Source organism: Methylobacillus gramineus (assembly GCF_020532675.1).
Taxonomy (GTDB): Bacteria; Pseudomonadota; Gammaproteobacteria; order Burkholderiales; family Methylophilaceae; genus Methylobacillus; species Methylobacillus gramineus.
Genome location: NZ_JAJAVE010000001.1, coordinates 980415 through 1441787, shown reverse-complemented (window position 1 = coordinate 1441787; position 461373 = coordinate 980415). Strand labels below are relative to the sequence as shown.

Annotated in this window: 421 protein-coding genes, 4 tRNA genes, 3 pseudogenes and 2 riboswitches (2 of these 430 running past the window's edge); of the genes and pseudogenes, 253 read left to right on the top strand and 175 right to left on the bottom strand. The window is 51.3% G+C overall.

Translation table 11 applies throughout. The annotated features are described in order from the left end of the window. Positions 1-421, bottom strand: partial view of a ferrochelatase gene (gene hemH, locus LG201_RS06685; RefSeq protein ID WP_226771380.1) — the beginning only. The gene continues 614 nt to the left of window position 1, outside the view; only the first 421 of its 1035 coding nucleotides appear in the window; the start codon lies at positions 419-421; its stop codon lies off the left edge, out of view. Between the two features lie 50 nt (positions 422-471). After that, positions 472-1491 (bottom strand): heat-inducible transcriptional repressor HrcA, encoded by a 1020-nt coding sequence (gene hrcA, locus LG201_RS06680; RefSeq protein WP_226771379.1) that lies wholly within the window; start codon positions 1489-1491, stop codon positions 472-474. Between the two features lie 214 nt (positions 1492-1705). Between hrcA and LG201_RS06675 the strand changes: the two genes are divergently transcribed. The 8 genes from LG201_RS06675 (at position 1706) to LG201_RS06640 (ending at position 11606) form a co-directional block, all read left to right on the top strand. Further along, positions 1706-2569: an NAD kinase gene (locus LG201_RS06675; protein WP_226771378.1), complete on the top strand. Its 864-nt coding sequence runs from the start codon at positions 1706-1708 to the stop codon at positions 2567-2569. A 6-nt stretch (positions 2570-2575) separates the two neighbouring features. Next, positions 2576-4240 (top strand): DNA repair protein RecN, encoded by a 1665-nt coding sequence (gene recN / locus LG201_RS06670; RefSeq protein ID WP_226771377.1) that lies wholly within the window; start codon positions 2576-2578, stop codon positions 4238-4240. Positions 4241-4499: 259 nt separating this feature from the next. Continuing rightward, on the top strand, positions 4500-5141 hold the full coding sequence (gene bamE / locus LG201_RS06665) for an outer membrane protein assembly factor BamE (protein WP_319006039.1): 642 nt from the start codon (positions 4500-4502) through the stop codon (positions 5139-5141). A gap of 81 nt (positions 5142-5222) precedes the next feature. Further along, a complete protein-coding gene (gene dapB, locus LG201_RS06660; protein WP_226771375.1) occupies positions 5223-6026 on the top strand; it encodes a 4-hydroxy-tetrahydrodipicolinate reductase in 804 nt (267 codons plus the stop codon). A gap of 217 nt (positions 6027-6243) precedes the next feature. Beyond that, positions 6244-7374 (top strand): glutamine-hydrolyzing carbamoyl-phosphate synthase small subunit, encoded by a 1131-nt coding sequence (gene carA, locus LG201_RS06655; protein WP_226771374.1) that lies wholly within the window; start codon positions 6244-6246, stop codon positions 7372-7374. Between the two features lie 4 nt (positions 7375-7378). Beyond that, positions 7379-10585: a carbamoyl-phosphate synthase large subunit gene (carB, locus tag LG201_RS06650; RefSeq protein ID WP_226771373.1), complete on the top strand. Its 3207-nt coding sequence runs from the start codon at positions 7379-7381 to the stop codon at positions 10583-10585. Between the two features lie 82 nt (positions 10586-10667). Beyond that, positions 10668-11144, top strand: coding sequence for a transcription elongation factor GreA (gene greA, locus LG201_RS06645; RefSeq protein ID WP_226771372.1), 477 nt, complete (start codon positions 10668-10670; stop codon positions 11142-11144). A 9-nt stretch (positions 11145-11153) separates the two neighbouring features. Continuing rightward, on the top strand, positions 11154-11606 hold the full coding sequence (locus LG201_RS06640) for a DUF4149 domain-containing protein (protein WP_226771371.1): 453 nt from the start codon (positions 11154-11156) through the stop codon (positions 11604-11606). A gap of 60 nt (positions 11607-11666) precedes the next feature. On the opposite strand, the gene yhbY is transcribed toward LG201_RS06640, so the two are convergent. Beyond that, positions 11667-11954 carry a ribosome assembly RNA-binding protein YhbY gene (yhbY, locus tag LG201_RS06635; RefSeq protein ID WP_226771370.1) on the bottom strand — a complete coding sequence of 96 codons (288 nt, stop codon included), beginning with the start codon at positions 11952-11954 and terminating at the stop codon, positions 11667-11669. Between the two features lie 43 nt (positions 11955-11997). On the opposite strand from yhbY, the gene rlmE reads away from it, so the two are divergent. The 5 genes from rlmE to LG201_RS06610 all read left to right on the top strand — a co-directional run bounded on the left by rlmE (position 11998) and on the right by LG201_RS06610 (position 17573). Further along, on the top strand, positions 11998-12621 hold the full coding sequence (gene rlmE / locus LG201_RS06630; protein WP_226771369.1) for a 23S rRNA (uridine(2552)-2'-O)-methyltransferase RlmE: 624 nt from the start codon (positions 11998-12000) through the stop codon (positions 12619-12621). Positions 12622-12701: 80 nt separating this feature from the next. After that, the gene (gene ftsH, locus LG201_RS06625; RefSeq protein ID WP_226771368.1) at positions 12702-14594 is read left to right on the top strand and encodes an ATP-dependent zinc metalloprotease FtsH; all 1893 of its coding nucleotides are present in this window, start codon (positions 12702-12704) and stop codon (positions 14592-14594) included. A 71-nt stretch (positions 14595-14665) separates the two neighbouring features. Beyond that, positions 14666-15508 (top strand): dihydropteroate synthase, encoded by an 843-nt coding sequence (gene folP, locus LG201_RS06620; RefSeq protein ID WP_226771939.1) that lies wholly within the window; start codon positions 14666-14668, stop codon positions 15506-15508. Between the two features lie 57 nt (positions 15509-15565). Beyond that, a complete protein-coding gene (glmM, locus tag LG201_RS06615; RefSeq protein WP_226771367.1) occupies positions 15566-16924 on the top strand; it encodes a phosphoglucosamine mutase in 1359 nt (452 codons plus the stop codon). A gap of 109 nt (positions 16925-17033) precedes the next feature. After that, entirely contained in the window at positions 17034-17573 is a 540-nt protein-coding gene (locus tag LG201_RS06610) for a phosphatase PAP2 family protein (protein WP_226771366.1), read from the top strand. Positions 17574-17603: 30 nt separating this feature from the next. Here LG201_RS06610 and LG201_RS06605 read toward each other — a convergent pair whose 3' ends face one another. Then, entirely contained in the window at positions 17604-18275 is a 672-nt protein-coding gene (locus LG201_RS06605; RefSeq protein ID WP_226771365.1) for a class I SAM-dependent methyltransferase, read from the bottom strand. Positions 18276-18399: 124 nt separating this feature from the next. Continuing rightward, the gene (locus LG201_RS06600; protein ID WP_226771364.1) at positions 18400-19236 is read right to left on the bottom strand and encodes a zinc dependent phospholipase C family protein; all 837 of its coding nucleotides are present in this window, start codon (positions 19234-19236) and stop codon (positions 18400-18402) included. 131 nt (positions 19237-19367) lie between these two features. Here LG201_RS06600 and LG201_RS06595 point away from each other — a divergent pair, with 131 nt between their 5' ends. Further along, on the top strand, positions 19368-19736 hold the full coding sequence (locus LG201_RS06595) for a diacylglycerol kinase (protein ID WP_226771363.1): 369 nt from the start codon (positions 19368-19370) through the stop codon (positions 19734-19736). A 43-nt stretch (positions 19737-19779) separates the two neighbouring features. Here the strand turns inward: LG201_RS06595 and LG201_RS06590 are convergent, their stop codons facing one another. Further along, positions 19780-20499: a hypothetical protein gene (locus LG201_RS06590; RefSeq protein ID WP_226771362.1), complete on the bottom strand. Its 720-nt coding sequence runs from the start codon at positions 20497-20499 to the stop codon at positions 19780-19782. Positions 20500-20610: 111 nt separating this feature from the next. Here LG201_RS06590 and LG201_RS06585 point away from each other — a divergent pair, with 111 nt between their 5' ends. Continuing rightward, positions 20611-21813 (top strand): glycosyltransferase, encoded by a 1203-nt coding sequence (locus LG201_RS06585; RefSeq protein WP_226771361.1) that lies wholly within the window; start codon positions 20611-20613, stop codon positions 21811-21813. A gap of 117 nt (positions 21814-21930) precedes the next feature. Continuing rightward, positions 21931-23181, top strand: a complete 1251-nt coding sequence (locus LG201_RS06580) for a D-amino acid dehydrogenase (RefSeq protein WP_226771360.1) — start codon at positions 21931-21933, stop codon at positions 23179-23181. A 64-nt stretch (positions 23182-23245) separates the two neighbouring features. Here the strand turns inward: LG201_RS06580 and LG201_RS06575 are convergent, their stop codons facing one another. The 8 genes from LG201_RS06575 to LG201_RS06540 all read right to left on the bottom strand — a co-directional run bounded on the left by LG201_RS06575 (position 23246) and on the right by LG201_RS06540 (position 32393). Then, the gene (locus LG201_RS06575) at positions 23246-25633 is read right to left on the bottom strand and encodes a TonB-dependent siderophore receptor (RefSeq protein WP_226771359.1); all 2388 of its coding nucleotides are present in this window, start codon (positions 25631-25633) and stop codon (positions 23246-23248) included. A gap of 121 nt (positions 25634-25754) precedes the next feature. Next, positions 25755-26738 carry a FecR family protein gene (locus LG201_RS06570; protein ID WP_226771358.1) on the bottom strand — a complete coding sequence of 328 codons (984 nt, stop codon included), beginning with the start codon at positions 26736-26738 and terminating at the stop codon, positions 25755-25757. Between the two features lie 21 nt (positions 26739-26759). Beyond that, the gene (locus LG201_RS06565; RefSeq protein ID WP_226771357.1) at positions 26760-27296 is read right to left on the bottom strand and encodes an RNA polymerase sigma factor; all 537 of its coding nucleotides are present in this window, start codon (positions 27294-27296) and stop codon (positions 26760-26762) included. 190 nt (positions 27297-27486) lie between these two features. Next, a complete protein-coding gene (gene pstB / locus LG201_RS06560) occupies positions 27487-28266 on the bottom strand; it encodes a phosphate ABC transporter ATP-binding protein PstB (protein WP_226771356.1) in 780 nt (259 codons plus the stop codon). A gap of 59 nt (positions 28267-28325) precedes the next feature. Next, positions 28326-29264: a phosphate ABC transporter permease PstA gene (gene pstA, locus LG201_RS06555; RefSeq protein ID WP_226771355.1), complete on the bottom strand. Its 939-nt coding sequence runs from the start codon at positions 29262-29264 to the stop codon at positions 28326-28328. A gap of 4 nt (positions 29265-29268) precedes the next feature. Beyond that, complete coding sequence (pstC, locus tag LG201_RS06550) at positions 29269-30210, bottom strand: phosphate ABC transporter permease subunit PstC (RefSeq protein WP_226771938.1); 942 nt, start codon at positions 30208-30210, stop codon at positions 29269-29271. A 93-nt stretch (positions 30211-30303) separates the two neighbouring features. Further along, positions 30304-31323, bottom strand: a complete 1020-nt coding sequence (locus tag LG201_RS06545) for a PstS family phosphate ABC transporter substrate-binding protein (RefSeq protein ID WP_226771354.1) — start codon at positions 31321-31323, stop codon at positions 30304-30306. Positions 31324-31535: 212 nt separating this feature from the next. Next, complete coding sequence (locus tag LG201_RS06540) at positions 31536-32393, bottom strand: trypsin-like serine protease (RefSeq protein ID WP_226771353.1); 858 nt, start codon at positions 32391-32393, stop codon at positions 31536-31538. 167 nt (positions 32394-32560) lie between these two features. On the opposite strand from LG201_RS06540, the gene prfB reads away from it, so the two are divergent. The 3 genes from prfB (at position 32561) to LG201_RS06525 (ending at position 36149) form a co-directional block, all read left to right on the top strand. Continuing rightward, positions 32561-33665 (top strand): peptide chain release factor 2 gene (prfB, locus tag LG201_RS06535; protein ID WP_226771352.1). Its coding sequence is split into 2 segments (ribosomal slippage): positions 32561-32641 and positions 32643-33665, totalling 1104 coding nucleotides; the frame shifts between segments, so codons are not numbered across the junction. A gap of 2 nt (positions 33666-33667) precedes the next feature. After that, positions 33668-35197 (top strand): lysine--tRNA ligase, encoded by a 1530-nt coding sequence (lysS, locus tag LG201_RS06530; RefSeq protein ID WP_226771351.1) that lies wholly within the window; start codon positions 33668-33670, stop codon positions 35195-35197. A gap of 391 nt (positions 35198-35588) precedes the next feature. After that, complete coding sequence (locus LG201_RS06525) at positions 35589-36149, top strand: bactofilin family protein (protein WP_226771350.1); 561 nt, start codon at positions 35589-35591, stop codon at positions 36147-36149. 69 nt (positions 36150-36218) lie between these two features. On the opposite strand, the gene LG201_RS06520 is transcribed toward LG201_RS06525, so the two are convergent. After that, entirely contained in the window at positions 36219-37775 is a 1557-nt protein-coding gene (locus LG201_RS06520) for a SulP family inorganic anion transporter (protein ID WP_226771349.1), read from the bottom strand. Between the two features lie 45 nt (positions 37776-37820). After that, the gene (locus LG201_RS06515) at positions 37821-38486 is read right to left on the bottom strand and encodes a carbonic anhydrase (RefSeq protein WP_226771348.1); all 666 of its coding nucleotides are present in this window, start codon (positions 38484-38486) and stop codon (positions 37821-37823) included. Positions 38487-38972: 486 nt separating this feature from the next. Between LG201_RS06515 and LG201_RS06510 the strand changes: the two genes are divergently transcribed. Both LG201_RS06510 and LG201_RS06505 read left to right on the top strand, forming a co-directional pair. Then, the gene (locus tag LG201_RS06510) at positions 38973-40406 is read left to right on the top strand and encodes a porin (protein ID WP_226771347.1); all 1434 of its coding nucleotides are present in this window, start codon (positions 38973-38975) and stop codon (positions 40404-40406) included. Between the two features lie 101 nt (positions 40407-40507). Beyond that, positions 40508-43906, top strand: a complete 3399-nt coding sequence (locus LG201_RS06505; protein ID WP_226771346.1) for a bifunctional diguanylate cyclase/phosphodiesterase — start codon at positions 40508-40510, stop codon at positions 43904-43906. Between the two features lie 71 nt (positions 43907-43977). On the opposite strand, the gene fdx is transcribed toward LG201_RS06505, so the two are convergent. From fdx to LG201_RS06455, 10 genes are all read right to left on the bottom strand, one after another. After that, positions 43978-44319: an ISC system 2Fe-2S type ferredoxin gene (gene fdx / locus LG201_RS06500; RefSeq protein ID WP_226771345.1), complete on the bottom strand. Its 342-nt coding sequence runs from the start codon at positions 44317-44319 to the stop codon at positions 43978-43980. A gap of 3 nt (positions 44320-44322) precedes the next feature. Continuing rightward, positions 44323-46191 (bottom strand): Fe-S protein assembly chaperone HscA, encoded by a 1869-nt coding sequence (gene hscA, locus LG201_RS06495; RefSeq protein ID WP_226771344.1) that lies wholly within the window; start codon positions 46189-46191, stop codon positions 44323-44325. Positions 46192-46206: 15 nt separating this feature from the next. Next, a complete protein-coding gene (gene hscB / locus LG201_RS06490) occupies positions 46207-46737 on the bottom strand; it encodes a Fe-S protein assembly co-chaperone HscB (RefSeq protein ID WP_226771343.1) in 531 nt (176 codons plus the stop codon). Positions 46738-46830: 93 nt separating this feature from the next. Further along, positions 46831-47154 (bottom strand): iron-sulfur cluster assembly protein IscA, encoded by a 324-nt coding sequence (gene iscA / locus LG201_RS06485; protein WP_226771342.1) that lies wholly within the window; start codon positions 47152-47154, stop codon positions 46831-46833. Positions 47155-47164: 10 nt separating this feature from the next. Then, the gene (gene iscU, locus LG201_RS06480) at positions 47165-47566 is read right to left on the bottom strand and encodes a Fe-S cluster assembly scaffold IscU (RefSeq protein ID WP_226771341.1); all 402 of its coding nucleotides are present in this window, start codon (positions 47564-47566) and stop codon (positions 47165-47167) included. 122 nt (positions 47567-47688) lie between these two features. Continuing rightward, complete coding sequence (locus tag LG201_RS06475) at positions 47689-48909, bottom strand: IscS subfamily cysteine desulfurase (RefSeq protein ID WP_226771340.1); 1221 nt, start codon at positions 48907-48909, stop codon at positions 47689-47691. Between the two features lie 10 nt (positions 48910-48919). Next, a complete protein-coding gene (locus tag LG201_RS06470) occupies positions 48920-50068 on the bottom strand; it encodes a cysteine desulfurase family protein (RefSeq protein ID WP_226771339.1) in 1149 nt (382 codons plus the stop codon). Between the two features lie 10 nt (positions 50069-50078). Next, positions 50079-50558, bottom strand: a complete 480-nt coding sequence (iscR, locus tag LG201_RS06465) for a Fe-S cluster assembly transcriptional regulator IscR (protein ID WP_226771338.1) — start codon at positions 50556-50558, stop codon at positions 50079-50081. A gap of 100 nt (positions 50559-50658) precedes the next feature. Continuing rightward, positions 50659-51411, bottom strand: a complete 753-nt coding sequence (gene cysE / locus LG201_RS06460; protein ID WP_226771337.1) for a serine O-acetyltransferase — start codon at positions 51409-51411, stop codon at positions 50659-50661. Between the two features lie 96 nt (positions 51412-51507). After that, positions 51508-52257, bottom strand: a complete 750-nt coding sequence (locus LG201_RS06455) for an RNA methyltransferase (protein ID WP_226771336.1) — start codon at positions 52255-52257, stop codon at positions 51508-51510. Positions 52258-52349: 92 nt separating this feature from the next. Between LG201_RS06455 and LG201_RS06450 the strand changes: the two genes are divergently transcribed. From LG201_RS06450 to LG201_RS06440, 3 genes are all read left to right on the top strand, one after another. After that, entirely contained in the window at positions 52350-53159 is an 810-nt protein-coding gene (locus LG201_RS06450; protein WP_226771335.1) for an inositol monophosphatase family protein, read from the top strand. A gap of 281 nt (positions 53160-53440) precedes the next feature. Continuing rightward, entirely contained in the window at positions 53441-54772 is a 1332-nt protein-coding gene (locus LG201_RS06445) for a histidine kinase (protein ID WP_226771334.1), read from the top strand. Positions 54773-54792: 20 nt separating this feature from the next. Continuing rightward, positions 54793-55434 carry a response regulator gene (locus LG201_RS06440; RefSeq protein WP_226771333.1) on the top strand — a complete coding sequence of 214 codons (642 nt, stop codon included), beginning with the start codon at positions 54793-54795 and terminating at the stop codon, positions 55432-55434. A gap of 288 nt (positions 55435-55722) precedes the next feature. Here LG201_RS06440 and LG201_RS06435 read toward each other — a convergent pair whose 3' ends face one another. Beyond that, positions 55723-56364 (bottom strand): response regulator, encoded by a 642-nt coding sequence (locus tag LG201_RS06435; RefSeq protein WP_226771332.1) that lies wholly within the window; start codon positions 56362-56364, stop codon positions 55723-55725. Position 56365: 1 nt separating this feature from the next. Further along, on the bottom strand, positions 56366-57706 hold the full coding sequence (locus LG201_RS06430) for a histidine kinase (protein ID WP_226771331.1): 1341 nt from the start codon (positions 57704-57706) through the stop codon (positions 56366-56368). 328 nt (positions 57707-58034) lie between these two features. Between LG201_RS06430 and LG201_RS06425 the strand changes: the two genes are divergently transcribed. The 3 genes from LG201_RS06425 to LG201_RS06415 all read left to right on the top strand — a co-directional run bounded on the left by LG201_RS06425 (position 58035) and on the right by LG201_RS06415 (position 63312). After that, on the top strand, positions 58035-60233 hold the full coding sequence (locus tag LG201_RS06425; protein ID WP_226771330.1) for a TonB-dependent receptor family protein: 2199 nt from the start codon (positions 58035-58037) through the stop codon (positions 60231-60233). 202 nt (positions 60234-60435) lie between these two features. Next, positions 60436-62967 (top strand): DNA mismatch repair protein MutS, encoded by a 2532-nt coding sequence (gene mutS / locus LG201_RS06420; protein ID WP_226771937.1) that lies wholly within the window; start codon positions 60436-60438, stop codon positions 62965-62967. A gap of 96 nt (positions 62968-63063) precedes the next feature. Beyond that, the gene (locus tag LG201_RS06415) at positions 63064-63312 is read left to right on the top strand and encodes a hypothetical protein (RefSeq protein ID WP_226771329.1); all 249 of its coding nucleotides are present in this window, start codon (positions 63064-63066) and stop codon (positions 63310-63312) included. A gap of 94 nt (positions 63313-63406) precedes the next feature. On the opposite strand, the gene LG201_RS06410 is transcribed toward LG201_RS06415, so the two are convergent. Then, complete coding sequence (locus LG201_RS06410) at positions 63407-63886, bottom strand: FKBP-type peptidyl-prolyl cis-trans isomerase (protein ID WP_226771328.1); 480 nt, start codon at positions 63884-63886, stop codon at positions 63407-63409. A gap of 10 nt (positions 63887-63896) precedes the next feature. Next, entirely contained in the window at positions 63897-64358 is a 462-nt protein-coding gene (locus tag LG201_RS06405) for a peroxiredoxin (RefSeq protein ID WP_226771327.1), read from the bottom strand. Between the two features lie 79 nt (positions 64359-64437). Here LG201_RS06405 and LG201_RS06400 point away from each other — a divergent pair, with 79 nt between their 5' ends. The 4 genes from LG201_RS06400 to LG201_RS06385 all read left to right on the top strand — a co-directional run bounded on the left by LG201_RS06400 (position 64438) and on the right by LG201_RS06385 (position 67333). Further along, positions 64438-65604, top strand: a complete 1167-nt coding sequence (locus LG201_RS06400; RefSeq protein WP_226771326.1) for a cupin domain-containing protein — start codon at positions 64438-64440, stop codon at positions 65602-65604. A 13-nt stretch (positions 65605-65617) separates the two neighbouring features. Next, positions 65618-66106: a DUF7931 domain-containing protein gene (locus LG201_RS06395; protein ID WP_226771325.1), complete on the top strand. Its 489-nt coding sequence runs from the start codon at positions 65618-65620 to the stop codon at positions 66104-66106. Then, complete coding sequence (locus LG201_RS06390) at positions 66106-66933, top strand: secretin N-terminal domain-containing protein (protein ID WP_226771324.1); 828 nt, start codon at positions 66106-66108, stop codon at positions 66931-66933. Before LG201_RS06395 ends, LG201_RS06390 begins: the two co-directional genes overlap by 1 nt. Before the next feature lie 181 nt (positions 66934-67114). After that, positions 67115-67333 (top strand): hypothetical protein, encoded by a 219-nt coding sequence (locus LG201_RS06385; protein ID WP_226771323.1) that lies wholly within the window; start codon positions 67115-67117, stop codon positions 67331-67333. Between the two features lie 136 nt (positions 67334-67469). Here the strand turns inward: LG201_RS06385 and LG201_RS06380 are convergent, their stop codons facing one another. From LG201_RS06380 to LG201_RS06350, 7 genes are all read right to left on the bottom strand, one after another. Then, complete coding sequence (locus LG201_RS06380; RefSeq protein ID WP_226771322.1) at positions 67470-68243, bottom strand: MBL fold metallo-hydrolase; 774 nt, start codon at positions 68241-68243, stop codon at positions 67470-67472. Between the two features lie 33 nt (positions 68244-68276). After that, the gene (gene bamC / locus LG201_RS06375) at positions 68277-69500 is read right to left on the bottom strand and encodes an outer membrane protein assembly factor BamC (RefSeq protein WP_226771321.1); all 1224 of its coding nucleotides are present in this window, start codon (positions 69498-69500) and stop codon (positions 68277-68279) included. A 28-nt stretch (positions 69501-69528) separates the two neighbouring features. Continuing rightward, positions 69529-70401, bottom strand: a complete 873-nt coding sequence (dapA, locus tag LG201_RS06370; protein ID WP_226771320.1) for a 4-hydroxy-tetrahydrodipicolinate synthase — start codon at positions 70399-70401, stop codon at positions 69529-69531. Between the two features lie 196 nt (positions 70402-70597). Continuing rightward, positions 70598-71152 carry a YqiA/YcfP family alpha/beta fold hydrolase gene (locus tag LG201_RS06365; RefSeq protein ID WP_226771319.1) on the bottom strand — a complete coding sequence of 185 codons (555 nt, stop codon included), beginning with the start codon at positions 71150-71152 and terminating at the stop codon, positions 70598-70600. Between the two features lie 11 nt (positions 71153-71163). Further along, complete coding sequence (locus LG201_RS06360) at positions 71164-71955, bottom strand: TIGR01458 family HAD-type hydrolase (protein WP_226771318.1); 792 nt, start codon at positions 71953-71955, stop codon at positions 71164-71166. Between the two features lie 121 nt (positions 71956-72076). Continuing rightward, positions 72077-72853 carry an elongation factor-1 alpha gene (locus tag LG201_RS06355; RefSeq protein WP_226771317.1) on the bottom strand — a complete coding sequence of 259 codons (777 nt, stop codon included), beginning with the start codon at positions 72851-72853 and terminating at the stop codon, positions 72077-72079. A gap of 150 nt (positions 72854-73003) precedes the next feature. Further along, positions 73004-73141 carry a DUF3149 domain-containing protein gene (locus LG201_RS06350; RefSeq protein ID WP_226771316.1) on the bottom strand — a complete coding sequence of 46 codons (138 nt, stop codon included), beginning with the start codon at positions 73139-73141 and terminating at the stop codon, positions 73004-73006. A 263-nt stretch (positions 73142-73404) separates the two neighbouring features. Here LG201_RS06350 and LG201_RS06345 point away from each other — a divergent pair, with 263 nt between their 5' ends. Next, a complete protein-coding gene (locus LG201_RS06345) occupies positions 73405-74112 on the top strand; it encodes a flagellar brake protein (protein WP_226771315.1) in 708 nt (235 codons plus the stop codon). 166 nt (positions 74113-74278) lie between these two features. Here LG201_RS06345 and LG201_RS06340 read toward each other — a convergent pair. Next, a tRNA-Lys gene (locus tag LG201_RS06340) sits at positions 74279-74354 on the bottom strand. Between the two features lie 108 nt (positions 74355-74462). On the opposite strand from LG201_RS06340, the gene LG201_RS06335 reads away from it, so the two are divergent. From LG201_RS06335 to LG201_RS14480, 3 genes and pseudogenes are all read left to right on the top strand, one after another. Next, positions 74463-76094, top strand: coding sequence for an alpha-D-glucose phosphate-specific phosphoglucomutase (locus LG201_RS06335; protein ID WP_226771314.1), 1632 nt, complete (start codon positions 74463-74465; stop codon positions 76092-76094). A gap of 13 nt (positions 76095-76107) precedes the next feature. Continuing rightward, positions 76108-76407: a GNAT family N-acetyltransferase gene (locus LG201_RS14365; RefSeq protein WP_319006038.1), complete on the top strand. Its 300-nt coding sequence runs from the start codon at positions 76108-76110 to the stop codon at positions 76405-76407. Continuing rightward, a pseudogene (locus LG201_RS14480) lies at positions 76398-76490 on the top strand (GNAT family N-acetyltransferase); the annotation flags it as partial. The gene LG201_RS14365 and the pseudogene LG201_RS14480, both read left to right, overlap by 10 nt. Before the next feature lie 211 nt (positions 76491-76701). Here the strand turns inward: LG201_RS14480 and LG201_RS06325 are convergent. The 5 genes from LG201_RS06325 to LG201_RS06305 form a co-directional block, all read right to left on the bottom strand. Then, entirely contained in the window at positions 76702-77175 is a 474-nt protein-coding gene (locus tag LG201_RS06325) for a retropepsin-like aspartic protease family protein (protein WP_226771313.1), read from the bottom strand. Continuing rightward, complete coding sequence (locus LG201_RS06320) at positions 77175-78548, bottom strand: phosphomannomutase/phosphoglucomutase (protein WP_226771312.1); 1374 nt, start codon at positions 78546-78548, stop codon at positions 77175-77177. Before LG201_RS06320 ends, LG201_RS06325 begins: the two co-directional genes overlap by 1 nt. Before the next feature lie 73 nt (positions 78549-78621). After that, positions 78622-78816: a Fe-S cluster assembly protein IscX gene (iscX, locus tag LG201_RS06315; protein WP_226771311.1), complete on the bottom strand. Its 195-nt coding sequence runs from the start codon at positions 78814-78816 to the stop codon at positions 78622-78624. A gap of 10 nt (positions 78817-78826) precedes the next feature. Continuing rightward, positions 78827-79894: an NADH:flavin oxidoreductase/NADH oxidase gene (locus tag LG201_RS06310; RefSeq protein ID WP_226771310.1), complete on the bottom strand. Its 1068-nt coding sequence runs from the start codon at positions 79892-79894 to the stop codon at positions 78827-78829. A gap of 9 nt (positions 79895-79903) precedes the next feature. Beyond that, on the bottom strand, positions 79904-81427 hold the full coding sequence (locus tag LG201_RS06305; RefSeq protein ID WP_226771309.1) for a fumarate hydratase: 1524 nt from the start codon (positions 81425-81427) through the stop codon (positions 79904-79906). Positions 81428-81707: 280 nt separating this feature from the next. On the opposite strand from LG201_RS06305, the gene rsxB reads away from it, so the two are divergent. From rsxB to LG201_RS06280, 5 genes are read left to right on the top strand one after another with little or no spacing between them, the layout of a single operon-like run. Beyond that, positions 81708-82382, top strand: coding sequence for an electron transport complex subunit RsxB (gene rsxB / locus LG201_RS06300; RefSeq protein WP_404809715.1), 675 nt, complete (start codon positions 81708-81710; stop codon positions 82380-82382). Next, positions 82379-83035, top strand: coding sequence for an endonuclease III (nth, locus tag LG201_RS06295; RefSeq protein ID WP_226771308.1), 657 nt, complete (start codon positions 82379-82381; stop codon positions 83033-83035). The genes rsxB and nth overlap by 4 nt, the downstream gene beginning before the upstream one ends. Then, on the top strand, positions 83032-84126 hold the full coding sequence (locus LG201_RS06290) for an FIST C-terminal domain-containing protein (protein WP_226771307.1): 1095 nt from the start codon (positions 83032-83034) through the stop codon (positions 84124-84126). The genes nth and LG201_RS06290 overlap by 4 nt, the downstream gene beginning before the upstream one ends. Next, complete coding sequence (thiD, locus tag LG201_RS06285) at positions 84123-84989, top strand: bifunctional hydroxymethylpyrimidine kinase/phosphomethylpyrimidine kinase (RefSeq protein WP_226771306.1); 867 nt, start codon at positions 84123-84125, stop codon at positions 84987-84989. The genes LG201_RS06290 and thiD overlap by 4 nt, the downstream gene beginning before the upstream one ends. 1 nt (position 84990) lies before the next feature. Beyond that, complete coding sequence (locus tag LG201_RS06280; RefSeq protein ID WP_226771305.1) at positions 84991-85428, top strand: DUF1841 family protein; 438 nt, start codon at positions 84991-84993, stop codon at positions 85426-85428. 107 nt (positions 85429-85535) lie between these two features. Here the strand turns inward: LG201_RS06280 and LG201_RS06275 are convergent, their stop codons facing one another. From LG201_RS06275 to nadB, 5 genes are all read right to left on the bottom strand, one after another. Next, positions 85536-88007, bottom strand: a complete 2472-nt coding sequence (locus LG201_RS06275) for a TonB-dependent siderophore receptor (RefSeq protein WP_226771304.1) — start codon at positions 88005-88007, stop codon at positions 85536-85538. Positions 88008-88138: 131 nt separating this feature from the next. After that, positions 88139-89113, bottom strand: coding sequence for a FecR domain-containing protein (locus LG201_RS06270; protein WP_226771303.1), 975 nt, complete (start codon positions 89111-89113; stop codon positions 88139-88141). Between the two features lie 11 nt (positions 89114-89124). After that, on the bottom strand, positions 89125-89634 hold the full coding sequence (locus LG201_RS06265; protein WP_226771302.1) for a sigma-70 family RNA polymerase sigma factor: 510 nt from the start codon (positions 89632-89634) through the stop codon (positions 89125-89127). Positions 89635-89769: 135 nt separating this feature from the next. Further along, a complete protein-coding gene (locus tag LG201_RS06260; protein WP_226771301.1) occupies positions 89770-91923 on the bottom strand; it encodes a TonB-dependent receptor in 2154 nt (717 codons plus the stop codon). 370 nt (positions 91924-92293) lie between these two features. Next, positions 92294-93943, bottom strand: coding sequence for an L-aspartate oxidase (gene nadB, locus LG201_RS06255; protein WP_226771300.1), 1650 nt, complete (start codon positions 93941-93943; stop codon positions 92294-92296). A 194-nt stretch (positions 93944-94137) separates the two neighbouring features. Here nadB and rpoE point away from each other — a divergent pair, with 194 nt between their 5' ends. The 14 genes from rpoE (at position 94138) to LG201_RS06185 (ending at position 106188) form a co-directional block, all read left to right on the top strand. Continuing rightward, the gene (gene rpoE / locus LG201_RS06250; RefSeq protein WP_226771299.1) at positions 94138-94755 is read left to right on the top strand and encodes an RNA polymerase sigma factor RpoE; all 618 of its coding nucleotides are present in this window, start codon (positions 94138-94140) and stop codon (positions 94753-94755) included. Continuing rightward, positions 94755-95213, top strand: coding sequence for a sigma-E factor negative regulatory protein (locus LG201_RS06245; RefSeq protein WP_226771298.1), 459 nt, complete (start codon positions 94755-94757; stop codon positions 95211-95213). The genes rpoE and LG201_RS06245 overlap by 1 nt, the downstream gene beginning before the upstream one ends. A gap of 7 nt (positions 95214-95220) precedes the next feature. Then, positions 95221-96174 (top strand): MucB/RseB C-terminal domain-containing protein, encoded by a 954-nt coding sequence (locus tag LG201_RS06240; RefSeq protein ID WP_226771297.1) that lies wholly within the window; start codon positions 95221-95223, stop codon positions 96172-96174. A 129-nt stretch (positions 96175-96303) separates the two neighbouring features. Continuing rightward, entirely contained in the window at positions 96304-97737 is a 1434-nt protein-coding gene (locus LG201_RS06235) for a DegQ family serine endoprotease (protein WP_226771296.1), read from the top strand. A 104-nt stretch (positions 97738-97841) separates the two neighbouring features. Next, positions 97842-99635 carry a translation elongation factor 4 gene (gene lepA / locus LG201_RS06230; protein ID WP_226771295.1) on the top strand — a complete coding sequence of 598 codons (1794 nt, stop codon included), beginning with the start codon at positions 97842-97844 and terminating at the stop codon, positions 99633-99635. Further along, complete coding sequence (lepB, locus tag LG201_RS06225) at positions 99632-100378, top strand: signal peptidase I (protein ID WP_226771294.1); 747 nt, start codon at positions 99632-99634, stop codon at positions 100376-100378. The genes lepA and lepB overlap by 4 nt, the downstream gene beginning before the upstream one ends. A gap of 8 nt (positions 100379-100386) precedes the next feature. Continuing rightward, positions 100387-100752 carry a DUF4845 domain-containing protein gene (locus tag LG201_RS06220; protein WP_226771293.1) on the top strand — a complete coding sequence of 122 codons (366 nt, stop codon included), beginning with the start codon at positions 100387-100389 and terminating at the stop codon, positions 100750-100752. 6 nt (positions 100753-100758) lie between these two features. Beyond that, positions 100759-101439, top strand: a complete 681-nt coding sequence (gene rnc / locus LG201_RS06215; protein WP_226771292.1) for a ribonuclease III — start codon at positions 100759-100761, stop codon at positions 101437-101439. Then, entirely contained in the window at positions 101436-102326 is an 891-nt protein-coding gene (gene era / locus LG201_RS06210; protein WP_226771291.1) for a GTPase Era, read from the top strand. The genes rnc and era overlap by 4 nt, the downstream gene beginning before the upstream one ends. A 275-nt stretch (positions 102327-102601) precedes the next feature. Next, entirely contained in the window at positions 102602-103333 is a 732-nt protein-coding gene (recO, locus tag LG201_RS06205; protein ID WP_226771290.1) for a DNA repair protein RecO, read from the top strand. After that, on the top strand, positions 103330-104055 hold the full coding sequence (pdxJ, locus tag LG201_RS06200) for a pyridoxine 5'-phosphate synthase (RefSeq protein ID WP_226771289.1): 726 nt from the start codon (positions 103330-103332) through the stop codon (positions 104053-104055). Before recO ends, pdxJ begins: the two co-directional genes overlap by 4 nt. A 9-nt stretch (positions 104056-104064) precedes the next feature. Continuing rightward, positions 104065-104445, top strand: coding sequence for a holo-ACP synthase (acpS, locus tag LG201_RS06195; protein ID WP_226771288.1), 381 nt, complete (start codon positions 104065-104067; stop codon positions 104443-104445). Positions 104446-104480: 35 nt separating this feature from the next. After that, a complete protein-coding gene (locus LG201_RS06190; RefSeq protein WP_226771287.1) occupies positions 104481-105398 on the top strand; it encodes a surface-adhesin E family protein in 918 nt (305 codons plus the stop codon). Beyond that, the gene (locus LG201_RS06185) at positions 105391-106188 is read left to right on the top strand and encodes a tRNA threonylcarbamoyladenosine dehydratase (protein ID WP_404809724.1); all 798 of its coding nucleotides are present in this window, start codon (positions 105391-105393) and stop codon (positions 106186-106188) included. Before LG201_RS06190 ends, LG201_RS06185 begins: the two co-directional genes overlap by 8 nt. A 14-nt stretch (positions 106189-106202) precedes the next feature. Here the strand turns inward: LG201_RS06185 and LG201_RS06180 are convergent, their stop codons facing one another. The 4 genes from LG201_RS06180 to LG201_RS06165 all read right to left on the bottom strand — a co-directional run bounded on the left by LG201_RS06180 (position 106203) and on the right by LG201_RS06165 (position 111694). After that, a complete protein-coding gene (locus LG201_RS06180; RefSeq protein WP_226771285.1) occupies positions 106203-106469 on the bottom strand; it encodes a hypothetical protein in 267 nt (88 codons plus the stop codon). A gap of 154 nt (positions 106470-106623) precedes the next feature. Then, positions 106624-108948, bottom strand: a complete 2325-nt coding sequence (locus LG201_RS06175) for a TonB-dependent receptor (protein ID WP_226771284.1) — start codon at positions 108946-108948, stop codon at positions 106624-106626. Positions 108949-109034: 86 nt separating this feature from the next. After that, positions 109035-110366: an MFS transporter gene (locus LG201_RS06170; RefSeq protein ID WP_226771283.1), complete on the bottom strand. Its 1332-nt coding sequence runs from the start codon at positions 110364-110366 to the stop codon at positions 109035-109037. After that, positions 110363-111694, bottom strand: coding sequence for an LLM class flavin-dependent oxidoreductase (locus tag LG201_RS06165; RefSeq protein ID WP_226771282.1), 1332 nt, complete (start codon positions 111692-111694; stop codon positions 110363-110365). The genes LG201_RS06170 and LG201_RS06165 overlap by 4 nt, the downstream gene beginning before the upstream one ends. A gap of 244 nt (positions 111695-111938) precedes the next feature. Here LG201_RS06165 and LG201_RS06160 point away from each other — a divergent pair, with 244 nt between their 5' ends. Next, the gene (locus LG201_RS06160; RefSeq protein WP_226771281.1) at positions 111939-112583 is read left to right on the top strand and encodes a TetR/AcrR family transcriptional regulator; all 645 of its coding nucleotides are present in this window, start codon (positions 111939-111941) and stop codon (positions 112581-112583) included. A 4-nt stretch (positions 112584-112587) separates the two neighbouring features. Here LG201_RS06160 and LG201_RS06155 read toward each other — a convergent pair whose 3' ends face one another. After that, on the bottom strand, positions 112588-114987 hold the full coding sequence (locus tag LG201_RS06155; RefSeq protein ID WP_226771280.1) for a TonB-dependent receptor: 2400 nt from the start codon (positions 114985-114987) through the stop codon (positions 112588-112590). 219 nt (positions 114988-115206) lie between these two features. Between LG201_RS06155 and htpG the strand changes: the two genes are divergently transcribed. The 12 genes from htpG to LG201_RS06095 all read left to right on the top strand — a co-directional run bounded on the left by htpG (position 115207) and on the right by LG201_RS06095 (position 126686). Beyond that, positions 115207-117096, top strand: a complete 1890-nt coding sequence (htpG, locus tag LG201_RS06150) for a molecular chaperone HtpG (protein WP_226771279.1) — start codon at positions 115207-115209, stop codon at positions 117094-117096. A 278-nt stretch (positions 117097-117374) separates the two neighbouring features. Beyond that, positions 117375-117992: a 30S ribosomal protein S4 gene (rpsD, locus tag LG201_RS06145; protein WP_226771278.1), complete on the top strand. Its 618-nt coding sequence runs from the start codon at positions 117375-117377 to the stop codon at positions 117990-117992. Positions 117993-118223: 231 nt separating this feature from the next. Further along, positions 118224-118463, top strand: a complete 240-nt coding sequence (locus tag LG201_RS06140; RefSeq protein WP_226771277.1) for a hypothetical protein — start codon at positions 118224-118226, stop codon at positions 118461-118463. Continuing rightward, positions 118453-119271, top strand: coding sequence for an energy transducer TonB (locus LG201_RS06135; RefSeq protein WP_226771276.1), 819 nt, complete (start codon positions 118453-118455; stop codon positions 119269-119271). The genes LG201_RS06140 and LG201_RS06135 overlap by 11 nt, the downstream gene beginning before the upstream one ends. 46 nt (positions 119272-119317) lie before the next feature. Next, positions 119318-120064: a MotA/TolQ/ExbB proton channel family protein gene (locus LG201_RS06130; protein ID WP_226771275.1), complete on the top strand. Its 747-nt coding sequence runs from the start codon at positions 119318-119320 to the stop codon at positions 120062-120064. Continuing rightward, on the top strand, positions 120061-120486 hold the full coding sequence (locus tag LG201_RS06125; RefSeq protein ID WP_226771274.1) for an ExbD/TolR family protein: 426 nt from the start codon (positions 120061-120063) through the stop codon (positions 120484-120486). Before LG201_RS06130 ends, LG201_RS06125 begins: the two co-directional genes overlap by 4 nt. 260 nt (positions 120487-120746) lie before the next feature. Beyond that, on the top strand, positions 120747-123230 hold the full coding sequence (locus tag LG201_RS06120; protein WP_226771273.1) for a glycogen/starch/alpha-glucan phosphorylase: 2484 nt from the start codon (positions 120747-120749) through the stop codon (positions 123228-123230). A 69-nt stretch (positions 123231-123299) separates the two neighbouring features. Then, positions 123300-123980 (top strand): DUF4197 domain-containing protein, encoded by a 681-nt coding sequence (locus LG201_RS06115; RefSeq protein WP_226771272.1) that lies wholly within the window; start codon positions 123300-123302, stop codon positions 123978-123980. A gap of 144 nt (positions 123981-124124) precedes the next feature. Beyond that, on the top strand, positions 124125-124691 hold the full coding sequence (locus LG201_RS06110; protein WP_226771271.1) for an RBBP9/YdeN family alpha/beta hydrolase: 567 nt from the start codon (positions 124125-124127) through the stop codon (positions 124689-124691). A 22-nt stretch (positions 124692-124713) separates the two neighbouring features. Then, positions 124714-125079, top strand: coding sequence for a glyoxalase superfamily protein (locus LG201_RS06105; protein ID WP_226771270.1), 366 nt, complete (start codon positions 124714-124716; stop codon positions 125077-125079). An 88-nt stretch (positions 125080-125167) separates the two neighbouring features. Continuing rightward, positions 125168-125560, top strand: coding sequence for a hypothetical protein (locus tag LG201_RS06100; protein ID WP_226771269.1), 393 nt, complete (start codon positions 125168-125170; stop codon positions 125558-125560). Between the two features lie 40 nt (positions 125561-125600). Continuing rightward, on the top strand, positions 125601-126686 hold the full coding sequence (locus LG201_RS06095; protein ID WP_226771268.1) for an endonuclease/exonuclease/phosphatase family protein: 1086 nt from the start codon (positions 125601-125603) through the stop codon (positions 126684-126686). A 1-nt stretch (position 126687) separates the two neighbouring features. Here LG201_RS06095 and LG201_RS06090 read toward each other — a convergent pair whose 3' ends face one another. Beyond that, positions 126688-127854, bottom strand: a complete 1167-nt coding sequence (locus LG201_RS06090) for a GGDEF domain-containing protein (protein ID WP_226771267.1) — start codon at positions 127852-127854, stop codon at positions 126688-126690. A 297-nt stretch (positions 127855-128151) separates the two neighbouring features. Here LG201_RS06090 and LG201_RS06085 point away from each other — a divergent pair, with 297 nt between their 5' ends. From LG201_RS06085 to LG201_RS06005, 17 genes are all read left to right on the top strand, one after another. Then, positions 128152-128661, top strand: coding sequence for a sigma-70 family RNA polymerase sigma factor (locus LG201_RS06085; RefSeq protein WP_226771266.1), 510 nt, complete (start codon positions 128152-128154; stop codon positions 128659-128661). Between the two features lie 6 nt (positions 128662-128667). Then, positions 128668-129627, top strand: coding sequence for a FecR domain-containing protein (locus tag LG201_RS06080; RefSeq protein WP_226771265.1), 960 nt, complete (start codon positions 128668-128670; stop codon positions 129625-129627). A 128-nt stretch (positions 129628-129755) separates the two neighbouring features. Then, positions 129756-133316 carry a TonB-dependent receptor domain-containing protein gene (locus LG201_RS06075; protein WP_226771264.1) on the top strand — a complete coding sequence of 1187 codons (3561 nt, stop codon included), beginning with the start codon at positions 129756-129758 and terminating at the stop codon, positions 133314-133316. Between the two features lie 388 nt (positions 133317-133704). Further along, a complete protein-coding gene (locus LG201_RS06070; RefSeq protein WP_226771263.1) occupies positions 133705-134238 on the top strand; it encodes a sigma-70 family RNA polymerase sigma factor in 534 nt (177 codons plus the stop codon). A gap of 3 nt (positions 134239-134241) precedes the next feature. Next, positions 134242-135261: a FecR family protein gene (locus LG201_RS06065; RefSeq protein ID WP_226771262.1), complete on the top strand. Its 1020-nt coding sequence runs from the start codon at positions 134242-134244 to the stop codon at positions 135259-135261. A gap of 186 nt (positions 135262-135447) precedes the next feature. Further along, positions 135448-139098: a TonB-dependent receptor domain-containing protein gene (locus LG201_RS06060; RefSeq protein WP_226771261.1), complete on the top strand. Its 3651-nt coding sequence runs from the start codon at positions 135448-135450 to the stop codon at positions 139096-139098. Between the two features lie 376 nt (positions 139099-139474). Then, the gene (locus tag LG201_RS06055; RefSeq protein WP_226771260.1) at positions 139475-139987 is read left to right on the top strand and encodes a sigma-70 family RNA polymerase sigma factor; all 513 of its coding nucleotides are present in this window, start codon (positions 139475-139477) and stop codon (positions 139985-139987) included. A gap of 21 nt (positions 139988-140008) precedes the next feature. Beyond that, entirely contained in the window at positions 140009-140950 is a 942-nt protein-coding gene (locus LG201_RS06050) for a FecR domain-containing protein (protein WP_226771259.1), read from the top strand. 108 nt (positions 140951-141058) lie between these two features. Continuing rightward, positions 141059-144640, top strand: coding sequence for a TonB-dependent receptor domain-containing protein (locus LG201_RS06045; protein WP_226771258.1), 3582 nt, complete (start codon positions 141059-141061; stop codon positions 144638-144640). A 339-nt stretch (positions 144641-144979) separates the two neighbouring features. Next, positions 144980-148873 carry a phosphoribosylformylglycinamidine synthase gene (gene purL / locus LG201_RS06040; protein ID WP_226771257.1) on the top strand — a complete coding sequence of 1298 codons (3894 nt, stop codon included), beginning with the start codon at positions 144980-144982 and terminating at the stop codon, positions 148871-148873. A gap of 82 nt (positions 148874-148955) precedes the next feature. Continuing rightward, complete coding sequence (locus tag LG201_RS06035; protein WP_226771256.1) at positions 148956-149435, top strand: ankyrin repeat domain-containing protein; 480 nt, start codon at positions 148956-148958, stop codon at positions 149433-149435. A gap of 72 nt (positions 149436-149507) precedes the next feature. Next, on the top strand, positions 149508-149873 hold the full coding sequence (locus tag LG201_RS06030; RefSeq protein WP_226771255.1) for a c-type cytochrome: 366 nt from the start codon (positions 149508-149510) through the stop codon (positions 149871-149873). 5 nt (positions 149874-149878) lie between these two features. Then, positions 149879-151144: an NAD(P)/FAD-dependent oxidoreductase gene (locus tag LG201_RS06025; protein WP_226771254.1), complete on the top strand. Its 1266-nt coding sequence runs from the start codon at positions 149879-149881 to the stop codon at positions 151142-151144. 36 nt (positions 151145-151180) lie between these two features. Continuing rightward, complete coding sequence (locus tag LG201_RS06020) at positions 151181-152392, top strand: PQQ-dependent sugar dehydrogenase (protein ID WP_226771253.1); 1212 nt, start codon at positions 151181-151183, stop codon at positions 152390-152392. An 18-nt stretch (positions 152393-152410) separates the two neighbouring features. Further along, complete coding sequence (locus tag LG201_RS06015) at positions 152411-152995, top strand: hypothetical protein (RefSeq protein WP_226771252.1); 585 nt, start codon at positions 152411-152413, stop codon at positions 152993-152995. A 138-nt stretch (positions 152996-153133) separates the two neighbouring features. Further along, a complete protein-coding gene (locus LG201_RS06010) occupies positions 153134-154429 on the top strand; it encodes an MFS transporter (RefSeq protein WP_226771251.1) in 1296 nt (431 codons plus the stop codon). A 152-nt stretch (positions 154430-154581) separates the two neighbouring features. Then, positions 154582-155442 (top strand): SMP-30/gluconolactonase/LRE family protein, encoded by an 861-nt coding sequence (locus tag LG201_RS06005; RefSeq protein WP_226771250.1) that lies wholly within the window; start codon positions 154582-154584, stop codon positions 155440-155442. 70 nt (positions 155443-155512) lie between these two features. Here LG201_RS06005 and LG201_RS06000 read toward each other — a convergent pair whose 3' ends face one another. Continuing rightward, on the bottom strand, positions 155513-157645 hold the full coding sequence (locus tag LG201_RS06000; RefSeq protein ID WP_226771249.1) for a TonB-dependent siderophore receptor: 2133 nt from the start codon (positions 157643-157645) through the stop codon (positions 155513-155515). A 215-nt stretch (positions 157646-157860) separates the two neighbouring features. On the opposite strand from LG201_RS06000, the gene LG201_RS05995 reads away from it, so the two are divergent. Continuing rightward, the gene (locus tag LG201_RS05995) at positions 157861-158691 is read left to right on the top strand and encodes a ferritin-like domain-containing protein (RefSeq protein WP_226771935.1); all 831 of its coding nucleotides are present in this window, start codon (positions 157861-157863) and stop codon (positions 158689-158691) included. Between the two features lie 78 nt (positions 158692-158769). Here the strand turns inward: LG201_RS05995 and LG201_RS05990 are convergent, their stop codons facing one another. After that, complete coding sequence (locus LG201_RS05990; RefSeq protein WP_226771248.1) at positions 158770-160665, bottom strand: sigma-54-dependent Fis family transcriptional regulator; 1896 nt, start codon at positions 160663-160665, stop codon at positions 158770-158772. 330 nt (positions 160666-160995) lie between these two features. On the opposite strand from LG201_RS05990, the gene LG201_RS05985 reads away from it, so the two are divergent. Further along, positions 160996-162816, top strand: a complete 1821-nt coding sequence (locus LG201_RS05985) for a methanol/ethanol family PQQ-dependent dehydrogenase (protein WP_226771934.1) — start codon at positions 160996-160998, stop codon at positions 162814-162816. Positions 162817-162939: 123 nt separating this feature from the next. On the opposite strand, the gene LG201_RS05980 is transcribed toward LG201_RS05985, so the two are convergent. Together LG201_RS05980 and serB are read right to left on the bottom strand one after the other, a co-directional pair. Beyond that, entirely contained in the window at positions 162940-163500 is a 561-nt protein-coding gene (locus tag LG201_RS05980) for a peptidylprolyl isomerase (RefSeq protein WP_264193269.1), read from the bottom strand. An 11-nt stretch (positions 163501-163511) separates the two neighbouring features. Then, positions 163512-164384 carry a phosphoserine phosphatase SerB gene (gene serB, locus LG201_RS05975; protein ID WP_226771247.1) on the bottom strand — a complete coding sequence of 291 codons (873 nt, stop codon included), beginning with the start codon at positions 164382-164384 and terminating at the stop codon, positions 163512-163514. Positions 164385-164542: 158 nt separating this feature from the next. On the opposite strand from serB, the gene sucC reads away from it, so the two are divergent. The 7 genes from sucC to LG201_RS05940 all read left to right on the top strand — a co-directional run bounded on the left by sucC (position 164543) and on the right by LG201_RS05940 (position 170385). Then, positions 164543-165706, top strand: coding sequence for an ADP-forming succinate--CoA ligase subunit beta (gene sucC / locus LG201_RS05970; RefSeq protein ID WP_226771246.1), 1164 nt, complete (start codon positions 164543-164545; stop codon positions 165704-165706). A gap of 4 nt (positions 165707-165710) precedes the next feature. Then, positions 165711-166589 (top strand): succinate--CoA ligase subunit alpha, encoded by an 879-nt coding sequence (gene sucD, locus LG201_RS05965; protein ID WP_226771245.1) that lies wholly within the window; start codon positions 165711-165713, stop codon positions 166587-166589. 73 nt (positions 166590-166662) lie between these two features. Beyond that, a complete protein-coding gene (locus tag LG201_RS05960; protein WP_404809714.1) occupies positions 166663-167616 on the top strand; it encodes an ankyrin repeat domain-containing protein in 954 nt (317 codons plus the stop codon). After that, positions 167617-169224: an NAD+ synthase gene (locus LG201_RS05955; protein WP_226771244.1), complete on the top strand. Its 1608-nt coding sequence runs from the start codon at positions 167617-167619 to the stop codon at positions 169222-169224. It abuts the gene before it with no gap. A gap of 41 nt (positions 169225-169265) precedes the next feature. Beyond that, a complete protein-coding gene (locus LG201_RS05950) occupies positions 169266-169604 on the top strand; it encodes a P-II family nitrogen regulator (RefSeq protein WP_226771243.1) in 339 nt (112 codons plus the stop codon). 26 nt (positions 169605-169630) lie between these two features. Then, positions 169631-169975, top strand: a complete 345-nt coding sequence (locus tag LG201_RS05945) for a DMT family protein (protein ID WP_226771242.1) — start codon at positions 169631-169633, stop codon at positions 169973-169975. Between the two features lie 35 nt (positions 169976-170010). Continuing rightward, positions 170011-170385: a VOC family protein gene (locus LG201_RS05940; RefSeq protein WP_226771241.1), complete on the top strand. Its 375-nt coding sequence runs from the start codon at positions 170011-170013 to the stop codon at positions 170383-170385. Positions 170386-170474: 89 nt separating this feature from the next. On the opposite strand, the gene LG201_RS05935 is transcribed toward LG201_RS05940, so the two are convergent. From LG201_RS05935 to LG201_RS05910, 6 genes are all read right to left on the bottom strand, one after another. Beyond that, a complete protein-coding gene (locus LG201_RS05935) occupies positions 170475-172427 on the bottom strand; it encodes a cytochrome c/FTR1 family iron permease (protein ID WP_226771240.1) in 1953 nt (650 codons plus the stop codon). A 52-nt stretch (positions 172428-172479) separates the two neighbouring features. Next, positions 172480-174237 carry a M61 family metallopeptidase gene (locus LG201_RS05930; protein ID WP_226771239.1) on the bottom strand — a complete coding sequence of 586 codons (1758 nt, stop codon included), beginning with the start codon at positions 174235-174237 and terminating at the stop codon, positions 172480-172482. 209 nt (positions 174238-174446) lie between these two features. Beyond that, positions 174447-175271, bottom strand: a complete 825-nt coding sequence (locus tag LG201_RS05925; RefSeq protein ID WP_226771238.1) for a peptidylprolyl isomerase — start codon at positions 175269-175271, stop codon at positions 174447-174449. 53 nt (positions 175272-175324) lie between these two features. After that, positions 175325-175603: a BolA family protein gene (locus LG201_RS05920; protein WP_226771237.1), complete on the bottom strand. Its 279-nt coding sequence runs from the start codon at positions 175601-175603 to the stop codon at positions 175325-175327. A gap of 10 nt (positions 175604-175613) precedes the next feature. Continuing rightward, entirely contained in the window at positions 175614-175916 is a 303-nt protein-coding gene (locus tag LG201_RS05915) for a YciI family protein (protein WP_226771236.1), read from the bottom strand. Next, a complete protein-coding gene (locus LG201_RS05910) occupies positions 175916-176455 on the bottom strand; it encodes a septation protein A (RefSeq protein ID WP_226771235.1) in 540 nt (179 codons plus the stop codon). The genes LG201_RS05915 and LG201_RS05910 overlap by 1 nt, the downstream gene beginning before the upstream one ends. Before the next feature lie 117 nt (positions 176456-176572). On the opposite strand from LG201_RS05910, the gene LG201_RS05905 reads away from it, so the two are divergent. From LG201_RS05905 to rluB, 7 genes are all read left to right on the top strand, one after another. Next, complete coding sequence (locus tag LG201_RS05905; protein WP_226771234.1) at positions 176573-177436, top strand: 3',5'-nucleoside bisphosphate phosphatase; 864 nt, start codon at positions 176573-176575, stop codon at positions 177434-177436. A 1-nt stretch (position 177437) separates the two neighbouring features. Next, positions 177438-178067, top strand: a complete 630-nt coding sequence (locus LG201_RS05900) for an L-threonylcarbamoyladenylate synthase (RefSeq protein ID WP_226771233.1) — start codon at positions 177438-177440, stop codon at positions 178065-178067. After that, a complete protein-coding gene (locus LG201_RS05895) occupies positions 178067-178708 on the top strand; it encodes a site-2 protease family protein (protein ID WP_226771232.1) in 642 nt (213 codons plus the stop codon). Before LG201_RS05900 ends, LG201_RS05895 begins: the two co-directional genes overlap by 1 nt. A gap of 29 nt (positions 178709-178737) precedes the next feature. Continuing rightward, on the top strand, positions 178738-179070 hold the full coding sequence (locus tag LG201_RS05890; protein ID WP_226771231.1) for a DMT family transporter: 333 nt from the start codon (positions 178738-178740) through the stop codon (positions 179068-179070). 7 nt (positions 179071-179077) lie between these two features. Then, entirely contained in the window at positions 179078-179878 is an 801-nt protein-coding gene (locus LG201_RS05885; protein ID WP_226771230.1) for a segregation and condensation protein A, read from the top strand. Then, a complete protein-coding gene (gene scpB / locus LG201_RS05880; RefSeq protein WP_226771229.1) occupies positions 179871-180434 on the top strand; it encodes an SMC-Scp complex subunit ScpB in 564 nt (187 codons plus the stop codon). Before LG201_RS05885 ends, scpB begins: the two co-directional genes overlap by 8 nt. Positions 180435-180537: 103 nt before the next feature. Beyond that, the gene (gene rluB, locus LG201_RS05875) at positions 180538-181761 is read left to right on the top strand and encodes a 23S rRNA pseudouridine(2605) synthase RluB (protein ID WP_226771228.1); all 1224 of its coding nucleotides are present in this window, start codon (positions 180538-180540) and stop codon (positions 181759-181761) included. A gap of 48 nt (positions 181762-181809) precedes the next feature. Here rluB and LG201_RS05870 read toward each other — a convergent pair whose 3' ends face one another. The 10 genes from LG201_RS05870 to xseA form a co-directional block, all read right to left on the bottom strand. Beyond that, positions 181810-182172, bottom strand: a complete 363-nt coding sequence (locus tag LG201_RS05870) for a YidH family protein (protein WP_226771227.1) — start codon at positions 182170-182172, stop codon at positions 181810-181812. A 2-nt stretch (positions 182173-182174) separates the two neighbouring features. After that, positions 182175-183074, bottom strand: coding sequence for a 50S ribosomal protein L3 N(5)-glutamine methyltransferase (gene prmB, locus LG201_RS05865; protein WP_226771226.1), 900 nt, complete (start codon positions 183072-183074; stop codon positions 182175-182177). Continuing rightward, a complete protein-coding gene (gene dapE / locus LG201_RS05860) occupies positions 183071-184198 on the bottom strand; it encodes a succinyl-diaminopimelate desuccinylase (RefSeq protein ID WP_226771225.1) in 1128 nt (375 codons plus the stop codon). The genes prmB and dapE overlap by 4 nt, the downstream gene beginning before the upstream one ends. After that, the gene (locus LG201_RS05855; protein ID WP_226771224.1) at positions 184195-184545 is read right to left on the bottom strand and encodes an ArsC family reductase; all 351 of its coding nucleotides are present in this window, start codon (positions 184543-184545) and stop codon (positions 184195-184197) included. The genes dapE and LG201_RS05855 overlap by 4 nt, the downstream gene beginning before the upstream one ends. Positions 184546-184594: 49 nt before the next feature. Continuing rightward, the gene (locus LG201_RS05850) at positions 184595-186718 is read right to left on the bottom strand and encodes a putative bifunctional diguanylate cyclase/phosphodiesterase (protein WP_226771223.1); all 2124 of its coding nucleotides are present in this window, start codon (positions 186716-186718) and stop codon (positions 184595-184597) included. 295 nt (positions 186719-187013) lie between these two features. Next, positions 187014-187838, bottom strand: a complete 825-nt coding sequence (dapD, locus tag LG201_RS05845) for a 2,3,4,5-tetrahydropyridine-2,6-dicarboxylate N-succinyltransferase (RefSeq protein ID WP_226771222.1) — start codon at positions 187836-187838, stop codon at positions 187014-187016. Between the two features lie 272 nt (positions 187839-188110). Beyond that, on the bottom strand, positions 188111-188941 hold the full coding sequence (locus tag LG201_RS05840) for a M48 family metallopeptidase (protein WP_404809723.1): 831 nt from the start codon (positions 188939-188941) through the stop codon (positions 188111-188113). Between the two features lie 40 nt (positions 188942-188981). After that, a complete protein-coding gene (locus LG201_RS05835; RefSeq protein ID WP_226771220.1) occupies positions 188982-190865 on the bottom strand; it encodes a potassium transporter Kup in 1884 nt (627 codons plus the stop codon). A gap of 72 nt (positions 190866-190937) precedes the next feature. Further along, positions 190938-191270 (bottom strand): TfoX/Sxy family protein, encoded by a 333-nt coding sequence (locus LG201_RS05830; RefSeq protein ID WP_226771219.1) that lies wholly within the window; start codon positions 191268-191270, stop codon positions 190938-190940. A 38-nt stretch (positions 191271-191308) separates the two neighbouring features. After that, positions 191309-192505, bottom strand: a complete 1197-nt coding sequence (gene xseA, locus LG201_RS05825; protein WP_226771218.1) for an exodeoxyribonuclease VII large subunit — start codon at positions 192503-192505, stop codon at positions 191309-191311. Positions 192506-192613: 108 nt separating this feature from the next. On the opposite strand from xseA, the gene LG201_RS05820 reads away from it, so the two are divergent. The 13 genes from LG201_RS05820 to nagZ are packed head-to-tail and all read left to right on the top strand — an operon-like array spanning position 192614 to position 204267. Beyond that, entirely contained in the window at positions 192614-193117 is a 504-nt protein-coding gene (locus tag LG201_RS05820; protein ID WP_226771217.1) for a disulfide bond formation protein B, read from the top strand. 60 nt (positions 193118-193177) lie between these two features. Beyond that, entirely contained in the window at positions 193178-194065 is an 888-nt protein-coding gene (gene cysM / locus LG201_RS05815) for a cysteine synthase CysM (protein ID WP_226771216.1), read from the top strand. Then, on the top strand, positions 194004-195929 hold the full coding sequence (locus LG201_RS05810) for a translocation/assembly module TamB domain-containing protein (protein WP_226771215.1): 1926 nt from the start codon (positions 194004-194006) through the stop codon (positions 195927-195929). Before cysM ends, LG201_RS05810 begins: the two co-directional genes overlap by 62 nt. An 18-nt stretch (positions 195930-195947) precedes the next feature. Next, positions 195948-196148, top strand: a complete 201-nt coding sequence (locus LG201_RS05805; RefSeq protein WP_226771214.1) for a hypothetical protein — start codon at positions 195948-195950, stop codon at positions 196146-196148. Further along, a complete protein-coding gene (locus LG201_RS05800; RefSeq protein WP_226771213.1) occupies positions 196149-196565 on the top strand; it encodes a YdbL family protein in 417 nt (138 codons plus the stop codon). 32 nt (positions 196566-196597) lie between these two features. Continuing rightward, positions 196598-197374 carry a 3'-5' exonuclease gene (locus LG201_RS05795; protein ID WP_226771212.1) on the top strand — a complete coding sequence of 259 codons (777 nt, stop codon included), beginning with the start codon at positions 196598-196600 and terminating at the stop codon, positions 197372-197374. 56 nt (positions 197375-197430) lie between these two features. Continuing rightward, positions 197431-198768 carry a 23S rRNA (uracil(1939)-C(5))-methyltransferase RlmD gene (rlmD, locus tag LG201_RS05790; RefSeq protein WP_226771211.1) on the top strand — a complete coding sequence of 446 codons (1338 nt, stop codon included), beginning with the start codon at positions 197431-197433 and terminating at the stop codon, positions 198766-198768. Continuing rightward, positions 198765-200258, top strand: a complete 1494-nt coding sequence (locus LG201_RS05785; RefSeq protein ID WP_226771210.1) for an ABC transporter substrate-binding protein — start codon at positions 198765-198767, stop codon at positions 200256-200258. The genes rlmD and LG201_RS05785 overlap by 4 nt, the downstream gene beginning before the upstream one ends. 9 nt (positions 200259-200267) lie before the next feature. Continuing rightward, positions 200268-200750 carry a L,D-transpeptidase gene (locus LG201_RS05780; RefSeq protein WP_226771931.1) on the top strand — a complete coding sequence of 161 codons (483 nt, stop codon included), beginning with the start codon at positions 200268-200270 and terminating at the stop codon, positions 200748-200750. After that, positions 200743-201654, top strand: coding sequence for a nickel ABC transporter permease (gene nikB, locus LG201_RS05775; RefSeq protein ID WP_226771209.1), 912 nt, complete (start codon positions 200743-200745; stop codon positions 201652-201654). The genes LG201_RS05780 and nikB overlap by 8 nt, the downstream gene beginning before the upstream one ends. Next, the gene (locus LG201_RS05770; protein WP_226771208.1) at positions 201651-202442 is read left to right on the top strand and encodes an ABC transporter permease; all 792 of its coding nucleotides are present in this window, start codon (positions 201651-201653) and stop codon (positions 202440-202442) included. Before nikB ends, LG201_RS05770 begins: the two co-directional genes overlap by 4 nt. Positions 202443-202469: 27 nt before the next feature. Beyond that, positions 202470-203189: a queuosine precursor transporter gene (locus LG201_RS05765; RefSeq protein WP_226771207.1), complete on the top strand. Its 720-nt coding sequence runs from the start codon at positions 202470-202472 to the stop codon at positions 203187-203189. Positions 203190-203217: 28 nt separating this feature from the next. Then, a complete protein-coding gene (gene nagZ, locus LG201_RS05760; RefSeq protein ID WP_226771206.1) occupies positions 203218-204267 on the top strand; it encodes a beta-N-acetylhexosaminidase in 1050 nt (349 codons plus the stop codon). A 259-nt stretch (positions 204268-204526) separates the two neighbouring features. Here the strand turns inward: nagZ and LG201_RS05755 are convergent, their stop codons facing one another. Next, positions 204527-205324 carry an EAL domain-containing protein gene (locus LG201_RS05755; protein ID WP_226771205.1) on the bottom strand — a complete coding sequence of 266 codons (798 nt, stop codon included), beginning with the start codon at positions 205322-205324 and terminating at the stop codon, positions 204527-204529. Positions 205325-205621: 297 nt separating this feature from the next. Between LG201_RS05755 and LG201_RS05750 the strand changes: the two genes are divergently transcribed. Further along, complete coding sequence (locus tag LG201_RS05750) at positions 205622-205762, top strand: hypothetical protein (protein WP_226771204.1); 141 nt, start codon at positions 205622-205624, stop codon at positions 205760-205762. 117 nt (positions 205763-205879) lie between these two features. On the opposite strand, the gene hflX is transcribed toward LG201_RS05750, so the two are convergent. The 11 genes from hflX to LG201_RS05695 form a co-directional block, all read right to left on the bottom strand. Next, entirely contained in the window at positions 205880-207217 is a 1338-nt protein-coding gene (gene hflX / locus LG201_RS05745) for a GTPase HflX (RefSeq protein ID WP_226771203.1), read from the bottom strand. A 385-nt stretch (positions 207218-207602) separates the two neighbouring features. After that, the gene (locus LG201_RS05740) at positions 207603-208331 is read right to left on the bottom strand and encodes a hypothetical protein (protein ID WP_226771202.1); all 729 of its coding nucleotides are present in this window, start codon (positions 208329-208331) and stop codon (positions 207603-207605) included. Between the two features lie 67 nt (positions 208332-208398). Beyond that, entirely contained in the window at positions 208399-208641 is a 243-nt protein-coding gene (locus LG201_RS05735; RefSeq protein ID WP_226771201.1) for a hypothetical protein, read from the bottom strand. 105 nt (positions 208642-208746) lie between these two features. After that, the gene (locus tag LG201_RS05730; RefSeq protein ID WP_226771200.1) at positions 208747-209031 is read right to left on the bottom strand and encodes a hypothetical protein; all 285 of its coding nucleotides are present in this window, start codon (positions 209029-209031) and stop codon (positions 208747-208749) included. A gap of 60 nt (positions 209032-209091) precedes the next feature. After that, positions 209092-209535: a hypothetical protein gene (locus tag LG201_RS05725; protein ID WP_226771199.1), complete on the bottom strand. Its 444-nt coding sequence runs from the start codon at positions 209533-209535 to the stop codon at positions 209092-209094. A 61-nt stretch (positions 209536-209596) separates the two neighbouring features. Then, positions 209597-209911: a hypothetical protein gene (locus LG201_RS05720; protein ID WP_226771198.1), complete on the bottom strand. Its 315-nt coding sequence runs from the start codon at positions 209909-209911 to the stop codon at positions 209597-209599. Positions 209912-209972: 61 nt separating this feature from the next. Next, entirely contained in the window at positions 209973-210197 is a 225-nt protein-coding gene (locus LG201_RS05715) for a hypothetical protein (RefSeq protein ID WP_226771197.1), read from the bottom strand. A gap of 82 nt (positions 210198-210279) precedes the next feature. Continuing rightward, positions 210280-210744 carry a hypothetical protein gene (locus LG201_RS05710; RefSeq protein WP_226771196.1) on the bottom strand — a complete coding sequence of 155 codons (465 nt, stop codon included), beginning with the start codon at positions 210742-210744 and terminating at the stop codon, positions 210280-210282. Between the two features lie 398 nt (positions 210745-211142). Next, positions 211143-211838, bottom strand: a complete 696-nt coding sequence (locus LG201_RS05705; protein WP_226771195.1) for a hypothetical protein — start codon at positions 211836-211838, stop codon at positions 211143-211145. Positions 211839-211929: 91 nt separating this feature from the next. After that, positions 211930-212400 (bottom strand): toll/interleukin-1 receptor domain-containing protein, encoded by a 471-nt coding sequence (locus LG201_RS05700; RefSeq protein WP_226771194.1) that lies wholly within the window; start codon positions 212398-212400, stop codon positions 211930-211932. Positions 212401-212753: 353 nt separating this feature from the next. Continuing rightward, on the bottom strand, positions 212754-213203 hold the full coding sequence (locus LG201_RS05695; RefSeq protein ID WP_226771193.1) for a hypothetical protein: 450 nt from the start codon (positions 213201-213203) through the stop codon (positions 212754-212756). Positions 213204-213394: 191 nt separating this feature from the next. Between LG201_RS05695 and LG201_RS14430 the strand changes: the two are divergent. The 3 genes and pseudogenes from LG201_RS14430 to LG201_RS05675 all read left to right on the top strand — a co-directional run bounded on the left by LG201_RS14430 (position 213395) and on the right by LG201_RS05675 (position 216485). Then, positions 213395-214380, top strand: a pseudogene (locus LG201_RS14430) (integron integrase). A gap of 260 nt (positions 214381-214640) precedes the next feature. Continuing rightward, a complete protein-coding gene (locus LG201_RS05680; RefSeq protein ID WP_226771191.1) occupies positions 214641-215327 on the top strand; it encodes a Bax inhibitor-1/YccA family protein in 687 nt (228 codons plus the stop codon). Between the two features lie 96 nt (positions 215328-215423). Then, entirely contained in the window at positions 215424-216485 is a 1062-nt protein-coding gene (locus LG201_RS05675) for a rhomboid family intramembrane serine protease (protein ID WP_226771190.1), read from the top strand. A 17-nt stretch (positions 216486-216502) separates the two neighbouring features. On the opposite strand, the gene LG201_RS05670 is transcribed toward LG201_RS05675, so the two are convergent. The 8 genes from LG201_RS05670 to cysZ all read right to left on the bottom strand — a co-directional run bounded on the left by LG201_RS05670 (position 216503) and on the right by cysZ (position 223342). Further along, positions 216503-216718, bottom strand: a complete 216-nt coding sequence (locus LG201_RS05670; protein ID WP_226771189.1) for a hypothetical protein — start codon at positions 216716-216718, stop codon at positions 216503-216505. A gap of 45 nt (positions 216719-216763) precedes the next feature. After that, positions 216764-217285, bottom strand: a complete 522-nt coding sequence (tadA, locus tag LG201_RS05665; RefSeq protein ID WP_404809712.1) for a tRNA adenosine(34) deaminase TadA — start codon at positions 217283-217285, stop codon at positions 216764-216766. Then, entirely contained in the window at positions 217285-219240 is a 1956-nt protein-coding gene (locus LG201_RS05660; protein ID WP_226771188.1) for a transglutaminase TgpA family protein, read from the bottom strand. Before LG201_RS05660 ends, tadA begins: the two co-directional genes overlap by 1 nt. Next, the gene (locus LG201_RS05655) at positions 219237-220187 is read right to left on the bottom strand and encodes a DUF58 domain-containing protein (protein ID WP_226771187.1); all 951 of its coding nucleotides are present in this window, start codon (positions 220185-220187) and stop codon (positions 219237-219239) included. The genes LG201_RS05660 and LG201_RS05655 overlap by 4 nt, the downstream gene beginning before the upstream one ends. 4 nt (positions 220188-220191) lie before the next feature. Then, entirely contained in the window at positions 220192-221100 is a 909-nt protein-coding gene (locus LG201_RS05650; RefSeq protein ID WP_226771186.1) for an AAA family ATPase, read from the bottom strand. A gap of 11 nt (positions 221101-221111) precedes the next feature. Then, positions 221112-221567, bottom strand: coding sequence for a phosphate-starvation-inducible PsiE family protein (locus LG201_RS05645; RefSeq protein WP_226771185.1), 456 nt, complete (start codon positions 221565-221567; stop codon positions 221112-221114). A 126-nt stretch (positions 221568-221693) separates the two neighbouring features. Beyond that, positions 221694-222596: a LysR family transcriptional regulator gene (locus LG201_RS05640; RefSeq protein ID WP_226771184.1), complete on the bottom strand. Its 903-nt coding sequence runs from the start codon at positions 222594-222596 to the stop codon at positions 221694-221696. Continuing rightward, complete coding sequence (gene cysZ / locus LG201_RS05635) at positions 222593-223342, bottom strand: sulfate transporter CysZ (protein WP_226771183.1); 750 nt, start codon at positions 223340-223342, stop codon at positions 222593-222595. The genes LG201_RS05640 and cysZ overlap by 4 nt, the downstream gene beginning before the upstream one ends. Before the next feature lie 144 nt (positions 223343-223486). Here cysZ and LG201_RS05630 point away from each other — a divergent pair, with 144 nt between their 5' ends. The 6 genes from LG201_RS05630 (at position 223487) to LG201_RS05605 (ending at position 227655) form a co-directional block, all read left to right on the top strand. Further along, positions 223487-224203 (top strand): pirin family protein, encoded by a 717-nt coding sequence (locus tag LG201_RS05630; protein WP_226771182.1) that lies wholly within the window; start codon positions 223487-223489, stop codon positions 224201-224203. A 10-nt stretch (positions 224204-224213) separates the two neighbouring features. After that, complete coding sequence (locus LG201_RS05625) at positions 224214-224780, top strand: flavodoxin family protein (protein WP_226771929.1); 567 nt, start codon at positions 224214-224216, stop codon at positions 224778-224780. 84 nt (positions 224781-224864) lie between these two features. After that, entirely contained in the window at positions 224865-225449 is a 585-nt protein-coding gene (locus tag LG201_RS05620; protein ID WP_226771181.1) for a YceI family protein, read from the top strand. A gap of 86 nt (positions 225450-225535) precedes the next feature. Then, positions 225536-226606 carry an alkene reductase gene (locus tag LG201_RS05615; protein WP_226771180.1) on the top strand — a complete coding sequence of 357 codons (1071 nt, stop codon included), beginning with the start codon at positions 225536-225538 and terminating at the stop codon, positions 226604-226606. A gap of 10 nt (positions 226607-226616) precedes the next feature. Continuing rightward, entirely contained in the window at positions 226617-227219 is a 603-nt protein-coding gene (locus tag LG201_RS05610; protein ID WP_226771179.1) for a nitroreductase family protein, read from the top strand. 61 nt (positions 227220-227280) lie between these two features. After that, a complete protein-coding gene (locus LG201_RS05605) occupies positions 227281-227655 on the top strand; it encodes a thioredoxin family protein (RefSeq protein WP_226771178.1) in 375 nt (124 codons plus the stop codon). Between the two features lie 108 nt (positions 227656-227763). Here the strand turns inward: LG201_RS05605 and LG201_RS05600 are convergent, their stop codons facing one another. From LG201_RS05600 to purB, 9 genes are all read right to left on the bottom strand, one after another. Continuing rightward, positions 227764-228111, bottom strand: coding sequence for a hypothetical protein (locus LG201_RS05600; RefSeq protein WP_226771177.1), 348 nt, complete (start codon positions 228109-228111; stop codon positions 227764-227766). A gap of 31 nt (positions 228112-228142) precedes the next feature. Further along, positions 228143-229168 carry a peptidoglycan DD-metalloendopeptidase family protein gene (locus tag LG201_RS05595; RefSeq protein WP_226771176.1) on the bottom strand — a complete coding sequence of 342 codons (1026 nt, stop codon included), beginning with the start codon at positions 229166-229168 and terminating at the stop codon, positions 228143-228145. Further along, positions 229168-229836: a protein-L-isoaspartate(D-aspartate) O-methyltransferase gene (locus LG201_RS05590; RefSeq protein ID WP_226771175.1), complete on the bottom strand. Its 669-nt coding sequence runs from the start codon at positions 229834-229836 to the stop codon at positions 229168-229170. The genes LG201_RS05595 and LG201_RS05590 overlap by 1 nt, the downstream gene beginning before the upstream one ends. After that, entirely contained in the window at positions 229837-230580 is a 744-nt protein-coding gene (surE, locus tag LG201_RS05585) for a 5'/3'-nucleotidase SurE (RefSeq protein WP_226771174.1), read from the bottom strand. An 89-nt stretch (positions 230581-230669) separates the two neighbouring features. Further along, positions 230670-231269 (bottom strand): NAD(P)H:quinone oxidoreductase, encoded by a 600-nt coding sequence (gene wrbA, locus LG201_RS05580; protein WP_226771173.1) that lies wholly within the window; start codon positions 231267-231269, stop codon positions 230670-230672. Next, positions 231266-232099 (bottom strand): NYN domain-containing protein, encoded by an 834-nt coding sequence (locus LG201_RS05575; RefSeq protein ID WP_226771172.1) that lies wholly within the window; start codon positions 232097-232099, stop codon positions 231266-231268. The genes wrbA and LG201_RS05575 overlap by 4 nt, the downstream gene beginning before the upstream one ends. Positions 232100-232120: 21 nt before the next feature. Beyond that, on the bottom strand, positions 232121-235309 hold the full coding sequence (locus tag LG201_RS05570) for a translocation/assembly module TamB domain-containing protein (RefSeq protein ID WP_226771171.1): 3189 nt from the start codon (positions 235307-235309) through the stop codon (positions 232121-232123). Beyond that, positions 235309-237054 (bottom strand): autotransporter assembly complex protein TamA, encoded by a 1746-nt coding sequence (locus LG201_RS05565; protein WP_226771170.1) that lies wholly within the window; start codon positions 237052-237054, stop codon positions 235309-235311. The genes LG201_RS05570 and LG201_RS05565 overlap by 1 nt, the downstream gene beginning before the upstream one ends. Positions 237055-237118: 64 nt before the next feature. Next, positions 237119-238489, bottom strand: a complete 1371-nt coding sequence (gene purB / locus LG201_RS05560; protein WP_226771169.1) for an adenylosuccinate lyase — start codon at positions 238487-238489, stop codon at positions 237119-237121. A 272-nt stretch (positions 238490-238761) separates the two neighbouring features. Here purB and LG201_RS05555 point away from each other — a divergent pair, with 272 nt between their 5' ends. The 3 genes from LG201_RS05555 (at position 238762) to LG201_RS05545 (ending at position 242674) form a co-directional block, all read left to right on the top strand. Beyond that, on the top strand, positions 238762-239064 hold the full coding sequence (locus LG201_RS05555) for an EF-hand domain-containing protein (RefSeq protein WP_226771168.1): 303 nt from the start codon (positions 238762-238764) through the stop codon (positions 239062-239064). 271 nt (positions 239065-239335) lie between these two features. Beyond that, positions 239336-241903 (top strand): bifunctional aconitate hydratase 2/2-methylisocitrate dehydratase, encoded by a 2568-nt coding sequence (acnB, locus tag LG201_RS05550; RefSeq protein WP_226771167.1) that lies wholly within the window; start codon positions 239336-239338, stop codon positions 241901-241903. A gap of 255 nt (positions 241904-242158) precedes the next feature. Beyond that, positions 242159-242674: a DUF3016 domain-containing protein gene (locus tag LG201_RS05545; protein ID WP_226771166.1), complete on the top strand. Its 516-nt coding sequence runs from the start codon at positions 242159-242161 to the stop codon at positions 242672-242674. A gap of 58 nt (positions 242675-242732) precedes the next feature. On the opposite strand, the gene LG201_RS05540 is transcribed toward LG201_RS05545, so the two are convergent. Together LG201_RS05540 and LG201_RS05535 are read right to left on the bottom strand one after the other, a co-directional pair. Beyond that, a complete protein-coding gene (locus LG201_RS05540; RefSeq protein WP_226771165.1) occupies positions 242733-243269 on the bottom strand; it encodes a TIGR00645 family protein in 537 nt (178 codons plus the stop codon). 65 nt (positions 243270-243334) lie between these two features. Further along, entirely contained in the window at positions 243335-244180 is an 846-nt protein-coding gene (locus LG201_RS05535; protein WP_226771164.1) for a 23S rRNA (adenine(2030)-N(6))-methyltransferase RlmJ, read from the bottom strand. Between the two features lie 175 nt (positions 244181-244355). Here LG201_RS05535 and LG201_RS05530 point away from each other — a divergent pair, with 175 nt between their 5' ends. From LG201_RS05530 to LG201_RS05500, 7 genes are all read left to right on the top strand, one after another. Continuing rightward, positions 244356-245315 carry a cation diffusion facilitator family transporter gene (locus LG201_RS05530; RefSeq protein ID WP_226771163.1) on the top strand — a complete coding sequence of 320 codons (960 nt, stop codon included), beginning with the start codon at positions 244356-244358 and terminating at the stop codon, positions 245313-245315. 53 nt (positions 245316-245368) lie between these two features. Further along, a complete protein-coding gene (locus tag LG201_RS05525; protein WP_226771162.1) occupies positions 245369-245554 on the top strand; it encodes a tautomerase family protein in 186 nt (61 codons plus the stop codon). Between the two features lie 65 nt (positions 245555-245619). Continuing rightward, positions 245620-247419 carry an excinuclease ABC subunit UvrC gene (uvrC, locus tag LG201_RS05520; RefSeq protein WP_226771161.1) on the top strand — a complete coding sequence of 600 codons (1800 nt, stop codon included), beginning with the start codon at positions 245620-245622 and terminating at the stop codon, positions 247417-247419. Continuing rightward, positions 247419-247985 (top strand): CDP-diacylglycerol--glycerol-3-phosphate 3-phosphatidyltransferase, encoded by a 567-nt coding sequence (gene pgsA / locus LG201_RS05515; RefSeq protein ID WP_226771160.1) that lies wholly within the window; start codon positions 247419-247421, stop codon positions 247983-247985. The genes uvrC and pgsA overlap by 1 nt, the downstream gene beginning before the upstream one ends. Before the next feature lie 60 nt (positions 247986-248045). After that, positions 248046-248121, top strand: a tRNA-Gly gene (locus LG201_RS05510). A 73-nt stretch (positions 248122-248194) separates the two neighbouring features. Next, positions 248195-248268: transfer RNA gene (locus LG201_RS05505), tRNA-Cys, on the top strand. A 26-nt stretch (positions 248269-248294) separates the two neighbouring features. Then, positions 248295-248370 (top strand) — tRNA-Gly (locus LG201_RS05500). Between the two features lie 117 nt (positions 248371-248487). On the opposite strand, the gene LG201_RS05495 is transcribed toward LG201_RS05500, so the two are convergent. Both LG201_RS05495 and LG201_RS05490 read right to left on the bottom strand, forming a co-directional pair. Continuing rightward, positions 248488-250419, bottom strand: a complete 1932-nt coding sequence (locus LG201_RS05495) for a putative bifunctional diguanylate cyclase/phosphodiesterase (protein ID WP_226771159.1) — start codon at positions 250417-250419, stop codon at positions 248488-248490. A gap of 245 nt (positions 250420-250664) precedes the next feature. Beyond that, positions 250665-250898, bottom strand: a complete 234-nt coding sequence (locus LG201_RS05490) for a hypothetical protein (protein WP_226771158.1) — start codon at positions 250896-250898, stop codon at positions 250665-250667. 261 nt (positions 250899-251159) lie between these two features. On the opposite strand from LG201_RS05490, the gene LG201_RS05485 reads away from it, so the two are divergent. Beyond that, positions 251160-251486, top strand: a complete 327-nt coding sequence (locus LG201_RS05485) for a BON domain-containing protein (protein WP_226771157.1) — start codon at positions 251160-251162, stop codon at positions 251484-251486. Between the two features lie 227 nt (positions 251487-251713). On the opposite strand, the gene LG201_RS05480 is transcribed toward LG201_RS05485, so the two are convergent. The 4 genes from LG201_RS05480 to LG201_RS05465 are packed head-to-tail and all read right to left on the bottom strand — an operon-like array spanning position 251714 to position 258518. Further along, positions 251714-253195 carry an efflux transporter outer membrane subunit gene (locus LG201_RS05480; protein ID WP_226771156.1) on the bottom strand — a complete coding sequence of 494 codons (1482 nt, stop codon included), beginning with the start codon at positions 253193-253195 and terminating at the stop codon, positions 251714-251716. A gap of 11 nt (positions 253196-253206) precedes the next feature. Beyond that, positions 253207-256401, bottom strand: coding sequence for an efflux RND transporter permease subunit (locus LG201_RS05475; protein ID WP_226771155.1), 3195 nt, complete (start codon positions 256399-256401; stop codon positions 253207-253209). 22 nt (positions 256402-256423) lie between these two features. Continuing rightward, a complete protein-coding gene (locus LG201_RS05470) occupies positions 256424-257686 on the bottom strand; it encodes an efflux RND transporter periplasmic adaptor subunit (RefSeq protein ID WP_226771154.1) in 1263 nt (420 codons plus the stop codon). Further along, the gene (locus tag LG201_RS05465; RefSeq protein ID WP_226771153.1) at positions 257679-258518 is read right to left on the bottom strand and encodes an alpha/beta hydrolase fold domain-containing protein; all 840 of its coding nucleotides are present in this window, start codon (positions 258516-258518) and stop codon (positions 257679-257681) included. Before LG201_RS05465 ends, LG201_RS05470 begins: the two co-directional genes overlap by 8 nt. Before the next feature lie 157 nt (positions 258519-258675). On the opposite strand from LG201_RS05465, the gene LG201_RS05460 reads away from it, so the two are divergent. Beyond that, positions 258676-259689: a LysR family transcriptional regulator gene (locus LG201_RS05460; protein ID WP_226771152.1), complete on the top strand. Its 1014-nt coding sequence runs from the start codon at positions 258676-258678 to the stop codon at positions 259687-259689. Positions 259690-259702: 13 nt separating this feature from the next. On the opposite strand, the gene LG201_RS05455 is transcribed toward LG201_RS05460, so the two are convergent. Beyond that, a complete protein-coding gene (locus tag LG201_RS05455) occupies positions 259703-260419 on the bottom strand; it encodes a Crp/Fnr family transcriptional regulator (protein ID WP_226771151.1) in 717 nt (238 codons plus the stop codon). Between the two features lie 226 nt (positions 260420-260645). Between LG201_RS05455 and LG201_RS05450 the strand changes: the two genes are divergently transcribed. Further along, positions 260646-261284 carry a PEP-CTERM sorting domain-containing protein gene (locus LG201_RS05450; protein WP_226771150.1) on the top strand — a complete coding sequence of 213 codons (639 nt, stop codon included), beginning with the start codon at positions 260646-260648 and terminating at the stop codon, positions 261282-261284. Between the two features lie 48 nt (positions 261285-261332). Here LG201_RS05450 and LG201_RS05445 read toward each other — a convergent pair whose 3' ends face one another. Next, the gene (locus LG201_RS05445; protein ID WP_226771149.1) at positions 261333-262331 is read right to left on the bottom strand and encodes an LLM class flavin-dependent oxidoreductase; all 999 of its coding nucleotides are present in this window, start codon (positions 262329-262331) and stop codon (positions 261333-261335) included. A gap of 310 nt (positions 262332-262641) precedes the next feature. Here LG201_RS05445 and LG201_RS05440 point away from each other — a divergent pair, with 310 nt between their 5' ends. Continuing rightward, positions 262642-264198, top strand: a complete 1557-nt coding sequence (locus LG201_RS05440; RefSeq protein ID WP_226771148.1) for a protein adenylyltransferase SelO — start codon at positions 262642-262644, stop codon at positions 264196-264198. A 666-nt stretch (positions 264199-264864) separates the two neighbouring features. Here the strand turns inward: LG201_RS05440 and LG201_RS05435 are convergent. Further along, a complete protein-coding gene (locus LG201_RS05435) occupies positions 264865-266316 on the bottom strand; it encodes a sodium:solute symporter family transporter (protein ID WP_226771147.1) in 1452 nt (483 codons plus the stop codon). 46 nt (positions 266317-266362) lie between these two features. Further along, a riboswitch (TPP riboswitch) is annotated at positions 266363-266474 on the bottom strand. Positions 266475-266567: 93 nt separating this feature from the next. Beyond that, positions 266568-266673: riboswitch (TPP riboswitch) on the top strand. A 43-nt stretch (positions 266674-266716) separates the two neighbouring features. Between LG201_RS05435 and LG201_RS05430 the strand changes: the two genes are divergently transcribed. Continuing rightward, a complete protein-coding gene (locus LG201_RS05430; RefSeq protein ID WP_226771146.1) occupies positions 266717-267502 on the top strand; it encodes a 3-oxoacyl-ACP reductase in 786 nt (261 codons plus the stop codon). Between the two features lie 192 nt (positions 267503-267694). Beyond that, positions 267695-268984 carry an LLM class flavin-dependent oxidoreductase gene (locus LG201_RS05425; protein WP_226771145.1) on the top strand — a complete coding sequence of 430 codons (1290 nt, stop codon included), beginning with the start codon at positions 267695-267697 and terminating at the stop codon, positions 268982-268984. A 304-nt stretch (positions 268985-269288) separates the two neighbouring features. Here LG201_RS05425 and LG201_RS05420 read toward each other — a convergent pair whose 3' ends face one another. The 4 genes from LG201_RS05420 to LG201_RS05405 form a co-directional block, all read right to left on the bottom strand. After that, positions 269289-270701 carry a sulfatase family protein gene (locus LG201_RS05420; protein WP_226771144.1) on the bottom strand — a complete coding sequence of 471 codons (1413 nt, stop codon included), beginning with the start codon at positions 270699-270701 and terminating at the stop codon, positions 269289-269291. Between the two features lie 72 nt (positions 270702-270773). After that, positions 270774-273515: a TonB-dependent receptor domain-containing protein gene (locus LG201_RS05415; protein WP_226771143.1), complete on the bottom strand. Its 2742-nt coding sequence runs from the start codon at positions 273513-273515 to the stop codon at positions 270774-270776. An 88-nt stretch (positions 273516-273603) separates the two neighbouring features. Then, on the bottom strand, positions 273604-274596 hold the full coding sequence (locus LG201_RS05410) for a FecR domain-containing protein (protein ID WP_226771142.1): 993 nt from the start codon (positions 274594-274596) through the stop codon (positions 273604-273606). Further along, entirely contained in the window at positions 274589-275077 is a 489-nt protein-coding gene (locus tag LG201_RS05405; protein WP_226771141.1) for a sigma-70 family RNA polymerase sigma factor, read from the bottom strand. The genes LG201_RS05410 and LG201_RS05405 overlap by 8 nt, the downstream gene beginning before the upstream one ends. A 209-nt stretch (positions 275078-275286) precedes the next feature. On the opposite strand from LG201_RS05405, the gene LG201_RS05400 reads away from it, so the two are divergent. Continuing rightward, the gene (locus LG201_RS05400; RefSeq protein ID WP_226771140.1) at positions 275287-275532 is read left to right on the top strand and encodes a hypothetical protein; all 246 of its coding nucleotides are present in this window, start codon (positions 275287-275289) and stop codon (positions 275530-275532) included. A 59-nt stretch (positions 275533-275591) separates the two neighbouring features. Here the strand turns inward: LG201_RS05400 and LG201_RS05395 are convergent, their stop codons facing one another. From LG201_RS05395 to LG201_RS05375, 5 genes are all read right to left on the bottom strand, one after another. Continuing rightward, positions 275592-277409 carry a TonB-dependent siderophore receptor gene (locus LG201_RS05395; protein WP_264193267.1) on the bottom strand — a complete coding sequence of 606 codons (1818 nt, stop codon included), beginning with the start codon at positions 277407-277409 and terminating at the stop codon, positions 275592-275594. Further along, positions 277393-278022 carry a secretin and TonB N-terminal domain-containing protein gene (locus LG201_RS05390; RefSeq protein WP_226771138.1) on the bottom strand — a complete coding sequence of 210 codons (630 nt, stop codon included), beginning with the start codon at positions 278020-278022 and terminating at the stop codon, positions 277393-277395. The genes LG201_RS05395 and LG201_RS05390 overlap by 17 nt, the downstream gene beginning before the upstream one ends. 104 nt (positions 278023-278126) lie before the next feature. Continuing rightward, positions 278127-279113 (bottom strand): FecR family protein, encoded by a 987-nt coding sequence (locus tag LG201_RS05385; protein WP_226771137.1) that lies wholly within the window; start codon positions 279111-279113, stop codon positions 278127-278129. A gap of 10 nt (positions 279114-279123) precedes the next feature. Beyond that, positions 279124-279285, bottom strand: a complete 162-nt coding sequence (locus LG201_RS05380) for a sigma factor-like helix-turn-helix DNA-binding protein (protein ID WP_226771136.1) — start codon at positions 279283-279285, stop codon at positions 279124-279126. Beyond that, complete coding sequence (locus LG201_RS05375) at positions 279260-279640, bottom strand: sigma factor (protein ID WP_226771135.1); 381 nt, start codon at positions 279638-279640, stop codon at positions 279260-279262. Before LG201_RS05375 ends, LG201_RS05380 begins: the two co-directional genes overlap by 26 nt. Before the next feature lie 116 nt (positions 279641-279756). Between LG201_RS05375 and LG201_RS05370 the strand changes: the two genes are divergently transcribed. After that, positions 279757-280341, top strand: coding sequence for a LexA family protein (locus tag LG201_RS05370; RefSeq protein WP_226771134.1), 585 nt, complete (start codon positions 279757-279759; stop codon positions 280339-280341). Positions 280342-280490: 149 nt separating this feature from the next. On the opposite strand, the gene LG201_RS05365 is transcribed toward LG201_RS05370, so the two are convergent. Next, positions 280491-281048, bottom strand: a complete 558-nt coding sequence (locus tag LG201_RS05365; protein ID WP_226771133.1) for a hypothetical protein — start codon at positions 281046-281048, stop codon at positions 280491-280493. Positions 281049-281249: 201 nt separating this feature from the next. Here LG201_RS05365 and LG201_RS05360 point away from each other — a divergent pair, with 201 nt between their 5' ends. The 14 genes from LG201_RS05360 to LG201_RS05295 all read left to right on the top strand — a co-directional run bounded on the left by LG201_RS05360 (position 281250) and on the right by LG201_RS05295 (position 294196). Continuing rightward, complete coding sequence (locus LG201_RS05360) at positions 281250-282404, top strand: porin family protein (RefSeq protein ID WP_226771132.1); 1155 nt, start codon at positions 281250-281252, stop codon at positions 282402-282404. A gap of 70 nt (positions 282405-282474) precedes the next feature. Beyond that, positions 282475-283698, top strand: coding sequence for a formamidase (gene fmdA, locus LG201_RS05355; protein ID WP_226771131.1), 1224 nt, complete (start codon positions 282475-282477; stop codon positions 283696-283698). 29 nt (positions 283699-283727) lie between these two features. Further along, positions 283728-284087: an FmdB family zinc ribbon protein gene (locus LG201_RS05350; protein ID WP_226771130.1), complete on the top strand. Its 360-nt coding sequence runs from the start codon at positions 283728-283730 to the stop codon at positions 284085-284087. A gap of 228 nt (positions 284088-284315) precedes the next feature. Further along, on the top strand, positions 284316-285560 hold the full coding sequence (gene urtA / locus LG201_RS05345; RefSeq protein WP_226771129.1) for an urea ABC transporter substrate-binding protein: 1245 nt from the start codon (positions 284316-284318) through the stop codon (positions 285558-285560). A gap of 125 nt (positions 285561-285685) precedes the next feature. Next, positions 285686-286603, top strand: coding sequence for an urea ABC transporter permease subunit UrtB (urtB, locus tag LG201_RS05340; RefSeq protein WP_226771128.1), 918 nt, complete (start codon positions 285686-285688; stop codon positions 286601-286603). 11 nt (positions 286604-286614) lie between these two features. Further along, positions 286615-287784, top strand: coding sequence for an urea ABC transporter permease subunit UrtC (urtC, locus tag LG201_RS05335; RefSeq protein ID WP_226771127.1), 1170 nt, complete (start codon positions 286615-286617; stop codon positions 287782-287784). Next, a complete protein-coding gene (gene urtD, locus LG201_RS05330; protein ID WP_226771126.1) occupies positions 287781-288524 on the top strand; it encodes an urea ABC transporter ATP-binding protein UrtD in 744 nt (247 codons plus the stop codon). The genes urtC and urtD overlap by 4 nt, the downstream gene beginning before the upstream one ends. 62 nt (positions 288525-288586) lie before the next feature. Further along, positions 288587-289276: an urea ABC transporter ATP-binding subunit UrtE gene (gene urtE, locus LG201_RS05325; RefSeq protein ID WP_226771125.1), complete on the top strand. Its 690-nt coding sequence runs from the start codon at positions 288587-288589 to the stop codon at positions 289274-289276. A 173-nt stretch (positions 289277-289449) separates the two neighbouring features. Further along, complete coding sequence (locus LG201_RS05320; protein ID WP_226771124.1) at positions 289450-290307, top strand: urease accessory protein UreD; 858 nt, start codon at positions 289450-289452, stop codon at positions 290305-290307. A 43-nt stretch (positions 290308-290350) separates the two neighbouring features. Continuing rightward, complete coding sequence (ureA, locus tag LG201_RS05315) at positions 290351-290653, top strand: urease subunit gamma (RefSeq protein ID WP_226771123.1); 303 nt, start codon at positions 290351-290353, stop codon at positions 290651-290653. A gap of 152 nt (positions 290654-290805) precedes the next feature. Next, entirely contained in the window at positions 290806-291114 is a 309-nt protein-coding gene (locus tag LG201_RS05310) for an urease subunit beta (protein ID WP_226771122.1), read from the top strand. Further along, positions 291111-292814 (top strand): urease subunit alpha, encoded by a 1704-nt coding sequence (gene ureC / locus LG201_RS05305; RefSeq protein ID WP_226771121.1) that lies wholly within the window; start codon positions 291111-291113, stop codon positions 292812-292814. The genes LG201_RS05310 and ureC overlap by 4 nt, the downstream gene beginning before the upstream one ends. A 214-nt stretch (positions 292815-293028) precedes the next feature. Beyond that, a complete protein-coding gene (gene ureE / locus LG201_RS05300; RefSeq protein ID WP_226771120.1) occupies positions 293029-293523 on the top strand; it encodes an urease accessory protein UreE in 495 nt (164 codons plus the stop codon). Next, the gene (locus LG201_RS05295) at positions 293516-294196 is read left to right on the top strand and encodes an urease accessory protein UreF (RefSeq protein ID WP_226771119.1); all 681 of its coding nucleotides are present in this window, start codon (positions 293516-293518) and stop codon (positions 294194-294196) included. The genes ureE and LG201_RS05295 overlap by 8 nt, the downstream gene beginning before the upstream one ends. Here the strand turns inward: LG201_RS05295 and LG201_RS05290 are convergent. Next, on the bottom strand, positions 294191-294328 hold the full coding sequence (locus LG201_RS05290; protein ID WP_226771118.1) for a hypothetical protein: 138 nt from the start codon (positions 294326-294328) through the stop codon (positions 294191-294193). The two genes, LG201_RS05295 and LG201_RS05290, sit on opposite strands and share 6 nt — an antisense overlap. Positions 294329-294377: 49 nt before the next feature. On the opposite strand from LG201_RS05290, the gene ureG reads away from it, so the two are divergent. From ureG to LG201_RS05270, 4 genes are all read left to right on the top strand, one after another. Next, positions 294378-294989, top strand: coding sequence for an urease accessory protein UreG (ureG, locus tag LG201_RS05285; protein ID WP_226771117.1), 612 nt, complete (start codon positions 294378-294380; stop codon positions 294987-294989). Between the two features lie 76 nt (positions 294990-295065). Continuing rightward, entirely contained in the window at positions 295066-295638 is a 573-nt protein-coding gene (locus tag LG201_RS05280) for a HupE/UreJ family protein (protein WP_226771116.1), read from the top strand. A 157-nt stretch (positions 295639-295795) separates the two neighbouring features. Beyond that, positions 295796-299239 carry a hybrid sensor histidine kinase/response regulator gene (locus LG201_RS05275; RefSeq protein ID WP_226771115.1) on the top strand — a complete coding sequence of 1148 codons (3444 nt, stop codon included), beginning with the start codon at positions 295796-295798 and terminating at the stop codon, positions 299237-299239. Continuing rightward, on the top strand, positions 299226-300161 hold the full coding sequence (locus LG201_RS05270; protein ID WP_226771114.1) for a response regulator transcription factor: 936 nt from the start codon (positions 299226-299228) through the stop codon (positions 300159-300161). Before LG201_RS05275 ends, LG201_RS05270 begins: the two co-directional genes overlap by 14 nt. 164 nt (positions 300162-300325) lie before the next feature. On the opposite strand, the gene LG201_RS05265 is transcribed toward LG201_RS05270, so the two are convergent. Beyond that, positions 300326-302989, bottom strand: coding sequence for a chemotaxis protein CheW (locus tag LG201_RS05265; RefSeq protein ID WP_226771113.1), 2664 nt, complete (start codon positions 302987-302989; stop codon positions 300326-300328). A 214-nt stretch (positions 302990-303203) separates the two neighbouring features. On the opposite strand from LG201_RS05265, the gene LG201_RS05260 reads away from it, so the two are divergent. From LG201_RS05260 to LG201_RS05245, 4 genes are all read left to right on the top strand, one after another. Beyond that, positions 303204-304439 carry a putative DNA modification/repair radical SAM protein gene (locus LG201_RS05260; RefSeq protein ID WP_226771112.1) on the top strand — a complete coding sequence of 412 codons (1236 nt, stop codon included), beginning with the start codon at positions 303204-303206 and terminating at the stop codon, positions 304437-304439. A 7-nt stretch (positions 304440-304446) separates the two neighbouring features. Beyond that, the gene (locus LG201_RS05255) at positions 304447-305439 is read left to right on the top strand and encodes a TIGR03915 family putative DNA repair protein (protein ID WP_226771111.1); all 993 of its coding nucleotides are present in this window, start codon (positions 304447-304449) and stop codon (positions 305437-305439) included. Between the two features lie 173 nt (positions 305440-305612). Beyond that, positions 305613-306929, top strand: coding sequence for an ammonium transporter (locus tag LG201_RS05250; protein ID WP_226771110.1), 1317 nt, complete (start codon positions 305613-305615; stop codon positions 306927-306929). Between the two features lie 2 nt (positions 306930-306931). Then, positions 306932-307573 carry a hypothetical protein gene (locus tag LG201_RS05245; RefSeq protein ID WP_226771109.1) on the top strand — a complete coding sequence of 214 codons (642 nt, stop codon included), beginning with the start codon at positions 306932-306934 and terminating at the stop codon, positions 307571-307573. A gap of 73 nt (positions 307574-307646) precedes the next feature. Here LG201_RS05245 and efp read toward each other — a convergent pair whose 3' ends face one another. From efp to greB, 3 genes are read right to left on the bottom strand one after another with little or no spacing between them, the layout of a single operon-like run. Further along, entirely contained in the window at positions 307647-308204 is a 558-nt protein-coding gene (gene efp, locus LG201_RS05240) for an elongation factor P (protein WP_226771108.1), read from the bottom strand. A 58-nt stretch (positions 308205-308262) separates the two neighbouring features. After that, entirely contained in the window at positions 308263-309381 is a 1119-nt protein-coding gene (gene earP, locus LG201_RS05235) for an elongation factor P maturation arginine rhamnosyltransferase EarP (protein ID WP_226771107.1), read from the bottom strand. A 6-nt stretch (positions 309382-309387) separates the two neighbouring features. Beyond that, positions 309388-309885, bottom strand: a complete 498-nt coding sequence (gene greB / locus LG201_RS05230; RefSeq protein WP_226771106.1) for a transcription elongation factor GreB — start codon at positions 309883-309885, stop codon at positions 309388-309390. A 178-nt stretch (positions 309886-310063) separates the two neighbouring features. Here greB and LG201_RS05225 point away from each other — a divergent pair, with 178 nt between their 5' ends. The 5 genes from LG201_RS05225 to LG201_RS05205 all read left to right on the top strand — a co-directional run bounded on the left by LG201_RS05225 (position 310064) and on the right by LG201_RS05205 (position 319691). Further along, on the top strand, positions 310064-311095 hold the full coding sequence (locus LG201_RS05225; RefSeq protein ID WP_226771105.1) for a YjgN family protein: 1032 nt from the start codon (positions 310064-310066) through the stop codon (positions 311093-311095). Between the two features lie 19 nt (positions 311096-311114). Continuing rightward, positions 311115-312155 (top strand): M48 family metallopeptidase, encoded by a 1041-nt coding sequence (locus LG201_RS05220; RefSeq protein WP_226771104.1) that lies wholly within the window; start codon positions 311115-311117, stop codon positions 312153-312155. A 145-nt stretch (positions 312156-312300) separates the two neighbouring features. Further along, entirely contained in the window at positions 312301-315039 is a 2739-nt protein-coding gene (locus LG201_RS05215) for a PD-(D/E)XK nuclease family protein (protein WP_226771103.1), read from the top strand. Next, positions 315036-318431 carry a UvrD-helicase domain-containing protein gene (locus tag LG201_RS05210; RefSeq protein WP_226771102.1) on the top strand — a complete coding sequence of 1132 codons (3396 nt, stop codon included), beginning with the start codon at positions 315036-315038 and terminating at the stop codon, positions 318429-318431. Before LG201_RS05215 ends, LG201_RS05210 begins: the two co-directional genes overlap by 4 nt. A gap of 312 nt (positions 318432-318743) precedes the next feature. Next, positions 318744-319691, top strand: a complete 948-nt coding sequence (locus LG201_RS05205) for a choice-of-anchor A family protein (protein ID WP_226771101.1) — start codon at positions 318744-318746, stop codon at positions 319689-319691. Positions 319692-319792: 101 nt separating this feature from the next. On the opposite strand, the gene LG201_RS05200 is transcribed toward LG201_RS05205, so the two are convergent. The 6 genes from LG201_RS05200 to LG201_RS05175 all read right to left on the bottom strand — a co-directional run bounded on the left by LG201_RS05200 (position 319793) and on the right by LG201_RS05175 (position 330770). Further along, a complete protein-coding gene (locus LG201_RS05200) occupies positions 319793-320416 on the bottom strand; it encodes a DedA family protein (RefSeq protein WP_226771100.1) in 624 nt (207 codons plus the stop codon). Position 320417: 1 nt separating this feature from the next. Beyond that, entirely contained in the window at positions 320418-323822 is a 3405-nt protein-coding gene (mfd, locus tag LG201_RS05195) for a transcription-repair coupling factor (RefSeq protein ID WP_226771099.1), read from the bottom strand. Positions 323823-323993: 171 nt separating this feature from the next. After that, the gene (locus LG201_RS05190) at positions 323994-324293 is read right to left on the bottom strand and encodes a DUF2934 domain-containing protein (protein ID WP_226771098.1); all 300 of its coding nucleotides are present in this window, start codon (positions 324291-324293) and stop codon (positions 323994-323996) included. 65 nt (positions 324294-324358) lie between these two features. Beyond that, on the bottom strand, positions 324359-325834 hold the full coding sequence (gene tldD / locus LG201_RS05185) for a metalloprotease TldD (RefSeq protein WP_226771097.1): 1476 nt from the start codon (positions 325832-325834) through the stop codon (positions 324359-324361). Positions 325835-325994: 160 nt separating this feature from the next. Beyond that, positions 325995-326855 carry a carbon-nitrogen hydrolase family protein gene (locus LG201_RS05180; RefSeq protein ID WP_226771096.1) on the bottom strand — a complete coding sequence of 287 codons (861 nt, stop codon included), beginning with the start codon at positions 326853-326855 and terminating at the stop codon, positions 325995-325997. 51 nt (positions 326856-326906) lie between these two features. Beyond that, positions 326907-330770, bottom strand: a complete 3864-nt coding sequence (locus LG201_RS05175) for a YhdP family protein (protein ID WP_226771095.1) — start codon at positions 330768-330770, stop codon at positions 326907-326909. Positions 330771-331000: 230 nt separating this feature from the next. Here LG201_RS05175 and LG201_RS05170 point away from each other — a divergent pair, with 230 nt between their 5' ends. Continuing rightward, positions 331001-332902: an ATP-binding cassette domain-containing protein gene (locus LG201_RS05170; protein ID WP_226771094.1), complete on the top strand. Its 1902-nt coding sequence runs from the start codon at positions 331001-331003 to the stop codon at positions 332900-332902. 61 nt (positions 332903-332963) lie between these two features. Then, complete coding sequence (locus LG201_RS05165; RefSeq protein ID WP_226771093.1) at positions 332964-333530, top strand: hypothetical protein; 567 nt, start codon at positions 332964-332966, stop codon at positions 333528-333530. A gap of 34 nt (positions 333531-333564) precedes the next feature. On the opposite strand, the gene LG201_RS05160 is transcribed toward LG201_RS05165, so the two are convergent. From LG201_RS05160 to LG201_RS05150, 3 genes are all read right to left on the bottom strand, one after another. Continuing rightward, positions 333565-334185 carry an EF-hand domain-containing protein gene (locus LG201_RS05160; protein WP_226771092.1) on the bottom strand — a complete coding sequence of 207 codons (621 nt, stop codon included), beginning with the start codon at positions 334183-334185 and terminating at the stop codon, positions 333565-333567. A 193-nt stretch (positions 334186-334378) separates the two neighbouring features. Continuing rightward, positions 334379-334888, bottom strand: coding sequence for a hypothetical protein (locus tag LG201_RS05155; RefSeq protein ID WP_226771091.1), 510 nt, complete (start codon positions 334886-334888; stop codon positions 334379-334381). A 151-nt stretch (positions 334889-335039) separates the two neighbouring features. After that, positions 335040-335573, bottom strand: a complete 534-nt coding sequence (locus LG201_RS05150; protein ID WP_226771090.1) for a Spy/CpxP family protein refolding chaperone — start codon at positions 335571-335573, stop codon at positions 335040-335042. Between the two features lie 170 nt (positions 335574-335743). Between LG201_RS05150 and LG201_RS05145 the strand changes: the two genes are divergently transcribed. Beyond that, on the top strand, positions 335744-336427 hold the full coding sequence (locus LG201_RS05145) for a response regulator transcription factor (RefSeq protein ID WP_226771089.1): 684 nt from the start codon (positions 335744-335746) through the stop codon (positions 336425-336427). Positions 336428-336429: 2 nt separating this feature from the next. Further along, complete coding sequence (locus LG201_RS05140; RefSeq protein ID WP_226771088.1) at positions 336430-337815, top strand: HAMP domain-containing sensor histidine kinase; 1386 nt, start codon at positions 336430-336432, stop codon at positions 337813-337815. Here the strand turns inward: LG201_RS05140 and LG201_RS05135 are convergent. The 3 genes from LG201_RS05135 to LG201_RS05125 are packed head-to-tail and all read right to left on the bottom strand — an operon-like array spanning position 337812 to position 341029. Next, on the bottom strand, positions 337812-339041 hold the full coding sequence (locus LG201_RS05135; RefSeq protein ID WP_226771087.1) for a glycosyltransferase family 4 protein: 1230 nt from the start codon (positions 339039-339041) through the stop codon (positions 337812-337814). The genes LG201_RS05140 and LG201_RS05135 overlap by 4 nt on opposite strands. A gap of 3 nt (positions 339042-339044) precedes the next feature. Then, positions 339045-339443 carry a YchJ family protein gene (locus LG201_RS05130; protein ID WP_226771086.1) on the bottom strand — a complete coding sequence of 133 codons (399 nt, stop codon included), beginning with the start codon at positions 339441-339443 and terminating at the stop codon, positions 339045-339047. A gap of 11 nt (positions 339444-339454) precedes the next feature. Then, positions 339455-341029: a peptide chain release factor 3 gene (locus tag LG201_RS05125; RefSeq protein WP_226771085.1), complete on the bottom strand. Its 1575-nt coding sequence runs from the start codon at positions 341027-341029 to the stop codon at positions 339455-339457. Positions 341030-341325: 296 nt separating this feature from the next. Between LG201_RS05125 and LG201_RS05120 the strand changes: the two genes are divergently transcribed. Then, positions 341326-341709 (top strand): response regulator, encoded by a 384-nt coding sequence (locus LG201_RS05120; RefSeq protein WP_226771084.1) that lies wholly within the window; start codon positions 341326-341328, stop codon positions 341707-341709. A gap of 20 nt (positions 341710-341729) precedes the next feature. Then, positions 341730-342395 carry a hypothetical protein gene (locus tag LG201_RS05115; RefSeq protein WP_226771083.1) on the top strand — a complete coding sequence of 222 codons (666 nt, stop codon included), beginning with the start codon at positions 341730-341732 and terminating at the stop codon, positions 342393-342395. Positions 342396-342404: 9 nt separating this feature from the next. On the opposite strand, the gene LG201_RS05110 is transcribed toward LG201_RS05115, so the two are convergent. Both LG201_RS05110 and LG201_RS05105 read right to left on the bottom strand, forming a co-directional pair. After that, the gene (locus tag LG201_RS05110) at positions 342405-343130 is read right to left on the bottom strand and encodes a Crp/Fnr family transcriptional regulator (protein ID WP_226771082.1); all 726 of its coding nucleotides are present in this window, start codon (positions 343128-343130) and stop codon (positions 342405-342407) included. A 64-nt stretch (positions 343131-343194) separates the two neighbouring features. Continuing rightward, on the bottom strand, positions 343195-343890 hold the full coding sequence (locus LG201_RS05105; protein ID WP_319006050.1) for an MBL fold metallo-hydrolase: 696 nt from the start codon (positions 343888-343890) through the stop codon (positions 343195-343197). Between the two features lie 310 nt (positions 343891-344200). Here LG201_RS05105 and LG201_RS05100 point away from each other — a divergent pair, with 310 nt between their 5' ends. After that, a complete protein-coding gene (locus tag LG201_RS05100; RefSeq protein ID WP_226771080.1) occupies positions 344201-344551 on the top strand; it encodes a TIGR01244 family sulfur transferase in 351 nt (116 codons plus the stop codon). Positions 344552-344695: 144 nt separating this feature from the next. Here LG201_RS05100 and acs read toward each other — a convergent pair whose 3' ends face one another. After that, a complete protein-coding gene (gene acs / locus LG201_RS05095; RefSeq protein ID WP_226771079.1) occupies positions 344696-346660 on the bottom strand; it encodes an acetate--CoA ligase in 1965 nt (654 codons plus the stop codon). Positions 346661-346763: 103 nt separating this feature from the next. Between acs and glnE the strand changes: the two genes are divergently transcribed. Continuing rightward, positions 346764-349499 carry a bifunctional [glutamate--ammonia ligase]-adenylyl-L-tyrosine phosphorylase/[glutamate--ammonia-ligase] adenylyltransferase gene (gene glnE, locus LG201_RS05090; protein WP_226771078.1) on the top strand — a complete coding sequence of 912 codons (2736 nt, stop codon included), beginning with the start codon at positions 346764-346766 and terminating at the stop codon, positions 349497-349499. A gap of 16 nt (positions 349500-349515) precedes the next feature. Here glnE and LG201_RS05085 read toward each other — a convergent pair whose 3' ends face one another. From LG201_RS05085 to LG201_RS05075, 3 genes are all read right to left on the bottom strand, one after another. Beyond that, a complete protein-coding gene (locus tag LG201_RS05085) occupies positions 349516-350136 on the bottom strand; it encodes an HD-GYP domain-containing protein (RefSeq protein WP_226771077.1) in 621 nt (206 codons plus the stop codon). A gap of 109 nt (positions 350137-350245) precedes the next feature. Next, entirely contained in the window at positions 350246-350788 is a 543-nt protein-coding gene (locus LG201_RS05080) for a DUF3828 domain-containing protein (RefSeq protein WP_226771076.1), read from the bottom strand. Positions 350789-350944: 156 nt separating this feature from the next. Beyond that, a complete protein-coding gene (locus tag LG201_RS05075; protein ID WP_226771075.1) occupies positions 350945-352264 on the bottom strand; it encodes a PQQ-dependent sugar dehydrogenase in 1320 nt (439 codons plus the stop codon). Between the two features lie 144 nt (positions 352265-352408). Here LG201_RS05075 and LG201_RS05070 point away from each other — a divergent pair, with 144 nt between their 5' ends. Beyond that, positions 352409-353542: a methyltransferase gene (locus LG201_RS05070; protein ID WP_226771074.1), complete on the top strand. Its 1134-nt coding sequence runs from the start codon at positions 352409-352411 to the stop codon at positions 353540-353542. 5 nt (positions 353543-353547) lie between these two features. Here LG201_RS05070 and LG201_RS05065 read toward each other — a convergent pair whose 3' ends face one another. From LG201_RS05065 to LG201_RS05030, 8 genes are all read right to left on the bottom strand, one after another. Further along, on the bottom strand, positions 353548-355170 hold the full coding sequence (locus LG201_RS05065; protein WP_226771073.1) for a Na/Pi cotransporter family protein: 1623 nt from the start codon (positions 355168-355170) through the stop codon (positions 353548-353550). Between the two features lie 147 nt (positions 355171-355317). Then, positions 355318-356004, bottom strand: a complete 687-nt coding sequence (locus tag LG201_RS05060; RefSeq protein ID WP_226771072.1) for a PEP-CTERM sorting domain-containing protein — start codon at positions 356002-356004, stop codon at positions 355318-355320. Positions 356005-356373: 369 nt separating this feature from the next. Then, positions 356374-357066, bottom strand: a complete 693-nt coding sequence (locus tag LG201_RS05055) for a hypothetical protein (RefSeq protein WP_226771071.1) — start codon at positions 357064-357066, stop codon at positions 356374-356376. A gap of 69 nt (positions 357067-357135) precedes the next feature. After that, on the bottom strand, positions 357136-357588 hold the full coding sequence (locus tag LG201_RS05050; RefSeq protein ID WP_226771070.1) for a hypothetical protein: 453 nt from the start codon (positions 357586-357588) through the stop codon (positions 357136-357138). 108 nt (positions 357589-357696) lie between these two features. Next, positions 357697-358305 (bottom strand): DUF2238 domain-containing protein, encoded by a 609-nt coding sequence (locus LG201_RS05045; RefSeq protein ID WP_226771069.1) that lies wholly within the window; start codon positions 358303-358305, stop codon positions 357697-357699. 55 nt (positions 358306-358360) lie between these two features. Beyond that, complete coding sequence (locus tag LG201_RS05040) at positions 358361-358516, bottom strand: hypothetical protein (RefSeq protein ID WP_226771068.1); 156 nt, start codon at positions 358514-358516, stop codon at positions 358361-358363. A 125-nt stretch (positions 358517-358641) separates the two neighbouring features. Continuing rightward, entirely contained in the window at positions 358642-359034 is a 393-nt protein-coding gene (locus LG201_RS05035) for a lysozyme inhibitor LprI family protein (protein ID WP_226771067.1), read from the bottom strand. A gap of 59 nt (positions 359035-359093) precedes the next feature. Continuing rightward, positions 359094-359600 carry a hypothetical protein gene (locus tag LG201_RS05030; protein WP_226771066.1) on the bottom strand — a complete coding sequence of 169 codons (507 nt, stop codon included), beginning with the start codon at positions 359598-359600 and terminating at the stop codon, positions 359094-359096. 1184 nt (positions 359601-360784) lie between these two features. Here LG201_RS05030 and LG201_RS14475 point away from each other — a divergent pair. The 5 genes and pseudogenes from LG201_RS14475 to LG201_RS05015 all read left to right on the top strand — a co-directional run bounded on the left by LG201_RS14475 (position 360785) and on the right by LG201_RS05015 (position 363862). After that, complete coding sequence (locus tag LG201_RS14475) at positions 360785-360877, top strand: hypothetical protein (RefSeq protein WP_404809711.1); 93 nt, start codon at positions 360785-360787, stop codon at positions 360875-360877. Positions 360878-360950: 73 nt separating this feature from the next. Continuing rightward, on the top strand, positions 360951-361169 hold the full coding sequence (locus LG201_RS14425) for a site-specific integrase (protein ID WP_319006037.1): 219 nt from the start codon (positions 360951-360953) through the stop codon (positions 361167-361169). Continuing rightward, positions 361138-361509 (top strand): annotated as a pseudogene (locus LG201_RS14420) (tyrosine-type recombinase/integrase). Before LG201_RS14425 ends, LG201_RS14420 begins: the two are co-directional and overlap by 32 nt. Then, on the top strand, positions 361506-363224 hold the full coding sequence (locus tag LG201_RS05020; protein WP_226771065.1) for a PAS domain S-box protein: 1719 nt from the start codon (positions 361506-361508) through the stop codon (positions 363222-363224). Before LG201_RS14420 ends, LG201_RS05020 begins: the two are co-directional and overlap by 4 nt. After that, complete coding sequence (locus LG201_RS05015) at positions 363221-363862, top strand: response regulator (protein WP_226771064.1); 642 nt, start codon at positions 363221-363223, stop codon at positions 363860-363862. Before LG201_RS05020 ends, LG201_RS05015 begins: the two co-directional genes overlap by 4 nt. Before the next feature lie 5 nt (positions 363863-363867). Here LG201_RS05015 and LG201_RS05010 read toward each other — a convergent pair whose 3' ends face one another. The 3 genes from LG201_RS05010 to LG201_RS05000 form a co-directional block, all read right to left on the bottom strand. Beyond that, the gene (locus tag LG201_RS05010) at positions 363868-364578 is read right to left on the bottom strand and encodes a hypothetical protein (protein ID WP_226771063.1); all 711 of its coding nucleotides are present in this window, start codon (positions 364576-364578) and stop codon (positions 363868-363870) included. Positions 364579-364609: 31 nt separating this feature from the next. Further along, positions 364610-365473, bottom strand: coding sequence for a DMT family transporter (locus LG201_RS05005; protein WP_319006036.1), 864 nt, complete (start codon positions 365471-365473; stop codon positions 364610-364612). Positions 365474-365580: 107 nt separating this feature from the next. Further along, complete coding sequence (locus tag LG201_RS05000; protein WP_226771062.1) at positions 365581-366714, bottom strand: aromatic ring-hydroxylating oxygenase subunit alpha; 1134 nt, start codon at positions 366712-366714, stop codon at positions 365581-365583. A 459-nt stretch (positions 366715-367173) separates the two neighbouring features. Between LG201_RS05000 and LG201_RS04995 the strand changes: the two genes are divergently transcribed. The 23 genes from LG201_RS04995 (at position 367174) to LG201_RS04885 (ending at position 390016) form a co-directional block, all read left to right on the top strand. Further along, entirely contained in the window at positions 367174-368355 is a 1182-nt protein-coding gene (locus LG201_RS04995; protein ID WP_226771061.1) for an aspartate aminotransferase family protein, read from the top strand. A gap of 18 nt (positions 368356-368373) precedes the next feature. Further along, positions 368374-369303 carry an ornithine carbamoyltransferase gene (gene argF, locus LG201_RS04990; protein ID WP_226771060.1) on the top strand — a complete coding sequence of 310 codons (930 nt, stop codon included), beginning with the start codon at positions 368374-368376 and terminating at the stop codon, positions 369301-369303. A 29-nt stretch (positions 369304-369332) separates the two neighbouring features. After that, on the top strand, positions 369333-370553 hold the full coding sequence (locus LG201_RS04985; protein ID WP_226771059.1) for an argininosuccinate synthase: 1221 nt from the start codon (positions 369333-369335) through the stop codon (positions 370551-370553). Positions 370554-370617: 64 nt separating this feature from the next. Then, positions 370618-370929, top strand: coding sequence for a pyrimidine/purine nucleoside phosphorylase (ppnP, locus tag LG201_RS04980; protein WP_226771058.1), 312 nt, complete (start codon positions 370618-370620; stop codon positions 370927-370929). A 177-nt stretch (positions 370930-371106) separates the two neighbouring features. Next, entirely contained in the window at positions 371107-371601 is a 495-nt protein-coding gene (locus tag LG201_RS04975; protein ID WP_226771057.1) for a YajQ family cyclic di-GMP-binding protein, read from the top strand. A gap of 60 nt (positions 371602-371661) precedes the next feature. Continuing rightward, the gene (gene leuC, locus LG201_RS04970) at positions 371662-373068 is read left to right on the top strand and encodes a 3-isopropylmalate dehydratase large subunit (protein WP_226771056.1); all 1407 of its coding nucleotides are present in this window, start codon (positions 371662-371664) and stop codon (positions 373066-373068) included. Positions 373069-373079: 11 nt separating this feature from the next. Then, a complete protein-coding gene (locus LG201_RS04965; RefSeq protein WP_226771055.1) occupies positions 373080-373202 on the top strand; it encodes an entericidin A/B family lipoprotein in 123 nt (40 codons plus the stop codon). Positions 373203-373212: 10 nt separating this feature from the next. Continuing rightward, positions 373213-373851, top strand: a complete 639-nt coding sequence (leuD, locus tag LG201_RS04960) for a 3-isopropylmalate dehydratase small subunit (RefSeq protein ID WP_226771054.1) — start codon at positions 373213-373215, stop codon at positions 373849-373851. 30 nt (positions 373852-373881) lie between these two features. Continuing rightward, positions 373882-374937, top strand: coding sequence for a 3-isopropylmalate dehydrogenase (leuB, locus tag LG201_RS04955; protein ID WP_226771053.1), 1056 nt, complete (start codon positions 373882-373884; stop codon positions 374935-374937). Between the two features lie 46 nt (positions 374938-374983). Further along, positions 374984-376096 (top strand): aspartate-semialdehyde dehydrogenase, encoded by a 1113-nt coding sequence (gene asd / locus LG201_RS04950; protein ID WP_226771052.1) that lies wholly within the window; start codon positions 374984-374986, stop codon positions 376094-376096. Between the two features lie 103 nt (positions 376097-376199). Beyond that, positions 376200-379337: a FimV/HubP family polar landmark protein gene (locus LG201_RS04945; RefSeq protein ID WP_226771051.1), complete on the top strand. Its 3138-nt coding sequence runs from the start codon at positions 376200-376202 to the stop codon at positions 379335-379337. A gap of 131 nt (positions 379338-379468) precedes the next feature. Next, entirely contained in the window at positions 379469-380254 is a 786-nt protein-coding gene (truA, locus tag LG201_RS04940; protein ID WP_226771050.1) for a tRNA pseudouridine(38-40) synthase TruA, read from the top strand. An 80-nt stretch (positions 380255-380334) separates the two neighbouring features. After that, positions 380335-380958: a phosphoribosylanthranilate isomerase gene (locus LG201_RS04935; RefSeq protein ID WP_226771049.1), complete on the top strand. Its 624-nt coding sequence runs from the start codon at positions 380335-380337 to the stop codon at positions 380956-380958. Continuing rightward, the gene (gene trpB / locus LG201_RS04930; RefSeq protein WP_226771048.1) at positions 380945-382147 is read left to right on the top strand and encodes a tryptophan synthase subunit beta; all 1203 of its coding nucleotides are present in this window, start codon (positions 380945-380947) and stop codon (positions 382145-382147) included. Before LG201_RS04935 ends, trpB begins: the two co-directional genes overlap by 14 nt. A gap of 18 nt (positions 382148-382165) precedes the next feature. Next, entirely contained in the window at positions 382166-382960 is a 795-nt protein-coding gene (trpA, locus tag LG201_RS04925; RefSeq protein WP_226771047.1) for a tryptophan synthase subunit alpha, read from the top strand. A gap of 69 nt (positions 382961-383029) precedes the next feature. Beyond that, positions 383030-383899, top strand: a complete 870-nt coding sequence (gene accD / locus LG201_RS04920; protein ID WP_226771046.1) for an acetyl-CoA carboxylase, carboxyltransferase subunit beta — start codon at positions 383030-383032, stop codon at positions 383897-383899. A 16-nt stretch (positions 383900-383915) separates the two neighbouring features. After that, positions 383916-385205: a bifunctional tetrahydrofolate synthase/dihydrofolate synthase gene (folC, locus tag LG201_RS04915; RefSeq protein WP_226771045.1), complete on the top strand. Its 1290-nt coding sequence runs from the start codon at positions 383916-383918 to the stop codon at positions 385203-385205. A gap of 9 nt (positions 385206-385214) precedes the next feature. After that, on the top strand, positions 385215-385916 hold the full coding sequence (locus LG201_RS04910; RefSeq protein ID WP_226771044.1) for an SPOR domain-containing protein: 702 nt from the start codon (positions 385215-385217) through the stop codon (positions 385914-385916). A gap of 3 nt (positions 385917-385919) precedes the next feature. Beyond that, positions 385920-386411: a CvpA family protein gene (locus tag LG201_RS04905; RefSeq protein WP_226771043.1), complete on the top strand. Its 492-nt coding sequence runs from the start codon at positions 385920-385922 to the stop codon at positions 386409-386411. A 59-nt stretch (positions 386412-386470) separates the two neighbouring features. After that, positions 386471-388006 (top strand): amidophosphoribosyltransferase, encoded by a 1536-nt coding sequence (gene purF / locus LG201_RS04900; protein WP_226771042.1) that lies wholly within the window; start codon positions 386471-386473, stop codon positions 388004-388006. A 214-nt stretch (positions 388007-388220) separates the two neighbouring features. Beyond that, positions 388221-389399, top strand: coding sequence for an O-succinylhomoserine sulfhydrylase (locus tag LG201_RS04895; RefSeq protein WP_226771041.1), 1179 nt, complete (start codon positions 388221-388223; stop codon positions 389397-389399). Between the two features lie 75 nt (positions 389400-389474). Continuing rightward, the gene (locus LG201_RS04890; protein ID WP_226771040.1) at positions 389475-389765 is read left to right on the top strand and encodes a sll1863 family stress response protein; all 291 of its coding nucleotides are present in this window, start codon (positions 389475-389477) and stop codon (positions 389763-389765) included. A 32-nt stretch (positions 389766-389797) separates the two neighbouring features. Further along, positions 389798-390016: a hypothetical protein gene (locus tag LG201_RS04885; RefSeq protein WP_226771039.1), complete on the top strand. Its 219-nt coding sequence runs from the start codon at positions 389798-389800 to the stop codon at positions 390014-390016. A gap of 75 nt (positions 390017-390091) precedes the next feature. Here the strand turns inward: LG201_RS04885 and LG201_RS04880 are convergent, their stop codons facing one another. Then, positions 390092-390694: a peroxiredoxin gene (locus LG201_RS04880; RefSeq protein ID WP_226771038.1), complete on the bottom strand. Its 603-nt coding sequence runs from the start codon at positions 390692-390694 to the stop codon at positions 390092-390094. A 238-nt stretch (positions 390695-390932) separates the two neighbouring features. On the opposite strand from LG201_RS04880, the gene gyrA reads away from it, so the two are divergent. The 14 genes from gyrA to LG201_RS04810 all read left to right on the top strand — a co-directional run bounded on the left by gyrA (position 390933) and on the right by LG201_RS04810 (position 414205). Further along, positions 390933-393569, top strand: coding sequence for a DNA gyrase subunit A (gene gyrA / locus LG201_RS04875; protein ID WP_226771037.1), 2637 nt, complete (start codon positions 390933-390935; stop codon positions 393567-393569). Positions 393570-393586: 17 nt separating this feature from the next. Continuing rightward, entirely contained in the window at positions 393587-394669 is a 1083-nt protein-coding gene (gene serC, locus LG201_RS04870) for a 3-phosphoserine/phosphohydroxythreonine transaminase (protein WP_226771036.1), read from the top strand. Positions 394670-394736: 67 nt separating this feature from the next. Beyond that, positions 394737-395804 (top strand): prephenate dehydratase, encoded by a 1068-nt coding sequence (gene pheA, locus LG201_RS04865; protein ID WP_226771035.1) that lies wholly within the window; start codon positions 394737-394739, stop codon positions 395802-395804. Positions 395805-395875: 71 nt separating this feature from the next. Continuing rightward, a complete protein-coding gene (locus LG201_RS04860) occupies positions 395876-397033 on the top strand; it encodes a GGDEF domain-containing protein (RefSeq protein ID WP_226771034.1) in 1158 nt (385 codons plus the stop codon). 12 nt (positions 397034-397045) lie between these two features. Further along, entirely contained in the window at positions 397046-398164 is a 1119-nt protein-coding gene (gene hisC / locus LG201_RS04855; RefSeq protein ID WP_226771033.1) for a histidinol-phosphate transaminase, read from the top strand. 308 nt (positions 398165-398472) lie between these two features. Continuing rightward, positions 398473-398544 (top strand): pyrroloquinoline quinone precursor peptide PqqA, encoded by a 72-nt coding sequence (gene pqqA / locus LG201_RS04850; RefSeq protein WP_081774944.1) that lies wholly within the window; start codon positions 398473-398475, stop codon positions 398542-398544. 70 nt (positions 398545-398614) lie between these two features. Then, entirely contained in the window at positions 398615-399532 is a 918-nt protein-coding gene (gene pqqB / locus LG201_RS04845; protein WP_226771032.1) for a pyrroloquinoline quinone biosynthesis protein PqqB, read from the top strand. Positions 399533-399541: 9 nt separating this feature from the next. Beyond that, complete coding sequence (gene pqqC / locus LG201_RS04840) at positions 399542-400294, top strand: pyrroloquinoline-quinone synthase PqqC (RefSeq protein WP_226771031.1); 753 nt, start codon at positions 399542-399544, stop codon at positions 400292-400294. Continuing rightward, positions 400266-400574, top strand: a complete 309-nt coding sequence (pqqD, locus tag LG201_RS04835) for a pyrroloquinoline quinone biosynthesis peptide chaperone PqqD (RefSeq protein WP_226771030.1) — start codon at positions 400266-400268, stop codon at positions 400572-400574. Before pqqC ends, pqqD begins: the two co-directional genes overlap by 29 nt. A 39-nt stretch (positions 400575-400613) precedes the next feature. After that, positions 400614-401804 (top strand): pyrroloquinoline quinone biosynthesis protein PqqE, encoded by a 1191-nt coding sequence (pqqE, locus tag LG201_RS04830; protein ID WP_226771029.1) that lies wholly within the window; start codon positions 400614-400616, stop codon positions 401802-401804. Between the two features lie 335 nt (positions 401805-402139). Then, positions 402140-404302, top strand: a complete 2163-nt coding sequence (locus LG201_RS04825) for a peptidase domain-containing ABC transporter (RefSeq protein WP_226771028.1) — start codon at positions 402140-402142, stop codon at positions 404300-404302. Positions 404303-404315: 13 nt separating this feature from the next. Next, positions 404316-404903 (top strand): hypothetical protein, encoded by a 588-nt coding sequence (locus LG201_RS04820; protein WP_226771027.1) that lies wholly within the window; start codon positions 404316-404318, stop codon positions 404901-404903. Between the two features lie 23 nt (positions 404904-404926). Next, positions 404927-412801, top strand: a complete 7875-nt coding sequence (locus LG201_RS04815) for a calcium-binding protein (RefSeq protein ID WP_226771026.1) — start codon at positions 404927-404929, stop codon at positions 412799-412801. Positions 412802-412807: 6 nt separating this feature from the next. Further along, the gene (locus LG201_RS04810; protein ID WP_226771025.1) at positions 412808-414205 is read left to right on the top strand and encodes an HlyD family type I secretion periplasmic adaptor subunit; all 1398 of its coding nucleotides are present in this window, start codon (positions 412808-412810) and stop codon (positions 414203-414205) included. A gap of 24 nt (positions 414206-414229) precedes the next feature. Here the strand turns inward: LG201_RS04810 and LG201_RS04805 are convergent, their stop codons facing one another. Further along, the gene (locus LG201_RS04805; RefSeq protein ID WP_226771024.1) at positions 414230-414850 is read right to left on the bottom strand and encodes a phosphoadenosine phosphosulfate reductase domain-containing protein; all 621 of its coding nucleotides are present in this window, start codon (positions 414848-414850) and stop codon (positions 414230-414232) included. Positions 414851-415024: 174 nt separating this feature from the next. Here LG201_RS04805 and LG201_RS04800 point away from each other — a divergent pair, with 174 nt between their 5' ends. From LG201_RS04800 to fabV, 3 genes are all read left to right on the top strand, one after another. Continuing rightward, positions 415025-416224, top strand: a complete 1200-nt coding sequence (locus tag LG201_RS04800; RefSeq protein WP_226771023.1) for a class I SAM-dependent methyltransferase — start codon at positions 415025-415027, stop codon at positions 416222-416224. 78 nt (positions 416225-416302) lie between these two features. Next, positions 416303-417496, top strand: coding sequence for a multidrug effflux MFS transporter (locus LG201_RS04795; RefSeq protein WP_226771022.1), 1194 nt, complete (start codon positions 416303-416305; stop codon positions 417494-417496). A gap of 152 nt (positions 417497-417648) precedes the next feature. Further along, positions 417649-418845: an enoyl-ACP reductase FabV gene (gene fabV, locus LG201_RS04790; RefSeq protein WP_226771021.1), complete on the top strand. Its 1197-nt coding sequence runs from the start codon at positions 417649-417651 to the stop codon at positions 418843-418845. Between the two features lie 68 nt (positions 418846-418913). On the opposite strand, the gene fdxA is transcribed toward fabV, so the two are convergent. The 6 genes from fdxA to LG201_RS04760 all read right to left on the bottom strand — a co-directional run bounded on the left by fdxA (position 418914) and on the right by LG201_RS04760 (position 424891). After that, positions 418914-419237, bottom strand: a complete 324-nt coding sequence (gene fdxA / locus LG201_RS04785; protein WP_226771020.1) for a ferredoxin FdxA — start codon at positions 419235-419237, stop codon at positions 418914-418916. A gap of 115 nt (positions 419238-419352) precedes the next feature. Then, positions 419353-420651, bottom strand: a complete 1299-nt coding sequence (cysN, locus tag LG201_RS04780; RefSeq protein WP_226771019.1) for a sulfate adenylyltransferase subunit CysN — start codon at positions 420649-420651, stop codon at positions 419353-419355. Positions 420652-420729: 78 nt separating this feature from the next. After that, a complete protein-coding gene (gene cysD, locus LG201_RS04775; RefSeq protein WP_226771018.1) occupies positions 420730-421665 on the bottom strand; it encodes a sulfate adenylyltransferase subunit CysD in 936 nt (311 codons plus the stop codon). Positions 421666-421791: 126 nt separating this feature from the next. After that, the gene (locus LG201_RS04770; RefSeq protein WP_226771017.1) at positions 421792-422415 is read right to left on the bottom strand and encodes a DUF934 domain-containing protein; all 624 of its coding nucleotides are present in this window, start codon (positions 422413-422415) and stop codon (positions 421792-421794) included. Further along, a complete protein-coding gene (locus tag LG201_RS04765) occupies positions 422408-424084 on the bottom strand; it encodes a nitrite/sulfite reductase (protein ID WP_226771016.1) in 1677 nt (558 codons plus the stop codon). Before LG201_RS04765 ends, LG201_RS04770 begins: the two co-directional genes overlap by 8 nt. 9 nt (positions 424085-424093) lie before the next feature. Then, on the bottom strand, positions 424094-424891 hold the full coding sequence (locus LG201_RS04760) for a sulfite exporter TauE/SafE family protein (protein ID WP_226771015.1): 798 nt from the start codon (positions 424889-424891) through the stop codon (positions 424094-424096). A gap of 160 nt (positions 424892-425051) precedes the next feature. On the opposite strand from LG201_RS04760, the gene LG201_RS04755 reads away from it, so the two are divergent. The 4 genes from LG201_RS04755 to LG201_RS04740 are packed head-to-tail and all read left to right on the top strand — an operon-like array spanning position 425052 to position 428647. Beyond that, positions 425052-425984 carry a CysB family HTH-type transcriptional regulator gene (locus LG201_RS04755; protein WP_226771014.1) on the top strand — a complete coding sequence of 311 codons (933 nt, stop codon included), beginning with the start codon at positions 425052-425054 and terminating at the stop codon, positions 425982-425984. Positions 425985-426001: 17 nt separating this feature from the next. Continuing rightward, positions 426002-426514: a DUF302 domain-containing protein gene (locus tag LG201_RS04750; RefSeq protein ID WP_226771013.1), complete on the top strand. Its 513-nt coding sequence runs from the start codon at positions 426002-426004 to the stop codon at positions 426512-426514. A gap of 33 nt (positions 426515-426547) precedes the next feature. After that, positions 426548-428050 (top strand): helicase HerA-like domain-containing protein, encoded by a 1503-nt coding sequence (locus LG201_RS04745; RefSeq protein ID WP_226771012.1) that lies wholly within the window; start codon positions 426548-426550, stop codon positions 428048-428050. A 36-nt stretch (positions 428051-428086) separates the two neighbouring features. Next, a complete protein-coding gene (locus tag LG201_RS04740) occupies positions 428087-428647 on the top strand; it encodes an IMPACT family protein (protein ID WP_226771011.1) in 561 nt (186 codons plus the stop codon). A 63-nt stretch (positions 428648-428710) separates the two neighbouring features. Here LG201_RS04740 and LG201_RS04735 read toward each other — a convergent pair whose 3' ends face one another. The 5 genes from LG201_RS04735 to LG201_RS04715 form a co-directional block, all read right to left on the bottom strand. After that, positions 428711-429367 carry an OmpA family protein gene (locus tag LG201_RS04735; RefSeq protein ID WP_226771010.1) on the bottom strand — a complete coding sequence of 219 codons (657 nt, stop codon included), beginning with the start codon at positions 429365-429367 and terminating at the stop codon, positions 428711-428713. 158 nt (positions 429368-429525) lie between these two features. Further along, positions 429526-430332, bottom strand: a complete 807-nt coding sequence (locus LG201_RS04730) for a formylmethanofuran dehydrogenase subunit C (RefSeq protein ID WP_226771009.1) — start codon at positions 430330-430332, stop codon at positions 429526-429528. Beyond that, positions 430329-431237 (bottom strand): formylmethanofuran--tetrahydromethanopterin N-formyltransferase, encoded by a 909-nt coding sequence (gene fhcD, locus LG201_RS04725; protein ID WP_226771008.1) that lies wholly within the window; start codon positions 431235-431237, stop codon positions 430329-430331. The genes LG201_RS04730 and fhcD overlap by 4 nt, the downstream gene beginning before the upstream one ends. Beyond that, a complete protein-coding gene (locus LG201_RS04720; RefSeq protein WP_226771007.1) occupies positions 431237-432913 on the bottom strand; it encodes a formylmethanofuran dehydrogenase subunit A in 1677 nt (558 codons plus the stop codon). The genes fhcD and LG201_RS04720 overlap by 1 nt, the downstream gene beginning before the upstream one ends. 22 nt (positions 432914-432935) lie before the next feature. Continuing rightward, complete coding sequence (locus LG201_RS04715) at positions 432936-434231, bottom strand: formylmethanofuran dehydrogenase subunit B (RefSeq protein ID WP_226771006.1); 1296 nt, start codon at positions 434229-434231, stop codon at positions 432936-432938. 297 nt (positions 434232-434528) lie between these two features. Here LG201_RS04715 and LG201_RS04710 point away from each other — a divergent pair, with 297 nt between their 5' ends. The 10 genes from LG201_RS04710 (at position 434529) to fae (ending at position 443813) form a co-directional block, all read left to right on the top strand. After that, on the top strand, positions 434529-435497 hold the full coding sequence (locus tag LG201_RS04710; protein ID WP_226771927.1) for a beta-ribofuranosylaminobenzene 5'-phosphate synthase family protein: 969 nt from the start codon (positions 434529-434531) through the stop codon (positions 435495-435497). Between the two features lie 75 nt (positions 435498-435572). Next, on the top strand, positions 435573-436484 hold the full coding sequence (locus LG201_RS04705) for an NAD(P)-dependent methylenetetrahydromethanopterin dehydrogenase (protein WP_226771005.1): 912 nt from the start codon (positions 435573-435575) through the stop codon (positions 436482-436484). A 27-nt stretch (positions 436485-436511) separates the two neighbouring features. Continuing rightward, the gene (locus tag LG201_RS04700) at positions 436512-437648 is read left to right on the top strand and encodes an ATP-grasp domain-containing protein (RefSeq protein ID WP_226771004.1); all 1137 of its coding nucleotides are present in this window, start codon (positions 436512-436514) and stop codon (positions 437646-437648) included. Then, positions 437623-438606 (top strand): methenyltetrahydromethanopterin cyclohydrolase, encoded by a 984-nt coding sequence (gene mch, locus LG201_RS04695; RefSeq protein WP_226771003.1) that lies wholly within the window; start codon positions 437623-437625, stop codon positions 438604-438606. The genes LG201_RS04700 and mch overlap by 26 nt, the downstream gene beginning before the upstream one ends. A gap of 1 nt (position 438607) precedes the next feature. After that, positions 438608-439531 (top strand): ATP-grasp domain-containing protein, encoded by a 924-nt coding sequence (locus tag LG201_RS04690; protein ID WP_226771926.1) that lies wholly within the window; start codon positions 438608-438610, stop codon positions 439529-439531. Continuing rightward, positions 439528-440376 carry a triphosphoribosyl-dephospho-CoA synthase gene (locus LG201_RS04685; RefSeq protein WP_226771002.1) on the top strand — a complete coding sequence of 283 codons (849 nt, stop codon included), beginning with the start codon at positions 439528-439530 and terminating at the stop codon, positions 440374-440376. The genes LG201_RS04690 and LG201_RS04685 overlap by 4 nt, the downstream gene beginning before the upstream one ends. Before the next feature lie 160 nt (positions 440377-440536). Beyond that, positions 440537-441487 carry a transaldolase gene (tal, locus tag LG201_RS04680; RefSeq protein WP_226771001.1) on the top strand — a complete coding sequence of 317 codons (951 nt, stop codon included), beginning with the start codon at positions 440537-440539 and terminating at the stop codon, positions 441485-441487. A 134-nt stretch (positions 441488-441621) separates the two neighbouring features. Beyond that, positions 441622-442251 (top strand): 3-hexulose-6-phosphate synthase, encoded by a 630-nt coding sequence (hxlA, locus tag LG201_RS04675; RefSeq protein WP_226771000.1) that lies wholly within the window; start codon positions 441622-441624, stop codon positions 442249-442251. Between the two features lie 118 nt (positions 442252-442369). After that, a complete protein-coding gene (gene hxlB, locus LG201_RS04670) occupies positions 442370-442915 on the top strand; it encodes a 6-phospho-3-hexuloisomerase (RefSeq protein WP_226770999.1) in 546 nt (181 codons plus the stop codon). A 361-nt stretch (positions 442916-443276) separates the two neighbouring features. Beyond that, entirely contained in the window at positions 443277-443813 is a 537-nt protein-coding gene (fae, locus tag LG201_RS04665; RefSeq protein ID WP_226770998.1) for a formaldehyde-activating enzyme, read from the top strand. 104 nt (positions 443814-443917) lie between these two features. On the opposite strand, the gene LG201_RS04660 is transcribed toward fae, so the two are convergent. After that, positions 443918-444643, bottom strand: coding sequence for a HisA/HisF-related TIM barrel protein (locus LG201_RS04660; protein ID WP_226770997.1), 726 nt, complete (start codon positions 444641-444643; stop codon positions 443918-443920). Between the two features lie 19 nt (positions 444644-444662). Between LG201_RS04660 and LG201_RS04655 the strand changes: the two genes are divergently transcribed. The 17 genes from LG201_RS04655 (at position 444663) to LG201_RS04575 (ending at position 459861) form a co-directional block, all read left to right on the top strand. Further along, positions 444663-445667, top strand: a complete 1005-nt coding sequence (locus tag LG201_RS04655) for an ATP-grasp domain-containing protein (RefSeq protein ID WP_226770996.1) — start codon at positions 444663-444665, stop codon at positions 445665-445667. Further along, positions 445660-446715 carry a hydantoinase/oxoprolinase family protein gene (locus LG201_RS04650; protein WP_226770995.1) on the top strand — a complete coding sequence of 352 codons (1056 nt, stop codon included), beginning with the start codon at positions 445660-445662 and terminating at the stop codon, positions 446713-446715. The genes LG201_RS04655 and LG201_RS04650 overlap by 8 nt, the downstream gene beginning before the upstream one ends. Before the next feature lie 2 nt (positions 446716-446717). Then, positions 446718-448106: an aminodeoxychorismate synthase component I gene (gene pabB, locus LG201_RS04645; protein WP_226770994.1), complete on the top strand. Its 1389-nt coding sequence runs from the start codon at positions 446718-446720 to the stop codon at positions 448104-448106. Further along, positions 448093-448722 carry an amino acid kinase family protein gene (locus LG201_RS04640; RefSeq protein ID WP_226770993.1) on the top strand — a complete coding sequence of 210 codons (630 nt, stop codon included), beginning with the start codon at positions 448093-448095 and terminating at the stop codon, positions 448720-448722. The genes pabB and LG201_RS04640 overlap by 14 nt, the downstream gene beginning before the upstream one ends. Positions 448723-448735: 13 nt before the next feature. Next, entirely contained in the window at positions 448736-449116 is a 381-nt protein-coding gene (locus LG201_RS04635; RefSeq protein WP_226770992.1) for a 4a-hydroxytetrahydrobiopterin dehydratase, read from the top strand. A gap of 235 nt (positions 449117-449351) precedes the next feature. Further along, a complete protein-coding gene (locus tag LG201_RS04630) occupies positions 449352-449537 on the top strand; it encodes a Flp family type IVb pilin (protein ID WP_226770991.1) in 186 nt (61 codons plus the stop codon). A 32-nt stretch (positions 449538-449569) separates the two neighbouring features. After that, positions 449570-450064, top strand: a complete 495-nt coding sequence (locus LG201_RS04625; protein WP_226770990.1) for an A24 family peptidase — start codon at positions 449570-449572, stop codon at positions 450062-450064. Continuing rightward, complete coding sequence (locus LG201_RS04620; RefSeq protein ID WP_226770989.1) at positions 450052-450531, top strand: TadE/TadG family type IV pilus assembly protein; 480 nt, start codon at positions 450052-450054, stop codon at positions 450529-450531. Before LG201_RS04625 ends, LG201_RS04620 begins: the two co-directional genes overlap by 13 nt. 79 nt (positions 450532-450610) lie before the next feature. Next, the gene (gene cpaB, locus LG201_RS04615) at positions 450611-451477 is read left to right on the top strand and encodes a Flp pilus assembly protein CpaB (RefSeq protein ID WP_264193265.1); all 867 of its coding nucleotides are present in this window, start codon (positions 450611-450613) and stop codon (positions 451475-451477) included. Next, positions 451478-452848 carry a type II and III secretion system protein family protein gene (locus LG201_RS04610; protein WP_226770987.1) on the top strand — a complete coding sequence of 457 codons (1371 nt, stop codon included), beginning with the start codon at positions 451478-451480 and terminating at the stop codon, positions 452846-452848. After that, positions 452848-454080 (top strand): AAA family ATPase, encoded by a 1233-nt coding sequence (locus LG201_RS04605; RefSeq protein ID WP_226770986.1) that lies wholly within the window; start codon positions 452848-452850, stop codon positions 454078-454080. Before LG201_RS04610 ends, LG201_RS04605 begins: the two co-directional genes overlap by 1 nt. Before the next feature lie 9 nt (positions 454081-454089). Beyond that, positions 454090-455343: a CpaF family protein gene (locus LG201_RS04600; protein ID WP_226770985.1), complete on the top strand. Its 1254-nt coding sequence runs from the start codon at positions 454090-454092 to the stop codon at positions 455341-455343. 9 nt (positions 455344-455352) lie between these two features. Beyond that, positions 455353-456264: a type II secretion system F family protein gene (locus tag LG201_RS04595; RefSeq protein ID WP_226770984.1), complete on the top strand. Its 912-nt coding sequence runs from the start codon at positions 455353-455355 to the stop codon at positions 456262-456264. A gap of 2 nt (positions 456265-456266) precedes the next feature. Further along, complete coding sequence (locus LG201_RS04590) at positions 456267-457169, top strand: type II secretion system F family protein (RefSeq protein ID WP_226770983.1); 903 nt, start codon at positions 456267-456269, stop codon at positions 457167-457169. Between the two features lie 3 nt (positions 457170-457172). Next, positions 457173-457931 carry a tetratricopeptide repeat protein gene (locus tag LG201_RS04585; RefSeq protein WP_226770982.1) on the top strand — a complete coding sequence of 253 codons (759 nt, stop codon included), beginning with the start codon at positions 457173-457175 and terminating at the stop codon, positions 457929-457931. Further along, positions 457928-458209 (top strand): DUF3613 domain-containing protein, encoded by a 282-nt coding sequence (locus LG201_RS04580; RefSeq protein ID WP_226770981.1) that lies wholly within the window; start codon positions 457928-457930, stop codon positions 458207-458209. Before LG201_RS04585 ends, LG201_RS04580 begins: the two co-directional genes overlap by 4 nt. Continuing rightward, positions 458206-459861, top strand: a complete 1656-nt coding sequence (locus LG201_RS04575; RefSeq protein WP_226770980.1) for a TadG family pilus assembly protein — start codon at positions 458206-458208, stop codon at positions 459859-459861. Before LG201_RS04580 ends, LG201_RS04575 begins: the two co-directional genes overlap by 4 nt. A gap of 10 nt (positions 459862-459871) precedes the next feature. Here the strand turns inward: LG201_RS04575 and sugE are convergent, their stop codons facing one another. The 3 genes in view from sugE to LG201_RS04560 are tightly spaced (at most 51 nt apart) and all read right to left on the bottom strand, a layout consistent with a single transcriptional unit that may run on beyond the window. Next, positions 459872-460189 carry a quaternary ammonium compound efflux SMR transporter SugE gene (gene sugE, locus LG201_RS04570; RefSeq protein ID WP_226770979.1) on the bottom strand — a complete coding sequence of 106 codons (318 nt, stop codon included), beginning with the start codon at positions 460187-460189 and terminating at the stop codon, positions 459872-459874. A gap of 38 nt (positions 460190-460227) precedes the next feature. Then, on the bottom strand, positions 460228-460440 hold the full coding sequence (locus LG201_RS04565; protein WP_226770978.1) for a hypothetical protein: 213 nt from the start codon (positions 460438-460440) through the stop codon (positions 460228-460230). A gap of 51 nt (positions 460441-460491) precedes the next feature. Further along, positions 460492-461373, bottom strand: the final stretch of a protein-coding gene (locus LG201_RS04560; protein WP_226770977.1) for an efflux RND transporter permease subunit. Its footprint extends 2238 nt past the window's final position; 882 of the gene's 3120 nt are visible here — the last part of the coding sequence; its start codon lies beyond the right edge, outside the window; it ends in the stop codon at positions 460492-460494.

The following is a 461373-nucleotide window of genomic DNA, read 5'->3' as shown; positions in this document are numbered from 1 at the left end:
ACAAAATGCGGTTGCAGTTCTTGGCCTTGAGGGCGGCAATTGCTGATGCCGTAGAAGGGTTGCCATAGCGCATGCCCAGCTCTACTGCATAAGGCGAGGCAATACGTTCGGTCAAGTAACCTTCCAGCAGTCTTGCCTGCTTTTTGCTGTTGACCATCAGGGGTGAGCCTTCGCTTTGCCAGATTTGCGCGTACTTATGGGCTGACTGTTTAGGGCGCAGTACCAAAATGACACAGTTGAGAATAAACCACCAAATGATTCTCGGAATCTCAATGACGCGTCGGTCACTCAAGAACTGCCTGAGATAAGGCCGTAATCCCTTGGCAGTTGGTTCATCAGGGGTGCCTAGATTCATGACAAGAATACCGGTACGTTCAGGCTCTTGCTCAGTAATGACAGGTTCTTTAATGTAAAAAGACATCAGATCTCCGGTGCCGTTGGCTGGTGGTCTCTGCTAGTGAGAAATGGAACCTAGCTGTTGGAAAGTGCATTGGACAGCAGTTTTGCGGTGATATCGACAATCGGGATCACACGTTCATAGGCCATGCGGGTCGGGCCGATCACTCCCAAAGTACCCACCGTCTGTCCATTGGCTTCGTAAGGAGCGGTAATCATGCTGCATTCATCCAGTGGCAGATAGCCTGACTCACCGCCGATGAATATCTGTACACCTTCGGCTTTTTGACTGTTGTCCAGCAACTGCATGAGGGAGGTGCGACGCTCAAAAATATCGAACAGCTTGCGTAGCGAGCTGACGTTGGTGGACAGGTCATGTACGTCCAGCAAGTTGCGCTCTCCAGCAATCACCATACCATCTTTACTATTGCTCACAGTTTTGCTGCTGGCTTCCAAGGCCGCAGCCATCAGGCGTGACATATCGGATTGCACTTGCTGTAGTTCTTCATGCAGTTTTTGTTTGACCTGGTCAAACGTGCTGCCAGCGTAGTTCTGATTGAAGAAATTACTGGCCTGGGTGAGTTCTGCCGCGGTATACGGTTTTTCTGCCAGAATAATGCGGTTTTGCACTGTGCCGTCGGAGGTGACAATGATCACCAGGATGCGTTTTTCCGACAAAGGGAGAAATTCCAGGTGGCGGAAGGCAATGCTTTGCCGCTTGGGAATCATCACCAGACCGGCAAACCTGGTTAAGTTCGATAACAATGATGCCGCAGCATTGATGAGTTCCTGCGGGTCGGGTGAGGACAGCTCACTCTGCAGGCGGCGTATTTCCTGGGAGTGCAAAGGCTGCACAGTCAACAATGAATCGACGAATAGCCGATAGCCTCGCTGGGTGGGGATGCGGCCAGCCGACGTGTGCGGGCTGGCGATAAATCCATGCTCTTCAAGCTCCGACATGATGTTGCGGATGGTCGCTGGGCTCAGGTCAAGCCCTGATGCCATGGAAAGTGTGCGTGAGCCAACAGGTTGACCGTCACTGATGTAATGGTCAATCAGGGTTTTCAGCAATATCTGTGCGCGTTTTTCTAGCATGTGGTCATGATATTGGGGTTGGCCGCGTGAATTCAATCATTGTTTGGGTATCACCCGCCATGGTGTTCATGGTTGGCAGAAAATTATCCGATACCCGTCACATGCACGCAATCAATATATTCATGAAATGAGGATTCGTCCAAATATGGCAATGTGGTACATGACGCTCGCGTGAGGGTTTTATGCGCCCGCCTTCTATGATCTAATGCCAGCCATGAAAAGCGCATTCCAGACTGTCGCCCTCATAGGCAAATACATGAACCCGGAAACCCGGGAGCAGATATTGACCCTGGCCGGATTTCTTGCTGAACGGCAGGTCGGTATTTTCATTGAGGAAAAGACCGCAGAGCATTCGGACATCAAGGGATACACAACGCTTAAACTGAGTGCCATAGGAGCGTATGCTGATCTTGCCATTGTGCTGGGTGGGGATGGCACCATGTTGACGGTGGCAAGAGCGTTGGTGGATTATCAAATTCCGCTGGTGGGTGTCAACCGCGGGCGCTTTGGTTTCCTTACTGATATCAATTCTGATCATATGCTGGAGAGCGTGACCCAGATTCTGGGTGGTGAATTCCAGACCGAGCAGCGCATTCTGCTGGAAGCTTCCATTGTGCGGGATGGCAAGGTGATCAGCCAGGGCTATGCGCTGAATGATGTAGTGGTAAACAAGAATGGCTTGGCCCGCCTGATTGAGCTTGAGATTCATATAGACAAGGCGTTTGTGCAGAAGCAGCGCTCTGATGGCCTGATTGTGGCAACACCCACAGGCACAACCGCTTATTCGCTGTCAGCGGGAGGGCCCATTCTGCATCCCACGCTGGATGCGATTGCCCTGGTGCCTATTTGCCCACACACGCTGAGTAACCGGCCGATCGCTATTAATAGTGCGAGTCAGGTGGAGATTCACATCGTACATGCGGAAGAAGCCAGCGTGCACCTCGATGGTCAGATGCAAATGGCCCTGCAGCCTGGCGATAGAGTACATGTCCAGCGTGCAAAAAACACCATCACCCTGCTGCATCCGCCAGGGCACAACCATTACGACGTCTTACGCGAAAAGCTGCACTGGGGTTGATGAACTATGCTGCAAACTCTTTCTATCCGTGATTTTGTAATTGTCGACTCGCTGGAGTTGGACTTTGACTCCGGCTTTACCGTGCTCACCGGTGAAACGGGGGCTGGGAAATCCATATTGATTGATGCCCTCTCACTGGTGCTGGGCGCTCGCGGAGAGGGAGGTATTACCCGTGCGGGCACTGAAAAGGCGGAGATTAATGCCGTATTCGATATTGCCGCCTTGCCCGGTTTGCATGCCTGGTTGCATGACAATGAAATTAGCCTGGATGAGTCGCAGTTATTATTACGCCGGGTAATTTATGCTGATGGGCGATCACGAGCCTTTGTAAATGGCTCCGCTGCTACCGTGCAACAATTGCGCGAAATCGGCGAGTTTCTGGTCGATATCTATAGCCAGCATGCGCACCATTCCTTGCTGAAGTCCGCCTATCAGCGCCAGGTGCTCGATGATTATGCAGGCTTGAGTGGGTTGGCGGCAGATGTGGCAACAGCTTATCAGGATTGGCAAGTCATCTATCGCAAGCGCATTGATGCGGAGCGCAATGCTGCCGCATATGCCAATGAGCTGGCAGAGCTGAGAGATCAGGTGCGTGAGCTGGCTGATTTGGCTCCATCCGCAGAGGAGTGGGAGCCTTTACAGCAGGAGCATCTAAAACTCTCGCATGGTGCCAGCATCCTGGCTGGCGGTGAAGAGTGCCGAGAGTTATTGAGTGAGGGCGAGCTGGCCGCAGTCAGGCAGTTGAGCCGGGTGCAACATAAGCTGCATGAGCTGCGAGAGTACGATAGTGGTTTGCAGGAGGCGCTAGATACGCTGGATAACGCACTGATCCAGCTTGAGGAAACGGATCGTTTCCTCAATCGTTATCTTCAGCGTGCTGACCTGGATCCTGAGCGCCTAGCAGAAGTCGAGGCGCGTATTCATGCGCTGCATGGCGTTGCCCGCAAGTATCGGGTGCGCCCAGAAGAGCTTGCCGAGTTGCTGGTCGGCTGGCAAGCGCGCATGGCAGAGTTGGAAGGGGTTGGGGATAATGGTTTGCTGGCGCAGGAAGAAGCGACTGCCAAGCATCATTACAGTGAGTATTCCCGGCAACTGAGCGCAGGTCGTCAGCGCGCATCCATAGAGCTTAGTGCGAGTATTACCGAGGAAATGCAACGCCTTTCGCTCGGTGGTGGCAGGTTTGAGGTGGCCTTGGTAGAACAGGCACCTGCAGCGCATGGTAATGAACTGGTTGAGTTCCTGGTAGCAGGTCATGCCGGTGTGGCACCTAGGCCACTCTCCAAAGTGGCATCTGGGGGCGAGTTGTCACGTATCAGTCTGGCGATTCGCGTGGTGACCGCCCAGCAAGGCGATATCCCGACCATGATTTTTGATGAGGTGGATGTCGGCATTGGTGGGGGTGTGGCTGAAGTGGTTGGCTTGTTATTGAAAACGCTGGGAGTGCGGCGCCAGGTGCTTGTCATTACACACTTGCCGCAAGTGGCCGCACAAGGCAGGCAGCACTTGCGCGTCAGTAAAAGTCTGGTTGATGGCCAGACTCTGAGCCATATTGCCGCAATGGATCAGTTAGAACGTGTCGAGGAAATCTCGCGCATGCTGGGCGGAGTTGAAATTACAGACACGACACGCCAGCATGCGACAGAAATGTTGGCCGCGGGAGCTGCTGCTTAGTAGGCGCGTGACTTGGCAGTAATTTACCGACTGATATCATGCCGAGGCATTGTCAATGCTGCAGGGTTGCGCATATTTTCACGACTGAGATGGGGAGTTATTCGGTGGCGGGTGAGTGTCATGGTATATTAACGCCATTTCTTGCCAAAGCTATGGTCTGATGCGTCATATAATTCTTTTAACTGCGCTATTGTGCGTGGCCTGCAATTCAGCTCTGCCCTCTTTTAAACCTTACCGAATGGACATTCAGCAGGGCAATGTGGTGACATCCAAAATGATGTTGCAACTGCGTCCTGGCATGACCAAGTCCCAAGTGAGGTTCATCATGGGGACGCCTTTGATCCAGGATAGTTTCCATAAGAATCGCTGGGATTATTTTTACCAGATGCGCAAAGCTGGGCAGATAATTGAGCAGCGCCGAGTCATTCTGGAGTTTGATAATGATGCGCTGAAGAGCGTGCGTGGTGATGTGATTCCCGCTGCTCCTGGTGAAACATCGATTGAGGCTCCGCCAGCCGCGCCTATTAGTGTTGAGCCGAAAGCCCCCGAGAAAAAGGGTGGCCTGCTCGATACATTGATGTTCTGGAAGAGCGATGAGAAAAAAGCCGAAGAAGCAGCTCAAAAACCTGCGCCAGAGCCTGCAAAACCAACCACGGTATTGAGTAAGGATAGTGCCAGCGAGCCGACCAAGGTAGTGCCGGAGTTAATTGCTCCTGCAGGGAGTGACAGTCCGGCTGTGCCAGCGAAGCCTTCCTCTGCTGGTAAGCCAGTGCCCGCTCCTGCAAAGCAAGGTTCCAATCAGGCTAAACCAGCGCCAGCAGATGAGGTGGATGAAGATGACTTGCCACCTGAAGATGAGCCTGGGTATTTTGAGCGCATGCTGGAAAAAATAGGGTTTTAATGTTGTTTCCAAGAGTTAAGTCATTTGGTTTGTCGCTGACTTAACTCAAGTATTTATCACACTTGAAGAATATAGTCTGAAATGCAAAAGATAGTGATTGCCGGATGCTCCGGTCGCATGGGTCATGCCTTGCTGGAAGGTGTGTTTGAGGATGCAGAGTTGGTGCTGCATGGTGCTTTGGATCGAGCAGACAGCGTGCAGATCGGTCGCGATGCCGGAGAACAGTTTGGCCGAGTCAGTGGCGTCAAGATCAGTGCTGATGTGCATGCTGCCATTCAGGGTGCTGATGTGCTGGTTGACTTTACCCGTCCTGAGCCTAGTCTGGAATATGTCGCTGCCTGTCGCCAGGCAGGCGTCAAGCTTGTTATTGGTACTACAGGATTTACTGCAGAGCAGAAACAGCAGATAGAGCGCGCAGCTAAAGACGTCGCTATCGTATTCGCGCCCAATATGAGTGTGGGAGTGACCTTGTTGATTAACCTGGTGCAATCGGCGGCCAAAGTGCTGGCAGAGGGTTACGATGTGGAGATCATAGAAGCTCACCATCGGTATAAGGTGGATGCGCCATCGGGTACGGCATTGCGATTGGGTGAGGCGGCTGCTTCAGCATTGGGTCGTAACCTGGATGAGTGTGCAGTGTATGGTCGCGAGGGCGTTACCGGCGAGCGTGATGCCAATACCATTGGATTCGCGACGGTGCGTGGCGGGGATGTGGTCGGTGATCACACGGTATTGTTCGCCGGGACAGGTGAGCGTGTCGAGTTGACGCACAAGGCATCCAGCCGTGCCACTTTTGCCTTGGGTGCCTTGCGTGCAGGTAAATTCCTCGCGACCAAGCAATCCGGGCTTTATGACATGCAGGATGTACTGGGTTTGCGCAACTAGGTCCTGTCAGCGTTTTACGCTTCGGCAATAGGTGTTCAAGGCATTGTTCTTCAGGGGCATTGCCAAAAATTCTTGAAGAGCGCGTTGAAGAGCGGGGCGCTTTGAGCTATAATTTCACAAAATTCAAGCGGGATGAGCGGTTGCTCGTCCCGCTTTGCACATCCGCTTTCCGTGCTTGTAGTGGCGCGGAATATCAAACAGTTACAAGGAGTTAGAATTGCCACAAACCCCAGCCGTACTTGTGCTCGCAGACGGGACAGTGTTCAGGGGCATTTCAATTGGTGCCTTGGGACAGACCGTAGGTGAGGTGGTGTTCAATACCTCCATTACCGGTTACCAGGAAATTCTGACCGACCCTTCCTATACCAAGCAAATCGTCACGCTGACCTATCCGCATATCGGCAATGTTGGTGTTAACCGGGAAGATGTCGAGTCGGATCGTGTATATGCCAGTGGTCTCGTGATTCGCGACCTGCCGCTCATCGACAGTAACTGGCGCAGTGAACAGAGCTTGTCCGAATATCTTGCTGAAAATAATGTTGTTGCGATTGCCGACATTGATACGCGCAAGCTGACGCGTATTTTGCGTGAAAAAGGCGCACAGGCAGGCTGTATTATCGCCGGTGAGCTGGATGAAGCGCAGGCGCTGGAATTGGCGCGTAGCTTCCCTGGTCTTGCTGGCATGGACTTGGCCAAGGTGGTGAGTCGTAAAGAGGCGGGTACTTTTGAGTCTGGCGAGTGGAAGCTTGAATCCGGCTACGATCAGCCAGGCGTATCCACATTCAATGTGGTCGCCTTCGACTATGGTGTTAAACACAACATCCTGCGGATGCTGGTCGAGCGCGGCTGTAAAGTCACCATTCTTCCGGCACAAGCAACGGCTGAACAAGCACTGGCTTTAAAGCCGGATGGCATTTTCCTCTCCAATGGTCCAGGTGATCCTGAACCATGCGATTACGCGATCAGCGCGATCAACACCCTGGTGGAAACCGGTATCCCCGTATTTGGCATCTGTCTTGGCCACCAGTTACTGGCGTTGGCCAGCGGTGCCAAGACCGTCAAAATGAAGTTTGGGCATCATGGTGCCAACCACCCGGTGCAGGATGTGGAAGATAAGCGAGTCTTCATTACCAGTCAGAATCATGGTTTTGCGGTCGATCCTGATAGTTTGCCTGCCAACGTCAAGACCACGCATGTTTCCCTGTTTGACGGCAGCCTGCAAGGCATTACCCGTACCGACAAACCTGCTTTTAGCTTCCAGGGTCACCCTGAAGCGAGCCCCGGCCCGAATGAGATGAGCTATCTATTTGACCGCTTCATCAACTTGATGGAACAGCACAAGCAATAAAATTATGGCAAAACGTACAGACATCAAATCCATCCTCATCATTGGCGCTGGTCCTATCGTGATCGGTCAGGCCTGTGAGTTCGACTACTCTGGTGCCCAGGCTTGTAAGGCATTACGCGAAGAAGGATATCGCGTCATTCTGGTCAATTCCAATCCGGCCACTATCATGACCGACCCGGAAATGGCCGACGCCACTTATATCGAGCCAGTGACCTGGCAGATTGTCGAGAAAATTATCGACATTGAGCGCCCTGATGCCTTGTTGCCGACCATGGGCGGCCAGACTGCACTGAATTGTGCGCTGGACCTGGCCAAGCATGGCGTGCTGGAAAAGTACAATGTTGAGTTGATTGGCGCCTCTAAAGAAGCCATCGACAAAGCCGAAGATCGTGAGAAGTTCAAGACTGCCATGACCAAGATTGGTCTGGGATCTGCGCGCTCCATGGTGGCACATAGCATGGAAGAGGCACTGCAAGTGCAGGCTTCTATCGGCTACCCTGCGATTATTCGCCCGTCTTTCACTATGGGGGGCAGTGGTGGTGGTATTGCCTACAATCGTGAAGAATTCATCGCCATCTGTGAACGTGGTCTAGAGGCTTCACCTACCAGTGAGTTGCTGATTGAAGAATCGCTGCTGGGATGGAAAGAGTATGAAATGGAAGTGGTCCGCGATAGCAAGGACAACTGCATCATTATTTGCTCGATCGAAAACCTGGACCCTATGGGAGTGCATACCGGTGACTCGATCACGGTGGCCCCAGCCCAGACGCTGACGGACAAGGAATACCAGATCATGCGCAATGCCTCACTGGCAGTGCTGCGTGAAATTGGTGTAGATACCGGTGGATCCAACGTACAGTTTGCCATCAACCCTGATGATGGTCGCATGATCGTGATCGAGATGAATCCGCGCGTATCGCGTTCCTCTGCCTTGGCTTCCAAGGCGACAGGCTTCCCGATTGCCAAAGTGGCGGCCAAGCTGGCCGTCGGCTTTACGCTGGATGAGCTGCGCAATGAGATCACTGGGGGTGCCACTCCCGCATCATTTGAGCCGACGATTGATTATGTAGTCACCAAGGTGCCACGTTTTGCCTTCGAGAAATTCCCTCAGGCAGACTCGCGTCTCACTACCCAGATGAAGTCTGTGGGTGAGGTGATGGCGATTGGCCGTACCTTCCAGGAGTCCTTCCAGAAGGCTCTGCGTGGGCTTGAGGTTGGTGTGGATGGGTTGGACGAGAAAACTACGGATCTGGATCAAATCCAGAAAGAACTGGGCGAACCTGGCCCCGAGCGTATCTGGTACGTGGGCGATGCCTTCCGTGCTGGCCTGACGATCAACCAGGTGTTTGACCTGTCCAAGATAGACCGCTGGTTCCTGGTGCAGATAGAAGACATTATCAAGCGTGAGCAGGCGCTCAAGGGCCGTCATCTGGCCGATCTGGACAAGGATGCCTTGTTCCAGCTCAAGCGCCGTGGATTTGCCGATAAGCGTCTGGCCAAGTTGCTGGGTACTGACCAGCATGCGGTGCGTGCTTATCGCCAGGCCTTGAATGTACGTCCGGTTTACAAGCGTGTTGACACTTGCGCCGCTGAGTTTTCCACTGATACAGCCTATATGTATTCCACCTATGAGGAAGAGTGCGAGGCGCAGCCGACTAATAACAAGAAAATCATGGTGCTGGGCGGTGGACCTAACCGTATCGGTCAGGGTATTGAGTTTGATTACTGCTGTGTGCATGCGGCTTTTGCCATGCGCGAAGATGGTTATGAAACCATTATGGTCAACTGCAACCCGGAAACCGTTTCAACGGATTATGATACCTCTGATCGTCTCTATTTCGAGCCGCTGACACTGGAGGATGTGCTTGAGATAGTAGCCCTGGAAAAACCAGTCGGCGTGATCGTGCAGTATGGCGGTCAGACACCGCTGAAACTCGCGCGTGACCTGGAGAAAGCCGGGGTGCCTATCATCGGTACCAGCCCGGATGCGATTGATCGTGCGGAAGACCGTGAACGCTTCCAGCAAATGCTGCAACAGGAAAACCTCAAGCAACCACCTAACCGCACTGCGCGTACGCCGGAAGAGGCTATTCGCTTGGCGCTGGAAATTGGTTATCCACTGGTGGTGCGTCCATCTTATGTGCTGGGTGGCCGCGCCATGGAAATTGTGCATGAGCAGTCACAGCTGGAGCGCTACATGCGTGAAGCGGTCAAGGTGTCTAATGAGTCGCCTGTATTGCTCGATCGCTTCCTCAATGACGCTCTTGAAGTGGATGTGGATGCATTGTCCGATGGTGAAGATGTGATCATCGGCGGCATCATGGAACACGTTGAGCAGGCTGGTGTGCACTCTGGCGATTCTGCCTGTTCATTGCCTCCATACAGCCTCTCGGCTGCGATGCAGAATGAATTGCGTGCGCAGACTGTGATCATGGCCAAGGCGCTAGGCGTGGTTGGCCTGATGAACGTACAGTTTGCGATTCAGGGCGAGACGGTCTATGTGCTGGAAGTCAACCCGCGTGCCTCGCGTACCGTACCTTTTGTCTCCAAGGCTTGTGGCCTGCAGTTGGCGAAGATTGCTGCCCGTTGCATGACGGGTGTCACGCTCAAGCAGCAGGGCGTCACCCATGAAGTGGTGCCCCCTTACTATTCAGTCAAGGAGGCGGTATTCCCCTTCATCAAGTTCCCAGGCGTGGATACCATTCTGGGGCCGGAAATGAAATCCACAGGTGAGGTCATGGGTATAGGCAAGACTTTTGCCGAAGCCTTTGTGAAGTCACAGCTGGGTTCAGGAACAAAGCTGCCCAAGAGTGGCCGGGCGTTTATCAGTGTACGCCGCGAAGATAGGGAGCGTGTAGTCGAGATTGCCCAGGCACTGGCTGATCTCGGCTTCCAGTTGGTGGCTACTCGTGGTACTGCAGGGGCCTTGACCGATGCTGGCCTGAAGGTAACGCCGGTCAATAAAGTGGCTGAAGGCCGTCCGCATATTGTGGATATGATCAAGAATGGCGATATCAGTTTCATCGTCAATGTCACTGAAGACAAGCGGGCTGTGGCTGATTCTTACGAAATCCGTCGAAGTGCCCTGCAACAAAAGGTGACATACTATACGACACTAGCCGGTGCCAAGGCTGCTTGTATGGGGATGGCGCATATACAGGAGCTGGAAGTCCAGTCGTTGCAAAACTTGCATAAGCAACTGCCTAAGTAATAAGATAGTGCTCACTGGAACCACGCCTGGACCGCAGGTGTGGTTTTTGTTTTATTAAGTTTCGGAATTCAGGGAATAAAAAATGAATCAAATTCCAATTACCGTCAAAGGTGCTGAACTACTCAAGGCTGAACTTCAGCGCCTGCGTAGTGTTGATCGTCCTTATATCATTCAGGCAATCTCCGAGGCACGTGCCCAGGGTGACCTGTCCGAAAACGCAGAATACGATGCGGCCAAGGAGCGTCAGAGCTTTGTAGAAGGACGTATTGCCGAGATTGAGGCGAAGCTTTCTCATGCCATGGTGATTGATCCAACAACATTGAATGCTGAAGGTCGTTGCGTATTTGGCGCTACGGTGGAAGTGGAAGATATGGATAATGGGGATGTCTCTACCTACCAGATCGTTGGAGACGACGAAGCTGATATCAAGGGGGGCAAGATATCCATAGGCTCGCCGATTGCGCGCGCCCTGATTGGCAAGGTTGAAGGGGATGTGGCCGAGGTCATGGCACCTGGCGGCTTGCGCTCCTATGAAGTATTGAATGTTCAGTACATCTAGGTTGCAAGCATGAACCACTGGTCCGACAAGCTGGCATTAATCGTTATCACGCTCTGGGTAGGTGCTTTGTGGACGGTGGGATATATTGTTGCGCCCACTCTGTTCCATCAGCTGTCGGATCGTCAACTGGCTGGCACCATTGCAGGCAAGTTGTTTGAGATTGTGGCTTACGTTGGATTTGCCAGTGCGTTTTATTTACTGCTGCATAGGCTAATGCGTGTTGGCACCTCAGCGCTCAAGCAGGGCTTCTTCTGGGCCGTGTTTGTCATGCTGTTGCTGGCACTGGCCGGACACTTTGGTATCCAGCCTTTGATGGCTGCGCTTAAGGCACAGGCCATGCCTGCAGATGTTATGAACAGCGTATTTTCCAGTCGATTCAAAACCTGGCACGGTGTTGCCAGTGTGGCATATTTGATTGAAAGCTTGCTTGGACTGGTATTGGTGTTGAAGGCAAGGCAATAGCGAGAACCGCCAGCAATCTTTGCTAGCGGCATCTACGCAACAGGTATAAGGTATGCGGCCTTACTTGGGAATAACGATTTTAGCTTGTTCAGCCTGACGATAGACCACTAGCTGTTTGCCAATGTGGTGCACGGCTAATGCGCCGGTTTTCTCGCAAATTTCTTCCAGTATTTGAATCCGTGCAGCACGGTCATCGCCAAATACCTTGATCTTGATCAGCTCGTGGGATTTGAGGCTGACTTCAATTTCTTTCAAGACCTGTTCTGTCAGGCCGTTATTACCAATCATCACTACAGGATGCAGGGTGTGACCAAGGCCACGCAGAAAGCTGATTTGTTTGGAATTCAATTTTAAGTATCTTGTTGATTCGAAAAGGCTCGCAGTTTAGCAGATGAAACGCAGACCTACCAGCAAAGCATGGTTGCAGGAGCATGTGAATGACGAATACGTCAAGCGTGCGCAACGTGACGGCTACCGCGCTCGTGCGGCGTATAAACTTCTGGAAATTGACGAAAAAGACCAGCTGATCAAGCAGGGCATGACCGTGGTTGATCTCGGTTCTGCCCCCGGAAGCTGGTCGCAAGTGGCCAGACACAAGCTGCAGGATCACGGTCGTGTAATTGCGTTGGATATCCTGGAAATGCCACCGATTCCAGGGGTTGAATTCATTCAGGGCGATTTTCGTGAGAAAGAAGTATTGGCTGCGCTGGAAAAAAGTTTGGACGGCAAGCAGGTAGACCTTGTAATTGCGGATATGGCCCCCAATATCTCAGGCATCAGTGTTGTTGATCAGGCCAATGCAGCTTATTTGACAGAGTTGGCGCTTGAATTCAGCCGTGACTGGTTGAAACCGGGTGGTAATTTGTTGGTCAAAGTGTTCATTGGCTCAGGTTTTGATGACATTGTGCGTGAAATGCGGGTCAGTTTTGAAAAGGTCGTGACGCGTAAGCCCAAAGCTTCGCGTGATCGCAGTAGTGAAGTCTATCTTCTGGGCCTGAAGCGTAAACCTGCCTAGGTGTATTAACACTAGGGCATGGCGTGCGAAATAGGTTTAGAATAAAGTAGTAGATTCCCTCATGAATAAGGAACGGGACTTTGAATAACATCGTAAAGAATATTGCTATCTGGCTCATCGTTGCGCTGGTACTGATGACGGTTTTTAACCAGTTTGGTCCCAAGAGTGCGTCAGAAAGCCAGGTGGTTTACTCCCAATTCATCAATGAGGTGAAAGAAGGGCGTATTGCCAAGGTGACGATTGATGGTCGCGTATTACGCGGTGTGACCAATGAAGGGCGTAAATTCAATACCTATGCGCCGTCAGACCCATGGCTGGTGTCCGACCTGCTCAAGAACAATGTGACAGTGGAAGCCAAGCCTGACGAAGAGCCTTCACTGCTGATGAATATTTTCGTGTCATGGTTCCCCATGCTGCTGTTGATTGGCGTCTGGGTATTCTTTATGCGCCAGATGCAGGGTGGCGGTAAGGGCGGCGCATTTTCGTTCGGCAAGAGCAAGGCACGTCAGCTGGATGAGAACTCCAACAATACGACTTTTGCCGATGTGGCGGGTTGTGATGAGGCCAAGGAAGAAGTGTCTGAATTGGTCGAGTTCCTGCGTGACCCGACTAGGTTCCAGAAGCTGGGTGGCCGTATTCCTCGTGGCGTATTGATGGTGGGTCCTCCGGGTACTGGTAAAACCTTGCTGGCCAAGGCGATTGCCGGTGAGGCCAAAGTGCCGTTCTTCACAATTTCCGGTTCGGACTTTGTGGAAATGTTCGTCGGTGTTGGTGCGGCACGTGTACGTGACATGTTTGAGCAAGCCAAGAAAAGCGCCCCTTGCATTATCTTTATTGATGAAATTGATGCAGTTGGTCGTCATCGTGGTGCAGGTACCGGCGGCGGTAATGACGAACGCGAGCAGACGCTGAACCAGATGCTGGTCGAGATGGATGGCTTTGAGCCCAATTCAGGTGTAATCGTGATTGCCGCGACTAACCGGGCAGATGTGCTGGATAAAGCCTTGTTGCGTCCAGGACGTTTTGACCGCCAGGTGATGGTGGGCTTGCCTGATATCCGTGGTCGCGAACAGATTCTTAAAGTGCACATGCGCAAAGTGCCAATTGATGGTGATGTCAAGGCTGATATCATTGCACGCGGCACTCCTGGCTTCTCTGGCGCTGATTTGGCTAATCTGGTCAACGAGGCTGCGCTGTTTGCAGCACGGCGTAACAAACGCACGGTGGATATGCAGGATTTTGAAGATGCCAAGGACAAGATATTCATGGGTCCTGAGCGCAAGTCCATGATCATGCGTGAAGAGGAGCGCCGTAATACGGCCTACCACGAGTCTGGCCATGCTGTTGTCGCTGCGTTGTTGCCACACGCTGATCCTGTGCACAAGGTCACTATCATGCCGCGTGGCTGGGCGCTTGGCCTGACATGGCAGTTGCCAGAGCATGATCGCATCAGCAACTACAAGGACAAGATGCTGGAAGAGATTTCCATCCTGTTCGGTGGGCGTATTGCTGAAGAGATTTTCATGAACCAGATGTCTACCGGTGCCTCCAATGACTTTGAACGTGCCACGAAATTGGCGCGGGATATGGTGACCAAATATGGTATGTCTGATCTCTTGGGCACCATGGTGTATGCGGGTAGTGAGCAGGATTCGATGTTCGGTAATATGTCATCCAAGACGATATCCGAAGCAACCCAGCAGAAAGTGGATGCGGAAATTCGCCGTATTCTTGACGAGCAATATGCAGTCGCCCGTCATCTGCTTGAAGATCATCGGGAAAAGGTTGAGGCCATGACCGCAGCATTACTTGAATGGGAAACCATTGATGCCGAACAGATCCACGACATTATGGATGGCAAGCCACCACGTCCACCCAAGGTGCCGGTAGTCAAGAATAAACCAGCGGCGGATAGTGATAGCGGTGGTGGTACCACCGCTGAGCCAACCCCTCAGCCAGCCGCCAAAATATAATCATTTAACTCTCAATAGGCCACAAGTCACTCGACAGCATTTATTCGAGACTTGTGGCCTTTATCATTACGATGACCAACTCTACCAATTTTATTTGTGGCCGTTATCAATTGGATCTTGCCCAGGCCCATGTCATGGGTATCGTCAATGTCACGCCAGATTCATTTTCTGATGGTGGTCGCTATGCGTCTACCGAGCTTGCTGTTGCACACGCACGGAAATTAGTGACAGAGGGTGCTGCTATCCTGGATATCGGTGGAGAATCTACCCGCCCCAATGCCACGCCTGTCAGCCTTGATGAAGAGTTAAGCCGCGTCATTCCTGTCATTGAGCGATTAGCGGCAGAGGTCGATGTACCACTGTCGATTGATACTTATAAACCGGCCGTGATGCGCGAAGCCGTGAATGCAGGGGCGGCCATCATTAATGATATTCGCGCTTTGCAGGAACCTGGAGCAATAGACGCTGCAGCAGCAGGTAATGCAGGCATCTGCCTCATGCATATGCAGGGCACCCCACAGACCATGCAGCTAGAGCCACACTATGATGATGTGGTACAAGAGGTAAAACGCTTTTTGCTGAAGCGTCTACAGACCTTACAGCAAGCGGGGATTGCCGCGGAGCGCATTGTGCTGGATCCAGGCTTTGGTTTTGGCAAGCGTACCGTGCATAACATTGCCTTGCTGGAAGCATTGCCAGAGCTGCTTTCATTGGGGCGCCCCTTGCTTGTCGGCCTCTCACGTAAATCCATCCTTGGCCAGATTGTTGGTAGTGATGTTGACCAGCGCTTGCATGCAAGCCTGGCAGCATCGGTGATTTCGGCCATGAAAGGGGCGAGTATTGTGCGGGTACATGATGTCAAGGCAACAGTGGATGCCTTGAAGGTAGTCAATGCAGTCCTGACGCACGGCTGAGCACCAGTCAAAGCAATTACTCAAGCACATCAATCAAACATTAAGACAGATAACATAATGAGCAGAAAATATTTTGGTACCGATGGTATACGTGGTCGTGTAGGGGAGTTCCCGATTACGCCTGATTTTGTCATGCGTTTGGGCTATGCCGCTGGTCGTGTATTGACGCGCATGGATCATCATCTGGTGCCAGGTACCAAGCCTACCGTCATTATCGGCAAGGATACCCGGATTTCTGGCTATATGTTTGAGTCTGCATTGCAGGCAGGCCTGTGTGCTGCCGGGGTGAATGTGCGTTTGACCGGTCCGTTGCCTACACCTGCGATTGCTCATATCACCCGCGCTCAGCGGGCCCAGGCGGGTGTGGTAATCTCTGCATCGCATAATCCTTTTGAAGACAATGGCATCAAGTTCTTTTCTGCGCAAGGCACCAAACTGCCTGATGAGGTGGAGCTTGCGATTGAGGATGAGCTGGAAAAGCCGATGGCGCTGGTGGTGTCCGAGCAACTCGGGCGTGTGAAGCGCATTGACGATGCGGCAGGCCGCTATATTGAGTTCTGCAAGAGTACCTTCCCCAATGCCATGGATTTGCGTGGGCTGAAAATCGTGCTGGATTGCGCCCATGGTGCGACCTATCACGTGGCACCGCCGGTGTTCCATGAACTTGGCGCTGAGGTGATCAGTATCGGTAATCAGCCGAATGGCCTCAATATCAATCTGGATGCGGGATCTACTCATCCTGAGGCCTTGTGCAAAGCGGTTGTCGATCAGCAGGCAGACCTGGGCATTGCCTTTGACGGCGATGGTGATCGTGTGGTCATGGTCGATAGTGAAGGCAATCTGCTGGATGGTGACCAGTTGCTCTACATTATAGCTATGCATAGAAAGCAGCGTGACAGGCTGGGTGGTGGCGTGGTGGGCACCTTGATGACCAACCTCGCACTGGAACATGCCCTGGCCAAAGCGCAGATTCCATTTCAGCGCGCGAAAGTGGGTGATCGATATGTGCTTGAGTTACTCAATGCCAATGGTTGGCAGGTCGGTGGTGAGAACTCCGGGCATATCCTCTGCCTGGACAAGCATAGTAGTGGGGATGGCATCATTGCTGCGCTACAAGTCCTGTTTGCCTTGCGTGCTTCAAACCAGACCCTGGCCCAGTTGCGCGCCAGCCTGCCGCTTTATCCGCAAGTGTTGATCAACGTCAAGGTAGCGCAACGGCTGAACCTGGATGATAACGTCGAGGTGCAGGCCGCTGTGCAATCAGCCGAGCAAACGTTGAATGGCAATGGGCGGGTGTTGTTGCGTGCCTCCGGAACCGAACCGAAGATCCGGGTCATGGTGGAAGGGCAGGATCAGGTGCTGGTGCAGGCACTGGCTGAAAAGATTGCCGCTGTGGTCAAGCAGGTCACAAGTTAAGAAATATCTTGCTGGTACTCCTACCAGTCAATTGAATTACTGAATTGATGTCACGATAAATTCAGCTAACTGACACCAGATTGTCACAGCTGCATGTGATTCTGCATGCATGCAAAACCGTCTGCTTACTGATTATCTTGATCGCATCAGTGCCCTCGACAGTGCGCTGTGTATCAAAGTCAACCGTACCAGCCATTACCGCATGGTCAGGTGGATGTTTCGCCTAATCAGCCGTTTAGGTGATGGCATGTTCTGGTATGCCATCATGCTGGGCGTAGTTTTAACCCATGGCGAGGCAGGGGTGCTGCCTAGCTTGCATATGATAGCCGTGGGCCTGTTTGGTACCTTGCTATATAAATGGCTCAAGGGAAAAACCTTGAGGCCTAGGCCCTACGAGGTGCACCAGGATATCTGGTTAGCTGGCAAGCCGCTGGACAAATTCAGCTTCCCCTCGGGGCACACCCTGCATGCAGTGGCTTTCACTTTTGTTGCACTGTCATATTACCCTGAGCTCAGCTTGCTCCTGATACCGTTTGCTACCCTGGTGGCAATCTCCCGCGTAGTGCTTGGCTTGCACTATCCCAGTGATGTGCTCGCCGGAGCGGCAATCGGGGCATTGGTAGCTTCTTCATCTTTTCTGTTGATGTAAGCGCCAATTTTCATCACTGCACACGCTGCTCTATGCCTCTCGCAATACATGCGATGCCCAGGAGGGGATGTTGCGCCAGTAGGCATGAAAGCCGCTCGAAAAACTGCCAAACTTGAAGTGTTCTCTTTCCCCTAACAGCACCAGGCTGCGCTTTGAAAACAGGCTGATGTGGCCATTTCTGGGAGCGGCATACCACCAACTTAGGCGCTGTCCCGGAACAATACTCTCATCCGAGGTCATGGTGCTGAACAGGATAATCCCTTGTGGCGCCAATAGATTGGAAAGCCGTTGTATCAGTGGCCTCACATCTGGCACGTGTTCAAATACTTCGTAAGCGGTAATGAGGTCGAATTGCCCCAGGCTGGCAGGGTCGATGTCATCATTCACAAAGGGATCATAAGAGCTTGAGTTCCAGCCTTCTTGCCTAAGCAGCTTACTCATGAGCCCACTACCTCCGCCATAATCCAGATGGCGGAATTGACCCTTCTGTGCTCCCAGCATGCTGATCATGCCTTGGGCATTGGCCTGGGGGCGTATATCCACATATTCAGGGTCAACCAGAATATAGTCTTCGTTGTAGATATGGTTGGCGTAATCCTCGGTTTGCCATGAGGAAAATTCTGGGGCAAAACAGAATTGGCAGGCGCTACAACGGTAGTAATAAATAGGGATGCCTGACAATGGCAGGAACTTCCCGCGCATTTCCTCGCATGATTTATTGAAGTCAACAACATCGAAGGCGGTAGATGCGCTATCGCATACAGGGCAAGGTATGGGCTGGGACATAGTAAAAAGGGGCGGTTAAAAACGCCTTTACTATAACGGATTACTGGGAAAAATAATCAATAGGGCTGGCGTGACCTCTTTTCAGTCCGATGAGACAGCGTTTACGCCATTGTTGCATCTGTTCATTGGTGATGTGGTTGAGTTCTGGCTCCCATAGCGGCCGATCGCCTTGCAGCATGGTGCCAATATGATTCAGTGCGGTCTGGGTCCTGGCAATATAGAAGGCAAAATTCCTGAACAGGCGTTTATCCAGCATACGCATGCCGTGGTAAATCATGTTGGGTAGTCGTGAAAATCTCAGCAGGTGGTCAGCGTGCGCCAGTTTCATCATGGCATTGCTGGCTTGTTGCTGCGAACAATTAAACTGGGGAGCAATAAACCGGCTGATGCAGTCACGGTGTTTGCGTAATAAAGTGCCAGGCGAGCTATCGATAAGAGGCACCAGATAGGCATCCATGGCCCACTCTGCGCCTATGTGCGTGATCATGCTGTTTGCCATCCACATGGCTTCATGTGCGGGGACAAAATGGTTGTGGGCGATGACATCGATATAGAGATGGCTGGCATAACCGATGGCAATGGCAGTCTCTTCATCTGTATGCGCGCTGGCAAGTAGCTGGTGCGCATTTTCCCAATAATGGGTATGGCCGAAGCGACGGGACACAATCGCAAGGTCGGGCAGGCAGGCACCTGCCATCACTAGTTCAGGAAATCGCCTGATGGCTGCTTGCAGTCGTGGATCCAGCAAGGGCATTGCCCAAAGCAGGGACTGGGCAAAATAGACATGGGTAACCAGGCCCCAAGCCTGGGCATCTGTACTGAAGCTGGCGAAGGGTGCCAGCCAGCACATTTTTTGTAATAGCTTGCTGGATGTCATGCTGCATAATGTGCAGCGTGGCCATGAATGGTATATGGCAAAAATATGATCTTATTGTGACAATGGCAGCGGGTTGTTGCTATTTGCTATACTGCGGCGCTTATCAGTCATTGCATCATCTCGAGGAATTCATGGAAAGTCCGTACAAGGGTAAAACAGGCCTGCGCCGATTGATCAATGCTTTCGGTTATTCAGTCGATGGTATCAAGGCGGCCTACCGTAACGAGGATGCTTTCCGCCAGGAAGTGACGCTGGCCGTCATACTCATCCCGTTGGCGCTTTACCTGGGCCATGACGCCATTGCCAAGGCTTTGATGATAGGCAGTGTGCTCCTGGTGATCATCGTTGAGTTACTCAACTCGGCAATTGAAGCTACCGTGGATCGTATTTCACTGGAAAATCACCAATTGGCCAAGCGGGCCAAGGATATCGGTAGTGCTGCTGTATTGCTGGCGCTGATCAATCTGCTGGTGGTGTGGGCGTTGCTGATTCTTGGCTAGCCAGGAACCCGTGTTTCCTGTTGGCGCATGACTTCTTTCCGCATCACCATAGCGGTGCGGAAAGCAGGCGCAAGCCTATACTGAACCAGCGCTCCTCGGTTTGGGTGCCAAGCCGATTGCCATATGTGGTGTCGATCTGCACCCGCTCCGGGATGATCCAGTATCTCAACCCGGCCTGGTAATAAGGCCGTGACCTGTGATCACCAAATGTCTCGGCGATCAACTCCAGATGATGCGGCAAGGGAATTTCCGAGCCTATCCCCCATGTCATGTTGGTACGGCTGAGTTCCTTGTCATGCAATGCGCCCAGGTTGGTATGCAATATCAACTTGTCACTGAAAAAAGAAGCGCTGATAGGCATGTAAGCATAGGCATTGCCTATCATGCTGGAGTTGTTGTCCAGGCGTGGGTGCTGGGCATAGCCCACTACTAATCCATACCCATAGCCATTGGTTTCCAGCGGCTTGAAAATGGTTTTTGCCTGCATCGCAATATCCGTATTTTCCGAAGCCCGGTCTTCGCGCGTGATCGCGCCACCCAAAGAGAGCTCCAATCTCTCTCCCACATTGCAACCAGGTAAGGCCCAGTATTCCATGCTTCCGCGGTTGCGCTTCACCCAGGATTCAAGCTGGCAGCTCTTGGGGTCTACCACGCGCGCATCGTCTGTGACCATGGGGCGTGCCGCAAATATAGAGGGGGAGCACAGGATCAGGGCAAGACAAAGACTGTAACCAGCCGTCCAGGATAGGGTACGAATATTCATGACATCACTCTAAAGAAAATATATGACGAATGCATGGCAGTTCATCGAAGCGTCATAATCCACGCGTATCGTCTTCACATGTATTTCTAGTTCCTTTTGGAGAGGAATCGCGTGAAGATCCTATTTATTTCCGATGTATATTTCCCCCGTGTGAATGGGGTTTCAACTTCGATCCGCACTTTTGTTTACCAGATGCAGGAAATGGGACATGAAGTGCATCTGATCGCGCCTGACTACGGTATTGTGACTGAGGATGAAGCCTGGATCAAACGTGTGCCCGCCCGCCAGATATATTTCGATCCTGAAGATCGATTGATGCGCTATGGCGCTGCATTAAAAATGCTGCCAGACCTGCGCAATGAAAATTACGATGTCATCCATATCCACACACCGTTTGTTGCCCATTACCTGGGGCTCAAGCTGGCTCATTTACTCGATATTCCATGCCTGGAAACCTATCACACCTTCTTTGAGGATTACCTGCACCATTATCTGCCTTGGATCCCACAAAGTATGGCGCGTAATCTCGCTATCAGTATTTCGCGGCGTCAATGTAACGCCGTTAATGCCGTGGTGGCGCCTTCCCAGCCTATGCTCAACGCCTTGCGTGAGTATGGTGTGAAAGCCAGCGCTGAAGTGATTCCTACTGGCTTACAGGCCAAAAGTTTTGAGGCTGCGAATGGAGATGATTTTCGGGATCGTCATGGGATTGCCCGTGATCGCCCAGTGGCTCTGTTTGTCGGGCGGGTAGCCTTTGAAAAGAATATCGATTTTCTATTACGCATGGCCAATGAGCTCAGGCGCCAGCAACCGGACATGCTGCTGGTGATTGCCGGTGAAGGTCCGGCGGAAAAGCATTTGCATGCCTTAAGCCAAAAACTCGAGCTGGCCGATCATATCAGGTTTATTGGCTACCTTGATCGCAATACGGAGTTGAATGCCTGTTACCGTGCGGCAGATGTATTTGTGTTTGCCTCCAAAACGGAAACCCAGGGCCTGGTATTGCTTGAGGCCATGGCGCAGGGTGTGCCTGTGGTGGCGCTGGCAGAGCTGGGTACCAAGTCGATTTTGATCGAAGGGGAAGGGGCAATGATTGCACCAGAGGACGAGCGTATATTTGCAGCCAAGGTATTCAGCTTGTTCTCAAACCCAGGCAAGCGGGCAAAGCTCGGCGAAGCGGCACAACAATATGCTGCCAAGCGTTGGACATCACGCATCCAGGCCGAACGCATGCTGCAGTTTTATCAGCGTGTGCTAAGTCGCAATGCCTTCCATGCCTTGCATATTGATACCCTCAAGACCAAAAACGGCTGATCCTATCCAGTTGGCAAGCCGCCTGTTTCACAAACTATTGACTGCTTTGAACAAGTAGCGTCGCTCTTTCCGAGCTTAATGATAAGCTAGAGGTGTCATTAGCCTGGGAGCATTATCTTGCATGTGATGGTTGTCGGTAGCGGCGTCATTGGTGTCACCACTGCATGGTATTTGATGCAAGCCGGGCATCAAGTGACGGTGTTGGATCGTGAGCCTGGTCCAGCGCTGGAAACCAGCTTTGCCAATGCCGGGCAGGTTTCTCCTGGCTACTCCACGCCCTGGGCTGCTCCAGGGATTCCGCTCAAGGCGCTGAAATGGATGTTCAGGCGTCACGCTCCCCTGTTTGTGCGCCCGGATGGCAGCTGGCAGCAGCTGCAGTGGATATGGCAGCTCCTGCAAAACTGCAATCCCGCACGTTATGAGCTGAATAAAGAGCGGATGGTGCGTCTTGCCGAATATAGCCGGGACTGCCTGGATATGTTGCGGGATGAGACTGGTATTGCCTATGAGGCACGTCAGCGCGGTACATTGCAGCTATTTCGTACTCAGGAGCAACTAGATGGTGCGGTACGGGATATCGAGGTGTTGCGTTTTGCGCACGTGCCTTTTGAGTTGCTACCCAGAGAGTTGCTGATCAAGGCAGAGCCAGCGTTGATTCACGTGCAGCATAGGTTGGCCGGTGGTTTGTGGTTGCCCAGGGATGAAACTGGGGATTGTCACCTCTTCACCACGCGTTTGGCTGAGATGGCTGCCAGCCAAGGCGTGCGGTTTCTCTACCAGCAAACAGTCAGTCACCTGGAAACTTCGGCAGGCAGAGTCTCTGCTGTCGTGGTGGGCGAGCAACGCTTGCAAGCGGATGCCTATGTGGTTGCCCTGGGAGCCTATTCCACAAACATGTTGCGCGGGATCGTTGATTTGCCTGTGTATCCGGTCAAGGGATATTCCATTACCGTGCCGATTATCAATGAAGCTTATGCTCCAGTGTCAACAGTACTGGATGAAAGTTATAAAACCGCGGTGACCCGCTTTGACAACCGTATCCGTGTCGGGGGCATGGCGGAGCTGGTTGGTTTTGACCGACAACTTAGTCCAAGACGTGAGCTCACATTGAAAATGATCGTCAATGACCTGTTCCCTGGTGCGGCTGACCTCTCGACAACCAGCTTCTGGGCTGGATTACGTCCAATGACCCCAGACGGCACGCCGATTGTAGGGGCTAGCCATTTGCCCAATCTCTACTTGAATACTGGCCACGGTACATTGGGTTGGACCATGGCATGCGGGTCAGGAAAGCTGCTCGCTGATATCCTCTCTGGTCGTCAAGGTGACATCAGGCATGATGACCTGGGAATCGAGCGTTATGGATGAAGATCAGGTTGTAGCTAATAAAAAAGCCGACACATAAGTGTCGGCTGCTGATCTCATGAATCAGTTAAAACTGGAAGCTGATGCTGGCCATGGCAGTACGGGGTGCGCCTGGTGTCAGGAATCCGTAGCTCACGTTTGACCAGTAGCGTTTGTCAAAGAGATTGTCTACATATAAACGCATGGTGGTGGGTGTGTTGCCGAAGACGTGGTTGTAGCGGGCACCAATCGCAAACAAATCATAAGCATCGGTGGATTCAGTGGTATTGCTATCGCTGGTCTGCATGGCGCCCGTGTGGCTCCAGTTGCCGACAAATGTCCAGCCTGATAACGCAGTAGGGGCATATTCACTGGTAATGACAACACGGTGATTTGGTGTGGCGGTTGGGCGTTGTCCTTTAGTGGCCGCGTCACCTGTTTCCTCAAACTTTGCATCAAGCAGCATTCCACTACTAAATAAAGTCCATTCCGGGGAGAGCTTACCCGTCAGGCCAACCTCAATACCTTTATGCACCCTGCCACCTGATTGAACGAAAGTGTTGGAATCATTGATGAATTCGGCCGGGCGCTCTATCCTGAAGATGGCAAACTCTGCGAGTAGGTATGGGTTGATCTGGGTTTTGACCCCGGTTTCCCATTGCTTGCTCTTCAGCGGTGCCAGTTGTTTGAACTGGTTAGTGGTGCCTGTGCGCGCGGTACCGCCATCCTCCAGTCCTTCCATATAGCTTCCATACACTGTCACATCTTGGCGTGGTTTGAATAGCAGTGCGACATTGGGAGTAAATTCATTCTTGTCATAGTGGTTACCTGGACTACCATCCGGGTTGTATTCCCTGGTGTCGCGCTGGGTATAGCGACCACCGAGATGCAGCTCCCACTGGTCATGCAAGGACACGACATCATTGAGGAACACGCCACGCTCATCCTTGCGATAGACCAGGTAGTTGATGCCCGTGGCCAGGTGCGGGTTGGAAAAGCGAACAGGACGATACAAGTTGGTGCTTGTCACACTTAATGGCCCCCAGAAGTATTCGTCATAGCGATACTTGAAACGATGGGATGAGAGGCCTACTGCAATATTGTGTCTGAATGGACCTGTGTTGAAGGTACCGTTCAGCGACAGCCGTGTATTGAGGAAATCCTGCTGCTGATTGGGTGATTCAAAAAAATTGAAACTGACATCACCATTCGGTTGCAGAGTCTCAAGGTTCATGGCGCTTTGGTCACGTTTTTGGCGTCCCCAATTAAACTCTGCCAGCACAGACCAATTGTCATTCAATGTGTGTTCAAGTTTGCCACTGAGAATATTCATTTCAGTGGGGTAACTTGCCCAGTTCTGCCCCAGGAAACGTCTTGGATTGATGTGGGAGGGGAGTTGCCCCGTGGTTGTGACGGGGAAGTTTGGCTGGTTGATCTCGTCTCTCTTTTCGTGTTCGAAATCGAGTTGAAAAGTGGTGGCGTCGGTTAATAGCCAATCGGTGGCCAGACTGACGAAATGGCGATCGCTGCCTGGGGCGCGGATGTAGGACTTCTGGCGTTCCACGGCAGCATTCAGGCGAATGCCGAAAGTGCCACTTTCATTTCTACGGCTCAGGTCACTGTGCACCTTGGTATTGCCATATTGATTGATTGAGAAGTTCACCAGGTTCACTGAAGCAGGTGTTGGTCGTTTCGTCACATAGTTGATCAGGCCACCCGGTGATCCGAAACCAGCTTGTAATGCCGAGAGCCCTTTCAAGATTTCTACACGCTCCTTGTTTTCCAGTCCGGTAACCTGCTGGTTCACCAGCATCAGTCCGTTATATCGGTAGTTGCTGGTGTTGTGCAGCGACAAGCCACGTATTTCTGGTGCGCTATACCAGCCTGGGTTATAGCCGGAGTTTGCAACGCTGGCATCGTAACGTTCCAGGTTGCCTAGATTCTCGATGAAATGGTTCTGGATCAGGGCTTGCGGAATGACTTTGACGGAATAGGGCGTATCGATTAAGGCCTGGTGATTGAACCCGGCCACAGAGGCATGTTGGGTGTGGTAACCCTGTGTTGCAAGCCCTTCATTGCCGAGCTGAATGCTGCTGGAAGAGACGCTGACCTCAGGTAATGAAGACTGGGGAACAGCCTCTTCCTTTTTAATGATGTAGCCCTTACCGTTGTTGAGAGCATTCAGGCCAGTGCCTGTCAGTAATTTATCGAGCGCTTGTTGCACACTCATGTGGCCATTGATGGCGGGAGCGGTTTTATCTGCCAGCAGTTTGCCATCACTGAAAATCTGGATGCCAGTTTGTCTGGATAGATTGGTGATGGCAGAGGCGAGGGGTTGGGCTGTGATATTGATGCTGACAGGCGAGGTCTCTGCGGCGGTTACCAGGCTTGGAGCCAGGCTGAATAGTCCGCTGGTACATGCAAGTGACAGGAGGATGCTGCCAATGGCAGGACGGTAGTGAAAGCCGTTTTTCATTATGTTGTGATCCCTAAAGATTGAGGTGGCGCTATGGTCATTACATCAGGGAAGACAGTTGAGCGTTTAAAACGGAGACAGCTGAATGAAAATGATTGATCAATCCTTGTGATGTACGTGATCACTTTGCCTTGAGTGTCAGCGTATGGTCAGCTTTTGATTGGATGGTAACAGGAAGGATCGCAGGTAAGGCCTGCTCCAGGGAGTGTTGGTCGTGTGTACGGAAACGCCCGGTCAAACGCAGTCTGGCAGTTGCTTCATCTGCCAGAGTCAATGGTTGGTGACGGAATGCATTGATGACAGGGACAGCATCTTCCAGATGAGTATCATTGAACACCAGCCAGCCAGAGCGCCAGGCTGATGCATCTTGTGCCTGGGCTTTGCCAAGGCTGACAGTACCGTTCTTGATCAATAATTGCTCGTTGGCGACCAGGTCATAGATTTCTTTTTTAGCGCTATTTTCTGGGGCGAGATGGTGGAAACGCACATGGCCTTGTTCAACGTTGACGGTCACGCTGGTGCCGCGATCGCGTACGGTAAAGATAGTACCAATCACTTCGACATCGCCTGCTCGGGTTTCAACATGGAATGGTCGCTTCTTGTTCGGGCTGACTTCAAACCGGGCTTCGCCTTGGTCAAGGCTGACAAGCCGCTTCTGGCGATACAGGGCAACATGTAAATGCGACTTGGCATTGATGGCGAGCTTGCTGCCATCGGGCAAGGAGACTTCTCGTATCTGGGCAATGTCAGTCTGGTAATCAGCCTCAAATACGGGCTGATGCCAATACCAGATACCAGCCTTGACCAGTGCCGCACAACAGATTGTCAGTGCACCCCATGCCAGCAGAGACTGACGCTGTTTGCGCGGTGTTGTCCTGCTTGCTGCGGGTTCGTCAAATTGTTGACGCAGCTGTGGTGCCAACGTGGACAGAGATTCCAGTTGGCGGCATGCTTCCTGATAAGCGGCTTCATGCATGCCGGATAGATTGCGCCATGCTGCCAGTTGTATCTGGATGGCACGTGCGCTTGCTTCGGGCTCAATTTCCATACGTGCAAGCAAAGTGAGCGCATGTTTGACCAGAGGTGTGGTGTGATGTTGAGTCATAGCGGGTGTCGGGCGCAGGCCTTACTCATGATGCTCTGACAATGCCTGGCGGACTTCAGCAAAGACCGCTGCGCAGTCCAGTGTCGAGCGCACCACATGTTTGGCAACCGCAGATTCAGTGATCTTTAGATGCTCTGCGATTTCCTCCCGGCTGTAACCATATACGCGGAATAGCAGAAATACATCACGCCGCCGCGCTGGCATGATTTCAAGGTGGCTCACAATCTGTTGCAGCAATTGGCGATGCGAGACGAGCAACTCTGTAGAGGGGGATGTCGGGTGCGCATCAATCTGGCTGCGTTCGTTGAGCCAATCGAGCACAATTTTGTCATGGCGTGCCAGATTGATGCAGATGTGATGCGCTGCCTTGAACAATAAGGCGCGTGGCGATTCTATATGGGGGGTGTCACCGCTGGCTGGTGTGGCATAACGATAAACACGCTCAAAACTGGTTTGTGCGATGTCTGCGGCATCGTCGATATTACGCAGTCGTCCGCGCAGGTAATGGCGCAATTCGCGGTACGACTCGAGTAATTCGGTAACGAGGGAGCCAGACATGATCCTGGATACGATGCAGAGAAAAGCGCTATGCTAACAGCTGGCATAGATTGCAATCAAGAATCATTCTCCTTTTATTCGCTGGAGTATCTTTAAGAATTACTGCGCATTAATAAAGAAAATATTGCTTCTGGACGGAAACAAAAAAGCCGGATGGCTCCGGCTTTAATCTGCAATGGTCTAGAAGGACTTAACCGAACTTGCCAGTAATGTAGTCTTCAGTTTCCTTGCGGCTTGGGTTGGTGAAAATACGATCAGTATCATCATATTCAATCAATTCGCCCAGATACATATAGGCGGTGTAGTCAGAAACCCGCGCTGCTTGTTGCATGTTGTGGGTCACCACCAGGATGGTGAGCTTGTTGCGCAGTTCCGACATCAGTTCTTCGATATTGGCGGTGGCAATTGGGTCCAAGGCTGATGTTGGCTCATCAAAAAGCATGATTTCGGGATCAGTGGCCAGTGCACGTGCAATACACAGACGTTGTTGCTGGCCGCCAGACAGGTTGAATGCCAGGTCATGCAGGCGATTTTTCACTTCATCCCAGAGTGCAGCGCCCTTTAGCGCCTCTTCCACCTTGTCATCCACTGCACGCTTGTTGCGTTCGCCACGAACGCGCAGGCCGTAGGCCACGTTTTCATAGATGGATTTCGGGAATGGGTTGGGCTTCTGGAACACCATGCTGATACGCATGCGTACTTCAATCGGGTCTACGCCGTTATCTAGGATGTTGGTGTTATCCGGATGCATGACGATCTGGCCTTCATAGCTATTGCCAGGGTAGAGGTCGTGCATGCGGTTGAAACAGCGCAGGAATGTGGATTTTCCACAGCCTGAAGGGCCGATCAAGGCGGTGATGCGCTTTTCGTATAAAGGCATGGTGATGCCTTTGAGCGCCTTGTGACCATTGCTGTAGTAAAAGTTCAGGTCGCGGGATTCGGCTTTGATCGGGCTAGTTGTTGTAACCATGAGTTAAATATCCTGATTCGATTTTTGTCTGCGTAGTAATAAGGGCAATGCTGGTTGTATTACCACTTGATGTTCTTGCGGATGCGATAGCGCAACCAGATGGCGGTGCCATTCATCAACAGGGTCACAACAATAATCAGTGCCCCTGTGGCAGCTGCATTGATGTGGAAGGCGTGATCCGGGCGTGATAGCCAGTTGAACATCTGGATAGGTAGCACAGTAAAGCCTGAGCTTAGCCATTCAAAGTTGATGAAAGGAGCTGCTTCGGTAATGGGCGATGGTGGCAGGAAGGCAATGAAGGTGAGCGCACCTATGGTAATGATAGGTGCCGTTTCGCCTAGTGCACGGGCCATGCCGATGATAATGCCAGTCAGGATACCGCCTGATGAGTAATGCAATACATGGTGGAATACGACTTGCCATTTGGTGGCACCCACCGCGTAAGCCGCCTCGCGAATCGCCACCGGGATACCACGAATGGATTCGCGCGTTGCCACGATGACGATAGGCAGGATCAATAGACCCAAGGTCAAACCTGCTGTCAGTATGCTTTCACCCAGGCCCAGGCCATATACGAACAGGCTGAGTGCCAGCAGGCCGTATACGATGGAAGGGACACCAGCCAGATTGGTGACGTTGATCTCGATCAGGTCGGAGAACCAGTTCTTGGGGGCGTATTCTTCCAGGTAGACGCCAGCGGCAACGCCCATAGGCACCGCTGAGAAAAAGGTCACCAGCATGACCAGTAAAGAGCCTACCCAGGCCGAAAGCAAGCCAGCATTGCCTGCGCGGCGCGAAGGGTAGTTGCTGAGGAATTCCAGGTTAAAGCGTTGATAACCATCTGATACCAGGTCTACAAACAATATCAGCAGGGTCAACAGGCCCACCATCAGGGCCAGCAAACCGATAATGGAAAAAATAAAGTCATTGCGCTTGTGGCGGCGGATCATGGCCCGCACTTCGGCGAGGTTGGCTAATACAGAGGCTTGTGTTGTCATGATGTTAGTATGTCTCGCGGAATTTCTTGCGGGTGATATGGCCGAGGATGTTGAATACCAGGGTCATGAGCATCAGGACCAGGCCCGCAGCAAAAATGCTCTGATAGCCGATGCTGCCGTGTGGCAGGTCACCCATGGCCACTTGCACAATATAAGCGGTGATGGTGGCAGCGCTTTCCATCGGGTTGAAAGTTAGGTTGGGTTGCTGACCAGCTGCCAGGGCCACGACCATGGTTTCACCCACCGCCCGTGAGATACCCAGGATATAGGCCGCGATAATGCCGGAGATTGCAGCCGGGGTAACCACCCTGACTGCCGTCTGGAAGCGGGTAGCGCCCATGGCGTAAGACCCTTCGCGCATGCTCATCGGCACAGCACGCATGGCATCTTCAGCCACGGAACTGATATAAGGGATGATCATGATGCCCATGACAATGCCTGGGCCCAACATATTAAAGCCAGGCAGTTCAGGGAAAATCATTTGCAACAATGGCGTGACAAACAGCAACGCGAAATAACCAAATACCACGGTAGGGACGCCTACCAGCAGTTCCAGGATAGGCTTGACGATTTCACGGGTGCGGTGCGAGGCAAATTCTGACAGATAAATTGCGCCTATGGTGCCTAGAGGGATCGCCACGCCAAGTGCAATGGCAGATGTTGTCAGTGTGCCGGAAACAAGTGGCAGGATGCCGTAGTGGGCGTCCTCAAACAATGGTGTCCATTGTGTGTCGGTCAGGAAATCAATGATGGAAACATGCTCAAAAAAGCTGAGTGATTCATACAGCAGGATCACGACGATCGCGATGGTGGTGGCGACAGCGGAAAGCGCTGCCAGCATCAGAATGAATTCAATGACGCGCTCAAGAACGTGACGGCGTACATTCTTGGCTAAGCGCGGACTAATAGGCAGATCTATGGGCTTTTGTAACACTTGAGTGGTCATGTTCACGTTAATAATCCGTGCATTGTAACGGAATTGGGGCAATGCATGCGATGCTGGAAAGTGACGGTTCAGTCACTTTCCAGGATTCATCTGCTATTTGATCCGCTTGAGGAGGTCGGTGATCTTGACGCCTACTTCAGGCTCGCCACCAAAACCGGTACCCACTTTCATGGCTTTCCAATGCTCATTCACTGCAGCATATTCATTGGCTGGCAAGGGAATGTACTTTACTTCCTCAACCAGTGCCTTGGCATTGGCCAGGTAGAAATTAACGAAGGCTTTCACGTTAGGATTGTTCTTGGCAGCATTCGCGCTGACATAAATAAACAATGGACGTGATAATGGCTGGTAAGTCCCGTTCATGACGGTTTCACGCGATGGCAGGACGGCGGGTGCGCCAGCTTTTGCCACAATAGGTACAGCTCTTACACGCGTGCTGTTTTCTTCATAGTAGGCAAAGCCAAAATAACCGGTAGCGGCTATATCACTGGCTACACCTTGCACCAGTACGTTGTCATCTTCAGAGGCAGTAAAGTCACCGCGGCTGGATTTTGCCTTGCCGACGATGGCTTCAGTGAAGTAATCAAAGGTACCGGAGTCAGAACCTGCTCCGAACAGCTTGACCGGAGTGTCAGGCCAGCTGGCATTGACTTGCTTCCAGGTCTTGATCTTGCCCTGAGCCTCAGGTTCCCACAGTTTCTTCAGCTCCTCAACAGTGAGGCTCTTGATGAAGGAATTCTTCGGATTGACCACGACAGTCAATGCATCATAAGCCACTGGCAGTTCGATATATTCGATCCCGGCCGCCTTACAGGCTTCCATTTCCTTGGACAGGATAGGGCGGGACGCTTCTGAAATATCAGTTTCACCACGGCAGAATTTCTTGAAGCCACCACCAGTGCCTGAGATGCCAACGGTTACCTTGATGCGCTTGGCTTTCTGGAAATCTTCGGCAACCGCTTCGGTGATGGGGTACACAGTGCTGGAACCGTCAATACGGATAATGTCGTTTTTATCGGCTGCATCTGCGTGTGGGATAGAGAACGCAGCAGCAACGAGGGCAGCAACACCTGCTACCTTCAATAACTGGGTTGGAACAAATTTGGATTGCATATAGGCTCCGTGGATTGATCAAATGTTGCATCAGGCGCTAGAGGAGGCCCGGTTTTTTGGCAACGTGGCAAATATAGAGATGAATTGTTTCATGTTTGTGACAATTCAGCAAAAATGCCATTTTGCCTACTGTCTTTTCCTCATGGGCATGGCTATTCAACCACCATGAAAGCGATCCCAATCCTGATCATCAGATCATCAAGAGAATGTTGTTATCGTAATCGGGATTGTCTCCAGCCCAGTAGCAGCATGCCTGAGATGACTAACAGTGCGCTTGCGGGTTCAGGGACGGATGTGATGGTGAGAGTGCCTGTGCTTGGTGTATTGCCCATCAGGCTGCCTGTTTCCACCCACTGCAATGATTGTTTGGGGACTTCATCCGGGTTGGTCGGCACATACCGCATCATGGTGATATCCAGCCAGTCCCGGTAGGCGGTAGGTTGTACGTAGCAGGATTTGTTGGTCATGCAAATGGCCGATGCAATGCCTCCCAGCACAGGGGATGCTGTATCGGAAGCCCCCAGATATAAGGCGCTACCACTGTCGCCGCCTTGCACTATGGGGCTGCCAGAGGCACTTTTGTCTGCCACAATCCAATGTACATAATAGCTACCAGCATAGTTATAGGCGTTTACCAGGGTAGTTTCGACATAGTGTCCGTTGCCATTGCCGCTTGCATTGGCCAGCGTCACAGTGCCGTATTGATCCACAATATTCGCTTCTATATATGTCAGGTTTAGTGGCGTAAATGGGACGTTGTCAATCGCGGTGGATAAATGCAGCAGGGCCAGGTCGTTTCCGGGGAAGTTATAGTTAGGCAGGACGAATTTCTTGTCTATCATGGCTGAGCCAGCACCTGATGAAAACAACTTGTCGGTAGTGGCTGCATGCCCGGCGGTTAATACCCAATTAGGTGCAATCAGTACGCCATCTGCGCCGCCCACAATCTGGCCTACCAGATCAAAGTCTGTGGTGGGGGTGCCGTTAAGCAAGGCATGTGCAGGCGTGGCACACGCCAGTGTTGTGATAACTACTGATGCAAGATGGAGTCGCTTGGGGGCTGAGGGCATTATTTTTCCTTGGGGGGGACTGAGTCCAATGATTGTAGGGAAAAGCCAATAGGGGGAATACATAACTGCAATCATGGGTATTGTGCGGGGGTGAGAAGGGCGAGGCTGGCACGCAGGCAATAATGTATAATTGCCTGTTTTGAATTCAGCAGGTTCGGACATTTTTCATGGAAGCGGAACAACTCAATATCATCGCCCATCGTCTTGACGATCTGGTCGAGCGTCACCAGGCCCTTCGGGGGTATCTTTGACTTCGAAACCAAGCAACAACGCTTAGAGGAAGTTTCCCAGCTGCTTGAAGATCCTAGTATATGGAACGATAACGAGCGCTCGCAGAAGCTGGGCAAAGAGCGTCGGGAGCTGGAGTTTGTCGTCAAGTCATTGCTGGATGTAGATAACGGCGTGCGTGATAGTCGTGAGCTGTTTGAGATGGCGCGCGAGGAAGATGACGACAGCACCTTGCTCAGTATCGACAGTGATACTCAGGCGCTGGAGAAAATTGTGGGGGAAATGGAGTTCCGCCGCATGTTTTCCCATCCCATGGATCCCAATAACTGCTTCCTGGATATCCAGTCTGGTTCTGGTGGTACCGAGGCCCAGGACTGGGCCTCCATGCTGTTACGCATGTATCTGCGCTATTGCGAAAACAAAGGCTTCAAGGTTGAGGTGCTGGAGGAGTCAGAGGGCGATGTCGCGGGTATCAAGAGCGCTTCGCTGAAGATTTCTGGTGATTATGCCTATGGCTTCCTGCGTACCGAGAGTGGTGTACATCGCCTGGTGCGCAAGTCGCCTTTTGACTCCGGCAATCGCCGCCATACTTCTTTTGCCAGTGTCTTTGTCTACCCCGAGGTTGATGACTCCATCGTGGTAGAGATCAACCCTGCTGATTTGCGGATTGATACCTATCGGGCCTCTGGTGCGGGTGGGCAGCACATCAACAAGACCGATTCAGCTGTGCGTATTACCCACTTGCCGACCAATACTGTCGTGCAGTGCCAGAATGACCGCTCGCAGCATCGTAACAAGGATGAGGCGATGAATATGTTGAAAGCGCAGTTGTATGCATTGGAACTGCGCAAGCGCAACGAAGAAAAGCAGGCGATGGAAGACTCCAAGACCGATATCGGCTGGGGTCACCAGATTCGCTCTTATGTACTAGACCAGTCGCGTATCAAGGATTTGCGTACCGATGTCGAAGTTGGCAATACCCAGGGCGTGCTTGATGGTGACCTAGATCCATTTATTTCTGAAAGTTTGAAGCAGGGAGTGTAAGGGTGAGCGAAGCAGAAAATTCAAAGGTGGCCAGTGAAGCGGTCCACGTGGCGCAGGATGAGAACCATGTCATTGCCGAGCGGCGCGAAAAGCTCAAGGCCATTCGTGACAAGGGTGTAGCTTTCCCCAACGATTTCAAACCAGAGCATGTCTCACAAAGTCTGCATGATCTCTATGATGCGCAGGAGGGCGAAGCCCTGGAGGCACAAGCGGTTCAGGTGGCGATTGCTGGCCGCATGATGCTCAAGCGAGTGATGGGTAAAGCCAGCTTTGCCACAGTGCAGGATAAAAGTGGTCGCATCCAGGTATTCGTCACCCGGGAAAACATTGGTGAAGAACTCTATGATGCGTTCAAGAAGTGGGACTTGGGCGATATCGTGGCGGCTCGCGGCGTATTGTTCAAGACCAAGACGGGTGAGCTTTCGGTCAAGGTGAGCGAGTTGCGCCTGTTGACCAAGTCGTTACGTCCATTGCCAGAAAAATTCCACGGCCTGGCTGATCAGGAAACCAAGTATCGTCAACGTTATGTGGACCTGATTGTTTCAGAGGAAACCCGGGCTACTTTTGTGGCGCGCAGTAAGATCGTGGCGGCTATTCGAGCTTTCATGCTGAGCCATGAGTTCCTGGAGGTGGAAACCCCGATGCTGCACCCCATTCCTGGCGGTGCTTCTGCCAAGCCGTTTATCACGCATCACAATGCGCTGGATATGCAGATGTATATGCGTATTGCCCCTGAGCTATACCTGAAGCGCCTGGTAGTGGGTGGTTTTGATCGTGTATTCGAGATCAACCGTAATTTCCGCAATGAGGGCGTCAGTGTTCGCCATAACCCGGAATTCACCATGATGGAGTTCTATGCGGCCTATACCGATTACCTGTGGCTGATGGACTTCACTGAACACTGTATCCGTGCGGCAGCGATTGCAGCCTGTGGCTCAGCCATTGTGCAATACCAAGGGCGAGAACTGGATCTGGCTAAACCATTCCAGCGTCTCACCATCGTGGGTGCGATCCAGAAATATGCGCCTGACTACACCCTGGCACAGTTAACCGATCAGGCTTTCTTGCGTCAGGAGCTGAAGAAGTTTGGTGTGGAAGCCTTTGCGCACCTTGGCTTGGGGGCGCTACAACTGGCTTTGTTTGAAGAAACCGCAGAAAGCCAGTTGTGGGAACCTACCTATATTATTGATTATCCGGTCGAAGTTTCTCCCTTGGCGCGTGCCTCGGATACAGACCCTGCCATCACTGAGCGTTATGAGTTATTTATCACCGGTCGAGAGATTGCCAATGGTTTCTCGGAGTTGAACGACGCTGAAGACCAGGCAGCACGCTTCCAGTCACAAGTGGCAGCCAAGGAAGCTGGGGATGATGAAGCCATGTATTACGATGCAGATTTCATCCGTGCGCTTGAATATGGCATGCCTCCGACTGGTGGTTGTGGCATAGGAATTGATCGCCTGGTGATGCTGCTGACGGATAGCCCTAGCATTCGAGATGTGATCCTGTTCCCGCATATGCGACCAGAACACTAAACCCCAGGCCGGATTTTCCGGCCTTTTTTATGGGAGATGCTTGAGGGTATGTTGCCTCTCGGCGACAGCCGGGTTTGACGTAGGATGATGTAACGGTGCGGGTAAAGCGAAGTTTGGCTGCTTGGCCTTATCTGGCATCTAGCTTGTCTGGGAGCGGTTGTCACTGCTTTGCCGGTGATGGTGGCGGATGCTGTATAGGCTTACCCGATACAGTATCAACGTCGTAGTTGAGCGACGATTCAGGCCGGATTCTCTTGCTGATTCTTAATTGTATTTCCTATCAGGATGATTATTAGCGATTTTTTATTGTCGGCATGAGCTTTGCTAACACCACTGAGTCTGGATTCGCTGTCATGTGAATCTGTTTTTAGTCCAGAGAGAGGTTTCCCTTATGTTAAACAAGCAAGGTCTTTTTAGTCGCAATCAAACTTCAAGCCCACATTCCAACCCAATCAGCTCCCCAGTTTCACCTGCGCCGCTGAACACCAAGTCTGAACCATCCCCAATTCCTGGCCATATGGCTGCAGTAGCCTCTGCCAGTACCCCAAAACAGGAGCCCAAGCCAGCACCCTCTGTGCATGCCGATGTGCACACTGGTAGCCGCCTGATTGTCGGGCCTGACGTTAAGCTCAAAGGCGCTGAAATTCAGGACTGCGATATCCTAGTCGTGGAAGGCCGTGTAGAAGCGACCATGGATAGCCGCGTCATCCAGATTGCTGCGGAAGGGTCTTTTTCTGGCAAGGTGGGGATTGATGTGGCAGAAGTACACGGCAATTTCGATGGTGAGCTTACGGCGCGTAGCCAGCTGATTATTCATGCCACAGGGCGTGTCAGTGGCAAGATTCGTTATGGCAAGATTTTCATTGAAGAGGGGGGTGAACTCTCAGGAGATATTGCCTCCTTATCTTCGGAAGAAAGCTCCAAGGTCAAGCGGATTCAATCGGCGTCATAAAAGCTGATAACAACCGTAAAAAAAGCCCCTGTCACAGGGGCTTTTTATTGAGGCTATATCAATGCTGCATCAGGAACCCTGAATCGCGGCATCTTCTTTGGAGTGATATTTGCTGATCAGGCTATCCCACTCTATGGTGACTTTGCCGCCGGTCAGTTCATATTGCTTCTGCCAGCCATTCAGCAACTCGATGCAGGCATGGTCGATATACTCAAGATGCTCAAACTGCACATGGATATCGCGCCCTGTTTCCAGTTTGTCCAGCACTGCCACCAGTTTAGGAATACCCAGCAGGGTCGCCGAGCCTTTGAGGTGCAGGATGGTTTTATTGGCGGCTTGATGTTCTGCCTTGATCGAGACATGGGCAAACACATAGAGAAGCTTGGCAATCGACAAGGCTAAACCAGTGATAACACCTGCCAGCAGATTGAAGCTGACGATGGTGATAATGGTGATGATATAGATCGCCAGTTCAGGTTTGCCGTAAACCAGCAGTTGCTTGGCTACCTTGGGGTAAGCCAGCTTGTAGCCTGTATATACCAGCACGGCAGCCAGAGTGGCGACCGGGATGTACTCAAGCGTGAACAGGAACACACTGATAAATAACAACAGCCATAAGCCGTGCATGATGGTCGAGGCACGGCTGGTGGCACCTGCTTCAACGTTGGCGCTGGATCGTACAATCACCCCCGTCATCGGCAACGCGCTGAGAAAGCCGCAAATTGTGTTACCAATACCTTGAGCCATCAACTCTTTATCATACTTGGTGCGGGCGCCTTGATGCATCTGGTCAACGGCAGCGCATGACAGCAAGGATTCTGCACTGGCAATAAATGCCAGGGACAGTACTGCCACGATTACGCCACCAGTCATGGATGACTGAGCAATTCCCAGTGTCGGTGTGACGATGGTGCCCAGAATGTTCTGCAGGTTGGTAGGGCCATCAAACAGGTCTGTCAGATACTTGATATCAAAGTTGAACAGATTGGCAACGATGACAGACAGGACTACACCTATCAGGGCGCCAGGGATCAGCTTCAGCTTGGTTGGTGCATATTTTGTCCAGAGCACGATCGATGTGATGGTCAGCAGGCCGATCGAGGCTGCGTAAATGTTGCCGCCATGCACTTCAAATGTTTCGATCAATGCATTGGGGATATCCATCAGGTTCTTGATACCGTTGGAGAGGGGATCCCTGTCCAGCATGATATGAAATTGTGAACCTATGATGAGCACACCAATACCGCCCAGCATGCCGTGAATTACCGCGGGGGAAATGGCACGGAACCAGACACCGAGCTTGAACACGCCAGCCAGTACTTGTACCAAGCCTGCCAGCAAGACGATCATGCCATAGATGGCAATGCCATACTCAGCCACAATATCGGCGACAATCACGACCAGGCCTGCCGCTGGGCCGCTGACGGTTAATGGCGAGCCGGAGATGCTGCCTACAATCAGGCCACCAATAATCCCGGTGATAATGCCTGCAGTGGGAGGAAGCCCAGACGCGATAGCAATACCCAAACAAAGTGGTACTGCTACCAGGAATACAACAATGGAGGCAAAAAAATCCTTGCTAAAACTACCCTTCGGAACTGAAGGCGCGACGGTTTGGCTTGTCATTGCAATGAAATCCTGAAATTAATAATTAAGCTGATGTCAGCTTGCTCAGTTTTGAACAAGTGGATGATCCGCATTGAATATCTGGTATTGGTCAGGAAAACTTACCTGAGCCGTCTGAAGATCATAAACACCGCCAACAATGCCGATTTCACCGCGGTTAAGCAGATCGCGCAGTATTTCGCTTGAGTTCCAGATGGTATCAATTTGCGTTTTTACGTTGAGGTCGCACACATGCTCCACAAACGTGACATTTTCTGAGGTACGGTTTTCTTTGACGGTTTTTTCTGCTTCCACGGCAGGAAAAATCATCTTGGTGATTTCACCAATATGTCCGCCGGAAAAGCCATCACAAGCGGCTTTGATTGCGCCGCAACCACTATGGCCCAGCACCACGATGAGCTTGCTGCCCAGATATTTGCATGAGTATTCCAGGCTGCCGATGGCTTTTCTGGATGCGATATTGCCTGCCAGGCGCACACTGAATAGATCTCCCAACCCCTGGTCGAAAATCAGTTCAGTTGAGGTACGGGAATCGCTGCAACTTAAGATGGCAGCAAAAGGATGCTGCTTGTCCTTGGTGATGTTGACGACATTCAACAGGTCTCGATGCGCCGAAATATTCTGAGTAAAACGTTCATTACCTTCCAGCAAGATGGCCAATGCTTCTTGTGGAGACATTTTTTCGCGGTCTTTGAGTGGGTGTTTATACATATATTGGATTACCCCAGTTAGTTAAAATCAAATTGATGTTTAGGTGATTTAATCAGATTCAGTCTTAAAAACAGACATGGATGCAATTATTTTGTTCCGTATAAATATGATTATTATAGATAATTTTTTATGTTTTGATAAAAATCAATTTGTTAAAGAATGTAAGTTTTTGCAAGTAAATGGAAAAAATTGCACCGTATCATGCAGTTAAATCATGAAGATTTGATGAAAATAATCCAAAGTTTTTTTAATTCATAGTTCTTTCTTGGTATTTGCCAGATTCTGTTTGTCACAAAGTTGTCATTTTTCATACATAAGATAGTCACATTGCATGCACATACTGCACGCCATACCACTATGAGCAGGTCAATAACCTGACGTGGTTGATGTTGGTGGCGATAGCTGCCAAGCATGGGAGGTATCAATACAGGTTGATGCCGAATTTATCAGTGCATTATTAAAGTGATTGTGATGACAACAGGGACAATGAACATAAACGCAGCTGTAATGGCCGCTTTGCTGACCATGGCGTCTGCCACTGCAATGGCAGATTCTTCACAAACTCTGGAATTGTATGTGGATTCCAATACCAAACAGATTTTCTCCGAGCCTGGCGCTAACCGGGTGAAGATGGGCACATTTAAATCAGTCGATGCATCCGCTGCAGGCGCACCTAACGATAATGCCGCTGGCATTGACCTGGTTGAAATGAAGCAGAATCTGGAGCTGAAACAGCGTGAGCTGGAAGACAAGCTGGACAAGATCGCCATGGGACCTGCGCCAAAGCCAGCCAGCAAGAATTGGTCGGACACTATGAAGGTGCGTGGTTATGTGCAAATTCGTAGCAACCCGGTTATTGGTGGCGACAGGGAAATTGCCCACCAGGGTGACCGCTCCATCGGTGAGAATACCAACTTCATGATCCGCCGTATGCGCCTGATTTTCTCGGGTGATATTGGTGAACGCCTGTCCTATTACATCCAGCCTGACTTTGCCAGCCGCACTGGCAGCGCTGACAATACCGGCAATATTGCCCAGTTGCGCGATGCTTATGGTGACATTTACCTGACCAAGGATCGTGTGCACCGTTTGCGCGTTGGTCAATCCAAGATTCCGTACAGCTTTGAGAATCTGCAGTCTAGCCAGAACCGTATTGCTCTGGATCGTAACGATGCCTTGAACAGTTGCTGTAAGGACGAGCGTGACCTGGGTGCTTTCTACTACTGGACTCCGGTAGACAAGCAGGAAATGTTCAAGTATCTGGTGGATAGTGGCCTCAAGGGTTCGGGCAACTATGGTGTGTTTGCCTTCGGTGCTTACAATGGTACCGGTGCCAACCGTTCCGAAAACAATGACAATTTGCATTTGGTATCACGTTTTACCTATCCGGTTAAGTTCGAAAATGGCCAGATATTTGAAGCCGGTATCCAGGCGATTTCCGGGACTTTCAAGCCTAGTACAAGCACGCCTACTGGGGGAGATGCAACGTTTCCGAAGAAAGATGGGTTTAAGGATCAGCGTGTAGGTGTACATGCTGTGCTCTACCCACAACCTTTTGGCTTGCAGGCGGAGTGGAACTGGGGACGTGGTCCTGAGTTGAATGATGCCGGTACGAGAATCGAGGAAAAGTCTCTGAATGGTGGTTATGTCCAGGCAATGTATCGTATCAAGGACTTCTACGGCCATGGTGTGATGATTCCGTTTGTGAAGTGGCAGTACTTTGACGGTGCACAGAAGTTCGAGACCAATGCACCTAAGAACCATGTTAATGATTGGGAAGCGGGTTTTGAGTGGCAGCCAGTGCCTGAAATTGAATTTACGGCGTATTACTCGAAGCTGGATCGTAACAATCTCTCCACAAGGCCTTACTCCAAGTACGATTCGGATGTCTTGCGCATGCAGTTGCAGTACAACTTCTAGCATTATTTGCAGCGCATTCCCAGCCCGCCTAGCGCGGGCTTTTTTATTTGCATTGAAGATTGATGCGCGATGTAGGACTTTGCTAATACAATATCTGAATTATGTATATATCCAGCCACCAGCCTGCCGCCAAGAGTAGGCCGATACGGTATTTCCTGACGATTGCGCTTATTGGCCTCTGCTATTTCGCCTTGGCGCAGAGCGCAATTCAATTTGGCGTGCCGGAAACTATCGCTACCTTTATCTGGCCGCCAGCCGGGTTTGCTCTGGCAACGCTCATCATCGGCGGCAATCGACTTCTGCCAGGCCTGCTCATAGGTGCTTTGTTTGCTGAATTTAGCGTAGGCCTGCCTCTGATTGTCGCGGTGACCATCGCCATAGGCAATATCGCCAGTGCCTGGTTGGCCAATTATCTTTTAAAGCATGTGATGCAGTTTGATCCGGCCATGACGCGTTTACGGGATCTCCTGGCGGTCATGTGCCTGAGCGCATTATTCAGCCCGGTATTAGGTGCCACCGTGGCATTGTCCAGCTTGTTTCTGGCAGATATGGTGCATGCTGCTGCATTGTTTGATGTCTGGTTGCAGTGGTGGATGGGCGATGCCTTGAGCATTATCCTGTTTACCCCTGCCATCCTTGCCTGTTTTTACTACGAGCCGATTCAATGGAGCAGGGCCAAGATTACTGAGGCCATCATATTCCTGGTGATTCTGGTGGTGATTGGTGCGTTTGCGTTTACCGGCGTATGGCTCGACTCCCTGCTGGCGCTCGAAGCAAAAGCATTCCTAGTCTTTCCTCTGGTGATCTGGGCTGCTTTGAGTTTTCATCAGCGAGGAGCTGCCATTGCCTCTTTGTTTATTTCAATCACGGCCCTCTGGGTGGTGGCAGGCTATCAGGGCTATTTCAGTATGCAGATGGCCAATACTGATCTGCTGAATTACTGGCTGTTTGTTCTGGTCACGGTATCGACTGGAGTTGGCTTGTCGGGGTTGAATGTCGGCAGGCTACGTGTTGATACCAGGCTCAAGAACCAGTTGGGACTGTATAACGCACTTATCAATGCTCAGTCTGACGCGGGTGAAGGTGTCGTGGTGATTGAGCACGGAAAAATTGCGTATGCCAATGAAGCCGTATGGAAAATTGGAGGCTATGACGCCCGTGATATTCCCCTGGGGTCGGATTTCCTCAATTTGATCCATCCAATGGATAGGGAGCGTGTAGCACAACAATATCACGTGAGAATGCAGGGCCTTGAAAGTCCCAGCCGCTATGAGGCAATGGGTATCAGCAAGTCCGGTAAACCTATACCGATTGAGGTGGCAGCTGCCAATTACCGCGATGGTAGTGAAAAAGTGGTGGTGCTGATTATTGATATCAGTAGCCGTAAACAGGCTGAAACTGCCCTACTGCAAAGCCAGACGGAATATCGTGAGCTGGTTGAATCGGTGCAGGCTATTGTGTGGCGTGCTACGCCTGAAGGCGTCTTCACCTTTGTTAGCCAGGAGGCGGAAGTATTGATGGGCTATCCGCTTGCAGACTGGACACGAAGTGACACATTCTGGAATGACACCATTCATCCAGATGACCGCGATTGGGTGGTTGAGTTTTGCCGCGCAGAATCTGCCCAGCTTAAGAGCCATGTGTTCGACTACCGCATGATTGCAGCAGATGGCCGTACGGTCTGGGTCCAGGATATGGTGCGGGTGATTCCCAATCGATTTGGCAAGCCCCAGGAGTTGGTGGGGGTGATGCTGGATATCACTGCTCGTAAGGCTGGCGAGGCCAGCCTGAGATTATCCAAACAGGTGTTTGAAAACACGGCCGAAGGTATCCTGATTGCTGACAGCAACCGGGATATCCTCGACGTCAACCAGGCCTATCTTGATATCACTGGCTATGAGCGGGATGAAACGATAGGTACGCATTTGCGCTTGCTCGATGAGATCGGAGGAGAGGACGATGAGCCGATTGGCAGCATTGTAGAACTCAAGGGCAAGTGGATGGGAGAAATCCTGGCCCGCAAGAAGAGCGGCGAGTATTACCCCGAATGGGTCTCCATTAGCACGCTGTACGATAGCAACGGCATCTTGCAGAACTATGTTGCCGTGTTGAGCGACATTAGCCAGCGTAAACAGTCGGAAGAGCGGCTGCAGTTCCTGGCGACGCATGATGCGCTGACCGGTTTGCCCAATCGCTCACTGTTGCAGGAGCGTGTGGAATTAGCCTTGCTGCGTGCGCAACGATATCAGAATCGGGTTGGCGTCCTGTTTATCGACCTTGATCGTTTCAAGATCATCAATGATACGTTGGGGCACCAGGCGGGTGATATGTTGCTGCAAGAAACCGCCAAGCGTCTCAAGGATTGCTTGCGGCTCACCGATACGGTTGCGCGACAGGGGGGTGATGAGTTTGTGGTGTTGCTTGAAGATTTTACCGAGAGTCAATATTTGAGTGGAGTTGCCCGCAAGATCATGAATACGCTGGCGCAGCCTTTTATTTTGATGAATCAGGAGTTGTATATCAGCGCCAGTATCGGGATCAGCGTTTATCCCGAAGATGGGGTGGATATCTTCTCGCTGCTGAAAAATGCAGATATGGCCATGTATAAGGCCAAGGATGATGGCAAGAATACCTTCCATTTTTATTCAGCCGATAGCAATACACATAGTGTGGATCGCCTGATCCTGGAAAATAACTTGCGCCGTGCCATGGAGCGCGAGGAATTTACGTTGTTGTATCAGGCCAAGCTTGATGTGCACGGGCAATATATTGTCGGTGCTGAGGCGTTGATACGTTGGAACAGTGCAGAGCTGGGGACTATTTCTCCCCAGGATTTCATTCCGATTGCCGAGGAAACGGGACTGATTATTGAGATTGGGGCGTGGGTGATTAACCAGGCCTGTAAAGATGCTTATCAATGGCAGTCTATTGCAGGCAGGCCGATCCGGGTGGGTGTCAACCTGTCAGCGCGTCAGTTCCGTGAAGACAGCCTGCGTGAGGTGATTAGTGAGGCCTTGATGGATACCGGGCTGACTGCGGATTGCCTGGAGCTTGAGATTACCGAGAGCATGATCATGCAGAATGCTGAGCATGCCAGTGAGATTCTGCAGCATTTCCGCGATCTGGGAACGCATGTGTTGATTGATGACTTTGGCACCGGCTATTCATCGCTGGCCTACCTCAAGCATTTTCCGATTGACTCGCTCAAGATTGATCGGTCGTTTGTACGCGATGTGCCTCAGGATAGCGATGATGCGGCGATTACACAGGCCATTATTGCGATGGCCCATAGTCTTAAAATCAAGGTGGTGGCTGAAGGCGTGGAGAATCAGGCGCAACTTGAGTTTCTGCGTGCGCAGTCTTGTGATCAGTTACAAGGATATATCTTTAGCCGTCCTTTACCGGCAGCAGATTTTGCCGGCATGTTGCGCTTTGATACTGCCAAACGGGCTGGACGTACCTATATCAAGGATATGCAGCTGGAGTTAAGTCAGGCATAACAACACTTGGTTGATAATCTGTATGGTATGCACATCCATCACCTGGTGGATGCTATGCTGTTTTCACCCTACTAGTGTGGCGGTTCTTTGGCCAGGTTCAGTGAGTAGATCGGGATTTCAACCACGATGTCCTCTTTGCCCACAATGGCCTGGCATGACAATCGTGAATTCGCTCTCAAGCCCCATGCCTGATCCAGCATGTCCTCTTCATTCTCATCAGGTTCAGGCATGGAGTTGTAACCTTCCTTGATCAACACATGACAGGTACTGCAGGCGCAGACCCCACCACAGGCATTCTCTATTTCAATATGCTGCTTGTGCAGGTTATGGCAGATGGAGCGGTCGGATTGTGCCTCAAAGGTCTTGCCTTCCGGACATAGCTCAGGATGGGGGAGTACAGTAATTTTTGCCATGACCTAGATTTCCAGTGTATTGAGCGTTTGTCCTGCCAGCGCCTGACTGACTGAGGCATCCATGCGGCGTGCCGCAAAAATTTCGGTGGCGTGGTTCAGGCTTTCTACGGCCTTGTGTATCACTGTGCTGTCTTCTGCCGAGGCTAGTGCGCGCAGCTTGGACATTTCAGAGACGATGGCCTGTTTTTCTTCGGTGCTGAGCAAGGTATCACCATCTTTGACCAGCGCGGCGTCGATCGCCTCCAGCAAGCGTGCAGCATCTACCCTGGCTTCTGCCAGGGCCCGGGCTTCCTTATCTGCAGCGGCAGAGCTGAATGATGACTGCAACATGCCAATGATGGCGTCTTCACTCAATCCGTAAGACGGTTTCACCACAATATTCGCTTCCACGTCGCTGGTTTGCTCGCGTGCAGAGACGGACAGCAGGCCATCTGCATCCACCTGGAAAGTCACGCGAATGCGCGCAGCCCCGGCTGCCATCGGAGGAATGCCGCGTAATTCAAACTGACCAAGTGATCTACAGTCGGTAACCAGTTCGCGTTCACCTTGCAGCACATGGATGCTCATGGCGGTTTGACCATCCTTGAACGTGGTGAAGTCCTGCGCACGGGCGAGTGGCAACGTAGCGTTGCGTGGAATCACTTTTTCCACCAAGCCGCCCATGGTTTCCAAACCTAGGGATAGTGGGATGACATCCAGCAGAAGCAAGTCATCATCGCTACGGTTACCGGCCAGCACATTAGCCTGTATGGCCGCTCCCAGGGCGACTACTTTGTCAGGATCAAGGTTGGTCAGTGGTTCCTGCCCAAAAAACTGCGACACTGCCTGGCGGATTTGAGGCATGCGCGTCGCACCCCCGACCATGACGATGCCCTTGATCTCGCTGATATCCAGTTGTGCATCGCGTAAAGCCTTACGAACCGGCGTTAGGGTGCGCTGGATCAATTGTTTGCTCAAGTCCTGGAAAGTCTGCTGGCTTAAACTCAGATTGATCAATGCGCCATCGCTGAGTAAGGCCGTGATGCTGGCGCTTGCGTGCTCCGTGAGCCACTCTTTGGCTTCACGTGCCTTGGTCAACAGTAGACGCGTGTCAGCTGGGTTCAGTAATTGCGTGCCGGATTGCTCCAGTATCCAGCAGAAAATACGCCGGTCGAAGTCATCGCCGCCGAGCGCAGAGTCGCCATTGGTGGATAGCACTTCAAATACACCTTTGGACAGGCGCAGGATGGAGACATCAAATGTGCCGCCACCCAGATCATAAATAATGTAAATACCTTCGGACGCGTTATCAAGCCCATAAGCGACAGCCGCAGCAGTAGGCTCGTTCAGCAGACGTAGCACATTCAGGCCAGCCAGCCTGGCTGCATCCTTGGTGGCTTGTCGCTGGGCATCATCAAAGTAAGCGGGCACGGTAATCACCACCCCTGTCAATTCGCCACCCAGGGCTTTTTCTGCGCGTGATTTGAGACTTTTTAAAATCTCCGCCGAAATTTCCACCGGACTCTTGATCCCGGCCCGTGTTTCCACCTGTACCATACCTGGCGCCTCTACAAAGCGGTAAGGCAAGTGGCTGGTGTCGCCTATATCCTTGAGGCCGCGACCTAGAAAGCGTTTGGCCGAGACGATGGTATTGTGCGGGTCCAGGCTCTGTTGCAACTGCGCTGCGTAGCCAACCTCAACCTTGCCTGCTTCAAGGTAATGCACCACAGAGGGCAGCAGGGCATGTCCTTGTTCGTCCAGCAGTACCGTGCTCTGGCCGCTACGAATGGTGGCCACCAGTGAGTTGGTCGTTCCCAGGTCTATTCCCACCGCCAGCCTGTGCTGGTGGGGAGCCGTGCTCATTCCGGGTTCTGATATTTGTAATAAGGCCATGATCTTGTCTTGGGGCTAGTCTTCTAGCCTGGTGATTTCGTGTTCCACATCGTGACGTATCTTGTCGATGAAGCTGAGCTTGCGCACTATCTCGGCAGCAGTTTGCCAGGCCTGTTCCTGATCCAGTGCTATTTGCAGTCCGGCTTGCAGTTCTGCTGCCTTACCGCGCATTTCCTGAAGTAGGGCATCCAGTGTGCTGATGTCTTGGTCATGGCTGGCATCTGCCATTTGTTCACGCCATTCCATTTGCAACATAAGAAACTCAGTGGGCATCGCCGTGTTATTTTCTTCCTCAGTATCCACACCTTGCAATTGCAGTAGATAGCGTGCCCGTGCCGTGGGGTTTTTTAATGTGCGATAGGCTTCGTTTGCCTGAGTGGCCCATTGCATGGACTGCATACGTTCTGTCGATGACCCAGCCGCAAACCGGTCCGGATGTACTTCAGCCTGTATTGTGCGGTAGCTTTGGTCGAGCACCGTCTGATCGATAGCAAACCGAGGGGCAAGGCCTAGCAACTCAAAATGGTTTTTAAGGAAATTGGACACAATCTGCGGTTCAGTCTAGGGAAAAGGGCTGACTCTTGGCCGCAAAAGCCTCAGCAATGGCAGCCAGGATAAAACGGGTGGCGAGCTTGTGCACTACACCGTGAAGCTTTCGCCGCAGCCGCATTCATCCTTGACGTTCGGGTTGTTGAACTTGAACCCCTCGTTCAACCCTTCTTTGGCGAAATCCAACTCAGTGCCATCGATATAAGCGAGGCTCTTTGGGTCCACAATGACATTAACACCGTGGCTTTCAAAGATCATATCTTCGGTATTAGATTCATCCACAAATTCAAGGGTGTACGCCATGCCTGAGCAGCCGGTGGTCTTGACGCCCAAGCGCAGGCCTATGCCCTTGCCACGATTGGCAAGAAAAGTCTGTACCCGCTTGGCTGCAGTTTGAGTCAGAGTAATTGCCATGATTCCAGCCTTAAGCTACCTGCTCGTCCCTGATACCCTGCTTGGCCTTAAGATCAGCCACTGCAGCACGGATGGCGTCTTCTGCCAATACTGAGCAATGGATCTTGACCGGAGGTAATGCAAGTTCTTCAGCGATATCGGAGTTCTTGATCTCCATAACCTGATCCAGGGATTTACCCTTGATCCATTCTGTTACCAGTGAGCTTGAAGCAATTGCAGAACCGCAACCATAGGTCTTGAACTTGGCATCTTCAATAATGCCGCTTTCATTCACCTTGATCTGTAATTTCATGACATCGCCACAAGCAGGCGCGCCTACCATGCCGGTACCCACTGTTGGATCATTCTTGTCCATAGAACCCACATTACGGGGGTTTTCATAGTGATCTAGTACTTTGTCTGAATAAGCCATTTTTCACTCCTAAAAATATGCAAAACATGCTGCTATTTCAATGTCGTGATGAAAAAATTCATCTACTGGCATGTTTTGCAAGGTATTCCGTAAGCACACAAGTGTGTGCCGCTTGTTGATTGCTAATGTTCTGCTGCCCACTCCACGGTGCTGAGGTCAACACCATCCAGATGCATCTCCCACAATGGGGATAGCTCCCTCAATTTGTCGATCTTGCCCTTCATCAGGGCAATGGTGTAATTAATATCTTCTTCCGTCGTGAAGCGGCCGATGGAGAAACGAATTGAGCTATGTGCCAGTTCATCGGACCGGCCTAGTGCACGGAGCACATAGGAAGGCTCGAGGCTGGCAGAAGTACAAGCGGAACCGCTGGATACCGCAATATCCTTGACCGCCATAATCAGTGATTCGCCTTCAACAAAGTTGAAGCTGATGTTCAGGTTGTGCGCAACACGTTGCTCCATATCGCCATTCACATAGACTTCATCTATGTCTTCCAGGCCCTTGAGCAGACGATCACGCAATTGGCGGACGCGTACATTCTCGGTGTCCATTTCTTCGCGCGCAATACGGAAAGCTTCCCCCATACCAACGATTTGATGGGTGGCCAGAGTGCCGGAGCGCATACCACGTTCATGCCCACCACCATGCATCTGTGCTTCAATGCGGACGCGGGGTTTACGGCGAACATACAGTGCGCCTATGCCTTTGGGGCCATAAGTTTTATGCGCAGAGAAGCTCATGAGATCGACAGGCAGTTTTTCCAGGTCGATATGTACTTTGCCAGTAGCCTGTGCAGCATCCACGTGGAAAATAATGCCGCGCTCACGGCAGATATTACCTAGCGCTACAATGTCTTGAATCACGCCAATTTCATTGTTGACCAGCATGACAGAGGCTACCACGGTATCAGGGCGCAGGGCGGTCTTGAATTTCTCCAGATCTACCAAGCCGTTAGGCTCTGGTGTCAAATAAGTAGCTTCATAACCCACTCGTTCCAGCTCGCGCACTGTGTCAATCACAGCTTTATGCTCAGTTTGCACGGTGACGATATGCTTGCCTTTAGAGCCGCTATAAAAGTTGGCAGCGCCTTTAATCGCGAGATTGTTGGACTCAGTGGCGCCAGATGTCCAGACAATTTCACGTGGATCTGCATTGACCAGTTTGGCAACTTCTTCGCGTGCATTTTCCACGGCTTTTTCTGCGGTCCAGCCGAAAGCATGGCTGCGTGAAGCCGGATTGCCGAAATGCTCGGTCAGATAAGGGATCATCTTTTCCGCTACCCGTGGATCTATCGGGGTAGTGGCTGAATAATCCAGGTAAATTGGCGTACGTACTGTCATATCAACTTTCTTAAACTGCTATCGCAGTTAATTTTCTCAATCTCGATAATTCATGGTGCAGTGTGTGCAGAAAGGCATCTACTTCCTCTGCAGTATTGTGACTGCCGAAGCTAACTCTTACTGCACCGCGTGCCAGGTCTGGATCTACACCCATTGCCAGTAACACATGACTGGGTTCGGTGCTGTCGCTGGAGCAGGCTGACCCACTGGCGACGGCAAATCCTTGACGATCCAGTGCCATGACCAGTGTTTCACCTTCTATTCCGCCAAACGCAAAGAAACTGGTATTGGGCAGGCGTTCTACCGCTGCACCGAACACGGTGGCATCCAATTGCTTAAGGCCATGCTCAAGTCTGTCACGCAGTGTTCTGAGCTTGCTCGTGCGCTGCTGGATGTCATGGCTGGCGATTGCACATGCCGCGCCAAATCCAACAATCGCGGCAATGTTTTCACTGCCACTGCGCAACCCTTTTTCTTGACCGCCGCCATATAGCAGGGGCCGGATATCAATGCGTTTGTCCAGAATCAGTGCGCCTGCACCCTGTGGGCCATTGATCTTGTGGGATGACAGACTCATCGCGTGAATATTCAGATCAACAAAGTCGACATTGATTTTACCCAAGGCCTGCACGGCATCCGTATGCATATAAGTCTTGTGCCCTCTGGCGATTTCACCCAGGGCCGCAATGTCCTGAATCACACCGGTTTCATTATTGGCGAGCATCACCGACACAATGTCAGCTCTCTCTTCCAATATGGCGGCTAACGCCGCTTTTTCAATCTGCCCATCACGATTGCTGGCAATCTTTGCTACTTTCCAGTTCTGCCATGCCAGGGCCTGCGCAGGCTTGGTGACGGCAGGGTGTTCTATGCTACTGATGGCAATGCGACCTGATGTCTGAGTGTTGCCAACACCGCTGATGGCAAGATTGTCTGCTTCTGTGCCACTGCCAGTAAATACCACCTGGGAAGGATGCGCTCCCACAGCGTCTGCTACCTGCTCCCTGGCTTGATCTATGGCATTGCGGGCCGCGCGACCGAATATATGGCGACTGGTGGCATTGCCCTGCTGTCCGGATAAATATGGCAACATCGCCTGCAGCACTCTGGGTTCCAGTGCGGTGGTGCCATTGTTATCAAGATAGACAGCGCTACTCATGGTGTTGGCCTTATGCCGCTACTTGTGCATGCTGCAACTGGTTATCACGAGTTTCCCTGCGGACGGTAAAGCGGATTTCCTTGCCTTCACGCTGGGCAGCTACTAAATCAGCTAATGCAACGCCAGAGAGATATTCCAGGATCTTGTTGTTGAGGCTGGACCAGAGGTCATGCGTCATGCATGGTTTACCTTCATGACAGTTTTCCTTGCCGCCGCACTGGGTGGCATCAATCAGCTCATCAACAGCAGTGATAATGTCGGAGACGGAAATCTCGGCATGCTTTTTAGCAAGCCTGTAACCGCCACCAGGGCCGCGAACGCTTTTTACCAGGCCATTACGACGCAGGCGGCTAAAAAGCTGTTCAAGGTAAGATAAGGAAATGCCTTGGCGTTCACTGATCCCAGCGAGTGTCACTGGTTTTTCCTCTTCATTGAGGGCCAGGTCAAGCATCGCCGTCACTGCAAAACGACCTTTTGTGGTTAATCGCATTGTTGTTTCCTAAAGTTGTTCGGATAACGCGCCGTGAGTGGGTTTGGCGCAGTGTCTTACGACTTGATTCTAGGAATAAATTCTAGAATACCTGAATACTTTAGTCAACTATTTTATTGATGAAGTTCACATCAAAAGCTTTGCCTACTTCTGCGTCTGTATCCACGTCTGCGCCTAGCTTTTCGAGCTGTTGCATCACGGTCTGAAGTTGTGCATCCTGCTTGGCAATATGCTCAATTAACAGATGGATTGCCTTGGCCATGGGGTCATTCATATTGTCACTCACGGCGTAAGCGGAAAAGCCAATTTTCTCAGCCATGTCTTCATGCTGACGTGATTTCTCCTGATCAACAATGCGGGCGGGAATGCCAACGGCAGTTGCATTGTCGGGAATGTCTTTCACGACAACCGCATTGGAGCCTATCTTGGCTTTGGCGCCGATGGTAATGGGGCCAAGTACCTTGGCGCCAGCACCAATCACGACACCTGCCAGCAGGGTAGGGTGGCGTTTACCTTTATTCCATGAAGTGCCGCCTAGTGTGACGCCATGGTACAGCGTACAGTCGTTGCCGATGACGGCGGTTTCTCCAATGACCACGCCCATACCGTGATCAATGAAGACGCGGCGACCTATCACCGCGCCGGGATGAATTTCAATGCCGGTGAGCCAGCGGGCAATGTGTGAGCTGAATCTGGCAATCCAGTGAAAGCGATGTGTCCATATCAAATGGGAAATGCGGTGGATGATCAGCGCATGTACGCCAGGGTATGTGGTGAGTATTTCCCAGCGCGTACGTGCTGCAGGGTCGCGCTCGAATACGACGCTGATATCTTCTTTTATGTGACTGAACATCCTGATATTTTACTCTGAATTAATGGCTAGCCATATGCCGTGCCCGGTATTGGCGTATTTGCCATGGGGGATTGAATGGTGATTTTGCGACCGGAGCTATTTTTTACTGGCTGGTGGCCGGGGATCCTGGGTTGCTGACAATATGCCGCGCAAGATATTCACCTCTTCTTTTTCCAGAGCAGCCCTACCAAACAGGCGACGTATTCTCTGCATCAGCCGTTTAGGATACTCAGGATCTAGAAAGCCGATACCAATCAGGGTTTCTTCCATGTGGACATAAAAGCGTTCAATATCCTCACTGGTTGCCAGTGGCTGCTGCGGAGTGATGGTCGGCGATGGGTTATCCAGCGCCGCCATGCGTAGCTCATAGCTGAATACCTGCACGGCAGCTGCCAGGTTGAGCGAGGAGTATTCCGGATTGGCATGGATCATGGATTGCAGCTGGCAATGATTGAGCTCTTCATTGGAGAGTCCGCTCATTTCAGTACCGAACACAATGGCGACTTTTTCGCTATGGGCAGCGCCGATTGCTCGTAATGCTCCATCACGAGCCGACAGTAGCTCATGAGAAAATTCACGTCTGCGAGCACTCATGCCGATCACCAATGTGCAGCCTTCAAGTGCTTCTGGCAGTGTTTCGCAAATTTTGGCATTGACCAGCAGGTCATCAGCACCAGAGGCCATGGCTGTTGCGTCAGCATGGGGGAAGGATTTGGGCTTGACCAGCACCAGCTGGTGCATTCCCATGGTTTTCATGGCACGTGCAGCAGCGCCAATATTGCCGGGGTGGCTGGTCTGACAAAGCACGATACGGATTTGTTGTAGAAGATCGGGTTTGGAAGTCATGGTAATAAGCATTAAAATAGCATTTTACCAGCTCTTTAATTCTCCTTTGCGATCCATCTCAGGATCCTTAGGCAAAAATACGGAAAGATTTTATGCATCCCATGTTGACTAACGCGGTTAAAGCCGCACGCCGCGCTGGTGGTATTATTAATCGCGCTTCTCTTGATATTGGTGCGCTGACCATACGTAGCAAGAACTATAACGATTTTGTCAGTGAAGTCGATCATGCCGCTGAGCAGGCCATTATTGACGTGCTCAAGGATGCATATCCTGATCATGGCTTTCTTGGTGAGGAAAGTGGCAGTCAGGATGCCGATGCTGAAAATGTCTGGATTATCGATCCTCTCGATGGTACTACCAACTTCCTGCATGGCTTTCCACAGTATTCCGTTTCAATTGCACTCAAGCAAAAAGGTCAAATCACCCAGGCTGTGGTTTACGACCCTAATCGTAACGACTTATTCACCGCGACGCGTGGCCGTGGCGCCTTCCTGAATGACAAGCGAATTCGTGTTACGAATCGTGCAAAATTACAGGACTCCATTATCGGCACGGGTTTTCCGTTCCGTGACTTCTCCCATCTTGATACCTATCTTGCTATGTTCAAGGACATGGTAAAGAAAACTTCAGGGATTCGACGTCCTGGCTCTGCTGCGCTGGATTTGGCATATGTGGCTGCTGGCTGGTTTGATGGGTTCTGGGAAATCGGATTATCCCCATGGGATATTGCTGCGGGCTCATTGATAGTCCATGAGGCGGGCGGCTTGGTTGGCGATTTTGAGGGGAATGAAGCGTATCTGGAGAGTGGCAATATTGTCGCTGCCAACCCAAAAGTATTCGTTCAAATGCTACAGACGTTATCACCACATTTGACTGAAGAGCTCAAGTCTAAGAAGAGGTAATTTCTTCTTTTAGAAAAGAAAAAAGCCAGCGTGAAAACACGCTGGCGTTACACTATGGAGAAGTTGCAAAGAACATGGAGTGAACTCTTAACTTCTGCTTACCATTCTATGCATCGATAGTCTTCATGGATGTAGGAATGTCTCATTCTGACAAAGGGAAATGTTCATTAAGTTTGATTCAGCAAAATTATGAACATTAGGATTTTCTCCCGTATCTGTTTTTGGAGATCTGATTTAAATTGCGCAATCTTCTGCAACGGCTCACAAGATCCAGTTCTCCAATGAACCTGAAGCTTCGCCTTAATCTGCTTATCACACTCCTGCTCGCATTAGTGTTGTTTTTTGCCGCGCTCTTGATGATCCATAACGCCCGTAATGATGTGCGTGCAGAGGTGGAATCGACCGCAATGCTTGCCATGCATCTGCTTGATGCGGAAATTCTGCATTACACCTCAGACTTTACCTGGCTGAGAAACGACGACAAAAACCAGAATTCAATTTTCAGGCTGCAAAGCCTCGAAAATGTCAGGCATCTTCGCATCGAGTTTTTTGATGCCTATGGGCGTTTGCGGGATAGCAATATTCAGGCAGATAAAAAAGAGAGCACTTCCTGGCTGGTCAATACCATGGGCTTTATTTCCCCTGCCATGCCCGAGATACGCCGCAAGATTTTTGCCAATGGGCGCATGATAGGAGAGCTGGTGGTGACGCCAGATCCTTCTTATGAAATTGCAGAGGTGCTGGATGATATTTTCGGCTTGCTGGTGCTGGTGGCCATCTTCTTTGTCGTGGTGAATGCCGTAGTTTACTGGGCCGTCGGGCGTGCCATGCGGCCAGTTGATACCGTCCTGTCTGCGTTAAATGAGCTTGAGCAGGGCAACCTCAAGGCAAGGTTGCCAGAGTTTGAATTGCCAGAATTATCTGGGATTGGCCGCAAGTTTAATGCGATGGCAGAAACCCTTGAAAAAAGTATACATAGCAATCACAAGCTGACGCAGCAAATGATTCGAGTGCAGGAGGATGAGCGTAAAAATCTTGCGCGGGATCTGCATGATGAAATTGGTCAGTATTTGACGGCAGTTCATGTCGATGCCTCTGCCATTCTGAATGCCAGGAATATTGAAGGCGCAAAAGAAAGCGCAAAAGCCATCAGTGTGGTGGCCAGACAGATGATGGAAATTGTCCACGATATGTTGCAGCGCCTGAGGCCTAGCGGTCTGGATGAGTTTGGTCTGGCGATTGCGTTGACCGACCTGGTGGATACCTGGCGTCAGCGCAATCGAGGTATTGAAGTCGACGTGAAAATTCCTGAAAGTCTTGAGGCTGTGCAGGATGAAACCATGGCAATCGCTATTTATCGTATAGTGCAGGAGTGTTTAACCAATATCACGCGGCATGCTCGGGCAAAAAAAATAGCCATTCATGTGCAATTGGAGAGTACAGCCATTATTCTCAGGATTGATGATGATGGTCAGGGCTTTAATACCGGTCAGGCACCATCAGGGTTCGGCTTGGCTGGCATGCGTGAGCGTGTGGAAGGCCTGGGCGGAGAGTTCGAATTAGACAGCGCACTGGCGGCTGGTGCGCGCATCTATGTCAAGCTGCCATTGTGAATAATATAGAAGGATAGGGAATGAGTGCCATTATTCGTGTCATGCTGGTGGATGATCATGAGGTCGTTCGCTCCGGCCTTCGCCGGTTGCTAGAGCAAAGCGATGGCATTGATGTCATTGTGGAGGCGGATAGTGGAGAGCAGGCGTATCAGCTATATGGTGAGCATCTTCCCGATATCGTCGTCATGGATATGTCCATGCCTGGTATGGGTGGGCTTGAAGCACTGAGACGCATTGTTGCGCGTTATTCCCAGGCGCGTGTCGTTATTTTTTCCATGCATGAGAATGCCGCTTTTGCCTCGCAGGCCTTAAGTTCAGGTGCGCGTGCTTACGTGGCTAAATCAGGCGCTGCAGATGATCTGGTTCAAGCGGTGCGCGAAGTATCCGTGGGTAAGGGCTATCTGAGCCCTGGTATTGCACAGAAAATCGCACTACAGAGCCTCTCCGGCGATGATGATCCTACGCGTTTGCTATCAGCGCGAGAGTTTGAGGTGTTCCGATTACTGGCAGAGGGACGTGGGATTGAGGAGATTGCCACCATCCTGAAAATCAGTCAGAAAACGGTGGCTAATTATCAGACCTTGCTTAAACAGAAGTTGGGAATCAGTAGTCCTATTGAGCTGGTACGACTTGCAATCAGGCATGGTTTGATTGAAGGCTAGTAGTGATTTCCTTGATGCTGCGGTAATTGTTCCTGTAATTTTTGGAATTAAATCACTATTGGGAGTAAATCCCGATATTTTTAGGGAATTAATGGATAGATTAGCTAGGGGCTTAGGCATACGATACTTATGAACAACTTGCGCACCCAGCGGATAAGTAAGCCTAGTTCCCAGGCACGTTGTCCATACTCCATATCACTAAGGTCATATTGAAACCAGGAATTCCACCTGGTTTTTTTTTGCCCTGCGGATATGAGTCTGACTAAGAGCTTTCAGCCATCGACCTTGCTATTCGTGCTTTTGGTTGCTGATGCCAAACCGGATGGCCATATGCACCAGTTGGCCGGTAGTTTGCACATTGAGTTTTTGTCTTACCTGAGTCTGAATGTTGGCTGCAGTTTTATAGCCTATGTGTAATTGCTCTGCGATACCAGCGAGGGAAACGCCTTCAGCAATACGGCGGAATACTTCGAATTCGCGCGGAGAGAGTTTTTCAAGAGGATTTTCTGATGGTGAGAAGCGATCCATGGCCAGATGCTGGGCTAGCTCGTGACCAATATACCGTCCGCCACGTAGTACTTGTTTCACAGCTTCTAGCAGCACTTCAGGGGCATCGGTTTTGACCACATAGCCTTTAGCCCCGGCTTGCATGGCACGTGCAGCATAGATGTTGTCATCATGCATGCTGAATATGATCAGTTTGGCGTTGCCATCGCGGGCGATGATGCGCTGCAATGTTTCAAGCCCGCCTATCCCCGGCATATCCAGATCCAGAATCGCTAGATCAGGGTGATGTTCTTGCCAAAGAATACAGGCGCGTTCGCCATTTTCTGCTTCAGCAGTGATTTTATAGCCTGCATTTTCCAATAATGTACGTAAACCGCTACGCACAACGGCGTGATCATCGGCTAACAATATTTTCTGAACCATATTATTTATTTTCCTGAAGTGCTTGTAATGCGGTGGTCAAGGGGATGCTGGCTGATATCAGAGCTCCTTTGCCATTGCTGTTGATATGGAAAACGCCGCCTTCAGCTTCTACTCTTTCGCGCATGCCGGAAAGCCCGAATCCCGCCCGAGGGGAGTGCGGATTGAAGCCTACGCCATCGTCTTGAATTTCTATTGATAGGGTGTCAGATAAAATGCCACGGGTACGCATGATCTTGACATCAACAAAGTGGGCCTGTGCGTGACGGCTGATATTGGTCAATGATTCCTGCACAATGCGATAAGCGACAATATTGATTTTTTCAGACAGATTTTGGCAGCTTTTTTCCAGGATCAGGGAGCAGGCCACTGTTGGGTGCTGTTTCTTCCAGTCGCTCATCAATTGCTCAACTGCCTCAATCAAGCCATGTGCATCCAGTGCAGTAGGGCGCAGTCGGTGAATTAATCCTCTGACACCTTGCTGGATATGCTCAACATGCGAGTTGATACGTTTTGCATGCTCAGTGACTGCGTTATTGCCATCTTTGGGCAGCGTCGCAATATCCAGCCGAATTGCAGTCAGATATTGTCCCATTTCATCGTGGATCTCACGGGCAATATTCCGCCGTTCCTCTTCCTGTACCTGCATGGCATGACGGGCAAGGGATTGATTTTCTTTGAATAACACACCAAGTTCGCGCTCGGCCAGATGTTGCTCGGTGATGTCTGTAAAGAAACCATGAATATTCTTTTGTTCGGAGGTCGGACTTTCCAGTGCACAGGTCAAGCGGGCCATGACGATCCATGGAGCGCCATCGGGACGTTTAACTGATAACTCAGGGATGTCGACTTTTTCTACTGCTTTCAGTTTGTTACAGAGATCGTCCCAGCTTTTACCCAAAGCATTACGCAGGTTAAGCGTGGCTTCACTTCTGCCACACATACTGCTGAATGCCTGATTGCATAACAAGATATTGCCCTGTAAGTCAGCGACAAAGTTGCCACACAGCCCTTGGTCAAACAGGGTTTTGAACATGCGCTGGCTTTCTTTTGATGCATATTCAGCCTCTACCCGGCGGGTGGCTTCTGCTACCACTTCACGCATGCGACGGCGAGAAAACCAGATGGCCACAACGGCTGCGGCAAACAACACTAATGGCAACTCGTCCAACTGAAGAGATTCATGTAAGAGGGCCCACTCTACAAACTTTTCCGAAATATCCAATTTGGCTGAAACAAAAAACACACTAGCGATCGTGCAAATGGCGATGAAAAGATCACGGTGAGACTGATTAAAACGACTCCAGAATGTGATCATGAGGGAAGGGGGATTGTAAGTGTTCATTTAAAGGTATTTTGAATACACCATTCATTCTGAGGAAGTGATTTTTTCCTGAAATCGCTTGGTATATGGGAGCTTTGTGAATGATTCCTGATTTTCTGGTTAATTACACAATTTAACAATGGTGGTTACTAATTAATATATTCGGGATTTATTCCCAATTTTATTCGTGATGAATTCCCCTTTTTGATTTGAACTTATCCACGGAAACTCTCGCCTATTGCTGATTACATTTTTTTACAATTACAAAAAATCAGTGATATTTATGGAGAAGACTGGGTTGTGCGTGAAGCTCAGCCTAAGATTAATGAGATTAAGAGGGAATTCCAACGTGATTAAAAAACCAATGATGGGGATGGCGGTCTTGATTCTGACCATGCCGGCATTTGCGGCAGAACAGGCAGGCATCAAGGCTCAAGAAAATACTGCAGCCACTGCTGGCGAAGAACAGGTAGTGACTGAAAAGGTTAAAGTCACCAGCATTTTACCAGACCGCCTAGAGGCTCTGCCAGGATCATTCACTGTAGTCGATGAAAAAGAACTAGAGTCAAGACGCCCATTTTCTACTACTGAAGCTTTGAACTCAGTGCCAGGTATTCATATCGTTGGCGAAAATGCCTTTGGTCTTGGGATTAATATTGGCATGCGTGGCTTAGACCCACGTCGTAGTGCGCGGACCCTATTGATGGAGGATGGTGTGCCATTGTTCCTCTCTCCTTATGCAGATCCTTCCGCTCACTATACAACGCCATTGGATCGTGTTCAGCGTATTGAAGTAGTTAAGGGGGCGGGGCAGACGCTCTATGGTCCACAGACTGTTGGAGGAATGATCAACTTTGTAACACGACCAGTTCCCAAGGAGTTTCAGGCGAGTGTAACCGGCATTATTGGTAATAATAATTTCAGTGGTGGTCACGTCAATATTGGTACCGGTGGCGATTGGGGCGGCATTATGCTGGATGCTGTTAACCGTAAAGGTGATGGCATACGCAAGAATCATGATTTTGAGATCAATGAATTTACCCTCAAGGGTCAATTGAATCTTGATGATCGCAATACCTTGATTGCAAAAGTTGGGTACTACGAAGAAAACTCCAGCGTAAGTGAAACAGGTCTTGGCGCGGTTGAATATGCTGAAGATAAGTATCAGGCACCTACCGGGAAGAATGATTCTTTTAATTACGAACGCAAGTCTCTCCAGTTACAACATATCTTCAAGATCAATGAAAAGGCAAAACTAAGCACGCAGTTTTACTATGTGGATAATCAGCGCGCGTCATTCCGCCAGATCAATGAACCAGGGAGTCTAGGTGGACGTTCTGCAATAGAGCGTTGTCCCGCAGGCACTAACGCAGTGGCCGCCACTGCTGCTAATGCTGAAGGGTGCGGTGGTCGCTGGCGTCCGCGAGAGTTTGAATACTGGGGTTTCGAGCCACGTCTTGACGTTAGCCACAGTCTGTTTGGTGTAGAAAGTGATGCTGTCATTGGTTTTCGATACCATCGTGAAGATTCTCAACGTAATCAATATCGTGGTTCAGACCCGGCAATTCAGGATCTTGGATATGCTAAAGCCAATGGTGACCATCGTGAAGATTTGCGTATAGACGTCAAGTCTCTTGCTTACTATGCCCAGAATACTTTTTATCTTGGGAATTGGACACTTACTCCAGGTTTGAGAGTTGAGGACTACGAGAAAAATATCAATGTAGTGCGAGCTGAAGGTGTTGCGCAAGGCTTCCAAGATAGCAATAAGGAAACCGTATGGTTGCCTGGTCTTGGTGCCTCGTGGAATGGTATCGCGAATACAACGGTGTTTGCTGGGATACACCGTGGTTTTGCGCCACCGCGGCCTGATCGAGATATCAATTTTGACGATTTAAGTGGTCAGAATGCTATTAGCCGTACCAAAGCTGAAAAAAGCACTAATACGGAAATCGGTATTCGATCAGCCTACTTTAAAGGTTCCAGTTTTGAGGCGACATTGTTCAATATTGACTTTGATGAGATCGTGATTCAAGAAAGTGCTGGCCGCTTTATTAATGGTGGAAAATCACAGCATACTGGTATTGAGCTGGCTGGGCGTATTGACTTCGGTAAGGTCTATGATACCTCGCATAACTTCTATGTCATGGCTTCTTATACCAATGTGTTTACTGCCAAGTTCAAGAAAGATACGGATGAAACTGCTAGTGGTAACCGCCTGCCATACTCACCTAGGGATATTGCCACAGTCAATTTTGGATATTCCCATCCAGTTGGGATAGATGCGCGTATTGGTGTGGATTATGTGAGCCAGCAATATGTAGATCCAGAAAATAGCCGTATTCAAAGCTTGAATGGTGAGGAGGGAATGATACCTTCATACACCTTATTAAACGCCTCTGTTACGTATAAACCCGTTGGTAGCAAGGCCACCTTTTTTGTCAGTGGGCATAACCTTGCTGACAAAGAGTATTTGATCAGCCGTGTAGATGGCATGGTAGCCGGTCGTTCGCGTCAGGTATTTGGCGGTATTCGTTACGACTTCTAACATCAGATGATCCTTCCCCTGGGACTTGTTCCCAGGTTTTTTCCAACGCCCCTTTCGAGGGGCGTTTTTTTGCGCGGAAAATCTTGGGGGCAAGGCTATAATAATTGAATTGTAATGATGAGTAGACCCAGCCAAAGGCTGCGGCAGATAGGCAATTAACTTGAGCACAAACAACAGCACTTCTCTTGAACAGCATACCCCGATGATGCGCCAATACTTGGGGATCAAGGCGCAATACCCCGATATGTTGCTGTTTTATCGCATGGGTGATTTTTATGAGTTGTTTCATGATGATGCTGAGAAAGCAGCCCGCCTGCTAGGTATTACCCTGACCAAGCGCGGGGCTTCGAATGGGGTGCCTATACGCATGGCGGGTTTACCCTACCATGCCGCCGAACAATATTTGGCCAAGCTTGCCAAGCTCGGGGAAGCGGTAGCGATTTGTGAGCAGGTGGGGGATCCTGCCAAGAGTAAGGGGCCGGTTGATAGGCAGGTCACGCGAATATTAACCCCTGGAACGTTGACCGATGCTGCATTGTTGGATGATACGCGGGATAATTTATTATTAGCGGTGGCAAAGGGCGAGGGAGTGCTGGGTCTTGCGCGCATCAATCTCGCCTCGGGTCGGTTTGTCGTCAGCGAGGTTGCGCCGGGCTTGCTGGGGCAGGAGCTGGAACGCATTAGCCCCGCTGAAATTCTTTATGCAGATGATTTCTCGCACCCAGCCATTGAAGCTAGCAAATGTTCAAAAAAACGCTTGGCGCCGTGGCAGTTTGATATTGATTCCTCTCTTCAGTCATTAACCAAGCAATTCAATACCTATGACCTGGATGGTTTCGGCTGTGGCGATATGCAAGCTGCCATTGCGGCTGCGGGCGCATTGCTGGATTACGTCAAGCATACCCAGCGTACCACTTTGCCACATATCAATGGCCTGACTGTTGAGCAGGCTACCACGTTTATCCAGCTGGATGCTGCTACCAGGCGCAACCTGGAAATAGACCAGACATTACGCGGGGAACCATCTCCTACACTGTACTCATTACTCAATACGACGCAGACCGCAATGGGGGCGAGGCTCTTGCGGTTCTGGCTGCATCATCCCTTGCAGCATCAGCAGGCGATACTTGCCAGGCATGACGCTGTTGCCAATCTTAAAACGCAATATAACGTGCTCAGGCCTCTGTTGCGTGGCGTGGGAGATATAGAGCGCATTACGGCACGTATTGCCCTGAAAAGTGCACGACCAAGGGATCTATCTGGCTTACGCGACAGCCTTCGCCAATTACCTTTACTACAGCAACACTTGCAACAGCAATCGGCAGTGTTGCTACAAACCCTGGTGCAGAGTCTGGAAGTGCCTCAGTTTGTGCTGCAAACGCTGCTGGCAGCGGTCAAGGATGAACCTGCAGCCGTGTTGCGAGAGGGCGGGGTGATTGCCGATGGATTTGATGCAGAGCTGGATGAATTACGCGGCATACAAACCAATTGTGGCGAATTCTTGCTCAAGTTCGAAGCTGATGAACGTGCGAGAACTGGTATTCATCACTTAAAGGTTGAGTACAACAGTGTGCATGGTTTCTATATTGAGATCAGCCGTGCGCAAGCGGATACCGTGCCGGCAGAATATCGCCGCCGCCAGACGCTAAAAAATGCCGAACGTTTTATTACGCCTGAGCTGAAAGCATTTGAAGATAAAGTGTTGTTGGCTAATGAGCGAGCCCTGGCACGTGAAAAAGGCTTATATGATCAACTGCTGGATAGTCTATTGCCGCATATTCCTGCCTTGCAGCAGAACGCAGATGCTGTTGCCCAGCTCGATGTACTCAGTACCTTTGCAGAACGGGCCGATGTGCTCAATTATGTAGCCCCTCAATTTACTACCGAGCCAGGGCTGAACATCATTGGTGGCAGGCATCCGGTGGTGGAGCAGTTAGCGCAGCCTTTTATTGCCAACGATGTTGCATTGTCGCCCTATCGGCAGTTATTGTTGATTACTGGACCTAACATGGGGGGTAAGTCCACGTATATGCGGCAGACCGCCTTGATTGTGCTGCTGGCCCATTGTGGCTGTTTTGTTCCCGCAACCTCTGCTAGCTTAGGGAGCATAGATCGTATTTTTACCCGTATAGGCGCTTCGGATGACTTGGCGGGAGGTCGTTCCACCTTTATGGTTGAAATGACCGAAACTGCGAACATCCTCCATAATGCGACTGAGCATAGTCTGGTGTTACTGGATGAGATCGGGCGCGGAACTTCAACTTTTGATGGCTTATCTCTTGCCTGGGCGGTGGCACGCCAACTGCTAGAAAAGAACCGCAGTTATACCTTATTTGCCACGCATTATTTTGAACTGACGCGGATTTCCGAGGACTTCAAGCAGGCGGCGAATGTGCACCTGGATGCTGTTGAGCATGGTAACGGCATTGTGTTTTTGCATAGCGTCGAAGAAGGGCCTGCTAGCCAGAGCTATGGTTTGCAGGTAGCACAGCTGGCGGGGATTCCCAGGTCAGTGGTGAATGCGGCCAAGCGTAAACTTGCTCAGCTGGAACAAAACCAAGTCGCCCAGCAGAACAATGCTGCAGCTTGGCAAGGTGATATGTTTGTTGCTGCACAAAATGAACCAGAACAGCTGCTACATCCCGTTGTTATTGAGCTGGAAACCATAGACCCGGATGAGCTGACACCGAGGCAGGCGCTAGAGGTTTTGTACAAATTGAAAAAATTAAGCTAGGAATTGGACATAATTCTGAAACAACTCATTGCGACAATATGAACCGTAGTCTTTATCAAAGGTTGCGCTTCAATAACTTAATCCCAAAAGGAAAATATGGTCGTCGAGTATTTCATCAAGATAGTCATTCCAGTGGTGTTCTCCACTTTAGTTGCCATGATCGGTTGGTTTGCCGATGAAATGGCCGGTGCGTTGATCGCTGGTGGTTCTGCATTGGCAGTTTCTGCTGGCTGGACTAGCTATAGCTGGGCACTTTCAGCCAGACAATCACGTATTAATGATCGATTAGCAAAGAGGAAGCAGGCTCGCACGAAGAAGAGTGTTAATCGCGTATCGTGCGCATAATGCCGTAAGCTGAATTTGCGCTTAGTCGCTAGCAGTGCATAGAAAAAAGGCAGCCAACTGGCTGCCTTTTTTATTGCCATTATCTACTTAGTGCTTAGTGATGATGACCACCTGCACCATGTACATGGCCGTGTTCGACTTCCTCCTTGCCTGCTGAGCGTACATCGTTAACGGATGCTTTGAACAGTACGCGTTCGCCAGCCCAGGGATGGTTACCATCCACCACTACCTTGCCATCTTCGATGTTGGTAATGGTATAGAGAATGACCTCGCCGGATTCGTCTTCGCCTTCAAACTGCATCCCGACTTTCAGATCCTGGCTAGGGAATGCGGAGATTGGTTCCATCTGTACCAGCTCTTCATCATAGTCACCAAAAGCATCTGCAGGCTCCAGGGTGAGCTCGATGGTGTCGCCCTTGGACTTGCCATGCAGTTCTTCTTCTACACGCGGGAAAATGTTGTCATAGCCGCCGTGTAAATAACTGACTGGATCCTTGCTGGACTCCAGGACATTACCATCGCTATCGCGCAGTTCATAGGTAATGGTGACAACAGTGTTCATGGCGATTTGCATGAAAAATCCTTCAAAATGATTTAATAAAATTAAGTATTGCGACGGCGTGGCCTTTGGCGGTGACGCCATATTGTGCCAAGCGTACCATTCCCGCAGTATCGATGACAAATGTGGAGCGGACTATGCCCATCTTCTTGATGCCATCTTTTTCTTTTTCCTGCCATACGCCATATTGATGGCAGACTTCGCCATCCACATCCGAGAGCAGGCTGACAGCCAGGCCGTGTTTGTCGCGAAAATCAGCATGGCTGATGCAATCATCGCGGCTGATCCCCAGCACTATCGTGTTGTGGCTGACAAACTCATCCTCAAGGTCGCTGAACTCTATGGCTTCCAGTGTGCAGCCAGGGGTGTCATCCTTGGGGTAAAAATACAATACGACAATACTGTCGCGCAGCTCGGATAAGCTGATGGATTGCATATCCGCATCAGGCAAGGTGAAATCAGGGGCTTGCGTGTTTTGCTGCAACATGGCGCACTTTGCAGTGAGTGAATAATCGGGATTTTAACCTAATTTCTATCTGACGTAAGCAATGCGATATCATGCATGCATGAAAAATAATTCAGCGCATAATCATCCGCCGTCTCAGCCCCTGGCCTTGCTGGGCGGTATTAGTGCAGAACATTTCCTGGCTGAATATTGGCAGAAGAAGCCTCTATTGATCAGGCAAGCCATTCCAGGTTTTAATGGCCTGCTCAGTCCAGATGAATTGGCTGGCCTGGCTTGTGAGGGCGATGTGCAGTCACGTCTGATTTCGCACAAGAAGTCTGGCTGGAAAGTAGAAGATGGACCTTTTGATGAAAAACGCTTTGCCAAATTACCAGCTCAGGATTGGACGTTGCTGGTACAGGGGGTAAATCATCATTTGCCTGAGGCGGATCAGTTGTTGCAACAGTTCAGTTTTATTCCCCATACCAGGCTGGATGATTTGATGGTGAGCTTTGCACCAGATGCTGGTGGTGTTGGGGCACATTTTGATTCCTATGATGTATTCCTGTTGCAAGGCGAAGGCAAACGACAGTGGCGTATCAGCGAGCAGAAAGACCTGACGCTGATTGAAGACGCCCCCTTACGTATTCTGAAAAACTTTCAGGCTGAACAAGAGTGGGTGCTGGAACCTGGGGACATGTTATACCTGCCCCCGCATGTGGCGCATTGGGGAGTAGCCGTGGGCGCGTGCATGACCTACTCCATAGGCTTCCGGGCACCGTCTGCTCAAGAGCTGGCGAGTGAGTTCCTCAGTTTCTTGCAGGATAAGGTCAAGTTGACCGGCATGTATGCGGATCCTGATCTGCTATTGCAGCAACATCCGGCAGAAATTGAGCCGCATATGTTGCACAAAGTCGGAGACATGTTGAATGGAATTCGCTGGGAGTCGCAGGACGTTGCAGAGTTTCTTGGGCGCTATCTGTCTGAACCAAAGTCGCACATTGTATTTGATAACCCAGCCAATATTACCCTCAAGTCTTTTAAGCAGCGCCTGATTAAAAAGGGAATAGTACTCTCGGGTAAAAGCCAGATGTTGTTCCATGGTGACTATTTCTTCCTCAATGGCGAGCAATTGATGGCATTGCCAGCGCATCATGCACTGTGGGTTGAGCTGGCGGATAAAAGGCAGTTGCCAGCCGCCAGTTTTACTGAAGTGCTAATGAACGATAACGAGTTGGTTGAACAATTGCTTGATTGGTATCAGGCAGGCTACGTGCAGTTTGCCTGAGCCTTGGATCCGTATGAATGGATTGCCGGAAAATCAGATTTTGCAGGGCGAAATGGATTATGAGCATACTCTGGATTGTATGCTTGGTCGTGCGGCGTCCAGCCTGCTGATGTTTGATATTGATCTACGCTCTGGTAATTACACCAGTATGGCGCGTTATCAGCAATTACATGACTTTCTGACCAATAATGTGCATTCCACCTTGACCATGGTGCTGCACGATACCGGCTATCTTGAGCTGCAATGCTTTCGTTTGTGCAAATTGATGCAGCAATATGGGCATCGCATGATGGTTTACCAGACTTCGAACCAGGCCAGGGCGGCAATGGATCCATTTATTGTGGCCGATCACATACATTATGTGCGGCGTTTTCATGTGGATCACGCCAGATTCAAGTATGCTTTCAATGACTTGGATGCCAGTCATATACTCACTCGGCGTTTTGCTGAATTGCTGGAGTCTGCTACTCATAGGTTTACACTTACTCGTCTGGGGCTGTAATGCGATTTTTACTGATCATGCTGCTGTTTACTGCGTATGCAGAGGCTGCTGGACTAGATTTCAAGATGATTACCTTGCAGCACCGCTTTCCGCAGGATCTGATACCGGCAGTAGAGCAGCTGGTTGGATCTGAAGGAACAGTCAGTGCCATCGATAATCATCTGGTTGTGCGTGCAACGCCCGAGCGCATGCAAGCGATAGAAGATATGGTGGCACGGTTGGATACTGCCCGTCGCAATCTGCGCATCACGATCAGCCATGATAACAATGTGCAGAGTACTGATAGTCAAGTGGGTGTGAATGGTCGCGGGCGTATTGGCAATGTGGAGATAGGCACCATTGATGGTTCACAGGAGCACCCAGGCCCCAGGCGGCAAGAAGGCACTGGATTCAATATTGATCTTAATCGCAGCCAGAATGAGAGTAGTCGGAGCGGCCAGGAGTTTGTCAGTGTGATGGATGGCGAGCGTGCATTCATTCGGGTTGGCCAGTCTGTGCCTTATACCCAGCAATGGGTGCTGTTGACACAGCGCTATATTCAATTGCAGCAGACAACAGAATTTCATGACATTACGACAGGGTTTGCGGTCAGACCTAAGTTTATTGGTGGTCAGGTCGAGCTTGAGGTAACGCCGCGTATTGCCCGCCTGAATGAGCGGGGCTTCATAGATTTTGAGGAATTATCTACGGTGGTGAGAGTGGCGCCCGGTGAATGGCTTGATCTTGGAGGGGTGATGCAAGGGCGTGATCAGGTGAGCCGGGAGATCCTTTCGCAAGGTCAATATAGCGCGGGGAAAAGCACGCAGCTACGAATCCGTGTCGATTAAGTTCTACTTCATGGAGGTTTTTAGAAAAAAAGCTGTGAATTTGTGCCAAATAAGGCTTCTAGGCCAAAAAACAGTGGTATTTTTTGTGGGAGCTGGTAAAATTTTTGGCACTCGGTTGGTTGTTAAAGGCTTACCGTAACTGTTTAATATTTATTATTGTCTACATCTTAAGGGATAAAAAATGACACGTTCTGCTCTGCTTGCCGCTATGCTCGCACTTGCTTTGACTGCTTGTGGTCAAAAGGAAGAGGCTCCTGCTGAAGCTCCTGCTGTTGAAGAAGCTGCTCCTGCAGTTGAAGCACCTGCTGAAGCCCCAGCTGAAGCTGCACCTGCTGAAGAAGCTGCTCCAGCTCCTGCTGAAGAAGCTGCTCCAGCTGCACCTGCAGAAGAAGCTAAGTAATTTAACGCTGGCTTAGGCCAGCTTTGAATTATCTATGCAAAAAGCCGACTTTAAGTCGGCTTTTTGTTTTTACATTTTATGTGCAGTATTGTTAGCGCTTTGCTCTTAACGTAAGTCGCTGAACATGGTGAATCAACTAGCTCAGTTGGCGCCAACCAAAGCCTTGTGCCTGTTCTGCAATCCCTATCCATTCACTTTCACAATTGAGACTGCTGCTCAGCGCAGCACGAGCAAGCTCTGGCGCATTGTTTTTCTCGCTGAGATGGGCGGCAATGATGTGTTGCAATTTGCTGTTATCCAGCCTGGAGAGCAGGGCAGCTGCGCTTGCATTGTCCAAATGGCCCAGGCGACCACCTACCCGTTGTTTCAGGGACCAGATATAAGGCCCATTTCTCAACATTTCAACATCATGGTTGCATTCCAGGATCAACCCATGACAGGCATTCAGCATGGTTTCTATATGCGGCGTTGAGCTGCCGGTATCTGTCAGTACTCCCAGTTTGTACTGGCCATCTTCAAACAGGTATTGCACAGGTTCGCGTGCATCATGGGGAACCGGGTAAGGCTGTATCTCCACATCAGCAATACTGAAGCGCTGGTGGCTATCTATCGTATGAATCTCAAAGTGACGCTGTTTGGGGATCAGGCGCTCGCTCATGGTCAGGGTGCCATGGGTCAGCCAGATTGGGATGCGATACTTGTTGGCCAGTTTGAATACGCCAGCGGTATGGTCATCGTGCTCATGCGTGACCAGGATACCGGTCAGTTGCTCAGGTTCCAAGCCTAGCCGGTTGATCCGAATAGTGGTATCACGCAGGCCAAAACCACAGTCAAGCAATAAGCGGGTGGTATGTTTTTCGACAATCAGGCCATTGCCTGCACTGCCACTACCCAGCGAGGCAAAGCGCATGTGGATGCTGGGTGGGCAGGCGGTGAGGCATGGTTATTTCAGTTGCTCGTAGAGCAGGGTGATAATGCGGTTGGCAGTGCTGGAGTGTTCACGGTTACCATCTTTGTCGGTGACCGTCACGACAGAGCCGCCAGAGCTGGCATTTTCCACCTTGACGTGATACTGGTTTTCGCCTGGTTTGCGTTTCTTGCCAGATTTCTCGTCACCTTCATCTTTGTCGTCGCCCCAGAACTTCAGGGTTTCCAGTAACCCCTTCTTCTCTTTTGGTGCGTCATCAATGTCAATATCGGTATAGCGCACAAAGAACAAACCATTTGAACGATCACGATCCTCGACTACAAAGCCGACACGATCCAACGCCAGGCCCACACGGCGCCAGGCACGATCAAAGGCATCATTGGTATTAAGGCTGAGAGTGCCGTCTTGTTCCTTGTTAACATTAGCACGCAGCTCAGTGGTTGGGGTGGCAATAATGCTGCGAGATTTCTTATCTTCCACCCCCAGGCGCACCATCAGGCGGCGTAACAGCTCTGCATCAATATCTTCAGCAGTGGACTTGGTGTCATCTCCCTTATTGCGCGTGCTTTTGGTCGGGGCATATCCCATTTCAACCTCGCCCGCAATAGTACGCACCTTGACCTTGCCATCATCAGGAGCGTTGCTGACAGCGCGATGACTCATGTAAATTTCAGTGGTGCCAGTGTCCTGACCACGATCAATACGGGTACGGAATTTCTGGCGGGTTTGTAAACTATTCAGCTTGTCCAGCCAGCCCTGGAATTTCTCAACATAGCTTTTATCATCCGATTGCAGCGAGCTGGGATCTACCCATTCAGTTTCCATGACGCCTGTCTGTGCATTTTCGGTACGTACTGCAAAGCCAAGCTCGGCCCAAAACTCACGAATCACTGGCCATACTTTTTCTGGGGGCGCATTCACCACTAGCCAGCGTTGAGATCCGGCACGTTCCATCTTGACGCCATCAGGCGTAGGCAGCAGTTTTCCCTGTTCATTCTCTTGCTGACCACTTTCATTCAGCCCCTGGCTGTAGTCGGAGTAGTTGGTGGCAGCACCTGGCACCGCATAAGCATCGCTTGCAGAAATATTGGTCAGGTCTGGAGGCACTTCCAGTGGGCGGGAACGTCCAGCCGCTTTGTAGTCAGAGCTCGTGTCGACAAAAGGAATTGAATCGCAACCGCTTACGGTCAGGGTCAGTAATGTGGCCAATAAAACAGGTTTGAAAGTAAATTGATTCATAGTTTCTCTTGACTGGTAAACGGTAACATCAAATAGCAGCTTGCTTCATTGCGCTGCGCAGTGTTTCATGGAATTGGGCTGAAAGCGGGACTAGCGGTAAACGAATACCACTTTGAATCAAGCTCATCTCTTGTAGTACCCACTTAACAGGGATGGGGTTGGCTTCAACAAACAACTTCTGGTGAAGTGCGAAGAGCTTGGCATTGATCGCGCGTGCTTCTTGAATATCGCTATTCAGCACAGCGTTACACATCTCATGCATGAGCTTGGGGGCCACATTGGCCGTGACTGAAATCACGCCATGTCCGCCCAATAGCAACAAGGCCAGGCTGCTGGCGTCGTCACCACTGTAAATAGCAAAGTCAGCAGGTGCGCGCAGAATCAGGTCAGTCCCACGCTCTATACTGCCAGTTGCATCCTTGATGCCGATAATATTCTCAATGGCAGCCAAACGTAATACGGTGTCATTACTCAGGTCACAGGCGGTTCTGCCAGGCACATTATAGAGAATTTGTGGGATATCCACAGCCTCGGCGATAGCCCGGAAATGCTGATATAGCCCTTCTTGCGTGGGCTTGTTGTAATAGGGGGTAACCAACAGGCAAGCATCTGCGCCCAGCTCTTTAGCCTTGCGGGTAAGGGCAATCGCCTCGCTAGTTGAATTTGCACCAGTGCCTGCAATGACAGGAACGCGGCCTGCGGTATGTTCTATGGTTGTTTGTATTAGCAAGGCGTGCTCAGTGAAGTCCACAGTGGGAGATTCACCAGTAGTGCCGACAATCACAATGCCGTCAGTGCCCTGGTCGACATGAAAATCTATAAGTGAGCGTAATGCCTTGATATCTAAACTGCCATCATCATGCATAGGGGTGACGATGGCAACGAGACTGCCTTGCAGCATGTTAAACAACCTGATAATGAATAAACCTGAACATTCTAACTGAAACTGGCATAACAATAATATGATTTTATGCCATGACTATAGGGTAAAACATTGTGAGGACGGCACTTTCCATGGATGGTACAGGGTGTATCTGCTATATAAAACAGACTTGGGTCTTCATAGTGAATTATGCCGCGTGGTCACTGTACTCATGCTAGAGGCGTTGCATCATCAAACGGATACTTTCTATTAACAAGTCAGTGCGAGAAAAACGGTGATTCCCGGCACCAGGTAATAACAGTCTGGCCTTGCCAACAAAATTCCTCACACTTTCCTGATACGGAATCAGCTCGTCCCCTTGCTCATGTAATACCGTGATATGGCTCGGTCTGTTGCGTGAGCGAAACTGTTGGTATCTAGCCAGATGTTGCGTGGTTAAAAATCCGGTTTCGTGCGTATAAAAATTTTCTACTATGCCGACGTATTGCTGGAGGCTGATTTCTGGTGACATACAAGGGTTGATCAGCAGGCAGGGGAGTTGGTATTGGCTGGCTAAGTGATAAGCCCAAAAGCCACCTAGCGATGAACCTGTAAGCAGAAGCTTTCCTGACAGTAGAGGTTTTATATGCTGAATAAGCTGGGCATAGGAAATATCAGGATCCCAGGTATTGTAATCAGCGATCGCAATGTCCGGAAAATGAGCTGCAAGCAATTTGGATTTTTCACTGATTGGACTGGAGTTGAACCCCGGCATATAAACAATATTCAACGATCAGCTTTCTATGATGTGTAGGGAGCCAGTTCCAGCAGTGCCGGTAAATCACTGACAGAGTCTATGACCAAGTCTGGCTTGATGGCTGAAGACTCTAGATAAGACTGGCTAAATTTACCTGTACGCACCAGGATACCTCGCAGGCCCGCTTTTTGCGCGCCACCGATATCAGCGTCTATGTCATCCCCAATCACCAGCACTTCTGAGGGGGGCAATTTCAAGTCTGCCAGTGCAATCTCGAAAAAAGCAGTAGCAGGCTTGCCTATGATCATGGCTTCAGTGCCGGAGGCATATTCCAGGCCTTCGATAAAACCCCCTATATCCATTTTCAATCCCTCGCCCGTCTGCCAGAAGCGATTTTTGTGGATGGCAATTAATTTGGCACCATTCCTAAGGCAGGTGAATACTTCATTCAATATCTCATAAGACCAAGTATCGCCAATGTCACCTATCACGATATATTCCACTTTGGTCCTGGATTGACGAAAGTGTGAAAAATCCTGTTTAACATCATCGGCTAACAGGAAGCGACATACCGGGTCGCCGAGTTGCTCCAGATATCTGAGTGCTGCTTCTGGTGCGCTGATGATTTCTTCAGGCGAGACATAAAACCCCATGCCCATGATTTTCTGCTGCATGGACTTGCGCGAGAGAGTGCTGGTGTTAGTGAGGAAGCGGCAACTAATGCCTCGCACCCTCAACAGATCAACGGTTTCAATAGCGCCGACTATGGGACTATTGCCGATATGTAGTACACCATCCAGATCAAACAGGACTGCATTAACAGAAGACGTATCCATCGTAAATTCTCCTCGGGGGGGTAAGAGATGGTGGATATCAAGCAAAGCTTGTGCCGATATCTTAAAAAACAACGGAGGCCTGAGCCTCCGTGTAGGGTACCGCTGCATGATGGCAGTTGGATCAAGGCTTCAAATCAGCTTCCCATGCATTGCCATATACCTTGCCATTCCTCGAAAGAATCAGCATCTGGTACATGCTGGTGCACCACATAAAAGTGGATGCAATGCTATAGCCCACACCACCAATAATCGTCAGCCATGCAAAACCAGGATTCAGTTTGGTTAGCCACCAGGACAGTACGTCCAGGATCAGGAACGCAAATGGGAAGGCAATCGCCAGGATTTTCAGGATACGAGGCACATTCACTGCAAAACTGAAAATGAATGCCATAAAGAAGAAAATAAAGCTGATACCAAACAAGTGTATGTGCGAAACGCGGGTGAGGCTTTGCACGCTGGCACCTTCATTGATGGCTGCAGCCTTTTTCACTTCATCAAATTTCGTGAAATTGGGGATGCCAGGAATATTGCTGTGACACATTACACAGTGTTGGGCAAACACTCCTTTAAAGTGGTTCTCCCATTCGGTTTCTGGTGCACCTGCGCGCGCCCATTTAATGATGTCCAGCCTGACTGCGGGCGGTGCATTGTCTTTCATCGAGCCATTGAGTTTGCTTTCCAGCTTGCTGCCACTGCGATCACCGTAATAGCTATAAACAATATCTTCTTTGGATAAGCCGAGTTTCCCGTCTGCCATGCCATGGGTCAGCATGATTTGCAGACCAGCCATGCACAGGCCAACGCCAATGACTAGCAAATATCCGGCAAATAAGACTTTGAGGGAAGTGGGAAGGTTGGGCAGATTTAGCCAGGGAAGGCTAGAGGAAGTGTCTTTCATAAACAGTCTCGTCAAGCGTTAACAAAGTACCAACAGCGCAAGAATACCTCAAATTCAGATATAACACCTAATTTTAGTAGGGCTATTGAGAATGAAAAGCCATCAGCATTGCATGCAGCTTTCAGGCTCTTCATAGCAGGTATGGCGTGGTTAATGCAATGATTGTTCATGCTCTTTTCGAGCATTGAGGATACAAAACCCTACCCAATAACTCATTACGATAATCGTCAGAATAATGGTAGAGATTGAGGCAATTCCTACCCATGAACCAAATAACACCTTTAGCATGACATCCTCCTTTTTTAATGATGAGCACCGGTTCAGCACAAATCCTACGCTTCTATAAAAAAGAGTAAAGACCTTTTTTTAAAAAAGGTTAAATAACCATAAAAGTATTATGTGTTAAGTGGTTTTGGATAGAGAAATTACGGTAGTCACCGTATTTTTATGATTGATGTAACGGAATAGTATTAAGGTGGGTTGTATTTGTGGTAAAAGGGAATAATGGTAGTTAAGTACCTTACTAATTAATAAATTATGGTGTATTCAGCATGCCAGACAACAATGAAAAGACCTCAGCGTTAGAACAGATGGATTTTGAGTCCATGAATCTACAGCTCGGTGCAAAATTGCAATTTCTTACGCATCGTGGCCGTACGCCTACACAGCATATATCCACCTTCATCGGGATTGAAAGCAATGAGTACGTGTTGCTTCGCTTGCCACGTGCACAAGGTGTGGGGCTGAGTTTTTATGAAGGGGAAAAGATTTCAGTACGGGTTTTTTCTGGCACCATGATTTGCACTTTTGACACCAGCGTCATTCAGCCTTTTTATCATCCTCTGAATTGTCTTTGCCTAGTTTTTCCTAAAAAAATACAAGTTAAAAAGCTTAGGCGTGAAATGCGCATCAAGGTTGAAATTGGAGGCCACATTGCTTTCAATGCCAGTCAAGCACAGAAACAGGCCGTCAATTTGGTGAACCTTAGCGCGACTGGGTGCCAGATAAGCACTGATGGTGAGGTCGGTGATATAGATGATCTGATCAACTTGTCATTTTACTTACCACTGTTCAGTGAAGACGATTTATCCTCAATCACTGTGAATGCCAAAATCAGGAACATTATTGATGATTCTCATGGTGATAGCGAAGGCTATTTGATTGGTATGGAGTTCATAGAGTTTGATCCAACAGAACAGCTGATTGTGCGCAATTATGTGTATGAATCTTTAGTGGATAGACGTCAAAGCATTGCTTGATTCGGATTGATTGGCAATGCAGATGAGCTTCAGCTAGAAATAAATCCGCGGATAAATCTAGAGGTTAGAGAGGTTTTTAAATATTTAAAACATTATGGCGAGTTGTCAGGGGTGACATACTAGAAATGCAAAAGGGTTAGCTTTTAAGCTAACCCTTTGTTCTGTTTGGTGGGGCATGTAGGGGTCGAACCTACGACAAACGGATTAAGAGTCCGCTGCTCTACCAACTGAGCTAATGCCCCTAATCGAGAGGCGCAATTATGCTGAGATTGAGGGCATGTGTCAACTTGAAACCGACAACTTTATCGAGTAAGTTACATTTTTTATCGAATTTTATCGAAAGCGCGTGAATGACAATTCAAACAATATTGACCAAGCCTTTCAATGACCAGAAACCTGGGACTTCCGGTTTACGCAAGCGCGTAACTGCATTTCAGCAGCCCCATTACCTTGAGAATTTTGTGCAAAGTATTTTCGATGCCATTGCCGCCCCCGCAGGTGCAACCCTGGTAGTAGGGGGAGATGGGCGTTTTTATAACCGTGAAGCTATCCAGATCATTATCAAGATGGCAGCTGCCAATGGATTTGGTCGAGTGTTGGTGGGGCAAAATGGCATTCTTTCTACACCGGCTGCTTCTTGTGTGATTCGTAAATACCAGACCTTTGGGGGGATTATTCTTTCTGCCAGCCATAACCCGGGCGGCCCGCAGGGTGATTTTGGCATCAAGTACAACACGTCCAATGGCGGGCCTGCACCGGAAAAGGTGACGGAAGAGATTTTTGCCCTGAGTAAACAGATCAGCCAGTACCAGATTGTAGATGCGCCTGACGTGTCACTGGATGTGATAGGCGAAAGCGATCTGGCGGGGATTAAGGTGGAGGTGATTGATGCGGTGGCCGACTATGCTGAATTGATGGCGAAGTTGTTTGACTTTGAGTCAATCCGCCAATTACTCGCCAGCGGTTTTCGCATCAGTTTTGATGCGATGCATGCTGTCACCGGCCCTTATGCGCGCGCCATTCTGGTCGATCAGTTGGGGGCGGATGTGAATGCGGTGCTCAATGCGGTGCCATTGCCGGATTTCGGTGGTGGGCATCCTGATCCCAACCTGACTTATGCCCATGATCTGGTGGATATTATGTATGGTGAAGACGCCCCTGATTTTGGTGCGGCCTCTGACGGCGATGGTGACCGTAACATGATTCTCGGCAAGCGTTTTTTTGTGACACCTTCTGATAGCCTGGCATTGATTGCAGCCAATGCCAGACTGGCCCCTGGCTATGCCAAGGGTATTGCCGGGGTGGCGCGCTCCATGCCCACCAGTGCGGCCGTGGACCGGGTGGCTGAAGAACTGGGGATTCCATGTTTTGAAACACCAACAGGCTGGAAATTTTTTGGCAATCTGATGGATGCAGGCAAAGTTACTTTATGTGGCGAAGAAAGCTTTGGTACTGGTTCAGATCATGTACGCGAAAAGGATGGTTTGTGGGCAGTATTATTCTGGCTCAATATCCTGGCTATCAAGCGTCAGCCAGTAGAAACACTGATGAAGCGGCATTGGGTGCAGTTTGGTCGCAATGTGTATTCGCGCCATGATTATGAAGAGTTGCCAAGTGATGCGGCAAATAGCTTGATTGAGCACATTCGCAGCAGTTTTCCTACACTGACGGGCAAGCAGTTTGGCCGTTACACCATCAAAACCTGTGATGATTTTAGTTATACCGATCCTGTGGATGGCAGTGTGAGTCATAAGCAAGGGATGCGTATCCTGTTTGAGGATGGTTCGCGTATTGTGTTCCGTCTATCCGGCACCGGTACTGAAGGCGCTACTCTGCGCATTTACCTGGAAGCATTTGAGACTGATAGGGAGAAACATGGCCTTGATGCCCAGGATGCACTGGCAGAAATGATCCTGATTGCCCATCAGATTTCCGAGCTCAAGCAGCGTACAGGCCGGGAGCAGCCTACGGTTATCACTTGATGAGCATTGCTCTGTGATTGAAGTTGAAACTCAGCGCCTGAAATTGCGCCAATGGCATCCGGAGGACCGGGTGCCATTCCGGGCGCTGAATGCAGATCCTCAGGTGATGGCGTTTTTTCCTGCTGTGCTTGATAGTATGTGCAGTGACCAAATGGCTGATACCTGTGAGCGGCTGATCGCTGAACGTGGCTGGGGATTATGGGCCTTGGAGCTGAAGTCCTCGGGCGAGTTTATCGGCATGCTGGGCTTGCATGTGCCCACGGCTGCATTGCCTTTGCGCCCTGTGTCGAAATCGGCTGGCGTTTGGCGCTAAGCCATTGGGGGCAGGGGTATGCGACTGAGGCAGGAAAGGCTGCTTTAAGGGTAGGTTTTGAACAATTGGCGCTAGGCGAGATTGTGTCTTTTACGACAATCCTGAATCACCGATCACGTCTGCTGATGGAGCGCTTGGGCATGTCACAGCAACCAGGTACATTCGACCATCCCACAGTCATGCATCTTGATACATTGAGGAAACATGTGCTTTATCGATTGACGCGTGAGCAATGGTGGGCTTGCGCATAGCTAAATCGCAATCACGCCATTACTTCCCATGTTGATGGTGGATTTACTCCACCTGAGTGATGGTCATTTTTCCCTGAAACAATCTGACATCCATGCGTCCCAAATAGGACATTCCCAGTAATACTTCCCCATGGAGGCCGGGCGCAATGACAGCGGCTACATTGTTTGCTTCAACCCCACCCAGTTTGACTGAGTTCAGCCTCGTCATATAACTTACCGTGTTGCCGTTGGCAGTGGAGGTACGGACTGCGTGGTTGCTGCTCAGATTGAGCTTGTCGGCAATGTCTTGGGAAATGGCGACACCAGTTGCGCCGGTATCGACCAACACATTCACCTTGGTGCCGTTGATCAGTGCCTCTGCACGATAGTGTCCATCGGGTCCGCGTTGCAGGGTAACGGTACTGGCTTCTCCTAGCACCGACAGTTTATTCGGGTTCAGCATGCTGTCGGCAAGATAGTAGAGGCCGCCTGCCAGTGCAAGCCAGACGGCGATCCAGAGTATCTTGCCGCCAGACATCAGAACGGCAGTTTTGCGTCTGGTGCTGCGGCCAGAATCACCAGGCGGAACTGCTCCTGGATGCGCTTGAGGGCAGCGAGGTTATCTGCCTCAAAACGCAGCACAATCACTGGTGTGGTGTTGGATGGGCGCATGAGGCCAAAACCGTCAGGATATTCCACACGCAAGCCATCAATGGTGATGACCTCATCCGCACCTTCAAAAGTTGCGCTGGTCTGTAGCTGCGCAATTAGCTTGTGCGGCTCACCTTCCTGCATGCTGATGTGCTGCTCGGGCGTACTCACGCTGTCTGGCAATCCATTGAGGATGTCCGACGGGTTGTCGAACTGACTGAGAATTTCCAGCAAGCGCGCACCTGAATACAGGCCATCGTCAAAGCCATACCAGCGCTCCTTGAAGAAAATATGACCGCTCATTTCACCTGCCAGTGCTGCGCCCGTTTCCTTCATCTTGGCCTTGACCAGTGAATGGCCGGTTTTCCACATCAGCGGATTACCGCCACGTTGCTTGATCCATGGGGCGAGGTTACGCGTGGATTTAACATCGTAAATGATAGTGGAACCCGGGTTGCGCTTGAGTACGTCTTCAGCAAACAGCAACAGTTGACGGTCAGGGTAGATAATGCTGCCGTCTTTTGTGACCACACCCAGGCGGTCACCATCTCCATCAAATGCAAAGCCGATTTCAGAGCTGCCGCTGGTCACGTTGTTGATCAGGTCAGTCAGGTTCTCAGGGACGGAAGGATCCGGGTGGTGGTTAGGGAAGTTGCCGTCAACATCGCAGAATAGCTCTTCCACTTCGCAACCAAGCGCGCGATAGAGCTTGCCAGCAAATGCGCCAGGGACGCCGTTGCCGCAGTCCACTGTCAGCTTGAGTGGACGCTTGAGCTTAATGTCGGATGCAATTCGGTCTATATAGGCTGGCGCAATGTCAAAGCTGCTTTCGCTGCCGTTACCACTTGCAAAATCATCGCTGTCTATACGTTGACGCAGGCGCTGGATAGTATCGCCAGAGAGAGTTTCGCCAGCGACTACCATTTTCAGGCCATTATATTCTGGTGGGTTGTGACTGCCCGTTACCATGACACCGCAATCCGTGTTGAGGTGAAAGGCAGCAAAATAGACCATGGGGGTGGCAACCAATCCCAGATTGATCACATCCAGTCCACTTTTGCGTATGCCTCGAGAAAGCGCCGCAGCCAGTTCCGGGCCGGACAGGCGGCCATCATAACCAACACAAATGGTTTTTTGCTGGCGGGCGGCTGCTTCACTTCCTATCGCTTGGCCTATGGCTTCTACCACTTCAGGGGTTAAAGTCTTGCCGACGATGCCGCGGATATCGTAGGCTTTGAATATTTCTTTTGGCGCAATCATGGAGCTTCCCTTTATTTAAACTTTTACTTCAATCTTGGTGTATTCAAATTGGATTGTTGTGGCACGGGTGTTTTTATTCTGCTTCTTCTATCCAGGCCAGTTGTATGGCTTCCAGGATTTTCTCACCGCACTTGCTGGGGTCGTCATTAAAGCCTTCCAGCTTCAGTATCCAGTCATAGAGGTCGGTAAAACGGATGGTTTTGGGATCCACATCAGGGTGTTGATCAAATAGCTCTTCAGCAATGCGCTGACTATCAGTCCATTTCATTCTGTTTTCCTTATAGGTGCTTGGCCCGAACATATTGCTCCGGCCAGGTTAAATCTACATGTAATTCCTTGGCTGCATGCAACGGCCAGTGCGGATCACTTAATAATATACGTGCCAGCAGGATGACATCTGCCTGCCCGGTCGCCAGGATATGCTCTGCCTGCAATGCTGAGGTGATGATGCCCACAGCACCGCTGGCTATTCCTGCTTCGTTGCGGATACGCTCGGCAAATACCGTTTGATAACCAGGACCAGCCGGTATTTTGGCATCCAGGATCAAGCCGCCACTGGAGCAATCGATAAGGTCTATGCCAAGTGCTTTCAACCATTTTGCCAGCTGTATGGATTGCTCTATATCCCAGCCACCTTCGACCCAGTCTGTCGCAGAAATACGTACAAACATCGGCTTGTCCTGTGGCCAGAAGGCGCGGAGATCCTTGGCAATCTGCAATACGAGGCGGCAACGGTTTTCAAGGCTGCCACCATATTCATCCTGGCGCTGGTTGGAAAGCGGCGAGAGGAATTCATGCAATAGATAACCATGAGCGCAATGAAGTTCCAGTACTTCAAAACCAATCGCGAGTGCGTGTTCTGCCGTTGCCCTAAACTGTGCAGCAATTGCCTGGATATCGGTATGACTCAGCTCAACCGGAGTGGCATGCTTGGAGGTGAGCGGAATGGCAGAAGGTGCAACGGTCTGCCATCCGCCTTGTTCTTTAGTTAGGAATTTGCTTTCACGCCAGGGTACATCGCATGAAGCCTTGCGGCCTGCGTGGGCGATCTGGATGGCTGGGGTGGCCCCTTGTTCCCGGATAAACTGCACGATAGGCTGCAGTGCCTGTGCATGTTCTTCTGACCATAGCCCCAGACAGGAAGGGGTGATGCGCCCTTCAGGCGATATGGCAGTGGCTTCTATCATCACCAGGCCCGCACCACCGACTGCCAAGCTGCCCAAGTGCACCAGATGCCAATGATTGGCGATGCCATTCACTGCAGAGTACTGACACATGGGAGCAACAAAAATGCGGTTCTTGATCTCGGTTTTGCGCAGGGTAATGGGGGTAAACAACTTGGCCATTCACGTTCCTTAGTGACTGAATATGGGGATATCAGCGATCCGTGGCCGCCATTCGGCAGGGCCTGACTCATGCACTGAATGGCCTTGACTGTCTACGGCTACAGTGACAGGCATATCTTCTACCGTAAATTCGTAAATGGCTTCCATGCCCAGTTCCGGAAAGGCTACAACCCGGGATGCCTTGATGGCCTGGGAAATAAGGTAGGCCGCCCCACCAATAGCAATCAAGTAAACTGATTGATGCTGGCGTATGGCATTGACCGTCAACTCTCCACGTTCTGCCTTGCCTATCATCCCAAGCAGGCCGGTCCTGGTCAGCATGGTGTCAGTGAATCTATCCATGCGGGTAGCGGTGGTCGGTCCAGCTGGGCCTATAATTTCTTCCCCTACCGGATCTACCGGGCCAACGTAATAGATAAAGCGGTTGGTGAAATCCAGCCCTTCCGGCATAGCATCTCCACGGGCAATCAAGTCCACAATGCGTTTGTGCGCGGCGTCCCGGCCAGTGAGCAGTTTGCCAGAGAGCAGCAGCTTTTCGCCCGGTTGCCAATCCGTGATGTCAGCCTTGCTTAAGGTGTCCAGATTGACTCGACGCATGGGCGTACTGGCATCCAGTGCAACCTGTGGCCAATCCTCCAGTTTGGGGACTGGCAGTTGTGCAGGGCCGCTGCCATCTAGCGTGAAATGTACGTGACGCGTGGCGGCACAATTGGGGATGATGGCAACAGGTAATGATGTAGCGTGAGTCGGCGCTTCCAGAATCTTGACGTCAAGCACGGTGGTGAGGCCGCCTAGTCCCTGTGCACCTATGCCCAGGCGATTGACCTTTTCGTAGATTTCCAGCCGTAACTCTTCCGCACGTGTTTGCGGGCCACGTGCCTGCAAGGTTTGAATATCAATGGCTGAAAATAATGATTGTTTAGCGAGTAAAACGGCTTTTTCAGCTGTGCCACCAATGCCTATCCCCAGCACGCCTGGCGGGCACCAGCCTGCACCCATTTCCGGCACCACTTGCAAAACCCAGTCCACAATGCTGTCAGAGGGTTCCAGCATGGCCAGCTTGGATTTGTTTTCTGAACCACCACCCTTGGCCGCAATATGAATTTCTACTGTGTTGCCAGGCACCATTTCTACGTGTACCACTGAGGGCGTGTTGTCTCTAGTGTTGAGGCGTTTGCCTGCAGGGTCGCTTACAATCGAGGCGCGCAGGCGGTTATCTGCATCCATATATGCCAGACGCACGCCTTCATCCACCATCTGTTGCAGGCTCAGCTCAGCCTGCCATTGCACACTCATGCCCACCTGGATAAAGGCCACGACAATACCGGTGTCCTGACAAAGCGGGCGATGTCCGTTGGCACACAAATAGGAGTTAATCAAAATCTGGCCGATGGCGTCACGCGCGGCAGGTGAGGGTTCTCGCTGCCAAGCCTGATGCATGGCGTGCAGAAAGTCGGGCGCATGATAGCAGGCAATGTATTGCAAAGCCTGGTGGATGCTGCTGATAAAGTCTTCTTGGCGGATCAGTGCCATGCTGCTGCTAGGGTTGTGAGTATGCAGGAATTATACCCTGCATCAAGCGTTGTGCTGCAGGTAAAAAGGCCGCATTCATTTTGTAAAAGCCCGTTGAGAGTGAGCCCTGTTGATGTTCTTGCAGCCTAAAATATTGAATGGGTGAGAAGTTGAAGCCTTTGATTACGTCTCATAGATTCAATGCGGTGCCCGATGGCCATGGGGCTGCCTTAGAATTTATGACGGGATGGTACCTGGAAAAGCTGACGCCGCTTGGCAGGCAGGTATAATTTCAACCTTGATGATGAAAGTGCATGACTTGAGGGAAATCACCACGCTTATTGACCGTATTGATGCCGTGCTGCCGCAAACACAGTGTACGCAGTGCGGTTACGCTGGTTGTCGCCCTTATGCCGAGGCGCTGGCTGGTGGGCATGCGGCGATTAACCAGTGCCCGCCAGGTGGCGAGGCTGGAATACATGCCTTGGCCTCGATATTAAACACTCCCTATCAGCCCCTTAACAATGAGCATGGTGCATTTGGCCCCAAGATGCTGGCAGTAATTGATGAGGATGTATGTATAGGTTGCACGCTATGCATCAAGGCTTGTCCGGTCGATGCCATTCTGGGCGCTGCAAGACAGATGCATACCGTGATTGCTTCAGAGTGCACCGGATGCGAATTGTGTGTTGCGCCTTGCCCGGTGGACTGTATCAGCATGCAGCCTTTGTCGGTGCAGGAATGGAATTACACGCAGATGGATAGCCCTGCACGCAAAGTGGCCGATGCAGCACGTAAAAGGCATGTGGCACGATTGGCGCGGCAAGCTAGTGAGCGGACACCAGTAAAGATGGACCCTGGCCCTCAGGCTGATGTGGATGCCAGGAAGGCTGCGATTGCAGCCGCCATGGCCAGAGCCAAGGCCATAAAGCAGCCAGCAATGCCAGTAGTTACTCAGGATATGAATAATCAATGAATGCAGAAAAACGGCACGAGATATTCCGCAGGTTGAGTATCGCTATCCCCAATCCGCAAACAGAATTGGTTCACCATAGTACGTTTGAGTTGCTGATTGCCGTGATTCTCTCTGCCCAGGCAACAGACAAGGGCGTGAATATTGCCACTGCCAAGTTGTTTCCGGTCGCCAATACGCCACAGGCTATTGCTGATCTGGGTGTTGAAGGGCTGGAACGCTATATCAAGACCATAGGCCTGTTTCGCAGCAAGGCCAAGAATGTGATTGCCACCTGCCATATGCTGGTGGAAAGCTATGGAGGTGAAGTGCCCAATACGCGGGAGGCCCTGGAAAGTCTGCCTGGAGTAGGGCGCAAGACAGCCAATGTGATTCTCAATACCGCGTTTGGTCAGCCGACCATTGCGGTCGATACGCATATTTTTCGCTTGGGTAACCGTATTGGCCTTGCCCCGGGCAAGACGCCGCTGGAAGTGGAAACCAAGCTGATGAAGGCGGTGCCCAAGGAGTATATGCAGGATGCCCATCATTTATTGATTTTGCATGGCCGCTATGTCTGTGTGGCGCGCAAACCCAAGTGCGAAGAATGCGTGATCTATGACTTATGTGAGTTCAAGGCCAAGCCTACGGTCAATAACTTGGAGATGCTTGCTTGAAAGTAGGGACAGGATTTGTCCGTGGGCGGCAGGCAGTGCCTGAATTGGCGGCTGAGGCGGTCAAGTTGGCGCTTGATGCCGCAGGCTTGCAGATTGCAAGCAGCGTATTGTTATTTCTCACCGAGGATTTTGCTGATAATCCCTTGCCCGCTATCCGTGCTGCGGCAGCGGCTGCAAGCACAACACAAGTGGTCGGTTGTTCTGCTACGGGTATTTTTACCGATCAGGATTGGGCGTTGGATGTGCCAGCTGTGGCCGTGTTGGTATTGGGTGAGGGAGCCTCTCTGCAATATATGGCAGCGCCCAATCAAGCACAGTGGTTATTGACACTGACCGCACCCAATGCGGTCAATACCACCTGGTTACAACTGCCAGGGATGCGGTTTGGTGGGGTTTCCGGCGATGTGACCGGTCAAGGCCCGTTTTCGGTCTGGGAGAATGGCAAAGGCACAGTGCGTGGATATTGTGAGGTGGCCTTGCAGGGCGTTACCGGCTCCGTGGCGGCTGCACATGGGCTCAAGTTGCTGACCAAACCTCAGCAGGTGAGTACTGCCAGTGGTCATGACGTCAAGGCATTGGCAGGAAAACCGGCGCTTGCTGGATTGCAGCAGGCGCATGAGGCTGATGCTTCGATTGAAGGCCAGGGCCTGCCTTATCACAAGCTGATGGCAGTGTTTGCCAATAGTCGGGAACAGCTTGAGCTGGGCGATTACACCATGGCCTCGCTCATTAGTGGCAATCTTGCTGAACAGTCGGTTACCGTATCAAAACAGGTTGCAGCAGGGCAGTGGCTTGCTTGGGGGCTGCGTGATACAGAGGCGGCACAAGACAATTTGAGTGAGCAGATTGAAGCCATTAGTGCCAGTTTGCCTGGTTCGCCAGTGTTTGGCCTGTTGTTTTCCTGCATGGGGCGCGGTCCATATTTTTATGGTGGCATTGATCGGGATATCGAATTGCTCAAGCAGTATTATCCTGCCATGCCATTTATCGGTTTTTACGGCAATGGAGAAATTGCGCCAATGTTCGGGCGTAATGAGTTATTGCAGTATTCTGTGGTTTTAGGATTATTTGCCAATGAAGGGCAGACATGAGCGAGCAAGCATTTCCATCATCCATCAACCGCTATCCGCGTGTATTGTCGATCGCGGGCTCTGATAGTAGCGGTGGTGCTGGTATTCAGGCGGATCTCAAGACTTTTTCGGCGCTGGGCTGTTATGGCATGACGGCGATTACTGCCCTGACGGCGCAGAATACACAAGGCGTGCGTGCCATTCATAGCGTGCCACCGCAAATGTTGCGTGACCAGATAGATGCCGTGGTAGAAGACATTGGTGTGGATGCCGTGAAAATAGGCATGCTGCATTCGCCAGAAATCGTAGAAACCGTGGCAGCGGCACTGGATGCACATCAACTGACGCAAGTGGTACTGGATCCGGTGATGGTAGCCGCCAACGGGGCCAAGTTGATTTCTGATGAAGCGGTGGCTGTGTTGGTGGAAAAACTCTTCCCCCGTGCATTGGTCGTCACACCCAATCTGGACGAGGCCGCGTTATTGCTGGGACGTCCATTGACCGAGACTGATGAGCTGGAGCAGGCGGCGCAGCAATTATTGCAGCAAGGAGCGCATGCCATCCTGCTCAAAGGCGGGCATTTGCCGGGCCATGATGTAGTCGATATTCTGGCCCAGGCCAGCTCATCTGGAGCGTTGACCGAGTTACTCAAACTGCATTCATTACGTATTTCCACCCATAACCTGCATGGCACAGGATGTACTCTCTCATCTGCCATCGCTGCTTACCTCGCATTAGGTTTTAGTCTGGCGGATGCGGTCCAGGCGGCACGAATTTACGTCCGCTCTGCACTGTATGCTGGTTCCCATGTTAGCACTGGGGCAGGTGTAGGCCCGCTGAACCATGGTTTTGCACCGCAGGTCATGCAGGTAAGGGCAGTCTAGCGTGAGTTTATTTAATCCCAGCCGGGATCAGGTGCGTCAATTCTTTTTTGATGCCTGGGCCAAGTTTCAGCAACACGCTGTATTGACCGAACTGGAAAAACTGGCGGTGGAAGTGATGCAAATGCATCCTGAATACCACTATGTCTTGAATGCGCCTGACACGTATAAAGAGCAAGCTTATTTCCCGGAAATGGGGGAAACCAATCCCTTCCTGCATATGAGTCTGCATCTTTCCATTCTCGAACAGGTGGCCATTGATCAGCCACCCGGCATCAAGGCGGCTTATCATGCGCTATGGCACAAATATGATGATGCCTACCAGGCACAACATGACCTGATGGACTGCCTGGCAGAGACCATCTGGCAAGCCCAGCGCCATGGCGGATCCCCTGATGCTGAGGCTTATATTGCCTGCATGCAGGCTAAGGCTAGCGCATAGTGTCTGCTTTCAAGATGAGACGGGATAATGATCATTTCGAATGATGATGAAACAACTTGCATTGAATTTTTGAGGATAGCGCCAGACCATGAGCCTGGCGCTGATATTTACCAGACGTAAGTGACTGAAGCGCGAATGTCGCGACCGTAACCGAGGATGCAGAACTCACCGGTACCGCGGACATTGTTACATTGGGTCAGGTATTCCTTGTCTGTCAGGTTGCTTGCGTTGACCGCCAATCTCCAATGATGAGAAAAGTCATAGGCTGCCATTGCATCAAGTAGGGTGTAGCGATCATTTTTCGGGGTTTCTATACCCTCCAATGGAAGCGCGCCCAGTGCAGTCCCTACATGCCTTACACCCAGCCCCGCAGAAAAGCTGCCTTGCTGGTATTTTCCCCAAATAGAGGCGACATGCCTGGGTGCCGCAGCAAATGCACTACCTACTTCCCATGGCTGGTTGCTCTTGATAATTTCGGTATCTATAAAGGTATAGCTACCTAACATTGAGTAGCCACTCCCCAAATTGGCCGCCCCTTCAAGCTCAAACCCGCGAGAACGCACTTCGCCAGTTTGCACTTCTCTTCTAGAGTCTAGAGGAGAAATAGTACGGACATTAGTCTTTGTGAGTTCGTACACCGCAGCTGTAATGCTATATGGCGCCCCATCAGGCATGTAGCGTAAGCCTAACTCTAACTGCTTTCCCTTTTCTGGCTCAAATACATTACCGTAATAATCCACGGTGGTTGTGGTTGATATTGGGGGCTGAAATGACGTGTTATAGCTGATGTATGGAGCTAAACCGTTATCAGCCAGATAGATTAGTCCGATACGTCCGGTCAAGTCGTGATCGCTACGCTGGTGGCGTGTAGTCGTCAACGGGGCATTAGCGTTGGCACGTACCCTGTATAGGGAGTCAGTGTCTGCATTATCATAACGTGCGCCAAGACTAAGTACCCAATGCTTGCCAAAGTGAATCTGATCTTGCAGGTAATATCCAATCTGAAGATTTTCCGCACGAGTATCATCTGACAGGAAATTATTGCCCCAATCAGGTACCTCATAGCCAGGTGTTAGCAAGTCAAGCGGTGCTACTGCCCCATTGAGAGAGTAAATAGGTAAATTCAGTTTTGACCGATAATAATCTAAGCCAATGATAGTTTTGTGCGAAATACTACCAGTGTTAAAACGAGCTTCAACCTGGTTGTCTACTACCCAGGTTTGTTCTGAGTCAGGCCGATACATCGCTAAACGGGTAACGCTTCGACCATCAGCTCTTAAGCCACGATTGCGCATTTCCCTTCGATCATTGCTGCCATCTAGATAACGCAGGTTATGGCGTACACTGAAAGTTTCATTGAAGTCATGTTCAAACAGGTAACCGAAAGACGCACTCTCTTTCTTATGGCCCGAATGTGGGCCATTTATATTGATATTGTCCTTTGATTTTCCAGTGGGTGTATGGCGGTAATAGGGAATGACAAAGCCCAGGTCGTCCTGTTGGTACTGCGCCAACAATGTCAATCGGGTACTTTCATTCTGGAAGGTGAGAGAGGGCGCGATGTACAGACGGTCATTGTCCTGATATTTCCATTGGGTGCCGGATTCACGTTGCAATACGGTCAGGCGGGCGAGCACATGACCATCCTGGTCGAGTTGTCCACCCACATCGAGCTTGGCCTGCTTGCGTCCAAAACTGCCAAGTTCTATGCCTACCTCATTACGCATATCAGCGCGTGGGCGTTTTGTCACTGCGTTGAGCAATCCTCCTGGAGCCGCTTGACCATACAATACTGAGGCTGGACCATGCACCACTTCCAGCTTTTCCATACCATACGGTTCAATATTGGACATAAAGCCATTGTGGATTAGACGCATGCCGTCGCGATATAAGCCAGTACCCGTGAGATAGAAGCCTCGCACTGCTATGTCATCATCAGTTGTTGCATAATCCCAGGCACGCACCCCAGCTGAATAGCGTACTGCTTCAGTCACGCTGGAAATAGCCTGGTCACGGATTTGCTCAGCACCAATGACCGAGACGATTTGCGGCGTTTCCTTCAGATTGGTATCCATCTTGCTGGCACTGGCACTTTTTCTTGCCACATAGCCGTCTATAGGCCCCCAAGCGTTTTCACGAGTACTGACGACATTGACTTCAGGTAAAGACTGGCTGGAATGCTTTTCCAGCTTCTCTGCCGGGATTTTTTGCAGTGTATAGGTTTGGCTTCCATCTTTGCGAGTCGGTGCCAGGCCTGTGCCTGCTAATAGCAGGTTAAAGGCTTCTGTTACGGTATATTCGCCCTTAAGACCTTGGGAAGTCAGGTTGTTGGTGAGTGCTGCATTGACTGAAATGAGAATACCGGTCTGGGTGCCAAATGCTCTCAAGGCTTGATCAAGAGAGCCAGCATTGATAGTTAATGTGTGTTTTTGCTGACTAACGGCTTCAGCAGCCATGACTGGTTGTGGTAATGGTAGACTGGCGATGCCGATAGTCAGGCAAAACATCGCTTTGACAACAGGTTGTTGGCAGAAGGCAGAAATGGATATTTCTGCGGCACTGTGGCCATTTTGTTTCATGGAATCCCCTTTAATCTGATGATTGTCGGCAGAACATCGCATTGATGATGTGAATTGACTGCCTCTATGGGGTATGCCAGCGCAGAATAAAAAAACTGCCTAAAGATGTGAATTATTTTTGCGAGCTCTCGTCAGGCTTTGCCTACAGTGATCCAATAACGAGTACGGAAGTTAAGCTTGATGGGGAGTGTTTCCTGTAAGGCGTTGAGGATGTGGTCTGTTGCATCCCGAGCATGCAGGGGGTAAGTGCCGGTGACTAAAATATCTGCCGCTTCGGGGCTGCAATGCAGCCAGCCTGTACGATAACGAGCAAGTTCATTGAGGAAGTCGCTTAACCGCATTCTTTCTGCACTTAGCATGCCTTTGGTCCAGGCTGTGTCGACCTCATGGGCAGAGCTGATTGCAGCAACATGCATGCTGTCAAAATAGGACTGTTGTCCGGCATAGACTGTCACTACAGTGTTTGGATTTTTGGCAGGACGCATTTCCACAGCACCAGCGGTAACAATGAGCCTGGTGACTTTGTCGCTTTCATCACGCCTGACGCTGAAGCGTGTTCCTACAGGTTTGAGGCTGCCGTCTTCTGTGCTGACAATCAATGGACGCATGGCAGGGTCTTTTGCGGTGGCAATCATGATTTGGCCACTGATCAGCTTGATGTGTCGTTGTTGATCGTTAAACGCTATATTGAGCATGGTGTTGGTATCCATGATGATGTGGGTGCCATCAGCCAAGGTCACCTCATGCTGCTCACCAGTGGATGTGGAGAAGTCTGCAATATGGCGAAGTACAAAAGGTTGATCCTTGGCTATCCAGCCAGATGTGAGCAGCGAGCTTGTCCATGCCAGCCCTTTAAGCAGGCGTCGTCGCTGCATGTTTGCGCTGCTGACCAAGGTTGAGCGGATGAGGGGCGATTGACTAGCTTCGGATGGTTGCAACTGACTACTGATACCTTGCATGCGCTGCCAGGCCTGTGCATGTTCAGGATTAGCATCTAGCCACTGATCTCGTTCCTCTTGCTCTTGATCGGACATGGTGCCAGAGACGGATCGAACGAACCAGTGAATGGCCTGTTTGGTGGTCGTTGGTTTAATGTTATTTGCCATTACATAATGACTCAGGCGTACAACACTTCATAGCAATGTGTCATCGCCTTGGTCATGGCTTTCTGGACTACATTGACGGTTAATCCCATCTCTTTGGCAATCTGCGGATAAGTCAGTCCATCCAGTTGCGAGAGTAGAAATATCTGCTGAGTTCTGATGGATAAGCCATCTAGCAGTGTGGCAATCTGCTCCAGTATTTCCAGAATCAAGGTTTTTTCTTCCGGTGATTGGGCCATGGGTTCTGGTAGCGCGCTTAATGCCTCTAAATAAGCATGTTCAATGGCCTGACGTCGCCAGTGGTTTACTAATAAGCCATGAGCAACAGTCGTGAGGTAAGCTTTGGGTTCGCGCAAGGATTGTAGTTCGCGATCCTTGTTGATTAGTCGCAGAAACGTGTCTTGGGCGAGGTCGGCTGCTTCATGCGACGTACCTAGTTTTTTTCGCAACCAGCTTTGTAGCCAAGCGTAATGATTGGTATAGAGCGTGGAAATAATCTGGTGGGAATGCGCTGAGCCAAGCATGAAAAGATAGAGTAAAAATAATAAGAATTATTCTCATTTTATAGTGGACATACAGTCAACGCAATGAGTGATTATCTAAAAGGGAAAATCATCAAGCCAGCCCTGGGCGCTGGTCTGGCTTGATGGCTACTCTGTTTAAAGTTTGAGTGTCAGGCTTAGCCAGGCACTGCGCGGGGCACCTGGGGTGTTATAAAGATCGGCACCGCCGTGGGCTGAAATGAAATATTCTTTGTCCATGAGGTTGTTGACGGTCAGGCGCAGATCATAATGCGCGGTTTCATAGTAGGCGCTGGCGTCAAAACGAGTATATCCGGGTAGTTTGACCGCATTGCTGACGGAGGTGTATTGCTCACCCATCAGTACGGCTCCACCACCTATGCCAAAACCATTACCAAATCGGTGAGATAGCCACAGATTGGCACTGTGACGTGGCGTCAGGCCTGGTTGATTGCCTTCAATCGCGACACGATAGGTACTTGGGCCAATCGGCACACTCGCCAGTGATGGTGATTTGGTGATCTCTGCATCCATGTAAGCGTAGCCCGCACTGATGTCCCAATGATCAGCCAGGCGACCCATGGCAGATAGTTCAAGTCCGTTAGTACGTTGTTCTCCAATGGGGATCTGGAGGTTGCCATTGGTGGGGTCAGTACTTTTAATATTTGTCCGTTCTAGGCTGAACAGTGACACCATGGTCGAGAGTTTGCCTTCCAGCCAGTCCAGCTTTGCACCAATCTCGTAATTGGTGGTTTTTTCCGGAGCAAGTTGTGCCGCGTTGTTGCTGAATCCCAAGTTGAAGTTTTCCTGTGATGGCTGGAATGATTTGCTGTAAGAGCCATAAATGCTGATGGTATCGGTAGGTTGATAGACCAAGCCAGCACGCGGACTCCACTCTTCGTCAATGCGGCTGACCTTGGCGGGCGAGCGGTTATCTTCAGAACGTTGGTTGAATCGATCAAAGCGCACACCCAGCAAGGCTTTCCAGTGCTCGGTCAGGCTGACCAGATCCTGCATGTATAAGCCTGTTGTCTTGCTGGTGCCTGTGGAATCGGAAATGCCGCTGAGTATTGCTGAGCGTACCGAGTCAGTCAGCACAGAGTTGTAAAGTGTGATATTGCTCGGCGCAGTGAAGTCGCCGGAGAAGGCATCCTTGACTTGCTCACCGATTTCCATCCCGAATAACAAGGCATGCTCTAGTCCCCAGCCCTTAGCTTTGATACTGAGATCTGTCTGGTTGAAGTAGCCATCTTCCTGGCGTTGTACTGTGCTATAACGGCGCGACAGAACCGGGTTGGCTGTGCTGGTGTTAACCCGCGTAACAACGGTGTTGTTACGATCCAGGTCGTAAGAGTAGGCACGAAATGCATTACGCAGCTTTACATCGTCATTGAAGCTATGCTCAAACACGATAGTGCCAGCGCTGACACGGCTCTGTACGTAATCATCGTGACGGCCATCCGATGATCCGTAATAGGTCTTGATGGACACACGGGCAGGTCTGCCATTGACTGCAGGGATGCCAAAATCATTGAGTCTGCGGTCATCCAGATACTCTGCCTGCAGCAGCAGGCGGGATTTTTCACTGATATCTAGCTGGAGCGACGGCGCTATGAACTCCCGATCAATAAAGTTTTGCTGGCGAAAACCATCGGCTTTTTGGCGTGCGGCATTGATGCGGAAACCCACATTATCAGCAAGTGGTTGATTAACGTCGGCTTCATAACGCTGTGAGTCATAGCTACCCAGCGTCATGGTCAGGTTAGCCATGGCCTTGTCGACCGGTTTCTTGGTGATGCGGTTGATAATGCCGCCTGATGAGCCTCGGCCATACAGTACGGCGGCAGGGCCTTTCAGCACTTCTACCTGCTCCACATTCGCCAAGTCACGGAAGTAGAGCGCATCGTCACGGATGCCATCAACAAATTGATCTGCAATCGCGCTGAATCCACGGATATTGACCTGGTCGCGTTGACCATCGCCATTGCTGAAGCCGATGCCTGGCACATTGCGCAGGACATCCTGCATTGATTGTGCACTCTGGTCACGGATCAGTTGGTTGGGAACGACATTGATGGTTTGTGGAATATCCCGGAGCGGTGCATCAAGCTTGGTGGCCGTGTTGGAGATAACTGTTTGATAAGGAGAAACAACATCAGCACTGGTCTTGACCGTGATTTCTTCTAGTTGTGGTGTTTGCGTGCCTGCAGCAGAAGTATCGGCAAATGCGCCATGTACTGTGAAGCCAAGGCTAGTCAATAAGGCCAGCCTAGCAAGGGGAGTGGGTTGCATCTCTGTTTGAAACCTTTCTGTAATCAGCAGGTATTAAGGGGTATATGCTTCTTGAGCCAGGGTATGAAGTAGAAAACAGACTGTAAAATCAACCTGTTGGCATTAGTGGCATCAAGATGTGAGCGTGAATGTATACAATATAGTAATGATTATCAATATCATTTTTGTATGGGAATTTTTACATTTGTTAAATGAAGTTAATTTTTCTGGCAAAGATACTATGGGCCATGCTTGCGGGCGGAAAGGTAGGTAATGAGCGCCTGTGATCAGGCGATATTGAGCTTATTGTTTATGAATGTAATGTATGGTGATGTCCCGCAGTAGCGCGTTGAAAGCGCTATCACGGGACCGTCAGGTTGGATGGACAGGTTTACGGAATAGATACTGGGTTGGCATGAGCGACATCGTCATGTTCGTGACCATGATGGCTGTCCAGCAGGCTATAGTAGTTCGATGGTTCCAATACTGTAGGAACTGCTTCATCAGCGAGGTCGGGATAGTCTTTACTAAAGTGCAGCCCGCGGCTTTCCTTGCGATCCATTGCACTCTTGACGATAAGCTCTGCCACCTGCAACAGGTTACGTAGCTCGATCAGATTGTTACTGATTCTGAAATTGCTATAAAACTCATGAACTTCATCTCTCAATAAATGAATGCGATGCATGGCGCGCGTCAGGCGTTTGTTGGTGCGGACGATGCCTACGTAGTTCCACATGGTGCGCCGGAGCTCACTCCAGTTGTGCGTGATGATGATCTCTTCATCGGCATCCGTGACGCGGCTTTCATCCCAATAGGGCAAGTCTACCGCTGGAAATTGAGGCTGTTCTAGTATGTCTTTGGCGACGGCTTGGCCAAATACCAGGCATTCCAGCAAGGAGTTGCTGGCTAACCGATTGGCACCATGCAAGCCGGTACAGGCGGTTTCGCCTATGGCATACAGGCGTGGGATATCCGTGCGGCCTATATGGTCAGTCATGATCCCCCCGCAGCTATAGTGCGCTGCGGGCACGACAGGGATCGGCTCACGAGTGATGTCTATGCCCAACTCAAAGCAGCGGCGGTAGATGGTGGGAAAGTGTGAAAGTATGAAATCAGCGGGTTTGTGCGAGATATCCAGATAAACGCAATCCAGGCCGCGTTTCTTCATTTCAAAGTCGATAGCCCTAGCGACGATGTCACGTGGTGCAAGTTCTGCGCGTTCATCATGCCAGATCATAAAGCGTGATCCGTCTGGTAACTTCAGTATGCCACCTTCGCCACGCACTGCCTCGGTAATGAGGAATGATTTGGCTTCGGGATGGTACAGGCAAGTGGGATGGAACTGGATGAATTCCATATTGGCAATACGGCAACCTGCGCGCCAGCCCATGGCAACTCCATCGCCGGAAGAAACATCGGGGTTGGTCGTGTACAAATACACTTTGCCTGCCCCGCCTGTGGCCAGAATGGTGTACTGGGCACTGATGGTGAGGACTTTGCCGGTGGTGTTATCCAGCACATAAGCGCCCAGGCAGGCGCTGCCTTCCATGTTCACCTTGCCTGCGGTAATCAAATCGACCGCAATATGCTCTTCTAGTACCGTGATATTAGGATGCTGATAGACTTTCTCTGCCAGGGTTTTCTGCACAGCATGCCCGGTGGCATCTGCCGCATGGATAATCCGGCGGTGGCTGTGGCCGCCTTCGCGAGTTAGGTGGAAGCCACTGTTGTCATCCTCACGTGTAAACGGCACACCTTCCTCAATCAACCATTCCACGGTTTCTCGCCCGTGTTCTGCTACTAGCCGGGTGACAGCGGCATCACATAAACCCGCACCAGCAATCAGGGTATCTTGAATATGCGCCTCAGTTGAGTCATCATCGGTCAATACGGCGGCAATACCGCCTTGTGCCCAATTACTTGAGCCATCATTAATGCTGCGCTTGCTGATCAGGCAAACCTTTTTGTCTGCTCCCACCTTGAGGGCAAGTGTGAGCCCAGCCAGACCACTGCCGATAATGAGGACATCGTATTGCTGCATATGAACCTTGAGATTGATGAACTTTCACGAGTGTATCGTTGTCTCTACCTCTAAGCTAGTCATGAAGAGCTAAAGGGAAGGCTATGATTAAGACAAATAATTTTGAAGAATTTTCGCGCTTGGGCTTCGTTGATACAACGGTGCGAGGGTATACTCCGACTGTCAATAAAATACAGACAGGGAGCAAAGCCTCTATGGCAGCTACCCCGCCGGTGGGTAACCGGGAAATAGACCAGCAATTGGTAGAGCGCGCTCAAGGTGGTGATAAACGTGCGTTTGGCCTGTTGGTTGATAAGTATCAGCGTAAGCTGGGGCGTTTATTGTCACGACTGATTCGTGATCCGGCAGAAGTTGAGGATGTGGTGCAGGAGTCTTTTATCAAGGCTTATCGCGCCCTGCCCAGCTTCCGCGGAGATAGTGCTTTTTATACATGGCTGTATCGGATTGGCATCAATACGGCCAAGAATTACTTGGTTGCAATGGGCCGTAGGCCGCAGGCAACCGGTGATATTGAAATTGAAGATGCCGAGAATTTTGAAGATGGTAACGAGTTGCGCACCATGGACACGCCTGAAACTGAGTTAATGGGCAAAGAAATTGCCCGTACAGTGAACGATACCGTGGCTGCATTGCCTGAAGAATTAAGAACCGCCATTACTCTTCGTGAGATTGAAGGTTTGAGTTACGAAGAAATTGCCACCATGATGGATTGCCCGATTGGTACTGTACGATCACGTATTTTCCGGGCACGTGAAACGATTGCTCAAAAGTTGCGTCCTTTGCTGGACACCCCCGAAAACAGGAGATGGTAATGAAAAGTCAAATTTCAGCGCTGATAGATGCAGATCTGGCGCTTGAGGATGCAGAGTACCTGTATACGACTTTGAAGTCGGGTGGTGAATCTAGTGAAGCTTGGGCAACTTACCATCTGATTGGTGATGCAATGCGTGGTAACCCAGTATTCAAGGCAGATTTTACAGAACGCCTGATGGCGCAACTGGATGCCGAGCCGGCACTGTTGGTGCCCGCTGCAAGGCGCAAGCAATCCATATTCAAGAGTGGGCGTATCTGGTCGGTAGCCGCTTCAGTGGCCGCTGTGGCTTTTGTCGGTTGGGTGGTGTTGCAGCAGCAAGTGCAGACCAGTGTGGACGACGGTAGCTCCCCGATGGAAATTGCACAAAGCCTGCCTGCAGATTACTTGCTGGCACATCAATCCCTAGCGTCCAGTAATTCCGCGTATTACATTCAGCCTGCAAATTATTCGGAGTAGTGGCTAGATGAAGCGTTTTTTGCTGGCGTGCCTGCTGGCAGCTCCGATTGCGATTGTACATGCAGAACAGGAAGACCCATGGCAGGTGTTGCAGAAAGCCGCACAAGCCGCACATGACCTCAGCTACAAAGGGGTTTTTGTCTATCAGTCGGGCGAAAACGTTAAATCTGTCCAAGTGACCCATATGAACTATGGGCAAGGGGAATACGCCCGGGTTGTTGTGCTTGATGGTATTCCGCGCGAAATGCTGAGCCAGGGCAGTGATGTCGTGATTTTTAGTCCAAAAAACGAAAAAGTCATTATGGAAAAGCGGCGTGCACATAATCTTTTCCCTGCGGTACTTCCCACTGCGGTTGATAATATCAAGGCCAGTTATCGAGCGCGTATCGGTGGAATTGAGCGTGTCGCCGGGCGTGATGGTCGCGTGGTATTTCTTGATCCCAAAGATAGATTGCGGTATGCCTATAAATTCTGGGCGGATCGTGAATATGGCCTGTTACTCAAATCCTTGATGCTTAATGAGCAAAGCCAGATGCTTGAGCAAATGACATTCAGTCAGATTGATATGCTTGAGAATCAGGATATGGATTGGTTTCACCCCAATGTCGATCATGGCAAACACTATATCCTTGAAGAGGGTAATGCGCAGCCCGCACAGGAAGTGGCTGAATGGGCCGTAGGTGCGTTGCCTGCCGGATACCGCAAGGTGCAGCAAGTAACGCGTATGGTCCCTGGCAAGCCCTCTCCTGTTACGCAGGTCATCTTTACCGATGGTCTGGCTTCTGTTTCACTCTTCATTGAACCTTTGACCAAGGGCACTCGTCCTAAGATTGGTCAGACGGCGAAAGGCGCAACAAACTTTTATGCCAATGTTGCCAATGGTTACCAGATATTGGTGGTAGGCGAAGTGCCTGCTGTTACTGTAGCCCAGATAGGCAGTGCGGTCAGCTTCAAAAAGTAGGCGACTATCGTCCAGGGCTTATTTTTCAGTGTTCCGTAGTAAATCAATGCAGTGAAGAGTCGCGATTTGTCGTGCAGTCAATGTGGCATCGGCAGTCGCATGAGTGTGACGTTTGAACGAGGTGAATAAATGTTTAAGAAACTAATTGCCGTTTCAGCAATTTGTTTATCTGTTGGTCTGTTTTCTGCTGCTCCGGTGTTTGCCAAGGATTTGCCTGATTTTACCGAATTGGCTGAGAAGCAAGGTTCGGCTGTAGTAAATATCAGTGTTACCCAGGTGGCACAAGTAGGGCCTGCCGGTGGTGGTTCTCCGTTTCAAGGAGGCCCTGATGATGAAGCATTGAATGAGTTCTTTCGTCGGTTCGGTATTCCAGGCTTTCCTGGTGGGCAGGGTGGGCCTCAACAACAGCCTGAATACAAATCCCAGTCACTGGGCTCTGGGTTTATTCTCAGCAGTGATGGGTACATCCTGACCAATGCGCATGTGGTTCGCGAAGCGGATGAAGTGATCGTCAAGCTGAACGACAAGCGGGAATTCAAGGCCAAAATCATCGGTGCTGACCGTCGTACCGATGTTGCATTGCTCAAGATTGATGCGACAGGGCTGCCAAAGGTTGCCATCGGTAATCCCGAGCAACTCAAGGTGGGCGAATGGGTGGTGGCCATTGGCTCGCCATTTGGTCTTGAAAGTACGCTGACAGCAGGTGTGGTCAGTGCCAAGGGCCGTGCCTTGCCTCAGGAAAATTTTGTGCCCTTTATCCAGACAGATGTGGCGATTAACCCCGGTAACTCAGGTGGTCCTTTGTTCAACCTGAAAGGTGAAGTGGTCGGCATCAACTCCCAGATTTACAGCCGTACCGGCGGGTATATGGGCTTATCTTTTTCGATCCCGATTGATGTAGCGATAGATGTCTCCAATCAATTGAAGGCATCAGGCCGTGTTGCTCGTGGCTGGCTAGGAATCGGTATCCAGGAAATTACCAAGGATCTGGCAGAGTCTTTCGGCATGAAAAATACCAGTGGGGCTTTGGTCGCCGGTATTGAAAAAGGTAGCCCTGCTGAAAAGGGTGGGCTGGAAACTGGCGATGTTGTACTGAAGTTTGATGGCAAACCCGTAGTCACTTCTGCTGATCTGCCAAGGATTGTTGGCGCGACAAAACCAGGCAAACAGGTGCCAGTAGAAGTGCTGCGTAAAGGCGCTGCCAAAGTATTGCACATCGCCTTGGGTGAAATGCCGGTGGATAAAGATGAGGTCGTCGCTGCGCCACATTCAAATGCCAAGCCGGAATCCAACCGACTGGGCTTGACCTTGCGTGAATTAACACCGCAGCAACGTCGCGGCCTGAATGGCAGAAATGGCTTGCTCGTGGTCGATGCTCAAGGGCCCGCGGCGCAAGCTGGTATTCGCCGTGGCGATTTGGTATTGGGCTTTAACAATACTGAAGTGCAAAGCCTGGAGCAATTTGGCAAGCAGATCAATGCAGTGCCTGCTGGCAAGACAGTCGCATTGCTGGTGCAGCGAGGAGAGAATACCTTGTATGTGCCGGTCAAGATTGGCAAGTAAATATGCTAAGAGCCGGTATTTGCTGTAAAATCCGGCCTTAATCAGTATGTTGTAAAAGGGCGCTTCGGCGCCCTTCTTTACTTGGCTTAATCTCGAATAACTACATGAAAAATATCCGTAATTTCTCCATCATTGCCCACATTGACCATGGCAAGTCCACTTTGGCAGACCGTATTATCCAACTTTGCGGTGGCTTATCCGACCGCGAGATGGGCGCGCAAGTGCTTGATTCTATGGATATCGAGCGTGAGCGGGGTATTACCATTAAGGCGCAAACGGCTGCCCTGGAATACAAGGCGCTGAATGGCGAGATTTATCACCTCAACCTGATTGATACACCAGGGCACGTCGACTTTTCCTATGAGGTCAGTCGCTCACTGGCTGCCTGTGAAGGTGCATTGCTGGTGGTGGATGCCTCACAGGGGGTAGAAGCTCAAAGTGTGGCCAACTGTTATACCGCGATAGATCAGGGTGTAGAGGTGGTGCCGGTACTGAACAAGATCGATTTGCCATCGGCTGATCCTGAACGTGTCATGCAGGAAATCGAGGATGTGATTGGGGTGGATGCCTCTGAGGCAGTGCGATGTTCTGCCAAAACCGGTTTGGGTGTGCAGGACGTATTGGAGTCCATGATTGCCAAAATCCCGCCCCCGGTAGGTGATCCGACAAAGCCTCTCAAGGCCTTGATCATCGATTCCTGGTTCGATAATTACGTCGGCGTCATTATGCTGGTACGCGTAGTGGATGGAGTACTGAAACCCAAGGACAAGATACGCATGATGGCAACTAAAACCACCCACCTGTGCGAGCAGGTCGGAGTGTTTACGCCTAAATCCAGACCTCGTCCTTCGCTGTCTGCTGGTGAAGTGGGTTTTATCATCGCAGGCATCAAGGAGCTGACCAGTGCCAAGGTCGGTGATACCGTGACCCTGGTTGATAAAATGGCGTCAGAAGCTTTGCCTGGTTTCAAGGAAGTACAGCCACAGGTGTTTGCGGGCCTTTACCCGGTCGAATCCAGCCAGTTTGAAGCCTTGCGAGAAGCGCTTGAAAAACTGAGATTGAACGATGCGTCATTGCAGTTTGAGCCTGAAAATTCCAGTGCCTTAGGCTTTGGTTTCCGCTGCGGCTTCCTTGGCTTGTTGCATATGGAAATTGTGCAAGAGCGCCTGGAGCGCGAGTACGACATGGACCTGATCACTACTGCCCCGACAGTGGTCTATGAGTTGCTGTTAAAAACCGGTGAAGTGACCCAGATCGAGAATCCCTCACGCTTACCTGAACCATCAAGGGTTGAGGAAATACGTGAGCCTATCATTACCATCAACCTTCTGATGCCGCAGGATTATGTCGGCACAGTGATGACCTTGTGTAATGGTAAACGCGGTATACAGCGCAATATGCAATACATGGGGCGTCAGGTGATGCTCACCTACGAAATGCCACTGAATGAGGTGGTGCTGGACTTTTTTGACCGCCTCAAGTCAGTTTCCCGTGGGTATGCGTCCATGGATTACGAGTTTCTTGAATTCCGTGCGGCAGACCTGGTCAAGCTCGACATTATGGTCAACGGTGAACGCGTTGATGCGTTGTCGCTCATTGTGCACCGTGCCAACAGCATTTATCGTGGACGCGAGCTGGTATCCAAGATGCGCGAGTTGATTCCACGCCAGATGTTTGATATTGCCATTCAGGCTTCTATCGGCGCCAACATCATTGCCCGTGAAACGGTAAAGGCAATGCGCAAGAACGTGCTGGCCAAGTGTTATGGTGGTGATATATCGCGTAAGAAAAAGCTGCTGGAAAAGCAAAAAGAAGGCAAAAAACGCATGAAGCAAGTGGGTAATGTTGAAATTCCACAGGAAGCATTCCTGGCCATTTTGAGGGTTGAAGACAAATGATGTTTGCATTATTCATGCTGGCTGTGCTGGCAATCACGGGTATTATCTGGCTGCTTGATAGCCTGTTCTGGCGCAAAAAACGTGCTGCTGGGGCTGCTGACCCTGTGGTAGTGGAGTATTCCAAGAGCTTCTTCCCCGTCATTCTTGCCGTATTCCTGATTCGCTCTTTTATTGTCGAGCCTTTCAAGATTCCTTCTGGCTCCATGATGCCGACGTTGCTGGCTGGCGATTTTATTCTGGTCAACAAATTCACCTACGGCCTGCGTGTGCCTATTCTGAACAAGACTTTCTTTGAAGTAGGTCATCCACAGCGTGGTGATGTGTTTGTGTTCCATTATCCGCCTGATCCTTCCATTGATTACATCAAGCGCGTGGTGGGTGTGCCTGGTGATCGTATCGCCTATAAGGACAAGCGCCTCACGATCAATGGCAAGCCGATTGAAACCACCTATGTTGATGACTATAAATATGTGGGGTCCGGCCTCAATATGATCGTCACCAAGCGTTACAAAGAACAGCTTGGCGATAAAAACCACGAGCTGCTGATCGAAGAGAATGGCATGGCGTTTGACGGTGAAGTGGAAGTGCCGCCTGGCCATTATTTCGCCATGGGCGACAATCGTGATAACAGCAAGGATAGCCGTGTCTGGGGCTTTGTTCCTGAAGATAATCTGGTTGGCCGTGCATTCTTTATCTGGTGGAATTTTGACGACTTTGGCAGAATCGGCAGCAAGATCAACTAGGAGGTATCATGAAAACACAACGTGGTATGACATTTCTAGGCCTGGTAGCCAGCATTGCTGTTGGGGTGTTTGTGGTGGTGGTCGCCATGAAACTGGCGCCATCCTATATTGAGTATTTTTCTGTCAAGAAAGCCATTACCAAGATTGCGCGTGATCCTGCATTTTCTTCCATGACCAAATCAGACATGATTTCTTCTTTCCAGAAGAGCGCTACCATTGATGATATTCGTAGTGTGGACAGCAAGGATTTGGTGTTCCTGCGTGATGAAAATGGCAAGACAGCCCTGTCCGTGGAATATCAGGTGGTCGTGCCCTTGTTCTCCAATGTCAGTGCCTTGCTGGATTTCGAGACTTCTACCGACAATGCACGCTAGGCAGGTATGAGTCAAAGCAGTTTAGTGCGCCAGCTCGCGCATGATTTCAAGGATAAAGAATTATTAACCCGCGCGCTTACGCATCGTAGTTATGCCAGTGTGAACAATGAGCGCCTGGAGTTTCTCGGCGATGGTGTACTGAATTTCCTCGTTGCCCATCAGTTGTATCAGCGCTTTCCCAAATTGCCAGAAGGAGATTTGAGCCGCCTGCGTGCGCAATTGGTGAAAGAGCAGACACTCAGTGAAATCGCGATCAGCCTGAGTGTGGGTGATTTTCTCAAGCTGGGTGAAGGTGAGTTGAAGAGTGGGGGATGGCGTCGTCCCTCAGTCTTGGCGGATGCGCTGGAAGCCATTATTGGCGCCATCTTTCTTGACGGAGGCTACCCAGCGGCTGAAGCCGTGGTGATACGCCTGTTCCAGCCACTACTAGAAAAGATTGATCCGCAAGCCATCGGCAAGGATGCCAAGTCCTTATTGCAGGAATATTTGCAGGGGCGCAAGATTGACCTGCCGGAGTATGAGGTATTGGCCACAGAGGGTGAGGCACATTGCCAGACTTTCCGCGTCAGTTGTCACATTCCAAAATTTCAGATCACGAGTGAGGGCAAGGGCTCCAGTCGTCGCGCGGCCGAGCAGTTAGCGGCCCAAGCGGCTTATGAGCAATTGCTCGAAAAAGGTAAAAAATGACTTCATCTCCAGCATTCCGTTGCGGTACCGTGGCCATCGTTGGTCGACCCAATGTCGGTAAATCCACATTGCTGAATCATATTCTCGGGCTGAAGCTCAGTATCACTTCGCGTAAAGCGCAGACAACACGTCATCGCCTGCTGGGAATTCATACCACAGAGGATACGCAGTTTCTGTTTGTCGATACGCCTGGTTTCCAGCAAAAACATATTAATGCACTGAATCGCACCCTGAATCGCACCGTGACTAAAGTGCTCAATGAGGTTGACGTGGTGTTATTTGTGATTGAGCCCATGCATCTGGGTGATGCTGACCGCAAGGTGCTGGAGCTGCTACCCAAAGATCAGCCCGTATTCCTGGTGGTGAATAAAGCCGACTTGATGGGAGACAAGGGTAATCTGTTACCGTTGATCCAGGATTTTGATCTGGAATTTCCTTTTACTGGCATTATTCCTGTGAGTGCCAAGAAGAATCTTCATCTGGATGATTTGCTGGCTGCTGTGCGTGAGCACTTGCCAGAACAAGCTGCCATCTATGGAAAAGATGAACTAACAGATCGCAATGAGCGTTTCCTTGCCGCTGAGATGCTACGCGAGAAAATCTTCCGCCTGCTCGGGGATGAAGTGCCATATTCGGTGGCGGTTGAAATTGAGAAATTCGAACAAGAAGGTAACCTGCGCCGGATTCATGCGGCGATTATCGTGGATAAGGATAGCCAGAAGCCCATGCTGATAGGCAAGGGTGGTGAAAAGCTCAAGCGTATTTCCACCGAAGCCAGGCAGGATATGGAAAAACTGTTCGGAGGCAAGGTCTGGCTCGAAACCTGGGTAAAGGTCAAGGGTGGGTGGGCGGACGATGAGCGGGCGCTCAAAAGCCTGGGCTACTAAGGGGGCCGCCTGATGCCAAGGGCAAATACGGCGTTGTCGGGCCTTGCCGTACTAGATGTACTGTCTGCAGCCCTCCGTCTTGTCTTTGCCCTTGGCATCAGGCGGCTGGGGGAGATAACAACACCTGACACAACCTTGTCGTGTCTTGTCCTGTTAAATGCGCGACCTGTGGCTGGCTGCCAACTCCTTGCATCAACCCCTTATCGCCCTCCAATGTTTGTTGCTGTTTCAGTCTTTTGACATTGCATCATTTACCCTACGCATAACCATTCATCATGGCCGTTTCCATCAATCGCCAGGACAACCAGCCGGTATATGTGCTGCATACCTATCCTTTCAAGGAAACCAGCCTGGTGGTGGAGTTGTTCAGTCGTGAATTTGGGCGTGTTGCGGCTGTTGCCAAAGGAGCCCGACGTCCACGTTCTGCGATGCGTGGAATGTTGCAGGCATTCCAGCCCTTACAGGCAACATGGTCAGGCAAGGCCGAGCTAAAAAACCTGCATAGCATGGAGTGGGGGTCGGGCTTGCTGCTGTTGCAAGGCGAAGCGCTCATGTGTGGTTTTTACCTGAATGAACTGCTCTTGCGTCTCTTGCCGCGGGAGGATGCGCATGATGCCTTGTTCGATTACTACCATCAAACCTTGCGTATCCTTGCACGTAATGAGGTGGCGGCTGCTACCACTTTGCGCCGCTTTGAGCTGAAAATGCTGCAGGAAATGGGCTATGCCGTGCCATTAATGATGGATGAGCATGGTCAGCCGACTCTGCATGATCAGCTTTATCATTATATTGCCGAGCATGGTGCGGTGGCTGCCGATGCATATACTGGTGCGGCAAATGGCGTACAATTATCTGGCAAGACCTTGCTGGATATGGCACAGGATGATTACACCGACGCACAGACCCAGCAGCAGAGCAAGCAGCTGATGCGCTTGTTACTGGCACACTATCTGGGCGACAAGCCCTTGCATACGCGACAATTACTCATGGATTTGCAGGCATTATGATCAAACTAGGCGTTAATATCGACCATGTGGCTACGCTGCGCCAGGCCCGTGGTACCCAATATCCCAGTATCGTTCAGGCTGCCTTGCGCGCAGAAGAAGCTGGCGCAGACAGCATCACGATTCATTTGCGCGAAGACAGGCGCCATATCCAGGATGAGGATGTGTATGCCCTGCGCCCCTTACTGCAAACCAAGATGAACCTTGAAATGGCAGTGACGGATGAAATGGTGGCGATTGCCTTGAAAGTGAAGCCACAGGATGTCTGTCTGGTTCCGGAGAAACGGGAAGAGCGTACCACCGAAGGTGGACTGGATGTCGCAGGTAACCTGGGCACGATTAAAGGGGTATGCAAGACCCTGGCTGAAGCCGGTATCCGTGTGTCCCTGTTTATAGGCCCAGATCTGGCACAAGTAGAGGCAGCCAAGGCAGCGGGTGCTCCTGTCATTGAGATTCACACAGGCGCGTTTGCTGATGCCGACAATCTGGAAGATAAAGCGACCGAGCTGCAGCGCATTCAATTGGCGGTGGATTATGGTCTAGCCCTTGGATTAATCGTGAATGCCGGGCATGGCCTCAATATCCATAATGTGCATGATATTGCACAGATCCCTGGCATAGAAGAGCTGAATATTGGTCACGCTATTGTGGCCCATGCCTTGTTTGTGGGATGGGAATACGCAGTCCGTGAAATGAAGTCGCTCATGATCCGGGCCGCTGCCTAGGTTGTTTTGATGATTTATGGCATAGGAACCGACATTGTTGAAGTCGTGCGCATAGAAGAGTCATTGACCAAATTTGGGGATGCTTTTGCGCAGCGCATCCTGAATGCGTCTGAGTGGCACGAATACGAACAGTCCAGGGTCAAGGCACGTTTTCTGGCCAAGCGTTTTGCCGCCAAAGAGGCATTTGCCAAAGCCTTGGGTACTGGTATACGTGGACCAGCGACCTTCGAGAATATTGGCATCAGCCATGATGAACTGGGCAAGCCTATCTTGGTGCTGGCTAATGAACTGCAAACGTTGCTGAATGCGCATGGCATTGTGGCGCAGCACCTTTCCATCAGTGATGAAAAAGCCTTGGCAGCCGCCTTCGTGGTGTTGGAAAAAGTTTAGCTATGCGTTGCCTGCTTGTTTTATTGGGTTTGCTAATGTCTTTCAGTGCACACGCAGAACACTGGGAATTACTGGGCGCAAGCCAGGTGGGCAAGCATTATGTTGATCATGGCACTATCCAGTGGGACGCAAAAAAGCGCACTTTTAGTGTACTGACCAATGTAGAGCAGGCTGATGGCAGCAGCTGGGTGACAACAATGGGGATAGACTGTACCCAGCATATTTTTCATTATCTGAATGGCTATCGTCTCCAAGATGGTCAGCAGACGTTCAAGTTTAACCAGGCACGCCAGCCTGAAAAAATTTCCCCGCAATCCTTACCTGATCAATTGCAACAAGCCTATTGCAAGATGGATGCCGCCAATACCCCAGTCGTGGTAACACCAGTCAGCAATTCTCCGCAATGGGAGGTGGTTGGTAACAGCAATACTGGAGAAGTGGCGTTTGACCGTGCATCACTCAAGCAAGATAGCATTACGCAGATATTGACGGTCAATACCCGAGTCAAACCGTTTAACAAGCAGGAGCAGACGATCAGCACCTTGTCTCTGGACTGTGCGAGCGAGCGATTCACCTTGCTGAAAGCCGAGCGGGTGAATAAGGGAAAAACAGAGGTGCTGTTTGAGAAGCCCCAACCTGCAGCAGCCTTCAGTAAGTCTGCTACGGCAAGCCAGTTGGCAAAAACCATCTGCAGCCCGGCCAAACGCGTGGCGCGTAATCCGTTTCAGGAAGATGAATGCGGCCATATTCTGAAAGAGCTACAGGCATTGGAAAGCCATGTGCAAGCCGATGTGGATGGCAATGCTCTGTACTGCGATACCATGCAAAAATACCTGGAACATCTTGCCGAAATCGGACAAGTGGTGGAGCAGAACCATTGCTCAATTACGCGCCTTGATCAATATGAGCGGGAAATTCGCGCCATTCAATGCCGGCAGCCTGATGATGAGTGAATCCATGGATATTGATGTGATGCGTCGTTTTGGCGGTGTGCGTCGCTTATATGGTGAGCAGGGCTTACAGCGCTTCCAGGCTGCCCATGTCTGTGTGGTCGGTGTCGGCGGAGTTGGCTCCTGGGCGGTGGAGGCGCTTGCACGCAATGCCATTGGGCGGTTGACCCTGATAGATCTCGACAATATTGCCGAGTCCAACGTGAACCGGCAATTGCATGCGGTGGAGGGCGAGTTTGGTAAGGCCAAGGTTACTGCCATGGCAGAGCGGATACGCCTGATCAATCCATTGGCACAGGTGCAGGAAATTGAAGAGTTTGTGACGGTGGATAATGTCGATCTCATGCTCAATCGCGGGTATGACGTTGTGCTGGATGCCATTGATGATGCCAGAGCCAAAGTGGCGATGGCGGCCTGGTGTCGTCAGCATAAAGTACCGTTGGTCATGGCCGGTGGGGCAGGCGGACGTTTTGATCCCACGCGCATCCGTATTGCTGATCTTGTAGAAGTGCATGGGGATCGCTTGTTGGCCAAGGTGCGTAATAATTTGCGGCGAGACCATGGTTTTCCTAAAGCGTCACAATCCCAGAAAAAACCTGCCAAGTTTGGTATTCAATGCATTTATTCCGATGAGCCTGTCCAGTTGCCGGATGCGAGCTGTGAGGTGAGTGATGATAGCGGCGTGACAGGGTTGAATTGCGCGGGGTATGGATCTTCAGTGGCAGTCACTGCTCCATCTGGCATGGCTGCCGCTGCAGTGGTACTCAAGCTGCTGACTTCAGCAGCTCGTTGACGAATCAATTTCTGTTACGAGTGATTGATCGTACCTTCATATTCGGGGAAGTATCGCGAAATCAGGGCCAGATCAAAACTACGCAGAATACTGGTGTTTGACTCCCGGGCCAGCAGGAAATCAAAGGAACGATTGACCAGCTCTTCCGTACTGAATTTGCCTTGAGTGAGTTTGGCTGCGTAGTCTGGCGTGACGGTTACACAGTGAGTTGTAGGTGAATGTGCCTGGATAGCGACTTCAAAATGCTGCTCATCCAGTTTGCTGATCGTGATAGTGGCCATCGCAATCTCCCCTACAGTCATGAAGGGCATAGTGTAACTTGAATATAGTGATTCAAAAAGCGACTTGCTGATAAATGGGTAAATCTAAAAAAATCAGCCACCTGCCAGTGCTGGCTTGGTGGCTGTTCCCCTTGTAACCACGGTATTGATTGATTTAGAAGTCGTAACGCAGGCTGGCCCCTATGGTGCGTGGTTGGGCTGCCGAGCCAGCATACGTATTAAAGTTGGAACTGCTGACCAAACCAAGGAAGTAGTGTTTATCGAACAGGTTTTTGGCCCAGATTGATAAGTCCCACTGATTTTTTCCATGAGGAATCTTGAATCCAGTCGTTAAGTTAAATACACCATAACCAGGAATCTTGGAGAAACTTGAGTTGTTAATATCTGCATAGGTCTCAGAGCGCAAGCTATAGTTGGCAGAGGTGTAATGTTCTATATTGCCGTTGATATTCCACTTATGGAATAAACCAGCATTTGTGGTCCATCTTGGAGCGCCATTAACGCGGTTTCCGGAAATGCTGCGATATCCACGTCCGTAACCTATGCCATCAAACTCTTCAAATGGTGTAGGTGCAGTACCTTTATCAAAGGTCGCATCTGTGTAGGCTGCATTAAAGGTTAGCGTTAAGTGGTCTGTGGCTTGCGCTCTGACATCTAGCTCTACACCTTTACTAGTCAAGTCGCCGACATTGGTCAGGAAGGGAACAAAGTTACCAATGCCATCAGTGGTATTGGTAATCGCCTGGTAATCCGAAATTTTGGTAACGAACAGATTGGTATTGATATTTAGTCGATTATCTAACCATGATGTTTTAAGGCCAAATTCCAGATTCTTGGCTTTTTCAGGATCAATTTCCAAAGCTTGGGCACCTAGCAATGCACCTGGGCTGAGTATGCCATTCACGTTATATCCGCCAGATTTTTGACCAGTTGAGTAGGTAACAAACCCCAGAATATCATTGTTAAAGTGGTAGCTTGCGGTAAGCAACCCAGCGATGCTCTCATCGGTACGACGCATGGTTCCACTATCATAGTTCCTGAACAAGGCAGGAGTGAATTGAATAGGAAGGCCAGGAATAGTTGCATGTTCCTGGTCCACCCTGCCTTCCTTTTTTTCCAGGGTGTAACGTAATCCACCTGTCAGATCAAAAGCTTCAGTCACATGCCAAGTGGATTGCCCAAAGACCGCATAGCTATTGGTTTTTGCGTTGCCTTGACCAAATAGGGATGAGTTGTCAGGACTTTGAGTCAGGGCGCTTGTATTGGGACCTGTTACATAAGAATTATCACTTGTAATATGTTGCTGATAATAATAAGCGCCTACAACATAGTCATAAACCTCCCCTAGCGGAGATGCCAAACGCACCTCTTGAGAGTATTGGTTTTCCTTAACTTTGAAGCCACCGGTAATACCTGATAATCTTGTAAAGTCCAAGTCATTTTCAGGGCTGAATTTCCAGTCACGCCAAGCGGTAATCGAGGTTAATTTATAACCATTAATATCCCAGTTTGCTTCGGCCGAAAGAGCATCTTGGTTGACCTTCGATTTCTGTCTGTCGTTGAAATCTACTTTGTAGTCATAAGGGCTGCGGCCACTATTGATCGCACCAAGGTTTGCGCCAACCTGTGCATAGGTAACACCAGTTGGCCGCCAAGGCGCAAAGCTATAGGGAATAATGGTGCCTGTACTGGAATCTTCTTCATTATGTTCGGCAATCAATCTTAGGCTAAAAGTATCGCTTGGCTTGATCAGCACCTGTCCACGTGCACCTTTTCGGTTGATTTCGTTAAGGTTTTTTCCGTTGTAGGTGTTTTTGACCCAGCCATCATCATGCGTATCGTAGGCGGAAATACGTACTGCGACCGTGTCATTTAGCGGTTGATTAATGTTGGCTTTGAGCTGACGATAGCCGCGCTCACCACCTGATGCCTCAATCGACCGTTCTTCCTTGAATACCGGTGCGCGCGAAGTGATGTTAAGCACACCTGCAGTCGTGTTCTTGCCGAACAAGGTGCCTTGTGGGCCGCGCAAGAGGTCGATCTGCTCGATGTCCAGCAGGTCGAACACGGCCTGGCCTGGTCTACCTAGGTAAACGTTGTCGAGGTAAATGCCGACGCTGCCTTCCAGACCTTCGTTAGCGGTATTGTTGCCTATGCCACGGACTGCCACGCTGGATTGGCGAGCATGGATGAACTGGGCAGTAAAGTTGGGCAGTAGTTGTTGCAAGTCCTGCACCTGGTAAATCTTGGTGGCTTCCAGTTGCTCACCTTTGATTACGCTGATCGGTGCCGGGACATCCTGTTCTTTTTCAGTACGGCGTCTGGCAGTCACGGTGATGCTCCCCAGCGTATTTTGATCACTGACCTCTGCGCTTTGGGTCACATTGTTGCTCACTGGCTCTTCGGCATGGGCTGGGCTGTAAGCGGCATGAATTGCCAGTGCAATACTGCTGATGACAAATGGTTTACTCAATTTCATAGTTTCATTCCCCTAAAATAATCTTGTGTTCTCTTGTAATGCTCTGCGGTTTTTCATACATCGCTCTACTTGTTCTTTTTGCATGTCTAACCCGCTTCTACTTTGTAGTCACCAATCTTGCTCAGATCGTCCTGGTAATAACGCAGGGAAAGGAACAGTAATATCACGGCTAGGGTGCCACTGACGACTGGCAGGATAAAGAGGGCTTGTCCCAGGCCATAATGATCAGACAGCAGGCCGGCCAGGAATGGTCCTGGGACTGAGCCCAGTAGGTGCAAGGTCATGACTGCAGTGGTCCCGGACAGTGCGCGGCCAGAAGGATGTGCAAGTTCCTGTGTCATGCTGAGCGGGCCAGAGCCACTGATGGCAGCGGCAAAGCTCGCAGTAATAATCAGTAGGTATTGGGTCTGGTAGTCCAGTGTGGCCCCGAAGGCAATGCCATACAGCGTAGCCGAGAGTGCAAAGGCCAGGGTAGAGAAGTAAATCTTGGCGTTAGGATGGCGACGCGTCAGTGTGTCCATGATCCAGCCACCGAGCGGGATGGCAACGACGCCTACTAATAGTAGGCCACTGGTCATCAGTGAAGCCTGTTGCAAGGGGATGCCATGGATACGGTTGAGATAGGTGGGCAGGAAAAAGACGATAGGCACCCATTGCAAGGTTGCCATGCCGCCACTCAGGTAAGCCAGTAACAGGGATGGGGTGCGGATTATGCGTGACCAGTTATGACGGATAACCTGCCAATGACTGCTGGCTCGCGACTGGTCCGAGACTGGAGTATCAGGTTGTATGTTTCGGTAATCGCGGCAGCGATAGAGGGCGATCGCGACCAGAATGCCGGGAATCGCCAGCAGGCCCAATGCATGGCGCCAACCATAATGCGCAGCAATAAACCCTCCTAACGCGATCCCCAATGCCATGCCTATCGGCTGGCTGGCAGAAAATACGCCCAGCGCCAATTGCAGGCGTCGCCTGGGAAATGCTGCGCTAATCCAGGCATAAGAAGCCGGCGCGTAAGCCGCTTCTCCTGCACCGACCAGTGCACGGCTGGTAACCAGCTGACCAAAATTCTGGGCAAAGGCACCGCTGGCAGATGCCAGTCCCCAGAACACGCCCATCAGGCTGGCGGTCTTGATACGGCTCCAGCGATCAATCGCAATTGATACAGGAAAGGCGAATAACACCATGCCCAAGGTCAGGACTGAACTGAGCAGACCAGATTGTGCATCGCTCAAACTCCATTCGGCTTTGATGTAAGGCAGAAGCCCGGCAATGATGAGTCGATCAGCAAAGTCGAATACCATCAGCAGGCATAGGAGAAGAAAAATACCCACTGTGCCTTGTTTGCCAAACAGGTAGCCATCATTCGTGGTACTGGAGGCGGGGATATGAACCGGTGCTGCAGTGCTGTTGCTCATTGATATTGGCTCCGTGGGCGATTTAGTTCCAGGTGGTCACGCAAGGTGTTGCCTGTGTATTCAGTGCGGAAAAGTCCACGTCTTTGTAGCTCAGGGATGACCTGTTCAACAAAGTCCGTAAGCCCTTGTGGGAAGGTGGCGGGCAATATATTAAAACCATCGGCAGCCCCCTGGGTGAACCAGATTTCCAGTTGATCGGCAATACTGCTTGCCGTGCCGGTGATGATGCGGTGGCCGCGTGCCCCCGCTACTTTCTGGTAGAGCTGACGTATGGTGAGATTTTCAGTGCGCGCCAGGTTTACCAATAGTTGCTGGCGGCTTTGCCATCCCTCAGTATCGGGAAAGTCTGGTACTGGACCATCAATTGAATGCTTGCTTAAATCTATATTGCCCAGGAAGGCAGATAGCAACGCAATGCCCACGGCGGGGTCTATCAATGCTTGTAATTGCTCATATTTATCCTGCGCTTCTTGTTCAGTATTGCCAATAATGGGCATGACACCAGGCATGACTTTCAGGCTGTCAGGATGGCGTCCTTCTGCGGCTAGGCGATCTTTTAACCCTTTGTAAAAAGCTTGCGCACCTGCTAATGATTGCTGGGCGGTGAAGACAATTTCCGCTGTGGCCGCTGCCAATGCTTGTCCATCCTCGGATGAGCCAGCTTGCACGATGACTGGATAGCCTTGTACCGGTCTTGCCGATTGCAGTGGGCCGGTAACGGAGAAGTAGGTTCCTTGATGATTGAGAAAATGGAGTTTTTCAGGATCAAAGAAATTGCCTGACTCCTGATCAAATAGGTAAGGATGGTCATCCCAGCTATCCCATAAGCCCTTGACCACATCGACATACTCACGTGCGCGCTGATAGCGCTCGGTATGCGGAATTTGAGTGTTCAGGTTGAAGTTGTTTGCTTCGAAATCAGTGCCGGATGTGACCAGGTTCCAACCAGCGCGTCCCGCACTGATATGGTCTAGCGATGCAAATAATCTGGCGAGATGATAAGGCTGTAGATAAGACGTGGAAACCGTGCTGATCAGGCCGATTTTATCTGTGCTACCGGCAATCGCAGCCAAGACAGTGAGTGGCTCCCAGAAATAGGGGATGGCACCTTTGGCCAGCAGCCTTTTGTCTATCTGCGGCAAGCCTAGCGTATCAGCAAAAAAGATGGCATCGAATTTCCCACGTTCTGCAATCTGCGCCAAGTTTTTCAGGTGAGCGAGGCTGGTGGCATCTGCCGGGTTTACGTCTGGATGGCGCCATGCAGCCAGGTGATGACCTACACCTTGCAGGAAAGCGCCTAATTTTATTTGTCTTTTGCTGGTTGCCATGGGTATGCCTGATGCAAGCATCGCAAGATGGGTAATCAATGCGATTAGGTGTTTTATAAAGTCTGGTTTATATTTAAGTGAACGGTACCGTTCACTTAATGAAGGCTAATGTAATGCATAACTAATAGAATATAAAATATTTATTTAAAATATTAATATTCCTTTTTTGTATAAGTGGCGTGAGCGTAGATACAGGCATAATGCCGGGCATGTGACGATAGGGTTGAATGTAGTGGATAAGTCAATGAGTGTGAAAGCTGCGGGCGGCAGACCAACAAAAGAAGCCTCTGAACTGTTGGGGCAACATATGCTGGAAATTGCAGCACAGACTTTTCTTGATAAAGGCTTTCAAGGGGCCAGCATAGAGGGCATCGCCAAGGCTGCCGGGGTGTCCAAGCTGACGATCTATCGTCATTTTGAAACCAAGAACAGTTTGTTTATTGCCGTGATCCGCAAGTATATGGATATCTATGTGTCTGCACTGGTGGAGGCAACTAACACCAAGAAGCCTCCTGCAGAGGCATTGTTTGATATTGGGCTGTTTATTTCAGACCAATGGTTTAAATCCAATAATATAAAATTGAGTCGTATCCTGATTGCTGAGGTGCACCGTATCGAAGGCTTGTCTGCAATGATTGATCAGGCATTGAATGAGGGCCGGATACCGGTGGAGCACTATTTATTGCAGTTAATGGACAGAGGCTTGGTGAGTTTTACCGATGTCCGTGCTGCCACCATCCAGTTTGTCCAGCTCTGTGTCTCCGGGCATTATTTTCTGTTGCGCGATGAAAGCGTGATCCCTGATGATGAAGGAAGAGCCAGGCTCGTAAGGTCAGCCGTTAATCTGTTTATGTATGGACATTTCCTCAAGCCAGCCACGGCTGGCTGAATCATCAGAAATCGTAGCGCAGACTGGCCCCTATGGTGCGAGGTTGTCCCGCTGACCCCACATATAGGTTGCTGCCTGCATTGGTCACTCCAAGGAAGTAACGTTTATCCAGGACATTCCTGGCCCAGAGAGAAAAGTCCCAGCGATGTTTGCCACTGGTCATGCGCAGGCCGGTGCTGAGGTTAAGCAGACCATATCCGGCGATTTTGGAATATTCAGAGTTATTCACGTCACCATAGTTTTCAGAACGCCAGCTATATTGCACGGTGCCATAATGTTCCAGATTGTCTGCGACATTCCAGCGCACATTTGCATTGCTGCTAAACGCCCAGCGGGAGGCCCCGTTGACCCGGTTGCCAGCAATGCTACGGGTGCCTTTGCCATAACCGCTGTTGGCGGTTCCGCCTGAGCCGTCAAACTCTTCTGCCGGAGTAGGGGCTGTGCCCCGATCAAACGTGGCATCGGTATAGGCGCCATTGAGGCCCAGGCTTAAGTGTTGATTCACCAGTGCACGCAGATCGAACTCCATGCCTTTGCTGGTGAGGTCGCCAACATTGGTGAGTAGGCCGGTATAGGTGCCATTGATCGAGGCACCTGTGCTGGCTTGATAGTCAGTCACCTTGGTCAGGAACAGATTGGCATTCGCGATCAGCCGCTGATCCAGCCAACTGGACTTGATTCCCAACTCCAGGTTGTTGGCTTTTTCCGGGTCTATATTCAAGGCATCTGTACCTAATACTGCCCCGGGTGAAGCCACGCCGTTGATATTGTAACCACCGGATTTCTCGCTTGATGCGAGGCTCGCATAGCCCAGTATTCGATCATTGAACCAGTAACTGCCTGTGAGCAGGGCGGACAGGCTTTCATCTTTCTGGTGCTGTATGCCAGTATCGTAATTATCGAGCAATGGTGAGAGGAATACTGGTATCGGTGTGATCCGGTTTTGCACCACCCGGGCTTCCTTCTTCTCCAGAGTGGCGCGCAGGCCAGCGGTCAAGTCCAGTTTTTCCGTGATGTGCCAAGTGCCTTGACCAAACAGGGCATAGCTATTGGTCTTTGCATAACCGAGGCCCGAAAAGGCCGAGTTGTTGGGATAGATGGTAGTGAGTGCAAAGGCACTGGGGCCGGTGACATATTGCTCGTGGTTTTCTATGTCCTGATAGTAATAGTATGCACCCACCACATAATCAATCCGTTTGCCCAAAGGGGATGCCAAGCGTACTTCCTGTGAGTATTGCGTGTGCTTGACATCAGACCCGCCGCGCACGCCATTGAGGTCGGTCCGGTCCAAATCATTGTCAGGCTTGAAGTTCCAATCGCGCCAAGCCGTAATTGAAGTCAGTTTGTATCCGTTGAAATCCCAGTTGGCTTCCGCGGATAAGGCATCCTGGCTTGTGCGGGTACGCTGCCTGCCATCTACGGTGACTTTGTAATCCTTGGGGTCGTAGTTGCGATTGCCTGCACCTAAGTTATTGGCATGAGTCAGACCATTGGTGCTATTGGATCCAGGCCTGCCTGCAGGGAGATTGGCGCCAGGATTGGGGAGTATGAAAGGTGGGAAGCCGACTGCACTGAAAGAGTTGGGTGTCCAAGGACCATAACTATAAGGCACCAGTGTGCCAGTGCTGGAGTCTTCTTCATTGTGTTCTGCAATCAGGCGCAGGTTGAAGCTTTCGCTAGGCTGCAACAAGAGTTGTCCGCGCACTCCCGTCCGGTTGATTTCATTCAGATTCTGATTGTTGTAGGTATTTTTTACCCAACCGTCATCATGGGTTTTATAGGCGGATATCCGCACTGCAGCTTGATCGTTGAGCGGCTGGTTAATCATGACCTTGTATTGTTCGTAGTCGCGCGAGCCGAAACTGGCTTCCACCGCATTTTCTGACCTGAACACAGGTTTACGGCTGGTGATGTTGAGTACACCGGCGGTGGTGTTCTTGCCGAATAATGTGCCTTGGGGTCCACGGAGAAGATCGACTTGTGCTATATCCAACAGGTCAAATACTGCCAGCCCTGGCCTGCCTAGATAGACGTTATCCAGGTAAATGCCCGCGCTACCTTCTAGTCCTTCATTGGCTGGGTTATTACCGATACCACGGATGGCAATACTGGACTGTCGTGGTTGCAGAAACTGGGCGGTTAGGCCGGGCAGTAGTTGCGGCAGATCCTGTATCTGGTAAGTCCTCGTGGATTCCAGTTCTTCACCCCTGATCACTGAAACAGTGGCAGGCACATCCTGTTCTTTTTCAAGGCGGCGTCTGGCGGTTACAGTGGTAATGTCCAATAGACGGGGTTCTTCTATGGTCTTTGCCTTGGATGGAGATGCTGGGGTGTCTTCTGCATGTGCGATGTTGTAAGTGGCAAAAAGCAAGACCATGCCACTGCTAAAAGCGATGTACTTCATTGTTCTCAATACTCCCTGATGAGGGCTCCATTGGCCTGAATCCCCTCAATAACTTCCAAATGTATTGCTTGTCACCAATACGTTTTACTGTTTTTTTTAGTTATTTTACATGGCATTACTTAGGTGATGCCATGCCTGGATGGAATTGACGCTTGAAATCGATAACGTGCATCCCAATATGCGCAACATTGTTCCAATCCGTACATGGGAGTTTTTACAATGTCCACAGAGACGCTACAGAAAGAAACGCTAGGCTTTCAGGCCGAGGTTAAGCAGCTATTGCAGCTGATGATTCATTCGCTCTACAGCAACAAGGAAATTGTACTACGTGAGCTGATTTCCAATGCCAGTGATGCTTCTGACAAATTACGGTTTGAAGCACTGGCCAATAACGGGCTGTACGACAATGACAGCGAACTGAAGATACGTGTGAGTTTTGACAAGGATGCGCGTACTGTCACCATTACCGATAACGGTATAGGCATGAGTCGTGAAGAAGTGATCAGCAATATCGGGACGATCGCCAAATCCGGTACCAAGGAGTTTTTCCAGTCCTTGACGGGAGACCAGGCCAGGGATGCGAACCTGATAGGCCAGTTTGGCGTCGGTTTTTACTCTGCATTTATCATTGCCGATAAAGTGACCCTGACAACCCGCCGTGCCGGTAGTGCTGAGGCGGTACGCTGGGAGTCTGCAGGCGAAGGTGATTACACCCTGGAAACTGTAGACCATGCCAAGCGTGGCACTGAGATCGTGCTGCACTTGCGTGAAGGCGAGGATGAATTCCTCAGTGACTGGAAGCTGAAGTCGATCATTCGCAAGTATTCCGACCATATTACCCTGCCTATCGTCATGAAGAAGTCCGACTGGCAGGATGGCGAGCAGGTGCCTACCGACGAAGATGAAACCGTGAACAAGGCTTCTGCCTTATGGGCACGTTCCAAGAGTGAGATTTCAGAGGAAGAGTATCAGGAGTTCTACAAGCATGTTTCCCATGACTTTGAGAACCCGTTGGTCTGGAGCCATAACCGCGTGGAAGGGCGTCAGGAATATATCTCCCTGCTGTACATCCCTGCCAAGGCGCCTTTTGACCTATATGAGCGTGAGCGTCAACATGGTATCAAGCTCTATGTGAAGCGTGTCTTCATCATGGATGATGCCGAACAGTTGATGCCGCAATACCTGCGGTTTGTGCGTGGCGTGATCGACAGTGCCAACCTGCCACTCAATGTCTCGCGCGAAATTCTGCAGCACTCCAAGGATATCGATGCAATCAAGGCAGGTTCGGTCAAGAAGATATTGGGCCTGCTAGAAGATATCGCTGAAAATCAAGCGGAGGAATATGCCAAGTTCTGGGCAGAATTTGGCCGTGTATTGAAAGAAGGCCCGGGTGAGGATTTTGCCAACCGCGAAAAAATTGCCGGTCTGCTGCGCTTTGCCAGTACTCATGCTGATACCGATGCGCAAGTGGTGTCTTTCAAGGATTACATCAGTCGCATGAAGGACGGGCAGGAGGTTATCTACTATATTACTGCGGATAGCTTCGCCGCCGCACAGCACAGCCCTCATCTGGAAATTTTCCGCAAGAAGGGCATTGAAGTGTTGCTGCTGTCTGATCGGGTGGACGAATGGTTGCTGGGTAGCCTGACCGAGTTTGAAGGCAAGAAGCTGCAATCTGTAGCCAAGGGAGATTTGGACCTGGGCAAGCTGGAGGACGAAGCAGAAAAAGAGCAGCAAAAGAAAACCGAAGATGAATATAAGTCGCTGGTGGAAAAAATTCAGGCAACCTTGGGTGATAGCGTCAAGGAAGTGCGTGTCACACACCGTCTGACCGACTCTCCCGCTTGCCTGGTGGCAGGTGCGCATGATCTTTCTGGTAATCTTGAACGCCTGCTCAAGGCCGCCGGGCAGAAAACGTCGGAAAGCAAGCCTGTGCTGGAAATCAATCCACAGCATGCCATTTTGCAGCGTTTGACGAATGTGAAGGACGATGGCCAGTTTTCTGACTGGGCACACCTGTTATTTGACCAGGCATTATTGGCCGAAGGCGGACAGTTGCAAGATCCGGCTGCGTTTGTCCGCAGAGTGAATGCCTTGCTCACGCAGTAAGCATTTCATAGGGCTGTGATGGGCAATAAAACCTGGATTCACCAGCGCTTGGTGAATCCAGGTTTTTTATTGTATAATCCGCGGCTTCGTATTGCGGCTAGCGTTTTTAGCCAGCTGCGGAGTCTGAGTAGTGTGCAGGTATGCCATGCAAATTGCATGGTGATAGCGTCAAGCTATCCATCCTGATGGTCATGGTGTAGCCATTGACTGAGTCAATACAGGGTGCAGGAAAATTTATCAGGTCAGCCTGATCAAACCAATTAAAGGAGTTTTAAAGTATGTCTAGATTTACCGGCCCACGTCTTAAAGTAATGCGCGCACTTGGTATTGATCTGCCTGGCTTGTCACGCAAGAGCATTGAATCCCGTCCTACCCCTCCAGGTCAGCACGGTGCCAAGGCTACTCGTCGTAAGAAGTCCGATTTTGGTCTGAAGCTGCAAGAAAAGCAAAAGCTGCGTTTCAACTACGGCCTGTCCGAAAAGCAACTGCGTCGCCTGGTGGTTGATGCACGTAAGGGCAAGTCTCCTACTGGTGAAACACTGCTGCAATTGCTGGAACGCCGTCTTGATAACGTGGTATTCCGTGCGGGTTTCGCACCGACTATCGCTGCAGCCCGTCAGCTGGTTTCACACCGTCACGTTCTGCTGAATGGCAAGTCCGTGAACATCCCGTCTATCCGCCTGCGCGTGGGTGATGAGATTTCCCTGAAGGCCAGCAGCACCAAGTTGCCTATCGTGGTTGAAACATTGGCGAATATGCCTTTGATTCGTCCTGAGTGGTTGTCATGGGCTGATCAACCTCAGCAAGCCAAGTTGGCTCACTTGCCAGCGGCTGAAGATGTACCATTCCCGATTGATGTGCAACAGGTTGTTGAGTACTACGCCAACCGTCTGTAATCAATTACTTGGATTCCTCTACGGAATCTCCAGTCAGAAAAGGCCGCGATTGCGGCCTTTTTCTTTTTGTTAGAATTGCCTAGGATTAGCTGCTAGAATGATTGTTATTCTTGACTGAATACATGAGAATGGTTATCATTTTTCGCTTAACGCAATCAGGGATGTCTCTATCCCCATGCGCCAATATCAGTTGCATCCAGGATGCACATGACTTAAGAGCGGCAGATAACGATGAAGACAGTGAATAATTGTAGGCGTGTAGTGCTTGCTGGAAGTGATGGATGCAAAGTGTTGTACTGTGAAGAATGCAATGTGGCGGAAGTTGAAGTCGGTGCACTTAGCCTGAGACTTGAAGCCCATGCGTTCAATTCGCTGGCAGAAATGATGCAGGAGGCGGTTGCCCGACTTGCTGTTTATAGCGCCGCAAAATCTCAGAGTCAATTCACTACAAGCGTCAAAAATGTCCATTGATGCACAATTCGCACGCCTGTCAAAAGAACAATATGTTGAGGGGCAATTGAGTCATTTTCCAACTCGTACCTTGGTACCAAAGCGAGCTTTGCGCCAAGAGGATGAAAGTCAATTTTCGGTTAAGGCGCTGGTATTCACCATCCTTGTCCACGTGGCTGTATTTACTTCCTTGATCGTGATCTCGACCAGAGAACCCCATCATGAGGAAGCTGCCCCCCCCATGATGGTCAGCCTGGTGCAAAGCCCCGAGCCTATCCCCGAGGTGGCAATTACTGAGCCTCAACCTGTGCCCAAACCTCCTGAGCCCACGCCAAAACCCAAGCCTAAACCAAAAGTGGTTGATAAGCCTGTGCCAATTGAGGCGCCTAAGCCGGTGGAGCCAACACAGGAAGTGACCAAGGAAGTCAGTGAGCCTGCGCCAGTTGAAAAGCAAGCGCAGTCACAAGCGCCAGTCAAGGATACCCCGGTCGTTGCTGAGAAGGTTGAGCCAGTCAAGAAATCTGAACCCAAGGATGAGCCTATTCCTGAGGTATCAATTTCAGGCGTGTCTTACTCACACCAGGAGCTGCCAGTGTATCCCGCCATGTCGAGAAGACTGGGTGAGCAGGGTGTCGTGATGTTACGCATGCTGATTTCTGAGGCTGGAGTACCTGAGTCTATCCAGATTGAGACCAGTAGTGGTTCAGAGCGGCTGGATAAAGCGGCAGTCGAGGCCGCCAAAAAATCCAGGTTCAATTCTTACAAGCGTAACAATAAGCCGATGAAGGTATCGGTCATTGCACCGGTAAGATTCACAATTTCTGATTAAGCAGTTCAACCAAGTAGACATATTTTAAATATAGGATCAATGCAATATGGAAAGCGCATACGAATTTAATAGCTTGGACTTTATCCTGGCCGGCGGCCCGGTTTCCGTGCTGGTAGCTGTCATTCTGGTGTTCATGTCAGTGGCCAGCTGGTACCTGATGGTGGTGAAGTTTTACCAGGCATTGACCATTCGCAGTGCAAGTCGCGAATATAACAACCATTTCTGGCAGGCTGCATCACTGGATGCTGCCTTGCGTCACAACAGCGGTGAAACCCCGGTGTCACGTGTGGCTAACCATGCGGTTGAGGCAGCTGATCACCATCAGGCGCATGTTGCCAATAACGTGGAAGAAGCCTGTAACAAGGACGAGTTTATTGCCCGTGCGATGCGTCGCCAGATTGCCAAGGAAAGCGAGCAGATGGATTATGGTCTGACCATGCTGGCCTCTGTGGGCAGTGTGGCTCCATTCGTCGGCTTGTTCGGTACTGTGTGGGGTATTTATCACGCACTGGCCAGTATCAGTCAGAGTGGCCAGGCTACGCTGGATAAGGTCGCTGGCCCGGTGGGTGAGGCGTTGATCATGACCGCTCTCGGTCTGGCAGTGGCGATTCCTGCTGTACTTGCCTATAACGCCTTGGTACGTCGTAACCGCGTGATTCTTGGTGAAGTGGAAGGGTTTGCGAATGACTTGCATATCCTGCTGACTACAGGTGCTCCGCTGAATGCAGGCAATACGTCGCCTAGCGCTGCCAAGATCAGGGTGGCGACTAAACTGAAAGAGGTTTCAGCATGATCACGGGCGGTGGAATTGGTGGGGGTGAAGGCCATTCAAGGCCTATGTCTGAAATCAACACCACGCCTTTAGTTGACGTGATGTTGGTACTGCTGGTGATCTTTATCATTACAGCGCCATTGCTGACTCATGCGGTCAAGATTGATTTGCCGCAGGCAACCAGCCAGCCATCCCCGGAAAAACCGGAGATTATTGATGTGGCCATTGATACAGCAGGCACCATGTACTGGAATGACCAGGCCGTGACGCTTGAAGAAATCAATGTCAAGCTGCATCAGGTTGCTGACAAAGAGCCACAACCTGAACTGCATATCCGTGCAGACAAGGAAACCCGTTACCAGGTATTGGCTGAGCTGATGGCTTATGCCCAAAATGCTGGGGTGCAGAAACTCGGTTTTGTGAGTGATCCAACGCCGAAGTAAAACGACATAGCGTTAAAGCAAGAAGGGATAAGGCGACTTATCCCTTTTTTTATGCCAATTTCCCCGATTAGTTTCAACTTTTAGGCTTTGTTGTAGTCTTGTAATGAGTTAGCCCGGTTTTTCAAAGTAGTGGCCTGATTTTTGCTGGCTTATAATGCATTGAGCATCGTATCAATTTCATCTTTGTCATTTAACATTGGTTTGCTGCTGAACTGAGAATATGGGTGGCATTTTTGTAAACTCACATGGAAAGACGCCATATGACATCTACCAAAGAATCTAAGAAGCCAAGAGCCGCGACCACACCTGTGATTACTACTGAACAAACACCGATAGCACAGGCATTACAAAATCACCTGATATTTTCCGCTTTCAAAACCAGTGAGGCATCCACATCAAGGGACTGGTTTATTGCCACTGGGCATACGGTACGCGATCACATGGTGGAGCGCTGGGTAAAAACCGCAGAAGCCTATGCCGAGCAGGACCCTAAACGTGTGTACTATCTTTCGCTTGAGTTCCTGATCGGGCGCATGTTGCAGAATGCTGCACTTAATCTGGGCATCAATGATGAAGTCAAGGATGGTTTGAGCGCCCTTGGGCACAAGCTGGAAGATGTGGTTGAGCTGGAAACTGACGCGGCACTGGGCAATGGTGGTCTGGGGCGTCTGGCGGCATGCTTCCTGGACTCAATGGCCAGCATGGATATTCCAGGGACGGGTTATGGCATACGTTATGAATATGGCATGTTCCGCCAGTCCATTAATCAGGGTCAGCAAGTGGAAAACCCGGATAACTGGTTACGTTATGGCAATCTGTGGGAGTTCCAGCGCCCTGAAAGCCAATATCCCATCAAGTTTTATGGTCGTGTGGTCGAGTTTCCCACTGGCAAGGGCACCGAATACCACTGGGTAGATGCAGAGAGTGTCCTGGCGATTGCGCACGATATGCCTATCCCTGGTTATGACACTGAAACGGTCAATACACTGCGCCTCTGGTCAGCCAAGGCAGCGCGCGAGTTTGACCTCGCCCATTTTAATGATGGTAATTATGAAAAAGCGGTAGAAGAGCGTAACGCTTACGAAAACATATCCAAGGTGCTATACCCGAATGACACCTCAGTGCTAGGGCGTGAGTTACGCTTGAAGCAGCAGTATTTCTTTGTATCGGCCTCTATCCAGGATATCTTGCGCCGTTTCCTGGCCAAGCATGATGACTGGAATGCACTGCCGGATAAAGTCGCAATTCAACTCAACGATACTCACCCTGCTATTGCGGTGCCAGAATTGATGTATCAGTTGGTCGATGTGCACCACCTTAACTGGAACCAGGCGTGGAAAATTACCGGCAAAGTATTTGCGTATACCAATCACACCTTGATGCCCGAGGCGCTGGAGACCTGGCCTGTTGAAATGTTCTCCAAGCTGCTACCGCGCCATCTGGGGATCATCTTCCGCATCAATCATGAATTCCTGCAGTTTGTGAATCATAAATTCCCAGGGGATACCGACTTACTGACTCGGGTATCGATTATCGATGAAACTCAGGGTCGTCGTGTGCGCATGGCACATCTGGCGGTCATTGGCAGTCATACAGTGAATGGGGTGGCTGCGCTGCATAGCGAGCTGCTGAGAACCACCTTGTTTGCAGATTTCGACCGTATATTCCCCGGTCGCTTTATCAATATCACCAATGGTATTACGCCACGTCGCTGGTTAAACCAGTGCAATCCAGGCCTAACCAGCCTGATTGATAAGGTGATCGGGAGTGACTTTCAGCATGATCTGAGCAAGTTGCGCAGTTTGGAACCCTTGGCCAATGATGCCGATTTCCGCAAAACCTTCCGCCAGATCAAGCGGGCCAATAAGGAACGCCTGGCGAAAAGAATTGAGCAGTTGACGGGCGTCAAGTTGAATGCGGACAGCCTTTTTGATGTACAGATCAAGCGCATTCATGAATACAAACGCCAGTTGCTGAATGTGCTGCATATCATCACGCTGTATAACCGTATCCGTAGTGGTCAGGCTAAGAGCATCACCCCACGCGTCGTGATTTTTGGCGGCAAGGCAGCCCCAGGCTACTGGTTTGCCAAACTCATTATCCGCTTGATTAATGATGTGGCAGCCATCGTCAATGAAGACCCGGCAATTGGTGACAAGCTCAAGGTGGTCTTCTATCCCAATTATGAAGTATCCGCCGCTGAGCTGCTGTTCCCCGGTAGTGATTTATCCGAACAGATATCCACCGCCGGCACTGAAGCCTCTGGTACCGGCAATATGAAAATGGCGCTGAATGGTGCCTTGACCATAGGCACACTGGATGGTGCCAATGTGGAAATCCGCGAAGAGGTGGGTGAGGACAATATATTCATATTTGGCCTGACGACAGAACAAGTCGCTGAGGTGAAGGGCAACAATTACAATCCCTGGGATTACTATCATGGCAATCCTGAACTGAAGCAGGCACTGGACATGATTACTGGTGGCTTCTTCAGCGTTGATGAGCCAGATCGTTATCAGGCAATAGGAGAGGCTCTGCTGACCAAGGGCGATCACTACTTGTTGCTGGCTGATTATGCCAGTTATATCGAAACCCAGGATGCGGTAGGCAAGCTGTATCAGGATCAGGAAGAGTGGAGCCGTAAGGCGATCCTGAATGTCGCCCGTGTCGGTAAGTTCTCCAGCGATAGAACCATAGGCGAATATGCAGATAAAATCTGGCATGTAAAGCGGGTGAAACATTAGCCCAAGATAATGCGCATGAGTAGTTGAACGCAGGTAGACTATGGTTTTCAGAACACTGCAGGAGATATCATGCGCTATCTAATGACCGCATTAGGCTTTGCCTTTTTTGCTAGCCAGGCCAGTGCACTTGGCTTGAGTGATCTTAGTAATGCTGATACCAGCAAGGGCTTGAAAGAGGCGCTGATTCAAGGGGCTGATAAAGCAGTGAGTCAGCTGGGATCAGTGGATGGGTTTTTGAAAAATCCACAAGTGAAGATCCCTCTGCCTGAGTCCTTGCAAAAGGCTGAAAAAGCGATGCGCATGTTTGGCATGGGCAAGCAGGCGGATGAGCTGGTACTGAAGATGAACCGTGCAGCTGAAGCGGCGGTCCCTGAAGCCAAGACCCTGCTGGTCAACTCAGTCAAGCAGATGAGTGTGCAGGATGCCAAGGATATCCTGACGGGCGGAGAGGATGCTGCCACGCAATATTTCCGTAAAACTACCTCGGGCCCCATGGCGAATAAATTCTTGCCGATTGTAAAAAAGGCAACAGAAAATGTGGACCTGGCCCAGCAATACAACAAGTTTGCAGAAATGGGCAACAAGTACGGACTGGTGAAAAAAGACCAGGCCAATCTTGAGCAGTACGTTACGCAGAAAACCCTGGATGGTGTTTATCTGATGATGGCCGAGGAAGAGAAGGCGATACGCAAGGACCCAATGGGCCAGGCCAGCAACCTGTTGAAAAAGGTATTTGGCGCGGTGAAGTAGAGCGAGTTGTTTACTATGAGTAATCCGGTTTAATCATCCACTGGTGGGTGGTATGGCACTGCAGATGCGGGATACTTTGTGCTCTGGTCATCGAACTAAACATTCCAGAGTGTTCTAACTCTGAATTGAATTTCAGGGTATGTCATGCAAGCACACACCATCTATATTATTCCTGGTTACCAGGCTACACCGCAAAGCCACTGGTTCCCCTGGCTAAAGCAGGCATTTGAGCAGAAGGGTGTTTCTGTTCATGTGCTGGAGTTACCCGGGCCTAATAGCCCCAAGCTACAGGGCTGGCTTGAGCATTTGCAGGCCAATATTCAGCAGCATGATACGCATACATGGTTTGTCGGGCATAGCCTGGGCTGCATTACCTTATTGCAACATTTAATGACGCAGCATGCGACCATAGGCGGTATGGTGCTGGTATCGGGGTTTGCTGAACATTTGAGCTTCTTGCCTGATCTGGACCCTTTCATTACTCCGTCTCTGGACTTTGACCACCTCGTCAGGATGAGCAGGCATCGGGTGGTAGTGGCGGCCAAGGATGACAATATAGTCCCTTATCCTTATTCATTGCGCCTCAGCGAAAAGTTACAGGCGGAGTGGGAGCTGTTTGAGCTGGGTGGACACTTCATGAAGCAGGATGGTTTTACCGAGTTCCCCGCTATTTACGATGTGCTCGTGCAGATGATGTCTGAACCAACGTAATTGTTAGCCAAAAGGAGCAAGCGTGCAAAACTCACAGAGCGTGATCCCGGCCATACGTGTGGCCTCTTATCTATTGAGCAAGCCCTATTATGAAAAACTGGGTTTCAGCGAACTGTGGACGCATCAGTTTGAGCCGGGCTTTCCCATATTTGCCGCGATTGCGCGTGGCGATATGCAGGTGTTCCTGACAGAGCACACGGGAGATTGCGCTTTTGGCTCGCTAGTGCATTTTTATGTGCCAGATGTGGATGCTGTTTACCATGAGTTCCAGCAACAAGGGCTACACGTGATGGAGCCACCAGGTAATGATCTGGGCCCGACAGTGCGTAATATGCTGATGGTGGATCCTGATGGTAACCGCATGAGTTTTATTACCGTCTCCGCATAACAGCACGCCCCATTAATGGCGATACTACTGACAGTCTGATAGGGAAACGTGGTCCTCATACCACTTTCAAATGAAAAGGAAATAGTGAATGGCTGCAGTATGGCTGACCGTATTAAAGAACGTGCCCTGGACCGAGGTGATCCGCAAGGCACCGGCTATCGCTGAAGGCGCACGCAGGCTCTGGGAGGCGGTTGCCCGCAAACCAAAATTTAATGAATTCCCGATCAATGACGTGCCTTATACCGAGCTGGAAACCATAGACGCCAAGGATGCACGCATAGAGGTGCTGGAAAACCGGGTGGCGGAGTTGCATGTGCAGATGCTCAATTCTTCTGAACTGCTCAAAACCCTGGCCGACCAGAATGAACAACTGGTGGCACGTGTGGAGGCTAATCGCTTGCGTACCGCCAGGCTGACACGTGTAGTCGTTGTGCTCGTCATTGCCATGCTGGCCAGTTTGCTGTGGCTGCATCGGGCCTGATGTAGCCAGTTTCATCACATTAACTCACCGAAAAATAATAATGATCTGGAATGAAATACTTACCCTGCTGGTGGTAGTGCTTACGGCAGGTTCTCTGGTCAGGCGTAACGAATGGTGGTTTCGCGGCCTGGATTTCCCCCGCCTGCAGATCATCGCATTGGGTTTACTGGCGCTCATCCTACTGATCGTGCCAGAGGCTGATTGGGATGCAAGACGTATGATTGCCCTAGCGGCCCTGCTGCTAGCCCTGACTTACCAGTTCAGCATGGTGTTGCCTTACACGGCGATCTGGCGCACGGAAGTGAAGAAAATTGCCCTGAAGCACTATAGCCGCGATAAGCAAATTTCCATTCTGGTGGCTAACGTGCTGATGACCAACAACAAGCATTACCTGTTGTTGCAGCAAATCCGCAAATTTTCTCCCGATGTTGTACTGACACTGGAAACTGATCGTATCTGGGAGCAAGCGTTGAGCGCTATTGAGCCAGAGTATCCCCATGTAGTGAGGGTGCCGTTGGATAACCTCTACGGCATGCATTTGTATAGCCGGTTGCCGCTGAAAAACGCGCAAATCAAATATCTACTCAGCGATCAGATTCCCTCTATTCATGCCACCGTGATCCTGCCGTGTGGGGCGCCAGTCAGCTTGTATTGCATGCATCCTGAGCCACCTAGCCCGACAGAGGCGCAAGAGTCGACCTTGCGCGATGCCGAGCTGTTGATGGTGGGTGATGAAGCCAAGGAAAGTGAAGATAGTGTGATTGTGATGGGAGACTTGAATGACGTGGCATGGTCTCGCACCACACGCTTGTTCCAGCGTATCAGCGGGCTGCTGGATCCGCGGATCGGACGTCATCATATCAACACCTACCATGCCGATTACCCCATATTCAGATGGGCGCTGGATCATATATTCCATAGTCCGGATTTTGGTTTGGTTCGGATGCAGCGAGTGGCTCACATAGGCTCGGATCATTTTCCGGTGTTTACCCATTTGCAGCTTTCCAGAACCCTGGAGTATGTGCAGGCGCCAGAGGATGCTTCCAGTGAGGATGAAGCAGAAGCCGAGGAAAAAATCGAAGAGGGGATTGAAAAAGCCAATGAAACGCCTAGCGCCGTGGCCTGACTCAGGCGGTTTGTACGGTGGTAATCCGGTTTCTGCCGCCCTGCTTGGATTGATACAGCGCGGCATCTGCCTGTTGTAACAGGTTATGCAGTGATTGTGGCAACTGGTCTGTTTTGGTCACGGCCAGCCCTATACTGAGCGTGGGCGCAATCTCCGCCGTCTTCATTTTCCAGATGGACTGGGTGAAGGCTTTTTGCAGACGTTCGGCTACTTCCCTACCTTCTTTTTCTCCACTGCCTGGCAAGAGGATCACGAACTCATCTCCGCCCTGTCTGGCAAACAGATCAGATCCGCGTAACTGACTGCGCACCATATCTGAAAACATGCGCAGCAGCTCATCACCGTATGCGTGGCCCAGTTTGTCATTTACCTGCTTGAAGTGGTCGATATCCACCAGCAGCAATGCAGTATATGACTTGTCCGAGTAGCCTTGTACAGCATTTTCCATCGCGGCGCTCAAGCCCGCACGGTTCAGTGCGGAGGTGAGTGGGTCACGCAAGGCACGGCCGATCCAGTTGCGGTTGATGCGTTCCATGATCATCATCAGCATGGACATATTCCATAACGGCGCCACGATGGCCGCCAGCAAAATCATCCACATATTGATTCCGCCTGGCGCAAACACTGATTCACCACCCAGGTGGTGGGTGAGGGCCGCGAGCATGCGTAATCCGAATGCCAACGCCGTCACACTGAAAATACCTGTGACCAGGTAGGCGGAACTGATATTTTCCTCGCGCGCAATTGCCAGGGTGGTATGTGAGATCAGTACACAGTAAAAGCCGCAGATGGCCGCACTGATAGCTGTACGCTCAAAATAGAACTGGTCGGAGTCCTGCATCATGAGGAAAAGTGTTGCCATCACTGCGAGCACCAACAGGTGGGGTTGCCAGGCTACTTTGCGGCGATAAAGGCGGCGAGCAGTGACCATCAAAAGGAAATAGCCAATGATGGTCAGCATATTGGCAAGCACGATACTGTAGAAGTCAGGAATCTGGTCACGAAATGTGAGCAGTAATATCCCTGCGCCGGCAGACAAATTGCTGATGCCCCAGTATTTCAGCCAGCGATCAAAGCGTCCTGTCATCGCCAGGCCCCATAGCACCAGGCCGGTTGTGCTGGTCAGCATACCGGTCAGGAAGAATATGGTTTTGACATCAAGCTGCATCTGAACCGCTCTGAATAAAAAGGCCTGTTAAAAGTGGGGAGATTATAGCTAAAACTTTGAACCCAAACTTTTAGCTGCATGAATTTTTTAGTTATTCTAGACCATCACTTTTCCATATGGGCAGATATGTGGAAATTGGTTGTGATTGGTTGTAAATTGGCTGCAATGTGGTTGTTTTGTGGCTGTATATAGCCAATTTCAAAACCATTAAAATAGTAAAATATTTTAAATCAATGTCTTAATTGGTGGCACCGTTATTGCTGCCTTTTCATAACATCGTGCTTTCGACTCAATCCTATGTCAGATGACACCATCACCCAGCATGGCACCATCCAACTGCTCTATCAGGAGCATCATTCATGGTTGCGTGGGTGGATCGCGAGAAAGCTGGGTTGTCCTAGCGGCGCAGCCGACCTCACACAGGATACCTTTCTTAATCTCCTGTTAAAAACCGATATTCCTACCATGCAAGAGCCGCGTGCATATTTGACGCATATCGCGCATGGCCTGATGGTGGATCATGTTCGGCGACGGGATATTGAGAAAGCGTATCTTGAGGCTCTGGTGCATTTCTCATCGACAGATGCTGCCTCACCGGAAACCCGTGCCATGGTGTTGGAAATCCTCATCAAGCTTGATCTACTTCTCGATGGGTTATCCCCCAAAGTTCGGACAGCATTTTTGCTGTTGCAGCTGGAAGGCTTGAGTTATGGCGAGATCGCCAGCAGACTTGGGGTTTCCACTCGCACAGTAGGCAACTATGTTGCCAAAGCCATGTTGCAGTGCATGGTGCTTTTGCAAGATTAACCTTTTATGAGCCATCAGCAGAAACCCACTCAAGCCATGGTGAAAGCCAGTATCTGGTATGCCCGGCTAGCTTCAGGAGAGGCAAGCGAAAGCGAGATCGCTGATTGGCGCGCCTGGGCCGCATCTGATCCTCAAAATCTCCAGGCCTGGCAAAAGCTGGAAAGAGTGACAAAGCAGTTTGACCAAGTGCCTCAAGAGATTGGTCTTGCCACCCTGCAATTGCCACCGTCTGCTGATCGCCGCCGTATCATCAAACATCTTGCCTTGTTTCTCAGTGCCAGCTCCCTTGGTTTGTATGCCTACAGAGAACAACCTTGGCGTGAAGTATTGGCGGATCACAGCACAGCAGTGGGTGAGAGACGCGAGATACAGATGGCTGATGGGGGACGCCTGGTCTTGAATACTGATTCAGCCGTGAACATTCATTTTTCAAGCACTGCCCGCACCATTGAATTGATTAAAGGGGAGGTGTTCATTGAAACTGGCCATGAAAATTTGGCTGTACATAGACCCTTTATGGTGCAAAGTCGTCATGGCACGGCAACAGCGTTAGGCACCAAGTTTAGTGTCAGAGATGTATCCCGCCTGACCAGAGTCAGTGTGTTTGAAGGGGCAGTGGAAGTGCAACCCAATGATCAGGGTAAGCGATCAATGGTCTTGCAGGCGGGCGAGTCCATAGAGTTTAGCGCAACATCGCTTTCTGCCAAAACTAAGGTCAAGACAACAGAAATGGCCTGGGTCAACGGCATTATGGTGGTCTACGCAATGCGCCTTGATGCGTTTGTGAGCGAAATATCACGCTACAAAACCGGCGTGCTCCGTTGTGACCCGGCAGTGGGTGGCTTGCTTATCTCAGGGTCTTTTCCCTTGCAAGATATGGAAGCCGTGCTAAATACGCTTGAAGAAACACTGCCGGTACGCGTCGATCGATTTACCCGCTACTGGGTCAATATCAAACCTGCTTGATCTCAGTGATCACGCCACTCTGGTTTTTATTTACAAAAATTTTTTTCAAAACACTTTCCGGATTTTCATTCTCGTTCGGCATAGCAGCAGAACAAGAAATTAATGAATTAAATCCAGGGGGAAAGTGAATGAGCATTAAAAAGTATCGAGCACATAATGCCGGACATAGCTGTGTGTCTGTGTCACGGTATCTTCTGAAATTAGTGGTGCAGCTGTGCACGTTGGCATTGTTGAGTGCTGGCACCAGCAGTATGGCAGCGGAGCCCCTGCTCAAAAGCATTCCCAAAAAATTGTATAACCTTCCTGCTGGAGAGCTGAGCGAAAGCCTGCCCGCTTATGCGGCTGAGTCTGGCGTTTTGCTGGGCTTTGACCCCGCCATAACACAAGGCAAGCGCAGCCCTGCCTTGCGCGGACAGTTTGGTGTGTCGGACGGTTTTGCCACCATACTTAAAGGCAGTGGTCTTGAAGTAGTGCAGGATGGAGATGGACGTTATCAACTGAAGCGAGCGGTGGTGCCTGAACCAGACAAGTTGCCTGGGGAGAAATCTGCCATAGATTTCAAAGTGGATGCAATTGAGGTTCGCAGCAAACGCTTTTATGAAATTGGGCCTCTACCTGGGCTAGGTCTCACCAAGGAGCAAATTCCTGGCAATGTGCAGAGCCTCACCGCAAAGGATATTAAAGAGGCTCACGCACTGAGCCTGACAGACCTCATGAACTCCAAGCTCCAGTCAGTGAATGTCAATGACTATCAGGGCAACCCCTTCCAGATGGATGTGCAGTACCGCGGCTTTACCGCAGGCCCACAGATAGGTACACCCCAGGGTTTGTCGGTGTTCTTTGACGGTATACGCGTCAATGAACCATTTGGGGATGTGGTGAACTGGGACATGATTCCCTTGAACGCACTCTCCAGTTTTGATGTGTTTCCTGGCTCAAATCCTATCTTTGGCCTAGGCACACTGGGGGGGGCGTTATCGATGAAAACCAAGGATGGTTTCAGCAATACGGAGGCTAGTGCAGAAGTCCTCACTGGCTCCTTTGGTCGTAGACAGTTGCAGGCTGAAGGCGGCTGGAACAATGGCACTGTGGCAGGATTTGCTGCCGCCAATATATTCCTTGAGGACGGTTGGCGTGGAAACTCTCCAAGCAGGGTTAATCAAGTCTTCGGCAAAGGAAGTTACCGCGGCGACAAGCTGGATTTAAACCTGAGCACACTGGTGGTCTGGAATGATCTGGTGGGTAACGGCCTTCTGCCCAATGAAATGTATAAGCAGGATAGAAACGGTGTTTATACCTCACCGGATACCACCGATAACCGTTTATGGCAGTTCCAGCTGTCCGGCAGTTATTTCGTCAATGACAAATTCACGATCACCAGCCAGGTTTACAGGCGTAACAGCAAGCGTAAAACCTCCGGCGCTGATGTTTACACTGAACACAATGGGTATGTCAGAAGAGCGCTTAATACTGGCGAACAATATACATGTTTGTTCAACAGTACCAATGGTCTGGGCTTGCCAGATTATTACGTGTTTGATGTCCCTAACAACGACTGGTCCCAAAGCGCCTTTTTCAATGAGTATTTTTCAAATGGTATGGATGCTCAGGCTGCCCTCAACAGCATAGGTGCAGCCTTGAATCCGTCTCTGACTGGTAGCCCTGAAGGCCAAGCATATTTGGCACACGCCAAGAGCGTATTTGATACGTGGAAAAATTACAGGCAGGCGCAAAACTATCAATCCCAGGGAAACAACATCCCTACTGAATTGCCCCCAGGCCCCGACAACCCAATCACTGGCGAATCAAACTGGCTTGCCAATATATATAACTCGATAAATTTCAGTAGCGTATTTGGCCTCACCGGCGTCAGTGATCCATTTAATGCCGTTATTTCAAATTACTACTACACCGATGACGGCACCAAACACGTCATTTTGGTGACACCGCCTAGCAATTTGGCAAATTGTATCGACACCCAAGCTACCAACTACAGTAATGACCCTGGTGCTTTAAGCGTGCCAGACCCTGTCATTGGGGGTCCTCTGGCGGTAGATGGAGCCAATACAACAACCGGGCAACGCCCAGGTGTCGTTGATGGGACACCAACAGCACTCCTTACCGATACCCAAATTGACCAGGAAACAGATGGCGCGTCTATTCAGTTCAACTGGAATTTTGACAAGCACAAGTTCATGGTTGGTGCCTCGGTGGACATGCCTTCTGCCACCTACACCAGTAGCCAAATGCTGGGGATGCTGGATGCAAACCGCAAGGGCTACCTCGCACCAGACCAAATTCGTGAGCAATATGCTGCCGCAAGCCTGGAAGTCAATAATAATGATTTCAAGGGCCATCAAATCACAAAGAGCATATATGCCAGTGAAACCTGGAGTCCAGTAGAAACACTGCACTTTACCGGTGCCTTGCGCTACAACGAAACTCGCGGCAAAAACAAAATCGCCTCGCGCACCTGGGGCAGCCGCGTATTCGATTTATCCGATTTTGAAGCGGTTCCCGATGAGTATGACCTCTGCGTAAATGGCGCTTGCCCCACCACCGGTTATCAAATCCCTGATCTCAGCATGCTGATGAATCCTCCTGAGACAGAAAAATTCCGCTATTACTCGCTTAACCCATCCTTGGGCGCTACCTGGCAAGCAACACCCAAACTCAATTTGTATGGCAACTGGGCCCAAGGAACCAGAACCCCTTCTGTCATTGAGCTGGGCTGTGCATTTGACTCTACCCCTGTATTCATAGGTGGCGGCATAGGCAACGTACCACGCAGCCTTGCAGAAAACCGCTCCTGCTCCTTGCCCACCACTTTGTCTGGCGACCCTTACCTGCCACAGATCAAAGCCCAGACCTGGGACTTCGGCATGCGGGGACGCTTCAATGACAATACCGAATGGAACCTGGGGATATACCGTACCGACCTTAAGGACGATATTTACATGATAGGTTATCCGGGCAACCGCAACTTCTTTGACACCATAGGTGAAACACGTCGCCAGGGTTTAGAAGCCGGTATTACGGCAGCATTTGATAAATGGCGCCTTCGACTCAATTACGCACTCACTGACGCTACTTTCCAGGATAGTTTCTGGATGCCAGCCAATGACAACAGCAGTGCCGTGGAAGAGTATTACGGCAACCTTAACTATAGTCGCCGCATTAAGGTCAATCCCGGCAACCGTATGCCAGGCGTCCCATTGCACAATCTCAATGCAACACTTAGCTATCAGGTCACACCAAAATGGCAGATAGGGATGACCGCAGTTGCACACTCCTTTGCCTATGTACGCGGCAATGAAAACAACAAGCATCAGGCAGGCGCTGTCTTTACCGAAACTGTGTCCACAGGGCTCGGGAATACGACTGTTACCAGACGAGCTACCAATACTCCTGGAACCGTAGATGGCTACATGGTGCTGAATCTGCAGACCAGCTACAAGCTCAACTCGGAATGGACTTTGGGTCTGCGCGTGAACAATATCTTGGACAAGGAATATTTCAATGCGGGCAGGCTGGGACGCAATCCATTCTCGCCTTCGGTTTACGGAGCCATAGGGCCTGATGGCTACAACCATAACTCCAACGATTGGTTAACCACTAACTTCTTGGCACCAGGGGCACCGCGTGCCGCATGGATCAGTTTGAGCTATGAATTTGACCCAAGAAAATAACAACGCTGAGTCTGAGGTGATCAAGATCATGGCTAATCCTCTAAAAGCCATTTTGATTATTAAGCGTTGGTTAACGATAGCCGTTAATCACGAAAGCTGGCTAATTATCTTGCCCTGGTTATTTTTCCTGCTATTGGCATTGGAATTTTGCATGATGGTAATGACTTTATATTGAGGGAAATGGCTGTTTATAGCCAAGGATGGCTATAAACAGCCATTTATCTAAACCGTTTAATCATAAGAATATTTTTTAATTTAACAAAATCATATGGTTATAGTTTTATAAAATCATGGAATAGATTTTGCAACCATTTCCTGCAAACACTTGTGTGATGAGTGCAAGTGAACAGGTGGTGTTTAACCATCTGATTTGGGGCGAGGGAGTGGTATGCAGGAGCAAGCAATTTCAAATTCCACGGCAATTACGGTTAATGCAGTCGGGCAGTTATATGTTGACCACCATCATTGGCTGGTCTGTTGGTTACGTAAGAAGTTGGGGTCTTTTCATCATGCGGATGATGTTGCGCACGATACTTTTTTACGTGTGCTGCTTTCCCCTGATACCCATATCCTGCATGCACCCAAAGCCTACCTTGCTGCTACTGCCACGAATTTGATGATTGATGCCGCCAGGCGGCGCAAGCTGGAGCAGGCGTATCTTGAATCACTCATGTTGATCAGTGAGGATCAGCATGAGTTTTCTCCAGAACAATACCAAGAGGCCATTGAAGTGCTGAGTTTGTTGGCCAGTATGTTGAGTGGCTTGCCTGATAAACCTCGAAGGGCTTTTTTAATGAGCAGGCTGGAAGACCTATCCTATGCCGAGATTGCTGACCGGCTTGATGTTTCAGTCAGCATGGTCAAGCAATATCTGGCTAAGGTTATGGTGCATTGTTATGCATTGATGCATTCAGCGCCTTAAAAAATGTCCGTTCAACCCAAGAAAGTTCAGGAGCCAGAAGCTGCCATTGAGCCCAGCTCAAGCATGGTATTGCAAGCCGCAGATTGGTATGTGCAATTGCATGCACCCGAGTGCACTGAGGCAGAGCGTGCTGCTTTTGATGCATGGCTGAAAATAGACGCTGCCCATGGGGTAGCCTATGAGCGGATGGAAAAGATGTGGAGCAATCTGCATGAGGTAATCCCTGCGCCTGCGCTCAATGCGCTTGAGCAGGTATTAACGCCTGAGTTTAAGCCCGTCCGCAGCAGGCTTTCTGTCAAGTCTCTCGCATTGGGCATTAGCCTGGTAGTGGGAGCATGGCTGGGCTCTCAGTCTGGCACGGCCTCTTACTTAATGGCGGATTACAGCACCGCGGTGGGTGAGCAGCGTGTGGTGGAGCTGCCTGATCATAGCCGGATTACCTTGAACACATATTCTGCCATTGATATTGATTATTCAAATAAACAGCGGCGGATTCACTTGTTGCAAGGTGAGGTGTTGGTGGAAGTGGCAAAAGATGCTGCGCGCCCATTTATTGTGGCAACGCGTCAGGGGACAGCCCGAGCGTTGGGTACCCAGTTTGTGGTCAAGCGAGAAATTGATGCTACCAAGGTTGGGGTGATTGAATCAGTGGGGGAGGCATGCACGCTCAAACGCATGTTCTCAAATGCCCCACCTGAGTGCGTCACGCTTCATACAGGGCAGGGCACGCATATTGAAAACGAGCATATCAACCAGCCCTCAGATATTGATGTAAGCGCCATTGCCGGATGGGCCAATGGTACGCTGGCGGTAGATGATCAATCTCTGGCCGATGTCTTGCTCGAGCTGGAGCGCTATCGCCATGGCCGCATTCATTTCAATGCAGAGGACATTGCCCATTTGCGAGTTTCAGGCGTGTTGCCACTCAATGATACTGATCGCGCATTGGATATGTTGACGACTTACTTGCCCGTGGATGTCAAAAATTACACCCAATTCTTCACTGTCGTTACACCAAGATAGCTTGAATTGGCATGATCAAGCAGCCTCAGTTTTTATCAATGAGGCTGCTATTGATTTGTTTGGATGATGGTTCTTCTTGAGTTTTTAATCTTGCCGGGAATTTGAAAAAATCTTGATGCCCTGACTGTACTTTGCCTTGAGTTGTTCGTCTTGGTGAGGAAGATAATAAAACTCAGGGGGAATTTCATGAATGGTCTGCGTTTCAAGCCTGTGCCAATAGCACTTGCACTCCATTGCGCATTGTTGTTGATGGTGGGTGAGGCTCGGTATGCAACGGCAGCGGGGGAGAGTGTTGTATTCACCGCGGACAATGGCAAGCAGTATCAAATCCCTCCTGGCACACTCACCCAATCCCTCAATCGATTTGCCCAGCGTTCAGGTGTGGTGCTGGTGTTTGATCCAGCCTTGACTCAAAGCATAGACAGCAAGGGGCTGAACGGAAGCTATACCGTGAAGCAGGGCTTTGATGCTTTGTTGAAGGGCAGTGGCCTTGAAGTATTCAGTGATCAACATGGCGGCTTCTTTCTGGATAAAGCTGCACCCGCAACAGTAAAAGATACCCTCCCCGGCGAAAAGTCTTCAATCGATTTTAAAGTGGATGCTATCGAAGTCCGCAGCAAACGTTTCTACGAGATAGGCCCTATGCCTGGACTTGGCCTGACCAAGGAACAAATCCCCGGCAACGTGCAAAGCATCTCAGCCAAAGAGATTAAGGAATCAAACTCATTAAGCCTTGCCGACTTGCTTAACCGCAAGTTGCAGTCCGTCACCGTCAATGATTACCAAGGCAACCCCTTTCAGATGGATGTGCAGTATCGAGGTTTCACGGCTGGCCCCCAAATCGGGACGCCGCAAGGGCTATCGGTGTTCTTTGATGGCATACGCGTCAATGAACCATTTGGTGATGTGGTGAATTGGGACATGATTCCCATGAATGCCATCGCCAATGTCGATGTATTCCCAGGCTCCAATCCCTTGTTTGGCCTCAATACCCTGGGTGGTGCCTTCACCATCAAAACCAAGGATGGTTTCAATCACACCGGGATTGATGCCAATATCCTCACTGGTTCATTTGGTCGCAAGCAATTACAGGCGGAAGGGGGCTGGAACAACGGCACCGTGGCCGGTTTTGCCGCGGCGAATATCTTTCTCGAAGATGGCTGGCGTGATAACTCTCCCAGCAAGGTCAACCAGGTATTCGGTAAAGGCAGTTATCGCGGCGACAAGCTCGATCTCAACCTCACAGGCTTGGTCGCCTGGAACGATCTGGTCGGCAATGGCCTGGTACCGAATGAAATGTACCGGCAAGACAGAAATGGGGTATTTACTTCCCCGGACAATACCGATAACCGCCTCTGGCAAGGGCAGCTTTCCGGCAGTTATTTTGTCAATGACAGCTTTACCATCACCGGACAAGTTTACCGCAGGGTTAGTAAAAGAAAATCAGTCAATTCCGATGTTTATACCGAATACGGCAACACCCCTGCCACCAAAAATATGACTGCAGGCAGTCAATATACATGCCTATATGACAGCACAAACAAGTATGGTCTTCCAGATTACTACGTAGTAAAAGCGCCAGATAACCTAGCTGCAATTTATGACGATGTCCTGGCTGTTGCAACAGGTGCAGATCCTGCAGATCATCCATTATTTGCTCTCTATCAAACTGATCCAGAAGTACAGTTTTTAGTTAACGGATTAGCAGGATTTCCGGCAGATCCATCCATACTTCCTGTAGGAAACTTCAATCAAGAGCTACCTGATTACTACGCAGCATATGCTCAATACAATTTTGAGTACTTCAAAAATTATCGGGCCTCTGTCGCTTACCTACCACAAGGTGCCGATGGCAGCCCTTACACCCCCCCCAATATGCCAGCAAATCTAAATGGTCAAAAGCAATATGGCTCGTTCGAAGAAACTGGGATGGTCACAAGCCCTGGGCTGACTGATCCTGTGGACTTTACATCAGGCAATACAAATTACTATTACCTCCAGAATCCAGACAACTCATACACCCGGTACATGCTGTTTTATAAAAATGCGCAGAATTCAGTCGCCTGCCAACAAGGCAGAGCGGCCAACCCTAAAAGTGACTTCGGAGGTATCGCAGACCTGGATGCCAATGGACAACCCCGCTATTACGATGGAGCCAAAAATGGGTCAGACGGCGTGGTGACAGGTGTACCCACTGCCGCCATCACCAATACAAGCATTGATCAGCTCATTAATGGCGCTTCAATCCAATTCAATTGGAATCTTGATCATCATAAATTCATGGTAGGCGCATCAATCGACTCTGCCAGCGCTGACTACAGCAGCAGCCAAAGGTTAGGGTTTTTCAATGCAAGCAGGGATGCATATCTTGACCCTGCGCAAGCGCTTGATGCCTTGACGGCAGCAGACAGAGCTATTCAAAGCAATAATTTCGATGGCACCTCTCTGACCAAGAGTCTATATCTCAGTGAAACCTGGAGCCCTGTTGATACATTCCACATGACAGGTGCGCTACGTTACAACGCAACTTCAGTAAAAAATAGATTGGCTGCAAGGGAATACGGCTCTGTTGTCCTGAACCTGCATCAGTATGTCTCAGATCCCGATGATTTCAATACTTGCCGCCCAGGTGACCCTTGCGAGACTGGATACAAGATTCCTGATGTATCCAGGCTACTCAATCCAGCTGAGACAGAGAAGTTCAATTATTACTCACTTAATCCCTCCCTGGGGGCGGCATGGCAAGCAACAAAAGATATCAATATTTTTGGCAACCTGTCGCAAGGAACCCGTACCCCTAGCGTGATTGAGCTTGGGTGCGCCCTTGACAAAACGCCTACTTATGTAGGCAACCTCGTCGACCAGGATGGGGATGGTTTGCGTGACCCAACCTATTTGTACAGGAGCGTTGCCCAGAACCGTTCTTGCTCCATGCCCACCACCCTGTCAGGAGATCCTTACCTGCCTCAGATAAAAGCCACAACATATGACTTTGGCATGCGTGGCAACTGGGGCCAAAACATGGTCTGGAACCTGGGTGTTTATCGCACAGACCTCAAGGATGATATTTATATGGTGACCTTACCTGGTAATCGCAGTTTTTTCGATACGATTGGTAAAACTAGGCGACAAGGCATAGAGGCAGGCCTGGCCGGGAAATGGGGGAAAGCCACTTTCCACCTCAATTACTCGCTGACGGAAGCAACGTTCCAAGATACGTTCAGCATGGCCAGCGACCATAACAGTAGTGCTGAGGAGAATCTCTTTCTTGGGGTAACCGAGGCAGGTGAAAGGCCACCGCGTTCCATTACAGTGAAACCGGGCAGCCGCATGCCTGGTGTGCCACTGCATAACGTCAATGCCAGCTTCAGCTATGAAATGAACGATAAGTGGACGGTAGGTTTGAGCGCAGTTGTCCACTCGGATAGCTTCCTGCGCGGCAATGAGAATAATGAACACCGGCCCGGCGTCACCAAATACGTCACCTTCGAGGCCGTCAATCCGGTGACCAATCAGCTCGAAAGCGTGACCGAGGCACGTCGCTCCTCTAACAACCCTGGCAAGGTATCGGGTTATGCCAGCCTGAATTTCCATACCAAGTATCAGTTTAACCCCTCCTGGTCGGCCAGCCTGATCGTCAACAATCTGCTGGACAAAGAGTATTTCACCGCCGGTCGGCTGGGTGTTAATCCATTCTCACCTTCAATACGCGGCTCCATAGGTCCAGATGGTTACAACCACAATTCCTTCGACTGGCTGGATACCAGCTACCTGGCACCGGGAGCGCCGCGCGCGGCCTGGTTCACCTTGCGTTATGAGTTCAGGCCGGATCGATAAATAAATATCACCATGCCTGCTTCTTTTAGAAAATATAATTTTTTCAGGCGTTGGTACCGGTATCTAAGGCATTACGAAAACTGGATGCTGATCGTCATTCCCCGTTTGTTTGCTTTGCTGCTGATTTTTGAATGTGGTTTGTTGCTCTTTGGCTTTTATTGGGTCTGATCAATGGCATTCAGCTTATCTTGGGCAACCTCTCTTTCTAAATCTGGGTGGTTATATATAGCCACCATTGGCTGCATACAGCCAATGGTGGTGGTTGCTGAATAATGAGTTAACCGGAAATTGTATAAATAACAGTTGCTTAAGATGCCCATGCTATCAGGTATGGTAATTGCACTGGTTGTAATATAAATCTGACCGGGTTAGTGCCATGTCTTCCAGCCAATTATTGCAGCAAGGGTTAATTCAGGAGTTTTACCAGCGGCATCGGCCGTGGTTGCATGCTTGGCTATCCAAGAAAACCGGATCAAGTGTGGATGCGGCAGACTTGACCCATGACACCTTCATCCGCCTGCTTGTGCAGGGTAACGCTCAAGAGATTGTTGAACCGCGAGCGTACCTGACTCGCATTGCGCACGGCATTATGGTGAACTTCCTCCGCAGGCGTGACATAGAGCAGGCTTACCTGAATGCCATGGTGAGTTTGGGGAGCGGTTTGGAGGTGGCGGTGCCTTCCCCGGAAGAATATCTGTTGAATCTGGAAAAGCTAGTGGCGATCGACCGTATGCTGGATGGTCTTCCCATCAAGGTGCGCAAAGCGTTTTTAATGCATAAGCTCAACGGAATGACCTATCCTGAAATCGCCGCAGATTTGGGTATGAGCGTGATTTCAATCAAGAAATATATCGCTCGGGCTTTGTTGCACTGCGCTCAATTGAAATAATGTCACTGGATACTTCTCGTCATGCCTAAGGTGTTGCAAGCAGCCACTGAGTGGTATGTCCGTTTGCACGATACGGACGTGACGGCTCAGGACAGGATGGAGTTTGAACGCTGGTTGGCTCTTTCCAGTCACCACCGTGAATCCTGGGCGTCAATCCAGCAAGTCAGCGGCCCATTTGACGGACTGGATCCTTCCATTGGACATGCCGTGCTGTTGCCGCGTGGTCGGCAATTGGGGCGACGCCAGGTGCTCAAATCTATTGGCCTTGTGTTTGTGTTGGGTGGCAGTGGCGCGTTGGTGTATCGTGAACGCCCATGGCAGGCCATGTTGGCTGATTACTCCACCGGCAAGGGCGAGCGGGGCACTTGGACCTTGCCCGATGACACCGTGATTGTGCTCAATACTGGCACCGCGATTGATACGGTGTATGACGCGGGTCATCGCGTGGTGGTGCTGATCAAGGGGGAAATCATGGTGGAAACTGGGCATCCATCAGGAGTCTTGGTGCCGTTCCAGGTGCAAACGCGTCATGGCATGGTGACAGCGCTAGGCACAAGGTTCAGTGTTCGTGATCATGGCACTCACATTTCAGTGAATGTGTTTGAGCATGCTATCAGGGTCAACCCCGCCCACAATACTGCACATGAATCTTTTATTGAGGCTGGGCAGTCTGCCCGTTTTGATGATGGGATTGTCAACGAGGTCACCCCATTATTGCCAGGGGCGGATCTCTGGGTGAAGGGCATCCTGAGTGTCAACGACATGCCCCTGAGTACCTTCCTTGAAGAGCTGGGGCGCTACCACAATGGTGTCTTGCGCTGTGACTCAGCCATCGCCTCAATGCCGGTATCAGGCGCTTTCCCGCTTGATGATCTCAATGCCATCCTGGCAAGTCTGCAAGACACTTATCATCTGCGTATGGAATTCTTCACTCGTTATTGGGTCACCCTGAAACCCGCATAGTCAGCGTTTTCCCTAGCCATTCAAAAAATATTCAATCTTTTTTATACCTTTTAGTCACCTCAGTTGGCGTATCCAGCATAAGACTTAAAAATTGAGGGAGAAAGAGTCATGGCTGGGAATGCTTCATCTGTTGATGTAAGTAAAACGCAACATTCACGCATAAGGCAACACAGCGCTGGTGTCTTGTTGCTAGTGTTACTGGCGAGTGTGTTTCATCCAATGTCTGCAACAGCAGAACCATTAAACAAAGCCATTCCTGTGCCGTCGTATAGCATCCCAGCAGGTGACTTGAGTCAGGCATTGACGTTATATGCCGGTAATGCCGGTGTGCTGCTGTCCTTTGATTCTGCCTTAACCCAGCATAAAAAGACCTCAGGCCTGAGGGGTAACTATGGCGTTATGCAAGGCTTTAATGAGTTGTTGAAGGGGAGTGGTCTTGAAGTGTTGCAAGGTGAAACCGGGCGATACCAACTGCGGCGGGCTGCTGTACTTGAAGGTGAAAAACTGCCCGGTGAAAAATCTGCCATAGATTTCAAAGTGGATGCAATTGAGGTTCGCAGTAAACGCTTCTATGAAATAGGTCCCCTTGGTGGGACTGGTCTCACCAAAGAACAAATCCCCGGTAACATCCAAAGTCTAACCGCCAAAGATATCAAGGAGGCTCACTCCTTAAGCATTACCGACCTCATGAACTCCAAGCTGCAGTCGGTAAACGTCAATGATTATCAGGGCAACCCCTTTCAGATGGACCTGCAATACCGAGGCTTCACAGCCGGCCCCCAGATCGGTACACCACAAGGCCTTTCCGTCTTCTTTGACGGCATCCGCGTCAATGAACCGTTTGGTGATGTGGTGAACTGGGACATGATTCCCATGAATGCTTTGGCCAGCTTTGATGTGTTTCCAGGATCAAATCCCATTTTTGGCCTGGGTACCCTGGGTGGTGCACTGTCGATGAAAACCAAGGATGGTTTCAATAACACTGAACTTAATGCAGAAGTATTAACGGGTTCATTTGGCAGGCGCCAACTGCAAGCCGAAGGCGGCTGGAACAACGGCACCATAGCAGGGTTTGCGGCAGCCAATATTTTTCTTGAAGATGGCTGGCGAGACAACTCCCCAAGCAAGGTAAATTCCGTCTTCGCCAAAGGTAGTTATCGCGGCAACAAATTAGATCTTAATTTGAGCACATTAGTTACGTGGAACGATTTAACCGGCAATGGCATGTTGCCCAGTGAAATGTATAAACAGGATAGGAATGGAGTATTTACTTCCCCTGACACCACCGATAATCGCCTGCTGCAATTCCAGCTTTCAGGTAATTACTTCGTTAATGACAACTTCACGATCACAGGTCAGGTGTATCGTAGAAACAGCAAGCGCAAACAACGTGGTGCTGATGTTTATACAGAGTTTGAAAACCAAGTTGTAAGAAGAAATCTTGCAGATGGCGAGCAATACACCTGCTTATTCAACAGTACTAATAAATATGGATTGCCTGATTATTACATCGTGCCTGCGTCAGCTAATGGCAGGTGGACAGCTTCATCCAATCAATTTGTAAGAAATGTACGAGATTTAGGCCTTGATGCAGCCCTTGCACTATTACCATCAGATGCCTTTAATGCAGAATTACTATCCCCGCAGTTCGCCGCTTACGCACAAGCATTTTTTAAGCAAGAGAAGAATTTCCAACAATCTGCGATTCTAATTCCACAGGCTGAAACTCCGAACCTTACCCCTCCAGAGGCAACAGACTACTCCAATGGTCAAGCTGAGTACTCATATCTTTCTACCTCCAACTTATCTACATATGCCCAAATGGGCATTGGTTATAGCGATGTTATTACTTCAGCTTCCCAATTTTATTACTGGATGCCCAATGAGGATGGAAGTCCAGGTACTGGTACCAAATATGTCATGATCATTGACCCAAGAGCTGCGGTAAATGGTGCTCAATGCCAGGGTGACATCAATAATGACGGCCTTAAAGTTCCCGGTCCCAATGGCGGCTGGCTTACTGTCGATGGTGCTGCATACAATAATGGCACTGGTACGGGTGTAGTTGAAGGCACTCCTACAGCTGTTCTTACCGATACCACGATTAACCAAATCACAGATGGCGCCTCAATCCAGCTCAATTGGAATTATGAAAAGCACAAGTTCATGGTGGGTACCTCAGTGGACATGCCATTTGCTAATTATAAGAGCGGTCAAATGCTGGGCATGCTGGATGCAGAACGTGAAGCTTATTTAGCCCCCGATGAAATCCGTGATCAATACGCACTTGCAAGTCAGGAAGTAAGCAATAGTAATTTTAAAGGCAGGCAGGTTACAAAAAGTATTTATGCCAGTGAAACCTGGAGCCCGATTGAAAGTTTAAGCATCACCGGGGCATTACGTTACAACGATACCAAAGGCAAGAACAAGATTGCCTCACGAACTTATGGGTCTTTTGTTGCCAATTTAGCGCAATTAGAAGCATTCCCAGATTATTATAATGTTTGCCTGGGTACGTGGCCCGATTGTGCAAACAATCCAACAACTGGCTATACCACTCCCGATGTAGCAAATTTGCTAAACGCCGCTGAAAAAGAGAAATTCAGCTATTATTCGCTCAACCCCTCAATAGGTGCTACTTGGCAAGCTACGCCGGCCCTGAATATTTTTGGCAATGTCAGCCAGGGTACGCGCGTACCTTCTGTCATAGAACTAGGCTGTGCCTTTGATAGAACACCTACGCCGGTAGATATAACCCCTGATGGCTCTGTAATATACGCTCCAAGAAGTTTGGCAGAAAACCGAGCATGCTCTTTGCCAACCACCTTGTCTGGTGACCCATATTTGCCACAAATCAAAGCAACAACTTTTGATTTAGGACTCCGCGGGAAATTTAATGATAACGTGGAATGGAACTTGGGTGTGTACCGTACCAACCTTCGTGATGACATTTATATGGTTGGTTACCCCGGCAACCGAAACTTCTTTGACACTATTGGAAATACCCAACGTCAAGGGCTCGAAGCTGGGATGACAGCTGTGTTTGAAAAATGGCGTTTACGCTTGAACTATGCTCTCACTGAGGCAACTTTCCAATCTAGCTTCTCAATGCCTGCCAATGATAATAGTAGTTCGGTAGAGCAAGTATATGGCCAAAATTATAGCCGCCTAATACAAGTAAAATCCGGCAATCGCATGCCTGGCGTACCACTGCACAACCTCAACGCGACTATGAGTTATCAAGTTACTCCCAAGTGGCAAGTCGGGATCACAGCAGTCGCGCATTCTTTCGCTTTTGTTCGTGGCAATGAAAATAACAAGCATAAGGCCGGGCAAGTCATTTATGACACTGTCGAGGATGGCAGCACCGGTCAGCTAATTACTGTAGCAAGACAGCCCTCCAACAATCCTGGCACTACCCCTGGATACATGACTTTAAATTTGCAAACTAGTTACCGCATAACTTCTGAATGGACTTTAGGATTGCGAGTAAACAATCTACTGGACAAAGAGTATTTCAGTGCTGGTCAGTTAGGCCGTAATCCATTCTCACCTTCTGTGTATGGTGCTATTGGACCCGATGGTTACAACCATAACTCCAGCGACTGGCTCATGACCAACTTCCTAGCTCCTGGTGCACCAAGAGCAGCTTGGATAAGTTTGAGTTACTCATTTGACCCGAGAAAATAACAACATCGATTCATTGAATAATAAAAATCATGCTTTTTATGAGAAAAGCCATTTTCATCACTAAGCGGTGGATCAATGCATTTTTAGCTCATGAGAGCTGGTTGACTATTTTGCCAGCTCTTTTTTTCCTGTTATTGGCATTTGAATTTGGGGTGATGGTGATGAGTCTTTGTTTTCTTTGAGAGAGTGGAGTGTTGTTTAGCACTACGGTCAATTGACCGGCGTGGAGGGAATCGCCAAATAAAAAGAGTACATACCCAACTTTTACTCGGGCAGGAAAGGAAAGCTATAGCCATATTCTGGTAAAATTCCGTTTTTGCCAACACTTTGAATTTCCTCATGTCCAGCCAAATGATCAGTCTTCGTGGCAGTGCCGCTTTATCTCCTTTCCGTCTTGAAAAAATCCTGAGCGCACTTAAAGTTGCCGCGCCGCGCATTAGCCACCTGTATGCCGAGTTCTGGCATTTTGCCTGGTCTGATGTGGCGCTGACTGATGCACAGGAGAAGACGCTGGGGCAGATTCTGACTTATGGTCCGCGACTGGATGAGGAGACGCCAGCGGGAGTGTTGTTTCTGGTGACTCCACGTCCCGGCACGATTTCACCCTGGTCTTCTCGTGCGACTGACATTGCGCGTCACTGTGGCATTGAGTCCATGCAGCGCATTGAGCGCGGCGTGGCCTACTATGCGGCAACGGCCGATGGCAGCCCGTTGACTGAGGCTGAACTTTTGGCATTGCGTCCGTTGATTCATGACCGAATGACTGAAGTGGTGTTTACCAATCTGGCAGATGCGCAAAAGCTGTATCACACCGCGGAGCCAGCACCGTTGTCGAGTGTGGACATTCTGGCTGGTGGCAAGGCTGCGCTGGATGCTGCCAATTCAGACATGGGCCTGGCATTGTCACCGGATGAGGTGGATTACCTGGTAGAGAATTTCCTGCGCATCGGTCGTAATCCAACCGATGTGGAGTTGATGATGTTTGCCCAGGCCAATTCAGAGCACTGTAGGCACAAGATTTTCAATGCAGACTGGGTGATTGACGGTGTGGAGCAGGCGCAGTCCCTGTTTGGCATGATACGCAACACGCACAAGCTCAATCCGGGCAAGACGGTAGTGGCGTATTCGGATAATGCCTCGATTGTGCAAGGTGAAAAAACCAAGCGTTTTTATCCGCAGGCTGATGGCAGCTATCACTTTGTTGAGGAAGATATGCACTTTCTCATGAAAGTGGAAACGCATAACCATCCCACAGCCATTTCTCCATTTGCCGGGGCTGCAACAGGTGCGGGTGGCGAAATCCGTGATGAAGGAGCAACAGGTTCCGGTTCCAAGCCCAAGGCTGGCCTCACAGGTTTTTCCGTCTCCAACCTCAATATTCCGGGCTTCAAGCAGCCTTGGGAGCAGGATAATGGCAAGCCTGCGCGGATTGCATCACCATTGCAGATTATGGTGGATGGCCCACTAGGTGGCGCTGCTTATAACAATGAATTTGGTCGCCCTAATATTGCCGGATATTTCCGCACGCTGGAAATTGAGGCGGCGGATGAAATCCGTGGATATCACAAGCCGATTATGCTGGCGGGTGGGGTAGGTAATATCTCCGCCAAGCATTCGAAAAAGAACCCGATTCCGCCTGGTGCTGCCTTGATTCAACTGGGTGGTCCGGCCATGTTGATTGGTCTGGGTGGTGGTGCGGCTTCCAGTATGGATACTGGGGCTAATACCGAAAACCTGGATTTTGATTCCGTGCAGCGTGGCAACCCTGAGCTGGAGCGCCGTGCGCAAGAGGTGATTGATCGTTGCTGGCAGTTGGGCGACAAGAATCCTATCTTGAGTATTCATGACGTGGGTGCGGGCGGGATCTCGAATGCCTTCCCTGAGCTGGTGAATGATGCTGGCGTCGGAGCCAGGTTCCAGCTGCGCGATGTGCACAATGAAGAGCCCGGCATGGCGCCACGTGAAATCTGGAGTAACGAGGCGCAGGAACGTTATGTCATGGCCGTGCTCAAGGAAGATTTGCCGCTGTTTGCCGAGATCTGTGAACGTGAGCGTTGTCCGTTTGCCGTGGTCGGTGAAGCCACTGAAGAAAGACACCTGACCGTTGCAGATAGTCATTTCAGCAACAACCCGGTGGATATGGATCTTTCCGTGCTGTTGGGTAAGCCGCCCAAGATGACGCGTGATGTGAAACATGTCACACGTGAACTTGCTGAGTTTGACCATGCCGGCATTGACCTGAAAGAAGCCGCTGAGCGCGTATTGCGTTTGCCAGGGGTGGCTGACAAGACTTTCCTGATCACGATTGGTGACCGTAGCGTAACCGGCCTGATTGCCCGTGACCAGATGGTGGGCCCATGGCAGGTGCCGGTGGCGGATGTGGCAGTGACGCTGGCTGGGTATGAAACCTATCGTGGTGAAGCGTTTGCCATTGGCGAGAAAGCCCCATTGGCGCTGATTGATGGCCCTGCCTCTGGTCGCATGGCGATTGGTGAATCCATCACCAATATTGCTGCCAGCCTGATTGATGACATAAGTGAGCTCAAGCTTTCTGCCAACTGGATGGCCCCAGCCGGGCACCCAGGTGAGGATGCAGCGTTGTTTGATACCGTCAAGGCCGTGGGGATGGAATTGTGTCCTGCGCTGGGTATCAGCATCCCCGTTGGTAAGGACTCCATGTCGATGAAAACCGTATGGGAAGAGGATGGCGAGAAAAAGGCGGTGACCTCTCCAATTTCATTGGTGGTGACTGCATTTGCACCCACGCCAGATGCACGCAAAACATTGACCCCACAATTGCGCACAGACCTGGGTGACACCAAGTTGTTGCTGATCGACCTGGGGGCTGGCAAGAACCGCATGGGTGGTTCAGCCCTGGCCCAAGTCTATGGTGCTGTGGGCAATGTAGCACCAGATGTGGATGCTGCTGACAGCCTCAAGGCCTTCTTTGGCGGAGTGCAAAAGCTCAACCGTGAAGGCAAGCTGCTGGCCTATCATGATCGCTCTGACGGTGGCCTGTTCTCCACTGTGGTGGAAATGGCATTTGCCGGACGTTGTGGCCTGGATATTGATATCACCAGCCTGGGTGAAGATGCCGTGGCTGCGCTTTACAACGAGGAACTAGGTGCTGTGTTGCAAGTACGTGCTGACGAGGCGGACGCGATTGTGGCTGAACTCAAGCCGCAACTAGGGGGCTTGTTACACGTGATCGGCACACCTGCCACGCATGGCAATATCCGTATTCATCAGGATGGCCGCGTAGTCTTTTCTGAAAGCCGTGTCGCCTTGCATCGTTCCTGGTCTGAAACCACGTACCAGATGCAGAAACTGCGCGACAATCCAGAATGTGCCCAACAAGAATATGATCGTATTCTTGATGAAAAAGATGCTGGCCTGCATGCCAAGCTCAGTTTTGATCCTGCTGAAAACATTGCAGCACCTTATATTGCCAGTGGCGTTAGGCCCAAGGTGGCTATCCTGCGTGAGCAGGGTGTCAATGGTCAGGTGGAGATGGCAGCGGCATTTGACCGAGCCGGTTTCCAGGCGCATGACGTGCATATGAGCGACATCATCAGTGGTCGTATCAGCCTCAAGGACTTTGCCGGGTTTGTTGCCTGTGGTGGCTTTTCTTATGGCGATGTGCTGGGTGCGGGCGAGGGCTGGGCCAAGTCCATATTGTTCAACCAGCGTGCACGCGAGGAGTTCTCTGCATTCTTCCAGCGCAAAGATTCATTTGCCTTGGGCGTCTGTAACGGTTGCCAGATGATGAGCAACTTACACAGCATTATCCCTGGTGCCGAGAACTGGCCGCATTTCGTGCGTAACCGTTCCGAGCAGTTTGAGGCACGTGTTGCCATGGTGGAGGTGATGGAGTCACCCTCACTGTTCTTCAAGGGAATGGCTGGTAGCCGCATGCCGATAGCGGTAGCGCATGGCGAAGGGTATGCGGAATTTGCTGATCCCGCAGCGGTGAAGGCCGTGCTGGACAGCCAGCTCGTGAGCCTGCGCTTTGTTGATAATGGGGGCAACCCAACTGAGGTGTATCCTTTCAATCCAAATGGATCTATTCAGGGAATTACCGGTCTGACTACCGCTGATGGCCGTTTCAGTATTATGATGCCTCATCCTGAGCGGGTTTTCCGTGCAGTACAGCATTCATGGCACCCAGATAACTGGGGTGAAGATGGTCCATGGATGCGCATGTTCCGTAATGCCAGAAAATTCATAGGCTAAGCGGTTGGTAGTACCACAGTAGCAATCAATAGATGTGCTTAAGCACACGATATTTAGAGACTATAACTATTGGAGAAGTAGCATGAACAAGATGTTAAAGGCAGTGCTGGTAGTGCTGATGCTCGGGTTTACCTGGGTGGCGCATGCCGAGGATCAGCAAGTGGAATATACCGATGCCATCGGCAAGAGCAATATGAAGGTGGTGAAGAAGTATTTCCAGCATCCTTATGAAGTGGATGAAATGTTTTTTGCCTGGACTGGCCTGCAAATTGCAGCCAACAAGGGTCAGCTGGTGCCAGTCAAGTTCTTCATTGAAAAGGGCGCTGATGTCAACTACAAACACCCCATTACCAAGATGACTGCACTGCATCTCGCAGCTTATCAAGGCAACAAGGATGTGGTGAATTACCTGATTGCGCATGGTGCCGATGTCAATGCCAAGCTGCGTGGCAATGTCTCCATTATTCGCGCATTGCGCGATGAAGGCCTCACGGACATGGTTGCTCTTCTGACTGCCGCAGGTGCCAAAGATGATGGCTGCCAAGAAGAAAAGTGCAACTAATCTGTTAGTGTCAGCATTGAATGGGCGGATCCATCGCCCATTACTCATCTGCCAGATCGTCTCAGGCAACTGATGAGATTTCCTGTATACACCCGTTTCTGGTCAGGCTTGTTATTGCTGTCAGCAACTGGTGTATATGCGGAACCCGCAAGTTTTCCCGCTCACACCCTTACACTGGCGGCATCCTGTGCCGTCTGCCATGGCACCAATGGGCATAGTGCTACAGGCTTTCTGAGCCTGGCAGGCATGGATGCTCCGACTTTTGTCGCCAAAATGCAGGCATATCGCACTGGTTCACAAGCCGCTACCGTGATGCATCAGCATGCCAAAGGCCTGACCGAAGCCGAAATCACGGCGCTGGCTGAATATTTTTCCGTGCAGCCGCCTCAGGCCGTGATTGAGCCACAAGCCCAACCCCTGGATTTGCAACATGAATAACGCCTATGCAGCGTCGTGATTTTATCAAGCAACTGGCGGCTAGCGGGTTGATCGGTATGCCATGGTTTGAAGCGCATGCCGCGCCTGCCAAAAAAGTGCAGGGCAGGGTAGTGGTCATAGGGGCCGGATATGCAGGCACGACGCTGGCCAAATATCTGCGGATCTGGAGCGGCTATGGCATAGAGGTGGTGGTAATTGAGCAGAATACACAGTTTGTATCCTGCCCGTTGAGCAACCTCGTGCTGGGTGGCAGCCGCAGTATCAATGACCTGACGTTTGGCTATGATCTGCTGCAGCAACATCATGGTATCCAGTGGGTACATGATCAAGTGACGCATATTGATACGACTGCGCGCAAGGTCACCATGCGTCGGGGTGAAATGACTTACGACCGCCTGGTGATTGCGCCTGGTGTTGATTTCAATTATTCGGCATGGCCTGAGATGCAGCATGCTGAAGCACAACGACTGGTCCCCCATGCCTGGAAAGCCGGGCCCCAAACGGTGAACCTGCGTCAGCAACTGGAATCCATGCCCGATGGTGGCGTCGTGGTGATCAGTATTCCCAAAGCGCCGTTCCGCTGTCCACCCGGGCCTTATGAACGTACTTGCCAAGTGGCGCTTTATCTCAAGCAGTACAAACCCAAATCCAAGATTATTGTGCTGGATGCCAACCCGGACATTGTTTCCAAGAAGGCATTGTTCCTGAACGCCTGGAAAGCGCTTTATCCAGGCATTGTCGATTATCGCCCCAACAGTACGGTCTTGCATGTAAACCCAGTCACGCGCGAGGTTGAAACCGAGTTTGAGCACGTCAAGGCGGATGTGCTGAATATCATTCCTCCGCAACGTGCTGGCAAGCCTGCGCAAATGGCGGGTCTGCTCAATGTTGATAGCAACTGGTGTGCAGTGGATTTCCGCAGTTATGCTTCCACCATTGCATCTGAGGTGCATGTGCTGGGTGATGCGGTGTTCTCCCCGCAGCCGAAATCTGCGCACATCGCCACCTCTCATGCGCATGTCTGTGCCAATGCCATCGTCGCCATCATGAGTGGGCAGGAGCCTGACCCAGAGCCGGTATTTGCCAATACGTGCTATAGCTTTGTCAGTGATCGCATGGCTGTCCATGTGGCGAATGTCTACCGCTATGATGCAGAAAAGAAGTTGATGGTGACCATGGACGGTGGCGGGCTTTCCGATGCGCCCTCCGATCTTGAGGGAACCTATGCGCAATCCTGGGCTCGTAATATCTGGTCAGACGCTTTAACCTAGCCGACCATACATTTCCTATAACCCCGGAGAAATCATGTGGAATCATTGATGCCCGCTCGCCTGATGCTATGCCTGGTGGCTAGCGCTTCCCTGCTTGCCTGTACCACAGTAGCGGCTGTGACCAAGGTGCCAGAAGATGTGGCAGCCAGCCTCAAGTTACCAGCTGGTTTCCAGATCAGCACATTTGCCAAACTGAATCCTGCCTCCGGGAATGATGTTCGAGAACCGCGATTCATGACTTTTGGCCCAGATGGTCACCTGTACCTCGCCAGCAGCGGGGATAATAAGGTTTACATGCTGCCGGACCGTAATCATGATGGTCAAGCAGATGAAATCATCGTGGCAGCAGAAGGCCTCAATGCCCCGAACAGCCTGGTATTCGCCCAAGGTCAAATGTTCATATCCAATCAGGATGGGGTAGTGCGCGCGGAACGCAAGAATGGCAGCGGCCCGGTGACCAAGCTGACGCCGATAATTTCCGGTCTGCCAACTGGGGGCCATACCTTGAAAACCATCAAATACGGGCCCGATGAGCATCTCTATCTCAACGTGGGCTCCAGTTGCAATATCTGCACTGAAAGTGATCCATTACGCGCGACTATCCTACGTTACACCATTGATGGAAAACCTGCTGGCTCCCCTGACGGTAGTGTCAGTGGTGCCAGGAATGCAATCTGGGCACAAGGACTGCGCAACTCACAGGGCATGGCATGGCAGCCAGGTACCAATGATTTGTATGCCACCAACAATGGCGCAGATATGCGTTCTGACACCAAGGGTGGTGCCATGAATGATGAATTGCCGCCTGAGCATATCAACCATATCGAACCGGGCAAGCACTATGGCTGGCCTCATTGCTGGGGCAATCGCGTCACTGACCCGAATTTTCCTGGCAAGCCAGGTTTCTGCAGCAATATTCAACCGCCTGCCATTACCTTGCGTGCGCATTCCACCCCGCTGGGAATTACTTTTCTCGATAAAGCGGCTTTCCCTGGCGAGTACAAGAGTGACGCCATTGTTGCCATGCATGGTTCATGGAACCGGGTGCAACCATATGGCTACAAGCTGGTACGTATCAAGTTCAAGGACAATAAGCCAGTCGCGGTGGAGGACTTTGTCACGGGCTGGCAGACCAGAAACGGCGCCTGGGGGCGTCCGGTGGATGTAGTGGTCGGGCCGGATGGTGCACTGTATGTATCGGATGACAGGGCTGGTTTGGTGTATCGTATTAGCTATAGTAAAAAGTAATTTTTGAGGATGGAAACAATGAAAAAACTCTGTACCAGTCTGGTGGCACTGTTGCTGGCAAGTACATTGGCGCACGCTGAGGAAGTGGCCAGCCATGATGTCCCGAACAAGCTTGTGGTCTATATCAGCCCTCATGAATATACCAACCAGATCAAGCTTTGGCATTTCATGAAGGATTACTGGTTTGCACAGGGGCCCTTGGTGGAGCCCGTGTTGACCAAGACCTTGAGTGAAAAATTTGGTCAGGCCGTGATGTGTGAAGCTGGCGTGACCGGCAATGTCTTATTGTGGGTACAGCCAAAAATGTTCTACAACCCGCACATGCGCAACTTCTACGGCACTATCAAGGCGACGGTCTATACCGGCAGCGGGCGTGCGATTGCCAGTTTTATAGGCGAGTCGCGTTATAGTGGTGACCTTGATATTCTCCCTGCGAACAGCGTGCAGGCTGCGTATGACCTGGCTATCCAGCGCGTTGCTGACAAAATGAAGGCAGACCCAGGCATACAGAAATTGATTGATCACGGTATTTCCAGCAAGGAAACCTACACCCCCTGTGCCATGTTGTCCCTGTTGCCAGGGATAGTGCCGCCCGCCAAGTAACAGCTTTAACAGCTGCAGCATTTTTCCCGCTGCAGCCGTGACCTCTTCTCCTCGCTGCTGCTACGCAAGATAACGTATGGTGGCAGGAGGCACGCCTCCGTATATTGATGCTTTGGCTGAGTCAGTGGAGCGGGCGTGATGAGCGGCAGGATAGAGCAAGATGATCAATATGAATTATTTTCAACGGCGTCCGCGCCTATCATCCCGGCAGTTACTGATCCCTCCTCCCCAGAAACACCGTTAGCGCATACCAGCCTTCTCGCGGATAAACGCTGGCTGGCAATAGCGGCTATCGTTCTGGTCGCGATTGCACTACGTCCTGGTATTGTGTCCATGGGGCCATTGCTGCCCTCCATTATTGATGAGTTCCAGCTTTCCCATACGGTAGCTTCCCTGCTCACGACTATCCCTGACCTGCTGATGGGCTTGCTGGCATTGCCAACTCCCTGGCTTGCACGGCGATATGGGCGTAATCCTGTGTTGTTATCCGCTTTGCTTTTGTTGTGTGTGACTGTGATGGCGCGGGCATTTTCCAGTACGACTGACATATTGTTGTTAAGCACGGCTGGCGTGGGTGCTGGGATTGCCGTGGCGGGTGCCCTCATGGCGGGGTATATCAAGGGTAATTTTCCCACCAGGGCGGCTATGGTCATGGGAATTTATGCAACCGCGCTATCATTTGGCAGCACGATTTCCGCCGCAGCGAGTGGCCCGGTTGCCATGCAAGCCGCCAGTGGCTGGCGTATGGGGGCTGGCATATGGAGTGTGTTTGCCTTGATTGCCGTTGTGGCATGGGCATTGATGTCCGTGCGTGAGCGTAGGCAGGGAGAAGTCAATCAGCCTGTTGCCAAGCCAGCCCGGCTGCCATTTAGCAACCCAACGGCATGGATGGTGGCATTGTTTTTTGCTGCGGATAATTTCCTGTTTTATGCGGTGCTGTCATGGACGGCGCCCATGTATATTGAATACGGCCTGACACCCACTATTGCTGGGTTTGTGCTGGCGTCGTTTACGGCTGTATTCATGTGTGCCAACCCCATCCTGGGAGCACTCAGCCTATCTGTGGATAGAAGAGGCTGGCTGGCCGCATGTGCTCTACTCGCCGTGATTGGCCTGGTGATGTTGGCAATGGCCCCCATGCTGGCACCATTTCTCAGCATAGCCCTCTGTGCTTTTGGCTTGGGTGGCGCATTCACGCTGGGCATGACCTTGCCATTGGATAACACGCATAGTGTGGATGAGGCCAATGCATGGAATGCCTTTGTGTTGACGGTTGGGTATCTGATTGCCGCCGCCGGGCCACTGTCAGTAGGCTATATCCGTGACCTGACACAAGATTTTCATGCCGCTATCTGGCTGTTAGTGTGTGTGGCCGTTGTGATGTTGGTACTGACGCCATTCTTGCAGCCACATCATCACAAGCAGTCCCGCTAATTATCATTCCTTGCCCTGTCATTCTCCACATGGTGTCAGGCATGATTCCGGGTTGAGTTTGTCCCCGTTCAATCGCATAATCGGAAGCGCTGCACCTTTGGCTAATTAATAGCCAAGGTGCTGACTAATAATGACAATTGAGGAGAGTGACCATGGAGAACCGTTTCAAAACCGCCATCTTGGCCTTGTTGCTGATGGCGAGTGGCATTGCCCATGCCCATGATGCAAAGAAACTGTCAGGTTTCAAGGCGCCAGAATCGGTGGTAGTGGACAAGCAGGGCAGGGTGTTTGTGTCGGAAATTGGCGAGTTCAACAAGGACGGAGATGGCCAGATCAGCGTGGTGAGCAGCAGTGGCAAGGTCAAGGTGTTTGCCAAAGGCATGAATGACCCAAAGGGGCTGGCGTTTATCGGTGAGCATCTGTATGTCGCGGATAAGGACCGTATACTCAAGGTAGCGCCTAACGGTAAATGGACAGTATTTGTGGAGAAGACGGCATTCCCGACACCACCCTTGTTTCTCAATGATCTGGAGCCTGACCTGCAAGGCAATCTCTATGTGAGTGAAAGCGGCGATATTGAAAAGAAGGGTGGAGCAGCGGGTGCCATTTACAAGATCAACCCGGCAGGAAAAGTCACGACGTTGATCAACCACCAGCAGAATCCACGCATCATGGCCCCCAATGGCTTGTTGATGGATGACACCGGCGATATGTTGATCTTTGTTGATTTTGCAACCGGTATCTTGTATCGCCTCGATATTCCTAATCAGCACCTCATTCAGCTGGCCGAAGGCTTTGGCGGTGGTGATGGTCTGGTGCTGGCAGCCAATAACAGCATTTACATCAGCGACTTTCTCAATGGAAAAATATACAGCCTGAGCATTGAAGATGAGGTGAAACTGGTTAAGGAAGGTTTTCAGAGTGCGGCAGATATCGGTATCACCCCTGATGGCAAGACCTTACTAGTGCCTGATATGAAGGCAGGTACAGTGACCTGGGTACACCTGCATTAAGATATCCGGGCAGTAGACGTGCATGAAAAAGCCACCCGGAGGTGACTTTTTTGTGGGAGCGGATAACGTGCTATTTGAAGCTGTAATTGGCGGTCAGCATCACCATGCGCGGGTCGCCAGTGTAACAGGCACCAATACTGGCACAGCCCGCGACATATTCCTTGTCGGCCAGGTTGCGTGCATTGAGGGCGAAGCGCCATGCACCGGTGTTGTAATACAGAGCGGCGTCAAACAGGGTGTAATGCGGCACATTGAAGGTGTTGTTGGCATCGCCAGCCTGTTCACCGATATAACGGGCACCGGCTCCAACACTGAGGCCTGGCAACCATTGCACCAGGTCATACGTTGCCCAGATGTTTGCCATGTTTTTAGCAACCAGGATGGGACGCTTGCCCAAGGTTGCGGTGGTGCTTTTGGTGACTTCGGCATCCACATAGGTATAGCTGGCAACCAGGTTAAGGTAATCTGTCACTTGTCCCGTCGCTTCGATTTCAAGCCCTTTGTGCCGCTGCTCGCCAGTCTGGATATTGAAGCCGGAGTTGGCCGGGTCAGTGGTCGAGATGTTCTGGCGCTTCAGGTCATACAGGGCAAAGGTTGCACCAAAGCGCTTGCTGTTCGACTCATACTTGATGCCGATTTCATTCTGCTTGCCGGTTTCTGGCTTGAATGGCGAGCCATCAAATGTGCTGCCAGTGAGCGGTACAAAGGATTCGCTGTAACTCACATAGGGCGACCAGCCATTGTCAAAGGCATAGAGCAGGCCTGCCTTGGCTGTGGTCTTGCCAGGGTCTGTCTTTGTATTGCTACCATTGATGCGTTTTTGCGTGATTTCTGACTCATCACGGCGTAATCCCAGTTGCAGGTTCCAGCCATCACCGAACTTGATCAGGTCTTGCAGGTAAAGGCCATATTGCGTGAGTTCGTCGCTGCCGGTACTGGCTGGCGTGACTGCCAGGGCACGAGGAGCGGAATACACCGGGTTGAACAGGTTGATGGCTGTTCTGTTGCCATTTGCCTGCTGTGCATACTCGCGGTTCAGGTAGAAGCGCAGGGTATCCATACCCAGCAGCACATTGTGTTTCACTGCCCCAGTGCTGAATTTTGCTGATAATTGATTATCGATAGTCCACATCTGTGCCGACAGGTTTCTGTAGGACAGTCTGCGGGTGTAGTCACGCTGGTTGGCCGCTAAAGAGTTGGCATCGGCTTCTGCGAACCAGCCATTCAGATTCAGCGTGTTATAGCGCAGGTTTTGCTTGAACTGCAGATTGTCATTGAAGGCATGCGAGAACTCGTAGCCGAACAATGTCTGTTCCGTAGTGTATTTGTCTATTCCGGGAAAGCCGATAAATCGGCTGAATGAAACATTGCCATTGCGGTTGGGCAATATTGTCCCGGCGGCCGGCAATCCGCGTACCGGCACATACTGGCTTTTCTGATAGCTGGTGAGTATGGTCAGGCTGGTATTGTCACTGATATCCCAGGTAAGCGATGGCGCCACATAGGTGCGCTGGCGATCGACAAAATCGACCTGGTCATCACTGGCAGAGGAGGCAGCTACCAGGCGGTAACGCACAGAGCCGGACTGATTTAGGGCGTCGGAGAAGTCGGCGGTAACCTGTTTTTGCTGATAATTACCCAAGCCAAACCCAATCTGGGCGATGGGCTTGTCGGTGGGACGTTTGCTGACCAGGTTGACGAAGCCACCAGGGCCGGTTTGTCCATAGAGTACCGAGGCCGGGCCTTTCAGCACCTCGATGCGTTCAAGACCAAAAGGCTCTGCCTGTATCCACGCGAGGTCATACGACATACGCATGCCATCACGCAGCACATAATCGCTTTGCACAAACCCACGGATGGAAAAGTCATCCAGCCCACGACGGCCACGCTGTCCGGCATCAACCCCGGCCACCGAACGCAAGGCTTCTGCGAGTGATTGTGCACCCTGATCGCGTATCTGCTCGCTGCCGATCACGCTGATGGATTGCGCTGTTTCATTGAGGCTGGCATTGGTTTTGGTAGCACTTTGCGCGCGGTTGGCCTTGTAACCGTTGAACGGTGCGGTGGCGGATTCTGTTTGACGCTCAGACTGGATGCGGATCTCGGGTAACTGCTCCTGGCCGGAGGTGTCCTCGGCAAAAGCCATGCCTGCGCCAAACTGCGCACAGGCGTAGCCCCCGGCTAGTAATACTTTCTTGAACATGAATCTATTCTTCCCTGAAATTTTTTGTCGGCAAGTGCCTGCCGCATTTTACCATTTAAGTGATAATGAATATCATTTAAATGGGTTGGATTTACGCCAGATGCTGTAGGTTTCTTGTGCATGAATGATTCAGTCAATTGCAATGGGCCTTAATATTCACCAGTCCTGTGCGATGCCGTTTGGTATTTAATGGCGAGCCGATTAAAATTGCCGCCATGCATATTCATTCTGACAATAGCGGGCAGCATTCCATCGAGTTAAGACAGCAAGCCTTGGCCTGGCTCTGTGAGCCCAATGCCAGGATGAAGGCGGAAGGAGTCGCCTTGTTACGCCAAGCCTGGCTGGCCGGGCAGGTGAAGCTGGATGTTGGGGCAGAATTGACACCAGTCCAGATGATTCCGGGGCGGCCAGATCGACCTGATCTGGTTTCTCCCTTACAGGTCAAGCGACGCGCCATGAATACCCCAGAAGGGCGGGCAGCATTAATCCATGCCCTGGCGCATATAGAATTCAATGCCATCAACCTGGCCCTGGATGCGGTCTGGCGCTTTCCTGACATGCCTGCAAAATATTATGCAGATTGGCTATTGGTGGCAGCAGAAGAAGCCCTGCATTTCACCATGCTGAGTGCACACTTAAATAGTTTGGGACACGATTATGGTGATTTCAATGGGCATGACAGCCTCTGGGAAATGGTAGCGAAAACCAGTGATGATGTGCTGGCACGTATGGCGCTTGTGCCCCGCACCATGGAAGCGCGTGGTCTTGATGCATCGCCGCCGCTCAGGGCCAAATTGGCCCAGGCGGGAGATATGGCAGCGGCCGCTATTCTCGATGTGCTGTTGCGCGACGAAATTGGGCATGTGGCAATCGGTAACCATTGGTATGGCTGGTTGTGTGATCAGCGAGGCCTGGAGCCAATCGCGACTTATGCACAGCTGACAGTGCAATACGAGGCACCGAAAATGAGAGGGCCTTTTAACTTTCCGGCGCGCAAGGCGGCTGGGTTTAGTGAGGCAGAGCTGGATTTATTGGCTAAGGTTTAGCTACTTGCCATAGAGAACGTTCCTGCCATTTCCCCCAAGTGCCTGCTAAACCAGTGTGTTGGCTTTAACTGAAGTTCTTCAAGCCAGGTTCATCTCGCGCATGCGCCGGTAAAGCGTGTTACGGCTGATGCCTAGTTGTCTTGCCACTGCGGAAATATTACCGCTATGCGTTTGTAATGCGGCTTTGATGGCATCAGAGGTAAGGCTAGTGAGTGTATCGGCTGAGATCGTCTGTTGCGGGTATCTATCCATGTCATCAAAAAAATCACCGGTCAAGTGCATATGCTGGATGGTGTCGCCGCCAGCCAATGCCAGTGCGGTTCTCAGCACATTGTGCAGTTGGCGGATATTGCCGGGCCAGGGGTGGGATTCAAACAGTTGCATGACTTCTTCATCAATCTTGGCATTGGTCGCATTTTCCGTCTGCAGGATAGTGGCGATCAATGCACGCAAATCATCACGTTGTCTCAATGCGGGCAAATTGATGGTCAGGCCATTGAGTCGGTAGTAAAGATCGCGGCGGAACTCACCACTTTCCACTTTTTCACGTAGCTTCTGGTTGGTCGCGCTCAGTAATGCAAAGTCCACGGGTTTGGCCTTGCTGCTGCCCAGTGGCGTGACACTGCGTTCCTGCAATACACGCAGCAATCTTGCTTGCAGTGCCATAGGCATATCGCCGATTTCGTCCAGAAACAGGGTGCCGCCATCAGCTTGTTCCAGCTTGCCTGGACTACCTTTGCGGCGAGCACCAGTAAAAGCGCCTTCTTCATAGCCGAATAACTCTGATTCGATCAAGCCTTCAGGCAAGGCTGCACAGTTGACGGCAATCCAGGGACCATCTCGGCGACTGCTGACCTCATGAATGGCACGGGCAAATAGTTCCTTACCTGCGCCTGTTTCACCTTCAATCAGGATGGGAATCTGCTGGTCTATCACGCGCTTGACCTGACTGATGACTTGAGACACGCGGGTGTCCCCAGTATCCAGCATATCCAGGCTGGCTGCACAGTTGCGCCTTGTCGGCGCGACAGGCGTAATAGCGGATTCCGTCCTGGTCTGCCTGGATTCCATGCGGGCATAGATGCGGGCCTGATGGCTGGTATGCATAGGGAAAATGAAGTTTTCCTGCTTGCCTGAGCGGTCATGAGTCACTGGCAGGGCGTCAAACAGGTGTTCAAAACGCAGCCCTTGCATGCGATCTGCCGATAATCCCAATTGAAACTGCCCACTACGGTTGAGCGCGACCAGGCGATCTTCATGATCAAAAATGGCGATGCCTTCCCATAATGTCCCGATGAATTCAGCACGTGAGTGGAAGTGTAAAGAGTATGCCCCGCTATGGCTGGCAGTAAATAAACGGTTTTCTATCATCTGCGCTGACATGCGCACGAGTGCCAGGGTGTGCTGCTGTGGCATGTTGATATCGGTGGAAACGTCCAGCGTGCCCATCACCTCATTGCCCGCGTTGAATATCGGGACTGCAGAGCAGCCAAGTACATGGTTGCGATCCAGGAAATGTTCAGCCCCCTGGACTGTCATGGCGGATCGTTCTACCAAGGCGGTACCAATCGCATTGGTGCCGCGCAGGCTTTCCTGCCATGAACAGCCTGGCATTAAGGCAATACGCTGGGCGTCATTCAGGAATTCGCTATTCCCCAGGCTGTGCAGGATGATGCCTTCATTATCAGTGAGCACGATCACACTACGTGTATGGCTGATCTGCTCATTCAGGCTATCCATTTCCGGACGCGCCTGCGAGAGCAATAAATGATGGGTTTCCTGCTTGAGGCGCAACTCCTGCCGGGTCAGGATTTCCGTACGTATTGGGGAGTCGGCATCCATGCCATTTTCAACACAACGACGCCAGGAACGTTGTATCTCCTCTGCAATCTGGCCATCTTCCACCACACCGCGGGCAAGAAACTCATTTCTGGCATTCAGTAACTGGGAGTAATTGCTGGCGGGGTTCTGCATATAAAAGCCTGAATATAAAAGTGGAATCTGTGCCAGCCAATGTAGCATCTGTTCAATGCTGGCACAACTTATCGTTTGGAGGCTAAGTAACTGCATCATAAATGCTTTTGCTGATGATCGCTGTCAGGCTTGTTGCTATTGGGTTTGCAGGATTGATGCTGCGGGATGGACAACTTGGCACAGTGCTTGCCATAAGGATTACACCAGGAAAAATTCCTGGAGAAGTATGTGGCATATAAAAAAATTAATTCGACTATGTAATCGACTATGGAGAATGGCGTGAAAGCAAAACCAATAACATTGGCACTGGGTGCCGGATTGCTGAGCCTGATGGTTTCGCAGGCATGGGCAGACGAGGAGTTGAACAAGCTGATCAAGGATGATTCCCAATGGGCACATCCGCGCAAGGATTTTGCCAATACTGGATACAGTGCGTTGGCGCAGATCAACAAGGGCAACGTTAAAAACCTGAAGTACAGCTGGACATTTGCCACTGGGGTGAATCGTGGACATGAAGGCGCACCCTTGGTAGTCAATGGCGTAATGTATATCCATACGGCGTTTCCCAATAACGTTTACGCCCTGGATTTGAACAATAACCAGAAGATTGTCTGGTCGTATTTCCCCAAGCAGGACCCATCAGTACAGGCCTTGTTGTGTTGCGATAACGTTAACCGTGGCCTGAGTTACGGCGATGGCAAGATTTTCCTGCAACAGAACGACGGTGTCTTGGTCGCGCTTGATGCCAAGACTGGTGCAAAGAAATGGGATGTGAAGGTGGTTGATACCAAGGAGGGTGCTTCTACCACCAATGCTCCTCACGTGATCAAGGACAAGGTGATTACCGGCTGTTCTGGTGGTGAATACGGCGTACGTTGCTATATCACTGCTTACAATATCAAGGATGGCAGCCTGGTATGGCGTGCCTACAGCACAGGTACTGATGCTGATGCTCTGATTGGCAAGGATTTCAACAAGGACAACCCGCATTACAGCGCCTTGTCCCTGTATGAAGATGTCAATGGTGGTAATCGCGAGGGCGGTTCATTCAAGGCATTGACCAAGGAAAAGCTCAAGTTTCCGGAAACGGACCTGGGTGTGAAAACCTGGCTCAAGCCACAAGCCGTTAAGAATGGCTGGGAGCATGGTGGTGGCCCAACCTGGGGTTGGTACTCATATGACCCTACCTTGAACCTGATGTATTACGGCACGGGTAACCCAGGCACCTGGAATCCAGATGTACGCCCAGGTGACAACAAGTGGTCCATGACCATTTTTGCGCGGGATGTGGATACTGGCTTTGCCAAGTGGGGTTATCAGATGACACCCCATGATGAGTGGGATTATGACGGCATGAACGAAACTATCCTGTGGGATGCACAAGGCAAGAAGCTGGGCACCCACTTTGACCGCAATGGTTTTGGGTACACCTTTGACCGTACCAATGGCACTTTGCTGGTGGCTGAGAAGATGCATCCGTTCGTTAACTGGGCGAAGTCGATTGACCTGACTACGGGTATTCCACAAAAAGATCCCAGGTTCTCCACCCACCAGGACTACAACGCACAGGGGATTTGTCCCTCGGCTTTGGGAGTGAAGGATGAGCAACCTGCAGCGTTCTCACCCAGGACAAAATTGTTCTATGTACCGCTCAACCACGTGTGCATGACGTATGAACCCACAGAGTCCAAGTACATTGCTGGTCAGCCATGGGTAGGTTCAACCCTGACCATGTTTGCAGGCCCGGATGGTGTCATGGGTGGGTTCATGGCTTGGGACGGTCTCAAGGGCAAGGCAGTTTGGTACAACAAGGAAAAGTTCTCTGCCTGGGGCGGTGCGCTGGTGACCGGTTCAGACCTGGTGTTCTACGGCACGCTTGATCGTTGGTTCAAGGCTATTGATGCCAAGACTGGCAAGGAGCTGTGGAAGGCGCAAGTGGGTTCTGGTGTAGTGGGTAATGCCATCACCTATAGCGTCAAGGGTAAGCAGTATGTGGGTGTGTTGTCTGGGATTGGGGGCTGGGCTGGTGTGGCCATGAACCTGGGCCTGACCAGTGACACTGATGGCCTTGGTTCTGCCGGTGGCTATAAGGAACTGAAAGACTGGAACGCCGCCCCTGGCGGTGGTGCCATGAACGTGTTCAGTCTGTAAGTACAGTAAGGATTCATTGACGAATCATCTCCTCGACTCATTCTTGCTCATCTCCGAGTCTAATGATTGAGTCTTTGGCCCGACATGCTTTCCATATGTCGGGCTTTTTTTTGCCTGCGGGTTTTATTCCTTGATGGTGACTGACTCAATGACGATATTCTGGAAGGGAATGTCGCCGCCATCGGTTGGCATCAGGGCAATACGTTGTACCACGTCCATGCCATGGATCACGCGGCCAAATACGGTATAGCCCCAGCCAGTATCCGAGCGTTCAGAAAAGTTGAGCGATGCATTGTTGGCAACGTTGATAAAAAACTGGTCACTGGCTGAGTGGGGGTCGCCTGTACGTGCCATGGCGATGGTGCCTGTCATATTGGTGAGGCCATTGTCGGCTTCATTTTTGATAGGGGCGTGGGTGGGTTTGAGTTCCAGGTTGGTGTCCATGCCACCACCCTGAATCATGAAGCCAGGAATGACACGATGGAAAATAGTGCCGGCATAATGGCCTTCCTTGGCATAGCGCACAAAATTGGCTACGGAGTTAGGCGCTTTTTCACTGTTGAGATCCACCACAATCGTACCCTGGTTGGTCTTGATCTCAGCCAGCGGTTGCGCCACGGCATGCAGTGAGCCGAGCATGAGCAGTACCATGGTAAAGAGGTGAATAAAACGCTTGGATAACATATGCATATTCCTTAATGACAAGAGTGTGCGGAACTGGCCGTCACTGGGGTAAACAGGTTGACCAGCCCTTCCAGGTTAACGTGGTTAAGTGCATAGGTGGCTTGTTGCTGTACCACAGGCTTGGCATGGTAGGCCACGCCTGAACCAGCTGCTGCCATCATGCGTAAATCATTGGCTCCGTCGCCAATCGCGACTACCTGATCCTGCCTCAGACCCAATTCCTGGCGGAAGCGTTCCAGATAATCTGCTTTAGATTGTGCATCGACAATGTCACCCAGCAGGCGGCCAGTCAATTTTCCGTCGATAATTTCCAGTGCATTCGCCTTGGCAACGGTGAGTCCCAGCATGTCCTTGACGCGATCAGCAAAGAAGTCAAAGCCGCCGGATACCAGCATGGTCTTGATATTGTTTTCCTTGCAGGCCTTGATCCAGGCTTGCGCGCCCGGGGTCAATTGCAGGCGCTCATCCAGCACGCGTTGCAAAGCGGTAGCCTCAAGGCCTTGCAACAGGGCTACACGGCGGCGCAGGCTTTCGGCAAATTCGATCTCGCCGCGCATGGAACTTTCAGTGATGGCGGCGACTTGAGGCTTGAGGCCTTGCATGTCGGCAATCTCGTCTATGCACTCAATGGTGATCAGGGTCGAGTCCATGTCCATGACGGCCAGACCTAGATTGTGCAGCGTATGCTGATCATTGACCAAGGCAACATCCAGGCTCTGCTGGTCGCAGAAGGCTTTTACCTCCAGGGGGATTTCCTGTTGGTTGGGGAGGTAGTAGGCATGTTCGGCAATCTGGATGAATTGCTGGTGATGGCGACTGCTTAATTGGTGAATGTGGGTGAGCTGCTGGTAGCTAATGGACAAACCCTGGATAACGAGGCGCATAAATGAATTTTATCTATGAGAATGAGGCAAGCGCAAATTATACACCTGGCTTTGCTGCATTATTTAGGTGATGCAATCAAGGCAGCAGGCCTATTCTCTGGCGTATTACACGGTTTTGCGAGAAAATACGCTATTAGCCAATCATTAAAAGTACAGACATGAATTTGCATGAGTATCAGGCCAAGCAATTGTTGCAGCGTTACGGAGTGCCTGTGCCACGTAGCCAGGTGGCGGAAACAGCCCAGGCTGCGGTCGAAGCAGCAAGAGCCCTGGAAGGCAATGCATGGGTAGTCAAGGCCCAAGTGCATGCGGGCGGTCGTGGCAAGTCAGGCGGGGTCAAGCTGGTACGCAGCCTGGATGAAGTCCAGGATGTTGCCGTCAGCCTGCTGGGCAAACGTCTGGTCACTTACCAGAATGCGCCGGATGGTCAGCCTGTCGAGAAAGTGCTGGTTGAGGAAACCCTGCCGATTGCACGTGAGCTCTATCTCTCCATGTTGGTGGATAGATCGCTGGAGCGCGTGGTGCTGGTGGCATCCGAAGCTGGTGGCATGGATATTGAGGAAATTGCCCAGCACAGCCCGGAAAAAATTCTGCAGGAAGTCTGTGATCCCTTGAACGGCCTGGTGGATTACCAGGCACGTAATATTGCATTTGCGTTGGGTCTGGTTGGCGAACAAGTGGCTGCGTTTACCAAGCTGGCCAAGGGCTTGTACCGTTTGTTCAAGGAGAACGATCTTGCCTTGCTCGAAATCAACCCGCTGGTCGTGACTGCTGAAGGAGGCCTGGTGGCCCTGGATTGCAAGATCAGTGTGGATGACAATGCGCTTTATCGCCGTCGTGATCTTGCAGAGCTGCGCGACTGGAGCCAGGACGATGCCAAGGAAGCCGAGGCCCACAATGCAGGGCTCAATTATATTGCCCTCAATGGCAGTATTGGCTGTATGGTGAATGGGGCTGGCCTGGCCATGGCCACCATGGACCTGATCAAGCTGCATGGTGGCGCACCTGCCAACTTCCTCGATGTAGGTGGCGGTGCCACAGCCAGTACGGTGTCCCGTGCCTTCAAGATTATTCTTGCCGATACCAACGTTAAAGCCATTCTGGTCAATATCTTTGGTGGCATCATGCGCTGCGATATCATCGCCGAAGGCATTATTACCGCGGTGAAGGAAGTGGGTATCCAGATTCCCGTCGTCGTGCGCCTGGAAGGCACCAATGTCGAGCTTGGTCGCAAGATGTTGAGCGAGAGCGGTTTATCGATTATCTCTGCTGCAGGTCTGACTGACGCTGCCCAGCAGGCAGTTGCAGCAGTAAAGGCTTAAAAACATGGCAATTCTAGTCAACAAGAATACAAAAGTGCTGTGCCAGGGATTTACCGGCAAGCAGGGGACATTCCACTCAGAGCAGGCACTGGCATACGGTACCAAGATGGTCGGTGGTGTCACGCCGGGCAAAGGCGGTCAACGCCATCTTGATTTGCCTGTTTTCAATACCATGCGCGATGCCGTGGCAGAAACCGGGGCCAATGCCTCAGTCATTTACGTGCCGCCACCATTTGCGGCGGATTCCATCCTGGAAGCCTGTGATGCAGGCATAGAACTGATTGTCTGTATTACAGAAGGTATCCCGGTACTGGATATGCTGAATGTGAAGGCCGCACTCAAGGCTAACGGTACACGCCTGGTGGGGCCAAATTGCCCTGGAGTGATCACCCCGGATGAATGCAAGATAGGCATTATGCCTGGCAGTATTCATCTGCGTGGCAAGGTAGGCATAGTCTCGCGTTCCGGTACATTAACCTATGAGGCGGTGCATCAGACCACGGCATTGGGGCTGGGCCAGTCTACCTGTGTCGGTATCGGTGGTGACCCTATCCGTGGGATGAATTTCATCGACTGCCTGGCATTGTTTGAGGCAGATCCTGAAACCGAAGCCATTATCATGGTCGGGGAAATTGGCGGCAGCGATGAAGAGGCCGCAGCAGATTATATTCGCCACCATGTGACCAAGCCAGTGGCTGGTTATATTGCTGGCCAGACCGCCCCTACAGGCAAGCGCATGGGGCATGCCGGGGCAATTATTTCCGGCGGTAGTGGCCGTGCTGAAGACAAGATCAGGGCGCTGGAACAAGCTGGCGTGATTGTGGCAAGTTCCCCGGCTGGGCTGGGTGAAGCGGTGCAGGCCGCCATCAAGGCCAAGCAATAACGGGACTGCAGCTTGGCTGCGGGCAGGCTAATTGGAAGTTAGACTCTTACAAATCACGACCACGGGATTCTCTATGTTGCGTAATATCAAGGCCCTGACGCTATGTGCAAGCTTGCTGATGGTATTTTCCCTGTCGGCTGTTGCACGAGATCAAGTGCCTTATCTATTGACCGTGTCGTCCAAGGGCGATGTTGCCACGGTGACTTCACTGCTCAATAGCGGCGCAGATGCCAATACCAAGGATGCTGAAGGCATCACGGCGCTTATGTACGCAGCACGCAAGGATAAAGCCGACGTGGCAAGGGTATTGCTGGATAAGGGCGCTAATGTGAACGCTACCGATGCTGGTGGCTGGACGGCCCTGATGTTTGCTGCCAAGAAAAACTTCGTGGCAACGGCCAAGGTCTTGCTGGAAAAAGGGGCAGATGCCAAGGTTCGCGATGAATCTGGCTGGAGTGCACTCGGTATGGCGGCGACCTCCGGGTATAGTGAAATGGTGGGGTTACTGGTGCAGCATGGTATTGATGCCAGCAGCAAGAGCGATGATGGCAAGAGTATCCTCATGTACGCTGCCAAGAACGGGGATTTGCCAACTATTGCCACCTTGCTTGATAACGGTGCCGATATTGCTGCACGAGATCGTTTTGGCTCAACCTCATTGATGTATGCGGCGCGTGAAGGCAATACCGATGCGATCAAGCTGCTGATGGATCGTGGTGCAAAAGCCGATGTACAAGATAAAACCAAATGGACTGCCCTGACCTGGGCTGTTAAAAAATCCAACACCGAGGCCGCCAAAGCCCTCATTGAGAGAGGCGCCGATGTGAACCATAGGGATTCCGAAGGCACGCCCATCCTGCAGTATGCCGTGAGCAATGGCAATGCTGAGATGGTCAGGTTGCTGCTGGATCGTGGTGCTAACGTGAAGGTCAAGGATCAATATGGTCTTACGGCACTGGTGTATGCCTTGAAAGGCAAGAGCCCGGAAATTGTGCAGATGATCAAGGATGCCGGCGGTAGCTATTAAATGAAAATTGCCATTGCGCAAATCAACTGTACCGTGGGTGACCTGTCGGGTAATAGTGCAAAAATCCTGCAGTATGCAGTCCAGGCTCAAGCCGCTGGTGCCAGCCTGTTGCTTAGCCCTGAACTTGGATTGAGCGGTTATTCACCTGAGGATCTATTGCTGCGTGATGACTTTAATCGGGCTTGCGAACAGGCTTTGTATCAACTGGCTGAAGATCTACCAGAGGGTGTGACGGTCGTGGTTGGCCATCCCCGTAAATATCTGGGCAATTGCTATAACGCAGCTTCTATCCTTCGCCGCAAGCAAGTATTGGCGACTTATCACAAGCAGCTATTGCCCAATCATAGCGTGTTCGATGAGGTGCGCTATTTCAGTGAAGGCGATAAAGCGCTGGTGTTTGAACACGAAGGGCTCAACATAGGCGTTGTCATTTGCGCTGATATCTGGGGTCCCAAGCCTGCCAAACTTGCCCGCGAGGCTGGTGCTGACATCATCTTGGTGCTCAATGCCTCGCCTTACCATATCAGCAAGCAGGATGAGCGGTATCAGGTCGTGCGGGATCGCATCAAGGAAAACGGTTTACCCATTATCTACGCCAATATGGTGGGCGGTCAGGATGAACTGGTGTTTGATGGTGCTTCCTTTGTGATGACAGATGAAGGCCATATTACCCAGCAGCTTCCTGCATTTGAAGAAACGCTGGCGCTGGTGGAATTTGATCAGGCTGGGCCTAGGGCAGCGGATGTCAGCCCGGTGCCTGCGATGGAGCAATCGGTGTATCAGGCCTTGAGCCTGGGATTGCGTGATTATGTGCAGAAAAATGGTTTTCCTGGGGTGGTGCTGGGCTTATCTGGTGGCATAGACTCTGCCCTGACCCTGGCGATTGCTGTGGATGCGCTGGGTGCTGATAAAGTCCATGCCATCATGATGCCTTCCGAGTTTACTGCGTCCATGAGTGTGGACGATGCACGCAAGATGGCGACAGGCTTGCAGGTAAAATATAGCGAAATGGCGATCGCGCCGTTGTTTGAACAGTTCTGCACGACACTGGCAGATGAGTTTGCCGGTCGGCCCTTTGATACCACCGAGGAAAACCTGCAGGCGAGAATTCGTGGCACCTTGTTGATGGCGCTCTCCAACAAGTTTGGCACGATTGTGCTGACCACAGGCAATAAAAGCGAAACCGCAGTGGGATATTCCACCCTGTATGGTGACATGGCAGGCGGTTTTGCCTTGCTGAAGGATATTCCTAAAACACTGGTCTATCGCCTGGCACAGTATCGTAATACTATCTCTCCGGTGATACCGGAACGTATTATCATGCGTCCGCCTTCTGCGGAGCTCAGGCATGGGCAGACCGACCAGGATAGCCTGCCTGAATATGCCGTACTGGATGCAATCATGGAGGCTTATGTGGAGCATGATTACAGCCGTTCCGAAATTATTGCCATGGGGTATCGTGAGCAGGATGTGGTGCGGGTGACAACGTTGATAGACCGCAATGAATATAAGAGACGCCAGGCGCCGGTGGGAGTCAGGATTACCCAACGCGGGTTTGGCAAGGACAGACGCTATCCATTGACCAGCAAGTTTGTGTTTAATGGATAGTCATCAAGCTTGGTAGAATTGACAGGAGAAGGGAATAAGTTATGAAGAAAATCGAAGCAGTCATCAAACCATTCAAACTGGATGAAGTGCGCGAGGCCCTTTCGGAAATTGGTGCCAACGGACTCACCGTGACTGAGGTCAAGGGGTTTGGGCGCCAAAAAGGCCATACCGAACTTTATCGGGGCGCTGAATACGTCGTGGACTTCCTGCCCAAGATCAAGGTAGAGCTAGTGGTTGCCGACAATATGGTGGATGCTGCAGTTGAATCTATCATCAAGGCAGCTCGCACTGGCAAGATTGGAGATGGCAAGATTTTTGTGACATCCATCGAGCAGATTATTCGAATCCGTACCGGGGAAACCGGCGAGGCGGCGATTTAATCTCACTGGGCAGGGCCCCATCCCTTATGCCGGTCTTCCTGAAGACAGTCTTGTTGTTGAGCGTATCCAACGTTTTCATGACGTTTGCCTGGTATGCACATTTGCGCAACCTGAATGACAAGCCCTGGTATATCGCGGCTTTTCTGAGTTGGGGTATTGCCTTGCTGGAGTATATGTTCCAGGTGCCTGCTAACCGGATAGGTTATACCGCGATGTCGCTGGCGCAGCTCAAGATACTGCAGGAAGTCATCTCGCTGTCGGTATTCCTGCCTTTCGCCATATTTTACATGCATCAACCGATCAAGCTGGATTTCCTCTGGGCCGGCTTGTGCCTGGTCGGTGCCGTATATTTTATGTTCCGCACGGTATAGCGCGGCGGCAGTGTAAGGAGTGCCTGGAGCAGAATATGATCAAAATCAATCAAATGTTGCATACCGGCCTGATTGTGTCGGATATCAAACAATCCCGTGCATTTTATGAGGGCCTGCTTGGCTTGGTTCCTAGCGATGCACGTCCTGAGCTGAGCTTTGAGGGAGTCTGGTATGACATTGGCATCAATCAATTACATTTGATGGTGGTGCCCAATCCTTATACCGAGGTGATCCATCCCAAGCATGGTGGGCGGGATCACCATGTTGCATTTGCGGTAGAAGATGTGATGCAGATCAAGCAAGCCTTTGATCAAGCCGGGATCGAGTACAGCATGAGTATGTCCGGACGTGCGGCCTTGTTCTGCCGTGATCCTGATGGCAATGCGCTGGAATTTTCTGCGGTGAGATAATCCGTTAAGCCATATTGTTTTTTCCAATAAAAAGCCCGGCATCGCCGGGCTTTTTATTGCTCATGAGTGAGGTGAGTTGACTAAGTTGACTAGTGCTTCTCCTGGCTACGCGTTGCCAGCATGCCTGCAAACACCAAAGCAAGTGCAATACCTTGGGCGGCCAGTGTTTGTATGGTTGGGAATATACCCAGCAGTGGCACGGTAATGAAGTTGATGCGGTCGGCAGTCAACACGCCTGCTTCTTGCAGAGCGGCAATACCGTTACCGGCAAAAATCACAGCGAGCAAGGCAAGCAGACCGGCGGTGGCAGCGAAGAATTTACCTAATGGCAGTCGCACACTGTATTTCAGGATTACCCAGGTCAGGATAGCCAGTAATACGGCAGCAGTCACAATCCCGGCAATCACTGCAGTTTGACCGTTGCTACCAGTCTGTGCCCACAGGGCTTCGTAAAACAGGATGACTTCAAACAGTTCGCGGTAGACGGCGAGAAAGGAAAGGCCAGCAATGGCCCACCAGGTGCGCTTGTCCAGGGCTGCGGTGACCTGGGTACTGATAAATTTCTGCCAGGCATGGGCATGTGACTTGCTATGCAGCCAGTAACCGACATAGAGCAACATGGCGGAGGCAACCAGCGCAGTAATACCTTCGGTCATTTCACGGCCTGCGCCGGAAATCGTCAGCAGGTAGCTTGCCACATACCAGGTGACACCACCGAGCAGGATGGCAAAGATCCAGCCCAGATGGAAATAGGGCAGGGCATCACGTCGACCGGTTTTGCTGATGAATGCACTCAGTGCTGCCAGTACAAGAATCGCTTCCAGACCTTCTCTCAGCAGGATGAGCAACGAACTGATGAATGCGGTGGTGCCACTCAGGCTGCCTGAACCCAGCTTTTCATCCGCTGCATCCAGTAGTTTCGTGATGCTGTCTATCTGTGCTGACAATGCCTCAGGACTGACTCCCTTGGCAATGGCGGCGCGCAAATCCATCATTTCACGTTCGACCTCGCTACGCAGGTCCTTGTCCACATTGTTCAGGCTGTTCTCTACCAGCTCAAAGCCTTCAAGATAGGCGCTGATGGCAAGTTGGCGTGCGCTGTCACGATCACCTTTTTCATAGGCCTGCAAGGTCTCTGCCAGCTTGCTACGCGTGACAACGAGCGGGCTTGGCGCGGCGCTTCTGATGGCTTCTGGATGCGCTGTCAGGTAAGTCTGGACGGTGCCCAGTCCCGCACCTTTGACTTCAATCTCGGCAGGAGCATGCATCACCAGGTCTTTCAGGCTGCTAAACTCATGTTTACCTGTGCCCTGTTGCCATAGGCTTTCTCCTTGAGCTTGCTGCTCAGGGTTGGCTCGCAAAGTGCTGACATAGAATGCCAGGCTCCAGCGATCATTTTCAGGTAGTTGGCTATAGGGCTGCATAGGCGTGCCACTGACGCCCAGGGTAATGGTGTTGTAAAGACCGTAAATACTGCGCATGCGCATGCGGTCTTCGTCGTGAAAGTTGCTAGGCTCAGGCTCCAGGCCTTTTGCCAGAGGGCCATCCCCGTGCCCTGTCGCGCCATGGCAGGCAGCACAGGTTGCGCCAAATAACTGAGCGCCACGATTGAGATCGGGTACATCCTTGGGTGTAACGGTCAACTTGTAAGCCTGAATCACAGCCAGACGCAGATTATTGGCGGCTGCCGCAACTTCCGCACCTTCCTTCTTGGCCTTGATCAATGCCTGGAGCTGCGCTGCCTGTGCCAGCAATTGAGGCTGTTGCGGTGTGGCTGGCAGCTCGCCCAGCAAAGTGGCAGACTGGGTAGCAAACTCCAGTTGCTCTTCATATTCATCTGGATTGAGTACTGTGCCATCCTGAACAAAGGTCGGGTAATCCACGCTGACATAGTCCAGCATATGCACGGCAGTTTGTGCTTTTTCGTCATTGGTGACGGCAACCGCACTGTGGGTAGTACCCAGCCAGATCAGGCCAGCCAGGGCTGCGGTCATCATGCGGGAGAAAAAACTGCCAGGAAAAGAGGATATCTGCTTGCTCATGGGTCCGTGCTTGTGGTGAGAATAAGGGCGCAAAAAAGTATGGATGATTATATCAAGATGCTGTTAGCCAGTCCTGCCGTAATTGAGACTGCTCCTTGTTGCTTTTCTCTTTGAGGCTGAGTTTAGCAGAGGCAAGTGCATGGTCGCGCAAGACGATATTCGTAGTAGATAACTCATCGCGGCGGAAATAGTGCAACACCATGCGACTGTTTGCTGGTTTGCGCTTGAGTTGGGCTTTGAGGCTTTTGGCCGTGGCCTTCAACTGGTCATGGGCGATAATCACATCACCTGCGGCCAATCCGGCCTCTTCTGCGCTAGTACCACTAAATACATGGGCAATGCGGGTTTCCTCTCCTGCAAGCTGCAGGCCCAGCATATTGCGCACCAGGTCAGCCTCACTGTCTGCTTGTGCGGTGAATACGATGCCAAACTTTGCCAGCAGTTTGCTTAAAGGTGGATCATCCGTACCGCGTACGCAGTTGCTGAACAATTTCCCCAGTTTCTTGCCGCAGACTTGCTGGATGAACGCTTCCATGCTGCCTTCCTCCACCAGCTGTTGTTCAGTCTGGTAACGCTGCCACAGAGCATGCATGACCTCATCCAGCGATCGACCTTCGAGTCGGAGGCTCAGGTCTATCGCCAGTGCCACCAATGATCCCTTGAGGTAATAGCTGATCTGGCTGTTAGGCGTATTTTCATCAGGCTTGTATAGCTTGATCCAGCTATCAAAACTGGACTCTTCCAGGGACTGAACATGACGGCCAGGGGTGCGCAGGAAACGCGTAATGTCCTTGCTCAGTGCCGCCAGGTATTCTTGTTCGGACATGAGTCCGCAGCGCACCAGAGCCAAGGTATCGTAATAGGCAGTGAATCCCTCGAATACCCATAGCAATCGGGTATAGGCCTCACGGCTGAGCGCGGGCTTGCCGAATATAGCGGGGCGGATGCGTTTGACGTGCCATGCGTGGAAGTATTCATGGCTGCAAAGTCCCAGGAAGTCCTGATAGTTGGCTCGATCATGTTGTTCGCCCTTGACCGGTAGCCAGCTGCGTGGACAAATCAAGCTGGTGGAATCACTATGTTCCAGTCCACCATATTGATTATCGGCAGCGGCATAGAGTAGAAAGTCGTAGCGTTTGAATGGCGCCTTGCCGAAAAACTTGATGTGATGATCGCACAGGGTTTTCAGGTCACGTGCGATGGTCTTGAGGTCGGCCTGATGTTTGCCTGACACGATAATACGGTGGGGTACGCCACCCGCCTTGAAGCTGGCAATTGCCAGCTTGCCTATTTCAACGGGATAATCGATCAACGCTAGGTAATGATCGGCCTGGTATTCGCCAAACCCGGATTTGTCGAGCTTGACGGCTGGCATGGTGGTGGCGACTTGCCAGTCCTGGTAAGCCTTGCCCGGCTTGTGCAATATGACGCTGCATAGCTGCTCCTCCTGGTCGTGCACTTGCAGAAAGAGGCTGCTGCCATTGAAGTAGGCACGTTCCTGATCAAGATAAGCCGTGCGTACGGAAAGATCATAAGCATAGACCTGATATTCAATTACTAGCGGCCCGACACAAGGTGCGGCGCGCCAGGTACTTTTATCCAGTTTTTCCAGCAAGACTTCCTTGCCGTTGGAGCTTGCTGCTATGCTGACAATATGCCGGGAAAAATCCCGCACCAGATAACTCCCAGGCAGCCATGCTGGCAGGGAGACGGTTTGTCCCAAACTGTCAGGCTGGGTGATGATGCATTGCAGCTGGAACAGGTGGGTCTGTGGGGCATTGAGCCGAACGTGATACTGGATATTGTGCATGATTGACAGCCGGTTAAAGGGTGTAAAGAACGTGTGCTGGCCTATGTAGAGCGGCTAACAACACGCTCTTGGTGTTGTTGCTTTGGCCTTGTACTGCCTGTGGAAAAACGCCTAGCCAAGGCCGCTTCGCTGAGTTTTATTAGTCACTCTTAAAGAAAAAGCCTGCCGTGAGGGGCAGGCTTTTCTATGCGATCTCAGGCAAGCATTAATTACTTGGCTGCAGGTGCAGGCGTACCAGAAGGTGTTTCAATCTTGGCCTTGCTGCGCAGTTCTGTCAGCAGCTTTTCCAGATTACGTTGCTGCAATTGTTTTTGCAGGCCTTCTTTTACGTCGTCATACGCTGGTGGCTGGGTAGTGCGAGTATCTTCCAGCTTGATGACGTGCCAGCCGAACTGTGTCTGCACCGGAGTCGGGGTATATTTGCCTTTTTGCAGCTTGCTGACAGCATCACTGAATGGCTTGACCATGCCGGCAGGGGCAAACCAGCCCAGGTCACCACCTTTTTCCTGTGAACCTGGATCCTTGGATTTCTCCTTGGCCAGCTTTGCAAAGTCGCCACCCTTACCCAGTTGGGCAATCACGTCCTTGGCTTCAGCTTCAGTCGGTACCAGGATGTGGCGTGCGCTGTATTCTTTGTCACCCAGTTCCTGCTTGTATTTCTCGTAAGCCAGCTTGGTGTCAGCTTCACTCACTGGATGCTTCTTGATGTAGTCCTGCAGGAAAGTGTTGACCAGTAGTTCGCGACGAGTCAGTTCTTCCTTGGCGATGTAGTCAGGTTGCTTGTCCAGGCCTGTGCGCTGGGCTTCCTGGTACACCAGTTCACTACCAATCAACTTGTTGATAATGACGTTCTTGACGTTGTCATCAATGGTTTGACCGCGCGTGGTCGCATCTTTGGCAATGAAGTCATATAGCGATTGCTTGATAGGCTTGCCGTTAACTGTGGCAATACTGCCACTGGCGCCAGCAGCATAAACAGGTTGCATAAAGCCGAAAGCGACCGTAGCAATCAGGGCGCTGGTTGTGAGTTTCATGAGGGTTCCTTAGTCTGTTTTAAAATTAGTGTCATCAATCATGAGCGAACTTATCAAGCGATTGTGACAGGACATGGTTCATCCGTGGCAAACGCCTTGATACTCAACGCATGTATCCTCCCGGGGATAAGGTTGCCCAGCGCCTGGTAGACATGGCGGTGACGAATTATGTGAGATTTGCCGCAAAATTGCGAGCTGCTAATCGTCAAGGTGAAATGGCTACCACCATTGCTGCCGGCATGTCCTGCGTGGAGCGCGCTGTCATCGCGTATATCAAGCTGTACTGGCTCAAGTACAGCCAGTTTGCTGCGAATTTCTTCAATTAAGGTCATTCAATTCTGTTCAGGCTGGCAAGGTTTTACGAAAAGGTTTGACTGTGACAGCAGAATAAACGCCAGCGTTCACAAAAGGATCATCATTTGCCCATTGCTGAGCTGCTGTCAGACTATCAAATTCCGCCACAATCAGGCTGCCGGAGAAGCCCGCTGGGCCTGGGTCGGCGCTGTCAATCGCCGGGAAGGGGCCTGCTAGCAGCAAGCGGCCTTCATTTTGCAGCTGCTGCAGTCTTTCCAGATGTGCCGGGCGCGCTGCTAGGCGTTTTTCCAGGCTATTGGGGGTGTCATCTGCAATGATGGCGTACCACATTATTTTGGGTCCTGTTCGCTAATGTATTTGTTTAACAGCAGACTTTGCCCGATGACGAACACCAGCATCAGCCCCATGGTGCCAAACAGTTTGAAGTCAACCCACAGGTCAGTGGAGTAGTTGAAGGCAACATACAGATTGATAAAGCCCAGCACCAGGAAGAATATGGCCCAGGCCGTGTTCAGTTTGTTCCACGCTGAGTCCGGCATGGCAATCTGCTTTTCCATCATCTTGCGGATCAGGTTTTTCTTGAACAGCCAGTTACTGCCAATCAGGCCGATGGTAAAGAACCAGTAAAGAATGGTGGGTTTCCACTTAATGAAGTTTTCGTTGTGCAGCCACAGGGTGGCGCCACCAAATACCACAATGATGATGCCACTGACGATCAGGGCGCCATCTACCTTGCCTGTGCGTATTTTTGCCCAGGCAATCTGGATTATGGTGGCGACAATTGCGGCAGCGGTAGCTTCATAGATCCCGAAAAACTTGTAGACAATAAAAAACAAAATGACCGGGAACAAGTCGAAAAGAAACTTCATGGTGTTATCCGAAGGTAGGGCGCAGCAGAAGCATGACGCTGATTAAGTTTAAGTTGAGGGTGTATTTTGCTATGATTCGTCAAGACTAACAAGCAGTCCCTCAAGCAGCCACTTCATATGCCCTCCCTGATTGATCTACATAGCCACTCCACTATCTCTGATGGCCTACTCGCGCCTGAAGACCTGGTCATGCATGCCGCAGAAAAAGGCGTCAAGGTATTGGCCCTGACCGACCATGATGATACGGGTGGTTTGACCGTGGCGCGCAAGATTGCCACCGGGCAGGGCATGCAGTTTATCAATGGTGTGGAAATTTCCGTGACCTGGCGCCGTCGTACCATTCATGTGGTGGGTTTGAAAGTGGATCCAGCATATGCCCCGCTGAGCGATGGACTAGCCAAGATCCGCGCAGGCCGTCATCTGCGTGCACAGGGTATGGCCGCCAGCCTGGAGAAATTTGGTATCCATGGCAGCCTGGAAGGCTCATATGCGTATGCCAAACAGGGCATTATCAGTCGCGCGCACTTTGCCAGATTCCTGATAGACAAGGGGCATGCTTCCAGTATTAAGGGCGTATTCAAGCGCTACCTGGTGAAAGGCAAGCCAGGTTACTTTGAACATCAGTGGGCTGAACTGGAAGAGGTGATTAGCTGGATCAACGGTAGCGGTGGTGTGGCTGTACTGGCCCACCCAGGACGCTACGATATAGGCCGTACCAATATGCTGCTGTTACTGGAGGAGTTCCGCAACCTGGGCGGTACGGCGATTGAAGTGGTGACCGGTAGCCATACCGTGGACCAGTATCAGGAATATGCCAAGCTGGCCAATATGTTTGACCTGAAGTCTTCCATGGGCTCGGATTATCATGGTCCTGGTCATGCCTATATAGAAATGGGTCGCTTGCCTGACCTGCCGCGCGGTTGTGTACCCGTGTGGCAAGGATGGCCAGAGACTGAAATATTCAACACAGAGGTGCATTGATTTGGCGCAATATTTTGTAATTCATCCAGAGAACCCGCAGTCCCGCCTGATTCACCAGGCTGTCGCCATATTGCGTAATGGTGGTGTGGTGGCTTACCCCACTGATTCCAGCTATGCGCTGGGCTGTATCCTTGGCAATAAAGAGGCGCAAGACCGTATACGTGAAATCCGTGGGGTAGACGATAGCCATCATTTCACCCTGGTGTGCCGTAACCTTGCCGAGCTGGCAACCTATGCCCAGGTGGATAACAGCCAGTTTCGCCTGCTCAAGGCCAATACGCCTGGGCAATACACTTTCATCCTCAAGGCAACACGTGAAGTGCCGCGCCGCTTGCAGCATCCCAAGCGCAGCACCGTGGGCTTGCGTGTCCCACAGCATGCCGTGACTCAGGCCTTGCTGGAAGAGTTGAACGAGCCTATGTTGAGCATGACCCTGCAACTGCCGGAAGATGAAGCGCCACTGAATGAGGCCTGGGAAATTCGCGATCGTCTGGAGCATCAGGCCGATCTGGTGATTGATGCCGGGGCCTGTTCAATAGAGCCGACGACAGTGATTGACCTTACCGCTGAAATACCTAGCCTGGTCAGGCTGGGAGCCGGTGATCCTAAACCTTTTGGCCTGGATGAGTGATGGAATTAACACTGATTCAACAAATAGCCATTTATGCCTTGCCGGTCATTTTTGCGATTACGGTGCATGAAGCCGCCCATGGTTATGCTGCCAAGCATTTTGGCGACACCACTGCGCAGAGTCTGGGCCGGATCACGCTGAATCCGATCAAGCATATAGATCCGATAGGCACCATCCTGGTACCTGCATTGCTGGTGTTGTCAGGGACTGGCTTCCTGTTTGGCTGGGCCAAGCCGGTGCCGGTGGACTATGCACGGCTGCGCGACCCCAAACGGGATATGCGCTGGGTCGCAGCAGCGGGTCCTGCGTCCAATTTTGCCATGGCGATTTTCTGGGCTTTGGTGTTCAAGTTCTCAAGCATATTGCCTGCCGACCTGGCGGTTCCCGTGGCCTACATGGGCCAGGCCGGTATCCTGGTGAATGTAGTGTTGATGGTGCTTAACCTGCTGCCATTGCCACCGCTGGATGGCGGGCGTATTGCTGTCAGCCTCATGCCCAATCACATGGCCTACAAGTTTGCCCAGCTCGAGCGTTATGGCTTCATTATTTTGCTGGTACTGATGTTTACTGGCATCTTGTCCAAGATCATGATGCCGTTTATCAGTTTGTTTCTGGCGTTCTTCGCTGGCATTTTTGGATAAGCAATGTTGAATAGTAACGGGATGCAGGCATGAATCACTGGCTGGCAATTGCGATTGCCATTGGGGCTGAGGTCATGGCTACCACGGCATTGAAGGCTTCAAATGAGTTCACGCGTTTCTGGCCGTCGGTACTGGTGGTGCTGGGATATGGTGCTGCTTTCTACTTCATGACCATCAGCCTGCGGGTATTTCCCCTCGGCATCATGTATGCCATCTGGTCTGGTCTGGGCATTGTGCTGGTGTCCTTGCTGGCATGGGTGTTTTATCGGCAGTCACTGGACTGGGCAGCGATTGGTGGCATTGCACTGATTATTGCCGGTGTGCTGGTGATCAACCTGTTTTCACACTCGGTCAAGCATTAAGCCCTGCATGGCTACCCAGCTTGCGATTGACGTCAGAATCTACGGTGAACAGCTTGATAGCATCCCGCAGGATTTGTATATTCCGCCTGATGCGCTGGAGGTCTACCTCGACGCCTTTGAGGGCCCGCTGGACCTGCTACTGTACCTGATACGCAAGCACAACCTGGATATCCTGGATATTCCCATGGCAGACCTCACACGACAATACATGGATTATGTCGAGAAGATGCGTGAGGAAAAGCTGGAGCTGGCCGCAGATTATCTGCTGATGTCTGCGATGCTGATCGAGATCAAGTCGCGCATGCTCCTGCCCAAGCCTGAGGCCATGGAACAAGAAGAAGATCCGCGCGCTGAGCTGGTGAGGCGCCTGATGGAATATGAGGCGATCAAGCTGGCCGCGCAAAGGCTGGATGAGATGCCACAGTTTGGTCATGATATACCGGTCGCGCAGGCTTATTATGAGCAGATTTCACAAGTGCAATGGCCAGAGGTCAGCTTTGATGAGTTGATGACCGCCTGGCAATCCGTGCTTAAACGTGCCAGCCATTTTCAACACCATAAAGTCGGGCGCGCAGAGCTGTCTGTCCGTGAGCATATGAGCCTGGTGTTACGGCGCTTGCAGCAGGAATCCTTGCTGGAGTTCACCCAGTTGTTTGATGTGGTGAATGAGGGGCTGCCCAAACTGGTCGTGTATTTTCTTGCAATTCTGGAGTTGGCGCGGGAAGGGCTGGTTCGCATTACCCAGCAAGCGGCGTTCAGTCCGATTTACTTGCAAGCCGCTGACGTGATGATCACTACTCATGAATGAGCCGCAAACCATCATAGAAATGAAGCAGGTGCTGGAGGCGGTATTGCTGACAGCAGGCCAGCCGTTATCTCTGGATGAGTTGTTGCGGCCGTTTGCCGGTCGTATGGAGCGCGCCACCCTACGCATGTTGCTGGATGAAATGAAGGCAGAGTGGCAAGGACGGAGCATGGAGCTGGTTCAAGTTGCCAGTGGCTGGCGTTTCCAGGCACGTGCCGAGTTTGCCCCGTTTATTGCCCGTATCAATCCTGAGCGCTCTGCAAGATATTCTCGCGCCGCGCTGGAAACCCTTGCGATCATTGCCTATCGTCAACCAGTCACCCGCGGCGATATTGAAGAAATCCGCGGCGTGGCGGTGAACCCCAACATCATGCGCCAGTTCCTTGAGCGCAACTGGGTGGATATTGTCGGTCAGCGCGATGTGCCTGGCCGTCCCTCGCTGTATGCCACGACCAAGACTTTTCTGGATGATCTGGGCTTGCGTTCCCTTTCCGAGCTTCCCCCTGTCCAGCATTTTACCCAGCAGGAAATACCGCTGGAGCCCGCTCAAGCCGATTAAGCGTGTGTATGGCATAAGGTCGTGCCAGTCTTGCCCTGCTAAGTCTCTGGGGCTTTTGGCTATGGTGGCTTATAATATGCAGCTAATTTAAGAGGTTGAATTTATGGCACGTCCCTTCAAGCAACAACGCAATCCGCGCAATACCAGTTTCAAGCCTGTCGTCGCTGATCCTGATGCCGTTCCTCAGCGTCTGCACAAGCTATTGGCATTGTCAGGGTTGGGGTCGCGCCGTGAAATGGAAACCCTGATTGAGAGTGGCCGTATCACGATCAATGGCAAGGTGGCGATAGTAGGTGCTGCGGTGGTGTTGGGGGATGTGGTACGCCTGGATAGCCGACCTTTGCATCTGCCTTTTGAAGCCGAATTGCCACAAGTACTGATTTATCACAAACCCGAAGGCGAGATTGTCACCCAGGATGACCCGGAAAAACGGGCGACTGTATTTGACAAGTTACCTCCGGTACGTGGTGCCAAGTGGATTGCGGTCGGCCGACTGGACATGAACACCTCAGGCCTGTTGATCTTCACGACTTCTGGCGAGCTGGCGAATCGTTTCATGCATCCACGCTATGAAGTTGAACGTGAATATGCTGTCCGCATCTTCGGCGAGCTGAGCGATGAAGAAATGCTGCAACTTACCCAGGGTATAGAGCTTGATGATGGCCCAGCCAATTTCGATAGCATACGCCCTCAAGGTGGGGAAGGTTCAAACCACTGGTATGAGGTAATCCTGCGTGAAGGCCGTAACCGTGAAGTTCGGCGTTTGTTCGAGGCATTCCAGAAACCCGTCAGTCGTTTGATTCGTGTGCGTTTTGGCCCGGTCAATCTGCCACCTCGCGTCAAGCGTGGGCAAATGCTGCATCTGGATGCCAAGGAAGTAACTGGTTTGCTGGAATGGGCCGAACTGGAATTGCCAAAAACGCCATTGAAACAGCTGAGCCCGCGCGAAAAAGAAAAGATAGGCAAAGTGTTTACGCCCAAGGCACGTAAATCCAGATTTGATTCAGCAGAGCCTGCTTCAGTGGAAAGCCGCGGGCCACGACGCGTGACTAAGACACGTGAGGAGTCGATCAGGACCTCAAGAGACAGGCCGGCACGCACAGGTGAACGTACAGAAAGCCAGCCAGCCAGTGCTAGCCGGGAAGAGGCAAGAGCCAGGCCTGCAGATACTCGACGTGATGTGAGTAATCGCAACTCCAGAGGTAGAAAGAGTGAAGGCCAGGGCAGGGCAACCACCAGTGCACCCAAGCCAAGAAAACCCGCTAATCGGCGCATTCGTCAGGCGGGCGATGTACCGGTTGCCAAGCCTAAACGGGCTGGCAAATAGGGATATGAATAAACAGGCAGGTATGGCCCAGAAAGAGCCACACCTGTTTTAGAACATCATGAGGTCGATGGCCAGGAGCAAACCAGCCATGGCGACCGAGATGGAAAGTACCGATGTCAGCCATGGCAGTGCCATGGGCGGGACATCGACTGCTGGCAGGGTGCGGACGTAGAGGCGGTGGTTGTATTGCGCGCAGAGGATGACCACAGCACCGCTGATGACCAGCAGCATGCCGAGCATGTCGGATAGCCATTGGTGGGTAATCAGGTCATGTGCGGCACCTGGGGCCAGCAGGGTCAGGAACAAGCCAAACTTGGCGACAACAAAGCCCAGCGCCATCAAGGTAATGCCTGAGCGCACCCAGGCTAGCATGGTGCGTTCGGCAGCGAAAAAGACTCTGGGATCTGACATGGCTAAGGGAGTTGTTCTTTGGTCAACAGGAAGACAAACTCATTGCCTGAATCCACTTCCAGCCAGGTAAACGGGATCTCGGGATAAGCTTCCAGCAGGGCATCACGGTTATGGCCAATTTCCACGACCAGCAAGCCCCCCTCATTGAGGTAGTTGCCTGCTTCCTTGAGTAGGGTATGCGTGTGGTCCAGGCCGGATAAACCACTACCTAGCGCAATTTGAGGCTCATTTTGATATTCCTGAGGCAGCACTGCCATTGACGGTGCATCCACGTAAGGCGGATTGCTGATAATCAGATCGTAGGTTTTATCCTGCAAGTTGCTGAACATATCCGATTCAATCGCGGTGATCTGGTCTTCCAGGCCGTAATTGCGGATATTGATATTGGCTACAGCCAGCGCATCGGGAGATATGTCGATGACGTCTACGTCTGCATTGGGAAATGAGTGTGCGAGCAATACTCCAAGACAGCCGCTACCAGTGCAAATATCGGCAGCACTTTCCACCATTTCCGGATATTCAACCCAGGGACTGAGGCCGTCTTCCAGGAGTTCTGCGATAAATGAGCGCGGCACAATCACGCGTTCATCCACGTAAAACTTGAATCCCTTTAACCAGGCTTCATTCACCAGATAAGCGGTGGGTGTGCGGTCAGTAATGCGGCGGCGTATCAGTTCTTTCAGGCGTGTGCGCTCTGGTGGCAACAGGCGTGCGTCGATAAAGTTATCCAGGGTGTCATGCGGCAGGTGCAAGGCAGACAGGATCAGCCACACTGCTTCATCGTAGGCATTGTCGGTACCATGGCCAAAAAATATGCTGGACTCTTCAAAACGGCTGACAGCAAAGCGCAGCCAGTCGCGGATGGTTTGCAGCTCTTCGGTAATACCAGGGAATTTAATCATGACAGCAGCTCTTTCATTGTAGTGGTGTAAGCAGCCTGTAAGGGGTCTATATCTGCAACTGCAACGCACTCATTCAGTTTGTGGATGGTGGCATTGAGTGGGCCAAATTCAACAATCTGACCGGCAATGTCCGCAATAAACCGACCATCTGAAGTACCACCACTGGTAGAAAGTTCGGGTGTGATGCCGAAAGCTTGCTCAATGGCTGATGAAATCGCGCTGACCAGTGTGCCCTTTTGAGTGAGGAAGGGTTTGCCAGAGAGTTCCCACAGCAGGTCATAATCAAGCTCGTGTTTATCTAGTATTGCATGGACACGCTGTTGGAGGCTTTCAGCCGTGCTGGCGGTGGAGAACCTGAAGTTGAATAGAATTTCAACTTCACCGGGCACGACATTGGTGGCACCGGTGCCACCATTCATATTGGAAATCTGCCAGGAAGTGGGCGGAAAGTATTCATTGCCTTCATCCCACACAGTCTCCACCATGTCCTTGATCGCAGGGGCCACCAAGTGGATAGGGTTTTTGACCAGGTGTGGGTAGGCAATATGGCCCTGCACGCCTTTGATGGTGAGTTTGCCGGAAAGCGAGCCACGGCGGCCATTCTTGATCATGTCGCCCACTTGCTTGCTGGAGGTAGGCTCGCCGACGATACAGTAATCAATCAGCTCATTGCGGGCTTTCAAGGCTTCAACTACCTTGACTGTACCATTGACCGCTATACCTTCTTCATCGGAGGTAATGAGTAGTCCGATTGAGCCCTTGTGATCAGGATGTTCGTCCACAAAAGCTTCAATTGCCGTGATAAACGCAGCCAATGATGTTTTCATGTCTGCAGCACCACGACCGTATAACATGCCATCCTTGATGGTGGGTTCAAACGGTGGGGTATGCCATTGCTCTACCGGGCCAGTTGGCACCACATCGGTATGACCTGCAAAGACCAGCAGGGGGCTATCGGTGCCCCTGCGTGCGTAAAAATTGTCCACATTGCCAAAACGCATACGCTCAATTTTGAAACCCAGTGGTATCAGTCTTGAAATCAGTAGCTCTTGGCATCCTTCATCATCAGGGGTGACCGAGCGACGGGCAATCAAGGCCTGGGCGAGTTCAAGCGTCTTGCTCATTGGCTGAACAGCTTGTCGTACGCTGCCTCAGTAAAGCCCAGATTGAGAATTTTGCCTTGATCCACCAACACCGGGCGCTTGATTACAGAGGTCTTGTCCTGCATGAGTTTGGACGCTGATGCAGCATCAGTCACTGCCGCTTTTTCGGCATCAGCCAGTCCGCGCCAGGTCATCCCGGCACGATTCACCAGTTTTTCCCATTCAACCTGGCTGAGCCACTGATGCAATGTGTCTGCACTGATGCCTGATTTCTTGAAGTCGTGGAATTCGTAGGCAATGTTGTTTTGGTCTAGCCAGGTTCGGGCTTTTTTCACGGTACTGCAATTTGGAATGCCGTAGAGCTTCATCACTCATCTCTATTTGTTCGTAGCCCGCTATTTTATCACTTGAAGATGTTTATCGTGCTGTACTGTATATAGATGAATCTTCTACCCAGGGTGCTGGGCTGATTTTTTTTGCGATGCTTGTGTCGCTGCTATGCTTCAATAGACTTGCCAGCTTTTGCTCATGCACTGGATTGGCGACTAGAAAGCCCTGTATCTGGTTGCAATGCAGATCAGACAGTATCTGGCGTTGCTCTTCAGTGCGGATCTTTTCGGCAATCACTTTGAGGCCATGTGCCTGGGTCAGTTCAATAATCGCGCCGACAATGGCACGTGCTCTCTGGTTGCTGACTAGGTCTTCAGTAAAGCTCTGATCAAGCTTGAGCTCTTTCAACTTCAGGTTTTGCAGATACTGCAGGCTGGAAAAACTGGTGCCGAAGTTCTCCAGGGAAATTTTCAGGCTGACGGCTGGCATATTTCTGATCAGGTCACCATACTGTTCTGGTTTTTGCATGAATACGGATTCTGGAATTTCCAACACCAGGGCATCTGCGAGTAGAGAAAATGTTGCGAGTAGGCCCTCGAGCTCAGTATGAAATTCAGGGTGATGCAATTGAGCGGCGGTCAGTGGTACCGTCGCTTTCTGGTTGATGCCGCGCACACGCAGCTCATGCAGGACACGGCAGGTTTCTGCAAGAATCCAGCTGGTAATTGGTTCTAGCAGCCCCAAGCTTTCCGCCATTGGCATAAATGTCGCGGCTGGAATGGCACCTTTGCTAGGGTGTTGCCATTTAGCCAATACTTCGAGGCTGGTGATTTGATTACTGACGCTGTCCACTCTTGGTTCAAAGTACAGTGCAAACTCATTGCGTTCCAGGGCGTGATACAAGTCTTGCTGGGTTTCCAGCAAGTCGTAGGAGCTGGATTCTATGCGCGCATCAAAGAAGCGGAAGTGATGACGGCCTACCGCTTGTGCACGATGCATGGCGGCTTCAGCATAAGTCAGTAGACGTTCTGGGTCGCCATGCTTGGGGTACATGGCAATGCCAGCGGAGGCCGATAGAGAAAGTTCATGATGGTCTATGCTCAATGGGACACTCAGCGCTTGCATAATCCGCTGCATGACTGGTGCAATATCGGATTCGGTGCTGATATCTTCAAACAGTACCAGGAACTCTTCGCTACCCTGATAGGCCACCATATCACAGCCACGTATGGCGTTTTGTAGCCGCTTGGCAGTGGCCTTCAGCACCTCGTCACCGATATGTTGTCCCAGGGACTGATTGATACTGTTGAATTGATCCAGCTTGATCAGGGCCACGGCCAGTGCATTGCCCAGGCGTGTTGTTCTGCGAATGCCAATATCCAGATGTTTCTGGAAATAACGCTTGTTCGGTAGCTGGGTCAGAGAATCCAGCATCGCCATCTTGCTCAGTTTGTTGGTGGTATCGCTCTGCATGAGATTGCTACCATGGTCATTACGGCTATCCATCAGCGCCAGGATGGCGGCCAGTAAAATCAACGCAGTGGCACCCAGCGCAATAATGATGGCAAGCAGTGTCGGAGGTAGGGTGGAGATGCTTGCACAAACTGCATGCGGATGAAATTTGGCAGCTGCCATGCCGGAAAAATGAGCGCCTACAATGCCTGCGGTCATGACGGTGGCGGCCAGCAATTGTGCGGCGGTTCTGTTTTTTCCATGCTGGGAGTGCATATGGAAAATCATCAATAAGGCCAATATGGAGGCACCAATGGAGATGACGAGCGATAAGGCCAGTACCGGGTGATTATAGGTAATCTCAGGAAACATATGCATGGCGTGCATGCCGGTGTAATGCATGCCGATAATACCCAGTCCCATGATGCTGCCAGCAGCGTACAGCATGTGTCGACTGATCTGAGGGCGGCTCGCAATGTCCAGAGCAAGCCATGAAATACTGACGGCAATCAACCATGACAGCACGGTGTCGTCCAGTGAATAACCCATGGGCGTTGGCAGGGAAAGCGCCAGCATGTTGATGAAGTGCATGGCCCAGATACCAGAGCCCATGGCAATTGCACCCAGTACCAGCCATGCTTTTGCAATCATGGCCTGGTTACGAGCGACACGGGCGGCAAACATGAATGCGGTCAGCGACGAAATAAACGCAATAAATATTGAGAGTAATACCAACCGATAATCGTAACTTCCCACCATGATTCTTCCTTGATTCTGTACAGGCGACTCTTGCCATACCATGTAAGGCGCAACTTTTATGCCGTATAGATCAATGGAGGTTTGTTAATTCATTTGGTGGGAGTGATGTCTGATTTTTATTATTTATAAATAATGGGATAGGGTGTTATTTTCTGGCTGGATTTAAAGTGTGCTTAATTAGCCGGGCATAAAAAAACAGGTTCTCAGTAGTGAGAGCCTGTTGGTGTTTTGACGTCACTGTCAAAATTTTGACAGTGACGGATTTTGCAATCTGCAAAGATAATGGCTTGTGGGATTAAATACCACGCAATAATTCGTTGATGCCCACTTTACCCAAGGTCTTTTCATCGACTTTTTTCACGATGACGGCGCAGTACAAGCTATAGCTGCCATCCTTGGAAGGCAGGTTGCCGGATACCACCACGGAACCTGATGGGACGCGGCCATAGGTTACTGCACCTGTTTCACGGTCATAGATCTTGGTGGATTGGCCGATGTAAACGCCCATGGAGATCACGCAGTTGTCTTCGACGACTACGCCCTCCACCACTTCTGAACGCGCGCCGATAAAGCAATTGTCACCAATAATGGTAGGGCCGGCTTGTACTGGCTCCAATACGCCGCCAATGCCTACACCGCCAGACAAGTGAACGTTCTTGCCAATCTGCGCGCAGGAGCCGACAGTGGCCCATGTGTCTACCATGGTGCCTTCACCGACATAAGCGCCGATGTTGACGTAAGAAGGCATCAACACTGCATTCTTTGCGATGAAGGAGCCACGACGCACGATCGCGTTAGGGACTACACGGAAGCCACCAGCCTTGAAATCCGCTTCAGTGTAATTGGCGAACTTGGGCGGCACTTTGTCGAAATAGCGTGTCACACCGTCATCCAGCAACACATTATCTTCCAGACGGAAAGACAGCAGCACGGCTTTCTTGATCCACTGATGCGTCACCCAGTTCTGGCCATCTGTACGTTCGGCAACACGCAGTTTGCCACTGTCCAGGTCCGCAATCACGCTGAATACAGCATCCTTGATTTCAGCACTGACGGTAGAAGGGGTGATCTCGGCACGACGCTCAAATGCGTCTTCGATAATGGTTTGCAATTGACTCATAACAGTTTCCGAATGTGATAGCTAAAAAAACGCTATTTTACCCGAAAGTGCGACGGATTGACCTTTTCATGCCCAGGGATATGCATTTGCTTCAGTGGGCTGTTGTCAGTCATGCTGATCAGCACCAGCGGTATGCGTTCATTTGTCTGGATGAAATAATGCTTACATACTGGTGCTGCTGAGATATGTGCTTTTCGCGTAGGTGGGTGAGTCCTGCTTCTTTAGGCTTTAGCAAAAGAAGCAGGACGAAACAAAACAAGCATTAGCGAATATTATTTACTCGTTGTCTTCGCCTGCTGGTACAAAGGCATCACGCTCGGAATCAAGGCCTTCAAGTCGGTGATGCGGTTTTCGTTAGAAGGATGGGTGCTGAGGAATTCGGGAGGTGCTCCGTCATTCTGGGCGCTCATCTTTTGCCACAAGCTAACTGCTGCATTAGGGTTGTAACCAGCACGCGCTGCCAGCTCCAGGCCTATGCGATCAGCCTCTCGTTCTTGTTCACGTCCATTGGGCAGGGAGAAAAACAGATTGGCACCCATGGCGGCGGCACCTACGCCCATGGCCGCGGTATTGCTGTTCTTGGAGGTGGCGGCAAAAATCCCCAGGCCTGTCAGCAGGCCATTTTGCACCGCAGCAATCGACATACGTTCACGGCCATGCTCACGCAGGGCATGGGCAATCTCGTGACCAATGACGGCAGCCAGCTCATCATCGGTGGCTTTGAGTTTGTCGATCAGGCCGGTATACACCATGATTTTGCCACCAGGCATGCAGTAGGCATTGACCTGGTCACTTTCCTCTACATTGACTTCCCATTTCCAGGTGTTGCTATCCGTGCGGAAAATACCTGCCTGCGCAATCAGCCGATTGGAAATAGTCCGTACGCGAGTCAATTCTTTGCTATCGGTGTTGAGCTTTTTCTTATCCTTGGCTTCTTTCAGCGTAGCGACATAACTTTCAGCTGACATACTTTCTACCTGTTGCTCCGAGAGCATGAGAAATTGCTTGCGCTGTACACCAGATACGCTGGAGTTGGTAGTTGTGGCACAACCTGCAAGCTGGATTGTGGCGAGGGCCATGGTGAGGATTAATGTTGTTTTCATCATTTCAATTCCCTGATGCTATGTTAAGAACACTTCAATATTAGAGCGCGATTTGGGCGCCGAGCTCGACTACGCGATTGGGTGGAAGTTTAAACTGGTTGGTAATACTGTCCGCATTACGGAACATCCCAACAAACAGTTTGCTGCGCCAATAGGCCATGCCTGATTGGCGGGTAGCAAACAGAGTTTCCTTGCCTATAAAGAATGAGGTTTCCATGGTGTCCAGCTCCAGCCCGAGACTTTTACATAGCTCAAGATCACGAGGGAGATTAGGATCATCCTTGAATCCATAGTTCACGGTAACGCGGTAGAAACCGTGTTTGAGTGTTTCCAGGCCCAGCCTGCTGCGCTCAGCAATATAAGGCACGTCGGCAATATTGACGGTCAGCAGTACAATGCGTTCATGCAGTATCTTGTTGTGCTTGAGGTTGTGCAGCATGGCGTGTGGCACTCCATGCGGATTGGGCGTCATGAAGATACCCGTGCCTGCTACGCGGGCGGGTGGGTGGCTGCCAATCACTTCTATGAATGGTTCAAGCAGCATGGATTCGTTTTTCAGCCGTTCAAGTAACAGGCTGCGACCGCGCTTCCAGGTTGTCATCAGCGTGAAAATGACGATAGCAATCAAAATCGGCACCCAGCCACCATCAGGAATTTTCAGGATATTGGCACTGAAGAACGCAACATCAATAATCAGGAACAGGCTGACTAGCAATATGGTGCGCGTCCAGCTCCAGCGCCAGATGCCATGGAACACAATGCCGGCGAGTAGCGTGGTGAACAGCATGTTGCCTGTGACTGCAATGCCATAGGCCGCGGCCAGGTCTCCAGATGAGCCAAAACCCACCACCAGTGCCATCACTGCAAGCATCAGGCTCCAGTTGATGTAAGGCATGTAGATTTGGCCTTTTTGCTGCTCTGATGTGTGCAGTACCCGCATCCGTGGCAAATAGCCCAGCTGCAATGCCTGGGCAGAAATTGAAAATGCGCCGGAAATTACGGCCTGGGAGGCAATGACGGTGGCGAGGGTTGCCAGACCTATTAATGGATATAGCATCCACTCTGGAGCCATGAGGTAGAACGGGTTCTTGATGGCTTCTGCATCATGTAACACCAACGCACCCTGGCCAAAGTAGTTGAGTACTAGCGCGGGCAGCACAAAAAAGAACCAGGCATAGCGGATGGGCTTGCCACCAAAGTGACCCATGTCAGCATAAAGCGCTTCTACCCCGGTTACGGCCAGTACCACTGAACCCAGTGCCACAAAGGCAATCCAGGGGGAGTGCATGAAGAAGCGCACGGCGTAAATAGGGTTGAGGGCATGCAGCACCAAGGGTTCATGCAGAATGTTAACCACACCGAGCGCGCCCAGCGTGAAGAACCAGATCACCATAATCGGGCCGAATAGGGCACCCGCCACTGCGGTGCCTTTGCTCTGCATCCAGAACAGGATAAACAGCACGAAGAGGGTGACAGGCACGATAAAGTTATCCAGCGATGGTGCGGCGACTTGTAGTCCTTCCACGGCGGAAAGTACAGAAATGGCAGGGGTGATCATGCCATCGGCATAAAACATACAGGCACCTATGATGCCAGCGTACATCACCATGCGTTGCCTTGATGGATTGCCCGCGAGGTTGCGGCTCGCCAGGGCCAGCAGGGCCATGATGCCGCCCTCACCGTTGTTGTCTGCCCGCATGACGAAGGCGGCATATTTCACTGAGACCACCATGATCAACGACCACAGGATAAGCGCCAGTATGCCAAAGACGTTGTCATGTGTGAGCGGCACCGGGTGCGGACTGACGGCAAAGACCTCTTTCATGGTGTAGAGCGGACTGGTGCCGATATCGCCAAAAACTACGCCTAGTGCGGCAAGTGCTAGAAGGGGAGTGCGGGTTTTGCCGATGCTGGATGAATCCATTAAGCTGGCTCAGGGAAAAGTTGATGCCATTTTACAAGTGTTAGCAAGGAAGAGATAGCAGGATCATGTGGATTAATCTTGATGCGGCCTGGCACGCAGGGCTGCCGCATAGGCGCGTTTGGCCCAGAGCGTTGCCTGTTCACGTTCTTCCAGCATATCGGCCGGTGCCTGGTAGTAAGACATTTTGACGATACGCTCCTGCCTACGGTATTCAAAACACGGCAGGCCAAGCGCTTCAAAATGTGGGCGGCTTTCATCATCAGCCTTCAGGTATAGCGTGTCATCTGCGATCAGGGCAAACATGAGGCCGTCGTGATAAAGTCCATAGCCGCCAAACATGCGCCGTGCATGCAGGCTGCCAAGATCCTGCAGCATTTCCTGTAAATACGTTACAAATTCACTCATGGTGATCTTTACATGATCGCTGGCTGCACAACATTCATTCAGGGTTTTACAGATTTGATTTCGGCATCTGCAGAGCCTGTGCCGAGTTTAAGCCTGACATTGTCGCCAGGTGCCAGTTGCTTGCTGTCGTATACCAATTCACCATTGGTTTTCTCAACCAGTGCATATCCACGCTGTAATACGGCATTCGGATTCAGGTGCGACAGGTTTTGCTGCAGTCGCAATAATTGTTGACGCTGTTTCTGCAACTGGCGTTCCATGCCGTGTTGCAGGCGCAGATGCAGCTGTTGCAAGTGGTTGCGGCGATGCGCCACCTGTTGCAGGGGAGACAATAAACGCCGGCTTAAATAATCCAGGTGTTGGGCACGTTGATTGAGCAGGTTGCGTAGCGTGCGTTCCAGCCTTTGCGATAGTTGCCCTACGCCTTGCAGCAGTGACAGGCGGTCTGGCGTGGTGAGTTCGGCAGCGGCAGTGGGGGTGGCCGCCCTGTGGTCGGCAACAAAGTCGGCAATGGTGAAGTCTGTTTCATGGCCGACCGCACTGATTACGGGCAGGCGGCAAGCATGGATGGCACGGGCGACCACTTCTTCATTGAATTGCCACAGGTCTTCTATGCTACCGCCGCCACGGCAGACAATCAGCACATCACACTCGGCTCTGGCATCGGCAGTACGAATGGCATTTGCAATCAGCTCAGCGGCGCCTTTACCCTGCACTGGTGTAGGGTAAATCACCACATTAACGGCAGGCATGCGGCGCCTGAGAGTGGTGAGCACATCGCGCAAGGCGGCGGCATCTGCTGAAGTCACGATGCCGATTTGGCGTGGATGCGCTGGGATAGGCTGTTTGAATTCGGCGGAAAACAGTCCTTCTGCCTCCAGCTTGGCCTTGAGTTTTTCATAGGCTTCATACAGAGAACCTAGTCCGGCACGCTGGAGAAATTCAATCGTAAGCTGAAAATCGCCACGGGCTTCATACAAGGTGACCACGGCGCGTGCCTCTACCTTGTCTCCTTCCTTGGGAATCCAGTCCAGATAGCTATTGCGACCACGGAACATGACGCAACGTACTTGTGCACCCTGATCCTTGAGCGAAAAGTACCAGTGACCAGAGGCGGCGCGGGTCAGGTTGGAGATTTCCCCACTGATCCAGAACAAGGGGAAGCTGCGTTCGAGTAATTCACGCGCCATGCGGTTCAGTTCGCTGACGCTCAATACGCGTTGGGAGTCTGTCATGCCTGTTTTTTTGCCTGCTCACTGATTATTAATGTCTGCAAAATAGTGTGAACAAGCGCTATCCGTTACAATTGCGAGTGTTTAATTATAAGCGCTGGGACTATTACCATGTTCAATAAACTGTTTGCTGGCAGAAGTGGCTATTTGCTGGGTTTCCTTATCAGCTTCGGCCTGGTCGGCTTTGCTCTCTATATTCAACAGAAGCACCATCTTGAGCCATGTCCCCTGTGTATTTCCCAGCGTATCGCCTTTATGGGCTTGGGCGTTTTGTTCCTGATCGCCGCTCTGCATAATCCTGGCGTAGTGGGACGCAGAATTTATGGCCTGTTGCAGGTGCTTGCAGCTGTCACGGGTATCGGTATTGCTGCACGTCATGCCTGGATCCAGGCCAATCCTGACAAAGTCATGGCCGAGTGCGGCGCTGGTTTTGATTACATCATGGAGACTTTCCCGCTGAAAAAAGCGCTGGACTTGATCTTCAAGGGCACAGGCGAGTGCTCTGCCATAGACTGGACGCTGTTTGGTTTCACTATTCCGCAGCTTTCGCTGATTGCATTTGCTGGCCTGACGGTGTTTGCCATCCTGCTGGTGTTCCTCAAACGCAAGGCTTGAATGATTGGCTGCGCATGGTTTCTGCATGCGATTGCCCCATAGAACATGATTGAGAATTGAATGTATAAGACACTGGATGATTTTGTAGGCAACACCCCGCTGGTCAAGCTGCAACGCCTGGGTGGCAACAGCAGCAACACGATTCTGCTCAAGCTGGAAGGTAACAATCCCGCTGGTTCCGTCAAGGATAGACCTGCGCTTTCCATGATCAAACGCGCAGAAGAGCGCGGCGATATCCAGCCTGGCGATACCCTGATTGAGGCGACCTCTGGTAATACTGGCATTGCGCTTGCCATGGCCGCTGCCATGCGGGGCTATAAAATGGTGCTGGTGATGCCTGACAACCAGAGTATCGAGAGGCGCCAGACCATGAAAGCCTTTGGTGCCGAGCTTGTGTTGACGCCTAGAGATGGCAGCATGGAGTTGGCACGGGATGTTGCATTGAAGCTGCAGGCTGAAGGCGAGGGCATTGTGCTGGATCAGTTTGGTAATCAGGACAACCCGCTGGCGCATTATGAAGGTACAGGCCCTGAGATTTGGCGCGATACCGGCGGCAAGGTCACGCATTTCGTCTCCAGCATGGGCACTACAGGCACCATCATGGGCACTTCCCGCTATCTCAAGGAACAGAATCCTGACATCCGCATCATAGGGGTACAACCTGAAGAAGGCGCGCAAATTCCTGGCATCCGGAAGTGGCCAGAGGAATATTTGCCTACCATTTATGATGGAAGTCGGGTGGATGAGCTGATCTATGTCAGCCAGAAGGACGCCGAGAAAACAACACTGAAGCTGGCCCAGCAGGAAGGTATTTTTGCTGGTATTTCTTCAGGTGGGGCTTTATATGCTGCACTGCAATTATCCAAAACCCTGGAGAATGCCGTGATTGTCTCCATTGTCTGCGATCGTGGTGATCGCTACCTTTCTACCGGGGTGTTTCCTGAATAGGGTAGATGCCCAAGATGTGTCCGGCCTGGTGTTCAGCCAGGCCTTTCTAGATTGCCGTGCTACCCATTTCGTCAATGCTTGCTTGATAACACTGTTTGCTTGCTGGGCGTTGGTATTGGGCATAACCCCTGCCTATGCCGTCAGCTCGATTAGCATAGAAGCCGATAAGGTAGAGCTTGAAGCTGGCAATATCCGAAACCTTAAAGCCCAGTTCGATCTCGATGGAAAAGTCAGCCTGCAAGGCCAGGTCAAAGCCCGCGATGATCAGCAGTGGACTGAGGCTAGTCTAGGCTGCACGGCACTGATGAGCCCCAGGCGTGGGCATTGGCGGTGTCAGGATGGCAAGCTTGCTGCGCAAAATATCCAACTCCCATTCTCGTTCGAATTGACGCAAACCCGTGTTGAAAATGGTGAGCGTTATAGTGCGTTGCTCGATATCAAACAAGCGTCATTCAGTGATGCAGCCGGTTTGCGTGCGGGAGAAAAGCTTACAGCCAGTCTGGGATTTGATGTTGTGCACAAAAAACAGCAATGGCAGTGGCAAGCCAAGCTGGATTGGAAAAATGGAGAGCTATTCTGGCAGCCATTCTATTTTCCTGACGCTGGGCACCAACTGGTGGCTAATGGTAGCTGGGACGATGGTGTACTGACAGTCAGCCAGGCTGACCTGTCTTTAAACAAAGTGGGATCAGCCAAACTCAGTGGGAAATGGATTCATGGTCAGCTGGATGATGTTCAGTTGAATGCCGATGATCTGAATATCGCGGCGCTCTATCCATTGTTATTGCAACCCATGCTGGAAAATACAGCACTGGACAAGTTAGAGCTTGAGGGGCGCGCCAGCTTGAAGCTGACCGTCGCGCATGGTGAGTTGCGTTCCTTTCTGCTGGATTTGAAGGATGCGGATGTGGAGGACCAGAATGGTCGTTTTACGCTCTATAAAATCAATACCCGGATTCCCTGGTCTTACGATGATCCGCAAGTCATGCAATTGGCTTATGAAAGCGGTCACCTGCTGAAAATTCCTCTGGGCCAGGCCAGTATCATGGCGGATGTTGATCGGTATTCTGTGACGACCTCACAGCTGTACCTCCCCATTCTGGATGGTGCCCTCAGTCTTACCGATGTCTCGGCAGCACGGGTCGGTGGCAGTTGGCACTGGCATTTGCGGGCCAATCTGGTGCCTATCTCCATGCCGGAGCTGAGTCATGCACTTGGCTGGCCGCGCATGGAAGGGAAGGTGGCCGCGGCTATTCCCATGGTGACCTATAGTGGCGGCAATCTGGTCGCGGATGGTGATCTGTTGTTTCAGCTGTTCAACGGTAATATTTCCGTGAGCGGCCTGAACATGCAAACCCCGCTGGGCCTGGGCCCCAGACTCAATGCCCATGTGACAATGCGCCAGCTGGATTTGGGTGACATTACCCGGACGTTCTCTTTTGGCGCGATTGAAGGCAAGCTGGATGGTGATGTGCAGAACCTTGAGCTATCCAATTGGCAGCCGGTAAAGTTTGATGCGAGTTTGCGTAGCAGCCCTGGCAATTACCGCAAGAAAATCTCCCAGCGTGCGGTAGAAAATATTACTTCTCTAGGGGGAGCAGGGGCCGCTGCTGCCATACAACGCAGTGTGTTGCGGTTTTTCAGTGAGTTTAATTACAAGCAAATTGGCTGGAAATGCCAGTTGCGCAATGATGTCTGCCAGATGAGTGGGGTGGAGTACACGCCACAAGGTTATGTGATCGTGAAGGGCAGCGGCATCCCGGCGATTACGGTCATGGGGTACAATCACAATGTGGGCTGGAGCGATCTACTCGCGCGTCTTAAACGCGTGACCGAAGGTAACAGCAAGCCGGTGATCAAGTAAATGAATAAGGGTAACTGAATGTTGAAAACCACTATCTGGGCACTGCCGCTGGCATTGATGTTGGCACTCTCTGCCTGCGTCACTATTAATATTTACTTCCCGGCAGCTGCCGCGGAAAAAGCGGCTGACCGCATCATTGATGATGTCTGGCAGCTTAAGGAAAAAACCGACGGCAAGGCTGTGCCTGCCGATAGTAACAGCAAACAGGAGAATAAATAAATGAGAAAATTCCTTGCATGCAGCATGCTGCTTTCTCTCTTGGTGGCTGCACCCCTGGTACAGGCTGCGGCTGACCTTGAGATCAATACCCCGGCTATTTCCAGTATCAAGAATACTATGCAGTCCAGGCATGGGCAGTTGGCGGGATTTTATGCCAGTGGCGCGGTAGGATTTACACGTGATGGCCTGGTGGCGGTGCGTGATGCGAATGCAGTACCGCTAGCTCAGCGCCAGAACCTCAATACGCTGGTTGCCGCAGAAAATAGTGACCGTAATGCGCTTTACAAGGAAATTGCCAGCGGTAACGGCCATCCCGAGTGGGAGGCTGAGGTGCGTAGTACCTTTGCACAGCGCTGGATCCAGAAGGCCCAGGGTGGTTGGTACTATCAGGATGGTAGTGGCTGGGTAAAGAAATAACGGATCAAGACTGACACAAACGACGCACGCACATGACACCTACGCTGATATTTGATATTGAAACCGTTCCCGATACCGATGGCCTGCGCAAACTATATGGATTGCCCGCAGAGACAAGGGATGAGGATGTTGCACGCGTGGCCTTTCACAAACGCCGCCAGCAGAATGGCAGTGAGTTTCTGCCCTTGCATCAGCATCGGGTGGTGGCTATTTCCTGTGCGCTGCGCGAGGGTGAAAGTTTCCGCGTATGGACGCTGGGCGCTGCGGATGCCCCGGAGCATGAGATTATCCAGCGTTTTTATGACGGGATAGAAAAGTACACGCCCAATCTGGTGTCCTGGAATGGCAGCGGATTTGACCTGCCGGTATTGCATTATCGTGGCCTGGTGCATGGCATAGTGGCCCCCCGTTATTGGGATATGGGCGACGATGACCGTGAATTCAAATGGAATAATTACATCAGTCGTTACCATACGCGTCATCTGGACCTGATGGATTTGCTAGCCATGTTCAATGGCCGCGCCAATGCGCCGCTGGATGACCTGGCACAGTTATGTGGCTTCCCCGGCAAGCTGGGCATGGATGGCAGCAAGGTCTGGGATGCCTACGTCAACGGTGAAATCAACGCGATCCGTGATTACTGTGAAACCGATGTGGCGAATACCTATCTGGTGTTTTTGCGCTTTCAATTGATGCGCGGCGCCTTGGATCATGCAACTTATGCCAGCGAAATTCAACTGGTGCGAGACACGCTGGCAACTTACCCCGGCCCTCATTGGCAGGAATTTCTACAACACTGGCACAACTGAACCAGCGGCCTTATGCGCCTGCTGGATTGACATCTTGGCTTTACTCGAATCAATGCATGAATAATCCTATTGCCCTTATTGAATCCCTGGACCAGGAAGGTCGCGGTGTTGCCCATGTGGGTGGCAAGACGATCTTTATTGACGGTGCACTGCCGGGGGAGCGTGTAACCTTTCAATCCCATCGTCGTAAAGCCAGTTATGAGATTGCAGATGCCGTCGACATTCTGCAGGCTTCCCATTTGCGGGTGACACCGGCGTGCGCCCATTTTGGCGTCTGCGGCGGGTGTGCCATCCAGCATCTGGAGTTCTCCGGCCAGGTAGCGGCCAAGCAACGCATGCTGGAAGCTAATCTCTGGCATATAGGCAAGACACGAGCTGAGCGCATGTTGCCAGCCATTTATGGTCCTGCCTGGGGATATCGGCATAAAGCCAGGTTGCGCGTCAGGTATGTTGCGAAAAAAGGCGGGGTGCTGGTAGGGTTTAATGAGAAAAACAGCAGCTATGTCGCTGATATCAATAGTTGCAAGGTGTTGCCGCCGCGCATCTCTGACCTGATTGTGCCGATGCAGCATTTTGTGGAAGCGCTGAGTATCCGTGAGCGTGTGCCGCAGATTGAAGTGGCAGTGGGGGAACATGCCACGGTACTGGTGTTGCGCATACTGGAGCCTTTACAGCCGCAGGATACACCGGTGATCAAGGCATTTGCCGACAAGTTTGGCGTGCAGATCTGGACGCAGAGCCAGGGCGTGGACACGATACAGCCATTTTATCCATTGGATGGCCCGGATCTTAGTTACTCCTTACCTGAATTTGACCTGGTATACCCGTTCCAGCCGAGTGAGTTTACCCAGGTCAACCCACAGATCAACCGTGTGATGTTGCGCCGAGCCATGCAACTGCTGGAACCCCAACCAGGCGAGCGTATTGCTGATTTCTTCTGTGGGCTAGGTAACTTTACTTTACCGATTGCACGGAGTGGGGCGTCGGTATTTGGCATGGAAGGTTCCGCGGCGCTGGTGGCGCGCGCCCATGAGAGCGCTGCCCTCAATGGTTTGCAGGGGCAGGTGGATTTCCAGGAGGCTGACTTGTTCAAGATGACGCCACAGGCCTTGCAGTCCCTTGGTCATTTTGATAAATGGTTGATAGATCCTCCGCGCGATGGTGCGCAGGAGTTGATCAAGTCCCTGCCTGATATGGATGATCCCGAAACCAAGGATGGTCATGCACCACAACGAATTGTCTATGTGTCCTGCAACCCTGCCACCCTGGCGCGGGATGCCGGTACGCTGGTCCACGCTAAAGGGTACCGCATGCTGGCAGGTGGCATCATTAATATGTTCCCGCATACCGCCCATGTGGAGTCGATTGCGATTTTTGAGAAGATTGCCAGATGAGTTTCAGGCTGATGGCGCGCCTGGCAGTACTAGCCACTATTGCAGTGGCCATGCTGGTATTGTTGGATGCTTGCAGTCGCACCGGCAGTCACGACGATATTCGTAGCGCGGTAAGCCAGTTACCCCAGACGCTGGATCCACGCTATGCCACCGATGCGGCTTCCGCACGCGTCAATCGTTTGTTGTATCGCTCACTGGTGGATTTTGATGAGCACTATATGCCAAAGGCAGCCATTGCCAGCTGGCGTGTACTATCGCCTCGGTTGTTTCGTTTTACCCTGGGGAGTGAAGGTCGACATTTTCATGATGGACGTTACCTGACAGCAGAAGATGTGGCCGCTACCTATCAGTCGGTGAAGGAGCTTCCTGACTCGCCTCATGCGGCTGAGTTTGCCAATATCAACAAGATAGAAGTACGCGATGAAAATACGCTGGATTTCTTTCTGCAGGATGCCGATAGCAACTTCCCGTCGCGCTTGGTGCTCGGCATTCTGCCAGCCGAGTTGATTGCCCGGCAGCATGATTTCTCGCAAGAGCCTGTTGGCAGTGGTCCGTTGAAGTTTGTTTCCTGGCACAGGGAACTCAAGCTTGAACGTCTTGATGACCATCAGCGTTTTTCTTTTGAGGAAATCCGCGACCCCACCGTACGTGTCCTCAAGCTGGTGCGTGGTGAAACGGATATGCTGCAGGGCGATTTGCCTCCCGAACTGGTCAATTACCTTAAAAAACAGCCAGTCATTAACGTGATTGAATCTACCGGCACCAATTTTGCCTACCTTGGTCTTAATTTTGCTGATCCGCAATTGCAGAACCCGCTGGTCCGGCAGGCACTAGCCCATGCCATAGATCGTGAGGCCATCATCAAGCATGCGCTCGTTGGTAGCAGTCGGCTCGCTGAAACCATATTGCCACCTGAACACTGGGCGGGTAATCCTGATCTTGCAGCCCATGCATACAATCCGGTTGCCGCGCGTGAGTTGCTCAAGCAGGCAGGAATCAAGCTGCCATTGAAGCTGGTGTATAAAACGTCGACTGATGCTCAGCGTGTACGCTTGGCAACCATGATGCAGGCTCAAATGCAGCAGGCTGGGTTTGAACTGGAAATCCGCAGTCTGGACTGGGGCACTTTTTTTGAAGACATCAAGCGCGGTAATTTCCAGTTGTATGGCCTGATGTGGGTTGGGATCAAGACACCGGAGATTTATCATCAGGCATTTCACTCCACCTCCATCCCTCCCATGGGCGCTAATCGTGGTCGGTATGTGGATCGCCAGGTGGATGAGCTGATCACTGTCAGTGACTGGAAAAACGTGGCTAGTCGCTTGCATGAGCAATTGCCTTACATCCCGCTCTGGTATGAAGGCCAGTTTGTTGCGGTGCGCAAACACATTGTCGGCTATGTGCTTCAACCTGATGGAAACTGGGATGGGCTGGCCAAGGTAAAACGCAATAAGTTCAAGTCTGTATTCCCCGGCAGGAACGCCTTGTAAGTCATGGTGATGCATATTGAAATATCCCTGCGCCAACAACGTTTGCGCCTGATCGATGAGCAGGAGAAAGTGCTGCGTGACTATGTGATATCAACCGCTTTGAACGGGGCAGGGGAGCAGAAAAACAGCTATTGCACCCCACGCGGGCGCCACCTTGTCCGAGCCAAAATAGGAGCAGAGATGCCTGTAGGCGCTGTGTTCCGTGGCCGCAGGCCTACCGGTGAAATCTGGAGCAGGGAATTAGGCGAGCAACATCCTGGGCGTGACTGGATATTAACCCGCATACTCTGGCTGTCTGGTTGTGAACCAGGCTACAACCGCCTCGGCAATGTAGACAGCATGCAGCGCTACATCTATATCCACGGCACGCCGGATACCGAGCCCATGGGCGAGCCACATTCCCATGGCTGCATCCGCATGCGTAACCATGAGGTGGCGGAATTGTTTGAGTTGGTTCCCATTTCAACCACGGTGCTGGTGCTGGATGATTAAGCGCTTATTGGCTGTGGTGCCTGTGGTATTCGGGGTCGTGTTGTTGACCTTCCTGCTCGTGCACCTTGTACCAGGCGATCCGGTAGAGGTGATGCTGGGTGAGTCTTCCCCTATGGCGGATCGTGCCAAGCTGCGCGCCGAGCTGGGCCTGGATCAGCCTTTGCCCGTCCAGTTTGGACAGTATCTGAAAGCGCTGGCGCAAGGCGATTTTGGTCGTTCCATCCATACCCGCAAACCGATTGCCCAATCCTTGAAAGAACGCATTCCTGCTACTGCGTCCTTAGCACTCGTCTCTTTGCTGATCGCCGTGATGATTGGTTTGCCGCTGGGTATCGTGGCAGCATTGCGTGCTGGCAGATGGCCTGACAGTCTTGCGACCATACTCAGTCTTTCTTTATCCGCGATGCCGCATTTCTGGCTCGGTCCTCTGTTGATGTTGATGTTTGGTTTGTGGCTGGGGCTGTTGCCTGTCAGTGGTATGGGCAATAGTCTTTCCATTCTGCTGCCAGCCATGACGCTGGGATTGGGGCTAGCAGCCATTCTCACGAGGATGACCCGTGCCAGCTTGCTGGAAGTATTGCATGAGGACTTTGTGCGCACTGCACGGGCAAAAGGCATTGAAGAGCAACAGGTGATATTGCGTCATGCCCTGCGTGCGGCCTTGTTGCCGATAGTCACAGTGCTTGGCTTGCAGCTTGGCGGTTTGCTGGCAGGGGCGGTGATTACCGAAACCGTATTTAGTTGGGAAGGGGTAGGCAGATTGCTGGTTGAATCCATAGAAAAGCGTGACTATCCGGTGACCCAGGCCTGTGTGTTGGTCATTGCGCTGACATATGTGATGGTTAACCTGATGACAGACCTATTGTATAGCAGGCTGGATCCTCGTATCAGGTTTGCCAAATGAAGCGCTGGCCCTATCTTGTGCTGATATTCTGGTCATGTGCAGTATTGCTGTCACATCTGATAGACCTGCAGCCTGACCATATCAACCTGGAAAAGGTGCTGGCTTTGCCCAATACTGAGGCATGGCTAGGCAACGACGATCTTGGCCGCAGCATAGTAGCGCGCTTGCTGGCGGGGGCTGGCGTTTCCATGTTGGTGGCGCTGTTGGTGACCTCAATCACATTGACAGTCGGTACCCTGGTCGGATTGATTGCTGGCTATTTTGGTGGCTGGGTAGATCGTTTGCTGATGCAGGTGACCGATGTATTCCTGGCATTTCCCGGTATTTTACTGGCGATTGCATTTGCCGCGGTATTGGGGCCTGGGCTGAATAATCTCTTGCTGGCATTGTGCATGACGTCCTGGGTTGGTTATGCACGCCTGACGCGTGCCCAGGCACTGAGCTTGCGCCATCGCCAGCATGTGCTTGCTGCAGAGTCGTTGGGGGCACCGGTGATGCGCATCATGCGCAGGCATATGTTGCCCTTACTCGCAGCGCCGCTGGTGGTGGAGGCAACCTATAGCATTGCAGGGTTGGTGATCGCCGAGGCCAGTCTGTCGTTTCTTGGGCTCGGTATACAGGCCCCACATGCCTCCTGGGGATCCATGCTCAAGGATGGGGTGCGTTATTTGCTGGTAGCGCCACATTATGTGCTGGCAGTCGGGTTCAGCCTGATGTCTTTGGTACTGGCGATCAATGTATTGGGTGACCAGTTGCGCGATGCCTGGGATATCAAGCGTGCAAGATAAACCAGCGATATCGGTGAGGGCGTGGACATGAGTAAGAGCACTCAAGGGCAGCGCAGTTATCGATATTATGACTTTGTCATGGTGGCTTTCGTCACTGTGCTGGTGTGCTCCAACCTGATTGGCCCAGCCAAAATTTCCCAAATTGACTTGCCCCTGATCGGCACATTGACGTTTGGCGCTGGCGTATTGTTCTTCCCGATCTCTTATGTGTTTGGCGATGTCCTCACTGAAGTGTATGGCTATGCCCGCTCGCGCAGGGTGATTTGGACCGGCTTTGCGGCACTTGCCTTTGCCTCGGCCATGGCCTGGGTGATTGTGGCGCTGCCGCCAGCGCCTTTCTGGGAAAACCAGCACATTTATGAAGTGGCATTTGGCTCTGCCTGGCGTATTTCCCTCGCGGGCTTGATCGCTTTTGCCTGCGGCGAGTTCATTAACTCTGTCGTGCTGGCCAAGATGAAAGTCTGGACCAATGGTCGCTGGCTTTGGGCCCGCACCATAGGCTCGACCATTTTTGGCGAAGGCGTGGATTCGTTGCTGTTTTACCCACTGGCATTTTACGGGAGTGGCATCATCCCGGATGACAAGCTATTACTTGTCATGGGGGCACAGTTTCTTGCCAAGGTCGGTGTTGAGGTAGTATTGACGCCAGTCACTTATAAGGTCGTGGCATGGCTCAAGAAAGCCGAGAACGAAGATTACTACGACCATGATACCAATTTCACCCCGTTTTCCCTGAAAACGCATTAGCGTCACCATTATAGAAAGGATTTTGCCTATGTCCCTGGGACCCGTCATGCTCGATGTGGTTGGCACTGAGTTATCCAAGGAAGATATTCGCCGCATCCAGCATCCGCTGGTGGGTGGGGTTATTTTGTTTGCGCGCAACTTTCAATCACCAAATCAGCTCAAGGCCCTGACCGACAGCATTCATGCCGTACGCCAGCCACCCTTGCTGATTGCGGTGGATCATGAGGGCGGCAGGGTGCAACGTTTCCGCGAAGGATTCAGCAAGATTCCACCCATGCGTGAATTCGGCAAGATATGGGATGAGCATCCACGCAAAGCACGCCAGCTGGCTGAAGAGGCAGGCTGGATCATTGCGGCAGAGCTGCGTGCTCATGGCGTGGATTTCAGCTTCACCCCTGTGCTGGACATGGATTATGGCGAGAGCCAGGTGATTGGGGATCGTGCTTTTCATGGCAATGTACAGGCCATCAATGAGCTGGCGTTTTCATTGCTGCAAGGGCTCAAGCGTGGTGGCATGGCAGCGGTAGGCAAGCATTTCCCCGGCCATGGCTATGTGGTGGCAGATTCTCATGTGGCGATCCCTGTGGATGAGCGCGAGTTTGACCAGATTGCCCAATCTGATATGCAGACCTTTCGCCAGCTGATTGATGATGGCATTCAGGCCATCATGCCAGCCCACGTGATTTATCCCAAAGTGGATGACAAGCCTGCTGGATTCTCCGAACGCTGGCTGCAGAAAGTCTTGCGTCAACGTCTTGAGTTTAATGGCGTGATTTTCAGCGATGATCTTTCCATGGAAGGCGCCGGGGTAGCGGGTGACGTGACTCAGCGTGCACTGGCAGCACTGAATGCTGGCTGTGACATGGTGCTGCTATGCAACCAGCCTGACAAAGCAGATGAGTTGCTGGCCAACCTCAAGTGGGATATCTCCGCGCAAAGCCTGGCGCGCCTGGCCCGCATGCATGGTCGCAGGCATCCGGCCGATATGGTTGCCCTGCATGAAGATCCAGATTTCATGAAAGCCGTGCATCAGGTAGGCGTGGTGGGCAAGGCAGATGGGGATTTGCCGTTTGCGTGAGAAGGGCGGCAGGATGGCAACTGCAACTCATCTATGATTCATGAATTAATTCATGAATTGAGCGCTGTCCCTGATTGATCCTACCCCACTGTGTCCGTTGTATAGATGGACATTGTTCATTGAATCAGAATGTAATGATGTTTATGTGCTGGCTGGATATGGCAGGGATGACAAAATGGTCAGGTTTCCAGCGCTTTGGTAAAGCAGAATTAGCCCAAGACCCAAGCGCCTGCCATCACCTTTGGTGATCAAAACAGCCCTATCTTCGGCTATCACGGGTTCGGCGAGATTTAACCAATGGCCATATCTCATCAGGGATTTGAGGCAGACATTCAAACCCCGGCTTGGCAAAAAAATATCCCTGAAACAATGTGACGCCTTCGTCCGCCAGGGTCAGGCATTCTTCCCTGGCCTCAATGCCTTCTGCAATGACCTTGATGGAGAGTTCGCGGCAAATCGACAATATGCCGAACACCAGGGCTCTTCGAACGCGGTCCTGGTGGATATTGCGTGTCATTGCCATATCCAGCTTGATGATGTCGGGCTGCCAGTCCGCGAGTAAGTTCAGCCCTGCGTAGCCAGCGCCAAAATCATCAATCGCCGTTGTGAAATTATGTTTCTTGTATTCAATAAAAATATTACGAAGGTGCTCGTTATCAATGATTCGCTCGCCTTCGGTTACTTCAAAAATGATCCTGTCGGTAGGGAAGTTAACCTCTGCAGCCGCTTCCAGCGTGGCACGTATGCACGTTTCCGGTTTATAAACTGCATTGGGAAGAAAGTTGATGCTTAGCATGCCCTGCAAATCAAGCTGTTTTGCCAGATCTATGGCTTTGACACGAATGGACTGATCAAAAAGATAGCGGTTTTCATCATTAAGTTGAGAGAGGATACTGGCGGCGACTTCATTATTGATTCCGCGAACCAGTGCCTCGTAACCGAATATGCTGTTATTCGAAATATCCACAATCGGCTGGAACGCCATCGTGAAATCGATACCTAGCTTGGTCTTGTCCCTGCATGCTTTGCATCCTACAGGAACGAAATTGTCTAACATGCCCATGATCTATCTACCCTTGAATACGTTGTCTTAATTTAGATCAACATCTAATTTAGCATGAATTGAGCATATTTCTCGTGGCTCATCAAGGATAAGCGCAGTACGGCGGATCGAGGCCTGCGAGTGACGCCGTCCTGCTACTCGCTGGCAAGCCGACATGCAAATTGACATGAGTGCGCTGGGATGGATACAGCCTTGTTAATACTGCGCAATGTCTACCCTACGCGTTGAAAGAGTGTCACCCTATCGAGTCTGGGGCTGAGTGTTGCAAATCGCTGCCGGGCGCTTGCCGCGTTGGCTGGTGGAGAATACCAAAGCCGTTTTGATGTGACACTAGTACGGTTGGGAAAACAAGGCATCGCCAAACAGATCTACCTGGGCATCAGTGAAACAGATGTGCAGGCGTTTATTAAGTTGGCGCAAGCTGGGGAGTAATGATCTAACCCAAGATGTCATTGCGGCACATGCTTTTGTGCCAGACTTTGCCCTTCACCTCAAGCTTTTCCTTTCTGCCGTATCGCGATCAATCCTTGCGAACGGAACCTGCAGCGTCTAGAACTGCAATAACTGTTCACGCAGGTGATTTAGGTCATGGGGATCGCCGCGAACAGTGAAGAAAGTACCATCATTCTCCGAGCGCTCGCTTAATACCTCACAGGTGGCGTAAATTTTGCCGCGTAATTGTTGTGCTGACCAAGGTAGAAAAATCTCGGTTTCAACCAGGTCCTGCTGGAAAAAATCGACAAGCTTCTGGCGCAGCATCGCCACTTCATCCGGGCGGCGGGCACTCATGACGATGCAATCCGGGTACTTTAATCGCAGATTGGCCTCACACTCAGCTTGTGCTGTTGCGTCGCCAACGTAATCAATCTTGTTAAATACGCGAATACGTGGCACTACATCCGCGCCGATTTCCTCAAGCACTTTATCTGTCACCTCAAGCTGGCGCTCAAAACCAGGATCGCTTGCATCAATCACATGCAGTAGCAATGATGCATCCAGCGCCTCATCAAGCGTAGATTTAAAAGAGGCGACCAGGCCATGTGGCAGGTTCTTGATGAAGCCGACGGTATCGCTGACCAGCACGCGTGGAACGCTCTCTGGATACAATGCCCGTACCGTGGTATCCAGTGTGGCGAAAAGCTTGTTCGCCACCAGCACCTCGCTGCCTGTCAGTGCGCGCATCAAAGTTGATTTGCCTGCATTGGTATACCCTACCAGGGCGACAGCCGCCAGGCCTTGGCGCTCTTGCCGGCGCGCGCGCTGCGTCTTGCGCTCGCCATCCATCACAACGATTTCCTGTTGCAATTCAGCAATGCGGTCGCGAATCTTGCGTCTATCCAGTTCAGTGTGTGACTCACCGCCTCCGCGACCACCAGCACCGCTACGCTGACGTCCCTGTGGGCCGGCCAGTTTCGCTGCTTCGCGCAACCGTGGCGCCATATAGCCAAGACGTGCAATCTCTACCTGGGCACGCGCTGCCCGTGAGCGGGCATTCCGGTGAAAGATTTCAAGGATGACCATGGTACGGTCCATCACCTCGCAACCAACTTCCTTTTCCAGGTTACGCGCTTGGGATGGGGAAATTTCGTGGTCAACCAGCACGGCCTCAATGTTGCGAAAACTAGGATTAGACTCTTGAGATTCGGCATCCCCGGATTCATTGCTCACATAGTGACGTATTTCCTCGCGCTTACCCACACCAAGATAGCCCGTGATATCGAAGCCTGCGCGCTTCTGCACAAATGTGTGTACGACCTCGTAACCGAGTGTTTTTGCAAGTTCGCGCAGTTCGCTAAGGGAGGATTCAAACTCAATGTCGCTCACACTGGGCAGCTGAACTGCCGCAACCACGGCGTACCTGACGGACTCTTTTACTTCACTTTGCATTAGGAAATGGTATCTCTTGAATTGGTGGGGATAGATAGTACCTGTAAATGCAAGCGCCACCATCATGCGTGCTGAGATAAAGTGTCAAAGATGATTGCAAGGCTATTTAGCGCACATTGCCAAGGGATTGATGATTGATTCTTGGCTCAAACAAGCGGTAGAGCGTGAATATTTAGAAGCGTTGAGTCTGCATCATGATGAAGCCGCTAACACGCGACTGCGGTCAAGCTGATCACGAGCTCTCGAATGGGGTGATATATATGACGCATTTTGGATAATCTCGGTGCATAGTTCATGGAGGAAATTGGTTAAGCCTAATGTTTGAATTCACCGGGATCGCGCCGTAGGCGCGAGGTCCGGTGGAATGAAGGGTTGGGCATAGAGTTCATGCGGACCAACAGAATTGCTCAGGGACATGTTGCTCATTACGCTTTCTCTTAAACTCCTCTTGAGTCTTTGGATCACTCAAATATTGTTGCTCCTTCAGGGCACTTTCTTTGAGACTGGCGATAGATTTTTTTAGGTTCTCGGAACGATCACCAGGTAGCGCGGGAAGCTGTTCCATGAACATCACTTCATAAGGATTCTTCTCAGTCCATGTGATAGCTCTTGTACTTGCATCATGCTGTTTAGCCAGATCACAGAACGCATAACTATTGATAAATGGACCTGCAAGTGTGGCAAAGCCTTTAACAGCTTCATACACCTGGTTTAGTCCGGGGGATTTGACATTGAGTACGTCAGACATTGTGATATAGCGGTTCTTAGCCGCATGGAACCAAAAAACAGCGTCGTCACGTAGCTCAACATCATAAAGCCTGATGGCAAGTACCATCAGGGTCATTGGCGTAATACGCTGTGGCTGAGACAGAATTGCGTCCCTGACAGCCAAGATGTCCTCTTTATTATTAGATGCTAATTGGGCGTTGAGCGCCTTAGCGACGTCCACCGTTGGGTGCCCATCTAACGATTGTGCAGATTGGTAATAGGGCAAAACATATACGTCAATGCGTTTAATCGGCGCAGTTTCGCTCGATCCATTGTTTCCTCCTTCAGCTCGCGCAAGGTTAAACGTTGCAACTACCGTCAGTAGTACAGCAATTTTCTTCAACACTTTTTTCTCCTGTGTCCAACTTTGGACATAAGGGGCGCGATTTAGCGCGTCCTGCTTGAATGATGGGTTAGGCAATGTAACTGCCCCAAACTGGTAACTCCCAACTTTTAAGATTTACACGCTTTGCTGAATGTTCAATTTTATAGGCAACATAGAAGCCCTCACATAATTGGCTTCTCATCCACCTGAGGCCTATTGATGAATTCTCTGGCGACCAGCCTGGAATGTGAAAACTATATTCACTTTCTTCATTATTCAACTCACGCAAAAGTTCGGTTATCTGAATTTCGGCTTGCTCTTTCGTCGCCATCACACTGCACCCAATTATTAATGCCTAACGTTTTAGGTAAAGGGCGCTGCGCGGCGCTTTATCGGGCAGCGTCCAGCGGAGGCCGTAGGGGCTTTGACCGGAATGTTAGAAGTTTTCTTGAGCATAGAGTTTTTTCAGTGAGGTCAGCCACCTTGCAAGAGCTGCTTTGGCTTGAGGTAGCTTTGATTCGAAACCCTCTTCCTCAAAGTAACCCTCTGTCTCAATGTCTTTCTCGTGCTTTCTTAGCTCTTCTCGAACGCCGTACGGAACCCCTTCTAGAGCTTCAATGCTGATATTCAGGAAGCGCAGGAAGTCATGGCGTGATACTTCATCGCGCTGAAATGCTGCGAAGGATTCTTCAAGGCGCTCTAGGACTGAGAGATTCGACATTGAGACTTCTAACGTATGACATAAGGGGCGCGCTTTAGCGCGTCCCGCTTGATGGATGGGTTAGAGGTCATGGGATCTATCCGTAGGCGATAAATATTGTGAGCCCGTAGTAATAGGCTCCATCCGTTGATGCTGTGTGAACCCGCTGGATTGGAAAGAAAAGTGACTATTGGGAGGCCAATTTAACTCAATTTTCCATGCAAACGAAGCGTATCCATTGGGGTAAGTGACAACCTCACGGTGAATTTCATGAATAGCCATCGGCTGTACTGCTGCAGTAGCGGCAGCGTAATTAATCGAAATGATGAGATCTGAAACCTCATGAAACGTGAGATCAGAAGGCGCCACTCGAAAGCTAAAGGCTCCTTCCACCGGAGATAACCATTCGGTGATGTAGTCAATGTCGAAAGCCAAGTCGCCGCAATGCTCACCTTCAAGAATACGAAATCCATGAATGGCGTTGTCGTGCCAATGGATTTTCTCAAAATCAACAGTTGAGAACATGTTAACGACCTCTAACGTTTGAATTAAGGGGCGCCGTTAGGCGTCCCGCTTGAATGATGGGTTAGAGCGCATTTTGTAGCATGCCCTCAAAAACTGACCAAGATGGAGCAATTGGTAAAGCCACCGATGGCTCCATACCAATGAAAGGTAAGCAGACTATTGAACCTGTGGGCGAAATAGCGAACATCTCACCGCCACCACTTGTGGCAAAACCAAAAAAACCTGGGGCGTACTGTGGCACCTCATACTCTAAATTATATTGATTCAACTCTGCCTGCGGCCAGAACTCACAAAGGTATGGATTTACTTCTAGCTCGCAAACCAGTGGCTTACCAGATAAGTAATATGCGATAAGCTCTGATGAAGCTAACGACATATTTGCGCTCTAACGTTTGACATAAGGGGCTTGCGCAAGCAAGTCCCACTTGATAGATGGGTTAGAGCTTAGTAACATTTGCATTTTTGTTGGCACCCATTGGTAATTTTACACTCAACTCTTGAGAGTGTGCTTGGGCTACCTTTTTCGCGGCTCTAAGACGTCGAGCAGTGACATGCTTGCGTTCGCCAGCCACAGGCTCAGGGACAGCATTCTTTTCATCTAGCGCCTTCTCTAAAGTACTTTTAGCCTTTATGTAGCTTGAAGATGTCTCATTCATTTTCATGTGATCGGTCATTAGCTCTAACGTATGACATAAGGAGCGCGCTTTAGCGCGTCCCACTTGATGGACGGGTTAGACAGAGACATTAAATGACACCTGACCAGATGCCAATTAACAAAATAAGAAGTATTGGCAAAGCAATCCAATTTTTATCAATCAACCATTGAGAATAATAAACACTTTCAAAAGTAGGTCTTAAGTTATTTCTTTCGTTGACCAATGGGACTAAGCGTTTATTTCTAAAGTCGCGCCAAGCTAAGATAGAAAAAACACAAAATAACAAAACCAAAAACACAAGAAATACACAATGACCGCTAAAACAAATTGGATAGTTTTCAAGTGAGCAACTAGGTGTACCAACTATATCTTTTGCTTTAACCCATTTAACTAAAATAAAGGAGAAAGCAAATATACCAAATGGGCAAGCTATGCAATTTGTAATGGTATAGAAAATAAACTTTATATTTTCTTTACGAAAGTATTTGCGGTAGCTCCAAATTAAAATAAAAGACACCAAAAAAAGAATAGATGTCCAAATTTTCCAGTCCATATATTGCCTAACGTATGACATAAGGGGCGCGCTTTAGCGCGTCCCGCTTGATGGACGGGTTAGGCTGGTGAGACGAGAGCTGAACGTGACAATGAATAAATGATGGCAAAACGATCTACCCAAACCGTTGAATACCTGAACTGTAACTTAAAACCACAGACCGCAAAACTGACAGCGCCAACACAAACTTAACTGACCTTACCGTGCTTAGCCCAACAAACCCTTGAACCGCTAACACATCAAACTACACCAACCTAAAACCCCAACTAAGCCCACAAATGGATGCTTGCCTCCCAGGGCAATGGTTTTTAACTTGGCCTAACGTCTGAATTCACCAGCCTGCGCGGCTTTTCGCGCAGGTCCTGTGGAATGATGGGTTATGCGGCAATGACTCACGGCTACCAAGCCCAGGCATGAAGCGAGTTGCTGCGCTTCCGGGCGCGCTTTAGGGCAACAGCGAGCCGGAAATCAACGACAAGACTGTTGTCTGGCCCACCACCTTCGGTTTGATCGCCACCGCTAAAGAAGGAGTCTCGAGCGCGTTTAACGAAGAGAAGCTCTCCTTGCTTTGTCAGGTCCTCAATCCTCTCGGAATCGCCTTCGGACGCCAGTATGTCGAAGTAGTTCTGGTAGGTCTCTGCGGCGAGAGAGGTTCGCTTGCTCTTGCGAAGCTCAGCAATCAGTAACGCGGGCTTTGTATCAATGGGCCTAGAAGTGGCTAGCAAGAAGTCTAGCTGTGAGTCAAACGGCAAAGTTGCACACGCGGCATTTGCCACTTCGAAGCGCTTGCCCGTTAGGCTGGCAAGAAGGGCCGCTTTTCCAATAGGAAGGTTCTTCTCAGCATCCGGCAAATGAGACAAAGTGCGCAGCGTACTAATGCCTTCGGCTACAACGGCGAGTGCCTCGCAAAGGGACTCTGTTGGGTCTTGCTGTAAGCGCCAGGATATGAGTCCTTGCATGAGGTGGCACTTGAAGAGTTGACCATAGTTCACCGCAGCCAACCGCCAATTACGGGACGCCTGCGCCACAGCGAGCCCGTTGGACGAGCGTTCAAGCTGGCCTGCAAAGAAACTAAGGGACTCTTGTGGGGTCATTGGACGCAAAGTGCCAGAGTTGGTCTTGCCGCATAACGTTTGACATAAGGGGCGCCGTTAGGCGTCCCGCTTGATGGAGGGGTTAGGCATGTCAGCTCCAAATGGCGACTAGCTCGGCAATCTTGGTTGCGATCACCATCATTGTGTCTTCCGATGTATCCAAGCCGCTTCGCGAAGCAAGCATGGGGCTGACATCACGAAGTGCCGTGTACGTCGTGCCGTGCACGATAGGCACCAGCCGGTTACCTTGCAGGAGCGTCGAAAGCTCTTTATCTGCAACACCCTCCTTCGGCAGGCGTGCGAGCAATGCGGGGGTAACCAGAACGAGTCCTATTTTCGAGGCGGCCAAGCCCTTGTCAATCGCGCGCATCATGGGCACGCCAAGGCCAAGGTCTTTTTCGCTGAACCAAACCTTGACGCCAGCCGCTTCGAGCAAATCGTGCAATTCCTTGGCGGCACCTTGCCGGTCGTCCCAGGCGTGACAGAGGAAACAGTCTCGAAGATCTGGCTTAGTTGCCGTTTGGATCTCAACAGCTTCACGTACCGGTGTGAGCGACGCCACTTGAGCTGGCGTATACGAGACGGACGAGCCGGCGCGCGACCAGCGCGGCCTTGAACTGCCGCTCCCGATTGATCTTCCACTACCGCTGTAGCTGCTGCCACCGCCTGATGAGTAAGGCGAACTGTAGCCGCCGTAACTTCTGCCATAGCGGGAACTGCATGCAGGGCAGTTCGCTCGGGCGGCTGCGGAACTGTGACCTCGAACTGGTGCTGTGCATCGTGCCATTACTTTCTCCTTTGATTGTGACCACCCTGATGTATGTAAATCGACCGTCGCGTGGTGACTCTCTGATGCCTAACGTTTGAATTAAGGGGCTGGCTTTAGCCAGTCCCGCTTGAATGATGGGTTAGGGATTAGCATTTTTTTTCAATGGTGCGGATTTGACTAAAACCAACATAGAGTAACCACCAATACAAAATACTAAAACCTATAAAACCAGCATAACTAACTATTGTGAAAGCCTGTAATGGATTTGCAAACGTTGAAACAGAAAAGATACTTTGTGCATTTAAATTTAGTAGCTCACCAAAAAGAATGCTGAATATTGCAACCCTAACTCCAACTGGAACAGAAAGACATATAGCTTTGAGAACAAAATTACTCCCTGCGTTTCCACCGTTTACCCTAAAAGCTTCGACACAACCAAATATGGCTATCACTGATAAAACCACTAATTCAAAATAGAAAAGCCAGTTCCGCTCAACTCCCCACCACAGAGCGTAATATGTTTGAAAAAGGATGAGAAGGGAGGAGGCTAAAAAATAGTGCATTCCGCTTTTCTCGGTAACTTTACTGTTAGCCAAATCTTTAGCTAACTTCCTTATATTCCAAAGATACATATTTCCCTAACGTAAAGTAGACCCCAATAAATCACTTAATCTTTTATTGGGGCAGGTGGATAATAAATTCTTCATGTGTATTTTTCTTATTAAAAACAAGTGTTATTATTTATTTAGTACACCTGATTTTATGATAAAAATTAAAGGAATACACCATGGCTACTTCTTCTACAGATGCACATCAGCCGCCTAAGTTGTTGGAACAAGTCGTGGGGCGTATTCGTGTTAAGCATTATAGTATCAGAACAGAAAAAGCTTATGTCGACTGGATAAAGCGCTACATTCTGTTCCACAATAAATCCCACTCCAATACTATGTCTAAAGCCCATGTAGAGGCGTTTCTTACGCATTTGGCCGTGGATGGAAACGTGTCATCTTCCACGCAAAATCAGGCCAAGAGTGCGATATTGTTTTTGTACAAAGAAGTGCTGGATATGGAACTGGCCTGGCTGGATAATGTAACCTAGGCTAAAGCACCCAAACGTCTGCCCGTGGTACTGACACGTGATGAAGTGCAGACTTTGTTGTCACGGCTGGATGGTTCCATGTGGTTGGTCGCCAGTATGTTGTATGGCAGCGGCATGCGCATTATGGAGGTGCTGCGCTTGCGGGTGAAGGACATGATTTTACCCGGCGCGAGATTCTGATTCGCGAGGCGAAAGGCTTGAAAGACAGGATCACCATGTTGCCTGGCTCGTTGGTGGACCCGCTAAAAACACATATTGCCCGAGTGAAAACGCTGCATGCAGAAGATATCAGCGCAGGCTACGGCGAGGTGTATATGCCGATGGCGCTCGATAAGAAATACCCCAATGCGGGTAAATCGTGGTCTTGGCAATACATGTTTCCGTCGGCCAAGCTATCGGTTGACCCGCGTTCAGGCTTTATTCGCCGCCATCATCTGGATGAAAAAACCGTACAGCGAGCCGTGAAAAAAGCGGTGCAGAATAGCGGCATGGTCAAGCTCGCTACACCGCATACTTTACGTCACTCGTTTGCCACGCATTTGCTGGAAGGCGGTTACGATATCCGCACGGTGCAGGAGCTGCTAGGCCATAGCGATGTGGCAACCACCATGATTTACACGCATGTACTGAATAAGGGCGGGCGTGGAGTAACTAGTCCACTGGATTTGATTTAGGCTTTTGCCTGAAACTGTGGTGTCATCCAGCGCCTGAGCATTGCCAGCTTTGGATGTGGGAGGGTGTGCAAGATGAGCAATCATTCAACTTTATATATGTATCATGGATTCATTTTGCTGCACGATTAGCCACTGACTTTTTTATCTTTATCCAACCGATGAATTTATTTAGCTCAATATAAAACTATATGGTTGAAACTTTGTTGCTAATTGGCTAGTCTTAGGGGTGATTCACGTTTTTTCATAGGGGAAGTAAACACATGCAAACGAACTATCAAGTCGCAAATACACAAACGTTGCCAGCTGGCGCGCACAAGGTATTGCGTAATACCTACATGATGCTGGGTCTGACCATGATCCCTACCGTCATTGGCGCATTGGTCGGCATGTCCATGAATTTTACCTGGATGGCATCTAGCCCCATCCTGTCGACTGTCATTATGCTGGCAGTCATGTTTGGCTTGTTCTTTGCCATTTCTGCCAACCGTAACAATGCGTTTGGCGTGGTGCTGTTGCTGGGCCTGACTTTCTTTATGGGGGTGATGTTAGGGCCTATTCTGCAAGTAGCGCTTAATCTGCGTAATGGCGGACAACTGGTTGGCCTGGCTGCAGGTGGTACTGGTCTGATTTTCATGACGCTGGCCACTATTGGTGCGACCACCAAGAAGGATTTCAGCTTCATGGGCAACTTCCTGCTGGTGGGCTTGATCCTGTTGATCGTGGCATCACTCGCGAATATGTTCTTCCAGATTCCCGCACTGTCATTGGCGATTTCCGGTGTTGCTGTCCTGCTGTTCTCTGGCTTCATTCTGTTTGATGTGAACCGTATCGTACGTGGTGGTGAAACCAACTATGTGATGGCGACATTGTCCCTGTATATCAACATCTACAACCTGTTTGTGAATCTGCTGCAATTGCTGATGTCACTCATGGGTGAGCGTGATTAAACGCTGACTGATGTCACACAACCCGTCCTCGTGACGGGTTTTTTGTTTCAGCGCATTATTTCAACTGATTGATTGTGCAGGATTCTCCAAGCTCCTATGTCTGACGTCACCTCAAATTGGCCTTCCCTGGGTGCTGCTATCAAGCAGCGTACGCCAGGCGTCCCTGTGACCAAACTATTGATTGCTGCGAACCTGCTGGTGTTTGTGTTGATGCTGTTCAACGGTGCCGGTTTCTGGCATTCGCCTAATAACGTGCAGCTGGCATGGGGCGCCAACTTTGGCCCGGCTACTCAGGATGGTGAGTGGTGGCGGTTGGCAACCGCGTTGTTCCTGCATTTTGGTGCTGTGCATCTGGCGCTGAATATGGTGGCATTCTGGGATGGTGGTCAGTTGGTCGAGCGCATGTATGGACATGCCCGCTATTTGGCGATTTATCTGATCAGCGGGCTGGCAGGCAATTTGTTGTCACTGGTGTGGCAGGGTAATCATGCGGTATCGGGTGGGGCTTCTGGTGCTATCTTTGGTATTTATGGCGCGCTGATAGTCTTTCTCTGGCAAGAGCGTAAACAACTGGACAATCATGAGTTCCGCTGGTTGTTCGGTGGTGCCTGTGTATTTGCCATTGCGACCATTGCCCTGGGATTCATGATCCCGGCGATAGACAATTCCGCGCATATCGGTGGGTTTGTCGCAGGCATATTGTCCGGCATGCTGTTGATGCGGGGCTTACACGTTGGCGAGCAAGTGTCGCTGATGGTCAGGGTGCTGGGCGGCATATTGTTACTGGCAGCGGTGACGGTGATGATCACCAGGATTCCGACACCTACTTATCGCTGGGGTGACGAGTTGATATTGCGCAAGGAAATCGATGATTTTGTCCGTGAGGATCAGGCCATCAACCGCTCCTGGCTGAGCATCATGCATGAAAGCAAGCAGGGGAGTGTGACCTATTTTGAGCTGGGGCAACAGGTGGAAGACGCCATTACCGATCGGTATGAAGAGCGTTATGAGCAACTGTCACAACTGCCTTACGATCCTGCTCTTCCTTCAGCAGCCAAGCTGGAAAACATCCTGCAATATACCAAGCAGCGGCGCGATGCCTCCAAGGCGCTGGCTGATCAATTAAAGCAGGGGAAACCGCCAGCCACCAATAGGTAGCAGGCGATCAAATTCAGCTAGCGGGTCTTGAGCTTGTCCAGGCCTGTCACCAGCAGTGAGAGTAGCCATAATAAAGCCTTGAAGGTATTCATCACGGGAATCAGGCTCCAAAATACACTGCCCAGAATTTGCCTGCACAGCATGGACTTGAAACAGGCCGTTTTGTAGATGGTGGAAAGCAGGCAAAGTCCAAGTGATACGAAGTAAATCACGATGTACTCAACAGGAATCATGCTTATCTCCTCTAGGTGAACGAGCAAGACACATTCGTGTCCATTTTATGGTTGATTGTCCTGCTTGGCTTGCTTGAGCAACTGTCTGCGCTCTGAGAAAAACCGGGTCAAGGTGGCGCCACATTCCTGCTCCATCAAGCCGCTTTCTACTGTGGTGTGGTGATTAAGCTTATCTTCTGCCATAAGGTTGATGACGCTGCCACAGGCACCGGTTTTATAGTCTCTGGCACCAAATACCAGTCTTTCTATACGTGCATGCTGAATAGCCCCCGCGCACATGGCGCAAGGTTCCAGTGTGACATAGAGCGTACAGCCTACCAGGCGATAGTTGCCTATGGCCTGAGCCGCATCGCGTAAAGCGCGGATTTCTGCGTGCGCACTGGGGTCATGATGGGCAATGGGGGCATTGCTGCCACGGCCTATGATGATGCCATCCTTGACGACCACGGCACCTACCGGCACTTCTCCTGCCCGTGCAGCCTCTGCTGCCAATGCCAGGGCGGCCTGCATGAAGTCCTGGTCTGTCATTTCCGGTGAGTCTGGGGTGGGGGCAAGTGAAGCGGGCATCACAGTTTGAGTTTGTTGATGGATGTCCGTAATTCTGCCATGGTTTTGCCCTCTGCATCAGCTCCGTAACGCAAAGACTGATAAAGATCGGTAATTCTGGCAATGGCCACAGCATGTTGCGGAAACTGTTGGCTGGCACGATGTTGTACGTCCTGTGCACCTTCATGCGGCATGACGCGGATGCCATGCCGCGCTAATTTACGCAGGTAGCGGCGATATATGACCTGTACTGGATCCAGGGATTGTCGAACGCGGCGGAACAGGAACAAGCATAGCAGCAAGATAAATGTGGCCAGGCTGCCCATCAGCCACAGCACCAGATCCTGCCAGTTGACCTGGGTGCCGGATAGCCTGGATAGCAGTTCCAGCTGGCGTTGCTGGTTATAGCCCAATACCCATTGGTTCCAGCCGTTATTGACGGCATCCCAGTTCAGGTAGAGGTTACGTAGCCAGGGATAATCTGGCCTGGCCATGAGCGGGAGCAATGTGTTGTCGGGCAAGGCAGTACTGATGCCCGTTTCTACCCGGCTGGGAGAGACGGCAGCGGTGGGATCAACTCTGACCCAGCCGCGTTTGGGTAGCCACACCTCTGCCCAGGCATGTGCATCGGATTGACGTACGATCAGGTATTGTCCGACCGGATTGACTTCTCCACCCTGATAGCCCGTGACTACTCGGGCGGGCACACCGGCGGCACGCATGAGATAGGTAAAGCTGCTGGCATAATGTTCACAGAACCCGCGCTTGGTATTGAAGAGGAAATCATCGATAGAATCCCTGCCAAGTCGTGGTGGTGCCAGTGTGTAGATAAAGGGTTGCTGGCGGAATAGTTCCAGCGCGGCATTGACGATCTGCTGGGGTTCTCGCAGCTGATCATGCCACTGCTGGGCGAGCTCACGGCTACGCGGGTTGCCACTGGCGGGAAGGGCCAGCGCTAGTTGCCTGGCTCTATCATCCAGATCGAGTGCAAGCTGGTAACTGGTATGGGAGCTGCCTTCATAGCGGATGCGGGTGCGCACTGGGTTGCGCGTCAATACTTGCCATTCACGACTGCGATAAGCCTCTGCCGGTAAGCCTTGAGGGATATCCAACATGAGCAGCCACTGGCGATTATGCGGTTCCAGCGTGACTGTGTAATCAACCGTATCGCCAGAAACCAATAGGTTTTCAGCTGCAAAGCGCGTCCGGTTATTGTCCATATGCCAGCCGCGGCCGTCAAAATGCCATAGCACCGGCCCACGCCAGTAGAGCTGTTGTGGAGCTGGGATTTCTCCTTTGAACTGTACGCGGAAGGCGATGGCGGCTGACAGACTGAGATCGCTGATATTGCCTGGTTCCATATTATCTGAGAGGCCGCTCATGCTGCGATAGGCATCTTGAGGTACGCCCCAGAGCGGGCCGGGAATACGTGGAAACAAGAGAAAGAGGATGAGCATGATGGGTATGCTCTGCAATAACAGGCTACCCGCGATGCGCGTACGCAAGCGTTGAGACAGGGTGCCATGCGGGTAACTGATGCCGACCAAGGTGGCAGTGAACCCGGCTAAGGGCAATAGCAGATACGCCCCGACCAGCAATGACTGATTGAAGAGAAATGCGGTAATGGTCATGAAATAGCCGGCAAAACCCAGAATGACATAATCCCGCCGAGTGGAGGATTCCATCAGTTTGAGCGCCAGCATCAGTGCCAGCATGGCGACACTGGCATCACGGCCAAACAGGCTGCGATAGGTGACTAGAATACCGACTACGCCGAACAAGGTGATGGGTACCAGGATCCAGAGTTTGGGCATGGCCCAGTGATTTCTCTCCAGCAGGTAGCGCCAGCCCATGAAGAGCGCGATCAGGGCGCTTACCCAAACCGGAAAGTGGTCGATATGCAAGGCCATGGCCAGGCACATTGAGAGCAAAAGCCAGCGCAAATCGGCCATGCCGGGATTGATGGCGCGGCTCATTGCCCACCTATCAGCGCAAGTGCTTGCAGGCATTGGTGATAATGCGCTTCGGAGTTGTCTGGGGGAAATACCTGCTCCGGCAGGCGCAAGCCATAACGATGACGTTCGATATGGGCCGTCATGATCCAGCGCGTCAGCTGGCTCAGGCGTTGCTCCAGATCTGCGCCGGGCGTGGTTTGCAAGTCCAGCCATAACAGTACTTGGGATTCGGCCTGGAATTGCTTGGTGAACATGCCTTGTTCACGGGATGAAGCTTTCCAGTCTATGCGCTTGGGCGAGTCACCCAGCTGATACATGCGCAGGCCGGCAAAGTCGTCGTCACCATTTCCTTGATCTGTCTTGCTACCACTACCATGATCGGTATTGAGTGGAATAGGCAGGTCATTGTCCGCGGGTTTTGGATACACTAGGCAACGGGAGGATGTGGCAAGTGGGCTCCACACATGGAACAGGCCGAGTGGAAATCCAGTGTGCAGCTTCACTACTCCAGGAACCAGCCAGCCGCGTTTTTGTGCACGCAAGCTCAGTGCTAGTGTGACTTTGTCATTCGCCGGGATATCACCGTACACCGCTTCGGCACCGTGAAGATTGGCGGCAATGGCATAACGCTCACGCTGCCGGGTGTCGGTAAGTACCAGGTTGAAAGTGGCATCCTGCCCGGCAAAGATTGCATCCGGTGCAGGCATGTCAATCTGCAGCCATGCCATGTTGCGCCATGTATGCAGCATGGCGATCAGCCCCATGCCTGCCAGCATGAATGTCAGGATAAATCCCAGACTCAGGGTGTAATTGATCGAGCCTGTGAGCATGCCGAGCAGCACAATGGCAAATCCCCAGCCTGCGCGACTGGGTAGAATATAAAGATGACGCCGTGTCAGAAGCAGGGGAATGGTGAAATGCCGATCCAGGCGTAACTTTGCTTTCCAGTTCGCTATGATGGCGGACATGGATTTAGGGGATGGCGACGGCATTCAGCAAATGGTGGGCTGCATCTTCAATACTGCTGCCCGAGATGGTTTGCAGGCGGTGGCCCGCGACTCCAGGTAATACCGCCTGTATATCCTCCGGGATGGCAAAGTCCCGTCCATGCATCAATGCCCAGGCTTGTGCGCATTGCTTGAGGGCGAGCCCAGCGCGGGGAGATAACCCGGCTACAAAGTGGTTGGAGTGTCGGCTGTAAGTGAGTAATGCCTGCAAATAATCGAGCAGGGCATCAGAAATATGGATATGACCTACAGCCTGCTGGAGTGCCAGCAAACCAGTGCCATCTATACAAGCTTCGGGGCTATGAATGCCATGGCGCCCACCGTTGCTCTGTAGTAGTGCGCGCTCAGCCTGCGCATCAGGGTAGCCCAGGTTGATACACATAAGGAAGCGATCCAGTTGGGATTCTGGCAACGGGAAAGTGCCGATATGATGCCCGGGATTTTGTGTGGCGATCACAAAAAATGGCTTGGGAAGTTGCCGCGTATCGCCTTCGAGCGTAACCTGGCCTTCTTCCATCACTTCCAGCAAGGCGCTTTGCGTCTTGGGCGTGGCGCGGTTGACCTCATCGGCCAGCAACACATTGGTGAAAACCGGGCCGGGATGGAACTTGAAGCAGGCCTCGTTGCGATCATAGACCGAGACACCCAGAATGTCGCCTGGTAATAAATCGCTGGTAAATTGTACCCGGTTGAACTGCAGGCCCAGCACCTGGGCCAGGGTATAGGACAGCGTGGTCTTGCCCATGCCTGGAAGGTCTTCTATTAGCAGATGACCTCGGGCCAGGATACATGCCAATGCGAGCCGGATCTGCGGCTCTTTGCCCAGGATGATGTGGCTGGTATGGCTGATAATTTGATCTATCTTGCTCTGCATGGGCAGTTTGCTCAGTCTACACGTTGCTTCTGGCCCCAGCGCACCAGTACAAAAGTGATGCCCAGCATCAGGCCAGCCCCTACCCACAGAAGTACATCCTTAGGGTCTGGAGAAATCTCCTGCACCGGCATAATGATCAGCTTGCGTAACACCAGCACCATGGCAACTTCAATAAAGGTTTCCACTTCCAGCTTGGCACCCATGAGGTAACGGATTTCCGCGGAAATCAGTGCTGAGATTGACCAAAGCAGCATCAGGGTGCCCAGGGCATTGAGGAACCCGTGGACGAGGTTGTGAGAGGAAAATGCGATCCTGACATCCAGGAAGAACAGCCAGGCAAACATCAATACGGAGATGGCAAGTGCCAGGCCGATGGTGATGTGGGCAAAACCATTCAGCCATAGCATGGAGCGTATGGTGTAACGGTTGATGACATTGAATTCCCTGGGAAAGTGGTTTTGTGCCATGAGTGAGACATTCCTTGTGTCTTGTACTGCATTATTGTTATGGGGTTGAAAGCGTATTGTCGTTCCCCTGAAACTCGTTCAACGACCGCTTGTTTATTGCTTGCGCCAGTGTACCTAATTTTTATGTCAAACCAGCAGTTCTTCTAGCGACAGTTTTTCCAGTTTCTTTAAAATCCATTGCTGGGCCTTGCCGCCATCGCTACGCCAGGCGACATAGGCAACGACAGCTGCCTTGGGTTCAGCAACTTCACGTATCAATAACTTGCCCTGGGCAAGCTGTTGTTCGGCAACGGTTCTTGGCAAGTATCCGACGCCCAGCCCCTTGATCTGCGCCATCATCTTGCTCGGGATGTCAGGTACCGAGAGTACATCCTGCCCATCCAGAATGCCTGAGGTTTTGGGCGGCAGGCTGCGCGAACTATCGGCCGCGGAGATAGAACGGTACTGTTGTATATCGGCGTTTTTCAAAGGCTCCGCTAGCTTGGCCAAAGGATGATGTGGTGCCACGGCAAAGACAAACTCCACAGTCCCTAACAATCTGGTGGTATAGCCCCCACCTGGTGGCCCTTCACCGGGCGCACCGATGGAAATATCAGCCCGATTGTTGATCAGGGCATCCCAGCTGCCACCATATACCTCGCGCAACAGACGGACACGGGTACCAAATTGTTGGGCATAAAATTCTTCAAGCATGGTGTAAATCGGGTTCAGGCTCAGAATATCGCTGATGGCAATGCTGATATCGGTTTCCACGCCGGTAGCAACCCTGCGCACACGGCATTCCAGCTCGCCAGCAGCCTTGAGCAGGTGTCGGCCTTCACGCAGCAGCTCACTCCCTGCTTCGGTCAGCCTGGCTTTATGTCCGCTGCGGTCAAACAACTTGATATCAAGGCTGTCTTCCAGGGTGCGGATGGTATAGGTGATGGCCGAGGGTACGCGATAAAGGCTATCTGCTGCTGCGGAGAAGCTGCCTTCGCGGTCTATGGCATCAAGCACTTCCAGGGCTTCAATTGAGAGTTTGATGCTCATGATGCTTCATTCCGTTCATGCACCCAGAATAGCGCGGCACCGGCAACCGCGGCAGGCATCATGATAATGTTGACCAGAGGAATCATGAGCGCCAGATAGACCGTGCCGCCGAAGCTGAGGCTCTGCCAGCGTTTTTTGCGTAACCAGCTCAGCATGTCATTCCAGCCTATTTGATGGTTGTCAGCAGGATAGTCCAGATATTGTACGCACATCATCCATATGCCAAATAGTATCCATAAGGGTGGGGCTGCCAGGTTCAACACCGGAATCAGCGAGAGTATGAACAAGCCAACTGCTCTTGGCAGGAAATAGGCCAGCTTGCGCATTTCCCTAATCAGGGTACGGGGTACTAGCGCGATCAGTTCTTTCCAGCTGAAGGGTGGGAAAGTATCTTGCCCTCGCACTATCACTTCTACTTTTTCTGCGAGCAGCCCATTGAACGGGGCCGCGATGATATTGGCCAGCATGGTGAACGTGAAAAATATCATCAGCAATATGAGCACGACGAACAGTGGCCACAGAATATAACTGACAAAACTTAGCCAACTGGGGAGTATGGGCATTAGTGCATGCATCCATTGATCAAATTGCTGCCAGGCCAGGCTAACCATGCCGATGAAGAGCAGCAAGTTTGCCGTGAGTGGGAATAGCACAAAGCGTCGTAATCCTGGCTTGAATACCAGTTTGAGACCTTCACTCAAGTATTGCGGGCCGGATAGCACCGGGTTAGGGATCAGTGTGACCATGAGCCGCTCCATTCAAGACAAATCTTATTCATAATTTTTGAACAATATATACAAAATTATTTGCTATTAATACTAATCCTTATTATCTAACATGGCCTCTGTCATTCAGGAATATTGAATTCCTTAACCAAATAGGAGCTTGTGATGCTGACATTGAGAAAGTCCCAGGAGCGTGGCCATGCCAATCATGGCTGGCTGGATAGTTATCACTCATTCTCATTTTCTGGCTACCAGGATCCTGAACATATGGGTTATTCGGTGTTGCGCGTGATCAACGAGGACATCATTGCGCCGGATATGGGCTTTGGCATGCATTCGCACCAGGATATGGAAATTGTCACTTATATGCTGAAAGGGGCATTGCAGCATCGCGATAGTCTGGGCAATGGCTCCGTCATCAAGGCTGGTGATGTGCAACGCATGACCGCGGGTACCGGGATTGTGCATAGCGAGTTCAATGCCTCCAGCACTGAGTCGGCACATCTCTTGCAGATATGGCTGCTACCGGAACGTGATGGTATTACGCCAGGCTATGAGGAAAAGCAGTTTTCAAACGCCGAGAAGCAGAACCGCTGGTGCTTGATTGCCTCCAGGGATGGTAGAGAGGGATCGTTGCTGGTGCATCAGGACATTGCTTTGTATGCAACAGTTCTGACCCAGAATCAACAAATTGCTTACACCATGACTGAAGGACGCAGCCTGTATATCCAGATCGTGCGCGGCAATGTGGTGTTAAATGGCGAAGCTCTGGAGGCAGGTGATGCCGCCAAGATTGACAGTTATCCGCAAGTCGATATTCAGGCAGGCGAAGAAGCCGAGTTGCTTTTATTCGACTTGCCAACAGATCATTCATCACATTAAGGAGGTCATGATGACCAAGGTAGCAGTGGTTTATCACAGTGGTTATGGCCATACCGAAGCTCAAGCCAAGGCAGTGGCACGTGGCGCAGAAAAAGTGTCAGGGACGGAAGTCGTCCTGTTGAACGCTGAAGATGCCCAGAAAAACTGGGATGCACTCAATACGGCAGATGCCATTATTTTTGGCAGCCCTACTTATATGGGCTCGGCTTCTGCACAGTTCAAGGCGTTCATGGATGCCAGTTCTTCCATCTGGTATGGTCGCGGCTGGAAAGATAAAGTCGCCGCAGGGTTTACCACTTCGGCCAGCCAGAGCGGTGATAAGTTGAATACCATTGTGCAGTTGACCATTTTTGCTGCTCAGCATGGCATGATCTGGGTAGGAAATGATTTGCTGCCGGGGAACAATAGCAGCACAGGGTCAGTCAATGACTTGAATCGGCTTGGTGGTTTCCTAGGTGCTTTGGCGCAGGCCAATAACGACCAGGCTGCCGATGTGGCGCCCATCAATAGTGACCTGCTGACCGCAGAACACCTGGGTGAGCGTGTTGCGACGATTACCAAGAAAATTCACGGGTAATTTGTATGTATTGCCTGGCGATGGATGCGTTGCCAGATAAAAAGCTTTTAATCAAAACAATTTCAATATCAGAGAGGATGTGCAATGAATAAATCAATCGCCAAACTTACGATGATCGCTGGTCTGTTTGCTGTGAGCAGTATGGCTTTTGCCGCTGCCGAGAATTACGAGATCGACAACAAGCATAGCTTTGCCAATTTCTCTATCCGACATGTGGTCGCCAAAACATCCGGTACCTTTAGTGATGTGACTGGCAAGCTGGTGATCGATAAGGATAACCTGGCCAATTCCAGCGTGGATGCCAAGATCAATGTATTAAGCGTGAACACCAGCAACGAAAAGCGCGATGAACACATCAAGAAAGAGGAGTACCTGAATGCTGGCAAGTTTGGTGAGATTCATTTTGTCAGCACCAAGGTTGCTGCGACTACTGCCAGCCAGGGAAATGTTACTGGCAAGCTCACTATCAACGGTGTGACCAAGGAAGTGACCTTCCCGTTTGCTGTGCTGGGTTTTGGCAAGGATCCCTGGGGTGGTCTGCGTACCGGGATTGAAGCTAAAACCATCATCAAGGCTTCTGACTTTGGCTATACCTGGGCAGCAAAGGCTGGTGCGCCAGTTGGCGATGATATTGAAATCACGCTATTGATCGAAGGCGTAAAGAAGTAATTTTATCCCGTGCGTTGTACAAAACGCTTCACCTGTCTTGATGGCAAAGTGAGGCGTTTGTCATTTACTCAAATCAGGAGTCGAGAATGTCATTGGATTTATTGAGCCCAGGCAAGCTGGGAAGCATTACACTGCAAAACCGTATCGTCATGGCCCCATTAACACGTAATCGTGCTGGGGAAGGCAATGTACCGCAGCCTATCAATGCTGAATATTATGCCCAGCGTGCATCCGCAGGCCTGATCATTACCGAAGCAACCCCCATTTCTCCTACAGCCCATGGTTACCCTGCAACGCCTGGTATTCACGATAAGGCGCAGGTTGAAGGCTGGAAGCAAGTTACCGCCGCGGTGCATGCCAAGGGCGGCAAGATTGTGCTGCAACTGTGGCATGTGGGCCGCATTTCCCATCCATCGCTGCAGCCTGGTAATGCATTGCCAGTCGCCCCTTCTGCGATCAAGCCTGCAGGCCAGGCATTTACCTACCAGGGCCTGCAGGATTTTGTCACGCCACGCGCGCTGGCAATTGAAGAGTTGCCAGGGATTGTGGCCGATTACGTCACAGCTACCAAGCATGCACTGGAAGCCGGGTTTGATGGAGTGGAAATCCATGCAGCCAACGGATATTTAATAGACCAGTTCCTGCGCGACAGCACCAATCAGCGTACTGATCAGTATGGTGGTAGCAAGGAAAATCGTGCCCGCCTGTTGCTGGAAGTAACAAAGGCTGTGGTTGACGTTGCCGGTGCAGACCGTGTGGGTGTGCGTATTTCGCCGCTCAACCCGTTTAACGATATCAGCGACTCAGATCCACAAGGCTTATTCAATTACGTGGCTGATGTATTGAGTCCCTTCAAGCTGGCCTATCTGCATGCAGTAGAAGGTGGCATGGGCGATGGCGCCACCCCGGACTTTGATTTCAACGAACTACGCAAGCATTTCAATGGCGGCTACATTGCCAATCTTGCCTATGACAAAGCTAAGGGGAATGCTGCGATTGCATCCGGCCATGCAGATGCAATCGCCTACGGCTCGCTCTATATTGCCAATCCTGATCTGGTCGAACGCTTCAAGCAGGATGCGCCATTGAACAGTCCAGACCAGTCAACATTTTACGGTGGTAGTGAAAAAGGCTACACCGATTACCCAACCTTATAAGGATAACAATATGTCAAGAAAACCAGCAGTTACCAGTGTGCCTATCGATTCCACCATTGCCGAGCGTTGGAGTGGCCGTGCCTATGATGCCAGCAAGCCTGTTACCCATGAGCAAACCATTGCCCTGCTAGAAGCTGCCCGCTGGGCACCATCCTGCTATGGTGACCAGCCATGGCGCTTCATTGTCTGGGACAAGAACAAGGATGCAGCTGCCTGGCAAAAAGCATTTGAGACGCTGGTGGAATTCAACCAGGGCTGGGTCAAGGATGCTCCACTCCTGGTCCTGATCGCTGCTGATACCAAGTTCCACCATAACGGCAAGCCTAATCCATTTGCAGCCTATGACAGTGGTGCTGCAGCAGAAAACCTCTGCTTGCAGGCAACTGCACTTGGCCTGCAAGCACACCAGATGGCAGGTTTTGATTCCGACAAGCTGCGTGCTGCATTTAGCGTACCAGAGCAGATCCAGATCCAGGCCCTGATTGCCGTGGGTTCTCCTGCTGATCCAGCTACGCTTGAAGGGGATATCAAGGAGCGTGAGCTGGCACCACGTACCCGTCGCGAACTGGGTGAGCTGTTCTTTGACAGCGCCTGGGGCAAGCCTATTGTTTGAGTGGTGGGTCTATATAGCTCTGCTATAATGAAAAAATCCACTAATTTTTTGGGATTTAATCATGGCGGTCTTGCAACTCAACAAAGCTAACTTCAAGGACACCATCGTCAACAATGCTTTTGTCATCGTTGATTTCTGGGCACCATGGTGTGAACCCTGTGTCGCATTCACACCGGCATTTGAAGCGGCTGCAGAAAAAAATCCTGACATTGTGTTTGGGATGGTGAATACCGAGGATGACCCGGAAATTGGCGAGTATTTTGAAGTCAGCAAGATTCCGGGAGTGTTGGTGATTCGTGAGCAGGCCGGTATTCATGCGCAGGTGGGCGAGATTGGCGCACCCGCACTGGACAAGATCATTGAATGGGCACGTGCTTATGACATGACCCAGGTGCATGAATATTATGCTGAGCAGGACGCCCAGGCTGCCAAGTAAGTCTGCGGCTTGTTAGCAATAAAAAAGGATAACCGAGGTTATCCTTTTTTATTGCTGTTATTGCCCAGCCCTGTCGCGTTCTTCTGTAATCAGGGGTAGGGCTTGGCCCTAGAAACTGCCTGTCGTGATCAGCCTAAAGAGGAAAAATGCCCCTATCCCCATCATGAGGTAAAGCGGAATGTCGCCACGCTTGGTGAGCTCTCCACGCCTGGGAGCAGTGAACCAGCGATTGGCCAGGTATACCAGCAGGATAATCACGGGAATGGCGATCATGCCAGTGGTGGAGGAGAACAGTTTGGAGAATGCCTGCTTGAGCCAGCCATCGTCGCGGAACAAGTCGACGGCAATGCCGATAATGCCTATCACCATCAATCCTAGGCGGCCAATGGCGAGCAGGGTGGCTGACAGGGAGTCTGGTTTGTCGTCAGCGCTGGCTTTAGCTTTAGGCTTACTCAATCTCTACTCCTTGTCCGGGTGTGAGTGCAGGTCAGCCAGGACTGCCGGGCAGATATTTGGCCGGGTCTACTGATTTGCCCTGGCGACGAATCTCGAAATGCAGTTTGACCTTGTCTGCATCAGTATTGCCCATTTCAGCAATTTTCTGGCCGCGAGTGACCTGCTGACCTTCTTTGACCAGGATATTGCTGTTATGCGCATAGACCGAGAGATAGGTACTGTTATGCTTGATGATGACCAGCTTGCCATAGCCGCGCAGATCGGAGCCGCTATAAATGACCTTGCCGGGTGCTGCTGCATTGACGGCTTGTCCCTGCGCGCCTGAAATATCCAGCCCCTTGGCATTGGTGCTATCGTTGAAATTACCGACCACCTTGCCATTGGTTGGCCAGGCCCATTGTATGCCGTCTTCGGTATTGCTGGCAGCAGCCTGGCTGGCTGGTGCTTGGGTGTCAGCCGGGTTTCCAGTAGCCGCTGACGGTGCAGGCACCACAGGACTAGCTAACTGTGGTTTTGGCGAAGCAACGGGCGCGTTCATGGCTGCCAGACTATAAGGTTCGCGCGTGGCTTTTGGTTCAACCACCAGCAGTGGTTGTCCAGGTGCGGGACTTTGCCCCGGGTTGGGCTGGCCGGCGGCTACCGCTGGAGGTGCACCACCATCCATGTTCAATGGCGTGATAATGACATCGCCATCTGTCGCGCTAGCGGGTTGTCCTGGAATTGGGCTTGCTGCAGCTGCAGTGTCTGTTGCCCGTGCTGGCAACTTCAGCTGCTGGCCGATATGAATGGTGAAGGCGGGCGGCACAATGTGATTGGCCTGCGCAATTTCTTTATAGTCGTAACCATATTCCAGGCCGATGCTGTAAAGCGTATCGCCTTTTTTGACTGTATGGGTATTGGGGCGCCAGTCTTTGTCCGTACTGGACTTAGCCTGACTACTTGCAGGTTTTTTTGCTACCGGAGCGCGGTCTATCACCGGCGCATGATCCGTGGTGCTACAGCCGATGAGTAACAGGCTGATCAGCCAGGATTTTTTAACTTGCTTGATGACGTGCATTAATTAGTTCCACCCAACAGCGGTACAAACTTGACCGCTTCCAGCTTGGTTTTTCTATATTCAGATCCCACCGCCGTTTTGACATGCTCAATGAGATACAGCGTTTGTTCTTCAGTGCCTACCGGAATCACCATGCGGCCACCCACAGCTAACTGGGCCAATAGTTCATCCGGTATATGGCGTGCAGCAGCTGTGACAATAATGCCGTCGAAAGGTGCAATTTCTGGCAAACCCATGGTGCCATCTGCATGTTTGAGCTTGATATTGGCGAGGCGCAATTCACGCAGGTGACCGCGGGCTTTCATCAGCAGGGGGCGTATGCGCTCAACCGAGTAAACCTCTTTGGCTACTTTGGACAGCACTGCGGTTTGATAGCCGCAGCCGGTGCCGATTTCCAGTACTTTTTCCAGTGGGCGTCCATTACGCAGAATCTCTGTCATGCGCGCCACGATATAAGGCTGGGAAATGGTCTGGCCAAAGCCTATCGGCAGTGATACATCCTCATAGGCGCGTGAAGATAGCGCCTCGTCGACAAAGATATGCCGTGCGATGCTGCCCAAGGCTGCCAGTGTCACCTCATCCTTGATGCCTTGCTCGCTCAAGCGCGACAGCATACGTTCGCGCGTGCGCTGTGAGGTCATGCCTATGCCGCGTAATACTGTACTCATTTATTGCGCGAGCCAGTTCTTGACCTGTTCGCGTTGGGCGTACTGCGTGAGATCTATCTGTAAGGGGGTAATCGATATGCGATTATTGTTGATGGCATTGAAGTCTGTGCCTTCACCCGAATCCTGGGCACTGCCAGCCGGGCCTATCCAATATACAGTCTGGCCGCGGGGCGTGGTGGACTTGATCACCGGCTCAGCCTTGTGGCGCTTGCCAAGGCGGGTGACCTCAGTACCTTGCAGGTCTTCATAAGGGACATCCGGTACATTGATATTAAGTAACACAGGCGGAGGGAAGCGATCTTTCTCGTAACGTTGCACCAGTCCAACCATGAACTTGGCGGCAGTTTCAAAATGCTGAACACCGTGGCGTGACATTGATACGGCAAAAGATGGAATACCTAGCAGAAAGCCCTCGGTGGCGGCGGCTACCGTGCCAGAGTATATGGTGTCATCGCCCATATTGGCACCGTCATTGATGCCCGAGATGATCATGTCAGGCAATTGATCAAGCAAGCCTGTCACCGCCAGATGGACACAGTCCGTTGGCGTGCCATTAACGTAGTAGAAACCATTGCTGGCTTTGTGCACCGACAGTGGCCGGTCTAGGGTGAGGGAGTTGCTGGCACCGCTGCGGTCACGCTCAGGCGCAACAACAACGATATCCGCGATTTTTGACAAATGTTCAGCCAGAATATTCAGGCCGGGGGCAAAGTAGCCATCGTCATTGGAAAGTAGGATACGCATTTTTTTATTATAACCGAGTCGAGATACGCTTTTGCTGCCAGCGTTGCCACAATGGCATAAAAATATTTCTCAAGTCGGTAAAGTTTGCATCATGTCGCTGGATGTAGTTGCAATGCGGTTTGTGCCAAACGTTTCCCAAGGGCAATACACAGTTTTTTCTCGTCCTCGGATATAGGCCTGTCATCCATGGCGCCTGCCACATGACTGGCTCCATAAGGCGTGCCACCTGAACTGGTGCTTGCCAGCGCAGGTTCTGAATACGGCAGACCGAGCAGCAGCATGCCGTGGTGTAGCAGGGGTAGCATCATGGTGAGCAAGGTAGTTTCCTGGCCGCCATGCATGGAGCCGGTGGATGTGAATACGGCGGCAGGCTTGTTGATGAGCGCCCCCTTGAGCCAGAGGCTGGTGGTGCCATCCAGGAAGTATTTCATGGGGGCCGCCATATTGCCAAAACGCGTGGGGCTGCCCAATGCCAAGCCTGCACACTCTTCAAGATCAGCTAGCTCTACATAAGGTGCACCTGTGCTTGGTACCTCCGGCTCAGTGGCTTCGTGATTGGCTGAGATTTTGGGTACGGTACGGATACGCGCAGTGGCACCCTCGACTGACTCAATGCCGCGAGCAATCAGCTTTGCCATGTCGCGGACAGAGCCACCTTGAGAGTAATAAAGCACCAGGATCTGGGTCATTTCTTTCTTTTATCCTTGAGTCGTTGCTTGATCTTGTCTACTTCAAACAGGTTGATTGCATTGATCAGGTCGCTGAACTTGGCGTAACCATAATTGCGGGAATCGAACGCGGGGAAGTTTTTCACAATATGCTTTTTTGTTTCACCGATGTGCGCATAGCCATCATCATCGGAGAGCGCTTCAATCGCGGAGCGGATGAGTGTGACCAGCTTGGTATCCATCGCCAGTTCCCCGTCGTTCTTACGGATACCGGGTGTGAGTGAAGCAGCAACGGGGGGCGCGGTTTTGATCGCCTTGGTTTTTTGTTTTGCCACCGGTTTGGTGGTGTTTTTCACTGGCGCTGCGGATTCGGCTTCAATATGACTGCCGGATTTTTCCTGCGCCAGGATTTCTACATAGACAAACTTATTGCAGGCAGCAATCAGGGATTCAGGCGTTTTCTGCTCGCCAAAACCATATACCTGCTTGCCGGATTCACGCAGGCGAGTGGCCAGCCTGGTGAAGTCGCTATCGCTGGAGACAATGCAAAAACCATCAAGCGGCGCGGTATAGAGCAAATCCATGGCATCAATAATCAACGCGCTATCGGTCGAGTTCTTGCCCTTGGTGTTGGCATATTGCTGGATAGGCTGGATGGCGTGCTTGGGCAGAATTTCTTTCCATTTCTGCATGCGGGTTTCTGTCCAGTCCCCATAAATGCGGCGCACGCTGACATCACCAAATTTGGAAATTTCTTCAAATAGCGCATTGATCACTTCAATCATCTTGAAAGTATTATCCGCATCGATCAACACCGCCAAACGCGGGTTGCTGGTCTCGAGATGGGCCATGCTGCGCTCCTTTTCAGTCAATTATTTGAACCTGAATGTGTATAACACATCTACCGCACTTTCAGAACCGGCCTGTGAAACTACAGACCAGCGTTTGGTGATGGCATATGTGAGCTTGGCGACATTCAGCAGGCCAGTCAGGCTTTTTTCATAGCTCAGGTAAAGTTTGGATGACAGCCGTTTGCCAAAGTTGACGCTGGAGCTTTGCACATCGCTCCCGCCGATGCTGAAGCTATCCAGGCCGGCAGCACGTGCCATTCTGGTTTGCAGGGGAACCGACTGACCTTGCGATAACAAGGCTCCCGCGGCCAGTGAGAGCATGGCAAATTCACTTTTTCCTGCTTGGTCCATGCCATGGCCCAGCACCAGCCAGGAAAGCTTGTCGCTATCTGGCACATTGGGAGTGGAGACCAGTTTGACCGTCGGCATCAGCGCATTGCCGGTAATTTCCACACCGGCTTTCACGGTCTGGTTGTCACGCATGGCGCTGATGTTGAGTCCAGGGTTATCAATCGGGCCGCTGAAATTGATGATGCCTTTTTCTATGTTTAGTATCTGCCCATACGCCATGTAAGTGCCACCCACGCGGATGGAACCTTCTGCCCGCAGGCTGTTGGGTACCATGCCTGAGAGGGTGAGTATGCCTGTGAGGTAGCCGTCCAGGCCACGTCCGCGCATGAGGAATTGCTTGTTGGTGTCGATGATGCCGATCACTTCATCCCCGAGGTTGATCTTGAGGCCTGAGATATTGAATTGTAGCGGTGACTCTTCCTCCTCGCGTTCGAGGCCAACCACAACGACATCGTCACCCAGTTGCGGCGCACCTTCTCCGGCCAGTTCTATCAGGCCACGAACCACGCGCAGATCGCCCGATACATCAAGCACATGATCCTTCATGGTGGTTCTGGCGTTGCCTTGAAGTACCAGCAGGCGATCCGTGCGTTTGGCTGCAGTGAAGTTGTCCAGAACCCAGGCAATATCTACAGCAGGTTTGCCTTGATTAAGGCTGATCTCGCCACTGGCACTGAGGCTGCCTTCTCCACCGGTGAAGCGCAGTTCGTTGAGTTGTAGCTTGTCTCCACTGAGTTTTGCGTTGAGTCTGCCCTGGGTCAGGCTAACACCTTCGGCAGGCAGGCCCAGTGCCAGGTTGCTGCCGCGGATATAGCCTTGCAGGTCTGGATTACCCAGCTGGCCGCTAGCTTGAATGGCTATGTCCATTTGTCCATCGGCCTGGACTTCTGGTACGGGAAGCCAGGCCAAGGTGGAAAGCTGGGCGTGGATTTCAGCTTGCAAGGGCGCGCTGCTTGCCAGTTCAAATCCAGTATCGTTCTTGTTGATGGTGGTACTGGCGTTAGCCGTGACATGGCCAAACTGGCTGCCATTGATGCTGGCCTGCAATTGCAGCTGGTTTTCTTGCATGGTCAGGCCCAGCTTGACGGTTTGCAAGCCGAGTGGCTTGTCAGCTTGACCTTCGGTTACGACTGCAAGGTCGCCGGATTCACGCCAGAGTGATATTTCACCATTCAGGGCATCTTCGGCCCGGATATTCCAATGGCCAGAAAATACCGGGTTACCCTTGAGGTTGCCCGGTAATGAGAACAGGGCGGGGGGAATGTCATGCAGGGCCAGTTGAGATATTTTTCCTCGTGTAATTAATCCTTGTGCCGTGCTTTGCAAGGATTCTAAGGTGATACGGCCCTGTTTGAATTGTAGCGCCAGATTTTCAACCAGCAGGCCATTTTCATCGTCATAACTGATAGGAGCAGGGGCCGGAAGGCTGACGGGCACATCGGACTTGTAATCCAGCTGTTTCAATTGTCCCGCCCAGCCGCCATTGGCGTCAAAGCCACCAGTCAGCACGCTGATTAATTCCAGGCCGGTGCCGTTGGCCTGAAGGGAAATCTGGTGTTGCTGGCGATTGCCACTCAGCATTAATTTGCCATCGATGAAGCTGCCTTGTTGCAGTCGCAATCCCTGCGCATTGATTGTGGCTTGTAATGTGCCTGCCCCGGCCGAGTCCAGGGTTCCATTGCCTTCCAGCTTACGAGCACTGATATTGCCGGGTAGACGCAGGTTTTCTGCCAGAAGCTGGAATTGGGCTGAGAGTGTATCCATACTGCCACTCAGGCTGCCGCGTGCATTGGTTTTGCCACCAAATGCCGGCCCCAGTACGCCAAGGTTGGCAAAGTCGGCCTGCCAGTCCAGCTTGCTGTCGCTCTTTCCCAAGCTCCCATTGGCAGAAAAAGTATTGCCGCCCAGATCAGCCTTGACCACGAGCTCATTCAATAGATTACCTAATAGATGAATGTTGGCATCCGCATTTAAGGCCTGGCCTCGCCAGCGACTGTTGTGGGTATTCAATTGAAGTCGCAGGTCTGGCTCTGGCATGAGTTTGCCATCTAGCGCCAGGTCAAAACCCAGATTAGCCTGGGTGGACTGACCCAGCTGTCCGGGATTGAGGTCTCTTAATGCCACGCGTAACTTGAGCGGGAAGTCACCTTCCAAGCCCAGCTCGCCATGGATATCCAGTTTACCCGCCGACTGGAGGCCGCTATCAACGGATACCATGGCAGGCAAGCCTTGCTGCATGGCAAACAGATTGCTCATGTCAAATCTGAGTGCCAGTAAATCACCGGACAGTACTGAATTGAGCTCATAAGGCATGCCGCCGCGCACCTGTTTGACATGAATATGGCCAGCCAGGGGATAGGGTTTGCTGTTGACCAGCGATAACATGGCCTGGATATCGCCCCAGGGGGTTTCCGCACGCACCAGCTCCAGGTTGAGTTTTTTTGTATCAGCTTCCAGGTTCAGGGTGACATGATGCAATACATGGCGTGTACTGCCTGAGACAATGATGATCTCGTCAATAGCAGCCTGATCTACCCTGATCGGGAAGGGCAGGTTGATTTTCTCCGGCAGGCCTGCCGGGGCAGGGGTTTCTCCTGGAGCAGGAAGTGCGGGTATGGTGGACGAGGCCTCGGGCTTGGGCTTCATGGTAATCACCAGGCGCTGTGCGTGCAGGCGTTCCACCAGCACACGCCCATCCAGTGTGGGCAGCATGCGCACCTTGGAATCGAATTGTTCCAGGTTCAATTGCATGCTGCCTGCGTCATAGCTCAGGTCCTGCAAGCTGGAATCCACCTGGATATCCGCCCATGCCGGGACTGCCAGCCATAGCAGCCAGACGAGGATGAGTCGTTGCAGCATCAGAACGTGACTCCCAGATTGAAATGCAAGCGGTATTCGCCGGTTTCCTGTCCATGCGCAATATCCACGCCTATAGGCCCTGCAGGGCTCTTGAACCGGGCGCCTAGCCCATAACCGTATACTGGTTTTAGGTCCTGCGTCGTGTTGGCTGCATTACCAAAGTCAACAAAGGCTGCAGCGCCCCATTGCTCGGTCAGCCACTGGATGACTTCTACACTGCCTGTCACCATGTAGCGTCCACCGACTACGGCATCGCCATCAGCAACCCCAAGGCTCTGGTAGGCGTAGCCACGTACGGATTGATCACCACCCGCGCGGAACAGGTAGGTAGCCGGGGCATTATCCGCCCCACTGACAATGCCACCTTCCAGGCGGGTAATCAGTTGTGTGCTGCGAGTAATGGGATAGTAGGCCTGCACCTTGGCGTAGCTTTGCAGGAACTTGCCATTGGCCATGACGTCGAGTGGTGCACTGGTGAACTGCGTATTAAATAGATAACCACGGGTGGGGTTGAGTTCACTATCGATCCGGCGTAAGGTCAGCCCATAGGAAACCGTTGCCGCATAATTGTTCTGCGATTCACTCCCTGCCACCGCCACATGTTCCAGCAGGTAGGCAGCTCCTATGGTTTGTTCAAACGTACGCGGTCCCCATGAGCGTTTGACGCCAGTGCCCAGTGTAGAGGTGGTCTGGCCTTCTACATCAATCCGGTTGAGGTCTGCATTGAGGCTGTCGCGATAACCGTTTTTATCCGTGGGAAGCCTGATCAATGAGTTTAACGACTGGGCTTTTTGCTCCAGCTTGAATGAGTTGGTAAAGCGCCAGCCGCGGTTAAACAGGTTGAGATCCTGATAGGTGAGCTGTGTGCGTGCCCCCGTGTTGGTACTGGCACCGACACCTATGCCCACCTGTATGGCCTGATTCTCCGTGACATTGACCACGATGGGGGCCGCTTCCGGGTCTGCATCATCGGTGCGTGAGGTCACTTCCACGTTGCTGAAGTATCCTGTGGCTTGCAACTCTGACTGGAAAAACAACAAGCTGGATTGACTGTAAGGCGTACCTGGCTTGATGGGGTTTATGTTGTCCACCACACTGCGGGGATAGCGCTCAAGCCCATTGACTTCCACCTGGCCAAAGCGGAAAGGAGCCCCGCTATCTATCTCTACCTGCAGTTTTACACTATTGGCTTGTGCGTCTATAACGGCCTTGCTTGAAGTAATCCTGGCATTGGGATAACGCTGCAACATCAGGCCTGTCAGCAGGTTGCGCTTGGCGCTGGCCCAGCGATCCTGACTGAAACGCATGCCAGGCTTGAGCAACCAGTTGTCCTTGAGTTGTGCGGGATCGGGTTTCTCGCCCGGTGGTTGTTGGCTCACAGGGCCGATGAAGTGAATATCAATATCTTGTATGGTGACCGCTGTCCCTGGGTCTACCGTGAACTTGGCGGTGTGAAGGATATTTTGGGTATTGCTTGGTGCATCACCAACTTTGCCTTCTGAATTGCTGTCGATACTTTGCTGGATAACAGGAGAAAAATAGCCTTCAGTGGCTAGCAGGTCTTCAATATTGCGCGGGGTGGATTGCAATAAACGATGCCACTCGGCGTTGTTCATGCGTGGACTGTTGAGCCAGCGCATGATTTCAAGGTGCTGCTTCAGCAGGTCATCGACCGAGGAAGGTGCTTCAATATCAACGCTATAGCGGGTTTCTGCGGCATGGATCTGCAGGGCAGGCATCAACATGACTGAGAGGCACAAGCCTCTCAGTATGCTAAAGAAAAAATACAGTCCTGCTCGACGATGTGCTCTAGATCGATTTTGCAAGTGCCGTGGCTTTGCCTATATACGTAGCTGGGGTGAGCTCCAGCAGGGCTTGCTTGGCATCTGCCGGGATTTTGAGATCCTGGACAAAGGCGTGCAGTGACTCCTTGTTGATACCACCCTTGCCACGCGTCAAGGCTTTGAGCTGTTCATAAGGGTTGGCAATACCGTAGCGGCGCATCACGGTCTGGATAGGTTCAGCCAGGACTTCCCAGTTATTGTCCAGATCTTCCAGCAAGCGTGCAGCGTTGATTTCCAGCTTGCCCAGGCCTTTGAGGCAGGAGTCATAGCCGAGTAGCGCATAACCGAATGCCACGCCCATGTTGCGTAACACGGTAGAGTCGGTGAGATCCCGCTGCCAGCGCGAGATTGGCAGCTTCTCGGCCAGGTGCCGTAACACGGCATTCGCCAGGCCAAGATTACCTTCGGAGTTCTCAAAGTCAATTGGGTTGACCTTGTGCGGCATGGTGGAAGAGCCTACTTCGCCTTCCTTGACCTTCTGCTTGAAATAGCCTTGGGAGATATAACCCCAGATGTCGCGGTCTATATCAATCAGGATGGTGTTGATGCGCGCGACCGTATCGTAAATTTCGGCCATGTAGTCATGGGGTTCAATCTGGATGGTGTAGGGGTTGTACGTCAGGCCCAGGCTGGTAACGAATGTTTGGGCAAAGCTTTCCCAGTCGAAATCAGGATAGGCGGACAAATGGGCGTTGAAGTTGCCAACCGCGCCGTTGATCTTGCCCAGGATTTCATTATTTGCAAGCTGTTCACGCTGGCGACGCAAGCGGTAGACCACATTAGCCAGCTCTTTACCAACGGTAGTCGGTGAGGCGGTTTGTCCATGGGTGCGGGAAAGCATGGGCATGTCTGCCAGCTCATGCGCCAGTTCGGTCAGGCGTGCGATGATATGGTCGATCGCAGGCAAGATCACATTGTCGCGCGCATGTTTCAGCATCAGGCCATGAGACAGGTTGTTAATGTCTTCAGAGGTACAAGCGAAATGGATGAATTCACTGACAGCACGGATTTCATGATTGCCGTCAAAGTGCTCTTTCAGCCAATATTCTAGTGCCTTCACATCATGATTGGTCCTGGCTTCAATCGCTTTCACCTGCACGGCTTCAGCTTCACCAAAAGCGGCAATCACCCTGTCCAGCTCATTGATGGTTTCCCCGCTAAAAGGGGCGATCTCCTCTAATGCAGATTCTGCAGCCAGGGCTTTCAGCCACTCGACTTCAACCAGGGCGCGAAAACGAATCAGTGCATATTCACTGAAATAAGGACGCAGATGATCGAGCCTGGACTGATAGCGGCCATCAAGGGGGGAGAGTGCGTTAAGAGGGGTAAGCTCCATCAATAAACCTTTTTTGCTGGGTAAGAATGCTGGCGCATCGGTGAATATTTTCATCGGATGAAACCGGATGATGCGCCAAAAAAACGTAATTTTACCTGACAACTGCCATTGGCAAAATCAGGGATGTATTATTTGTCTCAAATGTTGCATCCATGCGCCAAACATGTGCGCCTCAAGCCACTATTTGGCGCATAATTGACGGAGTTCTCCATCATTGCGGCTCGCCTTTACCGTTTTTGAAACGCAGGTTCAGGATAAAACTGCAGACCATCATGACCAGTCTTTTAGCTACAAGGTTCAGTATGAGCCGGATCATTGTCCGATTAATGATGTTTGGCATGATGTGCTGCATGCAGCCATGGGCGCATGCAGCCGATGCGCCAGCTTATCCAACAGTAGAGCAGAACCTGCGCGCGATGGATATGGATAACGATGGTCAGGTGACCGTGTACGAGTTGCGTGCTTACCTTGAAATCAGGCATGGCAAGGATTATGAGCAGGAAGTCATGGATAGCCTGGAGGCGTCCGCCAAGGGTAAAAGTTGTGGTACGCCATTTGCCCGATCATTCTATTAATTCCGGTAACAAGATTCATTCTCATAAATGCCTGTAATAACAGGCATATTCATTGCATGCTTCCTGTGACTGGCGTTTTATAAGCCTGCTGCAAAGTTGTATAATTCAATCTTAAGGTCGTGTGAAACAGCTGCTGGGTCATGTACGTGCTGGAGTGGAGCTGCCACTCCCACTGTATTAGTGGTAGCGAATGCGTATTCCAATACGCTTGCCAACAATTGCCATCGCGCTGTTTTAGCTACCTATCGCAATCAAGAACTGATGGAAAACCATGCTAACTGCTTACCGAAATCATGTAGCCGAGCGCACTGCGCAAGGCCTGCCCCCGCTACCACTTGATACAGAACAAACTGCATCTCTGGTTGAGCTCCTGAAAAACCCACCCGCTGGGGAAGAGGCTTATCTGGTGGATTTGCTGGAAAACCGTGTTCCTGCCGGGGTGGATCAGGCTGCTTATGTCAAGGCTGCCTTTCTCTCTGATGTTGCCAAAAATGTGGCAAGTTCCCCATTAGTCTCCCCTCAGCGAGCCGTTGAGTTGCTGGGCACCATGCTGGGTGGTTATAACGTTCAGGCCCTGGTGTCCTTGCTGGATACTCCCTTGGCTGAATATGTGGTCAAGGCGCTGTCTCATACCATCCTGATGTTTGATGCTTTTCATGATGTGGCGGAGAAGATGAAGGCGGGTAACACTTACGCTAGGCAGTTGATTGAGTCCTGGGCTGAGGGTGAGTGGTTTACCAGTCGGCCTGTATTGCCAGCGGAAATGCGTCTGGTGGTGTTCAAGGTGGATGGTGAAACCAACACGGATGACTTGTCACCTGCACAGGAAGCCTGGTCACGCCCGGATATTCCATTACATGCCAAGGCCATGCTGGTGAACAAGATGCCTGATGGCCTCACCACCATAGAAACCCTGAAGCAGAAGGGTTTGCCATTGGCCTACGTGGGCGATGTGGTTGGTACTGGCTCTTCGCGTAAATCTGCCATCAACTCCGTGCAATGGCACATGGGCAATGATATCCCGTTTATTCCAAACAAACGCACGAGTGGTGTGGTGCTGGGCGGCAAAATTGCGCCTATTTTCTTTAATACGGCGGAAGACTCAGGTGCATTGCCTATCCAGTGTGATGTGAGTGCCATGAATACCGGGGACGTGATTGTGGTCCGTCCTTATGATGGCAAGGTGTTCACTGAACAGGGCGTCGAGATTTCCAGCTTTACCCTGGCACCATTGACCATGCCGGATGAAGTGCGTGCTGGTGGGCGTATTCCCCTGATCGTAGGGCGCGGCTTGACGACCAATGCCCGTCAGTTGCTTGGGCTTGAGCCTTCCACGCTATTCATACACCCGATTGCTCCCGAAGATACAGGCAAGGGCTATACCCTGGCGCAAAAAATGGTGGGCCGTGCTTGTGGTTTGCCGGAAGGTACGGGCGTTCGCCCTGGTACTTATTGCGAACCCAAGATCACCACTGTCGGCTCGCAAGACACCACCGGTGCCATGACGCGTGATGAATTAAAAGAATTGGCATGCCTGGGGTTCTCGTCAGATCTGGTCATGCAAAGTTTCTGCCATACCGCAGCTTATCCAAAGCCTGTCGATATCAAGCTGCAACACAGCCTGCCTGAATTTATTTCCAGCCGAGGTGGCGTAAGCCTGCGGCCGGGTGATGGCGTGATTCACTCCTGGCTTAACCGTCTCATCCTGCCTGATACCGTGGGTACCGGGGGTGATTCTCATACTCGCTTCCCGATAGGAATTTCCTTTCCGGCTGGCTCTGGCCTGGTGGCCTTTGCCGCAGCCATGGGTGCGATGCCGCTGGATATGCCGGAGTCTGTATTGGTGCGATTCAAGGGTGAAATGCAGCCTGGCATTACCTTGCGTGACCTAGTGAATGCGATCCCCTATGCGGCTATCCAGAAGGGTGAGCTGACAGTCGGCAAACAGGGCAAGAAAAACGTCTTCAACGGTCGGATTCTTGAGATTGAAGGTTTGCCAGACCTCAAGGTAGAGCAGGCGTTTGAGTTTGCCGATGCCTCTGCCGAGCGTTCAGCCAATGGCTGTACCGTGCATCTCAACAAGGAGCCTGTGATTGAGTTCCTCAAGTCCAATATCGTACTCATGCAGAACATGATAGATAACGGATATGAGGATGCACGTACCCTGAAGCGCCGGATTGAGTCCATGGAAGCCTGGCTGGCTGATCCACAACTACTGCAGCCTGATGCGGATGCGGAATATGCCTATGTACTTGAAATCGACCTCAATGAAGTCACTGAGCCACTGGTGGCTTGCCCCAATGACCCTGATGACATCAAGCCACTGTCCGCAGTGGAAGGCGACAAAGTGGACGAGGTATTTATCGGTAGCTGCATGACCAATATCGGTCACTATCGTGCTGCTGCCAAAGTGCTGGAAGGCGCAGGCAATATTCCCACTCGCTTGTGGATTGCACCGCCGACGCGGATGGATGAGTCGCAGCTGCGGGATGAAGGTGTCTATTCCGTGTTTGGGGTAGCGGGCGCACGGACTGAAATACCAGGTTGCTCCCTGTGTATGGGGAACCAGGCACGGGTGGCGGACAAAGCGACCGTGTTTTCAACCAGCACGCGTAACTTTGATAATCGCATGGGCAAGGATGCACGTGTTTACCTAGGCTCGGCTGAGTTGGCCGCGGTGTGTGCACGATTGGGACGTCTGCCTAGCCGGACTGAGTATCTGGAGACTGTGGGCGACAAACTGACCAAGAATTCAGAGAGTATCTACAAGTACCTGAATTTTGACCAAATGCCTGAGTACACCAAGAAAATCATCCCGATTGCGGAAGTGGCAAGTTAAGAGGGTTCTTTCTTATTTAAGGTAGCCTACAAACAGGCCGCGAAAAGCGGCCTGTTTTTTTAGATACCCATGGGTTTTATATCTTTAAAATTTAGAGAGCAACGAGTAATCCATGCGCGGTGCATATAGCCATTGCGTGCAAATGATGGATCAACGACTTGAATTCCCTCGCTGCATAGACGCCTTACACATCCAAAATGAATTGTTTCGCCGGGGCAAGGTCTTTACCAGAAATCAATCTGCGGAGATATTGGGATGACAGTCTTGCGTTACGCTGCTGGGGTATTGTTAATACTGGTCTCAATCTCTTCTGTGTTGAGTGATGAGATACCCAGGCCTCCCGTTCAGGTCGAGTATATCCAGCCCGAGAAATTCACTGATATTTCCAGCACTGATCATGGACCACCTAATAGCAGCTATCTGGATCAACTGAGTAAACATATTATGCGGCAGGCTGGGCGTTATTTGAGAGAGGGCGAGCAGTTGACGATCTCTATCCGGGATGTCGATATGGCTGGGGCTTTCGAGCCATGGAATACCCCTGGCAATGACATACGCATGATGAAGCATATTTACCCGCCCCGTATTGTATTGAGTTATCGCTTGCAGGGTGCTGATGGTTCAGTGCTCAAAGCAGGGGAGGAGAGTCTGGGTAATCTTAACTATATGTTGAGCATGCAGCCCAGTAGCACAGATACCATGCGGCATGAAAAAGCCCTGATGGGTGACTGGTTGAGAAAAACCTTTGTTGACGGTCAGGCGCAAGATTAATAGCCTGAATCGACAATAAAAAAGCCGCATGATGCGGCTTTTTTATTGTGCTGATTGCTTAATGCTTGTTGTGGTGAGCGCCATCAGAATGCGCCATGATGCGGTCTATCCAGGCGATGGAAACAGCAGAGGCGATGAAGGCCATATGGATGACCGTTTGCCAGATCAGGGTTTTGTCATCCAGGTTCTCGACGTTGATGAAGGTTTTCAGCAAGTGGATGGATGAAATGCCGATGATGGACATCGCGAGCTTGACCTTGAGCAGGTTGGCGTTGACGTGGGAAAGCCAGTCTGGTTCGTCTGGATGGCCATTGAGGTTGAGGCGGGAGACGAAGGTCTCGTAGCCACCAATGATCACCATGATCAGCAGGTTGGAAATCATCACGACGTCAATCAGGCCCAGCACCATGAGCATGATGTCGGCTTCATGCAGTTGTGGCAGTCTTTCAATCAGGTGAAAGAGTTCTTTCATGAAGTGGATGACATAGACGATTTGGGCAACGATCAGGCCCAGGTAAAGCGGGAGTTGCAGCCAGCGGCTACCAAACAGGATGGCGCTGAGAGGGCCCATTTTGCTGCGGGATGGTTGTTGCATGTGTGCTTCCTTTCTTGCTAAACGATCAAATGTAAATTCAGTGGAGAATATGAACTGGTTTTGGCTCAGGGAATCTGGTGCTCCAGGCGATAACTTGCCCCTTGATCCTGCCCCAGTTTTTTCACGAGTACAGGCAGGGTTTCCTTCAGCGTGGCAGGGAGATTCCAGGGCGGATTGGCAATAAAGAGGCCACTGCCGTGCATGCCGAATCCCTCAGGAGAGGGAGTATGGATGGTGAGGCTGACGTTTAGCCAGCTTTTGAGATGCAGTTTGGCCAATTTGTCCTGCAGTTGTTGCGCTTCAGGACGTTGCAGCAGTGGATACCAGATGATGTAAGTCCCGGTGGCAAAGCGCACCAGGCTGTCCTTCAGCGCGTCTACAACACGCTGGTAATCCCGTTTTTCTTCATAAGGTGGATCAATCAGTACCACGGCGCGACGCGGTGGCGGCGGTAGTATGGCCTTGAGGCCAGCAAAGCCATCTTCCTGTTCAACCATGACTTTGCGACCCGCGGGTTTGAAATTTTGCCGTAGCAGCTTGGCATCATTGGGATGCAGCTCAAACAGGCGCATCCTGTCATCTGCACGCAGCAAATCCTGCGCCACACTGGGTGAGCCAGGGTAATACCTCAGGTCTGCACTGCGGTTGTGCTGCTTGATTTGTGCGACAAACTCAGCCAGTGCTGGTGGCAGCTTAGGTTCATCCCACAGTCGTGCTATCCCTTCGGAAAATTCGGCATTTTGCGTGGCATAGCCTTTGTCCAATGCATACATGCCAGCACCGGCATGGGTATCGATATACCAGTAAGGCTTATCTTTCTGGCTGGCATAGGACAGCACTTGGGACAGCACAAAATGCTTGAGGACATCGGCATGATTGCCGGCATGAAAGGCGTGGCGATAACTGAGCATGTGGGGTAATCAACAAGAATTGCCGACATTATAGATGCCTGAGCAGTAGAGACTATGAATTTTCACCTTAAATGAGCAAGAATGATCTTGGATACAGCACTTTATCCATCAGATTCATTGATATTTAAGGATCCAGCTTTTTAATTGTAGGTAGGCCTGCTAGCATTACAACCCTATGGGAACTCATCATCACGATCATCATCATTCACATGGCGGCTCAAGCAGTTTGTTACTGCCTCTGCTGCTGATTGCCGGATTCGCTGTTGTCGAGGCAATAGGCGGCTGGTGGACTGGCTCATTGGCATTGCTGGGTGATGCCGGACATATGGTGTCGGATGCACTGGCATTGGGCTTGGCCTGGCTGGGGAGCTGGATTGCACGTAAACCCGCCACGCATAAACATAATTTTGGCCTGGTACGGGCAGAGGTGATTGTGGCCCTGGTCAATGCCTTGCTCATGCTCGCAGTGATTGCCGGGATTATCTATGAGGCTGTGCTGCGCTTGCACACACCGCAACCAGTACAAGGTGCCGAGGTCATGCTGATTGCCTTGATTGGCATGCTGGTCAATATCGTGGTGGCCTGGATGCTGCATAAAGGCCACAGCAGCCTCAACAGCCGCGCTGCATTGCTACATGTGCTTGGTGACCTGCTGGGGTCGGTAGCAGCGGTTATCGCAGGTGCCGTAATTTATTTCACCGGCTGGATGCCGATCGATCCACTACTTTCTATATTTATTTCCTTGTTGATTCTGGTTTCTACCGTCAGATTATTGCGAGAGGTCTTGCATGTACTGATGGAAGGCGTGCCGCATCATATTGATGTGAACGCGGTGCAGCAGGCGTTGACGGCTACCCAGAACGTACGTGAAATCCACCACTTGCATATCTGGTCCCTGTCTTCTGAAAAAACGGCACTCTCGGCCCATGTCGTGCTGGATGACATGCAGGACTGGCATCCTTTGCTCAGTAATCTCAAGCATATGCTGCACGAGCGTTTTGATATTGATCATGTGACCCTTCAGCCGGAAACCACCGAGGCCCTGAACAGCGGCTCAGCCAATTGCTGGTTAACGCAGAAAAGCGCGCATGAGCATGAGCACCATCACCACGAGCACCATCATCACCCACATTAATTCTGCGCACATTTTTCGTGTGATCAATGAGATTCAATCATAAGGAGAGCGATATGCCATACGTGAATATCAAGGTAGCTGGTGCGTTGACCCGCGAGCAGAAAGCCAAGATTGCCGAAGAGGTGACAGACACCCTAGAGCGCATTGCCAAGAAGCCCAGATCTTACACTTACATCACGTTTGATGAGGTATCAGGAGAAAACTGGGCGGTGGCAGGTGAGTTGGTGGATAGCGATTAGTTTTTGCCCGTCTGTTTTATTTGTGATTGTTTATTGTTTGACCGCTGATATGGTCAATGATGTCTATGTTTGACCCCAAACCTATACTGAAAAGCCTGCCCAACCTGCCTGGCGTTTATCGCATGATGAACGATAAGGATGAAGTGATTTATGTGGGCAAGGCGCGCGACCTCAAGAAGCGGGTCTCGTCTTATTTCCAGAAGAATCTGGCTTCACCGCGCACGCGCATGATGGTGTCCCACATCGTGCGCATAGAAACCACCGTGACCCGTTCAGAAGCGGAAGCCTTGTTGCTTGAGAATAATCTTATCAAGAGCTTCATGCCACGGTACAACGTGTTGTTTCGCGATGATAAGTCATATCCCTATATCACCCTGACAGGGGATGAGTTTCCGCGTCTGGCTTTTCATCGTGGCGCGCAGCGTAAGGGACATCGCTATTTCGGCCCTTTTCCCAATGCAGTGGCCGTGCGTGAAAGCATACAGTTGTTGCAGAAAGTCTTCCGTCTGCGTACTTGCGAAAATACGGTGTTTGCCAATCGCTCTCGCCCTTGTTTACTGCATCAGATTGCACGTTGTACCGCTCCCTGCGTGGATTTGATCACAGCAGAGGATTATCAGCGTGATGTGATGCATGCCACGCTGTTCCTGCAGGGTAAAGAACAAGAGGTGATGGATGAGCTGGGCGTGAAAATGGGCGAGGCAGCAGAACGGCACGAATATGAAATGGCAGCCGTTTATCGCGATCGCATTCAAAGCCTGCGTCAGGTACAAGCCCGGCAATTTGTCAGTGACTTCAATGTGTCGGATGCGGATGTGATTGCCTGTGCTGAATTGCAAGGCAGCTGGTGTGTGAACCTGGTCATGATACGCGGTGGTCATCACCTGGGGGATAAAAGCTTTTTCCCCAAAAATGCGGATGGCGCTGATATGGACACCATGGTGGAGGCATTCCTCGAACAGCATTACATGGCCAGCGCCATCCCGCCTTTGCTGATTATTGGGGTGGCGATTGAAACTGAGGCGCTGGAGGAAGTATTCAGTGAGCAAGCTGGCAGGAAAGTGCGTATCAATAACAACCCGACAGGGGATAAACGCGTCTGGATGAAAATGGCGCAGACCAACGCTGATCTTGCCTTGCAACAGCGCTCAGCGCAGCAGGCTAACCAGCAGGCCCGCCTGGTTTCCTTACGTGAAGCCTTGATGCTGGCAGAGAGTACTGAACGCATTGAATGTTTTGATATCAGTCACACCATGGGGGAGGCCACTGTGGCCTCATGCGTGGTGTTTGATAAAGGTAATATGCAGAACTCCGAGTATCGCCGTTACAATATCACTGGTATCACCCCCGGGGATGATTATGCAGCGATGCGAGATGCCCTGACACGGCGCTACAGAAAAGTGGCGGCAGGAGAGGGTAAGCGGCCAGACTTGGTATTTATCGATGGCGGTAAAGGCCAGCTTGGTGTGGCAGTGGAAGTGATGCACGAGGTAGGTTTGCCGGATATCCAGTTAGTGGGCATTGCCAAGGGTGAGGAACGTAAAGCGGGATTAGAGCAGATGTTCTTTCCTGAGCGGGAAACGCCGGTCGGTTTGCCCAAGGATCATCCCGGACTCCATCTGTTGCAGCAAATTCGCGATGAGGCCCATCGTTTTGCCATTACCGGGCACCGTGCCAAGCGCGGCAAGGCCCGTATGCATTCCAGTCTGGAAGATATCATTGGTATAGGTGCCAAGCGCCGTAAAAGTCTGCTGCTGCGTTTTGGTGGGCTTGACGGTGTCAAGAATGCCTGTATTGATGAAATTGCCCAAGTGGATGGCATTAGCCTGGCACTGGCACAGAAAATTTATGAGGAGTTGCACTGATGTTCTGGAATGTCCCTAATACGCTCACCGTGATGCGTATCTGTTCTATCCCGGTGTTTGTCGGGATATTCTATTTTCCGGAAAGCACACTGCCCATGCATGACAAGAACGTGCTGGCCACCTTCATCTTTGCATTTGCCGCGATCACCGACTGGTTTGATGGGTATCTGGCTCGTGTGCTGAACCAGACCTCTGCCTTTGGTGCATTTCTCGACCCTGTTGCCGACAAGCTGATGGTTGCTGCAGCACTGATCCTGTTGATTGAACTGGATCGGGTGGGCGCGGTGGTTGCCCTCGTCATTATCGGCCGCGAGATCGCGATCAGCGCATTGCGGGAGTGGATGGCCGGGGTGGGTGAAAAAGGCAGTGTGGCTGTTACCTACATTGGCAAGGTCAAGACGGCCGCGCAAATGGCGGCCATTCTGTTTTTGCTTTATAACGACCCGCTTGGGCCGGTCGATATAAGATTTTTTGGCGATATATTAATTTATATCGCGGCATTTTTGACATTGCTGTCAATGGCTTATTATCTCAAGGCCGCCTGGCCGCGCATGAAAGCGGGCTGAGGTCCCTGAAATCCGCTTGACACTGGTCTGAAAATCCTTAAAATGGCGCCTTCTTTCGATGCGGGAATAGCTCAGCTGGTAGAGCGCAACCTTGCCAAGGTTGAGGTCGCGAGTTCGAGTCTCGTTTCCCGCTCCAGATTTAAAAAAGGAAAGAAAAAGCAAGTATTTCCTTTTTTATCAGATACCTAGTGTAGTCTGATGTTGGTTATGGCGCGATAGCAAAGCGGTTATGCCGCGGCCTGCAAAGCCGTTTAGGCCGGTTCGACTCCGGCTCGCGCCTCCAGGTAAAATAGTTTGCTGTAAAGCAGTGCGGGAATAGCTCAGTTGGTAGAGCGCAACCTTGCCAAGGTTGAGGTCGCGAGTTCGAGTCTCGTTTCCCGCTCCAAAATAAAAGGGAGAAAACATCTGTTTTCTCCCTTTTTACTTATCACACTGGTCAACTTCAGCTAATAATTCAGCGCTAAGTCTACCCACCTTGTATCCTCCGTATTCAAATCATTAATCAGTGATGATCAATCCATAACCGTGCTGCGGATTCTGGAATCGGTGGAGAATATATATAGCCCTGCACCATGGTACCGCCAATTTCCCGGATAACGGCCATTTCCTCTGCAGTTTCCACTCCCTCAATGATGCAGTCCAGTCCCATGTCACGGCTTAGTGCCAGCAGGGATTTGACAATTTTGAGGCTGGCCGGATTTTTCTCAATGCCGGTGACAAAGCTGCGATCTATCTTGATTTTGCTCAGGGATAAGGCATGCAGCTGGCTGAGGCTGGAGTAGCCTGTGCCAAAGTCATCCAGTGTAATGCCGCAGCCTAGTTGCCTGATCTGCTCTGTCGCCCATTTGGCCTGGTCTATATCATGCATGACGGCGGTTTCGGTGATTTCCAGGTCCAGCTGCCTGGGGTCAAAGTCGGCTTCGTCAATGATCTTTACGATCTGATGAATGATGTTTGGAGAACTGAGGTCGTGGGTTGATAGGTTAAATGACAGCCGGATATGATCAGGCCATTTGGCCGCGGCAGCCAGTGCTTTTGCCAACAGGATGCGGGTTTGCTGGTTGATGATGCCGGTGCGTTCTGCAATCGGGATGAACTGGGCCGGTGAGACTGATCCCAGCACGGGGCTTTGCCAGCGAGCCAGCGCTTCAAACGCCACGATTTGTTCCGTATTGATATTGATGATGGGCTGGAAATAGACTTCCAGTTCCTGCTCAAAATCCGCTTTTCTCAATGCTTGTTCAATGTTGGCATCAAGGTGAATCCTGTTGCTGTGGCTGGTGGAGAAGACGCTAACCATGCTGCGGTTGTTACGTTTGCCTTGATAGAGGGCATAGTCAGCATGTTCAAATAAATCGGTAGCATTGGCGGCCATATCTGGATAGGTCACGAGGCCCATGGAGGCGGCAATCTGGATCGTGGTATCCGCGATCAGGAATGGCTGGCGCAGGGCTTCGCAAAGCGTGGTGCCAAACGCCAGTAATTGATCGTTATCCATCGCACGCGTGATGATCAAGGCAAATTCGTCTCCACCCAGACGTGCCAGATGCGTTTCTTCATCACACAGGTTTTGCAAACGCTGGCCTGCCGCAAACAATAATTTATCCCCCACGCTATGCCCGTATAGGTCATTGACTGGTTTGAAGCCATCCAGATCCAGGATGCCCACTGCAAAACGGGTACCTGTACTGTGGGCCTTGAGGCAGAAGGCATAGAGTTCCGTGAAAAATTTACGCCGGTTGGGCAGCATGGTCAGACTATCCATATTGGCCAGGCGCAGGTTGTCATTGCTGAGCGCTTCTGTATGGACCTGGGCATCGACCAGGCTGGTGAAGTCGCGGTAATAGACATGCAGAATCACCAGCATGGTCGCCGACACCAGTGCGACATTGACAGAGGTTGCGATGAAGGTTGGTTTTCCGGTGGAAGCAAAGAAAATGACAAAGCTGATATTGACCACTGCTGCCGTAGTTAGGGCCGCCGGACGCAGGTGCATGAGGCAGAAAATACAGCCAATGACGGTAATGCCCATGTAGAAGGCAACATGGGATTGGGCATAGGCATCGCCATAGGGAAACAACATGATGGCCCAGATGGTGAAACTCATCGCGATAGGGCCTGCAATCAGGTTGGTGCGTCGAAGTGCCTTTCGCGCTTCGTCAATCGTTGGTTCGATATTGCGGGTGCGGAACCAGAATACAAAACGTATGACGCAGATGAGTGTCAAGCCAATCGGATAATCCCAGACCAGCCAGCGGGGCGCACTCTGCATGTGGGTACTGGTCAATATCCAGCTATTGACCAGTAATATGAAATACATCAGCGGAAGTTGTTTGGAGAAGGCTTTGTATTGGGCCTTGAGTAGCACGGGGTTGTCCATATCAATGGCAAACCCTCGTGTAAGGTTATTCAAGAATTCCGCATAGCGTGCCATCCTAAACTTTCCCCTTAAATTGTCGCATTTATGGTTCTTATTAATGCTGCAGCGTCAAAGTATTATTGACTAATAGCGTATCAACAGTAAATGTTTAGACGAGGTCTAGAGTTAAATTTTTTTCAAAGAGAATATTTAACTAGTCGAGTTGAAGGGGTAATACGAGGAAGGAGAGCACAGGGTACCTGCACTATTGCATATGATGCAGAGTACAGAGCTTGCTTGAAGCCAAGGAGGGTGGAGGGTTATATGGCCGATAGTGGCTTGATCACGATATGCGGTAATCGCATGATCTTGTCTATCGTCAGCCTGGCCAGTGCCCATGCCCGTTCTTCCCGCATCAGGGCTTTTTCATGCTCACTGTAAGGCAGAAACTGGCCGCCAAAAGTCAGAGAGTGCCGCACAGAGGCGTTCTCGTTCATATAGGCTTTGACTACATCTTTTACACGCTCTTCGCGGCTTAGGTATAACGAGGGCATTGCTATTCCTTCCTATCGATCTTGCATGACATCGTTAATTATCTTACATGGCCTTGCTCAGGCTACGCTAGGGGTTTTGTGAGACTTTTACTGTGCGGGATATTAATCTGGGACGGAAGCGATGAGATTCGAACTCACGCCTCTTCAGGCGTGTTAAAGAACTCCTACATGACTGTCGGAGATGCTCTGCTAGTGATGGAGTTAGTGCAGGGCTATGATGATATCAATTGTATAGTCGATCAAGACATCAAGGAGGGATTCATGCGATTAATCAAGCGGGTTTTACTGTTGCTGGCACTGCTGATGCCATTATCTGTATGGGCAGCAGATACCGAGACCTTAATCAATTATGCAGATGATCCTGCCACCACTGGCAAGGTCAAGGCGGCCCTGGCCAAGGACACAAGATTGAGCGCATTGGATATCAAGGTCAAGTCCGATGATCTGGGCGCGGTGCATTTAAGTGGTAGCGCCAAATCACAGGCAGAAATCAGCCAGGCAGTGATTGTCGCCAGGAGTGTGAGTGGAGTAGTCTCGGTGCAGAATGATATTGTGATTGATGCACCTGACTCTGTGAAAACCAAATGATGTCAATTACAAGTGAAGTTAGTTAGCAGGCTAGCTGGAAATCTTGAACAGGGAATTGGCAATCGATGGGTATAATGTAAAGGTTAGTGCAGAGAATAAGGTAGTAAGCCTGCTTGCAGGCCGATGAGCCGTCATTGACCCAGTGTGATTCTGCCGAAATGGATTGGGCGCACTAACACCTGATCAAGAAAACAGGCCATGGATTCCATGGCCTGTTTTTTTTATACCTACTTGATTGCTTGCAGGGCGACTGGTGTGCCATTTGGCGCTGCTTGCTGCCAGCTGCCACCCAGCGCACGAATCAGGTTGACCGTGGCGCGCGCACGTTCGCCATCCAGCTGCAGGGTTACGCGTTTTTGCAGCAGCAAGGTGCGATCTGCATCTATCACTTCCAGGTAGCTTACCAAGCCCTCACGGTAACGGCTCTGCGCCAGGTTGCTAGCCCTTAATGAAGAAGTGACAGCACTATCTTGTACCTCTGACTGGTTGTCCAGTATGCGCAGGCTGGCCAGGTTATCCTCAACCTCACCAAACGCCGTCAGTACAGTCTGGCGATATCTAGCCACGTCCTCTTCATAGGCTGCACGTGCCCGTTCCAGGCCAGCTTCACGGCGGCCACCATCAAAAATGGGCATGGAAAGCATGGTGCCTATCAATGGGCCGAGAAGAAAAGTGCGGTTGGACCACTCGAACAGGCTGCCCAGTTCTGAGGATTCATAGCCAAGTGCGCCGGTGATATTGAGGCGAGGGAAATAAGCCGCCTTGGCGACCCCAATCCGGGCATTGGCAGCTGCCATGGCGCGTTCAGCGGCGGCAATGTCAGGCCTGCGCTCCAGCAAGGATGAAGGCAGCCCTGCTGGTATATTGATGCTAATGCGCTGTAAAGGGGTTGCTGCCAGGCTAAATTCTGACGGTGATTTGCCCAGCAGGATGGCTAGGGCATGCTCGGCGATGGCACGGCGACGCGTCACGCCCAGTTCTTCGGAGCGTGCAGCTGCCAATTCAGTCTTGGCGCGGGCCAGCTCCAGCTCACTGATATCGCCTGCATCATAGCGATGCTGCGTCAGTTGCACGGTTTGTTCTCGTAGTTTGACCGTGTTCTGGTAGATTTCCCGTTCAGCATCCAGCTCGCGGATGGTGAAGTATTGTTGTGCCACGTCAGCCTGTAAGGACAGCTGCAGGGACTTCAGCAAGGCGGCGCTTTGCTCTGCACTCGCTTCAGCCGCATTCACCAGTGATGATACCCGCCCGAACAGGTCTGCTTCATAAGCTACTTGGGCTTGCGCACGCCAGAGGGTTTGTTCACTACCATTCTCGGTTCGCTGCGCATCTGGTGACACGCGCTGGTGTCCAGGACTGATCCCGCCACTGATCTGGGGATAACGTGCTGAACGTTCATCCTTGAACAATGCGCGCGATTGCGCCAGGCGGGCGATGGCCGCCTGCAAGTTCTGGTTGGCAGCGAGGGCCTGATCTTCAAGGTTGTCCAGTGTCAGGTCATTGAACACCTGCCACCATTGGCCTCGCAAAACCTGCTCGGCAGGTTCTGCTGTTTTCCACTGGCTGGATTGCTCACCACCCAGGCTGGTGCTGGCCTCTTTGTATTGGGCCGGTGTTTCCACCTGGGGCTTTTCATATATCGGAGCCACTGAGCACGCTGCCAGCAGCAACGTGGCAGTGAGCAGGGATAATGTCTTGATGGGTTTCATGATGGTTATTCCTATATCAAATGGCTGGCAGTCGGGCCGGATACATGAGGCTTATGCTCGGTGGCTGAGTGCAATGGGTGACCACCGCTCAATGTGCGCAGCAGTACATAGAACACAGGGGTCAGGAACAGGCCAAAGAATGTCACACCCAGCATGCCGAAGAAGACGGCAATACCCATGGCATAACGCATTTCAGACCCTGCACCGCTGGAGGTGATCAGAGGCACTACGCCCATGATGAAGGCGATAGAGGTCATGAGGATAGGGCGCAAGCGCAGGCGACTGGCTTCAATAGCGGCTTTCACAATGCTGCTGCCTTGCAATTCCAACTCACGCGCAAACTCCACGATCAGGATGGCATTCTTCGCTGACAGGCCGACCAGCACCATGAGGCCGATCTGGGTGAATATATTGTTATCCCCTTTGGTCAGCCAAACACCCGTGAGAGCCGCCAATATGCTCATAGGCACAATCAGGATCACGGCCAGCGGCAAGGTCAGGCTTTCATACAATGCAGCCAGTACCAGGAACACCAGCAGTACACTGATGGGGAATACCCAGATGCCTGCATTGCCTGCGATGATTTGCTGATAGGTCAGGTCTGTCCACTCAAACTTGATGCCTGGTGGCAAAGTCCTGGCGGCAATCTTTTCTACCACGGCCTGGGCTTGTCCGGAGGAGTAACCGGGAGCAGGTCCACCATTGATGTCGGCTGCCGTATAGCCGTTGTAACGGACGACCATCTCCGGGCCAAAAGTTGGCGTCACCTTGACCAGAGATGACAGCGGCACCATGTCACCCGCATTGTTACGGGTTTTCAGTTGCAGGATGTCTTCTGCCCTGGCTCGGTAAGGGGCATCGGCTTGCGCACGTACCTGGAATACACGGCCAAAACGGTTGAAATCATTCACATACAGGGAACCCAGATAAATCTGCATGGTATCGAATACTTCCGTGACCGGTACCCCCAGTTGTTTGGCCTTGGCACGGTCCAGATCCACGTTCAGCTGAGGTACATTGATCTGGTAATTGGTGAACATGGGGCCAAGTTCGGGTGCCTTGGACGCCTCTGCTATAAAGGCATTCACGGCACTGTCCAGCTCCGAATAACCCAGTGCGCCCCTATCTTCAATCTGCAACTTGAAGCCACCGATAGTGCCCAGGCCCATGACAGGAGGAGGTGGGAATACAGCGATATAAGCATCCTGTATCTGGCCGAATTTCTCATTCAATGACTGCGCAATAGCGGCGGCGGATAGCTCCTTGCCTTTGCGTTCATTGAACGGCTTCAGCGTGGTGAATACAATCCCTGCACTGGAGCTATTGGTGAAGCCGTTGATGGAAAGTCCGGGGAAGGCCACCGCGTTTTCCACGCCAGGCTGCTGCAGGGCAATTTCGCTCATGCGGCGGATGACTTCTTCGGTACGCTCCAGTGATGCACCGCTAGGCAGTTGGGCAAAGCCCACCAGGTATTGCTTATCCTGAGCTGGTACGAAACCGCCAGGCACGATCAGCGAAATCGCCACAGTCAATCCTAGCAATACAGCATACACGCCCATGGCCGAAGCCTTGCGGTTGATAATGCCCTTGACGCCATGGCCATATTTGTCGGAGGCTTTGCTGAATAGCTTGTTGAACCCGGCAAAGAAACCACCTAGCCAGCGATCCATGAAGCGTGTCAGCCAGTCTTTCTTGTCATGATGTCCCTTGAGCAGTAAAGCGGATAGCGCAGGAGAAAGCGTGAGTGAGTTGAAAGCCGAGATCACGGTGGAAATGGCGATGGTCATGGCGAATTGTTTGTAGAACTGACCAGTCAAACCCGTCATGAAGGCCAGTGGTACAAACACGGCAATCAGGGTGAGCGCGATTGCAATAATCGGGCCGCTGACTTCACGCATGGCCTGGTAGGTGGCATCGCGCGGGCTGAGGCCAGCGGCAATGTTACGTTCCACATTTTCAACCACCACAATCGCGTCATCCACCACAATCCCGATCGCCAGCACCATGCCAAACAGGGACAGGGCATTGATCGAGTAACCAAAAGCCAGCATCAAGGAGAAAGTACCGATGATGGAGACAGGGACTGCCAACAGCGGGATGATGGAAGCACGCCAGGTTTGCAGGAACAGGATTACGACTAATACCACCAGCGCAATGGCTTCCAGCAGTGTTGTCACTACGGCACGGATACTTGAGCGTACAAACTGGGTAGGGTCGTAGACGATATGGTATTCGATAGACTCAGGGAAGTCGGCAGCAAGTTCCTCCATGGTTGCGCGTACTGCATCTGAAATTGCCAGTGCATTGGCGCCTGGGGCCTGGAAGATTGGGATAGCGACAGCAGGCTTGTTATCCAGTAATGAACGCAGACCATATTCAGACGCAGCCAACTCAATACGGGCGACATCTGAGAGGTGGGTGATGGCGCCATCGGGTGAGGTCTTGAGAATGATGGCGGCAAATTCCTCCTCAGTCTTAAGGCGGCCCTGCGCATTGACCGACAGTTGCAGCGGTACACTCTTGGCATTCGGTGAAGCCCCGATCACACCGGCAGCGACCTGTACATTTTGCTCACGTATTGCCTGTGCCACATCAGAGGCGGTCATGCCACGTTGAGCCACTTTCTGTGGGTCGAGCCAGACGCGCATCGCATAGTTACCCGAGCCGAACAGGCCCACTTCTCCCACACCTTGTATGCGTGCCAACCTGTCCTTGACGTTGATCACGGCATAGTTGCGCAGATAGGTCATGTCATACCGGTTATCTGGCGATGTCAGGTGTACCACCATGGTCATGGTTGGCGAGCTTTTGAGGGTGGTCAGGCCCAGGCGCTGCACGTCAGGTGGCAGGCGAGGCAGGGCCTGGTTGACGCGGTTTTGCACCAGTTGCTGTGCCTTGTCCGGATCCACGCCAAGCTTGAAGTTGACGGTAATAGTGAGGTTGCCGTCGCTATTCGCTTGCGACTGCATGTAGATCATGTCTTCCACACCATTGATGGACTCTTCCAGCGGCGAGGCCACGGTTTCGGCGATCACTTTTGGATTGGCACCTGGGTATTGCGCACGTACCACCACAGAGGGGGGTACTACTTCAGGATATTCTGAGATGGGTAGCTGAAACATGGCCAACGCGCCACCCAGCAAGATCAGCATGGATAGCACGCCCGCAAATATCGGGCGGTCTATGAAAAATTTTGAGATATTCATTTTAAATTCTCCCTGACTGGGTTCAAGCGTTCACTGCTTTGCCAGCTTTAGCTGGCAAGGTACGGGAAGCCGCTGTGATACCATTGGCTTGACCACTAGCAGGGGCAAGTTGGGCGGCAGTTTGCTCACTGCCCGGCATGACCACGATGTGCGGATTAACCTGGTTACCTGGACGCACGCGTTGCAGGCCATTGACGACAATGCGCTCACCCGCTTTCAGTCCACTTTCCACTACCCGCAGATTGCCCTGAGGTGCACCAATATGGACCTCACGGTAGTTCGCCTGTCCTTTATCATCCACCACCAGCACAAAGCGCTTGTCCTGGTCGGTACCTACGGCTTTCTCGTCAATCAGCACGGCTTCACGCTGCACGCCGCTACCTATGCGTACGCGGGCATAGAGCCCTGGCAATAACTGGCCATTGCTGTTTTCAAATATGGCGCGAACCCGAATCGTGCCGGATGTCGTGTCCAGACGGTTATCCACGGAGCCAATATGTCCCTGACGACTGAAACCTTCTTCATTGGCCAGCCCCAGCAACACCTTGATGGCTTTGGAATTGCTGGATTGCTCGCCGCTGATGAACTTGAGGTAGCTTTGTTCATCCACTTCAATCGCCGCATAAATATTGGCGGTAGAGACCAGGGTGGTGAGGGCTACTGAGCCAGCGCCTGCGGACACAATGTTACCCAGCGTGATTTCGGCACGTGAAATGCGGCCACTGACTGGTGCGGTGATGCGGCTGTACTCCAGGTTGAGGCGTGCTGTTTGCAATGAGGCTTGCGCACCCAGCAGGGCGGCTTTGGCTTCCAATGCGGCGTTGCGTTTCTCTTCAAAATCACGGCGTGCGATGGCGTTATCGCTAATCAGGCGTTCAGCGCGTTCAAGGTCATGGCTGGTGTAATCCAGTCTGGCTTCGGTGCTGCTCACTTGTGCTTGAGCCCTCGCTACTTCCGCTTCAAAAGGGCGTGGATCTATGGTGAAAAGCGTGTCGCCTTTTTTGACCAGATCACCGTCCTTGAAATGGATTTTGGTCAATGTACCTGATACCAGGGGACGGATTTCCACCCGGTCTACGGCTTCCAGACGGCCGGAATAATCCTGCCAGTCTGTGACCTGGCGGCTTTCCACTACGGCCACGTCTACCGTGGCAGCCTGAGGGGCTGCGGTTTGCTCAGCATGTGCCTTGTTACCGGATTGGGACAACAGCACAGTGCCGCTACCGATCAACAGGGCAGCGGCGATCATGGCCGCTATTTTTTTCTGGCGTATTGAGTTAGGCATGATGATCCTCGTGTTGAATGTTGAAATTTAAATCTGGGTGTTGGGATTGCCTGCGCAGGAAATTCACAATGTCGTGCATTACCGGCAAGTGGGTATGAAGTTCGGCATGCTTGATGCCTGTAAAACGTGAAACCTGGGTGGGTACGCCAGCACTGATGAGGGCGGCGGCATATTTTTCTGCCTCGACGTGCAGTACATCACACTCTGCAGTGGCAATCAGGGCGGTTGGCAAGCCGGCCAGACGCAAGCATTCCAATGGGGCTGCATAAGGATGCATACGTTGCATGCTGGTTGGCAGGTATTGCTGATAACGTTTGGCGCATTGTTCTGCAGTGAGGTCGGACTTGAGTTTTTCTGCATCGCCAAGCCGCGTCATACTGGGGTCTAGCATGGGGCCAATCAGCACTTGGGCTGCAATATGCACTTCTGCACGATCACGGGCCATCAGGGTCAGGCTGGCTGCAATATTGCCGCCAGCATCATCGCCAGCTACTACCAGTAACTCAAGGGAAGCTCCCAGACGCTTTGCGTTACGGGCAGCCCAGATGGCAGCTGCATAAGCTTCTTCTGGCGCAGCCGGAAAAGGGTGTAGCGGCGCCAGCGAATAGCCGACAGACAGCACCAGCGCCGGACAATGACTGGCGATAAAGTGGGCAGGGTATTCCGCATCATCCAGGCTGCCTCCACTAAACCCGCCGCCATGGAAGTAAAGTACCAAAGGCAGTTTTGGGCTGTTGGTACCAGGCCGATACAGGCGCACGGGTATAGCACCGCCAGGGCCGGGGATGATGAATTCTTCGGTGGAAAATGCTGGAGCAACTGGTTTCACCATGGGTTTGGCAATGCCGTCTTTAAGGTTAGGTCAACGATGCCTATTGTGATACTTGCTATAAAATAGATAATCTCCTATATTTCAGCAACACTATTCCGATTTTACGAACAATCGGATTGTTTATATTGGAGTGGTTTCATTCAGACAGGATCAGATCATGGACAGATTCCAGGCAATGCAGGTGTTTACCCGGGTGGTGGATGCCAATAGTTTTACCCGGGCAGCGGATATTCTTGGATTGCCGCGCACGACGGTGACGACGACGATCCAGGGGCTGGAAAGTTTGTTGCAGGTGAGGTTGTTGAACCGTACCACGCGCCGCTTGAGTGTCACGCCCGATGGCGCTGCCTATTATGAACGCTGCATGCGCATCCTGGCAGAAGTGGACGAAACCGAGGCATTGTTCCGGCACGTGACCCGTGGGCCCAAAGGTCGCTTGAGGATAGATGTGCCGCCATCAATCGGGCGCTTGATCATCCTCCCCAAGCTCTGTGATTTTTATACACGCTATCCTGATGTGGAACTGGTCATTGGCATGAGCGATCGACCCGTGGATATGGTGCAGGAGGCGGTGGATTGTGTGGTACGTGTGGGCGAGTTGCAGGATTCCAGCATGGTGGGGCGCCGTATCGGTGCTTTCCAGATTGTGACCTGTGCTGCCCCAAGGTATCTGGAACAATACGGCGAGCCCAAGACGATTGAGGATTTGCAGCATCACCAGGCCGTGCATTATTTTTCCAGCCGTACTGGACGTAATATGGACTGGGATTTTGTGGTGGACGGTGAGGTGAAGGAAGTGCAATTGGCAGGGAAGGTGGCGGTCAATGATGCTGAAGCCTATGTGGCGTGTGCCTTGCAAGGGTTTGGCCTGATTCAGGCTGCCAGATACATGGTGTTGCCACATCTGGAATCAGGCGAGCTGCGTGAGGTGCTGCCACAATGGAGTCCTTCTACTCATCCGATTTCAGTGGTGTATTTGCATAATCGCCATTTGTCTCCCAAGGTACGGGCTTTTGTCGACTGGATTGCGGAACTGTTTGGTAATTGCCCGCTGCTGGGGGGATGCAGCCAGGATATGGCGGAGAGTGAATGCCGGTTTGCCAGTCATGAAAAAGGCAATACCATGCGAGAGATTATTGACCGTAACAATACTGCGGAAGCTATTTTCTAGTAAAGGATGCGCCCTAGAACGCCCGTGGTGGGAAAAGCTGTTCATATTCCTTGCGGACTACCTGGTAGCATTCACAGCTTTTGAGTTCAAGCCCGGTTCTGTCCAGAATCTCGATATGGCCGCGGCTATAGCTGATCAACCCTTCTTTTTGCAGTTTACCTGCCGCCTCGGTCACGCCTTCTCGGCGTACGCCCAGCATATTGGCGATGAGCTCCTGTGTCATGATCAGCTCGGAGCATTCAAGCCGGTCCAGGCTTAATAGCAACCAGCGGCACAGCTGCTTTTCCAGCACGCAGTGACGGTTGCAGACTGCGGTCTGGGTGATTTGCGTGATCAAGGCTTGGGTATAACGTAATAATAGCGAGGCAATGGTGGGGCGGGTTTTGAATTCCTGCCTCAGCAGGTTGGCCTTGATACGGAAGCCATAACCAGCACTTTGAATCACCGCCCGGCATGAGGAATGTTGACTGCCCAGGATAATAGGGGTGCCTACCATGCCCTCGTTACCGATAACGGCAATCTCTGCAGATGCACCATTTGTCATGACATACAGCAATGACACGATTGAGTTGACCGGAAAATATGCGTATCGCAGAACCTGGTCAGGTTCATACAGTACATCGCCCAACTGCATGACAACAGGCTCAAGGTGAGATATCAACCTGAGCCACTCCTCCATAGGTAATGCACCAATTAACGCATTTTTTCTCGGGCTATATGGAATGTCCATGTCGCCTTCATGCGGTATCTAATACGTTTCAGTATATTCTTATTGGCATGACTTGCTATTTCTTTCCTTCATCATTAGTCCGTTTGGGCTAATTTCCCAATCAATCAGCACCTTATGTGGGATACCGCACAGTAGCTACCTATTGAATCGCGCATTGTCGTTTTGCCTGGCGCTCATAGTCAGGCAAGGAGATGTTTCTACCAGTATTTCAATAAAGGAAACGATAATGAACAAGCTATCAGTAGTATTTTGTGGGGCATTATTGGCTGCAAGCACAGGGGTAAATGCTGCGCCTAACATTGTGGTAAATGGAGGGTTTGAGGCAGATACTATTTCTGGCGCTTATGAACAACTGGCTGCAGTCACTGGCTGGAATTCGGATGGTGTATTTGAAATACAGCGTGGCAGTGATCATGGAGGCTGGACTGCATTTAATGCCGCTTATGAGGGAGAGCAATATCTGGAGCTTAACTCCACGACATTGACTTCTATCTGGCAGGGGTTAAATACAACAGTGGGTCAGACGTACAATCTGAGTTTTGCTTACTCAGGTCGTTCTGACACTCCTGGTGAGCTTAACAGTGCATTTGAAGTGTATTGGGGTGGGACGCAGTTAGTTGCTTCTTCAACACCTTCCGATAGTGGCTGGGTGACATACAGTTTCAGCAATTTGTTGGCAACTAGCAATCTGACTGACTTGAGGTTTGTCTCTACTAACCCTCAGGGAGCTCCATCTTATGGCTCCTTCCTGGATGGGGTTGTAGTCACAGCCGTGCCAGAACCAAGCACTTATGGCATGTTGGCACTTGGTTTGGGCGTGATTGGTTTTCTTGGCAGGCGCGAACGTAAAAGCATGCTGAGCTAATCAAGTTAACTTGATGCATTAGAAAGCCGGACGCCATGTCCGGCTTTTTTATGTTGAGGCCAGCTGCTGGTAGATATCAGCCACTGCCTGGTAAGAACGTAACCTGACGGCCTGATCATAGACGTGTCCTGTGATCATCAACTCATCTGGCTGTAGATCAGCCATCAGATTTTCCAAGCCTGCTTTCACGGTGTCAGTGGTGCCCACATATGAGCAAGCAAGCATACGTTCAACCCCCAGCTTTTCTCCCGGTGTCCAATAAGCTTCAATATCTTCAATCGGGGGCGGTAATTGCCCAGGCGTGCCCCGATGTAAATTGGTAAACCCCTGTTGCTGTGAGCTGAACCAATAGCGTGCTTCCGAAACGGTGTCAGCAACCAGCACATTCACTGTGAGCATGAAATAGGGTTTGTCTAGCTGGGCTGAGGGAATGAAATTACGCCTATAGGTGTCCAGCGCCTGCAGCAGGAAAGTGGGCGCGAAGTGGGACGCAAAGGCAAACGGCAAGCCATTGGCGGCGGCAAACTGGGCTCCAAACAGACTGGAGCCTAATATCCAGATTGGAATCTTGAGTCCGGCACCAGGGACGGCACGGATATTTTGCCCAGGTTGTACTGCATCAAAATAATGCCTGAGTTCTGCCACCTGTTCAGGGAAGTCATCTCCGTTGATCCCCATGTCTCGACGCAATGCACGGGCGGTGGACATATCACTGCCGGGCGCACGCCCCAATCCCAGGTCTATGCGTCCTGGGTGTAATGATTCCAGTGTGCCAAATTGTTCTGCAATGGCTAAGGGCGCGTGGTTGGGCAGCATGATCCCGCCTGCTCCGATGCGGATATGCTGGGTGCCAGCTGCCACGTGGGCAATGACGACAGAGGTCGCGGCACTGGCGATGCCAGGCATATTGTGATGCTCTGCCAGCCAGAAGCGATTGAACCCGAGTTGCTCACCAAGTTGTGCCAGTTGCAGTGAGTGGCGAAAGGCATCTGCAGCGCTTGCACCGCGAACGATAGGACAGAGATCAAGAATGGAAAAAGGGATCATGGCGTGTTCATGTGAAGAAGTGATGTAGAGACAGGAAAAGCAGATACACGTTCATCATCTACTATTCATGGTGCGATTGCACAATTTCTGTGGGTAACTTTGTGGGCATGATGCGTATTGTTGCTGTAAGTGGCTGTTCTGTTATGTAGGGCTGGAAAGTGCTCATTATTTGATCATGCCTCAATATGGAGTAGGTGTGGATTAAAAAATTACCGTGATATAGGTTGATAGAACATACAATCCATACCATGGTCACAACTATCTCCATCTTGCAGATTCCACTTATTTTACGGCGCAGCCACTGAACACTATGCTTACATTTGATAATCGTTTTTTACAGGAGTTACCTGGCGATCCTGACACCAGCAATCAGTTGCGCCAGGTATTTAATGCCTGCTGGTCACGCGTGATGCCGACACCGGTCGCTGCGCCCACATTACTGGCATACTCAGAGGAAATGCTGCATGCATTGGAGCTGAGCGAAGCCGATATCCAGTCTGCTGACTGGGTCAATGCCTTGTCTGGCAATGGGATTATTCCTGGTATGCAGCCTTATGCCATGTGTTATGGCGGACACCAGTTCGGTAATTGGGCCGGGCAGTTGGGTGATGGTCGTGCGATTAGCTTGGGTGAGGTTATCAACAGCAAGGGAGATCGCTGGGAGCTACAGCTCAAGGGCGCGGGGGTTACACCATATTCCCGCATGGCCGATGGCCGCGCAGTATTGCGTTCTTCCGTGCGCGAGTTTCTCTGTAGTGAGGCCATGCATCATCTTGGTATTCCCACCACTCGTGCCCTGAGCCTGGTGCAGACTGGTGATGTTGTGATTCGGGACATGTTCTATAACGGCAATCCCCAGGCAGAAAAGGGCGCGATTGTTTGTCGCGTCTCGCCTTCATTTATCCGATTTGGCAATTTCGAGATTTTTGCCATGCGCGAGGACAAGGCAACCTTGCAAACCCTGGTGGATTTCACCATCAATCGTGATTTCCCGGAGCTGGCAGCTTATCCGCAAGAGGAGCGCCTTGCCGAGTGGTTTGCCATTGTATGTGTACGTACTGCACGCCTGATTGCACAGTGGATGCGCGTAGGTTTTGTGCATGGCGTGATGAATACCGACAATATGTCGATTCTTGGCCTGACCATCGATTATGGGCCTTACGGTTGGGTGGATAACTTTGACCCAGGCTGGACGCCCAATACGACCGATGCTGCTGGCAGGCGCTATTGCTTTGGTCGCCAGCCCGATATTGCCCGGTGGAACCTTGAACGCCTTGCACAAGCGCTTTATAGCTTGCAGCCTGAGCGTGAAATTTTTGATGAAGGTCTCATGCTCTATGACCAGACCTATAACAAGGAATGGGGTGCAATACTCGCTGCCAAGTTTGGGTTTGCGCTGTGGCGTGATGACTACGAACCGATGATCAATGAGGTATTTGATCTGATGTACCATGCCGAAATCGACATGACAGAATTCTTCCGCAAGCTTGCGCTGGTCGATGCTACCCAGCCGGATTTAACCGTGCTTGAAAGCGCGGCCTACAGCCCTGCGCTGTGGGATACCTTCAAGCCACGGTTTACCGCATGGCTCAATCAATATGCCCATGCGATTCATGCCGATGACCGCGATCCAGCAGAACGCCGGCAGGCCATGAATAGCGTCAATCCACGTTATGTGTTACGTAACTATCTGGCGCAGCAAGCAATTGATCTGGCTGACCAGGGCGACAGCAGCATGATAGACGAGCTGCTTGATGTATTACGCAAGCCTTATGACGAGCAGCCGGGTAAAGAGGGTTTTGCTGCCTTGCGTCCTGATTGGGCGAGGCACAAGGCAGGGTGTTCTATGCTGTCTTGTAGTTCGTGATTAAAAACTACAAGAACATTGTTTTCCAATAACAGCAAGGGCGAGCGCAGCAAAGCCAAGTAGTCGTGGCTTTGGGGGTGCTCCCGTCTGGCTGCGCCGAGTAGTGGAGATCTGGCCGGATTAGGGCTTGCAGCATGTTTGAGCGTAGCGAGTTCTGCAAGACCCTGGACAGCTTGAGCAACGCAGGGAACAGGGAGCTTGCTCCCGGCGCAGACTCCGGGATCGCCTTTTGTTTGGTGCCTTTATTTTGGCGACGCAAAATAAAGGAACTCGCTGGCAAGCGAAAGGCAACACGCGCGTTATCGCCAGTATTTGGGTAAGGCCACGATTCCTACCTCCCTAATACCCCAAATCATTTCTGATCTTCATCCATACTGTGGTTTGCGAGAGGATGGGTTTCGCCTTGCCGGGCGAGCCCATTTCTTTTGCGTCGCCAAAAGAAACAGGACGAAAGAAAAGGCGACCCGATTGTCTGCGTCCCGGAGCCAAGCTCCGGGTAACCTGTGTTGCTCGCTTTTAATGGGGACTGGCTGAACTCGCTACGCTCAGACAGACGCCAGTCCTATTTCCATTAAAAGCTGCGCTACTCGGCGCAGCCAGACGGGGAGGCCAGGTTAAACCCAAGGTCAACAGCGACTTGGCATCGCTGCGCTCGCCCTTACTCAATTAGAGTTGTTCCTGATCCAGCTTGCGGCTTGCATGTGCGAGCGAGGCAAGTTCGAAATGCTGTTTGCGGCTTTTGAATAGGCGGGTGAGGGCGATCACGGCTACTGGCGTCAGGGCGGCTAGCAGGAAGGCTTCAAGTAAATGCGTTGCGGGTTGATCCGGCAGGGGGAACATGGACAGGCCTGCTGCCAGGCCCGCCACCGTGCCGCGCACAGCTTCTTTGCCCGTATGCGAGCGGCTGAACAGGCCGAAAAATACCGGGAAGGCGGCAGCCGAGCATAAGAGGTCAGCCAGCAGGAACAGGTACAGCACGCTGTAGCCCTGGGCTGCGACGATCAATACCGGAACCGCCACCAAAAGTACCAACCAGCGGGACAGGCGCATCAATCCGGCTGCGCTGCGCTTGGGCATTATCCGGCCGATATCTACTGCCACAATACTGGAAATGGCGCTGATGGCTGAGTCGGCGCTGCACATAACCAGTGAGATGCCGAGTGGTATCAGGGCAATTGCCAGCCAGAGCGGGATAGTCGGCATCACGACGCTGAACAGGGCAACCGAGCTGTCACCATTCGGGGTCATGGCCATGAAAGCCAGTCCGAACAGGCCCATGATGAAGATGAACGGCACCACGAGGATGCCGCCCAGCAGAAAGCCATTGCGCATGGCCGGGATATCCTTGGCGGAATAAATGCGCTGCCAGTTGCCCTGGTGAAAGATGCCGGTGAGCAGGATGGCGACGAAAAAGGTCAGCCCGGCCTTGATACCATTGATATCGTGCAGATCAATTAACTGCGGCGCGGTTTCGCGCAATTTCGCGGCAACAGGCGCGATGCCGCCTGTCACCTGCCAGCCGATAAACACTAGTGCGGCCAGCAGCGGGATGATGATGACGATCTGCACCTTGTCGGTGAAGATGGAAGCACGCAGGCCACCATACATGGTGTAGAGCAGGGTAAAGCCCAGCACGATGGCAGCAGTGGCCCAAAGCGGCACGGGCGCGAGTAAGGTGACCATCTTGGCAATCGCGGTAATCTCGGCGCTCATGGCGATGAACAGGTAAAACAGCATGATGGATAGCGCAAGCAGATACATGGGCTTGCCATAGCGGGCGATAAGGAACTCCGTCAGCGAATGGCCATTGGGCATCAGCTCGCGCATGCGCTTACCGAGCGGGATCATGGCAATGCGTGGCGACATGGCACCCAATGCGTAACCGATGACGGCTGCGAGTCCACCCCAGGTGGCAGCCTGTGCAGGTGAGAACAGTATCCATGCACCCAGTGACGATGCCAGTAACACCATCACGCTTGCGAGCGAGCCTTGGCTGTTGCGTGCAACGATATATTCTTCGAGGTTGCCGCGATAACGGCGTGAATAGGCCATGCCCAGTATGGCGAAAATGGCGGCGAAGAGGACGAGCCAGGCGAGGGCTGCTTGTGTACTGAGCATCTTATGGTGACTCCTGTAATCGACGAACGGCAAGGAGTACGCAAACCTGATGCGTTACTTCCTTCCTTTCGCCAGCATGATCTGGATCAAGTATTAAGGGTCATGGTGCTGTTATCGCGCCCATTTCTCAGCCATCATCGGCTCCCCCAGGATGGAAACGGCCAATATAGCTTGGCCGTTCCGGTGCCGGATTATAACGACTTTCACACTGTTCTGGATGTGAATCGTGCATATTCCATGCTATGGTTCAACTTTTCGGCACGGGGTGCCCTGTTGAAACAGTTTCTTCAGGGCTGAGAGCATACCCGTATACCTGATCCAGATCATACTGGCGGAGGAATGCCTGTTGCAGCTTGTTCTGCCATGTATTCCTTTGCTATGGCTATCGCAAAGGACTCACATGAACCATCCATCTTCATCATCACTTCCCATTCAAGAACAGCTCGTCCTGGTGACAGGTGCAGGGCGAGGGCTGGGCCAGCATATCGCCCGCGCTTTCCTCAATCAGGGCGCGAAGGTCGTCGTCAATTATTTCCATAGTGCAGAAGCGGCGAGTAGCCTGGCCAATGAGGCTCCCGGGCGGGCGCTGGCCATCCAGGCTGATGTGAGTGATGCCTCTGTCGTGCAGGCGATGGTGGCGCAGGCACAGGCATATTTTGGTCAGCCGGTGACGACCGTGGTCAATAATGCCCTGCCGGAGTTCAAGTTCAACGGTGATGCACGTGCCCATGCTGCCGATCTGGGCTGGGAAAGCCTGCAACAACAGTTTGAAGGTGTGGTGCGTGGCGCGCTCAACATCGTACAGGCAGCTTTGCCTGGCATGCGCGCGCAGGGGTGGGGTCGTGTAATCAATATCGGTACCAACCTGTTTCAGAACCCGGTGGTGCCTTATCACGATTACACCGCGGCCAAGGCAGCCCTACTTTCGCTTACGCGCACTCTGTCGAACGATCTTGGGCCAGATGGCATCACGGTGAATATGGTCTCGGGCGGCCTGTTGCGCACAACGGATGCCTCAGCTGCCACGCCAGAGGCGGTGTTCGACTTGATTGCGGCAAGCACGCCCCTGCGTCGTGTCACTACACCGCAAGAGTTTGCTGATGCGGTGCTGTTCTTCGCCTCGCCCTGGTCGCGTGCGGTGACCGGGCAGAATTTGGTGGTGGATGGTGGCCTGGTCAAGAATTAGGGTGAATCACAACATTCTTCTGGCGTTATTGCTCGACCTTATCCTGGCAGTATGTGCTATCGCATGGGGCAAAGTGCTTAGCCGTGTCGTTTCACTGAATTTTGTGCGCCGGTATGAGTTTGCGTTTCGTATTTCATTGCCCTCCGTAGTGCCTGCTCTTATTAAACTTCCTGCAAAGGTTATTGTTCTTCGATGATGCATATCAACCTGTTTCTGTTCGGCTGTGGCCACCACAACGCCGCCTGGCGTCACCCGGACTCCCCTGTTGAGCGGCTGGGCGATATTCGCTATTACGAGGAAATGGCGCAGCTGGCCGAACGCGGCAAGCTGGATGCCGTATTTTTTGCGGACGGCCATGCTACCAACAACATTACGGATGGGCCGCGATGGTTCCTGGAGCCCGTGACCATGCTCACCGCCATCAGCCGTGTCACCCAGCACATCGGTTTGGTGAGCACCATTTCCAGCACATTCTTCACGCCGTTTCATGCTGCACGCCTGATGGCTTCACTCGATCATATTTCCGGGGGACGCGCAGGCTGGAACGTGGTGACGTCGATGTTTGATGTCGAGGCCAGGAACCACGGCTATGAGGCCATGCCTGATCATGCCGAGCGCTATGCCCGTGCGGAGGAATTCATTCAGGCTGTGCTGCAACTCTGGGATAGCTGGGATGATGGCGCATTGCTCAATGACCGCACCGGGGATTATGTGGATGAAAGCAGAGTGCGCCAGATCAACCACAGGGGCGGGCATTTTCTCGTGGATGGACCGTTAACTGTACCGCGCCCGCCGCAAGGTAATCCTGTGCTGTTCCAGGCAGGTGCTTCTGATCATGGACGCGCGCTGGCAGCGAAATATGCTGAGGCGATATACGCGGTGGCCTATGACCTGCCCTCGGCACAGGCTTATTACAGCGACGTTAAGGCCAGGGTCAAGGCCGCAGGCCGCCAGGTGGATGTGCCTATCCTTCCTGGACTGGTGACCTTTATCGGCTCAACTGAAGCAGAGGCACGTGCCAAGCGGCAGGCGCTGGATGAGCTGCTCCCTGCCGAGACTTCCTTGCGGCAATTACAATTGTTTATCGACCAGGACTGCATGGATTGGGAACTGGACGCCCCAGTGCCGCCATTACCGCCACTGGAGGATTTTGCCGGCCCCAAGGGACGCTATGCCACCGTACTGCGCATTATCGCCACCGAGCAGCCTACGGTACGCCAGCTATTGGGCAGGCTGGCGGCTGGAGGAGGGCATTGCACCATGGTCGGCACGCCGGAGCAGGTGGCCGACCAGATGGAACACTGGTTTCGCAACGGCGGGGCTGATGGTTTCAACCTGATGCCTCCGGTGCAGCCCGACAGCGTCCAGGATTTCGTCGACCACGTGATTCCCATCCTGCAGCAACGCGGCCTGTTTCGTCGGGATTATGAACACAATACCTTGCGCGGCCATCTTGGCCTTGCGCGGCCGGTGCGAAATTAGCACGGCTTTGGTTTTTCGCGTTATTGGATATTGTGCCGTCATTGATGATGCAACTCATGGCTTGACAGCGCTCTCTCATGTTTGCCCATGTCTGTAGGCACCATGCTCAAGCCGCTTACTTTGCTGTTGATTGGCGCTGAGCGGGGCTTGCAGGGGAGTGATGAAAGCTAATCATGTGATGCGGGACAGTGGCTGAGATATTGTGCTGGAAAGTCATACCAAGGCTAAGAACCTGTTCAAAATATATGCTGCTATTGCCAACGCTGCATACCCTTGAATCCAAGGATATGCAGTTTTCACTCTTTTATGGTTTCACCCCATAGCGATCAGCCTGCATGTCGCCATTCACGCTATGTGAGCGAACATCGGCAGTGATGGGCAGCATCTTGCTGTTCCAGATTTGCCATTGCGCCTTGAGTTGCGCCAATTCTTGAGGATGTTTTGCAGCAAGATTGGCGCGTTCCCGCGGATCCTTGGCCAGGTTGAACAGGTACTCATTACCGTTGATTTTCAGGTATTTCCAATCAGCAGAACGTGTAGCAGCCTGTTCGTGGCCTTTATAGCGCCAGAATAACTGACGAGGCCGGATAGCCGCCTCTCCCAAGAGTATAGGCAGCAGGTTTTCGCCATCTGGTGCATATTGGCTGTCTGGTGTTGTGCCAGCCGCAGCGAGCAAGGTGGGTAACCAGTCCATGCTGATGGCGACCTGATCGGACACTTGTCCTGCCTTGATGCGCGCAGGCCAGCGCACTAGAGTCGGGACGCGTATGCCACCTTCCAGCAGTTCTGTTTTCTGGCCGCTGAACGGCCAGGTATTGGAGAAGCGTTCACCACCATTGTCGCTGGTGAATACGATAATCGTATTGTCTGCCAGGCCCTGTTTCTCCAGTGTTGCCAGTACGCGACCCACGGCGGTATCCAGCGCTTCGACCATCTTGCCATAGGTGGCGAGGCTACCACCGTCAAGGTGGAACAGGTTCTTGATCTCGCGCGAAACTGCCTCGTCTCCTGGCGCTTCCCATGGCCAGTGAGGGGCGGTGAAGTGTAGTGATAGGAAAAAAGGCGTAGCTTCTGTTTGCTTGCCAATGTATTGGCTGGCGTGATCGGCAATCAAGTCTGTGTAGTAACCTACCTCGTTGACTGGAACCTCTCCTTCGTACAAACCTCCCGGCACCTCGTCACCAACCCCATATTTATGCGTGAAGTAGTCAACAGCACCGCTATAGTTGCCAAAGAATACGTCATAGCCGCTTTTGAGCGGGCCAAAGGTGGGTAATGATCCCAGATGCCACTTGCCGAAGAGGGCAGTGTTGTAGCCAACTTTCTTCAACTGTGACGGCAGGGTGGGATGCTCAGGAGGTAAACCGAGGTTTTCCCTGCCGGCAAGGGGCTCTTCCAGTCCGCCACGCAATCTGTATTGATAGCGGCCAGTGATCAAGGCAAACCTGGTGGCTGAACACACGGCGGAGTTTGCATAGCCCTGGGTAAAACGCAGACCTTGGTATGCCACTTTATCCAGATTCGGGGTTTTAAATGCTGTCTGTCCATAGACGCCAAGATCGGCATACCCCAGGTCATCTGCCATGATGAAGATGATATTGGGTTTCTTGGTTTTGGTCGTCTCAAGGGCTGCTTTTGTGAGCCCGCTGTAAGGGAGTAAGGCCATTGCTGGGATGGCTTGTAGAATCTGGCGACGTTTTTGTTTGAACTGTGTCATGACGTTGTCCTTGCAGTCAGTCCGGCAATACCGACACCTGTCGATATTGCCGGGGAAGTGTGGGAAGTGAGCCTAGAACTTTGTACGGAATACCACACCCAGGTAGCGGCGCTGGCCTAGGCCGTCCCATAGCACGGGCATCGTGGCGTTAAATGAACCGATACTGGACGTATAGGCCTTGTCGAAAATATTCTTGCCGACGACGTTCAACTCCCAACTATCCTTTTTGCTACCAAGGATGCCGAAGCCGCCATCCGTGACGGAATATCCCCCTTGTTCACCATATTCAGAAAGTAGGCCGTCAAGATTCTGCTTGGAGCGAACGACGGTGCTCATGAATGCCTGCGCTTTCAGCCCTCCCCAGATCGGTTGTATGTAATGGAACCCAAAAATACCCGTCAGTTTCGGGGCGGAAGAAATCTGCCTGCCTGTGTTGTCGCATGTGCTGGTGATAGGGCGGTTAAGTTCTGTTGGGCAAGTTGCGCCATCCCAGTCCGAGTATTTGGCGCGGTTGTAGGCTCCAGCGAAAGTGAACGTCCATCTGTCTGTGGCTTTGTATGCGCCTTCCAGTTCAACACCTGTCGCGGTGATTTCGGGAATATTGCCCAACTGCGAGCTGTAACCGCTGGTGGAGGAGGGATCAATCACGGTGGTAGTGGATTGGTAACCTCGTACACGCGTACGGTAGAAGTTGGTGTTCAGCATCAGTTTTCGCTCGAGGAACAAGCCCTTGAAGCCGAGTTCAAAGTCCAATACCTTTTCCGGATCAGCATTGAGTGGCTGGCCGGTACCCGTGATGAATGATACGCCGCCAGATTTTTCTCCACCTGCTGCGGAAGCGTAGAACATCAGGTCATCGCTGACTTTGTAGTTGGGACTGATCAGCCAGGAAACAGAGTTGTCCTTGATTTTTTCGCCATCACGGCGCCCATATACATTGCCTATTACATTGCTGCGGATTGCTTCAGCAGTAGCATTGCCAAAACCACCATCATTGCCTTCAGTCCACTTCTGGCCTGTGCTGTCCTTTATTTCATAGGTGTTGCGCAGGCCTAAGGTTAGGGTGGCTTTCTTGCTTAGGTGCCAGTTTACTTGGCCAAATGCCGCATAACTGTCTGTTTCTGGGGTAAATCGGCTATATGATCTCAGGCCATTCAATGATTGTCCTAGCAGGGAAGGATTGCCGCTCAGGGCAGTGTATTGAGCTGCGTTGGCATAGAATGCGCCTGCATCGCTGCCGTACTGGGTATGGTTGATCTGGTTGGTTTCGCTATGCAGGTAGAACAGACCGACTTGGTAATCGATAACTTCGCCAATATCGGAAGCCAGACGGAATTCCTGCGACCATTGCTTGGTGTCTACAAATGCACCGAACGAGGCAATGTCAAACCGTGTCTGGTCCAGGTCATTAATGCCAGTGAACGAATATTTACGATAAGCGGTGATCGATGACAGTACATGAGATCCCAGGTTCCAGTCCAACTTGGCAGATGCACCGTAATTCCTGGTTTTCACCGGTTCCACCTGGCCGACGTCGATCTTATCCTTGGAACCGATGATGGGTTGATAGCCATTGAAATATCCCCTGGCCAGGCGCGAGCTGTAATTGATGGGCCTGTTTGCACCGGTGGCAAAGGTGGTGGGGTCTTCCTGGAAAGGACGGGTATTCCCGTATTCTGATAGTTCCGAGTAGTCCACGCTGAACTTGGCGCTGAAGTCTTCTGTTGGCGTGATCAGCAACTGGACTTTTCCTCCACGCCGGTTACGCTCGTGGAATCGTTGATCGGTAAGGGTGTTGGGATTGATGTTTTCTATATCGCCTTCCTGTCTATCGAAGAAGAACGAGGCCCGGTAAGCTGCTACGCCATCAACCAGGGCATCCGAAATCGAACCGCGTGCGCGCATTGCCCCCGGGAAATCACTGCCATTCTGCTTGGCACCGACTTCACCTTCAAAATAAGTCTGACGAGTGAAAGTGGGTTCCTTGCTAACATACTGGACAACCCCGAGTGTTGTATTCTTGCCTTTCAAAGTGCCTTGCGGCCCGCGCATGACTTCGACTCGGTCAATGTCCGTGAAGTCCAGGAAGCTCATGCCGGGATGGCTAAGATATACATCATCGACAATAACGCCGACACCGGCTTCCATGGCTTCATTAACCGTGGTTTTGCCAATCCCGCGAATGGAAATGCCTGATCGACGGGAGTTGGGGATAGTCGCGGTCAGGCCGGGCGTGATACGCGTCAGGTCTTCAATCGTGACGATACGCTCGCGATCCAGTTTTTCTGCACCGACTACGGAAACGGGGATAGGAATATCCTGCGCAATTTCTTCACGATTACGCGAGGTAACAACCACCAAGCCTAATGCTGCTGCATTGTTTTTAGCCGCATCTTCTTCATCCGCGGTAATGGATTCTGCCGATTGAGGGCTGCTTGCATTAGGCAAGACTGCTTTTTCGAGGGTGTAACCTGCAGCACTTTTTTTTGCAGCTAATCCAGTACCCTTGAGCAGGGCGTTCAGGCCGGAGTCAACGCTATAACTACCCTGCAAGCCATTGGTGTGCAGATGTTGGGTTTGTTCGGGAGTGAACAGGATATTGACACCCACTTGCTTGGCAAACTGATTGAGTGCATTGGCCAGGTCGCCTGCCGCAATCTGGTATTGATGCGGTAGGTTGGTGCTGGCAGAGTCTGCTGCCTGTAATGCCATTGGTAGCGATAGCCCTAATACCATGGCAATCAAACTGCTGGATAACTTCAGTGCCAGCCTGGCGCGATACTGCTGCTGGATAGGTGGTGTTGCTAGGTGCATGAGTTCCCCTTTAAGTTCATGAACGGCTAAAGTTGCCTTACATGATCTATGCCGAACCAAAAGGCAAAACCCGACAAAATAAATTCAGTTAGGCGCGGCGATCCACATTGACCCACCAGCGTGTGCGATAGGTGATGACGACTGGTAGCTTATGTGGCAACAAGGCAAGCAGCTTGTCTATGTCGTCAAGCTGGAATACGCCGGAAAGACGCAAATCTGCCACGCTGGGATCGCAACCAAGATGGCCAGTGCGATAACGGGCTACCTCTGCAAGGAAATCAGCCAGGGGCATTTCCTTCACAACCAGGGCTCCCAGGGTCCAGCTGTCTGCCTCCATAGGTAGCTGGACCGAATCCAGGCGGTCCTGATAAATCAGGTAATCCTGTCCTGCCTCGGCAATTTTTTGAGGTGCATGGAAGGCTGCAGGCATCATGGACACCTTGCCTTGTTGCATGCTGAGTAAGGTGGTGTCCTGTTGCAGGCGCACGACAAACTGGGTGCCGATGGCTTCAAGCATTGCATGCCGGGTTTGCACGCGTAATGGCCTGTTTCGTGGTGAGCTGGAATCAGAACCTGTTTTGATCATGATTTCACCCTGGTTCAATATAATCAGTCGCTGATGTTCATCAAAGCTGATATTCACCGAGCTGTCAGTATTCAGGAAAAGTTCGCTGCCATCCGCCAGCATCATGCTACGCCGCTCACCAGTAGTGGTGTGGTAATCCGACAACCATGGCTGCCAAGGCATGACTTCACGTGTCATCAATGCAGTGCTGCCTGCGATGGCGGCAAGTGCCAGCAATTTGATACTGCGGCGTTTTTGCATGTGCCGCATGGTGTTTTGCATCACCTGGCTGACCTGGATGCCATCTGGTATGCCATTCAAGTCTTGCTGCATTTCGCCGAGCATCAAGTTGACACGTTGCCAGGCCAGCTCATGCTCTGAGCTAGATTGGCGCCATGCTATACATCCAGTGAGGGTGGCTTGGTCATTTTCTTTGCTTTTAAGCTGGATCAGCCACGCTATTGCTTGCTTTACCAATGCTGTATCAGGCGCTGGTAATTGGGGTGCATTACTCATCACTGAAGCGTAATTGATAGCATTGATACAATGCCTCAGCGATATAGCGTTCTACCGTACGGATGGAAACCCCTAGATATCGGGCAATGTCCGCATAGGGTTTATCTTCTAACTGTGCCAGCAAGAACGCCTCGCGTACTCTGGGTTTGAGTGTTTCCAGTAATCGGGCGATGGCCTGGAGTGTTGCCAGCAGAATTTGCTGTTGCTCTACCGATGGTGTGATGTCCTCTGGAATGCCTGCCATTGCTTCCTGCCAGGCATGATGCAAGTCTTCACGACGCCAGTGGTCTACTACCAAACCGCGGGCAATGGTCAGCAAAAATGCACGTGGTTCTTGCAAGTCCTTGCTGTATGGTTTGATCAGTAGTTTGAGAAACGTATCATGCGCAATATCAGCAGCCTGTGCATGGCAATCAAGTTTTCGACGCAGCCAACTGAATAACCAGGAATGATGCTGCACATATAAATATTCAGTATTCATGTCGGGATGCGGACTTATTCAGAAATAAGTTTTAGTGTATTAACCAATGGAGTGAGGCATTTAATAAAATAACTTATTAGATTATGCCATTGTTTTATTGTATTAATATAATTATTTGTTATTAGCATACAACTCACATTGCTAGGGGCAATCTACACAACTACGCTCTGAATTTGCTATCATGCGCCCCCTTTCTGCAAGGAGCGTATATGACTGATAGCCGCAAGAGCGCCAATATGGTGATACTGGATCGTCCGATGATTTCCGTGGAAACGACTGAGTACAAAGAAGTGAAACTGACAGTGGTCGGCATGGATGCCGCAATGGAAAGTATTCGTCAGCAAGAGATTGTGTTTCCGCTGGAATGTGCCACTCAAGTTGCGCAATTCCTGCAGCAGGTGGCAGGGCAACAGGACGAAAATACTGGGATAGCAAAGCGGGGTAAAGCAACCTAGATTATTCAAAATCAAAATAGGCATAAGCCCTAACAGCGCTTATGCCTATTTTGAATTGTCTAAAAATTATACTGGGCTGACGCAATTACGCTGCGGGCATACCCCATGGTGCAGGATCCCCAGCCACACACGGTGTACTCTTTATCAAGGATATTGTTTGCATTGAGAGAAAATCTCCATTGTGTTTGGTAGCGATAGTTGAGCATGGCATCGAACTGGGTATATGACCTGTTTGTGTAGCTTTCACCCCAAGGGTTGCCGCCATTGCTTTCCCCTGTATAGCGTACCCCTCCGCCTATACCGAGCCCTGCGAGTGGGCCGGTTGAGATGTTGTAGTCCAGCCATGCTGAAGCACCCTCACGCGGTACATACACAGGACTGTCACCTTTACTGCCTATCCCTATACCCCCAGTCTTGGTGACCTCCACGTCGTTATAAGTAAGTGCCGTGATCAGGTTCATATTGTCAGACAGTGCTGTCTTGATTTCGAGCTCAGCACCACGCGAGCGGATTTCACCAGTTTGAAAGGCACCAGTATTGGAATAAGTCACCACATTTTGCTGTGTGATCTCAAAAACCGAGAAAGTAAAAAGGCTTTGACTGTTCGCTGGCATATAGCGTACCCCGGCTTCGTATTGCTTGCCGGTGGTAGGCTTGAACGTTTTACCATTGCCATCGACACCTGCGCTCGGGTTAAAGGATTCCGCATAGCTCGCATAGGGGGCAAAGCCGTTATCAAATACGTAGGCAAGGCCTAGGCGGTAAGTACTGGCCTGATCCTTTTGTTCATCACCCTTAACTCCCGTGAGTTTGTTGCTCCTGTCTATCTTTGCCCAGTCACGACGTCCTCCCAGCGTGAATACCCAGTGGTCCCCCACTTTCACCTGGTCTTGCAGATAAATCCCACTTTGCCTGATTGCGCTTGAGTTGATAGAGGTATATGCAGGTCTGGCAATGTATCGACCATACACCGGATTGCCGATATCAAGAGTATCAGCTGCATCTACAGCATCCCCGTCACTCAATGTATAGGCAGAACGCTGGAAATCAATGCCCATCAGCAGCGTGTGGGAGAGTGCGCCAGTATTGAACTTGGCCTGTGCCTGGTTATCCAGGGCTATGCCATTCAACTGCTCATCAATATAACTCTTGCTACGGCTTAGCAAAGACCCATTTAGACTATCATCCCCCATACGCGCATATTGAAAATCTACCTTGCTTGAGCGGAAGTTTTGCCTGAAAGTCCAGGTTGGGCTCAGTTGATGCTCGAACAGATAGCCTATTGAGTATTGCTTGCGTTCATTCTTGTCGTAACTATAGTCGCCAATCATTATTTTACTGACACGATTGGCAGTGCCAACTTGAGCTGAAACCCCGGTTTTCGCATGCAGATATTCTGCTTGCAGCGTTAAACTGGTTTTCTCCGAGGGCTTGAAAGTGATTGAAGGGGCCAATAACTCACGATTGTCTTGGCTGCGGTGATCTTGATCGTATTTGTATTGAGTCTCGCTATCTCTCACCATGCCGACCAGGCGATAAAGTACCTTGCCGTCACTATCTAGTGGTCCACCCAGGTCAATGCTGCCTTGATAACGGTTGTAATTGCCAGCCTGAATTTCCACCTGGTGTATTGGAGTGTCAATCGGACGCTTGCTTACCTTGTTGATGACACCTGCGGGTTCGCTTTGACCATAGAGTACGGAAGATGGGCCTTTGAGGATTTCCACACGTTCTACCATGTTGATATCGGTGGAAAGCCTGCTCCACAAGCCATTAAATTCACGCAAACCATCGCGGTACATGCCAGTGGTGGAAGGGTCAAAGCCTCGAATAGAACCTATATCAAATCCCGGACGAACATCATTGCCATAATTCATCGCTGATGACGCCTGCCGTATAGCGCAGGGCATCCCCGTCCCGCTGTACATTACGTGTGGTGAGTTCCTCGCGAGTGATGATGGAAATGGATTGCGGACTTTCGAGCAGGGAGGTATCGGTTTTTGTGGCAGAGGCGATGCGTTTTGCGACATATCCGGGGACTGGGCTCGTGGCCGTTTCAGATGCTGTAGTAGCGTTTACGCTTATTTCCGGCAATCTGCTGCTGGGGTTTGTTGTGAATGTATGACCTTCAGTGAGTTTACTAGCCTTTCTCAAGCGGTAGCCACCATTGTCCGCCGCAATTATTTCCAGCCCTGTGCCAACCAGAAGTATCGAAAGGGCTTGTTGTTCTGTGTATTGGCCTTTCAGTCCTTTGCTATGCAGGCCCTCCGTCAATGCCGGGTCGATGGCAACCATGCGGCCAGAGCGTCGGCCGAATTCTCCCAGTACCTGGTCCACGGTGCCGACTGGGATGTTGTACTGCTGGATGGCCGCATTGGCTTCTTGCTCGGCGGCATGTGTCAGTGCCGTATTGGATAACTGTATACCCATAGTTAGCCCCAGCAGGATGGCATGCGTGAGTTTTTTCTTGAGAAATGGCGTGTGGGCCATATGGTTCTCCCTGTGATTCAAGTTGATGGCAGCCTTTGTTTCAGGTGCTTATGCCTTACTTGATGCGCAGGAGTGGAAAACCTGCCACGGAAAACAAAAAATTTTTACAAATGGTGCAACGTGATCCAGTAGCGAGTAACGTAATGCGTCCTGAGTGGCAGGGTCTCCTGCAATAGTGTGATCACGGCCTGGATATCCTGTACTGCATATGCGCCACTCATCAGCAGATTGGCTGCATCATCTGCGCAACTTAGTTTGCCACGATGATAGCGGTTCAGCTCCTCAATGAACGCAGAGAGTTTGACGCGTTCCACCACCAGCATGCCGGAGGTCCAGGCCATGTCGGCGTTGGTGAGCGGGGTTGGTAGCGTGCTTTCTTGGCTGGTGAATACAGCCTGCATGCCTGCATCCAGGATTTTGCTATTGCTGCTATTGCGTGGCTGCAAGCGCACCGCACCTTCAGTCACCATGACGCGAGTCGGTTTGATATCTTCGTGGCGTACAGTGAAGCGTGTGCCGACTGGAGCGATGGTGCCATTGCTGGTCACGATCTTCAGCGGTCTTTGATCTTTTGCCGTTGTTACTAATATTTCCCCATGGTGCAAGGTAATCCGGCGCTCTTGTTCTGAGAATGCCACATCCAACGCACTGTCGGTGTTCATCATCAATGCGGTGCCATCGGCCAGCATGATCTGGCGCTGCTCCCCGGTGGCAGTGCGGTGATCTGCCATCCATGATGACCATGGTAATTGATGCCATGCAAGCAGGCCGCTAGTGCCCGCCATGCTGATGCCTGCAATGGACTTCAGCACCATACGGCGTTGTTTGCCGTCTGTACTGAGTAATGCCTGTCTGGCGATGGGGGCAGAAGTCAGGTGGGGGCCTGCCTGTATATCTTGCGCAAGTCCTTGCATACGTTGCCAGGCAATTAAATGCAGGCTATTGGCGCTCAGCCATTCACCATGCTGATGCTGTTCATTCTCGGAGTATTCACTTGCCTGCAGACGTACCATCCAGGTGGCTGCTTGTTCAATGATATCTGCGGAGATAGCGGTGGTATCAGTGTGGAGCGGAGTAAAAAGGGGTTGCATGATATTGTGATCAGTTTGCATACACTGCACTGTAGCAATGCTGGAAAGCCTTGATCATGGCTTTCTGCACCACATTGACTGATACCTGCATCTGGGCAGCGATATCCACGTATTTCATGCCATCCAATTGCGCCAGCAGAAAAATTTCACGCGTACGGGCGGGGCAATCCATCCAGTACACGACTGATGGCAGCCAGCGCTTCCACCACTAGCGCCACAGTTTCTGGTGATGGGCTGGTGATTTCGGGGTGTGAAGCCAGAGCATCCAGATAGGCTTGCTCCAACGCGTGCCTGCGGAAGTGATGTGCAATCAGGCGGCTGGAAACAGTAGTCAGGTAGGCGCGAGGCTCGCGGATCTCCTGATACTGGTTTGCAGCAATAATGCGAACAAAAGTGTCTTGTGCCAGATCGGTAGCCTGCTCGATATTGCCCAGCTTGCGCCTCAATAATTGCACCAGCCAGTGATGATGCTGCTGGTAAAGGGTATGCAAAGAGTGTGACGATGGTGAGACGCTGGGAGAATTCATGACAGTCAAGTTGAAAAATGATAACTATTATCAATTATAGCGGGATGTATGGCCGCTAGATTAATTTAAAGAATAGGGATTGACTTTTTGTACATTCGTACAGTAAATTAATGCTTATGGGACAAGATAAAGACTTTGAGTACCTGGGCAAAATCCAGGACTACTTCGCAGAACACAAGACATTGCCGACATTCAGCCATGTGGCGCAATTGCTTGGGTTTAAATCCAAAAATGCGGTGACCTCCTTTGTGGCGCGCCTCAAGCTACAGGGTTTTATTGATTATGCGCCGGACAAGCGGCTTAAACCGGGTAGGCGTTTCTTTGAGCGTATTCTGGCCGAGAGCACAGTGCAGGCGGGGTTTGCCACGCCTGCTTATGGCGATAGCCTGGATACCATGGGCATTGATGATTTCCTGATTGAAAAACCATCGCAGACGGTATTGATCACGGTGCGTGGCGATTCCATGAAAGATGCAGGTATATTCAATGGGGATGTGGTCATTGTAGAAAAGCGTGCCTTTGCCAATGTGGGTGACATTGTGGTGGCCATCCTCAACAAGGAATTCACCCTCAAGACCCTGGGCAAGGAAGGCAGTCAGTTCGTATTGATCCCAGCCAACAAGGAATTCCCTGTCATCAAGCCCAAGGATGATTTCGAGATATTCGGCGTCGTCGTCGGCCAGTTCCGCAAATATCAATAATGCCGGGATCGCGCCTAAAAGTCCTTATGCGCGATTCGTAAGCACTTTTACTTTCACCAAGCGTAGTCAACCGCTTAGCTATCCAATCCCCAGACTGCCCACACACTTACCCACAGATTTTGTGGGCAGTGTGCTTGGATTTTGCTGTTCTAATCACTTCGGGCTTGTAGCGCCTTCCAGCCCAGCTCTTTCATACACAGCAGTAGGCCACGCGTGGCCTTGGTGGTTTTGCCTGACATGTCAGGCTGATGTTCAGGCCCGAGCTGGGTGGCACATGTATTGATGTCACCCTTCAGGGCATCTGCGCCTCTGCCAGTTTTCCACCAGGAGCTGACAATAAAGACATCCATGGGATTGGTGGTTTTCTTTGGTGCTGATGTAGCTGCCACTGTTCCTGCTCTTGAAGTCACTGGCACAACTTCCTCGGTGACGGCAACGTTATTGCGGTAGTCATTTTTGAATGACGCCTTGATCACCGGGTCTGCTTCTTCGCCATCATCTGCAGCATTCTGGAATATCCAGCCACTGTCTTCCATACACTTGGCAAAGGCTTGTCCTTCATGGCCGCTTGCCTGACAGGTTTTTCTCGCCTGATCCAGGTCATTGGTGCCAGCGCCGCGTTTATATGCAAATTCACCACCACATCCTGCGATAAACACACTGCTTGCAAGCGCTATATATAAGGTTTTGATTGCCGGTTTGTTCATATGTTTCAGCTTTCAGGCGTTTGCCTGCCTGTTGATAGGACACGGCCAAATTAACACGACCCCTCAAAACGTCATGTACGCAATATGACGTATTTAAGCAAAGCCCCTCTCTGGCTAATCTAGCAACACGAAAGATTTGACGGGTATTGCCTCCGTTCCAGTTTGCAGTTTTTAGTGAAACTTAAATAAAGGGGTCGGGAAATGAAATTCAAGATGAAAAAGTGTGCGTTGTTGGTGGCATTGGCAACTTCTGCCGCACTGCCATCGATGAGCTCACAAGCAGCGGGCACCATCACTTTTGGTGAAGACAAGTCCATCAGTATCGGTTTGGGTATTCGTACAGCATTTACCAGTACTGAAGATGCGGCGCCGAATGGCAGCTCACGTTCCAAGGATTTTGATGTTGATGATGCACGTATCTATATCAGCGCATCTTTAAACAAGTACATCAAAGGTACCTTCAATACATTCACAACCACGAATGATGGCAGTGGTAAGAGTGATATCAGTACGCTGGATGCTTATGTCCAGTTTGAGTTCATGGATGAATTCAATATCTGGATGGGGCAATTACTGCCACCAACTGACCGGGCCAATCTGGATGGTCCGTTCTATCTGAATGCATGGTCCTACCCTGGTGTCGCGTCTCGTTACCAGAACAAGTTTGTTGGCCGTGATATTGGTGTGACTCTCTGGGGTAAGTTGCTGGACAAACATCTTGTGTACTCCGTGGGTGCCTATGAAGGTAACCGTGCTTCTTCCTTCAATGGCAACAGCGCACTCAACCCCAATCGCTCTGACAACCTGATGTATAGCGGTCGTCTGCAGTATGACTTCTGGGATGCCGGTAATGACCCTGCTTATTACACCAGTAGTACCTATTACGGTAAGGATGTGCTCTCCGTCGCCTTGGTGGGGATGTACCAGAAGGATGCAGTAGGCCAGGTCGGTGCCAGCGATGACTACCTCGCTTACAACATCGATGCCTTGCTGGAGAAGAAATTCACCGCTGGCGTGCTGAACGTTGAAGGCGCGGCTTACAAGTACGACTTCAGCAAGACCGCAGTGAATGCTGATGCGGCTGGTGCGAAGTCTGGTAAGGCTTACTTGGGCTTGGTGTCCTGGTTGTTCCCTGATGTCGTGGGCTGGGGCAAGTTCCAGCCATATGCGCGCTACCAGAAGTTCAGCGCGGATAGCGGCACCTTGTTCAACCCTGATACTAAAGAGTACGACCTTGGCCTGAACTACATCATTGACGGTCACAACGCACGTATCAGCACGGTTTATACCAAAACCAAAACTGAAAATGCAAGTGATATCGACAAGTTCACTGTGGGTCTGCAGTTGCAATTCTAGTTGGGTGACAGCCGTCACCTGAAGGATGGCGGCTGTTGAAAGTAGTGTTTAAGGGTAAGGAGATATAGAGATGAAAACCTTGATTAAGCTGGATTTTGAAAAGCCCGCCTGGGAGCAGGATGGCCAGATTCATAATCGCTGGCACCCTGATCTGCCTATGGTGGCGATGGTCAAGCCTGGTGATGAGTTCCGGGTCGAGTGCATGGACTGGACCGGTGGTCAGATTGGCAATAATGACAGCGCCAATGATATCCGGGATGTGGATTTGCTGCAGGTGCATTACCTGAGTGGCCCGATTGGGGTTGAAGGCGCTGAGCCTGGCGACCTGATGGTGGTGGATATTCTTGATGTAGGCACCATGCAAGATCAACAGTGGGGTTTCAACGGCCTGTTCGACAAGAACAATGGCGGTGGCTTCCTGACTGATCACTATCCTGAGGCATCAAAGACCATCTGGGATTTCCACGGTATCTACACTACCTCACGTCATGTGCCGAATGTGAAGTTCGCCGGCATCATGCACCCAGGGTTGATTGGCTGCCTGCCTTCCCGCGACTTGCTCGAAACCTGGAACAAACGTGAAGCCGACCTGATTGCTACCGATGCGGATCGTGTTCCTGCATTGGCGTTGCCACCCAATGAAAAGGCGGCATTAATGGGTCGCCTGCAAGGAGATAAAGCATCCGCAGCGGCCAAGGAAGGCGCGCGTACCGTGCCTCCACGTGAACACGGTGGTAACTGTGATATCAAGAACCTGACCAAGGGTTCCCGTGTGTTTTTCCCGGTCTATGTCAAGGATGGTGGCCTGTCCATGGGTGACCTGCACTTCTCGCAAGGTGACGGAGAAATCACGTTCTGCGGCGCGATCGAGATGGCCGGTTATCTGGATATCAAAGTGGCGCTGATCAAGGATGGGGTTAAGAAGTATGGCATCAAGAATCCATTGTTCCAGCCCAGTCCATTGACCCCTAACTATCGTGATTACCTAATCTTTGAAGGTATCTCTGTTGATGAGAAAGGCACGCAGCATTATCTGGATGTGCATGTGGCTTATCGCCAGGCTTGCCTGAATGCCATTGAATATCTGAAGAAATTTGGTTACAGCGGTGAGCAAGCCGTATCCATTCTGGGTACTGCGCCGGTGGAAGGGCATATCAGCGGCATTGTCGATATCCCGAATGCCTGCGCGACCTTGTGGTTGCCGACAGAGATCTTTGATTTTGACCTGAAGCCAAATGCGAATGGACCGATCAAGGTCATTAGCGGCGAGATTGATGTCGCCAAGACTTCTTAAATCCAGTGGTTAAGCAAAGGGAGTGAGCCATGCCAATGTATGAATACAGATGTGATGAGTGCGGTGTATTTGCCGCCCTGGGGAAAATGAGTGAATCGAGTTCACCCACAATCTGTCCGGATTGCGGCGAGTTAAGCGAGCGCATTCTCTCAGCGCCACGTCTGGCGATTATTGGCAAGGCACAGCGTAGTGCGCACGAACGCAACGAGAAATCTGCCAATGAACCCAGGTCTACCCGCCGTTCTAGTTGCGGATGTGCAGGGGCTCATACGTGTAGTTCGTCCAGCGCTAAACCCAGTTCCGCTCAGGGAGCCAATGCAAAAGAGAAAGGAAGCCTATTGCAGATGCAGACCAAGAAAACGGCCCGTCCCTGGATGTTGGGACATTAGGTGTGACCAGCGTCTTCCGCTAGCGGTGTTGCAGTTACTTGGCGTACTCGGCGTACTGTCTTCGTCACTGCGCCTTGCTATCGAAACGCGCTGATCACACCGGATTGAGAAATATGCATAGCATCATTTGATAGTGGCATTCGGCATTGCTCTCACATGATGATGCACATTACCAAGCGCTTTTGAATACCTTAATTTTTTGCAGTTTTTAATTTCAGGAGAAATCTGATGAGTAACAACACTAGACGCCATTTCATCACGAAAACCGGCGCCCTTATGGGGGCCTTGCTTGCCGCAGGCATGATTTCCGGCAGCGCTTTTGCGGCTGATTTCCCCACTGCCAAGGTCAATACCACCAAGCTGGCAGTGACTGATACCACAGTCAAGGTCGGTATCCTGCATTCTTCAACCGGCACCATGGCGATCAGCGAAACGGGTTCCATCCAGGCAGAAAAACTGGCGATTGCCCAGATCAATGCCATGGGCGGCGTACTGGGCCGCAAGATTGAAGTGATTCAGGAAGACGGCGCCAGTGACTGGCCAACGTTTGCCGAGAAATCCAAGAAATTACTGGTGAACGACAAGGTGGCGACAGTATTCGGCTGCTGGACTTCTGCTTCACGTAAAGCGGTGCTGCCAGTATTTGAAAAAGAAAACGGTTTGCTGTTCTACCCGACGTTCTATGAAGGCCTGGAGCAATCCAAGAATGTGTTCTACACCGGTCAGGAAGCGACGCAGCAGATTCTTGCAGGTCTGGACTGGATAGCCAAGGAAAAGAAGGCAAAAACTTTTTACCTGATTGGTTCTGACTATATCTGGCCACGCACTTCCATGAAGATTGCGCGCAAGCACATTGAGCAGAAGCTGGGCGGCAAAGTGGTCGGTGAAGAGTACATCGCCCTGGGGGATACCCAGTTCGGTTCTGTCATCAACAAGATCAAGCTGAAGAAGCCTGATGTGATCTACGCTGCGGTGGTAGGTGGTAGTAACGTGGCCTGGTTCAAGCAACTCAATGCGGCTGGCCTTAACTCCAAGAAGCAGAACATGCTGACCATTTCCGTGACTGAGGATGAAGTCCTGGGCATTGGTGGTGAAAACCTGGAGGGTTTCTACTCTGCGATGAAGTACTTCCAGTCCTTGAAGAATCCAAACAACGAGAAATTCGTTGCCGAGTTCAAGAAAATGTGGGGACCTAAGTCTGTGATTGGTGACGTGACACAAGCGGCTTATCTTGGCCCATGGTTGTGGAAAGCGGCAGTTGAACGCGCAGGTAGCTTTGATGTAGACAAAGCCGCTGCAGCATTGCCTGGCTACGAGCTGAAAGCAGCGCCTGAAGGGTACGTCAAGGTTGATCCTAACCACCACCTGGAAAGCAAGCTGCGTGTGGGCAAGTGGCTGGCTAACGGCCAGGCTGAAGTGGTCTACGAGTCTGAGCTGATCAAACCTGATCCATTCCCAAAGGGTTATCAATAAGCGTTTAGCGTTTAATTAAGTGAAATACCACAGCAGCCCCAGAAGGGGTTGTTGTGGCGAGTAACACAAGATTCATCGCAGCATGGATTCATCTTCGTAAGTAAGTAAAAGGCTGGAGGCCGATTATGTTTGATTATTCAATGGCAGAGATAGGCAATATCGTTGTCATGCAGGCTTTCTCGGGGTTAAGCCTGTTCAGCGTTCTTCTCCTGATGGCACTTGGCCTCGCGGTTATCTTCGGCCAAATGGGCGTGATTAATATGGCCCATGGTGAATTTATGGCGATAGGCGCCTACACCACCGTGTTTCTTTCCAAGGTTGCCGAGACTTACGGAATTGTGAACTATTACTTCCTGTTTGCGATTGTCATCGCATTTATCATTGCGTTCATTATTGGGTATCTGGTCGAATTTGCCCTGATACGGCATCTATATAAACGACCGCTGGATACACTACTCGCCACCTGGGGATTGAGCCTGGTGATGCAGCAAATTTTCCGTTCCACCTTTGGCGCCAAGGAAGTCAGCGCTGTGTTGCCTGAATGGCTCATGGGCTCTTTCCAGCCAACGCCGGACATTGATATCCCGATCAACGGGGTGTTCGTACTCGGTCTTGCCTTGGTGGTGACTGTCGGTGTCTATCTCTTTATGTTCCGCTCCCGCTGGGGCTTGCGTGTACGTGCCACGGTGCAAAACCGGGTCATGGCAGGTGCTGTCGGTATCAATACCAAGAAGGTGGATCGTGTCACCTTTGCGCTGGGCTGTGGGATTGCCGGCGTGGCAGGTGCAGCGTTCACGACCATTGCCTCGACCGGGCCCACGACAGGTTCACTCTACATTGTCGACAGCTTCATGGTCGTGGTGTTTGGTGGCGCTGCCAGCATCATGGGTACCATCGCCTCCGCATTTGGTATTGCCCAGGCGCAATCCATCCTGCAATTCTTCATGACCAGCTCCATGGGCAAGGTCGCGACACTGATGGTGATCGTCGGCATCCTCATGATGCGTCCTGAAGGTTTGTTTGCATCCAAAGTCCGTAAGTAAGGGGAACACACATGAGCGACACTCTAAATAAAATGTTGGGCGGCAGGCAGGGGGCGATAGGCCTTGCTATTCTTGCTGTCTTTATCATGATCGTGCTGCCACTTGGGCTGGATCCCTTCCGTATTGGCCTGATTGGCAAATACCTGACTTATGCCTTTGTGGCAGTCAGCCTGGTGTTGTTGTGGGGTAATGGCGGGATATTGAGCCTGGGACAGGGCATTTTCTTCGGCCTTGGTGGCTACGGCATGGCCATGTTCCTCAAGCTTGAAGCTTCTGATCCTGTGAGCACTGCCATTCAGTCCACCCCCGGTATTCCGGATTTCATGGACTGGAACCAGCTGACTTCACTACCGTGGTTCTGGGAGCCGTTCAAGAGCTTGCCTCTGACTATTCTGGCCATCCTGGTGATTCCAGCATTCTTTGCTTACCTGATTGGGTTTGCCATGTTCAAGCGTCGGGTGGGTGGGGTCTACTTTGCCATCATCACCCAGGCTATAGCCTTGATCCTGAGTATTCTGATTGTGGGTCAGCAGGGATATACCGGTGGCGTCAATGGGATTACTGACCTCAAGACCATGCTGGGATGGGATATCCGCACCGATAGTGCCAAGTATGTGCTGTATTACGTGAATGCCGGTTTGTTGATTGCCTGCATCCTGTTGTCCCGCTACGTGCTTAGCAGCAAGTTCGGCATGCTGTTGCTTGCGATGCGAGACAAGGAAGAGCGGGTACGTTTCTCAGGGTATGACGTGTCCAATTTCAAGATTTTCATCTTCTGCCTGGCTGCCATGATCTCAGCGATTGGTGGTGCGATGTTTACCCTGCAAGTGGGCTTTATGTCACCCACCTTCATCGGCATTGTGCCTTCGATCGAGATGGTGATTTTTGCAGCAGTTGGTGGACGCATGTCGCTGATAGGTGCGGTATATGGCACCTTGCTGGTGAATTTTGGCAAGACCATGTTCTCCGAGACTTATCCTGAGTTGTGGCTGTTCCTGATGGGGGGGCTCTTCATTGCGGTGGTGATGTTCTTCCCTAACGGCATTGCTGGCGTCTACGAAAAATATGCCAAGAAAGTGCCTTTCCTGCGCAAGTTGTCAGAAGAAAGTCCAACACCCAAGACCGCTCAGGTAGCAGCAGTCACAGCGGTTGAAATCAAGGAAGCGGGGGTAAAAGCATGAGTAACACCGATTTTGTACTGGCAGTGGAAGACCTGACCGTGTCGTTTGATGGATTCAAGGCGGTGGACAAGCTCAATATGTACATCGACAAGAACGAGTTGCGTGTAGTGATCGGACCGAATGGCGCAGGCAAGACCACCGTGCTTGACCTGATTTGCGGCAAGACCAAGTCCAGCTCCGGATCTATCAAGTTCAAGAACCGTGAGCTGACCAAGCTTTCCGAGCATGAAATTGTGCGGGCCGGGGTGGGACGCAAGTTCCAGACGCCTTCAATTTATGAAAATCTCTCGGTTTACCAGAACCTGGAGGTGTCATATCCCAAAGGGCGTGGTGTGTTTGGCAGCCTGTTTTTCAAGCGCAATGAAGCCGTGGTAGCACAGGTACACAAGATTGCCAGGGAAATCATGATGGAAGACATCCTGAATACCGAGGCCGCATTGCTGAGCCATGGTCAGAAACAGTGGCTGGAAATCGGCATGCTGTTGATGCAGGAACCTGAACTGTTGATGCTGGATGAACCTGTGGCAGGCATGAGTGCCAAGGAGCGAGACCAGACGGCAGAGTTGTTGAACCGTATCTGCCAGAACCGATCGGTGATCGTGATTGAGCATGATATGGAGTTCGTCAAGAAAATCGCCCATAAGGTAACAGTATTGCATCAGGGCAAGATTCTGGCGGAAGGTGCCATGGATAAAGTACAAGCCAACGAAAAGGTCATTGAGGTCTATCTGGGTCATTAACACCGTGGCGGTGCCTGAGTGGCACTGCCAGCCCAGAACTACCGATAGAAAAGGATAGCAAAATGATAGAGATTGAAGACCTGACAGTAAGCTATGGCCAGAGTGAAGTCATACATGGCATCAGTTTCAAGGCAGAAAAAAATGAAACCCTTGCCATCATGGGCCGCAACGGCATGGGCAAGACGACATTGTTCAAGTCGTTGATGGGAATTTTACCCAGCAAAAGCAACAAAGCACTGGTGGATGGCCAGGAAATTGGTGGCAATGAAACCTATCAACGTGTGGCCAAAGGCCTGGCCTATGTGCCTCAGGGACGCATGATATTCCCCACCATGACTGTGCAGGAAAATATCGAGACCGGCCTGGAAAAATCCAGGAATCGTGAGATTCCAGAAGATATTTTCGCCCTGTTTCCCGTGCTTTACGATATGCGTAACCGCAAGGGTGGCAACCTTTCAGGGGGACAGCAACAGCAGTTGGCAATCGCCCGTGCGTTGGTGACCAACCCCAAGGTCTTGTTGCTGGATGAACCCACCGAGGGCATACAACCATCCATCATCAAGGATATCGCCAAGGTGCTGAATGAAATACGCAAGATGCGTGAAATCACCATCATCGTGTCTGAACAAGTGCTGAGTTTTACCATGGAAATTGCTGATCGTATTATCGTGATCGACAAGGGTAATTTCATCCATGAGAACAAGCGTAGCGAAGTAGACGCGGCCAAGATCAAAGGCTATTTGTCCGTATAAAAGCAAACAAAACAGCCTGCTGGCGGCGTTGCGCTTAGTCATTTATTGTTTGCGTGTCGCGCGCCTTGCCAGCACCAGTTTCACTGGCCGTTAGATTGTTTTGAAAGTGGAGAAAACCAGATAATCCATGATTGAGTGCTAGATGCAGGTGTTTTTATGGCAGGATGCTGCCCATGGATGATGTTGAAACAAGCATGATGACTAGGTTGGACAAACGCTGGTTTGCCTCGCTGGCGCTGGATTTCTCGCTGCAGCGGGAGAGAACAACGTTGGTGGGTAAGCGACATACAGGTCCATTGGTTGTGCAAAAAATGCTGTACCCAGAAGGGGATAAAGTCTGTCACGGCATCATTATTCACCCACCGGGCGGCGTGGCTGGCGGTGACCAGTTGTTGCTGCAATCCAGTCTGAAGCAGGGCGCACAGGCATTGCTGACGACGCCGGGGGCAGGCAAGTGGTACAAAGCCAATGGCCAGGCGGCCAGCCAGCAGCTCAAGTTCGATTTGGAGCCAGGTGCCAGCCTGGAGTGGTTGCCGCAGGAGAACATCCTGTTTGATGGTTCTAGTGTTGGGTTTTCTGCGGAGATCGTATTGCAGGGTGATGCAGTGTTCTGTGGTTGGGAGATCCTGTGTTTTGGCCGACAGGCACGTGGTGAAGCATGGTCTGAAGGTGAGCTGCAGCAAGGATTGAGCATCCGGCGTGATCAGCGCCTGATCTGGAATGAACGCATGTTTTTGCATCCTCAAAGTCGCGTTCTAAAATCGGTAGCTGGTTTGCGAGGTTTTCCTGTGAGTGCTAGCCTAGTGGTGGCTGCAGGGACAGTGCCCGCAGATGTACTGGAAGCCTGTCGCATGATAGAAGCAGACCAGGAGTCACAATATGGTGTCACTGCCTTGCCTGAGATATTTTCAGCACGTTATATAGGCAGCTCTTCAGAGGCGGCCAAGCAATATTTCGAGCGTCTATGGCAATTGCTGAGGCCTTGGTATGCCGGGCGTGCCGCAGTCAGGCCGCGTATCTGGAACACCTGAGTTTTCGTCCAGGATTTGAGATAACCCATTTAAGAATGTAGCCATGGAATTAACCCCAAGAGAAAAAGACAAACTGCTGATTTTTACTGCTGCACTAGTGGCGGAGCGGCGCAAGGCGCGTGGCCTCAAGCTCAATTATCCTGAGTCGATTGCCTATATTTCCGCCGCCATTATGGAAGGCGCGCGTGATGGACAGACAGTGGCTGAGTTAATGGGATATGGCGCCACCTTGCTGACGCGCGATGATGTGATGGAGGGGGTGGCGGAAATGATTCCTGACATCCAGGTTGAGGCGACTTTCCCGGACGGAACTAAATTAGTCACCGTCCACCAACCCATCCCATGAGGCATAGCACTGCAAACGCGGATGGCGGCGTTGCAAATCCTTGCCGTACTCATTGTACTGTCTTTGGATTTGCGACTTGCCCTCCACGTTTGCAGCACTATGCCTGACAGCATGGTGAATAGAATATATAGAAAATCACTGGAGCAATAAGCATGATCCCAGGTGAAATGAAGATAGAGGCAGGCGAAATCCTGCTCAACGACGGGCGTGAAACGGTCACGCTGGAGGTAGCCAATACGGGTGACCGGCCGATTCAAATTGGCTCGCATTATCACTTTTATGAAACCAATGAGGCTTTGTCCTTTGATCGGCAGCTGGCCTATGGTTTTCGGCTGGATATTGCGGCTGGAACGGCTGTGCGTTTTGAGCCAGGCCAGACCCGCACGGTGCAATTGGTGGCGCTGGCGGGGCTACGCAAGGTGTATGGGTTTGCTGGCAAGGTAATGGGAGCATTGGAATGAGCGTCAAGATAGACAAGCAGGCCTATGCCGAAATGTTCGGTCCCACCGTGGGAGATCGCATCCGTCTGGCAGACACTGAGCTTTGGGCTGAGGTGGAAAAAGACTACACCCTCTATGGTGAGGAAGTGAAATTCGGTGGCGGCAAGGTGATCCGTGACGGCATGGGGCAGGGGCAGGGCCTGGCCAGCGAGGTGGCGGATACCGTGATCACCAATGCCCTGATTATTGATCACTGGGGCATCGTCAAGGCGGATATCGGCATCAAGGGCGGTTATATTTCAGCCATCGGCAAGGCGGGTAACCCTGATATACAACCTGGGGTGGATATCCCTGTGGGCGCCGGGACTGAAGTGATTGCCGGTGAAGGCATGATTGTCACCGCTGGGGGCATTGATACGCACATCCACTTTATTTGCCCACAGCAGATAGAAGAAGCGCTTATGTCAGGCGTCACCACCATGATAGGGGGCGGTACTGGTCCCGCGACTGGCACTTTTGCCACTACTTGTACGCCCGGCCCATGGCATATTCATCGCATGCTGCAGTCTGCCGATGCTTTTCCAATGAATCTGGGGTTTCTTGGTAAGGGTAATGCCAGTTTGCCAGAGCCTTTGCGTGAACAAGTGCAGGCGGGCGTGGTGGGTCTGAAACTGCATGAAGACTGGGGCACAACGCCAGCAGCGATTGATAACTGCCTGAGTATTGCCGAGGAAATGGACATTCAGGTGGCTATCCATTCGGACACGCTCAATGAATCCGGTTTTGTCGAAACCACGATTGAGGCCTTTAAAGGCAGGACCATCCACACCTTCCATACCGAAGGTGCGGGCGGTGGCCATGCGCCCGACATCATCAAGGCTGCGGGTTATCCCAATGTGCTGCCATCCTCCACCAACCCAACCCGTCCATTCACCATCAATACCATTGATGAACACCTGGATATGCTGATGGTCTGCCATCACCTGGACCCTGCCATTGCAGAGGATGTGGCCTTTGCCGAAAGCCGTATACGCCGCGAGACGATTGCTGCAGAGGATATCCTGCATGACCTGGGGGCTTTTGCCATGATGTCATCCGACTCACAGGCCATGGGCCGGGTGGGTGAGGTGATCATCCGCACCTGGCAGACTGCCCACAAAATGAAAGTGCAGCGTGGCCCGCTGGCGCCGGACAATACACGTAACGACAATTTCCGCATCAAGCGCTATATCGCCAAGTACACCATCAATCCTGCGCTCACGCACGGGATTGCACATACCGTAGGCTCAATCGAGGTAGGCAAGCTGGCGGATATCGTGTTGTGGCGCCCGGCTTTTTTTGGCGTCAAGCCTTCCACCATACTCAAGGGTGGCATGATTGCTGCGGCTGCCATGGGTGACCCTAACGCTTCGATTCCGACACCACAGCCTGTGCATTATCGCCACATGTTTGGTGCTTATGGTGGCGGCCTCAAGACATCGGTTACCTTTGTGTCCCAGGCTGCGCTGCAGAATCCCGAGATCCAGGCCCTCAATTTGCAAAAACCCCTGGTGGCTGTCAAGGGGACGCGCAGCATCAAAAAGTCGGACATGATCCATAACGGCTGGATGCCTAATATTGACGTAGATCCAGAAACCTATGAAGTACGGGCAGATGGCATGGTGCTGAGTTGTGAGCCGGCGGAGGTGCTCCCCCTAGCCCAACGCTACTTCCTATTCTGATGCGTGCATCTAAGAGTCCCGGACGGCGTTGCTTTAGCTTGCCGTACTTAAGTGTACTGTCTGCGCTAAATCGCCTTGTCAGGAACACTTAGCTGCACGCTCAAGTAATCGCGATGAGAATTGAGAAGGTGCTTTCTGGGGCTGTGTTGTGCATCGCTCAGACGTATAAGAAAATTTTGTGTTGTTCAATTGAATAAATAAAACCGGAAACCGCATGTTAGGAATCAGCAAGAAAATAGAAACGGCCAGCCAGATTGATGACCAGCTGGTGCTGCCGTTTGACCGCCGACAGAAGAGCCGTTTACGCGTGGTACTGGCTTCGGGTAGCGAGGCTGCCCTGTTACTGGAGCGCGGTACCATTTTGCGTGGTGGTGACCTGTTGCAGGCGGATGATGGTCGCGTGGTCAAGGTTGTGGCCGCAGATCAGCCGGTGTTGCTGGTGCAGGCCGATAGTGCAGAAGGCCTGATGCGCGCTGCTTATCATTTGGGTAATCGGCATGTGCCGTTGCAGGTGGGTACAGGCTGGTTGCGTCTGGAGCAAGATCATGTGTTGCAGGAAATGCTGCTTGGGCTTGGCATGCGGGTTAGTGGTGAGCTAGCGCCATTCGAGCCTGAGGCTGGTGCGTATGGTGGTGGGCACAGGCATGGGCATGATGAAGACGATGGCCCTTCCATCAAACCACCTGCGCGCTTGAGGAAACATGACTGAGCATCATCTGGTCAGGCTATTGCAACTGGCAAGCCCTATGCTGCCAGTCGGCGCCTATAGCTACTCGCAAGGGCTGGAGTGGGCGATAGAGTCACAGCAAGTACATGACCTGGATAGTGCTCGGGAGTGGATTGCTGATGTGTTGGATATGTATCAGGGCAGTTTTGAGCTGCCTTTGCTGGTGCGCTTTTACCAGGCTTGGCAACAAGGCGATATTGCCGCGTTACAGCAATGGAACGAGGTTTACCTCGCGGGAAGGGATACCGCTGAAGCCTGGGCTGAAAGCCGGCAAATGGGCTATTCCCTGAAGCGCCTGTTGAACGATCTGGATGATTTGCCTGAGGCCTTTATGGTGCAGCTTGCCCAGTTGCAGTCGCCAGCCTTTCCTGTGCTGTATGCCGGGATCAGCCAAGCCTGGGGCATTCCGCCCGCCCATGCGTTGCAGGCATATGCATGGGCCTGGCTGGAAAACCAGGCCAGTGCCTCGATGAAGACGGTGCCGCTTGGGCAGGTAGCCGGGCAGAAGATTTTGATGTCAGTGGCGAGCGGTATACCGGCATTGGTGGAGCAGGCGATGTTGATGCCGGATAAGCAGATCAGTAATTTTTGTCCGGCATTGACGATTGCCGGAAGTCGGCATGAAACGCAGTATAGCCGCCTGTTTAGGTCATGAAGTTGCAGCACGTGTCACAGTCGTCCACTGGCGGCGTTGCGGCTCCTTGTCGTACTCAGTTGTACTGCCTTCGCCGCCGCGTCTTGCCAGCAAATGACGGTGGCACGCTTGGTGAAGTGGTTGATGGATCACAAGGTAAGCCTGGTAGTTTTTATATGAATTTGTATGAGTGGATCAATCGATGAAAATAGAAGAACCCTTACGTGTAGGTATTGGCGGCCCGGTAGGCTCAGGCAAGACGGCGTTGACGCTGTCCTTGTGCCAGCGGCTGCGAAATCTCTACAACATTGCCGTGGTGACTAATGACATTTACACGCGGGAAGATGCCGAGTTTCTGACGCGGAATGAAGCGCTGGCACCTGAGCGCATTATCGGGGTGGAAACCGGTGGCTGTCCGCATACCGCCATTCGTGAGGATGCATCCATGAACCTCGAAGCCGTGGCGCAGTTGAGCGAGCGTTTCAATCCGCTGGATATCGTGTTTGTTGAAAGTGGTGGCGATAACCTGGCAGCGACTTTCAGTCCTGAATTATCTGATCTGACGATTTATGTGATCGATGTCGCCGCTGGGGAGAAAATTCCGCGCAAGGGCGGGCCGGGCATTACCAAGTCTGATTTGCTGGTGATCAACAAGATAGACTTGGCCCCCATGGTGGGTGCCTCGCTGGAGGTAATGGACCGGGATGCGCGCAAGATGCGTGGCGAGCGGCCTTTTATTTTTACCAATCTTAAAACCGGGCAAGGGCTGGAAGAGATCGTCAGCTTCATAGAAAAACAGGGTCTCATGTTGTAACGCCATGCATCAGCGACTCAACCTGAATGCTGATCACAGTGAAGACCTGGAATTAACCTTATAAAGGAACATCACCATGAAAACCTCTCCTCTCATTGCGCTAGTCATTACATTAGGCTTGCTGGCATTTTCTTCTATCGCCATGGCGCATCCCGGGCACGGGGCTGAAAGTATCTACACCGGGTTCATGCATCCTTTGACGGGGCTGGATCATTTGTTGGTGATGCTGGCCGTCGGCTTGTGGGCAGGCAAGGTAGGGGGCAGCGCGCGCTGGCAATTGCCGTTGACGTTTGTTGCTACCATGGCTGTAGGGGCGATATTGGGAATGAATGGGCATGTCATCAATGGGGTGGAAACAGCGATTGCTGCCAGCGTGATGGCATTGGGCCTGTTACTGGTGATCAGCCTGCCGTTGTCACGTGGTGTGCAACTTGGCCTGGTAGCCTTGTTTGCCGTGTTTCACGGGATGGCGCATGGCATCGAGCTTGCAACCCAGAACGGGATTACGGTCATGGGCGGGATGCTTGTCGCTACGGCCTTGCTACATGCTGTTGGCCTGATGCTTTCATCCCTGCACCTGCCAAAATCTGTGCATACGCTGTTTGGATGCACTATGGCAGTGCTTGGGGCCTATCTGATGGTGGGGTGATCCATAGTCTGGTATGGATGGGAAATGCTTTAGCAGTCTGTTTTATATGGGGATTTTCCAGGTTTTTGCTGCTCGCATTATTTCAGTGCATGGCTGGCTTGAAACTTGCTGAAAGCAAGAGACTAAGCAAACACCGGAATACGTATGATGAGGCTGCATGACTGCTCTGGCCCACAATCTTAAAGAGCCACAGGAAGCCGCCGAGGTGATGGAGCCGACACAGCGTATCGTCAAGGTGCGCCGTGACTACAATACCTGGGTGGTGAACGAAACGCTGGAAGATTATGCCCTGCGTTTCACACCGCGCTCTTTCCGCAAGTGGTCTATATTCCGCGTTTCCAATACTGCATTTGGTGCGATCTCCTTTCTGGTACTGGAGGCTATAGGCGGCACCCTGGCGGTCAATTACGGTTTTACCAATGCGTTGTGGGCGATCATGGCGATTGCGCTGGTGATCTTTCTTACCGGTTTGCCCATTAGTTATTATGCGGCCAAGTTTGGCCTGGATATGGACCTGCTGACACGAGGGGCAGGCTTTGGTTACATAGGCTCCACCATCTCCTCGTTTGTTTACGCTTCGTTTACCTTCATCCTCTTTGCGCTTGAAGCCGCCATCATGGCGTATGCGCTGGAGTTGTATTTCAACCTGCCTCTTTATGCGGGTTACCTGGTCAGTGCACTGGTGATTGTGCCGCTCGTCACGCATGGGGTCACGCTGGTCAGCCGCATCCAGATGATTACCCAGCCTATCTGGCTATTCTTGCTGGCATTGCCTTATGTGTTCATTATCTACAAAGACCCCGGTGTGATTGACCGCCTGACCGCATTTGCCGGCAAGTCAGGATATGACAGTGAATTCAACCTGCTTATGTTTGGTACGGCGATGGCGGTGGGCATGGCGCTGATTCCGCAGATAGGGGAGCAGGTAGACTTTCTACGGTTCATGCCAGAAAAAACCCGGGAGAACCGTTTCCGTTGGCATTTCGGTGTGATCATCGCTGGGCCTGGCTGGATATTCCTTGGCATGTTGAAGATGCTGGGAGGTGCCTTGCTGGCTTACCTGGCGTTTGAGGGCATGAAATCATTGGAACAGGTGGTCAATCCCAATCAGATGTATCTGGTGGGTTTTGGCCAGGTCTTCTCCAATCCGCAAGTGGTGCTGGCGGTGACGGTGCTATTTGTCGTGATTTCCCAGATGAAGGTCAATATGACCAATGCCTACGCTGGCTCACTGGCTTGGTCCAACTTCTTTGCACGCCTGACGCATAGCCATCCTGGACGGGTAGTTTGGGTGGTGTTCAACGCCATGATCGCGATCATCCTGATGGAAATGGATGTGTTCCAGGCACTGGAGCAAGTGCTGGGTTTGTATTCCAACATCGCGATTTCCTGGATTACGGCGGTCGTGGCAGACCTTGTCATCAATAAACCGCTGGGTCTTAGCCCCAAGGGCATAGAGTTCCGCCGCGCCTATCTTTATGACATCAACCCGGTCGGGGTTGGCGCCATGGTGATTGCTTCCATATTGTCGGTCGCCGCATTTTTTGGCTTGTTCGGCATAGAGGCCGAAGCATTCTCTGCCTTTATTGCCTTGGGTACCGCCCTGGTGGTCTCTCCATTGATTGCCTGGTTGACCAAGGGCAAGTATTACATTGCGCGTAAACCGGTCAGCTATCAGCCTGTCAGCGGCGTGCAGCGGTGCAGTATCTGTGAGCGTGATTATGAGGTGGATGATATGGCGCATTGTCCAGCCTACCAGGGGGCGATTTGCTCTCTGTGCTGTTCGCTGGATGCGCGCTGCAATGATGTGTGCAAGCCGCATGGCCGTATAGAAAACCAGTGGCAAAGAGTGATGCGGCGGGTGCTGCCTGATGCCTGGACCGAGGTATTGCAGAACGGCCTTGGCCATTACCTCTTGTTGATGGCCGTCACGCTGGCCTTTCTCAGTGCATTGTTTGGCCTGATTTATTTCCATGAGTCACTGACCATGACTGGCGAGAAGGAAGCGCTGTTGCCGGAGCTGCGGCTGGGGTATCTCAAGGTGTTTGCCGCATTGGCATTTGCCAGCGGCATTATTGCGTGGTGGATTGTACTGACCTCTGAAAGCCGCCGCGTGGCACAGGAGGAGTCCAACCGGCAAACCAATCTGCTGCAGCGTGAAATCGTGTTACACCGCCAGACAGATGCTGAACTGCAACGTGCGCGGCAGGTGGCGGAGCAGGCTAACCAGGCCAAGAGCCGCTATATTACAGGTATCAGTCACGAGCTGAGGACGCCGCTCAACAGTATATTGGGCTATGCCCAGCTACTGGATAATGATCCGACCATCCCGGAAAACCGCCATCAGTCTATCCGTGTCATTCGCCGTAGTGGTGAGCACCTGTTGTCACTGATTGAAGGCACGCTTGATATTGCGCGGATTGAGGGCGGCAAGCTGACATTTGATATGCGCTTGATCCGTTTCCCCGAGTTTATCCAGCAACTGGTGAGCATGTTTGAATTGCAGGCCCGCAACAAGGGGATTGGCTTTCATTATGAACTGCGCGGTGAGCTGCCCAAGGTGGTGCGTATAGACCAGAAACGCCTGAGCCAGATACTGATTAATATTCTGGGTAACGCCGTCAAATTTACGCGCAAGGGGGGCGTTGCCTTCAAGGTCAGTTATGCGCGGGAAATGTTGAATATCAGTATCGAGGATACGGGGCCTGGAATAGATCCAGAGGAAATCGAGAATATCTTTGAGCCATTTGCGCGAGGCTCTGCTGCGGCGAACAGCAGTATAGGTGGAACCGGCCTGGGCCTGACGATCAGCAAGTTGTTGACCGAGCTGATGGGCGGACAACTCACAGTGGAGAGCACCCCCGGCCATGGCAGCCAGTTTGGTATTCGTTTGTTCCTTTCTCAGGTGCGTGTGGCTGAGGATATCCAGACTGCCTCCATGCCCATGCCGCTGGCCTATCACGGGCCACGGCGCAAAGTGCTGGTGGTGGACAATGAGCAGGTTGACCGTGAATTGCTCATCAATATCCTCCAGCCCCTGGGGTTTGAGGTGGCCGAGGCCGCCAATGGCAGGGAGTGTTTACAGGTGTATACCGAGTTCAGGCCAGATGTCATCCTCATGGATCTGGCAATGCCATTCATGGATGGTTGGGAAGCCAGCTACATGATACGCAAGGTGCATCAGTCTGATGTGCCCATCGCGATAGTCTCGGCAAATGCGTTCGACAAGGGTTTGGAAAATACTGCTGGCATTCCGGCCAGTGACTTTATCGTCAAGCCGGTGAATGTGATGGAGCTGCTGACCTGGATAGGGGAACAGCTCAAGCTGGACTGGGTGACCGAGGTGATTCAGCCGGTACTGGACTTGCCATTCGTAGAGGCGACAGAACAGATTGAGCTGGTTGTGCCGGAGCGGTCTGAGCTGGATGAGTTGAAGGCCCTGGTCAATGTGGGCTATGTACGCGGCATTTCGCGGAAATTGGACGAAATAGGCCAGGATCAGCGTTATGCCTTGTTTGTGGCCGCGATGAAGAAATTGTCACAGCAGTTTGAGCTGGATGCCATGAAAAAAATGTTGGAAGAAGTGAATGATGGAGCCTAGAAAAGAAACAGCAGTCGTCCTGATTGTGGATGATGTGCCGGATAACCTGGCGGTACTGCACGATGCACTGGATGAGTCGGGGTATATGGTGCTGGTCGCCAACAATGGTGAAGCTGCCTTGTCCCGTGCCGAAGAAGCACGGCCTGATATCATTTTGCTCGATGCGATCATGCCTGGGATTGACGGGTTTGAAGTCTGCGCCCGGCTTAAGGCCAACCTGAATACACGCCATATCCCGGTGATCTTTATGACGGGATTGACCGAGTCTGAGCACGTAGTCGCAGGGTTTGCCGTGGGGGGCACGGATTATGTCACCAAACCCATCCGTACAGTGGAAGTGCTGGCACGCATTACCACTCATCTACAGGCGTCAAAACAGATGCACCAGACCCGGGGCGCGCTGGATGCCTTTGGCCAGGCCGCGATAGCCATTTTGCCCAGCAATGGCCGGATTGTCTGGCAGACCCCCTTGGCAAGGGATTGGATGCAGCGCTATTTCAAGGAGCTGGAGTCAGATCCGCAGACTCAAACGCCGCTTGTGTTATTGAAATGGTTATCGGGATTGTCTCTGGGCAATACGGATGGCAACTCATTAGTCGTTGTCCAGGGCAGTGGTCGGCTCATATTTTCACCCGGAGACCTCAATGCTGAGGAGCAATGGATCATCCTGTTGCGAGAAGAGTCTGATGCCGCGCAGATTGAAGCGCTGATGCAGAGCTTCAGCCTGACTCAGCGTGAATCTGAAGTGCTGTACTGGGCAATCAAGGGCAAGACGAACCGCGATATCGGCGATATTTTGGGCACCAGCCCGCGCACGGTTAACAAGCATATGGAGCATGTGTTTGCCAAGCTGGGAGTGGAAACCCGTACCGCAGCCGCAGCCCTGGCAACGAGCAAGATGAGGAACTTGAAGGCAGGGTAATTACAGGATCCCTCGAATCCATTACGCGCAATGCATGGAGCTGCGGGTGTGACTCGCGCCGTTGCTATCATTGCTTCATGCTGTCTTGTTTAACCCTTTAATTTGGGTTGTTTCAATTGACTCATGTCATACCGGCATTACGTGGGAAGAGAGGTTTCGCCCTCTCAGGCTGCTTCCTCCAATAGATCATCCTCACTTTCTTCAATGACATGCACGGGTGCACTCTGGGCATTGATTTGCTGGACAGCTTCACTGATGCGGGTAATCAGGTTGACCGCTGAGAGCAGGATCAAGAGGTTTTCTCCTGTATCCGTCATCACCTTGGCAATGCCTTCTGCGGGGATGTTAACGGTGGCAAATAGCGATGAAAGAGACTCTATGTCGGCAGGCGCGATGGCGGGGATTTCGCCCAGGGCGCTGACCAGGAGGCCGAACTTCGGCATCTTGGGTCCTGCCTGCACAACCACGATCTGCTTATCGCGTTCAGGTACCTGGAAATCCACGCCTGTCAGACGTGCCAGGTTCAATACCGGCACCACGTTATCTTGATGCTTGATCATGCCTTCCAGTACCGATGCCGTATCAGGTAGGGACTTGATGCTGTCGGTTTGCATGGCTTCCACGATGTGCGATGCAGGTAAGCCCAGCCAGTGGTTACCGATATAGAACGTGGCATATTCCTCTGCATCCTGTGCCGCTGCCTGGCTGCTGGTGGGCGTGAACTGGTTGTGCTGGAACTGGCTTTCCGCCTCTATCATGGCATTGATCTCTGCTGCATTTCCCAGGGGGATAAAAATCAGTGCCGTCACATGGTTCTGGTAGTTATCTGTTTGGCCTTTATATTCACGATAGCCTGATGAAGCGCGTGCACCGACAGCGTAATAACTGCCGTCATAAAGGGCGATATCAAAAGCGGCACCACCCGGATCCAGCTTGCAGAGTTCGGGCAATACGCTGAAGGTACTGCCTACGGCGAATGAGGCAGAGGTCGAGGAGATCACGCGCAGCTTGTCGTCTACATACAGGGTGAAGCTTCCTGTGACGGGCGAGCTGTCAGCATTGCGTGGCAACGCATCAGCCAGCATGGCGGAGAATTGTGGTGTGCTGTCAAACACAATGCCTATACCCCCCACCGATTGTTGACTATCCTCATGGCGGATGGCCGCAGCATAGATATAGGTGGGTTTATTACGATAGAGCGGTGATGGCTCGAACGCGGAGACCACGTAATCCTGGGAACTACGCAGTGAAAGAGCGGATTGTGCCCAGTCTGCTTCTAAGGTTGTCCCCACTTGGTGCTGGTAGGCTGGGTTGGAAGTGGCGACAATGGTGCCGTAACGATCAAAGACCACCAGGTTGTCATAGACCGTGTAAGCGTTGTTGATATAGACCAGTACCTTGGTCATGGCAGACTTGTCCTGCGCGGTAAGCTCTGGCTTGGCCAGTAGTTTCTGAAAAGTGGCGGTCAGCGCCCACCATCTACAGTCATTGGCGCGCTCGTAAAGATTACGATCCATGATGTCCACGCCAAGTGAGGCAAAGAAGCGTGAATTTTCCAGCATGACGGATACCACGGTCTGGTATAGATCAGAAACCGTTTTTTCAATGACACTTTGGGTCTTGAACCCGGTATTGCTGATTTCCCATAAGAGCATCTTGGAGAAACTGTTTTGGTGCGGATTATTGCTGGAAGCACGCTTTTGGTGGATGTTGCCGTTCCAGACTGACTGGTTGAGTTTGCTCTGGATAGTGGCTGCCTGCTTGGGAATACCCAGCAAGGTGTGTGAAAAAAGCAGGGGGCTGCGCATGACTTTCTTTAGTAGTTTGGTATCTATGCCATCGATAATACCGGTCACATTGTCATCAAATGCATGATCAAGCGGGATCATGACGTGGCCTCTCCAGCCAGGCCCCATATAGCCTTGGTATCCCTTGGTATCCCTGGTGACGGCCAGGTATAGGCGTCCGGCAAAGCGTGAAATGGCCCAGTCCTGGCCAGGTGTTCCGTGGGATGGTTCCAGGGTGGCGCCCAGGGGGATCTGGTAATGATCGCTGCTGGCGATGACCCGGTTGTCCCGGTCCAGCAACAAGCCTACGCTCCAATCCTCATGATGGATCAGGTCATGAAATATGCCCTGCATTTCGTTCTCGAAACGGAAGCAAAGACAGAGTACTCCCAGGGCTTCATCACTGTCGTCATGGCGTACCTTGCTGGCATAGATCAGGCTGGCTGCTTGTTCAGGAACGAGGTCGCTATGGCGGAACACTTCAACATAGGGTTGTTCTGTGTGCAAGGCTTCGGTTAGCAGAGGGTCATGGCTTTTGAGAACCTGGCTGTCTTGATCCAGCTGCACCAGGATATTGCCGCGTGTATCCAGCAGGATGACATTGAAATAAACCGAGTATTTTTTGACATACTCAGCAAAGCGCTCACGCAGCAATTCACAGTCATCATCATCCGCCAGGCCTGCTGCATATTGTTCAAGGAAGTTGCTCAGGTTGTCATCCGTGGCAAGAAAGCCAATGTCCGCTGTCCGTTCAAACAGGTTGCGTACCACGATATCCACAGCTACCTGCGCCTTGGCGGTAATGGCAGTGATCGTCTTGTTCAGGGTTTCTTCGGCCAGGCTATCCAGCACGTCTGTGGTGACGTTGCCAAAGGCCTGGCGGGTCTCGCTCATATCAGTGCCGGTTCCGGAAAGCTGGCTCAAGAGCGACAGGTTATCCCAGGTACTTTGCAGTTGTTGCAAGGATTCGCGATAACGCTTGAGGCTGACCATGCTGTCTATCATATGACAGTGCTTGCTGGGGATTTGCTCGGTTGGCATGTGGTACTCACTTTCCTGGTTTTTCATACGGCACGTAGACACATCTAGCAAAACCTGTGCCTGACAGCTTTGAATGGCATAGCGGCTTCCAGAGGGTATCCCAATCTCGTTTTTGTTTTTTGCTGCCCTGAAAAAGTGCTTTTCTGCTCCGTGTCGGAAGCATGCAATGATTCAAGTGGTAGTCAATTTTACTGAACGAACGTACAATGGATTCATGAAGGTTAAACAGAAACTCGAAATATTGGCTGATGCTGCCAAATATGATGCTTCGTGCGCTTCCAGTGGCACTGAGCAGCGCAATTCGCGCAATGGAAAAGGCATAGGTTCTACCACGGGGGCTGGGATTTGCCACAGCTATGCGCCGGATGGGCGCTGTATTTCCTTGTTGAAAATATTGCTGACCAACTTTTGCCTGTTTGATTGTGTGTACTGCGTCAACCGGGTGAGCAGCAATGTGCCGCGAGCACGCTTCAGCATAGAGGAAGTGGTGCAGCTGACACTGGCGTTTTATCGCCGCAACTATATTGAGGGCCTGTTTCTGAGCTCGGGCATTATTCAAAGCCCGGATTACACCATGGAGCAAGTCGTTGAAGTGGCCCGTATTCTGCGTGAAGAGCATGATTTTCGTGGCTACATCCATTTGAAAACCATCCCGGACGCCAGCCCTGACTTGCTGGCACGTGCCGGGCGCTATGCAGACCGGCTCAGTATCAATATCGAGTTGCCAACGGCAGCAGGCTTGTCTGCATTAGCCCCGGAAAAAGATGCGGGGGCTATCCGTATTTCCATGGCAGGATTGCGCGAACGCATTGATGCCAGCAAGGACAAAACAGCCAGCGGTAAATGTCCACCCAGATTTTCCCCAGGTGGGCAAAGTACTCAGATGATTGTAGGAGCCGATGCCTCCGATGACAGGACAATACTGACCACAAGTGCTGATCTCTATGGGCAATATCGATTGCGGCGTGTGTATTACTCCGCGTTCAGCCCCATCCCGGATGCCAGTCCGATGTTACCGTTGCAATCACCACCACTTATACGCGAGCACAGGCTTTACCAGGCAGATTGGCTCATGCGGTTTTACGGGTTTGAGGCCCATGAAATCATCACGAGTGAACACGGTATGCTGGCGCTGGACATGGATCCCAAGACCGCGTGGGCCATACAGAATCGTGCCATGTTTCCGGTGGACCTGAACCGTGCCTCCAAGTCCACACTGCTACGTGTGCCAGGCCTGGGGGTACGGAATGTGCAGCGCATCTTGACGGCTCGCCGCGTGCGAGCGGTACGGCTGGATGATCTGGTGCGCATGCATGCCCCGGTTAGCCGCATGCTGCCGTTTATTCAGCTTCCAGATTATCACCCAGGGGCGACACTGGATGCCGCTAGTTTGCCTGCGCGGCTCAGGGAAGTTCCCACGGTGCCGCAGCAGCTTGGATTGTTCATGTAGGCATTGCATGCATACTGTTTATCTTGAGCATGAAACCGATATGGAGGGCTGGCGTTATGCAGCTCGCCAGCTGATTCGCCTTGAAGTTGCCCCGCAGGAGGTGAGCTGGTGTGTAAAGTCGGCGCGAGAACCGGGCATCCAGGGAGATATCTTTGCGATGCCAGATAGCCGATCTGGATCTGATTGTTCAAGTCAGGAGTGGGCGATATCGAATCATGCTGGCCGCGAGGTCGTGGGGATTAGCCAATACCATGGCAAGACTGACGTTACATCATCGACCATTTTCCCCGAGCAGTTAGCGCCTTCCACTCACGCCGATCACCTGATGGTGCCACGGCAATTCATAGAGCTTGCCCGCTCCGTGATATTGCATCAGGCCCCGGAACGGTTTTACTTGCTATACCGCGTGTTATGGCGATTGCAGCGCGAACGTGGATTGATGCGACTGGCAGGCGATGCAGATGTTGCCCGCTTGCATGCCATGACCAAATCGGTACGACGCGACATGCACAAAATGAAAGCCTTTGTCCGTTTTCGCGAGGCCATCGTGGCTGGCCAGCCACGTTACCTTGCCTGGTTTGAGCCGGAGCACCACATCATGGCGGCGATTGCACCTTTTTTCATCGGGCGTTTTGCCACCATGGACTGGACCATCATGAGCCCCAACATGGGCATGAATTGGGATGGGGACGTATTGCAGTTCCTGCCGGGAGGCAAGCTGGAGGCCCTGCCCGCAGAAGATGACAGTGAAGTGCTATGGCTGAGTTATTACCGGCATATTTTTAATCCGGCCCGGCTCAAGCTCAAGGCCATGCAAAAAGAGATGCCTAAAAAATACTGGCACAACCTGCCCGAGGCTGAGCTGATTGACTCAATGATTGCCGAGGCCGGGACACGTACCCAGGCCATGCTGCAGAGAGCACCCGAACTGCCCAGGCGAAAAATCATCGGCTATAAGCGCGGACCACAGCGACCTGATATTACTGGTGGGAATGAATAACGAGATGCAAGAGGTAATCGACGCTCGGTAAATGAGTCAGGATTTTCTGCCGGATTTGCGTGTTGATGATGCCTGTATCCGCAGCACGCAATATCCCACTCGGGTATGGGTTGGCATTTTTCGTGCTTTTGTTCGTGCAACCTGCACATTGCGAACAACGATAAGAAGCCGCCATGCACCTACCCCTGTTCCCGCTATCCGTTTTTCTCTGCCTTTACTTTATCTCTTGCCCTGCAGTGTCTGCTGAAGAGGGGGCGGCTCATGCGCAAGCGATGGATACCGTCTGGGTGGCGATTTCTGGCGCCTTGGTCTTCATGATGCAAGCAGGGTTTGCCATGCTGGAAAGCGGCATGGCACGCGCCAAGAATGCGGTGAATGTCATGATGAAGAATTACATGGATCTGGCCGTTGGGGCGCTGTTATTCTGGCTGGTGGGATATGGGCTGATGTTCGGCAGCAATCCCAGTGGATGGATAGGCATGGATCATTTCGCCTTGGCCTATGCCGATGACTGGAGTGCCAGCATGTTGTTTTTTCAGGTGATGTTTGCTGCGACGGCAGCGACCATCGTGAGCGGTGCCATGGCCGAGCGTACGAGTTTTGTTGCTTACCTGCTGGGCGCTTGCGGCATCATGGCTGTCATCTATCCGGTGTTTGGCAGTTGGGCCTGGAATGAGCATGGCTGGCTCAAGCAGATGGGATTTATTGATTTTGCCGGTTCCACTGTGGTGCATTCAGTCGGTGGATGGTGCGCGCTGGCAGGCATCATGATACTTGGTCCAAGGCTGGGCCGTTTTGGCAGTAAAGGCGAAGTGCACATGATCCCGGGGCATAACCTCAGCCTGGTAGCCATGGGTGGTTTCCTGCTTTGGTTCGGCTGGTTTGGCTTCAACGGTGGCAGCACGCTGGCGGCAGGCACCGAGATTGGCCCGATTCTGCTCAATACCCATATGGCTGGTGCCGCCGGTGCAGTAGGTGCATTGCTCACTGCCTGGGTCACGCGGCAGCCCGTCCTGATGGCTTATGTGGTCAATGGCAGCCTGGGCGGACTGGTGTCGATTACCGCAGGCTGTGCCAGCATGGATCTGCCTTACGCAATCCTTACCGGCCTGGTGGGTGGCATCGTGACCATGTTTGGTACCTGGATGCTGGAAAAGCTGCGCCTGGATGATGTAGTCGGGGCGGTGGCAGTGCATGGCTTCAGTGGTGTGTGGGGCACGATTGCTGCTGGCTTGTTCCTCAAGGGCAATATGTTTGACCTCAACCAGGTCATGGTGCAACTCATCGGTGTGGGTATCGCGTTCGTCTGGGTATTGATGAGTGCATTGCTGATGTACACCTTGCTGGCGCGTAGCATCGGTTTGCGAGTAAGCACCATGCACGAGCAGCGCGGGCTGGATATTACCGAGCATGGAGAAGTCGGCTACCCCGAGTTCAATCGCGATGCTGCTTACCAGCGCGAGCATGTCCAACAGCTTAATCGGCTCTGATCGTGGATATCGTATTACGCCGTCGGGCGGTCTTTACTGGGCTCAGGCCGTTTTTCGGCGATGAGGAACTGCTGTCTGCGGTTGCGCTATGGGAGCGGAAATATGCCGTGCAGCCAGCGTTTGCATTGAGTGGCTTCATTGCCCAATGCTGCGTGCGGCCAGAGCTCAAGTCGCAACGAGGTCCGATGCTACGCGCCGTGGTCGGCGCCCTGGACCTGCCTGCCGCCCAGCTATTGCCTGATCCTGGTAGCCAGTTGCAGGGTGCAGCGACGCTAGTACAGCGAACGACGCATCCTGGAGCGGATGATAAAACCAGTATGTTCGTGATCTTGCTGAGTACCATGCTGACCCTGGTTGATCCATCCTTGCAGGGCATCGTGCGTACGCGATTGCTGTCGCAGCTTGGCGAGCTTAAAATTGAAGGCCTGCGCAGGCAGGCGCTACATGACTGGTTGGCCGGGCATGTTTCAGCCGTGGCCTATAGCTATAGCCTTGACTTGCTGCAGATATTTATCAATCAGGCCTATGTCGAGATGTGTGAGGCACTGGGGCCGGTGAAGACGGATCAGTTGTTGGCGCAGGCAATCCGGCGGGCCGAGGTGCAAGGCGAGAGCCTGAGTTTTAGGGTGCATGATTTATTGTAGGGTGATGCTGTTGCATAGCGCTGACCAATAAAAAAGGGAGCAGATGCTCCCTTTTTAATACGATTAATCGAGTTTACTTTACGCGGTTCTTGTATTCGAGTGTACGTGTGTCGATTTCGATCTTGTCACCGATTTCACAGAACAATGGAACTGGCAGTTCAAAGCCAGTTGAAATGCGGGCCGGCTTCATGACCTTGCCTGAAGTGTCACCCTTGACGGCTGGCTCTGTGTAAGTGATTTCACGCACTAAAGAGTTTGCCAGTTCAACGGAAATTGGCTTGCCGTTGTAGAACACCACAGCACATTCCATACCGTCTTCCAGGAAGTTCAGTGCATCAACCATGGTTTCGGCTTCGATATCGTACTGATTGTATTCGCTGTCCATAAAGACATACATCGGGTCGGCGAAGTAGGAGTAAGTCACGTCCTTCTTTTCCAGTACCACAACATCAAACTTGTCATCGGCTTTATATACCGCTTCGCTCGGAGATTCGGTGAGCAGATTCTTGAATTTCATCTTGACCACGGAAGAGTTGCGGCCAGATTTGCTGTATTCGGCTTTCAGCACGACCATAGGGTCGTTACCTACCATAAATACATTGCCTACGCGAAGTTCCTGAGCTGTTTTCATGTGATGTCCTGGGACTTTAAAAGGGTGAAGTGTAAAAAGTCGCGCATTATACCTGAGATTATTGAAAATTTCTCACAAAAATAATCAGTTGAGATGCCATATCTGCTTGTTCAGCAAGGGTTAGTGCCTGCTGTATCGTGTGATTCTGGATGGCAGGCAGGGCATGGCTCAGTTGATGCCAGCTGTCTGGTGAAAGTCGGCTCTGCGCCCAGTCATGATGGAATCTGTGCCATGTCTTTGCTGCTTCAGGTTCCAGTCCTGGCAGGTAGCGCTCAAGAAAGGCTTGCAGCTTGGTGATATGGGTATCCTCAGCTTGGATGTAGGGTTGCCAGACGAAAGGTCGACCAGTCCAGATCGCACGGATCCAGCTGTCTTCACCGCGTACAAAATTGAGGTCGCACGACCACAATAGCTGGTCATATTCCACCTGGCTGAGAAAAGGCAGGATGCTGACAGTCAGCGCTCCTTGTGTGCGCTGCTCACCTGCTTGCAAGGTATCATCCTGGAAAAAACTGCGTATCAGTGGCAGCAGGCTGCTTTCCGGCACCAGGCATAACACTGGGCGGTCGTTTTCTGCCATGGACGCCAGTAGGGTGGCAATATTGGCTTGAGGGTAAGCAAAGAGCGAGACACGTAATGGTGTCTCTAGCAAGGGAACCTCATTTCCCGTTTCCGTCATTGCCTGTTGATAATGATCGCGGTGTTTGATCAGGTCGTTTTCCCGCAACAGGCCGCCGGTGAGTGTGGTGAATCCAGGGAAGAAAAAGGTTTTCTTGAGTGCTAACCTGGGGTGAGGGGATGGCTGTTGATGAAATGCCTCGACCCAGGTTTCGGCACTGAGATATTCCAGATTAATCCAGATGGGCGGCTTTGCCACCATGGCCAGAATATAGTCGTCAGGCAGTTCGCAGGCAAAGGCTTCAATCACCACTTCGGCGACGCTATCAACTGCGAAGTCGGCTGTCCAGTGCGCAATGGTGACGCCGCCCAGCGGTTGTTGTGGCAGTTCAGGGTTAATGGTGGGTAACAAGCGTTGGGCCACAATGAGATCGTCGACCCATAACCTGACATGTAACCCATGTTCATCGGCAAGTTGCCGTGCCAGTCGCCAGCAGACACCGATATCGCCAAAGTTATCTACGATGCGGCAGAAGATATCCCAGTGCTTGGGCCGCATGTCTGCTTAGTCCTCTAGCGGGGAATGATAGCTCACGTCCACTACCTCGTAGCTTTCTTCTCCGGCTGGCGCTTGCACACGCACCACATCGCCGGGTTGCTTGCCGAGCAGGGCACGTGCCAGTGGTGATATCCAGCTGATATAGCCTTTGGTTGGGTCCAGCTCATCCTGGCCGACAATACGGTAATGATGTTCGCTTTCGCGTTCCAGGGCATACAACTCTACCCAGGCACCAAAGAAGATTTTCTCCAGATCCTGCTGGGTGTTGGGATCCACAATGACTGCGATGTCCATGCGCTTCATGAGGAAGCGCAGGCGCGAATCAATCTGGCGCAACCGTTTCTTGCCGTAGATGTAATCGCCGTTTTCGCTACGGTCACCATTGCTTGCCGCCCAGGAAACATCGGTGACGACCTTGGGGCGTTCCACTTTGTACAGCTGCTCGAATTCTTCCTTGAGCCGTGCATAGCCTTCGGGGGTAATGTAATTTTTCTGGTCTGCCATAGACCCGCACGGTAGGGGGCTGCAAGCGCTCTGTCAAGCAGCGATGGCGGTTGGGATAAAATCCTGTGGCAGGGGCATTATCTTTGAGCTAAGCTCATGCTGCCCATCAAGACCATTGAATAGGCTGGGGCGATTCAATAACAAGCAATCTACAATAATTTTGAATAAGGGGGCGATGATGAATGGGGAGAATCAAACTCCGGTGGTGTTCACCGGCAAGACCAGTGAGTATTTCGGCATCTGGATCGTTAATTTATTGTTGAGTATTCTGACATTGGGCATTTATTCCGCCTGGGCCAAAGTCAGGCGCAAGAAGTATTTTTACCAGCATACGTTTATTGATGGTGTGGCATTTGATTACCATGCTTCACCAATTGCCATCCTCAAGGGACGTGCAATTGCATTTGCATTGTTTGTGCTCTATTCAGTGAGTTCTAATATTTCTCCTGCGTTTTCCGGCATATTGATCATCGCATTTATTATTTTCCTGCCATGGATCATTGTGCGTTCATTGGTGTTTAATGCGCGCAATTCCAGCCATCGTGGCTTGCGTTTTGATTTCACAGGCAAAGCCTGGCAAGCCGCCAAGCTTTATTTGTTCATGCCTTTGCTGATCATTGTCACATTCGGCCTGATTTATCCATTTATCTCGCAGCGGCGTAACCAGTTCCTGATGCAGGGACACCGGTTTGGCCTGAGCCAGATGCGTGCTGAATTCAAGGTGTCAGGGTTTTATGTGGCTTATTTGCAGGCATTTTTGCTCAGCATTGCATTGATTGGGATTGGCGGTGTTGCAACTATCTTGATTTCACAGGATGGTTTGAAGGGATTGACTACAAATAATCCCTCTGCGATCGTACCTTTCATCCTGGTCTATGTGGTGATGCTCACGATCTCATCAGCTTTCCTGCGTTCCAGACTGGTCAACATGATCTGGAATGGCACAAGTATTGACCATATCGGTTTCAAGTCTACCTTGCGCGCACGCTCCCTGGTCTGGCTGTATGTCAGCAACCTGCTTGCTATCGTGTTCTCCCTCGGCCTGCTGACACCATGGGCCCATGTACGCACCGTCAAGTATCACGCCGACAATATGGCTTTGCTGGGGGAGGTGGATTTTGATCATTTTGTGGGCGAGAAAAAAGCCGAGATCAAGTCAACCGGTGAGGAAATCGGCGAGATGTTTGATGTAGATCTGGCATTTGGTTAAGCCAGAAGGCTTGCGCGCAATGACAGTGTTCAGGGCAGATTATTTTGATGGGATTACCGCGGGCGCCAAGGTGGTCGAGGTATCCCTGCTGGATCAACACTTGCGCTTTGTGCATGGAGAGCAGGAAGAGACTTTCCTGCTAGCTGCATTGCGCCCCCAGGCAGCTGTGGGCAGTGCGCGCAGGGTCATTGAGTTACCTGATGGCGGCCGCCTGGAGACAGAGGATGTTGCGGCATTTGATCGCTTGAGGCTACCGTCTGCAGACAGGTTCTGGCGTAGGCTGCATATGCTTGAAAACCACCTGGGGTGGGTCCTGGTCTCGCTGGTATTGGCCATTCTGGCAGGCTGGGGCATGATCCGGTACGGAGTGCCCGTGCTGGCTGAACAGGTAGCCCATGCAACCCCTGTGCGCGTTGAAATTAAGCTGGGCGAGCAGGTATTGGCGGCGATGGACCATCAGTATGGCTATTTCAGGCCCAGCACCTTGACGGAACAACGTCGCGCTAGCATCGTCGCTGACCTCAAGGCCTATTGTCTCAAGCAGCCACAATGCCCGGCCTACAGGCTGGAGTTTCGTCAAGGTGGCAGCATAGGCGCCAATGCCATGGCCCTGCCTGGCGGTATCATGGTGATCACCGATGAGCTGATTGCACTTGCTCAAGGTAATCCAGCTGAGAGCAATCATGAAATTATTGCCGTGCTGGCGCATGAACTAGGGCATGTTGAACGCCGCCATGCTTTGCGGCAAACCTTGCAAGGCACTTTTTCCGGCTTGGTGCTGGTAGCGTTGACCGGAGACTTTGACTCTCTCGCAGCAGGCTTGCCCGCGGTATTGATGCAGATGAATTATTCGCGACAGATGGAAAATGAGGCGGATCAGTACGCACTGGCATCATTACAGCGGGCCTGTATTCCTCCTCAAGCGTTTGCAGGGATTTTGCAGAAGTTACAGAAACAGGCAGAGGGAGGAAATTTGCCGGAGGTACTGTCTTCGCATCCCGATACACAAGCACGTATTCAGCCCTTCGTTGACGCGGAAAAGCCAGCTTGCAAGGCTTGATCCGTTTTCGTCCCCGGTGATCCATGCGTATTGACTTTGAGTGATGGCTTTTTATCTGCCGCGAATGCAGTAAAATTGGCCAGATGATCTCAAGCTCTCACTTTCCTCCTTATATTGTCTCGCCAGCACACCCTGGTTTTATTTCATGACCACCACTGATTCCGTGATTCTGTGTGCCACTGCACGCCTGGTACGGGCTTTGCAGCTAGACCATGACCAGGCACAAAGTGCCAGCGGTTTGAAACAATGGCCGTCACTACCTGCATCTACCGTGAGTCTGTGGCTGGATGGATTATTTGAGCAGGCCTTGCTGACGGGTGAGCTAGAGCTGGAACAAGCGCCTGCCGGTATGTTAAGCAGTCTGCAGGAGCGCATGCTGTGGGAGCAGGTGATCGCGGATAGTTTGTCTGAGGATATGTTGCAGGCGCTGTTCGATATCAAAGGACTCGCCCTGGCAGCTCAGGAAGCTCATCGACTACTGCTTGAGTGGCGCTTGCCTGCTCCAGAGGCCTCGCAGAGTGAGGAAGTCACGCAGTTTCTGGCTTGGCGGCGAGAGTTTAATCTACGTTGCCAGCAAAGTGGCTGGCTGGAAGCACCGCGTTATTTCAATTGGCAAGTGAACATGCTGGCACAAGGTCTGGGCCGGCTACCTGACATATTATATTTTGCTGGTTTTGACCGCATCACGCCACAGGTGGCACACCTGCAAGAAGTACTGGCAGCGCGCGGTGTCAGGGTACAACCCTACAATATCGGCTTGTCACATGCGGGACATCATGGACATGTCACTTTGCCTGACCAGGAAGCAGAATGCCGTGCAGCAGTGGGATGGGCAGCGGCCCTGTTGCAGCAGAATCCACAAGCCCGGCTCGGCATAGTCGTACCTGAGCTGGCCAAGCTACGCAACAGCATTGCCAGCCTGCTGGATGATGTTTTACACCCGGCATGGGTACGCCCGGCCTCTGTGGAGGCACCACGTCATTACGATTTCTCTCTAGGCCTGCCGCTGGATAGCCAGCCGGTGGTGCAGACAGCGCTCGCGTTGTTACGCTTTTTTACGCAATACAAGGTGGAGCAGCAGGCATTTTCCAGCTTGTTGCATCAGCCTTATTGGTCGGCAGCGGTCAGCGAAGGCGATGCCCGGGCGCAGCTTGATGCCCGCATGCGGGAATGGCTACCACTGTCGATCAGTATGCCGCGCTTGCTCAAGTTTGTGCGCCAGGCAGGGGATGGAGAGCGGCCGATCATGCTGAAGCAGTTGCAGTTCCACATGCAGTCAGCAATCAGTGTGTTGCAGGGCCAACCCAGGCAGCAGAGGCCTTCTGCCTGGGCCAGCACTATTCGCGAAGTGCTGGATGCCCTGGCCTGGCCAGGCCAGCGCAGTCGCTCCAGTTTCGAGTTCCAGGCAATCAAGGCGTTTGAAAAGGCGTTGCAGGCACTGGCAACATTGGATGTACTGGTCAAGCCCATGAAGGTGGGAGAGGCGATTGCCCGCCTCAATGAATTATGTCGTGAACAGATATTCCAGCCCGAGGCCGAAGGAAATGTGCAGATTCAGGTCATGGGGATGCTGGAGAGTGTGAGTAAGCCGCTCGATGGACTGTGGGTGATGGGAATGAACGATCACGTCTGGCCACCTGCTCCCAGGCCCAATCCGTTATTGCCTGCCGCCATGCAACGTAGTGCCGGCTTGCCGAATGCGGATAGCGCGGTACAGGCTGCATTTGCCACCATTATTCATCAGCGCTTGTTGAAAAGTGCCCATGAAGTGATTTTTTCCAGTGCTGAAAAAGAGGGTGAACGTGAGTTGCGCCTTAGTCCTATGGTGATGGATATTGCTGTACTGGAGTATGAGCTACCGCAGATATTGACCCTGGCTGAACGTCTCGCCATCCCGGAACCAGACAGACTGCAGTTCATTGATGATCATCTTGCGCCTGTTGTCGGTGAAGGCGAGCATGTCTCTGGAGGTACCGGTTTACTGAAAGCGCAAGCCATTTGCCCGGCCTGGGCGTATTTTCAGTACCGTTTGCATGCACGTGCATTGAAAGCGCCCGTCAATGGGCTGGATGCGGCCGAGCGCGGTACCCTGGTCCATGCGGTACTGGAGCACTTCTGGCTCGGACGTGGGCTGGCTGAGCTGCAGGCCATGGATGAACCCGCATTGAGTCTGGCGCTTGCAGTTGCCGTGACTGCAGGGCTGGATACCTTTGCCAAGACCTGTGATGAACCTTTAAGTAGTGCTTTTATTGCCCTGGAAACTGAGCGCTTGATCAAGTTAGTGGGTGCCTGGCTTCACTTTGAGAAAACCCGCGAAACCGATTTCAGGGTACTGGCGAGCGAGCAAAAGCAGCAAGTGAAGATTGAAGGCGTGGATATCACGCTCATCATTGATCGCATTGATTTGCTGGAGGATGGGCGCCGTATCATCATGGATTACAAGACTGGGCGTAAACCCGATACCAAAAACTGGGCTGAAACGCGGATCACCGAGCCCCAATTACCTGTTTACGCGGCCTTTTCACTGGCAGATGAACATGGCGATGGCGAGATTGCTGCCATCTGCTTTGCCATGGTCAAGACAGCAGAGCATGCCTTTGCAGGACTTTCTGCTGATGTCGTCCTGCCTGCCGTTCCTGGCCTGGACGAGAAAAAGGCCCGTGAATTATTTCCTGAATCTGACTTTCCTGACTGGCACTCAGTCTTGGCGCATTGGCGTGACAGTGTGACGGCGATTGTGCAGGAGCTGAAAAGTGGGGAAGCTGCTGTGCGGTTGAATGATGAAAAACAATTGGCCTACTGTGAAGTGTTGCCATTGCTACGCATCCCGGAGCGGCGTTTGCAGTTTGAGCGGCAACAAGCCCAGGCCGGAGATGGGCGATGAGTGAGCAGGATTTCTTGTTACAGGAAGATAGCCATAGCCGTCAGCGTGCTTTGGATCTGGAGTCCTTCATTGTCGAGGCGCCTGCGGGGGCAGGCAAGACCGAGCTACTGACACAGCGTTTTCTGCGCTTGCTGACCATGGTGCAGGAGCCGGAAGAAATTATCGCGATTACATTCACCAACAAGGCGGCGGCAGAAATGCGTGCACGCGTGCTGGATAGTTTGCTGATGGCGGCAAATGGCGTGGTGCCGGCGCAGAAGCATAAACAACTGACTTTCCAGTTGGGCCAGTTGGCGCTGCAGCATGCGGCTACATTGCACTGGCAGTTGCTGGAAACACCCTCGCGTCTGCGCATCTTTACCATAGACTCTCTCAGCAGCCATCTTGCGCGTCAAATGCCTTTGTTAAGCCGCTTTGGCAGCCAGCCTGCAGTGAGTGATGACGCCAATCCCCATTACCAGGCGGCAGCCGAACGTACATTGGCCATGGTGGATGACGAGGGTGTGGGTGAAGCAGTACGACATGCCTTGCGTTATGTGGACAATGATGTTCAGAAACTGACGCAGTTGCTCATCAGCATGCTGGGCAAACGTGATCAATGGCTGGACTATGCCAATCGGCAAGATGCACCACAGGCTGCAGAGCTTGCCCTGCAACATCTGATTGCGCAAGATATCGAAGCCGCGGCGCAGATTCTGGACAAGCGATTGCAACAGGCCTTGATGCCTGCTGCAAGATTTGCGGCAGGCAATTTGGCCTGCGAGGTTCCCGTGGCTTTGCTGCGTGACTGGGATACACCGGTACCAGCCACTGCCCAGGCCTTACCCGTCTGGAACGCGCTGGCTGATTTGCTGCTCACAGGTACTGGCACTTTGCGCAAGACGGTGAACGTCAAAAATGGTTTCCCGCCGACTCCCGAGTCCAAGCCATTCAAGGAGCAACTGGCAGCGGTGGTCGATGCCCTGCATGCGACTGCCGGTGCTGAAAATGCCTTGGCAAGGTTACGTTGCCTGCCTTATCGCCATGATGAACAAAGCTGGCAGATGGTGGCTGCGCTGGCGCAATTGCTCAAGTTGGCGGTAGCACAGCTATGGCTGGTGTTCCAGCAGGTTGGGGAAGTGGATTTCGTCGAGGTTTCACAACGTGCGTTGCAGGCGCTGGAAGATGAAGAGGGCACGCCGACAGAGCTGGCCCTCAAGCTGGATTACAGTATCCGTCATCTATTGGTGGATGAGTTTCAGGATACTAGCCCGGGCCAGGTCAAGCTGCTGCAGCGGCTTACGCAGGGATGGATGCCTGATGATGGGCGTACCCTCTTTGCCGTGGGTGATCCCATGCAGTCCATCTATCGCTTCCGCAAGGCCAATGTTGGCCTGTTCCTGGAGGTGGCACAAGAAGGCATAGGCGATCTGCATTTGCAACGTCTGCAACTTTGCCGTAACAACCGTTCCTGTCCGCCTGTCATTGAGTGGATCAACAAGACCTTTGATCGGGTATTCCCAGCCCAGGATAGCGTAGTGCAAGGGGCTATCCGCTACCGGGAGTTTGTCGCTACACGTGACGATGAGGCTGGTACTGGTGTAAATGTGCATCCCCTGATTGCCAGCCAGGATGAAGCGACCGAGGTGACCCGCATCCGCGAGGCGGAACAGGTTGTGGAGATAATCCGCCAGGAATGGGCGCAATATCCTGCAAGACGTATCGCGGTGTTGGTACGTGCACGTAGCCATTTGGCCACACTGGTGGCTGAGATACGGCGCCATCATGCCGACCTGCATTTTCAGGCTGTGGAGATTGAATCGCTGGCAGGCCGCCAGAGCGTGCAGGATTTACTCGCACTCACTCATGCCCTGTTCCAGCGTGCTGACCGCGTCAATTGGCTGGCCATATTGCGTGCACCATGGTGTGGTCTGAGTCTGGCCGACCTGCATGTGTTGGCGGCGGATGACCGAGTGCGTACTGTATGGTCCTTGCTCATGGATGCACACAAACTGCAGTCTATGAGTGCAGATGGTCAGGCGCGCGCCTTGCACTTGCGGCAGGTGCTGGTTGAAGCCTTGGCACATCAGGGCAGATTACCCGTGAGTCGCTGGCTGGAAAGCACCTGGCTGATGCTGGGTGGCGCCCAATGTCTGTGGGACGCGGGTGACATTGTCGATGTGCAGGCTTATTTCAGGCTGGTAGACCAACTAGAAAACCAGGGACAGCTGACGCTGGAACGACTGAATCAAGAGGTGGAAAAGCTCTACGCCGCCCCGGATATCCATGCCAGTGGTCAATTGCAGTTTATGACTATCCATAAATCCAAGGGGCTAGAGTTTGATACTGTCATTCTGCCCGGCCTGGAACGAAAGACTGGCGGCAATGACACGCCGCTGCTGTTATGGGAGGAAGTGGCAGTTGAAACCGATGCAGGCGTGAATATCGAGTTGGTGGCAGCGCCATTTATCCCTAAAGGGGCGGCGGCGAAAGATGAGGTGACTCCATACAGCTATTTGAAACTGTTGGAGAAAGAGCGTGCCGATAATGAGGATGCACGTGTTCTCTATGTGGCAGCGACACGTACAGAGCGTAGTCTGCATTTGCTGGGGAGTGTGAACCTGAATAGCAAGGGGGAAATCAAGCCAGCGAGCGGGACGTTTCTTGATTTGTTGTGGCCGCATGTGGTTGCGGATTTTCTGCAGGCGGCAGAAAACTGGTCGCCACAGGCATTAATAGCTAATTCCACAACCCTTGCCATTGAGGACTTCACGCCGCAATTGATACGTCTGGCTCAACCACGTATTCCGGCGGTATTTCATGATGTCAGGCATGACGAATGGCAACAGAACCCAGTTGATGAGGGCAATGATTCATCCACTAGTTTGCTTAGCCTGGAGGCGAGTGTCGGTACGTTGGTACATCGTTATGTCGAGATGATGGCGCTCGGAGCGGATAAGATCCTGGATGATTGGGCTGCACGTCTCAGCAGCTTGCAGCCCGTCATGTCACGCTGGTTGGTGCAGCAAGGCCACGATGCAGCAGCGTCACACAAGGGTGCGGCGCAAGTTGTGCAGTTACTGCAACTGACGTTACAGAGCGAGGATGGTCGTTGGGTGTTAAAGCGACGTGACAGCGCTGCTGCTGAGCTTGCCATGGGCGCCATGGTGGATGCAGGCATCAAGCATTTGGTGGTTGATCGTACCTTTATCGAGAATGGCGAACGCTGGATCATCGATTACAAGTCCACCCGCTTGGCTGAAGATGCCGATCTCTCTACCATCAGGAAGGCGGCAGAACCCTTCAGGCCACAACTTGAAGCCTATGCGACATTGTTTGCAGATGAGGGTTTGCCCATCAGGCTCGCGGTGTATTTGATGTCTTTGGGTCGCTTATACGAATTGTCGCGTTGATCATTAAAACGTCCAAAGAGGCAGGATAGTTGTCCTGTCTTGGTTTTGCCTGGTCGATAATGACGAAAAAATGACAAGTAGTGTCAAAATTTTGTTACTCCTGTGGAAAAATTGTCACTACCCGGGCCATTAATCAAGCATCGTAAAACTTTTTGGATGGTGTTGTAAATAATTTAACTTATTGAAAATTAATGGTAATTTAATTATTTAAGTGTCGGTGGTATGCGTTTGGCACAATTGGTATATGAGTTGCTTATTAGTAATCAAACGAAACCTGCTGTGGCACATTACACTTAAATGGAAAGTATAACGATGAAAATGAAATTAGGCTTGTTGGCAGTATTGGCAGTGATCTCTGCTCCGGCAACAGCGGGCACGATTGATCTTGGGGTTGCTAGTGATTACAACGCGTTTATCTTTGGAGATTACACCACGAACGGTAACTCCACGGCGGGTGCCTTGGCAATCGGTGGTAGTGCAAGCCTGAATGGTCACAGTATTGGTAATAACCAGCACAATGATTATGCGGCAGTCATCGGTGGCAATCTTGGGTCAACTCCATGGGGTGGTAGTGCTAATGGCAGCCTCTGGGTTGGTGGCACAAACAATAAAGGCCAGGGCTATACCGTTTCTGGGCAAGTTGATACATCCGCGACGGTATCTGCTCCAGTGGATTTTGCTGCAGCCCAAACCTATCTGACTTCATTGTCCAGCGGACTTGCCAGCGTGGGAGCTACTGGTAGTTATGCTGCACAAGATCAATGGAACCAAGCCAGCAAGATATTCACAGGCTCTGGATCCAACGTTGAGTTCTTCTCCTTGAATGCCAGTGAGTTTTCTAGCTTTAACAACTTGTCTTTCTCCAGTATCGCCACAGGCACCACGCTGATTTTTAACGTTGCTGGCACAAGCGCAACATTGGGATGGCAATGGCAGAGTTTGGGTAGCAACTACAATGTGCTGTTCAACTTTTATGAAGCGACCAGTGTGACACTGCAGAACGCTTCGCTGTATGCCAATATTCTTGCGGTGGACGCTACCATCAATGGTTCAGGTAACTTATATGGCACAGTGGTTGGCGAGAGCTGGAACAATGCATTCACATTGGGCAATGGTGGTTTTGCTACTGCAAACTCATCCTTGTTTGCCGGTGTGACAGCAGCTGTGCCTGAACCTAGCAGCTATGCGCTCTTGCTGGCTGGCCTGGTAATGATTGGTTTTACAGCGACTCGTCGCAAAAGGATTTTGGCCAGAATGTAATCTAGGCCATACCATCTGAATCCCGGGGGGGATAGAGGAGGCATAGGGCGTGGGGTTGTATTACCCACGCCCTCTGTCTTTTTGCTGGTTGAGGATGGGAGTTAAGGCAGGTGACGCATGGCCTTGAAGTGGCGTCGGATATACCACACCGCAAAAATGACACCGACTACCACCAGGACAATATGGAACTGGTGGAAGTAGACTTCCAGTGCTTCCCAGTGCTGCCCAAACTTCATGCCAGCATAGGCAAGCAAATAACACCAGAGCAATGAACCGGCAAAAGTATATGCAATGAACTTGCCCATAGGCATGCGCGCAACCCCGGCGGGGAAAGCAATAAAGGTGCGTACAGCAGGTAACATGCGTCCGATAAAAATGATGATATCGCCATACTTTGCAAACCAGCGATCCGCCAGATGCAGGTCATGATGGGAAATCAATACCCATTTGCCGTATTTCTCAACCAGTGGACGTCCACCAAACATGCCGAGGTAATACGCTGGAATGGAGCCGAGTACGCAGCCCACAGCCCCTGCCAATGCGACGCCCCAGAGCGTCATTTCTCCCTTGAAGACCAGAAAGCCAGCAAATGGCATGATGATTTCTGAAGGCAAGGGGATGCAGGCGGATTCAATCGCCATCAAGAGGACGATGCCACCATAGCCCATGGTGGAGATCACCCCCATGATCCAGGCTGCAACTGCGGCAATGAGTTTTTCCAGCATGTTAAGAAAGCTCCTTGAGTAGATTCTTGATGAAGTCTGTACGTTGAGAAATATCCACGTATTGTACGGTGATGCGTAGTTTGTCCGGGCCATTCATCCGGCAGCGGCGATCGCGTTGTAGCAGGCTCACCAGCTTGGTCGGATCGAGTTCCGTGGTTTGGGCAAAGTGCAATTGTATGGCTGAGTCACTGGCGTCTATTTTATTGATGCCCAGAGGCTTGGCAGCGATACGCAGCCTGTGGCAGGCCATCAAGGCATCGCCTTGTTCCGGTAATAGACCAAAGCGGTCTATCAGCTCTTCCTGCATGGTATCGAGGTCATCGTCGTCATTGCAGTTGGCCAGGCGTTTGTAAAGCACCAGGCGCTCATGCACGTCAGGACAATAATCATTGGGCAATAGGGCAGGGGTGTGCAGGTTGATTTCGGTAGTCACGCCCAGGGGTGCTGAAAGATCAGGTTCCTTGCCTGCCTTGAGTTGCTTGACCGCATGGCTCAGCATATCGGAGTAGAGTGTAAAGCCGATTTCCTGCATTTCACCGCTCTGGTTATCCCCTAGCAATTCGCCTGCCCCGCGGATTTCAAGGTCATGCATGGCCAGGTGGAAGCCTGCTCCCAGGTCTTCCAGCAATTGGATGGCATCCAGCCGTTTTTGCGCCTGTGGCGTGATATTGCGGTCTGGGTCGGTCAGGAGGTAGGCGTAAGCCTGGTGGTGGGAACGACCTACGCGGCCACGCAGTTGATGCAGCTGGGCCAGGCCGAACATGTCGGCGCGGTTCATGATGATGGTATTCGCGGTGGGGACGTCAATGCCGGTTTCAATGATGGTGGTGCATAGCAGCAAGTTAAAACGTTGCTGGTAAAAATCACGCATCACGTGTTCCAGTTCCCGCTCACGCAATTGACCATGCGCAATGCCGATATGGGCTTCTGGCAGTATACGTTCCAGTTTTTCCTTCATGACAAAAATGGTATCCACTTCGTTATGCAGGAAATATACCTGGCCGCCGCGCTTGAATTCGCGCATGGCCGCTTCACGGATGATGCCTTCAGAATAATCGGTTGCGAAAGTCTTGATCGCCAGCCGTTTCTGCGGTGGTGTGGCAATCACGGAGAACTCGCGCAGGCCTTCCATCGCCATGGACAAGGTACGCGGGATAGGCGTGGCAGTCAGCGTCAATACATCGACCTCGGCACGCATGGCCTTCAGTTGTTCTTTTTGTCGTACACCAAAGCGGTGCTCTTCATCCAGGATGACCAGGCCCAGGTTCTTGAAGTGAATATCTTTCTGGATCAGGCGGTGGGTACCAATGACGATATCAATGCTGCCATTTTCCAGGCCTTTTAGTGCCTCGGCTTGTTCCTTGGCCGTGCGGAAGCGGGAGATTTCCGCAATCTTGATCGGCCATTCGGCAAAGCGGTCACTGAAATTATTAAAATGCTGTTCCGCCAGCAGGGTAGTAGGGACCAATACGGCGACTTGCCTGCCGCCCATGACGGCGACAAAGGCGGCACGTAATGCAACCTCTGTCTTGCCAAAGCCCACATCGCCACATACCAGTCTGTCCATGGGGCGGCCAGACTGCATGTCACTGATGACGGCTTCAATCGCGGAGAGTTGATCCGGGGTTTCTTCAAACGGGAAACCCTCGGCAAAGGCTTCGTAATCCTGCAAACTGAGCTTGAATGCATGGCCTTTGCGTGCAGCACGTTGGGCATATAGGTTGAGCAGCTCTGCAGCAGTGTCTCTGATCTGCTTCAGGGCTTTTTTCTTGGCTTTTTCCCAGTGACCGCTACCCAGCCTGTGCAAAGGGGCAGATTCTGGCGGGCCGCCAGAATAGCGGGAAATCAGGAATAACTGCGAAACCGGGACATACAGTTTGTCATCACCGGCATATTCCAGCAGCAGAAACTCGGTTTCTCCCTCACCAAAGTCGATATTGGTCAGCCCGCGATAGCGGCCTACGCCATGCTGCTCATGCACCACCGGGTCGTGCTCGCGTAGCTCGGACAAATCTTTGAGCATGCCCTCGGTATTGCGCTGCTTTTCCTTGTCGCGCCGACGTTGCTGGCGCACGGTGTTGGCATAGAGTTCAGCTTCGGTAATGACGGTAATATGTCTTGACTCAAAACCTCCATGCAAGGGGCTGATACCCAGCATGACATTATCTTCACCATGCTCAAATGTGGTCCAGCTATCACAGGTCTGGTAAGTGATATGGTGATCACTAAACAGCTGGGCCATGGTTTCCCGGCGTCCAAGGCTTTCTGCCGTGATCAGGATACGACCCTTGAAACGGCGGATGTAATCCTGCAGTTTGTGTAATGGTTTTTCAGCCCGGCGATCTATCTCTAGTGCGGGCAGTTTTTTCTCTGGATCCAGCGTGAGCTGGATGCGAGCCCAGGCATGGCTTTGGCCAAAAAATTCATCCGCCTTGATTAGCAAGGCTTCTGGTTTAAGAATGGGGCGTTCTGGGTCGTGTGCCAATTGTCGATAGCGCGACTGGGCATCCAGCCAAAAGGCCTGAGCCGCAGTGTCCAGGTTGCCATGCATGCATAGCACCGCAGTCTTGGGAATGTAGTCAAGCAGGGTAGAGGACTGCTCAAAGAACAGCGGTAGATACCACTCTATGCCCCCGCTTGCCTGGCCTTTGGAGATGTCCTTGTAGATACGGCTACGCGAAGGATCCCCTTCAAAAGTCTCACGGAAATTTTGCCTGAAGCGTGAAATACCGTTTTCATCCAGAGGGAACTCACGCGCGGGAAGCAGCCGAATTTCCGCTACCGGGTAGAGGCTGCGCTGGGTATCCACATCAAACGTGCGTATGGTCTCGATTTCGTCATCAAACAAGTCCAGCCGATATGGCAGTACGCTGCCCATGGGAAATAAATCGACCAGGCCGCCACGTACGCTGAATTCTCCCGGACTCATGACCTGACTGACATGATGGTAACCAGCATCGGCACATTGTGTACGCAGTGCTTCCAGATCAAGCTTCTGGCCTTTTTTCAGCATAAAGGTATGTGCTGACAGATATGCATGCGGTGGCAGGCGCACCAGCGCAGTGGAAGCTGGCACCAGAATCACATCACAGGTATTCTGGCTCATCTGGTAGAGCGTGGCGAGGCGTTCCGAGATCAGGTCCGGATGGGGCGAGAAGTGATCGTAAGGCAGGGTTTCCCAGTCCGGCAGCATAAACACACGCAGTTCATGCGCAAACCAAGGGATTTCCTCCAGCAACCTTTGCGCATCAAAGGCACTGGCTGTAATCACCACCAGTGGCGACTTGGCGGATTCCGCGAGGCGTTGCTGCGCCAGCTGGGCGAGCGCCAGGCTATCTGTGCCAGGAGCCAGTGGGTTGATGCGTGTTGAATGACCGGGTGCCGGAACGGGCAGGGAAAACTGCATGAGAGTGCCGTTACATATTGAATAAGCGGCATATTATAGCCGCTAGCGGGGATGCCCGGCTATGCTGGATTGAGGAGGCTGGATTTATACCTGCATGCACAACCCATAGCTGGCAGCATATGCAGCGATGGATCATGCTTGCTTACAGTCACTTGACTACTTATTGCTGGGTTATTTTGCCAATAGCTTGCTAATTTGCGCTTCGGCCGCACTCCAGTATTCCACCGGATTGCCTGCAAAGTGATTGCGTTCAGCCAGGAAATACGCCGCTACTTCCACCATGCGATAGCGCTCTTCAGGGCTGATCTTGTGTGTGGTCTTGATGGATTTGGTGGAAGATTTTTCTGCCTTGGCAGCCGTTGTCTTGGCTGCTTTGGGCGTTGCGGTGCTCTTTGCGACTACAGGCTTTGCTGATGCGGCTGTTTTGGGCGTGGTGCTTTTTTTTGCGGTAGTACTTTTGGGTGTAGCCATTTCGGTTCCTTTCGTTAAGAGGGACTTCCATGCTGCTGTCAGGCGGTAACCTTCACGCCATCATATTAAACCGTTCCGCCTACCGTCAAGCCATCTATGCGCAATGTTGGCTGACCAACACCGACAGGCACGCTTTGACCTTCCTTGCCGCAGGTACCCACGCCGCTATCCAGCGCCATGTCGTTTCCTATCATGGAAACACGTGTCAGCACGTCAGGACCATTGCCGATCAGCGTTGCTCCCTTCACGGGATAAGCCAGCTTGCCGTCTTCTATCATCCAAGCTTCAGCGGCAGAAAATACAAATTTCCCACTGGTGATATCGACCTGACCACCGCCAAAGTTTGCAGCGTACAGGCCTTTCTTGACGGATTTGATAATTTCTTCTGGCGCCATGTTGCCATTCAACATGTAAGTGTTGGTCATGCGTGGCATCGGGATGTGAGCATAGGATTCACGTCTCGCATTGCCAGTCAGCGCCATACCCATGAGGCGGGCATTGAGGCTGTCTTGCAAATAACCACGCAGGATGCCGTCCTCAATCAGTACTGTACGCTGCGTCGGGTTGCCTTCATCATCCACATTCAGTGAACCACGGCGATCTGCAATCGTGCCGTCATCCACCACGGTTAATCCTTTGGCTGCGACTTGCTGGCCAATGGCATTGCTGAAAGCCGAGCTTCCCTTGCGGTTGAAGTCGCCTTCCAACCCATGGCCGATGGCTTCATGCAGCAGGATTCCAGGCCAGCCAGCACCTAGTACCACGGTCATGCTGCCAGCCGGGGCAGGGCGTGCTTCCAGGTTGACCAATGCCTGATGGACGGCTTTCTGGGCATAGTCCTGTAAAACGTCATCGGTGAAGTAACTATAATCAAAACGTCCGCCGCCGCCTGCCGAGCCTTGCTCACGACGACCATTGTGTTCTGCAATTACCTGGATGGACACGCGAACCAGCGGCCTGATATCGGCGGCCATCACGCCATCGTGGCGTGCCACCATGACTACTTCATATTCGCCGGCAATCGAGGCCATCACTTGAGTGACGCGTGAATCTGCCTTGCGTGCGAACAGCTCCAGTCTTTCCAGTAGCTTCACCTTGGCTTCGGCACTCAAGGAGGCAATCGGGTCCTGAGGCAAATAAAGTTGCGGCGCCTGTACCTTCTGGATGATCTTTCCTTGTTGCTCAGAGCCCAGTGAAGCAATGGCGCGCGTGGCATTGGCCGCTTGCTGTAGCGCTGGCAGGTTGATGTCATCCGAGTAGGCAAAAGCGGTTTTCTCGCCACTAACAGCCCGTACGCCTACTCCTTGGTCTATGCTGAAATTGCCGGATTTGACCTGGCCTTCTTCCAAACCCCAGCTTTCTGAACGGCTATATTGAAAGTAGAGGTCTGCATAGTCCACTTTATGCGACATGATGCTGCCGATGACATTCTGCAGATGCCCGACATCCAGCCCGGTGGGGGCGAGCAGAGTCTCACTCGCTGTATGGAAGTGAGAGTGTTCGGCAGGGCTTGAAGCAGTGGGCAAAGTATCGGGTTTCATGGCTTGCTTTTCTAAAGTAATGCGGAATACGACTGTTAACCATCATAGCAGCCGTTTTGCGGCTAGGGGCTAAGGATTTTCTGTAATTTGATGCTCTGTTAAAGGGTATCTTGGGGCTGAATATGATTTTTCAATCTGGATCACTCATTCTGGTGTCGTATCACAGCGTACGATGTTTCAGTGCAGGCAGGCTTTTACGCAGGCTCTGCATATATGCGGTGTTGATGGAGGAAATCACGATACCTGAACCACGAGGCAATCTATCCTGAACCACGCCCCAGGGATCAACAATCATGCTGTTGCCATGCGTTTCACGGCCAGAGGCGTGATAACCACCTTGTGCGGGTGCCAGCACATAGCACAGGTTCTCGATGGCACGTGCCCGTACCAGGCTTTCCCAGTGTGCTTTGCCGGTGGTTTCGGTAAAAGCCGAAGGGATGGCGATAATGTCTACCTCGCCCATGGCACGATAGAGTTCAGGGAAACGCAAGTCATAGCAAATAGAAAGTCCCAGCTTGCCAAAAGGGGTGTCCACGGTCACCACTTTTGACCCCGGTTCTATGGTGTTTTTTTCCTTGTAATGCTCGGTTCCCAGGTCAAAGCCGAATAAGTGGATCTTGTCATAGCGAGCCACCTGTTTGCCTTTGTCGTCATATACCAGGCAGGCATTGCGTACTTTGTCCGGATTGTCCGTGGCCAGGGGAACTGAACCACCAATCAGCCATACCTGGTGTTTCTTGGCTGTTTTGGAAAGAAATCGCTGAATGGGGCCCGTGCCTTCGTTCTCGCATGCAGCTACTTTGTCCGTATCCTTGAGTCCCATGATGGCGAAATATTCAGGTAGCGCGATCAGCTTGGCGCCCTGGTTGACGGCAATCTCGATCAGGCGTTCTGCCTCACTCAGGTTGGCTGCCACATAGGGGCCTGAGGCCATCTGGATGGCGGCAATTCTATGGATGCCGGGAGTCGGGTGTTTGGGGTGTTTGGTTTTAGTGACTTTGTCACCTGATTTGATCGCCATGGCTTGGGTTCCGGACAGTTGGGCTTATATTGTGCCTATCGTTTATTGCATTTATCTTCCTAGCGGAGTGACCGCTGGATCATTATTTTTTGTTTTGCTTTCTGCCTTCACTTCTACCGGGTTATCCCAGGTGCCGATAAACTCGTATTCCGAGGAAGCAAATTGGTTTAATGGGTCTTTCAACAGTTTTTGGGCGATATAAGTGGCAGCGCCCACTACCGGGCCGCCTGCCAGGGCAGCAATCGAGAGGCTGTCACTGATATAGGGGGTAACTTTGACACGAAGGTGCTGGGTTTCCTTCTGCAAATTGGTTTCCCCTTTCATTTCCACCAATGCCGTTGGGCCTTCCAGGCGGAAGTCATCGCTGCGCATAATGCCATTATCAATGCTGACATTGGCGCCAATCTTGTCGAAGGCAAAGCCGCTGCTGAACACATCGCGGAAATCAAACGTCAGGCGACGCGGCAGATTTTGCAATGTCAATACACTGAACAGGCGTCCGACACCTGGTTGTATTTTCAGAATCTGTCCCTTGCGTACATCCAGCTGCAGGTTGCCGCTCAGCAATGTCGTTTCAAATTCATGTGGGCTGCCTGGCCACTTGAGCTGTCCGGTCAGGTTGGCAGTGCCTCCCTTGATTGTACTTGGGTAGCCGAAACGCTCCAGGGTTTGGCCAAGATCGCTGATCTTCCAGTTGATGTTAAGCCGTGTGTTCGGAGCGCGCTTCCAGTTATGCCATTCACCTTCTGCCATCAACTCGCTTTCCGGGTTGCTGATGCGCAGTTTTTCTATACTCCAGTCATCATCCTGCTCGCTGGCTAATAGCTCCAGTTTGCCCAGTTTCTTTTTGCCAAACTCAAAACTGTCAGCCACGATATCCAGGGATGGATATTCGGTGATATTCCCCTGCTGGCTGAATTTCCCCTGAGTGCGCAATACCGCTGTGTCCGGCGTGGCGGAAGGGGATAACAGTCGTTTGAGGCGGGCAACGATTTTGCCATTGCCCTGGCTGAGCCACTGGATATCACCATTCATTTCCTGACTTTGCACATTCATTTGCCAGCCACCCTTGATCGCGTTGGCATTCAGTTTCAGGTCGTTGATGCGGCGATCAAAAATATCAAACTTGGCAACTGAAAGATCAATTTTCCGGATATTGGCATTGTTCGAACTGGCCCCATTGCTGGTATTGCCATTGGCGGTACCTGAACGTTCGGACAGTGCGCGCCACTCATCAATATCCAGGTGGTCAATATTGCCATGCACGGTCAGCCCTGGTTGCTGGGGAAGTTCAGCCAGGGTGTTGAAGGCGATGTCGCCGCGCTCCAGCGCCAAAGCCCCATTTTGCTTGGTGCGTAGCAATTTTGCGCCGAGGATATTGCCGTAATTGATACTGATCGTATCCTGCTGGGGAGACTGCTGTTTTTTCTCTATTTTGAGCGGGACTTTTTCATCGCTGCTCTTGTTCAATGGGAATGGCAGGCTGGATGTGATGCCCGCCAATGATGAACGGATCGAGATATCTGCCTGGTTAGGCGCGATATTGATATCGCCATACCAATCAGTGGTGCCAAAAATACGGTCGGAGAAACCTGGGCCAAAGCCAGCACGCAGTCCCGCATCGGTGACACGCCCGCGTGCATTGATACGAATAATGCGATCTTTATCCGAGGCCAGGTTGACGATGGCCGGGCCACCATACACCCAGGTATTGAGATTTTGTCCGCGTAGTATAGATTCCGTGAACTCCAGTTTGCCGTTGATACGGCTTAGCTCGGGGACGTCTACGCTGCTGAGTGTACCGTTGGTGATCGTATAGCTGCCCTTGACCTTGGTGGCATCGGTATCGTGCAATGGAATCAGCAGGTCAAGCGCCAGTTTGCCGTTGCCGCTGGTTTGTAGGCCCTGGGTAAAGCCGCCGGTGATGTCCTTGAGCGGGCTGTTGTTTAGATATTGAATGCCATTGCTGACCAGCCCTTGTCCCTCGCTGATGACACTGAGGACAGGCTGGTGGGAGTCCAGAATGGGAATGACGACCTTGCTCTTGATGACCTGGGTGCCAAGTGTGCTGCCACTGGTGGCATTGAGCTCCATGCGGTTGCCCTGGAACAGCATGTCCAGGGCAATTTTTTCAATCTTGGGCCAGCCAGGGGCGAATTCCAGCTCACCATCGTGAATCTTGGCTTTTACCTGGAACAGGCCATTCTTGTTGCCATCAAATGGGAAGTCATGCAAATGTCCCTTGATAGTGACGCTGACATCTTCACTTTTACCCGCCCGAATCGAGGTATCCAGCCAGTCCATGGTGGTTTCACCCAACACCAATGGGTAATAAAAGCGGGCATATTGACCGTCTACCCGGTTGAATTTGGCTGCCAACTCCAGCATGCCGCCTTTCACATGGTTGTTCAGAAAGCTGGCGTTGATGGCACCTGCCAGGTGCTTGTTTGAAATGGCCAGATTATTGACCCGCACATCTGTTTTGCCGTCATTGGTCTGCCATTTTATCTGCCCGCTAAGCTTGTCTGCGGGTAACGGCCAGCGCAGTATGCCCTTGACATCAACCTCTGCATTTATTGCATTCAGTGCCACAGTGCCACCTGCTTCGCTGGCATCAATAGTACCGTTGAGCTTGCTAAAGCCGGGAATGTGCCCATAAGCCTGCATACCTAGTTCACTGAACTGGGTATGCAGTTTGTAGGTTTCCGGAAAGCCGCCATGACTGTTCCAGGCCAGATTGAGCTTGCGTAAAATGCCTACAGGCTGGATGGCGGCCAGGGCCTGCATGGGTTTTTCTGGAATGGGGAAATAAGCTGCCAGTGCATGTGCAGATTCCAGCTGAATTTCATCCAATGCTATCTGGCCTTCAATGCTTTCCTGTTTGCCCTGCTTGCGTTCACGTATCACTACCTTCCCGCTTTGCATATCCAGGCCGCTAGGCGTGGCGATCTTGAGATTCTCGGCGCGGACTTCCTGTCCATCCTTGTGCTTGATCCAAGTCAGCCTCCCGGAAAGTTTATCCAATGCAACATCAGGCTGGTTCTTGATCATGCGGCTAACAACATTGCTCAATAGCACATCCGTAGTCAATTTCTCTGGGGTTCCGTCTGCAAACTCTAGCCAAAGCCGTGAAGCGCCATAACCTTGGCGGATATCCATTAGTTGTGGCAACCATTGGCGCCATGCCGCGATGTTGGTGCCTTCTGCATGGGCATATAGTGTGCCGTGCCACTGATCAGGCTGGCTGATATCCTTGCCATACAGGTTTCCACGCAAATCGATGGGCTGAGACGAGCCTGCTGAGGGCTGTGCTTGCAGTCCAAAGCGGTGATGACCAACCAGGCCTTCCCAGGCTGGACTGTCGATACGCAGATTAAGCTGGGTCAAGGTGAGGGGGGGGGCCTTGCGTAAGTCATCCTGCCAGGTAATGGTCGCATTGCTGACATTGATGTGGGATTGGCGCAACAGCCAGTTGGTGAACTGTGGTCGTGCCGGGCCGCCAGTAGGAATACCAGCAACATAGACCGTGCCATCAATTTCACGACGTATTGTTAATGCGGGGTCATAAATAATGATGGAGGAAAAGCGTGGTTCCAGCAGGGGAATACTGAGCCAGGACAAGCTGGTTTCAATATGATCAAATGAGAGTGCCACGCGGTTCTCATGGTCATAAATGTCGATGTTATGCAGGCTCAACCTTGGATTCAGGCCATTCCAGCTTGCGTGGATTTTACCTATGGTGACGGGTTGCCCCATTGCGTTACTTACCAGTTGCGTGATTTTTCCCTGATATTCACCCACATTGGGCAATACCAGATAGCGCAAGCTGAGCACGATAAGGGAAAACGCAATGATGATGAACCATAGCGCGGCAAGTGTGGCACGGTAACACCAGAGCAGGGAGTTTTTGACCATATTATTTTGTTGCAGCGTCATCGGCCTAATACCGCATGACTTGTGCCATCAGAAGCATTCTTGAGAAGTAAGCCAGAGTATTTCATTGGCGTGGCTATTGGTCAACGCTTAAACGCTTTGAATCAGCCTTCTGGCACGAAAGTAGCCCTTCATAGCTTACAATATCGCTTTTCGTGATACTCCGGTGTGACCAATATTCACGCTGGAGATTCAGTATTGAGTAAATTGCATTGATCCAACTTAAAAATATTAATCTTGCACGTGGCGTCAAGCTGCTGGTGGAAGGCGCATCTTTTCAGCTACATCCTGGGCATAAAGTGGGTCTTGCTGGTGCCAATGGCGCAGGCAAGTCCAGTGTGTTTGCGATGCTCAGGGGCGAGCTGCATCCTGAGTCTGGCGACCTTGATATACCTCAGCACTGGACCATTGCGCATGTGGCACAGGAAACGCCAGCCCTGAGTGATCCTGCCATTGAATTTACGCTGGATGGGGATGTTGAGTTGCGGCAGGTGGAAGCTGCGTTGCGTCAGGCAGAGACTGATGGCAAGGGTGAGGCCGTCGGCGAGCTGCATGCCCGGCTCGGGGAGATCGAAGGCTATTCCGCGCGTGCGCGTGCGGCTGAATTACTGCATGGACTGGGGTTCAGCAGCGCCGACCTGCAGCGACCTGTATCAGATTTTTCTGGTGGCTGGCGTGTGCGGCTGAATTTGGCACGCGCGCTCATGTGCCGCTCAGACCTGCTATTGCTGGATGAACCGACCAATCACCTGGACCTGGATGCCGTCATCTGGCTGGAAAACTGGCTCAAGGATTACCGCGGTACTTTATTGCTGATCTCGCATGACCGGGATTTTCTGGATGCGATCGTCAATCATATCGCGCATATCGAGCAACAGAAGCTCACGCTCTACCGTGGTGGTTATTCAGATTTTGAGCGGCAACGTGCGGAGCGTTTGCTCCAGCAACAATCCAATTACGAACGCCAACAGCGTGAGGTCGCTCACCTGCAGGGATATATCGATCGCTTCCGTGCTAAAGCCACCAAGGCCAGGCAGGCGCAGAGCCGTATCAAGGCATTGGAGCGCATGGAAATGATTAGTGCTGCCCATGTGGATAGCCCGTTCAGTTTCGGTTTCCGAGACCCGGTTGCGGCACCAGACCCTTTACTGGTGCTGGATGAGGCGGATGCCGGGTATCAGGACAATGTCATACTCACGCGCATCATGTTGACCCTGCGCCCAGGCGAACGGCTGGGCTTGCTGGGCCGCAATGGGGCGGGTAAGTCCACATTGATCAAGTTGCTGGCAGGCAATATGTCTCCATTGCAGGGCAAGCGCGTGGAAGGTAAAGAGCTCAAGATCGGCTATTTTGCCCAGCATCAGCTGGAGCAGTTACGTCCTGATGAGTCCCCTTTGCAGCATATGCTGCGCCTGGATTCCCAAACACGCGAACAGGAGCACCGCAATTATCTAGGTGGCTTCGATTTTCGTGGCGAGATGGCAACCAGCCCTTGTGGCGCATTTTCCGGCGGAGAAAAATCACGGTTAGCGCTGGCCTTGCTGATCTGGACCCGCCCCAATTTATTATTGCTGGATGAACCTACCAACCATCTTGATCTTGAAATGCGCCATGCCCTCACCCTTGCCTTACAGGACTATCAGGGGGGAGTCGTGCTGGTGTCGCACGACAGGGCATTGTTGCGTACCAGCTGTGACCGTTTCTTGCTGGTGGCGGATGGCAAAGCCGATGTGTTTGATGGTGATCTGGATGATTATAAGACCTGGCTGGCTGAACAGCGCCTGCAGGAAAAAGCGGCGGAAGAAAAAACCTTGCCTGCTAGCGGCAAGAATGCCTGGGCACAGAGCAAGGCAGATCGCCAGGCGAGATTGGTAGAGCGTCGTCCTATTTTGAAAGAAGCCGAGCAACTGGAAAAGAAAATCGCAAGCTGGCAGCCAGAAAAAGATCAGTTGGATCAGGCTCTGGCAGCGCCTGAGCTGTATCAAGATCCGGATAAGAGCAAGTTGCAAGGCTTGCTCAAGCGCCAGGCTGAGCTGGCACAATCCATAGGGCAGGCTGAAGAGCGATGGCTGGCGCTACAGGAGCAGCTGGAAGCACTGCCCGAAGTCAATTAGGTTGATGCCCATGCATATGGTGCGGCCTCAAGCGACCTGTTAACAATGAAAAAGGATCAAGATGGATATCACTTACTCTAAACGCCTGATATTGCTTTACGTACTTTGCCTGAATGAGGCGCGCAGTGCAGATAGCGAACCTCCTAGTACCAGTCTGGAAGATTATGACGTAATTGAGGCGGCTACCTATCTGGCTTGTTATATCGCTTTCCGTGCCATCAAGCAGGCAGAGCGCTCACCTGCGGACGAACGCCTCGAAAATTTTGACATGCTGGCTGTGTATCAAGCTTATGCCATGCTGATTTATACGTATTTGACACTGCCGCTGGCTGATGAGGGGATTGAGCCAGAATACAAAACGGCTGCAGTCACAATTGCGCGTTCCTTGTTCTCAGAACTTGAAAATGAAGAGCTGGCAGAGATCATTGAGTCTGGTAGCCATAAGTACCAGTTAATTGGTGATGCGGAGTCAGAGCACTGGATGAATTATCGCCAGGACCTGGAAAAAGCACTGATTGCCTTTGTGATTGCAGCCACCGACGAAGACGCGCCATTTGAGAAGGAAGCACTTATCCCGATGTTGGGTGCCTTGCTCAGCATGTTGTGCGAGGCTTTTGCCAGCGAGTAGGCAGCACCATCTGTGCTGCCTTGATCAATGGCGTTCAGGCAGCGAGTGAAAGAGAACTACTGCTGCTTTGTTCGGTATTGCCGTAGGTAGAGATCAGCTGGCTGATTTGTAAGCTGATTTTGTTGCCTGCCCGCGCTTGTTCAGATTGAGCTTGGCTGGCATTTCCCTGTTGCTGCTGGGATTGTTCATAAGCCATGGCTTCCTTTGCACTGACCTTGCCGTCCTCATTCGTGTCTGCAGCCTCAAAGTTGGCTGCTACATTGCTCATCAGGCTGGACAGCTTGCTGTCCGATGTACTGGAAGCAATACTTTCCAATTCATTCTGGGTATAACCTTCATCTTCCTCGCCTTCATTCTGAGGGGGAGGAAGTGGGGGCATACCGCCTTGAACGCGGGCATTATCAAACTGACTGTTGAGCTGACTTAACAGGTTGGTGACGCCATCCGTCAGTTCACTCTCGGTCAATTTGTCGTCGCTGTCACTATCCAGCGCGCTGAATAGTTCATTCACGCTGCTGTCGCTATCCGAACTGTCAATACCGTTAAATGCGGTTTGCAGGTCCGCCTGCTCGATATAGCCTTTGTTGTTCGTATCAATTTTGCTGAATATCGAGCTGGCGATTTGAGAGGCATTACCATTAATGCTGCTGATCATGATCTTCTCCTTGTTTGGTCGTTGGGAGCGGCTTTTTTCCGCATGCAATTGCTAACGACCAGAATGCCCGAGTTTTTTGGGCCCAAGGTGTAAAGCCGGGTAAAGCTGTGTAAATTTGCTGAAAGAGCTTGATTCCACGCAAAGAATATATAAAAAGCCCCTAGATAGGGGCTTGGTAATCAAGGGCTAAATACTATACGTTGAGCGAAAGTGATGCTGCGCTTTGAGTCACGGTTGTGCTGGTATACACCGAGTCCAGCAAGCTTTGTTGCTGCGCAGGATTGTTAGCAAAGCTGGTTTGAAGCGCTAATCGGTCTCTATCCTGGTTAGCTGCATCAATCAATGCGGCGGTCTGCTGGTTTTGCTGAAAAGCGAGCTGCTCACCGAGGCTAACCCGACCATCAAGATTGATGTCTGCCTGGTCAAACTCCAGTATGGAAAGGCCACTTTCCAATCTTGAGGTATCCAGCTGGCTGTTCAGTTGACTGACCAGATTGTTAGTGTTGACCGTGAGGGTACTCACTGCATTGGCCTGTGTGGCCAGGGTCGCCTGTTCCTGTGCTGGAACATTGGCTGCCTGAAGATTGTTCAATACGGCTTGCACGCTAGCAACACTGCTATTGTTAAGGCCGGTTTGCCTGACAGGCAATGGGCTATTAATCGTTGAAGCACTTGCATTGATAGGACTGATAGGGCTAACCATGATGATCTCCTTTATTCGGTCATGTTCATTAGCAGTCTTAGCGCACTGCTATTTTCCATGACGGGAATTCCTGAGTTTTTCATGCTGAGGCAGACAGCAAAATCCCAGTCTGCCCCGGTAGTGCTAATACTTACCTTATGTAAAACATGACCTAGCGGGGGGGAAGTAGTTCCCCCGATTTTTTCTCCAACATGGGTGGGCGTTGCTCACGTGGGCCATGGGTGCGGGTTTGGACTTGTTCCCATTTTGCCAACTGATCTGGAGTGAGGAGCGCTTTTATACTCACTTCTGTGTTCACACGAGTGACAATCGAGTCGGCAATGAGCTTGCCCAGCTGTTCTGCCAGCAGTCGAATTTTCTTCTGGTCAACATCCGAGCCACTAGCCTGCTTGTTCAATGCTTCACGCAGCTTGTGTTGCTGCTTGAAGTTATCGCGGATTGCCGGGGCTTGAGCATGTAACAGCACAAATATCCTGTCTTGCTGTACTTCGTTCAGGTCTAGCCCTGACAGGTGTGGAGGCAAATCAAATAAGCCGGTGCGAGGTTCATGGCCGGCATGAAATGGAGGGGGCTCGTGACCGGGGGCAGGGAATTCACTTGGCTCGGCATGGGCCATGCCTGATATCAGCGAAAATAGCCCGGTCATCATGATCAATGGTGTTAGGTGGGCGCGATATGTTTTCATGGCTTTACTTTCATCTTAATGTGAGGTTGTGGCTGAATTCTGCGGTCCATTCCTGTAAGTTGCTGTTAATTATGGGTAAAGAAAGGTAAATGTCGATGTCCGCAGGTTATGCCATCCTGCTTAAGCGGATATGATGTCGATCATAGATTGAGAGATGTGTAGACTGCCCCATGACTAAAGTATTGCTGATAGATGATGATGTGGAACTGGTGAACCTGATCCGGGAGTATCTGGTGCAGGAAGGCTTTGAGGTGGAGTGTGCATATGATGGTGAAACCGGGATTGTGTACGCTGAGTCTTTATCGCCCACATTGATTGTGCTCGATGTAATGATGCCCAAGCTCAATGGGATAGAAGTATTACGACGCATACGCGCTAATAGCAATGTGCCGGTGCTGATGTTGACCGCCAAAGGCGATGATGAGCATCGCATTGTCGGGCTGGAGCTGGGTGCTGATGATTATGTGCCCAAGCCCTGTACGCCGCGCGAGCTGGTAGCACGTATTCGTGCCATTCTGCGCCGCATCGCGCCTTCTGCCGTCAGTCAGCCCGCGCAGATTGCGGTGGGTGACCTGGTGATCTGGCCAGAACGGCGGCTGGTGGAGTGGGCGGGAAATCCCGTCAACCTGACCAGCACGGAGTTCAATTTGCTGGAAGTCCTGGTGAGGCAGGCCGGGCGGGTAGTGAGCAAGAGTGACTTGTCCACGCTGGGGCTGGGGCGACCGCTGACACGATTTGACCGTACCATAGACGTTCACCTTAGCAGCATACGCCAGAAGCTGGGTATCATGACCGATGGTCGTCAATGCATACAAACGGTGTATCGTATGGGTTACCAGCTGATTAAAGAATAAATATGGGCAGGTTATTCTGGAAGTTTTTCTTCTTTTTCTTTCTCGCACAGATGACTTCCATTATCGGGGTCAGCCTGTTTTTCTGGTTTTCTGCCCATCAGGATAGTCAGCGGCTGGAACATGAAATCCGTACTGGCCCGACTGCCATGGCCCTGATCGATGCGGCTGCTGAAACCTTGCACCACGGTGGCGAAGATGCCTTGCTCAACCTCTTGCAGCAGTGGGCGCAAAAGCCCATGCCACAGGTGTATGCAGTGGATGAGGAGGGGAATGAGTTGTTGCAGCGCCCGATTTCCGGCCCTATGCACCATGCATTGACCAGTAATGATGATCATCGCGCCATTCGCGAAGGCACAACGCCTGATGGTAAGGCTTACCATCTGTTCGTGCCTGCACATGGCATGCATGCTGGTGCTATGTTAGTTCCACCGGATCATATGCGGCATGGTCCTCCTCCAGGCATGATGGGAGGGCCTCCAGGTCCAAGACGTGGGCCTATGTTCCCGTGGGCGCCAATCTGGGGTGGTGTGATTGCCAGTCTTGTGTTCGCTGGACTCTTAGCCTGGTATGTCTCCAAGCCGATCAAGGGTTTGCGTAATGCGTTTGACCGTGTTGCCGGAGGCAACCTCAAGGCCAGAATTGGCCCTGCCATGGGGCGTCGCCGTGATGAGCTGGTCGATCTTGGCCGCAGTTTTGATCGCATGACCGAACAGCTGGATGCCTTGATGCAGGGGCAGAAACGCCTTCTGCATTATGTCTCACATGAAATGCGCTCGCCACTTGCCCGATTGCAGGTAGGGATAGGCCTGGCCAAGCAAAGCCCGGAAAAGCTGGATGCCACGCTGGATCGCATAGAGATGGAGTCCATGCGTATGGATAAACTGCTGGGGGAAGTGCTTGAGCTTTCCAGGCTGGAGTCTGGCGTCATGGCACTCAAGAAAGAAAAGGTCATGCTGGGAGAACTGCTGGATAGCGTGGTGGATGATGCGAGATTTGAGGCAAGTGCCAAGAATATCCATATTCATAGCAACATTGCCGCAGATGCAGAGCTTGAAGCCCAGCCTGATCTGCTCTATCGCGCCATAGAGAATGTCCTGCGTAACGCAATTAAATACAGTCCCGATTACAGTGAAGTGCACCTGGAAACGGCAATACGCGATAAACAATGCGTATTGTTGATTACTGACCGGGGAGCAGGGATCCCAGAGTCCGAACTGGAGCATATTTTCCAGCCATTCTATCGTGCAGACAGTTCAGGCCAGATTGCAGGCCATGGATTGGGGCTCGCCATCACCAAGCAGGTGCTTGATCTGCATAATGGCGTGATTCATATCCAGAACCTCACTGGCGGTGGGTTGCGCGTGGAGATCCTGTTACCTATTGCTTAAGGTTGAGGCGGCGTTGGACCCAGGGCATCTTCAAACAGCGTGCGATAGGCTTGGACACCGGCAGTGAGTGGATAATGCTGGACAATCGTCGACCTGGCGGCATCTCGCATAGCTTGCAGTCTATCAGGATCAGCAAATACCCGATCTACCGCATTGGCAATTTCTTCTGTCGAAAAGAAATCGACCAGCAGGCCGTTTTCTTCATGCGTGATGACTTCTTCCACTGGTGCAGTCTTTGAGCCTATGACCAGGCAACCCGCAGACATGGCTTCCAGCATGGACCAGGAAAGTACAAACGGCACAGTGAGGTAGAGGTGGGCCGAGGATATTTGCAATACCCGCAGGTATTGCTGATAGGGTAGCTTGCCCAGAAAGTGCACCCGGCTTCGATCCAGGCCTTGAACTTCTTGCAACAACTGGGCGCGATAAGTTTGCCCATCCGGCAGTTTACGGCCATAGCTCACGTCATCTCCACCCACAATCAACACCTGGCAGTGAGGGCGTCGCTTGAGGATTTCAGGTAGGGCGCGCATGAAGATATGAAAACCGCGATACGGTTCCAGATTGCGCGACACATAGGTGATGACTTCATCTTGCCGGGTCAGGATTAAACCAGAGCCCAGGCGTATCCAGGCACTGCGGTCAGGGATAGCCGCCTCGGTATTGATGCCTTCATGGATCAAGCGAATTTTGTCTCGATATGCTGCTGGATAGAGATTGCGCTGCCATGCTGTGGGGCTGATGCCGATGTCAGCCGCATTTAAGGAGAGCAGGTTAGTGATGTTCTTGGTACGAATGCGTAAATAATCATCCAGTACCAGCGGGTACTCAGGATCAAAACCCGCATCTGCCCCATGGGTCTGGTAAAAGAACTCAAAAAAGGTCAGCAGTGGCGTATCAGGGTAGATATCCTTCGGATAGATGGCTTCCCCCCAGCCCATGTGCGCGACGATGACATCTGGCTGGTAACCACGCTCTTTCAGTTGCAGCAGGGCTCTTGCCACACTCTGGCCACGGATCACATGTCCTTCTATCGGTGCCAAGTAGGCATGAACGCCTTCGGTGGCGTTGCGCGCAGGTTTGTATTCAAGACGTTGCACTCCTGCCATGCCTGGAGCATGTGCCTCGCAAAGGCTGAGCACCTGATGTTGGCCTTCATCAATCAGTGATTGCGCAATATGGCGGAATTGCCCAGGGAAGTTCTGATGAATAAAGAGGATGTTCATCGATCAAGACGCCACAAAATCACCATCAACGTATAGCCAATGGCCTGCTTTGCAGATAAACCGGCTTATTTCATGGAGCTTTTCTGCTTTACCATTGATTTTATATTTGGCAATAAACTCGACCAGTGCATGATCTGGCTCGGTATCTTCATGCCTGACAATTTGCAGGCTGATCCATTTGATGGATTTTTCATCCTCGAGTTTTAACACGGCAGGGCGCGTCGCAGGGTGCCAGGTTTTCAGCAGGTAATCATCCAGGCCCATGGCATAAGCTGCATAGCGTGAACGCATCAGCTGTTCAGCAGTGGGTGCATTTTCCCCTTGATGCCATGGCGCACAACAACTGCGATATGGCTGGCCGCTGTGGCAGGCGCAAGGGGTTTCTGGTGCCTGGGCTTTCACGCAGGTATTTCCTAGAATATCTCGCGGGTTTCGAGGAATTTCAGCTCAGGGTAACGTTCCTGAGCCATTTGCAGGTTGACCCGGTTAGGTGCCAGATACACATATTCCTCGTTACCGTCGAGTGCAACGTTAAAACCGTATTTATCGGCAATGGCCTTAAGGTCAGTTTCAGGACCACGCAACCAGCGAGCGGTTGAGCAATCGTAGCTTTCAAAAACCACATCAACGCCGTATTCATGTTCCAATCGGTGTGCCACCACATCAAATTGCAGGGTACCAATGGCACCGAGAATCAGGTCATTGCTCATCAAAGGGCGGAACAACTGTGAGGCGCCTTCTTCAGCCAGTTGTTGCAGACCTTTTTGCAACTGCTTCATCTTGAGCGGGTTTTTCAAGCGTGCGCGGCGGAAAAATTCCGGTGCAAAGGAGGGAATGCCGATGAACTTCAGTTCTTCACCTTCACTGAAGGTGTCGCCCAGCTTGACCGTGCCATGGTTGGGGATACCGATAATGTCGCCTGCGTAGGCTTCGTCGGTGGTGTTTCTATCTTGCGCCATAAAAGTAATGGCGTTGTTGACGGCTAGAAGTTTGCCACTGGCGACCTGCTTGATCTTCATGCCACGTTCAAAGCGACCAGAACAGACGCGCAGAAATGCAATTCGGTCACGGTGCTTAGGGTCCATATTGGCCTGGATCTTGAAGACAAAACCAGAGAATTTTTCTTCCGACGGGGCTACGCTACGACTTGCCGTTTCACGCGAAAGTGGAGCAGGGGAAATTTCTACCACTGCGTCCAGCAAGGACTGCACCCCAAAATTATTGATGCCGGAGCCAAAGAATACCGGGGTTTGTTTGCCGGTGAGGTAGGCTTCCTTATCAAACACATTGGAAGCACCGCGCACCAGTTCAACGTCTATGCGCAAATCTTTCGCCTGCGTGCCGATCAGCTCATCCAGACGAGGGTTATCCAGGCCTTTGATGGTTTCTGAGGTGCCTTTTTCCGCATGTGGGTCAAAGAATGAAATGGTGTCGTTATACAAGTGATATACGCCACGGAAGCTTTTACCCATACCGATAGGCCAGGTCATGGGTGCACATTGCATACCCAGCGTGGATTCAATTTCATCCAGCAATTCAATCGGTGCCCGGGATTCACGATCCAGCTTGTTGATGAAGGTGAGGATGGGTGTATCACGCATGCGGCACACGTTGAGCAGCTTGATGGTTTGTGCTTCAACGCCATTGACGGAGTCGATCACCATGACGGCAGAGTCAACTGCGGTCAATGTACGGTAAGTATCTTCCGAAAAGTCATCGTGACCGGGTGTATCAAGCAGGTTGATCATGTGATCCCGATACGGGAATTGCATCACCGATGAGGTGACGGAAATGCCGCGCTGCTTTTCCAGTTCCATCCAGTCTGAGGTGGCATGGCGTGCCGCTTTACGGCCACGCACTTCACCTGCAACCTGGATGGCACCGCCGAACCACAGGAGTTTTTCTGTCAGTGTGGTTTTCCCTGCATCCGGGTGGGAAATGATGGCAAATGTGCGGCGGCGATAGATTTCTTGGTTGAAGCTGGACATAGGTAAAGTTGAATGGCTAAGCAAAAGCGCTATTTTACCTTTTTGTGCCTGGATTCCGTGCTTATTTATCATGCAGGCCAGATAAGGGCTTTAATCAGGTGATATTGTCTGCTGGAATTACACTGATAAGCCTGGTGGTTTTGTGGCTCAGTCAAAGCACCAGTGGCTTGATCGTCATGTGAGCGCTATGTGAAAACTCATATCAGGCAGGATGTGATTTCCCTATAATATTAAAAAAATGAAAAACCTGGAGATGACATGCGTGAAGGGATAACAGGCTGTGGCGGGCATGCACCATGGGATTAGCCAGCCATCAAAGCCGACATGTATTGATCGTGGAAGACTATCAGGCCGCAGCGGAAACTTTTCAGGAGTTGCTGGAAATGCTGGGACACCGGGCTGATTACGTCATGAATGGGTATGAGGTGGAGCAGGCCCTGCAGGCAAATGCCTATGATGTGGTGTTCATGGACATTAATTTGCCCGACATTTCTGGTCTTGAATTGATTGCGCAGCTACGGGCTAAGCTGGGAGAGACTATTCATCAGCTTAAGTTTGTGGCGGTGACTGGTTATGTACAGTCTGAGTTAGCCGGGCTGCAAGCGAATACTCCATTCGATTTCTATCTCGAGAAACCTGTTGATCTTGCCAATCTTGAGCGTATTCTGACCGCTATCTAAATGCGAAAAAGCACTCGTCAATGAACACGCCTCTAGGTCAGCCATTGTCCGCGCAGGACTGGAGAGTAAACGGGATTCAGCATGAAATATTCATGCGTATATTTCCTAGCTTGAGGCATGGCCTGGTGGGGCCGATCTCAATTGCGCGCATGAGTGCAACCATCATTAAGCGAACCTTGAGCAAGGGTACTATTCCGGAAGAGGTACTCAATGAGCAGATTGCCCGCATCGATCAGCAGCTGGAAGAGGCTGTGCTTGATATACGCGCCCTACAAATCTGGGAGAGTAGATCCGCAGCAATGGCCGCTCCAGCCACGATTCTGCAACTGGGATTAGGTCTGATGGCCGCGCCGTTGGCGCTACACAATATCAAGGTGGAGCTTGTAGACAATGAGGTTCTAGAGCCTGAAGAAGTGAGGCAACAACCGATGCTCTATGCCTGGTTAGGCTTGCTTTGCCATTTCCATGATGAGCTGAGCACTCCCGTCACGCTCACCGTCGCACAAACATTGCCACATACCATCCGTATTGAGATCAAGCACATGCCGGATGATGGGCAATCATACCGGCCTGACATCAAGACCACTCATACACGCATTGACCAAGCTGCATTGGAAGCCCTTGCAGAGGCTGGTGGTTTCGCATTTACATTTGCCCCTGAATCCGTCAGTTTCTGCTGGACTTAACCTGGCCGATCAACAGAGCAAAGGCCTTTGTCTGACCGGTGTATAAAAATAATCCGCTACGCTTGCCAGCACTTTTTCGTCAAAGATAGTCAGGGCGTTATTGCTGATGCTGTGCAGCCCCAGTTTTTCCAGTTTGCGCAGGGTCTTGTTGGTGTGCGCCAGTGATAGCCCCAGTGAGTCGGCAATTTCCTGCTGGGTGAGCGGGAACGGGATAGTTTTTCCCGGTGTCGGGTAGATGGATTTATAGCGCTTATAGAGATGTAGCAGCAACATGGCGACTTTTTCCAGCCCGATACGTGCACCCACATTCATCAGGTTGTCATCGACGATATGCTCTTCCTGTGCGCATAACCAAGTGATGTCATAGGCCAGTGCAGGATGGCGTTCATAGAGATGCCATAGCTTGTTCTTGTCCAGTTCGCATAAGGTGACTGGCGTCAAGGCCTGCACATTGCTAGCGCTATGGTCCAGCAGGTTTTGCTGCAGTCCGATAATGTCGCCAGGCAGCAGGAAGTTGAGAATCTGTCGGTTGCCATTCTTGAGTGTCTTGTAACGATACGCCCAGCCATCCAGCAGCGTGTAGAGCTGTGGTGAGGCTGTATTTTCCTTTACGATAAATTTGCCCGCAGACAGGGCGACCTGTTTGACTTTAATGGCATTGATAAACTCGAGCTCTTCCTTGGTGTGGGTTTTGAAGGTTTTTTGTTCCCGTAGATAAGCGATCAAATCATCCATATGTTATTCCTGCTGTTAATGGTGGGATGGGGTCATACACGTTGCGCTGGAAGCGGCACATCTTTCAGCCATGCGGTAAGGCTTCAATCCCCAGCTTCCGATTGGCGGGGACGGCAATATCAATCATGTCCGGTTTTGGCAGGTTCAGGTTCTCCATGATGTTGATGAATTCATCACGGGTTTTGCCTGCCAGGCGCGGATTAATCGCTTTTTCCTGACCGATGCAACTGACGCGGCGACCTTTGTAATCATGTGCAGGGTAGACCAAGGTCTCTTCATCCAGCTCAAATAATTGCTGGGTGATACTGTCGTATAGCGTACCTGCATCCCCGCCCTGAAAGTCTGTTCTGCCACAGCCGTTAATCAGCAGCGCATCACCGGTAAACACGCTGTTGTTGATCAGGTAGCTAATGCTGCCTGATGTATGTCCTGGTGTCGAAATCACTTTGACCACCAGGCTGCCCAGCGTGAGTTGATCCCCATGCTGCAATTGCAGGTCTGCCGGCAAGGCATTGCAATGGCTGCCGATACCTGTGAGCGTGTTGGTTTTCTCGCGCAATAAGCCGCTCCCTGTAATGTGATCGGCATGGACATGCGTGTCCAGTGAGTATTTGAGCACCAGTCCGTATTCTGCCAACAGCGCTATATACAAATCTACATCAGCATTCACCGGATCGATAAAGAGGGCTTCATGGCTGGCCTCATCCCCTACTAGATAGGTATATGTTGAAGATTCCGTGTCGAATAATTGTCTGAAAATCATGGGCATCTTTCATTTAAGTGTGGTGCATCAAGATCATCACGGATGGTTGACAGGCATTGCTCCGCTAGAGCCTGCTATGGCAGGTTTTACGACCACTGGAAATTGACTCGGTTCACAGCGCTAGGATCCGGCAGTGCAACAGCTAGCAGCATGATACTGTGCTCTCGGTCAGTGTGATCAGCCTTATCAGACAATGACGGTTGTCCCCTGAATGAACTTAGTCGCGACTGACGGTCTCTACTCTCAACAACGGCGCATGCCGTGTATACATTGCCATGATATATTGTGGCCCCTAAAAGGAGGAGTAATGGCAATTAATATCAAAACAATAAGTGACAGTTTCAGTAGCTGTGCGCAATTGTCAGTTGAACAGGTGGCGGAAGCCGCTGAGGCTGGTTTCAAAACGATTGTGAATAATCGCCCAGATGGTGAGGGTGGTGCAGAGCAGCCAGCCAGTGCCGATATCCGTAAAGCGGCCGAGGCAGCGGGGCTGGTCTATGTGCATATTCCAGTGGTGCCCGGCCAGATGACGGATGCCCAGGTTTCCGAACTGGCTGATCAGCTTCCTGCATTGCCCCAGCCTATTCTAGGGTTCTGCAAAGGTGGCATGCGTGCGACCAATATTTATCAGCAGGCGCTGGCAAAAAACGGGGCATAGCCTTGCCCAGATATATGCTGGGTTGCATGCATATTCCGTGATTCGCAGCATGATGGCTGTGTATCTTGTGGAGAGTGGGATCATGAAAAACGGCATTCACTGTGAATGCCGTTTTTCATATTATTACCTGAATATCAGAGATTTTTAGGCTGCAGGCTGTTTCAGTTGCTCAAGAATAGCCGGGTTATCCAGGGTGGAAATGTCCGAGGTGATTTCCTCGCCCTTGGCAAGTGAGCGCAGAAGACGACGCATGATTTTCCCTGAGCGTGTTTTTGGCAGGTTCTCGCCAAAACGGATTTCGTCTGGTTTCGCAATCGGCCCAATTTCCTTGCCCACCCAGTCGCGTAATTGAGCGGCAACCAGTTTGGCTTCCTCTCCTTCAAGTCGCTGACCTTTGAGTACCACATAGGCAACGATGGATTCGCCTTTGATATCGTGTGGTTTTCCCACAATGGCTGCTTCTGCCACCAGCGGGTTGGCTACCAGAGCAGACTCGATTTCCATGGTCCCCAGACGATGGCCGGATACGTTCAATACGTCATCAATACGTCCCATGATCCAGAAATAACCATCGTCATCACGATGCGCGGAATCTCCCGCAAGGTAGTAGCCATTGAGCTCCTCTGGGAAGTAGGCTTTCTTGAAGCGTTCCGGGTTGTTCCAGATATTGCGGATCATGGAGGGCCAGGGTTTCTTGACGACTAGCAAACCACCGCCAGTATCGGTCACCGGGCTGCCATCCTCATGCACAATATCCACCATGATGCCAGGCAAGGGGCGGGTACAGGAGCCGGGCTTGGCGGCAATCGCCCCAGGCAGCGGCGCGATCATGTGGGAGCCTGTTTCGGTTTGCCACCATGTATCTGCAATCGGGCAGCGCTCTTTACCCACGACCTTGTGATACCACATCCAGGCTTCAGGGTTGATAGGCTCACCCACGGTGCCCAGCAGGCGCAGGCTGGAAAGATCATACTGCTTAGGTAAATCACCCCCGAGTTTGATCAGCGAGCGAATGGCAGTAGGGGCGGTATAGAAAATACTGACCTTATGCCGTTCTATCATCTGCCAGAAACGGCCTGCATCAGGCCAGGTGGGCACGCCTTCAAACACCACTTGTGTGCCACCCAGTGCCAATGGTCCATAAGCCACATAGCTGTGACCCGTGATCCAGCCTACATCGGCAGTACACCAGAAAATATCGGTAGCCTTATGATCAAATACCCACTTCATGCTCATGATTGCCCCCAGCAGATATCCACCTGTGGAGTGCTGCACGCCTTTGGGTGTGCCAGTGGAGCCTGAGGTATAGAGAATGAACAAGGGGTGCTCGGCATTCACCCAGGTTGGTTCGCAATAATCGGATTCTGCGGCTTCAAGCTCATGCCACCAATGATCTTTGTTGGCATTCCAGGCGATCTTGCCACCAGTGCGCTGATAGACAATCACCTGTTCCACAGCCTCACATTCTGCCATTTGAAGGGCTTCATCCACTGCAGACTTGAGGCTGACAGATTTACCGCCTCGCACCCCTTCATCAGCGGTGATCACCAGTTTTGCGCCTACATCGACAATGCGTTCATGCAGGCTTTTGGCAGAAAAACCGCCGAATACCACAGAGTGGATAGCGCCAATCCGTGCACATGCCTGCATGGCTACAATGGCTTCTATACTCATGGGCAGGTAAATGATCACGCGATCACCGAGGCCGACTCCTTGTTTCTTCAGGGCATTGGCAAAACGGCAGACACGCTGGTGCAAGGCTTTGTAAGTGAGGTTGGTAACGATGCCATCATCGGCCTCAAAAATCAGGGCGATCTTGTTGCCACGGGTAGCCAGGTGACGATCGATACAGTTGTAAGAGGCATTGAGGGTGCCATCGGCAAACCAACGGTAAAACGGTGCCTGGGATTCATCCAGAGTTTGACTGAAAGGAGTATGCCAGTTGATTTCACTTTGGGCCAATTGGGCCCAGAATCCGTTGTAATCCTGCTCTGCGGCCTGGCATAAAGCGTTATAGCTTTCTATGCCAGATACCGTGGCAGCTTGCTTGAATGCATCGTGCGGCGCAAAAACACGTGTTTCCTTTAGCACGGATTCAATCGAAGACATACATACTCCTCCAAAACACTATAATGAGATAGGCTATGACTTGCTAGTCAGCCATTTAATGGGTTTTCAGCCATTCATCATAACATTTCATTAACAATTTCAGATGCGCAAACTATCAGAGATTTTGCAAGAAAACACAGCACATAATCCGGATGAGCAATATGTATTGCACGCCATACGGTGCAGTCCATTTGTCCAGCGCCTATTGACCGGTGATGAAGCACTTTTGCCTGAACTGATGGCGCAGATGCATCAGGCATGGACTGCAGATGCCATGCGGTATTGGCTGGACCAGCAGGATATCCATGATGATATTTCGCTCAAGCGTGCATTGCGCAAGCTGCGCCAGCGCGTGATTTTGCGGCTGATAGTCCGTGATCTCAATGGGCTGGCAGACTTGAACGAAGTGATCAAGGTGGTCAGTGCGCTGGCTGAAGTGACTTTGCAGCATGCGTTGCACCATTTGACCCCATGGCTTGAAGCGATCTATGGCATCCCGATGGGAGAAGAAAGTGGTTTGCGCCAGGAATTCATTGTGGTGGGCATGGGCAAACTGGGTGGACATGAACTGAATGTGTCGTCCGATATCGACCTGATTTTTGCATTTGAAGAGGACGGTGAAACCAGTGGTACCAAGTCGGTCAGCAATATGGATTTCTTTACCCGCCTGGCCAAGCGCCTGATTGCGGCGATTGACGAGATCACCGAGGATGGCTTTGTGTTTCGCGTGGACATGCGTTTGCGCCCCTATGGATCTGAAGGGCCGCTGGCCTGTAGTTTTGCCATGCTGGAGGAGTATTACCAGAACCAGGGACGTGAGTGGGAACGTTATGCCTGGATCAAGGGACGCGTGGTCGCTGGTCAGGACCAGGGACTGAGTGATCTTTTGCGGCCTTTTGTGTTCCGTAAATATCTGGATTTTGGTGCATTTGCCTCAATGCGCGATCTCAAGGTGCAGATTCAGCGTGACGTGAATCGTCGCGATATGCATGACAACATCAAGCTGGGGCGAGGCGGGATTCGCGAGGTTGAGTTTATCGCCCAGGTGTTCCAGCTCATACGCGGTGGTCGTGACTCCAGCCTGCAAATCAAGCCTACATTGTCCGTGCTCAATCTGCTGCAGGAAAAGTCGCTGCTTCCCGGGACTACCGTCAGTGAGTTGCGTGAAGCTTATATCTTCTTGCGTAATCTGGAGCATCGCTTGCAGTATATGGAGGATACGCAGACCCAGGATATCCCCCAGAACGCAGAAGGGCGTGCCCGCATTGCCCTGGGTATGGGGTTTGAAAACTGGGAAGAATTTCACGCAGCCTTGGAACAATACAGGGCCAAAGTGCAGCACCATTTCGATGAGGTGTTTACCGACCCACAGGAAACCCAGTCTGCGGAAAAATCACAGGACACCAATGTGGCCGGGCTCTGGCAGGGCTTGGTCACGGGCCAGGATGCACATGACTTGATGGCTAAGCTGGGTTATGCCGAGCCTGAAGATACCTTGCGCAAGGTCATGAGTTTTCATGGCAGTCCACGCTATAAGCAGTTGCCTGAGTTGAGTCGACAGCGTTTCGATGCGCTGATGCCGATGGCCATGAGCCAGGCTGCACAAGAGCCACATCCCGACGTTGTGCTAATGCGGGTAGCCGACCTGCTGGATAGCATCTGTCGTCGCGCCAGTTACCTGGCCTTGCTGGCAGAGTATCCTGCTGCACTGACCTTGGTGATCCGGATTGTCGGAGCAAGCCCCTGGCTTGCTCAATACCTTTCGCAGCACCCCATCTTGCTGGATGAGCTGCTGGATACACGCAATCTCTATGCAGCCCCGGATTTTGCTGCCATGCACGCTGATCTTGAGCGCCGCATTCTTGATTTGCATGGCGATGTAGAGCGGCAAATGGATGAAATGCGCCACTTCAAGCATGCAGCTGTATTCCGCTTTGCCGCCAAAGATGTAGCGGGAGAGCTGTCGCTAGAAACGCTGTCTGACTATTTGAGTGCATTGGCCGATATCATCCTCGATGTGACGATCAAGGCGATTTGGCAAACATTGCGCAACCGCCATCGTGAGCTGCCTCTGTTTGCTGTGATCGGCTATGGCAAGCTGGGCGGCAAGGAGCTGGGCTATGCTTCTGACCTGGATATTATCTTTCTCTACGACGATGAGGTACCCGAAGCAGGCGAAGTCTATGCCAAGCTGGGGCAACGCATTAACACCTGGCTGAGCAGCATGACCTCCGCAGGCACGCTGTATGAAACCGATATGCAGTTGCGCCCGGATGGGGCGAGTGGTTTGCTTGTGAGTTCGGTGCAGGCATTCCGTACTTATCAACAGGAAAAAGCCTGGGTCTGGGAGCACCAGGCCCTGACGCGTGCACGTTTCAGTGCTGGCAGCCAGCAGATTGGTGAAGTGTTTGAGCAGATAAGACAGGATGTGCTTGCGCAGCCACGTGAAGTGCACAAGCTACGCGCTGAAGTGACTGAAATGCGTGAAAAAATGCATGGTGTTCACCCCAATCATGGCGATTTATTTGATCTCAAGCATGATAGAGGCGGGATCGTGGATGTTGAGTTCATAGTGCAGTATCTGGTACTGGCACATGCTGAGACATATCCCGAGCTGACCAGGAACCTGGGCAATATTGCCTTGCTGGAAATGTTGGGCCAGCTTGGCCTGGTCAATATGTCTCATGCGCAACGGGCTGCTCAGGCTTACCGCGACTATCGGCGTCGCCAGCATGCGATACGCTTGCAAGGAGAAAACAAGGCGCGCGTTCCGTTGCAGGAAGTCAGTGAGGATGTCGAGGCGGTACGCGCATTGTGGCAGGAAGTGTTTGTGGCGTGAGCCATACACTGGTGAGTTAGCTTGCCCGGGCCGGGCTGTGTTCTATGAGGCGTATGAAGCGCTTCATCAAGTCAGGGTCAGTTTTAATGCCTTCTTCGGCTGACATGATATCCATGATGTCGTGATGGCTGCGTCCGTGATGATAGGGGCGGCTGGTACTCATGGCATCGTAGCCATCTGCAATCAGTAATATACGGGATGCAAAGGGAATATCGCTACCTGCCAGGTTATCTGGGTAACCGCTGCCATTAAAGCACTCATGATGGTGCCGGATAATATCAGCAACATTATCCGCCTGTGGATGCAGGGTCTGCCGGAACAGTCTTTCACCCTTGACTGGGTGCATTTTCATCATAGCCCATTCTTCTGTATTCAGAGCACCTGGCTTGAGGAGCACATGATCTGGAATGCCTATTTTTCCAATGTCATGAAAGCGTGCGCTGATATGCAGCAGATCCAGCTCCGTTTGTGTCAATCCGCAATCCATGCCAAGTTGCACGGCCAGGGTAGAGACCCGGTCACAATGTACATGCGTGTATGAATCCCGTTCGTCCAGCGCAACAGATAGAGCTTCTGCAGACTCGGCAAGGTAAGACTCAAAAGAGGTGGGTGCGTGTTTGGGATTACTGTGCCGCATGGTGCAGCTCCCGGACATACTTCATCAATATGTTAAACCGTTTTACTGAATTCTCGATACAGCCTGCCCGTGGCATTAAACGCAGGCTGGCAGGCCTCAAGTCAGTATTTTAACACGCTGGGTTCTTGTCTATCGTCGATTGCAGGCTTTTGCCTGTTTTTCTGGCGGCAAATGGCGCGTGATACTCAATGTCGTAGATCATCCATTGGCCATTTTCCTTGCGCAGAACCACCTCGTCAGTCCAGGTTTTGCTGATGCCATTATGGTCTAACTTGAAATGCACTGTCGCCTGGCGTCCAAACTGGTTGGCAATGCTGGGATCAACGCTGAATGTGCTAAAGCCTTCGTCGCTGGAGCTGAAAATATCGCCACTGGTCCATGGCGCATGTTTATCACGCGTTTTGCAACGATGCTGTTCACGCAGGGCAATATAGAAAATGCGATGCAGCTTGGGGATGAAGTGCTGTGCAATGGCATCCAGCTGTGTCATGTTGGGAAGTCCAGTTACCTTGTTGGTATTCTGTAATGCGGCATAATCCTGATAGAACTGGGTGGCAGCATTGCGTGCTTCATCCTTCTCTTCTTTGGCGGCAACTGCGGATTGCATACTGAACAGTGTGCAGAGGGTAAGCATTGCAAGTAGTTTTGCCATTTTCAGGATCCCGTAATCTGTGTGATGAGGAGTCAGCGGATACAGCAACTCACTGACGATGGCAGATTAGAGCACGTGAAGAAAATGCCAGGCAAGCCTTCTAGGGGCTCGCCTGGCATGTCGGGAAAAACTCTCGGTCCTCGCTCAGGATTGTTATTAATTTCTGCCCGTATTATCTGCGGTGACACGCCAGATTGTGTTGCCCACATCATCAGCGACCAGCAGGCCACCTTTCTGATCTACCAGTACACCGACAGGTCGACCTTGCGCTTCTCCCTTATGGTTGAGGAAGCCAGTGAGTACATCCTTTGCATTGCCGGAAGGTTTGCCTGCTTCAAATGGCACAAAGATGACCTTGTAGCCGCTGTGAGGGTTACGGTTCCATGAGCCATGCTGGCCAATAAACATCCCGTTGGCAAATTGGGCGGGAAGGGTGTTGCCCTTGGCTGCAGTCAGACCCAGTGAGGCGGTATGAGGTCCCAGGGCATAATCTGGCACAATTGCTTTAGCAACCAGCTCCGGTTTTTCTGGCTGCACACGACCATCGACATGATTGCCATAATAGCTGTAAGGCCAGCCATAAAATCCGCCATCCTGAACCGAGGTAATATAGTCGGGTACCAGATCGCTGCCTATTTCATCGCGTTCATTCACGGCGACCCAGAGACTATTACTATCAGGCTCCCAGGCCAGGCCATTCGGGTTGCGCAGGCCTGATGCAAAAATACGGTGCTCGCCACTCTTGGTATCCACTTCCCAGATGGCGGCACGGCCTTCTTCGATCTCCATGCCATTTTCCCCAATATTGCTATTGGATCCCACCGTGACATAGAGCTTGCTGCCATCCTGATTTGCAATCAGGTTCTTGGTCCAATGATGGTTCAATGGCAAGCTTGGCAATGTCACCAGGGTCGTCGGCGGTGTGCTGATCGTGGTAGCGCCCTCGACATACGGAAAAGTGACCACTGCATCGGCATTCGCTACGTAAAACGTATTGCCAATCAAGGTCATGCCAAATGGAGAATGTAAGTCTTTGAGGAAGATTGAGCGCTGATCGGCAATACCATCGCCATCGGTATCGCGCAGCAAAGTGATGCGATTCGCGCTTTCAGTCCCGGCACCCGCCTTTTTCATGAATTTTCCAGCAAACCAGCCGCGCAGGCTGAATCCACTCTCGCCCTTGGGTGGGCTGTTGCTTTCTGCCACCAGGACATCTCCATTGGGCAACTGGTACAGCCATCTTGGGTGATCAAGTTCCCGGGCAAAAACCGTGACAGCAGTACCTTCGGCAGAGTGGGGAGTGGCATTGTCAGACCAGCCAATGGCTTCGGCGATATGGACAGTAGGGATCAGGGTGCTTCTGGGTTCAGGCAGTTCAGGCTTAGGGCCCATGCCAGATGAAACGGGGAGTTTGGCGACATCGCCACAAGCGCTCAATGAGATGGCGAGCATAGCGGGCAAAATAATACGTTGCATGAGCAGGGTTCCTTTGTTGGGTAATGCGGAAAGGGTATCCGATCATGTAGGGCAAGCTATTCCATGTTCTAATGACGACCGGATATTGATATTATTTTTTTAATACATGCAGTTTAATGACGGTATAGCCATCAAGAAAGTTCTATGTTGAGTGACGAATTGACCATCCCCTTTATACACTGGCAAGAGGGTGAGCAAGCATATTCTGCCATCTGGCGCTCGGAAAACCATGCAAAGCCACCTGCCAAGGTCGTGATTGCCGATGATGCCATGAAGGCGGATGTGGCTTACCGCATGGCTTGTGAAGGGACTGCCTTGCTATGGCGGGGAGATTTCCAGAATGCACGTCAATTATTGCAGGCCATTGTACGCCGTATAGATCGCAAGCCGGCAAAAACCTCCTCCAACCCTGCTGAGGCATTTCATCTGAATCGCCAGGCACAGTCACAGCGTTCACGCGTGCTGGGCATGTTGCTAGTCACCCTGGAGGCGGATTACAGCATTAAATTGCGTCGTGCTCCTGACACTCAGCAAGCCTGCATTCAGGCTTATGGTGATGCCAGGGGTGTTTCGGTGGTGTCGCTGCGTGAGTTGCAGGGCGTGATTGGGGCTTATGAGTGGCGTAAAAAGGGCGTAGAGGTACCTGCATTGGAGGCGCGCATTCACCCTCACTATGGCGTCTTCTCGCCAGTGCGCGGCGAATATGTCGATCTGGTGGCCGAAGCGCCACTGCCTTCTCAGGCGCTTGCATTTGATATTGGTACTGGCAGTGGCGTATTGGCGGCATTGTTGGCAAAGCGTGGGGTCAAGCAGGTGATTGCCACTGATCAGGATGATAGATCCCTTGCCTGTGCGCGAGACAATATACGGAATTTGCGTTTGGGGCAGCAGGTTGAGATCATCAAGGCGGATTTGTTTCCCGTCGGACGTGCGCCCTTGATTGTCTGTAATCCGCCCTGGTTGCCAGCACGCCCCAATGCGGCCATCGAATATGCGATTTACGATCCTGACAGCATCATGCTTAAAGGTTTCCTCAGCGGCCTGGTGGAACATCTTGAACCAGAAGGGGAAGGCTGGCTCATCATGTCAGACATTGCAGAACACCTTGGCCTGCGTACGCGAGATACATTGCTTGAACTCATTGCTGCGGCTGGTTTACAGGTGGTGGATAAAGCGGATATCAAGCCGCGCCATGCACGGGCTTCTGACAGCAATGATCCTCTTCATACAGCGCGTGCAGCAGAGGTGACCTCTCTCTGGCGGCTGAAAGCTGCTTGATGGGTTTAATTGCCAGCGGTTTCTTCCAGCAGCTCCTCTTCTGATTCATCCTGATTGTGCTGCTGGTCGCGGCTGGTATTGGATGGTAGTGAGCTGAAGGCTAGAATGGCTTTAGTCAGCTGCTGGTTAAATCGACGCGTTTCTGCCAGTCTCAGCAAGTTATCGCCTCCAGAATCATTGGCAAGGCCTGCATGCAACACCTGCTCAAGAATATGCTGCTTTTTCAGTTGCCGCTGTTTGACCAGGTCTTTGTATGCCTGATGCAGTATCTTGGTTTCTTCTGGGAGTTTGCTGCTGATAAAGGTCTTCCAGTAAGGGATTTCCAGCACAAATGCCTGGTCGTCCCTGTTGAGATGTTTGGCCAGGCTGGGCAGTAACTGCAATGCCATGGATAAACGTAACTGGTTTTGTACCAGCATATTCAATAACTCGGCTTCCTCAGCCGATAGGCTTTGCTGTGCCAGTTTGGCCGTATATTGGTTCAGGTTTTGTAATAATTGCCGGGTATCTTCCTGTAATTGCGCATTCAGTCCATTGTTTTCTGTGATGCTCAACGCTTGTCGCGCAATCAATTGTCCGGTGCGTATTCCCTCCATACTCATGGCCTTGATTGCCAGGCTTGGGATGGCCAGGCTGGAGCTATCAAGGCTGAAGGATGCCAAATGGCTTGCAGTCCTAAATTTGGTATCCAACCATTTCAGCAGCAGAGGGGTGAGCGGATACATCAGGATGACGCCAAGCAGGTTAAACAAGGTATGGAACAAAGCCAGGATGAATTGGGGCTGAGTATCGTTAAACAGCAGCAGGCCTATTTCATGAATACCCCATAACAAGGGTTTGAGCAGTAACAACGCTACAATACCGGTTAACAGGTTGAATAATACATGGAGGCTGGCCAGGCGCTTTGCCTTTGCCGTGGCTGCCAGTGTGGCCAATAAAGCTGTAGAGGTGGTGCCGATATTGGAGCCAATCACGACAGCTGCGCCAATCTCCAGCGGCACTGCGCCTGTTGAAACCGCGGTAATGACCAAGGCAATCACCGCCAGTGAAGCCTGCATGACGACGGTCAGCAGAATGCCAACCAGTGTAGAAAGTAAGATACCCCAAACACCGAGGCTGGTAAGCGCACTGAAATCGATATTAATAAACGTGGCATCAAAGCTGGTCTTGAGATAACCCAGGCCAAGAAATAATAAGGCAAAGCCTGTCAGAGCTTCGCCCAGGCCTTTTCTTCGACGTTGCTTGCTGAATAGTTTCAACATGACGGCAATACCAAGAATAGGTAGCGCCATCGTGTCCAGTTTGAAATTACCACCTAACCAGGCCACCACCCATGCGCTCAAGGAGCTGCCAAGATTGCTGCCATAAATGACGAAGGCAGCAGCAGATAATGAGAGGATATTGGCATTGACGAAACCAATGGTGGTCACCGTGATCGCGGTGGAGGATTGCACTGCCAAAGTGCTTAAACCGCCAATAAAAATTCCTTGAAAAGGCTTGCCCGTCCAGCGTTGTAACAATTGCATAAAGCTAGGCCCGGCGGCAGTTTTCAGGCCATTGGTCATCCAGTCGATGCCTAGCAGCATCAAACCAATGGCACCAAGCCCCATGAATAGATCGGACCACATTGTTGTTATTTATCCAGCAGAGTCAACAAGCCTTTATTTTAACCTGATTGTGTTGGCAGTTATCGTGATCAATGTGAGCTAGGGGCAAGGGGAAATGAAAGAAGCACTGCAAGCAGTGCTTCAGGCTTTTGCAAATAGAACGGGAAACTAGATTTTCGGGTTAGTACGACGACGCGCAGCAAAGCCCATGACGCCCAGACCCAGCATCAGCATGGCATAGGTTTCTGGTTCTGGTACTGCAGCGACCTGGTCAACCTGGAATGCTAGAGATTGAGAAAAGCCGATATTGAAATTGAGGGTGTAAGAAGTAATTGGGGATGCGATACCGGTCAAATCCCATGTGAAATAATAGTAATCAGCAGCAGTGTCTGTGTTCACGAAATTAACAAGAGACCCTTTGAGAGCTTGGTTACCATTGTTGTAACTTAAAGTCAGGCTGAATGGCGTGCCGCCAAACGACGCATCGAAATCATTGATGATGCCTTGGAATGCAATAGAGCTGATGTTGCTGGCAACGGTATTGTCTGTGAATGTCAGGCGACCATCGCCATAAAGACCAAAACCTGCTGGATAGTATCCGCCGGATAGCAGTTTGAGCGATGCATCGCCAGAGCCAGCCACGTTACCAGCAGTACCAGCTGCCAATTGTGCTGAAGTCAGTGGGCTGGCGTTACCATTAGCATCCACACGAGCACGGTTCAGCTGATTCCAGCCATCAAAAGAAACAGAGTCTGCAATGTCAATGAACGTAGCGTGAGTAGTGTTAGCTTGTGCAAGCGTGGCGGCAGCGAACAAGGTGGCACCAGCAATAAAACGGACAATTCCAATATTCATTTTTTTAATTCCCCTAATGGATGAAAATACACTTGGCATTTCCCAATGAAATACCCTGGTGTGATTTGGCCGCAACAATGCAATGAAAGCAGAGGTGCTAGCCAGCTTCTTATTTTTAATTAATATAAATCAAAATAAGAATGATTTGTATTATGTATATTTATTTTGCTGTGTCAACCCGTTTCATATCATGGGTATTAAGCTATGCAGTGTATTGCTGGGGCAGGATCAAAACTTTTCACACAAGAGAGCGTGCTCGTGATCATCTGTGAGGGAGGGTTATTACTAAAAAGCGAGATTTCGATTGAAGCAGGGCCGGGAGTGGATTGCCCTGCTCATTGAGGATGTTGTATACAGGAGATTGCAGTCTTAACTTGCTTGGTGCACGAGCTGTACTAGCTCCTTGATAAAACGGCCTATTCCAGAAAGCCTGCTGCCATATTCAATCATGCCTGGGAGGCTGGATTTCTTGGCAGATTTCAATGCCTGTAAATGGTTGCTGGAAATATTTTGGCCGATCTTGCCGATGATTTTCTTGATTTTTTCACGCTCCTGCACCAGTTGTTCACCTTGCCAGTTCGAACCATATGCATGCTCCTCCCAGCTGACATCCAGAATGCGGTAAAGGGTTTGCAAGTTGCCGATGACATATTCAGACGCTGTATTGAAACTAAAACTGTCATCCATTGCACGTGCCTGATTCTGCAGATGACGGAACAGTAAAGGCGTCTTGAGATGAAAGCGCATCTGACCCCGCTCCAGGCTTTCTACGAGAAATTCGACATCCTGCAAGCCACTCAGTAATTGTGACCAGGCTGCATCTTGCTCTATCTGGTCGAACTTGATGGAGGCGCTATCCAGCAGGCTTTTGGCACGGGACTCTCGAATCTTGAATGTTGAGCTTAAGCTGAATGCATCAACTTGTTGTGTGGCCTTGGCATATTCCCAGAGCAAGAGCGCATCAAAATCACCTTTTGCCATGCCACCCAGTCCATGCGTCTTAACGTATTCATCCCAGATGCGGTCAAAAATGGCAATTTTCTGTGAGTCGGATAAAGACATGGATTGAGTCCTTGGCTAAGTCGGGTGTTTAACGGAGAACCTGCATTGTGACATGATCAACTGTCGTATTTACTTCGATTCCTTCAGGCGTGCATTTTCAAGCGTAAGCTTGAGCGTGACTTTTTTGCTGGGAAAATTGGGCGCGTCATCCGACAGGTTTTCCAGCGCTTTCATTGTGAAATTGACACCGCCATTTTTCGTTTCCCCGATCATGTTGGCATGCAGTTTATCTATGCTACGCCAACCACCTGCGCCAATCGGGATCACATCAAGCAGCGAGTAGTGTGCTTTACCTGCATTGGTTGTTTCTAAGGAAAATGCTGCCAGGTATTGCCTGAAATTATTGCCACCGCCAAATCCTTCAACTGTCAGCACCGCCAATGTGATTTCCTGGTTTTTACGGATTTTCAGCACCTGAAATTGGGTGGCCTCAGGATAGCCAACAGCATCGCCATCACTGAGCAAGCTGACCAGGTGTTCAATCTGGACCGCCAGCGGTTTGGGCGTCACAGGTGCTGCCATACTTTTTCCACTGACCATCATCACCAAGCTTAAGCATACAAGCGCTGATGTAAACTTCATTTACTTATTCTTTCCATGACTTGGTGCGGCATATAGGTTAATGCGCAATTAATGTTGTTTTGCCAGTTCGTGATCATGTAGTCTTGACAGCAACAGCAGAGATACAGTCGCGCCAATCAAGGCAAAAAACATATCTGATTGCGTATCCCAAGGATCGCCCTGTGTGCCCAGAAATTCCTCTGCACCCTGATTCATGATGAGCGCTGCCGCCCATTCAATCAGCTCGTAACTAGCGCTGACGGCGAGCACAACACATATCACCAGAAACGCCAGCATCTTGCGTCCTTTGACATAGCCACCTCGCAACAGGATTTCGCGCGCTGCAATGGCTGGCACAAAGCCTTGGGTAAAGTGCCCGATCTTGTCGTAAGGGTTGCGTTCCAGATCAAGAAAATGGGCTATTTCAAAACCCAACGGCACCCGTGCATAGGTATAAGCGCCTCCCAATATCAGTACCAGTGCATGAGCAAAAATCAGCACATATAGCAATGTGGTCAAGGGATAGCGTGGATAGGTAGCCCACAACAATGGCAATACGATGATGACCGGGACAACTTCCATCAGCCATGTGGTGCGGTCATAGGGATGCCAGCCAGAAAGGATAAGCAGTCCAACCAGCAGGAAAGAAGCAAACAGCAGGGGAGCAGTGCGAGACATAACGGGACTCTTGAGGTTCATATAGGGTCTGGAGCAAGACTAAGCTAGCTAAGCCTCAATCCTTGCCAGGCTTGTTCAGGAAAGACAAGGCGATGCCCAACACAATGCCCACGGCAATGCCTAGCCCCAGGTTTTCCAATGTCACGCCAAGTACAGTGCCCACTACAGTAGCAATGCCAAGATTGAGTATTTCTTTATGATTCTTTTGCATGGGGGGATTATATGAGCTTAACTGCCAGGTTGAAAATGATTCAGTCTGGCCATTATTTGTTATGCAGTGTTTAGGAGGTGATGAGTGATTCAGAGTGCCGTAAAAGATCCTGCGTGAATGATGGGTTAGGGGCGTTCTTCATAGTCCTTTAATTCTTTGATGCGCTTATTTGCCCTGTCCATCATGCAAGACAGATACATACTCCCGCGTATCGTTCCATCAGACCATAAAGTATAGGTTGTGCCACAATCAGCCTCTCTGAATTTAACCCAAAGTCGTTGGGCATCAACAAAACTCTTCTTTAGCTTAGATTTATCAGCGATGTTCGATGGTGCTTTGCTTATTTCATCCATCATTTTTAATACGCGGTTATAAACTTGGTTTAATTCCAGCTCTATTTTGTCTAATTCGATTTTTCCACAAGCATTTATATCAGGTGTGCTAGATGCGTTTTCACAATCAAGAGCAAGCCCCAGGCTAGAGTAGGTCAGCAAGATTAATATGATGAGATTTTTCATAATTGTCCTCACGTTTGAATTAAGCCGCCTGCCATAGGCAGGTCCGCTTGATGGAAGGTTTAGAGGACATTCGGCGGGGTTGGTGCGTTCATTGACACGGCCAGATACACCCACAACAGCAGGAATACCGGCCCAAGTGCTGCGAGTAGTTTAATGAGGGCCTCTGGAATCGGCTTCTTGCTGCGCATGCCTATTCCTATTGCAGACAACAGCTCAAACTCTCTCGTCTTGCGCGCGCCGTCTGCGGCAAACACCCACACGGCGAAGAGGATAGAAAGCAAAAAGACTGATGCGAGCCAGGCAATGACGTATGGATTGAAGTCTTGTGGGCGGAAGTAGTACCAGATGCTAGGAGTGTGACCGATGATTTGGCCAAAGCCCATGACTAGCCACGGGATTGCTCCGGCGATCGGAAACCACTGGTGATAGCTCTTTGCAATCGCGGCCTGTTCGGTGCGAGCTGTGATCGTCGAGTTCAATCGGCGCCGTGCAGTGAGATAATTGAACAGCGAAAAGACCAGGCAGATTGCCCAGAAATACCGACCGATTAAGTGAAATGGATCCACGTGACACTTGCCCTCTAACGTTTGAATGAAGGGGCTGGCTTTAGCCAGTCCAGCTTGAGTGATGGGTTGTGCATAGCAACCTTTTAAAAACTACAGATGGGACGAGGCCAAAGCCCCGCCCCACTATAGCTAGGTGAGTAGCCCAGCACTAGCAACTGAACCAAAACTTTGCAAAGCTTGATTAGTTGTTTAGCGCTGATTTTCACCGAAAACGCAAACTCTATCATTTTCAGTTTCCTTGATAGAGCGAGCGCCGAGCGCCCAGTACCCGCCGTTAAGAAGGTGTTGGTTGGTGGTTACGAGGTCTTTGCCCGGTTTAGCGTCTCGGTGACGTCTTGCCCCTCTTGACCACCTACCACGGAGTAGCAAGCTCTGTGGGGTTTGCGTTGCTCTACTCTGCGCAGAGTATTGTTTGTGGCGGTGAACCCACATACAACCAAAGAGCAACGCTTACCAATTCTTTGATGCACAAGGTTGAAGGTAAGGGGCGCGGAGCCGGATTGCCGCCGGATCGTCCCGCTTGACCGTGTCCCACTTGATGGACGCGTTAGGCTGGCGAGATGAGAGCGAAACGTGGATATGAATTGATGGTAGCAAAACGATCTCCCCAAACCGTTGAATAGCTTAACTGTAACTTAAAACCACAAAAGGCAAAACTGACAACACCAACCTAGCTGACCTTACCGTGCCTATCGTACTGATGTTGCCACTTTGGTGGCTTACAGCAGTGGTGACGCCCGTACAGGGAGCCCATAAAACCTTGAACCACTAACGCTTTAACTACAGCAACCTGAGGCACTAACCAACACCGCAAATGGATGCGCTGGGAGCCGCATGGATATTGGCTCCCAGCGCAATGATTTTTGGTTGGGCCTAACGTAAAGTAGACCCCATAAAACAACTTAATATTTTATTGGGGCAAGTTGCTAATGTGGTGTTTAAGTGCATAGTCTCAATTAAATCAATTAGCAGTTATTTTTTAGCACACCAAAATATTGCGAGATTGAAAATGGATAACATACTTGGTCAATCTAGTGCCCCTCCGCCTAAACTTTTGGAGCTGGTGGCGGAAAAAGCGCGGTAAAACATTACAGCATTCGCACTGAAAAAAGCTATGCGGATTGGATTAAACACCATGGCAAGCTTCACCAAAAGACATGGGGGCGGAGCACGTGGAGGCATTTTTGACGCATTGGGCAGTGGCGGATAATGTTTCTGCCAGCACGCAGAATCAGGCAAAAAGTGCCGAAGCGTTTGCCGGTGGTATTAACACGTAATGAGGTGCAAGCGTTGTTGGCACATTTTGATGGCTCGATGTGATTGATTGCGAGTATGTTGTATGGTAGCGGCATGCGCATTATGGAGGTGTTGAGGTTGCGGGCGAAGGGCATTGATTTTGCCAAGCGCGAGATTTTGATTCGGGAAGCGAAAGGTTTTAAGTATAGAGTGACGCTGTTGCCTGTCACCTTGGTCGAGCCCCTTAAAGCGCATGTGGCGCGAGTGCAAAACCTTTATGAAGAAGACCTGAAAGCTGGTTATGGGCGGGTATATGCCGGTGGCGCCGGATAGAAAATTTCCCAGTGGTGGTCAGTCATGGTCGTGGCAATATGTGTTCCCTTCTGGCAAGCTTCTAGTTGATCCCCGTTCCGGGGTGATACGCCGCCATCAGATAGATGAAAAAACAGTACAGCGATCTGTAGAAAAAGCAGTACAAAAAACGGGTATCGTCAAGCTTGCGGCGTCGCATATCTTGCATCATAGTTTTGCCACGCATCTGCTTGAGGGCGACTAAGATATCCGCACGGTGCAAGAGCTGCTAGGCCATGCGGATGTTTCAACAACGATGATATATACCCATGTATTGAATAAAGGCGGCCGCGATGTTGTCCGCCCACTGGATAATTTATGAGTTTACGAGTTCGATTTAATCTATTAATTACCACTTTACTTCTGTTGCTGATGTTGGCGGTGGGATATGTGGTGATCAAGGGGATGCGGATTTCCACTGAGGAGAGCGTGGAAGCGGCAACGCGCGTGACGGTGCAGTTGCTGGATACGGTGATTATCAACTCACGGCAGAATCCTGAATGGGGATATACACATGATGTGATGCACACATTTTTGCAGTCGCTGGGGCATGTGCGCAGCAGTGAGATTTTTCTGTACGACTCCCATGGGGATTTGATGTATCAATCGCCGCCATCCACTTACCGTGCGGATGAAACGCCTCCCCGATGGTTTGCCCGCATGGTGGAGCCAGCACCAGAGGTGGTCTCTAGGCGTATCCGTTTTGGCATGCTGGTGGTGGCTTCGGATGCTATGGGTGCTATCCGGGAGTCATGGAATTCATTCAAAAGCCTGTTGTGGATAGAGTTGGGCTTCTTTGTGGTGCTGAACGGCATGATTTACTGGATGCTGGGGTATTGGCTCAAACCCGCGGATGATATCTTGAGGGCGATTTCAGAGGTGGAGCGGGGCAACCTGACGGTGCGTCTGCCACGATTCAAGGTACCGGAGTTTTCACGGATTGCACAAAACTTCAATTTGATGGGTGAATCCTTGCGCGCCAGCACGGAGGAAAACCGGCGGCTGGCTTTGATTGTGAAGCAGACCGCAGATGCAATCATGATTCATGATCTGGATGGCAATATTTCATTCTGGAACCCCGCGGCGCAACAGATGTTTGCTTATGCGCCGGAAGATATTATTGGTCAGTCTGCCAACCTGTTATTGCCGCCTGATCATGAAAGTGAGCTGTCGAGGCATTTTGAGAGGGGCGCTGTCAGCGACAAGGTTGAGCATTACGATACCCAGCGTGTGGCACGTGATGGCAAGTTGCTGGATGTTTCGCTTTCCATAGCACCATTGATGGACCCCAATACTGGTGAGGTGATTGGCGAAATCTGCAGTATGCGCGACATCACCGAGCGTAAGCTGGCAGAGGAAACTGCGCGCAAGCTTGAGGAAAACCGGCAGTTAACGCACTTGATACAGCGCCATATTGAAGATGAACGTCGAAGCCTTGCGCGAGAGTTGCATGATGAACTTGGGCAGTATGTGACTGCGATCAAAACCTTTGCGGTGGCGATTGCCAACAAAACCCGGGTGGAGATGCCAAACATAGAAGCCAGCGCGCAAACCATTGTTTCTGCTGCCAATCACATCTATGACGGCATGCACAATATCATTCGCCATTTGCGTCCAGGGTCCTTGGATAACCTGGGATTGTCCGATGCCTTGCGTGATGCAGTTGCTGATTGGCAGGCGCAACATCCTGAGGTGAAATTCAACCTGGATTTATCCGGCAAGCTGAATCTGTTGGGTGAGAGCTTGAATATCAATCTTTATCGGATTGTGCAGGAGTCTGTGACCAATGCCTTGCGTCATGCAGGTGCGACGGCGATTGATATAAGCCTTGCACGACGCGAAGATGGTAATCTCATACTTTTTATCAAGGATAATGGTGTGGGCATGAATATGTGCAATGTAGACCAGAGCCGTCATTTCGGCTTGCTGGGCATGCGGGAACGGACGCAGGCGCTGTATGGCATATTCAATATAGACTCTATTCCTGGTCAAGGCTCCACTATTTCCGTCATGATTCCCGAGAAAACCAATTTATGAGCGCAACAATCAAGGTGATGCTGGTAGACGACCATGCGGTTGTCCGTATGGGATTCAAGCTGTTGTTGGAGTCTGATGATGCAATCCGTGTGGTGGCTGAAGCCGAGAGTGGCGAGCAAAGCATCAAGCTCTATCAGGAGCACAAGCCGGACGTGGTGGTGATGGATATCACGATGCCGGGCATAGGCGGCATTGAAGCAATCGACCGGATACGCGCCAAAGATCAGGCTGCGCGTATTCTGGTGCTGTCTGCTCATGAGGATTCTGTCCACCCCAAGCGTGTGCTGAATGCCGGGGCGTTGGGCTATCTGACCAAGCGTAGTGCAGCAGAAGAGTTAATCAAGGCGATTCACACGGTGGCGGCTGGTAAAATGTACCTGGAAGCCAATGTGGCACAACAAATGGCCATTCAGCAGATTTCCGGGCAACAGAATCCGGTGGATGTATTGTCTGACCGCGAGTTTGAAGTGTTTATGGCCTTGGCCAAAGGCAAGACCACCAATGACATTGCTGATGTTCTGTGTCTGTCACCGCGTACCGTGGGCACACATCTCTATAACATCAAGCAAAAACTGGGTGCCAATAACTCTGCTGAGATTGCCTTGATTGCCATGCGATCGGGTCTGATAGACCCTTAATGTGGCTAGTTGGTAGCCTGGCGGATGTTGGTGGCGGGTTGTAGCTGATAACGTGCCATGCTCAGCTCGCCGTTGGCGGCGATTTCAACAATGACTTCCTGTCCGCTGGTCATGCGTCCAAAATCTGGGGGTATCAGAAATATCACCGGATTTTGCTGATTTTGTTTGGCGGCGCCCAATGCTAACTGCCAGTTCGTCCATTCCTCTTTTGCAGGCAATTTGCTGCCCTTCAGGCGCGCTTGCTCCAGTAAAACCAATTTTTCCTCTCCAATGACGGTGTTCCATATCTCTATGTTCAAGAGCTGGTTTGCTGCAAGACTGTCAATCGGCTGTTCTGTGTTGCTCGCTATCTGTGGGTGATCAGCCGCTGGGAGTGATTCCTCTACCGCTGTAATGGGAGTGAAGCCTGTGTTGAGAAAGTCGCTCCAGTATTGATTGAATTGTGGTTGCTGTTCTGCTGAAGGCTTGCTGGCGCTGGCATGGCCGGGGATGGAGGCCGTTGCTTCCTGCGGATTTCTTGCGATTTGTTGTTGATAAGGGCTTTGTAGCAGATGGGCTTCATAAGCGTCTGAAGTGGCTTGGTCTGCGGCACGCATGAGCAGCGAGGATGCGACTTGCTGAATAATGGGGCCGCCCATGCAGCCACTAAGGCACGCCGAGGCGAGCAGGATAGCCAAGTTTGCCAGAAATGAGTGCTTTGTAACGATTCTGCTCATATTCACTTCAACGGACGTTGAGGTGGAAAGTTTAACCTTTATTTGGCCGAGGTGTAGCGCGCACGCTGATAATACCGCTCAGGATGATGAGTCCAACCGCCAGCCAGCGATCAGGGGATAAGGTTTCACCCCACAAGATAATGCCAAACAGGCTGGCTAGCAGCACTGTGGTGTAAGCCAAACTACCGACAACCAATGGGCTGCCAGTGCGATAAGCGCGTGTTAATGCAAGTTGGGCAATCGTGGCCACCACGCCTATGCCCAGCAGCAATGGCAGGTCAGCCCAATCCAATGGCGTGAAATGGAAAAATAACATCCAGAGTGCACCGCCTATCGTGCAGACAAGAGTGAAGTAAAACACAGTCCGCCAATCTGGCTCTCCGGCGCGTCCCAGTTGCGTGACGTGAACATAGACAACACCTGCCATGGCACCAGACAGCAAGCCGATGGCACCAGCAATCAGTTCATCAATATGCAAGCTGGGTTTGAGTAGCAGGCTAACCCCGATAAAACCGATGATTACAGCCAATATCAGTATTTTTCGGGGTTTCTCATGCAGCATAAATGGCATCGCCATCGCCAGGAAAAGTGGAGATGTGTAGTTAAGCGTAATGGCGGTAGCCAATGGCAGCTCACTGATGGCAAAGAAAAAGCAGATCAGCGAGGTAAACCCCAAGATGGCACGTTTCATATGGGTGCCGATGAGCGAGGTTTTGAGCGAGAGATGGTGGTAACGCGTGACGGCCACAATAAATACCAGGCCAAATAGCGAGCGGTAAAACACTAATTCGGCACTACTGAATTTCTCAGCGCCTATCTTGACCAATACTCCCATGATGGCGAAGAAAAAGGCAGCTACCAACATCCACAGACTGCCTAGCTTGGGTAAGTTCACAATAGGTCCAATTCTTGAACGTCTGACTCTTTGAAATCCATCAAGCGCGATATACGCTTTGTTGTGGAATGGATGCCCATGTTGCTGGGCGTTCGGGCAGGCTGCTATCAGCCTGTATGCTTGATGTGGGGATCGAGCTGTCTATGTAACCATGCATGGAAATGCTGCATGCCGGTCTCCATGGGGTGTTGATAAGGGCCGCGTTCATCAATATTCTGTGCTGCCAGTGCGCGGCGACCATCATGCATGCGCTGGCAGATTTCCATGTCCTCAATCGCAGTTTCGGTATAAGCCGCCTGTTGCGCTGCGACAAATTCTTCCTCAAACAGGGCGATGTCTTCTGGATAATAGAATTCCACCACATTGGTGCAGGCATCTGCCCCGCGTGGAATGATGTGCGACACCACCAATACATGGGGGTACCACTCTATCATTACAAACGGGTAATACACCATCCAGATTGCGCCATATTTGGGCTGTTGCTGCTTGCCATATTTCAGCACTTGTTCCTGCCACTGCTGGTAGATACGAGAGCCCGATTTTTCCAGCGCCCTGTGCACACCGACTGTTTGCACGCTATACCAATCGCCGAACTCCCAGTTAAGCGCTTCGCAGTCTACGAAGTTGCCCAGGCCGGGGTGGAAAGGGCCGACGTGATAGTCTTCAAGATACACTTCAATGAAGGTTTTCCAGTTGAATTTGTATTCGTCCACCATGACCCGGTTGAGCATATAGCCAGTAAAATCGAAATCCTGTTGGCAGCCCAGTTGTTTAAGGTCTTGTGCAATATTGCGTTTACTTTCAAACAGCAGCCCACCCCAGTTTTGCAAGGAGGATGTATTCAAATGCAAGCATGGGTTCTGCTCAAAGTGTGGTGCCCCAAGCAGTTCCCCCTGAGTATTGTAGGTCCAGCGGTGCAAAGGGCAGATAATGTTCTTGGTTTTGCCGCTACCTGTTAGCATCAGGGCCTGGCGATGGCGGCACACATTGCTGATGAGTTCAATTCCGTGTGTATTGCGAATGAGCGCCTTGGCATTGTTCATCCATTCCAGCGCATGGTAACTGCCGTTTTCTGGCACCATGAGTTCATGGCCTATGTACTTAGGCGCAGCAGTAAATAGGTGCTGTTGCTCAAGCGCATAAATGGCGGGATCGGTATACCAGGAGACTGGCAATTGCGTGCTAAATTGCTGGTCGTTTCCCTTGTTGGGTAGAGTGGTAACGGATGCTAGTGATACCATAGTGGTGAGGTTGGATCTGGTGCGTTAAATTAAGCCAACATTGAATTCTGCCCGAAACTCCGTATTTTTAAAACCCGTTGCTATACTAAGGTTAAGTTTTGTCCTGTTTTCTTGTAGCAAAAATATGCTGAATTCTTGCCTAAAAGCAGGAATTGCGCTACTCTCGACCCCTTGATGTACAAGGTTTTTTAGCTTGGCTGGACAAGCAGTCAAGGCTTGTTTGGCAAAGTGTATGGGGCGTCTCGCTGAGGTGCTTTTGGATTCTAAACTGGTGGGTACACATGATGACAATACGCAAAGAGAATATGAATCTGGCGACGCTGACAGCCATTCGACTGCTGCGCAAACGCGCCATTATTGCGTACTGAACCCGCCGTAAAATGCTGTAAACGGCGGCTGGTGCCGCCGTTTTTGTTTTTAAGCTTTACTCGACCTAATCTTTGAGACTGAATACTGCAAATGTCCGAACACTTGATGAATACCTATGCCCGTCAACCTGTTACCTTTGCCAAAGGCGAAGGTGTATGGCTCTGGGATAAAGAAGGAAATCGTTACCTGGATGCGTTGGCCGGGATTGCTGTGAATGGTCTGGGCCACGCACATCCTGACTTGGTGGCTGCGATCAGTGAGCAAGCTGGCCGCCTGATCCATGTTTCCAATGTCTACGGCATTGCCGAGCAGTCCAGCCTGGCTGACAAGCTGTGTGAAGTGTCCGGCATGGATAAAGTGTTTCTCTGTAACTCCGGCTGTGAGGCCAATGAGGCTGCCATCAAGTTGGCGCGCTTGTTTGGCCATCAGAAGGGCGTGGAGAATCCTGAAATCATTGTGATGGAAAGGGCATTTCACGGGCGTACATTGGCAACATTGTCTGCTACTGGAAACCGCAAGACACAAGCCGGTTTTGAGCCTCTGGTCAGCGGTTTTATCAGGGTGCCATTTGATGACCTGGAGGCAGTGCGCCAGGTCTCTGCACATAACCCCAATGTAGTGGCGGTATTGCTGGAGCCGATTCAGGGTGAAGGCGGTATCAATGTGCCCAAAGACATTGCTGCTTATCTGCAAGGATTGCGTCAGCTTTGTGATGATAACGGATGGCTGCTGATGCTGGATGAGGTGCAGAGTGGTGTAGCACGGACTGGCACCTGGTTTGCCTTCCAGCATACCCAGGTGGTGCCGGATGTCATGACCTTGGCCAAGGGCCTGGGTTCAGGTGTGCCAATTGGCGCCTGCCTGGCGCATGGTGCTGCTGCTGAAGTATTTACCTATGGCAAGCACGGCTCTACTTTTGGCGGCAATCCACTGGCTTCTGCGGCTGGCCTGGCTACGCTCAATATCATTGAGCAGCAAGGTTTGTTGGCACATGCCGAGCAGCTGGGCAACTGGATACGTGAGGCCTTTGCCACGGAGTTGAAAGGGGTGGCTGGCGTTGCCACCATCCGCAATGCTGGCTTGATGATAGGCATAGAGCTGGATCGTCCATGCGTGGAGCTGGTGAAGCAGGCGCTCGAAGCCAGGCTATTGATCAACGTCACTGCTGACAAGGTAATCCGCTTGTTGCCCCCGTTGGTCATGAACCAGCAGGAGGCCCAGCAGGTAGTGGATATCCTGACTCCTTTAATCAAGAAGTTCCTCGCCCATTAAGGCCGGAACCATACAATTATGGCAATCAAACATTTTTTACAATTAAACGATCTGACCGGTGATGAGCTCAATCATATTTTTGAGCGTACTCGCTGGATCAAGGAACAGTTCAAGAGCTATCAGCAATACTGGCCCTTAACTGATCGTACGCTGGTGATGATTTTTGAGAAGGCCAGCACCCGTACCCGTCTTTCTTTTGAGGCAGGCATGCAGCAACTGGGCGGCTCGGCAATTTACCTGAATACCCGTGACTCCCAATTGGGCCGCGGTGAGCCGGTGGAAGATGCGGCCCAGGTGATTTCGCGCATGAGCGATATTGTTATGATCCGTACCTTTGAGCAGGAAATCATTGAGCGTTTTGCCGCGAATTCACGTGTTCCAGTGATCAATGGCCTGACCAATGAGTATCACCCATGCCAGATACTGGCGGATATCTATACCTTTATTGAGCACAGAGGTCCGATCAAGGGTAAGACAGTTGCCTGGATCGGCGACTCCAATAATGTCTGCAATACCTGGTTGCAGGCAGCAGAAGTGTTTGATTTCAATGTGCATGTATCTACCCCGCCAGGTTACGAAGTGGAGCCTGAGCGTGCCAACCTTTATGGCACCGACCACTACGAAGAATTTGAAGACCCAATGGAGGCTGCGCGAGACGCTGATCTTGTCACCACTGATGTGTGGACTTCAATGGGGTTTGAGGCAGAGAACGAAGAGCGTCGCCGCGACTTCCAGGATTGGCAGGTGGATGTAGACATGATGCGCATTGCTGGCAAGGATTCACTGTTTATGCACTGTCTGCCTGCACACCGTGGTGAGGAGGTGGCTGCAGACGTCATTGATGGTCCGCAGTCCGTGGTATGGGATGAGGCAGAAAATCGCCTGCATGTACAGAAGGCGTTGATGGAATATCTGCTGTTGGGCAAGGTACTTGACCAGCAGTATTGAACTGGGTTTATAGAGAAAGAAATAGCTAAATGAGTGATGTGAAAAAAGTCGTATTGGCTTACTCCGGTGGCCTTGATACTTCCGTGATCCTGAAATGGTTGCAGGATGTTTATCAGTGTGAAGTGGTAACCTTTACCGCCGATATTGGCCAGGGTGAAGAGCTGGAGCCTGCACGTGAGAAAGCCAAAAAATTTGGCGTCAATGAAATCTATATTGATGACCTGCGTGAAGAGTTTGTCCGCGATTTCGTCTTCCCTATGTTTCGTGCCAATACCGTGTATGAGGGCGAATACTTGCTTGGCACTTCAATTGCACGTCCATTGATTGCCAAGCGTCTGATCGAAATTGCCCACGAAACCAAAGCAGATGCCATCTCCCATGGCGCCACCGGTAAAGGCAATGACCAGGTACGTTTTGAGTTGGGTGCCTATGCGCTTGACTCCAATATCAAGATCATCGCGCCCTGGCGCGAGTGGGATTTGTTGAGCCGTGAAAAGCTGCTGGCTTATGCCGAGCAACATGCGATCCCTGTGGAAATGAAGCATAAGCAGGGTGGTAGCCCATACAGCATGGATGCTAACTTGCTGCATATTTCCTATGAAGGTCGTCATCTGGAAAATCCGGCTGCCGAGGCCGAGGAAGATATGTGGCGCTGGACCGTGTCACCAGAAAAAGCGCCGGATGAGGCAGAGTATCTGGATATTGAATATCGCCATGGTGACCCCATCTCTTTAAATGGCAAGGTGCTTAAACCGCATGAGTTGCTCGCTGAGTTGAATCGTCTGGGTGGCAAACATGGGATAGGTCGACTCGACTTGGTGGAAAATCGCTACGTTGGCATGAAGTCGCGTGGATGTTATGAAACTCCGGGTGGCACCATCCTGCTCAAGGCGCACCGTGCGATCGAGTCTATTACGCTGGATCGTGAAGTCGCCCACCTGAAGGATGACCTCATGCCACGTTACGCCAGCATGATCTACAACGGTTACTGGTGGAGTCCAGAGCGCGAGACGCTGCAGACGCTGATTGATCATACCCAGCAGACAGTAAACGGCTGGGTCAGGCTGAAGCTGTACAAGGGCAATGTGATTGTGATTGGCCGTGATTCCAAAACAGACTCACTGTTTGATTCAACGATTGCCACCTTTGAGGATGATGCCGGTGCTTACGACCATCGGGATGCCGGTGGCTTTATCAAGCTGAATGCCCTGCGAATGAGAATTGCAGGCAATTTGCGTAACAAGAAGTAAGATGGAAGTGCGCCAAGCGCTTTAATACAATACAAGAACATAACGAGATTTCAGGAGATTGATTGTGGCCCAGTTTGATCATGTCAGCGTCAAGAAAAAAGCAAATATCTATTTCGACGGTAAGTGTATCAGTCACACCGTCTTATTCCAGAATGGCACGCGTGCAACCGTGGGTGTGATTTTCCCTAGCAGCTTGACATTCAACACCGGCTCCCCCGAGTTGATGGAAATCAATGGGGGTGTTTGCAAGGTGCGTTTGCAAGGCGAAACTGAATGGCATACCTACCAGGCTGGTGAGAAATTTACTGTACCAGGTAACTCCAGCTTTGATATCGAAACCACAGAAACACTGGATTACGTCTGTCATTTTGAGTAAGCCTTTTATTCATGGGCATGCTTCATGTCTGTGATTGAATAATGCAAGAGAGAACACGCAGCGCAAGCAGGATGGCGGTGCGTTTTTAAATTCCAGGATGTAGATTACCAGTCCGGTCATCGCTGGATTGTTGCCCGCTTTATCATGGGTGAGACGAATTGAAAGGAAGAACTAACGATGCCTTCATTTGATATTTCTTCAGAAGTGGATATGGTTGCGTTGAAAAACGCAGTGGATGTCACTAGCCGTACTATCGACAATCGCTATGATTTCAAGGGCAGTAGTGCGGCTGTTGAGCTGAATGAAAAAGACAACCTGCTGACATTGCATGGGGATTCAGATTTTCAATTGGACCAGATCAAGGCCATTCTGCTGCCTGCCATGGAAAAAAAGGAAGCCGATAGTGCCAAGCGGCTTGATCATCAGGATGTGCAGAAAATTTCCGGTAACAAGGTAAAGCAGGTATTGAAGATCAAGGCAGGCATAGACACCGAGCTGGCAAAGAAAATCGTCAAACTGCTCAAGGATGGCGGTCTCAAGGTGCAGGCCAGCATTCAGGGTGATGAAGTGCGTGTGGCAGGTGCCAAGCGTGATGTGCTGCAAGATGCCATTGCTTTTGTGAAGAAATCTGTCACGGATTTTCCGCTGCAATTTGGCAATTTTCGTGATTAAACCGTTTTGCTAGATGAAACGTTAAAAGCATTGTAGAAGTTGGATTGTTAGAAAGACCCTATGTCAGCAAGAACGCTTTACGACAAATTATTTGACTCCCATGTGGTGCGCGAAGAAAACGGCACCGCGCTGATTTATATCGACCGTCATTTGGTGCATGAAGTCACTAGCCCGCAGGCGTTTGAAGGACTGCGGCTGGCTGATCGCAAGGTTTGGCGTATTAACTCCATGCTGGCGGTGCCCGATCACAATGTGCCCACCACTGATCGTAGCCAGGGGATTGCCGACCCGATTTCTCGCTTGCAAGTGGAAACGCTGGAGCAGAACTGTAATGATTTTGGTGTGACTGAATTCAAGATGGGCGATGCCCGTCAGGGGATCGTGCATGTCATGGGCCCGGAGCAAGGCGCTACCTTGCCTGGCATGACGGTGGTCTGCGGCGACTCTCACACCAGTACACACGGTGCTTTTGGTGCATTGGCCCATGGGATTGGTACATCGGAAGTTGAGCACGTCATGGCAACGCAGTGTCTGGTACAGAAAAAATCCAAGGCCATGCAGGTACGCGTTGAAGGCAAGCTGGGTCATGGGGTGACAGCCAAGGATATTGCGCTGGCGATCATAGGCAAAATCGGTACTGCCGGTGGTACCGGGTATGCAGTCGAATTTGCTGGTTCAGCCATCCGCGCTTTGAGCATGGAAGGACGTATGACGCTATGTAATATGGCGATTGAAGCGGGTGCGCGTGCGGGCATGGTGGCAGTTGATGAAACAACCATGAACTATGTCAAGGGGCGTCCTTATGCGCCCCGGCCAGAGCAGTGGGATGCGGCAGTCGCTTACTGGAGCACATTACATAGTGATGAAGGTGCCAGGTTTGACTCGGTGGTTGAGCTCAGTGCCGAAGCCATTGAGCCGCAGGTGACCTGGGGTACCTCGCCAGAGATGGTGACAGCTATCAATGGTGCTGTGCCGGACCCTGCGAATGAATCTGACCCGACCAAGCGCGGCGGCATTGAACGTGCACTGCAGTACATGGGCTTGGAGGCGAATACGCCCATGGACCAGATCAATATCGATAAAGTGTTTATTGGTTCGTGTACCAATTCACGGATTGAGGATCTGCGTGCGGCGGCGGCGGTGGCTAAGGGCAAGCATGTTGCTGCGAATGTGAAGTTGGCGATGGTGGTGCCAGGTTCGGGGCTCGTGAAAGCGCAAGCCGAGCAGGAAGGCTTGGACAAGATATTCAAGGATGCTGGTTTTGAATGGCGGGAACCAGGTTGTTCGATGTGTTTGGCCATGAATGCAGACAGGCTGGAACCGGGCGAACGCTGTGCTTCTACCTCTAACCGTAACTTTGAAGGTCGCCAGGGGCCAGGCGGACGTACTCACTTGGTGAGTCCGGAAATGGCAGCGGCAGCGGCTGTAGCAGGCCACTTCGTTGATGTACGCCTGCTGTTGAATTAAAGGGGGTGAGCATGAAGTACATGATGGCAATCACAGTGCTGGCGCTACTCTCTTTGACAGCCTGTAATACAGTACATGGCGTCGGCAAGGATATTGAAAAAGCTGGCGAAGCCCTTCAAAGATCAACCAAATAGTTAGAATATTATGCAAGCATTTACTCAATTGAACGGATTAGTAGTGCCACTGGATCGGGCCAATGTCGATACTGATGCCATTATCCCGAAGCAGTTCCTCAAGTCTATCAAGCGCGCGGGTTTTGGCCCTAATGCGTTCGATGAATGGCGTTATCTTGATCATGGTGAGCCTGGCATGGATAACAGCCAGCGCCCGCTGAATCCGGATTTTTCGCTTAACCAGGTACGTTATCAAGGTGCCAGTGTGTTGTTGGCGCGCGAGAACTTCGGTTGCGGTTCCAGCCGCGAGCATGCGCCTTGGGCCTTGCTGGATTTTGGCTTCCGCGCCATTATCGCGCCCAGCTATGCCGATATCTTTTTCAATAACTGTTTCAAGAACGGCATTCTGCCTATCATTTTGTCAGCTGACATCGTTGACTCCCTGTTCAATGCGGTGGAGTCCAGCGTAGGTTACAAACTGACCATTGATCTGGAAGCACAGACTATCTCTACCCCGGATGCTCAATCCTATGCGTTTGAGGTGGATACCTTTCGCAAGCATTGCCTGTTGAATGGCCTTGATGATATTGGCCTGACCTTGCAGCATGTGGATGAAATCAAGGCATTTGAAGAAAAGTACAAACAAGTCCAGCCTTGGCTGTTCAATTAATTATTCAATAAAAAATCTGGAAATTCCTTTATGAAGATAGCAGTGTTGCCGGGGGACGGTATTGGTCCTGAAATTGTTGCGCAAGCGGTCAAGGTGCTGCATGCCCTGAATATTAACCTTGAGTTGCAGGAAGCCCCGATTGGTGGCGCAGGCTATGAAGCAGCAGGGGATCCGTTGCCAGCGGCAACATTGAAATTGGCTCAAGAATCAGATGCTGTCCTGTTGGGCGCAGTGGGCGATTGGAAATATGACACACTGCCTCGTGACCAGCGCCCGGAACGTGGCTTGTTGCGCATCCGTAAAGAGTTGAACCTGTTTGCAAACCTGCGTCCGGCACTGCTTTACCCAGAACTCGCTTCCGCATCTACCCTCAAGCCTGAAGTAGTGGCAGGGCTGGATATCATGATTGTGCGTGAACTGACTGGTGATATTTATTTCGGCCAACCGCGTGGTATTACCACGCTGGAAAATGGCGAGCGCGAGGGTATCAACACGATGCGCTACAGTGAGTCTGAAATTCGCCGCATTGCCCATGTGGCTTTCAGTATCGCGATGAAGCGCAACAAAAAAATCTGTTCCGTTGATAAAGCCAATGTGCTGGAAACAACTGAATTATGGCGCCAGGTCATGATAGAAGTAGCCAAGGAATACCCTGAGGTTGAGCTCAGCCACATGTATGTGGATAACGCCGCCATGCAACTGATCCGTGCCCCTAAGCAGTTTGACGTGATGGTTACGGGTAATATTTTTGGTGATATTCTGTCTGATGAAGCGTCCATGCTGACTGGCTCAATCGGCATGTTGCCATCTGCTTCGCTGGATCAGCACAACAAGGGCATGTATGAGCCTAGCCATGGCTCCGCGCCTGACATTGCCGGCAAGGATATTGCCAATCCACTGGCAACCATTCTGTCGGCGGCCATGATGTTGCGTTACACCTTCAATGATGAAGTCAATGCAGTGCGCGTGGAAGATGCAGTAAAGAAGGCGCTGGCTGATGGATATAGGACAGCGGATATCTGGACGGAAGGCACACGCAAGGTCAAGTGTAGTGAAATGGGTGATGCTGTCGTGGCAGCGCTGTAATGACTGAGCAGATTGATATCAATCATATAAAGATCAGGACGAGATAATGTTTAGAGTAGGTTTTGTCGGCTGGCGCGGTATGGTGGGCTCTGTGCTCATGCAGCGCATGCGTGATGAGCGCGATTTCGATGATATCGAGCCGGTATTTTTTACCACTTCACAAACAGGTGGAGCAGGTCCGGACATCGGGCGTGATACACCACCTTTGAAGGATGCTAAAAATATTGCCGAACTGAAGGCCATGGACATTATTGTGTCCTGTCAGGGGGGTGATTACACCACCGATATATTTCCTAGCCTGCGTGCTGTGGGTTGGACAGGCCACTGGATTGATGCTGCCTCTACACTCCGCATGGAGCAGGATGCGGTAATCATCCTGGATCCAGTCAATCTCGATGTGATCAAGCATTCACTGGTGAACGGTGGCCGTAACTGGATAGGGGGCAACTGTACGGTTTCCCTTATGCTGATGGCGCTGAATGGCTTGTTTAAGGCTGATCTGGTGGAGTGGGCAACTTCCATGACTTATCAGGCAGCCTCAGGTGCAGGTGCGCAGAATATGCGCGAGCTGATCAAGCAAATGGGCGTAGTGCATGCCGGGGTTGAGGGTTTGCTGGCTGACCCAGCATCCGCCATCCTTGAGATAGATCGCAAGGTGGCAGAAACATTGCGCGATACCAGTTTCCCCATTGAGAACTTTGCTGCACCGCTGGCTGGTAGTTTGATTCCTTGGATAGACAAGGATCTGGGTAACGGTCAGAGCAAGGAAGAGTGGAAAGGGCAGGCCGAGACCAACAAAATATTGGGTCGCGAATCCAGCCCGGTGCCGATTGATGGTCTCTGTGTACGTATAGGCGCCATGCGTTGCCATTCACAGGCTCTCACCATCAAGCTCAAGAAGAATGTACCCCTGGATGAAATCAACAGCATGCTGGACGAAGCGAATGACTGGGCTGAAGTCATTCCCAATCAGCGTGCTGTGACTGTTGCCAGATTAAGCCCTGCGGCGGTGACCGGCACACTGAATACACCGGTGGGACGCCTGCGTAAAATGAGCATGGGGGATGAGTACCTGTCTGCATTTACTGTAGGGGATCAGTTATTGTGGGGTGCTGCGGAACCACTGCGCCGCATGCTGCGAATTCTGGTCGAGGGTTAACCATCATTGCAACTAGCATTAGAATGTAAAGTCTTATATCAGCTTGAAACTGTAACTGATTGATGTTAATTTAATAATGCTATTTAAAGTTGATAAGGGTGGAATGGTGCACAAGTCCAAATTAAAGGGGGTTACACTCGCGGTATTATTGGCATTGATGCCAGTTGCTGCAGGGGCTGCCGGACTAGGTAGATTGACTGTTACATCAGGACTGGGCGAGCCGCTTTCCGCCGAAATTGAACTACTTTCAACTACCCCTGATGAGCTTGCTTCCTTAACTGCTAGCATTGCCCCGCACGAGGCTTATAGCGTTCAAGGGGTTGAACGCACAGCATTGCATGGTGCCATCAAGGTCGATGTCGCCAAGAGTGCCAATGGAACCCCTGTACTAAAGCTCACCACGCGTCAGGCGGTGAGCGATCCATTCCTTGATATGTTGATTCAGGTAGATTGGGCAACAGGTCGTTTACTGCGCGAATATACGGTATTGCTGGATCCTCCAGGGTACAACAATAATCAAGCTCAGGTTTACAACGGCGTGCAATTGCCACCCGCGCCTGTCGCTACACCAAATTCTCAAGCAGTCGCGCCAGCGCCTGCCAACAATGCAAACCGTAATAATCCTGCTCGCAACAATACGGCAAGAAAACCAGCGCCAGCGCCTATCGCTGCGCCTGCCCAGCCTCAACCTGCAGCCGCCAGTTACACCACAGCGCGTGGTGATACGCTGAGTGCCATTGCCCAGCAAAACCAGGTAGAAGGAGTAAGCCTGGATCAAATGCTGGTTGGGCTTTATCGTGCAAATGAAGATGCCTTTGCTGGCAATAACATGAATCGCCTCAAGGTCGGCCAGATACTGCGCGTGCCTACTACCAATGAATTGCAGGCCATTAGCCAACAACAAGCCAGCAAAGAAGTACGGGTACAGTCCTCAGACTGGAATGCCTATAGGAATCGATTGGCTGGACTAGCTACTGAATCTACAGCTTCTCCAGATACCAGCGCTCAATCTGCATCAGGCAGAATTTCTGCCGCTGCGACGGATAAATCAGCCGCCGCCGATAATGCCCCGCGTGACGTAGTCAAGCTTTCCCGTAGTGATGCCAAGGGTATCAAGGCAGAGCAAGACCGAGTGAATGCGTTGCAGGAGGAGCTGACTGCTAAAGACAAGAGTTTGGCTGAAGCTGCTGATCGTACCGCCATGCTGGAGAAGCAGATTTCCGACATGCAAAAATTGTTGGCAATCAAGAACCAGTCGCTGGCTAACCTGCAAAACAATACTGCTGTGCCGCCGCAAGAGGTCAAGCCCGCAGACGTGCCACCCCCGGCTCCCGTTCCAGAGGGAAAACCTGAGGCTGAAGTGAAGCCTCCTGCTGCAGATGAAGCTGCTCCGGCACCAGAGGAACCGGCTGCGCCAGAAACCAAAAAACCTCCAGTTGTCGTACCGCCAGCGCCTGCAGCAGCAGAGCCTAGCCTTGTCGATGAAATTATTGGTGATGATCCATTATTGCCTGCTTTGGCGGGTGGTGCACTTGTGCTGTTGCTCGGCGCATGGTTATTCATGCGCAATAAGCGCAAGAGGGAGCTGGACAGCTTCGAGAAAGGCATTCAGACCTCAGGTGGGCTTAAAGCCAATACCGTGTTTGGTAATACCGCTGGTGCTACCATCAATACAGGCGATACTTCATTCCTGACCGATTTTTCGCAGAATACTGGTGGCATGATAGATACGCATGATGTCGACCCTATCGCTGAAGCTGAAGTGTATATGGCCTATGGTCGTGATGCGCAGGCCGAAGAGATACTCAAGGATGCGATTGTCAAGGAACCACAGCGTCACGAATTGCATGTCAAGTTGCTGGAAATTTATGCGGCACGCCATGACACCTCTGCGTTTGAGACCGTGGCTGGTGAAATCTATACCACACTTGGCGCGTCAGACCCGATTTGGGCCAAAGTGGCGGAAATGGGCCACAAGCTGGAACCCGAGAATCCACTTTACACTGCTGACAGAGATGCCAAGCCAGTCACTACATTATCTGCAGCGCCTGCTGATGGTGGCAAGCTGAGCGCAAGTGATTTCAGCAAGGCCGATGAACTTGATGCCGGTGCTGCTGTATCTGTCGCCGGTGCTGCGTTGGCCGGTGCGACGATTGCTAACGCACTTGATGATGCTGATCAGCAAGCTGACGATGATCTGGATGCTGGGCTGGCATTTACAGCAGAACCTGCTTTCGATACTTCATCTTCCTCTCTGCCTGATCTGGATTTTGATTTCGATCCTTCCAGTCCTGCCCCTGATGTGTCAACAGCTCTTCATGAGGTGTCCGATGCGGATGCAGAGCTCGATATGCAAGACAATGCAATGGATTTCTCCATTGATTTGCCTGAGCCAGCAGCCAAGAGCAGTTTGCAGTTGGATATTGCTGAACTGGATGCGGCAATTCCTGATTTTGACTTGCCTGAACTTTCAATGCCGGCATTCTCTGCGGCTGAACCAGATGTACCTGCATTTTCGGTGCCTGAATTTGAGACCGGTGAAATACAGTCTGCTGAGCTTGAGCCTGCATTGAATCCACAGGTTGAACTCGACGACTTGCCTGAAATCGATCTGCCGGCAATTGAATTACCTGCCCCAGGTACGCAAGCTGATTCGCTGGCAGCGGATAATGAGCTGCCAAGTATAGACTTTGATCTTCCTGAAATCAGTTTTGGCGATAACGTTGTTGATGCCCCTGGTAGTCAGCTCGACGAGCCTGCCAGTTCGGATTTCCCGTCTCTGGATGTGGCTGATTCTGTGAAGCAGGCTGAGGAAGGCATTGAAGAGATTACGCTGGAGTCGCCTGTTGACCAAAATGATAGTGTGCCGCATTTCAATTTTGATGATATTGATCTCGAGAGTGGCGATAGTGTGCAAGCTGATACGCGTGCGTCTGCGGATGAGATTGCCTTGCCAGAGTTTGATATTGACGGGCCAGATGATGCACCAGGTTCTGTAGCGGATATTGATCTGTCCGGTATTAGCCTTGATGTCGCTGATGGACAAACGGGTACTGAAAGTCTGGACACCGGTAGCAGTATTGAAGAGTCGGCTGATGTTGATACCAAACTGGATCTGGTCACGGCGTATATGGATATGGGGGATAACGAAGGCGCGCGTGAGCTGCTGGAGGAAATCCTCCAAGAAGGTGGACCTAACCAAAAGCAGAAAGCTAAAACCATCTTGGACGGATTGGCATAAATTCAGGCTGGAACTGAAAGCCGGGATTGTTCCCGGCTTTTTTATTGCCGGTTCTGGGTGCGTTTTATTAAATACCGATGCTAAGAGTAGAATATCAACATGATGAATGATTGTGTACGGAATGGTCTGGCGTGAGGTTCGCTCTAGCACTGGAGTATGATGGCTCTGGTTTTTGCGGTTGGCAAAGCCAGCCGAATGGACTTGCCGTACAGGATGCATTGGAACTTGCTCTGGCAGGCATGGCGGGACATCCTGTCAGGGTGGCAGCTGCTGGACGAACCGATACCGGTGTACACGCGTTATCGCAAGTCGTGCATTTCGACACCACGACTGTACGCCCTTTGAGTGCATGGGTGCGTGGGATCAATGCTCATTTGCCAGTCGGTGTGCGAGTGCTGTGGGCGCAAGAGGTGGATGAGCGTTTTCATGCACGATTCGATGCTTTTCAACGCAGTTACCAGTACTGGCTGATTAATCAGCCAGTGGCGCCTGCCATCATGTCAGGTAAAGCCGGCTGGTTCCATCAGCCATTGCATCTTGAGTCTATGCAGCAGGCGGCGACTTATCTGCTTGGGCAACACGATTTCAGTGCTTTTCGTGCGGCGGAATGCCAGGCTAAATCACCGGTCAAACAGATGCATATCGCGAGTGTACGAGCTGTGGGCAGCAGTCTGATGTTTGATTTTTGTGCCAACGCATTTTTGCATCATCAGGTGCGTAATATGGTGGGGGCGCTGGTTTATATAGGCAAAGGTAAATATGCGCCGGAATATATGCTGGAGTTACTGGAAAGCCGCGATCGCACGCAATCACCACCGACTTTTTCCCCAGATGGGTTGTATTTGACCGGGGTAGGTTATGATGAGGGCTGGGGGTTGCCAGCTACCAGTCGCAGACTGGAAGTCGGGATTGCGTGATGCTGTTGTTGGCGCTGGATTTTTGTGACATCTTTCCCTCTTTAATGTACGCTACGGCCTTTTAATGACAGGGGTATGACTTGCGCACCCGCGTTAAAATATGTGGTATTACCCGCGTAGAAGATGCGCTAGCCGCTGTCACTAGTGGTTGTGATGCGATTGGGTTGGTTTTTTATGCCTCTAGCCCACGCAATGTGGAGCTTGCAAAGGCAAGCGAAATCGTCGCTGCGCTGCCTCCTTTTGTCAATGCTGTGGGCTTGTTTGTTGATGCCCAGCCAGCAGACATTGAACACGTACTATCCCGTGTGAGACTCAATATGCTGCAGTTCCATGGCGATGAAGCGCCCGTGGACTGTCGTCGCTACGGCTTGCCTTATATGAAGGCAATTCGCGTCCGACCTGAGACAAATTTGCTACAATACGCAGTTGAGTATGATGATGCCCGTGCACTTTTGCTTGATACCTATGCAGAAGGAGTTGCTGGAGGAACTGGGCAAGTGTTTGACTGGGGATTGATTCCAGCTCAAATGCCATTGCCAGTGGTGCTGGCTGGAGGACTTAATCCGGACAATGTCACAGTCGCAATACGCCAGGTTCAGCCCTATGCCGTGGATGTGAGCGGGGGCGTCGAGCACACTAAAGGAATCAAGGATGCGGTCAAGATGGTCGCATTCATGCGAGGAGTAAACAATGCAGCTTTATGATATGCCGGATGCGCGTGGCCATTTTGGCCCTTACGGCGGTATTTTTGTCGCCGAAACGCTGATTGAAGCGCTGGAGGAGTTGCGCGTCATGTATGAGCGCTATCGCCATGATCCCGAATTTTTGGCTGAGTTTGCTTATGACTTGAAGCATTTCGTTGGCAGGCCCAGTCCGATTTACTATGCCCAGCGACTGTCCGAGAAAATCGGTGGGGCGAAAATTTATCTGAAGCGTGAAGATCTCAATCATACCGGTGCGCACAAGGTCAATAACACGATTGGCCAGGCCTTACTGGCTAAGCGTATGGGCAAGCCACGTGTCATTGCGGAAACCGGAGCAGGGCAGCATGGTGTCGCAACTGCAACGATCGCTGCACGCCTAGGGTTGGAATGCGTCGTGTATATGGGCTCCGAGGACGTCAAGCGTCAGGCACCTAATGTGTACCGGATGAAATTGCTGGGTGCCACCGTCATCCCCGTAGAAAGTGGTTCCAAAACCCTGAAGGATGCGCTGAACGAAGCCATGCGCGACTGGGTGACCAATATCTCCAATACGTTCTACATCATTGGCACGGTGGCCGGACCGCATCCTTATCCGATGATGGTACGTGACTTTCAGGCGGTGATTGGTATTGAAGCCAAGGAACAGATGCTGGAGCTGACCGGTCGTCAACCGGATGCCATTATTGCCTGTGTTGGTGGTGGTTCTAATGCCATGGGAATTTTCTATCCCTATATTGATCTGACCGATGTACGCCTGATCGGGGTGGAAGCAGCAGGACACGGCATTGAAACCGGCAAGCATGCAGCGCCGCTGACAGCCAATAGCCCGGTCGGTGTGTTGCATGGCAATCGTACCTATTTGATGCAAGATGCCAATGGCCAGATTATCGAAACCCATTCTGTGTCTGCTGGGCTGGATTATCCTGGCGTAGGTCCTGAACATGCCTGGCTCAAGGACATCAAACGTGCTGAATATGTCGCAATTACCGATGATGAAGCCATGAGCGCCTTCCATACCTTGTGTCGTACTGAAGGCATTATCCCTGCGCTGGAGTCCAGTCATGCCTTGGCACATGCGATGAAGTTGGCGGCGACCATGTCCCCTGACAAGACGCTGCTGGTTAATCTTTCAGGTCGTGGTGACAAAGATATCAACACGGTTGCCGGCCTTTCCGGCATGACCCTATAAACTCTGGTTCTCGCCTACATGTCACGTATTCAAGCAACATTTGCGGCACTGAAGTCGCATCATAAAAAAGCCCTGATTCCCTACATTACTGCCGGTGATCCTCATCCCAAGCATACGGTTGCGCTGATGCATGCCCTGGTTGAATCCGGTTCTGACGTGATAGAACTGGGCGTGCCTTTTTCCGACCCCATGGCCGATGGCCCGGTGATTCAGCGCGCTACAGAGCGTGCCCTGGTTCACCACGTTGGATTGAGGGATGTGCTGGAGATGGTGAAAGAATTTCGCCAGCAGGATGACAAAACTCCAGTCGTGCTGATGGGCTACGCCAATCCGATCGAAGCGATGGGGCAACAGCAGTTTGTTGAGCGAGCGAGCGAGGTTGGTGTTGATGGTGTATTGATCGTCGATTATCCCCCTGAGGAATCCGAAACATTTGTCGGCATATTGCAGGCACATCACCTGGACCCGATTTTTCTGTTATCGCCCACCTCAGATGCTGCCCGTATATCGATGATTACAAAGCAGGCTAGTGGCTTTGTTTACTATGTTTCACTTAAAGGCGTCACCGGTTCACAGAATCTGAATATCGTCGAAGTCGGCGAACGTGTCGCTGCCATTCGTCGCCAGAGTGACCTTCCCATAGGTGTGGGTTTTGGTGTGCGGGATGCCGCTACGGCTAAGGCAGTGGCGGCAGTGGCGGATGCTATTGTGGTGGGTAGCCGCATGATCCAGGAAATTGAAAGTTCTGACGAAGCCAACTTGTTAAGCAATGTCAGGCAACTGACTAGCGAGCTGCGCAAGGCGATAGATTAATCATACAGCCTATATTGATGAAGCGCGGGCGTTTATAGCCTGCATTCACCTAACGTAAAAGGATAGACCATGAGCTGGTTGCAAAAACTTCTGCCTCCAAAGATTAACCGCCCTGTGGGCAATAGCCGTAAAACAGTGCCTGAGGGATTGTGGAGCAAATGTCCTTCTTGTGAAGCGGTGCTTTACCGTACAGACCTTGAAAGCAATGCCGAGGTATGTCCCAAGTGTTCCTACCATAATCGTATTTCGGCACGATCACGCCTTAATCTGCTACTGGATCCCGAAGGCCGTTTGGAGATCGGTGCAGAAGTGCAGCCGATTGATCCGCTCAAATTCAAAGACAGCAAGCGTTATATTGATCGCCTCAAGACTACACAGTCTGAAATGGACGAAACAGACTCCCTGGTTGTGATGCAGGGCAGTATCAAATCCGTTGGGGTGGTTGCCGCTGCTTTTGAGTTCAAGTTCATGGGTGGTTCCATGGGCTCTGTCGTAGGCGAGCGCTTTGCTCGTGGTGTGCAGACTGCCATCGATAACCAGTCGCCCTTTATTTGTGTTTCCGCCAGTGGTGGTGCCCGTATGCAAGAAGGTTTGTTTTCCCTGATGCAGATGGCCAAAACCAGCGCAGCCTTGACCCAGCTGAGCAAAGCGGGCTTGCCCTATATTTCTGTGCTGACAGATCCCACCATGGGTGGCGTTTCTGCTAGCTTTGCCATGCTGGGTGATGTGATTATTGCTGAGCCCCAAGCACTGATCGGTTTTGCCGGCCCCAGGGTGATTGAGCAGACGGTGCGTGAAACCTTGCCTGACGGTTTCCAGCGCTCCGAGTTCCTGCTGGAACATGGCGCGATTGATATGATTGTTGATCGCAGGGAAATGCGCGATAAGCTGGTGACCATCCTGACCGCATTTATGCGTACTCCTCTGAATCCTGTCTAGATTACTACCTGAATCTGTGACTGCGCCTTTAACTGTTCCCGCTGATCTGGCGGGATGGCTAGCTTATATTGAAGCGCTGCATCCGGCCTCGATCGAGATGGGGCTGGAGCGAGTAGACCTAGTGCGTGAACGCCTGGGCTTGAATCCAACATTTCCTGTAGTGATTGTGGCCGGCACCAATGGCAAAGGCTCTACTTGTGCCATGCTGGAGTGTATCTATCATGCGGCTGGATATCGTGTCGGCTGTTATACCTCTCCCCACTTTGTACGCTATAGCGAACGGGTACGCGTGGGCTGTGAGGAAATTGCCGATGCTAATCTGGTCCATGCATTTGCCGCAGTGGAGGCGGCGAGACAAGATACCTCTCTGACCTATTTTGAGTTCGGTACCCTGGCAGCCGTCTGGTACTTTACACATGCTGCTGTGGATGTCGCTATTCTTGAAGTAGGGCTGGGAGGGCGACTGGATGCCGTCAATGTATTTAACCCTGCGTGCTCCATTGTGACCAGTGTGGATCTTGATCATATGGATTTCCTCGGCAATGATCGCGAATGCATAGGACGAGAAAAAGCAGGTGTATTCCGCACGGCCATTCCTGCGATTTGCGGAGATGATCATCCGCCACAGTCACTCAAAGCATATGCCCGGGAAATCGGAGCTGATTTGCGTTGCATCGGCGAGGATTTCACGCTTAATGCATTGGATGATGGTTGTGAGTATCGGGTAGGTGATGTCAGCTTGAAGCTCCCTTTGCCAGCGTTGGCAGGGAATTTTCAGCTCAATAACGCTGCCTGTGTGATTAATGCATTACACGCTTTGCAGGCAACTTTACCAGTAAAAATCAATCATATTCGGCAAGGCCTGCAAGAGGTCATTTTGAATGGCCGCTTTCAGGCGTGCAGCAGCCGGCCCCATGTGATTCTGGATGTTGCTCATAACCCTCATGCTGCCACAGCACTCGCAGGAAATTTGCAGCAGCGCTTGATCACTGGCCGTACTATCGCCGTATTCTCCATGCTGGCGGATAAAGATATTGCGGGTGTGGTGGGCGTGATGGCCGCGCAGATTGATGCATGGTATGTGGCCGCTGTTGAACATGCTCGCGGTGCTACTCAATCACAATTGCTAGCGTGCATTGCCGCAGTCGATGGCAATGCACAGCTTAATGGCTATGAGAATGTGACGCTTGCTTACAGACAAGCCTGTATCGATGCAGGCGAAAATGATAGAATTATTGTCTTTGGTTCATTTTTCACCGTCGCTGATGTGATGAGCGAACTCGCGGTGATTCACGTAGATAAGTAGGATTTTTTGATGGCCTCTGACCAGACGAATGAGCAGGAACTTCAGTTCAAGAAACGTGCACGCAGGCGCCTGGTAGGTGCGATTGCTCTGGTTCTGTTAATGGTCACCATATTGCCGATGGTGCTGGATGATCGAAGTGCCAAAGTGCCACCTCAGGAAATTGCGATCAATATCCCCAGTCAGGATGGGCCAGAGTTTACTTCCAAAGTAGCCCCTGCGTCTGAACCTACAGAGGAAATCGTCTCTGAACCTATATTGTCATCGCCTCAGGAGGATGGTGAGAGTCAGGATCCTGAAGCTGCACCTGTGGCGATAGAGCCGGTCAAGCCAGCCCCTGGCAAACCCGTAGAGCCAGCAACATCCAAAAAAGAGGTGGCTAAGCCAGACAGTAAGCCGGTTGCTTCAAAGGCCGAGGTGCACAAAATTGAGCCTGCAAAGCCAACTGTAGAAAAAGCGCCAACACCCAAGCCAGTGGCTGGCGGTAGCTTTTTGATACAGATCGGCGTATTCTCCGACCCTATCAACGTCAAGAATTTACAGGATAAACTGTCTGGGCAGGGCTTGAAATCTCACACTGAAACTATTCCTACGGCCAGTGGTGAGAAAACTCGATTGAGAGTGGGGCCTTTTAGCAGTCGTGAAGCCGCCGAGCAGGCACTTGGTAAGGTCAAAGTGGCAGGGCTTTCTGGCATGGTTATTAGCAATAAATAAGCAATGACGAGTTTTGATTATGCAGTACTGGGCATCATTGGGTTTTCTGTATTGTTAAGTGTCATGCGCGGGTTTGTCCGCGAAATCCTGGCGCTGGTCAGTTGGGTGGTTGCCTTTGTTGTAGCCAAGTTCTATACGGTTGAATTTTCAGCATTATTGCCAGCATCTATCCCAAGTGAAGAGTTGAGATTCCTGGCGGCCTTTTTAATTTTGTTTTTGTCCTCATTATTAGTGTGCAGCCTGCTGGCGATTGCAGTGTCGCAGATATTCAAGAAAATTGGTTTGAGCTGGCTGGATCGCGCTTTGGGTGTGATATTTGGGCTGGCACGAGGACTCATGATTGTGGGAACCCTGGTCTTGTTGGCTGGTTTGACGGCACTGCCACAAGATCAACGCTGGCGTAATGCCATGTTCAGTGCGCCATTGGAAGCAATGGTCATAGGGATATTGCCCTGGTTCCCGCAGGATATTGCAAAGCATATTAAATATGACTAAATTGAGTGTCACCGCTCATTTAGCTTTTTCCGGATTCTAGTTCTTAAGGCGCTCACTTCATGTGTGGAATTATCGGTGTGGTCGGTAAAAACCCAGTCAACCAGTTACTTTATGATGGCTTGCTGGTGTTGCAGCATCGTGGACAGGATGCTGCTGGTATTGTCACCTGTGATGGCAATACTTTCTTCATGCATAAAAATAATGGTTTGGTACAAGATGTATTCCAGACTCGACATATGCGCAACCTGATCGGTAACGCTGGTATTGCTCATGTGCGCTATCCAACCGCAGGTTCCTCATCAGCCGCTGAAGCTCAGCCTTTCTATGTCAACTCACCATTTGGTATTGTGTTGGGGCATAACGGCAATTTAACCAACTCCGCTCAGCTCAAGCAGGAAATGTTCAGGCAGGATCTGCGTCACATCAATACCAGCTCTGACTCTGAGGTGCTGTTGAATGTACTGGCGCATGAGATTGAGACCTCCGCCCACAATGTCGTATTGAATACCGACATGATCTTTGAGGCGGTTGAAGGCGTACACAAGCGGTGTCGTGGTGCCTATGCAGTCGTGGCAATGATTGCCAATTTCGGTCTGCTGGCATTTCGTGACCCTAATGGCATTCGCCCTCTGGTCATTGGCAAGCACGAAACTACAAGTGGTACAGAATATATTGTGGCATCCGAGAGCGTTGCGCTTGATGTGCTAGGCTTCACCCTAGTACGCGATGTAGAGCCGGGCGAAGCGATTTTCATTGATATGAATGGCAACTTCTTCTCACGTCAATGTGCCTCAGCACCTAAGCTGGCACCATGCATTTTTGAATATGTGTATTTGGCTCGTCCTGATTCCGTGATTGATAATGTCTCCGTGTACCAAACCCGATTGCATATGGGTGAAAGTCTTGCTGAGAAAATTGCCCGCGAGTGGAGTGATCTCAAGATTGATGTGGTGATCCCGATTCCAGATACCAGTCGTCCCAGTGCTTTACAGTTGGCCAATGCATTGAACCTGACCTACAGGGAAGGGTTTATCAAGAATCGATATATTGGACGTACTTTTATCATGCCAGGCCAGGCCTTGCGCAAGAAGTCCGTGCGTCAGAAGCTCAATCCCATCGGGATGGAGTTCAAAGGCAAGAATGTACTCTTGGTCGATGATTCTATCGTGCGTGGGACGACGTCCAAGCAAATCGTACAGATGGCCCGCGATGCTGGCGCCAACAAGGTATTCTTTGCGTCAGCAGCACCGCCAGTTCGTTTCCCGAATGTCTATGGTATTGATATGCCGACGCGCGACGAGCTGTTGGCTACCGGGCGCACCGACGAAGAGATCTGTGCGGAAATTGGGGCTGATGCCCTAATTTATCAGGATCTGGATGCATTGATCAAAGCCGTACAAAAAGGAAATCCTGATATTGAAGTGTTTGATTGTTCCTGTTTTGACGGGAATTACATCACTGGCGATATTGATGAGGCGTATCTCAATCATACGGAGTCTGCGCGTGGCGATGGTGGTAAAGCGACCAGGCCTGTGGATTCCATTACACAGCTGGACCTGAATCTGGTGGCTTCACGCGAAGAGGAGTTTGTCTAAGCCAGTGGTTGACGCTCAGGCAGAATCAGGACTAATATTATTACATGCGCCGATTTGAGTTTAAGTAGCACTCAGCTTGCGGGCGCAATATAAATACAGCTAAAGCGAGTTGATATTAGAAACCCGTTTTAGCTCAGGAGCTACAGCGGGTTTTTTTATGCCTGCGCTATTTAGAATGTGGCCCGGTATCGGGCGGGAAGGTAACAATACAATCATGAGTGATCATCAGTGGCATCCAGAAACCCTGAGTGTACGAGCAGGCAGTGAACACACGCCCTATGGCGAGAATTCAGAAGCTATATTCCTGACCTCCAGCTTTGTCTTCAGCAATGCGGCCCAGGCCGCCGCACGCTTTGGCGGGCAAGAGCCGGGGAATATTTATTCCCGCTTTACCAACCCGACCGTGACCATGTTTCAGAACAAGCTAGCAGCACTAGAGGGCGCTGAATCTTGTGTGGCGACATCATCAGGCATGTCCGCCATTCTGGCGTGCGTGATGGGCGTATGTTCCGCAGGTGATCATGTCGTGGCCTCCCGTAGTATTTTTGGGACTTCAGTGCAACTGTTCAGCAATATTCTCAAGCGCTGGGGGCTGGAAACAACCTTTGTTTCACTGACCGATCCTGATGAGTGGAGGGCAGCGAGCAAAGCCAATACCAAGTTGTTCTTTGTGGAAACCCCATCCAACCCGCTGACTGAAATTTGTGACATTGCCCTGTTGGCGGATATTGCGCATGAAGCCGGTGCTTTGCTAGCCGTGGACAATTGCTTTTGCAGTCCCGCACTGCAAAAGCCCCTGGATTTAGGTGCAGATATTGTGGTGCATTCTGCCACCAAATATATTGATGGTCAGGGACGTTGCCTGGGTGGTGCCGTGCTTGGGCGCAAGGATGTTCTGGAGCCAGTGTATGGCTTCTTGCGGACTGCAGGCCCTACCATGAGTGCATTCAATGCCTGGGTGTTTCTGAAGGGGCTGGAAACCTTGCATGTGCGTATGGATGCACATGCACGCAATGCATTGGAATTGGCTACCTGGCTGGAACAGCAACCTGGGGTTTCCCGTGTTTATTACCCGGGCCTGGCCTCGCATCCACAGCATGCATTGGCGAAGAAGCAGCAGAAGAGCGGTGGTGCGATAGTCTCATTTGAAGTGAAAGGCGGACAGGAAGCTGCATGGCGGTTGATTGATGCCACCAAGATGATTTCGATTACGGCTAATCTGGGTGATGCCAAGAGCACAATTACGCATCCTGCCACCACCACCCATAGCCGGGTATCGCCTGAAGCGCGTGCAGCGGCGGGCATTGGCGATGGATTGGTACGCATTGCGGTTGGGCTTGAGCATATTGACGATATCAAGGCTGACCTTGCGTTGCTGAGCAAGTCTCTGTAAGCCGCACTATTGTTGAATGAAGCTGTCATAATGGTACAGAAGGGCAGTGCTAACTTTAAGATAAGGAGCTAAATAATGAGTCTAAAAGATGCTTATGTTGAAAAATTGAAAGTCCAGTTGGATGAATGGAGTGCAGATATTGACGTACTTGAAGCCAAGGTTCGTCAAGCAGATGCCGAGTTGCGCATTAAATATGACGAGCAGGTTATCGTCCTGAAAGAAAAGCGGGATGAAGCCAAGGTCAAGTTGGCTGAGGTGCAGTCGTCAGCTGGAGAAGCGTGGCAAGAGCTGAAAAAAGGCAGTGATGAGGCTTGGGAAACAATCAAGCACGCATTTGCAGAAGCAAGAAAAAAGTTTGGCGAATAATTAATTAACCCAGTCCTGGGAGGAGAGTATCAATGAAAACGTCTGTGATTGTAGGTGTGTTGTTGATCGTGCTGGGCGCTGCTGCTTTGGTGTACAAAGGCTTCAGTTTTACTACCGAGGAAACGGTAGCCCAAATCGGGCCTTTGAAAGCCACAGCCGAGGTGGAGAATGATGTGGCGATTCCTAACGTGCTGGGCATCGTTGCAATTATCGCAGGTGTGCTTGTGATTGCAGTTGGCGCACGTAAGTAAATAGCAGTTTTATCCAGGCACAAATAAAAAAACGGGACATAAAGTCCCGTTTTTTTATTGCTGATGAATCAAACTTTACAGTGATGCAGCATTGTCAGCCAGGTATTTAGCAACGCCTTCTGGAGATGCATTCATGCCGGCCTTGCCTTTTTTCCAGCCAGCAGGACACACTTCACCGTGTTCTTCAACAAATTGCTGGGCATCCACGACGCGCAGCATTTCATCAATATCACGGCCTAGTGGCAGATCATTAACTACCTGGTGTACGACGACCCCATCCTTATTGATGAGGAACGAGCCACGATAAGCTACGCCGCCTTCAGCCTCAACATCGTAGGCCTTGACGATTTCGTGCTTGATGTCAGCGACTAGGGGGTAGCCAACCTTGCCAATGCCCCCCTTGTCTATTGGCGTGTTCTTCCATGCCAGGTGGGTGAAGTGGGAGTCAATCGAGATACCAATCACTTCAACACCGCGCTGCTTGAAGTCATCCAGTCTGTGATCAAAAGCGATCAGTTCAGATGGGCAGACAAAGGTGAAGTCCAGAGGGTAAAAGAAGATGACGGCATGTTTGCCTTTGATGTGTGCAGAAAGATTGAAATCTTCCTTGATGGAATTGTCGCCCAGTACTGCAGCAGCAGTAAAATCGGGAGCAGGTTTGCCAACTAAAACGGCCATATTGATTCTCCTTTGGAGTGGTTAAGCGGTGAGACGCGATAGCCTAAATCAACTTAGAACAAAATTCTAATTAATTTTTGCAATCGCCATGAGTATTCCCCGCTTGATGGGCGGGATGTGTATCCGCTACCAGGGTAAGATTTTCCCGTGGGATCAAGGGGTAAATCCACGCATGCTTTGGCATGCGTATCGTGCTAGAATCCCAGACTTTAAGCCACTTTAAAGCCGATAGCAAACAATGGATCAGTTCGCAAAAGAAACCCTCCCTATCAGCCTCGAAGACGAGATGCGTCGTTCCTACCTCGATTACGCCATGAGCGTCATCGTGGGTCGTGCCTTGCCAGATGTTCGCGACGGTTTGAAACCTGTTCATCGCCGCGTACTGTACGCCATGCACGAGTTGAACAACGACTGGAATCGAGCTTACAAGAAATCTGCCCGTATCGTGGGCGATGTGATCGGTAAATATCACCCGCATGGTGATACTGCTGTATATGACACCATCGTGCGTATGGCCCAGCCTTTCTCTTTGCGCTACATGCTGGTTGATGGTCAGGGTAACTTCGGTTCTGTAGACGGAGATAATGCCGCGGCGATGCGATATACCGAAATCCGTATGTCGCGTATTGCGCATGAGTTGCTGGCTGACATTGATAAGGAAACGGTTGATTTTGGCCCTAACTATGACGGTTCGGAACACGAGCCACTCATCATGCCTGCGCGTATTCCCAATCTACTCATCAATGGTAGCTCGGGTATTGCGGTGGGGATGGCCACCAATATTCCACCGCATAACCTGAATGAAGTAATTGCGGCCTGTCTGGCCTTGTTGCAGAACCCGGAAACGACGATAGATGAGCTGATTGAGATCATCCCCGCGCCAGATTTTCCGACTGCGGGCATTATCTATGGCACGATAGGTGTCAGAGAAGGCTATCGCACTGGCCGTGGCCGTGTGGTGATGCGCGGACGCACGCATGTGGAAGACCTGGAGCGTGGTGGTCGCCAGGCGCTGATTGTTGACGAACTGCCTTACCAAGTGAATAAAAAGACCTTTGTCGAGAAAATCGCCGAACTGGTCAATGAAAAGAAGATAGAAGGTATTTCCGACCTGCGCGACGAGTCTGATAAGTCGGGTATGCGCGTAGTGATCGAGCTCAAACGTGGTGAAGTGCCGGAAGTGGTACTGAATAACCTGTACAAGCAAACCCAACTGCAAGATACCTTTGGCATGAATATGGTGGCCTTGCTGGATGGTCAGCCGCGCTTGCTGAACCTCAAGCAGATGCTGGAAGCTTTCCTGCGCCACCGTCGTGAAGTAATCACGCGTCGTACCGTGTTTGAATTGCGCAAGGCGCGTGAGCGTGGACATGTGCTGGAAGGCCTGGCTGTTGCTCTGGCCAACGTGGATGACATGATTGCGTTGATCAAGGCTGCACCTACGCCGCCAGAAGCCAAGCGCGAGTTGATGGCGCGTCTGTGGACATCGCCTGTGGTTGAGGAAATGCTCAAGCGCGCCGCCATGGAAGCCTCACGTCCTGACGGTCTGGCAGTTGACTTTGGCCTAACGCCAGAAGGTTACAGATTGTCTGATGTGCAGGCGCAGGAAATCCTGCAAATGCGCTTGCAACGCTTGACCGGTCTGGAACAAGACAAGATTGTTAATGAATATAAAGAGGTCATGGATGTTATTGCTGACTTGCTTGATATCCTCGCCAAGTCTGCGCGTGTAACGCAGATTATCATTGAGGAGCTGGCGGCTATCCTCCATCAGTTTGGCGACAAGCGTCGCAGCGAGATTGTGCATAATGCCCAGGATCTCTCGCTGGAAGACCTGATTACGCCGCAGGATGTGGTAGTGACGCTATCACACACTGGCTATGTCAAGTCGCAGCCGCTGGAAGAGTATCGTGCGCAACGCCGTGGTGGTCGTGGCAAGCAAGCGACTGCAACCAAGGAAGATGACTTCATCGATAAGATGTTTGTGGCCAATACGCACGATTACATTCTGTGTTTCTCAAGTCGTGGCCGTGTTTACTGGCTCAAGGTGTATGAAGTGCCACAAGGCAGTCGTATCAGTCGCGGCAAGCCTATCGTCAATCTGTTCCCATTGGAGGAAGGCGAGAAGATCAATGCCATCCTGCCAGTCAAGGAATTCGACGAGAATCACTTTGTCTTCATGGCAACATCCATGGGCACCGTCAAGAAAACCGCATTAACAGAATTCTCCAACCCACGTCGTTCTGGCATCATCGCGCTCAATCTGGATGAGGGGGATTACCTGATTGGAGCTGAAGTTACCAATGGCGTGAACGATATTATCCTGGTGTCCAATGGTGGCAAGGCTGTGTGGTTTGACGAAGAAGATGTACGCGGAATGGGACGTACTGCACGTGGTGTTCGTGGCATGAAGTTGCAAGCCAACCAGCAGGTTATTTCCTTGCTGATTGCAGAGGATGACAAGCAGACAGTGTTAGTGGCAACGGAAAATGGCTATGGCAAGCGTACTGTGCTTGCCGACTTCCGCCATTCTGGTCGTGGTACACAGGGTGTGAAGGCGATTGCGACCAGTGAGCGCAACGGCGTCGTGGTTGGCGCGCGCCTGGTGAACGATAATGATGAAATCATGTTGATCACGACAGGTGGGGTATTAATCCGTACGCGCGTGAATGAGATCCGTGAGTTGGGTCGTGCCACACAGGGTGTGACCCTGATCAATCTGGGGACGGGCGAAAAGCTTTCAGGCCTGGAAAAAGTGGTCGAAACTGACGATGACACTGATCCAGAAGTTGTGGATGATCAAGACGTTGCTGGTGATCAAGACGTTGCTGGTGATCAAGACGTTGCTGGTGATCAAGAAACTGCCCCCGAATAAGGTGTAATCAAGTATTTATGACGCAAATCTATAACTTTTCTGCCGGACCGGCAGTATTGCCCAAAGACGTATTGCAACAAGCCAGCGATGAAATGCTGGACTGGCATGGCTCGGGTATGTCAGTGATGGAAATGAGCCATCGCGGCAAGGAATTCATGAGCATCGCCGCAGAAGCCGAAGCCGATTTGCGAGAGTTGCTCAATATTCCTGCAAACTACAAAGTGCTCTTTCTACAGGGGGGGGCACATGCGCAGTTTTCCATGATCCCGCTCAACCTGTTGCGCGGCAAGAAACAAGCGGATTATTTGGATACGGGTATCTGGGCACAGAAAGCGATTGAAGAGGCAGGCAAGTACTGCGAAGTGAATGTGGTCGCCTCATCTGCCGACAAGAATTACACCTATGCTCCAGATCAATCGCAGTGGAAGCTTAACGCTGACGCTGCCTATGTGCATTACACCTCCAATGAAACCATTGGTGGCGTGGAGATGTTCTGGACGCCTGAAACAGGGAATGTGCCACTGGTGGCGGATATGTCTTCGCATATCCTGTCTCGACCCGTGGATATCAGCAAGTTTGGCTTGATCTATGCCGGTGCGCAAAAGAATATCGGCCCGGCCGGCTTGACGATTGTGATTGTGCGGGAAGACCTGATTGGTCAAACGGTAGCGGATACGCCCACCATGCTGGATTACAAGATACACGCCGATAACGACTCCATGTACAACACTCCGCCAACCTATGGTATTTATATTGCCGGCTTGGTATTCAAGTGGATCAAGGCCCAGGGCGGATTGGCTGCTATGGAAAAACTCAATATTGAGAAATCCGGCCTGTTATATGATTATCTCGACAGTACTGAGTTTTACCGTTCGCCGATCGCAGTGGAAAATCGCTCACGCATGAATATCCCGTTTACATTGAAGGATAGCGCCCTAGATGCAGAATTTCTCAAGCAAGCGCAGACAGCCGGGTTACTCCAGTTAAAAGGCCATCGTTTGCTGGGCGGCATGCGCGCATCGATTTACAATGCGATGCCAATCGAAGGCGTGAATACGCTGATTGAATTCATGAAGGGCTTTGAGCGCGCTCACGCTTGATCTAATCAGTAGAGGGCTGCAGGAGCGGTGCTCAATTACGCAACAATATATGCATAGAGTGTAGACCATGAGCGACATACTAAAAAATTGCCGTGACCAGATTGATGCCATTGATGAGCAGATGCTGGATCTGGTGAATGCACGTGCTGCCTTGGCGCGTGAAATTGGCGCACTCAAAGGGGAAGGGCCGATATACCGTCCCGAGCGAGAAGCGCAGGTATTGCGCCGTCTGCTGGATAAAAATACTGGCCCATTGTCTGCCGAGGCGGTGACGGCCATTTTTCGTAGTGTCATGTCCAACTGTCGTGCTCTGGAGCGCGAGCTTGCGGTGGCCTTTCTTGGGCCATTAGGGACTTTCAGTGAGGAGGCTGCCAATAAGCAGTTCGGTGGCCTGAGTTCTCCCAAGCCCTGTATTTCCATCGATGAAGTATTTCGCATGGTGGAGTCCGGTGCAGCCGACTATGCAGTAGTGCCAGTGGAGAATTCCACTGAGGGTGCCGTTGGACGCACGCTGGATCTCTTGACCATGACCAGCCTGCATATCTGTGGGGAAATCACCCTGCCTGTGCATCATTGCCTGCTCAGGAGCAAGGAATCCAGCAACGAAATACAGCGCGTCTATTCTCATGCCCAATCGCTAGGGCAATGTCATGAGTGGCTCAACCTTAACCTTGGACACGTTGAACGGATCAGTACGGGTAGTAATGCCCAGGCGGCTGAACTGGCGGCGCGTGATCCTTTTGGCGCTGCGATTGCCAGCAACCGTGCTGCCGAGTTGTTTGATATGGCCGTGGAGGCAGAAAATATCGAGGATGATCCCAAGAATACGACACGCTTCCTGGTATTGGCCAATCACGAGATTGCCCCATCAGGCAAAGACAAGACCTCATTGCTGCTTGCTGCCAAAAATGTCCCTGGCGCGGTTGTCAGCTTGCTGGCCCCGCTAGCCAAGCATGGCATTGATATGAGCAAGTTCGAGTCCAGGCCATCCAAGCTTGGTATCTGGGAGTACGTGTTCTTTGTTGATATCGAAGGGCATTACCAGGACCCCCAGCTCGCCAAAGCGTTGTATGAGCTTGAGCAGTGCGCTTCATTGCTCAAGGTGCTAGGCTCTTATCCTGTCGCCGTAATATGATACTTTGAATCTTGAGTAGGCTCCTGCTCTTGATCATTCCCATTAGCTGAGTTTGTTCTTCAGAGGGTCGCATGCCTATCAGCCAGAACTTGTTGTGGTCAGCCTCATTACGTAAATGGACGCTCAATTTCCAGAATGACCGTCTGGAAGCTTTGTACCAGCTTTATGCCATCCCCAGCTTGCGCAGGTATTCGCGTGTCGCATTGTTGGTGGGTGCCATCATGTACATGCTGTATGGCCTGCTGGATCCTTTATTCGTCATCCCAGAAGCCGTGATCAGTGTCTGGTATATCCGCACCATGGTGGTGATGCTATTTTTCGCGGTTTTCGGCCTGACTTTTTACCGACAGTTCGTTAAATACAACCAGTTTCTGCTGGGTGTGGTGTCGCTGTTCAGTGGTCTCGGACTTTTGGCGCAATTAAGCTTCATGCCCTTGGCGGCAATCAGTTATTACTACACAGGCCTGATTGTCATTGTCTTCTGGAGTTATACCTTCTCAGGCTTGAGGTTTTTTAATGCCACCCTGGTAGGCCTATTACTTTTTATTGTGTTCAACATCATGTTTATTGAGTTGCGTCCTTTGCCCTTGTTGCAGCTCATGATCTACGATGTATTCATCCTGTCCGCCAATATGGTGGGGGCATTTGCCAGTTATGTGGCCGAGAAGCAAAGCCGGGAGCTGTTCCTGCGCGAGAAAGACCTGGACAACGAACGTCATAGACAACATGAGCGTGCCTTGCATGATCGTCTGACCGGTTTGCCGAATCGCGAATTGCTGCTGGATCGGATAGAACAGGCGATTAATTATTCCACACGTAACGATCAATTATGTGCTGGCCTGTTTATTGATCTGGATCGCTTCAAACCGATCAATGATACCTATGGTCATTTGATTGGCGATGTTGTGCTGAAAGAGGTGGCGACTCGTCTCAAATTCACCGTGCGTGAAGCGGATACATTGGCCCGGCTAGGGGGTGACGAATTCTTTGTATTGGCGCGTGATATTGGGACACCAGAAGCGGCAGAGCTGCTGGCGGAAAAACTGCGCATGCAATTGATCTCTCCCATCATTCTGGATGGTCTGCCGCCAATTAAAGATCTGTCAGCCAGTATCGGGGTATGTGTGTTCCCGTATCGCGACGTGACTGCGGTGGACGTGATCAGACGCTCTGACCATGCGATGTATGACGCGAAGCGTGAGAATAAACAAGCAGTCAATTCTATTTGAAAGGGTATTATCGTGACCAGACTGTGCGACCTTGCGCCGTCCAATATTCGTTCTATTGCGCCATACCAGCCAGGCAAGCCCATTACTGAACTGGCGCGTGAGATGGGTTTACAACCAGAGCAGATCATCAAGCTGGCTTCTAATGAAAACCCGCTCGGCGTCAGTCCTAAAGCCTATGAAGCCATGCAGGATGCGCTGGAAGAAATTGCCCGATACCCTGATGGCAATAGTTTTGCCTTGCGTGATAGTGTCTGCAGAAAGTTTGGATTGAATCCCGGCCAGCTTGTCTTCGGCAACGGTTCCAATGACATTCTGGAGCTGGCAGCGCGTGCGTTTCTGACGCCAGGCACTGAAGCCATTTATTCTCAACATGCATTTGCCGTATATGCCTTGGTCACCCAGGCAACAGGGGCGACAGGCGTGACTGTTCCCGCCAAGGATTTCGGTCATGATCTTGATGCCATGCTGGCGGCGGTGACGGGTAAAACGCGGATTATCTTCATTGCCAACCCCAATAACCCAACCGGGACGTTGCTTGGCAAACAAGCCTTGCGTCAGTTTTTAGGCCAGGTTCCAAAGAACGTATTGGTGGTGCTGGATGAGGCGTATGACGAGTATCTGGATGCCGACCTGAAATCCGAAGCGATTGGCTGGCTCAATGACTTTGAAAACTTGCTGATTTCTCGCACGCTTTCCAAAGCGTATGGTTTGGCAGGGTTACGTGTTGGTTTTGGCATTGCCGCCCAGGAGATTGCTGACCTGATGAACCGCGTGCGTCAGCCTTTTAATGTCAACAGTGTGGCACAGGCTGCTGCAGTAGCGGCATTGGCAGACGAGGAGTTTGTTGAACGTACCCGTGCTTTGAATCAGGCGGGAATGGTACAGATCACCAAGGCATTGCAGGAACTGGGGTTGAGTTTCATTCCCTCATTTGGCAACTTTGTCAGCTTCAAAGTGAATAATGCCGCCGTGGTTTATCAGCAGTTATTACAGCGTGGCATAATTCTGCGGCCTGTCGCCGCCTATGAAATGCCTGATTACCTGCGGGTCAGTATCGGCTTGTTCTCTGAGAATTCTCGTTTTATTGATGTTTTGGGGCAAATACTGCAAGAAAGCAAGACCACATCATAAGTTGAGCAGGTGGGTTTGTGCTCATGTGATCGTTCATACTGCCAGCCAGTGTTGAACACCTTAATCTCTAGCTATAAAGTTAAAATCAAAGCGCCGTTATATAACGGCGCTTTTTTATTGGCAAAAACCGTGAAAAGCTTGTCTAAAGCCATTCGCCCGATAGGGACTCATGATAATCATGAGGCGAGTTTCGGTATTTTTGCACTGTTGGCAGAGGCGCGTGACGAGGAGAATGCATTCACGTTACAGCGACTTGTTATTTTGAGGATGTAGCGTTCTAATCTTAATCAACTTTGAGGAGATTTATCATGTGGACCAAGCCAGAAGTAACAGAAATGCGTTTCGGTTTTGAAGTGACTATGTACGTTTGCAATCGCTAAGTCGCAACAGCCGGGATACTCAGGTAGCCCGGCTGGTTTTTGAAACAAAAGAATCAACGAGAAGGCTTTCATGCATATTCATGTTTTAGGATCGGCAGCAGGTGGCGGTTTTCCGCAGTGGAACTGTAATTGCCCGAATTGTGATGGTCTGCGTAAAGGCACTATCAAGGCAAGCAAGCGTACACAGTCTTCAATCTGTGTCAGTGGTGATGGCGTCAACTGGGTTCTCTTCAATACTTCTCCCGATATTCTGCAGCAAATTCAGGACTTCGCCCCATTGCAGCCTGGCCGTGCGATCCGCGATAGCGGTATCGTCGGCATTGTGCTGATTGATGCACAGATTGATCATACTACTGGTCTCTTGATGTTGAGAGAAGGTCAGGTCAAGCGCGAGATTTACTGTACTGATATGGTGTACCAGGATTTAACGACTGGTAATCCATTACTGAATATTCTGGGTCATTATTGCGGTATTAACCGCCATGATGTGCCCATTGATGGTCAAGGCACGTTTGAAGTGGCAGGGGCACCAAACCTCAGGTTTACTGCTGTTGCGCTCAAAAGTGCGGCACCTCCTTATTCGCCACATCGTAATGATCCACACCCTGGTGACACCATAGGGGTATTGATTGAAGATACTAAAAACGGCAAGAAAGCGTTCTATGCCCCAGGTCTGGGTGAGATTGAGCCGCATTTGCCCGCATTGATGGAACAGGCCGATTGCATCATGGTGGATGGAACCTTCTGGACCAATACCGAAATGCTGGACATGGGACTGATGACCAAAAAGGCTCGTGATATCGGACATAACCCGCAATCCGGACCTGGTGGCATGATAGAAGTGCTGGATGGATACCCCAATGCACGTCGCGTGCTGATTCATATCAACAATACCAACCCGATACTACGTGAAGATTCTGCCGAGCGTGCGGAGCTGACACAACATGGTATTGAGGTCGCCTACGATGGCATGGACATTATTCTCTAGGAGCCAAGCATGAATGCACCTGTTATTGGAAATACTCCCTGGACCCGCGAGGAATTCGAGCAGCAACTGCGTGAAAAGGGCAGGGGTTATCATATCTATCACCCATTTCATGTGATGATGTATGAAGGCAAGCTTACACGGGAGCAATTGCAGTGCTGGGTGGCCAACCGCTTCTATTACCAGATTAGTATTCCGCAAAAAGATGCGGCCATTATGTCCAACTGCCCAGACAAGGAAATCCGCAAGGGCTGGATACAGCGGATTATCGACCATGATGGAGATGCAGATAATGTAGGTGGTATCGAGGCATGGATACAGCTCGGTCAAGCCGTTGGTTTGAACCGGGAGGATGTTACTTCACTTAAATTTGTCGCACCTGGTGTGCGCTTTGCCGTGGATGCCTATGTCAATTTTGCCAAGCAACGTCCATGGCAGGAGTCAGTCTGTTCCTCGCTGACTGAACTGTTTGCGCCACACATCCATCAGCAGCGTATCAGCTCCTGGCCCGACATGTATCCTTGGGTGAAAGAAGAGGGCCTGGTGTATTTCAAAAAGCGGTTAACTGAAGCGCGGCGTGATGTAGAGCAAGGATTGGCCGTTACGCTGGATTATTTCAGCCAGAGCCGCGAGCTACAGGAAAAAGCACTGGATATCCTCCAGTTCAAGCTAGATGTACTTTGGGTGATTGCGGATGCAATCATGTTGGCATCCACAGATATAAAGGTTGAACATAATGTCGACTATCTCAGACAGCCAAGATAAGACTACCGTCGCAACGGGCGATATTTATGCCCTGGCACGCCATTATCGCTTTCAGTGGGAAGATGCCCAGCAATGCTATGTGCTGCTGTTTCCTGAAGGCATGATCAAATTGAATGGCGGGGCAGGCGAAGTCATCAAGCGTGTCGATGGTCAACGTACAGTAGGTGAAATCGTCAGTGATACGCAGCAAGCATTTCCTGATGTTGCTGACTTAGAGTCTGACATCATCGCGATGCTGGATCTTGCCATTGAGAAAGCCTGGCTGGAAAAACGTAACTAGGCACCTGAGGCAGGTGCATTACGTTAAGGAGCAGAAACCATGAGTGCCCAAGTTCAAAACAACGGCGTAGCCGCTTCCAAGACCAACACACAGCCCTTATGGTTGTTGGCCGAGGTGACATATCGCTGTCCGCTGCATTGCGCGTTCTGCTACAACCCGACTGATTACGACAAGCACACCAAAAATGAGCTGAGTACCGAACAGTGGATACAAGCTTTACGTGATGCGCGCAAACTCGGAGCGTTGCAGTTAGGCATTTCCGGTGGGGAGCCACTGCTTCGTGATGATATTGAGGAGATCGTGGCGGAAGCTGGTCGTCTCGGCTATTACACCAACCTGATCACTTCTGGAGTGGGCTTGACTGAAAAGCGGATTAGCGCTTTCAAGGAAGGTGGGTTAGATCATATCCAGCTTTCCATGCATGACATCACTGAAGAGATCAATAACTTCATTACCAATACCCGTACGTTTGAACTGAAGAAAAAAGTGGCAGCCATGATCAAGGATCACGGCTATCCCATGGTGCTCAATGTGGTGATACATCGCTACAACATCAAGCACATCAAGGAAATCCTTGAGATGGCGGAAGCACTGGGGGCTGACTTTGTTGAGCTGGCGAATACCCAGTATTACGGCTGGTCACTGGTTAATCGTAGCCAGTTGATGCCCACTAAAGAACAGATAGATGAAGCGGAAGCCGTCACCAACGAATTCCGTAAAAAAGTCGGTAACAAGATGAAGATCTATTTTGTTGTACCAGACTATTTTTCTGAGCGCCCCAAGAAATGCATGAATGGCTGGGGTGAAGTGTTCATGATCGTGACGGCCAACGGTGATGTGTTGCCTTGCCACTCTGCTCGTGTCCTGCCCGACATGACCTTTCCCAACGTCAAGGCAAATGGTTTGAAATGGGTATGGGAAGAATCACCAGCATTTAACAAGTACCGCGGTGATGACTGGATGAAGGAGCCTTGCCGTAGTTGCGATGAAAAAGAAAAAGACCTGGGGGGCTGCCGTTGTCAGGCATTCCTGCTATCAGGGGATGCCGAAGCTGCTGATCCTGTTTGCACCAAATCACCACATCGACACTTGATAGACGAGGCAATTGCAAATGCACAAAAACCGCATTTGCAGGCCCAGCCTATCTTCTTCAGAAACGACAAGAACTCGCGCAAGCTGATAGAAGGCGAAAACCGGGAACTGGTGGAAGAGTTTCACGCTTTACCTTGATCTGAGCACTAGCTAACGCATACTCATAGTTGCCAGCCAACTATCAATTTTTATTGATTACTGCAGGAAAGTGGTGCTGATACATAGTGATGTTGATGCTTTGTAGTGAATAGTAAAATGAAGCATATTCGTATTGCCTGCTTTATGACCTCACTGAGTCTGTTGCAATGAAACAAATCATTAATTTCTATTAATGATTTGTGATTAGGAATAACTCCTATTGCAAATGAGAATAGCTATCTATAAATTTATTGAAAATGTAAAAATTAATAAATGCTTCATGTAATAAATAACCAATAAAAAATATCTAAGAATAAAAAAAACAGGGAGCTCGGATGAGCATTGCGCTTGGGCAGGGGGCGTTCATGTGGGGCATTGGCACAATATGCCAATTGCATCGGCTTCCTTTTGATCCTGAGCTTCTGTTAAAGCGAGTTACTCCTCCTTACGATAATGCTGTTTTGCAACGGACGTTGAAGGAGTTAGGTTTTAAGACTCATTCCAGCAGTAAGCCGCTTGCCGAATTACATCCTGCATCATTTCCCATATTGGTGATCCTAAAACCCGCCGATCAAGTAGCAAATTCTCCGTTAGAAACACCCATCTCCGATTCACCGGCTTCAGAATTAATAGAAGCTTCCTATTCCCTCGGACTAGTCCTCAAAATGGATCAGGAGCGCGTGCTGTTGCTCCTGCCAGAATCCAGCGTCCCCGTTACGGTTTCCATCGTTGAGTTCAATCAACGTTTTACTGGGGAAGTGATATTAGTGACTCCGGAGAAAAAGCCGCTGACGGATGATAACCATCAACCGGCCAAATTCGGCTTCAAGTGGTTCATCCCGGAACTGCTCAAGCACAAAAAAATCTGGCGTGAAATCCTGCTCGCCTCGTTTGCCATCCAGGTCGTGGCGTTGGCGACTCCTCTTTGCACCCAAGTCATCATCGACAAGGTCGTCGTCCATCATACTGTCAGCACGCTCATTGTCATTGCTGTGGCCCTGGGTATCTTCCTCGTCTTCAATGCTGCTATGGGCTGGGTCAGGCAATATCTGGTGTTGCATACCGGTAACCGCATCGACGCCGTTCTTGGGCATAAGGTCTTCGGCCATCTGCTGCACCTGCCCATGCGCTACTTCGACCATCGCCCCACCGGCACACTGGTGGCACGGCTGCATGGCATCGAAACCATCCGCGATTTCCTCGCAGGCAGCCTCATTACCTTGCTGCTGGATTTCCCTTTCCTGTTCGTTTTTCTTGCCATCATGTTCTGGTATAGCTGGCAGCTCACCCTGATCGCCCTGGCCGTCCTCACCCTGATCACCATCCTGAGCCTGGCGATTACCCCCTTGCTGCGCAAAAAGCTCAACCAGCAATTCCTCCTCGGCGCGCGTAACCAGGCGTTCCTGACCGAATATGTATCAGGCATGGAAACCGTCAAGTCCCTGCAGCTCGAACCCCAGCTTGAAAAACAATACGGCGACTACCTTGCAGCCTATCTCGCCAGCACCTTCGATTCAAAGCAACTTTCCAACACCTACAACACCGCCGCCAACACCCTGGACCAGGTACAGACCCTGAGCATCCTCTGCGCCGGTGCCTGGATCGTCATGCACAACCCTGAGTTCACCATCGGCATGCTCGTCGCCTTCCAGATGTTCTCCGGTAGGCTTTCCGGCCCAGTGTTGAGAATGGTTGGCATGTGGCAGGAATTCCAGCAGGCGGATATTGCCGTCAAGCGCCTGGGTGACCTCATGGATGCCCCCACCGAACCTTACTCCCTCATCCCCAAGCGTCTGGGCAGCCAGTCCGGCCTGATCCAGTTCAACGATCTCGGCTTCCGCTACAGCGAACACCACCCCTGGCTCTACCGTAACCTCAACCTCATCATCAAGCCCAACAAATGCACCGTCATCATGGGGCCCTCCGGTTGCGGCAAAAGCACCCTTGCCAAACTCATGCTCGGCTTTCAGCAACCCCAGGAAGGCAACATCACCCTGGATGGCAAGGACATCCGCCACCTCAGCGCCAATGAGCTCCGTCACCACTTCGGTGTCGTGCCGCAGGAAACCACCTTGTTCTCCGGTACCCTCTACGAAAATTTCACCCTAGCCAATCCGCATGCCAGCTTCGAGCAAATCATCCAGGCCTGCCAACTCGCAGGCATTCACGACACCATCGAAAAGCTCCCCGAAGCCTACAACACCCAGATTGGCGAACACGGCACCGGCCTCTCGGGCGGCCAGAAACAACGCATCGCCATTGCCAGGGCCCTACTCAGGCAACCTCGCATCCTCGTCTTTGATGAAGCTGTCTCCAACCTCGATCCGCACACTGCAGAACAATTCGCACAGACCATCAATCGGCTCAAGGGCAAGGTCACCATCATCTTCATCACCCACCAACTGCCAAAGGCATTGCAGGTGGATGAGGCGATATTACTGGGCAAGGAGAATGCAGAAACCTTGCAAGACAATGCAATGACTGAATCTCAACGATAAAAGGTTATCAACTGTGAAAGAAAAAACTTTAAAAAATATTGGGATATTGACCTTGTTATTTACGTTATCTGGATGCTTAGGATTGCTTCATGAAGGCTATCGAGAATGGCAGGAAGAAGTACAGCTCAATGATGGTCGTGTCATCGTCGTGACGCAAAAGAAAAAATGCAGCAGCGGCTACACCGGCAAGGAACAAGTGGCGTGTATTGCCAGGGAAACCTGGCTCACGATTAACCTGCCCGACTTCAGCGATCAGCCTATTACCTGGCATGAGCATTTAAAGGCTCGGGTGATCAACGTGGATCAGGGAGATTTATATATCGTGGGATTTCCACCTACTGGGCGTGAATATGAGTTATACGAGAAACCGGATCCTCCATTTGTTGCCTATCGTTGGGAGAAGCAAATGTGGGTGCAAATTCCTTTTGAGCAAGTGCCGGAATCTATTTATGACGTCAATATGCTATACGAAGGTATCCCGCCACCAGGCATCAAATATTTATCGTTAGAAAAGAAAGCTAGTAAAGAAGTAAATGGTAAGCCTACCTATAGACCTTGGGTGAGGCGAATTGATCCACAGAGAAAATTAAATCGATATTGAGTAAATAGGGAAGGGAAAAGGTAATGAGTAATCGTATAAATGATGAAGTTTATGCCATTTTGGCGGCCCATGTTTACAATGATGCTCGCGGGCCTCTTAACCTACTTGATGTAGGTGGATTAGGCTGGGTAAAACTACCTGAATCAGTATCGAATATGGAAAGCGATCCGTTAAGTAATGGATTTTCAGCCAGCGCATACCAAAAAGGCGATCAAATCGTCATCGCATTTAAGGGTACGGACTTTCTGATTGGAGTTAATAATGGTCAAACTGTATCGGATATATCAACAGATATCAGGCTTGGCTTAGGATTCGGCTCTGCGCAATTAACTGCCGCCGTTCTGTTTTATAAGGAAATAAAGGCTACCTATCTCAACACGGAAAATCCCAATATTGAAATTTCTTTCACAGGACATTCATTAGGTGCCGGCCTGGCCTCCCTAGTATCAGTATTGGTTAATGAACCTGCCGTAGTGTTTGCCAATGCGCCATTCGCTGCCTCAATTGCCAATCTAGGTATTATTCAAGGGTTGATTGATAACCCATTGATCACGGATCCAGGCATAAGAAACACGATGGATCAATTACTCATCCGCCAAGATAATCCGCCTACTGGCATCCCCGGACAACCTACCCAAACCTTATTCAGGAATGATGTTGTATTTAATGCAAGAGAGGCAAATGTTGCCAGCCATTATGTGAGTGGGGAGGTATTGAACAAGTATTTTGCCGATACTTTATTTGTTAATGGCAGTAATACGCCAATTCAGATTGGCAATGATGGAGCAGGATCAGTTGATTTACATTCGATTGTTTTGCATGCTGCACTGGCTTTGGAAGAAAACTTCAGGTTGAGCACGGTTCAGTTGCCAACACTACTTAGTCATATTTTTGATACCAATTTATATGCCAGAAATCTTGCCTTAGATGATCAAGACTTCCTGACGCACTTGTTGAAAGATCAAGTCAACCTTGGGGTCAATCATAATAATGGCATGTTGCATCAGTTTGCGCTTGATGCACTAAAAATCAATGGAGAGGTGGCGCTTAATAACTCCGCATTCAATCAGGCATTGATTGCTGCATTGATTGAAGATTATTACTTCATGGATAACGGGTTTACCCAATCCTTCTATGAAGTTTCGGGTGGCGGTATTGGATTTGATTTCAATCATATCAATAGTCCTGACCGTCTGAGCGATGCTTTGCTGCTGGCAGGCTTGCAAAGCGTGATGGGAAGCGAGTATGCCAAGGTGAATATCTCTGGTGTGCTTGACTATAAGTGGTATGTCAAAACCAGCGATGGCGTTATCGAGGCTAATGTCACCAATCATCAGGCTGTCTTCATGCTGGGTGGAAGCACAGCCGACATGTTGGTAGGCGGAGGTGGTAATGACGTTCTCTACGGCGGGGCAGGCAACGATGTACTCAATGGTGGATTGGGCAATGACACACTGATTGGCGGTGAAGGGGTTGATACCTATATTTTCAACAGTGGTGACCATGACACTATCATTGATAGCGATCGCAAGGGCTGGATCAAATATCGTGGCCTTGATGGGTCTGTGCAATATATAACACTTGCTGGCGCATTCATTGCAGCCACACAGCAAGGCAATCAATGGCAGTTTACCTTGCCAAGTGGCGGGGTTGCTACCTTGAGCCACAACTCCCCCTGGAAAATCACCATGCCCGACGGCAGCATTCTCGAATTGGGTGAAGATTTCGAGGATGGCGATTTCGGCATCCGGCTGTTTGACGACAACGCTACGCAGGCTACTTATGACCGTGAGATTCGCGGCGACCTGACTCCCTTGAACACGACATCAACCGATGAACTGGGCAATCTCATTGTCACTTCGACGGAAGCACCAGGCCGTGCGGACGTGTTATATGGCAGCGCTCAGAACGACCATATCCTTGGGCTGGCAGGCGATGATCACATTGAGGATTTCCGCGGCGGCGATGACAAGTTGGATGGCGGTGCAGGCAACGACCAGATTCTGGCGGGCGAGGGTGATGACATCTTGATTGGCGGCGATGGACAAGACCGCCTGTTCGGGCATGCCGGTGATGATTACCTTTATGCGCAGCAGGAAATCTCCCTGGAAGATGCCTTGATCTTGAACCAGACCCAGCAGGCTAGTGGCCTAAAAGGAGATTTTCTGGATGGCGGTCTGGGCGATGACGTCTTGATCGGTGATGCAGGCAATGACTTCCTGAACGGCTCCCACGGACACGATGCGCTGATCGGCGGTGGTGGCGATGACAACATGTATGGCGACGGGATTGCGACCAATGTACAGGCGGGTTGGTCTGTGAGCCGGGTGGTGACGACTGGCCAGGATGGCAACCTTTACGAGCATCAGTTTGCAAACGTCGATTTCCAGAGTTCGCACGAGGGAGGTAATGACCTCATGTATGGCGGGGCTGGTGACGATTGGATGTTTGGCGGCGTGGGCAACGATTACCTGGATGGAGGCACAGGCAACGATGTGTTGTTTGGTGAGGCAGGCAGCGATGTGCTCTATGGTGGGGATGGGGATGATGTACTCGTAGGCGATGACCCCGCGAACACCAGCGGTGCGGATGAAGGCGATGATTGGCTCTATGGCGGCAATGGTGATGATCGGTTATCTGGCAATGGCGGGAATGATCATCTCTACGGTGAAGCTGGCAGCGATACATTGAATGGCGGGACGGGGGATGACTATCTTGATGGAGGTGCAGGAGAGGATTATCTAGTAGGTGGCGATGGCCGGGATACCTTGATCGGGGGAGCGGGCGACGACCAGTTACAGGGGGGAGGCGGCAATGACATCCTGAATGGCGGCGATGGCGACGATATCCTCTATGGCGATGACGGGGATGACGAATTGACTGGCGGGGCTGGCATCGATTACCTCGATGGCGGTGCAGGCAACGATACGTATGTATTCAATTTGGGCGACAGTCCGGCAGGCCCCGACTTTTTGTTTGAAGGCATTGATGACACTAGCGGCAGTAATCGCCTGAAATTTGGTGCTGGCATCAGCAAAGATGCATTGGGGTTGCAGAATGCAGGCGAAGGATATCACCTGCTTTCATATTCTGAGAATGATCATATCGCTATTGCCGATGGTGCGATCAGCCAGGCCAGCTTTGCCGATGGCAGCGTATTGAGCTGGCGCGAGGTGGTTGGATCCAGCTTGGCGACTGCACTCAATATTACTGTGAGTCAAGCAGAAGCTTCTCTAATGGGAGGAGCCAATAATGATTACTTGAGAAGCTACGGCGGAGACGCGCACATTTCCGGGGGGCGCGGTAATGACACTCTAATCGGTAGTGGCGGCAATAACAGATACTACTACCATATCGGGGATGGAACAGACCTCATTGATGACATTGGCGGGCAAATAGATTACGACGACCAGCCGACCCCTAACCGGGTGATATTTGGGGCTGGTATCACGGTTGATGACCTTAAATTGAGCGTTGCCAAAGTAAATGGGCAGGATGTGATCAAGGTGTCGGTTGGTGATGACCCGAATGATACTTTGCTGCTGAAGAGATTTTTTCAAGAATCTACCCTTGAGGGTAAGGCGATTGATAAGTTCGAGTTCGCAGATGGCACAGTATGGACTCATGAGGAGTTATTGCTGCAAAAAGGTTTTGATATCGTGGCCTTGCAAGCAGGAGCGCTGACTGGCACTTCGGTTGTGGATAGGATGATAGGCAGCGCTGGCGACGATACGCTGGATGGCGGTCATGGCAATGACCAGATCACGGGCGGTACCGGCGATGATGTGTTGATCGGCGGTGAGGGCAATGATACCTATTATTTCTCGCTGGGTGATGGCGAGGATGCTATCGAGGATACTCAAGGATTCAACCGTATTGTATTTGGAGAGGGAGTTACCAAAGCCTCTATCCAGGCTGGGCAATATCAGGGGCTGGATGGCAGCTATTACCTGAATATTGAGTATGGCACTGCAGGCGATAGTGTCGCAATCAAGAATGGTTTGGCTGGAAGTATTCAAGAGTATTTGTTTGCCGATGGCTCTGTGTTGACGCATGAGGAGCTTGTCACGGCTGGCAATCTGCCTTATCTGGTTTATGGCACTTCAAATGATGACAATCTCTGGGGATCAGCTAATGATGATCAATTAGAGGGTGGTTTCGGAAATGACGTGATTCGGGCTCAGGCTGGGAATGATCAATTATGGGGTGGTCAAGGTAACGATAGTCTGTACGGTGGCGCAGGTGATGATGTATTGCATGGTGGCTCGGATAACGATTATCTAGAGGGAGGAGTAGGTAAAGATACTTACATTTTACATCGAGGGATGGGCATTGATACGATTGTTGATGGCAGTACCATTGAAACCAGTATTTTAAAATTGGATCAAGGAGTATCAGTATCAGATTTGAATTATCGGCAGCAAGGTGACGATCTCTTTCTTTATTTTAAGAGTAAGGTTGATGGGGTAATAATTAAGGACTATTACTCTGATAATCAGCTTTGGCAAGTACGAGATTCTACAGATAATTTATTAATGGATCTAGATGATTTAATAAGTAATGCTCCGCCAGAAATTTTAACTATTGAAAGCATGAGGGAGATTTATCTTGAGAGAGTTAAATCCCTCTATGCTGAAGTATTAACTAATCAAGGATATGAGCTAAATTCTGAGGGAAAATATACTAAAACATTTATTTATAAGTCTAATACTGAGTTTACTACCGAATATCGATACGAAAGTCTGGAATTCAAATACACTAATACAGAAGAGCAGTGGGCAGAGAGTCGTCCAACATATTTCATAAGTAGTGAATATGAATTGATTTCGTATGAACAACGTCCTCTTCAAACAGTATCTGGAGTGGGAAGTAGTAAGGTTGGTAGCCAATTGCAATATATCCCATATGGAACAGATCAACCTTTTGGTCAAAAATACCCAGGGGGAACCAATATTGTACTTGGTCCAAATGGGATGTGGATAACTCCTCTAGGAGGCCAGTTAGGATCATCGTATACGGTACAACCGGCAAATTTCGTTACTAGAGAGTACAGGCTTGATACGGTAATAACTGTTGATATTATCGAAACTGGATTAGAAGATGATTATTTCTTATTGAATGGTTATGCAACTATTGATGCAGGTGCAGGGGATGATGTCATTGATATTAGCCCTTATATGGATATGCAAATAAACTGGGAGACTAATTACGGCCAAAGTTTTTACCCGGATACCATGGAGCCATTTACCGATAAGAATTTAGGGTTGTTTTTATATGGGAATGATGGGGATGATCAAATTAGTGGCGGGAATGCTGATGACATTATTATTGGTGGAAATGGTAATGATTGGTTAGATGGACGAGGTGGTGGAGATACATATTTCATTCGTTTCGAGGATGAGGGGCGTGATGTAATTTTTGATACTGGGACTACAGAGCGTATATATATTGATACATATTTAAGTAGATATGCTGCTTGGTATTATCAATCACTAAACATACCTAATTGGACAAATAAATTTATTGATTATGGAAATACTGGCTCTCCTGATGGATTGCCAGAACTTCCGAAAATTTCACCAATAGATTATGAGCAGCTTAAGTTGTTGTACGATGCTGGGGTTTTAGGTGAGCAAGATACTGTTGAGTTTGGTGAAGGAATAAATTTATCTAATATTTCTATTTCATGGGGCCAGATCCCAGCAAATGGAGGATTGTGGAACAACGCATCCGAAGCAATCACTTTTATTGGGACTATGGATATTAGTTGGGGGAATGATAATCATGTGAGGATAGTCATGCCTGTCATGAATTTACACAATCTACCACAGGATGATGATGAGACTACTGGTTTATATTGGTTCCTTGGTGCAGGGGTTGAAAAGTTTAAATTTTCTGATGGCACAGTATTATCTATGTTGGATATGTTGGCTATCGCACCGCCAATGCCGGAATTTGATCCTTTTTCTGATTCTCCAGAGGGAGTTTTCTTTGAGTTGGGAATGGGTGAAAAGCAAGTTTCATATTTGTGGAAAAGCTGGATCAAGGGAGGGGACGGAGTTGATGCTGAGAGTTTGACAGTAGATCGCCAAGGAAATGATCTTGTAATCAGCCATGTAAATGGAGTTGATAGTCTAAGAATGCTTGGATGGTATAGCAATAATCCTGATGCTCCTGTGTTAATGGGCGCGGAATTTTCCTCGCAGCATGGTCCTGTTTTATGGAAAACAAAATATTTGACATTATTTGGTGATAACAAGGTTATTGGTGATTCTCAAAATAACCTACTTCAAGCAGATATGAATACTCCTACCTTACTAAGAGGAGAAGCGGGTGATGATCAATTAATTGGTGGGAGTGAAGATGACATTCTGGATGGGGGAACGGGAAATGATACATTAAATGGTGGGGAAGGTAATGATTTAATGTATGGTGGTGTTGGGGATGATGTTTATTATGTTGATTCTATATTTGATGTCGTTTATGAATATGAGGGGCAAGGGAACGATACCATTTATAGTTCTGTAACGTATGGCATAGGCAGTTTCCATGATGAGGAAGGTAATTATATTCTTTTCTCAAATGTAGAAAATTTAGTCCTCATTGGTGACGATGATATTGATGCGTATGGGGGCTTTAATTCTGAATTGAATACGATTACGGGCAATAGTGGGAATAATTACATTAATGGTGGAGGGGGCAATGATCTCCTGCAGGGAGGATTGGGTGACGACACCTATTACATTGGCTGGTATTACGGAACCAATATCATCATGGATACTGGAGGCAACGACACCATTCAATTTGGATATGGTGTTGCCTCACAGGATGTCAAAGTATTCCGCGATCAGCAGCATATCTATCTAACCCATGATTATGTAAATTCGTTGAGTGAACTGCTTGGTAGTCCCAATGCTAATTACGTGGTCATGACAGGTGGTGCTTGGCATTTGGGTGGTGCGAACTTAAAGATAGAGTCTGTAAAGTTTGATAATGGCACGATCTGGACAGCACAGGATGTCTGGAAGAAAGCCAATACTTCTACGGCAGGTGCTGATTGGATAGCGGACAACATTTTTATGGGCTTCCCTACCTCCAATGATTACTTGCGTGGCCTTGCCGGTGATGATGTGATCGACACCTACGATGGAAACGATATTCTTGATGGGGGCGATGGGGATGACACATTAGGTGTTTCATTCGGGAACAGTGGCCGCAAAGTGTTCTTTGGCGGAGAGGGCAATGACACCATCACTGATGGTGCGCAAAATGGTCTATTAATTGGCGGCAAAGGCAATGATCTTCTGACTACTGGCTCCGGTAAGGATATCATCTCCTTCAATCTTGGTGACGGTCAGGACCTCGTCAATGTCTCTACCGGTCTGGACAACACCTTGAGCCTGGGAGGCGATATTTCCTATGACAGCCTGAGTTTCAGCAAATCTGGCAACAACCTTATCCTCAATGTCAGCGGTTCCGACAGCATCACCTTCAAGGACTGGTATGCCTCGACCAACAACCGATCCGTGACTAACTTGCAGGTGATTGCTGAAGCGATGACTGATTTTGATGCCGGTGGTAGCAATACGCTGTTGGATAACAAAGTTGAGCGGTTCAATTTTGCAGGGTTGGTGAATCAGTTTGATGCGGCCCGTGCTGTAAATAGTAACCTGACTAGCTGGTCTTTGACTAATGCCTTACTAAGCTTCCATCTTGGCGGGAGTGATACCGTTGCAATAGGTGGTGATTTGGCCTACCAATACGGTCTGAATGGTAACTTGACGGGTATTGGTTTGCTGGCTGCGCAAAACGTTATCAGCTCAACGCAGTTTGGTCAGAGTGCGCAAACACTCAATGCGTCCAGCACCTGGCAAGCAGACGCTGTCAAATTGGGATAGTGGTTGATGTTGCCATCCTTTAAGCAAGCAAAGGCTTCCGCAGAGAGGCCGGTATCGCAGCAGGCTCTGGACTTTGCACCAGGGCTGCTGCAAATCCAGGAGCAATTGCCTTCTCCTTTACCGCGAATGGTATTGAGGGGCCTATTGCTCTTATTACTTGCCCTGATTGTATGGGCGATGTTTGGCCGCCTCGATGTTGTTGCTGTTGCCGAGGGCAAACTGATTCCTTCCACTTATCTTAAAATTGTTCAACCCGCAGAGGCGGGCATCGTACGTGAAATCTCGGTGCGTGACGGTCAGCATGTGCAAGCGGGACAAGTGCTGGTACGCATGGATGCCAATATTTCGGAGGCTGATAGCAAATCTATTCAGCAGGCGCGTGAATACAAAGTGCTGGAGTTGCGCAGGGTGGAGGCTGAAATCCATAATCGTCCATTAGAGAGGCAGTCAAAGGATTCACCTGAGTTGTTTTCTCGCATTCTTTCAGAGTATCACTCTAATCGTCTTGCACTGGATGACAGTATCCAAACCGAAAAAGCGGCGTTACAAAAATCCAAGTATGACTTGGCTGCCACGTTGGAATTACAGCGCAAGCTGGAGGAAACCCTGCCTAGCTATAAAGTACAGGAAGCTGCTTATGAAAAACTCGGTAAGGTAGGGTTTGTCGGGAGCCTCATGGTGCTGGACAAACAACGCGAGCGTATTGAAAAAGAGCAAGACTTCCATGCCCAGCAATACAATGCAGAAAGCCTGAGAGCCAACATCCTGCAATCTGAAAGACGGATTTCCCAGATTATTTCTGATTACAAACGCAAGCTTGAGGCTGAGCGCGTCAGCACCTATGCCGAGGTACAGCGCTTGGACCAGGAATGGGCCAAGCAGGCCCACCGTAATAGCCTGTTGGAGCTTCGTGCTCCTCAATCCGGCATTATCAAGGACTTGGCTACCCATACGCCTGGCACTGTTGTTTCACCGGGCACTGTCCTCATGACTTTGGTGCCAAATGATGAACAGTTGCTGGCTGAAGTGTGGGTCAAGAATACTGATGCTGGTTTTGTGAGAACAGGCCAGGAAGTCCAGCTGAAATTGATGGCTTACCCTTTCCAGAAATACGGTATGGTCACAGGCGAAGTGTTGCAGCTGAGTGCTGATTCCACTGATCGATCTTCTGGCAATAATAATCAACAGACCGGAGCTGAAGCGTCTCAACCTGCTAGTGCACAGTTCTCTTATCGAGCACTTCTCAAACTTCAGTCACAACATCTTGTATTTGATCGTGACCATTTAACGCTGGCACCGGGGATGCAAGTGGCAGCGGAAATCAAGCTGATTGATCAAACCATCATGGAGTATGTCTTGTCGCCAGTCAGGAAGGCTTTCCATGAGGCTGCAAGAGAGCGCTGAAACAGTCGCTCTCCATTAGCATTGTTAATGCGCCAGGTGTAAGCCGCACTCGCGGTTTTCTTCACCCTTGGTGGGGTCGAAGTAGTCGAAGTTGTTGGGCAGATTATTGGCGGTCAGGTATTGGTATAGGTCTTTGGAGGTCCAGTGCAGTAGCGGAGCTACCTTGATCAGGCCATCCGGATTGATACTGACGGGGTCCATTTGGGCTCGCACTGCGGTATCTGTGGCACGTAGCGCAGTGAACCAGACCTCGGGCGCGGTTTCACGCAAGGCTCTCGTAAAGGGTTCCAGTTTTACTTCTTCAGTAAATGCGGCATGTCGAGGATCATCCAGGTCTGGCACTAGGCCATCAATGGCTTCACGATGTGCGCGCGAACGCTTGGGCAGATAGATGGTGAGGTTGAGGTTAAGCTGTTTGCTGACTTCGTCAGCAAAGCGGTAGGTGGCTTCTGTGTTGTAGCCACTGTCCATCCAGATCACAGGGGTCTCGGGCTTGACCTTGGCGACCATATGCAAAATAACGGCTTCAAATGGACGAAAGTTGGTGGTGCAGATCGCTTTTTTGTTCAGGTTTAATGCCCATTCCACCAGTTTTTCAGCCTGGTGACCAAGTTCTGCATTGATTTTTTCCAGATCCAATTCCATGTAAAGCTCCAATCTAGGGATGTGCTGACCATGTCAGCTTGCGTAAGGTGATATTGTAACAAAGCTCGCTTATCTCAATATGGACTTTGGTCCATTAATATTCAAGCAGCTCTGAGGTTGCGCTTGGTTTTATGATGCAATAGGCTATGGATTCATAGGGTTGAAGGGGATAAGGTGTTTACTGCCATATTGCATCAGCAGATAAAACGGAGTCTGACGGGTTTGCCTGTATCGGTGAGATGGGGTGAGCAGGCTGTGGTTGATCATCCTGATCCCAAAGTAACTATTCTGGTTAACGATACCAAGGTGCTTAGCATTCTCGCCCAACCCACACTGGGCGGCCTGGCCCGTGCTTATGTGGAGGGCTGGGTCGACTTGCTGGGGAGTGCCAAGGATATTCTCTCGCTGGGCCAGGCCTACTGCGGTACAGATGCCAGTGCTCATGCAGAATCCCGCAAGGACTGGCGATGGTGGCGGCATACACGCAGCCGAGATCGACGCAATATCCACTATCACTACGATGTGTCTGATGATTTCTATGGGCTATGGCTGGACCAGCAACGTATCTATTCCTGTGCCTATTTTGAAAATTGGGATGATAGTCTGGAGGTGGCGCAACAACAAAAGCTGGATCATATCTGTCGCAAGCTCATGCTTAAACCGGGTGAGAATCTGCTGGATATTGGCTGCGGTTGGGGTGGGTTGATGTTGAGGGCCGTGGAGCAATACGGTGTAGACGCCGTCGGTATCACCTTATCTGAAAACCAGCATGCCTACGTGACAGCCCAAATACAGCGACGTCAGTTACAAGGCCGGGTGGAGGTGCGGTTAATGGATTACCGTGATCTACCTGAGGATGAGTCCTTTGATAAGATTGCCAGTGTCGGTATGTTTGAGCATGTGGGGCGACGTCATCTGCGACGGTATTTCGATAAGATATTTCGCCTGCTCAGGCCCGGGGGATTGGTGATGAACCACGGTATCACATCTGTGGCCCTGAAGAGTGGCGGCCTCGGTAGCGAGATTGGAGTATTTATTAACGATTATGTATTTCCCGGTGGTGAGTTGACCCATGTGTCCCAGGTCATGGCGGAACTTTCTGCCGCAAGCCTGGAGCCATTGGATGCCGAAAATCTGCGCCCGCATTATGGCAAGACTTTATGGGCGTGGGTAGAGCGGTTGGAAGCTCACCGTGAGGAGGCTGTGCAATTGATAGGGGAGCGCAATTACCGCATATGGCGCATTTATATGGCAGGGTCTGCATTTTCTTTTGATCGCAATTGGCTAGCGCTTTTCCAGATTCTCGCAGGCAAGCCTCATGCCGACGGTCATCTGGACTATCCTTATAACCGTCAGCATGTCTATGCCGTATAGCACATTTGAGCGCGTATAATTCCTAGCCTATATTTCTTTGATGATGCGGTCATGCCGCAATTGACTGGCTGACCATTCATGATGCGTACTTCCTCGATACTTACGGTGTATGTGCTGGCTGCACTGACTGCGCTAGCGCCTTTTGCCATTGATACCTATCTGCCGGCCTTCCCCATGATGGAGCATGACCTGCATGCCTCTACTGTCGATATCCAGCATAGCCTGACGCTGTATCTTTTGCCGTATGCATTCATGACATTGTTTCATGGCGCTATCAGTGATGCGATTGGGCGTATCGCCACCATCCGCTGGGGATTGAGTATTTTTATCCTGGCATCAATAGGCTGTGTGTTTGCGCCCAATGTAGAAACGCTCTGGGTATTCCGCATTTTGCAGGGACTTTCCGGCGGGGCGGGCAATGTAGTGGCACGCGCCATGGTGCGTGACTTGTTTGAAGGCGTGCAGGCACAACGTGTGATGGCCACAGTGCAAATGCTGTTCGTGATTGCGCCTGCCATCGCTCCCATTATCGGTGGGGTCATGCTAGGCATACACTGGCAGGCGATCTTTGCTTTTCTTGCCCTCTATGCAGCCTTTGCGTTGTGGGCGGCAATAAAATACCTGCCAGAAACCATGCCAGTGGAAAAGCGCCAGCCACTGTCTGCCAGGCGCGTCATACAGAATTATCAGCAAGTGTTCAGTCATCGCGAATTCAGTTTGTTGGTGTTTGCCATTGGCGCCACTTTCTCGGCCTTCTTCCTATATGTACTTGCCAGCCCGGTATTCCTGATTCAGCAACTGGGGCTGACATCGCAGCAATTTGCCTATATGTTTATCCCTACCGTGTGCGGCAGCGTATTCGGCTCTTTACTGGCAAAGCGTGTCGCTGGCAGGTTTTCTCCGCAGACAATCTTGAAGTTTGCTTATGGCTGGATGGCCGTGCTTGCGGCTGCCAACGTGGCGGTTAGTGCGTTGCCCTTTATTCATGCAAGCCTGAATATATTGCCTATTGCCTTGTTTACGATTGGCATGGCGCTTGTTATGCCCATACTTTCAGTGAGTGCGCTGGATTGCCACCCCAAGATACGTGGTACTGCGGCTTCAGGCCAGGCATTCATGCAAATGCTGTTATCTACGGTGTCAGCTGGCATGGTGGTGCCACTGGTGTGGAGTCATCCGCTGGGATTGGCTAGTGCCATGGCCGCTTATTTAATGCTGGGTTGGCTGGCTATCCGCCGCAGCCATTTGTTTGATCAACAACAGGTGGTTTGAATCTTCAGGGACTGATGTCAGATCAGTGGGAGATTCACTGCATCGTCATGCTTTTTTAGCCACAATTGGCGTAGACATTTATAATACGGCCTTTTCTGACATATGCTGCTAGCAGCGCGTTGTCATCCAGATTTCCTATTAGTGAGGTATGCATGATTATCAAACCCCGTGTACGTGGCTTTATTTGCGTCACCGCTCATCCGGCAGGCTGCGAGGCCAATGTCAAGCAACAGATAGACTACGTGCAGCAGCAAGGCGCTGTGGCTCATGGCCCCAAACGGGTATTGGTGATTGGATCCTCTACTGGATACGGCCTGGCCGCACGTATCACCGCGGCGTTTGGCAGTGATGCTGCAACCCTGGGGGTGTTCCTGGAGCGTGCGGGGGACGCGGGCAAACCCGGGTCTGCTGGCTGGTATAACTCAGCCGCTTTTCATCAGTTTGCTGAAGCCAAAGGGCTGTATGCGCATAGCATTAATGGCGATGCTTTCTCGGATGCAGTCAAACAACAGACGATAGACATCATCAAGCGAGACTTGGGGCAGGTTGATCTGGTGGTATACAGTCTGGCTTCTCCACGTCGTACCCATCCAACAACGGGTGAAGTGTTCAATTCCGTGCTGAAGCCTATTGGCAAAACCATTAGCCAACGTGGACTGGATACTGATAAGGAAGTGGTGAAGGACAACGTCATTGAAGCGGCTACCCAGCAGGAAATTGATAATACCGTTGCGGTGATGGGCGGTGAAGATTGGCAGATGTGGATTGATGCGCTGAGAGAAGCCGGTGTCCTGGCCGAAGGCGCAAAAACCACAGCCTTTACCTATCTGGGTGAGAAGATCACGCATGATATCTACTGGAACGGCACTATCGGCGCTGCCAAGAAGGATCTTGATGATCGGGTGCTGAATATACGTGCAAGCCTCGCCGCCAAGGGTGGTGATGCGCGAGTTGCCGTGCTCAAAGCCCTGGTAACCCAGGCAAGCTCGGCTATCCCGATGATGCCACTTTATCTGTCTTTGTTATTCAAGGTCATGAAACAGGCCGGCACACATGAAGGGTGTATAGAGCAGGTCTACGGGCTATATAAAGATAGTCTTTATGCCGAACACCCCATTCTTGACGAAGAGGGGCGCTTACGTGCGGATTACAAGGAACTTGAGCCTGCCATCCAGAACCAGGTGGTGGCATTGTGGGATCAGGTGACGAATGACAACATTTATGAGTTGACTGATTTTGCAGGGTACAAGGCTGACTTCCTGCGCCTGTTTGGTTTTGGCGTTGAAGGCGTGGACTACGAGGCAGATGTGAACCCCGAGGTATCGATTGCTAAGTTGAGCGCAGTCTAAACTAGGTTGTTTAGATAATAAAAAAGCCCACCTAGGTGGGCTTTTTTATTGAACTTGGAGAGTTTTTTTTACTCAACCAGCAGGTCGCGTTTACCTGGTGTACCATTATTCGAATCAGCATCAGGCATTGGTGCCTTGCGTCCTGTAATGGCCGGCCAGATTTCCGCTAGGCGCGCATTCAGAGCAATAAATTCCTGTTGATCTTCCGGTACGTCATCTTCAGAGAAGATCGCTTCTGCTGGGCATTCCGCCACGCACAGCGTGCAATCTATGCACTCATCCGGATTGATGGCCAGGAAATTTGGACCTTCAACAAAACAATCCACCGGGCAAACATCCACGCAGTCGGTGTATTTACACTGGATGCAATTTTCAGTTACAACGTAAGCCATTTATATTCCTCGTATGGTACTTCGCTATATTCCAGACAGCGCTGAATTATAAACGATATAAAACACAATATTTATTGATTCTATTGATAAGGTATTTTCATTTGGCACATACACCTCAAGCCTGAATCATGCCTGCGCCGACCGTATTATTGGTTGATTCATCAATGATGATAAACGCCCCAGTGGCACGGTTAGTGGTATAAGCATCGACCATCAGTGGTTGGGCCAGCTTAAAGCTTATGCTGGCAATGTCGTTCATACTCAGGCTGCCTTCTGCAGACAGCTTTTCTGTGGTGTTCACGTCAATTTTATAGGCAATCTCGCCGACCTTGGCCTTGGATTCGCGCGTGGTATGGCGAATGATATAGGTGCGGGCAGGGGATAGTGCTGTTTCTGACAACCAGCAGACCATGGCATTGATTTGTTTGACCGGTTCCGGCGCATCAGATTTTTTCACGATCATGTCACCGCGGGAAATATCAATTTCATCTTCCAGCAGGATGGTGACTGATTGTTCTGTGATGGCGCGTTGTAGTTTTTCTTCACCAATCTGGATAGATTTTACCTTGGAACTCAAACCAGATGGCAAGGCAGTGACTTCATCACCAACGGTGATATCACCGGATTCAATGCGGCCCATAAAACCACGGAAGTCATGTAGTTCAGGGTTGTCTGAAGCATGTGGGCGGCAGACAAACTGAACCGGGAAGCGGAAGGACTCATGCTGTTCAGAGTGCGCGGCAGGAGCGGATTCCAGCAATTCCAGCATGGTGGGACCTTGGTACCATGGCATGGAGGTACCACGGTCTACGAGCATGTCACCATTCAATGCAGACATTGGTACAAAAGTGATGTCATGACCCGCACGCTGCAGGCCAATTTGCTCGGCAAACTCCAGGTAGCTGGCGCGAATACGCTCATACTCTGCCTGGGAATAGTCCACCAGATCCATCTTGTTGATGGCGACCACGATATGCGGAATACCAACCAGCTGTGCCAAGTAGGAGTGGCGACGAGTTTGAGTCAAAACGCCCTTGCGCGCATCAATCAGGATGATGGCCAGGTTGGCAGTCGATGCTGCGGTGACCATGTTACGGGTGTATTGCTCGTGGCCAGGGGCATCGGCGATGATGTATTTGCGCGTACCGGTACTGAAATAGCGGTAGGCCACATCAATGGTAATGCCTTGCTCGCGCTCGGCTTGCAGGCCATCGGTCAGCAGTGACAAGTCCACTACATCCAGGCCGCGCTTGTTTGAGGTGCGTTCCATCTGGGTCAGGGTATCTGCCAGGATGGTCTTGGTGTCGAACAGCAGGCGACCGATTAATGTGCTTTTGCCATCATCCACGCTGCCGCAGGTCATGAAGCGCAACAGGCTGTCGTTATGCACTGGAAGATTTTCTATTTTGGACATCTGGATACTCTTTAAACTTGTCACGGGGCGGATGAAGCAATGCTGCTCTATCCTCGTTATTGTTGTCAGGCCGTTGAACTAGAAATAGCCTTCCTTCTTGCGCTGCTCCATTGAAGCATCGGAAGTCTGGTCATCCAGTCGAGTGGCACCACGTTCAGTAATGGTAGTGGTGGCGGTTTCCAGCACGATTTTGCCCAGCGTATCTGCGTCACTGATCACCGGTGCTGTGCAGGTGATATCGCCTACGGTACGGAAGCGTACCTGGATGTTCTGCACCTCTTCACCTGGTTTGGGCTGATTAATTACTTCGCCATTGGTCAGTGGCACGTTGACCGGGAAAATGCTGCCATTCCGCATGACGATGTCGCGGTTGTGCGCAAAATAGATGCTGGGCAGTTCCAGTTGTTCACGCTCTATATATTGCCACACGTCCATTTCCGTCCAGTTGGAAATCGGGAATGCACGAATATTCTCACCTTTGTGGCTGCGAGCATTATAGAGATTCCATAATTCTGGGCGCTGATTCTTGGGATCCCATTGGCCAAACTCATCACGAAAACTCATGATACGTTCCTTGGCGCGGGCTTTTTCCTCATCACGACGCGCACCGCCAATGCAGCAATCAAACCCAAACTCTTCAATCCCTTCCAGCAGGGTCACGGATTGATGCTTGTTGCGTGACTCATCGGCAGACTTGAGCACAACACTGCCACGTTTGATGGAGTCTTCAACCGAACGCACGATGAGGCGCTCTCCCAGTTCAGCCGCGCGTTGGTCACGGAAGTTGATGACTTCCTGGTAGTTATGGCCAGTGTCGATGTGCATGAGCGGGAAAGGAAAGCGGCCAGGGCGGAATGCTTTTTCTGCCAGGCGCAGTATGCACAATGAATCCTTGCCGCCGGAGAATAGCAAGACCGGATTGGCGCATTGCCCAGCCACTTCACGCAGGATATGGATAGCTTCGGCTTCCAGCCAGTCAAGGTGGGAAAGGGGTTGTTTGGTCAAAGTCGTCATATAATTTTGTGCTGAAAGTTGTTGCTGTTTGTCAGCTCACATCTCCAGTAAATATTCCTAAACTAAACTACATTGCTCTAGTGGGCATTGGCCTTGTGGTAACCAATACTCGCATTATGTACTGACTTATTGCGGGGCTATCTGGCGGTTAACGCGGCGCCATACTGGCTGGTTAATATCGACCGCGCCCTGATATGGCTGGCTGAAATCCTGCAAGCTGGCCAGTGCGTCTTCGGCCGAGCGGTCAGCCCGGATCAGGTAGCTGTTAAAGCCACAACGCTTGAGGAAGAACAGCTGGTCACGCAAGACGTCACCAAATGCACGCAGATCGTTATTGTAGTGATAGCGGGTACGCAACAGATTGCCAATGGAAAAAATGCGGCCATCGGCAAAACGCTCAACGTGCACGGCAATCAATGGCAGGCTATTGATATCATCAATCGCCGATGCTAGGTCTTCTACCAGTTCGTGGGTGTCCAGCCATATACCCAGCTCTCCGTTGGCATGGCGTGGCGCCAGCTCTTCCTTGCGTGCTAACCATACAGAGAGGGGTACCAGAATCTTGCCGCTGGAAGGGATGACAGTACTGGCAATCTGCTCGGCATTATGCGTGGCTTCGCCGGTCAGCTTGAACAGCACGACCTTGCCAGCCTGTTTTTTGACCGCCTCTTCAACTACCGGCATGGTGACCAGTGTCCACTCATCATCCACGATGGCGTTGTTGAGAATCAGGTTGGACTTGTTAGGCATGAGCTGCCTCCTTCTTTTTCTCGCCGTACACATGCAGCTTGAATGGTGCTACACCAATACGACGTACGGTATCGATAAAGCGTTCTTCCGGAGTGCGTTCGCGTACATAGACATCAATCAGCTTCTGTATCACGCCTGGCATTTCCTCGGCAGCAAACGATGGGCCGAGCACGGTACCCAGGCTGGCATCATTGCCTTGCTTGCCGCCTATGGTGACCTGGTACCATTCTGAACCGTCTTTATCTACCCCCAGAATGCCGATATGGCCGATATGGTGGTGACCGCATGCATTCATGCAGCCAGAAATGTTAAGTTCCAGGTCGCCGATATCATAGAGGTAATCGAGATTATCAAACTGCATCTGGATGGCTTCTGCAATCGGGATGCTCTTGGCATTAGCCAGTGAGCAAAAATCGCCGCCTGGGCAGCAAATAATGTCTGTCAGCAGGCCAATGTTGGAAGTAGCCAGACCAGCTAAACGGGCTTTTTCCCACAACGCATAAAGATCACCGAGTTTGACATCTGCCAGAATCAGGTTTTGCTCATGGGTAACGCGCAGCTCACCAAAGCTGTATTCATCTGCAAAGTCAGCGACGGTATACATCTGCTCTGACGTGGCATCACCAGGGGCTTGACCATGCGTCTTGAGTGACAGTGTCACTGCGCGATAGCCTGGTTGCTGGTGTGCATGCGTATTGCGCTTGACCCATGCAGCAAAGGCCGGATTGCTCGCTACGGCGCTGTCAAAAGAAGCATCGTGTGCCGGCAAGGTTTCATAAGGCATTTTTGTGAAATGCTTGGCAACACGTTCCAACTCGGTCTCGGTAATAGTGTTAGGGGTATCCTTGAGGTATTGCCATTCCTCTTCCACCTGACGGCTGAATTCTTCTATGCCCAGTGCTTTCACCAGAATCTTGATGCGTGCCTTGTAGGCATTGTCACGGCGACCATGCAGGTTGTAGACGCGGATGATGGCTTCGCAATAGGTCAGCACATGTTGCCATTCCAGATGTTCGCGCACCACGGAACCCAGGATAGGTGTACGTCCCAAGCCACCACCTGCCCAGACGCGGATTGCCATCTTGTTCTCGGCATCTGGATAAAACTCCAGGCCGATATCATGCGCCTGGATAATGGCTCTATCTTCCTTGGTGCCGGAAACGGCGATCTTGAACTTGCGCGGCAGCAGGGCAAATTCCGGGTGGAAGGTACTCCACTGGCGGATGATCTCGGCAATCGCACGCGGATCAATGACTTCATCGGGGGCTACGCCCGCAAACTGGTCGGCGGTAATGTTGCGGATGCAATTGCCTGACGTCTGGATCGCGTGCATTTCCACTGTCGCCAGCTCGGCCAGGATTTCAGGCACATCTTCCAGCTTGGGCCAGTTCAACTGCAGGTTTTGGCGGGTACTGAAATGGCCGTAGTTGCGGTCATAGCGTTTGGCAATGTCACCCAGCTTGCGCAGCTGCCTGGAGGCAAGCATGCCGTAAGGGACGGCAATACGCAGCATGGGCGCGTGGCGCTGAATGTATAGGCCATTTTGCAGGCGTAGAGGGCGGAATTCTTCGTCGGTTAGTTCACCGATAAGAAAGCGACGTGTCTGGTCGCTGTACTGTTTGACGCGCTCGTCTACGATAGCCTGGTCAATTTCGTCGTATTTATACATGAGCTCACTTTATGCTAAAACAAATTTTGAACCTATCAGCAGTAATATCAATGCAAGAACCGGACGTAATACTTTTTCCGGGATTTTTGCACTTAAATGACTGCCAATCCATATGCCGGGCAGGGAACCTATCAGCAGGCTGCCCAGCAGAGTAAAATCTACATGCCCCAGGCTCCAGTGGCCTATGCCCGCAATCGCTGTTAGCGGAATGGCGTGGGCGAGGTCAGTACCAACTACCTTCAATGTGCTCATCCTGGGATATAGCAGCAGGATGGCAATAGTGCCTAATGCGCCTGCTCCAACCGAGGATAAGGTCACCAGCACACCGAGGACAGCGCCGGTTAGGACGGTAGCTGCCACTTGTGTATTACCTGTAAAGCGCCCTGTGCTGATGGGGCCACTTTCAGTGTCACGCGCTTTGTTGCGCATCAGAAAACTGCGCACCAATAGTGCACAGGCCGTCATAATCAATGCAATGCCCAGCGCGTAAGTAATCAGCCCGGTAATTTCTTTACCAATAGACATCAGGTGTTTGATGACATAAATGGTAATCACCGACATCGGCAGACTACCTACTGCCATCAATCCAACAATTTTCCAGTCTACTGATTTGTGTTTACCATGATGGACCCAAACACCGCCAGTTTTAGTCAGTGCCGCAAACAGCAGGTCTGTGCCTACTGCGACGATTGGCTTGAATCCAAACATGAACACAAGTAGGGGGGTCATCAACGAACCACCACCCACTCCAGTTATGCCTACGAGAAAACCAACGGCAAAGCCGGAGAGTATGTAACCTATGTCCATGAAATGATTGTTGTTTTTTCCATGGGTTTGTTGGGACAGACGTTAGTCCAAAAACAATACCCGAAAAAGCCTTTTATTATAACAGGTTAAATAAATAATTTAATAGTATGTTATTCTATGAATATGTGATTTTGTTATAAAACAAGGGTCGAATAGCATAATGAAAATACATCAGTTACGGTATGTCCGCGAGGTTGCTCGACAAGGTCTTAGTGTCTCTATTGCGGCGGATGCTTTACATACCTCACAACCTGGCGTGAGCAAGCAGATCCAGCTACTCGAAGAAGAGTTGAATCTGCAGATATTCAAACGTAACGGTAAAAGATTGATTGGTATCACAGAACCGGGCCGAATTATACTGGAGTTGGCTGAGCGCGTCATGCTCGAAATGGATAATATCAAGCGTGTTGGGGAGGAGTTCACGCATGAAGATACGGGTGCATTGACTATTGCAACGACGCACACCCAGGCACGCTATCGCTTGCCTGCTGCTGTGAAAGAGTTCATGGCCCAATATCCCAAGGTCAAGCTGACTATCCATCAGGGTAACCCCACGCAAGTAGCGGAGCAGGTACAGAAGGGCGAAGCGGATATCGGCATCGCTACCGAGTCGATCAGCAGTTTCGAGGATCTGTTGTGCCTGCCTTGCTATCAGTGGAATCGTTGCGTCGTGACGCCTAAAGGTCATCCGTTGCTGGATGATTTGCCATTGACGCTTGAAAAAATTACGCGCTATCCACTGATTACCTACGACTTTGCTTTTACCGGTGGTTCATTGGTGAGCAAGGTGTTTGAGAAGGAAGGGCTGGAGCCCAATGTTGTACTGACTGCGATTGATGCTGATGTCATCAAGACCTATGTCAACTTGGGGCTTGGGGTCGGTCTATTGGCCAATATGGCCTATGACCCGGTGCGGGATAGTCATTTGGTGATGCTGGATGTCAGTGATCTGTTCCCTCCTAGCACTACATATATAGGCCTCCGTAAAGACGCTTACCTGCGGGGTTATGCTTATGCCTTTATTGAGTTGCTGGCACCGCACTATGGTCGTAAAGCAGTCGAGGCTGAGCTGAAATCCGTGCCCGGCGAATAAGGTTTAAAGGGTCAGGCATGGGGTTGCTGGCAATCAGGGCATTGTTATTGAGCTTGCTATTGCTAATGGCAATGCCTGTGGCAGCAAAAAAAGCCGCCCCCATGCCTGTGGTGAACCCTGGTAGTGGGCTGTATGAAGTCGCGGTTGAGCCTGGGGTGACTTATGAGGATGTAGTTGACAGTCTCAAGGTTGTGTCCGAAGGCGAAAACTTCGTCAATCCTGCCAACCTGCCGATAGGCGAACATTTGCGTGTCAGGGGACAGGCACCTGAAGGTCCGCTGGAAGTCCGGGCTTTCTGCAACCTAGGCCTGGGCGCTGAAATTATGCTGGATCACCCGGAATTCGTGACGTTTGCTCCATGCCGTATTGCGATCTATCAACGTAATCACCAGCTTTATCTCGGCCTGGCCCGCCCTACATTTGATCTTCAAAGCATACATAACCCCACGCCCAGAGCGCAGAAGGCTGCACAGGAGCTAGAACGCATACTACTGCATATTATCGACAAGGCGCGTCAAGGGGATATCTGATATCGTAATGATGAGCCATCACAAAGAATAATCATGAGCACGCCTACACCATTAGCGAAAAGTGAAGAGTTCCTGTATCTATTGCCACGCATGGCCAACCGTCACGGTTTGATTGCCGGGGCTACAGGGACTGGTAAAACAGTGACCCTGCAGAGCATTGCCGAGAGTTTTTCTCGGCTAGGCGTACCGGTGTTCATGGCCGATGTCAAAGGTGATCTTTCTGGTATCAGCCAGCCTGGTGGAAGCAATAGCCGGGTGGATTCCAGGGTTGCGCAATTAGGGCTGGAGAATTTCACTTTCGCTGCTTGCCCGGTTACGTTATGGGATGTATTTGGTAAAAAAGGCCATCCGGTACGCACCACCATTGCCGAAATGGGGCCGCTGCTTTTATCGCGTATGCTCAACCTCAATGAGGTGCAGTCGGGTGTGCTCACAGCAGTATTCAAGATTGCCGATGACAAGGGCTGGTTGTTGCTGGATATGAAGGATTTGCGGGCCATGATTCAGCACGCTGCCGAGAACTCGGCAGATTACAGTAATGAATACGGCAATATTTCTACTGCCAGCGTAGGGGCTATCCAGCGCGCATTACTGCAATTGGAGCATGAGGGCGCTGACCAGTTGTTCGGCGAGCCTGCATTGAACCTGGACGACATGATGCAGACAGACGCTAAAGGCTGGGGCATGGTCAATATCCTGGCCGCAGACAGTCTCTACAATTCACCGCGGGTATATGCGACTTTGTTGTTATGGCTATTGTCCGAGTTGTTCGAGAAGCTGCCTGAAGTGGGTGATCTTGATAAACCCAAACTCGCCTTCTTTTTTGATGAAGCACACTTGTTGTTCAACGATGCCCCCAAATCATTGATGGATAAAATTGAGCAGGTGGTGCGTCTGATCCGTTCCAAGGGTGTAGGCGTGTATTTTGTAAGCCAGAATCCACTGGATATTCCCGATGTTGTATTGGGCCAGCTAGGTAATCGCGTACAGCATGCTTTGCGCGCTTTCACCCCCAGGGATCAAAAGGCAGTGAAGGCGGCGGCTGAAACGTTTCGTGCCAATCCTGATGTGAAAGTCAGTCAGGTGATTACAGAACTTGCTGTTGGGGAGGCGCTGGTGTCATTTCTGGACGAGCAGGGGCGGCCTACACCGGTAGAGCGTGCATTTGTTTGTCCGCCGGGTAGCAGAATAGGGCCAGTGAGTGATCTTGAGCGTGAGCAGTTGATTAAGAGTTCGATTGTGTACGGGCATTACGAGAATGGTGTGGATCGTGAGTCGGCCTATGAAATCCTGAAAGGACGTGCCTCGGAGACTCAAGAGCAAGCGGCCGAGGAGGATAGAGGATTTGATTGGGGTGGTTTGTTCGGTGGTGGAAATTCTGAAAACAAGCCAGCGCGTAAATCGACAGGCCGTCAGCCGCAAAGCGTATTGGAAACTGCCGCAAAAAGTGCCGCCAGAGCCATAGGCTCTGAACTTGGACGGCAGATATTGCGCGGAGTATTGGGATCCATTCTTGGTGGTAAGAGCAAGAAGTAGGATTGAATCAACAGTCAGGTAGTCGAGTTTTATAGTTTGCAAATCATCATCCAGCCTGGTCAGGCAGAACAGACCATCAATAAATCCCGCTTCGTGGCGATCGCCGAGTACTGTGCAGACGAACGCGCTGTGGCTATTGCCTTGCGGCGCCTTGCCAGTGCACACCAAAGTGCACATCACCTGGCTTATGCTTTTAGGCTGCAGACTCCACAGGGAGTCGTACAACGATTCAGTGATGCAGGAGAGCCATCCGGCACTGCAGGCAAGCCAGTATTGCAGTTTCTTGAGGGGCGTAACCTCATCAATACCTGTGTCGGGGTGATTCGGTATTATGGTGGCATCAATCTGGGCACCGGTGGCTTGGTGCGTGCTTATGGCGGAACCGCAAAAATGGCGCTAGATGCAGCGAGTTTTGGCGAGTATGTCGAGATGCAGAAAATACGCGTGGATCTGGATTACAAAAAACTGGATGGTTTTATTCGCGATGTGGATAGGCTGAATGGCGAAGTGCTTGATAAAGCCTTTGGTGAGTACGTGACGGTGATTGCTTCCGTGCCTGCGCACGAGGTACCGAGTTTGCAGCAGAAATATGGCTAATTTGATACCAGACAAATAAAAAATAGCCGGCTTTGATGCCGGCTATTTTGTGCTTGCGTGTTTTTATTGGGCTGCTTGTGGTTCAGCGACAAAAATTTCAACACGACGATTCTTGGCACGGTTGGCTAACGTGTCATTGGATACCAATGGTTCATGGGAGCCGCGACCATCCACTGTAAACCGGTTGCTGCTAATACCGCGGGCAGTCAGGTAATTGCGGGCGTTGGTAGCGCGATTCAATGACAATGGATTATTGATGGCATCGCTACCGGTGTTATCCGTGTGACCAACAATCGTCACAGTCGTGTTCGGATTGTTTTTCAAGGTAGTGGCAAAGCTGTCAAGCACTGGGCGGAAGTTAGGTTCTATATCGGCTTTACCTGATGCAAAAGAGATATCACTGGGAATGGCAAGCTTGAGGCGATTATCTTCAGTTTGGGAGACCTGTACGCCAGTACCTTCAGTCGCTTGTTCCATCTGGCGTTTCTGTTCTTCCATACGCTTTGACCACACATTGCCGGCGATCGCACCAGCGCCAGCGCCTACAGCGGCGCCTATCGCTGCACCCTTACCTTTTCCAGCCAATGCACCTACTACTGCACCAGCACCAGCCCCAATAGCCGCGCCTTTGGCAGTGCCTTTCTGGGTTTCTGACATATTGGCACAGCCACTAATCGCCAATGCAATAACCACGGCGCTTGCTGTTAATTGAGTTCGCATGATTTTCCTTTTTCTGTTGGTGAGATAGATATGTATTTGGCAGGATAAAGCAGCATAAGTTCTGCGGGAACAAAATTGACAATAGTTTGCACATGCGCATAAAAAAGCCCGGTAGCACATGTTACCGGGCCTAGTTGCATGCTGCTTTATTCAAGCGCTTATTTGAAAACGAGTATCTCGCCCTTGCCATCGTTGGCAATGTCGCCCGCAAAGCGCTGCACGCGATTCTTGTTGATGGCGGCAAACTTGCTGGGCAAGTTGCTGAACGACTTGAACATCAGACTCAGGAATGGCAGGGTATGGGTACCGCAATCCTGTAGCGTGGCGTGTAGCTTGGGTGGCTGAGTCAGGAGCAGGGTGCCGCGGCGCATGCCGTAACCTACATAATCCCCAACACTGCCCAGGACGCCTATGGTGCCTGCCAGCATGCGTGAGGCGCAGTAGCTGCCCACATTGCCTTCAATCAGGATAATGCCACGTCGCATCTGGTCGCCAGCCCGCTCACCCGCGTTGCCGGTGATGAGGACGATGCCGCCCTTCATGCCTTTGCGGTCTCCGGGAATGGCGGCAGCCAGGAAATCACCCACATTACCGTGAACATGTAACAATCCGCCGGCCATCCCGCTGGCAGTATAAGCATCAGCGTTACCGTTCAGTACGATTTCACCCTTGCGCATCTGGAAGCCGAGATAAGAGCCAGCACCGCCATTGACAGTGATGCGGCCGCTTTTCATCTTGCTGCCAATGTAGTCCAGCTTGCCGCTGGCGTTGTTGAATACAATCTCCTCGGCGTTGTCGCCGCTGATATCAAACAAGCTGTCTACGCGTAGTTTCAGCCTGCCAGAGTCTAGTGGGATGGCAGCAATATCGCTGAGGCTTTTTCCAGCCAGGTTATCTGGCGTGAGTGCAGACACGTCTACACGCTGCTGAATGGCTTGCTTGAGTGTGAAGGTCAACGCGCTCATGCCATGATCTCCCTGAGTTTGAAGTGGTACGGTCCTAGTTTCCCGCCATAGTTACCGGCAGAGATGCGTTTGATGCCGTTCTTGGCACCCAGCTCACAGGCTGCGGCAATCCCTGCACGCATGGCAACCCGAATGTCGGGATCGGTCAGGCCGTCAATGACGATTTCCATGACGGATTCAATTTCCGGAGAAAGCTCAGTCTTGGTGATGCCCTTAAGGGTAGGGCAGAACGCATCATTGGTAGACGCGATCAGGGATTTATATTTGGAGCCGACCTTGGAGCCTGAGCGTACAACGCCGCCCGGGAATGGCATGATGACATTCGGTACCTTGCTCATGGCATCTATCGCGGCCTCGCATGCAGCAAGCGCCTGTGGCTGAGATTCCGCGAGGATAAGGAAGTTGCCACCGCCGACTGAACGTATCATGCCGGTACTTTCTTCCGTCATGAACTCGCCATCCATCACTGGCACACGCCAATAACGCTTGCCATTGAATACTTTTGACGTCTGGAAGCCATCACCGAAAAAGCGCAGATTCTTGCCCAGGTTGATTTTGGTGATTTCAGGATAGCCATCATCAATGCCGGAAAATGCCGCTGCAGTGGGGCAGGTCAATACGCATTGTCCCAGCCGAGTTTCCAGCTGCTTCATAAGTACTGCGCTACTCATGGCGAACATGAGGATGGAAACGCCAGGGCGCCCATCGGGAGTTTCTTCTGGGCTGAGTTCGCGCTCTATGCCAGCTTCCACACCGCAGGCAATCACCGAGGTGGCAAAGCCAGTCATGGCTCTGGCTGCGTTGTAGGCCCAGCGCAGATTTTGCGCTGTGATCAGGACGCGGGTGCCGCGCATGCCGAAGGCTTCGGCAAAGGTGTCATCTATTGATACGCCGTTGATAATCATTATGCTGTTTTCTCCCTGCGACCTTTGCTCTCCTGAACAATGACGTGGCCGCGGCCATCCTCTTCAAGCTCTGCAGCGCTGACCTTGAAGTTTTCCATGTTCATGGTGTGGTAGGTATCAAAGTATTTTTTCAGATCTTTTTCTATGCCGCGATCAAACTCAGGCTTGACTGTATGGGTGCTGCCCCAGGTGACTTTGACCACTTGACCATTGCGTACCACCAGTTGGCCATCCTTGAACACATAATCCGGTTTGGCAAACATGGCTTCACGGTCTGCATTATCGGTATAGACGGTAATGTCTGCACCAGCGCCCACACCCAGATGCCCACGGTCATGCAGGCCTACCAGCTTGGCAGCTCCGGCACGGGTCATGATGGCAATTTCATACAGGCTGTATTCACGCTCGATGCCACTCAGCGTGCTCATCGCCTGAGCGTCGAGGTTGAGTTTTGCAAACATATCGTTACGGAAACTCTTGTCCATCAGCAGGCGGATCAGATGCGGATAGCTGGTGAATGGCGCACCGTTCGGGTGATCCGTGGTGAGGAAGATACGCCATGGATCTTCCGTCAACAGGAAGATCTCCAGGCCAATTGCCCACTGCAGAGCATTGACGAAATTCTGATCCTTGTACTTGAATGGCACTACTCCGCAACCGGAGTCGCATTCAATATCCATCAGTACGGATTTGCGTGGTGAGCCGTGGCCGGAGTTTGCGAATTGGCGCATATTGTCGCCTGAAGCCGTTACGGTCTGGCCGAACAGAATCTGGCCTACATCTGCCGAGACATTTTTGTGCTTGTTCAGTGCTTCTGCGATGGCAGCAGCACCGGATGAGAACTTGCGGTCGCCCTCTGTGCCATAGCTGTGAAACTGGATATGTGTCAGGTGAACCGGATAACCTTCTACCGCGCCCATGGTCTTGAGAGTGGTTTCTACATTACCAGGCACCCCGAGGTTGTTACCATGCACATGCAGCGGGTGGGCAATGCCCAGTTCATAGACTGCGCGGGTCAGGGATTGCAGCACTTCGCGTGGCGTGACTTTGTAGTGGATGTTTTCCTCATCCAGATTCAGCGCTCTCTGGTTGAACTTGAAGGCATTGATACCACCTGGATTGACCACCTTGATGCCGATGGCCTGACTGGCGTGCAGTATCCAGGCAACATAATCATTGATCGCATTTTGATCCTGCTTGGCTGCCAGCATACGCAGGAAGAAGTCATCACTGCCTATCATGGCGTAACCGCCTTTATCAATGATAGGGGTGTCGCACATTTCCAGGTGTGACTGGCGCGCATTGACTGGGGAAAGCGCAGGCTCGAAACCTGCGGTATAGCCCATTTCTGCGTAGCGATAACCGGTGGTCAGCGTGGATGGGGCTGCATGGCCGCAGCCGGAACGACAGGCGTCAGTATGTACGGCGGGTGATGCGCGGTGATCTTCTGGCAACATTAGGCGGGCGATATTGACTTTGCCTCCGCCAATATGGGTGTGCATGTCGATCGCACCCGCCATCACCACTTTGCCACGCAGGTCGTATTCTTGATCTATGGTTTCAGCGTCGTTTGGGCGCTCTACAATGCGGCCATCGCGCACATAGATATCCATGACCCTGCCATCGATATTGTGCGCTGGGTCATACACCCGGCCGCCGGTAAGTTTGATTAGCATGTGTCTGATTCCTTAATCTTGCTTAAGCTGCTTTGAGCGCGGCTTCAATGGCAGAAAGTACATCGCCCAGCGTAGGGAGCTCGGTTGCCCGCAGTTTTTTCAGGGGCAGCGTGACCGAACTGTCACTGCGGAATTGGGCACCGCTGGCTTCCAGTCCTGGAATGGCGATCGGGATAAAGACTGCCGGCGGCTGCTCAAATTGCATGGCCGGGTGGCCGATCACTACGGTAGGTGTCTTGCTTGCAGGGGGAACGCGTTCGGGGTTGAAACTGTTAATCCAGATCAGTGCATCTACTTCTCCCTCTGCCAGCAAGGCCGAGGTTTCATAATGATATGGGTCGTAGTCGGGATAGCCGCGACGATACGAGCTGCGGAAAGGATAACCACTGATCCAAGTGCTGACGTTGTAGGCGGTGACATCCCCATCATTACCGCTTAATGGTAAACCGGCACTACGGGTGGTCTTGTTCAGGTGCTCGACAATGCCGGTAATGGTCTGGATGGAAAGTTCGGCATGCGGGAAATCCAGTGCACTGCCAGTCCAGGCAATTACGCTATATTTTGCTGCTTTCAGTCGCTCTGCCAGTTTTTCAAGATCAGCAGTGGCAATGCCAGCCACTTCAGTCGCAAGAAAAGGTTTACCGCTGATAATGGCACGTAAGGCAGCCAGCACTTCAGGGATGCGGTCAAGATCACAGGGCAATACATCGGGCTTTCTACCTGAAGGAGAAGTGCCAGGCGCTGTATTCAGGTCACGACCACCCAGGTATACAATCTCTCTGGCATCAGTATTGTCCGTGAACATGGCTTCTTTGTTCCAGATCACACGATCAAAAAAGCGCGGGAAATAACTCACCACATCCGTGCCTATCACCAGCAACAGGTCAACCCGGTTTTTTACTTCACTCAAGGTGGTGACATACCAACCAGAATTCTGTATGACCAACAGATTTTTCATTGAACTCTTGGAGTTCATGTGGTCAATCGTGGCCCCTGCCGTCTCGGCTAAATTCATTACAGCCCGCATGCCATAAACATCGGTAGCCAGCCCACTGATCAGTGGGTGACGGGACTGGCTGAATAGCTCAACCACTTTGGCGATTGCAGCGCCGAGCTCCGTTGGCTTGCCTGCTATCTGTGGGCTGCTTGGTGTGCGAGGGCGTTCAAAAAACGCAGTGGTTTTACTACAGGCCTGATTTTGCAAAGCCAGGTTGCCATCAGAGTCTCTGGAGATGACGAGGTCATCACTGAGCAGTCCTTCGCCGGGAAAGGCAACAGCTTCTATAGTTCCTGCCGGAAAATTGGTTGATTGGGTCATGTTCTCCATCCGAAAACTGTTTAGTTCCTCAAGGTCCATGCCTTGATCAGGCATGATTGAAACCGGTGCAACCGATTCTGGTAGATGCTCGGCGGATTATACTATCTCATTATCGCTGCATGAAGGCCAGTTCTGTGACAAACAGCATTTTGGCTACAAAAATACTAGAGGTAATGAAAAAATGCAGGGTGATAGTTCGACAACACGGATCACCCTTTTTAAAAGGGGGGTTGCTGGGCTACAATAGCGCACTTTCTAGGTGCCACAAGCGCCTGTTTTTTTGCAGCCAAGGAAAAAATTATCAGCAAGCAAGGCGTTAGTGTTGTCACCTCAGCACGATTGCATATGGGGTTCTTTGATCTCAATGGCGGTTTGGGTCGTAGATTCGGTAGCCTTGGGGTGTCTCTGGATCAGCCATCTACCTCGCTTTGCGCTTATATCGCAGATAGCATCAGTACGCACGGCCCTGGCGCCGTGCGCGCCTTGAAAACAGCGCAACGAATTGCCGCTGCGCTTGATTTGCCTCATGGCGTTCACATCGAGCTGCAGGCAGCGATTCCTGAGCACGCTGGTCTGGGGTCTGGTACCCAGATGTCTTTAGCCGTGGGTTCAGCGATTAGCCAGTTATTCAACTTGAATTTGAGTTTGCGTGACATTGCCGTCCTGACTTCCCGTGGAGCAAGATCCGGGATCGGGCTCGGCACATTCGCCTCTGGGGGGGTGATTGTTGATGGTGGTCGCAGTGCTGACACCGATGTGCCACCGGTGATTGCACGTGCTGAATTCCCGTCAGACTGGCGTATTGTGCTCATGTTTGATCGCAGTAGTTACGGTGTGCATGGGGCTCAGGAGATAGAAGCGTTCCGTCAGTTACCCGAGTTTCCTGCGGATAGTGCGGCGGAGCTGTGCCGCTATGTGCTGATGCAGGCTTTGCCAGCGCTCGCAGAGCATGACTTGCCTACGTTTGGTAAGGCGATACGCGAACTGCAATGGCGTACTGGAGATCATTTTTCACCAGCGCAGGGCGGGCGGTATGCTAGCCCTTTGGTCTCGAAAATACTGCAACAATTGGAAGCGCAAGGCGTCGATTGCCTGGGGCAAAGCTCCTGGGGACCTACAGGTTTTGCTATTTTTGCCGATGAAACAGGTGCGCGTCAGGTATTAGAAGCGCTAGAATCACAATATGATGAAAATCAGGAGATACAGTTTCTGCTGTGCAAGGGGGCTAACGCCGGCGCAGAAATTAGCTCTTGTTTGGTAGAGTAGTTCCGTAAATTTGTATGGAAAAATTGGCAATTAGCCATTATTTAGTAACGCATCGCACTAGTGAGGGCACGCGAAATGGAAGGGATTAAATTGGAAAAGCCTTATGTACTGCACTTTATAACACCAGCAAAGAACGCCAGTCCGTTTGACGTTAACATGGCTTATGACGCGGGTTATGACGCAATTGCCCAATATACCAATGTACAGTTGAACGAAGTCACCGGCTTGGTGCAGGATGCTATTTTTTCACGCGGTCCGCGTGGCGTATGGCGCACAGGTATGCTGATTGGTGGTCGCGATGTTGATCTGGCGATGGATATGCTGGAAACAGCCAAAAAATCCATGGTGCCACCTTTCGAAATTTCTGTATTTGCCGATCCATCTGGTGCTTTTACTACTTCTGCAGCCATGATGGCGCGGGTTGAGCAGCTGTTGAGCAAGCATTTTGGCGGTAATCTGGAAGGCCGGAAGGTCAGCATTTTTGGTGCAACAGGTCCAGTAGGCGGGTGTACCGCCGTGATTGCTTCCAAGTATGGTGCGACTGTGGAAATGGTGTCGCACAAAACTCTGGCAGACGTAGAAGAAAAAGCTGCGGCTTACAATAAGCGTTACGGTACCAATATCCAATGTGTTGATGGCAGTACTGATGAGCTGAAAACCAAGATTCTGGAAACTAGCGACGTTGCCTTGTGTTGTGCTGCTGCGGGCGTACGTGTATTGACGATAGACCAGATGAAGAACTCAAAGACACTGAAGGTGGTGGCTGATGTAAATGCCGTTCCTCCTACCGGTGCTGAGGGTGTGGGCGTGATGGCTGATGGCGTGATCATCGAAGGTACGCAGATCTACGGTATCGGTGCGCTGGCTGTTGGTAATATCAAATATCAGACTCAGCAACGCCTGTTCAAGCGTATGCTGGAAGGTCAAAGCCATGTCTATATCGATTTCATTACCGCTTTTGAACTGGCGCGTAAAGATCTCGTTTAGTTAGGTCTGAACAAAAAAATAGCCATAGTGGCGGCCAATGCCCGCCCTTATGTCACGGCAGCAGCGGCAGCAGGGTACCAAGTACTCGCTGCCGATGTTTTTGGTGACGAGGATACGCTTGCGGCCAGTGCCAGCAGTATGGTGCTGGAGTATGGACATAATGGTTTTTCATTAGCCGCCATCCGCCATGAGCTGATTCCTGCGCTGCAGCGTTTTGGAGCCGATATGCTGCTGTATGGCAGTGGCTTTGAGGCTCAGCCTGAAGTGCTTGATGTGTTGGCAGCACAGTTGCCGCTGGTCGGTAATCAGGCCCCTGTGGTTAAACGGTGCAAGGATGCCCACTCTTTTCTGACAGGTTGTCAGGCGCTTGATATTCCGGTGCCGGATAGCTGTTTTAACCGAGAGCTACTGGAAGATAACGATAGGCAGCACTGGTTATATAAAGAACAGGGCGGTTCTGGTGGTATGCACATTCAACTGGCTGCTGAGGCAGTGGATGATGGGGGCTATTTCCAGCGGAAAGTACCTGGAGTGCCTGTCTCTTTATTGTTCCTGGCTTCGGCACAAGGCATCACCCCTGTGGGATTCCAGCGTCAGCTACTAGCCCCATTGGATTCACGCTTGCCATATCGCTATGGCGGCTTGGTGGGCCCAATCAAGATAACGGGTCCTGCTGCAGAGGGTTTGCTGAAATCAGCACAGCTACTGGCCTTTGAGTTTGGGTTACGTGGTCTCAATAGTCTGGATGCCATGATAGATGGCGATCAATACTGGATCCTGGAAATCAATCCAAGACTGAGTGCCAGCTTGGCACTGTATGAAATGCCGCATCAATGGTTGCAGGCGCATATCGATGCCAGTCTGGAACATGATGTCGATTGGCCCTCAGGCACGGCAGGACAGCCCAGAGCGAATCTGGTATGTTACTCGCCTTTCGATATTGAGATTCCGTGTCGTTTCAACTGGCCGGAATGGGTGGTGGATAAGCCACTGGCAAATAGTGTAGTAGTCAAGGGTGCACCACTGTGCACAGTGGTGGCTGTTGGCGAGAGTGATGGTCAAGCAGAAGAATTGGCGCGGACACGCGCAGTCATATTAAATGAAATGCTCAAATATATTCAAACATCAGGAGAAGAACATGAGTCAAGCCACTGTCGATACTAGCCGTTGGCCAAGCGTGAACACGCTAACTGCGCCTCTGGTGCAATATATTATTGATAACGCCGATGTGTTGCGTGTCGGTGTTGAACAGCATGCAAGTGGTGCCACGATTATCGATGCTGGCATTCATTCTCCGGGTGGTCTGGAAGCTGGTCGTTTGATTGCCGAAATTTGTATGGGTGGTCTGGGACATGTGAGTTTGCAAACTAGCACGACATTCCCGCATTGGCCCTGGATGTTATCTGTACATTCCAATAATCCAATCCTCTCCTGTCTGGGCAGCCAGTACGCAGGCTGGAGTCTGGCGCACGAGAAGTTCTTCTCATTAGGATCTGGGCCTGGTCGCGCCCTTGCTGGTCGTGAAGAGTTATATAAAGAGCTGGGTTATCAGGACAAGAGTGATTCTGCTTGTCTGGTCCTTGAAAGCGATAAGGCACCGCCGACTGAAGTGATTGAAAAAGTGGCGCGCGATACCGGTCTCAGCGCAGAAAAACTGACCTTCATCCTTACACCAACCCGTAGCCTGGCCGGTACCGTGCAAATTGTGGCACGTGTGCTGGAAGTGGCCATGCACAAGATTCATACCCTGCATTTCCCGCTCGAGCACGTCGTGGACGGTATGGCAAGTGCACCTGTGCCGCCACCTGCTCCTGATTTTCTGATTGGCATGGGGCGTACCAATGACGCCATCTTGTTTGGTGGTCATGCGCATATTTTTGTCAAAGGTAGCGATGATGCCGCAGCCAAGTTGGCTAAAGAGCTGCCAAGCAACTCTTCACGCGATTATGGCCGTCCATTCGCCGAGGTATTCAAGGCTGTGAATATGGACTTCTACAAGATTGATCCTTTGCTGTTCAGTCCAGCCGCAGTTACCGTGACAGCCTTGGAGTCCGGCAAGAGTTTTACCGGCGGCAAGCTGGATGCAGCCTTGCTTGATCAATCTTTTGGGTATAGCGCATAACTTGAATCCACGTATTCCCGTCTTTACCGACGATCCTGGTTGGCATGGCAAACGCTTGAAAGAAGCGTTTGCCACACGTGGTCGCGAGGCAGTCTTTATTTCTCTTAAGGATTGTGCTTTAAACCTGACCAATATAGGACATCCAGCCGTATTGATCCCTGGTTTTGAGGATGCACTCCCTGAAGGGGTGTTTGTCCGTGGCGTGCCAGGAGGCACTCTGCAGCAAGTCATTGCCAGGCTTGATATTCTGCATGCGCTGAAGTTGCTTGGCGTTACGGTTTATAACGATGGTCAGGCGGTTGAACGCACTGTGGACAAGGCCATGACCAGTTTTCTGCTTCACCTCAATCATGTTCCCACGCCCAACACCTGGGTGTGCGAATCTCGAGCGCAAGCGCATGAGCTTATGCTGCGTGAAACTATGGCGGGACGTACCCTGGTGATCAAGCCACTTTTCGGCTCGCAAGGGCAGGGTGTACGCAAGCTGGAACACGGCATGCCATTCCCTGTACCCATGGAAGAACATGTGGACGGTCTCTATTATCTACAGTCTTATATAGATAGTGGAGAAGGGGCCTGGCATGACCACCGTGTATTCGTGATTCATGGTAAAGCTGTCGCAGCGATGAAGCGTTATGGGAGTCATTGGGTAAATAATGTGGCGCAGGGTGGTCGATGTGAGCCGATTGCGGCTGAAGGCGAACTGGCGACAATGGCTGAGGCTGCTGCAAGCGCAGTGGATGTGAATTATTGTGGTGTGGATATCATCCGCGACAGTGATGGCAAGCTGTATGTACTTGAGGTAAATAGCATTCCCGCCTGGAAAGGTCTGCAAGGTGTAGCAGGATTTGATATTGCACAGGTGCTGGTGGACGATTTCATGGCGCATATTCATGCACGTCCCACATTGGCGATTGTTTCGTGAGCCCGCAGCAGGTTGCTGATGCTTTCAGGGCGGCTTGCATGGCTGAACTGGCTGCACTCAAGCCGGGCAATGTGCATATTTTTGCCGATGGCCACAACATGGTGGTGCAGCAATTCATTCAAAGTGCTGATGCTGTTGCAGCTGTGATTGCCGAACCTAGGCTGACGGTGGGCGCGCGTATCCTGGCTTCCATCAATGCCACGTGGCAGGTGGTGGATTGCAATACCAATCTTGGCATCGTCCTGCTGTGTGCACCACTTGTAGAGGCAGCGCTTGTCGATGACAGTTCAAGCTTGCAGTCGAGGTTGGCGCAAGTGCTGCAATCATTGACCATAGCAGATGCGGATCTTGCCTTTCAGGCCATCGTACGCGCTTCACCAGCTGGCTTGGGGAAAAGTGATCAGCATGATGTGCATGACTCACCCAAGATCAGCCTGCTGGCTGCCATGCGTGAATCGGCGGAACGTGATCGTATTGCCTGGCAATATATCCATGAGTTTTCCGATATATTTGATTTTGGCCTTCCTCATTATGCAGCTGCCATCGCGCGCTGGAATAATCCTGCATGGGCAACGAGTGTGCTGTATCTGGCATGGCTGAGTGAGTTCCCCGATAGTCATATTTCACGCAAATATGATCTTGCCCTGGCGCAGGAAGTGCAACAGGAGGCACAACACCATTTGCAGCGAATGCTGGCGCAAGATAATCCCAAAAGCTATCAGCGTGATTTGATGCAGTTTGATACGCAGCTCAAAAGCAGGCGTATTAATCCAGGCACCAGTGCAGACCTGACGGTGGCTACGCTAATGGCATATGCCTTGCAAAAAGCCGACTCGCCTGCATAAAACGGACGGGGCTGGTGTATGGTTGTTGTGTATTTTCGGTTATACTAATGCGATTAAGAAATTCGGCACTTTGACCTAGATTCCTTGGTCAGCCAGCCTTAATGCAGGCAACCACGTTTTTCAGATTTAATTTCTGTATTCATTTCAAGGAGGAGCAATAATGGCTAATTTATTCGATCAACTGAAGGAAATCACGACTATTGTTGCGGACACTGGCGACGTAGAAGCGATCAAAAGCGTTAAGCCTTACGATGCAACAACCAATCCATCCCTGTTGCTGAAGGCAAGCACACTGCCACAATACGCTCCGCTGATCGACGAAGCGATTGCTTATGCCAAGTCCCAAAGCAACGATAAGGCCCAACAAATTGAAGATGCAGCTGACAAGTTGGCTGTATTGATTGGTCAGGAAATCCTCAAGCATATTCCAGGCAAGATCTCCACCGAAGTGGATGCACGTCTGTCTTTTGATACAGATGCCATGGTGCAAAAGGGCCGTAAGCTGATCAAGCTTTATGCTGATGCTGGTATTTCCAAAGACCGCGTACTGATCAAGCTGGCTTCCACTTGGGAAGGTATCAAGGCGGGTGAAATTCTTGAAAAAGAAGGCATTAACTGCAACCTGACCCTGTTGTTCAGCTTTGCTCAAGCACGTGCCTGTGCTGAAGCTGGCGTATTCCTGATTTCTCCATTCGTTGGCCGTATTCTTGACTGGTACAAGGCGAAGACTGGTGAGGCTTACACTTCTGAAACTGATCCAGGTGTAGTCTCTGTACGTAATATCTACGCTTACTACAAAGCGCACGGCTACAAGACAGTGGTGATGGGTGCTTCTTTCCGTAATATTGGTGAAATCACTGCGCTGGCTGGTTGTGACCGCCTGACAGTGTCGCCTAACCTGCTGGAAGAATTGAAAGCCACTGAAGGCAACCTGCCACGCTTGCTGGTGGACAATGGTGCTACCACCGAACGTCCTGCTCTGCTGACAGAGAAGGAATTCCGTTTTGACCAAAACGAAGATGCAATGGCTACTGAAAAGCTGGCTGAAGGCATTCGTGGTTTTGTTGTGGATCAAAACAAGCTTGAAAAGGCACTTGCAGAAAAGTTGTAATTCTGCACTCCGGATGTTGGGGCTGATATGCGTTGACATCCGGTCGTTTTGACGATTAAGATTGATGTTCCGCTTTTTGTATGAAAAGTTGTTTTAAGTAGTATTAAATTTGTAACCCTATTGGAGGAAGTATCGTGGCATCGACACAAATGGCATTAGATTCATTGGATTTCGACGCAACTGTAGCGCTGGCTGAAAAAGTAGCCCCACACGTTGACATTCTTGAAATCGGTACACCATGTATCAAGCATAACGGTATCAAGTTGCTGGAAACTCTGCGTGCTAAGTTCCCAAACAACAAGATCCTGGTTGACCTGAAGACTATGGATGCTGGCTTCTACGAAGCTGAGCCTTTCTACAAGGCTGGTGCTGACATCGTTACCGTTCTGGGTGTAGCTGATCTGGGTACAATCAAAGGCGTAATCGACGCAGCTAACAAGTACGGCAAGAAAGCTCAAGTTGACCTGATCAACGTATCTGACAAGGCTGCTCGTACTAAGGAAGTTGCTAAGCTGGGTGCACACATTATTGGTGTTCATACTGGTCTTGATCAACAAGCTGCTGGTCAAACTCCTTTCGCTGACCTGGCAACTGTAACTGGCCTGAACCTGGGTCTGGAAGTTTCTGTTGCTGGTGGCGTTAAGCCAGCTACTGTTGCACAAGTTAAAGATGCTGGTGCTACCATCATCGTTGCTGGCGCTGCTATCTACGGTGCTGCTGATCCAGCTGCTGCTGCTGCTGAAATCACTGGCCTGGCTAAGTAATTTTTCGCTAAAGCCTAGCTAAAATAAAAATCCACCATACATAGCTCCCTGAGCTAAGTTGGTGGATTTTTTATTATGCTTTTTACAATTCATCATCGTTTAAATTAAGGTGATTGCTATGAATAAATATCAAGAGCTTGTTGTTAACAAGCTGACCAGTGTCTTGAACAGCACTGCAGAAGGTTTTGAAGACCAGATTTTGTCCCTGGTTGAGGGTGCTGGTCGCACTTTCATTGGTGGTGCTGGCCGTTCCTTGTTGGTATCCCGTTTCTTTGCCATGCGTCTTGTACACGCGGGTTACCAAGTCAGCATGGTGGGTGAGGTTGTTACTCCCAGTATCCAGGCTGGTGACTTGTTCATCGTGATCTCTGGTTCCGGTGGAACCGAGACTCTGCTTCCCCTGCTGAAAAAAGCCAAGAGCCAAGGTGCCAAGATTGCTGTAATTTCCATGAAGGCACAGTCGCCAATGGCGGAATTGGCTGACTTGGTAGTGCCAGTTGGCGGTAACGATGCACATGCCTTTGATAAGACCCACGGCATGCCAATGGGAACCATCTTTGAGCTGTCTACCTTGTTGTTCCTCGAATCTACCATTGCCAAGCTGGTGGATCAAAAAGGACTGACTGAAGAGGGTATGCGTGCTATTCACGCTAACCTTGAGTAATCTTGCAAGAAGATAAGTAATCGAAAACCCGGAAAATTGATCATAGATTTTTCGGGTTTTTTGTTTTTACCCCGATATTTTTACTGCTGGTGAACTTATCAGGAAGCAGGATGTACTAATCGCCATCGTGTGAGCGATTGATGCTCTTTTAGGCATGAATAGCAAGCTCTTCGAGGCGTTTTGTATATTGGTTGGTATGGAAGCAAATGAATCGTGTGACAATTCACATGAATTTCATAAACAATGTATAATATCAACCAAATTTTCGGCTTGGCGTTAAACAGACGTAAAGCACTTTATGGCATAGCTAACCCGGCAATGTCAGGCTTGTTTCTACGGAAACTTTATATTGGAGAATGAAATGGCAGTTATTGATCGTGTTTTAGTAGGTGAAGCTCTTGTTATTGACAATCGTCCTGACGGCAGCGGCCTTGACCTGCTGAACGTAGCTCACATCGATCTGATTATTGGCCCACGTGGTAGCGCTGCAGAAGATGCTTTCTGCCGTACGCTTACTGACCAAAAAGAAGGCGTAAATGGCCTGTTGGCTATTGTTGCACCTAACCTGATGGTTAAGCCAGCGACTGTAATGTTCAATAAAGTAACTATCAAGAACGGTAAGCAAGCTGTTCAAATGTTTGGCCCAGCACAACGTGGTATCGCTTTGGCTGTGATGGATTGTGTTGCTGATGGCACTATTCCTCAAGAAGAAGCTGATGACGTATTCATCTCTGTAGGCGTATTTATCGACAGCCGTGCTGATCTTGACGAGCGTATCCAAGAGTGGAACTACCAAGCGACTAAGCAAGCTATCAAGAGCGCTGTAGCTCGCGAGCCTAAGGTTGCTGATGTACTGAAGGCATATAAGGAATCTGCTCACCCATTCCAAGCTAAGTAATTGCTTGATGTGGAGTGCTAACCTGGATAACAGGTTAGGCTAGTAGAAAAAACGCCCCGGCATGTAAATGTTGGGGCGTTTTCTTTTTGGCTGATCGAGGCGATTCAGTGCTGGCCTGGATGGTGACTTGCTGGGTTGATCTTGAACAGTTCTGTCGCACTTAGGCTGCCATGATGTAAGGCACTGGCAACCAATACACCCGCAATCTCCAGTTGTGCCAGATGCATTACATCCTGCAGATGGCGTGTGCCACCTGCGGCATAAATGTTCAGATGGAAGTGCTCTTGTTTAAAAGCCTTGAGCCTGTCGAAATCTGGGCCCGCCTGGCTGCCTACCTGCTGTAGCGTCATGATGATCACATTGTCTGGCCATAACTCAATATTGCTGAGTAATTCTGCCGGGCCTTGATAGCCAGCCAGGCTGAAATCCAGTGAAAGCGTAAAGCGCGCATTACATGCCTGAGCAATTGCCTGATAAGTGTTAAGGTCAGACAGGCTCTCGCTACCTATGATTATTTGAAGATTCAGGTCAGTCCAGGTAGCCAGATCCGCCACCGATGATATGCCTGCATCCAGCCAGATTTCCAATTGAGGGTAGGCTTTGGTAATTTCGGCAATCGTGCCGCTGTGATTGCCTCGTTGTTGTATGGCATCAATATCCGCAATATACATCTGCTTGAATGGGTATAATTCCAGCAAAGCCGCCACGATATCTAGAGGCGCGCTGGAATTGCAAAGCGCTGACTGTATAGGTTGATAATGTTGACGTTCGCCTTTTTTGGCATGCACGACCTGCCCATGCATCAAGTCGATTACTGGGATAACTTTCACTCATCTTCCTTCATATTTCATGCCTGAACAAAAACCTGTGAAAATTTTTGTCTGTGAGTACATCACTAGCGGTGGATTATACCGCGAGGAACTTCCAGGGTCCCTGGCGCAGGAAGCATTGCTCATGCGCGATGCGCTGCTACATGACCTGGCTTCCATTGATAATGTCGAGGTCATGATTGTCAGTGATGCCCGTTTGCCTGTGCCTGACAATGTGGAACACGTAGAGATATTGCCAGCGCAAACTGATCCTTGGCCAATCTGGCAGCAGGCCATGCTGGAGGCGGATCTGGTATGGCCGGTCGCTCCTGAGAGCGATGGGGTCTTATACCGTCTTTCTCAGATGATTGCGTTATTGGGCAAGTGCTCTTTGTCCAGCCCGGCAGAGGTGGTGAAGATTGCGTCCAGCAAATACGCTACCTTTCAATTATTGCATGCCGCAGGAATGACTGTGGTGGATAGCCATCACTTTCCCAGTGTGCCGGTTGCGTCTGCCTGGGTAGCAAAGCCTGATGATGGTGCGGGTTGTGAAGATAGTCATTACTTTGAGCACCAGGAACAATTGCTGGAATGGCTCAGGCAGGGCCGATTGGTCAGCCATATCATACAGCCCTATATCGAGGGGCACGCGGCCAGTATTTCCATGCTCTGCAAGCATGGGCACGCATGGGTATTAAGCTGTAACCAGCAAAACGTTCAGCTTGAGAATGATAGTTTCAGCTATTCGGGCAGTGTGCTGAATGGCATGGCGGATTGCTGGCAGCAATTTACTGTCATTGCCTCTCAAGTAGCCCAGGCCATGCCCCAGTTGTTTGGCTATGTCGGTATTGATGTGATAGTAGATCAGCAGCAACAAGTGCATATGCTGGAGGTGAACCCGCGCTTGACGACCTCATATGCTGGCTTGCATGGCGCAATCGGCCATAACCCGGCACGCCTGATACTGGAGTTGTTCTATAATGAGCAACTCCAGCTGCCGCAGGATTTGCAGCGCAATAGAGTCGAAGTCAAATTGAATGTCTGAACCGATACAGTCTACACAGAAGTTTATCCTCGGCTGGGATATCGGCGGTGCCAATCTCAAGGCCGCGTTGATTAAAACTGATGGCATAGCGGTCAATGTCATGCAGTTATCTTGCCCGTTATGGCATGGCTTGGGCGAGCTGGATAAAGCCATTGAACAAGTGCTGCAACGTGTTGGCCCGGTTGAGGCTACGCATGTGGTCACAATGACTGGTGAGCTGGCGGATATCTTTCCTGATCGGCCGACAGGCGTGCTGGAAATTGCTGGCCGCATCAAGGCTCAGCTGGGCGATGAAGTACTTTTCTTTGCAGGCAAGAGTGGTTTCGTCACGTTTGAGCATATCAAGGCCCAGGTTAATGCGATTGCCTCGGCCAACTGGCTGGCAAGTGCTGCCTTTGTTGCAAGCAAGTTAAAGCAGGGCCTGTTTATTGATATTGGCAGTACGACTGCTGATTTTGTTTTGCTGCATGATGGGATTCCGGCCAACCTGGGCATTAGTGATGCTGATCGAATGCAGCGGGAAGAGTTGATCTATACCGGTGTGATCCGTAGCTCATTGATGGCATTGGCCTCCAGTATTACTTTTGCGGGTGAGTGGCAGAATGTGGCCGCTGAGCATTTTGCGACCACTGCAGATGTGTACCGTCTCACAGGGGATCTGGATCCGATGGAGGATATGGCTGCCACTGCAGATGGCGCAGGCAAGTCGATTGAGGAAACTAATCGCCGTTTGGCACGCATGGTAGGGCGAGACTCTGCAGATGCAGACAGTGCCGCCTGGGTGCATTTGGCGCAGGCTTTCAAGCAGCAACAGCTGGGGCTGTTGCGTCGCGCGGCCTTGCGTCACCTTTCGCGCAATTTGATTGCGCCTGGAACTCCTTTTATTGGCGCCGGCGTCGGTACTTTTCTTGTGCGCGAACTGGCCCAGCAATTGGGTCATGAATTCATTGATGTCAGCTCATTGCTAAAAGCTGAATCCGATAATGTACGTAATTGGGCGGGGGTATGCCTGCCTGCATATGCCGTGGCCAACCTGGGCATAAAGTGAACATGTTAAGACAAGAACTCCCCTATCAATCCGATAGCTCCACGCTGTTTGCACGGATTGCGCAACGGCCATGGGCTATTTATCTCGATAGTGGCCGACCATATAACGATTATGGCCGCTACGATATTCTGGTCGCTGATCCGGTGATGACATTCTCCACTCAGGGTCATGAGACCGAAATTCACGATCAACATGGTCAACGCATTTCCACGGAAGATCCATTTGCATTGTTGAAGCAGGTGTTGCAGCAATACGCCAGGCTGCCGGGAGATCTGCCTTTTACAGGAGGGGCAGTGGGCTATTTTGGTTATGATCTGGCTCGACGCCTTGAAAAACTGCCAGCACATGCGATTGATGGTGAGCATATTCCGCAAATGATGGTGGGCATCTATGACTGGGCGGTGGTGGTGGATCATCGCGAACAAAAGACCTGGTTGGTGTCCTCTACTCTGCATGAAGAAACGCGCAACCGCTGGTCTGATCTGTGTACTCTGTTTGCTGACCCGACTCCTCACTTAGCATCTGCATCCTCATTTCATGTCATGTCAGACACAGCCTCCAATCTCGATCTTCCGGCTTACGAGCGCGCATTTGACAGAATCCAGCACTACATTCATGAGGGAGATTGCTACCAGGTCAATCTTGCACAGCGTTTTAGCGCACAGGCGGAAGGCGATAGCTGGATTGCCTATCAACGGTTGCGCAGCGTAGGTTCAGCCCCATTTCTTGCCTTCATGAATTTACCCGGCCTGCAGGTGTTGTCTGGCTCTCCAGAGCGTTTCTTGCAAGTGAGTGGACGTCATGTAGAAACCCGTCCTATCAAAGGTACACGGCCACGTTCCAGTGACCCTGCAGAAGATCATGCGCAGGCGACAGCGTTACAACACAGCTTGAAGGACCGTGCGGAAAATCTGATGATTGTCGATTTGCTGCGCAATGATATTGGCAAGAGTTGCGCCACAGGGTCAGTCAAGGCTGATCGTTTGTTCACCCTGGAAAGCTATACCAACGTGCATCACCTGGTGAGCATCGTGACAGGCAAGCTGGAGGGGGAGCATACGGCGATAGACCTGCTCAGAGGCTGTTTCCCTGGTGGTTCCATCACGGGTGCCCCCAAACTGAGATCCATGCAGATCATTGAGGAGCTGGAACCGCATCGCCGCGGAATTTATTGTGGGGCTATCGGTTATATCGGGTTTGATGGCAATATGGACACCAATATTGCCATACGCACAGCAGTGTACTCTGCTGGCGAAATACGTTTTTGGGCCGGAGGCGGGATTGTGGCTGATTCCGAATCGGATAAAGAATATCGCGAAACTTGGGATAAGGCGTCGACTATGCTGCAACTTGTAGAGTATTTCCGAGGAAATCAACATGTGGGTCATTAAGCTCGGCGGCAGTCTGTTAGGGTCTCCAGAGTTGAATATCTGGCTGGATACGGTGGCCCGTCATGGGGATGGCAAGGTGTTGATTGTGCCGGGCGGCGGGATTTTTGCCGATGCTGTACGGGATGCCCAGATCAGTAGCGGCATTGATGATGCTACCGCTCATCGCATGGCAGTCATGGCGATGGATCAGTATGGTGTCCTGATGACAGGCCTTAGTCCGCGCCTGGTGACGGCACGCAGCGAGCTGGAAATCGCCGAGCGTGGCTGGCAGCATCGCGGGATTGTGTGGTTGCCCAGCGATATGGTATGTGCCGATGACACCATTCCCATGAACTGGGAAATTACATCTGACAGTCTGGCTGCTCACTTGGCCGCCAAGCTCAATGCTGAACACCTGATTCTGGTCAAGTCCTCACGGCCCGATGCAGATCAGCAGGTTTCGCTGGAAAAGCTGACCAAGGAAGGGTTTGTTGATGCCGGTTTTGGTGACCATATTGCAGGCAAAGCCTTTAATACCTGGGTAGTAGGGCGGCAAGACTGTGTTGCCTTTAGTGAGGGATTTGTCTACGACGAGCTGGAACGTGTTGGCTTGCCGGTCAGATGTTCCTGGAATTGAGAAAGGAAAATCGATGAGTGAATCTAATGAACGTGTGTATAGCGAAGCCGAGATAGAGTCTGTGCTCAAAGCCGAGCTGCCCCATTGGTATTATGAGGATGGCTGGATCAGGCGCAAGTACAAAACCAGTGGCTGGAAAGCTACCCTGATGGTAGTGAATACCGTAGGGCACCTGGCTGAGGCGGCCTGGCATCATCCTGACCTGACGGTTTCCTATGCCTTTGTCATCGTCAAGCTATGTACACACAGTGCCAAAGGGATTACCGACAAGGATTGGGAGCTTGCCCGCAAGATTGAATCGGTGATCCAGTGGCAACCCGGGAAGGAAGCGGGTGCACTGGAAGGAACACCCAATGAGGATGTACGCTTCAAATATCTCAAATATGATGACTAATGAGCGGTAATACTTAAAAAAACGGCTGAGATGATTCTCAGCCGTTTTTTTTTCCTGTTTGTTCTCCTCCCTTGTTTTGCAGCCTAAAGAACATTCCCTGCTTGACGATAAGTAAATTGAGGGAATATCATATTTATCACATTTATCAAATTTGCAGTAGTGGTGATGCCTAAGCACTGGGCTTGCGCAAGCGTAAAGTCCAGTGGTGTTTCTAGTCCATGCAAGGAGAATGAAAATGATAGCAACGATAAAGCAATGCCTGGTTAATCTGTATCACGATGAGGAAGGGGCGAGCGGTATTGAGTATGCCTTGATTGCTGCGATGGTAGCCGTGGTGCTCTCAGTTTTCGTCACTCCTGTCGGAAATGCAGTGAAAGGTATTTTCCAGAGTATTCAAAATGCACTTGTACCTCCAGCTTAATATATTGATTGATACGTTAAATAGTTAACCGTATGTCAATTTTGATCATATCTGTTTGGGCTGGCATCATCAGTTTTTATGACTTCACCCAACGCAGAATTCCCAACGCACTTAGCCTGGGAGCCTTGTTGTTTGGCCTGGGTTATGTGGTGATTGCGGGACAGACTTACTACGGCCAGCCTGTTTCCTCTGCCCTTTGGGGGCTGGCCGTGGCTTTTTTATTGACGATTCCGGGCTATGCCAGTCATAGCCTGGGTGGGGGCGATGTCAAGTTACTGGCTGCCATTGCTGTTTTGTGCGGTTTCAAGGTGGTAGTGGCCAGTTTTGTCCTGGCCTCACTTGGGGTGTTAAGTGTGCTGATGGCATGGTGGTATTTCAGTCACCAATTGATTGCTCTTGGCTGGATGCCGCTTGTACCACGGGAACGCAAGCGCCGTTATATCCCATTTGGTGCTGCGCTGGCCCTGGGCATGTGCGTGGCAGTGCTGTTTCCGGAATTATGGGGGATGCAATCATGGCAAATCTGAATCTTGCACATAAACGCCAGCAATCGGGGGCAGCGGCCATTGAGTTTGCCATGCTCTTCATGCTGTTCTTCACCTTGTTTTATGCTCTGGTGACTTACTCCATCGTGTTCCTGTTGCAGTCCTCTTTTGTATTTGCTGCCTCAGAAGGGGCGCGTTCGGCAATCGCGGTCGACCCCATGGCCTATAGCAGCTCAGCACTCTATGCCAACAATGGCGTTTCTTCCAGGGTGAGAAGTACCGTGAGCAGTTCTTTGACATGGATGCCGCAACGTATTCGTGATCATGTGCTCGGTATCAATAACAGCAAGGTAGTGGTAGAGGTTGCTGGTAATGCGGTCACTGTCAGGGTGATGTACCTCAATTACAACACTAACCCGGTGATTCCTATCCTGAATATTCCTGGCTATGGCCCCATGTTGCCCATGCCACTTAATTTACAAGGAAATGCCTGGGTGAGTCTTGTCTGATTCTGATGATTAAGCTGGTTTCTAAGAGCGGGACATAATAAAAATGAGCGGAAATGCATTAAGAATCACAGCAGTTTTTTTGCTAATCGGGGCAGTGTTGTTGGGCTGGTATGGTGTCAGGGTGAGCCAGCAGCCTGATGCAGTCGCTCCTGCCACACTGTCAGTGGCGAAGTATGCACAAGTGGTGGCAAGTCAGGATATTCCTGCCGGGCATGCATTGAAGCCTGAAGACTTGACCTTGGCAGACAGCGAGACGCAAACGCCTCTGGCCTATCAATCCACCGCAGATTTGATTGGACGTACAGTAGGCACTGACATCAGTAAAGGCAGTCTGCTGTTGCCCAGTCATTTTCCCAGGCGCGGTGAAGCTGCCCAGCTACTCAAGCCTGGTGAACGCGGAGTCGCCATCAAGGTTGACGAAGTGATCGGTGTCGGTGGCTTTGTCGAGCCAGGCGATCATGTTGATGTGCTGGTCTACCTCAATACCAGTAATGGTTTGTCCACGGACAGTTCAGCCCAATCCATCCTCAAGGATGTACGGGTCATCAGTTACGGTGAGACCTTGCAGCAGAGTGACCCAGCCTCCTCAAACGCTCCCCCGGCCGCCACGCCCTTGATTGCTGGTAATAGTAATACGGGCAAGGCACAGGCAATGAGTGGTCACTCTGCTGTACTTGCCGTCAAGGAAGAAGATGTTGCCCGCCTCATGTTGGCATCCAGTGGCGGTACCTTGCGCTTGTCTCTACGTGGTGCTGCCTTGGAAAAATCCGGTATTGCGAGTGATTTTGTACGATTGTCTGAGCTTTCAACAGGCAAGCCAGCAGCGGTAACAACCGAATTGCCCAGGCCGGTCCGCCAATTGGCAGCTCCGGCGAAGGGAACTGTCACCAGTGTCATTATTCATGCGGGTGAAAAGACCGAAACTGTCAGCTTCAAAGGACAATAAATGACAGCGTTTAACTTGAGGGAGCGGGGCATTGGCCATTTTTCCTGGCTGTTCGGGATGAGTTTGTGCCTGCTGGGGCAGGGCGCATGTGCTGAAGAGATCAATCTAAGTCTGGGCCAGCAAAAGCTCTATGAGCATCCCGTGGTCTTGCAACGCGTGGCGGTGGTTAATCCTGAGGTGGTGGCCGTGACGCTGATCAACCCCAAGACCTTGATGATGATCCCGAAAGCGGTTGGTGCTACCGAAATCAGCCTGTGGGATGGCAATACCACGCAACCGGGGCGCGTGTTGCACATTACCGTTGCACCATCATCCGCAGTAGAGGCGCAGGGTTTGAATGCTGCCCAGGCAGGTGACCTGCAAGTGGAGGCTGCAGGCAATGGGCTGGCACTGGTCGGCGAGGCGAAATCGCTGGAGGAGCATGCGCGTGCGGTGGAATCCTTGCAAAAAGATCGCAAGGGCGTACTGGATGTGTCCAGCAGTGGCTTTGATAGCCACGTGCAGATTGATATCAAAGTGGTGGAGGTCAGTCGGCAGAATGCGATGCGCTTTGGTTTTCTGATGGGGCGCAATAGCCGAAGCCACGAGGGATTTGGGGTGGTATCCCCACCCGGTACCTTATCTGGCGTGGAAAATACTGATAGTGGTTTTAACTTTTCAAGTGGTTCTGGGTTTTTACCGGTATTGAATGCGTTCAATCTGGTATTGGGCAATCATGGTTCCGGTTTGCTGGGCACCATCAGCGTCCTTGAAACCAATGGGTTTGCTTATACCCTGGCTGAGCCTTCTTTGTCCGCAATTTCTGGCCAGACGGCTACTTTCTTGGCTGGTGGCGAATTCCCAGTGCCGATTCGTACCGGCGGTGGTTCAGATAGCGCGATCACCATACGCTACAAGGAGTACGGCGTCAGGCTGATGTTGACGCCCACCATACTCAGTGGGGAGCGGATATTTCTGAAAGTCGCTCCTGAGGTGAGTGAGCTGGACTTTGCCAATGCCGTGCAAACGGGGGGTGTATCAGTGCCAGGCCTCAAGGTACGACGTACTGAAACCAGCGTGTCATTAGGTAATGGTGAGAGTTTTGTGATCAGCGGCATGGTCAGTCGTAATACGGTCAACAATATCGACAAAATGCCCTGGCTAGGCAATATCCCGATTATCGGTGCATTTTTCAGTTCCAAGCGTTTTGACCGGGAGGACAAGGAGTTGTTGATGGTGGTGACGCCGAGATTGGTGCGACCCATTGCGCGCAATGCTGCCTTACCTGAGTTGCCAGGCAAGGAACTCAAGGATTACAAGCCTTCCTTCAGCGAGTTTTTCCTGTCGCGCGAGGCTTATCCCAAATCCAGTTCAACAGGGATGTCACGATAATGCCAGATAGCAGAAATTACATCGTAGTAAGCAATGGCGATGAGTGCATACGCTGGCTGAAGGGGATATCCGATCATGCCAGCAAGTTCATCTTTGTGGAGGAGCAGAATATCCCCAAGGTGTTGCAACTGGTGGAAGCAGTCAATATCAATGCAGTACTGCTGCATATGCGCTCTCAGGATTTTCGCCAGGAGGTGGTGTTGTCGCCTGCCTTTCTGCAGGAAGTGGCCTTCATTGAGGAAATCAGTGCCACCAGGCCAGATCTGCCTGTGCTGGCGTTGGCGGATACTGCCGACGAACAGTTGCTATTGACGATCATGCGGGCTGGCGCCCGTGATTTCATGCGCGTCGGCAGTAAGGAGAATGAGCTGCTGTCGGTATTGGGTCGTTACAGCCTGATCAGGCGCGAATATGCTATTCCACAGCAGGCCACGGGAAAGATTACCGCCATTATCAACGCACGTCCCGGTACGGACTCCGTGATGTTGGCCATCCATCTTGCCCAGGCATTGCAGGAAAGGGAACCCACACTGCTGGTCGATCTGGGTACGCCTCACGCTGACAGTCTGTTATTCATGGGGGTGACAGCGAAATACAGTTTTGTTGATGTGATGACTAACCTGGCACGTATTGATGCCACCCTGATCGACACCGGTTTTGCCAGGCATAAGTCTGGTCTGACGGTGTTGTCCATGCCGGAAGATCCCGAAGATGACTTCCGCATCTCTCCCGCCGATATCTACACAGTGCTGCGCACCTTGCGCAAGAGCTTCTCGCAGATTGTCATCAACCTGGGTGGTGTGACGCGGGTGGATTTCCTGCAGATTTTGCTTTCGACGGTGGACCGTACCATCCTGGTTGCCGAACAGAGTGTGCCAAGTTGCAAACGAAATTACGAATTACTGAAAGCGTTGCGCGCGCAAAAACTGGAATTGCAGAACACAGGATTGGTGCTGGATCATTATCTGGGCCGCATGATGCCGGATGCCAACAGCATTGCCAGTTCCTTTGATTTACCTGTGCTTTGTCTGCTGCCTCCCGCTGGCATGGTCAGGCTAGCCTCGGTCAATACCGGAGACAGTATTTTCGAGCAAAATCCCAAGAGCCTCTACGCCACCAAAGTACGTGAGCTGGTGCAAGTAGTGATGGAAAGCCGGGAGCCTCCATCTAAGTCCGGCCTAATGGCAAATGTGCAGCGCCTGTTGGCTGAATTGAATTTTTCCAGACGGTAGCGGGCGATCATGAGAATCTCTGAGTATCAGTACGATCTCAAGACTGCGGAAAAATCGCAGGATACCAAGCTATTGCTGCATGGCTACCTGATTGCCGAGATCGAGCAGGACAGGACCGACTTGCTGGGTATGTCCAAGCAGCAGATGTTCACCTATATCAACAGCAAGGTGTATCGCTACGTTGCCGATAAACAGCTGGTGGTAAGCGCCTATGATCTCAAACAGTTGACAGAAGACATGGTGGATGAGCTGGCCGGTTTTGGCCCGCTAGAAGCCTTGATCAAGGATGACAGTATCAACGACATACTGGTCAATGGTGCCAAGGATATTTTTGTCGAGCGCAAGGGCAAGCTGGAGAAAACTCAGTTACGCTTTATTGACAACGACCATGTGCTACGCGTGATACGCCGTATCCTGTCTCCATTGGGGCGACGTGTGGATGAAGCCAGCCCGACAGTGGATGCGCGCCTGCCAGATGGTAGCCGGCTCAATGTGATTATTCCGCCACTGGCACTGAATGGCCCTTGCATGTCCATCCGTAAATTTCGCAAGTCTCCCATTCTGGGGAGCGATTTACTGGCATACGGTACCCTGAATTCGCAGATGTTGAGTTTTCTCACGAATGCTACTGAGCGTCGGGTCAATACCATCATCAGTGGGGGTACAGGGGCAGGCAAGACCACCATGCTGAATTTTATGAGTCGTTCCATCCCGGTGGGTGAACGTATTGTCACGATAGAGGATGCGGCCGAGTTGAGGTTGGCACATGACCATGTGGTGCGCCTCGAAACACGCCCGCAGAATCTGGATGGCATGGGTGAGATATCTGCCCATGATCTGGTGCGCAATGCGCTGCGTATGCGCCCAGACCGCATTATTCTCGGTGAGGTGCGCAGCAAGGAGGTGATGGACATGCTGCAGGCAATGAATACCGGCCATGAAGGCTGCATGAGTACGGTGCATGCCAATAACCCGAATGATGCCTTGTTGCGTCTTGAAACCCTGGCAGGTCTGGCTGGTTTTCAGGGGGCGGAAGTGACCATGCGCAAAATGATCGCTGCTGCCATAGAGCTGATTATCCAGGTTACCCGCATGCCTGATGGTAAACGGCGTGTGACTTCTGTGGTGGAGGTTGTCGGTATCCGTGACGACCAGTTTGTGACCAATGAGTTGTTTAGCTACAACGCTGACATGGACAAGTTTTTCAGTCAGGCAGTGACTCCCAATAATCCCAAGTTACGTGATGCACTGGCCTGTAGCTAGGAATCAACGATGAATACATGGCTCATCTTCTCGTTCTGCCTCATGCTCCTGGTGCTCGCGGTGCTACTGTGGTCTGCGAGCAAGCAGAAACTGACGCACGACAAGGTGCGACACAATTTTGAGCAGGCGCTGCCTCATTTTGGTCTGCGGGACCAGCATTTGCTGGGTCAAGGTGAAACCTGGCTTGAGAGGCTGGAGTTGCGCATTTCTGTCATGCTGGGTTTCGAGCTTGCCCCGTGGCATCTGGCAGTCCTCGCAGGCCTGATACTGATGGTGTTTATATTGACGAGCCTGCACTTCCTGTTTTGGCAGTCTGTAGTGCTGACATCACTGACAGGCTTCACCTTGCTGGTGGTGGTGCCATATATGCGCTTGCGTCGCCGTCGCCGGGTGATCGTATCGCAAATCCCCTTGTTTATAGACCAGGTATCGCGCGCGCTTTCAGCAGGGAGAAGCCTGGAAGGTGCGGTGCGTATTGTGAGTGAAGACATCGATATGCCGCTGCGTTCAGTGCTGGACAGGGTAACGCGAGCGACTGATCTGGGGGTGAGCTTTGCTGAGGCGGTGCAGAGGGCAGCCGATTTGCATGGCATCAAGGAACTTGGTCTGATCGCATTGGCGGTCCGCATCAGCAGTAATTATGGTAGCTCGCCACAAGAGCTCTTGAAGAGCGTAGTGCACATGATACGGCAGCGCGAACAGGCTGAGCGTGAGTTGGCCGCCATGACGGGAGAGACCAAGGTTACTGCATGGGTCTTGTCCCTGGTGCCACTGCTTATCGTGGCCTATATGTATATCGGCAATCCAGGGTATATCGACATGATGCTGGACGATGATACGGGTGCTTTGATATTCAAAGTGGCGCTGGCGATGCAGGGGATAGGCATCCTCATTTTCTGGCGCATGATGAAGAGCATATAACCATGAATATCTGGATTGCTGTGAGTGTGATTATTTTGCTGGCAGGAGGCCTGCTACTGATATTTGCTGAGTTTTCACTGAATGGCAGACAGGATGCGCAGGGACGTTTTGATGCCATATTCGGGCGCAAAAAACGTCTCCATCTGCCGTCTCCCAAGCGTGGGATTGAACAATTCATTGATCGTCTTTCCCTTATGCCTTCCAGTAAGGATATGGATATTCTCAAGCTTCTGGTCCAGGCCGGGTTCAAGGGCAGGGCGAGGATTGTCTTCAATGCCATGATCAGGCTGGGGCCAGCCATCACCGCAGGTGCGGTGTTGCTGGTGATGATAGTGCAGGGTAAAGAAATAGCCGAGGGTGTGGTATTTGCCTTGTTTGGCTTTGCGCTATTTTATATTGCGATCCGCAATGTCTTGCGCTGGTTGGCAGCGCGTCGACGCAAGCTGATTCGTAAGGAGATCAGTACCTTCCTGCACTTGCTGGTCATGTTGTTTGATTCCGGCCTGTCAATGGAACATGCGCTGCGCATCATGGTGGAGCAGGCAGATGACATCATGCCCGAGCTTGCGCAGGAGTTGCATCGTGTACTGGCGCGCATTAGCACCGGGCAGGATAGAAGTGAGGCTTTATTGGGCATGACGCATATGCTGGATATTTCCGAGTTGACCGAAGCAATTGCCATGTTGCGGCAGGTGGCGCAGCAGGGCGGTAACGTGCGTGACTCCATCATGAAATATGCTGCACTGGTGGAGGAGCGGCAGTTCTCCGAGTTGCGTGAATATGTCAGCAAACTCTCGGCCAAGATGACAATAGTGATGATGCTGTTCATGTTTCCGGCATTGATGATTTTTATCGCCGGCCCTGGCTTTATCGGCCTGGGCAAGGCATTGAGTGCACAGGGGTAGGCTATGAATAAAGCCAGATGGAGTCAGTGTGTATTGTGTATCAGCCTGCTATTGCCCGCATGGGCTGCGCTGGCCGATGCCAAGCAGGCAAAGGCTGGGCCGCCAGCCTGTGAGCAGGTAACGCAGGAAGACAAGACACAACTTGAAATGATAGGCCGCGTGCTGGCGGAGGGAAAGGCATATGCCGCGCTGGCATTTCTAGATGCGGCCAAAATTGACTCACCGCCAGCCAAGCTTTATCGCGCCCATGCACTGCGCCAGACCGGGCAGTTCCAGCCTGCCAGTGAGCTTTATCATCAATTGACTTCCACCTGCATGAGCGGGCTGGCTTATCAGGGGTTGGGACTATTGGCTGAAATGCAGGAGCAGCATGAGGCGGCGACCAGTTATCTGCGTTCTGCCAGCAATTTGTTGCCTGTGGACAGCCGTGTCCGCGGTGATTACGGCTATGCATTGATGAGGTTTGGTGACACACAGACCGCCTTGAGTGAGCTGCTGACAGCAATTGAGCTTGATGGTAATAATCGCCTGGCTATCCATAATCTCATCATGCTCATGTACAAGATGGGGCAGGACGAGAAGGCCAGCCAGATAGCCCGGGATTTCAATATCAGCGATGCTAGCCTGCAAAGCATACGGGATGAAAGTGGTATGCCAGCTTTCAAGGATAGTCAGCGTCAACAATTCTCTCTCGGTGGGTGCTATGGCAATACGCAGATTTGTACCGGTATTTTAAGTCCCAGGCTGGAGGTTGTTCAATGAGTAAAACATCGATGTATATCGCCAGTGTCTATTGCCTTACCATATTGAGTAGTTCATCAGTCATGGCGGCTGAACAAGCCACCCCGCAGCAGGTAAGCCCATTGACGCAAACCGAGTCCTGGCTTGCATTGCAGCGCGAGGGTGAGCAGGCATCTCCCAATAAGCAAACGTTGTCTGGCCCGGCGATGGACAATATACACAAGCGCTACCTGGATAGTTTCACCCGCCCGATTCCCGAGCGCTTTGACCCAGGCCAATTTAACAATACGCGGCAATGAACCACCTTCTGTTTGTCTCAAGACATAATCAGCGGGGTGCTATCGGCCTGTTTGGCGTGATCATACTCATGCTGGCCGTGTTGTTTACGGCCTTGGTGGTTGACAGTGGCCGCTTGTGGATGCTGAAACGGCACTTGCAGCATGTGGCCGATATGGCGGCGATTGAAGCCGGGCGTCAGGTTGGCGGGTGTTTACAAAACAATCAGAACATACAAACGCTGGTGCATACTGCCGCGCAAAATACAGCCGTAGCCAATGGCTATAAAGGAAATTTGGCCCAAGCCCCGAATAGAATAGAGCTGGGAAGCTATCAAACCGGCAATAATGGCTTACGTGTATTTACTGCTGGCAGTGAGCGCCGTGCAGTACATGTGGTTGCGACCCAGCAAGTGCCAGCCAGCCTGTTTGCGGGTGGTATTTACAATCAGCAGGTGCTCTTGCGGGCTGAAGCCGTGGGTGCAATTCGTACTCCCTGGGCCTCTTTTCATGTGGGTTCTACATTGGTGAGCCTCAATACCTCTGACTCGGCGCTGCTTAATTCCCTACTGGGCCGGGTATTGGGCACCAATATCAATCTCAGCCTGGCATCCTATCAAGGGCTGGCTAACAGCAATATCAAATTGATGGATCTGGTCAAAGCCGATCCCACTATTGGTTCCGTCTCCAAGCTGCTCGATACATCACTCGGTATTAACCAGGTTTTAAATTTAATCAAGGTGGCAGTCACCCAGCAAGGAAGTAGTGCCAATCCGCAGGTGTTGGCTGCCGTCACCACATTGGCCACCGCTGCAGTGAATCAAACCAAGATCAACCTTGGCAATGTGATCAAGGTCAGTAATCCAGACTTGAACTCTGTTGCTGCTACCAGCATGAGTTTACTTTCACTGATCAATACAGCCGTCATGCTGGCCAATGGCAATAATTTTATTCAGTTGCCGCTAGGTATCTCCTTGCTTGGCATTGCGAATATTTCGACCAATGTTCAGGTAATCCAGTTACCCCAAATTGTGATTGGACCTCCAACTGTGGCAGCTGGAACAGCATGTACTGTGGCAAGAACAGCACAGGTGCGGACAGAGACCAGTGTTCAAGCCAATGTGCTGGGACTTGCGAAAGTAGATTTAGTGCTGAGGTTTGATGTGGCACCAGGGCGAGCAGAGTTAAGGGAAATCAGGACACTGACGAATGGTAAAACCCAGGTGGGTATTGATGCTTATCCAGGATTGGCTGCATTGCGGTTAACCAATAGTGCAGGCAATGGCCCAAGCTCGATCACACTACTTCTTGGCCTGATTCCACTCGCAGAAATTGGCCTGAATGTACCCCTGACACAACCTGCCCCTAGCTCTATGACCTTTAATGTGGATCATCCAGTGTTATCTCATCTACCTAGCACAATGAACAGTTATAGCGGGGTGGGGCAAAGTCTTTCAGGATTTGCTACTGAAGGGCATGTGCAAACCAAGCTATTGGGCTTGGATCTGGGGGGAGTTCTCGATAAAGTCGTCAAGGGATTGGTGTTGCCCTTGTTGACGGCGGTCACGACTACGGTGCTTGATCCTTTACTCAAGATGCTTGGTATTAACACGGCTGGCATTACAGTGATACTGGATGAAATACACGCCAGTAATGCGCAATCATTGTTGCGCTGAAGTGATTGCCTTAATGCGCAGCAAGCTTGAGACCGATAATCCCGGCAATGATCAATCCCAGACTGATCATGCGTATCATGCTGGTGGGCTCGTTGAACAGAAAAATACCCAGGATGACAGTGCCTACGGCGCCTATGCCCACCCAGACAGCATAGGCAGTACCCACTGGAAGTGATCGCATGGCGATACTCAGTAGCACCACGCTGAGTATCATGGCGGTAATTGTGCCCACGCTGGGCCAGAGTTTGGTGAAACCCTCCGTATATTTCAGGCCGATGGCCCATACCACCTCAAGTAGCCCAGCAATCACTAATGTAAACCAGGACATGCTTTTCCTTCATTGATGAATTCGATGATCAAGAATGCTTAGTAGCCATTGGCAGGATGCACAGGGCGTGTGCAATCACTGTTATTGAACGGTCCATTGATCTTGGTCCAGCCAGGGCCTGGCGGCGTCTGCAAACACACCAGTTTGCCATCCAGCTTGCTTTGCCAGAGATACCATTGTGCAGGTGCGGCAGATGCGCCTAGGGTAGCCAGCAGGCTGGTGATCAGGCATAGGCATAAAATGCATTTCATGCCTGAATTGTACGGGGAATCCAGTATCCAGTGCCAGCCTGTTGATTGCGCTTACTGTGTGCTTTTTTCAAAACGCCCAAGATGGAGCATGACCGCAGGCATGATTAGCAGGTTCAGGATGGTTGAAGTGATCAGCCCACCGACAATAATGGTGGCCATGGGGCCTTCGATTTCCCGCCCAGGTTCACCGCTGCCCAGTGCCAGGGGCAACAGGCCGATACCCGTAACCAGTGCGGTCATGAGGATGGAAGGCAGGCGCTCGCTGGCACCACGAATCGCCGTTTCCAGGTTCCAGCTCATGCCTTCGTGATCGATCAGGTGCTGATAGTGTGAAACCAGCATGATGGAGTTGCGCAAGGTGATGCCGAACAGCGTCACAAAGCCCACCATGGAACCTATGGATATCCATCCGCCACTCAGGACGACGGCAATCACGCCACCAATCAGCGCAAAAGGCAGGTTGAAGAAAGTCAGTAACAGGTTACGCAGACGCCCCAGTGCGATATAGAGCATGATGAAGATACCCGCAATGGCAATCAAGGCATGCACAATCAGGTCTTGTCGGGTGCTTTTTTCAGCCTCAGCTTCGCCGCTGAATGCAAGGTAGTTGCCTGGAGATAAGGTCACCTGTGACTCAATACGCTGTCTGGCTTCTGCGTAGAACCCCTGGATATCCCGTTCCCTGGCATTGGCGGTCACGGTCTGGATGCGCTTGGTCCCCAGGTGCAGTATTTTGGACTGGCCGTTTTCCTGACGAATGTCGGCGATATCCTTGAGCTGCAGCATTTTACCTTCGACATTCTTGATTGGCAGTTTGCCAGCCTGCAGAATATTGTTGCGTGCTTCAGGCATGAGCACCACGCTGACGCCAATCACGCGGTTGCCTTGATACACCTGGCTCACTGGCGTACTTTCATAAGCAATGCGTATTGC

Excerpts from the sequence above, each read along its gene's own strand:
- hrcA (WP_226771379.1), bottom strand. The coding sequence starts at position 1,491 with ATGCTAGAAAAACGCGCACAGATATTGCTGAAAACCCTGATTGACCAT.
- LG201_RS06675 (WP_226771378.1), top strand. The coding sequence starts at position 1,706 with ATGAAAAGCGCATTCCAGACTGTCGCCCTCATAGGCAAATACATGAAC.
- recN (WP_226771377.1), top strand. The coding sequence starts at position 2,576 with ATGCTGCAAACTCTTTCTATCCGTGATTTTGTAATTGTCGACTCGCTG.
- dapB (WP_226771375.1), top strand. The coding sequence starts at position 5,223 with ATGCAAAAGATAGTGATTGCCGGATGCTCCGGTCGCATGGGTCATGCC.
- carB (WP_226771373.1), top strand. The coding sequence starts at position 7,379 with ATGGCAAAACGTACAGACATCAAATCCATCCTCATCATTGGCGCTGGT.
- greA (WP_226771372.1), top strand. The coding sequence starts at position 10,668 with ATGAATCAAATTCCAATTACCGTCAAAGGTGCTGAACTACTCAAGGCT.
- LG201_RS06640 (WP_226771371.1), top strand. The coding sequence starts at position 11,154 with ATGAACCACTGGTCCGACAAGCTGGCATTAATCGTTATCACGCTCTGG.
- rlmE (WP_226771369.1), top strand. The coding sequence starts at position 11,998 with ATGAAACGCAGACCTACCAGCAAAGCATGGTTGCAGGAGCATGTGAAT.
- folP (WP_226771939.1), top strand. The coding sequence starts at position 14,666 with ATGACCAACTCTACCAATTTTATTTGTGGCCGTTATCAATTGGATCTT.
- glmM (WP_226771367.1), top strand. The coding sequence starts at position 15,566 with ATGAGCAGAAAATATTTTGGTACCGATGGTATACGTGGTCGTGTAGGG.
- LG201_RS06610 (WP_226771366.1), top strand. The coding sequence starts at position 17,034 with ATGCAAAACCGTCTGCTTACTGATTATCTTGATCGCATCAGTGCCCTC.
- LG201_RS06605 (WP_226771365.1), bottom strand. The coding sequence starts at position 18,275 with ATGCGCGGGAAGTTCCTGCCATTGTCAGGCATCCCTATTTATTACTAC.
- LG201_RS06600 (WP_226771364.1), bottom strand. The coding sequence starts at position 19,236 with ATGACATCCAGCAAGCTATTACAAAAAATGTGCTGGCTGGCACCCTTC.
- LG201_RS06595 (WP_226771363.1), top strand. The coding sequence starts at position 19,368 with ATGGAAAGTCCGTACAAGGGTAAAACAGGCCTGCGCCGATTGATCAAT.
- LG201_RS06590 (WP_226771362.1), bottom strand. The coding sequence starts at position 20,499 with ATGAATATTCGTACCCTATCCTGGACGGCTGGTTACAGTCTTTGTCTT.
- LG201_RS06575 (WP_226771359.1), bottom strand. The coding sequence starts at position 25,633 with ATGAAAAACGGCTTTCACTACCGTCCTGCCATTGGCAGCATCCTCCTG.
- LG201_RS06570 (WP_226771358.1), bottom strand. The coding sequence starts at position 26,738 with ATGACTCAACATCACACCACACCTCTGGTCAAACATGCGCTCACTTTG.
- LG201_RS06565 (WP_226771357.1), bottom strand. The coding sequence starts at position 27,296 with ATGTCTGGCTCCCTCGTTACCGAATTACTCGAGTCGTACCGCGAATTG.
- pstB (WP_226771356.1), bottom strand. The coding sequence starts at position 28,266 with ATGGTTACAACAACTAGCCCGATCAAAGCCGAATCCCGCGACCTGAAC.
- pstA (WP_226771355.1), bottom strand. The coding sequence starts at position 29,264 with ATGACAACACAAGCCTCTGTATTAGCCAACCTCGCCGAAGTGCGGGCC.
- pstC (WP_226771938.1), bottom strand. The coding sequence starts at position 30,210 with ATGACCACTCAAGTGTTACAAAAGCCCATAGATCTGCCTATTAGTCCG.
- LG201_RS06545 (WP_226771354.1), bottom strand. The coding sequence starts at position 31,323 with ATGCAATCCAAATTTGTTCCAACCCAGTTATTGAAGGTAGCAGGTGTT.
- LG201_RS06540 (WP_226771353.1), bottom strand. The coding sequence starts at position 32,393 with ATGCCCTCAGCCCCCAAGCGACTCCATCTTGCATCAGTAGTTATCACA.
- LG201_RS06525 (WP_226771350.1), top strand. The coding sequence starts at position 35,589 with ATGTTAAACAAGCAAGGTCTTTTTAGTCGCAATCAAACTTCAAGCCCA.
- LG201_RS06520 (WP_226771349.1), bottom strand. The coding sequence starts at position 37,775 with ATGACAAGCCAAACCGTCGCGCCTTCAGTTCCGAAGGGTAGTTTTAGC.
- LG201_RS06515 (WP_226771348.1), bottom strand. The coding sequence starts at position 38,486 with ATGTATAAACACCCACTCAAAGACCGCGAAAAAATGTCTCCACAAGAA.
- LG201_RS06510 (WP_226771347.1), top strand. The coding sequence starts at position 38,973 with ATGAACATAAACGCAGCTGTAATGGCCGCTTTGCTGACCATGGCGTCT.
- LG201_RS06505 (WP_226771346.1), top strand. The coding sequence starts at position 40,508 with ATGTATATATCCAGCCACCAGCCTGCCGCCAAGAGTAGGCCGATACGG.
- fdx (WP_226771345.1), bottom strand. The coding sequence starts at position 44,319 with ATGGCAAAAATTACTGTACTCCCCCATCCTGAGCTATGTCCGGAAGGC.
- hscA (WP_226771344.1), bottom strand. The coding sequence starts at position 46,191 with ATGGCCTTATTACAAATATCAGAACCCGGAATGAGCACGGCTCCCCAC.
- iscA (WP_226771342.1), bottom strand. The coding sequence starts at position 47,154 with ATGGCAATTACTCTGACTCAAACTGCAGCCAAGCGGGTACAGACTTTT.
- iscU (WP_226771341.1), bottom strand. The coding sequence starts at position 47,566 with ATGGCTTATTCAGACAAAGTACTAGATCACTATGAAAACCCCCGTAAT.
- LG201_RS06475 (WP_226771340.1), bottom strand. The coding sequence starts at position 48,909 with ATGACAGTACGTACGCCAATTTACCTGGATTATTCAGCCACTACCCCG.
- LG201_RS06470 (WP_226771339.1), bottom strand. The coding sequence starts at position 50,068 with ATGAGTAGCGCTGTCTATCTTGATAACAATGGCACCACCGCACTGGAA.
- iscR (WP_226771338.1), bottom strand. The coding sequence starts at position 50,558 with ATGCGATTAACCACAAAAGGTCGTTTTGCAGTGACGGCGATGCTTGAC.
- cysE (WP_226771337.1), bottom strand. The coding sequence starts at position 51,411 with ATGTTCAGTCACATAAAAGAAGATATCAGCGTCGTATTCGAGCGCGAC.
- LG201_RS06455 (WP_226771336.1), bottom strand. The coding sequence starts at position 52,257 with ATGACTTCCAAACCCGATCTTCTACAACAAATCCGTATCGTGCTTTGT.
- LG201_RS06450 (WP_226771335.1), top strand. The coding sequence starts at position 52,350 with ATGCATCCCATGTTGACTAACGCGGTTAAAGCCGCACGCCGCGCTGGT.
- LG201_RS06445 (WP_226771334.1), top strand. The coding sequence starts at position 53,441 with ATGAACCTGAAGCTTCGCCTTAATCTGCTTATCACACTCCTGCTCGCA.
- LG201_RS06440 (WP_226771333.1), top strand. The coding sequence starts at position 54,793 with ATGAGTGCCATTATTCGTGTCATGCTGGTGGATGATCATGAGGTCGTT.
- LG201_RS06435 (WP_226771332.1), bottom strand. The coding sequence starts at position 56,364 with ATGGTTCAGAAAATATTGTTAGCCGATGATCACGCCGTTGTGCGTAGC.
- LG201_RS06430 (WP_226771331.1), bottom strand. The coding sequence starts at position 57,706 with ATGAACACTTACAATCCCCCTTCCCTCATGATCACATTCTGGAGTCGT.
- mutS (WP_226771937.1), top strand. The coding sequence starts at position 60,436 with ATGATGCGCCAATACTTGGGGATCAAGGCGCAATACCCCGATATGTTG.
- LG201_RS06415 (WP_226771329.1), top strand. The coding sequence starts at position 63,064 with ATGGTCGTCGAGTATTTCATCAAGATAGTCATTCCAGTGGTGTTCTCC.
- LG201_RS06410 (WP_226771328.1), bottom strand. The coding sequence starts at position 63,886 with ATGCAAATCGCCATGAACACTGTTGTCACCATTACCTATGAACTGCGC.
- LG201_RS06405 (WP_226771327.1), bottom strand. The coding sequence starts at position 64,358 with ATGTTGCAGCAAAACACGCAAGCCCCTGATTTCACCTTGCCTGATGCG.
- LG201_RS06400 (WP_226771326.1), top strand. The coding sequence starts at position 64,438 with ATGAAAAATAATTCAGCGCATAATCATCCGCCGTCTCAGCCCCTGGCC.
- LG201_RS06395 (WP_226771325.1), top strand. The coding sequence starts at position 65,618 with ATGAATGGATTGCCGGAAAATCAGATTTTGCAGGGCGAAATGGATTAT.
- LG201_RS06390 (WP_226771324.1), top strand. The coding sequence starts at position 66,106 with ATGCGATTTTTACTGATCATGCTGCTGTTTACTGCGTATGCAGAGGCT.
- LG201_RS06385 (WP_226771323.1), top strand. The coding sequence starts at position 67,115 with ATGACACGTTCTGCTCTGCTTGCCGCTATGCTCGCACTTGCTTTGACT.
- LG201_RS06380 (WP_226771322.1), bottom strand. The coding sequence starts at position 68,243 with ATGCGCTTTGCCTCGCTGGGTAGTGGCAGTGCAGGCAATGGCCTGATT.
- bamC (WP_226771321.1), bottom strand. The coding sequence starts at position 69,500 with ATGAATCAATTTACTTTCAAACCTGTTTTATTGGCCACATTACTGACC.
- dapA (WP_226771320.1), bottom strand. The coding sequence starts at position 70,401 with ATGCTGCAAGGCAGTCTCGTTGCCATCGTCACCCCTATGCATGATGAT.
- LG201_RS06360 (WP_226771318.1), bottom strand. The coding sequence starts at position 71,955 with ATGGATACGTCTTCTGTTAATGCAGTCCTGTTTGATCTGGATGGTGTA.
- LG201_RS06355 (WP_226771317.1), bottom strand. The coding sequence starts at position 72,853 with ATGAAAGACACTTCCTCTAGCCTTCCCTGGCTAAATCTGCCCAACCTT.
- LG201_RS06350 (WP_226771316.1), bottom strand. The coding sequence starts at position 73,141 with ATGCTAAAGGTGTTATTTGGTTCATGGGTAGGAATTGCCTCAATCTCT.
- LG201_RS06345 (WP_226771315.1), top strand. The coding sequence starts at position 73,405 with ATGCCAGACAACAATGAAAAGACCTCAGCGTTAGAACAGATGGATTTT.
- LG201_RS06335 (WP_226771314.1), top strand. The coding sequence starts at position 74,463 with ATGACAATTCAAACAATATTGACCAAGCCTTTCAATGACCAGAAACCT.
- LG201_RS06325 (WP_226771313.1), bottom strand. The coding sequence starts at position 77,175 with ATGTCTGGCGGCAAGATACTCTGGATCGCCGTCTGGCTTGCACTGGCA.
- LG201_RS06320 (WP_226771312.1), bottom strand. The coding sequence starts at position 78,548 with ATGATTGCGCCAAAAGAAATATTCAAAGCCTACGATATCCGCGGCATC.
- iscX (WP_226771311.1), bottom strand. The coding sequence starts at position 78,816 with ATGAAATGGACTGATAGTCAGCGCATTGCTGAAGAGCTATTTGATCAA.
- LG201_RS06310 (WP_226771310.1), bottom strand. The coding sequence starts at position 79,894 with ATGGCCAAGTTGTTTACCCCCATTACCCTGCGCAAAACCGAGATCAAG.
- LG201_RS06305 (WP_226771309.1), bottom strand. The coding sequence starts at position 81,427 with ATGGCACTGATCCGCCAAGAAGACTTTATCAGCAGCATCCACCAGGCT.
- rsxB (WP_404809715.1), top strand. The coding sequence starts at position 81,708 with ATGATGAAAGTGCATGACTTGAGGGAAATCACCACGCTTATTGACCGT.
- nth (WP_226771308.1), top strand. The coding sequence starts at position 82,379 with ATGAATGCAGAAAAACGGCACGAGATATTCCGCAGGTTGAGTATCGCT.
- thiD (WP_226771306.1), top strand. The coding sequence starts at position 84,123 with ATGAGCGAGCAAGCATTTCCATCATCCATCAACCGCTATCCGCGTGTA.
- LG201_RS06275 (WP_226771304.1), bottom strand. The coding sequence starts at position 88,007 with ATGAAACAAAATGGCCACAGTGCCGCAGAAATATCCATTTCTGCCTTC.
- LG201_RS06270 (WP_226771303.1), bottom strand. The coding sequence starts at position 89,113 with ATGGCAAATAACATTAAACCAACGACCACCAAACAGGCCATTCACTGG.
- LG201_RS06265 (WP_226771302.1), bottom strand. The coding sequence starts at position 89,634 with ATGCTTGGCTCAGCGCATTCCCACCAGATTATTTCCACGCTCTATACC.
- LG201_RS06260 (WP_226771301.1), bottom strand. The coding sequence starts at position 91,923 with ATGCAACCCACTCCCCTTGCTAGGCTGGCCTTATTGACTAGCCTTGGC.
- nadB (WP_226771300.1), bottom strand. The coding sequence starts at position 93,943 with ATGCAGCAATACGATGTCCTCATTATCGGCAGTGGTCTGGCTGGGCTC.
- rpoE (WP_226771299.1), top strand. The coding sequence starts at position 94,138 with ATGGCAGCTACCCCGCCGGTGGGTAACCGGGAAATAGACCAGCAATTG.
- LG201_RS06245 (WP_226771298.1), top strand. The coding sequence starts at position 94,755 with ATGAAAAGTCAAATTTCAGCGCTGATAGATGCAGATCTGGCGCTTGAG.
- LG201_RS06240 (WP_226771297.1), top strand. The coding sequence starts at position 95,221 with ATGAAGCGTTTTTTGCTGGCGTGCCTGCTGGCAGCTCCGATTGCGATT.
- LG201_RS06235 (WP_226771296.1), top strand. The coding sequence starts at position 96,304 with ATGTTTAAGAAACTAATTGCCGTTTCAGCAATTTGTTTATCTGTTGGT.
- lepA (WP_226771295.1), top strand. The coding sequence starts at position 97,842 with ATGAAAAATATCCGTAATTTCTCCATCATTGCCCACATTGACCATGGC.
- lepB (WP_226771294.1), top strand. The coding sequence starts at position 99,632 with ATGATGTTTGCATTATTCATGCTGGCTGTGCTGGCAATCACGGGTATT.
- LG201_RS06220 (WP_226771293.1), top strand. The coding sequence starts at position 100,387 with ATGAAAACACAACGTGGTATGACATTTCTAGGCCTGGTAGCCAGCATT.
- rnc (WP_226771292.1), top strand. The coding sequence starts at position 100,759 with ATGAGTCAAAGCAGTTTAGTGCGCCAGCTCGCGCATGATTTCAAGGAT.
- era (WP_226771291.1), top strand. The coding sequence starts at position 101,436 with ATGACTTCATCTCCAGCATTCCGTTGCGGTACCGTGGCCATCGTTGGT.
- recO (WP_226771290.1), top strand. The coding sequence starts at position 102,602 with ATGGCCGTTTCCATCAATCGCCAGGACAACCAGCCGGTATATGTGCTG.
- pdxJ (WP_226771289.1), top strand. The coding sequence starts at position 103,330 with ATGATCAAACTAGGCGTTAATATCGACCATGTGGCTACGCTGCGCCAG.
- acpS (WP_226771288.1), top strand. The coding sequence starts at position 104,065 with ATGATTTATGGCATAGGAACCGACATTGTTGAAGTCGTGCGCATAGAA.
- LG201_RS06190 (WP_226771287.1), top strand. The coding sequence starts at position 104,481 with ATGTCTTTCAGTGCACACGCAGAACACTGGGAATTACTGGGCGCAAGC.
- LG201_RS06185 (WP_404809724.1), top strand. The coding sequence starts at position 105,391 with ATGAGTGAATCCATGGATATTGATGTGATGCGTCGTTTTGGCGGTGTG.
- LG201_RS06180 (WP_226771285.1), bottom strand. The coding sequence starts at position 106,469 with ATGGCCACTATCACGATCAGCAAACTGGATGAGCAGCATTTTGAAGTC.
- LG201_RS06175 (WP_226771284.1), bottom strand. The coding sequence starts at position 108,948 with ATGAAATTGAGTAAACCATTTGTCATCAGCAGTATTGCACTGGCAATT.
- LG201_RS06170 (WP_226771283.1), bottom strand. The coding sequence starts at position 110,366 with ATGAGCAACAGCACTGCAGCACCGGTTCATATCCCCGCCTCCAGTACC.
- LG201_RS06165 (WP_226771282.1), bottom strand. The coding sequence starts at position 111,694 with ATGGCAACCAGCAAAAGACAAATAAAATTAGGCGCTTTCCTGCAAGGT.
- LG201_RS06160 (WP_226771281.1), top strand. The coding sequence starts at position 111,939 with ATGAGTGTGAAAGCTGCGGGCGGCAGACCAACAAAAGAAGCCTCTGAA.
- LG201_RS06155 (WP_226771280.1), bottom strand. The coding sequence starts at position 114,987 with ATGAAGTACATCGCTTTTAGCAGTGGCATGGTCTTGCTTTTTGCCACT.
- htpG (WP_226771279.1), top strand. The coding sequence starts at position 115,207 with ATGTCCACAGAGACGCTACAGAAAGAAACGCTAGGCTTTCAGGCCGAG.
- rpsD (WP_226771278.1), top strand. The coding sequence starts at position 117,375 with ATGTCTAGATTTACCGGCCCACGTCTTAAAGTAATGCGCGCACTTGGT.
- LG201_RS06140 (WP_226771277.1), top strand. The coding sequence starts at position 118,224 with ATGAAGACAGTGAATAATTGTAGGCGTGTAGTGCTTGCTGGAAGTGAT.
- LG201_RS06135 (WP_226771276.1), top strand. The coding sequence starts at position 118,453 with ATGTCCATTGATGCACAATTCGCACGCCTGTCAAAAGAACAATATGTT.
- LG201_RS06130 (WP_226771275.1), top strand. The coding sequence starts at position 119,318 with ATGGAAAGCGCATACGAATTTAATAGCTTGGACTTTATCCTGGCCGGC.
- LG201_RS06125 (WP_226771274.1), top strand. The coding sequence starts at position 120,061 with ATGATCACGGGCGGTGGAATTGGTGGGGGTGAAGGCCATTCAAGGCCT.
- LG201_RS06120 (WP_226771273.1), top strand. The coding sequence starts at position 120,747 with ATGACATCTACCAAAGAATCTAAGAAGCCAAGAGCCGCGACCACACCT.
- LG201_RS06115 (WP_226771272.1), top strand. The coding sequence starts at position 123,300 with ATGCGCTATCTAATGACCGCATTAGGCTTTGCCTTTTTTGCTAGCCAG.
- LG201_RS06110 (WP_226771271.1), top strand. The coding sequence starts at position 124,125 with ATGCAAGCACACACCATCTATATTATTCCTGGTTACCAGGCTACACCG.
- LG201_RS06100 (WP_226771269.1), top strand. The coding sequence starts at position 125,168 with ATGGCTGCAGTATGGCTGACCGTATTAAAGAACGTGCCCTGGACCGAG.
- LG201_RS06095 (WP_226771268.1), top strand. The coding sequence starts at position 125,601 with ATGATCTGGAATGAAATACTTACCCTGCTGGTGGTAGTGCTTACGGCA.
- LG201_RS06090 (WP_226771267.1), bottom strand. The coding sequence starts at position 127,854 with ATGCAGCTTGATGTCAAAACCATATTCTTCCTGACCGGTATGCTGACC.
- LG201_RS06085 (WP_226771266.1), top strand. The coding sequence starts at position 128,152 with ATGTCAGATGACACCATCACCCAGCATGGCACCATCCAACTGCTCTAT.
- LG201_RS06080 (WP_226771265.1), top strand. The coding sequence starts at position 128,668 with ATGAGCCATCAGCAGAAACCCACTCAAGCCATGGTGAAAGCCAGTATC.
- LG201_RS06075 (WP_226771264.1), top strand. The coding sequence starts at position 129,756 with ATGAGCATTAAAAAGTATCGAGCACATAATGCCGGACATAGCTGTGTG.
- LG201_RS06070 (WP_226771263.1), top strand. The coding sequence starts at position 133,705 with ATGCAGGAGCAAGCAATTTCAAATTCCACGGCAATTACGGTTAATGCA.
- LG201_RS06065 (WP_226771262.1), top strand. The coding sequence starts at position 134,242 with ATGTCCGTTCAACCCAAGAAAGTTCAGGAGCCAGAAGCTGCCATTGAG.
- LG201_RS06060 (WP_226771261.1), top strand. The coding sequence starts at position 135,448 with ATGAATGGTCTGCGTTTCAAGCCTGTGCCAATAGCACTTGCACTCCAT.
- LG201_RS06055 (WP_226771260.1), top strand. The coding sequence starts at position 139,475 with ATGTCTTCCAGCCAATTATTGCAGCAAGGGTTAATTCAGGAGTTTTAC.
- LG201_RS06050 (WP_226771259.1), top strand. The coding sequence starts at position 140,009 with ATGCCTAAGGTGTTGCAAGCAGCCACTGAGTGGTATGTCCGTTTGCAC.
- LG201_RS06045 (WP_226771258.1), top strand. The coding sequence starts at position 141,059 with ATGGCTGGGAATGCTTCATCTGTTGATGTAAGTAAAACGCAACATTCA.
- purL (WP_226771257.1), top strand. The coding sequence starts at position 144,980 with ATGTCCAGCCAAATGATCAGTCTTCGTGGCAGTGCCGCTTTATCTCCT.
- LG201_RS06035 (WP_226771256.1), top strand. The coding sequence starts at position 148,956 with ATGAACAAGATGTTAAAGGCAGTGCTGGTAGTGCTGATGCTCGGGTTT.
- LG201_RS06030 (WP_226771255.1), top strand. The coding sequence starts at position 149,508 with ATGAGATTTCCTGTATACACCCGTTTCTGGTCAGGCTTGTTATTGCTG.
- LG201_RS06025 (WP_226771254.1), top strand. The coding sequence starts at position 149,879 with ATGCAGCGTCGTGATTTTATCAAGCAACTGGCGGCTAGCGGGTTGATC.
- LG201_RS06015 (WP_226771252.1), top strand. The coding sequence starts at position 152,411 with ATGAAAAAACTCTGTACCAGTCTGGTGGCACTGTTGCTGGCAAGTACA.
- LG201_RS06010 (WP_226771251.1), top strand. The coding sequence starts at position 153,134 with ATGAGCGGCAGGATAGAGCAAGATGATCAATATGAATTATTTTCAACG.
- LG201_RS06005 (WP_226771250.1), top strand. The coding sequence starts at position 154,582 with ATGGAGAACCGTTTCAAAACCGCCATCTTGGCCTTGTTGCTGATGGCG.
- LG201_RS06000 (WP_226771249.1), bottom strand. The coding sequence starts at position 157,645 with ATGTTCAAGAAAGTATTACTAGCCGGGGGCTACGCCTGTGCGCAGTTT.
- LG201_RS05995 (WP_226771935.1), top strand. The coding sequence starts at position 157,861 with ATGCATATTCATTCTGACAATAGCGGGCAGCATTCCATCGAGTTAAGA.
- LG201_RS05990 (WP_226771248.1), bottom strand. The coding sequence starts at position 160,665 with ATGCAGAACCCCGCCAGCAATTACTCCCAGTTACTGAATGCCAGAAAT.
- LG201_RS05985 (WP_226771934.1), top strand. The coding sequence starts at position 160,996 with ATGGTTTCGCAGGCATGGGCAGACGAGGAGTTGAACAAGCTGATCAAG.
- LG201_RS05980 (WP_264193269.1), bottom strand. The coding sequence starts at position 163,500 with ATGTTATCCAAGCGTTTTATTCACCTCTTTACCATGGTACTGCTCATG.
- serB (WP_226771247.1), bottom strand. The coding sequence starts at position 164,384 with ATGCGCCTCGTTATCCAGGGTTTGTCCATTAGCTACCAGCAGCTCACC.
- sucC (WP_226771246.1), top strand. The coding sequence starts at position 164,543 with ATGAATTTGCATGAGTATCAGGCCAAGCAATTGTTGCAGCGTTACGGA.
- sucD (WP_226771245.1), top strand. The coding sequence starts at position 165,711 with ATGGCAATTCTAGTCAACAAGAATACAAAAGTGCTGTGCCAGGGATTT.
- LG201_RS05960 (WP_404809714.1), top strand. The coding sequence starts at position 166,663 with ATGTTGCGTAATATCAAGGCCCTGACGCTATGTGCAAGCTTGCTGATG.
- LG201_RS05955 (WP_226771244.1), top strand. The coding sequence starts at position 167,617 with ATGAAAATTGCCATTGCGCAAATCAACTGTACCGTGGGTGACCTGTCG.
- LG201_RS05950 (WP_226771243.1), top strand. The coding sequence starts at position 169,266 with ATGAAGAAAATCGAAGCAGTCATCAAACCATTCAAACTGGATGAAGTG.
- LG201_RS05945 (WP_226771242.1), top strand. The coding sequence starts at position 169,631 with ATGCCGGTCTTCCTGAAGACAGTCTTGTTGTTGAGCGTATCCAACGTT.
- LG201_RS05940 (WP_226771241.1), top strand. The coding sequence starts at position 170,011 with ATGATCAAAATCAATCAAATGTTGCATACCGGCCTGATTGTGTCGGAT.
- LG201_RS05935 (WP_226771240.1), bottom strand. The coding sequence starts at position 172,427 with ATGAGCAAGCAGATATCCTCTTTTCCTGGCAGTTTTTTCTCCCGCATG.
- LG201_RS05930 (WP_226771239.1), bottom strand. The coding sequence starts at position 174,237 with ATGCACAATATCCAGTATCACGTTCGGCTCAATGCCCCACAGACCCAC.
- LG201_RS05925 (WP_226771238.1), bottom strand. The coding sequence starts at position 175,271 with ATGAAACTCACAACCAGCGCCCTGATTGCTACGGTCGCTTTCGGCTTT.
- LG201_RS05920 (WP_226771237.1), bottom strand. The coding sequence starts at position 175,603 with ATGACCTTAATTGAAGAAATTCGCAGCAAACTGGCTGTACTTGAGCCA.
- LG201_RS05915 (WP_226771236.1), bottom strand. The coding sequence starts at position 175,916 with ATGTGGTACGCCATCATTGCAGATGACACCCCCAATAGCCTGGAAAAA.
- LG201_RS05910 (WP_226771235.1), bottom strand. The coding sequence starts at position 176,455 with ATGAAGTTTCTTTTCGACTTGTTCCCGGTCATTTTGTTTTTTATTGTC.
- LG201_RS05905 (WP_226771234.1), top strand. The coding sequence starts at position 176,573 with ATGCCCTCCCTGATTGATCTACATAGCCACTCCACTATCTCTGATGGC.
- LG201_RS05895 (WP_226771232.1), top strand. The coding sequence starts at position 178,067 with ATGGAATTAACACTGATTCAACAAATAGCCATTTATGCCTTGCCGGTC.
- LG201_RS05890 (WP_226771231.1), top strand. The coding sequence starts at position 178,738 with ATGAATCACTGGCTGGCAATTGCGATTGCCATTGGGGCTGAGGTCATG.
- LG201_RS05885 (WP_226771230.1), top strand. The coding sequence starts at position 179,078 with ATGGCTACCCAGCTTGCGATTGACGTCAGAATCTACGGTGAACAGCTT.
- scpB (WP_226771229.1), top strand. The coding sequence starts at position 179,871 with ATGAATGAGCCGCAAACCATCATAGAAATGAAGCAGGTGCTGGAGGCG.
- rluB (WP_226771228.1), top strand. The coding sequence starts at position 180,538 with ATGGCACGTCCCTTCAAGCAACAACGCAATCCGCGCAATACCAGTTTC.
- LG201_RS05870 (WP_226771227.1), bottom strand. The coding sequence starts at position 182,172 with ATGTCAGATCCCAGAGTCTTTTTCGCTGCCGAACGCACCATGCTAGCC.
- prmB (WP_226771226.1), bottom strand. The coding sequence starts at position 183,074 with ATGATTAAATTCCCTGGTATTACCGAAGAGCTGCAAACCATCCGCGAC.
- dapE (WP_226771225.1), bottom strand. The coding sequence starts at position 184,198 with ATGAGCAAGACGCTTGAACTCGCCCAGGCCTTGATTGCCCGTCGCTCG.
- LG201_RS05855 (WP_226771224.1), bottom strand. The coding sequence starts at position 184,545 with ATGAAGCTCTACGGCATTCCAAATTGCAGTACCGTGAAAAAAGCCCGA.
- LG201_RS05850 (WP_226771223.1), bottom strand. The coding sequence starts at position 186,718 with ATGGTGGGAAGTTACGATTATCGGTTGGTATTACTCTCAATATTTATT.
- dapD (WP_226771222.1), bottom strand. The coding sequence starts at position 187,838 with ATGAGTCAATTGCAAACCATTATCGAAGACGCATTTGAGCGTCGTGCC.
- LG201_RS05840 (WP_404809723.1), bottom strand. The coding sequence starts at position 188,941 with ATGAAAACAACATTAATCCTCACCATGGCCCTCGCCACAATCCAGCTT.
- LG201_RS05835 (WP_226771220.1), bottom strand. The coding sequence starts at position 190,865 with ATGGATTCATCCAGCATCGGCAAAACCCGCACTCCCCTTCTAGCACTT.
- LG201_RS05830 (WP_226771219.1), bottom strand. The coding sequence starts at position 191,270 with ATGAGTGAATTTGTAACGTATTTACAGGAAATGCTGCAGGATCTTGGC.
- xseA (WP_226771218.1), bottom strand. The coding sequence starts at position 192,505 with ATGACAGACTCCCAACGCGTATTGAGCGTCAGCGAACTGAACCGCATG.
- LG201_RS05820 (WP_226771217.1), top strand. The coding sequence starts at position 192,614 with ATGTTCAATAAACTGTTTGCTGGCAGAAGTGGCTATTTGCTGGGTTTC.
- cysM (WP_226771216.1), top strand. The coding sequence starts at position 193,178 with ATGTATAAGACACTGGATGATTTTGTAGGCAACACCCCGCTGGTCAAG.
- LG201_RS05805 (WP_226771214.1), top strand. The coding sequence starts at position 195,948 with ATGTTGAAAACCACTATCTGGGCACTGCCGCTGGCATTGATGTTGGCA.
- LG201_RS05800 (WP_226771213.1), top strand. The coding sequence starts at position 196,149 with ATGAGAAAATTCCTTGCATGCAGCATGCTGCTTTCTCTCTTGGTGGCT.
- LG201_RS05795 (WP_226771212.1), top strand. The coding sequence starts at position 196,598 with ATGACACCTACGCTGATATTTGATATTGAAACCGTTCCCGATACCGAT.
- rlmD (WP_226771211.1), top strand. The coding sequence starts at position 197,431 with ATGAATAATCCTATTGCCCTTATTGAATCCCTGGACCAGGAAGGTCGC.
- LG201_RS05785 (WP_226771210.1), top strand. The coding sequence starts at position 198,765 with ATGAGTTTCAGGCTGATGGCGCGCCTGGCAGTACTAGCCACTATTGCA.
- LG201_RS05780 (WP_226771931.1), top strand. The coding sequence starts at position 200,268 with ATGCATATTGAAATATCCCTGCGCCAACAACGTTTGCGCCTGATCGAT.
- nikB (WP_226771209.1), top strand. The coding sequence starts at position 200,743 with ATGATTAAGCGCTTATTGGCTGTGGTGCCTGTGGTATTCGGGGTCGTG.
- LG201_RS05770 (WP_226771208.1), top strand. The coding sequence starts at position 201,651 with ATGAAGCGCTGGCCCTATCTTGTGCTGATATTCTGGTCATGTGCAGTA.
- LG201_RS05765 (WP_226771207.1), top strand. The coding sequence starts at position 202,470 with ATGAGTAAGAGCACTCAAGGGCAGCGCAGTTATCGATATTATGACTTT.
- nagZ (WP_226771206.1), top strand. The coding sequence starts at position 203,218 with ATGTCCCTGGGACCCGTCATGCTCGATGTGGTTGGCACTGAGTTATCC.
- LG201_RS05755 (WP_226771205.1), bottom strand. The coding sequence starts at position 205,324 with ATGTTAGACAATTTCGTTCCTGTAGGATGCAAAGCATGCAGGGACAAG.
- hflX (WP_226771203.1), bottom strand. The coding sequence starts at position 207,217 with ATGCAAAGTGAAGTAAAAGAGTCCGTCAGGTACGCCGTGGTTGCGGCA.
- LG201_RS05735 (WP_226771201.1), bottom strand. The coding sequence starts at position 208,641 with ATGGCGACGAAAGAGCAAGCCGAAATTCAGATAACCGAACTTTTGCGT.
- LG201_RS05730 (WP_226771200.1), bottom strand. The coding sequence starts at position 209,031 with ATGTCGAATCTCTCAGTCCTAGAGCGCCTTGAAGAATCCTTCGCAGCA.
- LG201_RS05725 (WP_226771199.1), bottom strand. The coding sequence starts at position 209,535 with ATGTTCTCAACTGTTGATTTTGAGAAAATCCATTGGCACGACAACGCC.
- LG201_RS05720 (WP_226771198.1), bottom strand. The coding sequence starts at position 209,911 with ATGTCGTTAGCTTCATCAGAGCTTATCGCATATTACTTATCTGGTAAG.
- LG201_RS05715 (WP_226771197.1), bottom strand. The coding sequence starts at position 210,197 with ATGAAAATGAATGAGACATCTTCAAGCTACATAAAGGCTAAAAGTACT.
- LG201_RS05710 (WP_226771196.1), bottom strand. The coding sequence starts at position 210,744 with ATGGACTGGAAAATTTGGACATCTATTCTTTTTTTGGTGTCTTTTATT.
- LG201_RS05705 (WP_226771195.1), bottom strand. The coding sequence starts at position 211,838 with ATGACCCCACAAGAGTCCCTTAGTTTCTTTGCAGGCCAGCTTGAACGC.
- LG201_RS05680 (WP_226771191.1), top strand. The coding sequence starts at position 214,641 with ATGCAAACGAACTATCAAGTCGCAAATACACAAACGTTGCCAGCTGGC.
- LG201_RS05675 (WP_226771190.1), top strand. The coding sequence starts at position 215,424 with ATGTCTGACGTCACCTCAAATTGGCCTTCCCTGGGTGCTGCTATCAAG.
- LG201_RS05670 (WP_226771189.1), bottom strand. The coding sequence starts at position 216,718 with ATGATTCCTGTTGAGTACATCGTGATTTACTTCGTATCACTTGGACTT.
- tadA (WP_404809712.1), bottom strand. The coding sequence starts at position 217,285 with ATGCCCGCTTCACTTGCCCCCACCCCAGACTCACCGGAAATGACAGAC.
- LG201_RS05660 (WP_226771188.1), bottom strand. The coding sequence starts at position 219,240 with ATGAGCCGCGCCATCAATCCCGGCATGGCCGATTTGCGCTGGCTTTTG.
- LG201_RS05655 (WP_226771187.1), bottom strand. The coding sequence starts at position 220,187 with ATGTCCGCCATCATAGCGAACTGGAAAGCAAAGTTACGCCTGGATCGG.
- LG201_RS05650 (WP_226771186.1), bottom strand. The coding sequence starts at position 221,100 with ATGCAGAGCAAGATAGATCAAATTATCAGCCATACCAGCCACATCATC.
- LG201_RS05645 (WP_226771185.1), bottom strand. The coding sequence starts at position 221,567 with ATGGCACAAAACCACTTTCCCAGGGAATTCAATGTCATCAACCGTTAC.
- LG201_RS05640 (WP_226771184.1), bottom strand. The coding sequence starts at position 222,596 with ATGAGCATCAAACTCTCAATTGAAGCCCTGGAAGTGCTTGATGCCATA.
- cysZ (WP_226771183.1), bottom strand. The coding sequence starts at position 223,342 with ATGGTCACACTGATCCCTAACCCGGTGCTATCCGGCCCGCAATACTTG.
- LG201_RS05630 (WP_226771182.1), top strand. The coding sequence starts at position 223,487 with ATGCTGACATTGAGAAAGTCCCAGGAGCGTGGCCATGCCAATCATGGC.
- LG201_RS05625 (WP_226771929.1), top strand. The coding sequence starts at position 224,214 with ATGACCAAGGTAGCAGTGGTTTATCACAGTGGTTATGGCCATACCGAA.
- LG201_RS05620 (WP_226771181.1), top strand. The coding sequence starts at position 224,865 with ATGAATAAATCAATCGCCAAACTTACGATGATCGCTGGTCTGTTTGCT.
- LG201_RS05615 (WP_226771180.1), top strand. The coding sequence starts at position 225,536 with ATGTCATTGGATTTATTGAGCCCAGGCAAGCTGGGAAGCATTACACTG.
- LG201_RS05610 (WP_226771179.1), top strand. The coding sequence starts at position 226,617 with ATGTCAAGAAAACCAGCAGTTACCAGTGTGCCTATCGATTCCACCATT.
- LG201_RS05605 (WP_226771178.1), top strand. The coding sequence starts at position 227,281 with ATGGCGGTCTTGCAACTCAACAAAGCTAACTTCAAGGACACCATCGTC.
- LG201_RS05595 (WP_226771176.1), bottom strand. The coding sequence starts at position 229,168 with ATGCACGTCATCAAGCAAGTTAAAAAATCCTGGCTGATCAGCCTGTTA.
- LG201_RS05590 (WP_226771175.1), bottom strand. The coding sequence starts at position 229,836 with ATGAGTACAGTATTACGCGGCATAGGCATGACCTCACAGCGCACGCGC.
- surE (WP_226771174.1), bottom strand. The coding sequence starts at position 230,580 with ATGCGTATCCTACTTTCCAATGACGATGGCTACTTTGCCCCCGGCCTG.
- wrbA (WP_226771173.1), bottom strand. The coding sequence starts at position 231,269 with ATGACCCAGATCCTGGTGCTTTATTACTCTCAAGGTGGCTCTGTCCGC.
- LG201_RS05575 (WP_226771172.1), bottom strand. The coding sequence starts at position 232,099 with ATGGCCCATCTCGAGACCAGCAACCCGCGTTTGGCGGTGTTGATCGAT.
- LG201_RS05570 (WP_226771171.1), bottom strand. The coding sequence starts at position 235,309 with ATGCTGCAACGACTCATCCTCGTCTGGCTGCTATGGCTGGCAGTCCCG.
- LG201_RS05565 (WP_226771170.1), bottom strand. The coding sequence starts at position 237,054 with ATGTTGATGCCTGCCCTGCAGATCCATGCCGCAGAAACCCGCTATAGC.
- purB (WP_226771169.1), bottom strand. The coding sequence starts at position 238,489 with ATGGAGCTTACCCCTCTTAACGCACTCTCCCCCCTTGATGGCCGCTAT.
- LG201_RS05555 (WP_226771168.1), top strand. The coding sequence starts at position 238,762 with ATGACCAGTCTTTTAGCTACAAGGTTCAGTATGAGCCGGATCATTGTC.
- acnB (WP_226771167.1), top strand. The coding sequence starts at position 239,336 with ATGCTAACTGCTTACCGAAATCATGTAGCCGAGCGCACTGCGCAAGGC.
- LG201_RS05545 (WP_226771166.1), top strand. The coding sequence starts at position 242,159 with ATGACAGTCTTGCGTTACGCTGCTGGGGTATTGTTAATACTGGTCTCA.
- LG201_RS05540 (WP_226771165.1), bottom strand. The coding sequence starts at position 243,269 with ATGCAACAACCATCCCGCAGCAAAATGGGCCCTCTCAGCGCCATCCTG.
- LG201_RS05535 (WP_226771164.1), bottom strand. The coding sequence starts at position 244,180 with ATGCTCAGTTATCGCCACGCCTTTCATGCCGGCAATCATGCCGATGTC.
- LG201_RS05530 (WP_226771163.1), top strand. The coding sequence starts at position 244,356 with ATGGGAACTCATCATCACGATCATCATCATTCACATGGCGGCTCAAGC.
- LG201_RS05525 (WP_226771162.1), top strand. The coding sequence starts at position 245,369 with ATGCCATACGTGAATATCAAGGTAGCTGGTGCGTTGACCCGCGAGCAG.
- uvrC (WP_226771161.1), top strand. The coding sequence starts at position 245,620 with ATGTTTGACCCCAAACCTATACTGAAAAGCCTGCCCAACCTGCCTGGC.
- pgsA (WP_226771160.1), top strand. The coding sequence starts at position 247,419 with ATGTTCTGGAATGTCCCTAATACGCTCACCGTGATGCGTATCTGTTCT.
- LG201_RS05495 (WP_226771159.1), bottom strand. The coding sequence starts at position 250,419 with ATGGCACGCTATGCGGAATTCTTGAATAACCTTACACGAGGGTTTGCC.
- LG201_RS05490 (WP_226771158.1), bottom strand. The coding sequence starts at position 250,898 with ATGCCCTCGTTATACCTAAGCCGCGAAGAGCGTGTAAAAGATGTAGTC.
- LG201_RS05485 (WP_226771157.1), top strand. The coding sequence starts at position 251,160 with ATGCGATTAATCAAGCGGGTTTTACTGTTGCTGGCACTGCTGATGCCA.
- LG201_RS05480 (WP_226771156.1), bottom strand. The coding sequence starts at position 253,195 with ATGAAACCCATCAAGACATTATCCCTGCTCACTGCCACGTTGCTGCTG.
- LG201_RS05475 (WP_226771155.1), bottom strand. The coding sequence starts at position 256,401 with ATGAATATCTCAAAATTTTTCATAGACCGCCCGATATTTGCGGGCGTG.
- LG201_RS05470 (WP_226771154.1), bottom strand. The coding sequence starts at position 257,686 with ATGCCTAACTCAATACGCCAGAAAAAAATAGCGGCCATGATCGCCGCT.
- LG201_RS05465 (WP_226771153.1), bottom strand. The coding sequence starts at position 258,518 with ATGGTGAAACCAGTTGCTCCAGCATTTTCCACCGAAGAATTCATCATC.
- LG201_RS05460 (WP_226771152.1), top strand. The coding sequence starts at position 258,676 with ATGGACAGATTCCAGGCAATGCAGGTGTTTACCCGGGTGGTGGATGCC.
- LG201_RS05455 (WP_226771151.1), bottom strand. The coding sequence starts at position 260,419 with ATGGACATTCCATATAGCCCGAGAAAAAATGCGTTAATTGGTGCATTA.
- LG201_RS05450 (WP_226771150.1), top strand. The coding sequence starts at position 260,646 with ATGAACAAGCTATCAGTAGTATTTTGTGGGGCATTATTGGCTGCAAGC.
- LG201_RS05445 (WP_226771149.1), bottom strand. The coding sequence starts at position 262,331 with ATGATCCCTTTTTCCATTCTTGATCTCTGTCCTATCGTTCGCGGTGCA.
- LG201_RS05440 (WP_226771148.1), top strand. The coding sequence starts at position 262,642 with ATGCTTACATTTGATAATCGTTTTTTACAGGAGTTACCTGGCGATCCT.
- LG201_RS05435 (WP_226771147.1), bottom strand. The coding sequence starts at position 266,316 with ATGCTCAGTACACAAGCAGCCCTCGCCTGGCTCGTCCTCTTCGCCGCC.
- LG201_RS05430 (WP_226771146.1), top strand. The coding sequence starts at position 266,717 with ATGAACCATCCATCTTCATCATCACTTCCCATTCAAGAACAGCTCGTC.
- LG201_RS05425 (WP_226771145.1), top strand. The coding sequence starts at position 267,695 with ATGATGCATATCAACCTGTTTCTGTTCGGCTGTGGCCACCACAACGCC.
- LG201_RS05420 (WP_226771144.1), bottom strand. The coding sequence starts at position 270,701 with ATGACACAGTTCAAACAAAAACGTCGCCAGATTCTACAAGCCATCCCA.
- LG201_RS05415 (WP_226771143.1), bottom strand. The coding sequence starts at position 273,515 with ATGCACCTAGCAACACCACCTATCCAGCAGCAGTATCGCGCCAGGCTG.
- LG201_RS05410 (WP_226771142.1), bottom strand. The coding sequence starts at position 274,596 with ATGAGTAATGCACCCCAATTACCAGCGCCTGATACAGCATTGGTAAAG.
- LG201_RS05405 (WP_226771141.1), bottom strand. The coding sequence starts at position 275,077 with ATGAATACTGAATATTTATATGTGCAGCATCATTCCTGGTTATTCAGT.
- LG201_RS05400 (WP_226771140.1), top strand. The coding sequence starts at position 275,287 with ATGACTGATAGCCGCAAGAGCGCCAATATGGTGATACTGGATCGTCCG.
- LG201_RS05395 (WP_264193267.1), bottom strand. The coding sequence starts at position 277,409 with ATGAATTATGGCAATGATGTTCGTCCGGGATTTGATATAGGTTCTATT.
- LG201_RS05390 (WP_226771138.1), bottom strand. The coding sequence starts at position 278,022 with ATGGCCCACACGCCATTTCTCAAGAAAAAACTCACGCATGCCATCCTG.
- LG201_RS05385 (WP_226771137.1), bottom strand. The coding sequence starts at position 279,113 with ATGCAACCCCTTTTTACTCCGCTCCACACTGATACCACCGCTATCTCC.
- LG201_RS05380 (WP_226771136.1), bottom strand. The coding sequence starts at position 279,285 with ATGGATTGCCCCGCCCGTACGCGTGAAATTTTTCTGCTGGCGCAATTG.
- LG201_RS05375 (WP_226771135.1), bottom strand. The coding sequence starts at position 279,640 with ATGAATTCTCCCAGCGTCTCACCATCGTCACACTCTTTGCATACCCTT.
- LG201_RS05370 (WP_226771134.1), top strand. The coding sequence starts at position 279,757 with ATGGGACAAGATAAAGACTTTGAGTACCTGGGCAAAATCCAGGACTAC.
- LG201_RS05365 (WP_226771133.1), bottom strand. The coding sequence starts at position 281,048 with ATGAACAAACCGGCAATCAAAACCTTATATATAGCGCTTGCAAGCAGT.
- LG201_RS05360 (WP_226771132.1), top strand. The coding sequence starts at position 281,250 with ATGAAATTCAAGATGAAAAAGTGTGCGTTGTTGGTGGCATTGGCAACT.
- fmdA (WP_226771131.1), top strand. The coding sequence starts at position 282,475 with ATGAAAACCTTGATTAAGCTGGATTTTGAAAAGCCCGCCTGGGAGCAG.
- LG201_RS05350 (WP_226771130.1), top strand. The coding sequence starts at position 283,728 with ATGCCAATGTATGAATACAGATGTGATGAGTGCGGTGTATTTGCCGCC.
- urtA (WP_226771129.1), top strand. The coding sequence starts at position 284,316 with ATGAGTAACAACACTAGACGCCATTTCATCACGAAAACCGGCGCCCTT.
- urtB (WP_226771128.1), top strand. The coding sequence starts at position 285,686 with ATGTTTGATTATTCAATGGCAGAGATAGGCAATATCGTTGTCATGCAG.
- urtC (WP_226771127.1), top strand. The coding sequence starts at position 286,615 with ATGAGCGACACTCTAAATAAAATGTTGGGCGGCAGGCAGGGGGCGATA.
- urtD (WP_226771126.1), top strand. The coding sequence starts at position 287,781 with ATGAGTAACACCGATTTTGTACTGGCAGTGGAAGACCTGACCGTGTCG.
- urtE (WP_226771125.1), top strand. The coding sequence starts at position 288,587 with ATGATAGAGATTGAAGACCTGACAGTAAGCTATGGCCAGAGTGAAGTC.
- LG201_RS05320 (WP_226771124.1), top strand. The coding sequence starts at position 289,450 with ATGGATGATGTTGAAACAAGCATGATGACTAGGTTGGACAAACGCTGG.
- ureA (WP_226771123.1), top strand. The coding sequence starts at position 290,351 with ATGGAATTAACCCCAAGAGAAAAAGACAAACTGCTGATTTTTACTGCT.
- LG201_RS05310 (WP_226771122.1), top strand. The coding sequence starts at position 290,806 with ATGATCCCAGGTGAAATGAAGATAGAGGCAGGCGAAATCCTGCTCAAC.
- ureC (WP_226771121.1), top strand. The coding sequence starts at position 291,111 with ATGAGCGTCAAGATAGACAAGCAGGCCTATGCCGAAATGTTCGGTCCC.
- ureE (WP_226771120.1), top strand. The coding sequence starts at position 293,029 with ATGTTAGGAATCAGCAAGAAAATAGAAACGGCCAGCCAGATTGATGAC.
- LG201_RS05295 (WP_226771119.1), top strand. The coding sequence starts at position 293,516 with ATGACTGAGCATCATCTGGTCAGGCTATTGCAACTGGCAAGCCCTATG.
- ureG (WP_226771117.1), top strand. The coding sequence starts at position 294,378 with ATGAAAATAGAAGAACCCTTACGTGTAGGTATTGGCGGCCCGGTAGGC.
- LG201_RS05280 (WP_226771116.1), top strand. The coding sequence starts at position 295,066 with ATGAAAACCTCTCCTCTCATTGCGCTAGTCATTACATTAGGCTTGCTG.
- LG201_RS05275 (WP_226771115.1), top strand. The coding sequence starts at position 295,796 with ATGACTGCTCTGGCCCACAATCTTAAAGAGCCACAGGAAGCCGCCGAG.
- LG201_RS05270 (WP_226771114.1), top strand. The coding sequence starts at position 299,226 with ATGATGGAGCCTAGAAAAGAAACAGCAGTCGTCCTGATTGTGGATGAT.
- LG201_RS05265 (WP_226771113.1), bottom strand. The coding sequence starts at position 302,989 with ATGCCAACCGAGCAAATCCCCAGCAAGCACTGTCATATGATAGACAGC.
- LG201_RS05260 (WP_226771112.1), top strand. The coding sequence starts at position 303,204 with ATGAAGGTTAAACAGAAACTCGAAATATTGGCTGATGCTGCCAAATAT.
- LG201_RS05255 (WP_226771111.1), top strand. The coding sequence starts at position 304,447 with ATGCATACTGTTTATCTTGAGCATGAAACCGATATGGAGGGCTGGCGT.
- LG201_RS05250 (WP_226771110.1), top strand. The coding sequence starts at position 305,613 with ATGCACCTACCCCTGTTCCCGCTATCCGTTTTTCTCTGCCTTTACTTT.
- efp (WP_226771108.1), bottom strand. The coding sequence starts at position 308,204 with ATGAAAACAGCTCAGGAACTTCGCGTAGGCAATGTATTTATGGTAGGT.
- earP (WP_226771107.1), bottom strand. The coding sequence starts at position 309,381 with ATGCGGCCCAAGCACTGGGATATCTTCTGCCGCATCGTAGATAACTTT.
- greB (WP_226771106.1), bottom strand. The coding sequence starts at position 309,885 with ATGGCAGACCAGAAAAATTACATTACCCCCGAAGGCTATGCACGGCTC.
- LG201_RS05225 (WP_226771105.1), top strand. The coding sequence starts at position 310,064 with ATGAATGGGGAGAATCAAACTCCGGTGGTGTTCACCGGCAAGACCAGT.
- LG201_RS05220 (WP_226771104.1), top strand. The coding sequence starts at position 311,115 with ATGACAGTGTTCAGGGCAGATTATTTTGATGGGATTACCGCGGGCGCC.
- LG201_RS05215 (WP_226771103.1), top strand. The coding sequence starts at position 312,301 with ATGACCACCACTGATTCCGTGATTCTGTGTGCCACTGCACGCCTGGTA.
- LG201_RS05210 (WP_226771102.1), top strand. The coding sequence starts at position 315,036 with ATGAGTGAGCAGGATTTCTTGTTACAGGAAGATAGCCATAGCCGTCAG.
- LG201_RS05205 (WP_226771101.1), top strand. The coding sequence starts at position 318,744 with ATGAAAATGAAATTAGGCTTGTTGGCAGTATTGGCAGTGATCTCTGCT.
- LG201_RS05200 (WP_226771100.1), bottom strand. The coding sequence starts at position 320,416 with ATGCTGGAAAAACTCATTGCCGCAGTTGCAGCCTGGATCATGGGGGTG.
- mfd (WP_226771099.1), bottom strand. The coding sequence starts at position 323,822 with ATGCAGTTTTCCCTGCCCGTTCCGGCACCCGGTCATTCAACACGCATC.
- LG201_RS05190 (WP_226771098.1), bottom strand. The coding sequence starts at position 324,293 with ATGGCTACACCCAAAAGTACTACCGCAAAAAAAAGCACCACGCCCAAA.
- tldD (WP_226771097.1), bottom strand. The coding sequence starts at position 325,834 with ATGAAACCCGATACTTTGCCCACTGCTTCAAGCCCTGCCGAACACTCT.
- LG201_RS05180 (WP_226771096.1), bottom strand. The coding sequence starts at position 326,855 with ATGGCGATCAAATCAGGTGACAAAGTCACTAAAACCAAACACCCCAAA.
- LG201_RS05175 (WP_226771095.1), bottom strand. The coding sequence starts at position 330,770 with ATGGTCAAAAACTCCCTGCTCTGGTGTTACCGTGCCACACTTGCCGCG.
- LG201_RS05165 (WP_226771093.1), top strand. The coding sequence starts at position 332,964 with ATGGATATCACTTACTCTAAACGCCTGATATTGCTTTACGTACTTTGC.
- LG201_RS05160 (WP_226771092.1), bottom strand. The coding sequence starts at position 334,185 with ATGATCAGCAGCATTAATGGTAATGCCTCTCAAATCGCCAGCTCGATA.
- LG201_RS05155 (WP_226771091.1), bottom strand. The coding sequence starts at position 334,888 with ATGGTTAGCCCTATCAGTCCTATCAATGCAAGTGCTTCAACGATTAAT.
- LG201_RS05150 (WP_226771090.1), bottom strand. The coding sequence starts at position 335,573 with ATGAAAACATATCGCGCCCACCTAACACCATTGATCATGATGACCGGG.
- LG201_RS05145 (WP_226771089.1), top strand. The coding sequence starts at position 335,744 with ATGACTAAAGTATTGCTGATAGATGATGATGTGGAACTGGTGAACCTG.
- LG201_RS05140 (WP_226771088.1), top strand. The coding sequence starts at position 336,430 with ATGGGCAGGTTATTCTGGAAGTTTTTCTTCTTTTTCTTTCTCGCACAG.
- LG201_RS05135 (WP_226771087.1), bottom strand. The coding sequence starts at position 339,041 with ATGAACATCCTCTTTATTCATCAGAACTTCCCTGGGCAATTCCGCCAT.
- LG201_RS05125 (WP_226771085.1), bottom strand. The coding sequence starts at position 341,029 with ATGTCCAGCTTCAACCAAGAAATCTATCGCCGCCGCACATTTGCCATC.
- LG201_RS05120 (WP_226771084.1), top strand. The coding sequence starts at position 341,326 with ATGGGATTAGCCAGCCATCAAAGCCGACATGTATTGATCGTGGAAGAC.
- LG201_RS05115 (WP_226771083.1), top strand. The coding sequence starts at position 341,730 with ATGAACACGCCTCTAGGTCAGCCATTGTCCGCGCAGGACTGGAGAGTA.
- LG201_RS05110 (WP_226771082.1), bottom strand. The coding sequence starts at position 343,130 with ATGGATGATTTGATCGCTTATCTACGGGAACAAAAAACCTTCAAAACC.
- LG201_RS05100 (WP_226771080.1), top strand. The coding sequence starts at position 344,201 with ATGGCAATTAATATCAAAACAATAAGTGACAGTTTCAGTAGCTGTGCG.
- acs (WP_226771079.1), bottom strand. The coding sequence starts at position 346,660 with ATGTCTTCGATTGAATCCGTGCTAAAGGAAACACGTGTTTTTGCGCCG.
- glnE (WP_226771078.1), top strand. The coding sequence starts at position 346,764 with ATGCGCAAACTATCAGAGATTTTGCAAGAAAACACAGCACATAATCCG.
- LG201_RS05085 (WP_226771077.1), bottom strand. The coding sequence starts at position 350,136 with ATGCGGCACAGTAATCCCAAACACGCACCCACCTCTTTTGAGTCTTAC.
- LG201_RS05080 (WP_226771076.1), bottom strand. The coding sequence starts at position 350,788 with ATGGCAAAACTACTTGCAATGCTTACCCTCTGCACACTGTTCAGTATG.
- LG201_RS05075 (WP_226771075.1), bottom strand. The coding sequence starts at position 352,264 with ATGCAACGTATTATTTTGCCCGCTATGCTCGCCATCTCATTGAGCGCT.
- LG201_RS05070 (WP_226771074.1), top strand. The coding sequence starts at position 352,409 with ATGTTGAGTGACGAATTGACCATCCCCTTTATACACTGGCAAGAGGGT.
- LG201_RS05065 (WP_226771073.1), bottom strand. The coding sequence starts at position 355,170 with ATGTGGTCCGATCTATTCATGGGGCTTGGTGCCATTGGTTTGATGCTG.
- LG201_RS05060 (WP_226771072.1), bottom strand. The coding sequence starts at position 356,004 with ATGAATATTGGAATTGTCCGTTTTATTGCTGGTGCCACCTTGTTCGCT.
- LG201_RS05055 (WP_226771071.1), bottom strand. The coding sequence starts at position 357,066 with ATGTCTTTATCCGACTCACAGAAAATTGCCATTTTTGACCGCATCTGG.
- LG201_RS05050 (WP_226771070.1), bottom strand. The coding sequence starts at position 357,588 with ATGGCAGCACCTGTGACGCCCAAACCGCTGGCGGTCCAGATTGAACAC.
- LG201_RS05045 (WP_226771069.1), bottom strand. The coding sequence starts at position 358,305 with ATGTCTCGCACTGCTCCCCTGCTGTTTGCTTCTTTCCTGCTGGTTGGA.
- LG201_RS05040 (WP_226771068.1), bottom strand. The coding sequence starts at position 358,516 with ATGCAAAAGAATCATAAAGAAATACTCAATCTTGGCATTGCTACTGTA.
- LG201_RS05035 (WP_226771067.1), bottom strand. The coding sequence starts at position 359,034 with ATGAAAAATCTCATCATATTAATCTTGCTGACCTACTCTAGCCTGGGG.
- LG201_RS14425 (WP_319006037.1), top strand. The coding sequence starts at position 360,951 with ATGCGCATTATGGAGGTGTTGAGGTTGCGGGCGAAGGGCATTGATTTT.
- LG201_RS05020 (WP_226771065.1), top strand. The coding sequence starts at position 361,506 with ATGAGTTTACGAGTTCGATTTAATCTATTAATTACCACTTTACTTCTG.
- LG201_RS05015 (WP_226771064.1), top strand. The coding sequence starts at position 363,221 with ATGAGCGCAACAATCAAGGTGATGCTGGTAGACGACCATGCGGTTGTC.
- LG201_RS05010 (WP_226771063.1), bottom strand. The coding sequence starts at position 364,578 with ATGAGCAGAATCGTTACAAAGCACTCATTTCTGGCAAACTTGGCTATC.
- LG201_RS05000 (WP_226771062.1), bottom strand. The coding sequence starts at position 366,714 with ATGGTATCACTAGCATCCGTTACCACTCTACCCAACAAGGGAAACGAC.
- LG201_RS04995 (WP_226771061.1), top strand. The coding sequence starts at position 367,174 with ATGTCCGAACACTTGATGAATACCTATGCCCGTCAACCTGTTACCTTT.
- argF (WP_226771060.1), top strand. The coding sequence starts at position 368,374 with ATGGCAATCAAACATTTTTTACAATTAAACGATCTGACCGGTGATGAG.
- LG201_RS04985 (WP_226771059.1), top strand. The coding sequence starts at position 369,333 with ATGAGTGATGTGAAAAAAGTCGTATTGGCTTACTCCGGTGGCCTTGAT.
- LG201_RS04975 (WP_226771057.1), top strand. The coding sequence starts at position 371,107 with ATGCCTTCATTTGATATTTCTTCAGAAGTGGATATGGTTGCGTTGAAA.
- leuC (WP_226771056.1), top strand. The coding sequence starts at position 371,662 with ATGTCAGCAAGAACGCTTTACGACAAATTATTTGACTCCCATGTGGTG.
- LG201_RS04965 (WP_226771055.1), top strand. The coding sequence starts at position 373,080 with ATGAAGTACATGATGGCAATCACAGTGCTGGCGCTACTCTCTTTGACA.
- leuD (WP_226771054.1), top strand. The coding sequence starts at position 373,213 with ATGCAAGCATTTACTCAATTGAACGGATTAGTAGTGCCACTGGATCGG.
- leuB (WP_226771053.1), top strand. The coding sequence starts at position 373,882 with ATGAAGATAGCAGTGTTGCCGGGGGACGGTATTGGTCCTGAAATTGTT.
- asd (WP_226771052.1), top strand. The coding sequence starts at position 374,984 with ATGTTTAGAGTAGGTTTTGTCGGCTGGCGCGGTATGGTGGGCTCTGTG.
- LG201_RS04945 (WP_226771051.1), top strand. The coding sequence starts at position 376,200 with ATGGTGCACAAGTCCAAATTAAAGGGGGTTACACTCGCGGTATTATTG.
- trpB (WP_226771048.1), top strand. The coding sequence starts at position 380,945 with ATGCAGCTTTATGATATGCCGGATGCGCGTGGCCATTTTGGCCCTTAC.
- trpA (WP_226771047.1), top strand. The coding sequence starts at position 382,166 with ATGTCACGTATTCAAGCAACATTTGCGGCACTGAAGTCGCATCATAAA.
- accD (WP_226771046.1), top strand. The coding sequence starts at position 383,030 with ATGAGCTGGTTGCAAAAACTTCTGCCTCCAAAGATTAACCGCCCTGTG.
- LG201_RS04910 (WP_226771044.1), top strand. The coding sequence starts at position 385,215 with ATGGCCTCTGACCAGACGAATGAGCAGGAACTTCAGTTCAAGAAACGT.
- LG201_RS04905 (WP_226771043.1), top strand. The coding sequence starts at position 385,920 with ATGACGAGTTTTGATTATGCAGTACTGGGCATCATTGGGTTTTCTGTA.
- purF (WP_226771042.1), top strand. The coding sequence starts at position 386,471 with ATGTGTGGAATTATCGGTGTGGTCGGTAAAAACCCAGTCAACCAGTTA.
- LG201_RS04895 (WP_226771041.1), top strand. The coding sequence starts at position 388,221 with ATGAGTGATCATCAGTGGCATCCAGAAACCCTGAGTGTACGAGCAGGC.
- LG201_RS04890 (WP_226771040.1), top strand. The coding sequence starts at position 389,475 with ATGAGTCTAAAAGATGCTTATGTTGAAAAATTGAAAGTCCAGTTGGAT.
- LG201_RS04885 (WP_226771039.1), top strand. The coding sequence starts at position 389,798 with ATGAAAACGTCTGTGATTGTAGGTGTGTTGTTGATCGTGCTGGGCGCT.
- LG201_RS04880 (WP_226771038.1), bottom strand. The coding sequence starts at position 390,694 with ATGGCCGTTTTAGTTGGCAAACCTGCTCCCGATTTTACTGCTGCTGCA.
- gyrA (WP_226771037.1), top strand. The coding sequence starts at position 390,933 with ATGGATCAGTTCGCAAAAGAAACCCTCCCTATCAGCCTCGAAGACGAG.
- serC (WP_226771036.1), top strand. The coding sequence starts at position 393,587 with ATGACGCAAATCTATAACTTTTCTGCCGGACCGGCAGTATTGCCCAAA.
- pheA (WP_226771035.1), top strand. The coding sequence starts at position 394,737 with ATGAGCGACATACTAAAAAATTGCCGTGACCAGATTGATGCCATTGAT.
- LG201_RS04860 (WP_226771034.1), top strand. The coding sequence starts at position 395,876 with ATGCCTATCAGCCAGAACTTGTTGTGGTCAGCCTCATTACGTAAATGG.
- pqqB (WP_226771032.1), top strand. The coding sequence starts at position 398,615 with ATGCATATTCATGTTTTAGGATCGGCAGCAGGTGGCGGTTTTCCGCAG.
- pqqC (WP_226771031.1), top strand. The coding sequence starts at position 399,542 with ATGAATGCACCTGTTATTGGAAATACTCCCTGGACCCGCGAGGAATTC.
- pqqD (WP_226771030.1), top strand. The coding sequence starts at position 400,266 with ATGTCGACTATCTCAGACAGCCAAGATAAGACTACCGTCGCAACGGGC.
- pqqE (WP_226771029.1), top strand. The coding sequence starts at position 400,614 with ATGAGTGCCCAAGTTCAAAACAACGGCGTAGCCGCTTCCAAGACCAAC.
- LG201_RS04825 (WP_226771028.1), top strand. The coding sequence starts at position 402,140 with ATGAGCATTGCGCTTGGGCAGGGGGCGTTCATGTGGGGCATTGGCACA.
- LG201_RS04815 (WP_226771026.1), top strand. The coding sequence starts at position 404,927 with ATGAGTAATCGTATAAATGATGAAGTTTATGCCATTTTGGCGGCCCAT.
- LG201_RS04810 (WP_226771025.1), top strand. The coding sequence starts at position 412,808 with ATGTTGCCATCCTTTAAGCAAGCAAAGGCTTCCGCAGAGAGGCCGGTA.
- LG201_RS04805 (WP_226771024.1), bottom strand. The coding sequence starts at position 414,850 with ATGGAATTGGATCTGGAAAAAATCAATGCAGAACTTGGTCACCAGGCT.
- LG201_RS04795 (WP_226771022.1), top strand. The coding sequence starts at position 416,303 with ATGATGCGTACTTCCTCGATACTTACGGTGTATGTGCTGGCTGCACTG.
- fabV (WP_226771021.1), top strand. The coding sequence starts at position 417,649 with ATGATTATCAAACCCCGTGTACGTGGCTTTATTTGCGTCACCGCTCAT.
- fdxA (WP_226771020.1), bottom strand. The coding sequence starts at position 419,237 with ATGGCTTACGTTGTAACTGAAAATTGCATCCAGTGTAAATACACCGAC.
- cysN (WP_226771019.1), bottom strand. The coding sequence starts at position 420,651 with ATGTCCAAAATAGAAAATCTTCCAGTGCATAACGACAGCCTGTTGCGC.
- cysD (WP_226771018.1), bottom strand. The coding sequence starts at position 421,665 with ATGACGACTTTGACCAAACAACCCCTTTCCCACCTTGACTGGCTGGAA.
- LG201_RS04770 (WP_226771017.1), bottom strand. The coding sequence starts at position 422,415 with ATGCCTAACAAGTCCAACCTGATTCTCAACAACGCCATCGTGGATGAT.
- LG201_RS04765 (WP_226771016.1), bottom strand. The coding sequence starts at position 424,084 with ATGTATAAATACGACGAAATTGACCAGGCTATCGTAGACGAGCGCGTC.
- LG201_RS04760 (WP_226771015.1), bottom strand. The coding sequence starts at position 424,891 with ATGGACATAGGTTACATACTCTCCGGCTTTGCCGTTGGTTTTCTCGTA.
- LG201_RS04755 (WP_226771014.1), top strand. The coding sequence starts at position 425,052 with ATGAAAATACATCAGTTACGGTATGTCCGCGAGGTTGCTCGACAAGGT.
- LG201_RS04750 (WP_226771013.1), top strand. The coding sequence starts at position 426,002 with ATGGGGTTGCTGGCAATCAGGGCATTGTTATTGAGCTTGCTATTGCTA.
- LG201_RS04745 (WP_226771012.1), top strand. The coding sequence starts at position 426,548 with ATGAGCACGCCTACACCATTAGCGAAAAGTGAAGAGTTCCTGTATCTA.
- LG201_RS04735 (WP_226771010.1), bottom strand. The coding sequence starts at position 429,367 with ATGCGAACTCAATTAACAGCAAGCGCCGTGGTTATTGCATTGGCGATT.
- LG201_RS04730 (WP_226771009.1), bottom strand. The coding sequence starts at position 430,332 with ATGAGCGCGTTGACCTTCACACTCAAGCAAGCCATTCAGCAGCGTGTA.
- fhcD (WP_226771008.1), bottom strand. The coding sequence starts at position 431,237 with ATGATTATCAACGGCGTATCAATAGATGACACCTTTGCCGAAGCCTTC.
- LG201_RS04720 (WP_226771007.1), bottom strand. The coding sequence starts at position 432,913 with ATGCTAATCAAACTTACCGGCGGCCGGGTGTATGACCCAGCGCACAAT.
- LG201_RS04715 (WP_226771006.1), bottom strand. The coding sequence starts at position 434,231 with ATGACCCAATCAACCAATTTTCCGGCAGGAACTATAGAAGCTGTTGCC.
- LG201_RS04705 (WP_226771005.1), top strand. The coding sequence starts at position 435,573 with ATGGAAGGGATTAAATTGGAAAAGCCTTATGTACTGCACTTTATAACA.
- mch (WP_226771003.1), top strand. The coding sequence starts at position 437,623 with ATGAGTCAAGCCACTGTCGATACTAGCCGTTGGCCAAGCGTGAACACG.
- tal (WP_226771001.1), top strand. The coding sequence starts at position 440,537 with ATGGCTAATTTATTCGATCAACTGAAGGAAATCACGACTATTGTTGCG.
- hxlB (WP_226770999.1), top strand. The coding sequence starts at position 442,370 with ATGAATAAATATCAAGAGCTTGTTGTTAACAAGCTGACCAGTGTCTTG.
- fae (WP_226770998.1), top strand. The coding sequence starts at position 443,277 with ATGGCAGTTATTGATCGTGTTTTAGTAGGTGAAGCTCTTGTTATTGAC.
- LG201_RS04655 (WP_226770996.1), top strand. The coding sequence starts at position 444,663 with ATGCCTGAACAAAAACCTGTGAAAATTTTTGTCTGTGAGTACATCACT.
- LG201_RS04650 (WP_226770995.1), top strand. The coding sequence starts at position 445,660 with ATGTCTGAACCGATACAGTCTACACAGAAGTTTATCCTCGGCTGGGAT.
- pabB (WP_226770994.1), top strand. The coding sequence starts at position 446,718 with ATGTTAAGACAAGAACTCCCCTATCAATCCGATAGCTCCACGCTGTTT.
- LG201_RS04640 (WP_226770993.1), top strand. The coding sequence starts at position 448,093 with ATGTGGGTCATTAAGCTCGGCGGCAGTCTGTTAGGGTCTCCAGAGTTG.
- LG201_RS04635 (WP_226770992.1), top strand. The coding sequence starts at position 448,736 with ATGAGTGAATCTAATGAACGTGTGTATAGCGAAGCCGAGATAGAGTCT.
- LG201_RS04630 (WP_226770991.1), top strand. The coding sequence starts at position 449,352 with ATGATAGCAACGATAAAGCAATGCCTGGTTAATCTGTATCACGATGAG.
- LG201_RS04625 (WP_226770990.1), top strand. The coding sequence starts at position 449,570 with ATGTCAATTTTGATCATATCTGTTTGGGCTGGCATCATCAGTTTTTAT.
- LG201_RS04620 (WP_226770989.1), top strand. The coding sequence starts at position 450,052 with ATGGCAAATCTGAATCTTGCACATAAACGCCAGCAATCGGGGGCAGCG.
- LG201_RS04610 (WP_226770987.1), top strand. The coding sequence starts at position 451,478 with ATGACAGCGTTTAACTTGAGGGAGCGGGGCATTGGCCATTTTTCCTGG.
- LG201_RS04605 (WP_226770986.1), top strand. The coding sequence starts at position 452,848 with ATGCCAGATAGCAGAAATTACATCGTAGTAAGCAATGGCGATGAGTGC.
- LG201_RS04600 (WP_226770985.1), top strand. The coding sequence starts at position 454,090 with ATGAGAATCTCTGAGTATCAGTACGATCTCAAGACTGCGGAAAAATCG.
- LG201_RS04595 (WP_226770984.1), top strand. The coding sequence starts at position 455,353 with ATGAATACATGGCTCATCTTCTCGTTCTGCCTCATGCTCCTGGTGCTC.
- LG201_RS04590 (WP_226770983.1), top strand. The coding sequence starts at position 456,267 with ATGAATATCTGGATTGCTGTGAGTGTGATTATTTTGCTGGCAGGAGGC.
- LG201_RS04585 (WP_226770982.1), top strand. The coding sequence starts at position 457,173 with ATGAATAAAGCCAGATGGAGTCAGTGTGTATTGTGTATCAGCCTGCTA.
- LG201_RS04580 (WP_226770981.1), top strand. The coding sequence starts at position 457,928 with ATGAGTAAAACATCGATGTATATCGCCAGTGTCTATTGCCTTACCATA.
- LG201_RS04575 (WP_226770980.1), top strand. The coding sequence starts at position 458,206 with ATGAACCACCTTCTGTTTGTCTCAAGACATAATCAGCGGGGTGCTATC.
- sugE (WP_226770979.1), bottom strand. The coding sequence starts at position 460,189 with ATGTCCTGGTTTACATTAGTGATTGCTGGGCTACTTGAGGTGGTATGG.
- LG201_RS04565 (WP_226770978.1), bottom strand. The coding sequence starts at position 460,440 with ATGAAATGCATTTTATGCCTATGCCTGATCACCAGCCTGCTGGCTACC.